The 452,838-nt window shown below is 69.8% G+C and carries 427 protein-coding genes, 2 tRNA genes, 6 pseudogenes and 8 riboswitches (2 of these 443 only partly in view); of the genes and pseudogenes, 262 read left to right on the top strand and 173 right to left on the bottom strand.

Annotated elements, in window-relative coordinates; genetic code table 11:
• From OG801_RS08100 to OG801_RS08085, 4 genes are all read left to right on the top strand, one after another.
• Positions 1-180, top strand: partial view of a DUF6069 family protein gene (locus OG801_RS08100; RefSeq protein WP_406035092.1) — the final stretch only. 246 nt of this gene lie to the left of the window's left edge; the window shows 180 of its 426 coding nt (coding positions 247-426); its start codon lies off the left edge, out of view; it ends in the stop codon at positions 178-180.
• Positions 181-203: 23 nt separating this feature from the next.
• A complete protein-coding gene (locus tag OG801_RS08095) occupies positions 204-1,097 on the top strand; it encodes an NAD(P)/FAD-dependent oxidoreductase (protein WP_406035090.1) in 894 nt (297 codons plus the stop codon).
• A gap of 21 nt (positions 1,098-1,118) precedes the next feature.
• Positions 1,119-1,295 carry a hypothetical protein gene (locus OG801_RS08090; RefSeq protein WP_008362162.1) on the top strand — a complete coding sequence of 59 codons (177 nt, stop codon included), beginning with the start codon at positions 1,119-1,121 and terminating at the stop codon, positions 1,293-1,295.
• A gap of 80 nt (positions 1,296-1,375) precedes the next feature.
• Entirely contained in the window at positions 1,376-3,211 is a 1,836-nt protein-coding gene (locus tag OG801_RS08085; RefSeq protein WP_406035088.1) for a bifunctional metallophosphatase/5'-nucleotidase, read from the top strand.
• Positions 3,212-3,235: 24 nt separating this feature from the next.
• On the opposite strand, the gene OG801_RS08080 is transcribed toward OG801_RS08085, so the two are convergent.
• Both OG801_RS08080 and nucS read right to left on the bottom strand, forming a co-directional pair.
• Positions 3,236-3,439: a hypothetical protein gene (locus OG801_RS08080; RefSeq protein ID WP_355226247.1), complete on the bottom strand. Its 204-nt coding sequence runs from the start codon at positions 3,437-3,439 to the stop codon at positions 3,236-3,238.
• Positions 3,440-3,573: 134 nt separating this feature from the next.
• Positions 3,574-4,263, bottom strand: a complete 690-nt coding sequence (nucS, locus tag OG801_RS08075; protein ID WP_406035086.1) for an endonuclease NucS — start codon at positions 4,261-4,263, stop codon at positions 3,574-3,576.
• A gap of 88 nt (positions 4,264-4,351) precedes the next feature.
• Between nucS and OG801_RS08070 the strand changes: the two genes are divergently transcribed.
• Positions 4,352-5,518, top strand: coding sequence for a 3-hydroxyacyl-CoA dehydrogenase NAD-binding domain-containing protein (locus tag OG801_RS08070; protein WP_406035084.1), 1,167 nt, complete (start codon positions 4,352-4,354; stop codon positions 5,516-5,518).
• Positions 5,519-5,636: 118 nt separating this feature from the next.
• On the opposite strand, the gene OG801_RS08065 is transcribed toward OG801_RS08070, so the two are convergent.
• Positions 5,637-6,143, bottom strand: a complete 507-nt coding sequence (locus OG801_RS08065; RefSeq protein ID WP_406035082.1) for a polyketide cyclase — start codon at positions 6,141-6,143, stop codon at positions 5,637-5,639.
• 62 nt (positions 6,144-6,205) lie between these two features.
• On the opposite strand from OG801_RS08065, the gene OG801_RS08060 reads away from it, so the two are divergent.
• The 4 genes from OG801_RS08060 to OG801_RS08045 are packed head-to-tail and all read left to right on the top strand — an operon-like array spanning position 6,206 to position 11,359.
• On the top strand, positions 6,206-7,984 hold the full coding sequence (locus tag OG801_RS08060) for a 3-hydroxyacyl-CoA dehydrogenase family protein (protein WP_406035080.1): 1,779 nt from the start codon (positions 6,206-6,208) through the stop codon (positions 7,982-7,984).
• A 47-nt stretch (positions 7,985-8,031) separates the two neighbouring features.
• The gene (locus tag OG801_RS08055; protein ID WP_355018988.1) at positions 8,032-8,820 is read left to right on the top strand and encodes a hypothetical protein; all 789 of its coding nucleotides are present in this window, start codon (positions 8,032-8,034) and stop codon (positions 8,818-8,820) included.
• Positions 8,821-8,837: 17 nt separating this feature from the next.
• Positions 8,838-9,617: an alpha/beta fold hydrolase gene (locus tag OG801_RS08050; protein WP_406035078.1), complete on the top strand. Its 780-nt coding sequence runs from the start codon at positions 8,838-8,840 to the stop codon at positions 9,615-9,617.
• Positions 9,618-9,667: 50 nt separating this feature from the next.
• Complete coding sequence (locus tag OG801_RS08045; protein WP_406035077.1) at positions 9,668-11,359, top strand: FAD-dependent oxidoreductase; 1,692 nt, start codon at positions 9,668-9,670, stop codon at positions 11,357-11,359.
• 3 nt (positions 11,360-11,362) lie between these two features.
• Here OG801_RS08045 and OG801_RS08040 read toward each other — a convergent pair whose 3' ends face one another.
• On the bottom strand, positions 11,363-12,040 hold the full coding sequence (locus OG801_RS08040; RefSeq protein WP_406035075.1) for a TetR/AcrR family transcriptional regulator: 678 nt from the start codon (positions 12,038-12,040) through the stop codon (positions 11,363-11,365).
• Between the two features lie 44 nt (positions 12,041-12,084).
• On the opposite strand from OG801_RS08040, the gene OG801_RS08035 reads away from it, so the two are divergent.
• Positions 12,085-13,500 (top strand): serine hydrolase domain-containing protein, encoded by a 1,416-nt coding sequence (locus tag OG801_RS08035; RefSeq protein ID WP_406035073.1) that lies wholly within the window; start codon positions 12,085-12,087, stop codon positions 13,498-13,500.
• Here OG801_RS08035 and OG801_RS08030 read toward each other — a convergent pair.
• The 4 genes from OG801_RS08030 to OG801_RS08015 form a co-directional block, all read right to left on the bottom strand.
• Entirely contained in the window at positions 13,482-14,771 is a 1,290-nt protein-coding gene (locus tag OG801_RS08030; RefSeq protein ID WP_406035071.1) for a DUF222 domain-containing protein, read from the bottom strand. The two genes, OG801_RS08035 and OG801_RS08030, sit on opposite strands and share 19 nt — an antisense overlap.
• Positions 14,772-15,129: 358 nt before the next feature.
• The gene (locus OG801_RS08025) at positions 15,130-16,500 is read right to left on the bottom strand and encodes a pyridoxal phosphate-dependent decarboxylase family protein (RefSeq protein WP_406035069.1); all 1,371 of its coding nucleotides are present in this window, start codon (positions 16,498-16,500) and stop codon (positions 15,130-15,132) included.
• 19 nt (positions 16,501-16,519) lie between these two features.
• Complete coding sequence (locus OG801_RS08020; protein ID WP_141803142.1) at positions 16,520-17,182, bottom strand: response regulator transcription factor; 663 nt, start codon at positions 17,180-17,182, stop codon at positions 16,520-16,522.
• On the bottom strand, positions 17,179-18,126 hold the full coding sequence (locus tag OG801_RS08015) for a sensor histidine kinase (RefSeq protein WP_406035067.1): 948 nt from the start codon (positions 18,124-18,126) through the stop codon (positions 17,179-17,181). The genes OG801_RS08020 and OG801_RS08015 overlap by 4 nt, the downstream gene beginning before the upstream one ends.
• Positions 18,127-18,227: 101 nt before the next feature.
• On the opposite strand from OG801_RS08015, the gene OG801_RS08010 reads away from it, so the two are divergent.
• Positions 18,228-19,514, top strand: a complete 1,287-nt coding sequence (locus OG801_RS08010; protein ID WP_406035065.1) for an SLC13 family permease — start codon at positions 18,228-18,230, stop codon at positions 19,512-19,514.
• On the opposite strand, the gene OG801_RS08005 is transcribed toward OG801_RS08010, so the two are convergent.
• Complete coding sequence (locus OG801_RS08005; RefSeq protein ID WP_355018979.1) at positions 19,496-20,047, bottom strand: CGNR zinc finger domain-containing protein; 552 nt, start codon at positions 20,045-20,047, stop codon at positions 19,496-19,498. The two genes, OG801_RS08010 and OG801_RS08005, sit on opposite strands and share 19 nt — an antisense overlap.
• A gap of 38 nt (positions 20,048-20,085) precedes the next feature.
• Here OG801_RS08005 and OG801_RS08000 point away from each other — a divergent pair, with 38 nt between their 5' ends.
• Positions 20,086-21,048 carry an EamA family transporter gene (locus OG801_RS08000; RefSeq protein WP_406035063.1) on the top strand — a complete coding sequence of 321 codons (963 nt, stop codon included), beginning with the start codon at positions 20,086-20,088 and terminating at the stop codon, positions 21,046-21,048.
• Between the two features lie 55 nt (positions 21,049-21,103).
• Here OG801_RS08000 and OG801_RS07995 read toward each other — a convergent pair whose 3' ends face one another.
• From OG801_RS07995 to mce, 4 genes are all read right to left on the bottom strand, one after another.
• Positions 21,104-22,303 (bottom strand): AI-2E family transporter, encoded by a 1,200-nt coding sequence (locus tag OG801_RS07995; protein WP_355018977.1) that lies wholly within the window; start codon positions 22,301-22,303, stop codon positions 21,104-21,106.
• Entirely contained in the window at positions 22,300-23,454 is a 1,155-nt protein-coding gene (locus OG801_RS07990) for a hypothetical protein (protein ID WP_355018976.1), read from the bottom strand. The genes OG801_RS07995 and OG801_RS07990 overlap by 4 nt, the downstream gene beginning before the upstream one ends.
• Before the next feature lie 319 nt (positions 23,455-23,773).
• Positions 23,774-25,114: a crotonyl-CoA carboxylase/reductase gene (ccrA, locus tag OG801_RS07985; protein ID WP_406035060.1), complete on the bottom strand. Its 1,341-nt coding sequence runs from the start codon at positions 25,112-25,114 to the stop codon at positions 23,774-23,776.
• Positions 25,115-25,273: 159 nt separating this feature from the next.
• Positions 25,274-25,723: a methylmalonyl-CoA epimerase gene (mce, locus tag OG801_RS07980; RefSeq protein WP_355018974.1), complete on the bottom strand. Its 450-nt coding sequence runs from the start codon at positions 25,721-25,723 to the stop codon at positions 25,274-25,276.
• A gap of 144 nt (positions 25,724-25,867) precedes the next feature.
• Between mce and OG801_RS07975 the strand changes: the two genes are divergently transcribed.
• From OG801_RS07975 to OG801_RS07960, 4 genes are all read left to right on the top strand, one after another.
• Positions 25,868-27,055 carry an acetyl-CoA C-acetyltransferase gene (locus OG801_RS07975; protein WP_406035058.1) on the top strand — a complete coding sequence of 396 codons (1,188 nt, stop codon included), beginning with the start codon at positions 25,868-25,870 and terminating at the stop codon, positions 27,053-27,055.
• Positions 27,056-27,067: 12 nt separating this feature from the next.
• Positions 27,068-28,012, top strand: coding sequence for a methylmalonyl Co-A mutase-associated GTPase MeaB (gene meaB, locus OG801_RS07970; RefSeq protein WP_406035056.1), 945 nt, complete (start codon positions 27,068-27,070; stop codon positions 28,010-28,012).
• A gap of 64 nt (positions 28,013-28,076) precedes the next feature.
• Positions 28,077-28,583: a PH domain-containing protein gene (locus tag OG801_RS07965; RefSeq protein ID WP_160027818.1), complete on the top strand. Its 507-nt coding sequence runs from the start codon at positions 28,077-28,079 to the stop codon at positions 28,581-28,583.
• 50 nt (positions 28,584-28,633) lie between these two features.
• A complete protein-coding gene (locus OG801_RS07960) occupies positions 28,634-29,593 on the top strand; it encodes a tetratricopeptide repeat protein (RefSeq protein ID WP_355018971.1) in 960 nt (319 codons plus the stop codon).
• Here OG801_RS07960 and OG801_RS07955 read toward each other — a convergent pair.
• Positions 29,566-30,492 carry a LysR family transcriptional regulator gene (locus tag OG801_RS07955; RefSeq protein WP_406035053.1) on the bottom strand — a complete coding sequence of 309 codons (927 nt, stop codon included), beginning with the start codon at positions 30,490-30,492 and terminating at the stop codon, positions 29,566-29,568. The genes OG801_RS07960 and OG801_RS07955 overlap by 28 nt on opposite strands.
• A 73-nt stretch (positions 30,493-30,565) precedes the next feature.
• Here OG801_RS07955 and OG801_RS07950 point away from each other — a divergent pair, with 73 nt between their 5' ends.
• The 3 genes from OG801_RS07950 (at position 30,566) to OG801_RS07940 (ending at position 38,254) form a co-directional block, all read left to right on the top strand.
• Positions 30,566-31,498 (top strand): EamA family transporter, encoded by a 933-nt coding sequence (locus tag OG801_RS07950; protein WP_406035051.1) that lies wholly within the window; start codon positions 30,566-30,568, stop codon positions 31,496-31,498.
• A 123-nt stretch (positions 31,499-31,621) separates the two neighbouring features.
• Positions 31,622-34,816 (top strand): family 78 glycoside hydrolase catalytic domain, encoded by a 3,195-nt coding sequence (locus OG801_RS07945; RefSeq protein ID WP_406035050.1) that lies wholly within the window; start codon positions 31,622-31,624, stop codon positions 34,814-34,816.
• A gap of 9 nt (positions 34,817-34,825) precedes the next feature.
• Positions 34,826-38,254: a glycosyl hydrolase gene (locus OG801_RS07940; protein WP_406035048.1), complete on the top strand. Its 3,429-nt coding sequence runs from the start codon at positions 34,826-34,828 to the stop codon at positions 38,252-38,254.
• Between the two features lie 9 nt (positions 38,255-38,263).
• On the opposite strand, the gene OG801_RS07935 is transcribed toward OG801_RS07940, so the two are convergent.
• Positions 38,264-39,007 (bottom strand): NUDIX domain-containing protein, encoded by a 744-nt coding sequence (locus OG801_RS07935; RefSeq protein ID WP_378834812.1) that lies wholly within the window; start codon positions 39,005-39,007, stop codon positions 38,264-38,266.
• A 170-nt stretch (positions 39,008-39,177) separates the two neighbouring features.
• Here OG801_RS07935 and OG801_RS07930 point away from each other — a divergent pair, with 170 nt between their 5' ends.
• Both OG801_RS07930 and OG801_RS07925 read left to right on the top strand, forming a co-directional pair.
• Complete coding sequence (locus tag OG801_RS07930) at positions 39,178-40,059, top strand: RNA polymerase sigma-70 factor (protein WP_406035045.1); 882 nt, start codon at positions 39,178-39,180, stop codon at positions 40,057-40,059.
• Between the two features lie 66 nt (positions 40,060-40,125).
• Entirely contained in the window at positions 40,126-41,319 is a 1,194-nt protein-coding gene (locus OG801_RS07925; RefSeq protein WP_406035043.1) for an MFS transporter, read from the top strand.
• 28 nt (positions 41,320-41,347) lie between these two features.
• Here the strand turns inward: OG801_RS07925 and OG801_RS07920 are convergent, their stop codons facing one another.
• Positions 41,348-42,391, bottom strand: a complete 1,044-nt coding sequence (locus OG801_RS07920) for an NAD(P)-dependent alcohol dehydrogenase (protein WP_406035041.1) — start codon at positions 42,389-42,391, stop codon at positions 41,348-41,350.
• Between the two features lie 48 nt (positions 42,392-42,439).
• The gene (locus tag OG801_RS07915) at positions 42,440-42,778 is read right to left on the bottom strand and encodes a hypothetical protein (protein WP_406035039.1); all 339 of its coding nucleotides are present in this window, start codon (positions 42,776-42,778) and stop codon (positions 42,440-42,442) included.
• 140 nt (positions 42,779-42,918) lie between these two features.
• On the opposite strand from OG801_RS07915, the gene OG801_RS07910 reads away from it, so the two are divergent.
• The 24 genes from OG801_RS07910 (at position 42,919) to OG801_RS07795 (ending at position 66,431) form a co-directional block, all read left to right on the top strand.
• Positions 42,919-43,698: an enoyl-CoA hydratase-related protein gene (locus OG801_RS07910; protein ID WP_355018961.1), complete on the top strand. Its 780-nt coding sequence runs from the start codon at positions 42,919-42,921 to the stop codon at positions 43,696-43,698.
• A gap of 5 nt (positions 43,699-43,703) precedes the next feature.
• A complete protein-coding gene (locus OG801_RS07905) occupies positions 43,704-44,039 on the top strand; it encodes a hypothetical protein (RefSeq protein ID WP_355018960.1) in 336 nt (111 codons plus the stop codon).
• Positions 44,040-44,149: 110 nt separating this feature from the next.
• Complete coding sequence (locus tag OG801_RS07900; protein WP_406035037.1) at positions 44,150-44,950, top strand: electron transfer flavoprotein subunit beta/FixA family protein; 801 nt, start codon at positions 44,150-44,152, stop codon at positions 44,948-44,950.
• A 21-nt stretch (positions 44,951-44,971) separates the two neighbouring features.
• Positions 44,972-45,925: an electron transfer flavoprotein subunit alpha/FixB family protein gene (locus OG801_RS07895; RefSeq protein WP_160027846.1), complete on the top strand. Its 954-nt coding sequence runs from the start codon at positions 44,972-44,974 to the stop codon at positions 45,923-45,925.
• Positions 45,926-46,123: 198 nt separating this feature from the next.
• Complete coding sequence (locus tag OG801_RS07890) at positions 46,124-47,341, top strand: phospholipase D-like domain-containing protein (protein ID WP_406035034.1); 1,218 nt, start codon at positions 46,124-46,126, stop codon at positions 47,339-47,341.
• 24 nt (positions 47,342-47,365) lie between these two features.
• The gene (locus OG801_RS07885) at positions 47,366-48,271 is read left to right on the top strand and encodes a phosphotransferase family protein (RefSeq protein WP_406035032.1); all 906 of its coding nucleotides are present in this window, start codon (positions 47,366-47,368) and stop codon (positions 48,269-48,271) included.
• Positions 48,272-48,322: 51 nt separating this feature from the next.
• Positions 48,323-48,733: a hypothetical protein gene (locus OG801_RS07880; protein WP_406035030.1), complete on the top strand. Its 411-nt coding sequence runs from the start codon at positions 48,323-48,325 to the stop codon at positions 48,731-48,733.
• A 76-nt stretch (positions 48,734-48,809) separates the two neighbouring features.
• A complete protein-coding gene (locus tag OG801_RS07875; RefSeq protein WP_406035028.1) occupies positions 48,810-50,060 on the top strand; it encodes a glutamate-5-semialdehyde dehydrogenase in 1,251 nt (416 codons plus the stop codon).
• 205 nt (positions 50,061-50,265) lie between these two features.
• Positions 50,266-50,427: a hypothetical protein gene (locus OG801_RS07870; RefSeq protein ID WP_350659739.1), complete on the top strand. Its 162-nt coding sequence runs from the start codon at positions 50,266-50,268 to the stop codon at positions 50,425-50,427.
• A gap of 77 nt (positions 50,428-50,504) precedes the next feature.
• Complete coding sequence (nadD, locus tag OG801_RS07865) at positions 50,505-51,128, top strand: nicotinate-nucleotide adenylyltransferase (RefSeq protein ID WP_406036260.1); 624 nt, start codon at positions 50,505-50,507, stop codon at positions 51,126-51,128.
• Entirely contained in the window at positions 51,125-51,499 is a 375-nt protein-coding gene (gene rsfS / locus OG801_RS07860) for a ribosome silencing factor (RefSeq protein ID WP_091047921.1), read from the top strand. The genes nadD and rsfS overlap by 4 nt, the downstream gene beginning before the upstream one ends.
• A 6-nt stretch (positions 51,500-51,505) precedes the next feature.
• Positions 51,506-52,141, top strand: coding sequence for a histidine phosphatase family protein (locus OG801_RS07855; protein ID WP_406035026.1), 636 nt, complete (start codon positions 51,506-51,508; stop codon positions 52,139-52,141).
• 62 nt (positions 52,142-52,203) lie between these two features.
• Positions 52,204-52,276, top strand: a tRNA-Ala gene (locus tag OG801_RS07850).
• A 416-nt stretch (positions 52,277-52,692) separates the two neighbouring features.
• Positions 52,693-53,553, top strand: a complete 861-nt coding sequence (locus OG801_RS07845; RefSeq protein WP_406035024.1) for an MlaE family ABC transporter permease — start codon at positions 52,693-52,695, stop codon at positions 53,551-53,553.
• Positions 53,550-54,389 (top strand): MlaE family ABC transporter permease, encoded by an 840-nt coding sequence (locus OG801_RS07840; protein ID WP_406035022.1) that lies wholly within the window; start codon positions 53,550-53,552, stop codon positions 54,387-54,389. The genes OG801_RS07845 and OG801_RS07840 overlap by 4 nt, the downstream gene beginning before the upstream one ends.
• 33 nt (positions 54,390-54,422) lie before the next feature.
• On the top strand, positions 54,423-55,229 hold the full coding sequence (locus OG801_RS07835) for an ABC transporter ATP-binding protein (protein WP_406035020.1): 807 nt from the start codon (positions 54,423-54,425) through the stop codon (positions 55,227-55,229).
• Between the two features lie 10 nt (positions 55,230-55,239).
• Positions 55,240-56,490 carry an MlaD family protein gene (locus OG801_RS07830; protein WP_406035018.1) on the top strand — a complete coding sequence of 417 codons (1,251 nt, stop codon included), beginning with the start codon at positions 55,240-55,242 and terminating at the stop codon, positions 56,488-56,490.
• Positions 56,490-57,932, top strand: a complete 1,443-nt coding sequence (locus OG801_RS07825; protein WP_406035017.1) for an MlaD family protein — start codon at positions 56,490-56,492, stop codon at positions 57,930-57,932. Before OG801_RS07830 ends, OG801_RS07825 begins: the two co-directional genes overlap by 1 nt.
• Complete coding sequence (locus OG801_RS07820; RefSeq protein WP_406035015.1) at positions 57,929-59,194, top strand: MlaD family protein; 1,266 nt, start codon at positions 57,929-57,931, stop codon at positions 59,192-59,194. The genes OG801_RS07825 and OG801_RS07820 overlap by 4 nt, the downstream gene beginning before the upstream one ends.
• Positions 59,194-60,513 carry an MlaD family protein gene (locus OG801_RS07815; RefSeq protein ID WP_406035014.1) on the top strand — a complete coding sequence of 440 codons (1,320 nt, stop codon included), beginning with the start codon at positions 59,194-59,196 and terminating at the stop codon, positions 60,511-60,513. The genes OG801_RS07820 and OG801_RS07815 overlap by 1 nt, the downstream gene beginning before the upstream one ends.
• Complete coding sequence (locus OG801_RS07810; protein ID WP_406035012.1) at positions 60,513-61,769, top strand: MlaD family protein; 1,257 nt, start codon at positions 60,513-60,515, stop codon at positions 61,767-61,769. Before OG801_RS07815 ends, OG801_RS07810 begins: the two co-directional genes overlap by 1 nt.
• Positions 61,766-63,088, top strand: a complete 1,323-nt coding sequence (locus tag OG801_RS07805; RefSeq protein WP_406035010.1) for an MlaD family protein — start codon at positions 61,766-61,768, stop codon at positions 63,086-63,088. The genes OG801_RS07810 and OG801_RS07805 overlap by 4 nt, the downstream gene beginning before the upstream one ends.
• Complete coding sequence (locus OG801_RS07800) at positions 63,085-65,391, top strand: RND transporter (RefSeq protein ID WP_406035009.1); 2,307 nt, start codon at positions 63,085-63,087, stop codon at positions 65,389-65,391. The genes OG801_RS07805 and OG801_RS07800 overlap by 4 nt, the downstream gene beginning before the upstream one ends.
• Positions 65,388-66,431, top strand: coding sequence for a peptidyl-prolyl cis-trans isomerase (locus tag OG801_RS07795; RefSeq protein ID WP_406035007.1), 1,044 nt, complete (start codon positions 65,388-65,390; stop codon positions 66,429-66,431). The genes OG801_RS07800 and OG801_RS07795 overlap by 4 nt, the downstream gene beginning before the upstream one ends.
• A gap of 52 nt (positions 66,432-66,483) precedes the next feature.
• Here OG801_RS07795 and OG801_RS07790 read toward each other — a convergent pair whose 3' ends face one another.
• Positions 66,484-68,808, bottom strand: a complete 2,325-nt coding sequence (locus OG801_RS07790) for a CoA transferase (RefSeq protein WP_406035005.1) — start codon at positions 68,806-68,808, stop codon at positions 66,484-66,486.
• 68 nt (positions 68,809-68,876) lie between these two features.
• Between OG801_RS07790 and OG801_RS07785 the strand changes: the two genes are divergently transcribed.
• Entirely contained in the window at positions 68,877-69,764 is an 888-nt protein-coding gene (locus OG801_RS07785) for an enoyl-CoA hydratase-related protein (RefSeq protein ID WP_406035003.1), read from the top strand.
• On the opposite strand, the gene OG801_RS07780 is transcribed toward OG801_RS07785, so the two are convergent.
• Complete coding sequence (locus OG801_RS07780) at positions 69,751-70,512, bottom strand: SDR family NAD(P)-dependent oxidoreductase (RefSeq protein ID WP_406035001.1); 762 nt, start codon at positions 70,510-70,512, stop codon at positions 69,751-69,753. The genes OG801_RS07785 and OG801_RS07780 overlap by 14 nt on opposite strands.
• Before the next feature lie 88 nt (positions 70,513-70,600).
• Between OG801_RS07780 and OG801_RS07775 the strand changes: the two genes are divergently transcribed.
• The 17 genes from OG801_RS07775 (at position 70,601) to OG801_RS07695 (ending at position 88,552) form a co-directional block, all read left to right on the top strand.
• A complete protein-coding gene (locus OG801_RS07775; protein WP_406034999.1) occupies positions 70,601-71,542 on the top strand; it encodes a PDR/VanB family oxidoreductase in 942 nt (313 codons plus the stop codon).
• An 84-nt stretch (positions 71,543-71,626) separates the two neighbouring features.
• Positions 71,627-73,144: a class I adenylate-forming enzyme family protein gene (locus tag OG801_RS07770; protein ID WP_406034997.1), complete on the top strand. Its 1,518-nt coding sequence runs from the start codon at positions 71,627-71,629 to the stop codon at positions 73,142-73,144.
• Positions 73,145-73,211: 67 nt separating this feature from the next.
• Positions 73,212-74,018, top strand: coding sequence for a crotonase/enoyl-CoA hydratase family protein (locus OG801_RS07765; protein ID WP_406034996.1), 807 nt, complete (start codon positions 73,212-73,214; stop codon positions 74,016-74,018).
• Position 74,019: 1 nt separating this feature from the next.
• Entirely contained in the window at positions 74,020-75,240 is a 1,221-nt protein-coding gene (locus tag OG801_RS07760) for an NAD(P)/FAD-dependent oxidoreductase (protein WP_406034994.1), read from the top strand.
• 80 nt (positions 75,241-75,320) lie between these two features.
• Positions 75,321-76,502 (top strand): aromatic ring-hydroxylating dioxygenase subunit alpha, encoded by a 1,182-nt coding sequence (locus OG801_RS07755; RefSeq protein WP_406034992.1) that lies wholly within the window; start codon positions 75,321-75,323, stop codon positions 76,500-76,502.
• Positions 76,499-77,380, top strand: a complete 882-nt coding sequence (locus tag OG801_RS07750; protein WP_406034991.1) for a hypothetical protein — start codon at positions 76,499-76,501, stop codon at positions 77,378-77,380. Before OG801_RS07755 ends, OG801_RS07750 begins: the two co-directional genes overlap by 4 nt.
• 125 nt (positions 77,381-77,505) lie before the next feature.
• Positions 77,506-79,002, top strand: coding sequence for an aldehyde dehydrogenase family protein (locus OG801_RS07745; protein WP_406034989.1), 1,497 nt, complete (start codon positions 77,506-77,508; stop codon positions 79,000-79,002).
• Positions 79,003-79,004: 2 nt separating this feature from the next.
• Entirely contained in the window at positions 79,005-79,223 is a 219-nt protein-coding gene (locus OG801_RS07740; RefSeq protein ID WP_406034987.1) for a ferredoxin, read from the top strand.
• A gap of 26 nt (positions 79,224-79,249) precedes the next feature.
• Complete coding sequence (locus OG801_RS07735) at positions 79,250-80,467, top strand: cytochrome P450 (RefSeq protein ID WP_406034986.1); 1,218 nt, start codon at positions 79,250-79,252, stop codon at positions 80,465-80,467.
• A gap of 44 nt (positions 80,468-80,511) precedes the next feature.
• Positions 80,512-80,901, top strand: a complete 390-nt coding sequence (locus OG801_RS07730) for an SCP2 sterol-binding domain-containing protein (protein ID WP_406034984.1) — start codon at positions 80,512-80,514, stop codon at positions 80,899-80,901.
• Between the two features lie 12 nt (positions 80,902-80,913).
• The gene (locus tag OG801_RS07725) at positions 80,914-82,032 is read left to right on the top strand and encodes an NDMA-dependent alcohol dehydrogenase (RefSeq protein ID WP_406034982.1); all 1,119 of its coding nucleotides are present in this window, start codon (positions 80,914-80,916) and stop codon (positions 82,030-82,032) included.
• Positions 82,033-82,041: 9 nt separating this feature from the next.
• On the top strand, positions 82,042-83,703 hold the full coding sequence (locus OG801_RS07720) for an FAD-dependent oxidoreductase (RefSeq protein ID WP_406034980.1): 1,662 nt from the start codon (positions 82,042-82,044) through the stop codon (positions 83,701-83,703).
• Positions 83,700-85,172, top strand: a complete 1,473-nt coding sequence (locus tag OG801_RS07715) for an acetyl-CoA acetyltransferase (RefSeq protein WP_406034978.1) — start codon at positions 83,700-83,702, stop codon at positions 85,170-85,172. The genes OG801_RS07720 and OG801_RS07715 overlap by 4 nt, the downstream gene beginning before the upstream one ends.
• A gap of 24 nt (positions 85,173-85,196) precedes the next feature.
• On the top strand, positions 85,197-85,514 hold the full coding sequence (locus OG801_RS07710) for a hypothetical protein (RefSeq protein ID WP_406034976.1): 318 nt from the start codon (positions 85,197-85,199) through the stop codon (positions 85,512-85,514).
• The gene (locus tag OG801_RS07705) at positions 85,511-85,948 is read left to right on the top strand and encodes a Zn-ribbon domain-containing OB-fold protein (protein WP_406034974.1); all 438 of its coding nucleotides are present in this window, start codon (positions 85,511-85,513) and stop codon (positions 85,946-85,948) included. The genes OG801_RS07710 and OG801_RS07705 overlap by 4 nt, the downstream gene beginning before the upstream one ends.
• A complete protein-coding gene (locus OG801_RS07700) occupies positions 85,945-87,114 on the top strand; it encodes a thiolase C-terminal domain-containing protein (RefSeq protein ID WP_406034972.1) in 1,170 nt (389 codons plus the stop codon). Before OG801_RS07705 ends, OG801_RS07700 begins: the two co-directional genes overlap by 4 nt.
• Before the next feature lie 13 nt (positions 87,115-87,127).
• A complete protein-coding gene (locus OG801_RS07695) occupies positions 87,128-88,552 on the top strand; it encodes an aldehyde dehydrogenase (protein WP_406034970.1) in 1,425 nt (474 codons plus the stop codon).
• Positions 88,553-88,606: 54 nt separating this feature from the next.
• On the opposite strand, the gene OG801_RS07690 is transcribed toward OG801_RS07695, so the two are convergent.
• Both OG801_RS07690 and OG801_RS07685 read right to left on the bottom strand, forming a co-directional pair.
• Positions 88,607-89,740: an acyl-CoA dehydrogenase family protein gene (locus OG801_RS07690; RefSeq protein WP_406034968.1), complete on the bottom strand. Its 1,134-nt coding sequence runs from the start codon at positions 89,738-89,740 to the stop codon at positions 88,607-88,609.
• Between the two features lie 82 nt (positions 89,741-89,822).
• Positions 89,823-90,503 carry a TetR family transcriptional regulator gene (locus tag OG801_RS07685; RefSeq protein WP_406034967.1) on the bottom strand — a complete coding sequence of 227 codons (681 nt, stop codon included), beginning with the start codon at positions 90,501-90,503 and terminating at the stop codon, positions 89,823-89,825.
• Between the two features lie 173 nt (positions 90,504-90,676).
• On the opposite strand from OG801_RS07685, the gene OG801_RS07680 reads away from it, so the two are divergent.
• From OG801_RS07680 to OG801_RS07650, 7 genes are all read left to right on the top strand, one after another.
• The gene (locus OG801_RS07680; RefSeq protein WP_406034965.1) at positions 90,677-91,852 is read left to right on the top strand and encodes a thiolase family protein; all 1,176 of its coding nucleotides are present in this window, start codon (positions 90,677-90,679) and stop codon (positions 91,850-91,852) included.
• Positions 91,853-91,878: 26 nt separating this feature from the next.
• Complete coding sequence (locus OG801_RS07675) at positions 91,879-92,646, top strand: 3-hydroxyacyl-CoA dehydrogenase (RefSeq protein ID WP_406034963.1); 768 nt, start codon at positions 91,879-91,881, stop codon at positions 92,644-92,646.
• Between the two features lies 1 nt (position 92,647).
• Positions 92,648-93,322 carry a hotdog domain-containing protein gene (locus OG801_RS07670; RefSeq protein WP_406034961.1) on the top strand — a complete coding sequence of 225 codons (675 nt, stop codon included), beginning with the start codon at positions 92,648-92,650 and terminating at the stop codon, positions 93,320-93,322.
• A gap of 31 nt (positions 93,323-93,353) precedes the next feature.
• The gene (locus OG801_RS07665; RefSeq protein ID WP_406034959.1) at positions 93,354-94,532 is read left to right on the top strand and encodes an acyl-CoA dehydrogenase family protein; all 1,179 of its coding nucleotides are present in this window, start codon (positions 93,354-93,356) and stop codon (positions 94,530-94,532) included.
• Positions 94,529-95,614 carry a phosphotransferase family protein gene (locus OG801_RS07660; protein WP_406034957.1) on the top strand — a complete coding sequence of 362 codons (1,086 nt, stop codon included), beginning with the start codon at positions 94,529-94,531 and terminating at the stop codon, positions 95,612-95,614. The genes OG801_RS07665 and OG801_RS07660 overlap by 4 nt, the downstream gene beginning before the upstream one ends.
• Positions 95,593-97,596 carry an NADPH-dependent 2,4-dienoyl-CoA reductase gene (locus tag OG801_RS07655; RefSeq protein ID WP_406034955.1) on the top strand — a complete coding sequence of 668 codons (2,004 nt, stop codon included), beginning with the start codon at positions 95,593-95,595 and terminating at the stop codon, positions 97,594-97,596. The genes OG801_RS07660 and OG801_RS07655 overlap by 22 nt, the downstream gene beginning before the upstream one ends.
• Before the next feature lie 419 nt (positions 97,597-98,015).
• On the top strand, positions 98,016-99,245 hold the full coding sequence (locus tag OG801_RS07650; RefSeq protein ID WP_406034953.1) for a lytic transglycosylase domain-containing protein: 1,230 nt from the start codon (positions 98,016-98,018) through the stop codon (positions 99,243-99,245).
• A gap of 102 nt (positions 99,246-99,347) precedes the next feature.
• Here OG801_RS07650 and mftR read toward each other — a convergent pair whose 3' ends face one another.
• Positions 99,348-99,959 carry a mycofactocin system transcriptional regulator gene (gene mftR / locus OG801_RS07645; protein WP_406034951.1) on the bottom strand — a complete coding sequence of 204 codons (612 nt, stop codon included), beginning with the start codon at positions 99,957-99,959 and terminating at the stop codon, positions 99,348-99,350.
• A 130-nt stretch (positions 99,960-100,089) separates the two neighbouring features.
• Here mftR and mftA point away from each other — a divergent pair, with 130 nt between their 5' ends.
• From mftA to mftF, 7 genes are read left to right on the top strand one after another with little or no spacing between them, the layout of a single operon-like run.
• Positions 100,090-100,188: a mycofactocin precursor MftA gene (mftA, locus tag OG801_RS07640; protein WP_355224786.1), complete on the top strand. Its 99-nt coding sequence runs from the start codon at positions 100,090-100,092 to the stop codon at positions 100,186-100,188.
• Between the two features lie 26 nt (positions 100,189-100,214).
• Positions 100,215-100,484, top strand: a complete 270-nt coding sequence (gene mftB, locus OG801_RS07635) for a mycofactocin biosynthesis chaperone MftB (RefSeq protein WP_406034949.1) — start codon at positions 100,215-100,217, stop codon at positions 100,482-100,484.
• 10 nt (positions 100,485-100,494) lie between these two features.
• Entirely contained in the window at positions 100,495-101,718 is a 1,224-nt protein-coding gene (gene mftC / locus OG801_RS07630) for a mycofactocin radical SAM maturase (protein ID WP_406034947.1), read from the top strand.
• Positions 101,719-101,744: 26 nt separating this feature from the next.
• Entirely contained in the window at positions 101,745-103,010 is a 1,266-nt protein-coding gene (gene mftD, locus OG801_RS07625; protein WP_406034945.1) for a pre-mycofactocin synthase MftD, read from the top strand.
• Positions 103,007-103,678 (top strand): mycofactocin biosynthesis peptidyl-dipeptidase MftE, encoded by a 672-nt coding sequence (mftE, locus tag OG801_RS07620; protein WP_406034943.1) that lies wholly within the window; start codon positions 103,007-103,009, stop codon positions 103,676-103,678. Before mftD ends, mftE begins: the two co-directional genes overlap by 4 nt.
• Positions 103,675-104,484: a mycofactocin-coupled SDR family oxidoreductase gene (locus tag OG801_RS07615; protein WP_406034941.1), complete on the top strand. Its 810-nt coding sequence runs from the start codon at positions 103,675-103,677 to the stop codon at positions 104,482-104,484. Before mftE ends, OG801_RS07615 begins: the two co-directional genes overlap by 4 nt.
• Complete coding sequence (mftF, locus tag OG801_RS07610) at positions 104,481-105,956, top strand: mycofactocin biosynthesis glycosyltransferase MftF (protein ID WP_406034939.1); 1,476 nt, start codon at positions 104,481-104,483, stop codon at positions 105,954-105,956. The genes OG801_RS07615 and mftF overlap by 4 nt, the downstream gene beginning before the upstream one ends.
• Before the next feature lie 132 nt (positions 105,957-106,088).
• Here mftF and OG801_RS07605 read toward each other — a convergent pair whose 3' ends face one another.
• The 5 genes from OG801_RS07605 to OG801_RS07585 form a co-directional block, all read right to left on the bottom strand.
• Positions 106,089-106,649 (bottom strand): phosphoribosyltransferase, encoded by a 561-nt coding sequence (locus OG801_RS07605; RefSeq protein ID WP_406034937.1) that lies wholly within the window; start codon positions 106,647-106,649, stop codon positions 106,089-106,091.
• A 179-nt stretch (positions 106,650-106,828) separates the two neighbouring features.
• Entirely contained in the window at positions 106,829-107,737 is a 909-nt protein-coding gene (locus OG801_RS07600) for a DNA-processing protein DprA (RefSeq protein ID WP_406034936.1), read from the bottom strand.
• A 144-nt stretch (positions 107,738-107,881) separates the two neighbouring features.
• Positions 107,882-108,742 (bottom strand): alpha/beta fold hydrolase, encoded by an 861-nt coding sequence (locus OG801_RS07595; RefSeq protein ID WP_406034935.1) that lies wholly within the window; start codon positions 108,740-108,742, stop codon positions 107,882-107,884.
• Complete coding sequence (locus OG801_RS07590; protein ID WP_406034933.1) at positions 108,739-109,731, bottom strand: NADP-dependent oxidoreductase; 993 nt, start codon at positions 109,729-109,731, stop codon at positions 108,739-108,741. The genes OG801_RS07595 and OG801_RS07590 overlap by 4 nt, the downstream gene beginning before the upstream one ends.
• The gene (locus OG801_RS07585) at positions 109,728-110,342 is read right to left on the bottom strand and encodes a TetR/AcrR family transcriptional regulator (RefSeq protein WP_406034931.1); all 615 of its coding nucleotides are present in this window, start codon (positions 110,340-110,342) and stop codon (positions 109,728-109,730) included. The genes OG801_RS07590 and OG801_RS07585 overlap by 4 nt, the downstream gene beginning before the upstream one ends.
• Positions 110,343-110,430: 88 nt before the next feature.
• Here OG801_RS07585 and OG801_RS07580 point away from each other — a divergent pair, with 88 nt between their 5' ends.
• The 11 genes from OG801_RS07580 (at position 110,431) to OG801_RS07530 (ending at position 122,848) form a co-directional block, all read left to right on the top strand.
• A complete protein-coding gene (locus OG801_RS07580; RefSeq protein ID WP_406034929.1) occupies positions 110,431-111,678 on the top strand; it encodes an NADH:flavin oxidoreductase/NADH oxidase family protein in 1,248 nt (415 codons plus the stop codon).
• Entirely contained in the window at positions 111,675-112,568 is an 894-nt protein-coding gene (locus OG801_RS07575) for an SDR family NAD(P)-dependent oxidoreductase (protein ID WP_406034927.1), read from the top strand. Before OG801_RS07580 ends, OG801_RS07575 begins: the two co-directional genes overlap by 4 nt.
• Complete coding sequence (locus OG801_RS07570) at positions 112,565-113,422, top strand: alpha/beta hydrolase (protein ID WP_355018944.1); 858 nt, start codon at positions 112,565-112,567, stop codon at positions 113,420-113,422. The genes OG801_RS07575 and OG801_RS07570 overlap by 4 nt, the downstream gene beginning before the upstream one ends.
• Before the next feature lie 10 nt (positions 113,423-113,432).
• On the top strand, positions 113,433-114,176 hold the full coding sequence (locus OG801_RS07565; protein ID WP_355018943.1) for a hypothetical protein: 744 nt from the start codon (positions 113,433-113,435) through the stop codon (positions 114,174-114,176).
• Positions 114,177-114,285: 109 nt separating this feature from the next.
• Complete coding sequence (locus OG801_RS07560; RefSeq protein ID WP_406034925.1) at positions 114,286-115,593, top strand: MFS transporter; 1,308 nt, start codon at positions 114,286-114,288, stop codon at positions 115,591-115,593.
• A 55-nt stretch (positions 115,594-115,648) separates the two neighbouring features.
• The gene (locus tag OG801_RS07555) at positions 115,649-117,274 is read left to right on the top strand and encodes an AMP-binding protein (protein WP_406034923.1); all 1,626 of its coding nucleotides are present in this window, start codon (positions 115,649-115,651) and stop codon (positions 117,272-117,274) included.
• Entirely contained in the window at positions 117,271-118,068 is a 798-nt protein-coding gene (locus tag OG801_RS07550; protein WP_406034921.1) for an enoyl-CoA hydratase/isomerase family protein, read from the top strand. The genes OG801_RS07555 and OG801_RS07550 overlap by 4 nt, the downstream gene beginning before the upstream one ends.
• Positions 118,061-118,822 carry an SDR family oxidoreductase gene (locus OG801_RS07545; RefSeq protein WP_406034919.1) on the top strand — a complete coding sequence of 254 codons (762 nt, stop codon included), beginning with the start codon at positions 118,061-118,063 and terminating at the stop codon, positions 118,820-118,822. Before OG801_RS07550 ends, OG801_RS07545 begins: the two co-directional genes overlap by 8 nt.
• An 11-nt stretch (positions 118,823-118,833) precedes the next feature.
• Positions 118,834-120,042, top strand: a complete 1,209-nt coding sequence (locus OG801_RS07540) for an acetyl-CoA C-acetyltransferase (protein WP_406034917.1) — start codon at positions 118,834-118,836, stop codon at positions 120,040-120,042.
• A 30-nt stretch (positions 120,043-120,072) separates the two neighbouring features.
• Entirely contained in the window at positions 120,073-121,086 is a 1,014-nt protein-coding gene (locus OG801_RS07535; protein WP_406034915.1) for an NADPH:quinone oxidoreductase family protein, read from the top strand.
• 31 nt (positions 121,087-121,117) lie between these two features.
• On the top strand, positions 121,118-122,848 hold the full coding sequence (locus OG801_RS07530; RefSeq protein WP_406034914.1) for a CocE/NonD family hydrolase: 1,731 nt from the start codon (positions 121,118-121,120) through the stop codon (positions 122,846-122,848).
• A gap of 41 nt (positions 122,849-122,889) precedes the next feature.
• Here OG801_RS07530 and OG801_RS07525 read toward each other — a convergent pair whose 3' ends face one another.
• Complete coding sequence (locus OG801_RS07525; protein ID WP_406034912.1) at positions 122,890-123,516, bottom strand: TetR/AcrR family transcriptional regulator; 627 nt, start codon at positions 123,514-123,516, stop codon at positions 122,890-122,892.
• Positions 123,517-123,636: 120 nt separating this feature from the next.
• On the opposite strand from OG801_RS07525, the gene OG801_RS07520 reads away from it, so the two are divergent.
• From OG801_RS07520 to OG801_RS07510, 3 genes are read left to right on the top strand one after another with little or no spacing between them, the layout of a single operon-like run.
• Complete coding sequence (locus OG801_RS07520; protein ID WP_406034910.1) at positions 123,637-124,452, top strand: oxidoreductase; 816 nt, start codon at positions 123,637-123,639, stop codon at positions 124,450-124,452.
• 4 nt (positions 124,453-124,456) lie between these two features.
• Complete coding sequence (locus OG801_RS07515; RefSeq protein ID WP_406034908.1) at positions 124,457-125,047, top strand: TetR/AcrR family transcriptional regulator; 591 nt, start codon at positions 124,457-124,459, stop codon at positions 125,045-125,047.
• Entirely contained in the window at positions 125,044-125,949 is a 906-nt protein-coding gene (locus OG801_RS07510) for an alpha/beta hydrolase (RefSeq protein ID WP_406034906.1), read from the top strand. The genes OG801_RS07515 and OG801_RS07510 overlap by 4 nt, the downstream gene beginning before the upstream one ends.
• Before the next feature lie 13 nt (positions 125,950-125,962).
• Here the strand turns inward: OG801_RS07510 and OG801_RS07505 are convergent, their stop codons facing one another.
• Both OG801_RS07505 and OG801_RS07500 read right to left on the bottom strand, forming a co-directional pair.
• Entirely contained in the window at positions 125,963-126,655 is a 693-nt protein-coding gene (locus OG801_RS07505; RefSeq protein ID WP_406034904.1) for a TetR/AcrR family transcriptional regulator, read from the bottom strand.
• Positions 126,656-126,660: 5 nt separating this feature from the next.
• Entirely contained in the window at positions 126,661-128,259 is a 1,599-nt protein-coding gene (locus OG801_RS07500; RefSeq protein WP_406034902.1) for a GMC oxidoreductase, read from the bottom strand.
• A 97-nt stretch (positions 128,260-128,356) separates the two neighbouring features.
• Between OG801_RS07500 and OG801_RS07495 the strand changes: the two genes are divergently transcribed.
• The 4 genes from OG801_RS07495 to OG801_RS07480 are packed head-to-tail and all read left to right on the top strand — an operon-like array spanning position 128,357 to position 133,066.
• On the top strand, positions 128,357-129,334 hold the full coding sequence (locus OG801_RS07495) for an enoyl-CoA hydratase/isomerase family protein (RefSeq protein WP_406034900.1): 978 nt from the start codon (positions 128,357-128,359) through the stop codon (positions 129,332-129,334).
• Complete coding sequence (locus tag OG801_RS07490; protein WP_406034898.1) at positions 129,331-130,230, top strand: alpha/beta hydrolase; 900 nt, start codon at positions 129,331-129,333, stop codon at positions 130,228-130,230. The genes OG801_RS07495 and OG801_RS07490 overlap by 4 nt, the downstream gene beginning before the upstream one ends.
• Positions 130,231-130,233: 3 nt before the next feature.
• On the top strand, positions 130,234-131,715 hold the full coding sequence (locus OG801_RS07485; protein ID WP_406034896.1) for a class I adenylate-forming enzyme family protein: 1,482 nt from the start codon (positions 130,234-130,236) through the stop codon (positions 131,713-131,715).
• 58 nt (positions 131,716-131,773) lie between these two features.
• The gene (locus OG801_RS07480) at positions 131,774-133,066 is read left to right on the top strand and encodes a hemolysin family protein (protein WP_406034894.1); all 1,293 of its coding nucleotides are present in this window, start codon (positions 131,774-131,776) and stop codon (positions 133,064-133,066) included.
• 13 nt (positions 133,067-133,079) lie between these two features.
• Here OG801_RS07480 and OG801_RS07475 read toward each other — a convergent pair whose 3' ends face one another.
• Positions 133,080-133,742: a TetR/AcrR family transcriptional regulator C-terminal domain-containing protein gene (locus OG801_RS07475; RefSeq protein WP_355018925.1), complete on the bottom strand. Its 663-nt coding sequence runs from the start codon at positions 133,740-133,742 to the stop codon at positions 133,080-133,082.
• Positions 133,743-133,884: 142 nt separating this feature from the next.
• Here OG801_RS07475 and OG801_RS07470 point away from each other — a divergent pair, with 142 nt between their 5' ends.
• From OG801_RS07470 to OG801_RS07440, 7 genes are all read left to right on the top strand, one after another.
• Entirely contained in the window at positions 133,885-135,525 is a 1,641-nt protein-coding gene (locus OG801_RS07470; RefSeq protein WP_406034892.1) for an amidohydrolase, read from the top strand.
• Positions 135,522-136,910, top strand: coding sequence for an NAD(P)/FAD-dependent oxidoreductase (locus OG801_RS07465; protein ID WP_406034890.1), 1,389 nt, complete (start codon positions 135,522-135,524; stop codon positions 136,908-136,910). Before OG801_RS07470 ends, OG801_RS07465 begins: the two co-directional genes overlap by 4 nt.
• Before the next feature lie 61 nt (positions 136,911-136,971).
• Entirely contained in the window at positions 136,972-138,594 is a 1,623-nt protein-coding gene (locus OG801_RS07460; protein WP_406034888.1) for an ABC transporter substrate-binding protein, read from the top strand.
• Entirely contained in the window at positions 138,591-139,547 is a 957-nt protein-coding gene (locus OG801_RS07455) for an ABC transporter permease (RefSeq protein ID WP_406034887.1), read from the top strand. The genes OG801_RS07460 and OG801_RS07455 overlap by 4 nt, the downstream gene beginning before the upstream one ends.
• The gene (locus OG801_RS07450) at positions 139,544-140,419 is read left to right on the top strand and encodes an ABC transporter permease (RefSeq protein WP_406034885.1); all 876 of its coding nucleotides are present in this window, start codon (positions 139,544-139,546) and stop codon (positions 140,417-140,419) included. Before OG801_RS07455 ends, OG801_RS07450 begins: the two co-directional genes overlap by 4 nt.
• Positions 140,416-141,423 carry an ABC transporter ATP-binding protein gene (locus OG801_RS07445; protein ID WP_355018919.1) on the top strand — a complete coding sequence of 336 codons (1,008 nt, stop codon included), beginning with the start codon at positions 140,416-140,418 and terminating at the stop codon, positions 141,421-141,423. The genes OG801_RS07450 and OG801_RS07445 overlap by 4 nt, the downstream gene beginning before the upstream one ends.
• Entirely contained in the window at positions 141,416-142,252 is an 837-nt protein-coding gene (locus OG801_RS07440) for an ABC transporter ATP-binding protein (RefSeq protein WP_406034883.1), read from the top strand. Before OG801_RS07445 ends, OG801_RS07440 begins: the two co-directional genes overlap by 8 nt.
• Positions 142,253-142,255: 3 nt before the next feature.
• Here OG801_RS07440 and OG801_RS07435 read toward each other — a convergent pair whose 3' ends face one another.
• Together OG801_RS07435 and kdgD (OG801_RS07430) are read right to left on the bottom strand one after the other, a co-directional pair.
• Positions 142,256-143,209 (bottom strand): 2-hydroxyacid dehydrogenase, encoded by a 954-nt coding sequence (locus OG801_RS07435; protein WP_406034881.1) that lies wholly within the window; start codon positions 143,207-143,209, stop codon positions 142,256-142,258.
• A gap of 26 nt (positions 143,210-143,235) precedes the next feature.
• A complete protein-coding gene (gene kdgD, locus OG801_RS07430) occupies positions 143,236-144,150 on the bottom strand; it encodes a 5-dehydro-4-deoxyglucarate dehydratase (RefSeq protein WP_406034879.1) in 915 nt (304 codons plus the stop codon).
• A 212-nt stretch (positions 144,151-144,362) separates the two neighbouring features.
• Between kdgD (OG801_RS07430) and OG801_RS07425 the strand changes: the two genes are divergently transcribed.
• From OG801_RS07425 to OG801_RS07400, 6 genes are read left to right on the top strand one after another with little or no spacing between them, the layout of a single operon-like run.
• Entirely contained in the window at positions 144,363-145,916 is a 1,554-nt protein-coding gene (locus tag OG801_RS07425) for an ABC transporter substrate-binding protein (RefSeq protein WP_406034877.1), read from the top strand.
• 31 nt (positions 145,917-145,947) lie between these two features.
• A complete protein-coding gene (locus OG801_RS07420) occupies positions 145,948-146,877 on the top strand; it encodes an ABC transporter permease (RefSeq protein ID WP_406034875.1) in 930 nt (309 codons plus the stop codon).
• Between the two features lie 13 nt (positions 146,878-146,890).
• Positions 146,891-147,874: an ABC transporter permease gene (locus OG801_RS07415; RefSeq protein WP_406034873.1), complete on the top strand. Its 984-nt coding sequence runs from the start codon at positions 146,891-146,893 to the stop codon at positions 147,872-147,874.
• A 44-nt stretch (positions 147,875-147,918) separates the two neighbouring features.
• The gene (locus OG801_RS07410; RefSeq protein ID WP_406036259.1) at positions 147,919-148,878 is read left to right on the top strand and encodes an ABC transporter ATP-binding protein; all 960 of its coding nucleotides are present in this window, start codon (positions 147,919-147,921) and stop codon (positions 148,876-148,878) included.
• Complete coding sequence (locus OG801_RS07405; protein ID WP_406034871.1) at positions 148,875-149,888, top strand: ABC transporter ATP-binding protein; 1,014 nt, start codon at positions 148,875-148,877, stop codon at positions 149,886-149,888. The genes OG801_RS07410 and OG801_RS07405 overlap by 4 nt, the downstream gene beginning before the upstream one ends.
• Positions 149,888-150,613, top strand: a complete 726-nt coding sequence (locus tag OG801_RS07400; protein WP_406034869.1) for a sulfite exporter TauE/SafE family protein — start codon at positions 149,888-149,890, stop codon at positions 150,611-150,613. Before OG801_RS07405 ends, OG801_RS07400 begins: the two co-directional genes overlap by 1 nt.
• On the opposite strand, the gene OG801_RS07395 is transcribed toward OG801_RS07400, so the two are convergent.
• The 4 genes from OG801_RS07395 to OG801_RS07380 form a co-directional block, all read right to left on the bottom strand.
• Complete coding sequence (locus OG801_RS07395) at positions 150,610-151,617, bottom strand: 2-hydroxyacid dehydrogenase (protein ID WP_406034867.1); 1,008 nt, start codon at positions 151,615-151,617, stop codon at positions 150,610-150,612. The genes OG801_RS07400 and OG801_RS07395 overlap by 4 nt on opposite strands.
• A gap of 53 nt (positions 151,618-151,670) precedes the next feature.
• Positions 151,671-152,483: an IclR family transcriptional regulator gene (locus tag OG801_RS07390; RefSeq protein ID WP_406034865.1), complete on the bottom strand. Its 813-nt coding sequence runs from the start codon at positions 152,481-152,483 to the stop codon at positions 151,671-151,673.
• 21 nt (positions 152,484-152,504) lie between these two features.
• Entirely contained in the window at positions 152,505-153,443 is a 939-nt protein-coding gene (locus OG801_RS07385) for an alpha/beta fold hydrolase (RefSeq protein WP_406034863.1), read from the bottom strand.
• Positions 153,444-153,510: 67 nt separating this feature from the next.
• Positions 153,511-154,407, bottom strand: coding sequence for a LysR family transcriptional regulator (locus OG801_RS07380; RefSeq protein WP_406034861.1), 897 nt, complete (start codon positions 154,405-154,407; stop codon positions 153,511-153,513).
• A 276-nt stretch (positions 154,408-154,683) separates the two neighbouring features.
• On the opposite strand from OG801_RS07380, the gene OG801_RS07375 reads away from it, so the two are divergent.
• Positions 154,684-156,252 carry an alkaline phosphatase D family protein gene (locus OG801_RS07375; protein WP_406034859.1) on the top strand — a complete coding sequence of 523 codons (1,569 nt, stop codon included), beginning with the start codon at positions 154,684-154,686 and terminating at the stop codon, positions 156,250-156,252.
• 74 nt (positions 156,253-156,326) lie between these two features.
• Here the strand turns inward: OG801_RS07375 and OG801_RS07370 are convergent, their stop codons facing one another.
• From OG801_RS07370 to OG801_RS07320, 11 genes are all read right to left on the bottom strand, one after another.
• Positions 156,327-157,652, bottom strand: a complete 1,326-nt coding sequence (locus OG801_RS07370) for an MFS transporter (protein WP_406034858.1) — start codon at positions 157,650-157,652, stop codon at positions 156,327-156,329.
• Between the two features lie 197 nt (positions 157,653-157,849).
• Complete coding sequence (locus OG801_RS07365; protein ID WP_406034856.1) at positions 157,850-158,302, bottom strand: MaoC family dehydratase; 453 nt, start codon at positions 158,300-158,302, stop codon at positions 157,850-157,852.
• On the bottom strand, positions 158,302-159,525 hold the full coding sequence (locus tag OG801_RS07360) for an acetyl-CoA C-acetyltransferase (protein WP_406034854.1): 1,224 nt from the start codon (positions 159,523-159,525) through the stop codon (positions 158,302-158,304). The genes OG801_RS07365 and OG801_RS07360 overlap by 1 nt, the downstream gene beginning before the upstream one ends.
• Positions 159,518-160,420, bottom strand: a complete 903-nt coding sequence (locus OG801_RS07355) for a MaoC family dehydratase N-terminal domain-containing protein (protein ID WP_406034852.1) — start codon at positions 160,418-160,420, stop codon at positions 159,518-159,520. The genes OG801_RS07360 and OG801_RS07355 overlap by 8 nt, the downstream gene beginning before the upstream one ends.
• The gene (gene fabG, locus OG801_RS07350; protein ID WP_406034850.1) at positions 160,417-161,154 is read right to left on the bottom strand and encodes a 3-oxoacyl-ACP reductase FabG; all 738 of its coding nucleotides are present in this window, start codon (positions 161,152-161,154) and stop codon (positions 160,417-160,419) included. The genes OG801_RS07355 and fabG overlap by 4 nt, the downstream gene beginning before the upstream one ends.
• A gap of 1 nt (position 161,155) precedes the next feature.
• Positions 161,156-162,316 (bottom strand): acyl-CoA dehydrogenase family protein, encoded by a 1,161-nt coding sequence (locus OG801_RS07345; protein ID WP_406034848.1) that lies wholly within the window; start codon positions 162,314-162,316, stop codon positions 161,156-161,158.
• The gene (locus OG801_RS07340; protein WP_406034846.1) at positions 162,313-163,155 is read right to left on the bottom strand and encodes an HpcH/HpaI aldolase/citrate lyase family protein; all 843 of its coding nucleotides are present in this window, start codon (positions 163,153-163,155) and stop codon (positions 162,313-162,315) included. Before OG801_RS07340 ends, OG801_RS07345 begins: the two co-directional genes overlap by 4 nt.
• Positions 163,152-164,411 carry a CoA transferase gene (locus tag OG801_RS07335; protein WP_406034844.1) on the bottom strand — a complete coding sequence of 420 codons (1,260 nt, stop codon included), beginning with the start codon at positions 164,409-164,411 and terminating at the stop codon, positions 163,152-163,154. The genes OG801_RS07340 and OG801_RS07335 overlap by 4 nt, the downstream gene beginning before the upstream one ends.
• The gene (locus OG801_RS07330; RefSeq protein WP_406034842.1) at positions 164,398-165,777 is read right to left on the bottom strand and encodes an MFS transporter; all 1,380 of its coding nucleotides are present in this window, start codon (positions 165,775-165,777) and stop codon (positions 164,398-164,400) included. Before OG801_RS07330 ends, OG801_RS07335 begins: the two co-directional genes overlap by 14 nt.
• A complete protein-coding gene (locus OG801_RS07325) occupies positions 165,774-166,559 on the bottom strand; it encodes a CoA-transferase subunit beta (RefSeq protein ID WP_406034840.1) in 786 nt (261 codons plus the stop codon). Before OG801_RS07325 ends, OG801_RS07330 begins: the two co-directional genes overlap by 4 nt.
• On the bottom strand, positions 166,556-167,503 hold the full coding sequence (locus OG801_RS07320) for a CoA transferase subunit A (RefSeq protein WP_406034838.1): 948 nt from the start codon (positions 167,501-167,503) through the stop codon (positions 166,556-166,558). Before OG801_RS07320 ends, OG801_RS07325 begins: the two co-directional genes overlap by 4 nt.
• Before the next feature lie 163 nt (positions 167,504-167,666).
• Here OG801_RS07320 and OG801_RS07315 point away from each other — a divergent pair, with 163 nt between their 5' ends.
• The gene (locus OG801_RS07315; RefSeq protein ID WP_406034836.1) at positions 167,667-168,575 is read left to right on the top strand and encodes an acyl-CoA thioesterase; all 909 of its coding nucleotides are present in this window, start codon (positions 167,667-167,669) and stop codon (positions 168,573-168,575) included.
• Positions 168,576-168,583: 8 nt separating this feature from the next.
• Here the strand turns inward: OG801_RS07315 and OG801_RS07310 are convergent, their stop codons facing one another.
• Positions 168,584-169,501: a LysR family transcriptional regulator gene (locus OG801_RS07310; protein WP_406034834.1), complete on the bottom strand. Its 918-nt coding sequence runs from the start codon at positions 169,499-169,501 to the stop codon at positions 168,584-168,586.
• A gap of 83 nt (positions 169,502-169,584) precedes the next feature.
• Between OG801_RS07310 and OG801_RS07305 the strand changes: the two genes are divergently transcribed.
• From OG801_RS07305 to OG801_RS07290, 4 genes are read left to right on the top strand one after another with little or no spacing between them, the layout of a single operon-like run.
• Entirely contained in the window at positions 169,585-170,817 is a 1,233-nt protein-coding gene (locus tag OG801_RS07305) for a CaiB/BaiF CoA transferase family protein (protein WP_406034832.1), read from the top strand.
• A gap of 26 nt (positions 170,818-170,843) precedes the next feature.
• Positions 170,844-171,992, top strand: coding sequence for an acyl-CoA dehydrogenase family protein (locus OG801_RS07300; protein WP_406034830.1), 1,149 nt, complete (start codon positions 170,844-170,846; stop codon positions 171,990-171,992).
• Entirely contained in the window at positions 171,989-172,768 is a 780-nt protein-coding gene (locus OG801_RS07295) for an enoyl-CoA hydratase/isomerase family protein (protein WP_406034828.1), read from the top strand. Before OG801_RS07300 ends, OG801_RS07295 begins: the two co-directional genes overlap by 4 nt.
• A 53-nt stretch (positions 172,769-172,821) precedes the next feature.
• Positions 172,822-174,141, top strand: coding sequence for a TIGR01777 family oxidoreductase (locus OG801_RS07290; RefSeq protein WP_406034826.1), 1,320 nt, complete (start codon positions 172,822-172,824; stop codon positions 174,139-174,141).
• A gap of 3 nt (positions 174,142-174,144) precedes the next feature.
• On the opposite strand, the gene OG801_RS07285 is transcribed toward OG801_RS07290, so the two are convergent.
• Complete coding sequence (locus OG801_RS07285) at positions 174,145-175,269, bottom strand: glycosyltransferase (RefSeq protein WP_406034824.1); 1,125 nt, start codon at positions 175,267-175,269, stop codon at positions 174,145-174,147.
• A 72-nt stretch (positions 175,270-175,341) separates the two neighbouring features.
• The gene (locus tag OG801_RS07280) at positions 175,342-176,286 is read right to left on the bottom strand and encodes an SDR family oxidoreductase (RefSeq protein ID WP_406034822.1); all 945 of its coding nucleotides are present in this window, start codon (positions 176,284-176,286) and stop codon (positions 175,342-175,344) included.
• Positions 176,287-176,495: 209 nt separating this feature from the next.
• Here OG801_RS07280 and OG801_RS07275 point away from each other — a divergent pair, with 209 nt between their 5' ends.
• From OG801_RS07275 to araA, 4 genes are all read left to right on the top strand, one after another.
• Positions 176,496-177,515 (top strand): LacI family DNA-binding transcriptional regulator, encoded by a 1,020-nt coding sequence (locus OG801_RS07275; protein WP_406034820.1) that lies wholly within the window; start codon positions 176,496-176,498, stop codon positions 177,513-177,515.
• Between the two features lie 112 nt (positions 177,516-177,627).
• Positions 177,628-179,289 (top strand): xylulokinase, encoded by a 1,662-nt coding sequence (locus OG801_RS07270; RefSeq protein WP_406034818.1) that lies wholly within the window; start codon positions 177,628-177,630, stop codon positions 179,287-179,289.
• On the top strand, positions 179,289-179,978 hold the full coding sequence (locus OG801_RS07265; RefSeq protein WP_355018884.1) for an L-ribulose-5-phosphate 4-epimerase: 690 nt from the start codon (positions 179,289-179,291) through the stop codon (positions 179,976-179,978). The genes OG801_RS07270 and OG801_RS07265 overlap by 1 nt, the downstream gene beginning before the upstream one ends.
• A 42-nt stretch (positions 179,979-180,020) precedes the next feature.
• On the top strand, positions 180,021-181,547 hold the full coding sequence (gene araA, locus OG801_RS07260) for an L-arabinose isomerase (protein ID WP_355018883.1): 1,527 nt from the start codon (positions 180,021-180,023) through the stop codon (positions 181,545-181,547).
• 1 nt (position 181,548) lies between these two features.
• On the opposite strand, the gene OG801_RS07255 is transcribed toward araA, so the two are convergent.
• Both OG801_RS07255 and OG801_RS07250 read right to left on the bottom strand, forming a co-directional pair.
• Positions 181,549-182,943, bottom strand: coding sequence for an FAD-binding oxidoreductase (locus OG801_RS07255; RefSeq protein ID WP_406034817.1), 1,395 nt, complete (start codon positions 182,941-182,943; stop codon positions 181,549-181,551).
• Positions 182,940-184,187 (bottom strand): alpha-hydroxy acid oxidase, encoded by a 1,248-nt coding sequence (locus OG801_RS07250; RefSeq protein ID WP_406034816.1) that lies wholly within the window; start codon positions 184,185-184,187, stop codon positions 182,940-182,942. Before OG801_RS07250 ends, OG801_RS07255 begins: the two co-directional genes overlap by 4 nt.
• Before the next feature lie 76 nt (positions 184,188-184,263).
• On the opposite strand from OG801_RS07250, the gene OG801_RS07245 reads away from it, so the two are divergent.
• The 3 genes from OG801_RS07245 to OG801_RS07235 all read left to right on the top strand — a co-directional run bounded on the left by OG801_RS07245 (position 184,264) and on the right by OG801_RS07235 (position 187,971).
• On the top strand, positions 184,264-185,385 hold the full coding sequence (locus tag OG801_RS07245; RefSeq protein WP_406034814.1) for a mandelate racemase/muconate lactonizing enzyme family protein: 1,122 nt from the start codon (positions 184,264-184,266) through the stop codon (positions 185,383-185,385).
• The gene (locus OG801_RS07240) at positions 185,382-186,065 is read left to right on the top strand and encodes a FadR/GntR family transcriptional regulator (protein ID WP_406034812.1); all 684 of its coding nucleotides are present in this window, start codon (positions 185,382-185,384) and stop codon (positions 186,063-186,065) included. Before OG801_RS07245 ends, OG801_RS07240 begins: the two co-directional genes overlap by 4 nt.
• A gap of 79 nt (positions 186,066-186,144) precedes the next feature.
• The gene (locus OG801_RS07235; protein ID WP_406034810.1) at positions 186,145-187,971 is read left to right on the top strand and encodes a pectate lyase; all 1,827 of its coding nucleotides are present in this window, start codon (positions 186,145-186,147) and stop codon (positions 187,969-187,971) included.
• A 61-nt stretch (positions 187,972-188,032) separates the two neighbouring features.
• On the opposite strand, the gene OG801_RS07230 is transcribed toward OG801_RS07235, so the two are convergent.
• From OG801_RS07230 to OG801_RS07185, 10 genes are all read right to left on the bottom strand, one after another.
• A complete protein-coding gene (locus tag OG801_RS07230; RefSeq protein ID WP_406034808.1) occupies positions 188,033-188,857 on the bottom strand; it encodes an NAD-dependent epimerase/dehydratase family protein in 825 nt (274 codons plus the stop codon).
• Positions 188,854-189,906, bottom strand: coding sequence for a TRAP transporter substrate-binding protein (locus tag OG801_RS07225; protein ID WP_406034806.1), 1,053 nt, complete (start codon positions 189,904-189,906; stop codon positions 188,854-188,856). Before OG801_RS07225 ends, OG801_RS07230 begins: the two co-directional genes overlap by 4 nt.
• Before the next feature lie 25 nt (positions 189,907-189,931).
• Positions 189,932-191,227: a TRAP transporter large permease gene (locus tag OG801_RS07220; protein ID WP_160028024.1), complete on the bottom strand. Its 1,296-nt coding sequence runs from the start codon at positions 191,225-191,227 to the stop codon at positions 189,932-189,934.
• A 26-nt stretch (positions 191,228-191,253) separates the two neighbouring features.
• Positions 191,254-191,787: a TRAP transporter small permease gene (locus OG801_RS07215; protein ID WP_355018875.1), complete on the bottom strand. Its 534-nt coding sequence runs from the start codon at positions 191,785-191,787 to the stop codon at positions 191,254-191,256.
• Positions 191,784-192,983 carry a hypothetical protein gene (locus OG801_RS07210; protein WP_406034804.1) on the bottom strand — a complete coding sequence of 400 codons (1,200 nt, stop codon included), beginning with the start codon at positions 192,981-192,983 and terminating at the stop codon, positions 191,784-191,786. The genes OG801_RS07215 and OG801_RS07210 overlap by 4 nt, the downstream gene beginning before the upstream one ends.
• A 137-nt stretch (positions 192,984-193,120) precedes the next feature.
• A complete protein-coding gene (locus tag OG801_RS07205; RefSeq protein WP_406034802.1) occupies positions 193,121-194,425 on the bottom strand; it encodes a glucarate dehydratase family protein in 1,305 nt (434 codons plus the stop codon).
• The gene (locus tag OG801_RS07200) at positions 194,422-194,817 is read right to left on the bottom strand and encodes a universal stress protein (protein ID WP_406034800.1); all 396 of its coding nucleotides are present in this window, start codon (positions 194,815-194,817) and stop codon (positions 194,422-194,424) included. Before OG801_RS07200 ends, OG801_RS07205 begins: the two co-directional genes overlap by 4 nt.
• Before the next feature lie 12 nt (positions 194,818-194,829).
• Complete coding sequence (locus OG801_RS07195) at positions 194,830-196,368, bottom strand: tripartite tricarboxylate transporter permease (RefSeq protein WP_406034798.1); 1,539 nt, start codon at positions 196,366-196,368, stop codon at positions 194,830-194,832.
• 12 nt (positions 196,369-196,380) lie between these two features.
• A complete protein-coding gene (locus tag OG801_RS07190; protein ID WP_355018870.1) occupies positions 196,381-196,911 on the bottom strand; it encodes a tripartite tricarboxylate transporter TctB family protein in 531 nt (176 codons plus the stop codon).
• A 29-nt stretch (positions 196,912-196,940) separates the two neighbouring features.
• Positions 196,941-197,936 (bottom strand): Bug family tripartite tricarboxylate transporter substrate binding protein, encoded by a 996-nt coding sequence (locus tag OG801_RS07185; protein ID WP_406034796.1) that lies wholly within the window; start codon positions 197,934-197,936, stop codon positions 196,941-196,943.
• A 152-nt stretch (positions 197,937-198,088) separates the two neighbouring features.
• Here OG801_RS07185 and OG801_RS07180 point away from each other — a divergent pair, with 152 nt between their 5' ends.
• Positions 198,089-199,000 carry a LysR family transcriptional regulator gene (locus tag OG801_RS07180; protein ID WP_141805810.1) on the top strand — a complete coding sequence of 304 codons (912 nt, stop codon included), beginning with the start codon at positions 198,089-198,091 and terminating at the stop codon, positions 198,998-199,000.
• A gap of 40 nt (positions 199,001-199,040) precedes the next feature.
• Here the strand turns inward: OG801_RS07180 and OG801_RS07175 are convergent, their stop codons facing one another.
• Positions 199,041-200,303, bottom strand: a complete 1,263-nt coding sequence (locus OG801_RS07175; protein WP_406034793.1) for a DUF222 domain-containing protein — start codon at positions 200,301-200,303, stop codon at positions 199,041-199,043.
• Positions 200,304-200,800: 497 nt separating this feature from the next.
• Here OG801_RS07175 and kdgD (OG801_RS07170) point away from each other — a divergent pair, with 497 nt between their 5' ends.
• The 5 genes from kdgD (OG801_RS07170) to OG801_RS07150 all read left to right on the top strand — a co-directional run bounded on the left by kdgD (OG801_RS07170) (position 200,801) and on the right by OG801_RS07150 (position 206,311).
• Positions 200,801-201,715 (top strand): 5-dehydro-4-deoxyglucarate dehydratase, encoded by a 915-nt coding sequence (gene kdgD, locus OG801_RS07170; protein ID WP_406034791.1) that lies wholly within the window; start codon positions 200,801-200,803, stop codon positions 201,713-201,715.
• Positions 201,716-201,758: 43 nt separating this feature from the next.
• The gene (locus OG801_RS07165; protein WP_406034789.1) at positions 201,759-203,252 is read left to right on the top strand and encodes an aldehyde dehydrogenase (NADP(+)); all 1,494 of its coding nucleotides are present in this window, start codon (positions 201,759-201,761) and stop codon (positions 203,250-203,252) included.
• Positions 203,249-204,586, top strand: coding sequence for an enolase C-terminal domain-like protein (locus tag OG801_RS07160; protein WP_406034787.1), 1,338 nt, complete (start codon positions 203,249-203,251; stop codon positions 204,584-204,586). Before OG801_RS07165 ends, OG801_RS07160 begins: the two co-directional genes overlap by 4 nt.
• Before the next feature lie 31 nt (positions 204,587-204,617).
• On the top strand, positions 204,618-205,412 hold the full coding sequence (locus OG801_RS07155) for a sulfite exporter TauE/SafE family protein (protein WP_406034785.1): 795 nt from the start codon (positions 204,618-204,620) through the stop codon (positions 205,410-205,412).
• 62 nt (positions 205,413-205,474) lie between these two features.
• On the top strand, positions 205,475-206,311 hold the full coding sequence (locus OG801_RS07150) for an ion transporter (protein ID WP_406034783.1): 837 nt from the start codon (positions 205,475-205,477) through the stop codon (positions 206,309-206,311).
• Here OG801_RS07150 and OG801_RS07145 read toward each other — a convergent pair.
• Positions 206,297-207,463: an ABC transporter substrate-binding protein gene (locus OG801_RS07145; protein WP_406034781.1), complete on the bottom strand. Its 1,167-nt coding sequence runs from the start codon at positions 207,461-207,463 to the stop codon at positions 206,297-206,299. The genes OG801_RS07150 and OG801_RS07145 overlap by 15 nt on opposite strands.
• A 103-nt stretch (positions 207,464-207,566) precedes the next feature.
• Positions 207,567-207,772: riboswitch (cobalamin riboswitch) on the top strand.
• Positions 207,773-207,827: 55 nt separating this feature from the next.
• On the opposite strand from OG801_RS07145, the pseudogene OG801_RS07140 reads away from it, so the two are divergent.
• From OG801_RS07140 to OG801_RS07115, 6 genes and pseudogenes are all read left to right on the top strand, one after another.
• Positions 207,828-207,968, top strand: a pseudogene (locus OG801_RS07140) (nitrite reductase); the annotation flags it as partial.
• Between the two features lie 693 nt (positions 207,969-208,661).
• On the top strand, positions 208,662-209,315 hold the full coding sequence (locus OG801_RS07135) for a precorrin-8X methylmutase (protein WP_406036258.1): 654 nt from the start codon (positions 208,662-208,664) through the stop codon (positions 209,313-209,315).
• The gene (cobJ, locus tag OG801_RS07130; RefSeq protein WP_406034779.1) at positions 209,312-210,862 is read left to right on the top strand and encodes a precorrin-3B C(17)-methyltransferase; all 1,551 of its coding nucleotides are present in this window, start codon (positions 209,312-209,314) and stop codon (positions 210,860-210,862) included. The genes OG801_RS07135 and cobJ overlap by 4 nt, the downstream gene beginning before the upstream one ends.
• A 115-nt stretch (positions 210,863-210,977) precedes the next feature.
• Positions 210,978-211,718, top strand: a complete 741-nt coding sequence (gene cobM / locus OG801_RS07125) for a precorrin-4 C(11)-methyltransferase (RefSeq protein WP_406034777.1) — start codon at positions 210,978-210,980, stop codon at positions 211,716-211,718.
• Positions 211,718-212,335 carry a 5,6-dimethylbenzimidazole synthase gene (gene bluB, locus OG801_RS07120; protein ID WP_406034776.1) on the top strand — a complete coding sequence of 206 codons (618 nt, stop codon included), beginning with the start codon at positions 211,718-211,720 and terminating at the stop codon, positions 212,333-212,335. Before cobM ends, bluB begins: the two co-directional genes overlap by 1 nt.
• Before the next feature lie 223 nt (positions 212,336-212,558).
• Entirely contained in the window at positions 212,559-212,759 is a 201-nt protein-coding gene (locus tag OG801_RS07115) for a hypothetical protein (RefSeq protein WP_406036257.1), read from the top strand.
• A 60-nt stretch (positions 212,760-212,819) separates the two neighbouring features.
• Here the strand turns inward: OG801_RS07115 and OG801_RS07110 are convergent, their stop codons facing one another.
• Positions 212,820-213,236, bottom strand: coding sequence for a hypothetical protein (locus OG801_RS07110; protein ID WP_406034774.1), 417 nt, complete (start codon positions 213,234-213,236; stop codon positions 212,820-212,822).
• Positions 213,237-213,492: 256 nt separating this feature from the next.
• On the opposite strand from OG801_RS07110, the gene OG801_RS07105 reads away from it, so the two are divergent.
• Positions 213,493-213,729: a hypothetical protein gene (locus tag OG801_RS07105; RefSeq protein WP_406034772.1), complete on the top strand. Its 237-nt coding sequence runs from the start codon at positions 213,493-213,495 to the stop codon at positions 213,727-213,729.
• A 4-nt stretch (positions 213,730-213,733) separates the two neighbouring features.
• Here OG801_RS07105 and OG801_RS07100 read toward each other — a convergent pair whose 3' ends face one another.
• From OG801_RS07100 to OG801_RS07085, 4 genes are all read right to left on the bottom strand, one after another.
• On the bottom strand, positions 213,734-214,948 hold the full coding sequence (locus OG801_RS07100; protein ID WP_355021976.1) for a hypothetical protein: 1,215 nt from the start codon (positions 214,946-214,948) through the stop codon (positions 213,734-213,736).
• 167 nt (positions 214,949-215,115) lie between these two features.
• Positions 215,116-215,736, bottom strand: coding sequence for a hypothetical protein (locus tag OG801_RS07095; RefSeq protein WP_378684343.1), 621 nt, complete (start codon positions 215,734-215,736; stop codon positions 215,116-215,118).
• A 103-nt stretch (positions 215,737-215,839) separates the two neighbouring features.
• Entirely contained in the window at positions 215,840-216,460 is a 621-nt protein-coding gene (locus OG801_RS07090) for a hypothetical protein (RefSeq protein WP_406034770.1), read from the bottom strand.
• A 41-nt stretch (positions 216,461-216,501) separates the two neighbouring features.
• The gene (locus OG801_RS07085) at positions 216,502-217,215 is read right to left on the bottom strand and encodes a hypothetical protein (RefSeq protein WP_406034768.1); all 714 of its coding nucleotides are present in this window, start codon (positions 217,213-217,215) and stop codon (positions 216,502-216,504) included.
• 420 nt (positions 217,216-217,635) lie between these two features.
• Here OG801_RS07085 and OG801_RS07080 point away from each other — a divergent pair, with 420 nt between their 5' ends.
• Positions 217,636-218,757 carry a helix-turn-helix domain-containing protein gene (locus OG801_RS07080; RefSeq protein WP_406034766.1) on the top strand — a complete coding sequence of 374 codons (1,122 nt, stop codon included), beginning with the start codon at positions 217,636-217,638 and terminating at the stop codon, positions 218,755-218,757.
• Positions 218,758-218,759: 2 nt separating this feature from the next.
• Here OG801_RS07080 and cbiE read toward each other — a convergent pair whose 3' ends face one another.
• Positions 218,760-219,953, bottom strand: coding sequence for a precorrin-6y C5,15-methyltransferase (decarboxylating) subunit CbiE (gene cbiE / locus OG801_RS07075; protein ID WP_406034764.1), 1,194 nt, complete (start codon positions 219,951-219,953; stop codon positions 218,760-218,762).
• Positions 219,954-220,015: 62 nt separating this feature from the next.
• Positions 220,016-220,155, top strand: a riboswitch (cobalamin riboswitch).
• A gap of 25 nt (positions 220,156-220,180) precedes the next feature.
• Between cbiE and OG801_RS07070 the strand changes: the two genes are divergently transcribed.
• From OG801_RS07070 to OG801_RS07055, 4 genes are all read left to right on the top strand, one after another.
• Positions 220,181-222,250, top strand: coding sequence for a magnesium chelatase subunit D family protein (locus OG801_RS07070; RefSeq protein ID WP_406034763.1), 2,070 nt, complete (start codon positions 220,181-220,183; stop codon positions 222,248-222,250).
• A complete protein-coding gene (gene cobO, locus OG801_RS07065) occupies positions 222,250-222,864 on the top strand; it encodes a cob(I)yrinic acid a,c-diamide adenosyltransferase (RefSeq protein WP_406034761.1) in 615 nt (204 codons plus the stop codon). The genes OG801_RS07070 and cobO overlap by 1 nt, the downstream gene beginning before the upstream one ends.
• Positions 222,858-225,599 (top strand): cobyrinate a,c-diamide synthase, encoded by a 2,742-nt coding sequence (locus OG801_RS07060; RefSeq protein WP_406034759.1) that lies wholly within the window; start codon positions 222,858-222,860, stop codon positions 225,597-225,599. The genes cobO and OG801_RS07060 overlap by 7 nt, the downstream gene beginning before the upstream one ends.
• Positions 225,600-225,723: 124 nt before the next feature.
• Entirely contained in the window at positions 225,724-226,650 is a 927-nt protein-coding gene (locus OG801_RS07055; protein ID WP_406034757.1) for a cobalamin biosynthesis protein, read from the top strand.
• Here OG801_RS07055 and OG801_RS07050 read toward each other — a convergent pair.
• The 3 genes from OG801_RS07050 to OG801_RS07040 form a co-directional block, all read right to left on the bottom strand.
• A complete protein-coding gene (locus OG801_RS07050) occupies positions 226,638-226,901 on the bottom strand; it encodes a hypothetical protein (protein WP_406034755.1) in 264 nt (87 codons plus the stop codon). The two genes, OG801_RS07055 and OG801_RS07050, sit on opposite strands and share 13 nt — an antisense overlap.
• Before the next feature lie 231 nt (positions 226,902-227,132).
• Positions 227,133-228,830 carry a ribonucleotide reductase N-terminal alpha domain-containing protein gene (locus OG801_RS07045; protein WP_406034753.1) on the bottom strand — a complete coding sequence of 566 codons (1,698 nt, stop codon included), beginning with the start codon at positions 228,828-228,830 and terminating at the stop codon, positions 227,133-227,135.
• Positions 228,830-229,828 carry a ribonucleotide-diphosphate reductase subunit beta gene (locus OG801_RS07040; protein ID WP_406034751.1) on the bottom strand — a complete coding sequence of 333 codons (999 nt, stop codon included), beginning with the start codon at positions 229,826-229,828 and terminating at the stop codon, positions 228,830-228,832. Before OG801_RS07040 ends, OG801_RS07045 begins: the two co-directional genes overlap by 1 nt.
• A gap of 150 nt (positions 229,829-229,978) precedes the next feature.
• A riboswitch (cobalamin riboswitch) is annotated at positions 229,979-230,196 on the bottom strand.
• An 89-nt stretch (positions 230,197-230,285) separates the two neighbouring features.
• Positions 230,286-230,471, top strand: a riboswitch (cobalamin riboswitch).
• A gap of 113 nt (positions 230,472-230,584) precedes the next feature.
• On the opposite strand from OG801_RS07040, the gene OG801_RS07035 reads away from it, so the two are divergent.
• The 5 genes from OG801_RS07035 (at position 230,585) to OG801_RS07015 (ending at position 234,692) form a co-directional block, all read left to right on the top strand.
• Complete coding sequence (locus tag OG801_RS07035; RefSeq protein ID WP_406036256.1) at positions 230,585-231,595, top strand: FecCD family ABC transporter permease; 1,011 nt, start codon at positions 230,585-230,587, stop codon at positions 231,593-231,595.
• On the top strand, positions 231,592-232,446 hold the full coding sequence (locus OG801_RS07030) for an ABC transporter ATP-binding protein (RefSeq protein WP_406034749.1): 855 nt from the start codon (positions 231,592-231,594) through the stop codon (positions 232,444-232,446). The genes OG801_RS07035 and OG801_RS07030 overlap by 4 nt, the downstream gene beginning before the upstream one ends.
• Positions 232,443-233,543, top strand: a complete 1,101-nt coding sequence (locus OG801_RS07025; protein ID WP_406034747.1) for an ABC transporter substrate-binding protein — start codon at positions 232,443-232,445, stop codon at positions 233,541-233,543. Before OG801_RS07030 ends, OG801_RS07025 begins: the two co-directional genes overlap by 4 nt.
• 32 nt (positions 233,544-233,575) lie before the next feature.
• A riboswitch (cobalamin riboswitch) is annotated at positions 233,576-233,641 on the top strand.
• A gap of 56 nt (positions 233,642-233,697) precedes the next feature.
• On the top strand, positions 233,698-233,913 hold the full coding sequence (locus tag OG801_RS07020; RefSeq protein WP_406034745.1) for a CbtB-domain containing protein: 216 nt from the start codon (positions 233,698-233,700) through the stop codon (positions 233,911-233,913).
• The gene (locus OG801_RS07015; RefSeq protein WP_406034743.1) at positions 233,913-234,692 is read left to right on the top strand and encodes a CbtA family protein; all 780 of its coding nucleotides are present in this window, start codon (positions 233,913-233,915) and stop codon (positions 234,690-234,692) included. The genes OG801_RS07020 and OG801_RS07015 overlap by 1 nt, the downstream gene beginning before the upstream one ends.
• 17 nt (positions 234,693-234,709) lie before the next feature.
• Here OG801_RS07015 and OG801_RS07010 read toward each other — a convergent pair whose 3' ends face one another.
• From OG801_RS07010 to OG801_RS06985, 6 genes and pseudogenes are all read right to left on the bottom strand, one after another.
• Positions 234,710-235,390, bottom strand: coding sequence for a (2Fe-2S) ferredoxin domain-containing protein (locus tag OG801_RS07010; protein WP_406034741.1), 681 nt, complete (start codon positions 235,388-235,390; stop codon positions 234,710-234,712).
• A pseudogene (locus OG801_RS07005) lies at positions 235,387-236,052 on the bottom strand (cobalt-precorrin-6A reductase); the annotation flags it as partial. The gene OG801_RS07010 and the pseudogene OG801_RS07005, both read right to left, overlap by 4 nt.
• A 252-nt stretch (positions 236,053-236,304) precedes the next feature.
• A pseudogene (locus tag OG801_RS07000) lies at positions 236,305-237,732 on the bottom strand (cobyric acid synthase); the annotation flags it as partial.
• Positions 237,729-238,514, bottom strand: a complete 786-nt coding sequence (gene cobF, locus OG801_RS06995) for a precorrin-6A synthase (deacetylating) (RefSeq protein ID WP_406034739.1) — start codon at positions 238,512-238,514, stop codon at positions 237,729-237,731. The pseudogene OG801_RS07000 and the gene cobF, both read right to left, overlap by 4 nt.
• Complete coding sequence (gene cobN, locus OG801_RS06990; RefSeq protein WP_406034737.1) at positions 238,511-242,164, bottom strand: cobaltochelatase subunit CobN; 3,654 nt, start codon at positions 242,162-242,164, stop codon at positions 238,511-238,513. The genes cobF and cobN overlap by 4 nt, the downstream gene beginning before the upstream one ends.
• Before the next feature lie 33 nt (positions 242,165-242,197).
• Positions 242,198-242,343, bottom strand: a riboswitch (cobalamin riboswitch).
• Positions 242,321-242,881, bottom strand: coding sequence for a GNAT family N-acetyltransferase (locus tag OG801_RS06985; RefSeq protein ID WP_406034735.1), 561 nt, complete (start codon positions 242,879-242,881; stop codon positions 242,321-242,323). Its footprint overlaps the riboswitch before it by 23 nt.
• Here OG801_RS06985 and OG801_RS06980 point away from each other — a divergent pair.
• Positions 242,880-243,599, top strand: a complete 720-nt coding sequence (locus OG801_RS06980) for an ArsR/SmtB family transcription factor (protein ID WP_406034733.1) — start codon at positions 242,880-242,882, stop codon at positions 243,597-243,599. The two genes, OG801_RS06985 and OG801_RS06980, sit on opposite strands and share 2 nt — an antisense overlap.
• Positions 243,592-244,317 carry an SRPBCC domain-containing protein gene (locus OG801_RS06975; protein WP_406034731.1) on the top strand — a complete coding sequence of 242 codons (726 nt, stop codon included), beginning with the start codon at positions 243,592-243,594 and terminating at the stop codon, positions 244,315-244,317. The genes OG801_RS06980 and OG801_RS06975 overlap by 8 nt, the downstream gene beginning before the upstream one ends.
• On the opposite strand, the gene OG801_RS06970 is transcribed toward OG801_RS06975, so the two are convergent.
• Positions 244,299-245,732, bottom strand: coding sequence for a phytoene desaturase family protein (locus OG801_RS06970; RefSeq protein ID WP_406034729.1), 1,434 nt, complete (start codon positions 245,730-245,732; stop codon positions 244,299-244,301). The two genes, OG801_RS06975 and OG801_RS06970, sit on opposite strands and share 19 nt — an antisense overlap.
• A 192-nt stretch (positions 245,733-245,924) precedes the next feature.
• Here OG801_RS06970 and OG801_RS06965 point away from each other — a divergent pair, with 192 nt between their 5' ends.
• Complete coding sequence (locus OG801_RS06965; protein ID WP_406034727.1) at positions 245,925-246,566, top strand: hypothetical protein; 642 nt, start codon at positions 245,925-245,927, stop codon at positions 246,564-246,566.
• 22 nt (positions 246,567-246,588) lie between these two features.
• On the opposite strand, the gene OG801_RS06960 is transcribed toward OG801_RS06965, so the two are convergent.
• The 5 genes and pseudogenes from OG801_RS06960 to pcaH all read right to left on the bottom strand — a co-directional run bounded on the left by OG801_RS06960 (position 246,589) and on the right by pcaH (position 250,326).
• A complete protein-coding gene (locus OG801_RS06960) occupies positions 246,589-246,930 on the bottom strand; it encodes a carboxymuconolactone decarboxylase family protein (RefSeq protein WP_406036255.1) in 342 nt (113 codons plus the stop codon).
• Between the two features lie 129 nt (positions 246,931-247,059).
• A pseudogene (locus OG801_RS06955) lies at positions 247,060-247,740 on the bottom strand (alpha/beta fold hydrolase); the annotation flags it as partial.
• Entirely contained in the window at positions 247,737-248,996 is a 1,260-nt protein-coding gene (locus OG801_RS06950) for a lyase family protein (protein ID WP_406034725.1), read from the bottom strand. The gene OG801_RS06950 and the pseudogene OG801_RS06955, both read right to left, overlap by 4 nt.
• Before the next feature lie 8 nt (positions 248,997-249,004).
• Positions 249,005-249,553, bottom strand: coding sequence for a protocatechuate 3,4-dioxygenase subunit alpha (pcaG, locus tag OG801_RS06945; protein WP_406034723.1), 549 nt, complete (start codon positions 249,551-249,553; stop codon positions 249,005-249,007).
• A complete protein-coding gene (pcaH, locus tag OG801_RS06940) occupies positions 249,550-250,326 on the bottom strand; it encodes a protocatechuate 3,4-dioxygenase subunit beta (RefSeq protein WP_406034722.1) in 777 nt (258 codons plus the stop codon). The genes pcaG and pcaH overlap by 4 nt, the downstream gene beginning before the upstream one ends.
• Positions 250,327-250,397: 71 nt before the next feature.
• Between pcaH and OG801_RS06935 the strand changes: the two genes are divergently transcribed.
• The 3 genes from OG801_RS06935 (at position 250,398) to cobS (ending at position 253,127) form a co-directional block, all read left to right on the top strand.
• Complete coding sequence (locus tag OG801_RS06935) at positions 250,398-251,141, top strand: IclR family transcriptional regulator (RefSeq protein WP_406034720.1); 744 nt, start codon at positions 250,398-250,400, stop codon at positions 251,139-251,141.
• Positions 251,142-251,304: 163 nt separating this feature from the next.
• Positions 251,305-252,354 (top strand): nicotinate-nucleotide--dimethylbenzimidazole phosphoribosyltransferase, encoded by a 1,050-nt coding sequence (gene cobT, locus OG801_RS06930; RefSeq protein ID WP_406034718.1) that lies wholly within the window; start codon positions 251,305-251,307, stop codon positions 252,352-252,354.
• Positions 252,354-253,127: an adenosylcobinamide-GDP ribazoletransferase gene (gene cobS / locus OG801_RS06925; protein ID WP_406034716.1), complete on the top strand. Its 774-nt coding sequence runs from the start codon at positions 252,354-252,356 to the stop codon at positions 253,125-253,127. Before cobT ends, cobS begins: the two co-directional genes overlap by 1 nt.
• Here cobS and cobU read toward each other — a convergent pair.
• Positions 253,124-253,663 carry a bifunctional adenosylcobinamide kinase/adenosylcobinamide-phosphate guanylyltransferase gene (gene cobU / locus OG801_RS06920; protein ID WP_406034714.1) on the bottom strand — a complete coding sequence of 180 codons (540 nt, stop codon included), beginning with the start codon at positions 253,661-253,663 and terminating at the stop codon, positions 253,124-253,126. The genes cobS and cobU overlap by 4 nt on opposite strands.
• Before the next feature lie 36 nt (positions 253,664-253,699).
• Here cobU and OG801_RS06915 point away from each other — a divergent pair, with 36 nt between their 5' ends.
• Positions 253,700-254,488 carry a metallophosphoesterase family protein gene (locus OG801_RS06915; protein ID WP_406034712.1) on the top strand — a complete coding sequence of 263 codons (789 nt, stop codon included), beginning with the start codon at positions 253,700-253,702 and terminating at the stop codon, positions 254,486-254,488.
• A 33-nt stretch (positions 254,489-254,521) separates the two neighbouring features.
• On the opposite strand, the gene OG801_RS06910 is transcribed toward OG801_RS06915, so the two are convergent.
• From OG801_RS06910 to OG801_RS06880, 7 genes are all read right to left on the bottom strand, one after another.
• On the bottom strand, positions 254,522-255,283 hold the full coding sequence (locus tag OG801_RS06910) for an ABC transporter permease (RefSeq protein WP_406028383.1): 762 nt from the start codon (positions 255,281-255,283) through the stop codon (positions 254,522-254,524).
• On the bottom strand, positions 255,280-256,053 hold the full coding sequence (locus OG801_RS06905; protein WP_406034710.1) for an ABC transporter ATP-binding protein: 774 nt from the start codon (positions 256,051-256,053) through the stop codon (positions 255,280-255,282). The genes OG801_RS06910 and OG801_RS06905 overlap by 4 nt, the downstream gene beginning before the upstream one ends.
• Positions 256,050-256,433, bottom strand: coding sequence for a DUF1048 domain-containing protein (locus OG801_RS06900; protein WP_406034708.1), 384 nt, complete (start codon positions 256,431-256,433; stop codon positions 256,050-256,052). Before OG801_RS06900 ends, OG801_RS06905 begins: the two co-directional genes overlap by 4 nt.
• Before the next feature lie 3 nt (positions 256,434-256,436).
• Positions 256,437-256,766 carry a PadR family transcriptional regulator gene (locus tag OG801_RS06895; RefSeq protein WP_160028116.1) on the bottom strand — a complete coding sequence of 110 codons (330 nt, stop codon included), beginning with the start codon at positions 256,764-256,766 and terminating at the stop codon, positions 256,437-256,439.
• 163 nt (positions 256,767-256,929) lie between these two features.
• Complete coding sequence (locus OG801_RS06890) at positions 256,930-257,478, bottom strand: hypothetical protein (protein WP_406034705.1); 549 nt, start codon at positions 257,476-257,478, stop codon at positions 256,930-256,932.
• Between the two features lie 40 nt (positions 257,479-257,518).
• Entirely contained in the window at positions 257,519-259,858 is a 2,340-nt protein-coding gene (locus OG801_RS06885; RefSeq protein WP_406034703.1) for a WXG100 family type VII secretion target, read from the bottom strand.
• Complete coding sequence (locus OG801_RS06880) at positions 259,858-260,166, bottom strand: hypothetical protein (protein WP_355021475.1); 309 nt, start codon at positions 260,164-260,166, stop codon at positions 259,858-259,860. The genes OG801_RS06885 and OG801_RS06880 overlap by 1 nt, the downstream gene beginning before the upstream one ends.
• 358 nt (positions 260,167-260,524) lie before the next feature.
• Here OG801_RS06880 and OG801_RS06875 point away from each other — a divergent pair, with 358 nt between their 5' ends.
• Complete coding sequence (locus OG801_RS06875) at positions 260,525-260,875, top strand: hypothetical protein (RefSeq protein WP_406034701.1); 351 nt, start codon at positions 260,525-260,527, stop codon at positions 260,873-260,875.
• A 98-nt stretch (positions 260,876-260,973) separates the two neighbouring features.
• Here OG801_RS06875 and OG801_RS06870 read toward each other — a convergent pair whose 3' ends face one another.
• Positions 260,974-261,993, bottom strand: a complete 1,020-nt coding sequence (locus OG801_RS06870) for an alpha/beta fold hydrolase (protein ID WP_406034700.1) — start codon at positions 261,991-261,993, stop codon at positions 260,974-260,976.
• Between the two features lie 78 nt (positions 261,994-262,071).
• Here OG801_RS06870 and OG801_RS06865 point away from each other — a divergent pair, with 78 nt between their 5' ends.
• Positions 262,072-262,647 (top strand): TetR/AcrR family transcriptional regulator, encoded by a 576-nt coding sequence (locus OG801_RS06865; RefSeq protein WP_406034698.1) that lies wholly within the window; start codon positions 262,072-262,074, stop codon positions 262,645-262,647.
• A gap of 33 nt (positions 262,648-262,680) precedes the next feature.
• On the top strand, positions 262,681-263,562 hold the full coding sequence (locus tag OG801_RS06860; RefSeq protein WP_406034696.1) for a hypothetical protein: 882 nt from the start codon (positions 262,681-262,683) through the stop codon (positions 263,560-263,562).
• Between the two features lie 10 nt (positions 263,563-263,572).
• On the opposite strand, the gene OG801_RS06855 is transcribed toward OG801_RS06860, so the two are convergent.
• The 3 genes from OG801_RS06855 to OG801_RS06845 all read right to left on the bottom strand — a co-directional run bounded on the left by OG801_RS06855 (position 263,573) and on the right by OG801_RS06845 (position 267,713).
• Entirely contained in the window at positions 263,573-265,033 is a 1,461-nt protein-coding gene (locus OG801_RS06855; RefSeq protein WP_406034695.1) for a glycosyltransferase family 39 protein, read from the bottom strand.
• A gap of 71 nt (positions 265,034-265,104) precedes the next feature.
• On the bottom strand, positions 265,105-266,739 hold the full coding sequence (locus tag OG801_RS06850; RefSeq protein WP_406034693.1) for an alkaline phosphatase D family protein: 1,635 nt from the start codon (positions 266,737-266,739) through the stop codon (positions 265,105-265,107).
• An 86-nt stretch (positions 266,740-266,825) separates the two neighbouring features.
• The gene (locus OG801_RS06845) at positions 266,826-267,713 is read right to left on the bottom strand and encodes an oxygenase MpaB family protein (protein ID WP_406034691.1); all 888 of its coding nucleotides are present in this window, start codon (positions 267,711-267,713) and stop codon (positions 266,826-266,828) included.
• Between the two features lie 77 nt (positions 267,714-267,790).
• Between OG801_RS06845 and OG801_RS06840 the strand changes: the two genes are divergently transcribed.
• From OG801_RS06840 to katG, 5 genes are all read left to right on the top strand, one after another.
• Complete coding sequence (locus OG801_RS06840; protein ID WP_406034689.1) at positions 267,791-268,888, top strand: hypothetical protein; 1,098 nt, start codon at positions 267,791-267,793, stop codon at positions 268,886-268,888.
• An 8-nt stretch (positions 268,889-268,896) separates the two neighbouring features.
• Positions 268,897-270,342 carry a protein kinase domain-containing protein gene (locus tag OG801_RS06835; protein ID WP_406034687.1) on the top strand — a complete coding sequence of 482 codons (1,446 nt, stop codon included), beginning with the start codon at positions 268,897-268,899 and terminating at the stop codon, positions 270,340-270,342.
• 41 nt (positions 270,343-270,383) lie between these two features.
• Complete coding sequence (locus OG801_RS06830; RefSeq protein WP_406034685.1) at positions 270,384-271,574, top strand: MFS transporter; 1,191 nt, start codon at positions 270,384-270,386, stop codon at positions 271,572-271,574.
• Positions 271,575-271,637: 63 nt separating this feature from the next.
• The gene (locus OG801_RS06825) at positions 271,638-272,063 is read left to right on the top strand and encodes a Fur family transcriptional regulator (RefSeq protein WP_406034684.1); all 426 of its coding nucleotides are present in this window, start codon (positions 271,638-271,640) and stop codon (positions 272,061-272,063) included.
• A 96-nt stretch (positions 272,064-272,159) separates the two neighbouring features.
• Positions 272,160-274,313: a catalase/peroxidase HPI gene (gene katG, locus OG801_RS06820; RefSeq protein WP_406034682.1), complete on the top strand. Its 2,154-nt coding sequence runs from the start codon at positions 272,160-272,162 to the stop codon at positions 274,311-274,313.
• 114 nt (positions 274,314-274,427) lie between these two features.
• Here the strand turns inward: katG and OG801_RS06815 are convergent, their stop codons facing one another.
• A complete protein-coding gene (locus OG801_RS06815; protein WP_406034680.1) occupies positions 274,428-274,784 on the bottom strand; it encodes a hypothetical protein in 357 nt (118 codons plus the stop codon).
• Between OG801_RS06815 and OG801_RS06810 the strand changes: the two genes are divergently transcribed.
• The 5 genes from OG801_RS06810 to OG801_RS06790 all read left to right on the top strand — a co-directional run bounded on the left by OG801_RS06810 (position 274,759) and on the right by OG801_RS06790 (position 281,914).
• A complete protein-coding gene (locus tag OG801_RS06810; protein ID WP_406034679.1) occupies positions 274,759-276,921 on the top strand; it encodes a transglycosylase domain-containing protein in 2,163 nt (720 codons plus the stop codon). The genes OG801_RS06815 and OG801_RS06810 overlap by 26 nt on opposite strands.
• A 73-nt stretch (positions 276,922-276,994) precedes the next feature.
• Positions 276,995-277,630: a TetR/AcrR family transcriptional regulator gene (locus tag OG801_RS06805; protein WP_406034677.1), complete on the top strand. Its 636-nt coding sequence runs from the start codon at positions 276,995-276,997 to the stop codon at positions 277,628-277,630.
• Complete coding sequence (locus OG801_RS06800; protein ID WP_406034675.1) at positions 277,627-279,240, top strand: CocE/NonD family hydrolase; 1,614 nt, start codon at positions 277,627-277,629, stop codon at positions 279,238-279,240. Before OG801_RS06805 ends, OG801_RS06800 begins: the two co-directional genes overlap by 4 nt.
• A gap of 86 nt (positions 279,241-279,326) precedes the next feature.
• Positions 279,327-279,440: riboswitch (SAM riboswitch) on the top strand.
• Between the two features lie 43 nt (positions 279,441-279,483).
• Positions 279,484-280,821 carry an aminotransferase class V-fold PLP-dependent enzyme gene (locus tag OG801_RS06795; protein WP_406034673.1) on the top strand — a complete coding sequence of 446 codons (1,338 nt, stop codon included), beginning with the start codon at positions 279,484-279,486 and terminating at the stop codon, positions 280,819-280,821.
• Between the two features lie 37 nt (positions 280,822-280,858).
• Positions 280,859-281,914, top strand: coding sequence for a biotin/lipoate A/B protein ligase family protein (locus OG801_RS06790; protein ID WP_406034671.1), 1,056 nt, complete (start codon positions 280,859-280,861; stop codon positions 281,912-281,914).
• Between the two features lie 5 nt (positions 281,915-281,919).
• On the opposite strand, the gene OG801_RS06785 is transcribed toward OG801_RS06790, so the two are convergent.
• Positions 281,920-282,744: an alpha/beta fold hydrolase gene (locus OG801_RS06785; RefSeq protein ID WP_406034669.1), complete on the bottom strand. Its 825-nt coding sequence runs from the start codon at positions 282,742-282,744 to the stop codon at positions 281,920-281,922.
• Positions 282,745-282,921: 177 nt separating this feature from the next.
• Here OG801_RS06785 and OG801_RS06780 point away from each other — a divergent pair, with 177 nt between their 5' ends.
• Positions 282,922-283,752, top strand: coding sequence for an alpha/beta hydrolase (locus OG801_RS06780; RefSeq protein ID WP_406034668.1), 831 nt, complete (start codon positions 282,922-282,924; stop codon positions 283,750-283,752).
• Between the two features lie 9 nt (positions 283,753-283,761).
• Complete coding sequence (locus OG801_RS06775; RefSeq protein ID WP_406034666.1) at positions 283,762-284,565, top strand: MBL fold metallo-hydrolase; 804 nt, start codon at positions 283,762-283,764, stop codon at positions 284,563-284,565.
• On the opposite strand, the gene OG801_RS06770 is transcribed toward OG801_RS06775, so the two are convergent.
• On the bottom strand, positions 284,562-287,312 hold the full coding sequence (locus OG801_RS06770; protein WP_406034664.1) for a LuxR C-terminal-related transcriptional regulator: 2,751 nt from the start codon (positions 287,310-287,312) through the stop codon (positions 284,562-284,564). The genes OG801_RS06775 and OG801_RS06770 overlap by 4 nt on opposite strands.
• 580 nt (positions 287,313-287,892) lie before the next feature.
• On the opposite strand from OG801_RS06770, the gene leuS reads away from it, so the two are divergent.
• From leuS to holA, 5 genes are all read left to right on the top strand, one after another.
• Positions 287,893-290,376 carry a leucine--tRNA ligase gene (gene leuS, locus OG801_RS06765; RefSeq protein ID WP_406034662.1) on the top strand — a complete coding sequence of 828 codons (2,484 nt, stop codon included), beginning with the start codon at positions 287,893-287,895 and terminating at the stop codon, positions 290,374-290,376.
• Positions 290,377-290,427: 51 nt separating this feature from the next.
• The gene (locus OG801_RS06760; RefSeq protein ID WP_355018101.1) at positions 290,428-291,288 is read left to right on the top strand and encodes a DegV family protein; all 861 of its coding nucleotides are present in this window, start codon (positions 290,428-290,430) and stop codon (positions 291,286-291,288) included.
• Between the two features lie 115 nt (positions 291,289-291,403).
• The gene (locus tag OG801_RS06755) at positions 291,404-292,294 is read left to right on the top strand and encodes a helix-hairpin-helix domain-containing protein (RefSeq protein WP_406034659.1); all 891 of its coding nucleotides are present in this window, start codon (positions 291,404-291,406) and stop codon (positions 292,292-292,294) included.
• The gene (locus OG801_RS06750) at positions 292,291-294,579 is read left to right on the top strand and encodes a ComEC/Rec2 family competence protein (protein ID WP_406034658.1); all 2,289 of its coding nucleotides are present in this window, start codon (positions 292,291-292,293) and stop codon (positions 294,577-294,579) included. The genes OG801_RS06755 and OG801_RS06750 overlap by 4 nt, the downstream gene beginning before the upstream one ends.
• A gap of 29 nt (positions 294,580-294,608) precedes the next feature.
• A complete protein-coding gene (gene holA, locus OG801_RS06745; protein ID WP_406034656.1) occupies positions 294,609-295,592 on the top strand; it encodes a DNA polymerase III subunit delta in 984 nt (327 codons plus the stop codon).
• Positions 295,593-295,804: 212 nt separating this feature from the next.
• Here the strand turns inward: holA and rpsT are convergent, their stop codons facing one another.
• Positions 295,805-296,065, bottom strand: coding sequence for a 30S ribosomal protein S20 (gene rpsT, locus OG801_RS06740; RefSeq protein ID WP_406034654.1), 261 nt, complete (start codon positions 296,063-296,065; stop codon positions 295,805-295,807).
• 310 nt (positions 296,066-296,375) lie between these two features.
• On the opposite strand from rpsT, the gene OG801_RS06735 reads away from it, so the two are divergent.
• Positions 296,376-298,235 carry a long-chain fatty acid--CoA ligase gene (locus OG801_RS06735; protein WP_355018105.1) on the top strand — a complete coding sequence of 620 codons (1,860 nt, stop codon included), beginning with the start codon at positions 296,376-296,378 and terminating at the stop codon, positions 298,233-298,235.
• Here OG801_RS06735 and OG801_RS06730 read toward each other — a convergent pair.
• The 8 genes from OG801_RS06730 to OG801_RS06695 form a co-directional block, all read right to left on the bottom strand.
• The gene (locus OG801_RS06730; protein WP_406034652.1) at positions 298,220-299,164 is read right to left on the bottom strand and encodes a hypothetical protein; all 945 of its coding nucleotides are present in this window, start codon (positions 299,162-299,164) and stop codon (positions 298,220-298,222) included. The genes OG801_RS06735 and OG801_RS06730 overlap by 16 nt on opposite strands.
• Positions 299,165-299,220: 56 nt before the next feature.
• Positions 299,221-300,276, bottom strand: a complete 1,056-nt coding sequence (locus OG801_RS06725) for a WD40 repeat domain-containing protein (protein ID WP_406034651.1) — start codon at positions 300,274-300,276, stop codon at positions 299,221-299,223.
• A gap of 21 nt (positions 300,277-300,297) precedes the next feature.
• Positions 300,298-300,795 carry a DUF4919 domain-containing protein gene (locus tag OG801_RS06720; RefSeq protein ID WP_406034649.1) on the bottom strand — a complete coding sequence of 166 codons (498 nt, stop codon included), beginning with the start codon at positions 300,793-300,795 and terminating at the stop codon, positions 300,298-300,300.
• Positions 300,792-301,862: a hypothetical protein gene (locus OG801_RS06715; protein WP_406034647.1), complete on the bottom strand. Its 1,071-nt coding sequence runs from the start codon at positions 301,860-301,862 to the stop codon at positions 300,792-300,794. The genes OG801_RS06720 and OG801_RS06715 overlap by 4 nt, the downstream gene beginning before the upstream one ends.
• Positions 301,862-302,359, bottom strand: coding sequence for a DUF4919 domain-containing protein (locus OG801_RS06710; RefSeq protein ID WP_406034646.1), 498 nt, complete (start codon positions 302,357-302,359; stop codon positions 301,862-301,864). Before OG801_RS06710 ends, OG801_RS06715 begins: the two co-directional genes overlap by 1 nt.
• A complete protein-coding gene (locus OG801_RS06705) occupies positions 302,356-303,405 on the bottom strand; it encodes a hypothetical protein (protein ID WP_406034644.1) in 1,050 nt (349 codons plus the stop codon). Before OG801_RS06705 ends, OG801_RS06710 begins: the two co-directional genes overlap by 4 nt.
• On the bottom strand, positions 303,405-303,707 hold the full coding sequence (locus OG801_RS06700; RefSeq protein ID WP_355018112.1) for a hypothetical protein: 303 nt from the start codon (positions 303,705-303,707) through the stop codon (positions 303,405-303,407). Before OG801_RS06700 ends, OG801_RS06705 begins: the two co-directional genes overlap by 1 nt.
• A gap of 78 nt (positions 303,708-303,785) precedes the next feature.
• Entirely contained in the window at positions 303,786-305,345 is a 1,560-nt protein-coding gene (locus OG801_RS06695; protein WP_406034642.1) for an alkaline phosphatase D family protein, read from the bottom strand.
• A 188-nt stretch (positions 305,346-305,533) separates the two neighbouring features.
• Between OG801_RS06695 and OG801_RS06690 the strand changes: the two genes are divergently transcribed.
• The gene (locus OG801_RS06690; protein ID WP_406034640.1) at positions 305,534-305,977 is read left to right on the top strand and encodes a hypothetical protein; all 444 of its coding nucleotides are present in this window, start codon (positions 305,534-305,536) and stop codon (positions 305,975-305,977) included.
• Here the strand turns inward: OG801_RS06690 and OG801_RS06685 are convergent.
• The gene (locus OG801_RS06685; RefSeq protein WP_406034639.1) at positions 305,950-307,194 is read right to left on the bottom strand and encodes an RNA polymerase sigma factor; all 1,245 of its coding nucleotides are present in this window, start codon (positions 307,192-307,194) and stop codon (positions 305,950-305,952) included. The genes OG801_RS06690 and OG801_RS06685 overlap by 28 nt on opposite strands.
• A 38-nt stretch (positions 307,195-307,232) precedes the next feature.
• Between OG801_RS06685 and OG801_RS06680 the strand changes: the two genes are divergently transcribed.
• The 4 genes from OG801_RS06680 to OG801_RS06665 all read left to right on the top strand — a co-directional run bounded on the left by OG801_RS06680 (position 307,233) and on the right by OG801_RS06665 (position 310,948).
• A complete protein-coding gene (locus OG801_RS06680) occupies positions 307,233-307,601 on the top strand; it encodes a YciI family protein (protein WP_406034637.1) in 369 nt (122 codons plus the stop codon).
• 33 nt (positions 307,602-307,634) lie between these two features.
• On the top strand, positions 307,635-308,564 hold the full coding sequence (locus OG801_RS06675) for a hypothetical protein (protein WP_406034635.1): 930 nt from the start codon (positions 307,635-307,637) through the stop codon (positions 308,562-308,564).
• 61 nt (positions 308,565-308,625) lie between these two features.
• Positions 308,626-310,506 carry a translation elongation factor 4 gene (gene lepA, locus OG801_RS06670; RefSeq protein ID WP_406034633.1) on the top strand — a complete coding sequence of 627 codons (1,881 nt, stop codon included), beginning with the start codon at positions 308,626-308,628 and terminating at the stop codon, positions 310,504-310,506.
• 91 nt (positions 310,507-310,597) lie between these two features.
• On the top strand, positions 310,598-310,948 hold the full coding sequence (locus tag OG801_RS06665) for a hypothetical protein (RefSeq protein ID WP_406034632.1): 351 nt from the start codon (positions 310,598-310,600) through the stop codon (positions 310,946-310,948).
• On the opposite strand, the gene OG801_RS06660 is transcribed toward OG801_RS06665, so the two are convergent.
• Positions 310,935-311,516, bottom strand: a complete 582-nt coding sequence (locus OG801_RS06660; protein ID WP_406034630.1) for a hypothetical protein — start codon at positions 311,514-311,516, stop codon at positions 310,935-310,937. The two genes, OG801_RS06665 and OG801_RS06660, sit on opposite strands and share 14 nt — an antisense overlap.
• A gap of 105 nt (positions 311,517-311,621) precedes the next feature.
• Between OG801_RS06660 and OG801_RS06655 the strand changes: the two genes are divergently transcribed.
• Together OG801_RS06655 and OG801_RS06650 are read left to right on the top strand one after the other, a co-directional pair.
• Positions 311,622-312,098: a pyridoxamine 5'-phosphate oxidase family protein gene (locus OG801_RS06655; protein WP_406034628.1), complete on the top strand. Its 477-nt coding sequence runs from the start codon at positions 311,622-311,624 to the stop codon at positions 312,096-312,098.
• 31 nt (positions 312,099-312,129) lie between these two features.
• On the top strand, positions 312,130-312,582 hold the full coding sequence (locus OG801_RS06650) for an NUDIX hydrolase (RefSeq protein ID WP_355227934.1): 453 nt from the start codon (positions 312,130-312,132) through the stop codon (positions 312,580-312,582).
• Here OG801_RS06650 and OG801_RS06645 read toward each other — a convergent pair.
• Positions 312,567-313,091, bottom strand: a complete 525-nt coding sequence (locus OG801_RS06645) for a cupin domain-containing protein (RefSeq protein ID WP_406034626.1) — start codon at positions 313,089-313,091, stop codon at positions 312,567-312,569. The two genes, OG801_RS06650 and OG801_RS06645, sit on opposite strands and share 16 nt — an antisense overlap.
• Positions 313,092-313,145: 54 nt before the next feature.
• On the opposite strand from OG801_RS06645, the gene OG801_RS06640 reads away from it, so the two are divergent.
• Both OG801_RS06640 and OG801_RS06635 read left to right on the top strand, forming a co-directional pair.
• Positions 313,146-314,039, top strand: coding sequence for an aminoglycoside phosphotransferase family protein (locus tag OG801_RS06640; RefSeq protein WP_406034625.1), 894 nt, complete (start codon positions 313,146-313,148; stop codon positions 314,037-314,039).
• Positions 314,040-314,084: 45 nt separating this feature from the next.
• Positions 314,085-314,732: an MOSC domain-containing protein gene (locus OG801_RS06635; RefSeq protein WP_406034623.1), complete on the top strand. Its 648-nt coding sequence runs from the start codon at positions 314,085-314,087 to the stop codon at positions 314,730-314,732.
• On the opposite strand, the gene OG801_RS06630 is transcribed toward OG801_RS06635, so the two are convergent.
• Together OG801_RS06630 and OG801_RS06625 are read right to left on the bottom strand one after the other, a co-directional pair.
• Positions 314,729-315,820, bottom strand: a complete 1,092-nt coding sequence (locus tag OG801_RS06630; RefSeq protein ID WP_406034621.1) for a hypothetical protein — start codon at positions 315,818-315,820, stop codon at positions 314,729-314,731. The two genes, OG801_RS06635 and OG801_RS06630, sit on opposite strands and share 4 nt — an antisense overlap.
• Positions 315,817-316,305: a sigma-70 family RNA polymerase sigma factor gene (locus OG801_RS06625; RefSeq protein ID WP_406034619.1), complete on the bottom strand. Its 489-nt coding sequence runs from the start codon at positions 316,303-316,305 to the stop codon at positions 315,817-315,819. Before OG801_RS06625 ends, OG801_RS06630 begins: the two co-directional genes overlap by 4 nt.
• Before the next feature lie 113 nt (positions 316,306-316,418).
• Here OG801_RS06625 and OG801_RS06620 point away from each other — a divergent pair, with 113 nt between their 5' ends.
• Together OG801_RS06620 and OG801_RS06615 are read left to right on the top strand one after the other, a co-directional pair.
• Positions 316,419-316,931 carry an ArsR/SmtB family transcription factor gene (locus OG801_RS06620; RefSeq protein WP_406034618.1) on the top strand — a complete coding sequence of 171 codons (513 nt, stop codon included), beginning with the start codon at positions 316,419-316,421 and terminating at the stop codon, positions 316,929-316,931.
• Positions 316,928-318,187, top strand: a complete 1,260-nt coding sequence (locus tag OG801_RS06615) for an MFS transporter (RefSeq protein ID WP_406034616.1) — start codon at positions 316,928-316,930, stop codon at positions 318,185-318,187. Before OG801_RS06620 ends, OG801_RS06615 begins: the two co-directional genes overlap by 4 nt.
• Here OG801_RS06615 and OG801_RS06610 read toward each other — a convergent pair whose 3' ends face one another.
• Together OG801_RS06610 and OG801_RS06605 are read right to left on the bottom strand one after the other, a co-directional pair.
• Positions 318,188-319,216 carry a hypothetical protein gene (locus OG801_RS06610; protein WP_406034614.1) on the bottom strand — a complete coding sequence of 343 codons (1,029 nt, stop codon included), beginning with the start codon at positions 319,214-319,216 and terminating at the stop codon, positions 318,188-318,190.
• On the bottom strand, positions 319,213-319,716 hold the full coding sequence (locus tag OG801_RS06605) for a SigE family RNA polymerase sigma factor (RefSeq protein WP_406034612.1): 504 nt from the start codon (positions 319,714-319,716) through the stop codon (positions 319,213-319,215). The genes OG801_RS06610 and OG801_RS06605 overlap by 4 nt, the downstream gene beginning before the upstream one ends.
• Before the next feature lie 145 nt (positions 319,717-319,861).
• On the opposite strand from OG801_RS06605, the gene OG801_RS06600 reads away from it, so the two are divergent.
• The 4 genes from OG801_RS06600 to OG801_RS06585 all read left to right on the top strand — a co-directional run bounded on the left by OG801_RS06600 (position 319,862) and on the right by OG801_RS06585 (position 327,406).
• Positions 319,862-321,625, top strand: a complete 1,764-nt coding sequence (locus tag OG801_RS06600) for a serine hydrolase domain-containing protein (protein WP_406034610.1) — start codon at positions 319,862-319,864, stop codon at positions 321,623-321,625.
• A gap of 136 nt (positions 321,626-321,761) precedes the next feature.
• A complete protein-coding gene (locus OG801_RS06595; RefSeq protein WP_406034609.1) occupies positions 321,762-322,451 on the top strand; it encodes a hypothetical protein in 690 nt (229 codons plus the stop codon).
• Positions 322,448-323,965: a DNA polymerase Y family protein gene (locus tag OG801_RS06590; protein ID WP_355018134.1), complete on the top strand. Its 1,518-nt coding sequence runs from the start codon at positions 322,448-322,450 to the stop codon at positions 323,963-323,965. The genes OG801_RS06595 and OG801_RS06590 overlap by 4 nt, the downstream gene beginning before the upstream one ends.
• Positions 323,966-323,977: 12 nt before the next feature.
• Positions 323,978-327,406, top strand: coding sequence for an error-prone DNA polymerase (locus OG801_RS06585; RefSeq protein ID WP_406034607.1), 3,429 nt, complete (start codon positions 323,978-323,980; stop codon positions 327,404-327,406).
• A gap of 119 nt (positions 327,407-327,525) precedes the next feature.
• Here OG801_RS06585 and OG801_RS06580 read toward each other — a convergent pair whose 3' ends face one another.
• The gene (locus tag OG801_RS06580; RefSeq protein WP_355018136.1) at positions 327,526-328,233 is read right to left on the bottom strand and encodes a GNAT family N-acetyltransferase; all 708 of its coding nucleotides are present in this window, start codon (positions 328,231-328,233) and stop codon (positions 327,526-327,528) included.
• 92 nt (positions 328,234-328,325) lie between these two features.
• Positions 328,326-329,543 carry an MFS transporter gene (locus tag OG801_RS06575; RefSeq protein ID WP_406034605.1) on the bottom strand — a complete coding sequence of 406 codons (1,218 nt, stop codon included), beginning with the start codon at positions 329,541-329,543 and terminating at the stop codon, positions 328,326-328,328.
• A 95-nt stretch (positions 329,544-329,638) separates the two neighbouring features.
• Between OG801_RS06575 and hemW the strand changes: the two genes are divergently transcribed.
• Together hemW and OG801_RS06565 are read left to right on the top strand one after the other, a co-directional pair.
• Positions 329,639-330,850 (top strand): radical SAM family heme chaperone HemW, encoded by a 1,212-nt coding sequence (gene hemW, locus OG801_RS06570; RefSeq protein ID WP_406034603.1) that lies wholly within the window; start codon positions 329,639-329,641, stop codon positions 330,848-330,850.
• An 89-nt stretch (positions 330,851-330,939) separates the two neighbouring features.
• Positions 330,940-331,134, top strand: coding sequence for a PspC domain-containing protein (locus OG801_RS06565; protein WP_355018139.1), 195 nt, complete (start codon positions 330,940-330,942; stop codon positions 331,132-331,134).
• Positions 331,135-331,141: 7 nt separating this feature from the next.
• On the opposite strand, the gene OG801_RS06560 is transcribed toward OG801_RS06565, so the two are convergent.
• Positions 331,142-331,990, bottom strand: coding sequence for a DUF3097 domain-containing protein (locus OG801_RS06560; protein WP_160028223.1), 849 nt, complete (start codon positions 331,988-331,990; stop codon positions 331,142-331,144).
• A gap of 19 nt (positions 331,991-332,009) precedes the next feature.
• A complete protein-coding gene (locus OG801_RS06555; protein WP_355018140.1) occupies positions 332,010-332,282 on the bottom strand; it encodes a hypothetical protein in 273 nt (90 codons plus the stop codon).
• A 197-nt stretch (positions 332,283-332,479) separates the two neighbouring features.
• Between OG801_RS06555 and hrcA the strand changes: the two genes are divergently transcribed.
• From hrcA to OG801_RS06510, 9 genes are all read left to right on the top strand, one after another.
• Positions 332,480-333,514, top strand: a complete 1,035-nt coding sequence (gene hrcA, locus OG801_RS06550; RefSeq protein WP_406034600.1) for a heat-inducible transcriptional repressor HrcA — start codon at positions 332,480-332,482, stop codon at positions 333,512-333,514.
• A 37-nt stretch (positions 333,515-333,551) separates the two neighbouring features.
• On the top strand, positions 333,552-334,745 hold the full coding sequence (gene dnaJ / locus OG801_RS06545; protein WP_350840099.1) for a molecular chaperone DnaJ: 1,194 nt from the start codon (positions 333,552-333,554) through the stop codon (positions 334,743-334,745).
• Between the two features lie 6 nt (positions 334,746-334,751).
• A complete protein-coding gene (locus OG801_RS06540; protein ID WP_406034599.1) occupies positions 334,752-335,495 on the top strand; it encodes a 16S rRNA (uracil(1498)-N(3))-methyltransferase in 744 nt (247 codons plus the stop codon).
• 70 nt (positions 335,496-335,565) lie between these two features.
• Positions 335,566-336,027 (top strand): Gmad2 immunoglobulin-like domain-containing protein, encoded by a 462-nt coding sequence (locus OG801_RS06535; RefSeq protein WP_406034597.1) that lies wholly within the window; start codon positions 335,566-335,568, stop codon positions 336,025-336,027.
• Between the two features lie 15 nt (positions 336,028-336,042).
• On the top strand, positions 336,043-337,095 hold the full coding sequence (locus OG801_RS06530) for a winged helix DNA-binding domain-containing protein (RefSeq protein WP_406034595.1): 1,053 nt from the start codon (positions 336,043-336,045) through the stop codon (positions 337,093-337,095).
• Positions 337,096-337,186: 91 nt separating this feature from the next.
• The gene (locus OG801_RS06525; RefSeq protein WP_406034593.1) at positions 337,187-338,227 is read left to right on the top strand and encodes a PhoH family protein; all 1,041 of its coding nucleotides are present in this window, start codon (positions 337,187-337,189) and stop codon (positions 338,225-338,227) included.
• Positions 338,224-338,688 carry an rRNA maturation RNase YbeY gene (gene ybeY, locus OG801_RS06520; protein WP_008363762.1) on the top strand — a complete coding sequence of 155 codons (465 nt, stop codon included), beginning with the start codon at positions 338,224-338,226 and terminating at the stop codon, positions 338,686-338,688. Before OG801_RS06525 ends, ybeY begins: the two co-directional genes overlap by 4 nt.
• A gap of 17 nt (positions 338,689-338,705) precedes the next feature.
• A complete protein-coding gene (locus OG801_RS06515) occupies positions 338,706-340,049 on the top strand; it encodes a hemolysin family protein (RefSeq protein ID WP_406034592.1) in 1,344 nt (447 codons plus the stop codon).
• Positions 340,033-340,368 carry a cytidine deaminase gene (locus OG801_RS06510; RefSeq protein WP_406034590.1) on the top strand — a complete coding sequence of 112 codons (336 nt, stop codon included), beginning with the start codon at positions 340,033-340,035 and terminating at the stop codon, positions 340,366-340,368. Before OG801_RS06515 ends, OG801_RS06510 begins: the two co-directional genes overlap by 17 nt.
• 15 nt (positions 340,369-340,383) lie before the next feature.
• Here the strand turns inward: OG801_RS06510 and OG801_RS06505 are convergent, their stop codons facing one another.
• The gene (locus OG801_RS06505) at positions 340,384-340,656 is read right to left on the bottom strand and encodes a hypothetical protein (RefSeq protein ID WP_406034588.1); all 273 of its coding nucleotides are present in this window, start codon (positions 340,654-340,656) and stop codon (positions 340,384-340,386) included.
• Positions 340,657-340,806: 150 nt separating this feature from the next.
• On the opposite strand from OG801_RS06505, the gene OG801_RS06500 reads away from it, so the two are divergent.
• The 4 genes from OG801_RS06500 to OG801_RS06485 all read left to right on the top strand — a co-directional run bounded on the left by OG801_RS06500 (position 340,807) and on the right by OG801_RS06485 (position 344,459).
• Complete coding sequence (locus OG801_RS06500) at positions 340,807-342,195, top strand: FAD-binding oxidoreductase (protein WP_406034587.1); 1,389 nt, start codon at positions 340,807-340,809, stop codon at positions 342,193-342,195.
• Positions 342,192-343,496, top strand: coding sequence for a class I SAM-dependent methyltransferase (locus OG801_RS06495; RefSeq protein WP_406034585.1), 1,305 nt, complete (start codon positions 342,192-342,194; stop codon positions 343,494-343,496). The genes OG801_RS06500 and OG801_RS06495 overlap by 4 nt, the downstream gene beginning before the upstream one ends.
• A gap of 86 nt (positions 343,497-343,582) precedes the next feature.
• Positions 343,583-344,119: a pyridoxamine 5'-phosphate oxidase family protein gene (locus OG801_RS06490; RefSeq protein WP_406034583.1), complete on the top strand. Its 537-nt coding sequence runs from the start codon at positions 343,583-343,585 to the stop codon at positions 344,117-344,119.
• A 1-nt stretch (position 344,120) separates the two neighbouring features.
• Entirely contained in the window at positions 344,121-344,459 is a 339-nt protein-coding gene (locus OG801_RS06485) for a VOC family protein (RefSeq protein ID WP_355018152.1), read from the top strand.
• Here the strand turns inward: OG801_RS06485 and OG801_RS06480 are convergent, their stop codons facing one another.
• A complete protein-coding gene (locus tag OG801_RS06480; RefSeq protein WP_406034581.1) occupies positions 344,460-345,083 on the bottom strand; it encodes a hypothetical protein in 624 nt (207 codons plus the stop codon).
• 1 nt (position 345,084) lies between these two features.
• Positions 345,085-345,492 carry an isomerase gene (locus OG801_RS06475; protein ID WP_355018154.1) on the bottom strand — a complete coding sequence of 136 codons (408 nt, stop codon included), beginning with the start codon at positions 345,490-345,492 and terminating at the stop codon, positions 345,085-345,087.
• 86 nt (positions 345,493-345,578) lie between these two features.
• Here OG801_RS06475 and OG801_RS06470 point away from each other — a divergent pair, with 86 nt between their 5' ends.
• Genes OG801_RS06470 through era form a run of 3 tightly spaced genes read left to right on the top strand, consistent with a single transcriptional unit; the run spans position 345,579 to position 348,135 of the window.
• Entirely contained in the window at positions 345,579-346,379 is an 801-nt protein-coding gene (locus tag OG801_RS06470; protein WP_406034578.1) for a helix-turn-helix domain-containing protein, read from the top strand.
• A 50-nt stretch (positions 346,380-346,429) separates the two neighbouring features.
• Entirely contained in the window at positions 346,430-347,212 is a 783-nt protein-coding gene (locus OG801_RS06465; RefSeq protein WP_406034576.1) for a siderophore-interacting protein, read from the top strand.
• The gene (gene era / locus OG801_RS06460) at positions 347,209-348,135 is read left to right on the top strand and encodes a GTPase Era (RefSeq protein WP_355018157.1); all 927 of its coding nucleotides are present in this window, start codon (positions 347,209-347,211) and stop codon (positions 348,133-348,135) included. Before OG801_RS06465 ends, era begins: the two co-directional genes overlap by 4 nt.
• Positions 348,136-348,243: 108 nt before the next feature.
• On the opposite strand, the gene OG801_RS06455 is transcribed toward era, so the two are convergent.
• The 4 genes from OG801_RS06455 to OG801_RS06440 are packed head-to-tail and all read right to left on the bottom strand — an operon-like array spanning position 348,244 to position 350,858.
• Positions 348,244-349,089 carry a septum formation family protein gene (locus tag OG801_RS06455; protein ID WP_406034574.1) on the bottom strand — a complete coding sequence of 282 codons (846 nt, stop codon included), beginning with the start codon at positions 349,087-349,089 and terminating at the stop codon, positions 348,244-348,246.
• A gap of 2 nt (positions 349,090-349,091) precedes the next feature.
• Entirely contained in the window at positions 349,092-349,952 is an 861-nt protein-coding gene (locus OG801_RS06450; RefSeq protein ID WP_406034572.1) for a septum formation family protein, read from the bottom strand.
• A gap of 19 nt (positions 349,953-349,971) precedes the next feature.
• A complete protein-coding gene (locus OG801_RS06445; RefSeq protein ID WP_406034570.1) occupies positions 349,972-350,460 on the bottom strand; it encodes a flavodoxin family protein in 489 nt (162 codons plus the stop codon).
• Positions 350,460-350,858, bottom strand: a complete 399-nt coding sequence (locus OG801_RS06440; RefSeq protein WP_355018161.1) for a pyridoxamine 5'-phosphate oxidase family protein — start codon at positions 350,856-350,858, stop codon at positions 350,460-350,462. The genes OG801_RS06445 and OG801_RS06440 overlap by 1 nt, the downstream gene beginning before the upstream one ends.
• A 212-nt stretch (positions 350,859-351,070) precedes the next feature.
• On the opposite strand from OG801_RS06440, the gene leuA reads away from it, so the two are divergent.
• Positions 351,071-352,831 carry a 2-isopropylmalate synthase gene (gene leuA, locus OG801_RS06435; protein WP_406034568.1) on the top strand — a complete coding sequence of 587 codons (1,761 nt, stop codon included), beginning with the start codon at positions 351,071-351,073 and terminating at the stop codon, positions 352,829-352,831.
• On the opposite strand, the gene OG801_RS06430 is transcribed toward leuA, so the two are convergent.
• Complete coding sequence (locus tag OG801_RS06430; RefSeq protein ID WP_355018163.1) at positions 352,812-353,774, bottom strand: DMT family transporter; 963 nt, start codon at positions 353,772-353,774, stop codon at positions 352,812-352,814. The two genes, leuA and OG801_RS06430, sit on opposite strands and share 20 nt — an antisense overlap.
• A gap of 67 nt (positions 353,775-353,841) precedes the next feature.
• On the opposite strand from OG801_RS06430, the gene OG801_RS06425 reads away from it, so the two are divergent.
• Entirely contained in the window at positions 353,842-355,218 is a 1,377-nt protein-coding gene (locus OG801_RS06425; RefSeq protein WP_406034566.1) for a PLP-dependent aminotransferase family protein, read from the top strand.
• Positions 355,219-355,224: 6 nt separating this feature from the next.
• Here OG801_RS06425 and OG801_RS06420 read toward each other — a convergent pair whose 3' ends face one another.
• Positions 355,225-356,940 carry a protein kinase domain-containing protein gene (locus tag OG801_RS06420; protein WP_406034564.1) on the bottom strand — a complete coding sequence of 572 codons (1,716 nt, stop codon included), beginning with the start codon at positions 356,938-356,940 and terminating at the stop codon, positions 355,225-355,227.
• Positions 356,941-357,018: 78 nt separating this feature from the next.
• Positions 357,019-357,843 carry an ion transporter gene (locus OG801_RS06415; RefSeq protein WP_406034562.1) on the bottom strand — a complete coding sequence of 275 codons (825 nt, stop codon included), beginning with the start codon at positions 357,841-357,843 and terminating at the stop codon, positions 357,019-357,021.
• 123 nt (positions 357,844-357,966) lie between these two features.
• Between OG801_RS06415 and recO the strand changes: the two genes are divergently transcribed.
• From recO to OG801_RS06400, 3 genes and pseudogenes are all read left to right on the top strand, one after another.
• Positions 357,967-358,695 (top strand): DNA repair protein RecO, encoded by a 729-nt coding sequence (gene recO / locus OG801_RS06410; protein WP_355018167.1) that lies wholly within the window; start codon positions 357,967-357,969, stop codon positions 358,693-358,695.
• Between the two features lie 6 nt (positions 358,696-358,701).
• A pseudogene (locus OG801_RS06405) lies at positions 358,702-359,799 on the top strand (YibE/F family protein); the annotation flags it as partial.
• A gap of 187 nt (positions 359,800-359,986) precedes the next feature.
• Entirely contained in the window at positions 359,987-360,781 is a 795-nt protein-coding gene (locus tag OG801_RS06400; protein WP_350664605.1) for an isoprenyl transferase, read from the top strand.
• On the opposite strand, the gene OG801_RS06395 is transcribed toward OG801_RS06400, so the two are convergent.
• Genes OG801_RS06395 through bioB form a run of 8 tightly spaced genes read right to left on the bottom strand, consistent with a single transcriptional unit; the run spans position 360,778 to position 368,225 of the window.
• Positions 360,778-361,185 carry a Fur family transcriptional regulator gene (locus tag OG801_RS06395; protein ID WP_406034560.1) on the bottom strand — a complete coding sequence of 136 codons (408 nt, stop codon included), beginning with the start codon at positions 361,183-361,185 and terminating at the stop codon, positions 360,778-360,780. The two genes, OG801_RS06400 and OG801_RS06395, sit on opposite strands and share 4 nt — an antisense overlap.
• Complete coding sequence (locus tag OG801_RS06390; protein WP_355018169.1) at positions 361,172-362,191, bottom strand: metal ABC transporter permease; 1,020 nt, start codon at positions 362,189-362,191, stop codon at positions 361,172-361,174. The genes OG801_RS06395 and OG801_RS06390 overlap by 14 nt, the downstream gene beginning before the upstream one ends.
• On the bottom strand, positions 362,191-363,009 hold the full coding sequence (locus tag OG801_RS06385) for a metal ABC transporter ATP-binding protein (RefSeq protein ID WP_406034558.1): 819 nt from the start codon (positions 363,007-363,009) through the stop codon (positions 362,191-362,193). The genes OG801_RS06390 and OG801_RS06385 overlap by 1 nt, the downstream gene beginning before the upstream one ends.
• Positions 363,006-363,977 carry a metal ABC transporter substrate-binding protein gene (locus OG801_RS06380; RefSeq protein ID WP_406034557.1) on the bottom strand — a complete coding sequence of 324 codons (972 nt, stop codon included), beginning with the start codon at positions 363,975-363,977 and terminating at the stop codon, positions 363,006-363,008. The genes OG801_RS06385 and OG801_RS06380 overlap by 4 nt, the downstream gene beginning before the upstream one ends.
• A gap of 11 nt (positions 363,978-363,988) precedes the next feature.
• Positions 363,989-364,645: a dethiobiotin synthase gene (bioD, locus tag OG801_RS06375; protein WP_406034555.1), complete on the bottom strand. Its 657-nt coding sequence runs from the start codon at positions 364,643-364,645 to the stop codon at positions 363,989-363,991.
• The gene (locus OG801_RS06370) at positions 364,642-365,760 is read right to left on the bottom strand and encodes an 8-amino-7-oxononanoate synthase (RefSeq protein WP_406034553.1); all 1,119 of its coding nucleotides are present in this window, start codon (positions 365,758-365,760) and stop codon (positions 364,642-364,644) included. The genes bioD and OG801_RS06370 overlap by 4 nt, the downstream gene beginning before the upstream one ends.
• A 1-nt stretch (position 365,761) precedes the next feature.
• Positions 365,762-367,057: an adenosylmethionine--8-amino-7-oxononanoate transaminase gene (bioA, locus tag OG801_RS06365; protein ID WP_406034551.1), complete on the bottom strand. Its 1,296-nt coding sequence runs from the start codon at positions 367,055-367,057 to the stop codon at positions 365,762-365,764.
• Positions 367,050-368,225: a biotin synthase BioB gene (gene bioB / locus OG801_RS06360; RefSeq protein ID WP_406034549.1), complete on the bottom strand. Its 1,176-nt coding sequence runs from the start codon at positions 368,223-368,225 to the stop codon at positions 367,050-367,052. The genes bioA and bioB overlap by 8 nt, the downstream gene beginning before the upstream one ends.
• Positions 368,226-368,342: 117 nt before the next feature.
• Between bioB and OG801_RS06355 the strand changes: the two genes are divergently transcribed.
• From OG801_RS06355 to uppS, 4 genes are all read left to right on the top strand, one after another.
• On the top strand, positions 368,343-369,578 hold the full coding sequence (locus tag OG801_RS06355; RefSeq protein WP_406034547.1) for an alpha/beta fold hydrolase: 1,236 nt from the start codon (positions 368,343-368,345) through the stop codon (positions 369,576-369,578).
• A 66-nt stretch (positions 369,579-369,644) separates the two neighbouring features.
• Complete coding sequence (locus tag OG801_RS06350; RefSeq protein ID WP_406034546.1) at positions 369,645-370,115, top strand: hypothetical protein; 471 nt, start codon at positions 369,645-369,647, stop codon at positions 370,113-370,115.
• Between the two features lie 25 nt (positions 370,116-370,140).
• The gene (locus OG801_RS06345) at positions 370,141-370,686 is read left to right on the top strand and encodes a GrpB family protein (RefSeq protein WP_355018178.1); all 546 of its coding nucleotides are present in this window, start codon (positions 370,141-370,143) and stop codon (positions 370,684-370,686) included.
• The gene (uppS, locus tag OG801_RS06340; RefSeq protein WP_406034544.1) at positions 370,686-371,351 is read left to right on the top strand and encodes a polyprenyl diphosphate synthase; all 666 of its coding nucleotides are present in this window, start codon (positions 370,686-370,688) and stop codon (positions 371,349-371,351) included. Before OG801_RS06345 ends, uppS begins: the two co-directional genes overlap by 1 nt.
• 1 nt (position 371,352) lies before the next feature.
• Here the strand turns inward: uppS and OG801_RS06335 are convergent, their stop codons facing one another.
• The gene (locus tag OG801_RS06335) at positions 371,353-371,685 is read right to left on the bottom strand and encodes a hypothetical protein (protein WP_355018180.1); all 333 of its coding nucleotides are present in this window, start codon (positions 371,683-371,685) and stop codon (positions 371,353-371,355) included.
• A gap of 56 nt (positions 371,686-371,741) precedes the next feature.
• Positions 371,742-372,611, bottom strand: coding sequence for an SCO6745 family protein (locus OG801_RS06330; protein WP_406034541.1), 870 nt, complete (start codon positions 372,609-372,611; stop codon positions 371,742-371,744).
• A 169-nt stretch (positions 372,612-372,780) separates the two neighbouring features.
• Between OG801_RS06330 and OG801_RS06325 the strand changes: the two genes are divergently transcribed.
• The 5 genes from OG801_RS06325 (at position 372,781) to OG801_RS06305 (ending at position 378,560) form a co-directional block, all read left to right on the top strand.
• Positions 372,781-374,181: a glycine--tRNA ligase gene (locus OG801_RS06325; protein ID WP_091048619.1), complete on the top strand. Its 1,401-nt coding sequence runs from the start codon at positions 372,781-372,783 to the stop codon at positions 374,179-374,181.
• Positions 374,182-374,275: 94 nt separating this feature from the next.
• Entirely contained in the window at positions 374,276-374,959 is a 684-nt protein-coding gene (locus OG801_RS06320) for a hypothetical protein (protein ID WP_406034539.1), read from the top strand.
• Between the two features lie 38 nt (positions 374,960-374,997).
• Positions 374,998-376,134, top strand: coding sequence for a tRNA dihydrouridine synthase DusB (gene dusB / locus OG801_RS06315; protein ID WP_406034538.1), 1,137 nt, complete (start codon positions 374,998-375,000; stop codon positions 376,132-376,134).
• Positions 376,135-376,553: 419 nt separating this feature from the next.
• Complete coding sequence (locus OG801_RS06310) at positions 376,554-377,276, top strand: mucin-2 protein (protein ID WP_355018184.1); 723 nt, start codon at positions 376,554-376,556, stop codon at positions 377,274-377,276.
• Between the two features lie 300 nt (positions 377,277-377,576).
• Complete coding sequence (locus tag OG801_RS06305) at positions 377,577-378,560, top strand: mucin-2 protein (protein WP_406034535.1); 984 nt, start codon at positions 377,577-377,579, stop codon at positions 378,558-378,560.
• A 48-nt stretch (positions 378,561-378,608) separates the two neighbouring features.
• Here OG801_RS06305 and OG801_RS06300 read toward each other — a convergent pair whose 3' ends face one another.
• Both OG801_RS06300 and OG801_RS06295 read right to left on the bottom strand, forming a co-directional pair.
• Positions 378,609-378,833, bottom strand: coding sequence for a hypothetical protein (locus OG801_RS06300; protein WP_406034534.1), 225 nt, complete (start codon positions 378,831-378,833; stop codon positions 378,609-378,611).
• Positions 378,834-378,928: 95 nt separating this feature from the next.
• A complete protein-coding gene (locus OG801_RS06295; protein WP_355020455.1) occupies positions 378,929-379,771 on the bottom strand; it encodes an SDR family oxidoreductase in 843 nt (280 codons plus the stop codon).
• A gap of 92 nt (positions 379,772-379,863) precedes the next feature.
• Between OG801_RS06295 and OG801_RS06290 the strand changes: the two genes are divergently transcribed.
• From OG801_RS06290 to OG801_RS06270, 5 genes are read left to right on the top strand one after another with little or no spacing between them, the layout of a single operon-like run.
• Entirely contained in the window at positions 379,864-380,325 is a 462-nt protein-coding gene (locus tag OG801_RS06290; RefSeq protein WP_355020456.1) for an Rrf2 family transcriptional regulator, read from the top strand.
• 47 nt (positions 380,326-380,372) lie between these two features.
• The gene (locus OG801_RS06285; RefSeq protein WP_406034531.1) at positions 380,373-381,617 is read left to right on the top strand and encodes a deoxyguanosinetriphosphate triphosphohydrolase; all 1,245 of its coding nucleotides are present in this window, start codon (positions 380,373-380,375) and stop codon (positions 381,615-381,617) included.
• A 42-nt stretch (positions 381,618-381,659) separates the two neighbouring features.
• Complete coding sequence (locus OG801_RS06280; RefSeq protein WP_355020458.1) at positions 381,660-381,977, top strand: metalloregulator ArsR/SmtB family transcription factor; 318 nt, start codon at positions 381,660-381,662, stop codon at positions 381,975-381,977.
• Positions 381,974-382,453, top strand: a complete 480-nt coding sequence (locus OG801_RS06275; protein ID WP_355020459.1) for an SRPBCC family protein — start codon at positions 381,974-381,976, stop codon at positions 382,451-382,453. The genes OG801_RS06280 and OG801_RS06275 overlap by 4 nt, the downstream gene beginning before the upstream one ends.
• Before the next feature lie 5 nt (positions 382,454-382,458).
• Complete coding sequence (locus OG801_RS06270; RefSeq protein WP_406034528.1) at positions 382,459-383,088, top strand: maleylpyruvate isomerase family mycothiol-dependent enzyme; 630 nt, start codon at positions 382,459-382,461, stop codon at positions 383,086-383,088.
• Between the two features lie 9 nt (positions 383,089-383,097).
• Here OG801_RS06270 and OG801_RS06265 read toward each other — a convergent pair whose 3' ends face one another.
• Complete coding sequence (locus OG801_RS06265; RefSeq protein ID WP_406034527.1) at positions 383,098-384,486, bottom strand: GntP family permease; 1,389 nt, start codon at positions 384,484-384,486, stop codon at positions 383,098-383,100.
• 67 nt (positions 384,487-384,553) lie between these two features.
• Between OG801_RS06265 and OG801_RS06260 the strand changes: the two genes are divergently transcribed.
• Positions 384,554-385,486: a 2-hydroxyacid dehydrogenase gene (locus OG801_RS06260; RefSeq protein WP_406034526.1), complete on the top strand. Its 933-nt coding sequence runs from the start codon at positions 384,554-384,556 to the stop codon at positions 385,484-385,486.
• On the top strand, positions 385,486-386,277 hold the full coding sequence (locus tag OG801_RS06255; RefSeq protein WP_406034524.1) for a carbon-nitrogen hydrolase family protein: 792 nt from the start codon (positions 385,486-385,488) through the stop codon (positions 386,275-386,277). Before OG801_RS06260 ends, OG801_RS06255 begins: the two co-directional genes overlap by 1 nt.
• Positions 386,278-386,286: 9 nt before the next feature.
• Here the strand turns inward: OG801_RS06255 and OG801_RS06250 are convergent, their stop codons facing one another.
• The gene (locus OG801_RS06250; protein ID WP_406034522.1) at positions 386,287-386,973 is read right to left on the bottom strand and encodes a class E sortase; all 687 of its coding nucleotides are present in this window, start codon (positions 386,971-386,973) and stop codon (positions 386,287-386,289) included.
• Between the two features lie 48 nt (positions 386,974-387,021).
• On the opposite strand from OG801_RS06250, the gene dnaG reads away from it, so the two are divergent.
• The 4 genes from dnaG (at position 387,022) to OG801_RS06230 (ending at position 392,780) form a co-directional block, all read left to right on the top strand.
• A complete protein-coding gene (gene dnaG, locus OG801_RS06245; protein WP_406034520.1) occupies positions 387,022-388,905 on the top strand; it encodes a DNA primase in 1,884 nt (627 codons plus the stop codon).
• A gap of 66 nt (positions 388,906-388,971) precedes the next feature.
• Positions 388,972-389,047, top strand: a tRNA-Asn gene (locus OG801_RS06240).
• Positions 389,048-389,343: 296 nt separating this feature from the next.
• Complete coding sequence (gene purU, locus OG801_RS06235) at positions 389,344-390,246, top strand: formyltetrahydrofolate deformylase (RefSeq protein WP_355020466.1); 903 nt, start codon at positions 389,344-389,346, stop codon at positions 390,244-390,246.
• A gap of 29 nt (positions 390,247-390,275) precedes the next feature.
• Positions 390,276-392,780, top strand: coding sequence for an FAD-dependent oxidoreductase (locus OG801_RS06230; protein ID WP_406034518.1), 2,505 nt, complete (start codon positions 390,276-390,278; stop codon positions 392,778-392,780).
• 66 nt (positions 392,781-392,846) lie between these two features.
• Here the strand turns inward: OG801_RS06230 and OG801_RS06225 are convergent, their stop codons facing one another.
• Positions 392,847-393,521, bottom strand: a complete 675-nt coding sequence (locus tag OG801_RS06225; protein WP_355020468.1) for a GntR family transcriptional regulator — start codon at positions 393,519-393,521, stop codon at positions 392,847-392,849.
• A gap of 109 nt (positions 393,522-393,630) precedes the next feature.
• On the opposite strand from OG801_RS06225, the gene glyA reads away from it, so the two are divergent.
• From glyA to OG801_RS06175, 10 genes are all read left to right on the top strand, one after another.
• Complete coding sequence (glyA, locus tag OG801_RS06220; RefSeq protein WP_406034516.1) at positions 393,631-394,926, top strand: serine hydroxymethyltransferase; 1,296 nt, start codon at positions 393,631-393,633, stop codon at positions 394,924-394,926.
• A complete protein-coding gene (locus OG801_RS06215) occupies positions 394,926-396,143 on the top strand; it encodes a sarcosine oxidase subunit beta family protein (RefSeq protein ID WP_406034514.1) in 1,218 nt (405 codons plus the stop codon). Before glyA ends, OG801_RS06215 begins: the two co-directional genes overlap by 1 nt.
• A 12-nt stretch (positions 396,144-396,155) precedes the next feature.
• Positions 396,156-396,446: a sarcosine oxidase subunit delta gene (locus OG801_RS06210; protein WP_355230401.1), complete on the top strand. Its 291-nt coding sequence runs from the start codon at positions 396,156-396,158 to the stop codon at positions 396,444-396,446.
• On the top strand, positions 396,443-399,352 hold the full coding sequence (locus OG801_RS06205; RefSeq protein WP_406034512.1) for a 2Fe-2S iron-sulfur cluster-binding protein: 2,910 nt from the start codon (positions 396,443-396,445) through the stop codon (positions 399,350-399,352). The genes OG801_RS06210 and OG801_RS06205 overlap by 4 nt, the downstream gene beginning before the upstream one ends.
• Complete coding sequence (locus OG801_RS06200; protein WP_406034510.1) at positions 399,345-399,977, top strand: sarcosine oxidase subunit gamma; 633 nt, start codon at positions 399,345-399,347, stop codon at positions 399,975-399,977. The genes OG801_RS06205 and OG801_RS06200 overlap by 8 nt, the downstream gene beginning before the upstream one ends.
• Entirely contained in the window at positions 399,977-401,350 is a 1,374-nt protein-coding gene (locus OG801_RS06195) for an L-serine ammonia-lyase (protein ID WP_406034508.1), read from the top strand. The genes OG801_RS06200 and OG801_RS06195 overlap by 1 nt, the downstream gene beginning before the upstream one ends.
• A gap of 24 nt (positions 401,351-401,374) precedes the next feature.
• Positions 401,375-402,259 carry a bifunctional methylenetetrahydrofolate dehydrogenase/methenyltetrahydrofolate cyclohydrolase gene (locus OG801_RS06190; protein ID WP_406034506.1) on the top strand — a complete coding sequence of 295 codons (885 nt, stop codon included), beginning with the start codon at positions 401,375-401,377 and terminating at the stop codon, positions 402,257-402,259.
• A 76-nt stretch (positions 402,260-402,335) separates the two neighbouring features.
• Positions 402,336-403,220: a dihydropteroate synthase gene (gene folP / locus OG801_RS06185; protein WP_406034504.1), complete on the top strand. Its 885-nt coding sequence runs from the start codon at positions 402,336-402,338 to the stop codon at positions 403,218-403,220.
• Positions 403,217-404,071, top strand: coding sequence for a methylenetetrahydrofolate reductase (locus OG801_RS06180; RefSeq protein ID WP_406034502.1), 855 nt, complete (start codon positions 403,217-403,219; stop codon positions 404,069-404,071). The genes folP and OG801_RS06180 overlap by 4 nt, the downstream gene beginning before the upstream one ends.
• Positions 404,068-405,399, top strand: coding sequence for a bifunctional folylpolyglutamate synthase/dihydrofolate synthase (locus tag OG801_RS06175; RefSeq protein WP_406034500.1), 1,332 nt, complete (start codon positions 404,068-404,070; stop codon positions 405,397-405,399). The genes OG801_RS06180 and OG801_RS06175 overlap by 4 nt, the downstream gene beginning before the upstream one ends.
• A gap of 59 nt (positions 405,400-405,458) precedes the next feature.
• Here the strand turns inward: OG801_RS06175 and fdhA are convergent, their stop codons facing one another.
• Positions 405,459-406,670, bottom strand: a complete 1,212-nt coding sequence (fdhA, locus tag OG801_RS06170; protein WP_355020479.1) for a formaldehyde dehydrogenase, glutathione-independent — start codon at positions 406,668-406,670, stop codon at positions 405,459-405,461.
• A 236-nt stretch (positions 406,671-406,906) separates the two neighbouring features.
• On the opposite strand from fdhA, the gene OG801_RS06165 reads away from it, so the two are divergent.
• The 3 genes from OG801_RS06165 (at position 406,907) to OG801_RS06155 (ending at position 410,392) form a co-directional block, all read left to right on the top strand.
• Complete coding sequence (locus OG801_RS06165; RefSeq protein WP_355020480.1) at positions 406,907-407,689, top strand: IclR family transcriptional regulator; 783 nt, start codon at positions 406,907-406,909, stop codon at positions 407,687-407,689.
• A 266-nt stretch (positions 407,690-407,955) separates the two neighbouring features.
• Positions 407,956-409,206 (top strand): SRPBCC family protein, encoded by a 1,251-nt coding sequence (locus tag OG801_RS06160; protein WP_406034498.1) that lies wholly within the window; start codon positions 407,956-407,958, stop codon positions 409,204-409,206.
• Positions 409,207-409,225: 19 nt separating this feature from the next.
• On the top strand, positions 409,226-410,392 hold the full coding sequence (locus OG801_RS06155) for an FAD-binding oxidoreductase (RefSeq protein ID WP_406034496.1): 1,167 nt from the start codon (positions 409,226-409,228) through the stop codon (positions 410,390-410,392).
• Positions 410,393-410,426: 34 nt separating this feature from the next.
• Here OG801_RS06155 and OG801_RS06150 read toward each other — a convergent pair whose 3' ends face one another.
• Positions 410,427-411,101 (bottom strand): GntR family transcriptional regulator, encoded by a 675-nt coding sequence (locus OG801_RS06150; protein ID WP_355020483.1) that lies wholly within the window; start codon positions 411,099-411,101, stop codon positions 410,427-410,429.
• Positions 411,102-411,441: 340 nt separating this feature from the next.
• Between OG801_RS06150 and OG801_RS06145 the strand changes: the two genes are divergently transcribed.
• Together OG801_RS06145 and OG801_RS06140 are read left to right on the top strand one after the other, a co-directional pair.
• Positions 411,442-413,244 carry a BCCT family transporter gene (locus OG801_RS06145; protein WP_406034494.1) on the top strand — a complete coding sequence of 601 codons (1,803 nt, stop codon included), beginning with the start codon at positions 411,442-411,444 and terminating at the stop codon, positions 413,242-413,244.
• 26 nt (positions 413,245-413,270) lie between these two features.
• Positions 413,271-415,595: an FdhF/YdeP family oxidoreductase gene (locus OG801_RS06140; protein WP_406034492.1), complete on the top strand. Its 2,325-nt coding sequence runs from the start codon at positions 413,271-413,273 to the stop codon at positions 415,593-415,595.
• Positions 415,596-415,642: 47 nt separating this feature from the next.
• Here the strand turns inward: OG801_RS06140 and OG801_RS06135 are convergent.
• A pseudogene (locus OG801_RS06135) lies at positions 415,643-416,455 on the bottom strand (GlxA family transcriptional regulator); the annotation flags it as partial.
• Positions 416,456-416,624: 169 nt separating this feature from the next.
• Here OG801_RS06135 and OG801_RS06130 point away from each other — a divergent pair.
• Positions 416,625-417,260, top strand: coding sequence for an isochorismatase family protein (locus tag OG801_RS06130; RefSeq protein WP_406034490.1), 636 nt, complete (start codon positions 416,625-416,627; stop codon positions 417,258-417,260).
• Positions 417,261-417,290: 30 nt separating this feature from the next.
• Here OG801_RS06130 and OG801_RS06125 read toward each other — a convergent pair whose 3' ends face one another.
• Positions 417,291-418,790 (bottom strand): MFS transporter, encoded by a 1,500-nt coding sequence (locus tag OG801_RS06125; protein ID WP_406034489.1) that lies wholly within the window; start codon positions 418,788-418,790, stop codon positions 417,291-417,293.
• A 120-nt stretch (positions 418,791-418,910) separates the two neighbouring features.
• Positions 418,911-419,162, bottom strand: a complete 252-nt coding sequence (locus tag OG801_RS06120) for a hypothetical protein (protein WP_406034488.1) — start codon at positions 419,160-419,162, stop codon at positions 418,911-418,913.
• On the opposite strand from OG801_RS06120, the gene OG801_RS06115 reads away from it, so the two are divergent.
• Positions 419,161-419,559, top strand: coding sequence for a DUF5709 domain-containing protein (locus OG801_RS06115; protein WP_355230437.1), 399 nt, complete (start codon positions 419,161-419,163; stop codon positions 419,557-419,559). The two genes, OG801_RS06120 and OG801_RS06115, sit on opposite strands and share 2 nt — an antisense overlap.
• Positions 419,560-419,627: 68 nt before the next feature.
• Positions 419,628-420,182, top strand: a complete 555-nt coding sequence (locus OG801_RS06110; protein WP_406028720.1) for a hemerythrin domain-containing protein — start codon at positions 419,628-419,630, stop codon at positions 420,180-420,182.
• Between the two features lie 19 nt (positions 420,183-420,201).
• Here the strand turns inward: OG801_RS06110 and OG801_RS06105 are convergent, their stop codons facing one another.
• From OG801_RS06105 to OG801_RS06090, 4 genes are all read right to left on the bottom strand, one after another.
• The gene (locus OG801_RS06105; protein ID WP_406034486.1) at positions 420,202-420,735 is read right to left on the bottom strand and encodes a PaaI family thioesterase; all 534 of its coding nucleotides are present in this window, start codon (positions 420,733-420,735) and stop codon (positions 420,202-420,204) included.
• A 6-nt stretch (positions 420,736-420,741) separates the two neighbouring features.
• A complete protein-coding gene (locus tag OG801_RS06100; protein ID WP_406034484.1) occupies positions 420,742-421,908 on the bottom strand; it encodes an acetyl-CoA C-acyltransferase in 1,167 nt (388 codons plus the stop codon).
• Positions 421,909-421,980: 72 nt separating this feature from the next.
• Positions 421,981-422,772 (bottom strand): thioesterase family protein, encoded by a 792-nt coding sequence (locus OG801_RS06095; protein WP_406034482.1) that lies wholly within the window; start codon positions 422,770-422,772, stop codon positions 421,981-421,983.
• A gap of 20 nt (positions 422,773-422,792) precedes the next feature.
• Positions 422,793-423,488 carry an SDR family oxidoreductase gene (locus tag OG801_RS06090; RefSeq protein WP_406034480.1) on the bottom strand — a complete coding sequence of 232 codons (696 nt, stop codon included), beginning with the start codon at positions 423,486-423,488 and terminating at the stop codon, positions 422,793-422,795.
• Positions 423,489-423,588: 100 nt separating this feature from the next.
• Between OG801_RS06090 and OG801_RS06085 the strand changes: the two genes are divergently transcribed.
• Positions 423,589-424,023, top strand: coding sequence for a winged helix-turn-helix transcriptional regulator (locus OG801_RS06085; protein ID WP_406034478.1), 435 nt, complete (start codon positions 423,589-423,591; stop codon positions 424,021-424,023).
• A 25-nt stretch (positions 424,024-424,048) separates the two neighbouring features.
• Here the strand turns inward: OG801_RS06085 and OG801_RS06080 are convergent, their stop codons facing one another.
• On the bottom strand, positions 424,049-424,510 hold the full coding sequence (locus OG801_RS06080) for a DUF3817 domain-containing protein (RefSeq protein ID WP_406034476.1): 462 nt from the start codon (positions 424,508-424,510) through the stop codon (positions 424,049-424,051).
• Positions 424,511-424,575: 65 nt separating this feature from the next.
• Between OG801_RS06080 and OG801_RS06075 the strand changes: the two genes are divergently transcribed.
• The 3 genes from OG801_RS06075 (at position 424,576) to OG801_RS06065 (ending at position 426,305) form a co-directional block, all read left to right on the top strand.
• Positions 424,576-425,130 (top strand): DNA starvation/stationary phase protection protein, encoded by a 555-nt coding sequence (locus OG801_RS06075; RefSeq protein ID WP_141805601.1) that lies wholly within the window; start codon positions 424,576-424,578, stop codon positions 425,128-425,130.
• Positions 425,131-425,140: 10 nt separating this feature from the next.
• Positions 425,141-425,536, top strand: a complete 396-nt coding sequence (locus OG801_RS06070; RefSeq protein ID WP_355020497.1) for a hypothetical protein — start codon at positions 425,141-425,143, stop codon at positions 425,534-425,536.
• Between the two features lie 94 nt (positions 425,537-425,630).
• The gene (locus OG801_RS06065; protein WP_406034473.1) at positions 425,631-426,305 is read left to right on the top strand and encodes a DUF6766 family protein; all 675 of its coding nucleotides are present in this window, start codon (positions 425,631-425,633) and stop codon (positions 426,303-426,305) included.
• A 4-nt stretch (positions 426,306-426,309) separates the two neighbouring features.
• Here OG801_RS06065 and OG801_RS06060 read toward each other — a convergent pair whose 3' ends face one another.
• From OG801_RS06060 to OG801_RS06040, 5 genes are read right to left on the bottom strand one after another with little or no spacing between them, the layout of a single operon-like run.
• Positions 426,310-427,329, bottom strand: coding sequence for a DNA topoisomerase IB (locus tag OG801_RS06060; RefSeq protein ID WP_406034471.1), 1,020 nt, complete (start codon positions 427,327-427,329; stop codon positions 426,310-426,312).
• Positions 427,330-427,341: 12 nt separating this feature from the next.
• A complete protein-coding gene (locus OG801_RS06055) occupies positions 427,342-427,563 on the bottom strand; it encodes a CDGSH iron-sulfur domain-containing protein (RefSeq protein ID WP_406034470.1) in 222 nt (73 codons plus the stop codon).
• Positions 427,560-428,495, bottom strand: a complete 936-nt coding sequence (locus OG801_RS06050) for an iron-containing redox enzyme family protein (RefSeq protein WP_406034468.1) — start codon at positions 428,493-428,495, stop codon at positions 427,560-427,562. Before OG801_RS06050 ends, OG801_RS06055 begins: the two co-directional genes overlap by 4 nt.
• Before the next feature lie 17 nt (positions 428,496-428,512).
• Positions 428,513-429,163, bottom strand: coding sequence for a methyltransferase (locus tag OG801_RS06045; RefSeq protein WP_406034466.1), 651 nt, complete (start codon positions 429,161-429,163; stop codon positions 428,513-428,515).
• A 34-nt stretch (positions 429,164-429,197) separates the two neighbouring features.
• Positions 429,198-430,337 (bottom strand): glutamate--cysteine ligase, encoded by a 1,140-nt coding sequence (locus OG801_RS06040; RefSeq protein ID WP_406034464.1) that lies wholly within the window; start codon positions 430,335-430,337, stop codon positions 429,198-429,200.
• Between the two features lie 35 nt (positions 430,338-430,372).
• On the opposite strand from OG801_RS06040, the gene OG801_RS06035 reads away from it, so the two are divergent.
• Together OG801_RS06035 and OG801_RS06030 are read left to right on the top strand one after the other, a co-directional pair.
• The gene (locus tag OG801_RS06035) at positions 430,373-431,197 is read left to right on the top strand and encodes a class II glutamine amidotransferase (RefSeq protein WP_406034462.1); all 825 of its coding nucleotides are present in this window, start codon (positions 430,373-430,375) and stop codon (positions 431,195-431,197) included.
• Positions 431,198-431,374: 177 nt separating this feature from the next.
• On the top strand, positions 431,375-432,526 hold the full coding sequence (locus OG801_RS06030) for a S1C family serine protease (RefSeq protein ID WP_406034460.1): 1,152 nt from the start codon (positions 431,375-431,377) through the stop codon (positions 432,524-432,526).
• A 9-nt stretch (positions 432,527-432,535) separates the two neighbouring features.
• Here the strand turns inward: OG801_RS06030 and OG801_RS06025 are convergent, their stop codons facing one another.
• Together OG801_RS06025 and OG801_RS06020 are read right to left on the bottom strand one after the other, a co-directional pair.
• On the bottom strand, positions 432,536-434,044 hold the full coding sequence (locus OG801_RS06025; protein WP_355020506.1) for an amino acid permease: 1,509 nt from the start codon (positions 434,042-434,044) through the stop codon (positions 432,536-432,538).
• Positions 434,041-434,214 carry a hypothetical protein gene (locus OG801_RS06020; protein ID WP_091048707.1) on the bottom strand — a complete coding sequence of 58 codons (174 nt, stop codon included), beginning with the start codon at positions 434,212-434,214 and terminating at the stop codon, positions 434,041-434,043. Before OG801_RS06020 ends, OG801_RS06025 begins: the two co-directional genes overlap by 4 nt.
• 211 nt (positions 434,215-434,425) lie before the next feature.
• Between OG801_RS06020 and OG801_RS06015 the strand changes: the two genes are divergently transcribed.
• Positions 434,426-435,295 carry a family 16 glycosylhydrolase gene (locus OG801_RS06015; RefSeq protein WP_406034457.1) on the top strand — a complete coding sequence of 290 codons (870 nt, stop codon included), beginning with the start codon at positions 434,426-434,428 and terminating at the stop codon, positions 435,293-435,295.
• Here OG801_RS06015 and OG801_RS06010 read toward each other — a convergent pair.
• From OG801_RS06010 to OG801_RS05995, 4 genes are all read right to left on the bottom strand, one after another.
• The gene (locus OG801_RS06010; protein WP_406034456.1) at positions 435,292-436,059 is read right to left on the bottom strand and encodes an ABC transporter ATP-binding protein; all 768 of its coding nucleotides are present in this window, start codon (positions 436,057-436,059) and stop codon (positions 435,292-435,294) included. The genes OG801_RS06015 and OG801_RS06010 overlap by 4 nt on opposite strands.
• Entirely contained in the window at positions 436,056-437,069 is a 1,014-nt protein-coding gene (locus OG801_RS06005) for a FecCD family ABC transporter permease (RefSeq protein WP_406034454.1), read from the bottom strand. Before OG801_RS06005 ends, OG801_RS06010 begins: the two co-directional genes overlap by 4 nt.
• Positions 437,069-438,109, bottom strand: coding sequence for an ABC transporter substrate-binding protein (locus OG801_RS06000; RefSeq protein WP_406034452.1), 1,041 nt, complete (start codon positions 438,107-438,109; stop codon positions 437,069-437,071). The genes OG801_RS06005 and OG801_RS06000 overlap by 1 nt, the downstream gene beginning before the upstream one ends.
• Before the next feature lie 53 nt (positions 438,110-438,162).
• Positions 438,163-438,350: riboswitch (cobalamin riboswitch) on the bottom strand.
• 28 nt (positions 438,351-438,378) lie between these two features.
• Positions 438,379-439,077: an NAD(P)H-dependent oxidoreductase gene (locus tag OG801_RS05995; protein ID WP_406034449.1), complete on the bottom strand. Its 699-nt coding sequence runs from the start codon at positions 439,075-439,077 to the stop codon at positions 438,379-438,381.
• Between the two features lie 178 nt (positions 439,078-439,255).
• Between OG801_RS05995 and OG801_RS05990 the strand changes: the two genes are divergently transcribed.
• From OG801_RS05990 to rhaS, 4 genes are read left to right on the top strand one after another with little or no spacing between them, the layout of a single operon-like run.
• A complete protein-coding gene (locus OG801_RS05990; RefSeq protein WP_355230477.1) occupies positions 439,256-440,782 on the top strand; it encodes a sugar ABC transporter ATP-binding protein in 1,527 nt (508 codons plus the stop codon).
• Positions 440,779-441,822 (top strand): ABC transporter permease, encoded by a 1,044-nt coding sequence (locus OG801_RS05985; RefSeq protein ID WP_355020514.1) that lies wholly within the window; start codon positions 440,779-440,781, stop codon positions 441,820-441,822. The genes OG801_RS05990 and OG801_RS05985 overlap by 4 nt, the downstream gene beginning before the upstream one ends.
• The gene (locus tag OG801_RS05980; protein WP_355020515.1) at positions 441,819-442,883 is read left to right on the top strand and encodes an ABC transporter permease; all 1,065 of its coding nucleotides are present in this window, start codon (positions 441,819-441,821) and stop codon (positions 442,881-442,883) included. Before OG801_RS05985 ends, OG801_RS05980 begins: the two co-directional genes overlap by 4 nt.
• Before the next feature lie 5 nt (positions 442,884-442,888).
• Positions 442,889-443,920 carry a rhamnose ABC transporter substrate-binding protein gene (rhaS, locus tag OG801_RS05975; RefSeq protein WP_406034447.1) on the top strand — a complete coding sequence of 344 codons (1,032 nt, stop codon included), beginning with the start codon at positions 442,889-442,891 and terminating at the stop codon, positions 443,918-443,920.
• 79 nt (positions 443,921-443,999) lie between these two features.
• On the opposite strand, the gene OG801_RS05970 is transcribed toward rhaS, so the two are convergent.
• The 6 genes from OG801_RS05970 to OG801_RS05945 form a co-directional block, all read right to left on the bottom strand.
• Positions 444,000-445,121 carry a glycerate kinase gene (locus tag OG801_RS05970; protein ID WP_406034445.1) on the bottom strand — a complete coding sequence of 374 codons (1,122 nt, stop codon included), beginning with the start codon at positions 445,119-445,121 and terminating at the stop codon, positions 444,000-444,002.
• Positions 445,121-445,972 (bottom strand): sugar phosphate isomerase/epimerase family protein, encoded by an 852-nt coding sequence (locus OG801_RS05965; RefSeq protein ID WP_406034443.1) that lies wholly within the window; start codon positions 445,970-445,972, stop codon positions 445,121-445,123. Before OG801_RS05965 ends, OG801_RS05970 begins: the two co-directional genes overlap by 1 nt.
• Positions 445,969-447,153 carry a dihydrodipicolinate synthase family protein gene (locus tag OG801_RS05960; protein ID WP_406034441.1) on the bottom strand — a complete coding sequence of 395 codons (1,185 nt, stop codon included), beginning with the start codon at positions 447,151-447,153 and terminating at the stop codon, positions 445,969-445,971. The genes OG801_RS05965 and OG801_RS05960 overlap by 4 nt, the downstream gene beginning before the upstream one ends.
• Positions 447,150-448,301, bottom strand: a complete 1,152-nt coding sequence (locus OG801_RS05955; RefSeq protein WP_406034439.1) for a Gfo/Idh/MocA family protein — start codon at positions 448,299-448,301, stop codon at positions 447,150-447,152. Before OG801_RS05955 ends, OG801_RS05960 begins: the two co-directional genes overlap by 4 nt.
• Before the next feature lie 111 nt (positions 448,302-448,412).
• A complete protein-coding gene (locus OG801_RS05950; protein ID WP_406034437.1) occupies positions 448,413-449,435 on the bottom strand; it encodes a LacI family DNA-binding transcriptional regulator in 1,023 nt (340 codons plus the stop codon).
• Between the two features lie 84 nt (positions 449,436-449,519).
• A complete protein-coding gene (locus OG801_RS05945; protein WP_355020522.1) occupies positions 449,520-450,563 on the bottom strand; it encodes a LacI family DNA-binding transcriptional regulator in 1,044 nt (347 codons plus the stop codon).
• A gap of 137 nt (positions 450,564-450,700) precedes the next feature.
• On the opposite strand from OG801_RS05945, the gene OG801_RS05940 reads away from it, so the two are divergent.
• The 3 genes from OG801_RS05940 to OG801_RS05930 all read left to right on the top strand — a co-directional run.
• Positions 450,701-451,036: an L-rhamnose mutarotase gene (locus tag OG801_RS05940; RefSeq protein ID WP_406034435.1), complete on the top strand. Its 336-nt coding sequence runs from the start codon at positions 450,701-450,703 to the stop codon at positions 451,034-451,036.
• Between the two features lie 282 nt (positions 451,037-451,318).
• Positions 451,319-452,488, top strand: coding sequence for an L-rhamnose isomerase (gene rhaI, locus OG801_RS05935; RefSeq protein WP_355020524.1), 1,170 nt, complete (start codon positions 451,319-451,321; stop codon positions 452,486-452,488).
• Positions 452,485-452,838, top strand: partial view of a bifunctional aldolase/short-chain dehydrogenase gene (locus tag OG801_RS05930; protein WP_406034433.1) — the start only. It continues 1,677 nt past the right edge of the window; 354 of the gene's 2,031 nt are visible here — the first part of the coding sequence; it begins with the start codon at positions 452,485-452,487; its stop codon lies beyond the right edge, outside the window. Before rhaI ends, OG801_RS05930 begins: the two co-directional genes overlap by 4 nt.

Below are 452,838 nucleotides of genomic sequence, written 5' to 3'. Positions count from 1 at the left end.
CGCGTGGCCCGCCGCCCGCGACGTACGTTCGTGGTCACCACCGTCGTGCTGACCGTCGCCTCGCTCGTCCCCGACGTCACCTTCGGCTTCGACGCCGCCAGCGCGGTCGTCCTGATGCTCCTGCACGTCGTCGCCGCCGTCATCGTCATCCCGGTGCTGGCTCGTCGCCTCGCCCGGTGATCGGGCCTAGTAGCCTGCCGTGCATGCGAGTATCGGTGGTCGGAGCCGGAGTCATCGGGCTCTCGTGCGCGGTGCGGCTGCTGGAGGCCGGTCACGAGGTCAGCGTGATCGGCCGGGAGCGCACGAGCGGCACCACCTCGGCGGTGGCCGGCGGGTTCTGGTTCCCCTACCTCGCCGAGCCGCGCGACCGGGTGACTGCCTGGGCGGCCGAGACCTTCCGAGAGCTCGCCCGGCTGGTCGAGGAGGAGCCGGAGGCCGGCGTACGCATGGTGCACGGCACCCAGCACAACCCCGAGGCCGACCTGTGGTGGGCCGAGCCGCTCACCGACCTGACCGTGACCGAGGGCCGCGCCGAGTTCACCGTCCCGATCGCGGAGATGCCGGTCTACCTGCCCTGGCTCGAGCGGCGGATCACCGCGGCGGGCGGGAACATCACGACCGGGACCGTCGACGATCTGGCGAGTCTGGACGCCGACGTCGTGGTCAACGCGACCGGACTCGGCTCGCGGGAGCTGGTCGGCGACAGCAGCCTCTACCCGGTGCAGGGCCAGATCGTCGTCCTCGGGCCGGGCGCCACCGAGGAGTGGCTGGAGGCCGAGGGCGACGCCCCCTCCTACGTCTTCCCGCGCGGTGGCGACACCATCGTCGGAGGTACGTCGGTGCCGCACGCCTGGGACCAGAGCCCGGACCCGCGTACGGCTGAACGGATCCTCGCCGACGCCACCGAAGCCGTGCCGGAGATCGCGAATGCCGAGGTCAGGGCCCATCTGGTCGGCCTCCGCCCGGCCCGGCCCTCGGTCCGGCTGGAGCGCGAGGGGCGGGTGGTGCACTGCTACGGCCACGGCGGCGCCGGGGTGACGCTGAGCTGGGGTTGCGCCTCCGAGGTGGCCTCGCTCGTGGAAGTAAGGCACGCCTAACCCTGCTGTTACCCTTCGAGCGTGGGCAAGAAGAGGAAGCCTCCCAAGACGGAGTGCTGCGTGTCGAAGTCGCGCTGCAAGCGGTGCCCGATCCGGATGCTCAAGGAAGGCACCCTGCCCGAGGGGATGACGGTCAAGAAGCGCCGTCTGGTCACCCTCGACGGCAAGCCGGTCAAGAAGAAGCATCTGGCTGCTTGACGGAAGGCGCCGCCAAGTTGCGTCCGAGGTGGTAGGAATTGCCTTGCATTCGATTACCTACTCGCGCAAGGACGTTACCGATGCCTCACGCCACCCGCCGCTCTGTCCTGTCCGGTGCTGCTGTCACGGGCGCCGCGGCGCTGAGCGCTGCCGGTTACACCGCCGCCCCTGCCCATGGTGTGAACGGCGGGCGCAAGCCCGACACCGTTCGGCTGACTGTGCTCGGTACGACCGACCTGCACGGCAACGTCTTCAACTGGGACTACTACAAGAACGCCGAGTTCTCGAACAGCGCCGGTAACGAGATCGGCGTCGCCAAGGTCAAGACGCTGATCGACGCCGTCCGCGAGGATCGTCGCGGCGAGCCGATCCTCACCATCGACGCCGGTGACACCATCCAGGGCACCCCGCTGGCCTACTACTACGCCCGGATCGACCCGATCACCGAGGGGGCGATCCACCCGATGGCGCGGGCGATGAACCTGGTCGGCTACGACGCCGCGGCGCTCGGCAACCACGAGTTCAACTACGGCATCGACACGATCCGGAAGTTCGAGGAGCAGGTGAACTTCCCGATGCTCGGCGCCAACGCGGTCGACCCGTCGACCAAGCTGCCGGTCTTCCCGCCCTACATCATCAAGGACTACGACCTGGGCCGCGGCCGCCGTCTCCGCGTCGGTGTGCTCGGTCTGACCAACCCCGGCATCGCGATCTGGGACAAGGCCAACGTCGAGGGGAGGATGGAGTTCCCGGGGCTGGTCGAGCAGGCCAAGATCTTCGTGCCCGAGCTCAAGAAGGCCGGCTGCGACCTGGTGATCATCAGTGCCCACTCCGGCGCCGACACCTCCAGCTCCTACGGCGACGAGCTGCCCCCTGAGAACGCCTCGACCCTCGTCGCCGAGCAGGTGGCGGACGTCGACGCGATCCTCGTCGGCCACGCCCACCGGGAGATCACGCAGCGCTACGTCACCAACACCGAGACCGGCAAGCAGGTGCTGCTGACCGAGCCGCTCTACTGGGGCATGCGCGTCTCCGTGATGGACCTGGTCGTACGCCGCGAGAAGCGTCACGGAAGGCCCCGCTGGGTCCTGCAGTCGGCGACCTCGCAGACGCTCAACTCCAACACCGTGGACCCCGACCCGGAGGTCTCGGCCGCCGTGCAGGAGCAGCACGACGTCGTGGTCTCCTACGTCAACTCCGTCGTCGGCACCTCGGCGGTGGAGATGCTGGCCGCGCGGGCGGTCGTCGAGGACGTACCCATCATCGACTTCGTCAACTTCGTCCAGGCCGACGCGGTCAAGGCGGCATTGACCGGCTCCGACGCGGAGCTGCCGGTCATCTCGATCGCGGCCCCGTTCAGCCGCGCCGCGGCCTTCCCCGCAGGCGAGGTGACCGTACGCGACGTGGCCGGCCTCTACATCTACGACAACACCCTGATGGCGGTGCGCATCACCGGCGCGCAGCTCAAGGACTACCTCGAGTTCACCGCCCGCTACTTCAAGCAGGTCAGCGGCACCGGCCCGTTCCCGATCGACGCCGTGACCAACGCGCCGACCGACACCGCGCCCAACGGCACGCCCGATTACAACTTCGACACCATCGCGGGCCTGGACGCGGCTCTGACCTACGACATCGACATCTCGGTCGGGGTGGGCTCGCGGATCACCAACCTCGCCTACGACGGCGTCGCGGTGACCGACGGGCAGGAGTTCGTGCTCGCGATCAACAACTACCGTCAGTCCGGTGGCGGCGGCTTCCCGCACGTCACCGACGCCACCGTGGTCTACAACCAGCAGGTCGAGATCCGGCAGCTGCTCATCGACTGGGTCACCGAGCACCAGGTCATCGACCCGGCCGCGTTCGCCTCGGTCGACTGGCGCCTCGTCTCCGGTGGTGAGCCCATCACCGTGGAGTAGCCGCCACGGCGGTTGGGCGACGGGTCAGCGGGGGTTGGCCCAGTTGAGCAGCTGGCTCATCGAGATCAGCAGGTCGTCCAGCCGCCGTTCCACGCTGTCCAGGCGCGCGTTGACACTGTCGATCGCCGCGTCGGTGCGCTCCATCCGGCTCTTGATCGCATGGAACTCTGCCGTGTGCATCTGCTGCATCGTCAGGAGATCGATCATGATCGCCTCGACGTCGCTCACGGACAGGCGGCCCCCAACGCCATGCCCCGAGTAGTTCATGGACATGGCGTGAATCTTGTCACGCTGTTCCTACTCAAAGGTAAGGAAAGGCGTTTCCCCTGTGTGAACTTGCCTGACCGTGCACCAACTGTTGGTCAGAAGAGTCTCTCGGTCGGATCATCGAGGCCGCGGAGTGCGTCGTAGTCGACGATCGCGCAGGTGATGCCGCGGTCCTCGGCCAGCACGCGGGCCTGCGGCTTGATCGCCTGAGCGGCGAAGATGCCCCTCACCGGGGCCAGCAGCGGGTCGCGGTTGAGCAGCTCGAGATAGCGGGTCAGCTGCTCGACGCCGTCGATCTCACCGCGCCGCTTGATCTCGACAGCGACCGACTTCCCGGCAGCGTCGCGGCACATCAGGTCGACCGGCCCGATCGCGGTCGGGTACTCCCGGCGTACGAGGGTCAGCCCTTCGCCCAGCGTCGCCGGGTGGTCGGCGAGGAGCTCTTGGAGGTGCTTCTCGACGCCGTCCTTCTGCAGGCCGGGGTCGATGCCGAGGTCGTGCGAGGTCTCGTGGTGGATCTCGTCGATCAGGATCCGCAGGGTGTCGTCAAGCCCCTTGGATGTGCTCCGTGAGGTGACGGTCCACTCGACGCGGCCGTCCTCGGACTTGCCCTCCGAGAGGGTGCAGGGCGGCGACATCCAGTTGAGGGGCTTGTAGGAGCCCCCGTCGGAATGGACCAGCACCGATCCGTCGGCCTTGAGCATCAACACCCTGGTGGCCATCGGAAGGTGGGCGGTGAGCCGCCCCGCGTAGTCGACCTGGCAGGTGGCAACGACGAGTCTCACCGGAAGAACGTATCGCATGGCCCCATGTGAGCAGCGTCACGCCACTAGGGGTTACTCATGGGTAATAAATTTGGCAGTCTTCCGTCGCATGACGGTTTCGACCCAGGGTTCCATCCACGACGTGCTCGTGCTGCCCTACCTCAACCACGCCATTCGCATACTCGAGTCGGGCTACGCCACCGCCACCGACATCGACAACGCCATGTGCTTCGGCTGCGGCTACCCCCAGGGGCCGCTGGCCACGGCCGACGAGATCGGCGCCGTCGCCGTACGCGACGCCCTGCTCGCCCGCTTCGAGGAGACCGGCGACAACCTGCACAAGCCCGCCGACCTGCTCACCAAGGTCGCCGGCGAGGCCGGGACGTTCGCCGCGGTGGCCGGGGACCACGCCAAGGCTCCGGAGCTGCGCCACACGATCGAGAGGATCGGCGTGGTCGGCGCCGGCACGATGGCCTCGGGCATCGTCCAGGTCTTCGCCCAGGCCGGGTACGACGTCGTCTTCGTCGGCCGCTCCCAGGAGAAGCTCGACGGGGTCGTCGCCGGCATCACCAAGTCGCTCGACAAGGCCATCGCGAAGGGCCGCTCGGACGAGGAGACCAAGGCCGCGGTGCTCGGCCGCCTCACCGGTAGCACCTCGCGCGAGGATCTCGGCGAGGCCGACCTGATCGTCGAGGGCATCGCCGAGGACCTCGAGGTCAAGACCGAGCTCTTCAAGGACCTCGACCGGATCGCCAAGCCGGGGGCGATCCTCGCGACGACGACCAGCTCGATGCCGATCACCGAGCTCGCCAAGGTGACCGCACGCCCCGGTGACGTCATCGGGATGCACTTCTTCAACCCCGCGCCGGTCATGAAGCTCGTCGAGGTGGTCACCACCGACCTCACCTCGCCCGAGGTCGATGAGACCGTGCGCGCACTGTCCACCGCGGTCAAGAAGGTCCCGGTCTCCTGCGGCGACCGCTCCGGCTTCATCGTCAACGCGCTGCTGTTCCCCTACCTCAACGACGCGATCAAGCTGCACGAGTCCGGCGTCGCCATCGCCGAGATCGACGCCGCGATCAAGGAGACCGCGGGCTTCCCGATGGGCCCCTTCGAGCTCCTCGACGTGGTCGGCAACGACGTCTCCCTGGCCATCCAGTCCGAGCTCCGCAACGAGTTCGGCGAGCCCGGGTTCGAGCCCGCCGCACTCCTGGTCGAGAAGGTCCAGGAAGGCAAGCTCGGCCGCAAGACCGGCGAGGGCTTCCACACCTACTGATCTCCGGCCCCGCTGAGAAGTCACGTACGTCGGCCGAGGCGTCACCTACGCGAGTCGAGTCGGCACTTCGGTGCCGACTCGATTCGCGCGAGTGACGCCTCGGCATGCGGGGCCTCGATCAGGGGCGGGGGTAGCCGCGGCGTACGGCTCGTTCAAGGATTCCCAGGGTGGCCCGGATGGACTTCTGGTCGATGACCGGGAAGATCGCCTTCCACTCGGGCAGAGCGGTGGACCAGTCGCAGTACGAGGTGACCCGGGTGTCGCCGGAGTCGAGCTGCTCCAGCTCGTAGCCGAAGCGGTGGCCGATGGGCGGCTTGATGGTGCCTTCGATGGTCCACTCGATCGCCCGGTCGGGTTCGAACCCGGTGACGATCACGGTGACGTCGTACTTGCCGAGCGGGTAGTCGCCGAGGGCCTCGCGGTCCATGTGGACGACGAATCGGTCGCCGACCGCGCCCACCGGCGATCCCTCCGCGGACTGGAGCATGCCGGCGGCGTCGATGGCCACATGGCCGTCGGGGTCGATGAGAACGGCGAAGATGTCGGTGGGGGAGGCGGGGATGATCCGCTCGGCGTCGATGCGTTCGGCCTCGATGCGTTCGGCGGCCTGGGTCTGGTCGGTCACAGCGCCCGAATCTAGCGGCATCACCGGCGTGCCGGACGTCACCCCATGGCAGGATGCGGGGCATGAGTGAGCGCACGATCGAGACAGTCGGAGTCGTCGGCCTGGGCACCATGGGTGCCGGGATCGCGGAGGTGTTCGCCCGCAACGGGTTCACCGTGGTCGGGGTGGAGCGGGACGAGGAGGGCCTCGAGCGTGGCAAGGCCCACCTGGCGCACTCGACGGGTCGCGCGGTCAAGCGCGGCAAGCTCAGCGAGGAGGAGCAGGAGGCGCTGCTCGGCCGGATCTCCTTCGCCACCGATGCGACGGCGCTCAAGGACGTCGACATGGTCGTCGAGGCGGTCGTGGAGTCGCTGGAGCTGAAGAAGTCGATCCTCGCCACCCTCGACGAGATCGTGGCTCCCGAGACGATCCTGGCGACCAACACCTCGTCGCTGTCGGTGACCGAGATCTCGACCGCCTCCAACCACCCGGGGCGAGTCGTCGGCGTGCACTTCTTCAACCCCGCTCCGGTGCAGAAGTTCGTCGAGATCGTACGCACCGTGGTGACCGAGCCCGAGGTGCTCGAGGACGTGCGCGAGGTCGTCGGCAAGGTCGGCAAGTCGCCGGTCGTCTGCGGCGACCGGGCCGGGTTCATCGCCAACGCGCTGCTCTTCGGCTACCTGAACCACGCGGTCTCGATGTTCGAGGGCCACTACGCCACCCGCGAGGACATCGATACCGCGATGCGGCTGGGCTGCGGCTACCCGATGGGACCGCTGGCGCTGCTGGACCTGATCGGCCTGGACACCTCCTACGAGATCCTCGACACGATGTACCGCCAGGGCCGCGACCGGCTGCACGCCCCCGCGCCGATCCTCAAGCAGATGGTCACCGCCGGGATGCTCGGCCGAAAGTCGGGCCGCGGCTTCTACACCTACGAGGCCGCCGACTCGCCGGTCGTCGTCCCGGACGCGCTGACCCCGAGCGCCGACGCCACCCACGAGCTGCGCCGTTCCATCGCCAAGGTAGGCGTCGTCGGGACCGGAACGATGGCGTCGGGGATCGTCGAGGTCTTCGCCAAGGGCGGTTACGACGTGACGTACGTCGGGCGCAGCCCCGACAAGGTCGACGGTGTCGCCGCGCGGATCACCAAGAGCCTCGACAAGGCGATCGGACGGGGCAAGCTGGAGGAGTCGGCGAAGCCGGAGATCCTCAGCCGGCTCACCGGCACGACTTCCCTGGACGACCTGGCCGACGTCGACATCGTCGTGGAGGCTATCGCCGAGGACCTGGCCATCAAGACCACGCTCTTCGAGAACCTCGACGACATCTGCAAGCCGGGCGCGATCCTGGCGACCACGACCTCGAGCCTGCCGGTCATCGAGCTGGCGAAGGTGACCAAGCGGCCGTCCGACGTCGTCGGGATGCACTTCTTCAACCCGGCGCCGGTGATGAAGCTGGTCGAGGTCGTCTCCACCGTGACCACGGACGAGGAGGTCTCCGAGACCGTCCGCGCCCTCTGCAAGGAGGTCGGCAAGTCGCCGGTCTCGTGCGGTGACCGGGCCGGCTTCATCGTCAACGCGCTGCTCTTCCCCTACCTCAACGACGCGGTCAAGATGCTCGAGGGTCACTACGCGACCGCCGACGACATCGACACCGCGATGAAGCTCGGCTGTGCGCTGCCGATGGGTCCGTTCGAGCTGCTCGACGTCGTCGGCAACGACGTCTCGCTGGCCATCGAGCGCGAGCTCTACCTGGAGTTCCGCGAGCCGGGCTTCGCGCCCGCGCCGCTGCTGGAGCACCTGGTCACCGCCGGTTACCTCGGCCGCAAGACCGGCAAGGGCTTCCGCGACTACTCCTGACAAGAGGTCACTCCCGGCCCGACCACCGTGGCAGTACGCTGAAAGACGTGGGACTTCTGATCGCACTTCTCATCGTCGTCGCGGTGATCGGGACCGTGGTAGTGACCAGCAAGCGTTCGCAGGCGCGAGCGCTGGAAAAGCAGCGCGCTGACCTCGAGCCGGTCAAGCAGCTCGCCTTCGAGGACGTGACCGCCTTCGGTGAAGAGCTGCAGAGGCTTGACCTGGACATGGCCGGCAAGGAGCTCGACGAGGGCGCCAACGCCGACTACCAGCGCGCGCTGGACGAATACGAGACGGCCAAACGCACCGTCGACAAGATGACCGTGCCCGACGACGTCAAGAAGATCACGACGATCGTCGAGGACGGCCGCTACGCGATCGCCTGCGTCGAGGCACGCGTCGCCGGCGAGCCGCTGCCGAAGCGCCGTCCGCCGTGCTTCTTCGACCCCCGCCACGGGCTCTCGGTCGAGGACGTGGCCTGGGCGCCGCCGGGCGGCACCAGCCGTGACGTACCCGCCTGTGCGCTCGACGCCGAGCGCGTCAAGGTCGGCGCGGAGCCCGACACCCGCAAGGTGATGGTCGGCAACGAGCGCGTTCCCTACTGGCAGGGTGGCCCGGCCTACCGGCCCTACGCCGCCGGCTACTTCGGCGCCTTCTCGCCGATGGACTGGATGTTCGCCGGGCTGATGTTCAGCGCGTTCGGCGGCTTCGACGCCTTCGGCGAGATCGGCGAGGGCATGGGCGACGCGATCGGCGGCATCGGCGAGGGCATGGGCGACATGTTCGGCGGGATCGGCGACGGCATCGGCGACATGTTCGACGGCTTCGATTTCTAGCGGCGTACGCTTCCCCGGTGCCACCACTTCATACGCTCGAGCTCGGCGACGCCGGAAGTCGGGTTGTCTTCCTGCACGGACTCTTCGGACAGGGACGCAACTGGAACACGCTCGGCAAGCAGCTGGCCGACAAGCATCGGGTCACGCTCGTCGACCTGCCGCACCACGGTCGCTCTCCGCAGCCTGACACCTTCGACTACCTCGACGTGACCGCGGCCGTCGCCGAGCTGCTCTCGGCCGACGACCCCGCGACCGTGGTCGGCCACTCGATGGGCGGCAAGGTGGCGATGCTGCTCGCGATCACCCGCCCCGAGCTGGTCGCGAAGCTCGTCGTGGCCGACATGTCCCCGGTCGTCTACGAGCGCGTCGGCGGATTCAAGACGTACGTCGACGCCATGCAGAGCCTCGACCTGGACCGCATCACCCGACGCGAGGAGGCCGACGCCGGGATGCAGGAGGCGGTCCCGGACCCGACGATCCGCGGCTTCCTGCTGCAGAACCTGCGCCGCGACGGCGACAGCTGGCGCTGGTCCATGAATCTCCCCGTCCTGGGCCGCGACCTGGACCGCATCGGCGACTGGCCGGCCGACGAGCTGAAGGCGTACGACCCGTACGACGGGCCCGTGATGTGGGTGGCCGGCGAGCTGTCCAACTACGTCACCGACGAGTACGCGTCGGCGATGAAGGAGTGGTTCCCGCGCTACCGCAAGGTGACGATCAAGGGCGCCGGGCACTGGGTCCACTCCGAGAAGCCGGAGACCTTCCTCGCGGCCCTTCGCCAGTTTCTCGGCGACTGAGACACCGAAACAGACGGAGTGCCTGCCGAGCCGCGTCTACGCTGTGCGGCATGGAGCGTGACAAGCCAGTCATCGTGCTGGTCGGCGGCGAGCACGCCGACGTCGTCGAGCGGGAGTTCCGGGCCCGGTATGACCGTGACTACCGGATCGAGCCGGTGGTGGGCTTCGCCGCGGGTCTCGACAGGACACGCTCCCTCGTGGCCGAGGGTGCGCAGATCGCGATGGTCGCCGCCGAGCACGTCCTCGACGAAGGCACCTCGATCGAGTTCCTGCACCACGTACCGGCCATCGTGGCGACGGCACGTCGCGTGGCGCTGGTCTCGTGGGATGACTTCGCCGATGCGCTCGACGACCTGCGCGCCGCGGCGCTCCAGCGCGAGATGGACACCTTCGTGCTCATCCCGCGCGGCCCGCGGGACGAGGAGTTCCATACCGCGCTGATCGAGCTGCTCTCCGAATGGGGGTGGTCGGTGGGCAGACCCCTGGTGACCGTGACCGACGTCGTGGCCGAGCCAGGCGACCGCGACGCGGCGGCGGTGCGCGACCTGCTGGAACGGATGGGCTTCCCGCATCGCTCGCTGGGGCCGAGCGACGACGAGGCGCAGGAGCTCATCGAGGCCGCCGGTCCGGGGGCACGGCTGCCTCTGGTTCGTACCTTCACGGGACGCGTGGTCTCCGGGGCGACGGCGGCGACGGCCGCCGAGGCCATCTATGGCGGGTTCGACGAGATTCCGGAGGGCGTGATCGCCGATGTCGCCATCGTGGGCGGCGGACCGGCGGGCCTCGCGGCGGCGGTCTATGCGGCGTCGGAGGGGTTGGCGACGGTCCTCGTGGAGCGCGACGCGATCGGCGGCCAAGCGGGCTCCAGCTCCATGATCCGCAACTACCTCGGCTTCCCGCGCGGGATCTCAGGCATGCGCCTCGCCCAGCGATCCCGCATCCAGGCCGGACGGTTCGGTGCGCGCTTCTTCACCGGACGCCCGGTGACCCGGATCGAGCCAGGCCCGGCCGACGAGCCCGAGCACCAGCACGTGCACGTGCGCGGCGCGCAGTTCTGCGCCCGTACGGTCGTGCTCGCGATGGGCGTGACCTACCGGCGTCTCGGGGTCGCCGGCGTGGACGACCTCGTGGGTGCGGGGGTCTACTACGGGGCCGCGACGTCGATGGCGCGCGAGATGCAGGACCGTGCCGTCTTCGTGATCGGCGGGGGCAACTCGGCCGGGCAGGCGGCCATCCACCTCGCCAAGTTCGCGAGCGAGGTGACGATCCTGGTCCGCCGTCACGAGCTCGCGGAGACCATGTCGGCCTATCTGGTGCGTGAGATCGAGGCGACGTCGAACATCCAGGTCCGGACCCGCACGGTCGTCGCCGACGGCGGGGGCGAGGGCCAGCTGGAGTGGTTGCGACTGGAGAACCTGGACACCGGCGAGGACATCAAGACCGCTGCCGACGGCCTCTTCTGCCTGCTCGGAGCGGAACCCGACTGTGCGTGGCTGGCGGAGGCGGTGGCGCTCGACGAGCACGGGTTCGTCCTGACCGGCCGCGACGTACCGCGAGACGCGTGGGTCGAGGGGAACCCGCCTGCGAGCCTGGAGACGACCGTGCCGGGCGTCTTCGCTGTCGGCGACGCGCGCGCCGGATCCATGAAACGGGTCGCCTCTGCGAGCGGCGAGGGCGCCTCGGTGCTCCCACTGGTGCACGCCCACCTCGCGCGGATGCGCGCTCGGGAGTTCGGCGCCTGAGCCCTAGGACGGCGGGCAACGCCAGGGCTCGATGGGGTCCGTCCTGGTCGGCGGCTGAGACTCTTTCGCGCATCGGCCGACGAACACGCTCGCCATCCGGGCGGCGATGGCGGCCCTCGCTCGGCTCCGGGCACCATCGTCCTGGTCGAGGAGCAGGCGCGCGGCGAGCCCTTGGGTCAGGGCGAACGCAGCCTCCCCTTCGAGGAGGCTGTCGGTCTCGGGGGTGACCTCCCCGCAGGCCATCCCGTTCCTCACCGCCTGGGTGATCCGGTCGCGAAGTCGCCGGTCGAAGGTCCGCTGGTGCTCTGCGAGGGTCGGGCTGTCGAGCGCGAGGCCGGCGAAGGCGTGCCGGAGATAGGTCTCGCTCTGGTGGGTGGGGCTCAGCGGAAGCAGTTCCAGCAGACCTGCTCCCAGCATGTGTTCGATCCGCGCATGGTCGCGCTCCGCGCGGATGATCGCCGCGTCGACCCGACCCTCGATGTCGCCCAGCAGACGGCTCAGGGTGTCGGCCAGCAGCGACTCCTTGGAGTCGTAGTAGTGCTGCACCAGGCCGACGGAGATGCCTGCGGCCTTGGCGGTCCCGGCGATGGTCACGGCACCGAGCCCGGAGGCGAGTGCGAGCTCGCGTACACCCGTGGTGATCTGGGCGCGTCGGCTGTCATGGTCTGCGGTCCTGGGCATAAATCAGATGATAACAATATGTCCATATGGTTATTCTCGAGGACATGGATGTTTCTCGACTTCGGGCAAGTGCCTTCGCCGCCGCGGCGGCAGCGATCGTGTTGATCACCTCTCCGGCGTCAGCGGACGTGCCGACTGAGACGGATGATGCGGTCGAGGCGTACGTCGAGAGCTGGCGCGAAGCCAACGGCGTTCCAGGTGCGGCGGTCGCGGTCATCGACGGCGACGAGGTGCGGACCTACATCTCGGGCGAGGACGGTGACGGGACTCCGGTGTCCCGCGAGACTCCGTTCTTGGTCGGTTCGGTCGCCAAGACCTTCACCAGTGCGCTGGTGCTCGGCCTGGTCGAGGACGGCCGACTCCGACTCGACGATCCAGTGGGCCGGTATCTGACATGGCTGGACGCGCCGCGAGTCACAGTGCGTCAGCTCCTCACGCACACGGCCGGCTATACCGCCCTTGACGGACTCGCTGTCTCGGAGCGGTTCGACAACGGCCCCGGTGCGCTGCGTCGGGCGGCCCGCGATCTCGAGCACAACGGGACGCCGGGGGAGTACGCGTACAACAGCGCCGACTACCTCGTGCTGGGCGCCTTGGTCGAGGAGGTCACCGGCAGGTCGTTCGCTGCCGTCGCGGAGGAGTCCCTCTTCGGGCCGCTCGGGATGACGCACACCAGTGCCGATGCCGACGATGCTGCGGCGCTGCCGGCCGGTCATCGCCACTGGTGGTCGTGGACGCGGGCCTACCAGCCCGGCTTCGACGAGTCCGGCGCCTCCTACGGGTACGTCATCTCGACGATCGATGATCTGGTGGTGTACGCCCGGGCCAATCTGGCTGGTCAAGTACTGCCGCCCAACATCGAGAGCGACGCCTGGAGCATTCAGGAGGTCACCGGGCAGGGGCGCGGCTATGGCTACGGCTGGAGTGTCCAGGACGGTGATCGCCGCCGTGTTCACCACACCGGTGCCACCCCTGGGTACTTCGCTCATCTCTCCCTCCTCCCCGGAGAGGACCGGGCTGTGGTCGTGCTGGCCAACTCCTACGCCGAGAAGCGCGCGCCGAGCCTGAGTGCCGCGGCTGCGGACATCGACGAGATCGCGCGCGGGGGATCGGCAACCGTCAAGGACGGTGACCCGTTGCTGTCTGCAGCGCCTTGGCTGTTGGCCGGATCCGTCCCGATCGGTCTGTTGCTCGCTCTGGCCGCCCGTCGCATCCCGGGTTCGTCGCCGCTCAGCTGGGTCTGCGCGGTGGCTGCGGGCTTGGCTGCGATGGGCCTGATTCTGCTGCCGAGACTGCTGGGCGCGTCGTTCGGCTTCGCCGTCATCTGGTTGCCCGATCTCGCCGTCGGTGTCGCGGCAGGCAGCGTGACACTGCTGGTCGTGGCGGTTTCTTGCGTCATTCGCCGGGGAAGTCTTCGTCGTCGTACGTCCGACGCGGTGGATCAGGCCGCGAGGGTGTGATCGCGGAGTATGCGGCGCAGCCTGAGCTCTGCTGGCGATAGTGGCGGATCTGGTGCCCAGGTGTCGGGCGGCGGGCTGGTGTAGGTGTGGCCCGTGGGTGTGGTGGTGATGATGGTGCCGTCGGGTCTTGGCCTGGCCCGCCATCCGAGGGCTTCTTTGGCCTGGTTGCATCGTTCGCACAGGCCCTGCAGGTTCTCGGCTCTGGTTTCGCCGCCGTCTGCGTGGCGTTCGACGTGGTCGATGTTGCGGATCGGGGCGTCGCAGCCGTTGGTCCTGCAGATCCCGCCATCACGGGTCGCGATGAACTCCGCGAGCCCGTCGGGTGCTTTGCGGGCACGTGATTCCATGGCGACCAGTTGCCCGGCGGGGTCGGTGAACAGGCGACGGACGAAGACCTCGGCGTCGTTGAGCGCCTCGCGGGCCCACGTTGCGGGGACGGGTCCGTAGCCCTCGACCATGGCCGGCTGATCGCCGGTGTTGGTGAGGGAGTCGGCGGTCATCACGATCTTGACCTCGATCCGGGGCTTGGCTCCCTCAGTGCGGCCGGTGACTCGGTCGACGAGGGTGTCGGCCATGACCTGACCCCGGCTGCGTTCATCGCCGGCAGCGTGGGCAGCCTTCGCTGCCTGGTCCAGTGCGGCGTAGACGGCGACGCCGTCCTTGACGGGCAGGAGCGCGCCGAGCCAGGTCATCGTGTCCGGTGCCGGGCGGAGGCTGACGCGGCGGTCTTTCACGGCGTTCGCGGCCCGGGCCATGACAGATGCCTGGTCGAGCGTGATGGCGATCGTCTTGGCGGCGTTCTCGAGCTGGCGTAGCCCCATCGACACCGCACGAGCCGGTTCACCGTTCAAGCCGGGTGTGCAGAGCTCCTGGTCGATGACCCGACGGTCCTCCACCGAGAGGCACGCGGTTTCGCGGGCCAGGATGGTGGCCTGCCATTGCGAGAACAGCCCGGCCTTCATCAGGGCGAAGGTGTGCGGCATCTCGTTGATCAGGATCTTCGCGAGCCCGAGCAGTTTGGCGCCCTTCTCGGGTGAGACCCGTCGCGCCAACGCGATCTGCGAAGCGACACCCTCGCCAAGCCTGCGGGCAGGAACCCCAGCCTCGGCCTGGCGGGCGCGGACGGCTTCGTCGAGACGTACTGCCGCTTCTGCCTGGACCGCCTCAGCGGTGCACTTGATCTCTTCGAGACGCGAGATCCAGTCGACCAGTTCAGCCTCGGACGCACCCGGAGGCGGCCCTGTGAGGAGGTGGTCGATGGTCTCGTACATAGGCTTTATTATATGCGCAAGGCGACCGTGGCGCGACCTATTTGTGCTGGTCAGATGACAGTTACGCAGTCAGCGAACAAGCAACGGAGCTCCGCGCCACTCTCTCGCCGCCGCCCCGATATAGGCGAAATCTTTCTCGATCGGGTGCCGGGTCAAGGACCGCGAAGCGGCCGGCGAAGCCGGCGGGCGAAGCCCGTCCTTGACGCGGCGCACGATCGAGAAACACTCAAGGCCGGGTCGGCGGCGAACCTTGAAACGAAGAACAGTCGCTAAGCGAGGTTTCCCGAAGAAGCGACTGTGTTGGTCTCGACACGCCTCCGCCTAGCGGCTCCGGCGGCTCGACCAGCGGGCGGACCGGCTATGACAGTAGCCGCCGAAAGACATCGACGATGCGATCCGCATCCGCCTCGGACGTACGCCAGTTGCTGAACGCCAGCCGCAGCGCGGGAGTGCCGTGATGAACCGTAGGAGTCACGAAGGTGACGCCGGTATCGGCGACCCGGCGAGCGAGCACGGCGGGATCGCCGGGAACCTGAAGGCAGACGATGTTGAGCCGGACAGGCACAAGCAGTTCGACGCCGTCGATCTCGGCAAGAAGCCTCCCGACCCGGCGAGCAAGAGCGATGGTGCGCTCGACGATCTCGCGGTGGCCCTCGCGGCCGTAGGCGTACAGGGTGAACCAGGCAGGCAGGGCGCGCAGGCGCCGGGAGCTCTCCGGGGTGAGGTGTACGAAGTCGGGGGAAGAGCCGGGGAGACCGATGTAGGCCGAGGCGTTGCTGAAGACGCGAGCCTGCAAGTCCGAGTGGCGGCTGAGCTGGATCGCGGAGTCGTAGGGGACGTTGAGCCACTTGTGCAGGTCGACGCAGATCGAGTCGGCGCGGGAGAGGCCGGCGACGAGGTGGGCATGCGCGGGGGAGAGGGCAGCGAACGCCCCGAAGGCGCCGTCGATGTGCAGCCAGAACGGGAACTCGTCGCGGAGGTCGGCGATGGCGTCCAGGTCATCGAAGTCGCCGGTGTTCACGGTGCCGGCGTTGGCGACGACGATCACGGGCCGGCCGTCCTGTTCGCGCAGCGCGGTCCGCAACGCGTCGACGTCGACCGCATCGCGGTCGGGGAGGAGAGCGACCGGCTGGAGGCTGTCGCGACCCAGCCCGAGTACGGAGAGCGCCTTGGAGACGGTGGAGTGGGCGGCGCCGGAGAGCACGACGACCCCACCGAGCGCCGCGACGCCCTCGGTCGAGACCGACACCCCGAGCCGGTCGCCGAGCCACTCGCGGGCCAGCGCCAGCCCGGTGAGGTTGGACATGGTCGCGCCGGTGACGAACGCTCCGCTGAAGTCGTCTGGAAGGTCCAGCAGGTCGAGGACCCAGCGCACCGTCTCGCGTTCCAGGTCGCTGGCGGCGGAGTCCTGGACCGTGATGGTGTTCTGGTCGAAGACCGAGGTCAGCCAGTCGCCGGCGACCGCGGCCGGGGTCGCCCCGCCGGTGACGAAGCCCAGGTAGCGGGGGCCGGCGCTCGCCGAGAGGCCGGGTGCCCAGCGGGTCTCGAAGTGGCGCAGGGCGGCCTGGCCGCCGAACCCCCGGGCCGGAAGCCGCTCGACGGAGGGCGGGCGGAACGGAGAGGTCACCGGTCGGCGGTCGAGTCCGGCGATGATCTCTTGTGCGTAGTCCTGGATCGCGCCGAGGAGATCGGTCATCCCGGCGAGGTCCGTGTCGAGCCGTGGGTCCATCCTTCGACGGTAGGCCTTCTCAGGGCTCGATGAGACCTGCTCTGATGGCATATCGCGTGACTTGGGTGCGATCGCGGAGGCCCAGCTTGGCGAGGATGTTCTCGCGGTGCCGCTCGACGGTCTTGTAGGAGATCGTCAGCTCGCGGGCGATCTCCCGGGTCGAATGGCCCTCGGCGATGAGCTTGAGCACCTCGTCCTCGCGCTCGGTCAGCACCGTGCGCGGCAGGCTCTCGCCGCGGTTGAGGCGGTCGAGATAGTCGCGGACCAGGGCACTCATGGCCCCGGGATAGACGAAGGCTTGCCCCCGAATAGCGGTACGGCACGCCTTGACCAGATCCTCGTCGGCGACCGACTTGAGGACGTACCCGCTGGCGCCGACCTTGAGCGCCTCGAAGAAGTACTGCTCGTTGTCGTGCATCGAGAGCATCAGCATCTTCGGAGGCGTACGCATCCGGGCGATCGTGCGCGCGGCCTGCAGGCCGGTCATGCGGGGCATGGCGACGTCGAGGATCACCAGGTCGACCTCGACGTCGCGCAGCGCCGCGACGGCCTCGGCTCCGTCGGCGGCCTCGGCGACCACCTCGAGGTCCGGCTCGGCGTCGAGGATGAGGCGGACCCCGCGGCGTACGAGGGTGTGGTCGTCGGCCAGCAGGATCCGGATCTTTGCGGGCGTGGGAGTCACAGCGGAACCTCCAGGCGGACGGTGGTGCCGCGGCCGGGGGTGCTGGTCACGCTCAGGTCGGCACCGACGAGCAGGGCCCGCTCCCGCATCCCGCTGATCCCGGCGCCGGCCACGAGGACGGCGCTGCCGCGGCCGTCGTCGGAGACGGTGAGGACGACCGTGTCGCCGACCTTGCACAGGGAGAGCTCGGCGGTGGCGGCGTGGGCGTGGCGTACGACGTTGGTCAGCGCCTCCTGGGCGACCCGGTAGATCACAAGCTCGCGGTCCTGGGGCAGCTCGGGAAGCCCGCGGCCGATGGTGCGGCGTACGGTCGTGCGGCCCAGGGCGCCGACATCGGTGGCCAGCGAGGCCAGGGCGGCGTGCAGGCCGAGGTCCTCGAGCACGCCCGGCCGCAGCTGGCGGGCCACCCGGCGTACGTCGTCGATGCCGGTGCGCGCGGACTCGCGGACGGCGGCGAGCTCGGGGCGTACTTCCTCCGGCACCTGTCGCTCCAGCCCCTTGAGCCCCAGGAGTACGACGGTGAGCGACTGTCCCACCTCGTCGTGGAGCTCCTGGGCGATCCGGTGTCGCTCCGCCTCCTGCGCGGCGAGCGCCTTGGCGTTACTGGTGCTCCGCTCGGTCTCCAGCCGCTCCAGCATCGCGTTGTAGCTGGCCACCAGACGGGCGCCGGCTCCCTCGCCCTGGGTCGTCAGCCGCTGGTCGGGGGAGAGGTGGTCGACCGAGTCCATGGTGCGGATCACCCGGTCGATCGGCGCCAGGCTGCGCAGCAGCAGGAGCGCGTTGAGGGTCGCCATCGCCGCCAGCCCGACCGCGAGCACCACCGCCTCCGAGGCCAGGACGCGCTCGGAGACCCGGGCCGGGGACAGCGCCAGGACCAGGGTGCCGACGCAGAAGACGGTGCCGTTGGTCAGGCAGACCCGCCAGTAGAGCGGTAGATGACTCATACAGCAACCCTGACATGTCCTCTGGTCAGGACTTATGGGTGGCAGCACCCATTCGGATCGAGTCTCCGGTAACGGAGGGTCGATGGCATGGAGCTCAACGCATGATCGTGTACGCAGCGGTGGCCGTCTTCATCGTCACCTACGGCCTCATCGCCACCGAGCGCGTCCACCGCGTCGCCGCCGCCCTGGGTGGCGTCGCCGCGATGGTCGCGCTCGGGATCATCGATGCCGAGTCGGCCTTCTTCAGTCATGAGACCGGGGTCGACTGGGACGTCATCTTCCTGCTCTTCGGGATGATGGTGATCGTCGGTGTCCTCAAACAGACGGGCCTGTTCGAGTTCCTCGCGCTGTGGGCGGTCAAGCACTCCGGCGGCCGCCCGGCGCGCCTGGCGACGCTGCTGATCCTGGTCACCGCGGCGCTCTCGCCGATCCTCGACAACGTGACCACCGTGCTGCTGGTCACGCCGGTGACCCTGTCGGTCTGCGAGCGGCTCGGCTTGAACCCGATGCCGTACCTGATCTCGCTCATCCTGGCCGCCAACGTCGGCGGCACCTCGACCCTGATCGCCGACCCGCCCAACATCATCGTGGCCAGCCGGGCCAACCTGACCTTCGACGACTTCCTGATCCACTCCCTGCCGCTGTGCCTGATCCTGCTGGTCGTACTGATCGGGCTGGTCCGGGTGCTCTTCCGGCGTGACTTCCGTGGCCGGGTCGACCTGGACGGCCTGATCGAGCCGCCCGCCTCGGCGATCCCGGACCGCGGGCTGCTCTACCGCTGCCTGGCCGTCCTGGCCCTGGTGATGCTCGCCTTCGGCCTGCACACCGAGCTCCACCTGGACCCGTCGATGGTCGCCATGCTCGGCGCCGGCGCGATGGTGGTCGTCTCCCAGACACAGACGGAGGCGTTCCTGGAGGAGGTCGAGTGGTCGACCCTGGCCTTCTTCATGGCGCTCTTCGTGCTGGTCGGCGGGCTGGTCGAGGTCGGTGTGATCGGGTCCCTCGGGACGTACGCCGCCGAGCTGATGGGCGACAACGAGCTCGCCGGAGTGACCGGGCTGATGATCGGCTCGGCCGTCGTGGGCGGATTCGTCGACAACATCCCCTACACCGCGGCGATGGTGCCGATCGTGGAGGAGATGGTGGCCTCGACGCCGTCCTCGGGCGCCGACAGTCCGCTGTGGTGGGCCCTCGTCTTCGGCGCCGACCTCGGTGGCAACACGACCGCCGTCGCAGCCGGCGCCAACGTGGTGGTGCTCGGCCTCGCCGCCAAGGCCGGTCACCCGATCAGCTTCTGGAAGTTCACCAGGTACGGCATCGTGGTCACGATCGTGACCCTCGCCGTCGCCTGGGTCTACGTAGCCCTCCGCTACTTCGTGCTCGCCTGACGTTCGCGGTAAGCCGCGACCGCGTTGCGGTTGGTGCACGTCGGCGAGCAGTAGCGCTTGGAGCGGTTGCGGGAGAGGTCGACGACCACGCCGGCACAACCGTCGTCGGCGCAGATCGAGAGTCGGGACAGCTCGTCGGCGCGGATGACGTCGACCATGGCCATCGCGGTCTCGACGGCGATCCGCGTGGCCAGCGGGGCGTCGGGCTCGGTGGCGTGGATGTGCCAGTCGTAGTTCGTGTGGCGGACGAGCTGAGGAGTCGCGCTGTGCTCGGCGAGCATCTCGTTGGTCAGCCGCACGGCCTCGTCGCGCTCGGCGGTGAGGAGGTCGCGGAGCCGGACGCGGAGGGCGCGGACCTCGTCGAGCTCGGCGCGGTCGCGGTCGTGCCGCCCGGTGTAGTCGTACGTCACGAAGAACTCGTCGAGGGCTGCCACGGTCTCCAGCTCGTCGACCGAGCCGGGGGAGAGGGCAAGGGTGTTCGCCAGCGCCGCGGCTGCCTGGAGGCCTACGTCGGTGTCATGGGTGAAAACCATGTTGACACATTACCGCGCCGCTGGGATCGTCATGTGTCATGACGACTTTGACCAATGACGAGGCGGTGCCGCAGAGCACGCAGAAGACGCCGCTGGTGGCCGCCGGACTGCTGATGGCGGTCGTCTCGGCGGTCACGTTCAGCCTCTCGGGCCCGCTGGGACGCGGCCTCTTCGACACCGGCTGGTCGACGGGCGGCGTGCTGGTCTTCCGCGTCGGCATCGGCGCCGTCGTGCTGGCCCCCTTCGCGCTGCGCGCGCTCGCCGGCCGGTGGCGGGGTGTCGCCGCGAGCTGGCGGGTCGTGGTGGCGTACGCACTGCTGGCCATCGTGGTGCCGCAGTTCGCCTTCTTCTCGGCGGTGCAGTGGATGGCGGTCGGGCCGGCCCTCCTGCTGGAGTACATGGGGGTGGTGCTCGTCGTCGCCTGGATGTGGCTGCGGCACGGCGAGCGGCCCTCGCGGCTGACGATGGTCGGCGCCCTGGTCGCGATCGTCGGGCTCGTGCTCGTCCTCGACCTGGTCAGCGGGGCGAACGTGCACCCGTTCGGCATCATGTGGGGCTCCGCGGCCGCCGTCGGTCTGGCTGGCTACTACGTGCTCAACGCCCACTCCAGCACCACGCTGCCACCGCTCGCGCTGGCCTGGCTCGGCCTGACCGGCGCCACGGTTCTGCTCGCGCTGCTCTGCCTGGTCGGGGCCATCCCGTTCGCGATGGAGACCACGCCGGTGGTCCTGGCGGGCCTGGAGATGCCGTGGTGGGGCCCGCTGATCGGCCTCGGCGTGCTGACCTGCTCAGTTGCGTACGCCACCGGGATCGCCGCCACCCGCACCCTCGGTTCGCGGCTCTCGTCCTTCGTCGGGCTCCTCGAGGTCGTCTCGGCAGTCGTCGTGGCCTGGCTGCTGCTCGGCGAGGCGCCCGGCCTCATCCAGCTCGTCGGCGGGCTGGTCGTGCTGGTCGGCATCATCGCGGTCCAGCAGGGAGAGCAGTCGACGACCGTCTCCTGACAACGCGAAGCGCCGCACGCATCGGCTGCGTGCGGCGCTTCACAGATGGTTGGGACTAGCGCTCGTCCTGGGCCCTGACGTAGACCTCACGGATCAGCATCAGGATGGCGGCCGCCGTCGGGATCGCCAGCAGGGCGCCGACGACACCGAGGAGCGAGGCACCGATGAGGGCCGCGATCACCGTGATGACGCCGGGGATGTCGACCGAGCGGGACATGACCCGCGGATAGACGATGTAGTTCTCGAACTGCTGGTAGGCGATGTAGAAGATCACCGCGATGAGGCCGGTCTTCAGGTCGGTCGTCGCGAAGGTGATCGCGCAGACGATGATCGCGCCGATGGTGGCCCCGATCATCGGGATCACGTCGGTGATCATGACGACGAAGGCCAGAGCGACCGCGTATTCGCCCATCCCGATGACGAAGAGCAGCACCAGGGTGGACAGACCGGCGCACAGCGCGACGATGAACGCCCCGGAGACATAGCCCCCGATGCCCTCGAAGACCCGGTCACCGAGCTTGCCGACCCGCTCGCGGCGTGAGGCCGGGGCGAGACGGTAGATGGCGTTCTTCGTCTGGTCGTAGGCGGCGATGAAGTAGAGCGTCAGGACGATGACGATGAAGCCCGTGACGAGCACGTTGATCACCGCCAGGCCCACGCCGAGCGCCCCGCCGAAGGCACTGCTGACGAAGTCGCCACTGGCGACGTAGTCCTGCACCTTGTCGAGGATCTGGTAGTCCTCGTTGAACTGCTGGATGCGCTGGTTGCGCTGCAGTTCGTCGATCCAGTCCGGGACGTTGGCCGAGATCTTGGCGACCTGGTCGCTGATCACCGGCACGAGCGCCACGAAGAAGAGCACGAGGGCGCCCAGTACGCCGAGGATGACACTCAGGACCGCCCACGGCCGTGGGAAGCCACGCCTCTGCAGGAACACCACCATCGGGTTGATCCCCGCGGCGATGAAGAGCGAGACCACCACCTGGAGGATCACGCTCCCCATCGTGGTGAGGAGGTTGCTCGCTGCGTAGGCCGTCAGCAGGCCGAGGCCCAGGAGCAGCCCGAACAGGTAGGGCGACCTCCTGTCGAACGGCGGTCCGGGCTTGCCGAACTTCTTGTCGCGCTCGCTCTCTTCAGGCTCCGGCTCCTCGACGTCGATCGCGGCCTCGCTGTCGACCGTCGCGTCGTCGGTGGAGTCGGTCTGGGCAGACGTCGTCTCCGGACCGTCCGCAGGACGGTCGGCAGCGGCCCCGCTCACCGGCTCTCGGTCGCAGTCTCGGGCTCGCGGATAGCGGTCTTCTCGGAGGGCTCGTCGTAGTCGTCGTAGTCGTCGTCGTCCGAGTCGACCAGGGTGACGCTCTCATCGACCACCAGCTCACCGTCGACGATGTCCTCGTCGTCGGTGATCGGCTTCGGTGCCTCCAGCTCAGCCGGGTCCTCGGTCTTGCCGAACCCGGAGACCAGATCGGTGAGCGAGGAGAGCTGAGCGGCGATCGCGTCGCGACGCTTGGTGAGACGGTCGACCTCGGCCTTGATGATCGCGTGGCCCTTCTCGGCCTCGACGGTCGCGGTGGAGGCGAGGTGGTCGGCCTCGGCGCGAGCCTTGGACAGGATCGCCTCGGCGTCGCGGCGGGCGCGAGCGATGATCCCCTCGGACTCCTTGGCCAGCTCGGCGCGCTGGTCGGCGACGTGCTGGGCAGCGATCCGGGCCCGCTCCTCGGCGTCCGCGGCGCGGGTCTCGCCCTCGGTCACGATGCGGGTGGTCTCGGCCATCGCCTGGTCGTGGTGGTCGGCGGCCTCGCGGGCGAGACGCTCGCGCTCGACGGCGAGCATCCGCCGGGCCTCCTGGACCTCGCGGTCCGCGCCGGCGCGTGCCTTCTCGACCTCGCGCTGGGTCGACGTACGCAGCTGGGTGACCTCCTGCTGCACGGCGAGCCGGATCTGGTCGGCCTCGCGCTTGGCGGCGGCGAGCAGCTCGTCGCTCTCGGCCTGCACCATCTTGCGGGCCTGCTGGACCTCCGAGGTCACCTTCTCGCGGTGATCGTCGATCTCCTTGTAGTGCGTCGTACGCAGCGCCTCGATGTCACGCTGGGCGGACGCCTTGGTCGCGGCAGCCTCACGCTGGGCGGCCTCGCGGATGACCGCGGCCTCCTTCTCAGCGGACTCCTTGACCGCGGCGGCCTCCTCCTCGGCCAGCCGGAGCATCGCGCTCGCGCGACCACCCAGGGAGGCGTAGGAGGGGGCTTCGTTGCCCTGGGTGGCAGCGGCCTTGAGGTCGGTGACCTTGCGCTCGAGCTCGGCGATGCGGCGCTGGGCGTTGCGCAGCGCCGACTGACCCTGGCCGTTGGCCTGGAGCAGCTGCTGCACCCGCGCGTTCACCGTGCCGGGGTCGTATCCGCCACGCCGCACGACCGGGAAGGCTGGGAGTGAGCCTGGAGCCGGTGGAGCCGAGTTGTGGCCGGAGCTGGGCGATCCGGACGCGCCAGGAACCCGAGGGAGAACCTGCGTCTCCGTCGAGTCCTGGTCGGGCTTCTTCCGAGGCTCGGAAGCCTCGTTGAAGATGGATAGTCCCTCATTCGTCATTTGTGGCGGATTCCTCACACTTTAGGGGGGTTTGTGTCTTGCCCTCTGCTCCCAAAGGGCAAGACTACGGCCGGTCACCCCTCGCGCAAGGGGAGACCGGCCGTGAATCCAGTCTCAAATGGGCTATTTACCCGGGCTCGACGTCTCAGATTCCGCGGAACAGGTTGATCTTGTCGATGTGAGCCGCGCGCTTCTCCTCGTCGAGGACGCCGAGGCCCTCCTCGGGAGCGAGACAGAGCACGCCGACCTTGCCCTGGTGCTTGTTGTGGTGGACGTCGAGAGAGGCCTGGCCGACCTCCTCGAGGGCGTACGTCCGCGACAGCGTCGGGTGGATCTTGCCCTGGGCGATGAGGCGGTTGGCCTCCCACGACTCGCGGTAGTTCGCGAAGTGGCTGGAGATGATCTTCTTGAGGTTCATCCACAGGTAGCGGTTGTCGTACTCGTGCATGTAGCCCGAGGTCGACGCGCAGGTGGTGATGGTGCCGCCCTTGCGGGTGACGAACACCGAGGCGCCGAAGGTCTCGCGACCCGGGTGCTCGAAGACGATGTCGATGTCCTCGCCGCCGGTGAGGTCGCGGATGGCCTTGCCGAGGCGCTTCCACTCCCTCGGGTCCTGCTTGGTGCCGTCCTCGTTCCAGAACTTGAAGTCCATCTCTGAGCGGTTGATGACCATCTCGGCGCCCATGTTGCGCACGATCTTGGCCTTCTCCTCGTTGGAGACCACACAGACCGGGTTGGCGCCACCGTTGAGGGCGTACTGGGTGGCGAAGCCGCCGAGGCCACCCGAGGCGCCCCAGATCAGGACGTTGTCGCCCTGCTTCATGTTGCCGCCGTTGGTGGAGACGAGCTGGCGGTAGGCGGTGCAGTTGACCAGGCCGGGGGAGGCGGCCTCCTCCCAGGTCAGGTGCTCGGGCTTCGGCATGAGCTGGTTGGCCTTGACCATCGCCACGTCGGCGAGACCGCCGAAGTTGGTCTCGAAGCCCCAGATGCGCTGGGAGGGGTCCATCATCGTGTCGTTGTGGCCGTCGGGCGCCTCGAGCTCGACCGAGAGGCAGTGGGCCACGACGCGGTCGCCGGGCTTCCACTTGGTCACGCCGGCACCCACGGCCAGCACGACGCCGGACAGGTCGGAGCCGACGATGTGGTAGTCGAGGTTGTGGCGGGCGCCGAGCTCGGACTCCTTGCCGTAGCGCTCCAGGAACCCGAAGGTGGAGACCGGCTCGAAGATCGAGGTCCACACGGTGTTGTAGTTGATCGCCGACGCCATCACCGCGACGAAGGCCTCGCCCGGACCGAGCTCGGGCAGGGCGACATCCTCGACGTGGATGGACTTGCGCGGGTCCTTCTCCTTGGTCGCGACGCCCTCGAACATGTCGACCTCGTCCTTGTGGACGGTTGCGGCGCGGTAGTGGTCGGGGATCTCGAGGTTCGCAAACTCCTCGCCGGGCGTATCGCCGGCGAGAATCGCGTCGAGGATGTGTTGCATGGTCGGCTCCTGCGTCGTCGTAGGGGTCGCGGTTGACTCTAGTTCGCTGGACATTACTGGTGAGTAACCGCAATGACCAGCCTGATGTGACACATGACTCTTGGATCGTTCATCTCGACAAGCTCGATACAGCGCACGTGCCGTGGTGGACCCTCGGGATCAGTGCGCGGTGTTGGCGGCCGGCTCGACGAGCTCGACCAGGACGCCGCCGGCGTCCTTGGGGTGGATGAAGTTGATCCGGGAGTCGGCGGTGCCGCGTCGCGGTGCGTCGTAGAGAAGGCGTACGCCGCGCTCCTTGAGGATCGCCGAGACCTGCTCCACGTCGGTGACCCGGTAGGCGAGCTGCTGCATGCCGGGGCCGTTGCGGTCGAGGAACTTCGCGATGGTGCTGTTCTCGTTGAGCGGGGCGAGCAGCTGGAGCTTGTTGTCGGAGTCGCCGATCGCGATCATCGCCTCCTCGACGCCCTGCTCCTCGTTGGTCTCGCGGTGGGCGAGCTTCATGCCGAAGGTCTTCTCGTAGAAGTCGATCGCCGCGTCCAGATCGGCGACGGCGAGACCGACGTGGTCGATCTGGGTGAACAGGTGCGATGGGATTTCCACGGATGTCATGGGCCTACTCTCCTTGAGGTCGGGCTCAACGGGCACAATGTGTGATGACAGCCACACCAGGCTGTCCCCAACACTCTTCCCACTGAGGTTACTAATTAGTAACCTCAAGGCAGATCAGCACCACCCAACATTCTTGGAGGACCCATGTCCAACGTCATCGTCGCCGGGGCACGTACGCCGATCGGCCGCCTGCTCGGCGGGTTCAAGGGCCTGTCCGCGGCCGATCTGGGCGGCATCGCCATCAAGGGCGCCCTCGAGAAGGCGGGCGTCTCGCCGGATCAGGTCGACTACCTGATCATGGGCCAGGTCATCCAGGCCGGTGCCGGCCAGAACCCGGCGCGCGCCGCGGGCATCGCCGGCGGGCTGCCGATGAACGTGCCCTCGATCACCATCAACAAGGTCTGCCTCTCCGGCCTCAACGCCATCGCCACGGCCGACCAGCTGATCCGTGCCGGTGAGGCGGAGGTCATCGTCGCCGGCGGCATGGAGTCGATGACCAACGCGCCGCACCTGCTGCCGAAGTCGCGCGAGGGCTTCAAGTACGGCGACACCACGCTGGTCGACTCGATGGCCTACGACGCGCTCTACGACCAGGCCACCCAGCAGGCGATGGGCGGGCTGACCGAGCAGATCAACTCCGAGGGTGTGAAGCTCACCCGCGAGGATCAGGACGCGTTCGCCGCCACGTCGCACCAGCGCGCCGCCGCGGCGCAGAAGAACGGCGTCTTCGACGACGAGATCGTCCCGGTCTCCATCCCGCAGCGCAAGGGCGACCCGATCGTGATCAGCGCCGATGAGGGCGTACGCGGCGACACCACCGCCGAGTCGCTCGGCAAGCTCCGTCCGGCGTTCTCCAAGGACGGCACGATCACCGCCGGGTCCGCCTCGCAGATCTCCGACGGTGCTGCCGCCGTCGTGGTCATGTCGAAGGAGAAGGCCGAGTCGCTCGGTCTGGAGTGGCTGGCCGAGATCGGCGCCCACGGCATGGTCGCCGGTCCTGACTCCTCGCTGCAGCTGCAGCCGGCCAACGCCACCGCCAAGGCCCTCGAGAAGGAGGGCCTCACCGCCGCCGACCTCGACCTCGTCGAGTTCAACGAGGCGTTCGCGGCCGTCGGTATCGAGTCCACCAAGAAGCTCGGCCTCGACCCCGAGATCGTCAACGTCAACGGCGGCGCGATCGCCCTCGGTCACCCCGTCGGCATGTCCGGGACGCGAGTCGTGCTCCACCTGGCCCACGAGCTCAAGCGCCGCGGCGGTGGCACCGGTGCCGCCGCGCTGTGTGGCGGTGGCGGTCAGGGCGACGCCCTGATCGTGCGTGTCCCCAAGGCCTGAGCCATCTCTGATGTGAGTGACCTGGTCGTGCGCGCCCGGGGCGGTGAGCCCCGGGCGGTCGCGCGGCTGGTGTCGTACGTCGAGAACGCCCCGGTCGGTGGGGGAGAGCGGCTCCGCGAGGTGATGGCCGCGCTCGCGCCTCACGGCGGGAACGCCCACATCGTGGGGCTCACCGGCGCGCCCGGGGTCGGGAAGTCGACCACCACCTCCGCGCTGGTCCGCGAGCTGCGCTCCGCGGGGCGCACCGTGGCGGTGCTGGCCGTCGACCCGTCCTCGCCGTTCTCCGGTGGTGCGCTGCTGGGCGACCGGATCCGGATGACCGACCACGCCACCGATCCGGGTGTCTTCATCCGCTCGATGGCCTCCCGAGGCCACCTCGGCGGGCTGGCCTGGTCGGCGCCGCAGGCGATCCGGGTGCTGGACGCCGCCGGGTTCGACGTCGTGCTGGTCGAGACCGTGGGTGTCGGCCAGTCGGAGGTCGAGATCGCCGGGCTCGCCGACACCACCGTGGTGCTGCTCGCGCCCGGGATGGGTGACGGCATCCAGGCGGCGAAGGCCGGGATCCTGGAGATCGGCGACCTCTACGTCGTCAACAAGGCCGATCGCGACGGCGCGACCAAGGTCCAGCGCGACCTGCGCGGGATGCTGCGCCTGACCGACCGCACCGAGGGGTCCTGGACCCCGCCCGTCCTCACCGCCGTTGCTCAGTCCGGCAAGGGTCTGGCCGAGGTCGTCGGCGCGCTCGACGAGCACCAGGATTGGCTGCGCTCCAGCGGGACGCTGGAGCTGCGGCGTACGCGCCGGGCCCGGGCCGAGGTCGAGGCCATCGCCGTCGAGACCCTGCGCGCGCGATGGTCGAGCGTGGGCTCGGACGGCGACCTGGACGCCCTGGCGGCGGACGTGGTCAAGGGCGTACGTGACCCGTACGCAGCGGCCGACACCCTCCTCGACGACTAGAGTTGTCCCGGCGTACGGCCTGTTCTCTCGCCATGGGTTCGGCGGAGTCACTATCGTTGGCGGTGTGAACCTCTTCGGTGTCGACATCTCCAAGCACCTCCTTCGCGACGAAGGCGAGGTCGTCGTCGACGAGGTCACCCATCACTGGGTCTCCTATCTCCGTCCGGTGGGCGAGGCGATCCTGGGGCTGGCGCTGATGATCGTCGCGGCGACGATCGACATGAACGTCGCCTGGATCATCGTGCTGCTCGCCTTCGCGCTGGTCGGGCACGCGTTCTGGCGGGCGCTGGTGGTCAGCCGGGACCGGTTCGTGGTCACCAACATGCGCATCTTCCGCGTCCACGGGGTGCTCTCGAGCGAGCTGGCGACCATGCCGCTGGCGCGAGTCCTCGACATCACCGTGAAGCAGTCGTTCACCGGCCAGATCTTCAACTACGGCCACTTCGTCTTCGAGTCGGCCGCCCAGGAGCAGGGCCTCAACAACATCTACTTCGTCGGCCGGCCGAACGAGCGAGATCTGACCATCCAGCGCGTCGTCCAGCGCGCCGGCCTGCGCGGCAGCGTGGGATAAACCAGCGTCGGGTGCCTGCCACCCTGGTGCCTGCTCATAGGATTGAGAACATGACGCAGCAGCCGTTCTCCCGCCCCGGAGCCGTCGATCTCTCCGGGCTCGCCAGCACCACGCCCGCACAGGACGCCTCCTTCGGCGGTCCGGCCGATGCGGCTCCCGCCCAGGGGCGGAGCGCCGGCTCCTACACCGTCGAGGTCGACGAGCAGATCTTCCAGTCGGTGCTCGAGGCGTCGATGACCGCTCCGGTTGTCCTGGTCTTCTACGGTGCCTCCCGCTCGCCCGAGAGCGTCACCTACGCGGGCGACGTGTCGACGGTCGTGGAGGAGTACGACGGCCGCTTCCTGGTCGGCCTCGTCGACATCGACAAGAACCCGCAGATCGCGCAGGCGCTGCAGGTGCAGCAGGTGCCGCTCCTCTACATCCTGCTCGACGGCCGGCCGGTCACCCAGCCGATCCCGGGCGCGCTCAACCTCGAGGAGCTGCGTACGGTCTTCCAGCAGCTCGGCCAGCAGCTGACCACCCAGGGGATCGGCGGGCGACACAAGCCCAACGCCCTCGGCGGTGCCGTGGCGACCGAGGACGGGGACGAGCCGGCGATGGATCCGCGCTACGCCCCGGCCCAGGACGCCCTGGAGCGCGGCGACATCGACGCCGCCGTGGCCGAGTACGAGAAGCTGATCGCCTCCAACCCCGCCGACTCCGAGGCCGCCGCCGGGCTTGCGATGGCCAAGGTGCTGCAGCGTACGCAGGGGGTCGACCTCAACGCCGCTCGTGCCGCCGCCGCGGCCGCGCCCGACGACGTCGACGCGCAGACGCTAGTCGCCGACCTGGACCTGCTCGGCGGCCACGTCGAGGACTCGTTCATCCGGCTGGTCGAGCTGGTGCGGCGCACGTCGGACTCTGAGCGCAACAAGGCGCGCGAGCACCTGCTGGGCCTGTTCGCCGCGGTCGGCAACGACGACGAGCGGGTGCTCAAGGGTCGTCAGTCGCTGGCCTCAGCGCTGTTCTGAGCGGCCCTGTTCTGACCCGCGAGGGCGCTCAGCACGGCGGTGACCGCCGGTGAGGCGGCCATCGTGCGCCGGTGCAGCGCGAGGATCTCGCGCGTGGGGACCGGGTCGACGACGCGTACGGCGACCAGGTCCTCACCCAGCGCCGCCCGACCCATGCGGGGGATGAGCGCGATCCCGAGGCCCGCTCGCACGAGAGCCAGATGGCTGTCGAACTCCATCGAGACGTGCGCGATCCGCGGCAGATGGCCGGTGCCGGCGTACATCCGGTTCAGCCACTGCCGGCAGATCGTGCCCTCCGGAGTCGCGATCCAGTCCTCGGCGACGAGGTCGTGAGGGGTCACCTTGGCGAGCTGGGCCAGCGGATGGTCGCGATGGGCGATCACGTCGGCGATGTCGCGGTGGAGCTCGGTCGTGACGAGATGGTCGGGGATGGAGAGCGGAACGTCGCCCCAGGAGTGCACCACGCCGATCTCGCTGTGACCGGTGGCGACCAGGTCGACGGTGTCCCACGGCTCGCGCTCGGAGAGGGTGAGGGCGAGCTCGGGATGGGCGACGCGGAGCTCGCCCGCGACCGGCGCGATCAGTCCGCGCATCGCGGTCGAGAAGGCGGTCAGCCGCAGTCGGCCGGCCACGGTGGTGGCCTGCTCGTGCAGCCCTGACTCCAGCGACTCCATGTCGGCGAGCAGCCGCGACCCCTCGTCGACCAGATGCCGGCCGGCGTGGGTGAGCATGACGCCGCGCCCGATCCGCTCCAGAAGAGGTACGCCGACCTGTCGCTCGAGCCGCTTGACCTGCTGTGACACGGCGCTGGGCGTGAAGCCCAGGGCGTCGGCGGCCGCCACGACCGAGCCGTGGGTGTCGACGGTGCGCAGGGCGACGAGCGAGGCGAGGTCGATCATGAAGTAATGCTACGTCATCGGATGAAGAATCATTCGCTGGTGCTTCATTGTCTTTGGAGTCATCGTTGACGGTGTGAACCGCCGTGACTCGCTGCTCGCCGTCCTCGTCGCCGTCCTGTGGGGCTTCAACTTCGTCGTCATCGACTGGGGCCTCGAGGCGCGCGACGGGCATGCGGTGCCGCCGCTGCTCCTGCTCGCCGTGCGCTTCGTCCTGGTCGCGTTCCCGGCGGTCTTCCTGCTTCCGCGCCCGAAGGCGTCGTGGCGGGTCGTGGCGGCGGTCGGGATCTTCATGAGCCTGGGCCAGTTCGGGCTGCTCTACACGAGCATGGCCGCCGGGATGCCGCCCGGTCTCGCCGGGCTGGTGCTCCAGGCGCAGGTCGTGCTCACCATCGTCCTCGCGGCTGGTGTGCTGCGCGAGCGGCCGACCCTCCTGCAGGTGATCGGCGTCGTCGCCGGCGCTGTCGGGCTGGTCGTGGTGGCTCTCGGGCGGGGCGGCCACGTGCCCGTCGTCGCGCTGGTGCTCTGCCTGCTCGCCGCGCTGTCATGGGCGATCGGCAACGTGATCTCCCGGGCGGCCAAGGTGCCCGGCGGGCTCTCGCTGACGGTCTGGTCGGCCCTGGTGGTTCCGCTTCCGCTGTTGGCTCTCTCGCTGGTTCTCGACGGACCCGAGGGTGTCCGCGAGGGGGTGGCCGCCTTCGGCTGGGAGGCGCTGGTGTCCACGGCCTACACGGTGGTGCTGGCCTCGTTCGTCGGCTACGGGATCTTCAACTCGCTGCTCGCGCGGCACCCGGCGTCGTCGGTGGTGCCGTGGATCCTGCTGGTGCCGCCGGTCGCGATCGGTTCGGCATGGCTGCTGCTCGGGGAGGTGCCGAGCACCGGCGAGCTCGCCGGTGGCGCCCTCCTGGTGATCGGGGCCCTCGTCGCTCAGGGAGTGGTGCGCCTGCCGCGGTCTGGTGGGGTCGCTGGGCCTCTCCCGGATCTCGTCGAGAGCGGAAAGCGCCGCTGAGCGCTCCCCGGATCTGACCCACGGACTGGCCGCATGCGGCCAGTCCGTTGCTGTGACTCCCGTCATAGGTGTGACGTGCGACATACTAACCTCCGTTGGAGTTGAATCGTTTCAGGAGGTGCGATGAGAGCCCTGGTGACCCTTGCGTTGGTGGCGTCAGCCGTCGGTCTGATGCCGTCCGCGGCAGTCGCGAGCGACCCGTCCGGCGGGGTTGCCGCCCCGGCGCGACTCAGCGTCGGAGGGGTGGGCGACCCGATCGGAATCGACGACCTCACCCCCGACCTGCAGTGGCGCAACGGCGCCGGCGTCGCCCGACAGACGGCCTACCAGGTCCGCGTCGCCTCGTCCCGCAGCCGGTTGGGCGACCCCGACCTGTGGGACAGCGGCCGGGTCCGCTCGGCCGCGATGGCGACGTCCTACGCGGGCGATCGCCTCGGCTCCCGCGACAAGGCGTCGTGGCAGGTCCGGGTCTGGGACGCGGCCGGCCGGGCGAGCGAGTGGAGCAGGCCGGCCTCCTTCGAGATGGGTCTGCTCGACGAGTCCGACTGGCAGGGGCGGTGGATCACCGATGAGCGCTGGGCCGCCCCGCTCCATCAGGACGTCAGCATCGGCGCGCAGGAAGCCCGCTACGTACGGCTGACCGTGGTCGACCTCGGCCGTCCCGGCGAGCCCCTCGACGACCCGAACTGGAAGCCGCGCCTCGAGCTCGGCGAGATCGAGGTCACCCACGGCGCCGACGGGGCCAACCTCGCCGAGGGCGCCACCGTGACGGTCTCCGAGGAGAACTCCGAGCCGGGCGTGTGGGACCCCGCCTACCTGACCGACGGCAAGGTCACCACCGCGGACGACCCGCGTGGCTACCGCAGCGACTACCACCCCGAGACCGACGTCCAGGACCAGCCGATCGTGATCACGATCGACCTCGGTGAGCCGACGGCGATCGACACGGTCCGGCTCTACTCGCTGTGGGACGCGCCCAGCGACTACGGCACCACGCCGAACTTCCCTCGCGACTTCCAGGTCTCGGTCTCCGCCGACGACACGACCTTCACCAAGGTCGGACCGCGGACCAAGGTCACCGCGGTCTCCAACCTGCACGCCTCTCCGGAGGGACTGCCGGTCCTGGCCCGGGACTTCACCGCGGGCGGCGACATCGCCTCCGCCCGGCTCTACGTCACCGGCGAGGGCGTCTACGACGCCTCGCTCAACGGCGAGCCGGTCTCGCCCGACCTGCTGCAGCCCGGCAACACCGAGCACAGCGTCCGCGTTCCCTACGCGACGTACGACGTCACCCGGCTGCTCCGCAAGGGCGGCAACACCTGGGGGATCGAGCTCGGCAACGGGATCTACAACGTCTTCAACACCCCCGAGATCCCCAAGCGCTACATGAAGGCGGCCGCCGGGCACGGCGCCCCGCGGGCGATGGGGCAGCTCGAGATCACCTACCGCGACGGCCGGCGCCAGACGGTCGCGACCGGCTCCTCGTTCAAGTCGTCCCTCGGCGAGGTCACCTTCTCGAACTGGTACGGCGGAGAGGACCACGACGCCCGGCGCGACCTCGGCGCCTGGAACGAGCCCGGCGCGGACCGTGACGGCTGGCTCGACGCGGTCGACATCGGCGCCCCGGCCGGCGACCCGGAGCTGGTGGCTCAGCAGAGTCCGCCGATCCGCGAGGTCGACACCTTGGAGACCGTTGCCGTCAAGGAGCCGATGGTGGGGACGTACGTCTTCGACCTCGGCACCAACTTCGCCGGTTGGCAGCGGCTGACGACCAGCGGCCCGGCCGGGACCACGATCACGATGCGACCGGCCGAGAAGCTCAAGGCCGACGGCACCGTCGACCAGGGCAGCGTCGGCGGCGACATCCGGGACCGGTTCACGCTGGCCGGCACCGGCGCGGAGACGTTCACGCCGAGGTTCGTCTACCACGGCTTCCGCTACCTCCAGGTCGAGGGCCTGACCACCGCGCCGACCACCGCGACGGTGAAGGGGCTGGTGCTGCGCGCCACCGACCGGGCCGTCGGCTCGTTCGCCACCTCCGACGTCCAGATGACCGGGATCCACCGGATCATCGACCGCTCGGTGCAGTCCAACATGTACTCCGTCTTCACCGACTGCCCGCACCGCGAGAAGCTCGGCTGGCTCGACCAGACCAACCTGGTCTTCGACACCCTCGCCTACGGCTACGACGTCCAGGCGCACTACCGCAAGATGCTGCAGGACGTCGTGGACGCCCAGCAGGACGACGGCCTGATCCCCACCACCGCACCGGAGGACGCGCTCTTCGCCGGCGCCTTCCGGCACGACGCCAACTGGGGCGCGACCCTCGCGGTGTCGTCCTGGCAGATCTACCAGTGGTACGGCGACGACAGCGCCATGCGCGCTCATTGGCCGCAGATGGTGGAGTACGCCGACTACCTGGCCTCGATCTCGAAGGACGGCATCGTCCCCGGTGGCCTCGGTGACTGGATCACCCCGGCCTCGCCCGCCACGCCTCCGGCGCTGACCCAGACCTGGGCCTACCACCGCATCCTCACTCACATGAGCCAGATCGCGGCCGCCCTCGGGCGTGACGCGGACGCCGCTGCGTACGAACGGAAGGCGGCGGAGGTGGCCACGGCCTTCCACGCGACCTTCTACCACCCGGAGACCGGGCTATACGGCAACGGCGACCAGGCAAGCCAGGCTCTGGCGCTCCAGGAGGACCTCGTCCCGACCGACCTGCGCGCCGGTGTCCTGGACCGGTTCGTCCAGCAGATCCGCGCCGCGGATGACCACATCGTCGTCGGCGAGGTGGGTCTGTACGCAGCCGTCGACCTGCTTTCTCGGGAACGGCTCGACGACGTGCTCCACGACTGGGTGCAGCGCGACGACGGGGTCAGCTACGGCAAGTTCCTCGCCGCCGGCGCGACCTCGCTGCCGGAGAGCTGGACCAGCTCCGGCGCCTCGCAGAACCACTACATGCTCGGCGCGATCGACTCCTGGTTCACCGGTGGGGTCGCCGGCATCACCCAGGCCGACGACTCGGTGGCTTGGAAGAAGGTCGTGATCGAGCCCGCGCTCGTCGGTGACGTCGAGTCGGCCGCGTCCTCGTACGAGTCGGTCCGGGGCACGATCTCCAGCTCGTGGGTCCGGACAGACGGACAGGTCCGGCTCACCGCCACGATCCCGCCGAACACCACCGCGACCGTCCGGGTGCCGGCAGCCGAGGGCGTCCGGGTCACCACCCCGACCGGCGCCCGCCGGGTGGCCTCGACGGTCCCCGGGTTCGCCGAGTTCGAGGTCGGGACCGGCACGTACACGTTCATCACCAGGTAGGAGCAGAACATGATCCGACTCACCGGCCTTCTCGCCGGCACCGCGGCCCTGGCGACAGCGCTCGCGCTCGGCACCGTACCCACCGATCCTGCGGTGGCGGCCCAGGGAGCGACCCAGAAATCGACCCAGGCACGCGGCTTCGATCCGGCGGCCTTCGCCGACCCGCCCAGCGACAGCCGCCCGGCCTTCTACTGGTACTGGACGGGCAACGTGACCCCGGACGTCGTCGACGCGCAGATGGCGGAGATGCGCGACAAGGGCGTCTACGAGGCGGTCCTCTTCCCCTACGGCGGCGACAAGATGCAGCCGGCGTTCTTCTCCGAGGCCTGGTTCGACATCGTCGAGCACGTCCTGCGGGAGGCACAGCGCACCGGGATGCGGATCTGGCTGTTCAACGACAGCAACTTCCCCAGCGGCAAGGCGGGCGGCATCATCGCCAACGGCGGCACGGTCGGGGACAAGACGTACGAGCCGAGCCCGGAGCTGCGCCTCAAGGCGCTGCAGCGCTCGACGCGCGTCGTCGAAGGCCCGGCGACGATCGACCCCGCTGAGTCCAGCGGTCTCAGCGTCGAGGGCGGACGGCTCGTCGTGGACGCGGCCATCCGCGAGGGTGCGCACCCGATCAGCTCCGGTGCGGCCTGGGGCGACTACACCGCGACCGGGAAGGTCACCCTGACCGCCTCCGGCGCGCAGCTCGTCGTACGTGCCTCCGAGGACGGCAGCCGCGGCTACCTCGTCGATGTCGACGTGAAGGGCAAGGCGAGCGTCTGGCGTCTCGACGGCGGCTCGCGGACCCGGCTGACCACCGGTGTGAACACGCCGGGCTTCTCGCCGCGGCGGGAGCAGACGATCAGCGTCACCGTCGCCGGCGACCGGATCCAGCCGGTGATCAACAAGACCGTCCAGCCCGAGGCGGTCGACGCGACGTACGCCACGGGTGCTCCGGCGGTCAGCGCGGAGTTCGGCGGCGTCGGGATCGAGGATGCGGTCGAGGGCCTTCAGCGCGTGCAGTGGAACGACCTGACCGTGACCGACCAGGCCGGGGCGACGCTGTGGTCGCAGACCTTCGAGGGCAGCGAGGCGATCGGTGACTTCGGCGGCCCGCTGGTCAGGCTGAAGGACACGGTCGCGGCCGCGGCTCGCCCGACGGGATCGACCGACGGTGGCGACCTGCTCGAGCTCACCCCGAACCTCGAGGACGGCTCCTGGACGGTGCCGGCGGGGCGCTGGCAGGTGGACACCTTCGCCCACACGACCCTGGTCGACGACACCAGCGGCTACCACCGGGGCTACCTCAACCTGCTCGACCCCGACGCGACCGACCGGCTGCTCGAGGTGGTGCAGGGGGAGTACCTGCGCCGTTTCGGCTGGGCGATGGGCTCGGTGGTTCCGGGCTTCTGGGACGACGAGCCCTTCATCTCCTCGGCTGAGCCGTGGCCCTTCAAGCGGCTCGCCTGGTCGGACGGTCTCGCGGACCTGATCGAGGACGCGGGCGGGTCCCCGGGCGTCGCGTTCACCGCCGCCTCCGACGAGCTCGGCCGCACCGGTGAGCAGTACGCCGGGACCTACTGGCGCGCGGTCAACGACGCGTTCGCGACCAACTACTACCAGCGCCAGGCCACCTGGATGGGCGAGCACGGACTGCAGCTGATCACCAACCCGCTGCTCGACGAGGAGGGCCCGCAGCAGCGGATGCACAGCACCGGCGACCTGGCCAAGAACAACCAGTACGCCCAGGTCCCCGGCACCGACATGATCACGACCGACTACACCGCGGGCAAGCAGACCACCTTGATGCGCAACGCCGCCTCGGCGGCCCACCAGAGCGGTGCCGAGCGCGCCCTGGTGGAGGTGTTCGGCAACTCCGGATGGGGAGTCGCGCCGGAGTACATGCACGCCACGATCGGTGCCCTGGCCACCCGGGGAGCCAACTTCACCGCGCTGCACGCGATGTGGACCGACGAGACCCAGGTCTACTTCGCGCCGCCGTTCGGGCCCGCCAGCACCTACTGGGACGCGATGGGCGACGTCGATGCCTGGATCGGCCGGGTCATGGAGCTCGGCCGGGGCGACTCGCTCGCCCGGACCGCCGTGGTGCAGCCGCAGCGAGCCGCGGAGCAGACCCGGGCGACGGACGCGGAGCATGAGCTCGACGACCGCCTCGCCGAGGCTGCCTTCGCGCTCGAGCGCGGTCAGGTCGACTTCGACCTGCTCAGCGACGGCTCGCTCTCCGGCGACCCGGGCACGCGCTATCAGGCGCGCTCCGACGACGGTGAGCTGAAGGTCGGCGAGGCGAGCTATCGGATGCTCGTGCTGCCGACGACACCGGTGCTGGACCTGGAGACGGCCCGGACCCTGAAGAAGTTCGTACGCGGCGGCGGGCGGGTGGCGGCCGTCGGGCCGTTGCCCGAGCTGGAGGCCGGCGGTCGGACCGCCGAGCTGGACCGGGAGCTGCGCTCGCTGTTCGGTGGAGCCGCCGCGGGTTGGACCCGTCGCGGCGAGGGCCACGTCGCCGTGGTCGCGGACGCGGACGCTCTCGGTGGGCTGGCGGCTTCCGCCGGTGTCTCTGCCGCCGAGCTCAGCCCGGCCGCTCCGGCGGTGCGGGTGCTGCGTACCAGCCGCGACGGGGACGTCGCGTTCCTGGTCAACAACGAGAGCGACCAGGCCGTCAGCACCTCGGCGACCCTTCCGGTCGACGGCGTGCCGGAGATCTGGGACCCGCGCGACGGCAGCACCGAGGTCGCCGCGACGTACGACGAGGGCCGAAGCAAGGAGACCACCGTGCCGCTGCGCCTCGACCCCTACGAGACGCTCGCGATCGTCTTCCAGAAGGGCAGCAAGCCAGGCGCGCACCTGGTCGGTGACCAGCTCGCCGAGTCGGTGACGCGGAGCGGGAAGGCGCTCGAGGCGACCGTCCTGGTCGACGAGCCCGGGACGACGACCCTCACCGGCAAGGACGGGCAGCGGACCTACCGCGGCGAGGCCACGACGACCGACCAGCTGCAGCCGATCGCGCTGGACGGCCCGTGGACGGTGAGGCTCGAGCGCGAGGGCGAGTCGGAGCAGACCAGGCCGCTGGGATCGTGGACGACCATCGACCCCCGCTTCTCCGGGAGCGCGACCTACCGCACCTCGGTCGACGTCACCGCCGCCGACCTGGCCGGACGGCGGATGCTGCTCGACCTCGGCGAGGTGCGCGACATCGCGCAGGTCACCATCAACGGGGTCCTGCTGCCGCGGGCGCTGTGGCGTCCGTATGTCATCGACGCCACCGAGGCGCTACGTGCCGGCGCGAACACGATCGAGGTCCGCGTCACCAACACGCTGCTGAACCAGCGCGGCAAGGCCAACCAGGTCCCGCCGACCTCCGGTCTGCTCGGGCCGGTCAGCCTCCGTCCGCAGGCGGTGGTCGTCGCGGAGCTGACGCCGTCGCGGTGAGGTTGAGCGCTAGGGGCGGCCCGACTCGGTGTAGCCGGGGCCGCCCCGCAGCGCGGCAAGGGCGGCCTCGACCCGGCGCGCGGTGAAGTCGGCGGCCCGCTCGCGGACCTCGTCGAGAGTGCAGAACGCCACCGAGCGGATCTCGCGCGGCTGGAGAGTGGTCCGATCGACGATCGAGGACGGGTGGACGCCGCCGTCGAAGACGAGGCAGACGGCGTCGTCCCAGCCGCCCCACGGCGGCAGCCAGTCGGTGAGCAGCAGGTCGCCGGCCGGGAGGACGAGGGCGAGCTCCTCCTCGATCTCGCGGGTGGTGGCCAGCTTCGGCGACTCACCGACCTCCACGATGCCGCCGGGCAGGTCCCAGTCCTTCTTGTAGGTCAGCTGGCACATCAGGACGCGCTCCTCGGCGTCGCGCACCAGCATCTGCCCGATCGCGCGCTTGCGCGGGAGGAACGAGTTGAGCAGCGCCCGGAAGCCCTCGGGTGCCTCCACCGGGGCATCGCTCGCGACCCGGGCGTAGATCATCCGGTCCTTGCCGCCAGCCACGCCGCGGAGCAGCCCCTCGCGGTGCAGCCCCGACCAGGTCGCCGTGCGCTGTTCGGTCGGGTCGTCCGGGTCGACCAGCGCCTCCACCCGATGATGGGTGAGCAGCGCGGCGGCCACCTCGCGGCGTACGACATCGACGGCCTCGCCCGCGGCCCACTCGATCCGGGCAACGCCCTCCGCCACCGTCGTCGTCTCTGGCTCGCTCACGCCCCAACCCTAGTGTCACATCCTGATGAGTGCCGGTGTCTGGATGGTGACGAGATGCTCACATGACACAGGAGGGCGACGATGCCCAGCACGTTCAGGATCCCGAAGGTGGATCTGACCGGCCTCTACGGCGCGATCACGCTGGCGCAGGCGCCGGTAGGGTCGCGGGCATGAGTGACGATGCCGCGACGGAGGTCTTCGTCGCCCACCGCAACCTGCTCTTCACGGTTGCCTACGAGATGCTCGGCTCGGCCGCCGACGCCGAGGACGTGCTCCAGGAGACCTGGCTGCGCTGGGCCGAGGTGCCGCTGGAGGAGGTGCGCGACCACCGCGCCTATCTGGTGCGGATCACGACCAGGCTCGCGCTCAACCGCATCCGGACGCTGTCGCGCCGCAAGGAGACGTACGTCGGTCCGTGGCTGCCGGAGCCGCTGCTGACCGCGCCGGACGTCGCCGAGGACGCCGAGCTCGCCGACTCGCTCTCGACGGCGGTGCTGCTGGTGCTGGAGACGCTCTCGCCGACCGAGCGGGCGGTCTTCGTGCTGCGCGAGGTCTTCGCGCTGGGCTATGGCGAGATCGCGGCAGCGGTCGACAAGTCGCCGGCCGCCGTGCGTCAGATCGCCCACCGGGCGCGCGACCACGTCGCCGAGCGCCGGCCGCGCGAGTCGGTCTCGGCGGCCGAGGCGCGGCACGCCCTGGAGCGGTTCCGCGACGCCGCGACCGGCGGCGACCTGCAGTCGCTGCTGGACGTGCTCGCCCCCGACGTCGTGCTCTTCTCTGACGGCGGCGGTGTGGTGCAGGCGGCACGCAAGCCGATCCACGGCGCCGAGAAGGTGCTGCGGTTCTTCGCGGGGCTGGCGACGAAGTACGGCATCCCCAGGTTCGAGCTGACCAGCGTCAACCGCGCCCCGGGGATGCTGATCTACTTCGGCGAGGAGGTCGACGGCGTCGTCACCCTGCACGTTGAGGACGGCATGGTCACCGGCCTCTACTACGTACGCAACCCCTCCAAGCTCAGCGGCGTCGCCGAGCAGGTTCATCTGGAACGCTGAGGCCGACGCCGGCCCTGAGGCGGCGCGTGCGAGGGTGACGCCCTACGTGCTGCTTGGAGGTTGGCGATGGAAGAGCGGGTCGACGGGCGGCCACTGCTCGCGGTGCTGGTCACGCTCTGCGTGACCGTCACCGCGGCGTACGGCGTCCTCTACTACGCCTTCACCGTCCTGCAGCCGCGGATCGTCGACGCCACCGGGTGGTCGGCGGCCGCGATCACCACCGCCTTCTCCGCCGGGACGCTCGTGGGTGCCGTCGCGGGCATCCCCGTCGGGCGGGTCATCCAGCGCTTCGGGCCACGGTGGGTGATGGCCGGGGCCAGCCTGCTGGGGGCGGCGTCGCTGCTCGTGGTCGCTGCCGCGCCCTCGTACTGGATCTTCGCACTGGGCTGGCTGCTGGTCGGGCTCTCGACCGCCGGAACCTTCTACCCGCCGGCCTTCGCGGCGCTGACCCACTGGTTCGGTACACGGCGGGTCGATGCGATCACGACCCTCACCCTCGCCGGCGGATTCGCCTCGACCATCTTCGCGCCGCTCACCGACGCGCTGGCGGGCTGGGTCGAGTGGCGATGGACGTACGTGATCCTGGCAGGCGCCTTCGTCGTGCTGACGTTCGTGCCGAGCATCGTCGTGCTCGATCTCGCCTGGGAGCCGACTGCCCCGAGCAACGACGGCCGACCTGTGCGGGATCGGGACGTGCTGCGAAGCAGCCGGTTCATGCTGCTCACGCTTGCGGGCACCCTGGTCTCGCTGGCTGTGTTCGCCTCGATCGTCCACCTGGTTCCGTTCCTCGTCGAGCACGGGCTGAGCGCGACCACCGCCGCCTGGGCCCTCGGCCTCAGTGGCGCCGGCCAGGTCGCGGGACGTGCGTTCTATCCGATGCTGGCGCGTCGTTTCGGTGTCCGGGCCCGGATGATCGGGGGAGTGCTCTGGTTCGCCGCCTCCATCGCCCTGCTTCCGTTGCTGCCCGCGGTCGGCTGGGTGATGATCGTCGTCGCGGTGCTCACCGGCACTGCTCGCGGGCTCTACACGCTCATCGCGGCGACCGTCGTCAGCGACGTGTGGGGGCCGGAGAGGTACGCCGCGCTCAACGGCGTCTACTCGGCTCCCGCTGGAGTTGCTGGTGCGCTTGCTCCTGCTGTGGGGGCTGCGCTCGCTACCGTGCTGGGCGGGTATGACGCGCTCTACTGGGTCCTTGCTGGGACCGTCCTCGTTGCTGCGTTGCTTGCTGGGAGCGCGTTGGCGTCGTTCGGGCGGCGGTGACTCAGCCCCTGGGGTTTGTGCGAGAGGACTAGGGGACGACAACGGCGCGTCCGCGAAGCGTGCCCTCGTGAAGTCGCCGGTACGCCTCCGGTGCCTCGTCCAGGGAGAACCGCTCCGTCTCCACGTGCACGAGCCCGGCGCGGGCGAGGTCGAAGACCTCCATCAGCTCCGAACGCGAGCCCCAGTACGGAGCCCGGATCACCGCGTCGTACGGCTTGGCGAGCGTGCCGACCTGGGCGCTGGCGGTGTTGACGCCGACGATGACCAGATCGCTCTCCACACCGATCACGGACGAGGCCAGGTCGACGGTCGGCTGGGCGCCGACGAAGTCGAAGACGGCGGTGGCGCCGCGGGCGCCGACCACCTTGCGGATGTTGTCGGCGGCCGTCTTGTCGGACAGGAAGGCGTGGTGGGCGCCGACGTCGGTGGCCAGGGCGAGCTTGTCCTCGCTGAGGTCGAGGGCGATCACGGTCGCGGGGGAGAGGGCCCGCAGCAGCTGGATCGCGACGTGGCCGAGGCCGCCCGCGCCGATCACGACGGCGGTCGAGCCGGCGACCAGCTTGGGTAGCGAGCCCTTGATGGCGTGGTAGGGCGTCAGGCCGGCGTCGGTGAGCGCCACGTTGGCGACCGGGTCGAGGTCGCCGAGTGGCAGCAGGTGGCGGGCGTCGGGCACGAGGACGTACTCGGCCATGGTCCCGTCGGTGCCGAGCCCTGGTGGGCTGATGTGGAGCTCGGCTGCACGCTCGCAGTAGTTCTCCTTGCCCTGCGCGCAGGGGTAGCAGCGGCCGCAGCCCTGCGGCCCGTAGATCGCCACCGGCTCACCGGGCTCGATCCCGTGCGCGCCGTCGCCGAGCGCGTCGACAACCCCGACACCCTCGTGCCCGAGCGTCATCGGCAGCGGGTAGCCGAACGTGTGCCAGGCCTCCTCCGGCAGGCCCATCAGGAAGGAGTCGGAGTGGCAGGCGCCGGCCGCGGTGATCTTCACCCGCACCTCGCCCGGTCCCGGCTCCGGCACCGGAACCTCGCTGATCTCCGGCGCAGCGCCGATCGTGACGTACCTCAGAGCCTTCATCGTCGATCTCCAGACCGGCAGGACCCCCGCCCGCCGCTGCGTCCCGTTCTACCCTGGCGTCCGCGGGGACGCCAGGGTAGAAGCGGGTCCGGCTACTGCCCGAAGACCTGCAGTTCGGCCGCGTGGACGGTCGACGGCGTCCAGGGCCGTGGTCGCGGACTCCTGGGTCGAGGTGGGCAGCACACGGTCGCGTACGTCCAGGCCGGCATCGGCCTCGTGACCGAGCAGCCCGACGGAGCGGGCAGTCTCAGTCTTCGTGTTGGCAGTGTCACCAGTAGTGGAGAGCGCGGCACCCGAGACCGGCGTCACCAGCACGAAAGCGCCGAGGGCGATGCTCAGCGCGGCACCGAGGCTCACCCTGGCGCGACTGGAACGAATATCGGTCATGTTATTGAAACGTCCCTTTACCCGCTCGGGTTACGAGATACACGCAACGCCTGTACCGCGAACCGGCACACAAGAGGTGGAAGGCACCCGCTAGTGTTCCGGACACATGTAACCGCCTTCACAGACAGGGGAGCGCCACGATGGGTGACTTCGTCAACCTCACCGTCGAGGACGGCATCGGCACGATCCGGCTCGACCGGCCGAAGATGAACGCGATCAGCTTCCAGGTGCAGGCCGAGCTGCTCGAGGTCGCGACCGAGGCGGCAGCCGACGATGACGTACGCGCGGTCGTGGTCTACGGCGGCGAGAGGCTGTTCGCCGCCGGGAACGACGTCAAGGAGATGGCCGGCCTCTCCTACTCCGAGATGGCCAAGCGGGTCGCCGGCGTGCAGGCCGCGGTGACGGCCGTCGCGGAGATCCCGAAGCCGGTGGTGGCCGCGGTGACCGGCTACGCGCTGGGTGGAGGCTGCGAGCTGGCGCTCGCGGCCGACTTCCGGATCGCCGCCGACGACGCGACCTTCGGTCAGCCGGAGGTCCTGCTCGGCATCATCCCGGGTGCCGGTGGCACCCAGCGGCTGGCACGGCTGGTCGGGCCGTCCAAGGCCAAGGATCTGATCTTCTCGGGCCGCTTCGTCAAGGCAGACGAGGCGCTTGCAATCGGCTTGGCCGACCGGCTCGTACCGGCGGCCTCGGTCTATGAGGAGGCGCTCGCGTGGGCGAGCCAGTACAAGTTGGCGGCACCGTACGCACTGGCGGCGGCGAAGACGGCGATCGACAAGGGGCTCGGGGTGGACCTCGCCACCGGGCTGGCCATCGAGCAGCAGCAGTTCGCCGGCGTGTTCGCGACGAAGGACTCCCAGACCGGAATGGCATCGTTCCTGGAGAACGGCCCCGGCAAAGCCAACTTCGAAGGGAAGTGAATCTCGTGTCCGACACCAAGACGTCCACCGGCCCGGGCATGGTCCACACCATCCGGTCCTACGCCTCGAGGGTGGTCTGGGTGATCGCGCTGCTCGCCGCGCTGGCGCTGGCGATCGGAGCGCTGCTGATCGCGCTCAAGGCGAACCAGGACAACACCCTCGTGGCGTTCATCCTCGACCTCGCCGACATCGCCGATCTCGGCCTGTTCTCGCGGGAGAACGGCATCAAGCAGTTCAGTGGTGAGGACGCCGAGATCAAGAACGCGCTCTTCAACTGGGGCATCGGCGCGCTGGCGTGGCTGATCGTCGGCCGCATCGTGGCCGGTGTGATCCGGCCCTGAGCCCATGTGACATTCTCAACGCGTAGGCACCTGTCATCGTATGTGACTGACGGGTAACATCGCTGGCGAACTACGACCATTCCAGGAGGGGCCGGCAAGGCCGCACCATCATGAACATTGTTGTGCTTGTGAAGTACGTGCCGGACGCGACCGCGGACCGGCAGTTCGAGGACGACTTCACCGTCGACCGCGTGAACGTCGACGGTCTGCTCTCCGAGCTCGATGAGTACGCCGTCGAGCAGTCGTTGCAGATCAAGGAGAAGCGCGAGGGTGAGGAGATCACCGTCACCGCGCTGACCGTTGGTCCGCAGGCCGCCGAGGCAGCCGTGCGCAAGGCGCTGCAGATGGGTGCCGACAAGGGCGTCCACGTCGTCGACGACGCGATCGCCGGCTCGGACTCCATCGCCACCTCGCTGGTGCTGGCCAAGGCGATCGAGAAGATCGGCGCCGAGACGAAGGTCGACCTGGTGGTCGGCGGTCTGGCCTCGACCGACGCCGGTATGAGCGTCGTCCCGGCGATGCTGGCCGAGCGCCTCGGCCTGCCGCAGGTCACCCTGGCCTCGGTCGTCGAGACCCAGGGCGACCAGATCCGGATCAAGCGTGACGGCGACGTGGCCACCGAGGTCATCGGCGGCACGCTGCCGCTGGTCCTCTCGGTCACCGACCAGTCCGGTGAGGCCCGCTACCCGTCCTTCAAGGGCATCATGGCGGCGAAGAAGAAGCCGCTGGAGACGTGGTCGCTGGCCGACCTCGGTGTCGACGCCGGCCAGGTCGGCCTCGGTGCTGCCTACACGGCGGTCGAGGAGACGGCGGCCCGTCCGCCGCGTACCGCGGGTGAGATCGTCACCGACGAGGACGGCTCGGGCGCCAAGGCGCTGGCCGAGTTCCTCGCGTCCAAGAAGTTCATCTGAGGCCGGGAAGGATTCTGAATCATGGCTGAAGTTCTCGTTCTCATCGACCACGTTGGTGGTCAGGTCAAGAAGCCGACCTATGAGCTGCTCACCCTGGCCGCCAAGCTCGGCGAGCCCTCCGCTGTCTACATCGGTGGCGCCGACGGTGCCGCTGGTGCCGCGGAGGCTGTGAAGGGCTACGGCGCCGAGAAGGTGTACGTCATCGACGACGCCCAGATCAAGGGCTACCTGGTGGCCCCGAAGGCCGAGGCGCTCGCGCAGCTGGCCGGCACCGCCTCCCCGGCCGCGATCCTGCTGCCTTCCTCCGCGGAGAACAAGGAGGTCGCCGCCCGTCTGGCGATCAAGCTCGACTCCGGTCTGATCACCGACGCCGTCGACCTCGACGAGTCCGGTGTGGCGACCCAGTCGGTCTTCGCCGGCAACTTCACGGTCAAGGGCAAGGTCACCAAGGGCACCCCGATCATCACGGTCAAGCCCAACTCGGCCGCTCCGGTCGAGAAGGCCGGCGCCGCCGCGGTCACCCCGTTCGAGGTGACCATCTCCGACGCCGCCAAGACCGCCCAGATCGTGGCCTCCCAGCCGCGTAAGGCCTCCGGCCGCCCCGAGCTCACCGAGGCCGCCATCGTTGTCTCCGGTGGCCGTGGCACCGGCGGTGACTTCTCCGCCGTCGAGGGTCTCGCCGACGCGCTCGGTGCCGCTGTGGGTGCCTCGCGTGCCGCGGTCGACTCGGGCTGGATGCCGCACACCTTCCAGGTCGGCCAGACCGGTAAGACCGTCTCCCCGCAGCTCTACGTGGCCAACGGGATCTCCGGTGCGATCCAGCACCGTGCCGGCATGCAGACCTCGAAGACCATCGTCGCGGTCAACAAGGACGAGGAGGCACCGATCTTCGAGCTCGTCGACTTCGGTGTGGTGGGCGACCTGCACACCGTTCTCCCGGCCGTCACCGAGGCCGTGAAGGCAGCCAAGGGCTGAGTCACGGTGTGACGTTCGTCCCGAAAACCCGCCTCCGAGCACGGCTCGGAGGCGGGTTTCTTTCGGTTTGGCATCTTGTTCTGGGAATTGTCGTTGCGGGCCATACGTCGCTGGGTATAGTCCGGCCGCATGTGGGTGAATGCGCTGAGGTCGAGGACGACCCGGAAGATCTCGATCGCTTCGGCTGTGGCTGGCTGCGTGGCTGCCTTGGTCGTGGCGACGATGTCCGTGGTTTCGACGCCAGCGACCGCGGCGACCTGGTCGCCCCCGGCGGGGCCGTTCTTCAACAACCCGACCGGCAACGCGTCGCAGCGCAACGCCATCGTCCACCGGATCAACAACAGCATCCGCTACGCGCGCGCGGGCTCCTACATCCGGTTCGTCACCTACAACCTGGACCGCGCCGACACTGTCGATCAGCTCATCGCCGCGCACAAGCGCGGAGTGCACGTGCAGATCCTGGTCAATCGGAAGATGTGGAGCAGCGGTGAGCGGAAGCTGGCCGCCCGGTTCGGCACCACGCGCTCCCGTCCGAGCTTCATCTACGGCTGCGCAGGCGCCTGCCGTGGATATGACAAGGGCAACCTGCACATCAAGATGCATTCGTTCACCCAGGTCGGCACCAAGCGCAACATCCTGATCAACAGCTCCGGCAACCTCGGTGGCGGCGCGGCTGGTTCGCAGTGGAACGACGCCCAGACGATCTACGCCAACGACAGCCTGTGGAAGACCTGGCTGCGGATGTTCAACGAGCTCAAGGCCGACCGGAAAGCCTCGCCGCGCTACGTGTCCTGGACCGGTGGCGGCACCTCCGTCGGCTTCCAGCGTCAGCGTCCGGGCGCGACCAGCGACGAGATCTACGCCCGCGGTAGCGGTGACCGGGTGATCGACCGGCTGCGGCTGATCGGCTGCAGTGCGCCGAGCGGCTACGGCACCAAGGGCAAGACGATCCTGCGGATCCACATGTACGCCTGGTACGGCCGCCGTGGCGAGCGCATCGCCGACGAAGTCGTCCGGTTGAAGAAGCGCGGCTGCGTGGTCCGGGTGATCGGCTCGGTCACCAGCGACGTGGTCTACCGCAAGCTCCGTCGGGTCGGCATCCCGGCGCGCGACGCCGCCTGGGACTGGGGCCAGAAGAAGTCGACCAGCGGCGACAACATCGTCTACGGCTCGCGCTGCTACTCCCACTACAAGTGGATGAGCGTCAACGGCCGCTACTCGAACAGGGGCACCTACAGCGTCTGGACCGGCTCGGAGAACTGGTCGCCGCCGTCGTTCAGCAACGACGAGGTCACCTTCCGGTTCACGTCGAAGAGCTACTACACCGCCTACACCGCCCGGTTCAACAAGATGTGGGACAGCTCGAGGGCCACCCACCGGATCTACCTGGAGCCGAAGAGCCGGCCCTGCGCCTGACGCTTGGGGCGCTAACCTCGCCGGGTGAGCTTCGGTGAACTCGGTGGGGGCCTTCGGCCACTCGACGGCGGCTGGTCGGGCGAGACGTTCCTGGCTGAGGCAGGCGGGGAGAGGTCGGTCGTGCGGGTCTTCGCCGACCCGCGCCACCACCCGCAGGCCGCGGAGGTCCACGAGGCCCTGCACCGTCTGGTGCGGGGCCTCGTCCCCGTCCCTGACGTATTGGAGGTACGCCGCGCCGACGCGGCCACGGGCACGCCCGCGCTGCTGGTGACCGAGTTCGTCGAGGGCGTGCGCGGCGACCTGCTGCTCCCCGACCTGGACGAGGCGCAACAGGGCAGCTTCGGGCGCTGTCTCGGAGAGATCGCGGGCACCCTGGCCGGGATGCCGTTCCTGACCGCCGGGACCTTCGCCGACAAGGAGCTGCGGGTCGAGGCGTTCGCCCTGGACCTGACCGAGTGGGTCGAGTCGTACGCCGAGCGTCTCGACTGGTCACCGGCCGACCTGGAGGGCCTGCGGGACGTGGCCGCCGACGCCCAGGATCTGCTCGACACGGTCACGCGGGTGAGCCTGGTGCACAGCGACCTCAACCCGAAGAACCTCATCGTGGACCCGGAGACGCTGCGTGTGCGCGCGGTGCTGGACTGGGAGTTCGCCCACGCCGGCTCACCGTTCGCCGACCTCGGCAACCTGCTGCGGTTCGATCGGGAGGCGGCGTACGTCTCAGGGGTGCTGGAGGGCTATGTCGCGGTGCGTGGGGGCAGTGCCGCGGAGGCTCTCGAGCTGGCCCGCGCCGCGGACCTGGTCGCACTGGTCGAGCTCGGGGCGCGGCGTACCGCCAATCCGGTGGCCGCCCGGGCGCACGACCTCCTGCTCGAGATCGCACGATCCGGGGACGTCCACACCGCCCCGGAAGGCTCCGATCGCGGCTAGGATCGGAGCGCGCCGGACGGTGCCGGCGCAACCTGGGGGATGGTTGTGGGAGTGAGTGATCTCGACGGGGCTCGGGGCCCCGCCGGAGCTTGGTGGCGTGGCTGGACGCCCTGGATCTCGGCGCTCGTGCTGTCGGCGCTGTTCGCAGGGGCGACATCGGGGATCGCGTTCGTGCGGAAGTCCTACAGGCCGCCGGTGGACTACCCGGCGATGACCGAGTCCGAGCCGGCGGCGAGCGCCTCGTCGTCCGCGCCGGCGAAGCAGGACCGGCGCCCGTCGCCCTCGACGCGACCGACGGGCGCGCCCGCCGACCCGACGCCGGTGAAGGCGCCGCGGAAGGTCCGGCCCTCGGCCTCCGGATCGGGGAGCGGCGAGCCGATGGCGACGCCGGAGCCGTCCGAGAGCCCGTTCGACCCGCTCGGGGGTCTCGGCGTCCTGCTGGGACTGGGCGAGGAGGAGTGACCCTTCGCCGTGCGGTCCGGTCCGTACGGCGAAAGGGGTGGTGGCTGCGTACGCCGGACGGCATAGGGTTTCCCTCATGAGTGCAGAGGCAGTGATCCGTGAGGTGGCGGCGAAGGCACGAGAGGCGAGCTACGAGCTCGCGGTCGCGCCGCGCAGCGTGAAGGACGCGGCGCTGCACGCGATGGCCGACGCGCTCCTGGCGCGGGCTGACGAGGTGCTGGAGGCCAACGCGGCCGACGTCGCCCGTGCCGAGGCCTCGGGCAGCCCGGCCAACATCATCGACCGCCTCACCCTGACCCCGGAGCGGCTCGACGGCATCGCCGCCGCCCTCCGCGAGCTCGCCGCCCTCCCGGACCCCGTCGGAGACGTCGTACGCGGCAGCACCCTCGCCAACGGCCTCGAGCTGCGCCAGGTGCGGGTGCCGTTCGGTGTCGTCGGGATGATCTACGAGGCGCGCCCCAACGTGACCGTGGACGCGGCCGGGATCTGCCTGAAGTCCGGCAACGCGGCGCTGCTGCGCGGATCCTCCAACATCGCGTCCAGCAACGTGGCGATCGCCGCCGTGCTGCGCGACGCCGTCGCCTCCGTCGGTCTCCCGGCCGACGTGATCCAGGTCGTGCCCGGTGAGGGCCACGACTCGGTCAAGGCGCTGATGCGGGCCCGCGGCCTGGTCGACGTGCTCATCCCGCGCGGTGGCGCCGGGCTGATCCGCAGCGTGGTCGAGGAGTCGACGGTGCCGGTCATCGAGACGGGGGTGGGCAACGTACACGTCTACGTCGACAAGGCCGCCGACCTCGAGAAGGCGGTCTCGATCGTGGTCAACTCCAAGACCCAGCGCACCAGCGTGTGCAACTCCGCCGAGTCGCTGCTCGTGCATGCCGACATCGCCAAGGAGTTCCTGCCCATGATCGTCCCCGCCCTGCAGGAGCGTGGGGTGCAGATCCACGGCGACGGGAGCTTCCAGGCGTACGACCTCGTCGAGCCGGCCACCGACGAGGACTACGCGGCCGAGTTCCTGGCGCTGAAGATCAGCGCTGCCGTCGTGCCGGACCTCGACGCCGCCATCGCCCACATCCGGCGCTGGTCGAGCGGTCACACCGAGGCGATCCTGACCGAGGACCTGCGCGCGGCCCGGCGGTTCACCGCCGCCGTCGACTCCGCGGCGGTCATGGTCAACGCCTCGACGCGGTTCACCGACGGCGGCGAGTTCGGCTTCGGCGCGGAGATCGGGATCTCGACCCAGAAGCTGCACGCCAGGGGCCCGATGGGGCTGCCCGAGATGACCTCGACGAAGTATGTGGTCACCGGGGACGGGCACGTGCGCTGACCTAAAAGCGGCCGCGCGGGCGGGGTCACCTGCTGCGCGACGTCCCAGCACGCACCCGGCCGCGTTGTCGTCGGTCGACGGCCAACCCCGGGCCGCCTCCCTCCTCCGCCTTGCCGAGGCCACTTCGTTCAGACCTGCACTGGGACGCCGCTCGCGACGGTGCCCCCGCCCGCGCGGCCGCTTGGAGCAAGGTAATCTGTGCGCCATGTCGAACTCTGTTGTGTCGAGCATCATCACCTCCGCTGAGCACGGGGCCGAGCACGGCACCTCTGGCATCGAGTGGGTCATCGGCGGCGGCGCCCTGGCTATCCTCATCTTCGCGCTCCTGGTCCTGGTCTGGTTCGCCGGCGGCCGTGAGCACTCCTGAGCGCTGATCCGATGGGCAGCGGGGGAGCGCCCGAGCCAGGTCTGGAGGGCCTGACCGGCAAGCGCCGTGTCGGGGTGATGGGCGGCACCTTCGATCCCATCCACCACGGCCACCTGGTGGCGGCCTCCGAGGTGCAGTCGTTCTTCGACCTCGACGAGGTCGTCTTCGTACCGACCGGCGACCCCTGGCAGAAGGCCGACCGCGACGTGTCTCCGGCCGAGCACCGCTACCTGATGACGGTCATCGCGACCGCCGCCAACCCGCGCTTCACCGTGAGCCGGGTCGACATCGACCGGGCCGGCCGCACCTACACCATCGACACGCTGCGCGACCTCGCCAAGGCGCTGCCCGAGGCCGAGCTCTACTTCATCACCGGGGCCGACGCGCTAGCCGAGATCTTCACCTGGCGTGACACCGACGAGCTCTTCGAGCTCGCCCAGTTCGTGGGGTGCACGCGCCCGGGCTACAACATGGATCCCGAGGTCATCGCGAAGATCCCCTCCGACCGCATCACCATGCTCGAGATCCCCGCTCTGGCGATCTCGTCCTCCGACTGCCGCGAGCGGCGTCACCGTGGCGAGCCGGTCTGGTATCTCGTCCCCGACGGCGTGGTGCAGTACATCGGCAAGCACGACCTCTACCGGCCCAGGGAAACCAGGGCCCCTCAATCCAAGACTCTCCCAAATAAGGACCGCGTATGACCGCGACCGAGCACGCTATCGAGCTCACCATCACCGCCGCCCGGGCGGCCTCGGACAAGAAGGCCGGGCACATCCTGGCCTTCGACGTCAGCGACCAGCTGGCCATCACCGACGCCTTCGTTCTGGCCTCTGCCCCCAACGAGCGCCAGGTGCAGTCGATCGTCGACGAGGTCGAGCTGAAGCTCCGCGACCTCGGCTCCAAGCCGCTGCGCCGCGAGGGGCACAAGGAGGGGCGCTGGGTGCTGCTCGACTACGGCGAGATCGTCGTTCACGTCCAGCACGAGGAGGAGCGCCAGTTCTACGCCCTCGAGCGGCTCTGGCGTGATTGCCCCTCGATCTCGCTGCCCGCCGACATCGTCTCCGAGGGCTGAGGTCCGGTGGTCGAACCTGCGGAGATCCGTCGCCTCATCCTGCTCCGCCACGGGGTCACCGGCTGGAACGCCGACGGCCGCTACCAGGGCCAGACCGACATCGAGCTGGCCGAGACCGGCCACCAGCAGGCCAAGGCCGCCGCTCGCGCGCTCGGGATGACCTTCGCTGTCACCCGCCTCGTCTCCTCGGACCTGATGCGGGCCCGGCAGACCGCTGCGTACGTCGCCGAGGAGACCGGCCTCGAGGCCGCGTACGACCCGCGGCTGCGGGAGGTCTGCGCGGGGGAGGCCGAAGGGATGAACCGCGCCGAGATCTTCGAGCGCTTCGGTGAGATGCCGGCCAGCTGGGAGCCCTTCGGCGGCGAGTCCTGGCCCACCGTCGCGGCACGCTTCAGCGGCGCGCTCCACGACGTCGCCGAGACCGTCGCGCCCGGCGAGACCGTCGTGGTCGTCGCTCACGGTGGTGCCATCCGGCAGGGTCTGGCCGCCTTCCTCGGCTGGGACCCGTCCGTCGTCACCACCCTCGCCCCGCTGACGAACTGTGCCTGGATCGAGCTCACCGCCCGGGAGTCCGCCCACGGACTCATCGCGTCGGCGCCCTGGCGACTCGCGACGTACGGAATGGGGGCCCCGATTTCGTGATCGCGAGAGCATTCCGCTACTGTTCTTCTCGTTGCCCGGGTTGATCTCCGGGACAACGCCAAGGGGGTGTGGCGCAGCTGGTAGCGCATCTGCATGGCATGCAGAGGGTCAGGGGTTCGAGTCCCCTCACCTCCACCGAAACACCTGATCAGAGCCGTGTTCTGAACCTTCACCGAAGGTTGAGAACACGGCTTGATCGCTTTTAGGACGCCTTTGTCGTTCTGGTCTCGGAGCCTCTGCGTGACGTCCTGGACGGACTCGGGCGGACCAGGCCCGAGGGCCGCATCTCTGGTGCATGCGTGCAGGTAGCGACCGACCGACGGCGCCTGGCGGCCAGCCGTCCAGCAGTGGATCGGGGTGGCTGAGGCGTCACGAGCGTAAAACTAATACCTATAGAAAAAAAACCTAAAGCCATACGGATTTGCCCGTAACCTGCGTCACATGACCTCGTTGAGTGTGATGCGCGTCGCATCCCGATGCGCCGAGTTGGAACCCGCCTCTGGTGGCGTTCCAGCCCGCCCCATCAAGTTGCACGAGGAGCGCAGACAGGTATGAGCACAGGTGCCGCTGCCCCGCCGATCGTCAGGCGTGGTCCTTACGAGAACCCGTTGTCCAACTCGCTCGGATGGTTGCCGCCGAAGGTTCGGCGACCTGTGGTCGAGGCGGGCGGGATGGTCGACCTGCTGGTGAAGATCGTGAAGAGCGCGGTGCTGCATCCGCGCGGCTACTGGGTCGACGTCGCCGACGACATGTACCAGACCCTGAAGCAGGCTTCGCTTCCCATCGCCGCGGCGATCTTCGGGTTCCTCATCTTCATGTCGATCCTGACCGTCCAGTTCTTCGCGATGGCGGGAGCCACCCAGCTCTTCGGCCCGCTGCTCCTTCTACAGGCGATGCGGACCTTCACGATGTGGATCGTGTCCATGGTCGTCGCGGGCGTGATCGGCTCGGCGCTGACCGCCGACATCGGGGCCCGGAAGGTCCGCGAGGAGATCGACGCGATGGAGGTCATGGGCGTCGACCCGATCCGGGACCTGGCGGTGCCGAGAGTCGTCTCGCTGACCCTGCTCACGACCTTGATCTCGGTGCCGTCGATCATCGTCACGATCGTCTCGATGCAGGTGGGCGCTAACTACGTCGCCGGCCAGTCCGGTGCCGACTTCCACAGCAACCTGTTCGCCAATGTCTCGCCGGTCCAGGTGCTGGCGGTGGTCGCCAACTGCTTCCTGGTGGGCCTGCTGATCGGCACGATCTGCTGCTACAAGGGGCTCAACGCCTCCGGTGGCGCGATCGGCCTCGGCCGGGCGGTCAACCAGGCCGTGGTGCTCTCCTTCGTGGGTGTGTGGGTGCTTCAGCTCGCCTTCAACGCCCTGCTGCTCGGTCTCTTCCCGAACCTGGGGAACTTCCGATGACCGCCGCCGAGCCCGTACGCCCGGTCGCCCCCGCCGTCGTCCGGCGGCGAGCGGCCGCGCCCGCCAAGGGCCGCCTGGACGGGGTGGGCGACTTCGTCGGCTTCGTCGGCAAGGTCTTCGCCGAGATCCCGGTCGCCGTCCGCCTCTACCCCTCGGAGATCGTGCGGCACGCCAGCGCCATCGTGAGGGAGAACAGCCTGGTGATCCTCGCGATGCTGTTCATGATGGGCGCGGTCATGGGCCTGACCGCCAACTTCCTCTTCGCCAGCATCGGCATCGACTCCTACATCGCCGCCGTCAACTCGGTCGCCGGGGTCCGCGGGATCATCCAGGTGGTCTTCGGCTGGATGGTCGCGGCGAAGATCGGCTGCGGCATCGTCGCGGAGGTGGGTGCGATGCGCATCTCGGAGGAGATCGATGCCATGGAGGTCATGGGCATCCGATCGATCCCCTACCTGGTCAGCACCCGGGTGATCGCAGGCGCCATCACCATGCCGCTGATCTTCGTCACCTCGATGGTGGTCAACTTCTTCGCCGGCTTCCTCTTCAACGTGCATCTGCTGCAGACGGTGAGCCCGGGAGGCTTCCAGTACTACCTCTTCCTGTTCCAGAACCCGCGTGACTTCGTCCTCGCGATCATCTGGGGCACGGTCCTGGGCGTCGTGATCCTCACCGTCGCCTCCTACTACGGCTACACGGCCAAGGGCGGTCCGGTCGGCGTGGGCCGCAACACGGCGCGGTCGATGCTCGTCAACCTCGTCCTCGTCAGCGTCATCGGGATGGCGCTGGTCCAGCTCTTCTACGGCAACACCCCCAACGCACCGATCGGCAACTAGATGACTCGCGCGCCACGTCCACGGGAGGAAATGATGACCGCGAATCTCACGATTCCGCACACCGACTTCGAACAGCAGCCGAACAGTCCGCACAGCATCGAGCTGGTCGGCGTACGCAAGTCGTTCGGGTCCGGCAACATCCTCGACGGCATCGATCTGACGTTCGTCCACAACGCGATCACCACGGTGCTCGGCCCGTCCGGAACGGGCAAGAGCGTGCTGCTCAAGCACATCGTGGGACTGCTCGAGCCCGACGAGGGCGAGGTACGCGTCTTCGGCAGCGACATCTGGGGCGTCTCCGAGCACGAGCGCTACGAGCTGCGCAAGCGCTTCGGCGTGCTGTTCCAGGACGGCGCGCTCTTCGGGTCGATGAACATCTACGACAACGTCGCCTTCCCGCTGCGTAAGCACACCAACCTCTCCGAGGTCGAGATCCGGGACATCGTGATGTCCCACCTCAGCGAGGTCGGTCTCGAGGCCGCCGTGGACAAGGCGCCCAACGAGATCTCGGGCGGGATGCGTAAGCGTGCCGGCTTCGCGAGGGCGTTGGTGATGCGTCCCGACGTGGTGCTCTTCGACGAGCCCGACTCCGGCCTGGACCCGGTGCGCACCAAGCTCCTGGGACGGCTGATCCAGAAGGTCCACCGTCAGCACGGTGGCACCTACATCGTGATCACCCACGACATCCCGACCGCCCGTGAGGTCAGCGACCACGTCGCGGTGCTGTGGAAGGGGCAGATCGTCCATGCGGGCAGCGCGGAGGAGACCTTCGCCTCCGACGACCCGTTCGTACGCCAGTTTCTGGCCGGTGCCGCCGACGGCCCGCTCGGGATGGACTGAGGGAGCCTCGATGACCGCGATCGTTCAGAAGGTCGGCGTCAAGGGTGTCATCACCCTGGTGATCGTCGGCTCGCTCCTTGCCTGGGGCGTCGTCAAGCTCACCTCCGGGCCCGACTACGAGCTCACTCTGCTGATGCCCTCGGCCAGCACCGCCTTCAAGGACGGCGGCGTCATGATCAACGGCCAGAAGGTCGGACACGTGACCTCGGTCGGTGTCCGCGATGGCCAGGCCGAGGTCAAGGTCGCCATCGACGACGAGTACGCCCCGCTCCGTGCCGGAACCACGGCTCGGATCAAGTGGGCATCGGTGCTCGGGACCCGCATGATCGAGCTCGTCCCCGGCGCGAGGACCAATCCGGAGATGCCCTCGGGTCACCTGGTCACGGGCAACGCTGAGGCCGTCGACATCGACGAGCTGCTCAGCACCCTCGACGCACCGACCCGCAAGCAGCTGCAGACCCTGGTCGCCCAGCTCAACAAGACGCTCGCGGGCACCCAGCCCGACCTGCAGACGACGCTGACCAAGGCCGGACCGACGGTGAAGGCCATCGCTGACCTGCTCAGCGCGATCGCCCAGGACGGGCCGGCGTTGAAGAAGGTCATCAAGGAGCTGCACGGTGTGACGGCGAACGTCTCGGCCAACGACGCCGAGCTCGCGGCGAGCATCAACAACCTCAACACGCTCACGTCCCAGATCGCCGGCCGCCAAGCCGAGCTCTCCCAGACGATCGAGAAGCTCCCTGACACGATCGACTCGGCCACCAGGGCGCTGGACGCGGTTCCGGAGCCGGTCGACTCCACGCGTACGGTGCTCCGCACCCTGCGGCCCTCGACCGACCGTCTCCCGGCGATCGCCAAGCAGGCCAACCCGGTGCTCGCGGACGTACGTCCTGCCCTGGCGATGCTGCCCGGCACTCTGAAGGACGCGCAGACGCTGCTGCAGTACACCCCCGGACTGGTCGGCGACGCGAATGCCATCCTACCGACCGCGACCAGCGCCCTGGAGCAGGCCGACCCGATGGTCTCCTACCTGCGGCCGTACACGCCGGAGCTCGTCGGCTGGCTCAGCAACTGGAACGGCGTCTTCGGCAGCAGGGACGCCTCCGGCCACTACGCACGCGCGCTCATCACCGCCTCGGCCAGCAGCTTCGATCAGAACCCCGGCGTGATGCCGCCGGGCATGAAACAGGACTCACGGCCGCTGCCGGGATCGATCGCCGGCCAGCCGTGGACCGATGCAGAAGGGGACGGGATCAACTGATGCTCATCTCGAAAGCCACCGCCATCTCCGCCACCGTCGTGGTCGGGGCAGCGACCGCCGTCACCGGCGTCAACCTGATGGGGACGTCGGCGGACAGGACCGAGCTGGTCGGCTACTTCAAGGACGCCAGCCCGCTCGAGGTCGGCAACGAGGTCCGCACCTCCGGCGTCCAGGTCGGCAAGGTCAAGTCGATCAAGCTCGAGAAGGGCGTCGCCAGAGTCACCCTCGACCTCGACGAGGACGTGCTCCCGGTCCACGAGGACGCGAAGCTGCTGATCCAGCCGATCAACGTCCTCGGCGAGAACTACGTCTCCATCGAGCCCGGGAAGGAGTCCTCGCCCTACCTGACGAACAACACGGTCCCGCTGAAGCAGACCGACTCGGCCGTCAACCTCCAAGACGTTCTGGACACGCTCGACGACCCGACCTCCACCGCGCTCGCGGCGCTGGTCAGCACCCTGGGCGAGGGCACCATGAACGGTGGCGGCCAGAAGATGGCAGATGCGCTCGAGGCGCTCGCGCCGCTCATGGAGAACCTCGACCAGGTCGGCGCGATCCTGGAGAGCCAGAACAAGGTGCTCACCGACCTGGTCGCCAAGGCCGACCCGGTCGCGGCCTCCCTCACCGGAGAGAACGGCAAGCAGCTCGACCTGCTGATCTCGCGGGCTCGGGAGACGCTCGACGCCCTGGCCGACGAGCAGGCGGCGCTCGAGGCGACGATCGCCGAGCTGCCCGCCACGCTCAAGGAGGCCCAGCGCACTCTGACCTCTCTCGAGACGGTCTCGGAGACCGTCACCCCGACCCTGAAGAAGGCACGTCCGGTCACCCGCGACCTGGCCGAGATCGCCGACGAGATCAACCGGTTCTCGCCCTACGCCGACCCGGCCTTCAACGCCTTCGGGCCGCTCTTCGCCGAGCTCGACGCGCTGCTGAAGAAGATCAAGCCGATCACCGAGGACCTGCGAGCCTCCGGCGACAACCTGCGTACGACCGCATCGGAGCTGCGGCCCGTCGGCGACGAGCTCCTCGACGAGCACCTGGGCGACCTGATGTCGTTCGTCACCAAGTGGGCGCTGAGCACCAACTCGCGCGACGGGCTGAGCCACTACTTCCGCGGCCTGGTCCACGTCACTCCCGAGGCGCTCAACTCGCTCGTCGGCGCCGAGGTGCTGCCGAACATCGGCACTGTGGGAGGGCAGGGGTCCGGGCCGTCCGCGGACGGACTCCCGGACATTGCCGGACCACTCGTCGGCGGGGTCACCGACCCGCTCAACGGAGTCACGGAAGGGGCGACCGGCGCGACCGACGGCCTCAACGATGCCGTGGGCGGGCTCACCGGCGGCAAGGGCAACTCTCCGGACAACGACCCCAACAGCGCGACCGGGCTCACCTCCTCGCAGGAGCAGAACCTTCTCGACCAGCTCATCGGAGGCCACTCATGAGGGCACGACTACACCGACAAGACGCTCGGCGACTCCTGATCGGGATCGTCGCAATCGCGGCCGGCGGCGTCATCGCCTACGTCGGCACCCTTGTCCAGGGCGGCGGTGCCCTGCCCTTGAAGGACCACACCGAGGTCGCTGCGTACTTCGACGACGTCGGCACCCTGAAGCCGCAGCAGAACGTCACCCAGAACGGCATCCGCATCGGCGTCGTCACCGGCATCTCCTACAAGAACGACCAGGCCCTGGTGAAGATGCGCCTGGACGGGGACCGCGATCTGTACGCTGACGCGACGGCCACGGTCGGCAACGCCTCGGTTCTCGGTCGCAAGTTCGTCTCCCTCGATCCTGGCACCGCAAGCTCCGGTCTGCTCGGCGGGAAGCCGATCACGGCCGAGCAGACCACCAGCTCCGCCGACCTGAACACCGTGCTCTCCGCCCTGCCCCCCAAGGCCCGCGAAGGCCTGCAGACCGGGCTGCGCGAGGTCGGCGGGGGAGTGTCCGGCCATCAGGAGGACCTCTACAGCGCACTCCAGGTCGCCCCCGGCATGTTGGACGACGCCACGATCGTGCTCGACACCGTCGCGGCCCCGAAGACCGACCTCGACGGGCTGCTCGTCACCGGCGACAGCCTGGTCTCCCACATCCACGGGCACGAGCGGCAGATCCAGACCCTTGTCACAACCACCAGCACGACTCTCGGCGCGGTCAACACCCAGGACACCGAGCCGCTTCGCCGGACGGTGGCCGACGCCCCCGAGACGCTGGTGACGGCACGGCAGGGCCTGTCCGAGATCAATCCGGCCCTTGACGACACCGCCGACGCGGTCACCGAGCTGCGGCCCGGGGTCGACGACCTGGTCGAGTCCGTGCCGGACCTGCGGGACTTCCTGGTCGAGGCGCCGCCGGTCGCGGTCACCGTACGCAAGTTCGCCAAGAGCTCCGCGGAGCCGGTCGGGACGCTGGTCCCGGCCGTCACCAAGGCGGAGCCGACCGTCGGCCGCGCTCGCAAGACTCTCGGTAGGACCGCACCGACGTTGGAGGTGCTCAGCCCCTACGCTCCGGACGCGGGCACCCTGTTCTGCGAGAACGACCTGCTCAGCGGGAACTACGGACCTGACAAGCACTACTTCAGCGCGATGCTCGTCTTCCCCGGTGTCTACGTCGCAAGCCAGCCCGACCCGCTCGCGAACGTCGATCCCTACTCCGGTCCCGGCGTGGCGTTCTCCCATGGTCTGAAGTACGGAAAGGGGAAGTGCTGATGTCCGCGCTCACCAACTGGTTCCGGACGGCCGGGTCACCACTGACCCGCCGGGCGGTGATTCTCATCGTCGTCCTGGCCGCGGTCCTCACCGCGCTGGCGTTCAAGACCCAGCTGTCGCTGCTGTTCCGGTCGGGCGACACGATCCACGCCACGTTCGGCCAGAACTACGGCCTGGTCTCCGGCAAGACGAAGGTGAAGATCGCCGGCCTGCAGGTGGGCGTGGTCTCGGACGTACAGCAGGACGCCGACGGCACCACCCACGTCGACATGAAGGTCGATGACGGGGTCAAGGAGCGGCTCGGATCGACACCCAGCGCTCGGGTCGAGCCGCTGACCGTCCTCGGTGGCGAGTACGCGCTGAACCTGGTGCCCGGCGGAGCGGGGGAGTACGTCGACAAGGCGATCCCGAAGAGCCGCACCCATGTCCCGGTCGAGCTCGACGCGATCCTCTCGGCCCTGCCGAGCAAGACCCGCAAGAACCTGCAGGGGACCATCAAGGAGGCCGGTGCGACCCTGGGGGACAAGAACCAGAAGTCCATCCGCTCCTTCGCCCGGCAGGCGCCGAGGGTCCTCGACCCGTCGACGAAGCTCGTGACCGCCGTCCAGGGCACCCGGCCGCAGATCGACCTGCCGCAGCTGGTCGGCAACCTGGAGAGCATCGCGGCGGCGCTCAACGAGCAGGATGCCGCGCTCGCGCGCAGCCTGGTGAACCTGAACACCACGACGACCACCCTCGCCGACCACAGCAACGACCTCTCCGCGACCGTCGCCCGGCTTCCCACGGCGCTGGACGAGACCAAGGCCGCCACCGACCAGCTCATCCCGACGCTGCGCCAGCTCGATCGCACCGCGACCGGCCTGCAGCCCACCGCGGAGCGTGTCGGTCCACTGGTCAGGACCCTCGAGCCGACGCTCGTCGACGCCCGACCGGTCGCGGCCAAGCTACCCGGCCTGCTCGAGGACGCGCAGCCGCTGGTCCAGGACCTGGTGCCGACGGCCAGGACCACCAAGCCGATCCTGAAGGACATCAAGGGCCCGGTGATCGACCGTGTCGACGGACCGGTGCTCGAGTCCCTGGGGAGCACATACCGAGGCAAGGGCCCCTTCAAGGACACCGGCGGCGGTGTCCAGGCGGACAACAAGTTCTACCAGGAGCTCGCCTACATGGTGACCAACCTCGACCGCGCCTCGATGACCCAGGACGCGCAGGGCAGCCTGCTCAACTTCCAGGCCGGCGTCAGCGCCGGCAGCGTCGCTCCGCTCAACCTGGACGACGCCCTCGCCCAGCTGATTCCGCAGCTGAAAGGTAGCGACTGATGGTAAGTCTCAGCACTCTCGCCGACCGGATCCGGAACACCCCCGGGCTCAAGCGTGACTCGATCGCCGTGGCCATCGCGCTCGTCGCAGGTCTCGCCGCGTCCGTCTATGTGCTCAGCAACCAGCACATCACCGCGCCATGGCAGGAGCGGCAGTCGGTCGCGATGGAGTTCACCGCCGCGCCGGGCGTACGTCCCGAGGCCGTCCAGGAGGTCCGGATCGCCGGTGTGCCGGTCGGCCGGATCACGGCGGCCGACCCGACCGACTCCGGCACCGCCAAGGTGACCGTGGAGTTCGAGGAGGAGCAGCGGATCTACAGCAACGCCACCGCGATCCTGCGCACCAAGGCCCCGCTCAACGTCATGTACATCGAGCTCGACCCGGGCGCCCCGCCCGCGGGCCTGCTGGACGACGGCGGAACGCTCCCCGTCGCACAGACCAAGCGCGCCGTCCAGCCTTACGAGGTCCTCGACAAGCTCGACGCGCGTACGCGGGCAGCGCTGACCTCGATGATCGATCAGACCCAGGTCGGTCTGAAGGACGCGCCGACCACGCTCCCGGCAGGTCTGGACGCGACCACGGCCACCATGAAGCAGTGGGAGCCGGTCATCAACGCGCTCAACGAACGGCGTACGAACATCTCCCAGCTGGTCACGTCGCTGACCACGATCTCGGAGTCGGTGGGCCACGACAGGCAGCGGCTCACCGAGCTGACCACGTCGATGGACAAGACGCTGTCCGCCGTCGCCAAGCGTGATCAGCAGCTCTCGGCGTCGTTGGACACGCTGCCCGGGTTCACCGAACAGCTGTCCGGTTCCATGGGGGAGGTCAACGACCTGACCGGCGAGCTCAACCCCACCTTGAAGGACCTGGACAAGGCCTCCGACGATCTGCCTGAGGCGGTCGAGAACCTCGACGGCACCGTGGGCTCGGTCCACAACTTCATCAACGGTGCCGCCCCCGTGGTCGATCGGGCCGGACCCGTGGTCGACGACCTGCGTCCCTTCGTCGCCGACGCCAACCCGGCGTTGGCCGACCTGAAGCCGGTCGTCGGCTACCTGCCCAACGCCACCAAGGAGCTGGTGCCCTGGATGGACGACCTAGCTGCCTTCACCTACCAGACCTCGTCCTCCTTCAGCCTCTACGACGCCAACGGCGGCATGGGGCGCGCCAACCTCCACGTCGACCTCACCAACCCCACCGGAGGCCTCGCCGATGAGGGCATCGAGCCGGCCAAGAAGGGAGACACCCCATGAGTGTCACGCTGCGCACGATCCCGACCACCCGCCCTCGGTTCCGGCCACGTACGTCGGTCGTCGTCGTCCTGGTCATCGCGCTGCTGTGCGTGCTCGGGTTCGGCTATCTGTGGAAGGGTGCCGGGGGGACGCTCCCGGGCGGTGGCGGTGCCTACCAGGTGTCCTTCGAGTCGGGGGACCTGAAGAACCTGCAGGAGGCCGGCGAGGTCCGGGTCGCCGGCGTCATCGTCGGCAGGGTCGCCTCGACGAAGGTCGAGGGACGCACCGCGCGCGTCGTGCTGAACCTGGATGACGAGGTGGCGCCGCTGCACCAGGGCGCGACCGTGCGGGTCGGAGTCAAGTCCGTCATCGGCCAGTCGTTCGTCGACGTCGTGGACGGCAGCGGGGAGGAGATTCCGGACGGCACCACGCTGTCGCCGAGGTCGGTCAAGGCCGCCACGGACATCGATGAGATCGTGCGTACCTTCACCCCGCAGACCCGCAAGCAGCTCGCCGCGGCGCTCACCGACCTCGGCACCACGACCGACGGCACTCAGCAGAGCATCACGCAGGTGATGGAGGGGCTGGGCCAGATCGGCGGGACCGGCTACACCGCGGTCGACGCGCTCGCGGCACAGAACGACGACCTGCAGTCCCTGGTGCAGGAGACCAACGCGATCCTGGCCGCGGCCGACACCAACCGCGGGGCGATCGTCTCCGTGATCGACAACACCCAGCAGATCACCCAGGCGACCGCGGGACAGCAGGAGGCCCTGGCGGCCACCGTGCAGCGGCTGCCCGGTCTGATGAGCAGCGCGCGCGGCGCGACCAGCTCCCTCGGCGAGCTCTCCGGCGACCTCAGCCCGGTCGTACGGTCTCTGGACCAGGCGGCGCCCGACCTCAACGCGGCGCTGGTCAACCTGCCGTCGGTCACTGCCAGCCTCGAGGCGCTGCTGCCCTACATGAACGGGGCGCTCGAGGTCGCGCCGAAGACCGTCAACCAGCTGCCGACGCTCTCTCGCAACCTGATCGCGATCACGCCCTACCTCGATCTGCTGCTGCGCAACGTCAACCCGATGCTTGCCTACATCGAGCCGTACGCCAACGACATCGGCTCCTTCTTCGGCAACTTCGGCGGCGCGTTCGACATCCCGCTCGAGAACGGCGTCGCACCGGCACGGCTGGCCACGATCTTCAACGAGTACTCCGTCCGAGGGAACCCGCTGAACCTGCAGACGATCAACCCGCTGCACTGGAACAACCCCTATCCGGCGCCCGGACAGGCGGGCGACCCGGCACCGTTCACGGGCAAGGTCCCCCGCGTCGAGGAGGACAAGTGAGCTGGGGGCCCGGCTTGCCGCGCGGTTTCCCCCGGCCCGGCCGTCGGCAGGCGGCTTCGGCGCTGCTGGTGCTCCTCGTCCTCGGGGTGGTCGGTATGGGCATCTCCCGGGTGCAGGTCGACACCAAGGTCGACTCGTTCGTGCCCGCCGGAGACAGCGCCGACCGGCAGCTGCGGGACTACCAGGAGACGTTCGGCGGCGACGCCGTCGTCGTGGAGCTGAGGGGCACCACCCAGCTGGGGCTGGTCCTGGACCCGACCGAGCTCGTGCGCCTGATCCGCCTCGAAGGGGCGCTGGCGGGCCTGCCCGACGTGCACAGCGTCTATGGTCCCGGCACGGTGCTCAACCAGACCGCGGGATCGGTCAAGGGCATGCTGACCCAGGTCGCCGGGGCACGTGACCAGATCCGCAACGTGGCCGAGGCCGAGGCGCGCCGGCAGCACAAGAGCAAGGCAGAGGTCACCGCGGCCGGCGACGCCGCGCTGGTTCCGTTCGACCGCCGCTACGGCAAGCTGCTCGCCGAGGCGCTGCCGGTCGGTCTCCCCACCGTGCAGAACCAGAAGTTCGTCGCCTCGGTGCTCATGGACCGCGCCGGCAACCCGCGCCCGGAGTGGCGCTTCCTGGTGCCGACCGCCAAGTCCGCAACCCTGCTGATCCGGCCTGCGCCCGGCCTCGACCAGGAGCAGACCCGCCGCATGGTGGCCCAGATCCGCAAGGCCGTACGCACCTCCGGGCTGAGCATCGAGCGCCCGGTCGTCTCCGGTGTGCCCGTCGTGGTCTCCGGCGTCGCGGATCGCGCCCACACGGAGATCCTCCGTCTCGGCGCGGTGGCGCTCGGTGCCGTCGCCCTGGTGCTTGTCCTGTCCGGCTGGAGCAGGCGGCGGCGTCACAGTCTGCTGCCGCTCGGCTGTGCGCTTCTCGGCACCGCGTCCGCGGTCGCGGTCTTCGGCCTGCTCGGGGTTCCCCTCTCGCTCGGTGCCGCCGCGTTCCTCCCAGTGCTGCTCGGGGTCGGCAGCGACTTCCCGCTCTACCTGCTGCAGTCCGAGCGGGTGCGAGGGGTGTTGGTCACGGCGGCTGCCGCGGCCGCGGCCTTCGCCAGCCTCGCGCTGACCCCGCTGCCGTTTGTACGCGAGTTCGGTCTCGCCCTGGGTCTCGGTCTGGTGCTGACGGTGGGTTGGGCCCTGGTGCTGCGCCGGCTCGGCGCCCGGATCCAGCCGAGAGCCGGAGACGGGCGGGAAGCCGCGCTCCGCGGCCCGCGGTCGCCGTTGCTGAACGGAGTCGCGGTCGTGCTCTCGGCGGCCGCCCTCGCGGGCTGGGTGCTGCTGCCCGGCATGCGGATCCAGTCGAGCCCCGAGGAGCTCGCCAAGGGCGTGCCCGAGCTGGCCGACGCGACCCGGATCGAGCAGACGCTGGGCTTCTCCGGCGAGCTCGACATCGTGCTGCGCGGCAAGAACGTCGCCTCACCCGAGGCGATCGCGTGGTCGCAGCAGGCTCAGAGCCTCGTCGTCCGTCGTCACGCCAACCAGATGCGGCCGCTGCTGACCTACAGCCAGCTGCTCGCGTTCCTCGGTGGCAACGCCACCGCCGCACAGGTCAGCGCCGGCACCGAGGTCGTACCGGGCTACCTCGCCGACGCCGTGCTCGCGAGCAATCACAAGGCCGCGGTCGCCACCTACGGCATCACTCTCGACGACGTCCGTGCCCAGCGCCGGCTCATCGAGTCGCTGCGTCAGGAGCTGCCGGACCCGCCGAAGGGCTACCGGGTCGAGATCGTCGGCCTGCCGGTGCTCGCCGCCGACGGCCTGAGCGCGATGGAGGATGCTCGCTACACCGTCAACGCGGTCGGGATCCTGGTCGCCGCGCTCGCGGTCGGGCTCGGCCTGCGCTCGTGGCGGGCCGGCGTACGCGTCCTGCTCACCGCTCTGCTCGCTGCGGGCTGGCTCTTCGGCGCCATCCGGCTCGCGGGCATCGACCTGAGCCCGCTCACCCTCGCCATCGGAGCGCTGGTGACGGTCACCTCGTGCGAGTTCGTCACCATGCTCGGCGAACGACGACTGCTCACCTCGGCTGGGCGAACCGTCCTGACCGCGGCGGTCGCCGGCGCCGTCGGCTATCTCGCGCTGGGGCTGTCCGGTCTCGCGGTTCTCCGCGACTTCGGGCTCCTGCTCGCCGCCGGCGTCGTCAGCTCGTACGCCGCGGCACATCTGGTGGCCCGGGTGCTCCACACCACCGAGGCCGACCCCTCACGGCCAGAAACGCCCGAACCATCACCCTCACGAGAACTCCAGGAGGTCAGCGCATGACCCAGCTCGCCATCAAACCGATCAACGTACGCTCCCTGATTCCGTCCTGGTGGCCGCGGTTGCTCGCCGCGGTGGTGGCGGTCGCCGTCATCGGCGCGGGCGCGTTCCTGGTCGTTCAACGTGCCAACGCGCTCCCGTCCGACGCCGCGATGAAGGTCGGCGACCGCACCGTGAAGATCTCCGAGCTCGACAAGCGGATCAAGGTCCTCTCCGGCCTCTACAACGTCAAACAGCCGACCGACGCCGACAAGTTGGCGTCCTTCCGCCGCGACGCCGCCAAGTCGATGGCCGTCAGCCTCATCCTGGAGCGCGCCGCGAAGAGCAAGGACATCACCGTGACCCGCACCCAGGCGCAGCAGCAGTTGGACAAGGTGATCGAGTCCCAGATGCTCGGCGACCAGAAGACCTACGAACAGTTCCTGGCCACCGCCGGGGTCACCGAGTCCGAGGTGCTCTCCGAGATCACTCGAGTCATCGCGACCAGCCGTCTCTACTCCGAGATCACCGCGGGCGTCCCCGAGGTCACCCAGGCAGAGGTCCAGAGCTACTACGAGGACCACAAGGCCGAGATGGTCACCCCGGAGCAGCGTTCGATCAGCAACATCGTGGTCGCCACCGAGGCCGAGGCCGACCAGGTGCTGGCAGAGCTCGCCAAGGGGACGGAGTTCGCGGCGGTCGCCCGGAGCAGCTCGCGCGACTCCAGCACCGCCGCCAAGGGCGGAAGCCTCGGCCCCGTCCAGAAGTCGCAGCTCGAGGACACCTACGCCAAGGCCGCCTTCGGCGCGGCCAAGGACAAGGTCTTCGGTCCGGTCCAGACGAGCAACGGCTGGAACCTGGGCGTCGTCACGGACGTCACCAAGCCGATCCCGGTGGGTCTCGACGACGCCACCCAGACGCTGACCCAGACACTGACCACCCAGGCCCAGACCAAGGCCTGGAACAAGTGGCTGGGCCGACAGATCAAGGCTGCCGAGGTCGAGTACGCCGACGACTACCGCCCCAAGGACCCGGACGCTCCGCCGAGCACTCCGGCCGGGTGAGCGCCTGAGCTCGAGCCCGCGCCCCTACCCGGGCGCGGGCTCGAGCTCAGGCTCAGGGCACGAAGACGACGCCGCGTTCCAGCAGATCCGCGACCCGGCCCTGGTCGAGCTCCAGCAGCTCGCGGCACACCGACTCGGTGTCGGATCCCGCCAGCGGGGCCGGCCCGAGCGCGGGCACCTCGAGTCGCTCGTACGCCGCCGTCGGATCCTCCGCCGGGAGGGTCTGTTCCAGGAGCGGGTGGCTCAACGTCGTGTAGGTCCCGCGATGGGCCAGCTGCGGGTCATCGAGCAGCTCGGGCAACCGGAGCATCGGCGCGCCCGGCAGGCGGTGTCGCTGGAGCTCCTCGCCGACCTCGGCGGGGGAGCGTACGGCTGTCCACACGGCGACCGAGTCCGCGAGATCCCACTCGCCGGCTCCCACCACCGCGCGCAGCGCCTCGACCTCCTCGGTCGTGCGCGCGTCGATCACGCACCACTCGTCGTCGCCCGCACAGGCAAAGACGCCGCCGAAGACCTCGCGGCCTCGGTTGCCGACCGCGTCGACCGAGCCGGGGCGCAGGCTCTCCAGCAGGGCCAGATCGGCGAGCTGGTGCAGGACCACGTCGGACTGGGCCATCTGCAGGTGGCGTCCGCGGCCGTCCCTGCTCCGGGCGAGCAGTGCGGCGGCCACCGAGAGAGCGCCGAGGCGGGCGGCGACATGGTCCGGGAACACCGTCACCCCGTCCCAGGACGCGATGTCGTCCGCGGCGTACTTCCACAGGCTGGTCACCCCGCAGGCTGCCCGCACCAGTGGGCCGTAGCCGAGGCGTTGGGCCCATGGTCCGTCGGCGCTGAAGGCCGAGCTCTCCAGGACGATGATGCCCGGGTTGGCTGTGGCCAGCGTCGTGAACCCGATTCCGAGGGAGTCGAGCGTGCCCGGCTTGAAGTTGGAGAGCACGACGTCGCTCTGCCGGACGAGGTCGATGAAGAGACGCTTCCCCTCGTCGGTACGCAGGTCCAGGCCGAGGCTGCGCTTGCCACGGTTCCCCCACGCGAACGAGGCGTTCATGGCCTCGCCGCGCCGGGTCTGGCGCAGCCCGTCGGGGTAGGTGCGACTCTCGACCTTGATCACGTCGGCGCCGAGGTCGGCGAAGGCACGCCCCGCCTCGGCCCCGAACACGATGACGCCGAGGTCGAGGACCCGGAGACCGGCGAACGGAGCGCCGCCTCCGTCTGTGGCCGAAGCCTGGTGGGCCGGTTCCGCGCGTCGGGTCCACGCGCTGTTCGAGGCGATCTCCGTCGGCACCCCCGGGCTCGGCGTCCGCAGGCCGAGCAGGTGTCCGTCTGCTGCGAGGTAGCCGACCGGCACGGTCGCGGTCAGCCCCGGAGCCACCTCGGTGCGTGCGACCGTTCCGGCCTTGGTGAAGTGGTCGGCAGCGAGCGCCTCCCCGAGCGAGAGCACCTGGGCGAGCGGTACGCCCCGCGTGGCCGCCTCGTCGACCAGCTCGGCCGCGGTGCGCTCGGCGAAGAGCGCCTCGATGAGTGGCTCGAGGCGGTCGGCGGCCGCCACGCGGGCGGTGATCGAGTCGTAGCTGGAGTCGGCGAACTCGGCAGGCTCGCCGAGCCAGCCGAACATGCCCCGCCACTGACGCTTGGACAGCAGGCACAGGCGTACGAAACCGTCCGCGCAGCGGTAGATCGGGTAGGAGTCGGCTGGCGGGCGTCCGCGTCGGAACTTCCCCGAGCGTCCGGCCGCGGCCGATCCCTGCACGCCGAACGCCGGGTCGAGCCCGGTCACCACGGCCTCGTGGTGGGACAGGTCGATGGTCTGTCCGAGGCCGGTCCGTGTGCACTGGGTGTAGGCCACCACCGCAAGCCACGCGGCGTGTGCGGTGGCCGTCGCGGTCGCGAGCTGCTCGGGCGGCACCAGCGGTGGCGCGCCCGGCCTGCCCGAGCGCGACATCGCCCCACTGAGGGCGAGCAGCGTACGTCCCGTCGCCTGCCACTCCCGTCGCGGACCGGTGACGCCGAACGGTGAGGAGACGACGGCGACCAGACCTGGGCGGGTCTCGCGGATCTTCTCCAATTCGATGGCTTCAGCCGTGGCGGGGGAGAGGAAGACGATGTCCGCCTCGGCGACCAGTGCCTGAGCGCCCGCCCTGCCCTCGGGTGTGGTGAGGTCGGCGCCCAGCGCCGACTTGTTGGCGTTGCGAACGCTGTAGGGCAGGGAATGGCCGCCGATCACAGGTTCGTCGCTCCGTGTCCGTGCGCCCTCAGGGGGTTCGATCTTGAGCGTCTCGGCGCCGAGATCGGCCAAGAGGCGGGCGGCCGCCTCTCCGACGGCGTCTCCCAGATCGGCGACTCGGACTCCGGTCAAGAGCAGTTCTGCAGCAGCCATGTTGTTCCTCCTCGATCCAGACTAATCTAATGCCATTCGGTTTGTCTGCCAATGTCAGGAGCTTTGAGATGACTGCTGGTCCCGTTGTCGACTACCAGGTCACGGACAGGGTGGCGACGATCGCCCTCGACCGCCCCGAGCACGGCAATGCCATGACGCTGCGTCTGTGCAGCGAGCTGGTCGATGCGATCGACCGGGCGGAGGCCGACGACGAGGTCGCGACGGTCGTGCTGACCGGACGGGGCCGGAACTTCTGCGTCGGTGCCGACCTCGACGAAGGCTTCCATCACGGTGACCGCGAGCCCTCGCCCGAGCACGCTGCCTTCGTCGAGCGCTTCGGCGCGGCCGACGGCGTGCCCCGGGACGCCGGCGGCGTCGTCACCCTCCGGATGGCGTCGATGCTCAAGCCGATCGTGGTCGCGGTCAACGGCGCGGCCGTCGGCGGAGGCGCCTCGATGATCCTGCCTGCCGATGTCCGGGTGGTGGGGGAGTCGACCCGGGTCGGGTTCGTCTACGCGCGGCGCGGGATGCTCATCGAGTCGGCTGCTAGCTGGTTCCTGCCGCGGTTGGTGGGCACCGCCCGCGCCACGGAGTGGGTCGTCACGGGCCGTCTGCTGTCCGCCGACGAGGTGGTCGCCGGAGGACTGGCGGGCCGGGTGATGGCCGATGCCGAGGTCCTCGACACCGCGTACGCCATCGCGAGCGAGATCGCCGAGCGGGCCTCGACGGTGGGGGTCTCGCTCTCGAAGCAGTTGCTGTGGAGCATGTGGGCGGCGCCGAGCCCCTGGGATGCTCACCTGCTCGAGTCGCGCGGCGTCTACGAGCTGCCCGGCCTCGGCGATGTCGGCGAGGGCGTCGCGGCGTTCCTCGAGAAGCGTGACCCGGCCTTCCCGCTTCGGGTGCCGCGCGACTATCCCGCGTACGGCCCGCGGTGGCCCGGCGTCAGTAGGCCGTGAGGCCGCCGTCGACGCTGAGTGTCGTGCCGGTGACGTACGTGGAGGCCGGGCTGACGAGGAAGAGCATTGCGGTGTCGAGCTCGTGCTGCTCTCCGAAGCGCCCGAGCATGCTCTGCTCGGCGACCATCGTGCGGAGGAGATCGCCCTCGCCTGCCGTCATCTCGGAGTCGAAGTAGCCCGGGCACAGTGCGTTGACCCTGATCCCGCGCCGCGACGACCACTCACCCGCGAGGTCGCGGGTCAGGCCGATGACGCCCGCCTTGCTGGCCGCGTAGGCGGCTTGCGGAAAGCGCGGCGCGACCTGCCCGAGAACGCTGGCCACGTTGACGATGGAGCCGCCGTTCTCCATCCGTGCGGCGCACACCTGGGCCATCCAGAACGTGCCGTTGAGATTGACGTCGATCAGCCGGCGGAAGCCCTCGGGCGTCTCCTTGAGGGCTGTGACGGCTGAGCCGAGGCCGGCGTTGTTGACCAGGCCGTCGATGCCGCCGAATGCCGAGACCGCACCGTCGGCGACACGGGCGCAGTCCTCGGGGTCGGCGACGTCGGCGACCACGGTCGCCGGCTCCCGGCCGATCTCGCGCAACTCTTCGGCCAGGGCTTTGAGCCGTTCCTCCCGGCGGGCCGTGATCACCACGTTCGCCCCTGCGTGGGCGAGCGCGCGGGCGAAGCCTGCGCCCAGGCCGCTGCTGGCACCGGTCACCACCACGGTGCGGCCGTCCATGCGGAAAAGGTCGAGCGGGTTCATTGCCACCTCCGGGGGCGAAGTCTGTGCGGTACGGTTCACAAACCTAACATGATTAGATAAAGTGACGCCCGAAGGAGAGGTGAGGCCGGTGACCGAGGAGACCAGACGGGTCCGTGTGGTCGAGCGACAGAGCCTGGCCGACGGTGTCGTCGGCCTGGTGCTGGAGCCGCTCGCCGGGGAGTTCCCCGCGTGGGAGCCGGGGTCGCATGTCGACGTCCTTCCGGACGGCGGCGAGATCCGGCAATACAGTCTGTGCGGCTCGCCGGGGGACCTCGTTCGCTATCGCGTCGCGGTGCTGCGGGTCGACGACGGCCGCGGCGGTTCGGTGCGCATCCACGACAAGCTCGCCGAAGGTGACGAGCTCGATCTCCGTGGCCCGCGGAACCACTTCCGGCTCGAGCCGGCGGAGAGCCACCTCTTCATCGCGGGCGGCATCGGCATCACCCCGATCCTGCCGATGGTGGCGACGGTGTCGGCCGCCGGCTCCGACTGGAGTCTGGTCTATGGCGGCCGCTCGCGCGGGTCGATGGCGTTCCTCGGTGACCTCGAGGAGCATGGCGACCGGATCGACCTGTGGCCCCAGGATGAACGCGGGCTGCTGGATCTACCGGCGATCCTCGGTGATCCGGTCCCGGGCCGGCGCGTCTACTGCTGTGGGCCGGAGCCGCTGCTCGCTGCGGTCGAACAGGAGATGCGTACGCGGCCGGGGGAGCCACTGCACACCGAGCGTTTCGCTCCGAGGGAGCCGGTCGAGACGGGTGGCGATGCCTTCGAGGTCGAGGTCGCCTCGACCGGCGTGCGGGTCGCGGTCGGGGAGGACGAGAGCATCATCGACGCTCTTGCCGGCGTCGGGATCGAGGTCGACTTCTCCTGTCGGGAGGGCACGTGCGGGACCTGCGAGACCGGCGTCCTCGGCGGAGTCCCCGAGCACCGCGATTCGGTGCTCAGCGACGACGAGCGGGCCGCCAACGACTGCATGATGATCTGCGTCGGCCGTTGCCGCACGGGTCCGCTCATTCTTGACCTCTGAATCGTTCTCGGGGCATTGACAGTGACGCACGTCACGGGTACAACTCAGTTATCTACAACCAATAGGTTTATTGAAGGAGCTGCCATGAGCGCCACCATCGGATCTGCTCTCGCCTGGTGGGCGCGGACACAGCCGCATGCACCAGCCTTCGTCTTCGAGGATGAGACGCTGGACTACGCGACCGTGGAGCATTGGTCCAGCCGGGTCGCGCTCCGCCTCCAGGCGGACGGCGTCCGGCCCGGTGACCGGGTGGGCCTGATGGCCCCCAATGATGTCCTGTGGCCGATCGCGGCCTTCGGGATCCTGAAGGCCGGCGGTGTCCTGGTGCCGCTCAACAGCCGGTTCACCGCGGCGGAGCTGCGCAAGGTGCTCGACGACGCCGGGGCGACCGCCCTGGTGACCGACGACTCCCTCGTCGGCACCGCCACCGAGGCCGCCGCGAGCGGAGCCCCGGCCACGGTGGTCCCCTTCGCCGACCTGGCTGCCCTGCGCGACGGCGATCCGGAGACGTTCCGCGTCGACCGCGGCGAGGAGGATCCGATCTCGGTCATCTTCACCAGCGGGTCCACGGGCCGATCGAAGGGTGTCGTCCTGACCAACCGCACGCTGCTCAACATCGTCTTCGAGGCCAGCCTCGTCGAGGAAGGCTTCCACCGGGGCTCGAGCGCGATCCTGGTGCTGCCGCTCGCGTTCACCCCCGGGCTGGTGTGGGGCATGTTGATGTCGACCGTGCTCGGCGGAAAGCTCGTGATCGAGAAGCAGTTGGTGCCCTCGCGAGCGGTCCAGCTCATCGAGGAGCACCGTATCGAGGCCATCTTCGGGGTGCCGCTGATCTATCAGGCGATCGCCGGAGCGCCGGAGTTCGCCGACGCCGATCTCTCCTCGCTCAGCACCGCCGTCGTCGGCGGCGCCGCGGTGCCGGGCACCCTGCTCGAGGCGTGGGCGAAGAAGGACGTCGCACTCCGCCAGATCTACGGCATGACCGAGGCCGGCGGGATCGCCACGTCGACGCCTGTCAGCGAGTTCCGCGACCACCCCGACAGCTGCGGCGCGGGCCACATCTTCACCGAGGTCGCCGTGATGAACGCCGACGGTGTGCTCGCGGCTCCCGGCGAGACCGGCGAGCTGGTGATCAAGGGGCCAGGTGTCACGCCCGGATACTGGGAGTCGCCGGAGATCAACGCGCAGGTCTTCCGTGACGGCTGGCTGCACTCCGGTGACCTGGGCGTATGCGACGAGGACGGCCGGATCCGGTTCGTCGACCGGCTGAAGGACCTGATCATCACCGGAGGGATCAATGTCTCGCCGGTCGAGCTGGAGCAGGTCCTGGCGGCGATCCCCGGGGTCGGTGAGGTCGCGGTGATCGCGGCCGCCGATCCGAAGTTCGGTGAGACGCCGGCGGCGATCATCCAGGCCAGCGGTGAGCTCACCGAGGAGGACGTGATCCGCGAGGCGTCGAAGGTGCTGGCCGACTACAAGGTGCCCCGCTATGTCGTGCTCCGTGACGCACCGCTGCCGCGGCTGCCCAGCGGCAAGATCAGCAAGACCGACATCCGCACCGAGTACGCCGACCTGGTCGAGCACTACCAGAAGGTCCGCTGACCCGTCCGACGCCCGCTCGTACTCGCACGACGCCGCACGACGACCCATGACGACAAGGAAGCCACTCATGAGTACTGCCCCGGTCGAAGCCGACAACCAGATCGTCACCCTCGAACGCAGGGGTCATGTGGCAGTGGCGACCATCCGGCGCCCGGACGCGATGAACGCGGTCAACTCAGCTGTCTCGGCAGGCCTCGGTGCGGCCCTGGCCGAGGCCGATGCGGACGAGGACGTACGCGTGCTGGTGGTCACCGGAACGGGCCGGGCGTTCTGCGCCGGCGCCGACCTCAAGGCGCTCTCCCGTGGTGAGCGGGTCGACGACCCCGACCACCCCGAGTGGGGCTTCGCCGGATACGTACGCCACTACGTCTCGATCCCGACGATCGCGGCGGTGAACGGGTTCGCCCTGGGCGGGGGCACCGAGATCGTCCTCGCCTCCGACCTCGCGGTGATCGACGAGGGGGCTCAGCTCGGGTTGCCGGAGGTCAAGCGCGGACTGATGGCCGCGGCGGGTGGTGTGATCCGTACGCAGCGGCAGGTGCCGCTCAAGCACGCCCTCGAGATCGCGCTCACCGGCGACCCGGTGAGCGCGGAGAGGGCCGTGGAGCTCGGCCTGGCCAACCGGGTGGCGCCCAGCGGCACCGCCCTTGAGGTCGCGCTGGACCTCGCTGACCGCATCGCCGCGAACGCGCCGCTGTCGGTGGCGGCGACCAAGGAAGCCGTCCACTGCACTCTCGCGGCCGGTTCCGACTGGGACGGGGAGCCCTGGGAGATCAACGACCGGGCCATGGGCCGGATCATGCGCTCGGAGGACTTCAGAGAAGGCACCCGGGCATTCGCGGAGAGACGCGATCCCGAGTGGAAGGGCCGCTGACATGGCCGACGTCGAGCTGGTCGACGGGGTTCGCCGGCTCGTCATCGTGGGTGCGTCCCTGGGTGCCGCGCGCGTCGTGGAGGAGGCGCGACGGATCGGCTTCGACGGTGAGATCACCGTCATCGGCGAGGAGGCGCACGGGCCCTACGACCGCCCGCCGCTCACCAAGGAGTTCCTCGCGGGAGAGGATGAGCCGGAGCCATTCTGGCATCTGCCGGACCCGGATTCGCAGGGGGTCAAGCTCTTCACGGGCACGAAGGCGCTCTCGTTGGACTCGCGCAATCGGCGGGTGCGCACCGACAAGTGGGACATCGAGTACGACGCGTTGGTGATCGCCGTGGGCGCCCAACCGCGACCCCTCGATGTCGACGGCGCCCAGCTGGAGGGAGTCACCACGCTGCGTACGCTGGGCCAGGCACGCGCCATCCGTGAGGCTCTCGAGCCGGGTGCTCGCGTGGTGGTCGTCGGGGCAGGCTTCATCGGTGGCGAGGTCGCTTCCAGTGCTCGGGCCCGAGGCGCCGATGTGACGCTGGTCGAGGCCCTGGAGCTTCCCCTGGTGGGCGCCGTCGGCTCGCTCGTCGCCGAGCGGCTCGCCTATCTGCACCGGCAGTACGACGTCGATCTGCTCACCCGGACCAAGGTGCGTCAGATCCGTGGCCACGGCCGGGCGGAGAAGGTGTCCCTCAGTGACGGCACGACCGTTCCGGCCGACCTCGTGATCGTGGGCATCGGCGTCGAGCCCGCCACCGGATGGTTGCGCGGCTCAGGGGTGGCGATCAGCGATGGCGTGGCCTGCTCGCCCTATCTGGAGAGCACGGTTCCGGGCGTCTACGCGGTGGGCGACGTCGCTCGCTGGGTCAACCCGTGGAACGGGCGATCGACCCGGATGGAGCACTGGACCTCCACCGGTGAGCAGGCCGAGTTCGTGGTGCGCAACGCGTTGACCACCGACCGCCGGCCATGCAGCATCACGCCGTACTTCTGGTCGGAGTGGTACGGCCACAAGCTCCAGCTCCTCGGTGAGCCTGCCGACGAGGTCGAGCTCATCGGGCACGGCGGCGCCACCGACCCGTTCCTCGCTCAGTATCGCTACGACGGTCAGCTCGTGGGCGCCTTCGGCTTCGACCGCACCGGTCCGCTCATGAAGCTGCGGACGGCCGTCGCCGAACGGCTCTCGTGGCAGTCGATGCTGCGCCGGCCCGAGGGCACCGCACGGACCTGAGCCGTTGGCTCCGGTGGGGGCCGGTGGAGTACATTCATGACTCGAGTTACCTAATGACATTAGATAAGAGGAGGTACGTCGTGACGGACGACGTCAGCATCGACCGCGAGGCGCGGATCAGGCGTGCGCTGGACCACCTTCGCAACGACACCACCGACCAGTTCGAGAAGGTCGAGCCGTTCGAGGCCCACGAGTTCACCGATCCCGACCTGGCGGCGCGGGAGCGCGACCTGATCTTCGGCCGGGTGCCGACGATCGTCGCCCACGGGTCGGAGATCCCGAAGACGTACGACTTCAAGACTGTGCGGCTGCCACGCAACAACATCATCATCACCCGGCAGCGCGACGGGGGCGTCAAGGCGCTGGTCAACCTCTGCCGCCACCGCGGCGGCCTCCTGGAGGGTGACCCCTGCGGCAAGCGCAGGCTCTTCTCCTGCCCCTACCACCGCTGGTCCTACGACATCGACGGCACGCTGCGCACGATCACGCGTGACACCACCGTCGGAGACCTCGACCAGGCCGACTACGGGCTCGTCGAGCTGCCTGCCGAGGAGCGCCACGGCTTCATCTGGGTGGTGGACAACGCCGGCGCGGAGATCGACGTCGCCTCCTGGCTGGGCCCGGAGATGGACGAGATCCTCGCGGGCTACGACCTCGGCGGACTCAGCTGCATCCGCGCCGAGGGCTTCGAGGAGCCGGTGAACTGGAAGGTGATGCAGGACGCGTTCCTGGACGGCTATCACATCCAGTACGCCCACCCGAACTCCGCCGCGAAGTACATCCACACCAACGTGATGGTCTTCGAGGACTTCGACCGGCACTGCCGGTTCATCGCGCCCCGCAAGAGCATCGACCGCTGGCTGGAGGAGGAGCCCGGCGACCGCAGCCTTGTGGACGACGTCACCGAGACCCACTTCCTCGGCCCGAACAGCACGCTGCTCAAGCAGCCCGACCACTTCCAGCTGCTCACCTTCCGCCCGCATCCGACCTCGCCGACCCACTCCGTCATGGAGATGCGCCTGATCGTGCCGTCCGCGGACGAGGCCGGCATCACACAGGAGCGGTGGGAGTACCTGTGGGAGAAGAACTGGCAGATCCTCCTCGCGGTGCTCCATGCCGAGGACTTCCCGGTGCTGCGTGACTCCCAGCGAGCCATGGGCAGCAGCGACGCCGGGTCCATGGTGCTGGGTCGCAACGAGGTCGCCAACCAGGTGTTCCGGCGCCTGCTCAAGCGCCTTCTGGCCGAGGCGGACGAGGCATGATCACCTACGCGTGGCGTACAACGCTGGCCGGTGCCGAGTTGGAGGATGTCGAGAGCCTGCTCGAGCAGGCGGTCGAGTACGACGCCGAGGCAGGCTTCTCGACGGCCGCTCCGACGGCGGTGGGCGGCGGAGCGGTCCACCATCTGCTGGTCTCGATCGCGCCGCCCGGGGAGCGGGGGAGCGTGGCGCTCGACCGGCTCCCGGACGTGCCCGTTGTGGCCTATCTGCGCCTCGACGTACGCGGGGACGTTGCCGACGTCCAGTTCGTGGTGCGCCCCGAGTTCCGGTCCCACGGTGTGGCCACACTGCTGGCCGAGCTCCTCGACGAACAGCCGACCGGATGGTCCTCGTTCGCCGGCCTGCGGCGCCTGCGGGCCTGGGCGCACGGCGCACATCCGGCCGCCGAGCGGATGGCGCGACGGTTCGGTGCGCGCGTGGATCATGCGCTTTTCAAGACCCTGCGCTTCATCGGAGGATCCCGCCCCTTCGTCGGGGACGAGGTCGGGGCGGCCGTCGAGCCTGCCCCTGACGGGCCGGCCGAGATGATCGAAGGGCATCTGGCTGGCATCGCACCGGGCGAGCGGTCCGTGCTCGCGCGGGGGCGGACCCGCCTGGCGACTCCCGTTGGAAGCGTCCTCGTCGGAGTCGACGAGAAGGACCCGGCGGCGCAGCCGGCCTGCGTCGCCCTCGATCCCGCCGGTGTGACCGCCGGTGATCTCCGCGCCCTTCTGGCGACCGCGCTCCTGCGAGTCCAGGCCGACGGTGCGCGGGTCGCGCAGATGTACGTCGACGCCCTCTCCGAGGCCTTCGTGGGCGCGTCCAGGGAGCTCGGATTCCAGCATGACCAGTCGGATCTTCTCTACGTCCGACCCCTCTGAGAGCTGGCCGCCGCGACACGTGCGGGGCGGGGCATTGACCGCGTAAACCTAATTGTATAAGTTTTGCGACTGTGAGGGGCGCCACACCCGGCCTCCTCGTGCAGCAAGTGAACGAAGGACATGTGATGCGTGCATTCAGGAACTTGATCGGCGGCGAGTGGATCGACGCCGAGGGCGTGATCCCTGCCGACGACCCGTCCACGGGCGAGGTCTACGGGCTGGTGCCGGACTCCGACGCCGCTGCCGTCGACGCCGCCGTCCGGGCCGCGCGGACGGCCTTCAACGGGCCCTGGTCCCGGATGTCGGTCGGGGACCGCGCAGAAGCGCTGCGCCGGCTGGCGGGTGCGCTGGAGCAGCGGTTCGACACCCTGGTCGAGGAGCTGATCATGGACAGCGGCGCAACCGCGCGGTTCGCCCCGATGCTCCAGGTCGGTGCACCGCTCGCTCACCTGCGCGACTTCGCCGACATGGCCCACCACCTGGAGACGCCGGAGTCCTTCCCGCTCCAGGCCGGGCCGGCGCTGGGACAGTGGGAGCTGCACCGCGAGCCGATCGGCGTGGTCGGGGCGTTCACGCCCTACAACTTCCCGCTCTTCATGACCGTCTGGAAGGTCGCCCCCGCACTGCTCGCCGGCAACACGGTGGTCCTGAAGCCCTCGCCGCTGACCCCGATCGGGCCCGAGGCGCTCGCCGCCGCCAGCCTGGAGGCCGGCATCCCGGCGGGCGTGATCAATCTGGTCCACGGTGACCGGATGGCCGGTGAGGCGCTCGTCGCCCACCCCGACGTCGACATGGTCAGCTTCACCGGCAGCACCGCGGTCGGCACCCAGGTGATGGCCTCGGCGGCCGCCACCGCCAAGGACGTGATCCTCGAGCTCGGCGGCAAATCGGCGGGTCTGGTGCTGCCCGACGCCGACGCCGAGCTGGCCGTACGCGGCATGCTCTTCTCCAGCATGATGCACGCCGGTCAGGCCTGCGTGGCGCTGACCCGGATGCTGGTTCCGGACTCCCGCTACGACGAGTTCGTCGACCTGCTCGAGCAGCGCGCCAAGGTGCTCACCGTCGGCCCGGCAGCCGACTTCACCACCGACGTGGGCCCCGTCATCTCCGACGCCGCCCGCATCAAGGTCGAGAAGTTCGTTGCCGCCGGGCTGGAGGCGGGCGCCCGGGCGATCGTCGGCGGCGAGGCCCCCACCGGGTTGCCCGCCGGAGGCCACTACGTCAGCCCAACCGTCCTGGTCGACCTCGACAACGACAACCCGGCCGCGCACGAGGAGATCTTCGGGCCTGTGCTCTCGGTGATCCGCTACTCCGACGTCGAGGACGGGATCCGGATCGCCAACGACACCCGCTACGGCCTCGCCGCCGCGGTGTGGGGCACCGACCTGGTCAGGGCACGCGAGGTCGCGCTGCGGATGCGCGGTGGGCTCACCTGGATCAACGACGCCGCCCAGGCCGACGTCACCAAGACCCCGCTCGCCGGTCGCGGCATGAGCGGCGTCGGCCAGGAGAACGGCCGCGATGGCCTCCTCGCCTACACCAAGGTCCGCAGCCTCTACACAGCGCTGGACCGCGACATCGACCTGCGCGCGTACGGCGTCGTGGGCAGCGAATGGGAGTGAGCATGAACGACCACCGCCAGGCATCGATCGATCGCGAGCTCTGCAAGGGCCACGGCCGCTGCTACATGTCGGCGCCCGCGGTCTTCGACTCCGACGACGAGGGATTCGGCGTCGTGGTCGGTGAGGCCACGACCCCTGGCGACGCTGCCGCCCTCGAACGCGCCGTCAACAACTGTCCGGAGCGCGCGATCGCGTTCGCGTCCTCCGCAGCCACGCACTAGTCCACCCGGAAGAAGGAGACACCTCCATGAGCGAGCGCAAGGACGCCGAGAGCCCGGAGATCCAGACCGACTTCGACATCCACTCACCCGACATCGCCGACACCGTCTACGACGTCTATGCCGAGATGCGCGGCAAGTGCCCAGTCGCCCACAGCAAGCACTACGGCGGGCACTGGGTCGCGACGAAGTACGACGACATCCAGGAGGTTCTCAAGAACCCGACGGTCTTCTCCAGCGAGTCGGTCAACGTGCCCGGCACCATCGGCCAGGACGGGCCGATGATCCCGATCGAGGTGGACCCGCCCGACCACGGCATCTACCGCAAGCTGATCAACCCGCTCTTCTCGCCGAAGCGGATGGCGGTGCTGGAGCCGCAGATCCGGGAGATCGCCAACGAGCTCATCGGCCAGATGCTGGAGAACAAGCAGGTCGATTTCATCCAGGCGTTCGCCAAGGAGTTCCCGAGCCGGGTCTTCCTCGCGCTGATGGGCTGGAACATCGAGGACAGCGCCCAGTTCAACCACTGGGCCGACACCATCGTGCTGGGGGAGCCGGGGGCCAGCGAGGAGCGCTCCACGGAGGTGCGCACCGCGGCCGCCATGGAGGTCTACGCCTACTTCGGCGAGATGATCGACGAGCGTGCCGAGTCCGGCGACGCCGACGACATCACCCAGATCCTCATCAACGGCACCTACGAGGACCGCGAGCTCACCCAGTTCGAGGTGCTCAACATCCTGTTCCTCTTCCTCATCGGCGGGCTGCACACCGTGCAGGGCCAGCTGGCCCATTCGGTCATCTACCTCGCCGAGCACCCCGAGGTGCGCAAGCAGCTCGTGGACGACCCGGGACTGGTGCCGACCGCGGTCGAGGAGATGCTCCGCTGGGAGTCGGCGGTCTGCCCCGCCAGGGTCGTCAAGGAGGACTACGTCCTCGACGGCGTACAGCTGAAGGCTGGCGACAAGATCCTGATCCCGTTCGGTGCGGCCAACCACGACACCAGCGTGTATCCCGACGCCGACGTGGTCGACCTGACCCGCGATCCGAACCCGCACCTCGCCTTCGGCGCCGGCAACCACCGCTGCGTCGGCTCGCACCTGGCCCGGCTCGAGCTGCGTGTCGCCTTCGAGGAGCTGCACCGGCACATCCCGGACTACCGCCTCGACCCGGACAACCCGCCGGAGCGGCACCTGAGCCAGGTCAAGGGCGTGGTCTCGCTCCCGCTCTTCCTCGGCGAGTCGATCTGACCCGCCGCTCCCATCTCACATCCCACAACAAAGGAGTACCCAAGATGACCGTCAAGTTCGGAACCGTGGAGTTCTACCAGGCGATGGGCGACGCCCTCAACAGCGACCCGGTGTGGGCCGACAAGGGCAAGAACATCGACTTCGACATGGCCTACAAGTACGAGGCGCCGATCGAGGGCCAGTTCTTCGTCAGCTTCGACAAGGGGCAGGTCACCACCGTGCGTGATGCCAGCCAGGAGGACCTCGACAACGCCGACTTCCTGATCAGCGGCTCCAGCGACACCTGGAAGGGCTGCTTCGACGGAAGCATCAACCCCACGGTCGCGATGACCCGGGGCAAGCTGCGCGTGCGCGGCAAGATGGCGCAGATGCTCAAGAACATGCCTGCGTTCATGTACATCCAGGAAACCATGGCGAAGATCGACTTCGAGTGAGGATCTGAGCAGATGAAATCACGAGCAGCAGTTCTCCTCGACGGTCCCGGCAAGTGGGATGTCATCGAGGTCGAGGTCGATGATCCCAAGGAGTTCGAGGTCCTGGTGCGGTTCGAGCATGCGGGCCTGTGCCACTCCGACGACCATTACGCCCAGGGCGACGTCCCGGCGATGGCCTACCCGTTCGCAGGCGGCCACGAGGGTGCCGGTGTGGTGGAGAAGGTCGGTCCAGGCGTACGCGACCTCGAGGTCGGTGACCACGTCGTGGCTGCCTTCATCCCCGGCTGCGGACGGTGCACCTGGTGTGCCCGCGGCATGCAGAACCTGTGCGACAACGGCGCCTACATGATGCTGGGCACTCAGCTCGACGGCACCTTCCGCCTGCACACCGAGGATGGCACCGACGTCGGCCAGTGCTCGCTGGTCTCGACGTTCTCGGAGTACTCGGTGCTTCCCGAGTGGGGCGCGCTCAAGATCGACAAGGACATCCCGCTCGAGGTCGCCGCGCTGGTCGGCTGCGGTGTGCCGACGGGCTGGGGCTCCTCGGTCAACGCCGCCCAGGTGCGTCCCGGCGACGTGGTCGTCGTCATGGGCATCGGTGGCATCGGCATCAACGCGGTGCAGGGAGCCAAGTTCGCCGGCGCCTCGCACATCCTCGCCGTCGACCCGGTGGAGTTCCACCGGGAGAAGGCGCTCGAGCTCGGCGCGACCGAGGCGTTCGTCAACATCGCCCAGGCCACCGACCGCGCCCAGCAGCTCACCAACGGGCAGGGCGCCGCCTCGGCGATCGTGACCGTCGGTGTCGCCAACGGCGAGCACGTGGCCGAGGCCTTCGGCGCGATCCGCAAGGCGGGCACGGTGGTGCTCACCAGCATGTGCAACGTCACCGAGTACGGCATCCCGGTGAGCCTGTTCGAGCTGGCGATGTACCAGAAGCGGATCCAGGGTTCGCTGTTCGGCATGATGCAGCCCAGCCGCGCCGTGCCGGACATCCTGCAGCTGTGGCGCGAGGGCAACATCAAGCTCGAGGAGCTCATCACCCGCCGTTACGCGCTGGAGGACATCAACCAGGGCTACGAGGACATGCACGCCGGGATCAACCTCCGCGGCGTCATCGACTTCAAGGCCTGACGAGTCGACATGACCCACGTCGTCACCCGAGCCTGCTGCAACGACGCCAGCTGCGTACCGGTCTGTCCGGTCAACTGCATCCACCCGACGCCGGACGAGCCGGACTATGGCACCGCCGAGATGCTCTACATCGATCCCGATGCGTGCATCGACTGTGGCGCCTGCGTCGAGGCGTGCCCGGTCGGAGCGATCAGCGCCGACTACGACCTCGCTGACGACCAGGAGCCGTACGAACAGATCAACGCCTCCTGGTTCGACGGTGAGGGGCGGCGAGACTATGCGCAGGAGCCCGTCCCGTCCCGGCCCACCACCTGGGCCGGGCGGACGGGGGAGCAGCTTCGGGTGGCGATCGTGGGAACCGGTCCCGCCGCGTCGTACGCAGCCGAGGAGCTGCTGTCGAAACGCGGTCTCGACGTCGCCGTCGACATGTTCGAGCGGCTGCCGATCCCGGGCGGACTGGTCCGCTTCGGGGTCGCTCCCGACCACCAGGACACCAAGCAGACGTCGGTCGCCTTCGCTCGGACGTTGAAGCGGAAGGGGCTGCGGCTCTTCCTCAACACCGAGGTGGGCCGCGACATCACCGTCGACGAGCTGCGCGCCGGCTACCACGCGGTCATCGTCGCGGTCGGCGCGCTCGGCGACCGTCGCCTCGGCATCCCGGGGGAGGACCTTCCCGGCAGCCACTCGGCGACCGAGCTGGTCGCCTGGTACAACGGCCACCCCGACTTCGCCCACCGCACCTTCGACCTGTCCAGCGACCGTGCCGTCGTCGTCGGCAACGGCAACGTCGCCCTCGACGTCGCCCGGATCCTCGCCTCGGACCCGGAGCGGCTGGCGGGCACCGACATCGCAGACCATGCGCTCGCGCAGCTGCGGGAGAGCAACATCCGCGAGGTCGTCGTGGTCGGTCGGCGCGGACCGCACGAGGCGGCCTTCACCACCAAGGAACTGCTCGGCCTGATCCAGACGCCCGGGATCGATGTCGTCGTACGCGGCGAGGAGCTGGCGCCGGCCGAGGCCGCCGCCCCGGGCTCGGCCGCCGCCGAGAAGCAGCGACTGCTCCAGGAGCTGCTCTCGCGTCCCCTGACCGCGTCCCGGCGGGTGGTGCTTCGCTTCCTCGCCTCGCCCGAGACCGTCCTCGGCGAAGACTGGGTGGCGGGCATCCGGCTGCAGCACAACCGGCTCGAGGCGGACGCGGACGGCGTGGTCCGCCCGGTGCCCACCGGTGACCTCGAGGAGCTCGCCTGCGGCCTGGTCTTCCGATCGATTGGCTACCGCGGGTCCGCGGTGTCGGGCGTCCCCTTCGACGACGTACGCGCCGTGGTGCCCAACGCCGGCGGACGCGTCCACGAGGCAGGTGAGACGGTCCCAGGGCTGTTCGTGACCGGCTGGATCAAGCGAGGTCCGAACGGGGTCATCGGCACCAACAAGCAGTGTGCCCGGGAGACCGTCGGTCACCTGCTCGACGACTTCGACGCGGGCGCGCTGGCCCCGCCGCAGCACACCGCGGACGACATCGAGGCGCGGCTTCCCGGCCACGTCGGACTGGAGGGCTGGCGCCAGATCGACACCTATGAGACCGGTGCCGGCCGGGCGGCGCGACGCCCGCGGGTGAAGCTGGTCGACGTCGAGGAGATGCTTGCCGTGGCGAGGTCAGGAGCAGGCGTATGAGTTTGGATCCACGTACCCCTGTTCTCGTAGGTGGCGGGCAGCTCAATCAGCGGGACGAGCCCGTGGAGCCGGTCGACATGATCGCCCACGCGGCCCGGCTCGCGGCCGCGGACGCCGGCGCTCCGGAGCTGGTCGAGCGGATCGACTCGATCCGCGTCGTCGGCATGCTGTCGTGGCGCTACCGCGACCCGGGCCTGCTCGTGGCCCAGCGGCTGGCCGCGTGGGTGCGGCACACCGTCTACACCGGCAGCGGCGGAAGCCATCCGCAGGCCCTGGTCAACGACGCGGCCGAGGACATCGCGGCAGGGCGCTGCGACGTCGTGCTCGTCGGTGGTGCGGAGGCGTGGCGGACGCGGATGAGCCTCAAGGTCCGCGGCGAGCGACCGGACTGGACGCGGCAGGACGACTCCGTGCCGGTTCCCGAGACTCGTCCCGACGTCCCCATGAAGGACCCGACCGAGGTCGTGGCGGGCCTGGACCGCCCGGCGTACATCTATCCGCTCTTCGAGCAGGCGATCCGGGTCGCAGCGGGACGGAGCGTCGACGCGCACCGAAAGCTCATCGCGGGGCTGTGGGCGCGCTTCAACGAGGTCGCGATGGGCAACCCCGACGCCTGGGTACAGCGCCGCTACTCCGCCGAGGACATCGCCACCGCCTCGCCCGCCAACCGCATGGTCAGCTCGCCCTACACGAAGCTGATGAACTCCAACAACAGCGTCGAGCAGGCGGCCGCGGTCCTGGTCTGCTCCGTCGAGGCAGCCCGCCGCTACGGTGTGCCCCAGGACCAGTGGGTCTTCCTCCGCTCGGGGAGCGAGGCCTCCGACACCGCCGCGATCGCGGCGCGCCCGAGGCTCGACGCCTCGCCCGCGATCGCCGCGGCCGGCCATACCGCGCTGGAGCTTTCGGGCTTCACCCTGGACGACCTGGGGCCGGTCGACCTCTACTCGTGCTTCCCCTCCGCCGTGCAGGTCGCCGCCGATGCGCTCGGGCTGCCCATCGACGACCCGGCTCGCCCGCTCACCGTCACCGGCGGGCTCACGTTCGCCGGAGGGCCGTGGAACAACTACAGCACCCACGCCATCGCCACCATGCTGCGCGAGGTGCGCCGCACCCAGCGGCCGGGGCTGGTCACCGCCAACAGCGGCTTTCTGACCAAGCACGCCATCGGCGTCTACGCGCCGACGCCCGGGGACGGGTTCCGCCGGGCCTCGGCGCAGGCACAGGTGGACGCGGTCGCCCCGACCCCGGTGGCCTCCGCCTATGCCGGGCCCGCCGAGCTGGAGGCATGGACCGTCGCCCACGACCGCGACGGCCGGCCGACGACGGCCATGGCCTCGCTGCGTACGCCTGAGGGTGCCCGGACGCTGGCGCGGTCGGAGGGACCCGAGCTCGCCGAGCGCCTGACGACCGAGGACCTGGCCGGCACCGAGTTCGACGTCTCGGCCGATGCCACCTTCGACCTGTCCTGAAACCCATCTGTGAGGAGATCCCCGATGACCACAACCACCTCCGACTTCGAGACCACCTACCGCCGACACGTCGACGGCGTCGTCTCCGGCGACCTCAAGGCCGTGCTCGCCGACATGGCTCCGGGCTCGGTCCCCGCGGTCTTCGTCGGCGTCCAGGTCCCGCGCGCCGACGTCGACGGCGCCGAGATCGTCTCGGTACGCGTCGACGGGGACCGGGGTGTGGGGGAGGCCGTCTACGCGACCCCGGACGGCACCATCGGCCTGCGCTCGGGCTGGGCCCTCGTCGACGGCGCCTGGAAGGCCGACATCCTGGAGAACTTCGACCCGTCGAGCGCACGATGACGGCTGCCGCGACCGAGACCCTCCCGACAGGCCCCGCGCCCGACGACAGCGACCGCCCGTTCTGGGAGGGCCTGCGGGACGACCAGCTGACGCTGCCGCGATGCGCCGCCTGTGGGCAGTGGCGCCCGCTCGGCCGGGCGATGTGCGCAGCGTGCTGGTCCTTCGACACGGAGTGGGCTCCGGTCGACCCACGTGGCACTGTCCACACCTGGGCGCGCAGCGCGCGCGCCTTCATGAGCGAGCTCGACGTCCCCGTCCCGTACGTCACGGTGCTGGTGCGGCTCGACGAGGTCCCCGTGCGACTGCTGGGCATCCTCCTCGGCGAAGATCCGCTCCCGGCGATCGGCGACCGCGTCACCGGAGTCGTCCAGCAACCCTCGAACGCCGAGTGGCCGGTGCTCCGCTGGCGCCTGGTGGGCGGTGAGGGCCGATGAGGGGCACCACCGCGGTGGTCGGGGTCGCCGACATCCACCACCCGCGGGGCAAGGCGCCGGTGGGCGAGCGCGAGCTCGTGCTGCAGGCGATCCTGGAGGCGTGTGCCGACGCGGGGATCTCGCCGCGAGAGGTCGACGGGTTCACCTCCTACGCCGGAGGTGAACACAGCGGACCGGTGCTCGCTGCCGATCTGGGTGTGCGTGAGCTGCGCTGGTCGAGCATGGTCTGGGGTGGGGGAGGCGGCGGCGCGGCCGCCGCTATCGGCGCCGCCGCCGCGGCCGTCGCCACCGGCCAGGCCGAGTGCGTGGTCGCCTTCCGCGGGATGTCGCAGCGCGAGACCGGCCGCCTCGGCTATGCCAAGTACTACTTCGACAACAACTATCTGCCGCACGGCGTCGCCACCCCGGCTCACGTCTGCGCCCTGCGTACGCAACGGATGCTTGAGCACGACGGCGTGCCACGGTCTGCGATGCGCAACCTCGTCCTGGCCGCCTACCAGCACGCTCAGCGCAACCCGGGTGCCGCGGGCTACGGCAGACCGCTGGACGAGGCCGGCTACGACGCCTCCCCCTTCATCGTCGAGCCGTTCCACCTCTTCGACTGCTCGCGTGAGAACGACGGCGCGGTCGCGCTGATCGTGGTCTCGGCCGACCGCGCCCGCGCGATGGGGCGGCCGGCGGCGTACGTCCTCGGTGCGGCCCAAGGGGCGCCGGGCGGCTACTCGGCGCTGAACGAGAACGACGAGCCGTACACCTCGGCGGGATTCGCCGACTCATCGTCCGGTTCGGGAGTCGCCTCGCGACTGTGGGCGCAGGCCCGGGTGAAGCCGGCCGAAGTTGACGTCGTCCAGGTCTATGAGAACTTCAGCGGCCCCGCGGTCGCCTCCCTCATCGACCACGGACTCTGCCCACCCGGCCCGGCGGCCGCCGAGGTGATGACCGTCGAGAACCTCACCGCCCTAGGCGGCCTGCTGCCCGTGAACACCTCCGGCGGCAACATCGCCGACTCGTTCGTGAACGGCATGGGCCTGGCAGTGGAGGCCGTCCGCCAGATCCGCGGGACCTCGACCAACCAGGTGGCGCGAGCCGACACCTCGCTGTTCATCGGCGGACCGATGGCGCCCCTGGTCAGCTCGGTCCTCCTCGGCAGCGAACAGACCCTCTGAGAAGGAGCCCATGATGTATGACCGCCCTCGACTCTTCGTCGACGGAGACTGGACCGAACCCGCGAAGGGGACGACCTACGAGCTGATCGAGGCCGCCACCGGCGAGCCCTTCGCGACCACGGCGCTCGCCACCACCGAGGACATCGACGCCGCCGTCGCCGCGGCCCGGGCCGCGCTGTCCGGTCCCTGGAGCGGGATGACCCAGGCCGAGCGCGCACAGCTGCTCGGCGCCTACGCCGCCGCACTCGGCGCCCGGCGCAAGGAGACCGCCGCCCTGGTCAGCAGGGAGAACGGCATGCCGATCTCCCTCTCCCACGTCGTCAACGGCATCGCCCCGGGATTCATCACCGGCTACTACGCCGAGCTGGCAGCGTCGCTGACCCTCGAGGAGAGTCGGCCGAGCCCGACCGGCGGCGACACCCTGGTGGTGCGCGAGCCGGTCGGCGTGGTCGCCGCGGTGACCCCATGGAACTACCCGCAACCGCTCGCGGTGATGAAGATCGCCCCAGCGCTCGCCGCCGGATGCACGGTGGTGCTCAAGCCGGCGCCCGAGACTGCCCTCGATGCCTTCGTCTTCGCCGACGTCGCCGAGGAGGTCGGTCTTCCGCCGGGCGTGCTCAACGTGCTTCCCGGTGACCGTGAAGCCGGCGCCCACCTGGTCGAGCACCCCGGCGTCGACAAGGTCGCCTTCACCGGCTCGACCGGCGCCGGCCGGGTGATCGGCGCGACCGCCGGTCGGTTGCTCCGCCCTGCGACGCTCGAGCTCGGCGGCAAGTCGGTCTCGCTCATCGCCGAGGACGCCGACCTCGGGTTGGTGACCTCCAAGCTGCTGGAGGTCTCGCTCCCGAACAACGGCCAGACCTGCCACGCCGCCACCCGGCTGCTCGCCCCACGCAGCAGGTACGCCGAGGTGGTCGACGCGGTCACCGAGACGGTGCGCGCGCTGACCGTCGGTGACCCGCTGGACCGTGCGACCCAGGTCGGCCCGCTGGTCTCGCGGGCCCAGCAGCAACGGGTGGCCGGCTACATCGAGCAGGGTCGTGACCTCGGGCGCCTCACCGTCGGCGGGGGAGTCCCCGATCGCCCAGGCTGGTTCGTCGAGCCGACGGTCTTCGCCGACGTCGACAACGACTCCGCCATCGCCCAGGAGGAGATCTTCGGTCCGGTGCTGGTGATCACGCCGTACGCCGACGAGGACGAGGCTGTCGCGCTGGCCAATGCCTCCGACTACGGGCTCGGCGGGGTCGTGTGGAGTGCGGAGGACGAGCACGGCCTCGCCCTGGCTCGACGGATCAGCAGCGGCACCGTCGGTGTGAACCACTACGAGCTCCACATCAACGCGCCGTTCGGCGGCGTCCGGTCCAGCGGCCTGGGCCGCGAGCTCGGCCCCGAGGGGCTCGAGCCCTACCTGGTCGCGAAGTCGATCTACCGCCGCTGACGCACCCTGCTGGTCGAGCCCCGGAGATCCGGCGGCTCGACCAGCAGCTGGTTTTCAGCGCAGCAGATCCTTGGCGACGATGTCGGTCATGATCTCGTTCGCGCCCCCGTAGATCCGCTGCACGCGCGCATCGATGTAGGCCCGTGCGACGGGGTACTCGAGCATGTAGCCGTAGCCGCCGTGCAGCTGGACACCGGCATCGATGACCTCGTGCTGCAGGTCCGTCGCCCAGGCCTTGGCCTTCGCCGCGTCGACCGGCGTCAACGTGCCGGCGTTCCACTCGCGTACGCATCGGTCGATGTAGGCCCGGGAGACCTCGACCGCGGTACGCAGGTGCGCCAGCTTGTGCGCGGGCACCTGGAAGTCGGCGATCCGGCGGCCGAAGGCGGTCCGCTCCTTGACGTAGTCCACCGTCCAGCACAGGACTGCCTCGGCGGAGGCCTGTCCGGCGATGGCGATGCCGAGACGCTCCAGCGGCAGGCTCTGCTTCAGGTACGCGAGTCCCTGACCCACCTCGCCGAGCAGGTTCTCCGCGGGCACGTGCACCTGGTCGAAGGAGAGCTCGGCGGTGTCCTGGGCGCGTAGCCCGACCTTGTCGAGCTTGCGGCCGCGGGTGAAGCCGGGGGTGCCGTCCTCGACGACGAAGAGGCTGAACGAGTCGCCGGTGCGGGTGAAGACGATGACCAGGTCGGCCAGGATGCCGGAGGTGATGAACGTCTTCGAGCCGCTGATCAGCCAGCCGTCGCCGTCGGGGACGGCGCTGGTGGTGATCCCGCGCAGATCACTGCCCGCGCCCGGCTCGGTCATGGCGATCGCGCCGATGGTCTCGCCGGTCACGAACCCCGGCAGCCAGCGCTTGGACTGCTCCGGAGTCGCATGCCGGAGCAGGTAGTTGAGCACGATGTCGTCGTTGGTCGAGAAGCCCGACTGCAGCGAGCTGGCTCCCACGCGGGCGATCTCGAGCTGCAGGATCATCCGGTAGCGGTAGTCCGTCTCGCCGGGACCGCCGAACTCTTCGGGCACGGCCAGGCCGAGGAGGCCCTGGCGGCCGGCGGCCAGCCAGGTGTCCCGGTCGATCTCCCGTTGCTCGTCCCACCGCTCGAGGTTCGGCTCGACCTCCCGGGAGACGAACTCCCGGACGATTCCCCGGAACTCCTCGTGGTCCGCTTCGAACAGGTCGCTCTCCATGTCCATCCCTTTCCAGTAAACCTATCGTCAGTAGGTTATTGGAAGACGCGCGTCTCCGCCAGGGGTGGGAGGCGGCCCTGGGTCAGGCGGTCCTGGCGAGGTCGGCGTCCGACGCCGGAGCGTTGGTTCCGGCGCCGGCGTCGATGCTGCCGAAGTGGGCCACGCCGAGGAGGTAGCTGCGTACGGTGTGCTCGAAGATCTGCTTGGTGTTGAGCTGGTTCGCTGCGCCGGCGGCGGTCAGGGCCGGGAAGCGTTCGGGGTCGGCGTGGTCGAAACGGACCCGGGCGCGCGACGGTGGCCGCATCGCCTCCGCGATCGCGGCACCGAGCGAGACCTTCTCTAGGCCGTCGAGGATCTGGATGTGGAGCTCGACCGGCACGCCGCACTCGCTCAGGTAGATGGCTGCCTGCTCGTACATCTCGGTGAGCAGGTCGCGCGGCATGAACCGGAGCAGGATCGGCGCGGCGTTTCGATGCCGCAGCACCGACGCCCGGAAGTTCAGGGCGAGCTGGGTGAACCACTCGGCCCAGTCGTTCTGGCTCGGCTTGCGGGGGAGCGGGGTCTTGGCAACGATCGCGCGTGCCACCGCGGCGAGGATCTCGTCCTTGTCGCTGAAGTGGTGGTAGAGCGACGGCGCCTTGACGTTGAGCTCGCGGGCCAGTCGCGGCAGGCTCAGGGCATCGATGCCGTCTCCGTCGATGATCTCCAGGGCGGCCTTGATGGTCGCGTCTCGACTGATCAGCGGTGTGCTCGGTCGTGCCATGGTGCCCTCCTCGGTCCTGCGGCCTGCGATAACCGCATCACTTTAGATTCTCGCACGTCTTTGCCCAACCGCCGGTGACTCGGGTGCGTTTTGCTCGTTACGCTCTTGTAAACCTAACGACAGAAGGTTTAGTGTGATCGCGACCCGATAGCTGTGAACATCAGGAGCCCCCTATGACCAACGCCGTGATCGTCGACATCGCCAGGACAGCCTCGGGCAAGGGGAAGCCAGGGGGTGCGCTCTCCGGGGTCCACCCCGCCGATCTCTTCGCGACCGTCATTCGTGCCCTGGTCGAGCGCAACGACCTCGACCCGGCCCTCGTCGAGGACGTCATCGGTGGCTGTGTGGCCCAGTACGGCGACCAGGCGCTCAACGTCACCCGCACCGCTCTGCTCGCGGCGGGGCTGCCCGTCGAGGTCCCGGGCACGACGATCGACAGGCAGTGCGGCTCGTCCCAGCAGGCCGCGCACTTCGCCGCCCAGGGTGTGATCGCCGGGGCGTACGACATCGTCATCGCCGGTGGAGTGGAGTCGATGAGCCGGGCGCCCATGGGCAGCTCGGTCGGTCCGGGCACGCCCTTCGGCCCCCTCGCCGCCCGCTTCCCGAGCCTGCCGAACCAGGGTATCGGCGCCGAGCTGGTGGCCTCGCGCTGGAAGCTCGACCGCGACCGAATCGACGCCTACTCCGCGGAGTCGCATCGCCGTGCCGCCACGACCGCCATCTCCGGCAGCTTCGGTCCCGAGATCGTCCCGGTGGCCCTGCCCGACGGCGGCAGCCACGTCGTCGACGAGACCGTCCGGCCCACGACGACGGCCGAAGGGCTCGGCGGGCTCAAGCCGTCGTTCTTCACCGAGGAGATGGCCGCCCGCTACCCCGAGATCGGCTGGCACATCACGCCGGGCAACTCCTCGCCCCTGACCGACGGTGCCTCGGCGGCACTCATCATGAGCGAGGAGAAGGCCGCCGAGCTCGGCCTGACCCCGCGAGCCCGTTTCCACACCTTCGCGGTCACCGGATCCGATCCCGAGATCATGCTCACAGGCCCCATCCCTGCCACCCACAAGGCGCTGAAGAAGTCTGGCCTGAGCATCGACGACATCGACGCGTACGAGGTGAACGAGGCCTTCGCGCCGGTTCCGATGGCGTGGGCGCAGGAGTTCAACGCCGACCCCGTGCGGCTCAACCCGCGGGGCGGGGCCATCGCCCTCGGCCACCCGCTGGGCGGTTCGGGCACCCGCCTGATGACCACCCTCCTCAACCACCTCGAGGAGACCGGCGGGCGGTACGGCCTGCAGACGATGTGCGAGGGCGGCGGGATGGCCAACGCGACCATCATCGAGCGTCTCTGACCAGCCTCATCACCGAAAGGAACAGCATGAACATCATCGGCAAGTCCGCCCTCGTCACGGGCGGCGCCTCCGGCCTCGGCCTCGCCACCGTCCTGCGGCTTCACGCCGCGGGGGCACAGGTCGTGATCCTCGATCTACCCAGCAGCGAGGGCAAGCAGGTCGCCGCCGATCTCGGCGAGCATGCCGTCTTCGTCGCGGCCGACGTCACCGATGAGGAGCAGGTGCGGGCCGCTGTCGACGCCGCCGTCGCGGAGGCACCTCTGGCAGTGACCGTCAACTGTGCGGGCATCGGCAACGCGATCAGGGTCGTCGGGAAGGACGGCTCGCCGTTCCCGCTGTCCGACTTCACCAAGGTCGTCAACGTCAACCTGGTCGGCACCTTCAACGTGCTCCGCCTCGCGGCGGCCGCGATGGTGGCCAACACCGAGATCGACGGCGAGGAGCGCGGGGTGATCGTCAACACCGCCTCGGTCGCCGCCTTCGACGGGCAGATCGGCCAGACGGCGTACTCGGCCTCCAAGGGTGGGATCGTCGGGATGACCCTGCCGATCGCCCGCGACCTGGCCGGCCACCGGATCCGGGTCAACACGATCGCGCCCGGCCTGTTCCACACCCCTCTGTTCAACGCTCTGCCGGAGGAGGCCATCGACTCCCTGGGCGCCCAGGTGCCTCACCCCAGCAGGCTCGGCAAGCCCGAGGAGTACGCCGGCCTGGTCGCCCACATCGTCGAGAACCCGATGCTCAACGGCGAGGTGATCCGGTTGGACGGCGCGATCCGGATGGCGCCTCGCTGAGGTGGACGGCCAAGCTGACGGCACGGCGACCGGTCACGCCGAAGCATGGGAGACGCGCATCGGCGTGCCCGAGTCGTTCACCGCGGCCAATCTCGAGAGGGAGCCGGCCGAGCTCCCGGGCGGCGCTGCGTGGGGGCCGCTCATCGAGGCTCTGCGCGAGCTCCTGGACGACCTCGCGGGGGCGCTGCCGGACCAGGAGCGCGCTATCGCGCTCACCCGGCAGGTCGAGCAGTGGTCGGCGCGGCTGAGACAGGACCAGGTGCCCGAGATGCTGCAGGCGTTCGGCCACCGCGTCGACCTGCACGGCCGCGGCCAGGTGATGGCCCCCACCTTCGTGCTCACCGCTCGCGGCCCGGACAGCGTCGAGGGAACCGTCACCTTCGGACGCTACTTCCTCGGCGGCCACGGAGCGGTCCACGGCGGAGCTGTCGCGCTCCTCTTCGACGAGGTGCTCGGGCGTCTCTCCGACACCTGCTCGCGACCGCCGGGACGCACCGCCAGCCTGACGGTGAACTACCGAGCGGTGACCCAGGTCGACAAGCCGCTCACCGTACGGGCCGGGTTCGCGGAGGAGTCGGGACGCAAGCGCTACCTGGTGGGGGAGATCTGGGACGGCGAGATCCTCTGCGCCGACGCCCGTGCACTGTTCCTCGGCCTGCGTGCGGGCCAGGACTGAGAAGCCCATGGATTCAGACAAGGAGCATGCAATGACCGATGTGGCCGCGATCGCGGAAGCGACCCGGAAGCTGGTCGAGACCCATGTCCTCCCGGTGGAGGACGAGCACGACGGCGATGTCGAGGCGGCGGGCGGCGAGGCGTTGCGTATCCGGTTGCAGGCCGAGGCCCGCGCAGCGGGGGTCTTCGCTCCACATGCGCCGGCTGAGTACGACGGTCTCGGGCTGGGGATGGTCGAGCGCGCTCCGGTCTTCGAGGCTGCCGGGTGGGGGTTGTTCGGGCCGATGGCCCTCAACATCAACGCGCCCGACGAGGGCAACATCCATCTGCTCGCCCACGTTGCCGATGAGGGGCAGCGGGAGCGGTTCCTGGCGCCGTTGGCTCGGGGCGAGGTGCGCTCGGCCTTTGCGATGACCGAGCCGTCGCCGGGAGCGGGTGCGGATCCGTCGGCGTTGGTGAGCCGGGCGGCGCGGACCTCGTCGGGGTGGTTGCTCAACGGGCACAAGTGGTTCATCACCGGTGCCGACGGCGCTGGGTTCCACATCGTCATGGCGCGTACGTCCGGCGAGCCAGGTGGTGCGGGTGGGGCGACGATGTTCCTGGTGCCCGCGGACGCTCCCGGCGTCGACCTGGTGCGCCATGTCGGCACGCAGGATCGCTCGATGCTGGGCGGGCACTGCGAGATCACCTACACCGATGTCGAGGTGGGTGAGGATGCGGTGCTGGGCGAGGTCGACGAGGGCTTCCGCTACGCGCAGGTACGCCTCGGCCCGGCCCGGATGACCCATGTGATGCGCTGGAGCGGCGCCGCCGCCCGAGCGCACGAGACAGCCGTACGCCACGTCGCCGGACGCCGGGCTTTCGGGTCCCGGCTCGCCGAGCAGGGGATGGTGCAGCAGCTGATCGCAGACAACGAGATCGACCTGGCCGCGACCAGGGCACTGCTCCTGGCGGCCTGCCGCGAGCTCGACGACCGCGGCCGGGCGTCGGAGTCGACGTCGATCGCCAAGACGTTCGCTGCCGAGGCGCTGTGCCGGGTCGCGGACCGGGCGGTGCAGATGTGCGGCGGCCTGGGAGTCTCCCGCGACCTCCCGGTCGCCCGGATCGCCCGCGAGATCCGCCCGTTCCGGATCTACGACGGGCCCTCCGAGGTGCACCGCTGGTCGATCGCCCGCCGCGCCGTGCGCCGGATCGCGGGAGACGTCTCATGACCGGGGTTCTCGCAGAGATCGAGCTGGCCGCGGTGCGCGAGCGGATGCTGGCCGCCGGCGCCGAGGTCGGGCCCGAGTTGGAGGGCAGCCTCATCTCCGGTGGTCGCTCCAACCTCACGGTCCTCCTCCACGATGGCGTACGTCGCTGGGTGCTGCGCACTCCGCCCCGGCACGGCCGTACCCCGTCGGCACACGATGTGGGGCGTGAGTTCCGCGTCACCGACGGGTTGGCAGCCACCGACGTGCCGGTCGCGGCCCCGGTGGTCTTCTGCGAGGACGAGGCGATCCTGGGTGGACCCTTCTCGGTGTGGGAGTTCGTCGACGCTGTGACCGTCCAGTCCCGTGACCAGTTCGACGCTCTCGATCAGGGCGTCATCGACGGCATCACCGATGCGCTGGTGGAGACGCTGGCCGCGCTTCACCGGGTCGACCATGTCGCGGTCGGGCTGGAGCGATTCGGCCGCCCCGATGCGTACGTGCGTCGTCAGATCACCAGGTGGTCGGGCCAGTGGGAGCTGGTCGCCCCGCGCGACGCCCAGGTGCGCGAGGAGGCGACCGAGGTGCGCCAGCTCCTCGAGGAGCGGATCCCCGAGCAGCGGCACACCTCGATCGTCCACGGCGACTACCGCATCGACAACGCCCTGCTGGACCTCGGCGGAGCCACGCCGCGTGTCGCGGCGGTCGTCGACTGGGAGCTCTCCACGATCGGAGACCCGATCGCCGATGTCGCCACCATGTGCGCCTACCGACATGCCGCCTTCGACCAGGTCCTCGGCTTCCCGACGGCGTGGACCAGCCCGCGACTCGACGCCCCGGCTGCTCTGGCGCGGCGCTATGAGCGCGCCGGCGGGGTCGAGCTCGAGAGCTGGCCGGCCCATCTCGGTCTGGCCTACTACAAGATCGCCGTCATCGCCGCGGGCATCGACTACCGCTGGCGGGCCGAGGGCGCACCGGAGGACGGCAACGACACCGCGGGATCCGCGGTCGCTCCCTTCCTGGAGGCGGCGCTGACCACCCTGACCGCCGACCGCCCCGCCGGCGGGCCGACCCGAGGAGCACGATGTCGTTCGACCACCTGCTGAGCCCACTGCGGCTCGGCACCCTGGAGCTGCCCAACCGCGTCGTGATGGGCTCGATGCACACCGGTCTGGAGGACGCCGCCGACGACGTCCCACGGCTGGCCGGCTACTTCGCCGAGCGCGCCCGCGGCGGTGCCGGGCTGATCATCACCGGTGCGTACGCCGTCAACGCCGAGGGCCGTCTCGAGGAGGGCGCCGGCGACATGGCCACCGACGACCGGATCGACGCCCATCGGCGGATCACCGACGCCGTGCACGCAGAGGGTGGCCGGATCGCGCTGCAGCTCATCCACGCCGGCCGCTACGGCCGCCACGCCGCCAACGTCGGCGCCTCATCGATCAAGAGCCCGATCAACCCGTTCCAGCCGCGACCGCTGACCACCAAGCAGGTCTGGCAGGTCGTGGACGACTTCGCCGCGGCGGCCGCGCGTGCTCGGGCCGCTGGTTACGACGCGGTCGAGATCATGGCCTCCGAGGGCTACCTGATCAACCAGTTCCTCGCGCCGCGGACCAACGATCGCACCGACGAGTGGGGTGGTTCGGCGTACGCCCGGATGCGGCTGCCGGTCGAGATCGTGCGCCGCATCCGCGTCGAGCTGGGTCCGGACTTCCCGGTCCTCTACCGGATCTCCCTGCTCGACCTGGTCGACGGCGGCCAGACCTGGCAGGAGACCATCGAGCTCGCTCAGGCGCTGGAGGCCGATGGTGTGACCGCATTCAACACAGGCATCGGCTGGCACGAGGCCCGCATCCCGACGATCATCACCCAGGTCCCCAGGGGTGCCTGGCTGCGCTACACCCGGCTGCTGAAGGCCGCGGTGGATGTGCCTGTGTGCGCCTCCAACCGGATCAACACCCCGCAGCTCGCCGAGGACGTCGTCGCCGACGGCGACGCCGACCTCGTCGCGATGGCCCGGCCGTTGCTGGCCGACCCGGACTTCGTGGCCAAGACGGCTGCCGGGCGAGCCGACGAGATCAACACCTGCATCGCGTGCAACCAGGCCTGCCTGGACCACGGGTTCTCGGGCCTGGAGACGACCTGTCTGGTGAACCCGCGGGCCTGCAGGGAGACGCTGTGGACGATCGAGCCCGCGCCTCGGCGTCGCAGCGTCGCGGTCGTGGGTGCCGGCCCGGCCGGGCTTGCCGCCGCGGTGACCGCCGCCGAGCGTGGGCTCGCGGTCACCCTGTTCGAACGCGAGCAGGAGGTCGGCGGGCAGTTCCGACTGGCGATGGAGGTGCCCGGCAAGGAGGACTTCGCCGACACGCTGCGCTACTTCCGTCGTCGTCTGGAGGTGCTCGCCGTCGACGTACGCCTCGGATCGGCCGCGACGCCTGCCGACCTCGAGCACTTCGACGAGATCGTGATCGCCACCGGGGTCAGGCCCCGGGTCCCGCAGATCCCTGGGATCGACCACGCCAATGTCGCGAGCTATGCCGACGTGCTCGCCGGGCGCGTGACACCGGGCGAGCGCGTCGCGGTGGTCGGCGCCGGCGGGATCGGCGTCGACGTGTCCCACTGGCTCACCCATGACCCGAAGGAGGACCTCGACGGGTGGCTGGCCCGATGGGGCGTCGACCCCACGCTGACCCGGCCCGGAGGGCTCACCGAGCGGCGGCCGTTCGAGCCGTCCCGGAAGGTCACCCTCCTCCAGCGCAAGGCAACCGCGATCGGCAAGGACCTGGGGAAGACCTCGGGTTGGGCGCATCGCGCGGTGCTCGGTCAGGCGGGCGTCCGGCTGGTCCCCGGCGCCTCCTACGAGCGCATCGACGACCGCGGCCTGCATGTCGTGGTCGACGGGGTCGCCCACACCATCGAGGCGGACACGATCGTGGTCTGCACCGGCCAGGAGTCGGTGCGGGACCTCTACGACGCCCTGGTCACCGCTGGCCGTACGCCGCACCTGATCGGTGGCGCCGAGCTGGCCGCCGAGCTCGACGCGAAGCGCGCGATCGCCCAGGGCACATCCGTCGCTGCGGCGCTGTAGCTGGGCGTCGCCTCTCTTCCAACGCGCTTCAGCCGCCAGAACGATCTGTAAAAAGTGTGGCGCGGGCCACGCTCGGTAAACCTAACGGTGGTAGATTTATTCCGAGGTTGACTTGAGGGAGAGACCTGATGATGAGTTCCGCGATAGTCCAGCGCCCCGGCTTGGTGGCGGACGGTGCATGCCTGCCCGGCCGGGGGTGTGCGGTCCAAGCCTGCCCTACGTGTTTCAGCATCGTCGGCGAGTCGGGTGGCGGCGTTCGTGGGTCCCGGGGCGGAGACCGCCCTGGCCGCGGGCGTCGTTCCCGCCGGGGATCGGTCGTCCTGCGAGGGGGGACAGAGTGATCCCGCAGGATGATGTGAGCCGCCGCTCAAGGCTCTCTTTACGGTTTGGGAGCTCGCTGAAGAGCCTACGGAGGTGCCATGTCTACGACGGATCGTACTGAAATGCCGACGTCGAGCGTGAGGGTGTCGAGGCCTGTCGTCGCACTCGTCCATCTGTTCGCCGTGTCGGTCGTATGGGCGGTCCACCTGGTGAATCCGTCTGCGTTCGCCAGCGGGAACATGCCGGCCTCCGCGCCCCTGGGCGGCATCTCGGTGCCGACAGCGGCGGTGCAAGACCCTGTGAGCTATTCGCAACCAGCTGTCGTGGGGGCCGGCGTCCCGCAGAGGCAGGTCATGCAGCTTGCGGCGGGCGCTTCGACAGACGGGATTCCGAACGCTGCGCTTGCCGCTTACCAGCGCGCCGAGACGGTCATCAACGCTGCGGACAAGACGTGTGACATCGACTGGCAGCTGCTTGCGGCTGTGGGCCGCGTCGAGTCGGACCACGGCCGCTTTGGCGGCAGCCGCCTGGGTGCCGACGGCGTCTCTCGTCCAGGCATCTACGGCATCCCTCTCGACGGTAGGAACAAGACCCAGGCGATCGCGGACACGGACTCCGGGCAGTACGACGGAGACGAGGCATGGGATCGTGCTGTCGGTCCGATGCAGTTCATCCCCGCCACATGGTCAGCCGTCGGTGTGGACGCTGACGGCGACGGGCAGAGGGACCCCCAGGACATCAACGACGCCGCGCTGGCGGCAGGGGTGTATCTGTGCTCGGGTCCTCAGGGCCTCGGCAACGAGGCCGGGCGCCGTGCAGCGGTCCTCCGCTACAACCACTCGCGGTCCTACGCCGACCAGGTGCTGCAGACCCTCATGGCGTACCTGAGGGGCGACTACACCGCCGTGCCCAACCAAAACCTGCCGGTGACCTACATTCCCGGCTCTAGTTGGCGGTCTTCCGCCGCGTCTGATGGCGAGAAGGAGGCGCCAAAACCAAGGCAGATCCCTCGGGGTGAAGACGGTGCCAGAGATCGTCTGACCACCGCTCCGGAAGAACCTGGTGGTCAGAACAGAAGCGAGGACACCACGGGGTCCAAACCCAGTTCGCCTGCTTCGGATGAGGCTCCGGCTTCACCGCCCAAGCAGGAACAGGACGACGCAGATGGGAACCTCGAGAAAGTCGCCGAGCCCCTCCCGGCCCCTGTCCGCGCGTCTGTCGATCGTGTCTTGACCCTGACCCAGGCGGTCACCCGATGCACGGCGAACGGCGTGAGTCGGCTCGACCTTGTCGCTTGGGACAGGTGCATCAACGACTTGGTCCGATGAGCCTCCGACTCGCTGCGGACCTGAATGAAGAGAATGCGCCCGACGTCCAGGTCGCGCCATCTCCCAAGATGCCGTCCGACCCCGTGCGCGTTCAGCCGAGCGTCAGGTCGAGAGGTGCGAACGCAGATGGGTCATAGTGGCGTCGAGCAGGTCGGGGAGCGCGGCGTCCTCGTCGGCGAGCCAGGCCTGGTACGAGGTCAGGGCGAGGGCGAGCGAGACCTGGCCGATCGTCTGGGGGAGAAGGTCGTCGGTGTGCCCACCGGTGCGCTCCGCGACGTACTCGGCGATGACCTCGCGCCAGCTGGCGTAGCGGAGCACCGAGTGGGCCTGGAGGGCCGGGGTGGTCAGGATCAGGCGCATCCGGTCCCGGTGGCTGGGGCTGGCGTCGGCGGGGAAGTCGTTGAACGCGAGTACGCCCCGGTGGACCGCAACGTGGAGCGGGAGGTCGGCGGGCATGGAGCGCAGGATCTCGCGGAAGCCGTCGAGGGTGCGGTCGAACTGTCCCCAGGGGATGTCGTTCTTGGAGGGGTAGTAGCGGGTGATGGTGCGCCTGCCGACTCCGATCGCCTCGCCGATGTCGTCGAGGGTGGTGGCCTCGAAGCCCCTGGTCACGAAGAGCTGGAAGGCGGCCTGCTCGATCTCCGCGTGCGTGGTCGCCGCGGGACGTCCGCGGAGCGAGCTGCGCCGCGTCGCGGGGGCGGGGCTGGTCGGCATTCGTCGGAATCTATCAGCCGTCTCTGGTGTGCTGAAGGCAAAAGAGTTCCCGGTTCGAGACAACCTCTATCTTTTTGACCTCCAGTGTCATTAATGTGTTGTGCGTCACCCGAGATGAAGGAGAGCTGTCATGAACCCTGACGAGAACACCCAGATCGTGGACGAGGCCCTGACCGAGGAGTCGTTGATCGAAGAGGTCTCGATCGACGGCATGTGCGGCGTCTACTGAGCGTCGTCATGCTGAGTGATCCGAGCATGGCCGTGAGCCTGGACAGCGCATGGGGGCTGTCGCCGTCGGTCGCGCTGCGGCCTGAGCCCTTCGGGGCGCTGGCCTACCACTTCGGGAACCGGAAGCTGACCTTCCTCAAGCGCCCCGAACTGGTGGCGGTGGTGCGTGCCCTGGGGTCGCACCCGGATGTGCGCGGTGCGCTCGTGGCATCGGGAGTGCCGGAGGGCCAGCACGCTGCGTACGTCGCGGCGCTCTCCGGCCTGGCCCGGACCGACATGATCCGTCCCGTGACGTGAGGAGACTGTGATGAAGCTGGTGGAGCACTTCGAGCTCGGCCTGGATGCGCCGATCTGTCTGACCTGGGAGCTGACCTACGCGTGCAACCTGGAGTGCGCGCACTGCCTCTCGAGCAGCGGCCGGCGCGACCCGCGTGAGCTGACCACCGAGCAGTGCGAGGCGGTGATCGACGAGCTGCAGCGGATGCAGGTCTTCTACGTGAACATCGGCGGTGGCGAGCCGACCGTACGTCCCGACTTCTGGCACCTGGTCGAATATGCCGTCGCCCACGACGTCGGGGTGAAGTTCTCCACCAACGGCGTCCGGCTCACCCCGGAACGGGCGCGGTGGCTGGCCGCGAGCGACTATGTGGACGTACAGATCTCGCTGGACGGGGCAACGGCCGAGGTCAACGACCGGGTGCGGGGGACGGGGTCCTACGACACCGCGATCACCGCGCTGCGCAACCTGCACGACGCGGGGTTCGGTGACGCCAAGCTCAGCGTGGTCTGCACCCGGGAGAACATCGGGCAGCTCGACGAGTTCAAGGCGATCGCGGACCGCTTCGGGGCGACGCTGCGGCTGACCCGGCTGCGTCCCTCGGGCCGCGGGGCGGATGTGTGGGACGAGCTCCATCCGCTGCCCGAGCAGCAGCGAGAGCTGTACGAGTGGCTTGTCGCCAACGGCGACAACGTGCTCACCGGGGACTCCTTCTTCCACCTGGCCGCCTTCGGGCCGGAGGACGGCAGCGGTGCGTTGCCTGGTCTGAACCTGTGCGGCGCCGGCCGGGTGGTGTGCCTGATCGACCCCGTCGGGGATGTCTACGCCTGTCCGTTCGCGATCCATGACCAGTTCCTGGCCGGCAACCTGCTCACCGACGGCGGCTTCGACACGGTGTGGAAGACCTCGGCGCTCTTCCAGGAGCTGCGGGAGCCGCAGACCGGTGGCGCCTGCTCGGGTTGTGCCCACTACGACTCCTGCCGCGGTGGCTGCATGGCCGCGAAGTTCTTCACCGGACTGCCGCTGGACGGGCCGGACCCCGAGTGTGTCCAGGGCTATGGCGAGTCCGCGCTGGCCGGTGCCCGGACCATTCCCGCGGTCGGCCAGGACCACTCCCGCAGCGCCCCAAGCCGCAACGCGCCGGTGCTGCTGACGCTCTCCCGACGGCGTCCGGACTCCGACCTTGCCCCACCCGTGAGCCCGCCGGTGAGTGCGTGCGCCGAGTCGCCGCTGGCCGGCTTCGCACCCAACTGACCCTGAGAACAGAAGCGAGAACAGACATGGCCTGGAAGAACCCCTGGAAGCAGAACCCGTGGTTCGAGTCCGTCGCGGTGGCGCAGGAGCGTGCCCGCAAGCGGCTGCCGAAGCCGGTGTACGCGGCCCTGCTGGCCGGCTCGGAGCGCGGCCAGACGATCGCGGACAACCAGCAGGCGTTCGCCGACCTCGGGCTGGCGCCGCACGTGGCCGGCCATCACGACAAGCGCGAGCTGTCGACCACGGTGCTGGGCCAGGAGATCGGGTTCCCGGTGATCATCTCGCCCACCGGCGTACAGGCCGTCCATCCCGACGGTGAGGTCGCGGTCGCGCGGGCGGCGGCGGCCCGGGGCACGGTGATGGGGCTGTCCAACTTCGCCTCGAAGTCGGTCGAGGAGGTCGTGGCGGCCAACGCGGCGACGTTCTTCCAGATGTACTGGACCGGTGACCGCGACGTGATGATCCGCCGGATGCGCCGGGCGCACGCCGCCGGAGCGAAGGCGCTGATCGCCACCCTCGACTGGTCCTTCTCCATGGGCCGTGACTGGGGCAGCCCGGAGATCCCCGAGAAGGTCGACCTCTCCGCGATGCTCAGGTTCGCGCCCCAGGTGATGAGCCGGGGGAGATGGCTCGCGGCCTACGCCCGCAGCGGCGGCATCCCGGACCTGACCGCGCCCAACCTGGCGCCGATCGCCGCCGACGGCAGCCTGGGGGAGCCGCCCACGTTCTTCGGTGCCTACTACGAGTGGATGACCACGCCGCCGCCGTCGTGGGACGACGTGGCCTGGATGGTGAGCACCTGGAAGGACCTGACTGCCGACAATTCTGGTCAGGGCAAGCCGTTCATGCTCAAGGGCGTGTGCCGGGTCGATGACGCGCTGCGCGCGGTCGACGCGGGTGTGGACGCGATCTCGGTCTCCAATCATGGCGGCAACAACCTCGATGGCACCCCGGCCACGATCCGGGTGATGCGCCCGATCGCTGCCGCGGTGGGCGACCAGATCGAGGTGCTGCTCGACGGTGGCGTACGCCGTGGCTCCGACGTCGCCAAGGCGCTCGCCCTGGGCGCACGTGCGGTGATGGTCGGGCGTGCCTACCTGTGGGGTCTGGGTGCCAACGGTCAGGCCGGTGTCGAGAACGTCCTCGACATCCTCCGCAGCGGCCTCGACTCCGCGGTTCTGGGCATGGGCAAGGCCTCCATCCACGACCTCACCCCGGAGGACCTGGTGATCCCCGACGGCTTCGAGCTCGCGCTCGGGCAACCATCGGGCCGACCACTGGACCGGCCGTGAGCCTGGTCGACCGTCCCTGGCCGGAGATCGTGGCGGGCGGCACGGTCCTGGTGCCGGTGGGGTCCACCGAGCAGCACGGGCCCCACCTGCCGCTCGACGTCGACACGGTGATCGCGACCGCGGTCGCCGACGAGCTCGCCCCGCTCATCGGCGCCTCCGTCGCGCCGGCGGTGCCGATCGGTGCCAGCGGTGAGCACCAGTCGTTTCCCGGGACGATCTCGATCGGGACCACGGTGCTGACCTCGGTCCTGGTCGAGCTCGGCCGCTCCCTGACCACCTGGGCCTCGCGGGTCGTCCTGGTCAACGGCCACGGCGGCAACCTGGACGCGGTCACGGCCGCCGTCACGGTCCTTCGCACCGAGGGGAGAGAGGTCTCGTGGGTGCCCTGCCAGGTCCCGGACGCGGATCCGCACGCCGGCCACACCGAGACCTCTCTCATGCTGCAACTGGCCCCCGAACGGGTACGCCTGCGGCAGGCCGTGCCCGGCAACACCCGCCCGATCGCCACGCTGCTGCCGGTGATGCGGGCGGGCGGTGTCGAAGCCGTCTCGGCCAACGGCGTCCTCGGCGACCCGACCGGCGCGAGCGCCGAGCAGGGCAAGCGCATCCTCGAGGCGATGGTCGTCGGTGCCTATGACCGGCTCCGGATAGGAGCCGCGGCACGATGAGGCCCGGGGCAGCAAGCACAGAGACAGCGGCCCGGGTCGCGCTGGTGACCGGCGCCGCGCGTGGGATCGGCGCGGCCACCTTGCGCGGCCTGGTGGCCGAGGGCGTACGCGTCGTCGCGCTCGACTGGTGCGCGGGCGAGGACTCTCCGGCCGGCTATCCCCAGGCCACGAAGGCCGACCTGGACAGCCTGATCGCCTCGCTCCCGGCCGGCTGGGTCGAACCGGTCGTCGGTGACGTACGGGATCCGGCGGCGCTGACCGCCGCGGTCGGCGCCGCGCAGGAGAGGTGGGGGCGGCTCGACGTCGCCGTCGCCGGTGCGGCGGTGATCGCCGGCGGGTGCCCGCTGTGGGAGGACACCTCGCTCGACCTGCAGTGGCAGATCGACGTCGCCGGGGTCTGGAACACCGCGGTGGCCGCCGTCCCCGCGATGCTTGCCGGGCCCGATCCCAGCGGCTGCCGGTTCGTCGCGCTCGCCTCCGCAGCGGGCTCGCGCGGACTGTTCCACCTCGCCGCCTACAACGCCGCGAAGCATGCCGTAGTCGGTCTGGTGAGAGGCCTGGCCGCCGATCTGGCCGGCACCGGCGTGACGGCCTGCGCCGTCTCCCCGGGCTCCACCGACACCGCGATGCTCGCCGCGACCGCCAACCTCTACTCGGTCGGCCCGGATGACCTCGCCGCACACCAGCTCCTGCGCCGCCCGCTCACACCCGACGAGGTCGCCGCCACCGTCGTCCACGCCTGCTCGCTTGCTGGGGCGGTGCTCAACGGCTCGGTCGTCGCCGCCGACGGAGGCTTCGGCGGATGACGCTGCCCGATGGGTTCACGGTGCGGGTGCGCGATGACGTACGCCTCCTGCCCACGGCAGACGGTGGGCTGTCTCTGATCGGCGGCTCGCCACTGCGGTCCATGCGCCTTGCATCCACGGCCGCCGACCGCGTGGCCGGCAGGCAGGTTCGGGTTCACGATGCCACCACCGACCTCATCGCCCGCCGCCTGCTCGACGGCAACCTCGCCGACCCCGCAGATCTGGCGCCCGTCGACCCGGCCGAGCTCACCGTCATCGTCCCGGCCCACGACCGACCCGAGCTCCTCGACCGCTGCCTGGCCGTGCTGAGCGGCCTCGGCGTCATCGTCGTCGACGACGCCTCCCACGACCCGAACGCCGTCGCGGAGGTCGTACGCCGCCACGGCGCCACCCTCCTCGCACTGACAGACAACCTCGGACCCGCCGGCGCCCGCAACGCCGGACTCGCCCGGGTCGCCACGACCTACGTCGCCTTCGTCGACTCCGACGTCACCGCCGCCCCGGAGATGCTCGCGCAGCTGGCCGGTCACCTCGTGGACCCTCGGGTCGCGCTGGTGGGGCCGCTGGTTCGGGGGCACAGCGACAAGGCCCGGCCGGCGTGGTTCGAACGACACGACATGGCCGCCTCCTCGCTCTCTCTGGGCACCAGAGCGTGCTCGGTGCGCCCCGGCGCGGCCGTCGGCTGGCTGCCGTCGGCCTGCCTGGTCGCCCGCACCTCGACCCTGCGAGAGGTCGGCGGCTTCGCCGGCGATCTGCGCGTGGGGGAGGACGTCGACCTGGTCTGGCGACTGGTCGAGGCCGGGCACGTGGTCCGCTACGCGCCCGACCTCGAGGCCCTGCACGAGGTCCGCGGCACCGTACGCGGCTGGCTCGGCCGCAAGCTCGTCTACGGCACCGGCGGCGCCGAGCTCGGGCGCCGTCACGGCTCCGCGATCGCCCCGGCCGTGCTCTCCCCGGCCATGGCCGCGGCCGGAGCCGCGATCCTGGTCGGCCATTGGTGGTCGGCACCCGCGGCGCTCGCCTCGCTGGCCTGGGGCGGCCGCGTCGTCTCGGATGCTCTCCCCGACGTACCCGGCCGCCGTGGCCTCGCCGCCCGCCTCGCAGTCCGAGGACTCGGCTGGTCGCTGCGCCAGGAGTCAGCGCTCCTGCTGCGCCACTGGTGGCCACTCACGCTGGTGGCCTGCCTGATCAGTCGCACCGCACGCCGGATGGTGCTCGCCGCGCTCGTCGTCGACACCGCCGTCGCCCTCCAGGAGACCGACGTCCGGCCCGCGACCCTCCTCGGCCGCCGCCTCGACGACCTCGCCTACGGTGCCGGACTCTGGCTCGGCGCCGCGAGATCCCGGTCCGCGCAGTGCCTCACCCCGCGCCTCGTGCGCCGGCCTCAAGCGCGGCACGAGGGCCAGGGCACCACGTCTAGTAAAGCCAGGCCGGCTCGGTGCCTGCTGAGCGATGTCGGTGATGGGTCGTGATCGGGAAGCCTCGGTGTCGGGAGATGGCTTCGGGAAGTGCACAGTCCTCTTGTACGCCCATGTGCGGGGCCAACGGTTCGTGGCATCGACCCATGTCAGCGACAGAGCATTGGGAGTTTGTCTCGATCCTGTTCAGCAGTTGGAGCCAGTGAACGGGCAGACGTCCGGGTCGAAAGGCGCCTGGATGGTGGTCGCGAACGGCTCGTTCTTAGAGAATCCGGCTGAAAGCCAGCGGGCGACGCAGATGGCGGTTACGTGGCGTACGCCTGCCGCCTTCAGGGCCGCGGTGACCGACTGGACGCGGGCGCCGGTCACCCAGGAGTCCTCTAGAACCAGGACATGCTGCGAAGATGTCGGCGGGACGATGAAGTTTGCCGGGCGTACCTCGCGCGGGTCCCGGGGATTCTGGGTCGCGGCGACCTTTACCTGCGGGATCGACCTCAAGAACGAGGCCGCGATGGTCTCGAGTGGATGGGGCCCAGGGCGACGCTTGAGCGACGGGACGGTGGTCCAGGCGTCGGGCGGGCCAAACGGAGCGGAGATACACGGCCAGTGAGCCGCGACGGCGTAGGTCAAGAGGGCTTGGACGATTCGGCTGTGGGACGCGCCCGGGGTGTCTTTGTAGCCATACATGAGACGTCCAGGTTGTCCGCTGTCCCATGCGTAGATGACGAAGCCGACCTGGTCGGCCATGTCCGCTCGGCTTCTCCGACGGTCGTTGCACTTGTAACAGGCCTCGTAGCGGGGATCGGTCGGCGTTCCGCAGACGGTGCAGTTCACCTGTGAAAGGAAGCGGACGTTGTGAAGGTATCCGCTCGTCGCCCGTGTCAGGTCGGCGCGGATGACGTCGAGCGCTGCGGATCGCTGCACCACTACAGCGAGATCTGGCTCAATGCCGCATCGACTCTGCCGGGGCGGTCGACGAGTCGATCGATCGACGCTGAGACCTCCTCTAGGGAGGAGGCGACGTAGACGTCAGGGTTGTCGACGAGGTCCTTTCCCCACTGAGTGGCCTCTACGACGGTGTCGGTGAGGATCACAGGCCGACCGTGATGCACGGCTAGCCGGGCCTGGATACGAGTGCCGCTCTGCTCGCCAGCCTCGACGACGATCGTCGCGAAACCGTAGCCAGACATCACGGCGTTGCGCATCGGGAAGCTCTGCTTGGTGGGTGGCGACCCGGGCCAGAACTGGGAGAGGACCAAGCCATCGCGCTCGATCTGCTGTTGGAGGTCGTGACTCGACGCCGGGTAGTACCGGTCGATGCCCGTGCCGATAACAGCGACCGTGCGTCCTCCGCTGTCGAGAGCGGTCCGGTGCGCGACCGCATCGATGCCTTCGGCTAGCCCTGCAACGACCGTCAATCCCTTCTTAACCAGAAGGGCACTGATCGCACTTGCCATCCGGACACCACGCTCACTTGCTTTGCGGGAGCCGACCACGGAGAAGCCAACGTCACCCTCAACGCGTGCGCCACGTGCGAAGAGGAAGGGCGGCGCCTCTTGGATATCGCGCACCCGAGCCGGGTATCTCGGGTCAAGCACCGACAAGAATTCGAAGCCGGCGTCGGACCACTTCTTTAGGTCTCGACGCGCTTCCGCGATCCGCTCCTCATGCTCGGTGTCTCCAAAGAGATCGGCGGCGGCTAGCAGATCTCGCCCTGCCTGGACACTCCCTTCTTGGAGGAGGGTGTCGACGATCTTCGTCCACCCGATGCCACCGGGGCGTTCCCGAAGCAAGGCAATGAGGGCTGCCTGGTCGTCGATGGTGGCGCGCTCCATAGGGCGAGCGTAGTCCGATATCGGGCCGTTGTGGGGGAGCGGGGCGCCGGAACTTGAATCGAACATGTGTTCTAGATTATCAGGCTGCGGTGTGTCTGGGTTGGGATTGAGTGTCGCGAGAATGAGCCTAAAGAAGCAGTCCTGTCAGTCGGTGAGGAAGTCGGCGGCGACCGGGGCGAACTTCTCGTGGAACTGGAAGATCCCGCCGTGACCGGAGTTCGGGTAGATGATCAGCTGGCTGCCCTTGATGCGGCGATGGAGGTCTTCGGAGAGCGCCGTGGGCACCATCCGGTCGTGGTCGCCGTTGGCGATCAAGGTCGGCAGGGTGAGCGCCGACAGATCCGACGGGGCGGAGCGACCGTACTTCTGGATCGCCTTCAGCTGGGTCCGCAGCGCCTTGATGGTGGCCGGCCGGTCACGGTCGTTGGTGCGTTCCTGGAGCCGCTTGACGAACGCCTTCGCGGCCGACTTTCCGGCCGCGTCGCGGTTGAAGAAGAGGAACTCCTTGGGGTCCGACCTGGTCAGCGTCGCCCTGAGGATGTCCCGGTAGGTGACGCCGGCGACCTTCTCGATGTCCTTGCCGCCACGAGGACCGGTCCCGGTCAGCACGAGCCTGCGGACCAGGCCGGGGTGCTTGACGATCAGGTCCTGCGCGATGAAGCCGCCCATCGAGAAGGAGAAGATGTCGATCTCCTCGAAGCCGAGCGCCGCGATGAACTCGTAGGCGTGATCGGCGGCTTCCTCGATGGTGTCGGGCACCTTCCCGGTCGAGGCGCCGACGCCGCGCTGGTCGAAGGTGATGACGTGTCGCTTCTCGGCGATGGGATCGACGATGCGCGGGTCCCAGTTGTCCAGGGTCGCCGCGAGGTGCACGAAGAAGACGACGGGCACGCCGCCCTTCGGGCCGAGCTCGCGGTAGGCGTACGTCACGTCGCCGACGGTGACGGAGCGGGTCGGGGCGTGTTCGTAGGAGGTGATGACGGGCTCGTTGCTGGTGGAGGTCATCGGGTCACCACGATCTTGCCGTTGGCCTTGCCCTGCTCGACGTACGCCATCGCTTCGATCGTGTCGGTGAAGGGGAACGTACGGTCGAGGACCGGCTGGAGGATGCCGTCGTCGTAGAGCGCGGCGAGGGTCTTGAGCTGGGTGCCGTTCGCCTCCATGAAGAGGAACGAGTAGCGCACGCCGAGCTTCTTGGCTCGGGACCTGATCTTGCGGCTCAACAGGGACATCACGGGCTTGAGGAGCGGCTTGCCCAGCTGGTCCGCCATGTGCGGGTCGGGTGGTCCGACCACGCTGATCGCCAGACCGCCCGGCTTCAGGACGGTCAACGACTTCTCGAGGCTGGCGGTCCCGAGGGAGTCGAGCACGACGTCGTAGCCGGACAGGACCTCGGCGAAGTCGGTGCTGGTGTAGTCGACGACCTCGTCGGCGCCGAGCGCGCGGACCTTCTCGACGTCCTTGCTGTGGGCGGTGGTGGCGACGTGGGCCCCGAGGTGCTTGGCGACCTGGATGACGGTGGAGCCGAGGCCGCCGGCGCCGGCGTGGACCAGGACCTTCTGGCCCGGCTTGACGCTGGCCAGGCCGACCAGGGCCTGCCATGCGGCGAGCGCGACCAGGGGTACGGCGGCGGCCTCCTCGAACGACAAGGACCTCGGCTTGAGGGCGATGTCGCCGGAGTCGATGGCGATCTGCTCGGCGAAGGTGCCGATGCGCAGGTCGCGCGCCCGGGCGAAGATCTCGTCGCCGACCTTGAAGTCACGGACCTCCGGCCCGACCTGGGTGATCACGCCGGAGACGTCGTGGCCGAGGACGAAGGGCAGCTCGTACTTCAGCAGTTGCTTGAGCTCCCCGTTGCGGACCATCTTGTCGAGCGGGTTGATGCTCGCGGCGCGGACGTCGACCAGGACGTCGCGAGGTCCGGCCGTCGGCGTCGGGACATCAGCTGCCTCGAGCCCGTCCGGACCGTAGTGGGTGACGACGAACGCCTTCATGGCGACTCCTGGGTGGGTGTTCCCGCGGGGGCCGGACGGGCTCCCGCGATGGTCATGGCTTGGGTGTAGGCCGCGGCGAGGATGCGGTCGGAGAGCTCGGCGTCGGTGACGGCGCGAGCCAGCTGCAGGGACCCGACCAGGAGCGTGAAGATGCCGATCGCACGCTCGTCGGTCTGCTGGGCATCGCCCTCGTCGAGGTGGCGTGAGATCGCCTCGATCATCGAGCGGGCGCCGTCGGTGTAGGCGTCTCGGGTAGTCGCGTCGCAGCGACCGATCTCATCCAGGAGGGCGGCCGACGGACAGCCTTCGGCGGGGGCGTCGCGGTGCTCGGCGGAGAGGTACTCGCGGAGGAAGGCCTCGACGGATGCGAGGCCTGCGGGCAGCGCGTCGACGACGGCGACCTGGTCGGCGAGCTGCTGGGTCACGACCGAGGCGACCAGGTCCTCCTTCGAGGCGAAGTGACCGTAGAAAGCTCCGTTGGTCAGTCCCGCGTCGGCGACCAGTGTCGCGATGCCCGAGCCGTCGATGCCGTCGCTCTTGAGCCGGCGGCCGGCGGTCTCGATCATCCGGCGCCGCGTCGCTTCCTTGTGCTCCGGGCTGTATCTCGCCATGAGGTGAATCTCCTTCCGGGGGTTGTCAATACTTTAGCATTATGACCATACTATTACGAACGTACTGCAATCACGAACTGGAGCACCCATGGCCTCGCTTGCTGATCCGCTCGACCTTCCGTCCGGCGCACGCCTGCCCAACCGCATCGCCAAGGCAGCGTTGAGCGAGGCTCTGGGCGATGCGGACAACTCGCCCGACGAGCGCATCGTCACGCTCTACCGCCGCTGGGCGCAGGGCGGCTACGGCCTGCTGATCACCGGCAACATCATGGTCGACCGCCGGCACCTGGGGGAGCCGGGCAACATCGTGATCGAGGACGACCGCGCCCTTCCGCAGCTGACGGCGTGGACCAAGGCCGCGCACGACGGCGGCGCCGCGATCTTCGCCCAGCTCAACCATCCCGGCCGTCAGTCCAACCTGATGGATCTCGGCCACCAGCCGGTCGCGCCGAGCGCCGTGCCGCTCGCGCTTCCTGGTGCGGCCGTGCCTCGTGAGCTCACCGGTGCGGAGATCGAGGAGATCATCGAGCGCTTCGCCGTCGCCGCGAAGGTCTGCGAGGACGCCGGCTTCGACGGCGTACAGCTCCACGCGGCGCACGGCTACCTCGCCACCCAGTTCCTCTCGCCGCTGACCAACCTGCGCGAGGACGAATGGGGCGGCGACGCCGAGCGGCGCATGCGCTTCCTGATCGAGGTCGTACGCCGCGTACGCGGTCGGGTGGGTCCCGGGTTCGCGGTGTCGGTCAAGCTCAACTCCGCCGACTTCCAGCGTGGCGGGTTCACCGAGGACGACTCGCGCGCCGTCGTCGAGGCCCTGGCGCTGGAGGAGGTGGATCTGATCGAGGTCAGTGGCGGCAACTACGAGTCACCGGCCATGTCGGGCTCGGCCGCCTCCTCGACCCGGGCACGTGAGGCGTACTTCCTCGACTACGCGCGGTCCGTCCGGAAGGCGGCCGGAGACGTACCGCTGGCGGTGACCGGCGGTTTCCGTTCGCGTTCCGGGATGCAGGAGGCGCTCACCGCCGGGGACTGCGACCTCGTCGGCATCGGGCGCCCGACGGTGACGACCACCGACTCCGCCGACGCGATCCTCCGGGGGCGCGCCGGGGAGCTGACCACCCACGAGATCGGCGCCGGCATGCGCGGTCTGCTCGGCCGGTTCGCGGATCTGAAGGCTCTCGACGGAGTCCTCAACCTCGCCTGGAACACCGACCAGATGCACCGGCTCGCCCGCGGGCAGGAGCCGGATCTCGACCGTGGTGTGCTGCGCACCGCGGTGGCCATGGTGCGCCGCAACGGCCGGGTGTCGTTCGCGCCGCGCCGGGGCCTGAAGTGAGCCGCCACGCGTACGACCTCGCCGACAAGGTCGTCCTGGTCACCGGTGGCAACGGCGGGATCGGGGCCGCCACGGTCCGCACCCTGCTCGAGCGGGGAGCCCGCGTGGCGGTCGCCGACATCGACCCGACGACGCCCGAGCGGGCCGGCGCGCTGCATGCGACCGACATCTTCGGATGCGTCGCCGACGTACGCGACCCCGCCTCGCTCGAGGCGGCGGTCACCCAGACCGTCGACCGGTACGGCCGACTCGACGTCGTGATCGCCAACGCCGGTCTCCTGGCCAAGGCGGCCACGCTGCGCAACACGCCCACCGCGGACATCGAGGCCACTCTCGCGGTCAACGTGACCGGTGTCGCGAACACGGTCTCGGCCGCGCTGCCCCACGTGATCGCGCAGCGCGGCCAGGTCGTCCTGATCAGCTCCGTGTTCGCCTTCCTCAACGGCATGGGCACGATTCCGTACGCCATGAGCAAGGCAGCCGTCGAGCAGCTCGGACGCGGGCTCCGCGTCGAGCTCGCCGACCACGGTGTCTCGGTCCTCACGGCCTACTTCTCGCTCGTTCAGACCGACATGATCGCCCGCGGCGTCGACGAGGACCCGGTCGTCATGGAGCTGCTCGGCGCGCTGCCCAAGGCGATGCTGAAGCGGATCACCCCGGCGCAGGCCGCGGCCGGCATCGCCGACGGGCTCGAGGCGCGCGCGGCCCGCGTCATCCTGCCGAACCTGTGGCGTCCGGTCTCCTCCTGGCGCGGCTTCCTGGGGCCCGTGCTCGACTCCCGCTTCGCGCGCGACCGCCGCATCCTCGACGTCCTCGCCCGTCTCGACGCCCGCCTCTCCACGCCTCCCGTCGCCGTCCCGGCGGCACTCTCACGAAGGAACAAGCCATGACCACCACCTGGAAGACCACTCCCAACAAGACGATCGACGTCGGCGGCACCTCGTTCGCCTACCGCGAGCTCGGCAAGCCCGGCGGCGTACCGGTGGTGTTCCTGCACCACTTCACCGCCGTCCTCGACGACTGGGACCCGCGCGTCCTCGATGGGGTAGCCGCGCAGCACCACGTGATCGCCTTCGACAACCGCGGGGTCGGCGCGACCGGAGGCCGGGTCCCGAACGACATCGAGGAGATGGGTGCCGACGCCATCGCCTTCATCCGTGCGCTCGGGTATGAGCAGGTCGATCTGATCGGCTTCTCGCTCGGCGGTGCCGTCGCCCAGATGGTCGCCCTCCAGGCGCCCGATCTCGTACGCCGCATGGTGGTCGCCGGCAGCGGCCCCCGCGGTGGTGGCGGCATCTGGAAGATGCCGTTCATCGTCGGTGGCGCCTACACGAAGGCGTTCCTGTCCCGGAAGGACCCGCGCCACTTCCTCTTCTTCCCGCGCACCACGGAAGGCAAGAAGGCGGCCAACGCCTACTTCGAGCGGCTCGCGGAGCGTACGACGGGTCGGGACAAGCCGATCTCCTCGCAGGCGGGCCTGGCCCAGCTGCGGGCGATCACCAGCGCGGGGATGCACCCCGCCGACGACCTGGAGCAGATCAAGATCCCGGTCTTCGTCGCCAACGGGGACAAGGACCTGATGGTCGCCAGCGAGCACTCCAAGGACATGGCGGCCCGGCTGCCCGACTCCCGACTGCGGATCTACCCGGCCTCGGGTCACGGCGGCGTGTTCCAGTACCACCACGAGTTCGTCCCCGAGGTACTGGACTTCCTCGGCCCGAAGACCGAGTCCGCGGCGTCCTGAGCGGGCAGCGATGAGCCGACCGGACTTCCTGACCGTCGACGCCTTCCATCGGCCGCCCGGCGGGCGGATCGGGTGGCGGCGCGACCTCAGGCGCACGATCGACGCCGGTATCGACGGCCTGCATGGCGTGACGGTGAACTATGCCAACAACGGCACCCACTCCCTCGCCCCGAACCTCCTTCCGGGCGGCTGTGCGCTCGTCGCCGCGTGGGAATCGGCGGAGGCGGCCGAGGCCGCCTTCGCCGGTCCGCTGCGGCGTGCCATCGACGGCCCTGGACGGTTCAGCCTCGACAGCGAGATCGTGCGGGTGAGGATCGACTCCGAGTCCGAACACGACCATTGGCACGGCTGGAAGCCCAGTGCCGACGGGGCCGAGCCGCTCGTCGACGGCGAGCCCATGGTGGCCATCGTCCACGGCATCCTCCGGCGTGGCCGGCTGCTCGAGTTCATGCGCAACAACCTGCACGCGGCCAGCCGAGCCGCGCACCACCCCGGTCACCGCGGCAGCATCGACATCTCGGCTCAGCTGCCGTACGAGCACACCTCGATCAGCCTCTGGAAGACCTACGCCCTGGCCCGGGACTTCGCCTACAAGAAGGGCGGCCATGCCAGCGCCATGAGCCATGCGCTGAAGCAGAAGACCCATCGCGTCGGTGTCTTCCTTCAGGCCCGGCCGCTGGCCTGCACCGGAGTGCTGGGCATCGACAAACCGCCTTACCCGCAGCTGCCCGAGGCGCGGCGCTGGGGAACGTAAATATTCCGACGGGTACGAAAACTGGTCCCTGCGTACCCCTTCCATCTCTGAGATGTTGTGACTACAGTCACGGTACGTAAGTTTCCTCATTCGTACCCAGGAGTGCGCTGTGTCGGCAACATCCCCCCTTGTGACCGGGTCGCGGTCCCGCCTGCGGCCCTTGCTGGCAGCCGCCGTGGGCAACATCGTCGAGTGGTTCGACTTCACCATCTACGCGACGTTCGCCGTCTACTTCTCGCCGCTGTTCTTCCCGTCCGCTGATCCCACGGCTTCGCTGCTGTCGACGTTCGCCGTGTTCGCTGTCGGATTCTTCGTCCGTCCGCTCGGGGGTTGGCTGATCGGCGCTTACGCCGACCGGCAGGGGCGGCGTAAGGTCCTGCTTCTCACCATCGTTCTGATGACCGTGCCGGCTTTCGTGATCGGCATCTCGCCGACGTACGCCTCGGTGGGGATCGTGGCTCCGATCGTGCTGGTGCTGGCCCGGATGCTGCAGGGCTTTGCCGCCGGTGGTGAGGCCGGCGGGGCGATGGCGTACCTGTCGGAGATCGCGCCGGAGCATCGCAAGGGTCTCTACAGCAGCCTGTGGTACACGACCGTCGTGCTGGGCATGGTCCTGGCGAGCCTCACCGGCTTCGTGCTCACCCGGCTCCTCGCCGCGGAGGCGATGGGGGAGTGGGGATGGCGGATCCCGTTCCTGGTCGGCGGTGCGGCCGGGCTGCTCTCCCTGTGGGTCCGGCGCGCCATGGTCGAGACGAGCGATGCCGTCGTCGACGGCACCGCCGCGGCACGACCCGCCGGGCTCGGCACCCTGCTCTCGGAGTTTCCCCGGGAGACGCTGCGGGTGATCCTGCTGATGGCGGGAGCGGCCACTGCCTTCTACACGTTCGTCAGCTACATGCCGACCCACCTGATCAACTCCGTCGGGCTGGCACCGGCGACGACCTTCGGCCTGCACACGGTCGCCCTGGTCATCTTCATGGTGCTTCTCCCGACATTCGGGATGCTCTCCGACCGCATCGGCCGGCGTCCGCTCGGCTTCGTGTTCGCCATCGGTGGCGGCGTCGCGATCTACCCGCTGAGCCTGGCGCTCTCCGAGCGCTGGTACGTCAGCCTCGCCGTCGACCTGGCGTTCCTCACTTTGACCGCATGCATCTTCTCGGTGCTGGCCGTGATCATGACCGACCTGTTCCCGAGCCGGATGCGTGCGATGGGAGTAGGCGCCCCCTACAACCTGGCGACCGCGATCTTCGGTGGTACCGCACCGTTCCTGCTGACCTGGCTGGCCGGCCAGGGGCGCGCCGACACGTACTTCATCTACCTGGCGTGCCTGGTGCTCCTGTCCGCTGTCGGTCTCGGCCTCACCAGCAACAGTCGGACCAGACCAAACAACGTGGCCACTCCGGTAGCGGGCGCCTAGCGCCCCGCCGCCCCCTGAACCTGCTCTTTGTACCGATCAACCCAGGAGAGAACCCATGAGTACGTATCCCGATGACCGAGTCGGAGAGATCCTCCGCGCATTCACCTCGCCGACCGCGAGTGCGCCCGAGCTGATGTGCGACCGCCATCCGCACGATGCGGTCGCGTTCAGGTTCATCGACGCGGACCTGGCGGGGGTGTCGTTGACCTTCGGCGAGCTCGCCGACCGGTCGCGGCGGATCGCGTCTGTGCTGAGCGAACATGGCGTGAGTGCTGGTGACCGGGTGGCGACGCTGATGGGCAAGGACGTGGATCTGCCTGCGGTGATCCTCGGGATCTGGCGCGTGGGTGCGGTCTACATGCCGCTGTTCACGGCTTTCGCGGCATCGGCGGTGGCTGACCGCCTGGATCAGGGTGGCGTACGTGTGGTGGTCACAGACAGCGACCAGTTCGGGAAGCTGCCTGGGGACCGGGCCAGGCTGGTGGCCGGGCTCAGCGACGGTGCCGCGCCCCCGTCGGGCGGCACCGATCTGTCGGCGGCCGCGGCGGCCGCGCCGCTGTGGAGCGAGCCGGCACCTGCCGGGCCCGAGGTGGAGCTGACGCACATGTTCACCTCGGGCACGACGGGCAAGCCGAAGACGGTCATCCACCCGCTCGCGTACGTGGCTGGTTGGCAGGCCTATCTCGAGATCGGGCTGGGCGTCGATGAGAGCTCGGTCTACTGGAACGCCGCCGACCCGGGCTGGGCTTATGGTCTGTATGCCGGGGTGGTCGCGCCGATGTGCGTGGGTGTTCCGAACATCGTGAGCACGGCGAAGTTCGATGCCGAGACCACGTGGCGGATCCTGGAGAGGTACGAGGTCACCGATCTGGCGGCGGCGCCTACGATCTTCCGGGGTCTGCGGGGTGCGAAGACGCGGGCGGAGCTTCCGGCGTTGAGGCGGCTGTCCAGTGCTGGTGAGCCGCTGACCCCGGATGTGTTCGCCTGGGCGCAGCAGCAGTGGGGGCTGGAGATCCACGACCACTTCGGTCAGACCGAGCTGGGTATGCCCGCGGGCTTCGCCCACCACCCGCATGCGGCTACTCGGGTCGAGCCGGCGGCGATGGGCCGCAGTTTCCCCGGGTGGTCCCTGACCGCGCTCAGGCTGGATGAGGACGTACCTGCCGGGCCTGGCGAGGTGGGGCGGCTGGCGGTGCGTATCGCGGAGAGTCCGTTCTTCACCTTCACCGGGTACGGCCAGGATCGTGGTCATCGCGGTGACCGGTTCAGTGCCGATGGTGAGTTCTACCTCAGCGGCGATCTGATCACGATCGACAGCAGCGGTCTGATCCACTTCTCCTCCCGCGACGACGACGTGATCCTGATGGCCGGTTACCGGATCGGCCCGTTCGACGTCGAGAGCGCACTGGGCACGCACCCGGCCGTGGCGGAGTGCGCGGTCGTGGCCGCGCCGGACGAGATGCGGGGCGAGATCATCAAGGCGTACGTCGTCCTCAGCCCGGGGGTCGAGGGCTCCGATGTGTTGGTGAAGGAGCTCCAGGACTGGGTGAAGAAGGAGTACGCCGCCCACGCCTATCCCCGCCAGATCGAGTTCGTCGCGGAGCTGCCCAAGACACCGAGCGGCAAGGTGCAGCGCGCGGTGCTGCGCAAGCAGCTCGCCGAGGTCGGTGGCACCCGGTGACCGACGTCCTTCTGACGACTCGGACCGGTGACGTCGAGACCTGGACGCTGAACCGGCCCGAGTCCCGCAACGCCCTGGACCCGGCCCTGGTGAGTGCGCTGACCGAGCAGGTCTCCCGGGCGGAGGACGACGGGGTCCGGGTCGTGATCCTCACTGGTGCGGGGGCGGGGTTCTGTGCGGGAGCCGACCTGGCGTACCTGCTCGAATGTGCCCAGAGCGGTGAGTCGCCTCGTCCGCATCTGCGCGAGATCTGCGACCTCACGCTCGCGATGGAGGCCAGCCCGATCGTCTTCATCGCCGCGCTCCACGGGTTCGCCGTCGCCGGGGGTCTCGAGATCGCGCTGGCGTGCGACCTGGTCATCGCCGCGGCCGGCACCCGGATCGGCGATGGGCATGTGAAGAACAACCTGATCGCCGGGGGAGGAGCCAGCGTGAGGATGCCCCCGAAGCTCGGTGCCGGCACGGCCGCATGGCTGGCCCTGACGGGCGAGCTCATGCCCGCCGATGACCTCGCGCGCAGGACGGGGTGGCTGCACGAGGTCGTCGCTCCCGACGTACTGCTCGAGTCCGCCCACACCATGGCCACCATCCTGACGAGCCGCCCAGCCGGCGCCCAGCACCGCTACAAGCGACTCATCGTCAACGACCCCACGACGACCGCGGCGGCGCTGACGCGGGAGCTCGACATGTTCGAGGAGCACTGGAACGGCTCCGACGTGGCCACCGACCTCATCCGTTTCCTCGGCCGCTCCACACCGCGGTCGACCTCCAAGAAGGAGCGAACCGTTGCCTGACCGGTTCACAGACCAGACCGTCCTCGTCACCGGCGGAGCCCAGGGGCTCGGCCTGGCGATGGTCCACCGATTCGCCGCCGAAGGCGCCCGCGTCCATCTCGCCGACGTCAACGCGGACGCCGTCCAGGAGGCAGCCGGAAAGGTCGCCGCGGACGCGCCGATCCCGCCGGTGCCGCACGTCGTGGACGTCACCGACCCCGTGGCCGTCACCGGCTGGATCGACGGCGTCGCCGAGAGCGACGGGCGCGTCGACGTCCTCGTCAACAACGCCGGGATCATCCGCGACAACCGCGTCGAGAAGATCTCGGTCGAGGACTGGCATGCCGTCATCGACGTGAGCCTGACCGGCTCCTTCCTCTGCATCCAAGCGGCCATGCCGCACATGAAGAGCCGCAGCTATGGCCGGATCATCTCGTTCTCCTCGATGAGCTGGCGGGGCAACTTCGGCCAGGCCAACTACGTCGCGGCCAAGGCCGGCATCGTCGGTCTCACCCGCACCATCGCCCTCGAGGGCGCGCGCCACGGGATCACCGCCAACGCGATCGCACCCGGCCTGATCCAGACCCCGATGCTCGCCTCGATGAACGGCCCCGCCCGCGACCTGCTGATCGGCAAGGTCCCCCTCAAGCACCCCGGCGAACCCGAAGACATCGCCGCAGCCGCCGCCTTCCTGGGATCACCGGAGGCCCGCTACATCACCGGCGTCGTGCTCGACGTCGACGGCGGCATCGGGATCGGATCCTCGATCCGATGAACACTCCCCGAATGTCAACCGAGCCGACCGTCATCGTCGCGGGCGCCCGTACGCCGATCGGCAAGCTCCTCGGCGGCCTGCGAACCCTCACCGCCACCGACCTCGGGGGCATCGCCATCAAGGGCGCCCTGGAGAAGGCACGCGTCGCGCCGGAGCAGGTCGACTACCTGATCATGGGCCACGTACTCCAGGCCGGCGCCGGCCAGAACCCGGCGCGAACCGCCGGACTCAACGCCGGGATCCCGGGCAACGTCCCCTCGATCACCATCAACAAGGTCTGCCTCTCCGGCCTCAACGCCATCGCGACCGCCGACCAGATGATCCGCGCCGGCGAGGCCGAGATCATCGTCGCCGGCGGCATGGAGTCGATGACCAACGCTCCGCGGCTGCTGCCAGGAAGCAGAGAAGGCAGCAAGTTCGGCGACATGACCCTCGTCGACCACATGGCCTACGACGGGCTCTACGACCAGGCCACCGCGCAGGCGATGGGCAGTCTGACCGAAGCGGTCAACGCCGATCGCGAGCTGGCCGTCACCCGAGCAGAGCAGGACGCCTTCGCCGCCCGCTCCCACCAACGCGCCGCCACGGCACGGAAGAACGGCCTCTTCGACGACGAGATCGTCCCCGTCGCCATCGCGCAGCGGAAGGGCGACCCGGTCGTCGTGACCGCCGACGAAGGCGTACGCGAGGACACCACGACCGAGACGCTCGCCAAGCTCCGTCCGTCCTTCTCCCGCACCGGAACGATCACCGCGGGATCGGCCTCACCGATCTCCGACGGTGCCGCCGCCGTCGTCGTGATGGCCAGGTCCAAGGCCGAAGAGCTCGGCCTGGACTGGCTCGCCGAGATCGGTGCCCACGGCATGGTCGCCGGCCCCGACTCCACCCTCCAGCTGCAACCGGCCAACGCCACCGCCAAGGCCCTGGACAAGGAGGGCATCGCCGCCGCCGAACTCGACCTCGTCGAGTTCAACGAGGCCTTCGCCGCCGTCGGCATCGAGTCCATGCGTGCCCTCGGCCTCCCGGAGGAGAAGGTCAACGTCAACGGCGGCGCGATCGCGATCGGCCACCCGCTCGGCTGCTCCGGCACCCGCATCGTGCTCCATCTCGCCCTCGAGCTCCGACGCCGCGGCGGCGGCCTCGGCGCGGCCGCACTGTGCGGCGGCGGTGGCCAAGGAGACGCGCTGATCCTGCGGGTGCCTAGGACCTCGGGCGAATGAACCCCACATCCCGATCCCGAGGAGGCTCCCGTGCGAGCAGCAATCATCACCGCCCTCAACGGCCCTGACGGCGTCGTGATCCGTGACCAGCCCGAACCGGAACCGGCGGCCGGGCAGGTGCGGATCGACGTCCACTCCGCAGGCGTGGTCTTCCCCGACGTCCTGCAGACCCGCGGCGGATACCAGCTGCGTCCGGAGCTGCCGTTCACGCCGGGCTGGGAGGTGGCCGGTGCGGTCCGCGAGGACTCCGGCGGGTTCCGCGCCGGCGATCGGGTCGCTGCGATGCCGGTCATCGGAGGCTTCGCCGAGACCGTCGCGGTGAGCTCGGAGATGGTCTTCCCGCTGCCCGACGACGTCGGGTTCGACAAGGGAGCGGCACTGCCGCTGAACTACCTGACCGGACACTTCGCACTCATGCGCCGTGCCCGCCTCGTCGCCGGCGAGACGGTCCTGGTGCAGGGAGCCGCCGGTGGGGTGGGAACCGCAGCGTGTCAGCTCGCTGCCGCGTACGGAGCCCGGGTGATCGCGGTCGTCTCGACCCCGGAGAAGGGCGACATCGCCCGCGCCGCCGGCGCCCACGAGGTCGTTGAGGTCGCTGGATTCCGCGACCAGGTCTCCCGGCTCACCGACGGTCGGGGCGTCGATGTCGTCGTCGATCCCGTCGGCGGAGACCGCTTCACCGACTCGCTGCGCACGCTTGCGCCCGAGGGACGTCTGATCGTGATCGGCTTCACCGGTCGCGAGATCCCGACCGTCAAGGTCAACCGGCTCCTCCTCACCAACACCACCGTCATGGGCGCGGCCTCCGAGGAGTTCTGGCACCTCGACCCCGGGTACGCCAAACGGCAGTGGAACGAGCTGATGCCACTGATCCGGTCCGGAGCCATCGATCCTCCGATCGGGGCGATCTTCAGCCTCGAGGAGACCGCCTCCGCGCTCCGCGCCATGGACGAACGCCGGGCGATCGGCCGACTGATCGTGCGCGTACGAGAACCCAGCCCAACCCCAGCCACTCAGTCCATCCGTTCCCTCGGGTCACATTAAGAAGTTCAATGAAATCTCAAAGGAGAGTCCGATGAATCATGTCTACGAGCGCAACGTCCCCATGAAGACCCGAGACGGCATGATCCTGCACGCCGACGTCTGGCGACCGTCGGAAGGCCAGGCTCCCACCCTTCTGATGCGTACGCCGTACAGCAAGGAATTCACCCTTTTCAGCGGTGGAGCCAACAACACGATCCCGTCCGTGATCGCGCTCCTGAACGCCGGCTACGCGGTGGTCTGGCAGGATGTCCGAGGCACTTACACCTCCGACGGTTCCTTCACCCCCAAGGCCAACGAGATCGAAGACGGCCAAGATGCCGCCGCCTGGATCCTCGAGCAGGGCTGGAGCGACGGAACCATCGGCACCTACGGCGCCTCCTACATGGGCATGACCCAATGGGCCCTGGCCACCACCGACACCCCGGGCCTGGGCGCCATCGCACCCACCGTGACCTCGCTGAACTGGTACACGGGCCTGTGGTACTCGCAGGGCGGAGCCCTGTCGCTGAGCCTGGTGACCTGGTGGAACGCCGTCATGTACGCCGCCGAGGAACAACGATCCCTGCAGAGCGGTGAGACCTCGGACCCCTCGGCACTGATGCGTCTCGGGGCGGCGCTGATGGACCCCCTGTCGCCCAACGAGGCCACACCCGTTGCCGACCTGCCGGTGCATGGCAAGGGCCGCTGGTTCGACGACTGGCTCGCTCACCCCGATCACGACGAGTACTGGGCATCACAGGACTGGTCAGGGGCGGCAGGATCAGTGACTGTCCCGTCGCTCAACATCGCCGGGTGGTACGACCTCTACGTCGCTGAGAGCGTGGCCGACTACGTACGCGTCCGCACCGAGGGCGGCTCGCCACGAGCCCGCGAGGAGTCACGGCTGGTGGTCGGTCCCTGGGATCACACCAACCTGACCGGACAGTACCCCGACCGCTACTTCGGTCTCATGGCTGCCGGCGACCTCAGCGAGACGCACGTCGTCTTCTTCGACCAGACCCTCCGCGGGCGCGCTCCCGAAGCCCCGGCACCGCGGGTTCGTCTGTTTGTGATGGGCATCGACCAGTGGCGCGAGGAGGAAGACTTCCCGCTGCCCGACACCCAGTACGTCGACTACCACCTGACCAGCGACGGCTCGGCCAACACGAGCAACGGGGACGGCACGCTCACTCGAGAGGTGCCGAGCGCCGAGGGGAGCGACGGGTTCCGGTACGACCCGCGTGACCCGGTCCCGACCGCGGGCGGTGCGTTGCTCCCGTCTCTGCCGGGACTGGTCGGTCCGGTCGACCAGATCGCCGTCGACGGTCGCGACGACGTTCTCTGTTACACCGGCCCGGTCCTGACCGAGCCGGTCGAGGTCACCGGGTTCGTCGAGCTCAAGGTGTTCGTCTCCTCCACCGCGGTGGACACCGACATCACCGCCAAGCTCGTCGACGTCTTCCCCGACGGCCGCGCGATCAACCTGTGCGACGGCATCCTGCGGTTGCGCTACCGCAACAGCCTCTCCCAGCCGGAGCTCATGACGCCTGGCGAGGTCTACGAGGTCACCGTGCCGATGTCGGTGACCTCCAACGTGTTCCTCCCCGGTCACCGGATCCGCCTGGACATCTCCAGCAGCAACTTCCCCCACTACGACCGCAACTCCAACACCGGCGGAGTGATCTCCTCCGAGGCACTGGAGGACATGGCGGTCGCCGACAACACCATCCACCACGGTGGCGCGCGCCCCAGCCGCCTGGTGCTGCCGATCATCGAGCGCTGAGCACGGTCCCTGTGCGCCTGCCCGCGGGCAGGCGCACAGGACTACTCCGACTGGTACTGGAGGCCGTCCAGCATGATGTCGCCGATCTCGGCGAACGCCTGGCCGGCGGTCAGACCGGTACGTCGCAGCAGGCGCCCCGAGCGGACCCCGTCGATCGCGAGCACCACGAGCTCGGAGGCCAGGGCCGCGTCGACGCCGCGGAACTGACCGGCGCGTACGCCGTCGTCGATCATCTCGTGCACCCGGCGTGCGGCAGCGGCGGAGTTCAACGCATAGATGTCGGCCGCCGCGCGGTAGGTGACCATGTCGTCGTAGAAGGCGGCCGAGTGCCGCCCCATCTCCCGGCCGACGCCGTGGAGATAAACCTTGATCTTGCGGCGGTGGTCGCTCTCGGCCGCGGTCTCCTCCTCGATCCGCGCCGTCGCGGACTCGAAGAACCGCTTGACCACCAGCGAGACCAGATCGTTCTTCGACCCGCCCACGCCGTACAGCGTCGACTTGGAGCAACGCAGCCGCGTGGCCAGCTCGTCCATGCTGAGCTTGGCGAAGCCCTCCTCGAGCAGGATCGCCTCGATCTGCGCCAGGAGATCAGAGCGACGCTGCTCGTCGACCTTGCGCCGACCAGCAGGACGCTCGAGGGCCTCAGGGGGCAGGTAGTCGTGGCTCACACCGCCATTGTGCCGTCAGCCGCGCGTCCAGTCGGGCACAGGCCCGGATGTTTGGGAATACGATCGTCATCCCATGTGCTATTGTCGTATGAACATAATCCCAAACGTCAGGAACCCATGATGACAACGACTCCGCAGGTCGCGCTCGTGACGGGCGCATCCTCAGGCATCGGCAAGGCCACAGCGATCGCGCTGGTCGCGGCGGGCTTCCGAGTGATCGGCACCAGCCGCAACACCGCGCGACTCACCGCGCCCGCCGGGGTGACGTACCTCGACCTCGACGTGACCAGCGACGAGTCGGTCGCCTCGGCGGTGGAGCAGGTCATCGAGCGGTTCGGGCGCATCGACGTCCTCGTCAACAACGCCGGCGTCGGGTCGACCGGTGCGGGCGAGGAGTTCTCAATCGGCCAGACGCAGGACATCTTCGACATCAACGTCTACGGAGTCATGCGGATGACCAAGGCGGTCCTGCCCCACATGCGCGTTCAGCGCAGCGGGCGCATCATCAACGTCTCCTCCCTCAGCGGATTCGTCCCCAGCCCGTTCATGACCGTCTACGTGGCGACCAAGCACGCGGTCGAGGGCTACTCCCAGTCGCTGGACCACGAGGTGCGCGAGTACGGCGTCCGGGTCCTTCTCGTCGAGCCCGGCCCGATCAACACCCCGTTCGCGGGACACAGCGTCGAAGCCGACACCCCCATGCCGCTCTACGCGGCCGGACGGCGCAACTACGACGAGCTGATCACGAAGAACCTCAGCAGCGGCGACGACCCCGCCGTCGTCGCCAAGGTGATCGTCGGGGCGGCCACCGACCGCAACCCGAAGCTGCGGCGTACGGCCGGCTCGACCGCCCGGACCATCAACGCGGTGCACCGCATCGCCCCGGCGCGCAGCTTCGACCGCGTCATCCGCAAGTTCAACCGGATGCCGAGCTGAGACGATGGTGCGCTACACCGAAGAACACAAGCAGGAGACGCGGCAGCGGATCATCGCGACCGCCGGTCGACGGCTCAAGCGTGACGGCATCGACGGCTCCGGGGTCGCGACGCTGATGAAGGACGCGGGCCTGACCAACGGCGCGTTCTACCGCCACTTCGAGTCCAAGGACAGCCTCGTCGCGGAGGCGATCACCGACCAGCTGCACACGCTGCACGCCAACATCGTCGAGCAGGCGGAGCCGGGCCGGGCCGGCCTGGAGCAGATCGTGCGCTGGTACCTGTCGGCCGAGCATCGGGACAACCCGGTCGACGGCTGCCCCAACGCCGCCCTCCTCGACGAGATCGCGCGCAGCCATGAGGCGACCAGGCAGGCGTACACCGAAGGCGTGCTGGTCGTCATCGACGGCCTCGCTGCCCGGATGGCACCCGACGACCCGCCCTTGGCACGGGTGAAGGCGCTGAGCCTCCTCGGCCTGATGGCCGGGACGCTCCAGCTCTCTCGCGCGCTGGCCGACCGGCAGCTGTCCGACGACCTCCTCGAGCAGGGTCTCCGTAATGCGTTGTCCCTGCTGGACGCCGAGGTCGGCCGATGACCCGCGAGCAGCCCTTCCATCCGCAGCTGCGGGTCGCGCGGTTCCTTCCGCGCACGATCATCACGGCTCGTACGTTGCCGACGCTCCGTCGCCTCACCAAGCTCTCCGCTCGTGCCCGGCGGCCCGACGCGCAGGTCGTCGCCGTGGACGACAACGTGTCGGTGCATGTCTTCCGGCCGGCAACGGCTCGGCCCCGGACGCCGGCGCTGCTGTGGATCCATGGCGGCGGAATGGTGCTCGGCGACGCGGGGCAGGACCGCGCGTTCTGCCGCCGGGTCGCCGATGATCTGGGCATCGTCGTCGTCTCGGTCGAATACCGGCTCGCTCCCGAGCACCCGTTCCCGACGCCGTTGGAGGACTGCTACACCGCGCTGCAGTGGCTCGCCCGCCAGCCCGACATCGACCCGGCACGCATCGCCATCGGCGGGCAGAGCGCCGGCGGCGGCCTGGCCGCCGCGCTGACGCTGCTGGCGCAGGAACGCGGCGAGATCCGTCCGGTCCTGCAGCTGATGTCCTACCCGATGCTCGACGACAGGACGACGACCCGAACCGACATCGACCCGCGGCGCCTACGCATCTGGAGCCCGGCCAGCAACCGGTTCGGCTGGAGTGCCTACCTCGGCGCATCGGGCGGCGAGGTCTCCCCGCTGGCCGCGCCGGCCCGCTACGAAGACCTCTCCGGGCTGCCGCCCGCATGGATCGGCGTCGGCACCAACGATCTCTTCCACGACGAGGACGTCGCCTACGCCCGGCGCCTGCAGGAGGCCGGAGTCGACTGCACGCTGCACGTGGTCCCGGGCGCGTACCACAACTTCGACTCCATCGAAGCCAAGCCTCCCGTCTCCCGAGCCTTCGTCAAGGCCCAGATCGCAGCGCTGGACGAAGCGCTCAACGGAGGCTGACGGATCCTGCGGGTCAGGGCCCTGGGTGCCAGGCTCGCCGGAGTGCGGTCTCGTGCGAGGCGAGGGCGGAGGCGGGGTCGGCCCCGAGTCCCACGCAGAACGTGACGCCCATCGGGACCAGCACCTCGCGCACCGGGTCGGCGAACTCGACGAAGTGGTTGGCCAGGTCGAGGGTGATGTAGCCGTGGACGTAGCTCCACATCGCCCCGGCGGCCGCTCTCGGATTCTCGATGGTGAGGTCGCCGTTGGTGCTCAGCCGCGTGGCCGCCTCGACCACGTGGGCGTAGGCGGCGTTGAACGCGGGGGAGTGGCCGGCTCGCCGTTCGCCCTTGGCCGGGGTGGGCCGGTAGGTGGCCCGGGTGGAGAGGCCGAACATCGCGTCGTACAGGTGTGGGTTGGCCTGTGCGTAGGAGAGCGTGGTCAGCGCCATTGTGAACAGGTCGGCGATGGCGTCCTCGCTGGCACCGACCTGAGCGAACGCCTCGCCCAGCTGGTCGAAGCCGTGGTCCACCACGGCACCGAGCAGCTCCGGGACGCCGCCGAAGTAGTTGTAGACGACCATGCTCGACATGCCGGCCTTCGCGGCGACCGTCCTGGCCTTGATGGCAGAGGGGCCCTCCTCGGCGAGCATCGTGACGGCGGCGGCGATCAGTCGCTCCGGGATCCCGTTGGAGGGGCCGTCCGTCACCGTGGAATCTCTCGACATGGTCGTCATCGTCCCAAACCGGCGTCGGGGATGTGCGACATGGCGTGCTCGGCCAGCGCCGTGATCGTCAGCGCTGGGTTGACACCGGGGTTGGCCGGCAGGGCGGCGGCGTCGCAGACGACCATGTTCCGGTAGCCGAACACCTGAAGGTCGGCGTCGACGACTCCGGTCGCCGGGCTCGCGCCGACCACGGCGCCGCCGAGCACGTGGGCGGTCATCGGCCGGTTGCCGAACACCTCGAAGACGCTGCTCTGCGCGACGCCTCCGGTGCGTTGGGCCAGCCACTTCGCGACCCGGTGGCCTGCGTCGATGTACGTCGGCGCGGGCCGTTCGGTGTCGCGCCCGGTGGTGAGCCGATATCCCCTCCCCAGGAGTCGCCTCCGCGCGACGAACCGGATCGCGTTGTCTCGCGGCTGCATGACCAGCATCATCAAGGTGCGTGCCGACCAGCCCGATCGCATCGTCGAGAACCAGCGGCGTGGGTGGCGCACCACGGTGCGTAGCCAGGCCGACAGGCGCCGTACGCCCCGGCCCTCGCCCACCAGGACCGTGAACATCAGGCGCATGAAGTCGCCTCGCGGCCCATAGGTGAGGAACTCGATCTGGGTGTCGCCGTCGAGGACCACCCGGCTGCTCGCGGTGACGTCGCGCCAGGTGCCGACGTCCTCGGGGAGCAGGACGGAGAGCACGGCCTCGCTGTTCGTACGCGCGAGGTGGCCGAGGCGGTCGCTGAGCGCGGGAAGTGTCCCACGGTGCTTGCAGTCCGCGAGGAGGGCGTTGGTGCCGACCGCGCCGGCGGCGAACACGACCCCGCGCGTGGTGATGCTCGTGCGGCGCCCGCCCCGGCCTCCGGAACCGCGGGTGGTGATCCGGTAGCCGTCGCTCCCATCGGCCGCCCCGAGCGGAGTCACGTCGACCACCTCGCGCTCCGCGAAGACCCGGGCGCCGTGCTTCTGCGCGAACCAGAGGTAGTTCTTGGTGAGCCGGTTGGCGGCACCGGTACGGCACCCGGTCATGCACTGCCCGCAGCGGGTGCAGCCGGTGCGGTCCGGGCCCTCGCCGCCGAAGTAGGGATCCGGCACAGTGACGCCCGGCTCGCCGAAGAAGACCCCGACCGGCGCCGCCGAGAAGCTGCCGCCGAACCGTTCGGCGACCTCACGGGTCAGTCCGCTTGTCACCGACTCCCACGGCGTCGTGCTCGCGCCGAGCATCCGCTCCGCCGTGGCGTAGTGAGGCTCGAGGACCTCCCCCCAGCGGGCCGGCCGCGGCCATTGCGGGTCGGCGAAGAAGTTGTCGTGCGGGCGGAACAGGACGCCGCCGTACACGAGGCTTCCGCCACCGACCCCGGTCTGGGTGGAGCTGAACACGTGGCGGAAGAGCACGTTGCGCATGATCCCGTGCAGCCCGACCTTCGGCGCCCAGACGAAGCGGCGGCTGTCGGATGCCGATGCGGGCAGCTCCTCGTCGGCGTATGCGCGGCCGCGCTCGAGGACCGCGACCCGGTGGCCCTTCTCGGCCAGGCGCAGGGCGGCGACGCTGCCGCCGAAGCCCGACCCGACGACGACCCAGTCATGGTCCAGCGGGGGATGGGTGGTGCTGTTCAAGGTGGCTCCTCCGGGTTGTGACATCAGGATAACTTCGTTATTGTCGTGTGACAAGCGTCGCACGAACGCCCTCACCGCATCGCAACGGAGACCGGTCATGACAGAAGAAGTACGAGGCAACCTCGAGATCGAGGACCGCGGCGCGGTGCTGGTCGCTCGCGTCGATGGCGGTCCGCTGGGCCTGTTCGGCAACGACATCGCCGAGCAGCTCGACACCCTCGTCGACCGCGCGGACGGTGATCCGGCGATCCAGGCTGTCGTGTTCACCGGCACCCACCCGGACCGCTTCGTCTCGCACGCCGAGGTGCGCTGGCTCCAGGAGGGCGGAGCCACCGTCCCGTCGGTCGGCGTCCGGGGCGCCTCCGCCCTCGCCCACACGGCGCGCGGGGTGAACCGGGCAGGCGGGCTGAAGGCGGCGTTCGGCAAGACACCGCTGTGGCCGGCGGTCCAGCTGGAGCGGGTGCACCAGACGTTCCTGAAGATGAACCGCAGCGGCGTCGTCTTCGTCGCGGCCCTGAACGGGTCGGCGCTCGGTCTCGGAGCCGAGTTCAGCTGGGCCAACGACCTGCGGGTCATGGCCGAGGGGGACTACGTCATCGGTCAGCCGGAGGTCCTGCTCGGGATCATGCCCGGCGGCGGTGGCAGCCAGCGGCTTCCGCGGCTGGTGGGCAACCACAAGGCGCTGCTGGCGATCCTGTCCGGCGAGCCGTTCACACCTGCGCAAGCGCTGGAGATCGGCGCGGTGGACGACGTCGTGGCGCCGGACCAGGTGCTCGACCGAGCGATCGAGCTCGCCGAGCGCCTGGGGTCGCGGCCGAAGGCGTCGCGGGCGGCGATCAAGCGATCGGTCTACTTCGGCGGCTCTGCGGACCTGGAGGCGGGGCTGCACATCGAGCGCTCCGAGTTCCTCGCCACCGCGCTCTCCGACATCGGCCAGGAGCTGATGCTCGACTACATGGCCAACACTGAGGCGGCCGGCGAGCTGCCGCTGTACCAGCCCGGGGTGTTCGAGGAAGTACTCCAGGCGGGCACGACCCGTGGTGCCGGTGCCGCGAACAGGGGAGCCCGGCGATGATCGGCCACACCGTCACCCGCCACGATGTCAGCTTCGACTCGGCCGGCGACACCTGTGCCGCCTGGCTCTTCCTGCCCGACGGCGTCACCAACCCTCCGGTCGTGATCCTGGGACACGGCCTGGGTGCCACCCGAGAGATGCGCCTGGACGCGTTCGCCGAGCGATTCGCCCAGGCCGGGATCGCGGCGCTGGCGTTCACCTATCGCCACTTCGGTGACTCCACCGGCCAGCCCCGGCAGCTGCTGTCGATCAATCGGCAGCTGGCCGACTGGGACGCCGCCATCGCCCACGTCAAAGGGCGCTCCGACGTCGACGGCTCTCGCGTCGCGGTCTGGGGAAGCTCGTTCGGCGGCGGTCATGCCATCGTCGTCGCCTCCCGCCACCCCGAGCTGCGCGCGGCGGTGTCCCAGTGCCCGTTCACCGACGGCCTCGCGTCGGCCCGGGCCCTCGGCCCGGTCGGCACGATGCGGCTGCTGCCCACCGTCGCCCGCGACCTCGTCGCCGCGACCCTGCAGCGGGACCCGGTGCTCATCACGCTCGCTGGGGCGCCGGGGGAGAAGGCCCTGATGACCGCCCCGGACGCCCTGCCCGGCTACCTCGCCCTCGTCCCTGAGGGCGCCGCCTTCGTCAACGAGGTCACCGCCCGCGTCGCGCCCACGATCACCCGGCACCGTCCGGGCAAGGTCGCCAAGGACGTACGGATGCCGATCCTCTTCTGCATCTGCGATCACGACTCCGTCACGCCGCCTGAAGAGACGCTCGCCTACGCGCGCACGGCGCCTCGCGGCGAGATCAAGCGGTACGACGCCGGCCACTTCGACATCTACCTCGGCGAAGCGTTCGAGACCGTGGTCGCCGACCAGACCGAGTTCCTCACCCGTCACCTGAAGGCCTGAACCATGACGTTCTCCACCATCATCGACCGGCGCGCCACCGACAACCCGTCCGGTCCGGCCATCGCCGACTCGTCCCAGCGGCTCACCAACGCCGAGCTCCTCGACCTGGTCCGTGCCGGCGCGACACATCTCGCCGAGCTCGGCATCGGTGCCGGGGACGTCGTCGCGCTCAAGCTCACCAACCGCGTCGAGTTCGTCGTACTGCTCTTCGCCGCATGGCGACTGGGGGCGACCATCACACCGGTCAACCCGGCCCTGACCGACTCCGAGGTCGCCCGGCAGCTCGAAGACTCCGGCGCGAAGCTGCACATCATCGAAGACGGCGCTCACCCGATCGGCGACGTACTCGCCCTCGCGGTCCCCGACCTGCGCCGGGAGCCGGGGCAGGAGGAGGCCGCGCCGCCGGTCGTGGACAGTGCGCTCCTGGCGCTGCTCATTTACACCTCGGGCACCACCGGCGTACCCAAGGGGGTGATGCTCGACCATGCCAACCTGGAGGCCATGACCGCCATGGGGCGCGATGCGCTCGAGGTCGGTCCCGAGGATCGCTGCCTGCTGATCCTGCCGCTCTTCCATGTCAACGGCATCGTCGTCAGCATCCTCACCCCGCTCCTCGTCGGCGCCAGCGTGGTCATCGCGGACCGGTTCAACCCGCACACGTTCTTCGACACCGTCGAGAAGGAGCGCCCGACGTTCTTCTCCGCGGTGCCCACGATCTACAGCATGCTCGCCGCGCTTCCCGATGACGTACGACCAGACACGAGCTCGGTCAGGTTCGCGGTCTGCGGCGCCGCCCCGGCGTCGGCCGACCTGCTCGCCCGGTTCGAGGACCGCTTCGGCTTCCCGCTCATCGAGGGCTACGGACTCTCCGAAGCCACCTGCGGCTCGACCATCAACCCGGTCGGCGGACCGCGCAAGGCGGGAACCGTCGGACTGCCGTTCCCCGGCCAGGAGCTGCGCATCCTCGGCGCGGACGGGAAGCCGGTGCCGCCCGGCGAGAACGGCGAGGTCAATGTCCGCGGGGCCAACGTCATGCGCGGATACCTGGGCCGTCCGGACGACACCGCCGCCGTGATCAGGGACGGCTGGCTCTTCACCGGCGACCTCGGCCACGTCGACGAGGACGGCTACCTCACCATCGTCGGCCGGTCGAAAGAAATGATCATCCGAGGTGGCGAGAACATCTACCCGAAGGAGATCGAGGACGTCCTCGCCGGCGACCCGACCGTCCTCGAGGTCGCGGTGATCGGGCTGCCCGACGAGAAGTGGGGCGAGGTCGTGGTCGCCTTCGTCCAGGCCCGCCCGGGCGCGACGGTCGACGTCAAGGCGCTGATGTCGAGGTGCCGGGAGCAGCTCAGCGGCTACAAGCGACCCACCGCGATCCATGTGCTCGACGCCCTGCCGAAGAACACGGTGGGCAAGCTCGACAAACGGGCCCTTCGCAACCAGCGGGGGAGGGGCGTGCCTGTAGATTCCTCCGTGTGAAGAGGCCTCGAAGTTCCTACCGCTCACCTATGTCCGAATGGGATGGTGAGCGGGCCTGATGGACAGCCAGACGTTTCTCAGCCTCGGGCTGGTGCTGGTGTTCGTGCTGGTCGGCGGCGTCTTCGCTGCGACCGAGCTGGCGCTGGTGTCGCTGCGTGAGAGCCAGCTGACCGCGCTCGAACGCAAAGGCTCACGTGGAGCACGGGTGGCGGAGGTGGCCCGCGACCCCAACCGCTTCCTGGCCGCGGTGCAGATCGGCGTGACCGTCGCCGGCTTCCTCTCCGCGGCCTACGGCGGGTCGGCGATCGCTCCCGACGTCGCGCCCTACCTCGAGCGACTCGGCCTGACCGAGGCGCTCGCCGAGACCACGGCGCTGATCGTGCTGACCCTGTTCATCGCGTATCTCTCCCTGGTGCTGGGCGAGCTCGTGCCGAAGCGGCTGGCGCTGCAGAAGGCCGCCGGCATCTCGCTGGCCGTCGCGCCCGTGCTGGACAGGTTCGCCACCGTGATGCGGCCGGTGATCTGGCTGCTCTCGGTCTCCACCGACGCCGTCGTACGGCTGCTCGGGGGTGACCCCAAGGCCTCGGCCGAGCAGGTCTCGGAGGAGGAGCTGCGCGAGATGGTCTCCACCAACCGGGACCTCGAGGAGGACGAGCGCCGGATCCTGCGTGACGTGTTCGCCACCACCGAGACGACGTTGAGGGAGGTGATGCGTCCGCGCGGCGACGTCACCTTCCTGCCCGCCTCGATGCCGCTTCCCGCGGCTGCCGAGACCGTGCGTGACCTGCCCTACTCCCGCTACCCGGTGACCGGCGAGGGCTTCGACGACATCCTCGGTTTCCTGCACGTACGCGACCTGCTCGGTGTCGTCGCGACGGACGATCGCACGATCCGGGACATCTGCCGTCCGGTGCTCTCGCTGCCCGGGAGCAAGCGGGTGATCCCGTCGGTCGCCACGATGCGCGAGGGCGGCACCCACCTGGCGATGGTCGTGGACGAGTACGGCGGCACCGACGGCATCGTGACCCTCGAGGATCTCGTCGAGGAGATGATCGGCGACATCCGCGACGAGTACGACCACGGTGAGGCCCGCATCCGCGACCACGGTGACCTGTCCCGGATCGACGGCGCGATGACGATCGAGGATTTCGCGGACACCACCGGCATCGAGCTCGAGGACGGCGCGTACGAGACCGTCGCGGGCTATCTCATCGCTCGGCTGGGGCACATCCCGCAGGTTGGTGAGGTGCTGGCGCTCCGGGACGGCACCCTGGAGGTGACCGCCCGGAACGGCAACCGCATCACCGAGATCGCGCTGCGCCCCGAGGCGTCACCTCCGGCACCGGAGTGAGGACGGCTCTGCTTCAGTGACGGTCGACGATCGCCTCGAAGGAGTCGAGCAGGACGTCGATGCCGTCGAGGAAGACCTCGCGAGGGGTGAGCACGAGGAGCTCGGGGAGCACCGCGGCGAGCGACGGGTGTCGCACCGGGTCCACGGCTCGTAGGTCGCCCACCCAACTGGTGGGTGGGACGCCTGCCAGCTCCTGCAGTCGCTGTTCGGACAAGGTGGCGGCGGCCGCCAGCACGTAGCTGGAGTACGCGGCGTAGCAGCGCACGACCTGCTGCTTGTCGAGCCCGGCGCGGGCCAGCTGGTCCAGGATCCAGTCGATCACCGCGAGCTCCCCGGGACCTCCGGTGGAGATGGCAGTGGCCTCGGCGCCGATCTGCGGGTGGGCGCTGAACGTGTCGATGGTGCACACGGCACCGTCGCGCAGCTGGTCGCGCCACGACGCGCCCCGGTCGACGCGGACCATGGATGCCGCGATCAGGCCGTCGAGAAGCGCCGCCATCAGCTCGTCCTTGTCGCGAAAGCGTCGATAGATCGCCGTCGGGTCAGCGCCGAGGGCGGTGCCCAGGCTGCGGAACGTGATCGCCTCTCCGTTGGCGGCGAGCTCGGTCGCCGTCGCGAGGATCGCCTCGCGGTCCAGCGCGACGCGCTCCTTCGAGCGGCGGGTGACGGCACTCATCGTGACCTCCTCAAGTCTGGACGATCCTACCGAATCGACAATGGTGTCAACACCGTTGACAACACTGTTGTCACGGTTCTAGCGTACCGATTCGAGTGATCCTGACCACACCGAGGCAGGCCGCGCCCGCTGGAGGAACCCCTTGACCACGTACGCAGATCTTCTGTTCGCCGGTGGCCCCGTCCATCTCGGAAACACCGCCCGCAGCCGTGCGACCGCGGTCGCCGTACGGGGGGAGCGGATCGTCGGGGTCGGGCACGACGAGCTGCGCGAGCTCGTGGGTCCCGCCACCGAGGTCGTCGAGCTCGGTGGCCGTATGCTCGTCCCGGGTTTCCAGGACGCCCACGTGCATCCCGTCGGTGCCGGCGTCGAGCTCGGGCAGTGCGACCTCACCGAGACGGTCGATGTCGAGGAGTACCGCAGCCGGATCGCGTCGTATGCCGCCGCGAACCCCGGCCGGCCCTGGATCACCGGTGGCGGCTGGTCTATGGAGAGCTTCCCGGGCGGCGCCCCCGACCGAGCCTTCCTCGACGCGATCGTCCCCGACCGTCCGGTCTACCTGGCCAACCGCGACCACCACGGCGGCTTGGCCAACAGCCGTGCGCTCGAGCTCGCCGGCATCGACCCTCGTACCCCCGATCCGGTCGACGGCCGGATCGAGCGCGACGCAGACGGCGTCCCCACCGGCCTGCTGCAGGAGGGCGCGATGCATCTCGTTGCCGCCGTCGTGCCGGAGACCACCCGTGAGGAGAAGCTCGCCGGCCTGCTGCGTGCCCAAGGGATGCTGCACTCGCTCGGCATCACCGCCTGGCAGGACGCGTTGATCGGCATCAATCCGGTCATCAGCGACACCTCGACGGCGTACGCCGACGCGCTCGACGCCGACCTGCTGACCGCCCGCGTCGTCGGCGCGCTCTGGTGGAGCCGGGACCGCGGTGCCGAGCAGATCGAGGATCTGCTGGCGGCTCGCGAGGCGATGACCCGCGGCGGTTTCCGGGCCACGAGCGTCAAGATCATGCAGGACGGCATCGCCGAGAACCACACGGCCGCGATGATCAGTCCGTACGGCTCGGGCTGCGGCTGCCGCGACGCGGGCGACCACCGCGGACTGTCGTTCGTCGACCCCGAGGCGCTCAAGGAGCACGTCACCGCGCTCGACGCGCACGGCTTCCAGGTCCACTTCCACGCGCTCGGCGACCGCGCTGTCCGCGAGGCGCTCGACGCCATCGAGGTGGCCCGCGACAAGAACGGCTTCACCGACGGCCGGCACCACCTGGCGCACCTGCAGATCGTGCATCCCGAGGATGTCGCCCGCTTTCGTAGGCTCGGCGTGACCGCCAACATCCAGGCGCTGTGGGCCGCCCACGAGCCGCAGATGGACGAGCTCACCATCCCGTTCCTGGGCCCGGAGCGCTCCGCGTGGCAGTACCCGTTCGGTTCGCTGCTGCGCAGTGGCGCCGTGCTCGCCGCCGGCAGCGACTGGCCCGTCAGCAGCGCCGACCCCATCCGCGGCATCCACGTCGCGGTGAACCGGGTCGAGCCCGACACTGACCACCCGGTCTTCTACGCCGAGGAGCGGATCGACCTCGGCAGCGCGTTGGCGGCGTACACCTCCGGCACGGCGTACGTGAACCACCTCGACGACACCGGCACCATCACCGTCGGCAACCTGGCCGACCTGGCGGTGCTCGACCGGGACCCGTTCGACGGTCCGGCCTCGGACATCTGGGACACCCGTGTCGAGCAGACCTTCGTGGGTGGGGAGCGGGTGTTCGCCCGATGACGGCGAGCCACGTCCGCGACGCTCTCGCGTCCGCGAAGCCGCTCCCATTCTGGCTCGACGACCCGGACCGACCGGCGGCCCGACCGCCACTGGCCGGCGACCAGAGCTGCGATCTGGCGGTCGTCGGTGGCGGCTACTCCGGTCTGTGGACGGCGCTTCGAGCCAAGGAGCGTGACCCCGGACGAGATGTCGTCCTGGTCGAGGCGGACCGGATCGGTGGCGCCGCAAGCGGTCGCAACGGAGGCTTCTGTGAGGCGAGCCTGACCCATGGTGAGGCCAACGGCCGCACCCGTTGGCCCGACGAGGCCGCCCGGCTCGAGGAGCTCGGCCTGGCCAACCTCGACGACATCGAGGTGACCTTGCGGCGCTACGGCATCGACTGCGACTTCCGCCGGACCGGGCAGCTCGCCGTCGCCACCCGACCGCACGAGGTCGAGGAGCTACGGGCCGAGGCCGAGGGCGAGAGCGCGGTCTTCCTAGACAGGGCCGCCGTCCGTGCGGAGGTCGACTCGCCGACGTACCTGGCCGGATTGTGGAGCAAGGACAGCTGCGCGACCGTCGATCCGGCCCGTCTGGTCTGGGGTCTGGCCGCCGCGGCGGAGCGGCTCGGTGTGCGTATCGTCGAAGGCACGCCGGTCGAGCGGATCCGCCGGGCCGGCGGGCAGATCGCAGTACACACCAACCACGGCACGATCCATGCGCAGCAGGTCGCGCTCGGCACCAACGCCTACCGCCCGCTGCTGCGCCGGCTCCGGCTGGCGACGGTCCCGGTCTACGACTACGTCCTCATGACCGAGCCGCTCACCGACGAGCAGCTCGCGTCTATCGGCTGGAGCAACCGGCAGGGCCTCTCCGACTGCGGCAACCAGTTCCACTACTACCGCCTGACCGCGGACAACCGGATCCTCTGGGGCGGCTACGACGCCGTCTACCACTACGGGCGGCGGGTCCGGGCGTCGTACGACCAGCGGCAGGAGACCTTCGACGTCCTCGCCCGGCAGTTCTTCGAGACCTTCCCCCAGCTGGCCGGCGTCCGCTTCAGCCACCGGTGGGGTGGGGCGATCGACACCTGCACGCGGTTCTGCGCCTTCTTCGGCACGGCGTTCGGCGGCCGCGTCGCCTACGCCCTCGGCTTCACCGGCCTTGGTGTCGGTGCCACCCGGTTCGGTGCCGACGTGATGCTCGACCTGCTGGCTGGGGAGGACACCGAGCGCACCCGGCTCGCCCTCGTTCGGAAGCGGCCGCTGCCGTTCCCGCCGGAGCCGATCGCGTGGATCGGCATCCAGCTGACCCGCTGGTCGCTCGCGCGCGCCGACGCGCGAGCCGGTCACCGCAATGTCTGGCTCCGCCTGCTCGACCGCCTCGGACTGGGGTTCGACTCATGAGCCCGATCTCGGACACCACCCATGCAGCCCCCGCTGACAGCACCGTCCCAAGGAGATCCTTGTGAACCGACGCAACCTCACGCGCATCACCGCGCTGCTCCTCACCTGCACTGCGATCGTCGGTTGTGGGCGATCGGCCGACAACTCGACGTCCTCGACGACCGCGAGCCACCTCCAACCGACGACGACCGCCGCGACCGCTGAGGCCGACCCGATCACCTGGGCGGTCTACCGCGACGTCCAGACGATCGATCCCCTCTACGCCTTCGACTACCCGGACAACACCGCGCTCACCCTGATGTGTGAGTCGCTGCTCCGCACCGAGCCGGACGGCGCGATCACCGACGGGCTCGCCTCGTTCTCGCGCACGGACGACAAGACGCTGGTCTTCGACATCAACCCGGACGCGAAGTTCTGGGACAACAGCCCGGTCACCGCCGAGGACGTCGTCTACAGCCTCGAGCGTCATCGCGACCCGGAGCTCGGCGGGTTCTACGCCGACTCCCTCGTCCGGGTCGACACGATCGAGGCGACCGGCGACCGCGAGGTCACCATCACGCTGACCCAGCCCGACTACTGGCTCGACGGCGAGCTCGCCTCGCTCCCCGGCATCATCGTGCAGAAGAAGTACGTCGAGGCCAAGGGTGCCGCCTACGGCACCACGACAGGTGGCGCGATGTGCACGGGCGCCTACAAGCTCGACTCCTGGTCGCCGGCGAGCGGGGTGGTCGCGGTGCCCAACGACGACTACTGGGGTGAGGCCGATCCGCGGGTCGCGAAGATCACCCTCAAGGGTGTCGTCGACGAAGCGGCACTGACGTCCTCGCTGATCGCGGGCGAGATCGGTGGGACGTACCCGCCGGCGATCTCGACGCTGCCGGTGCTGGAGGGCAACAAGGCCGTTACCGTCACACAGGGTCCCGGCTACGCGACCGCCGCGCTGGTGATCAGCGACCTGGACGGCACGCTCGGCGACGTCAAGGTGCGCCAGGCGCTGTCCCTTGCGCTCGACCGCAAGGGCATCGTCGAGAACGTGTTCCACGGTGCGGCCGAGGACGCGCGCTGGCTCGTCAACCCGGGCACCTTCGCCTCGGCGAGCGAGACCTACCAGGCGGCGTACAAGGACAGCCCGGTGCTCGAGCAGGACATCGACCAAGCGAAGAAGCTGATCGAGGAGGCCGGGGCGGCGGGAAAAACCGTCACGATCGGCATGTCCTCGGCGATCCCGGACATCGCCTACGAGGCCGGAGCCTTCAAGACGGCGGGCGAGAAGATCGGCCTCGAGGTGGAGTTCAAGTCGGTCTCGGCCGATGCATTCATCAACTTCTTCATCGACCCGAAGGCGCGCGAGGGGGTGGATGCGTTCCCGACGGTGACCTACGGCGACTATGCCGACCCCGCCGCGCTCTCCGCGACGGTCGTCCTGCCGGACGGTGCGCAGAACTACTCGGGCTTCGACGACCCGGAGATCACCTCGCTGATGGAGGAGGCGCGCGGCACCGAGGACGTGGAGGCCCGGGCGAAGCTCGTCATCGAGGCGCAGCAGCGCACCATGGAGCTGCTGCCATGGATCCCGACCGCCCAGCCGAACTCGGTGCTCGTGACCAACAGCGAGCTGACCGGAGCAGTGTCGTCGTTCGCCTACATGTCGGCGCCCTGGGCCAACCATCTGGGAGTCCGATGACCATGCGGATCGGATACCTGATGCGCCGACTCGCGATGCTGGGGGTAACACTCCTGGTGGCCAGCTTCGCGATCTTCGCAGCGACGTACGTCGCACCGGGCAACCCGCTCGCCGCGCTCTCCGGGGGCAAGTCGCTCTCCGCGGAGGCGCAGGCGGTGCTCGAGCGGCGATACCATCTCGACGAGCCGTTTCTCGCGCAGTATTGGCACTGGCTCTCCGGGGCTCTCCGGGGCGACCTGGGCGTGTCGATCCCGCTGCACCAGGACGTCTCCTCGCTCATCGCGGACCGCGCTTGGATCACGCTCAGCCTGGTGCTCTACGCCGCCGTCATCATCGTGGTCCTCGGCATCGGTCTCGGCCTGCTCGCCGGGCTTCGGCCGGGGTGGATCGACTCCTCGGTGCTGGTCATCTCCTCGATGGCCGCCGCCGTGCCGGCCTTCGTCGCGGCCATCGTGCTGATCGCGGTCTTCGCGGTGTCTCTCGGCTGGTTCCCGACGATCGGGGTCGGCGAGGGCTTCCTCGGCCACGTCGAGCACCTCACCCTGCCGGCGGTCGCGCTCGCGCTGTCATCAGTGGCGGTCGTGGCACGAGTGACCCGCACCGCGATCCGCGAGGAGGTGGAGCGTGAGCACGTCCAGACGGCGATCAGCCGCGGAATCCCGCAGCACCTCGTCGTCACCCGCCACGTGCTGCGCAACGCCGCGATCCCGATCACCACGGTGACCGGCGTGACGATCGCGAGCCTCATCGCGATCTCGTCCGTGGTCGAGACATCCTTCGGCCTCAACGGCCTGGGGCAGTACCTCGTGAAGTCGGCCCAGGGTAAGGACATCGCCGTCGTGCAGGGCATCTCGCTCGTGCTCGTGGTGGCGTTCGTGCTCGTCAACGTCGTGGTCGACGCGATGTACGCGGTGCTCGACCCCCGCGTCAAGCGCGGAGCGAGGGCCTCATGAGCGCCGTCGCCACCGCCACCACCGCGCCCGCCGCCGGCACGACGGCGACCCGTCGCCGTGCCCGTCTCGGCGCGACCGTGTGGGTCTGCGTCGTCGTGGTCGGGCTCGCCGCCCTGATCGGCATCATCGGGCCGGTGCTCACGCCAAACGACCCGAACCAGGCCGACCTGGCGCAGGCGTGGATCGGTCCGGGGGAGGGGCACCTGCTCGGTCTCGACGTCCAGGGCCGGGACGTGCTGTCCCGGGTCCTGGCCGGCGCGCGGTCCTCGCTGCTCGGGCCGCTGCTCATCGTGGTCCTCTGCATGCTGGTGGGATCGGTGCTCGGTCTTGCCTCCGCGTGGCGCGGGGGAGCGGTCGACACGACGGTGTCGGCGGGCCTGGATGTCCTGTTCGCGTTCCCCGGAGTGCTACTGGCGGCGCTCACGGCGGCAGTCTTCGGTGCAGGCCTGTGGGCGGCGGTGCTCGCGATGGCGGTGGCGTACACGCCGTTCGTCGCGAGGCTGTTGCGCAGCGCGATGCTCAAGGAGCGCAGCCAGCCCTACATCGCCGCCCTCGAGGTGCAAGGTCTGGGCGCGACCGCGATCTGCGTACGGCACCTGCTGCCCAACGTGTTCCCGTTCATGGTTGCGCAGGCGTCGATCCTGTTCGGCTATGCAGTCCTCGACCTGGCGGTCATCTCGTACCTCGGCATCGGCGTCCAGCCGCCGAACCCGGACTGGGGCGTGATGATCTCGGAGAACCAGTCGGGCATCCTGCTCGGCTACCCGATGCCCGCTCTCGCTGCGGGCGTCTGCATCGTCGTGGTCGTCGTGGCCATGAATCTGCTCGGCGAGCGGCTCCTCGAGCGGGCTGGGAAGGAGGGTGGCCGATGAGCGCGACCCATCATGGCCCGCTGTTGGAGGTCGACGGGCTGGGCCTGGACCTGCTCGTGGGAGGCGTGCACCGCTCGGTGTTGCGCGACGTGTCGTTCACGGTGGCTGCCGGGGAGGCGGTCGGCCTCGTGGGCGAGTCGGGCTCGGGCAAGTCGATGACCGTGCGGGCGATCGATCGGCTGTTGCCCGCGGGGGCACGCCGGCGTGGTTCGATCCGGTTCGCCGGCCAGGATGTGGAGGCCCTCTCCGGCGCCGCCCTACGCGCCTACCGCGCCGAGGTCTCCGTCGTCTTCCAAGACCCGCGGGTGCACATCAACCCGGTGCGCCAGGTCGGCGACTTCATGACCGAGGTGCTGCGTACGAATCGCGGGGTCAAGCGGCGCGAGGCGGCTCGCCGAGCGGTCGCGATGCTCGCGAAGCTAGGGATCTCGGACGGGGAGAGACGTTTGGAGCAGTATCCGCACGAACTGTCCGGCGGGCTGCTTCAGCGGGTGATGATCGCCGGCGCGCTGCTCACCGAACCCCGACTGCTGCTCGCCGACGAGCCGACCACGGCGCTGGACGTGACGACGCAGGCCGAGATCATGGGCTTGCTGGATGAGCTGCGCCAGGACCTCGGTCTGTCGCTGCTGTTCATCACCCACGACCTGGACCTGGCCGCGGCGGTCTGCGACCGCACCGGGGTCATGTATGCCGGCGAGATCGTCGAGGTGCGTCAGTCGGGAAGGCTTCACGACGACCCGCTCCACCCCTACACCGCCGCCCTCGGCGCGGCGCGCCCGCTGCTGGACCGCGCGATGCCCCGGCTCACGGCGGTCCCGGGGCGTCCGCTGTCGGCGCTCCAGGCGCCGGCCGACGCGTGCGCCTTCGCCGGTCGCTGTCCGCACAAGTACGACGTCTGCGTCTCCTCCGCCCCGGCCTTGGTCGACCTCGACGGCGGTGCCGTGCGGTGCGCACGCGCAGAGGAGCTTCGTGGAGTCCTGGGAGGAAGCACCCATGTCTGAGGCGTACGAGACCACTGAGGCGGAACCGGCCCTGGCAGTCACCGGCCTGCGCAAGGTGTTCGGAGAGGTGGTCGCCGTCGAGGACGTCTCCTTCACGGTACGTCGGGGAGGATCGCTCGGGATCGTCGGCGAGTCCGGGTCCGGGAAGACCACGGTCGCGAACATGATCACCGGCCAGGAGCGGCCGTCGGCCGGCACGATCCGCGCCTGCGGTCGAGACCGTACGGCGCCGGCGCGCGGTGGCGCCGAGCGGCGCCGGCGCGGCGCCGAGGTGCAGATCGTCTTCCAGGACCCCTACTCCAGCCTGGACCCACGGCAACCGGTCGACCGCGCGATCGAGGAGGTGCTGCGCCTCCACCAGCGCGAGCGGACCTCGTCGGCGCGGACTGCGCGCGTGGGCGAGCTGATAGAGATGGTGGGTCTCGACGAACGCCAAGGTCGTGCCCTGCCGCGAGCGCTCTCCGGCGGTCAGCGCCAACGAGTGGCGATCGCGCGGGCGCTCGCGGCAGAGCCGGACGTCCTGATCCTCGACGAGTCGGTCGCCGCGCTCGACGTGTCCATCCAGGCGCAGGTGCTCAATCTGCTCAGCGATCTGCGGGAGCGGCTGTCGATCACCTATGTGCTGATCAGCCACGACCTGGCCGTCGTGCGTCAGCTCACCGAGACCGTGGTGGTGATGCAGCACGGCGCCGTCGTCGAACGTGGGACGACGACCGATGTGCTGGATGCGCCGCAGCACGACTACACCCGCCGGCTGCGGGCGAGCGTCCCGACGCCCGGGTGGGACCTGACGGAGGTACGTCGCGCCTTCAGCCCCGCGACACCATGACCGTCAGTTCGACATCTCCGGCACCGGAGTGAGGACGGTGCCGTCGGCGAGCCAGCGGTCGAGGTTGTCGAGGGTCAGCTGCTCCATGGCGGCACGCGTCTCGACGGTGCCGCTGGCCAGGTGCGGGAGCAGCACCACGTTGTCGAGGTCCATCAGCCCCGCGGGGACCGCGGGCTCCTCGGTGTAGACGTCGAGGCCGGCGCCGGCGATGCCACCCTCGAGGAGCAGCTCGACCAGCGCGTCCTGGTCGACCACGGAGCCACGCGCGATGTTGATGAGGTAGCCCTCGGGCCCGAGCGCCTCGAGCACCTTGCGGTCGACGAGGTGCTGCGTACCGCTGCCGCCGGAGGTGGCGAGGACCAGGATGTCGACGTCGGCGGCGAGCTGCGCGGGGGAGGCGGCGTAGGCGTACGGGGAGCCGGGGACCTCGCGGCGGGAGTGGTAGGAGATCGGGCAGCCGAAGGCCTCGAAGCGGGTCGCGATGGCCTGGCCGATCCGGCCCAGACCCAGGATGCCGACCCGCTTGCCCGAGACCTTGCGGGTCAACGGAAAGTTGCCGGCTTCCGGCCACTCGCCGCGGCGTACGAACCGGTCGGCGGCGCTGAGCCCACGCAGGGTGTCGATGGTGAGACCGATGGCGGTGTCGGCCACGCAGTCGGTCAGTACGTCGGGGGTGTTGGAGACCAGCACGCCACGTGCGGCTGCCGCCTCGACGTCGGTGGTGTCGTAGCCGACCCCGAAGTTGACGACGGCGCCGAGCGCGGGCAGCTGCGCCATCAGCTCGGCCGGTACGCCGGTACGCCCGGTGGTCACCACGGCACCGATCGAGGGCCCGTGCTCGGCGAGGAACGCGGCGCGGCTGTCGTCGTCGGGCAGCACCAGGGCGTCGTAGTGGTCGGTGAGGGTGGCGGCCAGCGACGGCTTGAGCGGTCCTACCTGGAGGATGCGGCGGGTCACGGTTTCTCCTGTCGGTCGGGTGGCCGTCAGATGACGGTCTTGACGAGGGTGGTCAGCTCCGCCAGCTCGTCCTCGGTGAGGTCGGTCAGCGGCGGACGTACGGGACCGGCCGGACGGCCGGCGGCGGTGAGACCGGCCTTGACGATCGAGACGCCGTAGCCGGCTCCGCGGTCGCGGATCGCGATGTAGGGGACGACGAAGTCGCGGAGCCGGGCGAGCACCTCGTCGCGGTCGCGGTTGCGGACGGCGGTGTAGAACTCGACCGCCCACTGCGGCGCGAAGTTGAAGATCGCCGATGAGTACGTGCTGACGCCGAGCTCCAGATACGGCAGGGCGTACGTCTCGGCGGTCGGCAGGCCTCCGACGTAGAGCAGGCGGTCGCCGAGGCGCGCGTTGAGCGTGGCGAGCAGGTCGATGTCGCAGACGCCGTCCTTGAAGCCGATGAGGTTCGGGAACTCCTCGGTGAGACGGACGATGGTGTCGGCGTCGTAGCGGGCGTTGGCGCGGTGGTAGACGATCACGCCGAGCGAGGTCGCCGAGCAGACGCGGGCGACGTGCTCGTACAGGCCGCGACCCGGCAGCTCGGTGAGGTAGGGCGGCAGCAGCAGGATGCCGTCGGCGCCGTCCGCCTCGGCGCGCTGCGCCATCGCGACGGCCTGGGAGGTGCCGTAGCCGGCCGCGCCCATCACCGGGGTGCCGTCCCCGACCTCCTCGACGGTGGCCCGCAGGACCCGGGACACCTCGTCGTGAGTGAGCGAGAAGAACTCGCCGGTGCCGCCGGCGGCGAAGAGGCCCGCGACGTCGAAACCGTCGAGGTGCTGCAGGTGCGCGCGGTAGCCGTCCTCGTCGAAAGCGTAGTCGGCGGTCGCGTGCGTCACCGGGAACGACAGCAGGCCGGTGCCGAGGGCGTCACGGAGCTCGGTGGGGGAGTAGCGGCCCATGGGGTCTCCTCAAGGGGTTCGATGACGTCGGAGATCCCGAGGCTAGGTAGCGGAAGCGATACGCGTCCAACATCGTGACGGCATCGCTCGATGCTCCATGGGCATTGCCCGACGTGCTTGACGTCACACAAAACTCGCTCGTACGGTTCATCCACGAATGACAACGACGTCCACATATGTAGATGTCGCCGATCGACTGGAGGAACAGTCGCATGAACTTTCGTCCCTCGCTGCGGTCCCGCTTCGGTCTCGCAAGCGCCTCGCTCATGGCTGCCTCGCTCACCCTCTCGGCGTGTGGCGTCGCCAACTCCGACAGTGCCGGCGCCGCCGCTGACACGGTCCGGATCGTGCTCCCGCAGGAGCCGCCGACCCTCGAACCGTGCGATGCCAACCTGACCTCGACGGGCGTCGTCGTGCGCTCCAACATCACCGAGCCGCTGGTCGAGCGCGACCCCGCCTCCGGCGAGCTCCAGCCGCTGCTCGCCACCGAGTGGGAGCAGACCGAGCCGACCAAGTGGACCTTCACCCTCCGCGAGGGCGTGAAGTTCTCCGACGGCTCCGCCTTCGACGCCGAGGCCGCCGCGCACTCCATCGACCGCGCGGTCAACGGCACCTTCGGCTGCAACGTCGAGGGGTACGTCTTCGGTGACGACGACCTGCAGGTGAAGGCCGTCGACGCCACCCAGCTCGAGGTGACCACCGCCGAGGCGGACCCGATCCTTCCGCTGCGCCTCTCCTTCATCGAGGTCGTGCCCGCGTCGACCAGCGACACCGCCAAGGTGCGCGAGCCGATCGGCACCGGCCCCTACAAGATCGAGGACTGGCAGAACGGCACCAAGCTGACCCTCGCGGTCAACGACACCTACTGGGGTGATGCTCCCGCCTTCAAGAAGGCGGAGTACCAGTGGCGTGAGGAGGGCAGCGTACGCGCCGCCATGATCACCAACAACGAGGCCGACATCGCCACCGGGCTCGCACCCGAGGACCTCTCCGGCGACGCCGCGGTCCGCTACCCGAACAACGAGACGACCGCGCTGCGGTCGACCGGGACGTACGCTCCGCTCGACGACATCCGGGTGCGCCAGGCGATCAACTACGCGATCGACCGCGAGTCCATCGTCGACAGCCTCTTCGAGGGCTACGCCGACGTGGCCTCCCAGCTGGTGCCCGAGGGCGTCGTTGGCCACAACCCGGATCTGAAGGCGTGGCCGCACGACCCCGAGAAGGCCAAGTCGCTGATCGCCGAGGCGAAGGCCGACGGGGTGCCGACCGACACCAAGATCCGGCTGATCTCCCGCAACGGCCTCTTCCCCAAGGTCGGCGAGACCGTCGAGGTCGTCCAGAAGGCGCTCGAGGACATCGGCCTCAACGTCTCGATCGAGATGATGGACACCGCCGCGTCGGTCGAGTACCAGTCCCGCCCGTTCCCGAAGAACACCGGGCCGTACATCATCCTCGTCCAGCACGGCAACCAGGCCGGTGACGCCCAGTTCTCCGTCGACCAGTACATGCTCAGCGACGGCGCCCAGTCGACGTTCGGCACCCCGGAGTTCGACGCTCAGATCGGGGCCGCTGACAAGGCCGAGGGCGATGACCGCCAGGCCGCGTTCGCCGGCGTCTTCGCCGACGAGCCGGAGAAGGTCTCGCAGTTCGCCTACATCGCGCACATGACCGGCATCATCGGCGAGTCCGACAACGTCGAGTACGAGCCCAACTCGGCGACCGGCGACGAGATGCGCGTGACCGAGATGAAGCCGGCCAAGTGACCCCGGCCGCGACTCACCCAGGAGGTCATCGATGGTGACGTTCCTCCGCAAGCGAGCCCTCACCTCGCTGCTGCCGCTCGTCGTGGTGCTGCTCGGAGTGTTCTTCCTGGCCCGCCTCACCGGCGACCCGGCCAGCCTGTACCTGCCGGAGAACGCCACCGAGACCCAGAAGGAGACCTTCCGCGAAGTCAACGGCCTCGACCTGCCGGTCTGGCAGCAGCTGATCGACTACCTCCAGGGCATCCTCCGCCTCGACTTCGGTACGTCGCTGAGTACGGGTGAGTCCGCGGCCGCCATGGCGTTGCGGGCCTTCCCCGCGACGCTCCAGCTGGCGATCACCACGATGCTCATCGCGGTCGTCCTCGCCGTCGTGATCGGCTCGTGGGCGGCGTACCGTCCGAACTCGCTGGCCGACCGGTTCGCGTCGTTCCTGTCGATGACGGCCGCGAGCGTCCCCGACTTCTGGCTCGCCATCATGGGGGTCTGGGTCTTCGCGGTGATGCTCGGAGTGCTGCCGACCTCGGGTGTCGACGCGGGCCTGCTGTCGTGGGTCCTGCCGATCGCGACCCTGCTGCTGCGTCCCGTCGGCGTGCTCACCCAGGTGGTGCGGGGAGCGATGGTGGCGGCGTTGTCCGCGCCGTACGTCCGGCTGGCGCGCAGCAAGGGTGCCGACAGCCGCCGGGTCGTCGCGCACCACGCCCTGCGCAACGCCGCCGCCCCGGCACTGACCGTGGCCGGCGACCTGGCGGTCGGGCTGGTCAACGGTGCCGTGGTCGTGGAGTCGATCTTCGGGTGGCCCGGCATCGGCAAGCTGATGATCGACTCGATCACCGGCCGCGACTTCGCCATCCTGCAGGCGGCCGTGCTGCTCACCGCGGTGACGATCTTCCTGCTCAACATCGCCATCGACATCTGCTACGCCCTGCTCGACGCCCGTGTGCGCGACAAGGCGATGGTGTGAGAGAGGAGAACCGATGAGCTCCACCACCACCACCACCGACTCTGTTGAAGCCCCGAGCCGCTCCGGCAGGGTGAGCTACTGGCGGATGCTGCTGCGCGACAAGGTCGCGACCGTTGCCGCCGTGATCCTCTGCTTCATCCTGCTCGTGGCGGTCTTCGGGCCGGTCCTGCTCGGCAGCGAGGCCAACGCCCAGGACCTGACCCGAGGCAACAAGGCACCGCTCGAGCTCGACGGCTGGCTGTACGTACTCGGCACGGACTCGCTCGGTCGCAGCATCCTGGCCCGGATCGTCGTCGCGACCCGGACGACCCTCGGCGTCGCCATCCCGGCTGTGCTGATCTCGCTGGTCGTGGGCTCGGTGATCGGCATGTGGGCCGGTTACCACCGCGGCTGGCGCGAGACCCTCGTGATGCGGATCGCCGATGTGATCCTGAGCTTCCCGTCGCTGCTGATGGCGGTCGTCGTGCTCTACGTCTACTCGCCCAGCCCGCGCAACATCGTCATCGTGCTGGCGATCACCCGCATCCCGATCTACCTGCGCACCGCGCGGGCGGAGTCGGCCGAGCTGCAGAGCCGGGTCTTCGTCGACGCGGCCCGTACGTTCGGGGCGGGGAGCTTCAGCATCATCCGCCGTCACGTCTTCCCGATCGTGCTGCCGACGCTGCTGACGGTCGCCACGCTCGACTTCTGCTACGTCATGCTCGCCGAGTCGTCGCTGAGCTTCCTCGGCATCGGCATCCAGGCACCCGACGTCAGCTGGGGTCTGATGGTCGCCCAGGGGCAGAACTATCTGCAGACCGCATGGTGGCTCTCCTTCTTCCCGGGCCTGGCCATCGTGATCGCGACGGTGTCCGCCGCCGTGCTCGCCGCCTGGGTGCGGCTGGCCACCGATCCCGCTCAGCGGTGGCGGCTCACCGTCCCGCGGCGACAGCGTCGCCGCGCCACCCCGACCGTCACCCAGTCCGTCACTCAGACCGCTACGGAGGACGCCCAGTGACCAGCACTCTGACCGAGAAGGCCATCGCCCTCGACGTCGACGGCATGAGCGTCGACATCCGTACGCCCCACGGTGTCGTCCGAGCCGTCGACAAGGTGACCTTCCAGGCGCGCCGGGGCGAGACCCTCGCGCTGCTCGGGGAATCGGGCTGCGGCAAGTCGATGACCGCCACCGCCGTCGTCGGCCTGCTGGAGCCGGTCGCCGACGTGACCGAGGGTGCCGTCCGCATCACCGGTGACGGTGGCACGACCGACCTGCGGACGGCCTCGGCGAGGCGCCGGCGCGACATCGCCGGCAAGGAGCTCGCGATCGTCTTCCAGGACGCCCTCACCGCGCTCAACCCCGTCTACACCGTGGGTACGCAGCTGGCCGAGCCGTTCCGGATCCACCGTGGCCTGTCCAAGAAGGCCGCTCGCAAGGAGGCCATCGAGCTGATGCGCCGGGTCGGCATCCCCGAGCCGGAGACCCGGATCGACTCCTACCCGCACCAGTTCTCCGGCGGCATGCGCCAGCGGCTGCTGATCGCGATCGGCGTCGCGCTGTCGCCGGCCGTGCTGCTCGCCGACGAGCCGACCACCGCGCTCGACGTCACGGTCCAGGCCCAGATCATGAGCCTGCTCAAGGACCTGCGCGAGGAGCGCGACATGGCGGTCGTGCTGATCACCCACGACCTCGCCCTGGTCTTCGAGCAGGCCGACCGGGTCGTGGTGATGTACGCCGGCAACGTGGTCGAGCAGGGCCTGGTCGAGGAGGTCTTCGGCGCCCCGAAGCACCCCTACACCGCCGGCCTGCTGGAGTCGGTGCCCGTGCACGCCGAGCGCGGTGCTGAGCTCAAGTCGATCGGCGGTTCGCCGCCCGAGCTGGCCGCGATCCCGGCCGGCTGCGTCTACCAGGATCGCTGCCCGCTCGCGCGCGACCGCTGCCGCGAGGAGCGGCCCGCGGCCCGCGAGGTCGCCCCTGGCCACCTGTCCGCCTGCCACTTCCCTGACGAGGTGAACCGATGAGCGATGCACCGCTTCTCGAGGTCCGCGACCTCACCAAGATCTTCCCGGTACGCCACGCCGGAAAGCGCAAGGAGCTGCGAGCTCTCGACGGCGTCACCCTCGACCTGCACCGGGGCGAGACGCTCGGCCTGGTGGGGGAGTCCGGCTGCGGCAAGTCCACGCTGGCCCGCACGCTGCTCATGCTGGAGACCCCCGACGGTGGCTCCGTACGCTTCGACGGGGTCGACCCGACGACGACCAGGGGCGCCGACCTGCTGGCGTTCCGGCGCCGGGTGCAGATGGTGTTCCAGGACCCGTTCGCCTCGCTCAACGCCAGGATGTCGGCGGGCGACATCGTGAGCGAGCCGTGGCGTACGCACACCGGTCTGCACAAGACCTCGCGTGAGCGGGCGGCCCGGGTGCGCGAGCTACTGGATCTCGTCGGGCTGCGGCCTGGTGACGCCGGGAAGTATCCGCAGGAGTTCTCCGGCGGCCAGCGGCAGCGTCTCGGGATCGCCCGCGCGCTCGCGCTCAACCCCGACGTGATCGTCTGCGACGAGCCGGTCTCCGCGCTCGACCTGTCGGTGCAGGCACAGGTGCTGAACCTGCTCAACGACCTGCAGCAGGAGCTCGGGGTGGCGTACCTGTTCATCTCGCACGACCTGTCGGTGGTGCGGCACGTCGCCGACCGGGTCGTGGTGATGTACCTGGGCCGGATCGTCGAGCAGGGCGAGACCGAGTCGACGTTCGAGCGGCCCCAGCACCCCTACACCGGGGCGCTCCTCTCGGCCGCGCCCTCGCTCGACCACGAGCGCCGGCGCGAGCAGATCATCCTGTCCGGCGAGATTCCCTCGCCGCTCAACCCGCCGTCCGGCTGCCGGTTCCGGACCCGCTGCTGGAAGGCGACCGACGAGTGCGCCACCGCCCTCCCGCCGCTCGCCATCGACCCGGTCGACGGCGGTCACACGGCGGAGTGCTTCCATCCACTGGGGGCGAACGAGCAGGAGCTGGCCGCGGCCCAGGCGGGCTGATGGGGCTCTCGCTCGGGTCCTTCGCGATCGTGGCCGTCGCCGTTGTCCTGGCCTCGGCGCTCCAGGCCTCCATCGGCTTCGGCATGGGCATGCTCGCCGCCCCGGTCGTCGCCCTGGTCGATCCGGGGCTGCTGCCCGGGACGCTGGTGATGCTGGCCTTCGTGGTCACGGTCATGGTCGTCGTCACCGAACGGCAGCACATCGACCTCGGTGGCACCGGGTGGGCGCTGTTCGGCCGGGTGCCCGGGACGATCGCGGGCGCGCTGCTCGTCGCGGCGCTGCCCGAGCGGGGTCTCGCCCTGCTGCTGGCCGGCGTCGTGCTGGTCGGCGTCGCCCTCAACTCGCTGGGCTGGCAGCCGCGGCCGGTACGCCGCAACCTCGTCACCGCGGGCGCGGCCTCGGGGCTGCTCGGCACCGCCACCTCGATCGGCGGCCCGCCGATGGCGCTGGTCTGGCAGCAGAAGCACGGTGCGGTGCTGCGCAGCTCGATGAGCTCGTTCTTCCTCGTCGGCTCGGTGCTGTCGTTCCTCGCGCTGGCCGCCACCGGGTCCGTCGACCAGCGCACCCTGCTGGTCACCGCGGCGCTCGTGCCCGCACCGTTCGTCGGATGGGGGCTGTCGCTGCTGCTCAACCGGGTGATGTCGCCGGTGCGGCTGCGGCGTACGGCGATCGCGGTGTCGATCTTCGGCGCCGTCGTGCTGGTGGCCGACCAGCTCTTCGGCTAGCTCCTGGTCACCGGGTTGCGCAGCGGCCGGCCGTCGGCGAGCGCGTCGACGTTGTCGGTGATGTCCTGTGCGCGGCCGGCGAACACCTCCGCGGTGTGCCCCGACTGGTGCGGCGTCAGCACGACGTTGGACAGCTCGGTGAAGTCGAGGTGCGAGGGCGGCGGAGAGTCGGGGTCGCGGGGGTTGCGCCACCACACGTCGATGCCGGCGCCGGCGATCGTGCCGGCGGTGAGCGCGTCGTGGAGCGCCTGCTCGTCGACGACAGCGCCGCGGGCGACGTTGACCAGCACGGCGCTCGGCCGCATCGCGGCGAGGGCGGCGGAATCTATGAGCCCGCGGGTCGCATCGCTCAGCGGCACGGTCACGACGACCACGTCGGAGGCGGCCAGCAGGTCGTGCAGGGCCGAGTCGGGCCCGACCCAGTCCAGCTCGACGCCCTCGGGCAGCGGGGCGTCGGGGTTGCGGCGTACGGCTCGGACCCTCATCCCCATCGCGGAGCCGAGCCGGGCCACGCTGGAGCCGATCTCGCCGAAGCCGACGATCCCCAGGGTGTGGCCGGCCAGTACGCCGCCGAAGGGGTAGTCGCCGGAGACGATCGCGTTGCTCCACACGCCGCGGCGCATGTCGGCCTCGGACCGCAGGACGCCGCGCAGCAGCATCATCGACACCATCATCACGTGCTCCGCGATGGAGCGTCCGTGGTGGAAGGTGTTGGCCAGACGTACGTCAGCGGGCAACGCCGCGAGCGGGATCCGGTCCACGCCGGCACCGGTCACGTGCACCAGCCGGAGCCGGGGCATCGTGGCCAGCAGCTCCGGCGTCGTCGAGGAGCAGACCAGGACGTCGGCGGCCGCGGCGGCCTCGGCGAGCCGGGGGTCGTCTCCCCAGGCGAACGTCCACTGGTGCGGTGAGGCGCCCGTCCGGGTCAGTACGTCGGTGAACCGGGCCATGATCGGCTCGGTCACCAGCACGTTCAGCGGCGTGGTGGGAGAGGTGGAGGGCACGTCCGCGATTGTGTCATGCGTCTACATCCGTGGACAAGGTTCGATATATGAGGTCAGGTCCAGGTGAGAGAGTTGCGGATCGGGCCGACCACACGGACGATCCGGTCCGCCGCCTGGCGCAGGGCGGCGATGACCTCGGCCTCCCGCTCCGGGGTGAGCCGGGCGATCGGGATGGAGGCGCTGATCGCGTCGGAGACCGGCTCGTCGTAGTCCAGGGCGACCGCGATGCAGCGCAGCCCGAGGGTGTTCTCCTCGTTGTCGATCGCGTAGCCGCGCCGGCGGGTCGCCTCGAGCTCGTCGGCCAGCGCGCCGCGGTCGGTGAACGTGTGCGGGGTGAGCGGCGCGAGCTCGGCCGGCAGGTGGTCGGCGACCTCGTCCTCGGGCTGCGCGGCCAGGACCGCCTTGCCCAGGGAGGTGGAGTAGGCCGGGAGCCTGCGGCCGACGCGGCTGTAGGGGCGGAGGTACTGCGAGGACTCTCGGGTGGCGAGGTAGACCACGTCGGTGCCGTCGAGGCGGCCGAAGTGGAAGGTCTCGTCGAGCTTCTCGCGGAGCTCGACGAGGAACGGGGTCACCTGGGGGAGGTAGGGGTCGGTGTCGAGATAGCTGGTGCCGGCCAGAAGGGCCCGGATACCGATGCCGTAGAGCGTGCCGGTGGCGTCGCTGCGTACCCAGCCGTGCTTGGCGAGCGTACGGAGCAGGGCGTGCAGGCTGCTGCGGGGAACCCCGAGCGCCTCGCTCAGCTCGCGCAGCCGCACCGGGCGGTTCTGGCGCGCGGCGAGGAACTCGAGGATCTCCACCGTGCGGGCGGCGGACTTCACCTCGCGCACCCCTCCGGTGGTGGCATCAGGCGCGGCAACGTCGTTCATGTCCGCAGAGTAGTGCGCGGGTCAGATGCCCGTCCACGTATGAAGATGGTCTCCCGGTTCGGGGCCGTTGCGCAGCCGCGTCTGCCATCCGTGCTGGTCCCAAGTCGCCGGCTCGGTGCTCCGGATGAACTGCTCGACGGCCATCACGAAGCGCCCGGGGTCGGAGCGGAACGGGAAGTGGCCGGCGCCCTCGAAAACCTCGAGCGTCGCCTGCGGCATCGCCGCCTGCGCCTGTGCGGCGTGGCGGTAGGGGATGACGCCGTCGCGGTCGCCCCAGATCATCAGCATCGGGATGTTCGAGGCCAGATAGCAGCGATCGAGCATCGTGACGACCTGGCCGTGCCAGTCGACGACGGCGCGCAGTGTTCGGGCGAACGCCTGGCGCGAGTGACTGTCGGGCGGGGTGTCGACGATCCTGGCCAGATCCAGAGCGTCGACGCCGAGGTCGTGGTCGATGCGGCGCAGCAGACCGAGGCCGGCGGACAGCCAGGTCCGCGAGACCGGCAGCTGCAACAGCATGAGCAGCTCCGGCGCCAACGGCAGGGTCGCGAGTCGCAGCCAGGTCGAGACACCGCGCCCGGAGCCGCCGTTGGACACCAGCACGATCCGCTCGACCAGCTGCGGGTACTGGTAGGCGAGCTGCATCGCGACGCCGCCGCCGAGCGAATGGCCGACGAGGGTGACTCGCTCCACGTCGAGCACGGACAGGAGGTCGCGCATGCCGTTGGCGAACCCTCCGATCGAGTAGTCGGCGCGCGGCTTGTCGGAATCGCCGTGACCGAGCAGGTCGGGCGCGATGACCAGGTGATTCTCGGCGAACATGGGCAGGACGTCGTCCCAGGTCCGTGAGCTGTCGCCGATCCCGTGGATGAACATGATCGCGGAGCCGTCACCGCCGATGCGGTACGCGCGCTTGTACCCGTGGATCACCCGAGACTGCTGCTCGATCACCCGCGTCATGACTGCACGCTAGTCGCCGTGGGTTTCGATCATGTTGCAGTCGTGCCGCGACGCACATCAGCGAGCATCAGGTACGTGCCGGGCCGGTCCTGAGGGCATCGAGGAACAGCGTCAGGAGCGGCGAGTCGTTGTCGGCGTGCCAGGCGGCGTACAGGTCCAGCATCGGCACAGGGCTGTGCAACCGGACCGGGGTGAGGCCGGCGCCCGAGCGGGCGAGCAGGACGGCGCGTGACTCCGAGGCGAAGGTGATCAGCTGGTGTGCGCTGACGAGGACTCCGGTCGCTGCCGGGTCGTCCGCCGTCTCCGCGATGTCCAGCTCGATACCGGCCTGTGCCGAGGCCTGCTGGATGACGTCGTACATGGCGGGAGACTGGCCGCGCCCGAACATGACGCACGGGTGCCGAGCGAGCTCCGCGAACGGTGCGGCCGGCCGGTGGGCCCACTGATGGGTCGGTCCGACCACGCCGCACAGGCGCAGTGTCATCAGGTGGTGGGACCGGAGGTCGGGTGCCGTCGGGCGTCCGTAGACCAGGCCCACGTCGAGTCGGCGTTCTGCCAGGGCCGTGAGCTGGGGGCCGGAGCGCAGCTCCTCGAGGTCGACCCGGATCCCCGGGTGCCCCTGTTTCAGCCTGCGGAGCGCGGCCGGGAGCACGTGATGCCCGGCCGGGAAGTTGAATCCCACCCCGAGGGATCCGGCATGCCCCTCGACGGCATCGCGGGCGGATCTCGTCGCCTTGCCGAGGTGGGCGAGAACGGCACGCGCATCCGGCTCGAAGGCACGTCCGGCGTCGGTGAGGTCCACGGCGTGTGAGGATCGCTCGACCAGCTTCGCGCCCACCGTCCGTTCGAGCCGCTGGAGGTGCTGGCTCAGGGTCGGCTGGGCGAGGTGCAGCCTGGCTGCGGCGCGTCCGAAATGACGCTCCTCGGCGATCGCCAGGAACGACTCCAGCAGCCTGATGTCCATCTCGCCTCCAGGAGAGTCGCGATGAGCGTGGCGCGCGCCGGTCAATGGAGCGTGTCGCTTCGATGAATCGTTCGGGTCTTTCGATCGATCGATGCCGGAACCCAATCAGCGCAGGTCAACGACAGGTATGGCGTGGGCCGTGGGTACGCGGAGACGCTCTGTGAGGAGCCGTTGTCGGATCGGTTCATCGGAGCGACACCGAGCGCTGATCGGCTTCTCCGCAGCCGCACCGATGTGCGGTGACCTCACTCTTCCCCTGACCCGCACGGAGTCGCCATGCCCCAGCCCTCGCCCATCGGTTCTCTCGGCCGCCGTTCTCTTCTCCTCGGTGGAGCTGCTGCCGGGTCTGCCCTGCTGCTGCCCGCTCGCTCCGCCGCGACGCCGCTTCTGGCGCGATCCGGGCGTCCGATGCTCACCGACGGCGTCCAGTCCGGTGACGTGTCGGCCTCGGCCGCCGTCGTCTGGGCGCGCGCCGACCGCATCGCCCGGATGTACGTCGACATCAGCCCGACGGAGACGTTCCGGAAGATTCGTCGCGTACGAGGTCCGCTTCTCGACACCCGGACCGACCTGACCGGGAAGACCCTCCTGCGAGGCCTTCCCGCCGGAAAGGACGTCCACTACCGCGTCGTCCTCGCTGATCCCGACGACGACAGCGTGACCGGCGAGCCGCAGGTCGGGCGGCTGCGTACGGCACCCGTCGGGAGCTCCGACATCCGCTTCGTGTGGTCCGCCGACCTCGGTGGTCAGGGATGGGGGATCAACCCGTCCCGAGGTGGCTACCGGATCTTCGAGTCGATGCGACGGCTCTCGCCGGACTTCTTCCTCTGCTCCGGAGACCTGATCTACGCCGACGGCGTGATCCCGAGCGAGAAGCCGCTCTCGGACGGCACCGTGTGGCGCAACCTCGTCACCCCGGCGAAGTCGAAGGTCGCCGAGACCCTCGACGAGTATCGGGGTAACTATCGGTACAACCTGCTGGACGACAACCTGCGCCGGTTCAATTCCGAGGTCGCCCAGATCAACTCCTGGGACGACCACGAGGTCATCAACAACTGGTACCCGGGGGAGATCCTCGATGACTCCCGCTACACGGAGAAGCGGGTCGACGTGCTCGCCGCCAGGGCCCGGCGCGCGTTCCACGAGTATCTGCCGACCCGCACCGGCAGCGACGACGGACGCATCTACCGGGTCCAGCGCTACGGCGAGCTCCTCGACGTGTTCGTGCTCGACATGCGCTCGTACAAGGACCCGAACACTCCCGGCCTGGAGACGGTCGGCGACGGCGGCGTGTTCGGCCGCCGGCAGCTCGCCTGGCTCAAGGAGCAGCTGAGGGTCTCGCGCGCGACGTGGAAGGTGATCGCCGCGGACATGCCGCTCAGCCTCGTCGTCCCCGACGGCGCGGCGGTCGAGGCGCTTGCCCAAGGCGACCACGGCAACCCGCTCGGCAGGGAGCTCGAGATCGCCGAGCTCCTGTCGTACGCCAAGCGGAACCGGATCACCGGGATGGTCTGGCTCACCGGCGACGTGCACTACACCGCGGCGCACCACTACCAGCCCTCGCGTGCCGCCTTCACCGACTTCGACCCGTTCTGGGAGTTCGTCTCCGGACCGCTCAACGCCGCGGTCGGGGTCGAGCCCGAGCCCAACCCGGTCGACAGCACCTTCGGGCCCGAGGTCGTCTTCTCTCAGGGCGCACCCTCGCTCGAGGTCAACAACCCCGGATTCGGGTACCAGTACTTCGGCGAGGTCAGCATCGACAGCGGCTCGCAGGTGATGTCCGTACGACTCAGGGACATCGATGGCGGGGTCGCGTACACGGTGGATCTGCCGCCGCCGGGCTGAGCAACCAACGCGTCGCCCAGCTCGCGCGTAGCTCGCTGGGCGACGGCCGGTGACGATCCGGTGGTGACCGCGGCTCAGCGTGCCGCGGTCACCGTCGTGGACTCTTCGGAGTTCTCGGCCTCGGCGGCGCCGCGGCCGAGCAGCGCGCGGGAGCACACCAGGGAGATCACGGTGGTCACGACTCCGAAGGCGACTGGCACGGCGATGCTGCCGGAGGTGTCGAGGAGCCACTGCAGGATCATCGGCGTAGTCCCGCACAGCGCGCCGGAGAGGCCGTACGTGACCGAGATGCCGGTGTAGCGGACCCGGGCAGGGAAGGCCTGGGCGAGCATGCCCGCCATGACCGCGTAGAACATCACGTCGGGGATGGTCGCCATCACCGCGCCGATCATCGCGAGGGTCCAGTTCCCGGTGCCCATCAGCACGAACATCAGCGCGAGCGCGGGAATCTCGAGGGCGAGCAGGACGGTGACCAGGGTGCGCGGGTTCCAGCGGGTTGCGAGCACCGCGCCGAACGGCTGCACGAAGAACTGCACGACGCTGGCGATCAGGATGATGGTGAGGAAGGAGTCCTTCTCGAAGCCGAGGTGAGTGGTGGCCCAGGAGAGTGCGAAGGTGTCGCGGGCGTAGACGACCACGAAGACGCACAGGATGCCGAAGACACCGAGGGTCAGCTCGCGGGAGTTGTTGCGGAACAGCTCGATCACCGGGACCCGGACGACCTCGTTGCGCTCGTGGAGGTCCTTCATCGCCGGGGACTCCTCGAGGCTGAGCCTGATCACGAGCCCGACCACGACCAGCGCGGCCGACGCCAGGAACGGCAGTCGCCAGGCCCACTCGAGAAGAGCGTCGTCGGGGAGCAGGCCGGTGACAGCGAGGAAGCTGAGGGTGGCCAGGATCCGGCCGGCGGGGGAGCCCTGCTGGGCGAAGGCGCCGAACAGGAAGCCGCGGTCGGGGCGGGTGTGCTCGGTCGCGATCAGCACCGCGCCGCCCCACTCGCCGCCGACGGCGAGGCCCTGCAGCAGCCGGAGCACGATCAGCAGCACCGGCGCGGCGGCACCGATGGCCGCGTGTGTCGGCAGCAGGCCGACGCCGACCGTGGTGACGCCCATGAGCAGCAGCGTCAGGATCAAGGAGCGCTTGCGGCCGATCCGGTCGCCGAGGTGGCCGAAGACCACGCCGCCGAGCGGCCGGGTCAGGAAGCCCACGGCGAACGTCGCGAAGGAGAGCAGGGTCGCGACCGCGGGCTCGGCGTTGCTGAAGAACAGTGGCCCGAAGACCAGAGCGGACGCGGTGCCGTAGATGTAGAAGTCGTACCACTCGATGGTGGTGCCGACGAACGCGGCGATGCCCGCCTTGCGGGCCATCCGTTCGTCGGGGACGCGCGTTGACTGGGTCATGGGGACTGCTCCTCCGGGGGTTGTGTGTCGTCACGCACCGGAATGCTGTGTGACCGCGTTCACACTAGGAACCCGCGCCATTGCACGTCCAACACCAAATCTAGATGGCATTGACATCACTCGTGAGCCCAATGATGCTCCGGGCATGCCAAGGCCGCCGATCTCCCGACGGGAGGATCGGCGGCATTCGTGAGGCGTCAGGGCAGGACCAGCGTGATGCTCTCCGCGACACAGACCGGTCGCTCGGTGCCCTCCGCCTCGACGGTCCAGGCGACCAGCACCTGAGTCCCGGCCGGGACCGCCCGGAGCTCCTTGATCCGCGGCGTGGCCCGGATCTTCGTGCCGACCTCGACCGGCGCGGGGAACCGCGCCTTCTCGAGACCGTAGTTGAGCCGGGCGGAGCCGGTATCGATCGTGTAGAGCTCGGCGGCGAAGGCCGGCAGCATCGACAGCGTGAGGTAGCCGTGCGCGATGGTGCCGCCGAAGGACGAGGCGGTGGCGCGCTCGACGTCGACGTGGATCCACTGCTGGTCGCCCGTGAGCTCCGCGAAGCGGTCCACGCGCTCCTGGGTGATCTGCACCCAGTCGGTGGTGCCGAGCTCCTCGCCGACAGCAGCCTCGATCGCCGCGACCGAGGTGAACGTACGCATCAGACCACCCGCTCGAAGACGGCGGCGAGGCCCTGGCCGCCGCCGATGCACATGGTCTCGAGGCCGTAGCGGGCCTCGCGGCGGTGCAGCTCGCGGGCGAGCGTGCCGAGCATCCGTACGCCGGTCGCGCCGACGGGGTGGCCGAGGGAGATGCCGGATCCGTGGACGTTGGTGCGCTCGAGGTCCTCGTCGGTGAACTTCCACTCCCGCATCACCGCCAGCGCCTGGGCGGCGAAGGCCTCGTTGAGCTCGATGACGTCGATGTCGGCCAGGGTCAGACCGGCCTTGGCGAGGGCCGCCTCCGTGGCGGGGACGGGGCCGATGCCCATCACGTCAGGACGTACGCCGGCGGCGGCCCAGGACACGAGCCGGACCAGCGGCCGTAGGCCGAGGCTCTCGGCGAGGTCGGCGGTCGTGACCAGGCACATGGCGGCGGCGTCGTTCTGGCCGCTGGCGTTGCCGGCGGTCACGGTCGCCTCGGGGTCGGAGGAGCCGAGGATCGGCCGCAGCTTCGCGAGCGACTCGAGAGTGGTGTCGGCGCGCGGGTGCTCGTCGGTGTCGACGACGACATCGCCCTTCCGGGACGGGACGGTGACCGGCACGATCTCCTCGGCGAAGACACCGCTCTGCTGGGCGGTGACGGCGCGCTGGTGGGAGCTGACGGCGAGCCGGTCCTGCTCCTCGCGGCCGATGGCGTACTCCCGGCGCAGGTTCTCGGCGGTCTCGAGCATGCCGCCGGGCACCGGGTGGAACCGGCCGCCCGGGGTCTGCCGGCCGCGGGTGAGGCCGTCGTGGATCTGTACGCCGGTGCGTGCGCCGCCCCAGCGCATGTCGAGGGAGTAGAACGCGACGTTGCTCATCGACTCGGCGCCGCCGGCCACCACGATCTCGCTGGCACCGGAGGCCACCTGCATCACTGCGTTGGCGACGGCCTGGAGCCCGGAGCCGCAGCGACGGTCGACCTGCTGACCGCCGACGGTGACCGGGAGCCCGGCGTCGAGTCCGACCACCCGGCCGATCGCCGGTGCCTCGGCGTTGGGGTAGCAGTGGCCGAGGATGACGTCGTCGATCCGCTCCGGGTCGATGCCGGTGCGGGCGAGCAGTCCCTGCAGCGCGGTGACGCCGAGGTCGACCGGGCTCAGGTCCTTGAAGACGCCGCCGTAGCGGCCGATCGGGGTGCGGACGGGTTCACAGATGACCACGTCGCGGGCGGTGTCACTCATGGTTGGTGCCTTTCGGGATGAGGGTGGCCAATTCGGCCGTCAGGCCGACCAGCGCGGTGCCGTCGGGGCGCCGCAGCGCGACCTCGACAGAGTCGGGCGCTGTGTCGGGGTTGGAGCGGTCGACCTGGACCTGGGCAGGGTCGCCACAGAACAGGGGAGCGGTGTTGCGATGCCGCAGGTGGCGTACGACGCGGTCGGGGTGGGCCAGCCGAAGAGCCTCGGCGAGCACCAGGGTCGAGAGCGGGCCGTGCACGACCAGCCCGGGATAGCCCTCGACCCGGGTGGCGTAGGGCCAGTCGTAGTGGATCCGGTGCGGGTTGGCGGTCGCCGCGCTGAACCGCATGAGCAGAGTCGGATCGGTGACGAACCGCCAGCCGTCGTCCTCGGCGACCAGCGCTGGGCCGGCCGGTGCGATCGCCGAGGCGGGCTCGGGGTCAGGGAACGACGTCGGCGCCGGCGCGGCATCGCGGTAGATCAGGTCCTGCCGCTCCTCCACGAGCAGATCGTCCCGGCCGGTGTCGACCAGCCGGGTGACCACCGTGACGATCGCCAAGCGGCCGCTGCGACCCGACTTCTCCTCGACCGAGACGACCTCGGACTCGCGGACGACCTCGGTGCCGACCCGGAGGTCGCCGTGGAAGGTCACCTCGCCGCCGGCGAACATCCGCCGAGGCAGGTCGATCGGCGGCAGGAAGTCGCCGCGGCGCGGGTGACCGTCGACGCCGATGACCGACGACACCGGCCAGCGCGGAAGCGCCACCCAGTGCCACAACGGCGGGAGTACGTCCCCGGCGGCGGGCACCGGAGAGCCGCTGTCGAGGAGAGCGCCGAGGGCGGCGGCCGGCCCCGCGTCGAGGGTCTCGACCGACGTCGCCCGGCGTGGCCGCCAGGTCACATGAACCTTCCGCCGGTCACCTCGGCGACCGTGCCGGTCATGTAGGAGGAGAGCGAGGAGGCGTAGAAGAGCGCGACGTCGGCGATCTCGGCCGGCTCGCCGGCGCGTCCCATCGGGATCTCGGCCATCTTCTCGTCCCAGATCCGCTGCGGCATCGCCTCGGTCATCGCCGAGCGGATCAGCCCCGGCTGGATCGCGTTGACCCGGACCCCGTGGTGGGCCATCTCCTTGGCCGCGGCCTTGGTCAGCCCGACGATGCCGGCCTTCGCGGCCGAGTAGTTGGTCTGCCCGACCATGCCGACCTTTCCGGAGATCGAGGAGATGTTCACGATCGCGCCAGACTTCTGCTCGCGCATCCGGGCGGCGGCGAGCCGGGTGCCGTGCCAGCAGCCCTTGAGGTGCACGGCGATGACCTGGTCGAACTGGTCCTCGGTCATCTTGCGCATCGTCGCGTCCCGGGTGATGCCGGCGTTGTTGACGACGATGTCGAGCGAGCCGTACGTCGCGACCGCCGTCTCCAGCGCGCGCTCCACGTCCTCGCCGCTCACGACGTCGCAGGCCACGCCGGTGGCCACGTCCGGGCCGAGCTCCTTGGCCGCGGCCTCGGCGGCGGCGCCGTCGAGATCGGCGAGCACCACGCGGGCCCCCTCCGCCACGAAGCGCTCGGCGACGGCGAGGCCGATGCCCTGCGCGCCTCCGGTGATGACCGCGGTCCGGTTCTCGAGAAGTGCCATGTCAGTTCTTTCCCTTCTGGTCGCGCGCCACCAGCTGGGCGGCGATCACGTTGCGCTGGATCTCGTTGGTGCCCTCGCCGACGATCATCAGCGGGGCGTCGCGGAAGTAGCGCTCCACGTCGTACTCCTTGGAGTAGCCGTAGCCGCCGTGCACCCGCACCGCGTCGAGGGCGACCTGCATGGCCGCCTCCGAGGCGAAGAGCTTGGCCATCCCGGCCTCCATGTCGGCGCGGTCGCCGGCGTCGAGCCGCTCGGCCGCGTCGATCGTCATCAGCCGGGCGGCGCGCATCTTGGTGCCCATCTCGGCGAGCAGGTTGCCGACCGACTGGTGCTTCCAGATCGGCTTGCCGAAGCTCTCCCTGGTCTGGGCGTAGGAGAGCGCGTCGTCGAGCGCGGCCTGGCCGACGCCGACGGCGCGGGCCGCCACCTGGATCCGACCGACCTCGAGGCCGCGCATCATGTGGCCCCAGCCGAGGTGGGGTGTGCCGCCGAGCACCGCGGTCGCGGGCACCCGCATCCTGTCGAAGGTGAGCTCACAGGCCTCGACGCCGCGGTAGCCGAGCTTGGGGATCTTGCCCGAGACGGTGAGCCCGTCGCCGGGTTCGACCAGCACCACGCTCATGCCCTGGTGCGCGGGCGAGGCGGAGCGGTCGGTGATGCAGAGCAGCCCGATCAGGCCGGCGTGCTGGGCGTTGGAGATCCAGGTCTTCGAGCCGGTGATGACCAGTTCGTCGCCGTCGGTGTCGGCGAACGTACGCATGCCCTGCAGGTCGCTGCCGCCGGACGGCTCGGTCAGCGCCATCGTGGCGCGCAGGCTGCCGTCGGCCATCCGGGGCAGGTAGGACTCCTGCTGCTGCGGGGTCCCGAAGTGGCGGACCAGATAGCTGATCACCGAGTGTCCGCCGATCGCGCCGGCCAGGCTCATCCAGCCACGGGCGAGCTCCTCGGTGACCCGCGCGAAGCAGGCCGTGCTCACGTCGACGCCGCCGTGCTCGGCGGGCACCAGGAGGCCGAAGAAGCCGAGCTTCTTCATCTCCTCGATGAGCTCCTCGGGGTAGACGTCGTCCGCCTCGAACTCGCGCACCCGGGGGCGTACGCGCTCGTCGACGAAGTCGGCGACGAGCCGGACCATGTCCTGCTCGTCGGGGGTCAGGCTGCTCATCTGGCTGCTCCTGGGGTGGGTCGGTTGAGGGAGACGATGCGGCGGGCGCGGGCTACGACGGGGGCGTCGACCATCCGGCCGTCGACGAGGGCGACGCCGTCCTCGGTCGCGTCGGCCAGGACGCGTTCGGCCCAGGCGACCTCGTCGGGGCTGGGTGCCAGGGCCGCGGCGGCGGGGGCCACCTGGCCGGGGTGGATGCAGAGCTTGCCGGCGAACCCGAGGGCGGCGGCCGCGGTGACGTCGGCAGTCAGCCGTTCGTGATCGCGTACGTCGCCGGTGACCCCGTCGACCGGGCCGGCCAGGCCGCCGACGGCGGAGGCGAGGACCAGGTTGCCGCGCGCGGGCGCGAGGGCGGGTGCGTGGTCGGGATCGACCCCGAGCTCGGCGGCCAGGTCGTAGCTGCCGAAGGCCAGGCGTACGACTCCGGGGGAGCGGGCCAGGTCGATGGCGCGCGTGACGCCGAGCGCGGTCTCGACCAGCGCCACGACGGCGGAGCCGTCGGGAAGCGCGGCCAGGACGTCCGCCACGGTCTCGGGGCTGTCGGCCTTCGGGAGCACCACCAGCGACGGTCCGGCGAATGCGGCGAGCGTGGCGACGTCGGCGTCGTGCCAGGTGGTGCCGGCGGCGTTGACACGCACGGCGACGGTGACGCCTGCTCGGGGGAGCCAGTCGGTGACGTGGGCACGGGCCGCGTCCTTGTGGGCCGGGGAAACAGCGTCCTCGAGGTCGACGACCACGACGTCGGGGCCTGCGGCGGCAGCCTTGGCGAACCGCTCCGGTCGGTCCCCGGGGACGAACAGCCAGGTGCGTGCTGCCTCGGCGATCTCGGCGGTGCTCATCGCGCCACCACCTCCCGGGTGCCGATGACGCCGCGGCTCAGCAGGTCGTCGAGCCGTTCGGTGGCCAGTCCGAGGGTGCCGGCGAGCACCTCGCCGGTGTCCTGCCCGACGGCGGGTGCGGGCCGGGGGGCGCTCCGGCGGCCGTCGATGGTGACCGGTGCGCCCGGGGCGAGCAGCTCGCCCACGCCGGGCTGGGTGATCGTCGAGAACAGCGGGTGCTCGCGCAGCAGCCGGGCGTCGTCGGCGGCGAGGTCGCGGAAGCTGCGGTAGGGCGACCACAGGATCCGGGTCTCCGACAGCGCCCTCGTGACGTACGCGGTGTCGTGCTGTTCGAACCAGGCGGCGATGAGGCCGCCGAGCACGGTGCGGTGCCGGAACCGCGCGCCCTCGTCGGAGAAGTCGGCATCGAGCGCGCGGGCCAGCGCGGCCACCGCCTCGGCGAGGCCGGTGATGCCCAGCAGGTCCGACCACTGCCGTGGGGTGAGGGCCACCAGCATGAAGCGGTCGCCGTCCGCGGTGGTGAAATCGCGGCCGAAGGTGCCGTAGACGTGGTTGCCGATCGAGCCCCGTTCGCCTGTAGGCCGCAGCTGCGCCTCGGCGAGATAGCCGAGGTTGCCGGCGGCCGCGAGGGCGACGTCCTCCAACGCGACCCGTACCTCGGCGCCCTCGCCGGTGACCGCGCGCCGGCGCTCGGCGGCGAGCAGACCGGTCGCGAGGTGGAGGCCGGCCGCGAGGTCCCACGCCGGCACCACGCCGTTCACCGGCGCCGCATGGTCCTCCGGGCCGGTCACGAGCGGGAAGCCGGTGCCGGCCTGCACGGTGTAGTCGACGGCGGTCCCGCCGTCGTGACGGCCGGTGAGGAGCACATGGATGACGTCGTCGCGGCGGGCGCGCAGCGCGGCGTACCCGAGCTCTGACCAGCGCTCGGTGTTGGTGACGACGATGCCGCCGGACGGGCCGCCCGAGACGACCAGGTCCGCGACCAGCTGCCGCCCCTCCGGGTGGGTGCAGTCGACGGCGATGGCCTTCTTGCCGGGGTTGAGCCCGTTCCAGTAGAGGCTGGCGCCGTCGTCGCTCAGCGGCCAGCGAGTCCGGTCGGGCGCACCTTCGAGCGGCTCGACGCGGATCACCTCCGCGCCGAGCTGCGCCAGGGTGGTGCCGCACAGCGGCGTGGCGACGAAGCTGGACACCTCGACCACCCGCAGACCCGCGAGCGGTCCGGGAGCGGGGTCAGGCGTGGGGTCAGCGGTGGTCATGGAACACCCTTTCTGCGGAGGGCTCGGAGGACGGGGCCGAGGGGCCGGCCATCGCCCAGGTCAGGGCGACCGCGGCGACCGGGACGCCGTAGACCAGGGAGAGGTTTCCGGTCGGGTAGGCGATCGCGACCCAGGAGTAGCCGACGGCGAGGCCGGTGAAGCGGAGCATGTTGTGGAGGCCGAGCGCGACACCATCGGCGGCGGCCGGCGAGGTCATCAGACCGAGCGCGGAGGTCGCCTGGACGACGCCGATCGCCGCGCCGGTCAGCACGAGCGCGGCCACGGTGAGCGTGACGATCGTGCCGGGCCCGGAGGCGGTCGCGGCCAGGGGGAGGGCGAGCAGGCCGAGCGCGAGCAGCACCAGCCCGCCGCGCAGGGTGCGCCGGGCGGTGAACCGTTCGGTGACCCGGGAGGAGAGCGGCGCGGCGAGCGTCATCGCCAGAGCCAGCGCGAGCATGGTGATGCCGATGTGCCCCGGGCCCAGGCCGAGGTCGCGGCCCAGGTGCAGGGGAGTGGCGACGATCGCGACACCGAGGCAGCCCATCACCGTGCCGGCGGCCATGGTGCTCGCGACGAACCTCCGCTCGGTGAGGAGGCCGGGTGGGACGAACGGTCCGGCGCTGGTGCGCCCGAGCTGGGTGTGCACGGCCAGGGCGAGCACACCCACGGCCGCCATCCCCGCGGCCACCGCGATCCCGCCGTGCTGCCCGAGCCAGCTGACGGCGCCGACGAGCGCGCCGATCCCGACCAGGAGCGTCGCCATCCCGCTGACGTGGAGCGGAGCGTACGAGGCGGGCACGTCGGGCACCACGGTCAGGCACAGCACCAGCAGGACGGCGCTGAGCGAGGCGTGGGTGATGAACACCCAGCGCCAGCCGAGGGTGTCGGCGACCAGCCCGCCGAGGGGCGGGCCGAGCGCCTGGCCGACGCCGATCGCGGCCGCCCAGGCGGCCATCACCCGGGCGCGGTTGCCGGCCCAGTGCCGGCCGAGCACCTGCTGGATCGCGGGCGGCACCGCCGAGCAGGCGACTCCCTGCAGGGCGCGCATCACGACCAGGAAACCGAGCCCCTGGCTGAACGCCGCGCCCGCCTGTGCGGCGACCATCAACAGCAGCGACCCGGCGAGCACCCGCCGGGAGCCGAACCGCTGGCACATCCAGCCCGAGACCGGGGCGAAGACGACCATCGCCAGGGTGAAGGCGCTGACCGCGAAGACGATCCCGCGCGACGAGGCCCCGATCGCGTGGGCGATCACGTTGATCGGCGCGCTGATGATCGTGCTCGACAGGGTGCCGAGCGTGGAGCACGCGAGCAGGGCGACGTACGCCGACCGGCGCGGTTCGTACGTGAGGTTGGACGGGCTCATCGGAGGTAGAGCCGCACCGTGTCGATCTCGTCGCGGAGCAGCCGGACCTCCTCGACGGTCGGCCGGGCGGTCTCGCGTACGTCATCGGCGACGGCGATGTCCCACCCGGTGGCGGCGCGGACGTCGTCGACGGTGAGGCCGGGGTGGACCTCGCCGATCTCGAGCTCGCCGAGCTTGTCGGGGCGGCGCAGCACCGCCATCGGGGTGATCACGGTGGAGACCCCGTGGCCGGGAGGCACCATCCGGGGGTCCTCCTCGTACGCGCGCACCGGGCTGGGGGAGGTGCAGAAGCCGAGCTGCGCGGGGAGGGCGCCGGGGTCGTGGCGGCGCAGCACGACGATGCACGCGCCGGCGTTCGGCATGATCTCGGCGGCGCCGCCGGCGCCGGGGAGCCGGACGGTCGGTTGGTCCCAGTCGCCGATGAAGCTGGTGTTGAGGCTGCCCCAGCGGTCGACCTGCGCGGCGCCGAGGAAGCCGACGTCGACATGGCCGCGCTGGAGTACGTAGCCGAAGAGTGCGGGCATGCTCAGCAACGCCGCGGCGCCGGAGACCAGCACCGAGTCGGCGATACCCTCCGCGAGGCCCTCCGGCTGTGCGCCGCAGACACCGGACTCGTAGACCAGCTCGACGTCCGGGTTCACGGTGCGCCGTGCCAGGTCGACGGCGAGCGTCGGCAGCCCGACACCCGCGAAGACCCGGTGCTTGCCGACGAGCTGCCGGGCGGCGACCGCGGCGAGGAACTCGGTGCTGGACGGAGCCACGTCCGAGAGCGGGACGCTCATGAGGCCTCCTCCTGGGCGGCCACCCGGCGGCGGCCGAAGTCGACGGGCTGCGAGAGCCGAGGAGTGACGCCGAGCCCGTCCCAGCGCTCCGCTCCGAGCTTGGCGAGGTAGGCGGCGCGGTCGGGCACCTGGTGCACCCACTCCTCGAGCCAGCCGAGCACCGCCTCGCGGTCGCGGCTGATCGGCGTCCACTCGCGGTAGAAGGCGTTGTCGCGGTCGTAGTGGCCCTGCGTGTAGGACGGGTGCGCGCCGCCGGGGCACTCCACCACGGCGGTGACCGCGTGGGACGGCAGCACGGTGCGGTTCGGGTCGGAGCGGACCACGTCCTCCTCGACGATCTCCTCGACGGTCGCGATCACGGTCTCGGCCGCGTACGCCGCCTCCTGCTGGGCCCCGACGATGCCCCACATCTGAACGTTGCCGGAGCGGTCGGCGCGCTGGGCGTGGACGATCGTCACGTCGGGGCGCAGGGGCGGCACGACGTAGATGTCCGGGCCGCCGTAGGGATCGGAGACCTTGCGGATCAGCGGGTTCAGCTTCGGGAGGTCGCTGCCGGCGTACGAGCGGAGCGGGAAGAACGGCAGCCCGGCGGCGCCTGCCTGGTAGCGGCAGACCATGCCGTAGTGGCTGTACTCCTCGACCTCGAGCGGTTTCGGGTCGGCGTTCTCGACGCGACGCCGGACCTCGTGCAGGGAGCCCGCCGAGCCGCTGGCGAAGAACGAGGCCACGAGCTTGGAGACGCAGCCGGCGGCGACCATCTGGTCGGCCAGCAGGTCGGGGGTCATTCGGCAGAACGTCAGGTCCCGACGGCCCTGGCGGATGATCTCGTGGCCCGCGGCGAACGGGATCAGGTGGCCGAAGCCTTCGAGTGCGACCGTCATGCCGTCCCGTACGTGGGCGGCCACCGCCGAGCTGAGATCGGTGACCTTGTCGGGCGCGGCCATGGGTGCTCCTCAGGGGCGGACGGGGATTGGTCAGTGGCCCCAGCCTGCCGCCAGCCGCGTGCCGAACTCCAATACTTCTTCCGCCGCTCACTGTTGACGGATACGTATGAATAGTTCGAGACAGATATCGAAAGTGATGACAAACGACGGCACAATGAGCCGGGTGGACCCTGCCTCTCCTATCGCTGACGTCCGTGCTGCGGTGACCCTCGACGAGCTGCTCGAGCTGCTCGACCTGAGCTGTGCCGACGACCCGGCGGGCCGGGTCAGTCACTGGGCCGGGAAGCCGCAGAAGCATCCCGCCGGCAGGCTCTTCGGTGGCCTCCTCCTGGCTCAGGCGCTGGTCGCCGCCGGCCGCGGTGTCGGGGCTGACCAGCGGATCATCAGCCTGCAGGCCGACTTCGTCGGCGGAGTGCCGACGGACCGGCCGCTGCAATGGGAGGTCACGGTCGTCTCGGACGCTCCCTCGCTGGTGACCCGGCGCAGCCGGCTGCTCGACGACGCGGGAGAGGAGCTCTTCAGTGCGGTCACGCGATGGGCGACGGTCCGTGCCGACCTGCCCTCCTATAGTTCCGTCCGGCCGGCGCCCGCGCCCGACCCCGAGACGCTGCCGGACCTGGCCGACCGGTTCGGCTCCGACGAGCGGATCCCGCCCTGGTGGCGGCTCCGGCGGCCGGTCCACTTCAGGCACGCGGTGGCCCCGCCATACTTCACCGTCGCCGAGCCGAACGACCGGCAGACCACCTTCTTCCGGGCGACCGGCCCGCTGCCGGACGACCCGGTCCTGCGGGCGGCGCTGGTCGCCTACGTGAGTGACATGAGCATCCTCGAGGCGTCGTTCCTGGCGCTCGGATCAGCACGGCACAAGCCTGGCGCCCGGATCCTCAGCCTGACCCACGCACTGACGTTCCATGCCGCCTCCGACCTGACCGACTGGCACCAGTTCGACTGCCGGGTGGAGTCGATCGCCCACGGGCGTGCCCACGGCGTCGGCGAGCTCTTCGACGCGGCCGGTCGCCACGTCGCCACCGCGTCGCAGGTCGGCCTGGTGAAGGTCTCGGCCGACTGCTGACCGGTGGGTCAGGCGGGCGGGCCGTTCGGCAGGTCCGGGGTGGGTAGCGCCTCCTCCGAGGCGTGCAGCACCGCGTGCAGCGCCGGGCTCCGGTCCTCCTGCCGCCAGGCGAGCTGCTGGAACGTGGGGCGGTCGCACTCGCTGATCCGGACCACCTCGATGCCGGTCTGCACCACGTTGGCGATCGCGGTGTCGAGCGTGAACGTGATGCCGACGCCGGCCGCGACCAGCGCGACCGCGGTCCAGCTGTCCGGCGCGGTCTGCACGATGTTGGGCACGAAACCGGCCTGGGAGGCCGTCTCGATGAAGGCGTCGCGCACGCTGGAGCCCGGGTCGGCGGGCAGTGCCACGAACGGTTCGTCCCGGCACTCCGCCATGCTGACCTCCTCGCGGCCAGCGAGCCGGTGGCCGGCGGGTACGGCGAGCACGTAGTGCTCGACCGCGATCACGCGGTGTGCCAGACCCTGCGGCTCGATCCGCCACCGCGCGATGGCCAGGTCGAGCTCGCCGTCCTGGAGCGAGCGCAGCGCCTCGTAGTTGTACGTCGTGCTCTGCAGCATCAGCTCGATCCCGGGGTGCTGCTCGCGGACGATCCGGCCGAGCTGGCCGACGAGCACGTGGGAGGAGGGGCCGGCGAACCCGATCCGGACCCGGCCGGTCTCGCCCCGGCCTGCCGAGCGGACCGCCCGGCGCGCGGTGCGCAGGCCCTCGAGCACGTCCTGGGCGGGCCGGACCAGTGCCTCGCCGGCCGAGGTCAGCCGGACGCTCCGGGTGGTGCGGTCGAACAGCTGGGCGCCGAGGTCGCGCTCTAGCTGCTTGATGGTGCGGCTCAGCGGTGGCTGGGCGATGTGCAGCCGCTCGGCCGCCCGGCCGAAGTGGAGCTCCTCGGCGACGGCCAGGAAGGCCTCGAGATGGTGCAGGTCCATAGGGACAACTCTTGCATCAGTGGGAACAATCCTCCAAGGATTAGGTATTGGACGCGCATAAGAAGTCGCGGGATGCTTTCTGCATGACCACCGACATGGCCATCGACCTGCTGCCGCTGGAGGGCATCACCGTGGTCGCCCTCGAGCAGGCCGTCGCGGCCCCGCTCGCCACCCGTCACCTCGCGGACCTCGGTGCCCGCGTGATCAAACTGGAGCGGGTGGGCGAGGGCGACTTCGCCCGCAACTACGACCACGCCGTGCACGGCCTCGCCTCGCACTTCGTCTGGCTCAACCGCGGCAAGGAGTCGGTGGCGCTCGACCTCAAGTCGCCCGACGGCGCCGAGCTCGCGCGGCAGCTGGTCGGGCGCGCCGACGTGTTCCTGCAGAACGCCGCCCCCGGCGCAGCCGAGCGGCTCGGGCTCGGCGCCGACGAGCTCGCCGAACGGCACCCCCAGCTCGTCGTCGCCGGCATCTCCGGATACGGCACCGGCGGCCCGCTGCGGGACCGCAAGGCCTACGACATGCTGATCCAGGCCGAGTCCGGGCTGATCTCGATCACCGGTACCCCGGAGACGGCGACCAAGACCGGCGTCCCCAGCTCCGACATCGCCGCCGGCCTCTACACGAGCCAGGCCATCGTCGCGGCCCTGTTCCGCCGCGAGCGCACCGGCAAGGGCGGCATCGTCGACGTATCGATGTTCGACGCGACCGTCGAGTGGCTCGGCCACCCGATGTACATGCAGATGTACGGCGGTCGGCAGGTGCCGCGGATGGGGCTCAGCCACGCCTCGATCGCACCGTACAACGCCTACCCGACCGCCGACGGGGAGATCCTGATCGGCGTCCAGAACGACCGCGGCTGGCGGGCGCTGGTGACCGACGTCTTCGACCGGCCCGATCTCGCCGACCACCCCCGGTTGGCCACCAACCCGCTGCGGGTCGCCCACCGCGAGGAGTGCGATGCGGTCGTCGCTGAGCACACCCGTGGGTTCGCCACCGCCGACCTCGACGCCCGGCTCGCCGCCGCCGGCGTTCCAGCGGCCCAGATCAACGACATGTCCGGCCTGGTCGAGCACCCGCAGCTCGCCGGTCGCGACCGGTGGCGCGAGGTCGCCACTCCTGCCGGGCCGGTCCGCGGCGTACTGCCTCCGATGACGTTCCGCGACGTCGAGCTGCCGATGGGTGCGATCCCGGAGCTCGGTGCCCACACCGACGCCGTGCTCGCCGAGCTCGGCCTCGACACCGGCGCGATCGACCGGCTGGCCGCCGGCGGCGTGGTCGGCCGGCCCACCGACGTACCCGTTCCCACGCCTTGACCCCTCCCGCACGAAGGAGCAGCACCATGGAGCCCGACGAGTTCACGTCGATCCTCGACGCAGTCCGCGCGTTCGTCCGCAAGGAGGTCGTCACCGCCGAGGACGAGATCGAGGAGACCGACCAGATCCCCGACCGGCTCCGGCAGCAGGCCGCGGCCATGGGGCTGTTCGGCTATGCCATCCCCGAGGAGTACGGCGGTCTCGGCTTCACCATGTCCGAGGAGGTCCGGCTGGCGATGGAGCTCGGCTGGGCCACGCCGTCGTTCCGCTCGATGTTCGGCACCAACAACGGCATCGCCGGTCAGGTGCTGGTCAACTGCGGCACCGAGCGGCAGAAGCAGCAGTACCTGCCTGGGCTGGCGAGCGGTGACCTGGTGGCCTCGTTCGCGCTCACCGAACCCGAGGCCGGCTCCGACCCGAGCGGCCTGCGCACGCGCGCGGTCCGCGAGGGCGACGCGTACGTCCTCAACGGGCAGAAGCGCTTCATCACCAACGCGATCTGGGCCGACCTGCTGATGGTGTTCGCCCGCACCGGCGACCTCGACGAGGGCGCGAAGAACATCTCGGTGTTCGTGGTGCCGACCGACACCCCCGGCGTCACCATCGGTCCGAAGGACCACAAGATGGGCCAGCGCGGTTCGGTGACGTCGGAGATCTTCCTCGACGGTGTCCGGGTGCCCGCCGAGAACCTGGTCGGCGAGGTCGAGGGCGAGGGCTTCTCCGCGGCGATGCGATCGCTGGCCAAGGGCCGGCTGCACATCGCGGCACTGACCGTCGGCCTGGCGGACCGGCTGATCGAGGAGAGCCTGCGTCACGCCACGACCAACAGCCAAGGTGGTCAGAAGCTGGCCGAGTTCCAGCTGATCCAGGCGATGCTCGCCGAGAGCCGGACCGAGGCGTACGCCGGTCGCGCGATGGTCCTCGAGGCCGCGCGCAGCTGGGACGACGGCAGCGACCGCCGGACGGCACCGTCGCTGTGCAAGCTGTTCTGCACCGAGGCGGTCGACCGGATCGCCGACCGCGCGGTCCAGATCCACGGTGGCCTCGGCTACATGCGCGAGGTGCCGGTCGAGCGGTTCTATCGCGACGCGCGGCTGTTCCGGCTCTATGAGGGCACCAGCGAGATCCAGAAGCTGATCATCGCCAAGCAGATGGTGAAGGAGTTCCAGGGGTGAGCGAGGAGCTGCGGACCGGGGCGGTCCGGATCGAGGATCGTGGCCACGTCCGGATCCTCACCCTCGACCGTCCCGAGCGTCGCAACGCGCTCGATCTCGCCGACCGGCTGGACCTGCTGGCGGCGCTCCGGGCTGCCGACCGGGAGGCGCGCGCCGTCGTCCTGACCGGCGCAGGCTCGGTGTTCTCCGCGGGCGGCGACATCCGGTCGATGTCGCAGGACCGCGACGTCGCCAGGCAGCGGCTCGAGGTCGTCAACGCCGTCGTACGTCAGCTGGTCACCGGCGACCGGCCGGTCCTCGCTGCGGTCGAGGGTGGCGCTTACGGGCTCGGCCTCGCGTTGGCAGCCGCCTGCGACCTGGTGGTCGCCGGCCGCTCGGCGACCTTCTCGACGTCCTTCGGAAAGATCGGGCTCGGCCCCGACACCGGGCTCGCCTACACGCTCCCGCGGCGCGTCGGACAGGGGAGAGCGCGCGAGCTGCTCCTGACCGCACGCACCTTCGACGCGGCCGAGGCCGAGCGGATCGGAGCGGTCGAGACCGTCGTCGACGACGGCACCGCCGTCGACCACGCGGTCGAGCTGGCCTCGCGGCTGGCCGAGCTCTCAGGGCCGATGGTCGCCGGCACCAGGCGCATCCTCACCCAGCCCGACCAGAGCCTCGACGGCGTACTCGCGGCCGAGGCCGACCTCCAGGTCGACCTGCTCACGGGCCGGCAGTTCGCCGAGGGCCGGGCCGCATTCCTCGAACGCCGGAGGCCGGACTTCATCAGCGCCTGAGGCCGGACGGCGTGCCGGTTGTACGCCCGGCCGATCCGCGCGAGGCTTCAGGTATGACGTCCCCGCTGGTCCGGGTCCACACGCTGACGACGCGCGTCGAGGCGCCGGTCGAGGAGGTCTTCGGGTGGCATCGTCGCCCGGGCGCGATCCGCCGGCTGACGCCGCCGTGGACGCCGGGGGAGGTGCGGGTGGAGGCGACCGATCTGGCCGACGGGACGGCGGTGATCTCGCTCGGCCGTGGTGTGGACTGGGTGGCCCGCCACGATCCTGACGCCTACGACCCGCCGCACCTGTTCACCGACCGGCTCGCCTCGCTGCGGCCGCTGACGTGGACCCACCGGCACGAGTTCGCCGCAGACGGCGACGCGACGCTGGTCACCGACCGGGTCGAGACGAACGTGCTCGGGCGGATGGTGGACCGGATGCTCGGCTACCGCCACGATCAGCTGGTCGCCGACCTCGCGGCCCACCACAGGACGTACGCAGCGGGCAGGTCGCTCACCATCGCGGTCACCGGCTCGAGCGGCACCGTCGGGCAGGCCCTGGTCCCGTTCCTCACCACGGGTGGGCATCGGGTGATCCGGCTGGTCCGGCACGCGCCGGTAGGCCCTGACCAGCGCCGCTGGGATCCGTCGGCGCCCGGCTCGGACCTGCTCGACGGGGTGGACGCGGTCGTCCATCTGGCCGGGGCGTCGATCGCGGGCCGCTTCACCGCGGCACATAAGGCGGCCGTCCGCGACTCCCGGATCGAGCCGACCCGACGGCTCGCCGAGGCGGCGGCACGCAGCGGCGTACGCACCTTCGTCAGCGCCTCCGCGATCGGGATCTACGGCGCCGACCGCGGCGACGAGATCCTCACCGAGACCTCGGCGCGGGGCACGGGCTTCCTCGCCGATCTGGTCGCCGACTGGGAGGCGGCGAGCCGGGTGGACGGGCCCCGCGTGGTCCAGGTGAGGACCGGGATCGTGCAGACGCCCGCCGGGGGACCGCTGAGGCTTCAGCGACCGCTGTTCGCGGCCGGCCTGGGAGGCCGGCTCGGGAGCGGCGACCAATGGCTGAGCTGGATCGGCATCGACGACCTAGTCGACATCTACCACCGCGCCGTCCTCGACGAGACGCTCGTCGGCCCGGTCAATGCGGTTGCCCCCGAGCCGGTCACCGGCCGGGTCTACGCCCAGACCCTCGCGCACGTGCTCCACCGGCCCGCGCTCCTGCCCACGCCGACTCTCGGCCCCCGGCTCCTGCTCGGCAGGGAGGGGGCCGAGGAGCTGGCGTTGGCGAGCCAGCGGATCGAACCGGTCGCTCTCGGGAGCCACCACCAGTTTCGTCACCCGACGCTGGAGGCGGCGCTGCGCCACGTACTCGGTCGTTGAGGGTCAGGCCTCACCGCTGAGCAGCAGCTCCGCGGCCACCGCCGCTCCGTCGACCCGGGCCGCGGCAGCCAGCGACGTCGCCCGCGTGCGGACCTCAGGCGCCAGGACGGCGCCGAGAGCCGCGGTGAGCGACTCGACCGTCGGTGCGGCGCCGTCGTGGGCGACCCCGATGCCGAGCTCGGCCACCCGCCCGGCCCAGTAGGTCTGGTCGCCGGCCTGCGGCACCACCACCTGCGGCGCGCCGGCCCGGTAGGCCGTCGTCATGGTGCCCGCGCCGCCGTGGTGGACGACGGCGGCGACCCGGCCGAAGAGCTGCTGATGGTTGACCTCGCCGATGACGAAGCAGTCGTCGCGACCGTCGATGACGTCCAGCCCTGCCCATCCGCGTCCGATGACCACGCGCCGGCCGTGGGCGCGGATGGCCTCGACCGCGACCCGCACGCTCTCCTCGCCGACCGTGCGCATGCTGCCGAACCCGACGTACACGGGCTCCTGCCCGGCGTCGAGGAAGCCCAGCAGGTCGGCCGGGAGCGGACGGTCGTCATCGAGCATCCAGGCGCCGGTCTGCACGACGTCGATGCTGGAGGTCCCGTGCCACGGGCCGAGGGTGGGATCGGCCGCGAGGAGGGGACGAGTGGTGAACATGAACTCGGTGACATCCGTGACGGGCGGCAGCCCGATCGAGGCCCGATGGGCGTCGATCGGCGCCTTGAACAGTTCGTCGAAGCCGCGCCCGTCCAGGCCGTCGACGACGTCCGGGCAGAAGAGGGCGTAGTGATACGGGATGGCCAGCGTCTCGGCGACGGAGGGCGCGACGAACTGTGACATCGCGGTCGCCACGACCACATCACAGCCCGCAGCGGCCTCCGCCACGGTGTCGTACTGCGCCGTGATGAAGTCGGTCACCCGCTGGTGACGCTCCTCGGAGGTCGGCGGACGCTCCCACGACCGCCACGGCTTCAGGAACGGCACGTGCGGCACCCCCTCCCGCGCCAGCAGGTCGACGAACTCCCCGTCCGGCGGCGCGCACATCCGCACCTCCGCGCCCCGCCGCTGCAGCTGCACCGCCAGCGCCACCAGGGGCTCGACGTCTCCCCGCGACCCGTACGTCGACAGCAGCACGCGCATCCATGGCTCCGTTCTATGGGCATCGGGCCGGGCCCGAGAACGACGGCAGCATAAGGCTCCCGCGCCGCCGGATCAGGATGTCGGGAGCGCGGTCCGGGTGAGGCTCTCGGAGATCTCCCACAGCCGGGTGGCGTCCTCGGCGCTGACCAGCGGCCGGTAGAGCGCCTGCTCGGCGGGGGCGCCACCGAGGTGCCCGGGGCCGCTGGGGCCGTACAGCCGGCCACCGGTCGCCTCGGGCGAGGTCGCGGACAGCAGCGCGGGAAGGGCGGCGGTCTCGGGGGTGCCGAGGAGGATCCCGCGGGCCGAGAGCCAGCGGATCATGCGTACGGAGAGGGTGTCCGTCGTACGTCCGATCTCAGGGCGAGCGGCCAGCAGGTTGGTCGGCGCGACGCCGGGGTGGGAGAGGTTGCTGGTGATGCCCCAGCCGTGGGCCCGGCTGCGCCGGTCCAGCTCCAGCCCGAAGAGACCGACGGCGATCTTGGACTGGCTGTAGGCCTTCATGTCCTCATAGCTCTCCTCCCAGTTGGGGTCCTCCCAGTTGACCGCGCCACGCCTCGCGGCGACGCTGACCTGGGACGTCACCCGGGCCTGCCCGGCTCGCAGCAGCGGCAGGATCCGGGCGACGAGGGCGAAGTGGCCGAGATGGTTGGTGCCGAACTGGAGCTCGAACCCGTCGGCGGTCGTCTGCCGCTCCGGCGGCGTCATCACGCCGGCGTTGTTGATCATCACGTGGAACGGCTGGTCCTCGCCCAGCAGCGTCTCGGCGAGCGCCGTCACCGACGACAGCGAGGACAGGTCGAGGTCACGCAGCGAGATCTGGGCCTCCGGGACGTGCCCGCGGATCGTGGCCAGTGCCTTCTCGCCCTTGCCGGCGTTGCGTACGGGCATCACGACCTCGGCCCCGGCTGCAGCCAGACGGGTGGCCATCACCAGGCCCATGCCGTCGCTGGCTCCGGTGACCAGGGCTCGCTTGCCGGACAGGTCGGGGATGGTGATGTCGATGGGTCGGCGTGGCATCGGTCTGCTCCTGGAGAGAGGATCTCGGGTCGGATCCATCCTCGGTCGCCCACCAGGATCTATCCAGGGTCTGCCGATCCCAGCCTGGTCTCCACGCCGCCGAAGTAGCGGGAGAGGAAAGAGCGACCGCACACAAGATTCGACGCGGAGTCGGCGTTGGCGGCAGGGCGCTGCGAGACGGGGGCGCGGATGCCTCTTAGGATCACAGCATGGTCCCGCCTGAGTCGAAGAACGCGCCGAGCATGGCAGATGTCGCGGCCCGGGCAGGGGTCTCGCACCAGACCGTGTCTCGCGTCGTCAACGGCTCCGACGCCGTGCGCGGCGACACCCGCGACCGGGTGCTGGCGGCGATCGACGAGCTGGGCTACCGGCGCAACAAGTCGGCGCGTGCCCTGGTGACGAGGAAGTCGGGACGGCTGGGCCTGCTCTACACCCAGCCGCACCTCTACGGGCCGGGCACGCTGGCCGCCTCGGTGCACCAGGCCGGTCAGCGGGCCGGCTACGACATCATCCTGAGCCCGGTGCCGCACCTCGAGGCGACCTCGGCGGAGCGGGCGATCGAGGCGCTCCTCGACGACGCGGTCGAGGCCGTGCTCCTCGGCGTCTCGCACCAGTCGTTCGAGGACCTGGTCGCCCAGCTCTCGACCAAGGTCGAGGTCGTGATGATCCACAGTGACCCGCCGGCGGGGGTGCGCTCGGTCGGGATCGACCAGCACGCCGGCGCCGTGCTGGCCACGCAGTATCTGCTGGACATCGGCCATCGCAACATCGCCCACGTGGCCGGTCCGGTCGGCTGGATCGACGCCCGGCAGCGCCGGGAGGGGTGGCTGGCCGCGCTCCGGGACAGTGACGTGCAGCCCGGGCCCGAGATCTTCGGTGACTGGTCGAGCAAGAGCGGTTACGAGGCCGGGGCCGAGATCGCCCGGGACCCCTCGGTCACCGCGGTCTTCGCCGCCAACGACTCGATGGCGCTCGGCGTGATCCGGGCGCTGCACGAGGCCGGCCGCCGGGTCCCGCAGGACGTGAGCGTCGTCGGCTTCGACGACGTCCCGGACGCCGCGTACCTCTGGCCGCCGCTGACCACGGTCCGGCAGGACTTCGCGTCGCTGGGCGAGCTCGCGGTCGAGGTGGCTATCGAGGCCATCGCCGAGGGGACCGTCGAGGTGCCGCCGCTGCTGGCGCCCGAGCTGGTCGTGCGGTCCTCGGCCGCCCCGCACCCGCGCGACTAGCACTTTCGCAACGGGCTGTGCGGGGAACACGCCGGTAACCCGCTCGTCATATGTTAGCGTTCACATCGCCTCGAGACCCCACCCCGAGCCGTCGGGCAGAAACGGAGCCGTGATGACGCAGCGAGCAGGCAACCTGCCTGACCTCGGAGAGACCGCGCTCGGTATCGAGCTGGGCTCCACCACCATCAAGGCGTGCCTGATCGGGCCCGACCACGCGACCGTCGCCACCGGGTCCCATCTGTGGGAGAACGAGCTCGTCGACGGCCTGTGGACCTACTCGCTCGAGGCGGTCTGGGCGGGCGTACAGGGCGCGGTCGCCGCCCTCGGCGACGAGGTCGAACGCCGCTACGGCACCCGCCCGACCACGTTCGGGTCGATCGGCGTCTCGGCGATGATGCACGGCTACCTCGCCTTCGACGAGGCCGGCGAGCTGCTGGTGCCGTTCCGCACCTGGCGCAACACCAACACCGCCGTCGCCGCGGCCGAGCTGTCGGAGATCTTCGGCACCAACATCCCGTTGCGCTGGTCGGTCGCCCACCTCTACCAGGCGATCCTCGACGACGAGCCCCACCTGCCCAAGATCGCCTCGCTGACCACGCTCGCGGGCTACGTCCACCGGGCGCTGACCGGCAACCACGTGCTCGGTGTCGGCGACGCCTCCGGCGTCTTCCCCATCGACCCGGCCACCGGGACCTACGACCAGCGGATGCTCGAGCAGCTCGGTCACCTCGCCGCCGCCAAGCGTCCCGGTCTGCGGGTCGAGGGGCTGCTCCCGCAGGTCCTCCCGGCAGGTGCCGACGCCGGCCGGCTCACCCCCGACGGCGCCGCGCTGCTCGACCCCACCGGCACCCTCCAGCCGGGCATCCCGCTGTGTCCGCCCGAGGGCGACGCCGGCACCGGGATGGTCGCGACCAACTCCGTCGCCAAGCGCACCGGAAATGTCAGCGCCGGCACCTCGATCTTCGCGATGGTCGTCCTCGAGGCGCCGCTGGCCACCGTCCACCACGCCATCGACATCGTCACCACCCCAGCCGGCGACCCGGTCGCGATGGTGCACTGCAACAACGGCGCCAGCGAGCTCGACGCCTGGGCCGGGGTCTTCGGCGAGTTCGCCGCCGCGCTCGGCCACCCCTGTGAGCCCGACGCCGTCTTCGGGGCCCTGCTCACCGCGGCGCTGAAGGGCTCGCCCGACGGCGGCGGCCTGCTGGCCTACAACTACCTGGCCGGCGAGCCGATCACCGGCCTCGACGAGGGTCGTCCGCTGTTCGTACGCACCCCCGGCAGCCGCCTCGACCTCGCCGGGTTCGCCCGCGCCCAGGTCTACGGCGTCTTCGGCACCCTCGCCCTCGGCATGCGCGTCCTCGCCGACCAGGGCGTCGAGATCGACGCGATGTTCGCCCACGGCGGACTGTTCCGCACCGCGGGCGTCGCACAGCGGCTGCTCGCCGCGGCCATCGGCGCCCCGGTCGCGGTCGGCCGCACCGCCGGCGAGGGCGGTGCCTGGGGGATCGCCGTCCTGGCTGCGTACGCCCGGGCCGCCGAGGCCGAGGGTGACCTCAGCCTGAGCGCCTATCTCGCCGAGCGCGTCTTCGGTGACATCGACCTCGAGGTCGTCGAGCCGGACGCCGCCGACCTCGCCGGGTTCCGGACCTACCTCGAACGCTACGAGGCCGGCCTGGACATCGAGCGCGCCGCCGTGGCCTCGCTCGCCCCCAGCGCAGACACCACAGACATCGCAGACAGCGCACGAGACGCTGAAGAAGGAGACCAGTGATGACGGGCGTCCCCGCCGCTCTTCGCACCGCCGTCGACGCCGCCAAGGAGCGGGTCGCCGCGCTGCACGCCGAGCTGCCCCGCTGGGAGCTGGTCGTGTGGACCGCCGGCAACGTCTCCGAGCGCGTGCCGAACCCGGATGGTGAGGACCTGCTGGTCATCAAGCCCTCCGGGGTCGCCTACGAGGACATCACCGCCGAGGCGATGGTCGTCTGCGACCTGGCCGGCAACCTCGTCGAGGGCGAGCGGTCGCCGTCCTCGGACACGGCCGCCCATGCGTACGTCTATGCCAACATGCCCGAGGTCGGTGGAGTGGTCCACACCCACTCCACCTACGCCACCGCCTGGGCCGCCCGCGGGGAGGAGATCCCCTGCGTGCTCACGATGATGGCCGACGAGTTCGGCGGACCGGTCCCGGTCGGCCCGTTCGCGATCATCGGCGACGACTCGATCGGGCGCGGCATCGTGGAGACGCTGCGGGAGTCGCGCAGCCCCGCGGTGCTGATGCGGAACCACGGTCCCTTCACCATCGGCAAGGACGGTCGCTCCGCGGTCAAGGCCGCGGTGATGTGCGAGGAGGTCGCCCGCACGGTGCACATCGCGCGCCAGCTCGGCCAGCCTCTGCCGATCGACCAGGGCCACATCGACTCGCTCTACGACCGCTACCAGAACGTCTACGGCCAGCACTGAGCTGCCCGCCCCTCAAATTTTCAGCACTGGAAGGACCCCCACATGAGCAAGCCCACAGCGCCGAAACCCTATGGCGACCGCGAGGTCTGGTTCTTCACCGGCAGCCAGGACCTCTACGGCGAGGAGACCCTTCGTCAGGTGGCCGAGCAGTCCCAGGAGGTCGCCCGCGCCCTCGACGGATCCTCGGACGTACCGGCGAAGGTCGTGTGGAAGCCCGTCCTGAAGGACTCCGCGGCCATCCGCCGCGCGATGCTCGAGGCCAACTCCGACGACAACGTCCTCGGCGTCATCACCTGGATGCACACCTTCAGCCCGGCCAAGATGTGGATCGCCGGTCTGGACGCCCTCCAGAAGCCGCTCCTGCACCTGCACACCCAGGCCAACGTCGAGCTCCCCTGGTCGGAGATCGACATGGACTTCATGAACCTCAACCAGGCCGCCCACGGCGACCGTGAGTACGCCTACATCGCCACCCGCCTCGGCGTCGCCCGCACCACCGTCGTCGGCCACGTCTCCAACCCGGCGGTCACCGGCCGCGTCGGCACCTGGGTCCGCGGCGCCGCCGGCTGGGCCGCCACCCACGGGCTCAACCTGGTCCGCTTCGGCGACAACATGCGCAACGTCGCGGTCACCGAGGGCGACAAGACCGAGGCCGAGCTGCGCTTCGGCGTCTCGGTCAACACCTGGGGCGTCAACGACCTGGTGGCGGCGGTCGAGGCCGTCGACGAGGCCGCCGTGGACGCGCTCGTCGCCGAGTACGAGGACCTCTACGACGTGGTCCCCGAGCTCCGCAAGGGCGGCGAGCGCCACGACTCGCTGCGCTACGCCGCGCGCCAGGAGATCGCCATGGAGGCGTTCCTGGTGGAGCGCGACGCGAAGGCGTTCACCACCAACTTCGAGGACCTCGGCGGTCTGCGCCAGCTCCCCGGCATCGCCGTACAGCGGCTGATGAGCAAGGGCTACGGCTTCGGTGCCGAGGGCGACTGGAAGACCGCGGTCCTGGTGCGGGCCGCGAAGGTGATGGGGGAGGGGCTGCCCGGTGGCGCCTCCCTGATGGAGGACTACACCTACGACCTCACCCCGGGCGCGGAGGTCATCCTCGGCGCCCACATGCTCGAGGTCTGCCCCTCGCTGACCACCTCCACCCCGCGCGTCGAGATCCACCCGCTCGGGATCGGCGACCGCGAGGACCCGGTCCGGATGGTCTTCGACGCCGACGCCGGCGAGGGTGCCGTGGTCGTCTCCCTGGCCGACATGCGCGACCGCTTCCGGCTGACCGCCAACGTGGTCGACGTCGTCCCCCCGACGCAGGCGCTGCCCAACCTTCCGGTCGCGCGCGCCGTCTGGGCGCCGCGCCCCGACTTCGCGACCTCGGCCGAGGCCTGGCTGACCGCCGGCGGCGCGCACCACACGGTGATGTCGACCGCCGCCGGGATCGAGGCCTTCGAGGTCTTCGCCAACATCGCCCGCACCGAGCTGCTGGTCATCGATGAGTCCACCACCCGCCGCGGCTTCGCCGACCAGGTGCGCTGGAACCAGGTGTTCTACCGGGTCGCCCAGGGTCTCTGAGTCACAGGACCTTCCGGGGGTTCATGACCCCGTCGGGGTCGATCGCCTGCTTGACCGCTCGCAGGAGGTCGACCTCGACACCCGTCTTGTACGCAGCGGCAGCATCCCGCTTGAGCGCGCCGATCCCGTGCTCGGCGGAGATGCTGCCGCCGAGCGCCGTGACGGCGTCGTAGACGATCCGGGTCAGGGTGGGGGCATCCCGCTTCAGCGCCGCGTCGTCGCCAGCGGGCGCGGAGATGTTGTAGTGCAGGTTGCCGTCCCCGATGTGTCCGTACGTCACCAGCCGCAGCCCCGGCAGCGCGGCGAGCAGTGTCGGGCCGACCTCGGCGACGAACCGGGACAGGGCGGTGATCGGCAGGGTGACGTCGTGCTTGAGGGTCGCGCCCTCGCTCTTCTGCGCCTCCGAGACGCCTTCGCGCAGGGCCCACAGCGACTCGCGCTGAGCGGGGCTGCCGGCGACCACGGCGTCGAGGAGCAGCCCCTGCTCGGCGGCGGCCGCGAGGGCCTCCTCGAGCCGTTCGTCGACGTCGGCGGAGGTGCCGGCGAGCTCGACGAGGCCGTACCACTCGTGCCGGTCCGCGAACGGGTCCCGGACGCCCGGCAGGTGGGCGAGGACCAGATCGACGGCCTGGCGTCCGAGCAGCTCCCAGGTGGTCAGCTGCCCGCCGCCGTGCTCGCGGAGCAGGGGGAGGAGCGAGGTGGCCGCCTCCACCGACTCGAGCGCCACGAACGCGGTCGCCCGGCGCGGTGTCGCCGGCAGCAGCCGCAGCACCGCCGCGGTGACGACGCCGAGAGTGCCCTCGGAGCCGATGAACAGCTGCTTGAGGTCGTAGCCGGTGTTGTCCTTGCGTAGCGGTCGCAGTCCGTCCCAGACCCGCCCGTCGGGGAGCACGACCTCGAGGCCGAGCACCAGCTCGCGCATCATCCCGTAGCGCAGCACCGCGGTGCCGCCGGCGTTGGTCGCGATCGTGCCGCCGATGGTGCACGAGCCCTCCGAGCCGAGGGAGAGCGGGAAGAGCCGTCCGGCTTCCCTGGCGGCCTCCTGGACGGTCGCGAGCGGGGTGCCGGCCTCGACGGTGAGGGTGTCGGCGACCGGGTCGACCTCTCGGACGCGGCGCATCCGGCCGAGCGAGAGCACGATCTGGTCGCTGCCGGAGTCTGGTACGCCGCCGCCGACGAGGCCGGTGTTGCCGCCCTGCGGGACGACCCCGACGCCCGCCGCCGCGCACAGCCGGATCGCGGTCGCGACCTGCTCGGTCGAGGCCGGGCGCACCACCGCGAGCGCGGTGCCGGAGAAGCTGCCGGTCCAGTCAGTGACGTACGCCGCCATATCGGCCGGATCGGTCAGCACGGCGCTCTCGCCGAGGGCGGCGCGCAGGTCGGATACGAGGTTCATGCCGACCTCAGCCGGACGTGCTCGGGGCCGATCGAGGCGATGTCGGGAGTGCCGAGCAGGCACATCGCCCGCTGCAGCTCCTCGACCAGCAGTGTCAGGGTGGCGTCGACCCCCTGCTGTCCGCCGACCATCAGGCCGTAGAGGTAGGGCCGGCCGATCACCACGCCGCGGGCGCCGAGGCCGAGCGCCGCCGCGATGTCGCCGCCGGAGCGGACGCCGGAGTCGACGTACACCTCGGTCCGGTCGCCGACCGCGTCGACCACCGCCGGCAGCAGTTCCAGCGGCACCGGCGCGCGGTCGAGCTGGCGGCCGCCGTGGTTGGAGAGGACCAGCGCGTCGGCGCCCGCGTCCGCACAAGCCACCGCGTCGGCGACCGAGAGCACGCCCTTGACGACCACCGGGCCGTTCCAGTGCTCCTTGAGCCAGCCGATGTCCGAGGGCCGGATCGCCTGCTCGCGCAGCTCGTTGGACATGCCCCAGCGGCCGTGGTGCGACCCCTCGGGGAAGGTCGCGAACCGTAGTGGCTCGGTGGTCAGGATGTTGGCGACCCAGCCGGGATGGCGGGTCATGTCCGCGAACGTACGCAGGCTCAGCTGGGGCGGGATCGCGAACCCGTTGAGCTTGTCCTTGCGCTTCATGCCCGTCACGGTCGTGTCGATGGTCAGCATCAGCGCCTCATAACCCTGCGAGGCCGCCTCGGTGATGTGGTCAAGGGTCACCGCCCGGTCCTTCATCAGATAGACCTGGAACCAGTTGCGTCCCTGCGGTGCCGCGTCGGCGACGTCGGTGATCGAGGTCGTCGCGTACGTCGAGAGCGTGTAGGGCAGCCCGGCCGCGGCCGCCGCCGCGGCGACCGCCCGCTCGCCGGTGTGGTGGCTGAGCCGGGTGTAGCCGGTCGGCGCCAGCACGATGGGTGCCGCCGCGGGCCGGCCGAGGATCGAGGTACGCACCTCCGGCTCGGCCACCTGGCCGAAGGCCGTGGGCCGCAGTTCCACGCGGTCGAAGGCCGCCCGGTTCCGGCGCATCGCGTGCTCGCCGTCCGACCCGCCGTAGACGTAGTCCCAGACCGCCGTCGGCACCCGCCGGCGCGCGGCCCGCTCCAGGTCGTCGACGCTGAGGCAGCGGGCCAGCCGGCGGTCGGCCGCCCGCCACCGGAACGGCCGCGGTCGCAGGAAGGGCGCGAGATCGCGCCATCGGGGGACCTGCCGGACGACTTGCCGGACAACCTGAGAATCGGCGGCCACGCTCTGGACTCCTCACCACTCATCGGATAAGTTCTGAACTTGTCATACAACTTAGCCCATCGAGGAGCATCCCGCCATGGCCGCCGACCGCATCACGTCACTGACTCTCTCCCACGTCGTCCTCCCGCTCGAGAACCCGGTCAGTGACGCCAAGGTGCTCACCGGGCGGCAGAAGCCGCTCACCGAGACCGTGCTGCTCTTCGTCGAGGTGACCACCGAGCAGGGCTTCGAGGGCATGGGCTTCAGCTACTCCAAGCGCGCGGGTGGCCCGGCGCAGTACGCCCACCTCAAGGAGATCGCCGAGGTCGCCATCGGCCAGGACCCCTCCGACATCGCCAAGATCTACGAGTCGCTGATGTGGGCCGGCGCCTCCGTCGGCCGCAGCGGCGTGGCGACCCAGGCCGTGGCCGCCCTCGACGTGGCGCTCTACGACCTCAAGGCGCGTCGCGCCGGCCTGCCTCTGGCCAAGCTCCTCGGCGCCCACCGCGACTCCTGCCGCGTCTACAACACCTCGGGCGGCTTCCTCCAGGCGAGCGTCGAGGAGATCAAGGAGAAGGCCACCGCGTCGCTCGAGGCCGGCATCGGCGGCATCAAGATCAAGGTCGGCCAGCCCGACTGGGCCGAGGACCTGCGCCGTGTCGCCGCGATGCGTGAGCACCTCGGCGACGCCCCGCTCATGGTCGACGCCAACCAGCAGTGGGACCGTGCCCGCGCCCGCCGGATGTGCCGCGAGCTCGAGCAGTTCGACCTGATCTGGATCGAGGAGCCGCTCGACGCCTGGGACGCGGTCGGTCATGCCGATCTGTCGCGTACGTTCGACACCCCGATCGCGACCGGCGAGATGCTGACCTCGGTGCCCGAGCACATGGCGCTCATCGACGCCGGCTACCGCGGCATCGTGCAGCCCGACGCGCCGCGCATCGGCGGGATCACCCCGTTCCTGAAGTTCGCCACCCTCGCCGCCCACGCCGGTCTGGCGCTCGCGCCGCACTACGCGATGGAGATCCACCTGCACCTGGCCGCGGCCTACCCGACCGAGCCGTGGGTCGAGCACTTCGAGTGGCTCAACCCGCTCTTCGAGGAGCGCATCGACATTCACGACGGCCAGATGTGGGTGCCGGACCGCCCGGGTCTCGGCTTCACGCTCAGCGACCAGATGCGCAAGCTCACCGTGGAGACGGCTAAGTTCTCGGTATGACAGTCAGTGCCGGGCTCGCCGACCGTGTCGTCTCGGGGGTCAAGGACCAGATCCTGGCCGGGGACCTCGCTCCGGGGGCGAAGCTGCCCTCGGAGTCCGACCTCGTCGCGACCTACGGGGTGTCGCGGACCGTGGCGCGCGAGGCGGTCACCCGCCTGCGCGCCGAGGGCCTGGTCGAGACGTTCCAGGGGCGCGGCTCCTTCGTCCTGGCGGTGCCGGAGCCCTCGCCGTTCGCGCTGGAGTCCTCCGCGATCCGCACCCAGCACGACGTGCTCGACATGGTCGACTTCCGGCTCGGCGTGGAGTGTGAGGCGGCGGCCCTGGCCGCCGCCCACCTCGACGAGCAGGGCTCGCGCGCCATCGAGGAGGCGCTCGCCGCGCTGGCCACCGCGCATCCCGACGAAGCGGTGGAGGCCGACTTCGCCTTCCACCGCGCCGTCGCGGCGGCGACCGGCAACCGCTTCTACCTCGACCTGATGGACTCGCTGGGCCCGATGATGATCATGCTGCCCCGCACCCGGCTCGGCGACGCCTACTCGCCCAGCGACGCGCTCCATGTCGAGCGGGTGCAGCGTGAGCACGACAACATCGCGGCCGCGATCCTCGCCGGTGACGCCGACACCGCCCGAGCGGCGATGCGGGTGCATCTGGGCAGCACGCGGCGCCGTCTGCGGCGGTGAAAGACGTTGCCCCCATGGGCATCGCGTGAGTCTGCATCGGTATTGGCTCCAGAGATGTGAGCCTCGTCACGATTGAGGGATGAATTCACCTGCGAAGAAGTCCCCACCGAGCTCGACACTGACCCGGCGCCGGCTCGTTCAAGCAGCAACGGCCGCGCCCCTCCTCGGCGCCGCGAGCGGCGTCACCACCGTCGGCCTCACCACCTCCGCCGCAGCCGCCACGTCCACCTCAGACTCCGTTCGTGACGCGATGCTCCGGGCGGCGACCTACATGGACGAGACGGTGTCCTACGAGGGCGCCTACGTCTGGAGCTACCGCCCCGACCTCTCGCTGACCTGGGGCGAGATGGAGGCCCGGCGCACCATGTGCTGGGTCCAGCCGCCAGGGACTCCGACCGTCGGGCACGCCCTGCTCGATGCGTACGCCGCCACGGGGGAGAAGCGGTTCCTGCACGCCGCGCGGCGCACCGGCCGGGCTCTCGCCCGTGCGCAGCGCCCCGAGGGCGGCTGGAACTACATCCACGACTTCGCGGGCGCGAAGTCGCTGCGGCGCTGGTACGAGTCGATCGGGATCAACGGCTGGCGCCTGGAGGAGTTCCAGCACCTCTACGACAACTCGACCTTCGACGACGCGGCCACCTCGACCGCCGGCCAGCTGATCCTGCGGCTGCACCTGCTCGACCCGCGCGACCGCGGCTTCAGGCGGTCGCTCAACAAGGTGATCGCCTTCATCACCGACGCCCAGATCGCCGGTGGAGTCGGCGACGGTGGCTGGCCGCAGCGGTGGCCGTACGACCCGAAGGCGACCACCGAGATGCCGTGGCCGAAGAAGCTGCCGTCCTGGCTCCCCGAGGACGCCCGCGAGGGGAAGGTCGACGGCGACTACACCCAGCACGTCACCTTCAACGACAACGTCCTCGGCGAGAACATCAAGCTCCTCCTGATGTGCGTCATCGCGCTGGGTCGCAAGGACCTCGTCGAGCCCGTGCGCCGGGCCATGGAGTGCGTACGCCGCATGCAGCAGCCCGCGCCCCAGGCCGGCTGGGGCCTCCAGCACCTCGCCGAGGACGGCGACGGCCGCCCGGCCGGCGCGGTGGCCGCCGGACGCTCCTACGAGCCGCGCGCGCTGACCACCCACACCACCCAGACCAACGTCGAGCAGCTCTTCACCTACTTCCAGCTCACCGGCGACCGTACGTTCCTCGACGGCGTCCCGGCAGCGCTGGACTGGCTGGCGAGCTGCCGGCTGACCGCCGAGCAGCGGGCGGAGAACCCGCTGATCGCGAGCCGGACGCACCCGACCTTCGTGGAGCCTGGGACCAACCGAGCGCTGTTCGTGCACCGGTTCGGGTCGAACATCGTCAACGGCGCCTACTACTACGACTACGACCACCACGACACGCTCAGTCACTACTCGGGTGGCCGGTCGGTGCCCGAGGCACGCCTGGGCGCCGACTACGACCGGCTCAGCGCGCTCACCGATGCCGAGGTCGCCGACCTGGTCGCGCGCTCACCGCTGACTCCCGGGCCGACGTACGACCTGCCGCCGTTCTTCTCGCTGCACGACCTGGGCCTGCTCGAGCTGCTCCGCGACACCTCCCACGAGGTCGAGGCGCCCGAGGAGACCGAGGTCGCGGAGGTGATCGCCGACCTCGGCGAGGAGGACTACTGGCTCTCTACGGCCGAGGCGGTCACCAACCCGTTCCGCGGTCCGGGCACCCGGCACCCCTATGACGGGAAGGCGTACATGAGCAAGCACGTCGGGGACACGTTCGACACCTCGCCCTATCCCTCCGACAACCCGCCCGCAGTGCCGCCCTACCAGCAGACCGAGCCGCCCCAGCTGATCAACACCTCCACGTTCGTGGCGAACCTGGGGACGCTGATCCGCGCCGCTGCCTCCTGACCCCGAGAAAAGAGGAACGGGTGGCCCGGCGACAGCCGGACCACCCGTTCCCCATGGGGGCCTATTTCTTCTGGTGCTCGCCCAGCGGGGTGAAGCAGAACTTCCCTCCGGCCAGGCGCTCCTCGGGGCCCTGCGGGCCGTCGTCGATCGCATCGCCGAGCAGCTCGGCGGCGTAGACCTCGGAGTCGTCCTGCGGGTGGTAGCCGATCGCCTCGCCGGCCTCCAGCGACCACCAGTTCCGGGTGTTGCGGGAGATGCCCCACACCACCCTGAAGCCGGGTTCGGGAGTGGCCAGGCACGCCTCGAGGAGCCGGGCACCGTCGTCGGGCGACATCCACGTCCACAGCGAGCGGCGGTCCCAGGGCTTCTCGAAGCACGAGCCGATCCGCAGCGCGGTCACGTCGATGCCGTAGCGGTCGTGGAAGAGGCTGCCGAGCGCCTCCATCGCGACCTTGCTGACGCCGTAGTAGGTGTCCGGTCGCGGGAAGACGTCGGCGGCCAGCCCCTCGGCGGGTGCGTCGTCGAGGTCGTAGAAGCCGGCCGCGTGGTTGCTCGAGGCGAGCACCACGCGTGCCACCCCGGCGTCCCGGGCCGCCTCGAGGACCACGCGGGTGCCGTCGATGTTGGCCGAGAGGATGTCCTCCCACGGGGCCTCGACGCTGATGCCGCCGAGATGGATGATCGCCTCCACGCCCTCGGAGGCGGCGCGCATCGCCGCTTCGTCGGTCACCGACGCCTCGATGACCTCGACGGCCTCGCCCTCGGCGGGATCCTCGGGACGTACGATGTCGAGGAGCCGAAGCACCCGGCCCTCACGGGCCAGGCGGGTGCGCATCAGCCGCCCCACGACACCGTTGGCCCCAGTGATCAGAACAACTTGCGTCATGCGGTGCGCAGCTCCTCGACAGCGGAGATGTACTCGCCCAGGTCCGCGCCGTGCTTGTCGATGACGGACTTGGTCGCCTCGCGCCAGGGGGCTAGGTCGGTGATCTCGTTGATCGTGACGCCCTCACCGCGCAGCTTCTCCAGGTCGGCCTCGACCTGGGCGTCCCACTTCTCGCGCTGGAACGGGGCCGCCTCGTCGGCGGCCTTCTGGAGCGCCTCCTGGTCCTTGGTGTCGAGTCCGGCCCAGGTGTCCTTGTTGATCAGGAGCACCTCGGCGACGCGCATGTGCCGGTCGAGGGTGTAGTTCTGCGCCACCTCGTAGTGGGACGCGGAGTAGTAGGACGGCTCGTTGTTCTCGGCACCGTCGAGCAGCCCGCTCTGCAGCGAGCTGTAGACCTCGCCGTAGTCCATCGGGGTGGGGGAGCCGCCGAGAGCCTTGATGAAGTCGATCTGCACCTGCGACTCCTGGACCCGGATCTTGAGTCCCTTGACGTCCGCCGGCGCCTTGATCGGCTTCTTCGAGGTGTAGAAGCTGCGGGCGCCGGGGTCGAAGTAGCCCAGACCCTTGAAACCGGCACCGTCGGCCTCGCCGAGCAGCTTCTTGCCGCTCTCGCTCTCGAGGAAGCGCCACAGGTGGTCGGCGTCGTCGAAGAGGTACGGCAGGCTGAACAGCCCCATCGCGGGCACGAACTCGCCCATCGGTGCCGAGCTGATCCGGGTCATCTCGATCGAGCCCATCTGCACCTGCTCGATCGCGTCGGACTCCTCGCCGAGCTGAGCGTTGGGGTAGACCTGGATCTTGATCCGGCCGTCGCTGTACTTCTCGGCCAGTTCGGCGAACTTCTTGTCGCCCAGCGTGGTCGGGTAGTCGTCGGGGTGGGTCTCGGCCAGCTTGAAGGTCTTCGAGCCGCCGCCTCCGCCGCCGCTGCCGGCGAGGGAACCGCCGCCACAGGCACTGAGCGCGAGGCCGCCGGCGACGGCCGCGGCGCCGAAGGCGCCTGCCTTGAACAGGGAGCGCCGGGCAACCGGCTTGGGGGATGTGGTGTTCACGGGTGGTTCCTTTCGAGAGGTGGAGTTACTGTCCGAGCGCATCGGGGAGGGCGAGCGAGAAGAACGGGACGTAGGTGATCAGCAGCAGGACGATGAGCATCGGGATGAGGAAGAGGCCGACCATCTTGATGACCTTCTCGATGGACGTACGTCCGATGGCACAGCCGACGAAGAGGACGTTGCCGACCGGCGGCGTGATCAGGCCGATGGCCAGGTTGAAGACGAGCATGATCCCGAACTGGACCGGATCCATGCCGAGCCCCGTGGCGACCGGCAGCAGGATCGGCGTCATGATCACAATGAGCGGGGCCATGTCCATGATCGCGCCGAGCACGAGCAGCAGCAGGTTGATCAGCAGCAGGACCACGACGATGTTGTCGGAGATGCCGAGAAGGGCGTCGGTGGCCAGCGCCGGCACCTGCAGGAACGCCAGGAAGTAGCCGAAGGCACCCGCCGCCGCGATGATGAACAGCACCACGCCGAGCGTGCGCAGGGCGCTCTGCAGGATCGGGATCATCGCCTTGAGCGGCAGGTCGCGGTAGACGAAGAAGGTCAGGATGAAGGCGTACAGGCAGGCGATCGCCGCCGACTCGGTCGCGGTGAAGATGCCGCTGAGGATGCCGCCCAGGATGATCACCGGCATCAGCAGGCTGAGCAGGCCCTCGGCGACGATCTTCGGTACGTCCTTGAGCGGGACCAGCTCCTCCTTCGGGTAGCCGCGCTTGACCGCCACGATGTAGGCCATCACCATCAACGACGCGCCGAGCAGCAGGCCGGGGATGACGCCGGCGGTGAACAGGGCGCCGATCGAGACGCCGCCCGCGGCCATCGAGTAGATGATCAGGTTGTGGCTCGGCGGGATCATGACCGCCTGGGTGGCGCCGGAGACGGTGACGGCGACCGCGTAGTCGGTGTCGTAGCCGCGCTTCTTCATCATCGGGATCGTCACCGACCCGATCGCGGAGACGTCCGCGACCGAGGAGCCGGACAGGGCGCCGAAGAAGGTGCTGGCGCCGATGTTGACCATCCCGAGGCCGCCGCGGACCCAGCCGACGAGCAGCCCGGCCAGAGCGATCAGACGGCGGGAGATGCCGCCCGTGCCCATGATCTCGCCACCGAGGATGAAGAACGGGATGGCCAGCAGGGCGAAGGTGTCGAGACCGGCGACCATCCGCTGGCCGACGGTGGTCAGCGGAAGGCCGATGTAGAGGGCCTCGAAGATGGCGGCCAGGGCGAGAGCGAGGGCGACCGGGACGCGGAGCAGGACGAGGACGGCGAAGCCACCCAGCAGAATGGCGATGGCAAGCGGATCGATGGGCATGGGGGAGTCCTTCGACTTTCGGCGGCTCAGCCGAGCTCGGCTGCATCGTCAGGCTCGGCGTACCGCTGGGTACTGATGCCGAAGGCCTGGAGGACGGTGTAGAGGAGGATCATGGCGCCGGCGACCGGCATCATGAGGTAGAGGACGCTGCGCGGGAGCCCGGTGCCGGCCAGGGTCGCCGTCTGGGCGTCGATGACGAACTGGCTTCCCTGGACGACCAGGAAGAGGCCGAAGGCGAGCAGCAGCACCTGGACGAACCGGTCGATCACCGCCTGGAGCGTCGCCGGGAACTTGTCCACCAGGAAGGTGACCGCGATGTGGGCGCCCTCGCGGAAGCCGATCGCGGCGCCGAGGAAGCCGATCCAGACCAGCAGGATGCGGGCGGTCTCCTCGCTCCAGCTGGGGGAGTTGCTCAGCAGCTCACGGCTGAACACCTGCCACAGCACGATGAGCAGCGTGGCGACCAGGCACAGGATGCAGAAGGCCTCGAAGACCGTGTCGACCGCGCGCCAGGCGCGCTTGAGCGTTCGGTTCTCGTTGCGGGTGTTCATGGGCGTCATTCCGTCCTCGTCGCGGCGGTGGTGGGGACCTTGGTCGCCTCGGCCAGCAGGTGCTGCCTGTCCGCACCCGCCAGACCGAGGTGGTAGAGGTGGATCTGGTCGATCCCGGCATCGACCAGCGCCCGCACATGGCCACCGAAGGCGTCCTCGGTGGTGGGCGGGAGAACGGTGACGTACGCAGCGGCCGCTGCCTTCCCGTCGACTGCCTGGACGAGCTGACGCCCGGTCTCCACCGCGGCCTCGGTGGTCGGCCAGCAGAAGGAGACGACCAGGTCGACGTCGTCGGCCGTGGTCGGGGTCAGACCCGGGCTGGCTCCGGTGGCCCAGGGGTCGGGCTGGGCGTGCACGGCGATCTCGACGACGTCGGGAGCGGCCTCGCGGACGGCCGCGATCACCCGGTGGCGGAGCTCGTCGGCCGCGGCGTGCCGGGAGGCGAGGATCGTGTCCAGGACCGCAGCGTCGACCGTCGCGCCGGCGGCGTCGGCACCTGTCGCGGCCCGCAGGTCCGCCACCGTGGCCTCGGCGTCGAGTCCCCGGCCGGCCCAGTCCTCGCGGCAGCCCGCGCAGCAGCAGATCGAGAGCAGCTGCTGGGTGGCGGCGTCGTAGGCGCCGTCGGTCTTCTCATGGTGCCCGCCGTGGCCGAAGCCGAGTTGGCCGCACGCCTCCAGGATGGCCGTGCTGGTCGGGGTGTCGCGTACGGCCTCGGCGGCCAGGGTCTCCGCGTAGCGGCGGACGTCCTCGTGGCGGGCGCACAGGGCGTAGGGGTAGAACTCGCCCCAGCAGTTGACGACCGCGAGGTCCGGGTTGGCCTCGCCGAGGAGCGTGGAGTGGGTCAGCACGATCCAGGCGGCGACCTCGAACCCCGCCTCGGCGAGGATGCTCGCGGCCTCGCCGTAGGGGTCGTCCGCGGCGACCCAGGTCGCGGCGGGCGGCACCAGCCGCGCGTCGGCCCACGCCTCGGCGCGCACCGGGCGGTAGAGCGCCGCGCTGCGGGCCTCGACGATCCGGTGCTCGGGGTGGAGCGGGGTCGCGGCGCGGGTGGTGTGGTAGGCCGCGGCGAGGGCGACCTTCGTGACTCCGAGGCTGCGGGCGCGATCGGCGAACGTCGGATCGCCGATCACGTCCCAGGGGTAGGCATAGCCGACGACCGGTACTGGCAGTATTGCCCCGGTCTCGCCGCTGTCGATCTGTGTCACCGGTGGTTGCTCCTGGCTCGTCGTACTGTGACCGGGCCCACGTGTGGCCCCGGTCACAGGAGACTGTCAGGATGCGCGATTCGTGTCCAAGCCACTTATCGCATCAGGCGATACCCTGACGGTATTGCCCAATAGGGTCACCAGCGCGACGTGTTCGGCGTGAAATCCGGCTCGAACGAACGCATGTAGACGGTGTCCTCCCGGCGGCGCACTCCGCAGCTGAGGTACTGCTCGTGCAGCTCACCGAGCAGGTCACGATCGAGCTCCACGCCCAGGCCCGGACCCGTCGGCACCGTGATCGCGCCGCCGCTGAAGTCGAGCACTCCGGGGCGTACGACGTCCTGGGTCTTCCACGGGTAGTGGGTGTCGCAGGCGTAGGTCAGGTTGGGGGTCGCGGCGGCCAGGTGGACCATCGCTGCCAGGGAGACGCCGAGGTGGGAGTTGCTGTGCATCGACAGGCCCAGCCCGAAGGTGTCGGTGATGCCGCCCAGCAGCGCCGACTGCCGCAGCCCGCCCCACAGGTGATGGTCGGAGAGCACGATCTGGACCGCGTCTGCCGCGATCGCCGGCTTGAGGTGCTCGAAGGCGATCACGCACATGTTGGTGGCCAGAGGTACGTCGGTGCGGGCCGAGACCTGCGCCATCCCCTCGATCCCGGGGGTGGGGTCCTCGAGATACTCCACGACGCCGGCGAGCCGCTCGGCGACCTTGACCGAGGTCTCCGGCGTCCAGGCGCCGTTGGGATCCAGCCGCAGCGGCAGGTCGGGGAAGGCGTCGCGGAGCGCCTCGATCGCGGCGCACTCCTCGTCGGGATGGAACACCCCGCCCTTCAGCTTGAGCGAGCCGAAGCCCCAGCCGTCGACCAGCCGTTTCGCCTGCGCGACGATCTGCTCGGGGTTCAGCGCCTCGCCCCACTCGTCGTCGCCCCCGCCGTCGGACGCAGCGCCGGGGTGGCCGGCCCACTTGTAGAACATGTAGCCGCTGAACGGCACCCGTTCGCGGACCGCGCCGCCGAGCAGGTCGCTCACCGGACGGCCAGCCTCGCGGGCGACCAGGTCGAGGCAGGCGACCTCGAAGGGGGAGTAGACGGTGTCGACGGCGGAGGAGACGTCGAGCATGCCGCCGAAGGAGGCACCCGCCCCGCCGGTCTCCTTGCCGAGTACGTCGACGACGAGCCGCCGCAGGCCGTGGGTGTCGTAGGGGTCGGCGCCCGGGAGCGCCCGGGCGACGGCGTCGAGCCGGGCGAGATGGGTCTCGTCGGCGTACGTCTCGCCGAGGCCGACCAGGCCGGTGTCGGTGTGGAGCTCGACGATCGCGCGCAGCGCCCACGGCTGGTGGACGCCGACCACGTTGAGCAGCGGTGGGTCCGCGAACGCGACCGGGGTGACGACGACCTTCGAGATGCGACTGGCGTTGGGGCTGACGTTGGAGCCGGAGCTCATGCGGTCGGCTTCACGGCGAGGACGGGCACGCCGGCGTCGAGCAGGATGCGCTGGGCGTCGCTGCCCAGCAGCGCCTTGCCGACCGGCGAGCGGCGGCGCAGCCCGATCACGATCAGCCGAGCACCGGTCGAGGCGACCAGGTTGTCGAACGTCTCCACGACGTCGGAGCCGTGCGTGGTGTGGTCGACCCGGGCGCTCACCCCGGCCTCGGCGGCGCGGGCGACGAGCTTTGCCGCCGCGTCCTCGTCGACGAGGTCGGCGTCCACGGTGGCGCCGCGGCGCGGGCTGTTGACGATGACGACGTCGTCGCCGCGGGCCGCCGCCTCGGCCAGGCCGGCCTCGAGAGCCGCCTCACCTACCGGTGTGGGTACGTAGCCGATCAGGATGGTCATGGTGTGCCTCTCTCAGCGGGTCGGGGTGTCGGCGTCGTCGCGCTCGGCCGGGGCCGCGGGGACGGTGGCGGCCTTGCGCCGGCCCAGGATCGCCTTGGCGGCGGGCCAGAGGGCGACCAGGACGAAGGCGGCCAGGATGGTGCCCGAGATCGGGCGGGTGAAGAACCCGGTCGGGTCACCGTCGAAGATCAGCATCGAGCGGCGTACGCCGTCCTCCACGATCGTGCCCAGGACGAAGGCGAGCACCATCGGACCGGGCTCGAAGCCGACCTTCTTCATCAGGTAGCCGATCAGGCCGAAGACGATCATCACGAAGATGTCGAAGGTGGAGTTGTTGATCGTGTAGACGCCCAGGATCGTGATCAGCGCGGTGATCGGGGCCAGGATCGCCGGGCGCACCCGCAGGATGCGGACGAAGATGCCGACCAGCGGGATGCTCAGGACGAGCAGGATCAGGTTGCCGATGTACATCGAGTTGATGACGCCCCAGAACAGGTCGGGGCGCTCCTCGACCAGCTGCGGACCGGGCGAGATACCGAGGATGAGCAGGGCACCGAAGAGCATCGCCATCGACGCGTTGGCCGGGATGCCGAGGGTGAGCAGCGGGATGAACGAGGAGGTCGCGGCGGCGTTGTTGGCGCTCTCGGGAGCCGCGACGCCCTCGATGGCACCGCGCCCGAAGCGCTCGGGGTGCTTCGAGATCCGCTTCTCCGTGGCGTACGCGGCTAGGGAGGCCATCACCGCGCCACCACCGGGCAGCACACCCAGGACGAAGCCGATCAGCGAGCCTCTGCCGATGGCGCCGGAGGACTGCTTGAGGTCCTTGCGGGAGGGCCAGATGTTGGCCACGACGGCGGGCACGTGGGGCTTCCCGTGCCGTTCCTCGAGGTTGTAGAGGATCTCGCCGACGCCGAAGAGGCCCATCGCGACGACGACGAAGTCGATGCCCTCGGTCAGCTGCAGGCTGCCGAAGGTGAAGCGCTCGGCGCCGCTGAAGCTGTCGCGGCCGATCGTGGCCAGCAGGAGGCCGAACGCGGCGGCGATCATGGCCTTGAGCTTGTTGCCGTTGCCGATGGTGGCGACCAGCAGGACGCCCAGCAGGGCCAGGGCTGCGTACTCCGGGTCGCCGAAGCTGAGCGCCCAGCCGGCGATCAGCGGGGCCACCAGGGTCAGGCCCAGGATCGAGATGGTCGCGCCGACGAAGGATCCGATCGCGGCGATGCCGAGGGCGGTGCCGGCCTTTCCCTGCTTGGCGAGGGCGAAGCCGTCGAAGACGGTGACCACCGATGAGGCCTCACCCGGCAGCCGGAGCAGCACCGAGGTGATCGTGCCGCCGTACTGGGCGCCGTAGTAGATGCCCGCCAGCATGATGATCGCGGAGACCGGGTCGATGCTGTAGGTGATCGGCAGCAGGATGGCGATCGTGGCCGCCGGTCCGAGGCCGGGGAGTACGCCGATCAGCATGCCGATGAGCACGCCGATCAGGCAGTAGAGCAGGTTCTGCGGTTCGGTGACGAGCCCGAAGCCGTCGAGGAATGCGTTGACGTCCACTGGGGGCTCCGCTCAGAACAGGTGGGGCAGCGGGATGCGCAGCCCGTAGAGGAACAGGAAGTAGAACGCGGCGACCGTGGCGACCGAGGTGATGATCGTGCTGCGCCAGGACTCGCCGCCGAGGAATCTCAGCCAGACGACGCACAGCAGCAGGGACGGGATCTCGAAGCCGATCACGGGCATCAGCAGGGCCAGCACGATGAAGGTGACCAGGCCGACCGCGGGAAGGATGCTGGAGCGGGTGAACTTCTCGCTGTCGGTCAGCCGGCGGCCGACGACGAGCAGCGCCACGGCCATCAGGGTGATGGCGATGCTGACCACGAACGGCCACATCCCCGGCCCGGGCTGGCGCAGCGAACCCAGGCCGTAGCCGTAGGAGAGGACCGCGCCGCCGATGCCGACGACGAGAGCGACGAGCGCACCCACCACCTGGTAGACCGGTCCGCCGGCCGGAGGTCGTTCCTCCTCCAGCTCATGGGCCACCTCGGCCTGGATCTCGGCCAGGATGTCCTGGTCAGGAGAGGGGGTACGTCCGTCGCTCATCGTCATGCCTTCGTCGTGTTGGGCGGGAGTCAGCTCGCGCCGAGGTTGAGACCGTACTGCTCGACCAGGTCGGCGTACCGCTTCTTGTCCTCCTCGAGCTGGGTCACCACCTCGTCGCCGGAGATCTCCATCGGGGTGAGGCTGTTCTGCTTGTTGAAGGCCTGGTACTCCTCGGTCTTGAACGTCGCCTGCATCGCCTCGGCGATGGTGTCCTTGACGTCGTCCGGGGTGCCCTTGGGGACGGTCATGAAGCGGTACTGCGCGACCTCGACGTCGAGGCCCTGCTCCTTGGCGGTCGGGACGTCCGGCAGGTAGTCGACCCGCTCGGGACCGAAGACGCTCAGCGGGGTCAGCTTGCCGGACTCGATGTTCTCGATCGCCTCGCCGACCTGGAGGCAGGCGGTGTCGACCTGGTTGCCGAGCACCGCGGTCAGCGCCGGGGCGCCGCCGTCGAACGGAACGGCCTCGGCGTCGACGCCGGCCGAACCGTACGTCAGGCCGCAGGAGAGCTGCGCGCCCGTGCCGACGCCGGTGGTGCCGTAGGTGACCTTCGCGTTCGCGGCCTTGATGTCGTCGAGCGTCTTGAAGCCGCTCTTCGGGCCGGTGACCATGACGTAGTCGTCACGCGAGACGCCCTGGACGACGTCGAAGTCGCCGAGGTCGGTGACCTCGTCCTCGCTGACCGCCAGCGGCGTGATGGCGAAGAGCGACGCGTTCTGGATGGCGATGGTCTGGCCGTCGGGCTTGGCCTTGGCGACTTTGTTGGCGGCGAGCGCACCGTTGGCGCCCTCCTGGTTGATCACCGGGAAGGAGGCGCCGAGCTCGTCGGAGAGGCCCTTGGACACCGCTCGGCTGATCAGGTCGCTGGAGCCGCCGGCCGAGGCGCCGACGTACATCTCGACGTTGCCGGCGGGATACTCCTCACCGTCCCCGCTGCCTCCAGTGGTGTTCGAGACGCCGCAGGCGGAGAGGGCCAGGGCCGCGACGCCGGCGGTCGCGGCGAGTAGGTGGGTGGTCGTACGCATCGTTGCTCCTAGGTCCTGGTGGCCGGGCTGGTTGTGGCAGGGGATGGCCCGACGTCGTGTGACCACCGACACTAAGAGTCTTAGCGATACCGGTCCAAGCCCGTTTCGGCATAGAGTGTTCCACTTGGTGCATCGTGCTCTACTCTGGCCAGATGATCACCCTCGACCAGGTGCGCTCATTCGTGGCGGTCGCCGAGGAGCTTCACTTCGGCCGGGCTGCCGAACGGCTGCGGATGACCCAGCCCCCGCTGTCGCGACAGATCCAGAAGCTGGAGAAGGCCGTCGGCGCGCAGCTGCTCGAGCGGGACAACCGCCGGGTCGCTCTCACCGGTGCCGGAGCGGCCTTCCTCGACGAGGCCTACCGGATGCTCAACCTGGTCGAGAGCGCCGGCGACCTGGCCCGTCGGGTGGACGCGGGCGCCGCCGGCGTGGTCCGGCTCGGCTTCACCGCGGTCTCCGCGATCTCGATCCTGGGACCCCTGCTGCGCCGCCTCACCGTCGAACTCCCGGATGTCGAGGTGCGGCTCTCCGAGCGAGTCACCCTGGCCCAGGTCGACGGCATCCGCCACGGCGAGATCGACATCGGTCTGGCCCGTCCGCCCTTCGACACCGAGCTGCTCTCCTCGAGAGTCATCTCCCGCGAACCGCTGATGGCCGTACTCCCGCAGGGCCACCCGCTGGCCGAGCTCGACCGACCGCTGACGCCGCAGGACTTCGAGGGCCAACCCGTCATCGGCTACCACCCGCAGCAGTCCCGCTACTTCCACGAGCTCTCCGTACGCTTCCTGGCCAACGCCCACCCCCGCATCGAGCAGCGCGTGCACCAGGTCCTCACCGCCATGCTCCTGGTCTCCGCCGAGCGAGGCGTCGGCTTCGTCCCGGTCTCGGCCAGCTCGCTCCACGTCGAAGGTGTTGTCTTCCGTCCCATCGAGCACGGCGGCGGCGACACCCGTCTCGACAAGGACCCCGAGCGCCCGGTCGAGCTCCACGCGATCTGGGCGCGGGGGTCTGTCAGTCCGGTCGTACGCCGGGTTCTCGATGCGATCATCCAGATGAATCGGTAGGCCACACGGGGCTGGTGGCGGTCGCGCCAGAGCAGCTCGCTCAGGTACGCAGGGTGAACCGGATCCGGCCACTCGGAAGGCGCTCATACCCGTAGTTGGGATCGTGGATCCGGCGATGGTCACTTGGGCACAGCAAGACCATGTTCGCCAGATCGGTGCCTCCGCCTTCGGACCACGGTTTCAAGTGGTGGGCCTCGGTCCAGGCTGCTGGGGCGTCGCAGTCTTCTGCTTGGCAGCATTTGTCTCGTAGTCGGAGTGCTCGGTGTTGGATCGGGTGCGCCAACCGGGCGGTGCGGCCGAGGTCGAGGATCTCGGAGTCGGTGCCGAGGACGACGGGGACGAGGTCGGCGTTGCAGGCCATCCGGCGGGCTTCGGCGGCGGTGATCTGCTCGCCGTCGAACCCGAGGGCTGCGGTGCCGAGGTCCTTGCGGAGGTCCTCGACGCTCATCGTGATGAACACCGTGGTGCCGTGGCCACCGTGCCTCGGGAGTTGGTCGACGTCGTAGGTCTCGATCACTCGGGCGAACGCCTGACCCAGCAGCCGGTCGTAGGGGGCTTTGCGGCCCTTGTCCTCGGCCGACAGCTTCCTCGGCTGGGCCAGGGAGTCCAGCAGGGTCCGCAGCCGCATCCCGACCGCCCGGGAGACCCGGGCATGGATGTCGATGGTGCCGTCGCCGTTGTCACGGGACCGGAAGAACGTCCGCCGTTGGGCGTGCTCCTCCTCCCTCTGCAGCGCCTTCGCTTCGACGGCCTCGAACCGCTCCGGGTCGATCTCGGTCAGGATCCGTCGTCCGACGATCTTCAACTCGTTCGCCGTCAACCGGGTCGCGTAGTCGACCAGGAGCTTCTCGGCGAGCACCAGGTCCTCAGAGCTGGCGGCGGGGTCGTTCTCGATGGCGTCGAGGGCCTGGGTGATCACTCGGGCTTTGTCCTGGGACACGACACCTTCAGTGAGGCCAGTGACCACGAGGTCGTACTTGGTCACCGCCCCCGCGAGTTTCACCTGCGAGCGAGCGACAGCCTTATCGACCAGCAGCTCGGTCCGCATCCACCCGGACACATCCTTGGCACCGGTCTCCTCGGCGATGTCGCCGGCAGACGCGAGTACCCGGAGTTTCAAGGCGGCTTGTTGGGCTTGGAGCTTCTCCAACCGCTCGAGCAGATCCTTCTTATGATCCGTGCGCCAATAGGCAGGGTCGGTGGAGAGGAGCTCTTGGAGGGCGGTCTCGATGGCCTTCAAGGCAGCGTCGATCGCGTCGCCGGGGTTGGTTTCCCAGGGGTTGATCTCGCGGCCGAGACTCATCGCCGTCCCTCCCTTCAAAGAGGTGTTGTGATGGTCTGATTCTACTATTTCCAACCCCTGGCGGACACTTATTTTCCCTGATCAAGTGCCGTTTTCGCGGTGAGCGAACGACCTGATATCTGTGGATGGTAAGTGGCCCGAAGGGCCACCCTTTCACCCCATCAACCTCACCCTTCCCAGACAAGAATCCGCTGCGCCACACCCGGGCCGCCGCCCCGATAACCAGCCAAATCTTTCTCGACGGGCCCCGGTGTCAAGGACCGCGAAGCGGCCGGCGAAGCCGGCGGCCGAAGGCCGTCCTTGACTCCGGGGCCCGTCGAGAAGACCCTCAAGAACGGGTCGGCGGCCCCGCCAGCCCCGAAGAACCCGCCTGCCTTCGATGCCCCCAAAGCATCACGAGATTCAAATTCGGGCTTGGACAAGCATCATCGAACGTTCATAACGTGATGGTCACCACCTTCCCCCTCAGCACACCCAACATCTGAAGGACGTGACTCGTGACCGAGTACAGCCCGACCGACCTGGCCGCCCAGCTCAAGAGCGGGCTTCTCTCGTTCCCGGTCACCCACTTCACCGAGGACCTCCAGGTCGACGAGGAGGGCTACCGGAAGCACCTGAGCTGGCTGGCCGAGTACCCGGTGGCCGGGCTCTTCGCGGCCGGCGGCACGGGGGAGGGCTTCTCGCTGAACGCGGAGGAGACCGACCAGGTCGTACGGGCCGCGGTCGAGGAGGTTGCGGGGGCCGTGCCGGTGCTGGCGCCGGCGACGGGCAGCACGGCGAACGCGGTCGCGCAGGCGAAGGCGGCGGAGGCCGCGGGCGCCGACGGGATCCTGCTGATGCCGCCGTACCTCACCGAGGCTGGGCAGGCAGGGCTCGTCGAGCATGCCAGCCGCGTATGCGAGGCGACCGGGCTCGGCGTGATCGTCTACAGCCGCGCCAACGCGGTGCTGCGGGACGAGGCCGTCGACCAGCTCGCCGAGCGCAACCCGACCCTGATCGGCTTCAAGGACGGCGTCGGCAACATCGAGCAGATGACGCGCACCTACGCCCGGGTCGGCGACCGGCTGATCTACATCGGTGGCCTGCCCACGGCGGAGACGTACGCACTGCCGCTGCTCCAGCTCGGCGTGAGCACGTACTCCTCGGCGCTGTTCAACTTCGCGCCGAAGTGGGCGGTCGAGTTCTACGACGCCGTACGTGCCCAGGATCGTGACGAGGTCTACCGTCGTCTCAACGAGTTCGTGATCCCCTACCTCGACATCCGCGACCGCACGGCCGGCTACGCCGTGTCGATCGTCAAGGGTGGTCTGACCGCGATCGGCCGGCCCGCCGGCCCGGTCCGCCCGCCGCTGACCGACCTGCGCGAGGACGAGATCGACGAGCTGCGCGACCTGGTCGCCCGGATCTCCTGACGCCGATCCGCCCCCTGAGAGACCGACCCGATAGGAAGGGAACATGAGCTACAGCTCGATCATCGCCGGAGCCGACTCCGAGCAGCCTGACGTCACCGCCGCCACCAGCGCCGCGGCCGAGGCCTTCGCCGGCTACCGCGCCACCTCGCCCGAGGCTCGGGCGGACTTCCTCGAAGCCGTCGCCGCCGAGATCGAGGCGGCCCGCGCCGAGATCATCGAGGCCGCTGTCGCCGAGTCGCACCTGCCCGAGGGCCGGATCAGCGGCGAGGTCGGCCGCACCACCGGCCAGCTCCGGATGTTCGCCGGCGTCGTGCGGCGCGGTGACCACCTGGGCGTACGCATCGACCCGGCCCTCCCGGACCGGACCCCGCTCCCGCGGGCCGACATCCGTCAGCGCCAGATCGCGCTGGGCCCGGTGGCTGTCTTCGGCGCCAGCAACTTCCCGCTCGCCTTCTCCACCGCCGGCGGCGACACCGCCTCGGCGCTGGCCGCGGGCTGCCCGGTGGTGGTCAAGGGCCACCCTGCCCACCCGCTCACCGGCTACCTGGTCGCGCAGGCCATCACCCGCGCGGTCGAGAAGGCCGGGCTGCACGCCGGCACCTTCTCCTTCCTCCTCGACACCGACTTCAAGGGCGGCATCGAGCTCGGCCAGGCCCTGGTCGTCGACCCGCGGATCAAGGCCGTCGGCTTCACCGGCTCCCGCGGCGGCGGGCTGGCGATCGTCGCGGCCGCGGCGGCCCGCCCCGAGCCGATCCCGGTCTACGCCGAGATGTCCTCGATCAACCCTGTCGTCGTCCTCCCCGGGGCGCTCGATGGTGAGGTCGACGCGCTCGCGACGGCGTACGTCGGCTCGCTGACCCTCGGCTCCGGCCAGTTCTGCACCAACCCCGGCCTGCTCTTCCTCCCGAAGAGCGAGGCGGGCGACGCCTTCCTGGCCGCCGCCGGCCGCGCCACGGCCGAGGCCGTCGGCGCGACCATGCTGACCTCCGGCATCGCCGCCGCCTACGAGAAGGGCACCGCCGCGCTCCGTGCCACCGACGGTGTCACCGTCGTCGGCGAGGGCACCGCCGGGGACACCGACGCCCCCGCGCCCCAGATCGTCGAGGCCGCCCGTCTCGCCGGCGTGACCGACGAGGTCTTCGGCGCCTCCGGGGTCGTGGTCCGCTTCGACACCGTCGAGGACCTGCTGCCCAGCCTGGACTCCCTCGAGGGCCAGCTCACCGCGACGGTCCACGCCACCGACGCCGACAACGAGGCGGCCGCCCAGGTCGTCTCCGCGCTCGAGCTCAAGGCCGGACGGATCCTCTTCAACGGCTGGCCCACGGGCGTCGAGGTCGGCCACGCGATGGTCCACGGCGGCCCGTACCCGGCCACCTCCGACTCCCGCAGCACCTCGGTCGGCAGCCTCGCGATCGAGCGCTTCCAGCGCCCGGTCGCCTACCAGGACGTACCGACCGCCGTCCTCCCGGAGGCCGTACGCGACGACAACCCGTGGCACCTCGCCCGCCGGATCGACGGCGAGCTGCAGCTGCCATGACCAACACGACCACTGTGCCCACCATTGGGAAGATCGAGGTCGTCCCCGTCGCGGGCCACGACTCGATGCTGCTCAACCTCAGCGGTGCGCACGCGCCGTTCTTCACCCGCAACATCGCGATCCTCACCGACTCCGAGGGACGCGAGGGTGTCGGCGAGGTCCCCGGCGGCGAGCCGATCCGGCGCACCATCGAAGAGGCCGCCGAGCTGCTCGTCGGCCAGCCCGTCACCCGCTACCGCAGCCTGCTGCGGCAGGTCGCGGCGCGGTTCGCCGACCGCGACGCCGGCGGCCGCGGAGCCCAGACCTTCGACCTGCGTACGACCGTCCACGCCGTCACCGCGCTGGAGTCCGCGCTCCTCGATCTCGCAGGTCAGGCGCAGGGTGTGCCGGTCGCCGAGCTGCTCGGCGACGGGCAGCAGCGCGACTCGGTGCCGATGCTCGGCTACCTCTTCTACGTCGGCGACCCCGACAAGACCGACCTGCCCTACCTCCGCGAGCCCGACGGCGCGGACGACTGGGATCGCGTCCGGCGGGAGGTCGCGCTGACCCCCGAGGCGGTCGTACGTCTCGCCGAGGCCGCCCAGGCCCGCTACGGCTTCGCCGACTTCAAGCTCAAGGGCGGCGTCCTCGCCGGTGAGGAGGAGGTCGCCGCGGTGACCGCTCTCCACGAGCGCTTCCCCGACGCCCGGATCACCCTGGACCCCAACGGTGGCTGGCTGCTCGCCGACGCGGTCCGGCTGCTGAAGGGCAAGGACGACGTGCTCGCGTACGCCGAGGACCCCTGTGGTGCCGAGGGCGGCTACTCGGGCCGCGAGATCATGGCCGAGTTCAAGCGCGCCACCGGGCTGCGTACCGCGACCAACATGATCGCGACCGACTGGCGCCAGATGTCCCACGCGATCCGCACCAACGCCGTCGACATCCCGCTGGCCGACCCGCACTTCTGGACCATGTCGGGCTCGGTCCGCGTCGCCCAGATGTGCCACGACTTCGGGCTGACCTGGGGCTCCCACTCCAACAACCACTTCGACGTCTCGCTGGCCATGTTCACCCACGTCGGCGCCGCCGCGCCGGGGGAGATCACCGCGCTGGACACCCACTGGATCTGGCAGGACGGCCAGGGTCTGACCGAGTCGCCGCTGGAGATCCGCGACGGTGCCGTCGCGGTGCCGACCGCCCCGGGTCTCGGGATCCGGCTCGACCGCGACCGGGTCGCGGCCGCCCACGAGCTCTACCTCGAGCACGGGCTCGGCGTACGCGACGACGGCGTCGCCATGCAGTACCTGGTGTCGGGGTGGACCTTCGATCCCAAGCGCCCGTGCCTGGTTCGTTGACCGCCCTGATGCCCGCCCTGATGACAACCCGGTGAGCGCCGAGCTCGCCTGGCTCCTGCTCGCCGGCATCGGCGCGGGACTGACCGGCTCGGTGGCCGGTCTCGCCTCGCTGGTCAGCTACCCCTCCCTGCTGGCCGCGGGCCTGCCGCCGGTCGTCGCCAACGTCACCAACACGGTGGCCATGTTCGGCGTCACCGGCGGCACGGTCGCCGGCTCGCGGCGCGAGCTGCGCGGCCAAGGCAGAAGGATCGCCTGGCTGGCCCTGGCCTCCTTCCTCGGCGGCGCGCTCGGCGCGGCGCTGCTGCTCACCACGCCGGCCGAGGCGTTCGAGACCGTGGTGCCCTGGCTCGTCGGGGCCGGGGCGGTGCTCCTGCTGCTCCGCGACCGGATCCGGTCCTGGGCAGCCGCCCGCGCCGCCGCGCGGCCGCCCCGGCAGGACTCGTCAACAGGTGTCGAGGGGCGACGTACGCTCGCCCGCGGGTTCGGCTGGGGCGTCATCGTGTTCGTGCTCGGCATCTACGGCGGCTACTTCGGCGCCGGCGTCGGGATCATCGCGCTGGCCGTCCTGGTGCTCGAGCGCACCGAGGCCCTGGCGATCACCAACGCGGTCAAGAACGTCGCCACCGGCGTCGCCAACGGCACCGCGGCGATCGCGTACGTCTTCTTCGCTCCCGTGGACTGGCCCGCCGCGATCGCCCTCGGATCGGGAGCCGTGATCGGCGGCTTCCTGGGGCCCGCGATCGTCCGGGTCGCCCCCGAGCGTCCGCTGCGCTGGTTGGTCGGTCTGGCCGGCCTAGGTCTCGCGCTGCACCTGGCCACAACCTGACGCGCCGACTCGGCCCGATAGGCTCCGGCCGCTGTCACGGGTCACAGGAGGACGAAGCGTTCATGGGTTCGAGCAACATCTCGGTGCGCGCCCGGGTGCGCGCGCTGGTCGAGGACGACCGATTCCAGAAGACCATCATCGGGGTGATCATCCTCAACGCGGTGGTCCTCGGTGCGGAGACGATGGTCCCCGAACACCTCGCCCACGAGCTGGCGCTGCTCGACAGCGTGCTCCTCGGTGTCTTCGTCGTCGAGCTGGTGCTGCGGCTGGTGGCGTACGGACCGAAGTTCTTCCGCGACCCGTGGAACATCTTCGACACCGTGATCGTCGCGATCGCGCTGGTGCCGGCGACCGGACCGATGTCGGTGCTGCGGGCACTGCGGATCCTGCGCGTGCTGCGCCTGGTCAACTCGGTCCCGTCCATGCGCCGCGTCGTCGACGGCCTGATCGCGGCGATGCCCGGGATGGGCTCGGTCGCGGCGCTGCTGGCGCTGATGATGTACGTCGCGGTGGTCATCTCGACCAACCTCTACGGCTCGATCGCGCCGGAGTACTTCGGCGATCTCGGTACCAGCGCGTTCACGCTGTTCCAGACCATGACCGGGGAGGCCTGGCCCGACATCGCCCGCGAGGTGATGGCCGAGGACCCCTCCGCCTGGATCTTCTTCGTCGTCTTCATCCTGGTGATGACCTTCGCGGTCCTCAACCTCTTCCTCGCCGTGGTCGTGTCCGGCATGGAGAGCGTCGAGACTCTCGCCGAGCACGAGCAGGAGACCGACGCCGAGATGATGGCCATCCTCACCTCGTTGCGCGAGGACCTCACCGCCGTACGCGAGGAGCTGGCCGCGACCCGGGCGGAGCTGCGGTCGGACTCAGATCTGGACTCAGCTGCCCGCTGAGGTGATCTCCTGCAGGACCACGTTGCGGGGGCCGTCGGCGGTGCCCTTGACCACCCTCAGGAAGTAGGGCTGGTCGGGGTTGTGGTTCGGGTCGAAGGTCCAGTTCCCGCGGGGGCTGACGATGGTGCCGACCGAGCCGAGGGAGTCGGCGATCTCGTTGCGGTTGACGTCGTCGGAGAGGTCGAGCGCCTTGTCGAGCGCGGCCGCGGCGTCGTAGGCCTGCACCGAGTAGACCGTCGGGGTGGCGTCGTACGCCTTGCGGTAGTCCTTCACGAAGGCGTCGTTCATCAGCGAGTCCATCGCATCGCTGTAGTGCAGCGCGGTGCGTACGCCGGACGCGGTGCTGCCCAGCGCGGACAGCACGTCGCCCTCGGTGAGGAAGCCCGGGCCGTAGAGTCTGGTGCTCTTGGCCAGCCCGGACTCGCGGTACTGCTGCACGAACGCCTCCGCCTCCTTGCCGGCATAGGCGGCGAAGATCGCGTCCGCGCCCGAGTCCTTCGCCTTGTCGAAGAGCCCCGACCACTCCTCGGTCACGCCGGCCGGCGTGTAGCTCTGACCCGCCACGCTGCTGCCGGCCGCCTCCAGGGCGATCATGAAGCTGTCGGAGAACTCGTGACCGGCCGCGTCGTCGGAGCCGATGACGTACGCCGTGCCTCGGTCGGTCTCCTGGGCGACCGCCTTCCCGAGGGCGCCGCCGATGTCAGAGTTGGTGGAGGACGTACGCCACAGGTAGTCGGAGCCGTCGGTGAGCTGGTCGGCGCCGGCGCCGGTCACGATCAGCGGCGTCTCGCTGTTGTTCGCGACGTCCTTGGCCGCGAGCGCCGTCTCCGAGCTCACCAACCCGACGACCGCCTGGACCTCGTCGTCCTGGATCAGCCTGGTCACTGCGGCGACGCCGGTCTCGGCCCGGTCGCCCTCGTCGGCCTCGACGACGTCGATCAGCCGGCCGCCGAGCTTCCCGCCGTGCTGGTCGAGGTAGAGGTCGAAGCCTCGTGACATGTCGGTGCCGATCGACTTGTGGACGCCGGAGGTCGGCACCACCAGACCGATCGAGACCTTCGCCTCCGAGGTCGTGGCGCAGGCTGTCAAACCGAGCGCGAGCGCCGGGATGGGCGCGAGAACGAAGAGCTGCCGGCGAGCCGAGCCTGTCACGGGAGACTCCATCTGTGGGGGTGGCCTCGGGAGATTTCGAGTAGCCGAACACTGGCACAGACCGCGGCCGGGCGGTGAGCAATTCGGCGCCGTGTCCGCAAGTCGGTAGTCTCGCCCTGCCAGTCGTACTCCATGCCTGATGGGGTCAGGGAACCCGGTGAAAGTCCGGGACTGACGCGCAGCGGTGAGGATGACGGGCGGGGCACGCCCTCCTTCCGGGGAGGGCAGCCACTGGAGCCTGGCTCCGGGAAGGCGCTCCGTTCCGATCGATTCCGAGTCCGAAGACCTGCTGGCTCTGGCGGCGCCCGCCGCCAGGTCACCACGTGCCCCGCGCAAGGGCACATGACGCAGAGCAGGTGTCCTGATGGCGCGAGTCCGAACCGACCGGTGCCCCGGAGTCGGTCGTCCATGGGCGGCCGAGGACGGCCTGCTGGTGCGGCTGCGCCTGATCGGCGGGTCCGTCTCGTCCGCCGCGCTGCTCTCGCTGATCTCCGTGGCGGAGACCTACGGCGACGGGCGGATCTATCTCACCGGTCGCGCCAACCTGCAGGTGCGCGGCCTGCCGAGTCTCGACGGCGGGCTGCCCGGCGAGGTGCTCACCGCGCTGAAGGCGACCGGTCTGGTTCCGGCGCAGACCCACGAGCTCGTACGCAACGTGATGGTCTCTCCGCAGACCGGGCTCGCCGGGGGCCGCGCCGACCTGCGCGGCGTCGCGGCATCGCTGGACCGGCTGCTGTGCGCCTCGCCGCGGCTGGCCGCGCTGCCGGGGCGGTTCCTCTTCGTGCTCGACGACGGTCGCGGCGACCTGGTCTCGCGGGAGTGCGACCTCGGGCTGGTGGCCCTGTCCGCCGTCGAGGGTCAGCTCCGGGTCGGTGACTCGTGGGGGCCCGTCGTACCGCTCACCGAGGCCGCGTCCCGGCTGGTCTCGCTCGCTGCCCGCTTCTTGGACGTACGCGGCGAGGGGCCGTCCGCGCCCTGGCACGTCGCCGAGCTGGACGCACCGATGGTCGAGCCGGTCGCGGCCGACGCTCGGGTGCCGGCCGAGGCCGATGAGCTCGGCTTCGGGCAGGTGCCCGGTGGCGAGCACGTCGCCGCCCCGGACGGAGCCCTGGACCGGGCCGCGGTCGCTGCCCTGGCGGAACGAGCGCCGGCGGTCGTGGTGACACCGTGGCGCGGCGTACTCGTGCCCTCGCCGCAGGTGCGCCCGACCCGCCGCTACGACTACATCGACCACGGGCCGGCGATCTACGTCGACTCCTTCGCGACCATCCGGCGCGAGGCGGACCTCTCCGCGGTGCCGGCCGACGCCGAGCGGCTCGCGGTGCGGATGATCCACGGCAGCGGGCAGGTCGATCTCGCCTCCGACCTGGTCATCCACCCCGGCCTGGTGAAGGCCGCGCGGGGCGCGCTGGAGGCCGGGGCGCCGATCCTGTGCGACGCGACGATGGTCGCCACCGGCGTCACCCGCAGCCGGCTCCCGCGCGACAACGAGGTGCTCTGCATGCTCGGTGACGACCGGGTCCCGGCGCTCGCCCGCGAGTGGGCGACGACCCGTACCGCCGCCGCGCTGTCGCTGTGGGAGCCCTACCTCGAGGGCGCGGTGGTCGCCATCGGCAACGCCCCGACGGCGCTCTTCCATCTGCTCGAGATGATCCTCGACGGCGGTCCGCGGCCGGCCGCGATCGTCGGCTGCCCGGTCGGCTTCATCGGCGCGGCCGAGTCGAAGGAGGCGCTCGCCTCGTTCGCCGCCGATCACGGCATCGACATCCCCTTCGTCACCGTCCGGGGCCGCCGCGGCGGCTCCGCGATGACGTCCTCCGCCCTCAACGCACTCGCCCAGGAGCAGGAATGAGCACGGATGTACGCGGGCGGTTCACTGTTGTCGGCATCGGTCCCGGCGATCCCGAGCTGATCACCCTCAAGGCCGCCCGGCTGATCGGCGCGGCCCCCGTGATCGCCTACCACGCAGGGGTGCGCAAGCAGTCGCACGCTCGCAGGATCGCGTCCTCGCTGATCCCCGCGGAGGCGATCGAGGAGGAGCTGCGCTACCCGGTCACCACCGGCACCACCTCGCACCCGGGCGGCTATGTCGGGGCGATGGCCGAGTTCTACGAGTCCTGCGCGGTCCGGCTCTCCGCTCACCTCGACGCCGGCCGCGACGTGGTCCTGCTCGCCGAGGGCGACCCGCTCTTCTACGGCTCCTCGATGTATCTCCACGACCGCTTCAAGGAGGTCTACTCGACCGAGGTCGTGCCGGGCGTCCCCGCCTTCGCGGCCGCCACCGCCGCCGTCTCGACGCCGCTGGTGCGCCAGACCGACGTCCTCACGGTGCTGCCTGGGACCCTGCCCGAGCCCGAGCTCGCCCGTCGCCTGGCCGACACCGAGGCCGCGATCATCATGAAGCTCGGCCGGACCTTCCCGGCGGTCCGTTCCGCGCTCGCGGCTGCCGGGCGGCTCGAAGGTGCCTGGTACGTCGAGCGCGCCTCGCAGCCCGAGGAGCGCTGGCTGCCGGTGGCCGACGTGGACCCGTCCTCCGTGCCGTACTTCTCCCTCATTGTGGTGCCTGGAGACACGGCTCCTGCACCTGCCGCGGCACGGATGCGGCAAGAGCTCCCCGCGGTCGAGCCTGTCGAGGTGACGCGCGGGGGCGTCTCGACGGGCTCGACCAGCGGGGAAGTCCTGGTCGTCGGGCTCGGGCCCGGGCCGGATGGGTGGCTGACGCCGGAGGTCAGCTCGGCGCTGGCCGAGGTCGGCCACGTCGTCGGCTATGCGCCCTACGTCAACCGGGTGCCGCAACGCGAAGGGCTGCGGCGGCACGCGTCGGGCAACACCGTCGAGGTCGACCGGGCCCGGCACGCCCTGGACCTGGCGCTCGCGGGGGAGCGGGTCGCCGTCGTCTCCGGCGGCGACGCCGGGGTCTTCGGGATGGCGTCGGCCGTCTTCGAGGCCGCCGAGGATGCGGCCTACGCCGGCGTACGCGTCCGGGTGCTGCCCGGGGTCAGCGCCGTCCAGGCGGTGGCCGCGCGCGCGGGCGCCCCCGTCGGGGCCGACTTCGCGGTGATGTCCCTCTCCGATCGGCTCAAGCCGTGGTCCGTCGTCGAGGACCGGCTCCGCGCGGTCGCCGCTGCCGACCTCGTACTGGCGATCTACAACCCGGCCTCGCGCTCGCGCACCGAGCAGATCGGGCTGGCCCGCGACGTACTCCTGGAGCACCGCAAGCCCGACACCGTCGTGGTCGTCGGCCGCGACGTCGGGCGCGCGGAGGAGTCGCTGACCGTGACCACCCTCGGCGACCTCGATCCGGCCTCGATCGACATGAAGTGCCTGGTCATCGTGGGGGCTAGCTCGACCCGGGTCACTGGGACGGGGCAGGTCTGGACGCCGAGGTATGTCCGATGAGGGGCTGTTCCTTCGTCAAGGTATGCAGCCGAAGGCTCACATCCCCGGCGGAGCTCCGCGAGGGATGTGCACCTTGCCCTGCATACCTTGACCAAGGAACCGAGAGGCGAGCCCGATGACCGTCCACTTCGTCGGCGCCGGCCCCGGCGCGGCCGACCTGCTCACCGTCCGCGCGACGAGGATGCTCGCCGCCGCTGACGTGGTGCTCTATCCGGGCACCTACCTGGACCCCGAGGTGCTGGCGCACTGCAGCCCCGAGGCCGAGCTGGTCGACACCCAGAAGCTCGACCTGGACCAGATCGTCGCCGCAATCGTCGCCGCACACCGCGAGGGCAAGCAGGTCGTACGCCTCGTCTCCGGCGACCCCTCGGTCTACTCGGCCGTCGCTGAGCAGACCCGGCGGCTCGATGCCGCCGAGGTGCCGTGGGACGTGACGCCCGGAGTGCCGGCCTACGCGGCGGCGGCCGCGCTCGTGGGCAGGGAGCTCACCGTCCCGCTGGTGGCGCAGTCGGTCGTCCTCACCCGGACCCAGGCCCGGTCGACCGCCATGCCGGAGGGGGAGTCGCTGGCCGCGTACGCGGCGACCGGAGCCACGCTCGTGCTCCACCTGGCGATCCGGCGCACCCGCGAGCTGATGGCCGAACTGCTGCCCTACTACGGTCCGCAGTGCCCGGTCGTGGTCGTCTACCGCGCCAGCCAGCCCGACGAGCTCGTGCTGCGCGGGACCGTCTCGACGATCGCCGACGCGGTCGAGGAAGCAGAGCTGCGACAGGCGGCCGTGATCCTCGCCGGGCCCGCACTGGCCCGCGACGGCGGCGAGTCGTTCCTCTACGACGCGGCCAGGGAGCGTGCCTGATGGATCTGTACGACGCGATCAACCGCCGTCGCGACACCCGTGCGGAGTTCACCGGCGAGCCGGTTGCTCCCGAGGTGCTCGAGCGGGTGCTGTCGGCCGCGCACGCCGCCCCGAGCGTCGGGATGACCCAGCCCTGGGACTTCGTGCTGGTGCGCTCGCCCGAGAGGCTGTCGGCCTTCCGTGAGCACGTCGCCACCGAGCGAGAGGTCTTCGCCTCCTCGCTGGCGGGGGAGCGCTCCGAGACCTTCTCGAAGATCAAGATCGAGGGGATCTGCGAGTCCGGGCTCGGCGTGGTCGTCGGCTACGACCCGACTCGCGGCGGCTCGGCGGTCCTCGGCCGCCACGCGATCGCCGACGCCGGTCTCTACTCGACCGTCCTCGCCATCCAGAACCTCTGGCTCGCCGCCACCGCCGAGGGCCTCGGCGTCGGCTGGGTCAGCTTCTACCGCGAGGAGTTCCTGCGCGACCTGGTCGGCCTGCCCGACCACGTACGTCCCGTCGCCTGGCTCTGCGTCGGCCCCGTCGAGAATCTGCCCGACGTCCCCGACCTCGAGCGCTTCGGCTGGCGCCACCGCTCCGCGCTCTCGACGGTGGTGCACGAGGAGAGGTTCGGGTAGTCGCCCGGATCAAGGTGCGAAGGCCCGTCTTACACCACTTTAGGCCGTAAAGTGGCGTAAGGGCGGACTGTGAGCCACGGTCTCCTGCGCACGGCGTACTCCTGCGCACGGCGTAGTCGACGTGCTCGCCGAGCTGTCGCAGTACGTCCGGATGGCCATCGTGACGACGGCGAAGCGGGCCGACTTCGACCTCATCCATCCCTAGCCGCACCCGGAGCCGTTCCTGGCCGGGCTGAAGCGGTTCGGCGCGCCCCAGGACGAGACGCTCGTCGTCGAGGACTCGTCCCGAGGTCTCGCGTCGGCAGTTGCCGCGGGCATCGACTGTGCGGTCGTACGCAACAGCTTCACCGCGACCCAGGACCTCTCGCGAGCAACTCATCGGATCGACGCCTTGGCCGAGCTCGCGAGCATCGTCCGCGGGTAGTGCTCTCGAGCCACTGTGATCGGGGAAGCTCGGCCCGTGGGTGGTGCGTGTGACGGGCGATCACGGATTCGTGATCGTCAGACCGGTGATGGTCCAGTTGCCGCTCATGCCGACGGTGTGACCCTGCTCGAAGCCGAGGATCGGGCAGATGAAGCCTGTCGGGGTGTCGGTGACGACCAGGGAGGACCCGGTTGACGTGAACACCCCGGTCGCGTCATCGAAGACGCCGCTCACGTCACCGGCGATGTTGAACGCGCAGTCGGCGGCCTGGACGAACAGCGCCACGTTGGTGAATGCGGCGGGCGAGACCGAGCCGACCTCGGGTCCTGTGATGGCGAACTGCCAGGCACCGATGGGGTCGAAGGTGGAATCGCCGATGATCGGGTTGGTGCAGCCGCCATGGACGACTTGGCCCCACGTCGTAGCGGGTGCCCCGAAGAGCCTGCTCGCGCCCGCATTGGGGATGGTCCCGGACATGTCGAAGTCCTCGCAGATGAACGTCTGGCCGGCCTCAACGAAGGTGAAGTCGACGTAATCTCCGGTGAGATCGACCAGGGGTCCGCCGTGTGGTGTGTAAGCGTCGACATCGGCCTGAGCCGGTTAGGACGTCGCTACGACGGTTGCTATTGCGAGTGCCCCGGCCGCAAGAGCGGTGAGCACCCGACTGACGAGGTTCTTCATGGTTCTCCCTGGAGGTGCGGGGTTAATACCGAGAGGTTCACGCAGTGGCCGCGTGAGGAACGGTGACGTGCAGCCCGAGGGCGTTGTCCGCTGGGTCAGCTGCTACCGCGACGAGTTCCTGCTCTTCCTGGTCGGCCTGCCCGACCACGTACGTCCCGTCGCCTGGCTCTGTGCCGGTCAGGTCGACGGCGTACCCGAGGTCCCCGATCTGGAGCGCTTCGGCTGGCGCCACCGCTCCGCCCTCTCCTCGGTGGTCCCTGAGGAGAGGTACACAGCAGCGTTGCCCTGATCGGTCACTCACCCTCGCCGTCCGGCAGGGGTGGCCGCTCTGGCACCTCAGGTCCGGGCAGCGGGCACGAAGGTCTAGCTGGCGATCCGCTGCACATGCTGAGGTCTTCCAACGGAACTCGGTTGAAGGCGTTGATCTGGCCTTGGGTGGCACGCACTGGGTTGTTCGGGCCTGAAGCCATAGCACTTACCAGGGGGCTGAGATCATCACCGTTCGTGCCGCAGTTGGCAAAAGACGGAATGTCGATGCCCGTAGACGGCGGGATGGTGCGACCGTTGTCATTTCTATAGTAGGGGCTGTTCAACGGACCCCGTGAGCCCGGATGTAGTCCGTCATAAGCGCCCAAAGGACCGCCGTTGTTGGCGTTGTAGCTCCCGCGGGCAAAATCTCCCCAGAGATACAGCTCAGCCGGGTGTTTCGTCCGGCACCGCGGACCGAGATCGACCGGCACTCCGTCAACTTCAAGGTCACTGAGCTGGATGAAGACCTTGCCGTTCACTAGCGCGGACGCCCCTGGAATGTCGCTCGGCCGCGGAGCGCACCCCGACGCCGCAGCCGGCCTGGACCACAGATGGACCATCAACGGCTGGACCTTGCCGCCGACCGGCGGGACGGAAATCGTCAGCGTTGCTGTGGCAGGGATGGTGCCGAAGGCGACCAGGTTGACCTTGTCTTCGGTGACGATCCCCACCTCGGCACCACCGCCCTCGATTGGCTTGATCGGGTACATCGGGTGCCGAAAGTAGGACGTCGGCCACTGTGTACTTGGATCCTCTGTCGCGCACGACGGTTGGTAAAATGGGTCGGGGAGGCAGGCAACTTTTCTAACGCAACTTGGCCCTACGTATCCCGTCGGATTCTCGATCGGATTGTTGAACTCCCCGTAATACATGGCCGCCCAGATCGGACGAGCTGTGATGGACATCTTCGAGCGCCGAGCGACTGCGTTTTGTGAAGCGGTGACGGTGCCTTCGGTGATGCTGATCGACCGGGGGGTGGGAAGGTCGCTGAATCCCGGCAGGCCCGCGGCCGGGTCGTCCGCGATCAACGCCTTCAGTTCCGGTATCGGAGCTTTCACATTGCTCTTGGTGGCACTTTGCGGATCGACTTCGGGGTCGCCCGTGGCCGGACCGGTGGGGAGAGCCAGGAAGGTAGTTGCCAGCAATAGGACGCCGACGGTCGCTCGGCCGGCGCGTGCTCCGAGGCGGGGAATGCGCATGAAGAGTTCCTCACGGTGGTCGGGTCCGGCGAGGGGCCGTACGGGTGTCCGCCCCCAGTTAAGTCCTAGGGTGTGGCGCTCGCCACATGTTCGATGAGCGTTGGGCTCGGAATCGGCGAAAGTTGTCACGCGCGTGACAACTTCGCTCGACTCGTCAATCCGGATGATCAGGGATTGGTGATCGTCAGGCCGGTGATCGCCCAGGTGCCGCTCACGCTGATGGCATCGTCTTTCATGAAGCCGAGGATCGGACAGATGAATCCGGCAGGGTCGTCGGCGATCGTCATGGTCGACCCAGTGGGCGTGAACACGCCAGTGACGTCGTCAAGCGTGCCGGAAACGTCCCCAGCGACGTTGAACGAGCAGCCAGCGGCCGAAAGGAGGAAGCTCACATCAGCGAGCTTGGCGGGCGATACCGATCCGACCTCGGGCCCTGTGATCGCAAATCCCCAGGTCCCAATCGGGTCGAATGTGGTAGCGCCGAAGATATTGTTGAAGCAGCCGCCGTAGTCGAGTTGGTCCCATGTGGCGGCCATGGTCCCGAGCGGCCTGCTGAGATCGGCGCTGATCAGAGTGCCGTGCAAGTCGAACTGATCGCAGCTGAACGTCTGCCCGACAAACTCGTCAGTGAAGGCGATCTCGTTGCCGATGAAGGCGACGGCGGGTCCGCCGTGTGGTGTGTATGTGTCGGCAGCAGCGTGGGCGGGCAAGGACATCACCGCGGCCGTGGCGATAGTGAGCCATCCGGTGGCGAGACCAGTGAGGACGCGATTGATCAAGTTCTTCATCAACTTCTCCAGCGGAGGTGGGTTGGCGATGTCGGAAGGGGTCTGTGCCGATGGCAGTTGCCAACGACACAGACCCCGGATGGATCGGTTCAGCGCTGGTCGATCACGGGTTGGTGATGGTGAGACCGTTGGCCGTCCAGGTCCCGGCCACGGAGATGGACTGTCCCTGTCCGACACCCAGGATCGGGCAGATGAAGCCGACCGGGTTGTCTGAGATGGTCAGCGTTGACCCGGTGGGCGTGAACACCTGCGTGGAGTCGTTGAAGGTGCCGCTCACCTCGCCCGCGACGTTGAACGAGCAGCCGGCGGCCTCGACAAACGCGGTGACGCTGGTGAGCGTGGCCGGCGAGACCGAGCCGACCTCGGCTCCGTCGACCCTCACGCCCCAGGTACCAGTCGGGTCGACGGTGGTGTCACCGGCGATCGGGTTGGTGCAGCCGCCGGACGCGAGGTTGGGCAGCGTACCGGCGGCCTCCCCGAACTCCCGGGTCTGACCCGGGTCGATGATGTTGCCGGTGAGGTCGAACTGCTCACAGGTCAGCGTCTGGTCGGCCTCGACCGCGGTGAAGGACACGTTGTTCCCGACAAACGTGATCGGGTTCGTGCCGTTCGGGGTGTAGCCGGCGGCGGCGGCCTGGGCCGGCGCGGACATGGCCGCGACGGTCCCGACAGCGAGGGCTCCGGCAGCGAGACCGGTGAGCACGCGGCTGGTGATCTTCTTCATGATGTTTCTCCTTGTGTGGTGTTGTGTTGAACCCGAGAGGCTCACGCGGTGCCCGCGCGAGGATTGGCGATCTGCAGCTCGAGGGAGTTGTCGGTGCCCGGCACCAGGGCGTTGATCGGGATGGAGCCGAACCAGGGGAAGAAGCCGGGGATGTCGAAGAAGTTCAGCGCGGCACACCCGGTGAAGCTCCCGATCGTGTAGGTGGAGGTGACCCGGCCGCCGCCGTTGACGGTGAAGAACTCACCCTCAGGAGTGCTGGCGGTGATGGTGACCGGTTCGGCGGTGTGGCAGCGGCTGCCGACAGCCAATGGCCACCAGATGCCGAACACCTTGGCCTCGACGTCGCTGAGCTGGATGTCGTAGGCGACCGTCGAGGTGAGCGTCGACTTGCCCAGCTGGCTGGTGGGCACGATGGCGCCGGACAGTGACCCGACCTGGGTCATGGTGACCTTGGCTCGGGCCGGGATCCCGAAGATGTCGAAGCTCATCGTCTGGGTCGGGATGGCGAGGGATCCCCCGACGATGTGGCCGTTGGTGGTGTCGATGACTGACTTGAGCACCGAGGGCCCGATGGCCATCGACGAGTCGACCTGCGCACCGATGTGCGTCGTACCGACGGCGTCGTAGTCGACCTTGAGGGTCGGGTTCTCGACGGCTTGGGCAGCGGGTGCCCCCGTGAGCAGCGCGGTGGCCACGAGCGCGGCGAATGCTGTGGCGACCCACGTGCGGTGACGGGGTGGAGGCTTGGTTCTCACGTTTTCCCCTTGCGGTCCGGGATGGATGACGCCACCCATTGACGCGGCCGCTGCCGAGGGCTGGCAACCGCGATGCCGCCGCTAGGTCGGGGATCCCGCCAAAACTGTCAGGTTGGTGACAACTTCGACCCAGCACGGAAAAGTTGTGAGGACCGTCACAACTTTTCAGGGTTATCCGGGAGCGAACCTCTGCCGCTCTGGACGCGGGGTCCGGCCGAGCCCTTCACTGCAGGGGATGTCGTCCTTCGCGCGGCTCCCCAGGTCGCAGCGCAGCGAGGGACGAGTGCGGAGGAGAGTTGCGTGACGACGAGGACACGACCGACTACGGATACGTTCACGGGCCCGATCCCGAGAAGGCCCCGGCCAACGCTGCGAATCGACCTTTCGCCGCCGCCCGACGCGATCGCTCGGGAGATCGTGGTGGCCTACCGGCCCCGGGCCCGTGACCTGTCTCGCCGCATCGCCGGACGCATCTGCCGCGAGGTGGCCGCGTTCGGCGATCCACGGGTGCACGACGTCATCGAGGAGGCACTCGGCGAGGCGGTCTCCCTGTTCGTCGACGCGATGGCCGGTGCACCCGTACGTGGGGCGACCGTGGCCCACATCTATCGACGTCTGGGCAGCCTGGAGGGAAGGGCCGGCCACAACCTCGATGCGATGCGAGCGGCACACCACATCGCGACGCAGGAGTTCTGGCGGGAGATGTCGAAGATCGCCGGCGAGCTGGAGCTGCCGCTGGCGTCGGTGAGCTACCTCGCCGAGGCACTCATGGACTACCAGCACCAGCTCCTCGAGCACGCGATGCGGGGCTTCGCCGAGCCCGCTCCGCCGATCGATCCCCGGCTGCCGCTCTTCGCGGCGCTCGTCGGCGACGTACGAGCGGGCGACCTGCGTGCTCTGGCCGGCCGTGCCGGCTGGGCCATCACCGATCGGGTGGCCGTGGCGGTGATTCCGGGTGGACCGGTCTCCACCCACCTCGGCGCGCCCACGGCACGTCTGCTCGCCGGCTCGAGCGAGGGTGCCATGGTCATGATCGGGGCCTCGGGCGAGGTACAGCTTCGGGCCAAAGCGGTGGTCGCTGAGACGAGCCGCCCGGTCGCGGTCACCTGGGAGGTACGACTCGACGACACCCGCCACGCCGTTCGGTGGGGCATGCGGGCCCTGGCCCTGGTCGCCGAGCAGGTCATCCGCGCTTCTGAGGACGGCATCGTGTGGTGTGCCGCGCACCAGTCGGAGCTGTGCCTGCACGCCGACCCGATGCTGCGCCGGTTCGCGGACGAACAGCTGCTGGCGCCGCTCATGGAGGAGACTCCGAAACGGCGCCTGGCGCTCGCCGAGACCATGTTGGTCTGGCTGCGTACCCGCCCCAGCGCCCCCGTCGTCGCCGAGCACCTCATGGTCCACGAGCAGACCGTGCGCCACCGGCTCAGGCGTATCAAAGACCTCTTCGGCGACCGTCTCAGCGACCCGTCAGAGACCGTCGGGCTGCTCGCGGCCCTCGAGTCGACCACCCCGCGGTGGCGCCGCGACCTCGCCGGCTGACCTCACCCGACGGAGTGGGTCCACTGGGTGACCGACCGGGCCGGGGTCCAGCCGGTGAAGGTGCCGATCGGGGCGGAGGTCTCGACCGCGATCCGGGTGAGCTCTCCGCCGTGTGCCTGGTAGGCGGTGGCGAGGAGCTGCTCGGTCTCCAGGGTGACGCCGTGGACCACGAGCCGGCCGCCGGGGCGGAGGGCTCGCAGACAGGTGTCGAGTACGCCGGGGCGGGTCGCGCCGCCGCCGATGAAGATCGCGTCGGGGGTGGGGAGGTCGGCCAGGGCATCGGGGGCGCGGCCCTCGACGACGGTGAGGCCAGGTACGCCGAGGTGGGTGGCGTTGCGGGCGATCCTGGCCGCTCGGTCTGGGTTGGCCTCGATCGCCGTCGTGGTGCAGGCGGGGTGGGTGCGCATCCACTCGATGCCTACCGAGCCTGCGCCTGCGCCGACGTCCCAGAGGTGCTGACCCGGGACCGGGGCGAGGCGGGCCAGTGCGGAGGCCCGTAGGTCGCGCTTGGTCAGCTGGCCGTCGTGCTCGAAGGCGTCGTCGGGGAGGCCGGCAGCCCAGCCGAAGAGTGGTGCGCCTACGCACTCGATCGCCACGATGTTGAGGCGGGGCGACTCGCCGACCCACGCCGAGGCGGATGCGGTCCGGGTGCTCTCGGTATCCGCGCCGAGCTCGCCCAGGACGGTCATCATCGAGGCTCCGAAACCTGTGGTGACCAGCAGGTTCGCGACCTGTTCAGGAGTGGACTCGTCCGAGGAGAGTGCGAGGATCCGGCGGCCGGGGGCGAGCTCGCGCGCGACCAGCGAGACGTCGCGGCCGACGAGGCTGACGGCCACACACGACTCGGCGGCCCAGCCCATCCGGGCGCGGGCGAGGGCGACGGAGGAGACGGCCGGTTCGATGCGTACGTTCTCCCGACCGAGAAGCGAGATCAGGGTCGTTCCGATGCCGGAGACGAGCGGGTCGCCCGAGGCCAGCGCGACGACGGGCGCGTCGCCTGGCAGCGAATCGAGGAGAGCCGGGAGCCCCTCGCGCAGCGGTGACGGCCAGGGTTCGCGCCGCTGGCCGGGGACGTCCGGGACGAGGTCGAGATGGCGCTTGCCGCCGAGGAGGACGGCGGAGTCCCGGATCAGCTGCTGGTGACGTACGGGGATCTCGTCCCAACCTCCGGCACCGATGCCCACCACGACGATCATGAGGCCAGACGCTACAGTGGCCGCTCAGGCGCGAGGTGCCCCGACTGCCCAGTCATCGGCTCTGTCACAGGAGCTGGTGAGGACGGTGGGAAGGGAGAATCTGGGAAGCCGGTGAGAATCCGGCACAGGCCCGCTGCGGTGAACGAGCCCCCTCGTGGGGACTCGACAAGTCCGAAGACCGGCCCCGCGTCCATCCAATCCAAGCGATAGGGAGCGGGAGCCTCTCCATGCCGGTTCATTACCCATTTTCTGCCGTCCTCGGCTGCCAGGCCGATGACCTCGACGACATGGGCCTCGCGCTCGTGCTCACCACGATCTCCCCGGAGATCGGCGGAGTCCTGGTCCGTGGCGAGAAAGGGACTGCGAAGTCGACGGCCGTACGCGGTCTGGCGGCCGTGCTGCCTTCGATCTCGGTCTACGCCGGGGATCGGTTCTCGATCGACCCGGCCGACCCGTCCGCGGAGTCGCCTGACGGGCCCTTCGGGTCCGCCGCCGTCGAGGAGAGCCGGCCCGTGCGCCTGGTCGAGCTCCCGGTAGGGGCTACCGAGGACCGGGTCGTCGGCTCGCTCCACCTGGAGAGCGCGCTGTCGCGCGGTGCGGTCGAGTTCGAGCCGGGGCTGCTCGCGCGAGCCCACCGCGGCCTGCTCTACGTCGACGAGGTCAACCTGCTCCACGACCATCTCGTCGACCTGTTGCTGGACGCGGCGGCGATGGGCCGGGTCAGCGTCGAGCGGGACGGCGTCTCGGTCGAGCACGCCGCCCGGTTCGTGCTGATCGGCACCATGAACCCCGAGGAGGGCGAGCTGCGCCCGCAGCTCCTGGACCGCTTCGGGCTCACGGTCGAGGTGGCCGCGCCGCGGGATCCGGCGCTGCGCGCCGAGGTCGTACGCCGCCGGATGGCCTTCGACCTGGACGCTCCCGCGTTCGTCGAGCGCTACGTGGCCGCAGAGCGCGACCTGACCGCACGGGTCTCCACCGCGCGCGCCCTCGTCGGGAAGGTCCGGCTCACCGCGCCCGGGCTGCTCAAGATCGCCGAGGTCTGCGCGGCGTTCGAGGTCGACGGGCTGCGCGCCGACATCGTCACCGCCCGCACCGCGGTCGCGCACGCCGCCTGGGCCGGTCGCTCCGAGGTCACCCGCGAAGACATCCGCCGGGCTGCTCTGCTGGCGCTCCCGCATCGGCGCCGTCGCAACCCCTTCGACGCGCCCGGGCTCGACGAGGACCTGCTCGACCGCATCCTCGGCGACGAGGAGCTGCCGCCCGAGCCGCCGGAGGGCGGGCCGGAGCACGACGACCCGCAGGACGGACCGCAGGACGGACCCGAGTCCGAGCCGGAGGTCGGGCCGGCCGAGAGCTCCCACGAGGACTCCTCGGAGACCGAGCCCGCCGAGACTTCTCAGGAGGAGACCTCGACAAAGGACGAGGCGCCGCCCAGCCCGTCCGCGGGGAACACCTCGACGACTGCCGCAGGCACCGCGTACCGCCCCCGCCTCCTGACGGTGACCGGCCTGGGCGCCGGCCGCACCGGCGGCCGGAGCAAGGCGATCGGCAGCAGCGGCCGCCGGATCGGCGCCAGCGTGAGCACCCGCGGCTCGCTCCACCTCGTCGAGACGCTCAAGGCGGCCGCGGGCAAGCAGGGCGCCCGCCCGCGCACCTCATCGAAGGTCGAGCTGCGGATCGAGGACCTCCGCACGGCGGTCCGTGAGGGCCGGGAGGCCAACCTGGTGCTCTTCTGCGTGGACGCCTCCGGGTCGATGGCCGCGCGCAAGCGGATGGCGCAGGTCAAGGCCGCGGTCCTCTCGCTGCTGCTCGACGCCTACCGGCGCCGCGACAAGGTCGGGATGATCACGTTCCGGGGCGAGGGCGCCGAGCTGGTGCTGCCGCCGACCGGGTCGGTCGACCTCGCCGCGGCACGTCTCGACGAGGTGCCCGCCGGAGGACGTACGCCGCTGGCCGAAGGCCTCCTCGAGGCCGCCCGCGTGCTCCAGCGCGAGCACCTGCGCGACCCCGATCTGCGGCCGCTGCTGGTGGTCGTCACCGACGGTCGCGCCAACTCCAAGACTCATGGCAAGGAGGCCGTCCGACGTTCGCAGCAGGCCGCCGCGTACGTCGCCGGTCTGGGCGTCACCACCGTCGTCATCGACTCCGAGGGCGGGCCGATGCGGCTCGGCCTGGCCCGCCAGCTGGCCATGCACCTGGGCGCCGAGCACGTGCCGGTCGCCGAGGTGAGCGCCGAGGCGCTGACCTCCACCGTCCACGGGTTCACCGGATCCACCATGGGAAGGGGCGCTGCCTGATGCCGAAGGGACAGCCGCTGAACGTACCCGACGACGGGCTCACCACCCGCCAGCGTCGCAACCGGCCCCTGGTGATGGTCCACACCGGCCCCGGCAAGGGGAAGTCGACCGCCGCCTTCGGGCTCGCGCTGCGCGGCTGGAACCAGGGCTGGCGGATCGGGGTCTTCCAGTTCGTGAAGTCGGCCAAGTGGCGCATCGGCGAGCAGACCGTGCTCGAGCGCCTCGGCAAGCTGCACGAGGAGACCGGCGAGGGCGGGCCGGTCGACTGGCACAAGATGGGCTCCGGCTGGTCCTGGAGCCGCAAGCAGGGTGACGCCGAGGACCACGCCGCGGACGCCGCCGAGGGCTGGGCCGAGATCAAGCGGTGCCTCGCCGCGGAGACGTACGACCTGCTCGTCCTCGACGAGTTCACCTACCCGATCAAGTGGGGCTGGGTCGACGCCGCCGAGGTCGCCTCCGTCCTCGCCGAGCGGCCGGGGCGCCAGCACGTCGTGATCACCGGCCGCGACGCCGACCCTGCCCTGCTCGAGGTCGCGGACCTGGTCACCGAGATGACCAAGATCAAGCACCCGATGGACGCCGGCCAGAAAGGCCAGCGGGGCATCGAATGGTGACCCTGCCCCGGCTGGTGGTAGCTGCTCCCTCGACCGGTTCGGGGAAGACGACGATCGCCACCGGGCTGATGGCGGCGCTCCGTTCCGCCGGGCACGAGGTCAGCGGTCACAAGGTCGGGCCGGACTACATCGACCCGGGCTACCACGCGCTCGCCACCGGGCGTCCGGGCCGCAACCTCGACCCTCATCTGGTGGGGGAGTCGCGGGTCGTGCCGCTGCTCCTGCATGGTGCCGCAGGGGCGGATGTGGCGGTCATCGAGGGCGTCATGGGGCTCTACGACGGCCGCCTCGGCACCGACGGCTTCGCCTCCACCGCCCACGTCGCCGCGCTGACCTCCTCGCCGGTCGTCCTGGTCCTCGACGTCGCCCGGATGTCCCGCTCCGCTGCCGCGATCGCCGCCGGGATGGCGGCCTTCGACCCGTCCGTACGCATCGGGGGAGTCGTGCTCAACCGCTGCTCCCCGGGGCGCAACGCCGAGGAGATCCGGCGCGCGCTGGAGCAGCTCGGGCTGCCTGTGCTCGGCATGCTCCCGCGCGACGAGTCGCTCGCGTCCCCCTCGCGCCACCTGGGCCTCGTCCCGGTCGCCGAGCGTGACGAGTCGGTAGCGCTGATCGAGCGTCTGGGGGAGCAGGTCGCCGCCCACCTGGACCTGCCCGTCCTGCTGGAGGTCGCCCGGTCGGCTCCGGCGCTGGGCGGGGAACCTTGGGATCCGGTGGCGGCGTTGCGCGAGAGCGACGGCTCGACCAGCGGTGCCACCGCTGGGCGACCCGTCGTGGCCGTCGCGGGCGGGAGGGCGTTCACGTTCCGCTACCCCGAGACCGAGGAGCTCCTGGAAGCGGCAGGCTGCGACGTACGCTCCTTCGACCCGCTCACCGATCCCGCGCTTCCCGAGGGCACGAAGGGGATCTACCTCGGCGGCGGCTTCCCGGAGATGTACGCGGCCGACCTCGCCGCCAACCGCAGCCTGCTCCGCGACCTGCGGGCCGCCGTCGAAGCCGGGATCCCGACGGTCGCCGAGTGCGCGGGCCTTCTCTACCTCGCGGAATCCCTCGACGGCGTCCCCATGGCGGGTGCCCTCCCCACCCAAGCCGCGATGAGCGAACGCCTGACCCTGCGCTATCCGGTCGCAACAGCCCTCGCCGACTCTCTGCTCACCCGTGCCGGCGAGCAGGTCACCGGCCACGAGTTCCACCGCACCACGACAACCCCTCCCGCTGGGACCCAGCCCGCCTGGTCGATCGAGACGGCACTTCCGTCGGCCGAGACGGCACCTACGCCGGCCGAGACGTCAACTGCGTCGAGCGAGACGCCAGTTTTGGACGACGAGAGTCGAGTTTCGCGAGCCGCAACGGCCAACTCAGCCGCCGGAACTGCCAACTCGGCCGATGCAAGTGCCAACTCGGCCGCCGAAACTGCCAACTCGGCCGATGCAAGTGCCAACTCGGCCGACCCGACTGACGTCTCGGCCTCCACAAGTGCCGTCTCGGCAGGCGGGGGTGACGGTTCGGGGCTGGTGGGGTTTGCGTCGGACACGCTGCATGCGTCGTACCTGCATGTGCATTGGGCCGGTCATCCAAAGCTGGCGGCGCGGTTCGCGGCGGCGGTTCATGGTGCGTCGCCGCACTTTCCCGCCATGGCGGGATTCTGCGGCGCGGTGAGCGCCGGTTCGGCCGCAGAATCCCGCCATGGCGGGGAATTGCCAGCCGCTGCGGACGGCCCGCTGACGGATCCGCTGCGGCACCACGGGGACGTCGAGGTGGGGGAGGGGCTGCTCGACTTCGCGGTGAACGTCTATCCCGGCGAGCGGCCGGAGTGGCTGGACCAGGCGCTCCACGAGTCGCTGTCGTCGGCGGCCTACCCCGACGAGGAGCCGGCACGGGCGGCGCTGGCGAAGCACCACGGCCGCGAGTGGGCGGAGGTGCTACCGACGGCGGGGGCGGCAGAGGCATTCACTCTGGTCGCCCGGGCGCGCCCCTGGCGGAACCCTGTCGTCGTCCACCCCCAGTTCACCGAGCCCCACGCGGCGCTCGAGCAGGCCGGGCACACGGTCACCGAGGTACGCGGCCGGGCCGAGGACGGGTTCGCCCTCGACCCGGCCGCGGTGCCCGATGACGCGGATCTGGTCGTCGTCGGCAACCCGACCAACCCCACGGGCGTACTCCACCCCGCCACCACCCTCCGCGCCCTCCTCCGTCCCGGCCGGCTGGTCGTGGTCGACGAGGCGTTCATGGATGCGGTTCCAGGCGAGCCCGAGACCCTCACTGCGGAGCGCACAGAGGGCCTGCTGGTCATCCGGAGCCTGACGAAGCACTGGTCGATCCCCGGCGTACGCGCCGGCTACGTCGTCGGCGACGCCGCCGCGATCAGCGACCTGGAGGCGGTGCGTACCCCGTGGTCGGTCTCGGCCACCGCGGCCGCCGCGATGCTCGCCTGCGCCACCGAGCGCGCCAGCGCCGAGGCCCGCGAGCGCGCCGAGCGGATCGCGACCTGGCGCGACCATCTCGAGACCGGCCTACGGGACCAGCAGATCGAGTACGTCCCCTCGTCCGCCTCCTTCGTGCTAGCCCGCCCGGGCGCCGGAGTCCGCGAGGCCCTGCGAGATCAAGGCGTCGCCGTACGCCGCGCCGACACCTTCCCCGGCCTCGGCCCGGACTGGGTGCGGATCGCCGTACGTCCCCCCGAACTCACGGACGAGCTCCTCAACGCACTCGGCCGACTGCAGGCGAAGCGGTGACCCGTGAATCGGCCGCCGCACTTTCCCGCCATGGCGGGAAAGTGCGGGTCTGCAGCTGCCCAACGTGCCGCATTTCCCCGCCATGGCGGGAAAATGCCGCCGATCGTCGGGCAGGAGCATCGAGATGAACCCGCGTGCGGTCGGACTTCTCGCCGGGTTCGCGCTCGACCGGATGCTGGGTGACCCGCGCCGGTTCCACCCGGTCGCCGGGTTCGGCACCGTCGCGATGCGGGCCGAACGGGCCTGGTACGCGGACGACCGAGCCCGAGGCGTCCTCCACACCGCGACCCTGGTCGGGGGAGCGGTGGCCCTCGGCGCCGCCGCAGAGCGCCTCGCCCCAGGGCGAACAGGGAAGACGCTGGTGACCGCGGCCGCGACCTGGGCGGTCCTCGGTGGCCGGTCGTTGGAGCGGGAGGCACTGGCCGTCCACGCCCATCTCGACCGCGACGACCTCCCGGCCGCGCGGCAGCGGCTGACCCACCTCGTCGGCCGCGACACCGACGAGCTCGACGCCTCCGAGGTCTCCCGGGCCGTGGTCGAGAGCGTCGCCGAGAACACGTCCGACGCGGTGGTCGCGCCGCTGGTGTGGGGCGCCATCGCGGGCGTACCCGGCCTGCTCGGCTACCGCGCCGCCAACACCCTGGACGCGATGGTCGGGCACCACAACGACCGCTACGAGCACTTCGGCTGGGCCAGCGCCCGCCTCGACGACCTGCTCAACCTGCCCGGCTCCCGCCTCTCCGGCCTGCTCACGCTGGTCTCCGCGCCGTCGCGGGCCAGGCAGGCGTGGGAGGCCTGGCGTCGCGACGCCGCACGCCACCCGAGCCCGAACGCCGGCGTCGTCGAGGCATCCTTCGCCGGCGCCCTCGACATCCGCCTCGGCGGCACGAACCGCTACTACGGCAACCGGATCGAGCACCGCGCGGTGATGGGCGACGGCCGCGACGCAGCCCCCGTCGACGTCGTCAGCGCCACCGCGCTGGCCCGCAGGGTCGGCATCGGCGCGGCCCTGGTCGCGGCGGCGTACGCCGTCATCACTCAGCGCCCGTGACGGAAGGCCCGGGCCAGGACCGCGGGCGGCGCCTCAGCGATGCCCGGTCCGCCGGCGCGGGTCCACTGGGCCAGGGCGTCGGCGACCCTCGCCGTGCCGACCCGGGCGACCCAGACCGGCCGCGCTCCGCGCTGCCGCCCCTCGGGTGAGGGGCCGACCACCACGACGTCGGCTCGCTCGCAGGGGCCGAGGCAGTCGGCGACACGTACGGTCGCCGACTCCCCGGCCACTGCGTTCAGCGTCGTGAGCACGGCCGCATGGTCCACTCCGGGCGACTTCCGTTCCGTCCCGCAGCAGCACCCGCGGCAGACTGTCAGCGTCGGCCGCCCGGCCGCATCGCTCATCCTTCGCAAGCCTCACAGTCCGGGCCGTTCTCGATGGCACAGACCTCGGCATCGCTCCAGTCGTCCCAGGTCAGGTCGTCGATGGCGTCGGTGGTGGTCGGGGTCTCGTTCATGGTCATGCCTCTCGGTCGAAGAAGATCAGTTGGTACGGGTCTGCTTGCTGGCCTGGATGCCGGCCCGCGAGCGCAGGTAGTACAGGCTCTTGATGTTCGGGTCGAGCAGGGCCAGCTTGTGGATCTTGCTGATGTACTGCGGGGTCGCGTCGGCCTGGAAGAACAGGTTGAGCGACTGGGCCTGGTCGATGTAGACCTGCCGGTCCGAGGCGCGGGCGAGCAGGATCTCCTGGTCGATCTCGTAGCCGGTCTTGAAGACGTCCTTCTCGTGCTCGTCGAGCCAGTCGACGTGCTGGACCGAACCGCCGTGGTCGACGATGTCGTCGATGTGCGCCTGGTCGTAGACCCCGCGGTCCTCCATCACCTCGACGAGGTTCTGGTTGGCCCGCGGCATCTCGCCGGCCGAGGTGGTCTGGTTCCAGACGTTGGCGACGTACGGCTCGATGCCCTGGCTGGTGCCGCCGACGATCACCGCGGTGCTCATCGTCGGCGCGATCGCCATCAGGTGGGAGTTGCGTCGCCCGACGCACCACTCCGGGATGCCCGCGACCGAGCCCATCCACCGCGACGCTGCGTCGGCGTGCGACGAGATCCGCTCGAAGATGTCCTTGTTGAGCGCCGCAGCCTTGTCCGACTCGAACGGCACCCGCTGCTTCTGCAGGTAGTCGTGGTAGCCCATCACGCCCAGCCCGAGGCTGCGGGCCTTCTCGGTGTAGCGCACCGCCCGCTCCAGGCCGCGGATGGTGCGGGCCTTGCGCAGGAACGCCTCGGCGACCGCGTCGAGGAAGACGGTGGCGACGTACGCCGTGTCCTGGTCCTTCCACTCGTCGTAGGTCGACAGGTTCAGCGAGGAGAGCACGCAGGTGTAGGAGTGGTCCTCGTCGGAGAAGAGCGTGATCTCCGAGCACAGGTTGGAGGCCTTGTTCTCCAGCCCGTTGGCCCGGTAGGACTCGGTCTGGGCCGCGTTGACGGTGTCGACCTTCCAGATGTAGCCCTTGCCGAGCACGACCCGGATCTTCAGCACCCGCTGGTAGCGCTCCAGAGCATCGCGATCCCCGGCGAGCATCCGGTCGATGAACGCCTGGCTGAAGATCCAGCCGATGTTCTTGTTGGCGGGCTCGCGGAAGATCAGGTCGGCGAGCTCGAAGAAGTCCGGGTGGTCCACCGGCAGGTAGCCCGCCCAGGAGCCGCGGCGGGTGGCGCCCTGGCTGATCTGGTTGGTCATCTCGACGAAGTTGCAGAAGACCGGGACCACGCCGTTGGCCTTGCCGTTGTCGCTGAACTTCGCGCCGCGGGGCCGGACGTCACCGAGGTACGCCGAGGTCCCGAACCCGTTCTGGGAGAGGATCGCCGCCTCCTTGAGGGTCTCGTAGAAGCCCCACACCGAGTCCTCGACGTACGAGCCCTCGCACGAGACGGGCAGACCCCGGTCGGTGCCGAGGTTGGACAGCACCGGCGTCGACGGCGAGAGCCAGCCGTTCCAGATCGCCTCGAAGAACCGCTCCGTCCAGGAGACGCCGTCCTCGCGGGGGTACATCTCGTCGGCGAGATCGCCGGCGGTGCTGGCGATGGTCTCGTAGCGTTCCCGCACGCTCTGGTCGGCGACGGTGTACTTGGCCTTGAACATGGCGTAACCCGCCGTGGTCATGAAGGCGGGCACGATGCCCTCGGCCTGCAGGGCCTTGCGCTCGGCAGAGAGCGCCTCCCAGTTGCTGTTGCTCATTAGAAGCTGAACTCCGTCTCGCCGATGTTGCGGTTGTATTCGTTGCCGGTGACCTGGAAGAAGTCGTGGAACTGGGTGCCGTTGATGCCGCTGTAGAACCATTCGGCGATCGGGTTGGCCTCGACGTTGAACAGCGGCTCCATCCGCATGTTCTCCAGGGTCATGTCGATGCGGGACCTCACGAAGGTCTCCAGGTCGGCCTGGTCGATGCCGGCGATCGGCCCGTCGTCGAAGAGCATCTCGACGATCCGGGCCTCGTGGGCGTAGAGGTGCTCGGCGACGCCACGGACCCTCGCGAAGAGGTCGTCGCGCTCGGCCTCGAACTTGTCGGCAGGGACGGTGGCGGCGTACTCGTCGAGGGTGGTGTTGAACAGCCAGGCGCCGCCGGTGGCGTGCAGGTTCTCGTCGCGGGCGGAGAAGTTGATGCCGCTGATCACGTTCTGCAGCAGGTTCTTCCCGCCGGACTGGAAGTGCTTGAGGAAGGCGAAGTTGGAGTAGAGGACGCAGTTCTCCATCAGCGTGAAGACGCTCAGCGCGTAGAGCAGGTCCTCGTCTGCGATCGCGTCCCACACGAACTGGATCCGCTCGGCCAGCACCGGGTCGTTCTTGTAGGAGTCGTAGAACTCCTCGGTGTCGATCATGAGCACCTTGTTGAGCTTCGCGTAGAACGGCGCGTGCATGTTCAGCTCGGCGAACGAGAAGGCGTTGGTCATCATCTGGACCTCGGGCCGCGGGAACGCGTGGAAGAGCCGGTCGCCCCACACCTCGCCGCCGAGGATCAGCTCGTAGATGGTGAACAGCTTCAGCGTCGTCTTGACCGCGGCCTGCTCGGCGTCGGTCATGTTGACCAGGAAGTCCTGCTTGTCGTTCTCGACCGGGATCTCCTCGGCGGTCCAGAAGATGCTCCGCTGCTTCTTCGCCAGGTCCTCGGCCATCGGATAGTCGAAGACGTACGCCGACTTCTCGGTGCGGATCGGTAGACCCTCGGTGTCGATCAAGCCCCATGCCCCTTGCTCACGCGGGCCCCCGGCCCGCTGGATGTCTCGTGCATCCGTGCCGGGGCAGGGAGGACGGCGGCAGCGCGCCGGGCGGACCCGGTCACGTGGTGCTCGCTCGATCCCCTGACCTTCCCTCGAGGTCGCGGACCCCACCATGAGGTGGGCACTGGCAGGTCTTCGGACTCGTGGGCGTCATCGTGCTCGGTCCTAGTGGCCGTCGCTTCCCAGGAGCCGGCTTGCTCCCAGTGCTTCGTGACGGCGGTCGTTCCCACTCACCGCTGCGGGGCAGTCCCGGACTCACACCGGGTTCCCTCTTGCCTCTCCCGCCCCGTCGCCGAGGTGGGAGAACCAGCTGCGAGGACCACTATATGCGGGAATTACACCAATGCAACTTCCTAGATCTTGTGTTCTGCCGTGTCGTCGGAAACTTCCCCGACACCGTCTCCGCAGCCCGTGCTAGCCTCTGCGCCGAGTCGAACGCATCCTGATGGATGCCAGGGAACTCCGGTGTGAATCCGGGACTGGCGCGCAGCGGTGAGGGCGACGGCGACGACCAGGAAGCCACTGGGGACCGAGTCCCTGGGAAGGCGGCGTCGCCGGGTGAACCCGAGTCCGAAAACCTGTCGGCTCAGATGTACGTCACGGCCCTCGCGACCAGGGTCCAGAGGACCTGAGAGGCCGACCGCCGTGGAAACGCTGTCCCGCGAGACCCTGAGCCCGCGCCGTGCTCGTGAGGGGAGACGACGAGTCCCGTTCGTGCCGCTGGTGGCCGGGCTGCTGCTCGCCTCGGCGCTCAGCGCCGTCGCGTCCCTGGCCTTCGGGTCCGAGCGGATACCGATCGGTGAGGTCGTCGCGACCGTCGGCGACCGGCTCCAGGGCGACGCCCCGGGGAAGTGGGACGTGATCGTGTGGGAGCTGCGCGTCCCCAGGGCGCTGATGGCGCTCGCCGTGGGCGCCGGCCTCGCCGTCGCCGGCGCCGGCATGCAGACCCTGGTCCGTAACCCGCTCGCCGACCCGTTCCTGCTCGGGATCAGCTCGGGCGCCTCGGTGGGAGCGACTGCGGCGATCACCACCGGGGCGCTGGGCGGCCTCGGCATCTATGCGGTCTCCGGCGGCGCGCTGCTCGGGGCGGTCGGCTCGGCCATGCTGGTGTGGCTGGTGGCCACCGCGCAAGGTGGTCTGACCCCGATCCGGTTGGTGCTCTCGGGTGTCGTGCTCTCCTCGGGGCTCTCCGCGATCGCCTCGTTCCTGGTCTTCATGAGCGATGATCCGCGCGCGGCCGACTCGGTGATGTTCTGGATGCTCGGCAGCGTCGGTGGCGCCAGCTGGGAGAAGCTGTGGCTGCCCGCGGTCCTCAGTCTCGTCCTCGGGCTCGCAATGCTGGCGCTGCACCGTTGGCTGGACGCCTTGGCCGCCGGCCCCGAGACCGCTGCCGCGCTCGGTGTGAACGTCGCGGCGCTGCGTACGACTCTGTTCGTCGCGCTGGCCGTGCTGGTCGGGGTCCTGGTCGCGGTCAGCGGTGGGATCGGGTTCGTCGGGCTGATCGTGCCGCACGCGGCCCGGCTGCTCGTGGGCGCCCAGCACCGGGTGGTGCTCCCGGTCGCCGCCCTGGGTGGCGGGCTGTTCCTGCTGTGGGTCGACGTGCTCGCCCGGGTGGTGGCCCGCCCCCAGGAGATCCCGCTGGGTGTGGTCACCGGCGTCGTCGGCGCGCCGCTCTTCCTGCTGCTGCTCGGCCGCGGTCAGTACCGCTTCGGCGGTGACCGATGAGCGACCACTTCCAGCCCGCGCTACGGCTGCGAGGGGTCGCGGCCCGGCTGGGCGAGCGCGAGGTGCTTCGCGATGTCGATCTGGACGTGCCGGTGGGCACCCGCCTAGGGATCGTGGGGGTGAACGGCGTGGGCAAGTCGACCCTGCTGCGTATCCTCGCCGGGGTTCTGCGGCCCAGCGCCGGGCTGGCCCATCTCGCCGACGAGACCGGCCGGCTCCACGAGACGGCCCGGATCGGCTCGCGTGAACGCGCCCGGCGGATGGCGTACGTCCCCCAGGAGGAGGTCGTCTCCGCCGAGCTGCTCGTCGGGGAGATGGTGGCGCTGGGCCGGGTGCCCCGCACCCGGCCCTGGTCCCGGGGCGGACGGCAGGAGCGCGAGATCGTCCGGGCGGCTCTCGACGCCGTCGGCCTCGCCGACCGCATCGACGACCCGTGCGAGCGGCTCTCCGGCGGCGAGCGGCGCCGGGCGGTGATGGCCCGCGGCCTCGCCCAGGAGTGCCCGGTGATGCTCCTGGACGAGCCCACCAACCATCTCGATGTCGCCTGGCAGTTGCGGTTGCTTCAGAGCGTCGCCGACCGGGCCGAGACCCTGGTCGCGACCATCCACGACCTCGACCTGGCGCTCCGATCCTTCGACCGGCTGGCGGTCCTCGGTCGGCCGCCGGGCAGCGAGCCCGCCGGCGATCCACAGAGTGGCCCGGCGACAGTCGTGGCCCACGGGCCGCCGGCCGAGGTGCTCGACGCCATCCGCGTCGAGCATCACTTCGGCGTGGGATCCGTCCAGGTGCCGCATCCAGATCTGGACCAGCCTCATCTACTCATCCATCCTCGGAAGGACCGATCGGCATGACTCAGCTCATCACCAGATCCGTACGCCACCCCCGACTCGCCCCGCTCGTCGCGTTCGCGCTCGGCACCACGATCATCACCGCCTGCGGGGCGCAGGAGACAGCCACCGATGACGCCTCCGGGAAGGGCGCGGTCACCGTCGAGAACTGTGGCGAGAAGCTCACGGTCGACGAGCCGGTCACCGAGCTGTACGCCTACGACGGCGGGATCATCTCCATCGCCCTGGCCGTCGGTGCCCGCGAGGAGCTGGTCGCCGTGACGGGCCTGGCCCGGGACGAGCAGCTCCTCGAGCTCGCCTACCCCGAGGACCGGGTCGGCGAGCTCGAGATCGTCGGCGATGACCACCCGACGCTGGAGACCGTCCTGGCACTCGACCCGCAGGTGATGTTCGCGGGCTGGGGCTACGGGTTCAGCGAGTCGCGCAACCTGGTGCCCGAGATGGTGCAGGAGCGGGGCATCGACACCTACCTGCTCAGTGAGACCTGCCGGCAGGAGGACGGTGACCGGGGCACGATGGAGGCCTGGACGGCGCTGCGTACCGACCTGCTCAACATCGGCGAGCTGACCGGCCACGACGTGACCGCGAAGAAGGTCGTGGCGGACATCGAGAAGCGCCGCAAGGCCCTGGAGAGCGCGCCGAAGCCCGACGAGGAGCCGACCGCGTTCCTCTTCGACTCCGGCACCGACGCGATCTTCACCTCCGGCTCCTTCGGTGGCCCCCAGGCGATCTTCGACACCGCCGGGGTGACGAGTGCGACCGCCGACGTCGAGGACACCTGGACCGAGGTCGGCTGGGAGCGCTTCGCCGCCGCAGAGCCCGACGTCATCTACTTTGTGGACTACCCGGGGCAGTCCTATGAGGAGAAGGTCAAGGTCCTCAAGGCCAACCCTGCCTCCCGTGATCTGCCGGCCGTCAAGGAGAACAGATTCGTCAACCTGCCCTACGCGATGTGGGTCTCCGGCCCGCTCAACATCGACGCCGCCGAGTGGGTCCGGCGCTCGCTGGAGCACTTCGGTCTCGCGCCCGATTCCGGGATCGATCCGACGCTCGACATCACCGATCTCACCAACCTCGACGGCAACGAGTGGCTCCGCTGAGATCCCGCTATAGTGCAACGCAACGGACATGAGGAAGCCGGTGGAACTCCGGCACAGTCGCGCTACTGTGACACCGCCTCGCGGCGGTGGAGTCAGACCCGAGTGTCCGTCCAACCCCAACGAACAGGGACGCAGGTATCCCTGAGGAGGACATATGTCGCAGCACGCTGTGGCGCCCGTCGCCGGCGCCGACCTTCCCGTCATCCCGCTCCGTGAGCTGGCCCCCTGGGCGCTCTTCTTCGGTCTGCTCGGTCTGCTGGTGCTCTTCTTCATCAGCGCCGACCAGGGCGCCGTCTCGATCCCGTCCGGCACCCTGATCCACGAGTGGGTCCACGACGGTCGTCACCTGCTCGGTTACCCCTGCCACTGATGAGCCCGCGTGCATTTCTCGTACGCGGCCTCCTAGCTGGACTCCTCGCCGGCGTCGTCACCTTCCTGGTGGCGTACGCCGTCGGTGAGCCGCAGGTCGGTGCTGCCATCGCGCTGGAGGAATCGGCCGGCGCCGACGGGCACTCGCACTCCCATGCCGCCGAAGGTGACGAGGGTGGTGAGGAGTCCGCCGAGGTCTCCCGGACCAACCAGAGCACCTGGGGGCTGCTGACCGGCACCCTGGCCGTCGGCGTCGCGCTCGGGGGCATCCTCGGGCTGGTCGCCGCATTCGCTCTCGGGCGGATCGGGCGGCTCACGCCGGGACAGTCGACGGCGCTCGTCACCCTGATCGGGTTCATTGCGGTCGCACTGGTGCCCTTCCTCAAATACCCGGCCACCCCACCGGCGGTCGGCAGCGGCGACACCATCGGCGTCCGCACCGCGGTCTACTTCGCCTTCCAGGCCCTCTCGGTCGTGGCGGCCGTGGTCGTGACGTACGCCGCCGTGCGGCTGCGCGGGCGCTTCGGCACCTATCTCGCCGTGGTTGGCGCGATCGCGGCCTACCTGGTCGTGATGGTCGTCGCCGGGGAGCTGTTCACGACGGTCAACGAGGTCGGGGACTTCCCGGCCGACACGTTGTGGTTCTTCCGACGGGCCTCGCTGATCACGCTCGCCACCATGTGGGGCGTGCTCGGAGTGACACTGACCGGCCTGGTGATCAGGCTGCACGCGGCGGAGCGCGCCGTCGCGGAGCGAAAGGCCCTTGCCGCGAGCCTGTGACCGGCCCACGAGAAGGTTCAGCAGCGGGGGAGGCGGTAGGCCTCCACGGGGCGGCCGTCGGCCAGGTGATCACGCACGATCACCCGGGCGACGGCCGCTTCCACGTTGCCGTACCAGACATCGTCGGGCTGGACGCTGAGCACCGGCGCCTGGTTGCACGGGAACTGGCACCCGGTGTGGGTGATCAGCAGGTCGTCGTCGCCGAGACCGGCCTCCATCGCCCCCAGGATCACGGCCCTGGCGGTCTCCTCCGAGCCCTTCGCGGTGCAGCGTGGGCCGCGGCAGATCAGGACCTGACGTACGTGGTCGGGGACTCGCTCCCAGGCGGGCGAGGTCAGCCCGGGCTCGGTGCCGGTGATCGGCCGGGTCTCGCTGAACGAGTCGGCGAGCTCGTCGCGTGTGGTCGCCAGTCGTGTTGCGATCTGGATCTCGGGGCGGTCCCCGGGCTGCTCACGCCACCAGTGGGCCGCGATCCGGCGCAGCCAGGAGTGGCCGGGGGCGAGCGGGCCGAGGCTGACGCCGGCCAGGGTGATGGTCCAGGCTCCGGAGTCGGCGACCCGGGTCAGTTCGGCAGCGAGCGACGGGCCGCCCATCTGCAGAAAGGCGAGGCTCGCGTCGAGCTCGCCGGCCCAGTCGAGCAGGTCCTGGCGCCGGTCGACGTCGGTCACCGACATCCCGACGACCACCCGGTCGCTCATCCGAGCCCCCGCACCCAGGCCACGGCCTCGGCGACGTCGTCGACCGTACGGACGCCGTCGGCGCCGGCCGGGCGGCGTACGACCACGACGGCCACCCCGAGCTCGGCCGCAGCGGCCATCTTCGGCCAGGTGTAGCTGCCGCCGGAGTCCTTGGTGATGAGTACGTCGGATCCGTGCTCGCGCATCAGCGCGAGCTCGCCCTCGAGGTGGTAGGGCCCACGGCTGGTCAGCAGCGTCCACGGCTCGGGCAGCTCGATCTCGGGCCGGTCGACCACGCGGGCGAGGACCTGGTGCCCGGCGAGCGCCGGGACGAACCGGGCGAGCTCCTGGCGGCCGACCGTGACGAACGGACGCTCTCCGAGGTCGGCGGCGACCTTGGCGGCATCGTCGTGGGTGTCGACGTAGGCCCAGGACGGGTCCGCCGGCCAGCCCGGCCGCTCCAGCCTGAGCAGCGGATGGCCGGTCTGCCTGCAGGCCGCCGCCGCGTTGGCGGACATCCCGCGGGCGAAGGGATGCGTCGCGTCGACGACCGCGTCGAACTGGTCGAGAGCCCCCCTCAGGCCCTCGACCCCGCCGAACCCGCCGATCCGCACCGCTCCCACAGGCAGCCGCGGCCGTGCCACCCGGCCCGCAAGGGAGGAGGTGACGTCGACACCGGCCTCGATCAGTTGCGCAGCGAGCTCGCGGGCCTCGCTCGTGCCGCCGAGGATCAACAGCCTCATCGGGCGCTCCCCTCGCTGGTCGAGCCGCCGCCCTCGCTGGTCGAGCCGCCGGAGCCGCTCGGCGACTGAGCGAAGCGAGGGCGGCGGAGGCGTGTCGAGACCAACACGGTCCGCTGTCGCGCTCGGGGTGAACGTGTTGGTCTCGACACGACGTCGTTCGTCCCTCACGACGTCGGCTCGACCGACGGGGGAGTTAGCGAGGTCGAGCAGCGCGTCGACGTCGAGGTGCTCCTCGACGAGGTCGCCGATCAGGTCCAGGCGGCGCTCGCGGGCGGCCGGGAAGGAGACGGTGGACGGCTCGCGGCCCAGCGTCGCCGCGAGGAACGCGCCGCGCAGCGCGTCGCCCTCCAGACTGCCGTGCCACATGGTCCCGAAGACGTTGCCGGCGCGGGCGCCGCCGAGGAACTCCGATACCCCGTCGCCGCGGGTGATCCGGCCATGGTGGATCTCGTAGCCGCTCGCTTCGACCCCGAGCGCCGACCCGGTGGGCAGGCGGAGGTTCTTGGCGGGGGTGAAGTCGGTGCGTACGTCGAGCAGACCCAGCCCCTCGACCTCGGCGACCGAGCCCTCGACACCGTCGGGATCCGCGATCACACCGCCGAGCATCTGGAAGCCGCCGCAGATCCCGAGGAGCGGGCGGCCGCGGCGTACGTGCTCGGTCAGGGCCACGTCGAGGCCGCGCGAACGGAGCCAGGCCAGGTCGCTGATCGTGGACCGGGTGCCGGGCAGGACGACCAGGTCGGCGTCGGCGATGTCGGCCGGTGAGGAGGCGAAGACGACGTCGAGGTCCGGCTCCAGGCCGAGCGCGTCGACGTCGGTGAAGTTGGAGATCCGGGGGAGGCGTACGACCGCGATCTTGCGGCTGGCGCCGGCTTCCGCACGCCGCCCCTCGAGGTCGAGCGCGTCCTCGGAGTCGAGCCACAGGGACGGCTCCCAGGGGAGAACGCCGAAGACCGGGCGCTGGGTGAGCGACTCCAGCGAGTCGAGTCCGGGCTTGAGCAGCCCGGCGTCGCCACGAAACTTGTTGATCACAAAACCGCTGATCAGAGCCTGGTCTTCGGGCTCGAGGAGCGCCAGGGTGCCGTACATCGCCGCGAACACCCCACCCCGGTCGATGTCGCCGACGACCACGGTCGGCAGCCCGGCATGCCGCGCCAGGCCCATGTTGACGTAGTCGCCGGCCCGCAGGTTGATCTCGGCCGGGCTCCCCGCGCCCTCGGCGACGATCACCTCGAAACGAGAGGCGAGATCGTCGTACGCCGCATGGGCCGCGGTCGCCAGATGCCGGCGCCCGGCCTCCCAGTCGTGCGAGGACACTTCGCCGGCCGGATGCCCCATCAGGACCACGTGGCTGCGGCGGTCGGAGCCGGGCTTGAGCAGCACCGGGTTCATCGACGGCTCCGGGGTGACCCGCGCCGCCAGCGCCTGTACCCACTGCGCCCGGCCGATCTCGGCGGTCGTCCCGTCGGCGGCCTGGCAGACCATCGAGTTGTTGGACATGTTCTGGGCCTTGTAGGGCGCCACCTTGACGCCGCGGCGGGCGAACGCCCGACACAGCCCGGTCGTCACGACCGACTTGCCCGCATCCGAGGTCGTGCCGGCGACCAGCAGGCCGCTCATGCTTTCGGAGCCCGCAGGAGGTAGATGTCCATGACCCAGCCGGACGTCTCGCGCAGCCGGACGCGTGCCTCGTCGATGGCAGGCAGCACCTCGCCGACCGTGCCCGCGACCAGCTCCTCCTCACGGGTGCCGAGGTTGCCGCCCCACCAGATCCGCCAGTCCTCGAGCCCGGGGAGGCCGACGACCCGGTTGAGCATCACCACGAGGTTGTCGTGCCCGGCCTCGACGGCCTCGAGCACGGCGCGGCCGGTGGTGACGTAGAGCGGCCGCCCGACGTCATGGAGGACGAGCCGGTGCCGGGCGGCGAGCAGCTGCACCGAGGAGATCCCGGGGATGACGTCGACCTCGACATCGAGCTGCTCGGAGATCTGGTCGACGACCCGGATCGTGGAGTCGTAGAAGGCCGGGTCGCCCCAGACCAGGAAGCCGACGTCGCCGGGGTGCTCGGCCAGCACGGCGAGATATCGCTCGACCCGGGCCTGGTGCCAGTCGGCGACGGCGGCCCGGTACTCCGCGTCGGTCCCGGTGAACTCCTCACGCCGCTCGCGGGGCGCGTCGGCGACCTTGACCACCCGGGCGGGCTGGTCGAGATGGCGGTCGAGCAGCTGCTCGCGGGCCCGGACCAGCGGGTCGGGCATGCCCTGCTTGACCGTGCCCGACTTGTCGGTGACCAGGAAGAAGTCGACCGACCGCATCGCGGCCACGGCCTCGAGGGTGACCTGGTCGGGGTCACCGGGGCCGACCCCGATGATCTTGATCCGACGCTTGCCAGAAGAACTCATTCCTCCTCCAGATCACCTTCGATGTCGAGATAGATCTCCTGCATCGCCGCGACGAGCTCGGGGTCGGGCGACTCCCACAGCCCGCGCTCGGCAGCCTCGTGCAGCCGCTCGACGATGCCGCGCAGCGCCCACGGGTTCGAGGATCGCATGAACTCCTGGTTGGTCTCGTCCAGGACGTACTCGCGGGCGAGCTTCTCGTACATCCAGTCCTGCACCACGCCGGCGGTCGCGTCGAAACCGAAGAGGTAGTCGACGGTCGCGGCCAGCTCGAAGGCGCCCTTGTAGCCGTGGCGCTGCATCGCCGAGATCCAGCGCGGGTTGACCACCCGGGCCCGGAAGACGCGGTTGGTCTCCTCCTGCAGCGTGCGGGTCTTGATGGCGTCGGGGGAGGTGGAGTCGCCGACGTACGCCTTCGGCTCGCTGCCGGTCAGCGCGCGGACGGTCGCGAGCATGCCGCCGTGGTACTGGAAGTAGTCGTCGGAGTCGGCGATGTCGTGTTCGGCGGAGTCGACGTTCTTGGCGGCGACCTTGATCCGGCGGTAGTTGGCGCGCATGTCGTCGGCCGCCGGGGCGCCGTCGAGGTCGCGGCCGTAGGCGAAGCCGCCCCACGCCGTATAGACGTCGGCGAGATCCTGGTCGGAGCGCCAGTTGCCGGCCTCGATCACCTGCAGGATCCCGGCACCGTACGAACCCGGCTTGGAGCCGAAGATCCGGGACGTCGCGCGGCGCTGGTCGCCGTGATCGGCGAGGTCCTCGAGGGTGTGCGCACGGACGAAGTTGTCGGTGTCCGGCTCGTCGAGGTCGGCCACCATCCGGACCGCGTCGTCGAGCATCGAGACGACATGCGGGAACGCGTCGCGGAAGAACCCGGAGATGCGTACGGTCACGTCGATCCGGGGCCTGCCGAGCTCTTCGAGCGAGATGACGTCGAGGTGCGTGATCCGGCGAGAGGCCTCGTCCCACTCGGGGCGCACCCCGAGCAGTGCGAGCACCTCGGCGACATCGTCGCCGGACGTACGCATCGCGGACGTGCCCCACACCGAGAGCCCGACCGATGTCGGGTAGTCGCCGGTCTCGTCCAGGTAGCGCTGCAGCAGCGAGTCGGCCATCGCCTGCCCGGTCTGCCACGCCAACCGCGACGGCACCGCGCGCGGGTCGACGGTGTAGAAGTTGCGCCCGGTGGGAAGTACGTTGACGAGCCCCCGCAGCGGCGAGCCCGACGGCCCCGCGGGGACGAAGCCACCGTCCAGCGCGTGCAGGACGGCGGACAGCTCGTCGGTCGTCCCGTTCAGTCGCGGCACCACCTGCTCGGCGGCGAACACAAGCACCTGCTGCACGGCCGGGTCGTCGTGGAGCGTCTCGGCGACGGCCGGATCCCAGCCGGCCGCGTCCATCCGCTCCACCAGCCCCCGAGCCTGGGTCTCGATCTCGTCGACCGCTGACCTCCCGGTGGTCGAGCCTGTCGAGACCCCTTCCTTGAGCCCGAGCGCCGCCCGCAGCCCGGGCACGGCACCTCCGACACCGCCCCACACCTGCGCGGCGCGCAGGATCGAGAGCACCAGGTTGACCCGTGCCTCACCCTCGGGCGCGGCGCCCAGGATGTGCAGGCCGTCGCGGATCTGGGCGTCCTTGATCTCGCACAGCCAGCCGTCGATGTGGAGCATGAAGTCGTCGAAGTCGTCGTCCTCGGGCCGCTCCTCCATGCCGAGGTCGCGGTGGAGCTCGGCGGCCTTCATCAGCTGCCAGATCTCGCCGCGGATGGCGGGCAGTTTGGCCGGGTCCATGGACGAGATCCGGTCGTACTCCTCCATCAGCGACTCCAGCCGCGCGATGTCGCCGTAGGACTCCGCGCGCGCCATCGGCGGCACCAGGTGGTCGATGATCGTGGCGTGCGCGCGGCGCTTCGCCTGGGCACCCTCGCCGGGGTCGTTGACCAGGAACGGGTAGATCAGCGGCATGTTGCCGATGGCCGCATCCGGGCCGCAGGACGCCGAGAGCGCGGCGTTCTTGCCGGGCAGCCACTCCATCGAGCCGTGCTTGCCGAGATGGACCACGGCGTCGGCGCGGAAGCCGTGCTCGAGCCAGCGGTAGGCACCCAGGTAGTGGTGCGACGGCGGCAGGTCCGGGTCGTGGTAGATCGCGACCGGGTTCTCGCCGAACCCGCGCGGCGGCTGGATCAGGATGACGATGTTGCCGGCCTGGAGCGTGGCCAGCACGAGCTCACCCGAGTCGTTGACGAACAGGCTCCCCGGCGTCGGCCCCCAGGTCTCGACCATCTGTTCGCGCAGGTCAGCCGGGAGATCCGCAGTCCACTTGTCGTAGTCGGCCTTCGAGATGCGGACGTGGGCGTCGGTGAGCTGGGCGTTGGTCAGCCACTCCTCGTCCTGGCCACCGGCCGCGATCAGCGCGTGGATCAGCGCGTCGCCGGCGGCGGTGTCGCCCTCCTCGGCGGCGACGGAGTCGAGGATGCGTACGACCTCGTTGTCCTGCCCCAGGTCGTAGCCCTCCTCGCGGAGCCGGCGCAGCATCCGGATCGCGGAGACCGGGGTGTCCAGACCGACCGCGTTGCCGATCCGGGAGTGCTTGGTGGGGTAGGCGGAGAGCACCAGGGCGAGGCGCTTGTCCGGGTTGGGCGTGTGCCGCAGGCGCGCGTGGTTGACCGCGATCCGGGCGACCCGCGCGGTGCGCTCGGGGTCGGCGACGTAGTGGGGGAGACCCTGCTCGTCGAGCTCCTTGAAGGAGAACGGGGCGGTGATGATCCGCCCGTCGAACTCGGGGATCGCGATCTGGTTGGCCGAGTCGAGCGGCGTGACGCCGTCGTCGGAGACCTCCCACTCCGCGCGCGAGCTGGTCAGGCACAGGCCCTGCAGCACCGGGATGTCGAGCGCCGCCATCCGCTCCACGTCCCAGGCCTCGTCCTCGCCACCGGCGCTCGCCGAGGCAGGCACGGAGCCACCGGCCGCGAGCACGGTCACGATCAGCGCGTCGAGGGTGCCGAGCGCCTCGTAGAGGTCATCGGGGGCCGAGCGGAGGGAACCCGCGAAGACGGGTACGCCGGTGGCCGCGCCGGTCGCGTCGATGGCGTCGGCCAGCGCGTGGGCGAACGCGGTGTTCCCGCTGGTCTCGTGGGCGCGGTAGTAGAGCACCCCGATGCGCGGCTTCCCGCTGGTCGAGCCGCCGGAGCCGCTAGGCGGAGGCGTGTCGAGACCAACACGGTCAGCAAACCCCCAGGCCGGGACGGAGGCCGGCGGCTCGAACCCGAAGCCGGTCAGCAGGACCGTGTCGGAGAGGAACGCGTGCAGCTGGGCCAGGTTGCCCGGCCCGCCTTCGGCGAGATAGCGGTGAGCCTCGGCGGCGACACCCATCGGAACGGTGGAGTGCTCCATCAGCTCGGCGCTCGGCTGCTGCTCGCCGCCGAGGACCACGACCGGCGTGCCGCGCTCCTTGACGGCGCTCAGGCCGTCCCACAGGTCGGTGGGCGAGCCGAGGAGCCGGAAGACGACCAGGTCGGCGTCGGCCACGACCTGCTCCAGATCGGTCGCTCGCGACGGGTTCGCCCAGGCGTACTCGGCGCCGCTGGCACGGGCCGAGAGCAGGTCGGTGTCCGAGGTGGACAGAAGGGCGATGCGTACGCGTGCAGAGTCGGCCATGCCGAGTTCCTCCTAGGGGTTCTCGCCCCGTCGATCGGTCGGATAGCCCGCGGCCAGTGTCTGGCTGTGTCCGTGCCCAGAAGCTGTACGGACGTCACAGTGGCGGAACCGCCCCGGACTCTCACCGGGTTCCTGCGCCACGAGCGTGCTCGCAGCCTACCCCGCGTGGCGCGCGAGCCAGGTCTCGCGGGTGACCTCGTACTCGACCTCGCCGTCGGCGTGCCCGGCGAGCGGTTCGTCGAAGGTCTCGTGGAAGGCGCGTACGAAGCTCATCCCGACGGAGACCATGGTCGCGCGGGACGCCTCGTTGACGGCCATCGTCTGCGCGATCACCCGATCGATCCCGAGGTCCTCGAACCCGTGGCGGAGCAGCTCGAGCGAGCCTTCCTTCGCATAGCCCTTGCGCCACTGGCGTTGCGGGAGCCGGTAGCCCAGCTCGGCGGCATCGGTGCGCGGCGGGTTGTCGGGCGGCTCGAACATGTAGAGCCCGACGGCCTCACCGGCCGCGTACCCGATCCACTTGCCCAGCGCCTCCGTCTCCTTCGCCACCCGGATCCACTTGTGCATCCGCTCCTCGGTCTCCTCCGGCCTGAGCGCGCGGGTGAACAGATGGCGGAGCACCACGGGGTCCGAGTTGAGCTCGACGAGGAACGGCAGATGCTCCTCGGAAAGCGGGACCAGGTCGAGGCGCTCGGTGCGCAGACGGGCTTGCGGCATGGGCCAGACGTTAGCCAGGACGTACGTCGGTGGCACCTGGTTTCTGGGGCAATCACCTCAATTGACAAATCTGTTTGTCAATTGCATCCTGGATCTTGTGAGCAACGGCATCATCTATGTCGACGAGCCGGACCGGGTGGCCGCGGCGCTGTCGCCTATTCGTCGGCAGCTTCTCGGTCACCTGCAGGAGCCGACGTCTGCTACCCAGCTCGCCGCCTTGCTCGAGCTGCCTCGCCAGCGGGTGAACTACCATCTGCGGGCGCTCGAGTCGGCCGGGTTGGTGGAGCTGGTCGAGGAGCGGAAGCGCCGCGGATTCGTCGAGCGGATCGTGCGTGCGAAGCCGGGTGCGATCGTGGTCGACCCATCCGTGATGGGCCGCGGATCCGAGTCTGCTGAGAGCGCCGGGCGGATCATGGACCAGTTCGCCGCCGACCACCTGGTCGGGGTCGCGGCAGCCACCGTGCGGGATGTGGCCCGTATGCAGGTCAAGGCAGACGAGCAGGGCAAGCGCCTGCTCACGTTCACGATCGAGGCCGCCGTGCGCTTCGCTGACGCCGCCGACGTGCACAGATTCACCGAGGAGCTGACCGAAGTGCTGCGGCGTACGGCCGAAAGCTTCGACAGCCCGACCGGTCGTCAGTACCGCGTGGTCATCGGCGGGCATCCCGCCCCGGCCGCGGTGACCGAACCGTCCGAACAGGAGCAGAGTGATGAATGACATTCAGCGCGGCGAGACGCCGCGGATCGAGGTCACCGCGTCGGCCTCGGCCGATGCCGCGTGGCAGGCGCTGCGGGATCCGGCCGCCATCCGACAGTGGCACGGCTGGGACACCGATGAGGCCGAGGCCGAGATCGACTCGATCTACTTCACCGACGTCGTCGAGGAGGCCGACCGGCGCACACTGGTCGTCAACGGCGGCGACGAATTCGAGATCCAGCCGGACGGCGACGGCGTCCGAATCACGCTGACTCGTGCGCCGTTGTCCGGCAACCCGGACTGGGACGCGTACTACGATGATGTCACCGAGGGATGGACGTCGTTCATGCATCAGCTTCGGTTCGCGCTCGAGCGCCGGCCCGGCATGACGCGCCGCACGCTGTTCTTCGCCGATCGCGGCACCTACTCGGGCACCGTCATCGAGCGGATCGGCCTCGACGCTGTCGCCGGGCAGCCCCGGGGCAGCCGCTACACAGCGACGATCGCCGGCGAGGACGTGGCCGGCGAGGTGTGGTTCCGCTCGACGCGCCAGCTGGGCGTGACGGTCGACGCATGGGGCGAGGGCCTGCTGGTGATCGCCGGCACGGCGCCGTCGGACGCCGACCCGGCCGGCACGTCGATGGCCATCCTCAGCACGTACGGCCTCGACGGCGCCGACTTCGGGCAGCTCGACACGAGGTGGGCCGGCTGGTGGGCCGATCACCGGGCGGGGGAGTGATCCTCCGCGGCCAGGTGGCGGAGAGCTCGGTGGGCGGCGTGATAGCCGCACATGCCGTGGACGCCGGCGCCGGGCGGGGTGGCGGCGGAGCAGAGGAACATGCCGGGGATGCCGGTGTCGTAGCCGGCGAGGGTGGGCCGGACGATGAGCTGGCGAAGGGTGTTGGCGCCGGTTGAGATGTCACCGCCGACGTAGTTGAGGTTGTACGCCGCGTAGTCGGCCGGTGTGGTGACGTGCGTCGCCATGATCTGATCGCGGAAGCCGGGGGCGAAGCGCTCGATCTGGGCCAGCACCGCGTCGGTGGCGTCGCCCTCGTAGCCGTGCGGGACCTGCGCGTAGGCCCAGACCGGGTTGAGGTCTCCCGCCGAACGGGACGGGTCCGCGACGTACTGCTGACCGAGCAGCACGAACGGACGCTCCGGCATCCTGCCTGCCGCGATCTCCCGCTCGCTGGTCGCCACCTCGGCGATCGTCCCGCCGAGATGGACGGTGCCGGCGCGGCCGACCTCCGGGTCCCGCCACGGGATCGGCCCGCGGACCGCGAGGTCGAGCTTGTACGCCGCGGGGCCGTGCTGCCACCTCCGCATCGCCCGGCGCGGCCGCTCGGGGAGGGCGGAACCGGCGATGTCGGCGAAGCCGCCCGGACTGGTGTCGAACAAGGTGACATCGGCGTCCGGAAGGTCGGCGAGGTTGCGGACGGTGGTGCCGGTGACGATGGTGCCGCCCAGCTCCTCGAGCCGCTCGGCCATGGCGAGGGTGATCGCGTGGGAGCCGCCCTCGGCGACCGGCCAGCCGTAGCGATGCCCGCTGACAACCAGCATGGTGCCCACGGCGGCCGTGCCCGGACGGTCCAGCGGCTGGAACGCGTGCGCCGCGCATCCGGCGAAGAGGCCCTTCGCCGTCTCCTCGCGGAAGGCCCGCGCGAGCACGGTGGCCGGTGGCGCTGCGCGCATCCCGAAGCCGGCCAGGCGGAACGGATGCCGGGGGAGTCGCACCATCGGACCGAGGACGTGGTCCGAGATCGCGTCCCAGCCGCGTACGACCGGGCCGAACACCTGCTGCCAGCGCTGTCCGTCGGCACCCAAGCCTGCGGCCGTCTCCTCGACGGAACGGTGCAGGAGCGCTGCCGTGCCTGTGTCGAGCGGATGGGCGAGCTCGACCTCGAGAAAACGCCAGGTCAGGCCGTACTTCTCCAGCTCGAGGCCGCGGAGGAACGGTGAGGCCAGGCCGAGCGGATGGATCGCCGAGCAGATGTCGTGGCGCAGCCCCGGCAGGGTCAGCTCGGCGGTGCGCGTCCCACCGCCGACGGTCTCCGCGGCTTCGACGACCGTGACCTTCACGCCCTGCTGCGCGAGCACGATCGCAGCCGCCAGGCCGTTGGGCCCGGCGCCGACGACGGTTGCGGTGGACGACATCAGGACACAGCCTGACGCCTTGTCGCGGCCGCGACAAGCGACACAGGCGTACGTAGAACTGCGTAGGTCGATGCCGCGTCCGACCGGACGCCCGGCCGGAGCGACAGCGGAAGGCTCGAGTCATCCCATCCGAGCAAGCGAGGAGATTCGAGAATGTCCACGTCGACCACGTCTTCACAGGCAGCTACAGCCGTGTCCCGCTCTGCCCACAACCGGGCGATCGCAGGGGCTGCGGTCTTCCTGGTCGCCTACCTGGCGGTGAGCCCGGTGGCGGGCATGTTCGCCACCGGCGACATCCCGCTACCGACCGATCCCGGCGAGCAGATCAAGGCCTTCCTGGTCGCCAACCCGCTCGCGGCGATCTCCGGAGCGATCCTGCAAGCCGTCTCGGTCATCGGCTTCGCGGTCTTCGCCCGCGTCGTGGTGCCGATGACCGGCAACCGCGCCCTGGGCGTGGTCGCCGGCATCTCGGTGGCCGCGATGCTGGTGTCCTCGGTGATCACCCTTGTCTCCGCGGTGTTCGCGGCCGACCTCTCCGCCGACACCCTCGCGACGCTTCGCCTCACCGGCTTCTACGCCGGCGGCGTGGTGAACGTGACCACGCTCGGCTTCGTCGCCTTCGCCGCCTCGCGTCAGCTCGTCCGCATCGGCGCGGTGGGGAGGGGCACCGCGATCCTCGGGTACGTCGTGGGCACGCTGTCGATGCTGTCGGTGATCTCCCTCGCCGTCTACTACGCCAACCTCTTCCTGCCGCTGGGCCGGGTGGGGTCGATGGTGTGGACGCTCGTCGCGGCGATCGTGCTGATGCGGCGTACTGGAAGGTCGGCGAAGTGAGAGTCCGGACCGCGGTTCGGACTCAGTCGTTCAGGACGCGGTTGGCGACGGCGAAGGCGGTGTTGGCGGCGGGTACGCCGACGTAGATCGAGGTCTGCAGGAGCACCTCGATGATCTCCTCGCGGGTCAGCCCGTTGGTGAGCGCGGCGCGGAGATGGAACTCGAGCTCGTCGAAGTGGCGGCCGGCGACCAGGGCGGTGAGGACGCCGATCGAGCGGTCCCGGCGGGCGAGGCCGGGGCGGGTCCAGATCGTGCCCCAGGCGTAGCGCGTGATCAGGTCCTGGTAGTCGCGGTTGATGTCGGTGATCGCGGCGGTGGCCCGGTCGACGTGGGCGTCACCGAGCACCTGGCGGCGTACGTTCATCCCGCCCGCGTAGGCCGGGTCGGATGCCGTCACGTGGGAGGTGACCAGGCTGGAGACGGCGTGCGGTGCCTCGGCGGGAGCGAGGTGGCCGACGGCGTCGAGGGTGACGAGCCGCCCGTTGCGCACCCCGACGGCGATCTCCTCGAGCGAGGCCGGCGGGGTCGGGGCGTCGTCGACACCCGCGATCGCCAGGACCGGGGCGGCGATCTCGGCGAGCCGGCCGCGGACGTCGTACGCCGCCAGCGCATCACAGACCAGCGCGTAGCTCTCCGCGTCGGCGTCGCGCAGCGAGTGGAGCAGGGCGCCGCCCCGGGCGGGCTCGCGCTCGAGGAAGCCGGGGGCGAACCAGCGCTGGGTGGAGCCGGCGACCTGTGAGGCGGTGCCTGCGGCGCGTACGGTCTTCGCGCGGTCGTTCCAGCCCTCCGGCTCGCCGATCTTGGCGCCGGTGTTGGTGAGCACCGCGGCGCTCACCCGGGTGGGTGCGTCGAGCAGGAGCTGGAGGCCGACGGCGCCGCCGACCGAGTCGCCGGCGTAGGCGAAGGTGCCGTGGCGCTCGCCGCGGTCGGTGAGGACCCGGTCGATGCAGGCGAGCACGCCCGCGGCGAGGTCGGCCATCGAGAAGGCGTCGGAGGTGGGGGTGCCGTGGCCGTGGCCCGGGAGCTCCCAGCCGATGACGTGGAAGCTGTCCGCGAGCAGCTCGGCGGTGGCGGCCCAGAGCGCGGTCACCGAGGTGCCGAGGGACGGGCCGACGACCAGGATCGGCTTGCTCGGGTCTCCGGCCAGCTCGACGGGGGTGATCCTCGGCGTCATGAAAGGTCCTTCCAGATTTCGTGGGCGCGGGCGAGGGTGGTGTCGATGAGGGCGTCCGCGGCGCCGAGATAGTCGTCGAGTCCGGCGGCGGCCTCGGTCCCGGCGAGGATCTCGCCGCCCACGAAGCCGGTCAGCGACCGCTGCTCGGCCAGCAGGTCCGCGCCCGCGGCTTCGGCGGTGGCGCGCATCCGGGCCGCGTCGACGCGGAGCCCGGCGAGAAGCTCGGTGGTCTGCGAGGCGGCGACGGCGCTGCGACGGGCGAGGGTCTGCAGGGTCTCCCACTCGACGTGCCAGGCGCCGTCGGGACGCTCGTCGACGTACGTCGCGGCGGCGGTGTGGAGCGTCGAGGCCAGCGGGGGAGCGGCGAGCGCGTGGCGGCGGATGAGGACCGAGAGTACCGGGTTGGACTTGTGCGGCATGGTCGAGGAACCGCCGCGCCCCGCGCCGGCCGGCTCGGCGAGCTCGCCGATCTCCGGGCGGGTGAGCAGGGTGACGTCGGTGGCGATCCGGCCCCAGGTGTCGGCCGCGGTGACCAGCGCGTCGGCGGCCGCGGTCAGCGGGGCGCGGTTGGTGTGCCAGGGGACTCGCGGGGTCAGCCCGAGCGTGGTCGCCGCGGTCGCGGCCGCCTCTTGTGCGGCGGTCACGGGATCGCCGAGACCGCGGAGCCGGGCCAGACCGACGACCGCCGCCAGGGTGCCGGCCGCGCCTCCGATCTGTGCGGGCAGGGACGTACGCGTCCGGCGCAGGGCCTCGGCGGCGTCGCTCAGGCCGGAGAGCCAGGTCGCGGCCTTGAGCCCGAAGGTGATCGGCACCGCGTGCTGGGTCAGGGTGCGGCCGGACATCACCGTGGCGCGGTGGTGCCGGGCGAGACCGGCCAGCGAAGCGGCCTGCGCGGCGAGCTCGTCCTCGACCCGGTCGAGAACGTCGGCGAGACAGAGCACGAGCGCGGTGTCGACCACGTCCTGGCTGGTCAGGCCCTTGTGGACCCATCGGGCGGCCTCACCGTCGAGCCGGCCACGCAGCAGCTTCACGAGTCCGATGACGGGGTTGCCCCCGGCCTCAGCACCCTCGGCGAGCACTGGGACGTCGTCCGCGGAGACCAGGCCGGCCAGGGGCGTACGTGCTTCCTCCGGGGCGATCCTGGAGGACGCGACAGCGGCCAGCCAGGCCTCCTCGACCCGCACCATCGCGGCGAGGTAGGCGGCCTCGGAGAAGAAATCCCCGGCGCGCTCCTCGCCTGGCCACAGCAGTGACATTCGGCTCCTCAGCGGTAGGTGAGAAAGGTGGTCTCGCGGTCGCCCTGGAGGTGGATGTCGAATCGCAAACCGGTTGCGTCCGCGGTTGCCACCAGCGTCGCACGCTCGTCTTCGGACAGCGACACCAGCAGGGGATCGCCGGCGTTGGCCGGGTGCTCGGGCAGGTAGATCCGGGTGTGCAGCTTGTCGAGCAGACCGCGGGCGAAGACGGTGAGCGCGAAGAAAGGTGCCGAGCCCTCTGCGGACGCACCCGGGAGCACCGTCGAGAACGTGTAGTGGCCGTTCAGGTCGGTGTCGGCGCGGCCCCAGCCGGTGAACGTCCAACCGTCGCGGTGCAGCGACCCCTCGGCCTGCGGGACGTTGCCCTCGGCGTCGGTCTGCCAGATCTCGAGGAGGGCGTCGGGGATCGGGTTGCCGGCGCCGTCGTAGACCCAGCCGTGCAGCCGGATCGAGCCGGGGCTGCCGGGCGGGACCAGGTCGGCGTCACCCTCGTAGGGGAGCGCGTAGCCGAAGAAGGGGCCGATCGTCTGGCCTGGCGTGGGGATGGCGGTGCTCACAGGTCGCCCTCCTCGGGCTCGGTCCAGGTGCGGCTCGGGCCGGTCAGGACGATGTCCCAGTTGTAGCCCATCGAGTACTCGGGGGTGGAGAGGTCGTGGTCGTACGTCGCCACCAGGGCATCACGAGCCTTCTGGTCCGTGATCGACTGGTAGATCGGGTCGAGCGCGAAGAGCGGGTCGCTGGGGAAGTACATCTGCGTGATCAGCCGCTGCGTGAACGCGCGGCCGAAGAGCGAGAAGTGGATGTGCGCCGGCCGCCAGGCGTTGATGTGGTTGCCCCACGGGTAGGGGCCGGGCTTGATCGTCTGGAACCGGTAGCGCCCCTCGGAGTCGGTGATGCAGCGGCCGACGCCGGTGAAGTTGGGGTCGAGCGGCGCCGGGTGCTGCTCGCGCTTGTGGATGTAGCGGCCCGCCGAGTTGGCCTGCCAGATCTCCACGAGCTGGTTGCGCACAGGACGCCCCTCGCCGTCGGTCACCCGGCCGCTGACCGTGATCCGCTCGCCGATCGGCTCGTTGCTGCCGGCGATGGTCAGGTCCGCCTCGAACGGGTCCACGTCGGAGTTCCCGAAGCACGGGGCCCACAGCTCGATGGTCTCGGGGTCGGCATGGCGCGGGTCCTTGGTGGGATGGCGCAGGATGCTGGACCGGTAGGGCGGGTAGTTCAGCAGAGGCTGACGTACGTTCTGGCCCGCGGAGTCGGCCTCGAGCTTGGCGATCTCGGCCGAGAGGTCGGCCTGAGTCTCGACTGGTTGTTTCTTGGTGGGCGCTGTCACGCTCCGAACGCTAGGTGCCGGAGGCGTACGATGAAAGCGCGGACTTCCGCTGAGCGAAAGAGGTGGGCGAGATGGCCGGAGGCAGTGGAGGCCGCACGGTCGCCTCCCGCGTCCTCGGCCTCATCGGCGCCTTCGACGCCGGTCATCGCCGCCTCACGCTGAGCGAGCTCGCGGCCCGCGCGGACATCTCCCTCCCGACCGCCCACCGCCTGGTCGCCGAGCTGGTCGAGTGGGGTGCTTTGGTGCGCGGCGAGGACGGGACGTACGCCGTCGGCCGTCGGCTCTGGGACGCCGGCCTGCTCGCCCCGGTCGCCACCGATCTGCGCTCGGTCGCAGCCCCGTTCCTCCACGATCTCTTCGGCGCGACCCTGGAGACGGTCCATCTGGCCGTTCGCGAGGACGACCACGTGCTCTACCTCGAGACGCTCCGCGGCACCCGCAACGTACCCATCGTCTCCTCGGTCGGCTCGCGCCTGCCGATGTACTCCACCGGCGTCGGCAAGGTGCTCCTGGCCCATGCGCCCGAGGACGTACGCAACCGGGTGCTGGCCAGCCCGCTCAAGCCGTTCACCCGCCACACCATCACCACCCCTGGCCTGCTGCGGCGCCAGCTCGACCGGGTGATCTCCGAGGGCTATGCGACCACCGCCGAGGAGATGACCCTCGGCGCCTGCTCGGTCGCGGTCCCGATCGCCACCGGCTCCGGGGTCGTCGGCGCCCTCGGCATCGTCGTCTCCGACCTCCGCCGCAACCGCCTCCGCCTCGTCTCCGCACTCAAGGTCGCCGCCCAGGGCGTCTCCCGCGCCCTCCCATAGCTGCCCCGCTGGTCGAGCCGCCGGAGCCGCTAGGCGGAGGCGTGTCGAGACCAACACAGTCGACTCGAGCGCCGCCGGAACCGTGTTGGTTTCGACACGCTCGCTGGCGCTCGCGGCTCAACCAGCGAGATCGGACGGCGACCGCGTGAGGTACCTTGCGCGGGTGACGATCCAGACCCCGAACGAAGATGTACGCCTCGCTGCCGCCGAGCGGCTGGGCGCACTGGCGACGCCGCCGGGAGCCTTGGGCCGCCTCGGAGAGCTGGCGGTCTGGGTGGCCGCGTGCCAGGGCGAGGTGCCGCCGCGGCCGGTCGACAACGTACGACTCGTGATCTTCGCCGGCGACCACGGCGTCGCCCAGCACGGGGTCTCGGCGTTCCCGCCCGCGATCACGGGCGCGATGGTGCGTACGTTCCTGGGCGGTCGGGCCGGAGTCAGCGCGCTCGCGAAGGCGCACGGCGTACAGGTCCGGGTGCTCGACCTCGGCGTCGACGAGGAGTTTCCGGACCTCGACGAGGCCACCCGGGAGGCGCTGACCCAGCACAAGATCCGGCGAGGGAGCGGCGCGATCCACCTCGAGGACGCGCTGAGCGCCGAGGAGACCCGGGCCGCGCTGGAGGCCGGCGCTGCGGTGGCGCGCGAGGAGATCGCTGCCGGAGCCCAGCTGCTGATCAGCGGCGACATGGGCATCGGCAACACCACGCCCGCGGCGGCGATGGTGGCCGCCGGGCTCGGGCTGCCGGCGAGCGAGGTCACCGGTCGTGGGACCGGCATCGGCGACGATGCGCTGCGGACCAAGACCGACGTCATCACCGCGGCCCTCGACCGTGCCGGTGAGCGCGCCGGCGACCCGATCGAGACCCTCGCCGCGCTCGGCAGCGCCGACCTCGCCGCGACGACCGGCTACCTTCTCGAAGCCGCCCGCAGCGGCACCCCGGTCCTTCTCGACGGCCTGATGAGCGTCGCCTGTGCCCTCACCGCCGACAGGATCGAACCCGGCGCCGCGACGTGGTTCGCCGCCGGACACCGCTCGACCGAGCCCGCCCAGTCGATGGCCCTGGAGAAGCTCGGCCTGGAGCCGCTGCTCGACCTCGACCTGCGGCTCGGCGAAGGCTCCGGCGCCGTCGCCGCCGTGCCGGTCGTACGCAGTGCCGTCGCCCTGCTGCGCGACGTCGCACTGCTCTCCGAGCTCGCTCCGGGAGATCCTGCCTGATGCTCGTGCGGGACGCCTGGCGTCTCGCGGTCGGCACGCTGACCGCGATGCCCGTGCCTCCTCCTGAGCACGTCGATCGCCGTCGTGCCGCGATGGCGATGGCGGTGGCGCCGTTGGCGGCGTTGCCGCTCGCGCTGGGGGCCGCCGCTATCGCACTCCTGGGGCAGCTCACCGGGCTACCGCACCTGGTCACCGCCCTCCTCGCGATCGGCGTCGTGGTCGTCGGCAACCGGGCCCTCCATCTCGACGGTCTCGCCGACACGGTCGACGGCATGGCCGCCTCCTATGACCGCGAGCGCTCGCTGGCGGTCATGAAGACCGGCACCTCCGGCCCCGCCGGCGTCACCGCGATCGTCCTCGTCCTCGGTCTCCAGGTGGCGGCACTCGCCTCGCTGCTGGAAGGGGAGGTCGTACGCACCTCGGTTCTCGCAGCTGTCGCCGTCTGCGCCTCGCGCGCGGCCTTGGCGCTGTGTTGCACTCGCGGTATCAGGCCGGCACGCGAGGACGGGTTAGGGCGTACGTTCACCCAGACCCTGTCACCCCTCGTCACCGTCCTCGTCTGGACCGTCGTCGCGGCCGCCCTCGCCGGCGCCGGCGCCTGGGCCGGTCTGCCTTGGTGGCGAGGAGCCCTCGCCGCTGCCGTTGCTGCAGCCGTCGTCGGCGCGGTCATCCTGCGGGCGATCCGGCGGTTCGGGGGAGTGACCGGCGACGTCTTCGGTGCCGCCGTCGAGGCGGCGCTGGCGACCATCCTGGTCACCCTGAGCACCGGTTAGAGCTTCAGGACCCGTCCGGCGATGACGAGATGCACCTCGTCGCACGCCGCGGCCAGCCGCTGGTTGACCAGCCCGAGCAGGTCGCGGAAGAGGCGGCCTGATCGATGGGCCGGCACGACCCCGAGCCCGACCTCGTTGGTCACCAGCACCACATCGCCGCCCTGCTGATCCAGCACGGCGGCCGCGTCCTCGACCAGCGCCGAGACCGCCGCGGTCGCCATCTCCGACGTGGCCTCCCACAGTTGGCGGGAATCCATGACGGCCGTGAGCCAGGTACCCAAGCAGTCCACCATCACCGCGTCGCCGTTGGTCAGCCCCTCGGCCAGCGCCCCCGTGAGATCCCGAGACTCGACCGTACGCCACCCCTCCGGCCGCCGAGCCCGATGCGAGGCCAGCCGCGCAGCCCAGTCAGGATCCGGCTCCTCCTCGACCGTCGGCCCCGGCGCGACGTACGCCACCGAAGGCGCGGCTGCGAGCAGCGACTCAGCATGCCGCGACTTCCCCGAGCGCACCCCGCCTGTCACCAGAATCCTCACCAGGCCAGTCTCCCAGCCATCGCATAGCCTGCGCCCATGACCCCAGAGCGCATAGCGCTGATCTCGGACGTACACGGCAACCTGACCGCCCTAGAAGCCGTCCTCGCAGATATCGACGCGAGAGGGATCACCCGGATCTTCAACCTGGGCGACTACGTCGGCAAGGGCCCGCGAGGCCGAGAGGTAGCAGAGATCTGCCGAGAGCGGTGCGAGGTCAACATCCTCGGCAACTGGGAGGATTTTCTCCTCGCCCCGGAGCCCGACTTCGGCCGCGAGTCGGTGGGGCTGATGTGGTGGCGGCTGCAGGCGTGGGAGCAGGCGGAGTGGCTGCGTACGCTCCCGTTTTCCTACGACTTCACGATGAGCGGCCGCCGGATCAGGCTCTTTCATGCCTCCGAGGAGACGGTCCACCGACGGGTCAGGTTCGACCATGACGAGCAGGAGTTCCTGGGTCTGTTCCGGAACACAGAGGCGACCGGTCTCGACGTCCCGGAGCCGGACATCGTCGGGTACGCCGACACCCATGATCCCTACTACGAGACCGACCGGGACAGGCGCACGGTCTTCAACACCGGCAGCGTCGGCAACTGCATGAGCGACCCGACACCGGTCTACGTCATCCTCGAGGGCGTGATGGACAGCGACCAGGAGGCGCCGTTCGGCATCCAGTGGGTCCGGGTTCCCTACGACGCGGAGGCCGAGCTCGCGTACGCGGCAGACGTCGGGATGCCCGAGCTCGACGAATACACCTACGAGCTGCGTACCGGCTTCTACCGCGGCAACCTCAGGAACGACGAGCAGCCGACCTACCACCGGAAGGGGTAGATCGGCTCTTCGCCGTACTTGTTGTGGCCGGGCTCAACTGATCTTGCGTCGGTAGACAGCCATGGCGGCGGCGTACGAGGCGACCAGGATGCCTACGCACCAGGCCAGCGCGACCCAGATGTCGTCACCGACCGGCTGCCCCGCGAAGAGAGCCTGGATGGTGTTGACGATCGACGTGACCGGCTGGTTCTCGGCGAAGGCGCGCACCGGACCGGGCATCGTCTCCGTCGGCGCGAACGCCGAGCTGATGAACGGCAGGAAGATCAGCGGGTAGGAGAACCCGGTGGCCCCCTCCATGGTCTGTGCCGCCAGCCCGGGGATGACCGCGAGCCAGGTCAGCGCCAGGGTGAGCAGCGCCAGGATCCCGGCGACTGCGAGCCAGGCGCCCAGGTCCGCCGAGGTGCGGAACCCCATCACGAACGCGACGCCCAGGATGATCACCATGGTCAGCATGTTGGCCACCATCGAGGTGCCGACATGCGCCCACAGCACCGCCGAGCGGGCGATCGGCATCGACTGGAACCGCTCGAAGATCCCGCTCTTCATGTCGGTGAAGAGCCGAAGTGCGGTGTACGCGATGCCCGAGGCGATCGCCATGACCATGATCCCGGGGAGCACATAGTTGACGTAGTTGTCGGTGCCGGTCCGGATCGCGCCGCCCAGCACATAGACGAAGAGCAGCATCATCGCGATCGGTGTGAGCGCGGTGGTGATGATCGTGTCCGGGCTGCGGGTGATGTGCCGCAGCGAGCGCCCCAGCAGGGTGCCGGCATCGGCGAATGCGTGCTTGGTCATGACTGTGCTCCTCGGTTGGTCGATCCGGTGAGTGAAAGAAAAATTTCTTCCAGCGAAGGCTGCTTCTCGACGTACTCGACCTTCGCCGGCGGCAGCAGCGCCTTGAGCTCGGCGAGGGTGCCGTTGGCGATGATCGTCCCGCCGTGCAGGATGGCGATCCGGTCGGCGAGCTGCTCGGCCTCCTCCAGATACTGCGTGGTGAGCAGGACGGTCGTGCCCTGAGCGGTCAGCTCGCGAACGACCCGCCACACCTCCAGCCGTGCCTCCGGGTCCAGCCCGGTGGTCGGCTCGTCGAGGAAGATCACCGACGGCGAGCCGATCAGCGACATGGCGATGTCCAGCCGCCGCCGCATGCCACCGGAGTACGTCGCGACCTTCCGGGCGCCCGCCTCGACCAGGTCGAAGCGCTTCAGCAACCCGTCGGCGATGTCTCCGGGGGAGGGGAGATGCCGCAGCTTCGCGACCAGGATCAGGTTCTCCCGTCCGGTCAGGATCTCGTCGACCGCCGCGAACTGGCCGGTCAGCGAGATCGCCTCCCGCACCCGCTGCGCCTCGTCGACGACCGATGCACCCTCGACCAAGGCTGCGCCGCCATCAGGTTTCAGGAGCGTCGAGAGGATGCGTACGGCCGTGGTCTTTCCGGCTCCGTTGGACCCGAGCAGCGCGAAGATCGTGCCCCGCGCCACCTCGAAGTCGACCCCTCGCAGAACCTGGTTGTCCTTGTAGGACTTCTCCAATCCCCGTACGGAGATGGCAGCTGTCGCGCTCATGACTCGTCCTCCTTGCTCTGCTCATTTGTGATGTTCTGAATGGCCTCGTCGAGCCGGGCCCGTTCCTTCTTGATCCAGGCGCCCTCGGAGTAGTTCCTGGCGAACTCCTCGGCGAACTCGACCGGGTCGTCACCGACGATCGCGCTGACCGGGGTGCCGTCCGCGGCGCCCTGCTCGAAGAGCTCGAGGAGGTCCTCGGCCATCGCCGTCACGATCGCGCCGTCGGCGATGCCGGCGGAGTACATCAGGTAGCGCTCGACCGCGTCGTGCGCCTTGCGGTGGTTCTCAGGAAGCTGCTGCTTGCGGGCCTTGAGCTGCCGCCAGCGCTTCTTCAGCTCGAGCTCGCCGACGACGGCCTCGAACATTGATCGGATCGACATGCCTTACTTCCCTTCCGTACGGAGGTTCTCCAGCCGTTCGGCCAGGAACCCCCAGGTGGTCCAGAACTCTTCGAGGTACTTCTCGCCATCTGCGTTGAGCGAGTAGACCTTCCGTGGCGGCCCTTTCTCGGACGGCCGCTTCTCGACGTCCACCAGTCCGTTCTTCTCGATCCGGACCAGCAGCGCGTAGACCGTGCCCTCGGCGATCTCGGTGAACCCCTGGCTCCGCAGCCAGGTCGTGATCTCGTATCCGTACGCCGGGTTGCCGGTCAGGAACGCCAACACGATCCCCTCCAGCGTCCCCTTGAGCATCTCGGTCATCTGCTTGCCCATCGGGCACCTCCCTTCCACTACTCAGTAATGCTGACTACCAGTACATAGTAGCGCTGAGTAGTGGAGCCGGGTCAAGTCCTAACCGCATACAGAAATGCCAGCGGCGCTGGTACGACGGCCTCAACCGTCGTACCAGCGCCGCTGGTCGTGTCCTGGGGTGTGCTCAGCCGGTGGCGTCCACGTCGGCGGCTCGCTCGAGCGCCGTGGAGAGCAGGTCCGCCACATCCACGGATGCCTCGCCCTCCCCGCTGTGCGTCACTCCAACGCCGACGAGGCGTCCGTCCTCCGTCTCCGCGAACGCGATGCTGCCGACTTCGACAGGGTTTGACGACGTACTCGTGAACGTGAATCCCACTGCCCCGTCAGGAAGCCCGCTGATCGGCTCCGACGTCGCCTCGCCGTAGTCGCCATTGTCAGCATCTGCCGAGCACTCGTCGACGGACTCCTTGATGGCAGTGAGCATCGACGAGGCGTCGGGGTAGTCCCCGCCCCCGGGAACGAACACGGTGGCGCCGACGACATCCCCGTTCTCGAGTACGTACTGGTCGCCGGTGGTCCCGTCTGCGGCGTTCGACAACTTCGCTGTCTCCAGATACGCAAGCGCATCACACCAGCCAGTCCCGGGCGCCCCCATGTTTCCATCGTTGGTCTCCTCGACCTGAGGAAGCGCGTCGGTGTCCAGCAGTGTCGTGTCGCCGCCGCAGGCGGTCATCAGGAACGGTGTCGCACACAGTGCGGCAGCCAGGCGGAACCTATTCCTTCTTGTAGTAATCCAGGAAGGCATTCTTGTAGCTCCCTTCGAAGTCGCCGGCGGTCACGTACTCGTTGAGGTAGTTCATCGCCTCGTGAGCGTAGCGATCCACGTCGCCCGCTGGGACGTCCGACAGACTGATGATCTTGCCGTCCTTGACGAAGGTCTCATCCGAGGGCGGGATGTCGATCACGCCGGCGCGCTCCAGTGCGAACAACGCGTTGAGCTCGACGCGGTTGACCCCTTCGGACGCTCGGGTCTCAGCGTTCGATGTCGCCGCGGCAGCCTCGTTGGCGAACTTCTCGCCGGCGGCGTCCTTGCCGAGGTCGATCGCCTGGCCGACGCCGTAGTCGATCAGCTTGCTGCCGAGCTCACCGACCTGCTCGGCGCCCGGGAGAGGCACCATCCCGGCCACTTCGCTCGTCAGATCGATGAACGCCTGACGCTGAGCGTCCCGGTCCTTGGCGCCGTCGATCTCGACATCGCCGACGGCACGCTCGGCGAATCCCTGGAGGTGACCACCACGCTCGAGAACGTCGCGCAGCTCCGTGCGCAGACCCGGATCATTCGGGTTCTGCGCCAGCTCGGCGGCGATGTTGTTGATCTGTGTCTGCTGGAAGGTGCCGACGCCCTCGGCGATGCTGGTCATCCCGTCCTGCGTGCTCATGGAGACCTTCATCATGTTCTCGAGGTCATCCTTGTAGAACTTCGGGTACGGGTCCATGTTGCCGTAGTGGTCGAGCTTGAACGGCTCTGTGCCGGGCTCGCCGGACCCGGGGTTGTGGAGCGCTGCGTCGACGCCTGGGGTGTAGAACTTCATCAGTTCCGCAACGTGGGGTGAGGCTGCTTTCGCGTCCTCGGCGTTGAAGCCCTCGTTGTCGGACACGTCGTGGAAGAACTTCGACACGAGGCCTGTCGTCTCCTGCGGGTGCTCCTTGAGGAGCTCCTGGCTGGTGCCGATGCCCTCGGCCAGCTCCGAGACGCCGGCGTAGCCGTCGGCCTGCCACGTGCGCTTGTCGAAGTAGTAGTCCTGTCGCGCCTTGTCCTCCGTGAGGAACTGGTAGCCCTGCTCCGGGTGGTCACCGAGGTTGCCCAAGATGGCGGCCATCGGGTCATCGCCCCAGCCACCCTCGTTGCCCGTGTCAAGCGGGCTGTGACCGGTGTGCTGATACCAGGTCTTGGCATCCATCACGGCGTTCTCGGCCCGCTCGAAGCGGTCGAGCTCCTCGGCGGCGCCGAGCACGAGGTTGCCGTTGAGGTCGTGGTCCTTCATCAGGTAGGTGAGGACCGAGGCGCCACCGGTGCCGCCCCAGTTCGGGTAGCGGTCCCGGAGGGCATCCTGCTCATCGTCTGAGAGGTAGAGCCCAGAGGGGCCGGAGTACTTGACGATGTCGTGGCCGAACTGTTCGGCCGGGAAACCGGGGTCGTTCGAGGCCGACGCGAGACCGTTTCGGAGGTTGGATGCGAGTGTGTTGACAGACTCCCCATCCGGGGACTGCATACGCAGGTATTCCTCGATCCGCGCCATGCTGGCGACGGTGCCGTCCGCCCCGAGGTCTTTGTAGAGCCCGGCGGCGACGGTCGAGTCGTCGGTGTATGCGCTCAGCATGGAGTTGAGGCGGTCGGCCTCTTCCTTGCTGAGCTTGTAGTCGTCGTCGTTCAGCGTGCTGTCGAGGCGGTCGCTGATCTCCTTGCCGAGCCGTGTCTGAGCATCCGGCGGCAGAGCGTCGATATAGCCGTCGTACTTGCCCGGATCGCTGAGCATCTTGTCGATGAGCTCGTCTTCGGGCAGGTTGCGCAGCTCGGGCGGCAGGCTGGCCTGCTCGATCGTGCCGTCGCCACCGTCGTAGTCGCCCTTGGTTGCGTGATTGAGGACAGCCGTCAGGTCCGCGTCAGCGGACGCGGCGTCGGTCAGCGCATCCTGGATGGTCTGGGCGAGCTGCTGCATCGTGCCCTTGTCCTTGTCCGGGTCTTTCTCGTCCGGGCTCGGATCGGTGATCTGTACGCCGCCGGAGAAGGAGACCTTCCAGCCTCGGCCGGTCGCGTCGTCGTAGGCGTGCTTCGCGCTGTCCTTGGCCTTCTTGATGGAGGCGGCGGCCTCGTCGAGGGCGTTGATGACCTGGGACAGCGGAGCCGCCATGTCGTTGAGGTCGGCGATCAGCCGGCGATGACGGTTCTCGGCACGGGTCGACGCCTCGCCGACCCAGGTGTCGGGGACCTTGCCGGCGTCCATCTCGTCCTGCTGGTCCTGGAAGCTCTTGCGGGCGGTGTTGAGCTGGTCCGCGGCGGTGTCGAGCTCTTCGGGCTTCCAGGTCTGCAGCTGCTCATAGGTGACGGCCATCAGTCTCGTCCGATCATTGCTTCGCGGTAGCGCGCCTGCTGCGCCGTGATGGTGTCGGCCTCCACGATCGCGTCGGCGTCGGCGACGGTCGTCGTCTTGTGATCGCGGGCGTCCTTGACCCACTTGTCCTTATCGCTCTTCCATTCGGTCTTGAGACCGTTGGCGGCGCCTGCGGACGTGCTTCCCGGCAGCGCGGAGGCGACCTTGCCCATCGGGCCTTCGAGATCGAGACCTGCGACGGCTTCGGCCGCGGTCCCGATGGAACGGGCCGCGGTCTTCACCTGCGGCGCCACGATTTCGACGTTCACGAGAGGGTCCCCCAAGACGTTCGGAGCGATTGGTAACTCTCTCCTACCCCAAATTCCGGGTTTCAAACACAAATCGTCGAGAAATCTTGTACTGAGCAGCTCCCGCATCTCGACGCGCTCACCTGCGCGGATCTGCCCGTGGGTGCCAAACCTTTGGGATAACGTCTCGGGCCATACGAGGCCGTCCAGCACCGGCAGGACGGGCGCGATCCAACTTGATGGAAAGGGCGCGATGTCACAACCGAACGAGGCGGCAGGGACAGGACCGGTTTGGTCCGCGACGAGCGCTCCGGCACCTGCTGGCGGTCCGCGAAGCGGCGTAGGGCTCGGGCTTGCCGGGTTGGGGCTCGGGGCGGGAATGCTGGCGATCGTCGCCCTGGTGCGGGTGATCGTCGGCATCCCGAAGGTCAGCCAGAGCTACTACAACTCCTTCTACAACATGGAGGACCGCCCGGTCGGCTGGCTCATCCTGGGGCTTCTGCTCATCGCCTCGATCGTCCCGATCGCCGTCGCGGTCGTCCTCGGGCACCTCGGCGTGAGCCGGGCGAAGGCAACCGGAACGAACGCCGCGGCCGCAGGGATCGCGCTCGGGATCGGCTACACGCTGGTGGTCTTCTGGGTCGTACGCATCATCAACGCGATCACGAACGCGGCCCAGTTCAACGGCGGATTCAGGGTGTTCATCGAGTACATCGGGCTCTGGGCCTGAGGTGGCCGTTCGGTCTCGGGAGGCACGGCCGCTGACGCTGGCGTTCGGGTCGGCGCTGGCGCTGCTGTACGCGGTCGACTCGCACTGACGGCTGCCGGTCAACGTACGTCTGCCCAGAACCTCTCGAGCTCGGCGTCGAGCTCGGCAGCGACCTGCATGGGCAGGGAGTGGGTGGTCTTCGGCCAGACCTTGACGGTCGCGCGGGGGAGCAGCTCGGCTCTCTCGGCGGCGTCCTCGCCACCGGCCAGCGACTTGTCGCTCGCGATCGCGACGTACACCGGCATCCGCAGTGACCGGATCTGCTCGTCGCTCAGCCGCGAGGGCGTCGGCAGGCTGCTGGAGTCGAAGTGCGCCGTACCGGCGGCGATCATCCGGGCCATCGGGTCCTCGGGATCGACCTCGTCGTCCTCGACGCCTCCGATCCGGTTCAGCGCATGGTCGCGCCAGGAGTCGGGCAGGAATGGGAGAGTGGCCACCGCCGACCAGCCGATCGCCCAGGCCGGCAGCACGCCGAACGTCATGATCGGCTCGAGCAGGGTGAGGCTGGCCAGCCGATCCGGGTGGCGCACCGCGACGGCCGCGGCGAGCCCGCCGCCCTGGGAGTGACCGACCAGGTGGATCCGGTCGAGTCCGAGACCAGCCAGCGCCTCCTCGACCCAACGGGCGTTGTCGTCCATGCCGCGCAGCGGCAGGGTCTGCTCGGAGAGCCCACTGTCGCCGATCGCGTCGAAGGCGTAGACGGTGCGGTGCTCGACGAAGTCGCGCAGGTTCTCTCCCCACATGGGTACGCCGCTGGCCCGTCCCGGCACCAGCACGACCGGGACGTCGTCGACCGGGTCCGGGTTGACCCAGGCGTACGCACGGACCGTGCCGAAGGTGGTCTCAACGTCGCGCGTCTCGGTCGGCTTCGGCAGCGCGGCGAAGGCCGCGGCGTACGCCTCGGTGTAGGTCTGGCGTCCAGCCGGGGTGCGGAAGTGGCCGACGCCGGGGCCGCTCGTGCCGAGCACCATCACCAGGCACCCGGTCGAGACGACCGCGATGACGGTGAGGAGCACCACCGGCCAGCGCCGGCGCTTCCTGCGCGGTTCGATGTGCTCATCCTCGATGTCCCCGTTCATGCCGTCCCTCACGTTCCCGATAACGATGCGATCGCATTGAAACCTATTGCGATGCGACTGTATTGCTAACCTGGCGCCATGCCAAGAGCCGTCGACCACGAACAACGCCGGTTCGAGATCGTCGCCGGGCTCTGGCAGATCGTCGCCGAGCAGGGGATCGAGGGCGTCAGCCTGCGGACCGTCGCCGCCCGGGCCGGGGTCTCGATGGGTCGCGTACAGCACTACTTCGGTACCAAGGACGCGCTGGTGGTCGCCGGCATCGACCTGCTCGTCAAGCAAGCCGTCATCGGGTACGAGGCGACCGCCGGTCGTCCGCCGCAGGACCGTCTCCTCCACATCCTGCTCCAGCAGATCCCCGCCACGGATGCAGGCCGCATCGGCGTCACCGTCTGGTACGCCTATGTCGCCAAGGCGATGACCCACACCGCCGTACGCCGGATCCTGGCCGAGGCGACGAGGGTCGGTGTCGAGGAGTGCACCCGCCACATCGAGGAGGGGGAGGGTCTCGAGGAGGCCGAGGCGCGAGCGCGTGCCATCGAGCTGCTCGCGCTCTCCGACGGCCTCACCCTTCGAGTCCTCATCGGGGACATCACCGCCGAAGAGGCCGAAGCCTCGATCAGGGCGTACACGTCGCGCCGGATGACGTCAGGGTGAATAGGGTCCCGTGTGGCCCTTAAGGTCTACGGCGTGGTCGGGAATGAGGATCTGGGCTCGCCGTGGATGGCGACGGTGCGCCGGGTTGCTTGGACGGTGACGGGGGTGTTCAACGCCCTGATCGGGCTGGCCATCGGAGTCGGGTCGGTGGTGGCGGACGGTGGCGCGTACGGGCCCTATCTGCTGGGGACCGGCTTCGGGACCCTGCTGTTCCTGATCGGTGTGCATGGACTGACCACCAAGGGCGTACGTCCGGCCGGGAGCACCGCGCGCAGGATCAGGCGGCTGGGTGTGGTCGCCGGTGACGGGATCGTGATCCGGCTGAGGCGAGCGCCGGGCATCTGCGGAGAGCTGATGTTGGTGTGCTTCGTGGCGATGCTGTGCCTGGCGGCGGGGATCGGCTTTCGGGCCGGCAATCCGTTCATCGGGCTGCCGTTCATGGTCCTCGCGGTCTTCTTCGCCGTCGTCGTGGCCGAGCATGCGACGACGCTGAGACTGCGACGAGCAGTGCTGATCACGCCCGAGGTGCTGACGGTGGAGCTCGGCCCCGAGACGGTCTCGGCGGCGTGGGCGGACCTCCGCGTCGACCTGTTCGAGCAGGTCATGAGCCCGAACGGGATCACGGTGAGGAACCGCTTCCTCGAGATCACGGCGCGGGGCGATGCGCCGTCGTGGACGGTGACGCGGCGTCATCGGATCCAGCTGATTCCGAGGCGCTGGCGCAAGGGCGTCGTCCGGGTCGGCTACCCGCTCCTCGACCGCCCGGAGCAGGTCCTTGCGACGTTGAGGTCGCTGCAGCGGCGTACGGACGAAGGTCGCCGGGTGGTGCTGTCCAACGACACGACCCTGGCCTATCTGACCGGGGACCTCGAGATCTCGCCGTTGTCGGATACGACGGGACGTCGTGGTCGGTAACCGACGCAGATCAGGCGCTGTAGTGCCAGAGCTGTGACCACGGCTGTGTCGCGGTGTCGCAGACGTGGATCGGGGCGCCGTCCTCCTCGTTGCCGGCACCTTCGCGGTTGTGGAGCGAGGCGACCTGCCGGCAGCCGTCGAAGAAACGGTCGGGGTCCTCGAACCCGACCACGACGATCGGTGTCGCGCCCGTCGGGGGCTGCTCCCAGAACCGCCAGCCGTTGTGCCCGCTGTGGACCGGAATGCCGATGCCGTACCACTCCAGAGCGCCCGCCTCTCCGTAGTTGGCGGTGAAGACCACGGCCGTACGCTGCTGGGCCGGTGTCAGGTCCTCGACGACCGCCCGTACCTGGGCGGCGTACTGGGGCCAGCCGATCGTCTCCAGCTGGTCCTCGCCGGCGGCGGTGTAGAAGGAGCTGGCGTAGGTCTTCGCCGGGAGCACGGGGAGGTTGATCGGCCAGGCGGGGATGGTCAGGAGTGCCAGGCCGGCGCCGAGAAGGCCGACGGTGCGCGGTCGCAGTCGCTCGGCGACCACCACGGAGCCGGCCGCGACCAGCGGCGGGAACAGGCCGGCCAGGTAGTAGCCCTTGCCGCCGGCAACGAGGAAGAAGCCCGCGACCAGCACGAACGCGACGGCGACCGGTCGGAAGAGCGCCCACTCGCGTCGCCGGAAGAGCGCTACCAGCCCGATGATCCAGATCGGCGTGATCACCGGGCTGAGCAGGATCAGCGCCTGGGTGACGTACCCGATCCGTCCGGACAGCCCGCCGTACTCCTCCCGGATGTCCTCGGAGAGGTCGAGCACCGGCCAGTCGTGCTCGAGCTGCCAGAGGAGGTTGGGAGTCCACAGGGCCAGCGCCGTCAGGCCGGCCAGCCACGGCCAAGGCGTGGCCAGGTTGCGCCGGGTCGCCGGAACGAGCGCGATGCCGAGCAGGATCGCGCCGAGGAGGAAGACCACCGAGTGCTTGTTCTCCAGCCCGATCCCCGCGGCGATCCCGGCCGCCAGCCAGAACAGCCCCCGCTGCCGCCAGCCGTCGGCGATCAGCGCCCGGGCCACCAGCACCAGGATCGCGGTCCAGGCCAGCGCGTCGAAGGTGGCCGTGGAGTGCCAGTGCCCGAACGTCATCGTGACCACTCCGACGGCCACGAGTCCCGCGGTGAGCACCTGCGCCGTACGCCTGCCGCCGAGCAGCCGTGCGAACTCTGCCGCCAGCAGGACCAGTCCGACCATCGCCAGCAGACTCCACAACCGCAGCACGACGAGGTTGTACGGCGCGATCTCGGTCGCGACCCGCGCCAGCAACGGTGTCAGCGCCGGCTGGTCGGGATATCCCCAAGCCAGTCGCTGACCTGCGGAGACGAAGTAGAGCTCGTCTCGATGCGGCCCGTAGAACGGGCTCATCGCCAGCAGTACGGCAGCCTGCGCGGCGACCACGAACCCGACGGCGGGGGAGTACCGCGGACGGTTCACGCCTCCGAGCGTAGGGGCCCCGCGGGCCGCCCCGCAGCCTGTTGTCACAACCCGGGCGTCGTACTGACCTCCTACGCCTCGACCAGACCCGGCCGGCCGGATTCGGTGAAGAACCGACCGCCGACGGTCAGCGGCGCCCCGGGAGTGCTGACCTGGGCGACGTTCTTGTACGTGATCTCCGCGCCGTCAGCATTCAGGGAGACGGTCGTGTAGCCACGGAGGCCGTTGTAGAACTTCATGTGCGGGTTGCGCTCCAGGTAGGCAGCCCAGTTGGCGGGATGCTCGGCGCCGTTGCCGCCCGAGGTGATGGAGCTGGTGACGATCTCGGTGCCCATGATCCGCGAGGACGGGTCGTCGAAGTCGTCGTGGATGTTCAGCCCGTAGTGGACGTGTACGTCGCCGGTCAGCACCATCAGGTTCGACTGCTCGGACGCCTTCCAGCCGTCGAGGATCCGGCGCCGGGAGGCGGGGTAGCCGTCCCAGGAGTCCATCGACCGGGTGCCGTCGCCGGAGGGGTTGTCGCGGCGGGAGAAGGTGACCTGCTGCGGGACGACGTTCCAGAGAGCCGAGGAGCGGCGCCAGCCGTCGATCAGCCACTGCTCCTGCTCGTTCCCGGGGAGCGTCATCGACTCGGCCTCGGACTCCGCCGACGGCACCTTCCAGCCGTCGCCGTTGGCCTGGTTGGTGCGGTACTGCCGGGTGTCGAGGATGTCGAACTGCGCCAGCCGGCCCCACCGCAGCCGTCGGTAGAGCCTCAGGTCGGAACCGGACGGCTGCTGCGGGAGCCGCAGCGGCTGGTTCTCCCAGTAGGCGCGGTAGGCGGCGGCGCGGCGTACCAGGAACTCCTCCGGCGGCACCGAGTTCTCCGGGGTGTCGGCGGCGTAGTTGTTCTCGGTCTCGTGGTCGTCCCAGGTGACGATGAACGGGTGCGCCAGATGGGCGGCGATCTGGTCCGGGTCGGACTTGTAGAGCCCGTAGCGCGCCCGGTAGTCGTCCAGCGTGACGGTCTCGTGGTTGAGGTGTGCCGGCAGCGGCTCGGTGTAGCCGCGCGCCCCGGCGGAGGCGTTCACGGCGTACTCGTAGAGATAGTCGCCCAGGTGGAAGACCGCGTCCACGTCCTCGCCGGCGAGATGCTTGTACGCCGTGTAGTAGCCCTGGTCGTAGCGCTGGCAGGAGGCGAGGGCGAAGGTCAGCGACGACACCGCGGCCCCCACGGCCGGGGCGGTCCGGGTCCGGCCGACCGGGCTGATCCACCGGCCGATCCGGAAGCGGTAGAAGTACTCGGTCGCCGCGTCCAGGCCACGGACCTCGGCATGCACGGAGTGGTTGAACTCCGTGTGCGCGACAGCGGTGCCGCGGCGTACGACACGCTTGAAGGTGGCGTCGCGGGCCACCTCCCAGCGGACATCGAAACGCGACGGCGGCATCCCGCCGGTGGGCTCCAGCGGGAGCGGCGCGAGCCGGGTCCACAGCAGCACCGAGTCGGGCAGCGGGTCGCCGGAGGCGACGGCGAGGGTGAACGGGTCCGAGGTGATGTCGGCAGGGGAGCCGGCCGGAGCGGCGAAGGCGCCCGTACGTGGCAGGCCGGTCGTGAAGGCCAACGCGGTCGCGGCGGCCGAGACGGTCAGGAAGCGGCGGCGGTCGAGGCCGCGGAGGGCGCCACGGAGATCAGGGCGGAGATCAGGAGAGTTGCTGGGGGCAGGCATGGACGTGCTCCTGTCGATATGGGGGTTATCGACAACAGCGAAGCGGTGCCCGGTGAAGGCCCCGTGAAGTGCGGGGGAGGGGTGGGCTACGGCTTGGTGCCGGAGACAGGTTCAGAGACCGGCCGGTGCGCCGGACAGCCCGGCGCGAAGGTGCCGAGGTCCTCGGTGTTGAACCCGTGCGGGTAGCTCTTGATGCGGGGCATGTCCCGGACGTACGCGGGCTTCCGCCGTGCCGGCAGCAGCGCGACGAAGCGCGCCCGAGCCTTCAGCGCCCCGCGCGACAGCGTCCGGGCGAGCCGCCCGGGCTCGGGGTAGCCGAACGCCTCCAGCAGGTGCGGCTCCATCAGCGACAGCGAGAAGATGCGGATGATCGGCGCCAGTGGACGCGGGTAGAAGGTCGTCAGCAGCTCGAGGGTCGAGTCGGCGACGGCACGGCCGCCCTCGTCGTACCCGAAGTGCTCGGCCTCGTAGGAGTCGAGGAGCTGCTCGAACTCCGCATAGGTCGCCGGGATGTCCTTGATCCCCATCCGCTTCCCGAGCGCCTGGTAGTAGCGCAGGGCGGCGAGCTGCTCGTCGGGGGTCGACTGCCGCCAGCCGAACTCCTGGTTCCAGCGCCGGGGGATCACCACGAACGTGGAGAGGACGTAGACCATGTCGTCGTTGGAGATGTCGTACATCTTGTGCATCTGGTTGATCCGCCGCACCGCGGCTCGGCCGCGAGGGCTGTCCAGGTCCTCGATCGCCGCGTCCTCCAGCAGCAGCGCGGTGTCGTCGTAGCGCTTCTGGGTGTTCTCGGTGAACTGGTGCGTGTCGGCCAGCAGCCGGCCGATCGAGGGCACCGCGTAGGTCCGGAACAGTGCGAAGCTGAGTGCCTGAGTCGTGTCCCAGGGGAACTCGTAGAGCCCCAGACGCCTCGAGATCTCCTGGAACTCGGTCTCCGGGTCCAGCCCTGCTGTGCGCGACTTCTTGGCCATGACGCCTCCTCGCTCGATACATAACCGTATCGTGACTTGGCTCACCTGTCGTGGCTCTCCCCGTAATGTCTTTGAGCATGGAGAAGTCGGGAACGCAGACGCCCCTGTCCCTCGCTGCCGCCGAGGCGGTCCGAAGGTACGCCGCCACCACCCGCTCCGCCCTCGGATCCGCCGAGTCCCCGGTGATCTCGTACGCCGGTCTGTGGCTGCTCCTCGCCTCGCTGGCGCCCGCGGCGGAGACCGAGACCGACGAGATCCTGGGCCTGAACAAGGCCGACGCGCGGGCCGCCGCGCTGACGCTGCTGGAGGCGCCGCACCCCACGATCGGGGCGGCGGTTGCCGGCTGGCTGCGGTCGGGTGTCGAGCTGACCAAGGGCCTGCCGATCGTGCTCGACCCGCTCCCGGACCAGGCCGGGCTCGACGCCTGGGCCGATGAGCACACCCGCGGACTGATCAAGGAGTTCCCGCTCGAGCTCGACGCCCAGACGCTGCTCGTGCTCGCCTCCGCGCTGGTGGTCACGCCGCGCTGGAGCGAGCAGCTGGAGCAGGGCGAGGACGGGTTGCTGCTGCTCGAGAGCGGCTTCCAGGCCGTCGTGGACACCGAGGCCGCCGGCCCGGTTGCGGTCGCCAGCCCGTCGAGCGAGGACGGCATCTCGGTCTACTCCGTGATCGCCGAGGAGGGCGTGTCCGCCGACGACGTGTGGCGGGCCGCGGACGAGGTGGTCCGGAGGATCGACGCCGGCGAGGTCCACGACCGCACGTTCGATGCCGGCCAGGAGGACGGGCACGCCTGGACGGTCCGGGAGGTCACCGCCTTCGGCAGCGCTCCGTCCGACCGCTGGCGCAGCCACCTGCCGGAGTGGAGCGCGGAGGACCGTCACGACCTCTCGTCCGCGCCGGGAGTCGCCGAGATCGCCCGCGGAGTGATGGCCGCGGTCGAGGAGGAGACGGAGGCCGTCTGTGTCCAGAAGGCGGTCGCGTCCTACGACCGTGAGGGCTTCAAGGCTGCCGCGGTGACCGGGATGATGGTCCGCGCCGCCACCGCGGCGCCGCGCGACACGAAGGTGCGGCAGATCGACCTGAGGTTCGACCGGCCGCACGCGGTGGTGGCGGTCGCACGCGGAGGAGCCTGGGAGGGCATCCCGCTCTTCGGCTCCTGGGTGACCCCGGCATAATTTCCGTCATGGACGAGCTTCCCCCGATCGCCGGCCGCTACCGGCTTCTCACCCTGCTCGGAGCCGGTGGCATGGGCGAGGTCTGGCGGGCGCGTGACACCGTCCTCGACCGCGATGTCGCGGTGAAGCTGCTGCGTGATGTGGACGACCCCACGATGGCCGAGCGGTTCCGCCGTGAGTCGCTCTCGACCGCCCGGGTCGTCCACGACGACGTCGTCAAGATCTTCGACGCGGGCAGCGACGACAACGACGTCTTCCTGGTGATGGAGCTGCTGCCCGGACCTACCCTGGCCGAGCCGCTGCAGCAGCGTGGCGCGATGCCGGTCGACATGGCGGTCGAGTACACCCGCCAGGTCGCCGGCGCGCTCGGCGCCGCCCACCGGGCCGGTGTGGTGCACCGCGACATCAAGCCCGCCAACCTCATGTTCGACGGCGACGGCCGGCTGACCGTGCTCGACTTCGGCATCGCGTACGCCATGACGGGGGTCGATGCCGGGCTGACCCAGACGGGCCATGTCATCGGCAGCCCGTCCTACCTCTCGCCCGAGCAGGCCTCCGGCGACCCGGTCGGGCCGCCCGCCGACGTCTACTCGCTCGGCTGCGTGCTCTTCGAGATGCTCACCGGCAAGGTGCCCTACTCCGCGCCGCACCCGGTCAAGATCCTGCACATGCACCTCAGCGAGCCGGTGCCGCGCATCACCGACTTCCGGGCGGTGCCGGCGCCGCTGGCTCGGCTGGTCACCCGGATGCTCGACAAGAACCCGGCCGCCCGGCCGTCGATGGACCAGGTCGGTCACGAGCTCGGCTATGTCCTCAGCGGCGCCGACCCCGACGCCACCGACCGGCTCTCCGCCGGGCAGGCGCCACGTCCGACCCAGATGATGGCGCCGCGCCCGCTCGACGAGCCGATGGCGCTGGCCAACTCCCGCACCGGCGTCCTGCCCAGTCCCGGCACCCCGCCTCCGGTCCGAGGGCCGCGCCCCGGGTCGCTGCGGAAGTTCCCGACCGGCCGTCTCCTCGGCGCGGTGGCGATCGTGATCGCGTGCGTCTTCGCCGCCTCCTGGCTGGCCGCCTACGAGCCCGCGCCCGCCGAGGCCCAGACGTCCCAGAGCTCGGACAACTCCGACAACACGGACAATAACGCCGACAACTCTGACAACTCTGACAACGCCGACAACTCCGCTGATGAGCCTGTCGACAAGTCGGACAACAAGACTCTCAACCGCCTCGACAAGCTCGACCGCTGGCGCGAGAACCTCGAGGGCTGGAACGTCATCGACGAGGGCCAGTCCCAGGAGTGGGAGGACCAGATCCAGCAGATCCGTGACCTCGTCGAGAAGGGCGAGAGCGCCAAGCGCGAGATGCGGGAGCTCCGCGAGGAGTTCGACAGTCTCGGCAAGGGTGACGGCAAGGACGGCGAGAAGATCCTCGACGGGCTGCTGAAGGGCAACTGACCCCTCGACCTGCGCGGCGTGAGGGTGCAGACTTCGCGTCCATGACGCGACTCCAGCTGGCCCGGATGGCGGTCTTCGTCGCCTTCGCGGTCCAGGGACTGACCTTCGCATCGCTGATCACCAGGCTCGAGTCGATCGCGACCAAGCTCGACCTCAGCGCGGGCGACGTCTTCGTCGTGCTCGGAGTCACCACCGCCGTCGGAGCGGTCGGCAGTGTGACAGCTGGACACCTCGCGACCAGGGTCGGCAGCGCCGCGACCCTGTCGCTGATGCTCGGCGGGGCCTCGCTGGCCGCGGTCGCGCCTGCCTTCGCGCCGACGATGGTGACCCTGCTGGTCCTCATCGGCGTCTACGGCTTCTTCCTCGGCGGCGTCGACGCCTCCATGAACATGCAGGGCACGGCCACCCAGGACGCGTACGGGCGCCCGCTGATGAACGGGTTCCACGCGATGTGGAGCGGGGCGGCCGTCCTCGGCGCCGTCTATGCGACCGTGACGATCGCCTTCGGCGTACCCCTGGGTCTGGACATGATCCCGATCGCCGTCATCGGCCTGGCCGCCAACCTCGCCACGTTCCGGCTCCTGCTGCCGCCGGAGGCGGTCGACGCGGCAGAGAAGCGGATCAGCGGTACGCAGCACCCGAAGCCTCCGCTGCCGTGGCTGCCCCTCCTCCTGGTCGCGGTGCCGACGTTCGCGATGTGGTTCATCGACTCGGCGGCCTCCGCCTGGGGCGGGATCTATGTCGTCGACGGACTGGGCGCCGCAGCGGCGGTCGGCCCGGCGATCTACGCCGCCTACCAGTTGGTGCTCCTGGCCGTACGTCTCCCCGGCGACCGCCTCGTCGCCCGCTTCGGCCCCGAGCGCGTGATCCGCACCGGCGGCATCGTCGGCGTCGGCGCGCTGCTGCTGATCGTCGTCGCCCCGCACTGGAGCGTCGCGGCCGTCGGGTTCGCCGTCCTCGGCGGCAGCCTGGCGATGGTCCCGCCGCAGTCCTTCGTCGCCGCCGCCCACATCTCCCCGGACAACGCCGAGGACGCGATCGCCCGGGTCAACCTCGCCAACTACGCCGGCTACCTCGCCGCCGCCTCCCTGATCGCCGCGGTCGCCGAGGTCTTCGGCGAGCGCTCGATGTTCCTCATCCCGCTGGCCATCTCCGTCCTGATCCCACTGATGGCCGGCCGCTTCGCAACCCGCCCCGCACCGGAGTCTCCGGAGACCGTGAAACTGGGTTGATTCCCTCCAGAAATTTCCCTGCCGTTTCTTGACTCATTCAGGAATTGGCGTAGTGTCTGGGGTGTGGGGAACGCGGACTACGAACAGCTGCTGAGAGGTGCCTCCCTGCGCGTCACTCGCCCGCGAGTGGCCGTTCTGGGGGCCGTCACCGAGAACGCGCACGCCGACACCGAGACGATTCTCGGAGCGGTGCGCGAGCGGCTTCCGGACGTCTCCCATCAAGCCGTCTACGACTCCCTCGCCGCCCTCTCGGCGGCCGGGATCGTACGCCGCATCCAGCCGTCCGGTTCGGTGGCTCGTTATGAGACCCGGGTCGGGGACAACCACCACCACGTGGTCTGCCGCTCCTGCGGGGCGATCGCCGACGTCGACTGCGCTGTCGGCCATGCGCCCTGCCTGACGGCAACTGATGACAACGGCTTCACGGTCGATGAGGCCGAGGTCATCTACTGGGGCACCTGCGCGGACTGCAGCCTGTCCCCGGGGTAGAGCCCGCGCCGGCGGAGCTTGTCATCGGCCGGCGCAACACATGTGAATCACAGCGTCTGGCAGCAGCCAGTCCGATCAGAAACGGATAGGAATCTCATGTCTGAAGAGGCCGTGAGCAAGTGCCCGGTGATGAACGCAGGCCGCGTTCACCCCACCGCCGGCAGTGCCAACCAGGAGTGGTGGCCGAACAAGCTCAACCTGAAGATTCTCGCCAAGGACGCCCCTGTGAGCGACCCGATGGGCGAGGACTTCGACTATGCGAAGGCTTTCGAGTCCCTGGACCTGCCTGCCGTCAAGGCGGACATCGCCGCGGTCATGACCGACTCCAAGGACTGGTGGCCGGCTGACTTCGGTAGCTACGCCGGGCTCTTCGTCCGGATGGCGTGGCACGCCGCCGGCACCTACCGCAGCCACGACGGTCGCGGTGGCGCCGGCCGTGGCCAGCAGCGTTTCGCGCCGCTCAACTCCTGGCCGGACAACGTCTCCCTCGACAAGTCCCGCCGTCTGCTGTGGCCGGTCAAGAAGAAGTACGGCAAGAACCTCTCCTGGGCCGACCTGATGGTCCTGGCGGGCAACGTGGCGATGGAGGAGGGCGGCTTCAAGACCTTCGGCTTCTCGGGCGGTCGCGCGGACGTCTGGGAGTCCGACGATGACATCTACTGGGGCCCGGAGAAGGTCTGGCTCGACGACGAGCGCTACACCGGCGACCGCGACCTGCAGGCGCCGCTGGCCGCTGTCCAGATGGGTCTGATCTACGTCAACCCGGAGGGCCCCAACGGCGAGCCCGACCCGATGAAGTCCGCGGTGGACATCAAGGAGACCTTCCGCCGCATGGGGATGAACTCCGAGGAGACCGTCGCTCTCATCGCCGGTGGCCACACCTTCGGCAAGACCCACGGTGCCCACCCCGACGATCTGGTCGGCCCCGACCCGGAGGCCGCGCCGCTGGAGAACCAGGGCATCGGCTGGAAGAACGGCCACGGCACCGGTGTCGGCGCGGACGCACTCACCTCGGGCCTCGAGGTCACCTGGACCTACCACCCGACCCGCTGGGACAACGAGTTCTTCCACATCCTCTACGCCTACGAGTGGGAGCTGTTCGAGTCGCCGGCCGGCGCCAAGCAGTGGCGTCCGAAGAACGGCGCGGGCTCCGACATGGTCCCCGAGGCGCACGGTGAGGGCAAGCGCGAGCCGCGCATGCTCACCTCCGACCTGGCGCTGCGCGTGGACCCGGAGTTCGACGAGATCTCCCGCCGGTTCAGGGACGACCAGGAGGCCTTCTCCGACGCGTACGCCCGTGCCTGGTTCAAGCTGACCCACCGCGACATGGGTCCGAAGAGCCGCTACGTCGGCTCCGAGGTCCCGGCCGAGGACCTGCTCTGGCAGGACCCGCTCCCCGCCGAGGGTGGTGCGACCGACGAGGCCGCGATCTCCGCCGCCAAGGCCGCGATCGCCGCGTCCGGTCTGAGCGTGCAGCAGCTGGTCTCCACCGCGTGGAAGGCGGCGGCCACGCACCGTACGTCCGACCACCGCGGTGGTGCCAACGGCGGTCGCATCCGTCTCGAGCCGCAGGTCTCGTGGAAGGTCAACCAGCCCGAGGAGCTCAAGCCGGTCATCGCGAAGTACGAAGAGATCGCGGCCGCGACCGGTGTCTCCTTCGCCGACGTGCTCGTCCTCGCCGGTGGCGTGGGCATCGAGCTGGCCGCCAAGGCCGCGGGCCAGGACGTCACGGTCCCGTTCTCCGCCGGCCGCGTCGACGCGACCCAGGAGCAGACCGATGCGGAGAACTTCGCCTGGCTCGAGCCGGTCGCCGACGGCTTCCGCAACTACGACTCCGGGTTCCTGAACCTCCCCACCGAGTTCCTGTTCATCGACCGGGCGAGCCTCCTCGGCCTCTCGGCCCCCGATGCCACGGTCCTGGTCGGCGGCCTGCGCGTGCTCGGCAACAACTGGGACGGTTCCGACCTCGGTGTCTTCACCAAGACCCCGGGCGCGCTGACGAACGACTTCTTCGTCAACCTGCTCGACTACGACCAGCAGTGGACCCCGTCCGCCGACGAGGCGACCTACACCAGCTCCAACGGCTGGACCGGTTCCCGCGTCGACCTGGTCTTCGGTGCCAACTCCGAGCTCCGCGCCCTGGCGGAGGTCTACGGTGCCGACGACGCCAGGGAGAAGTTCGTCAACGACTTCGTCAAGGCGTGGGTCAAGGTCATGGAGAACGACCGCTTCGACCTGAAGCTCAGCTGATCATGGGGATCTGAGGCCGTACGCCACGGCGTACGGCTTGATGCGGAGGCCGGCCCCTTTCGGGGTCGGCCTCCGTTGTCATACCCACCCGGGTAGGATCAACGGCCGCCGCAGTCAGTTGCCTAGGTCAGGTGGAGCAATGGAACACCGGAGCGCCGAGCCTCCGAAGGGTCCGACCGGTCCGCCGCCGTCGTGGAGGCCGCCTCCTCCGCCCGCTCCACGGATCGCGGCCGAGCCGCCCCGGACCACGCCCAGCAGGCCGGGTGCGCGTCGCGCGGCGCCCAAGCCGTCCTCCGCCGGCGCCTGGCTCGCGAAGGCCGAGCCCGCCAAGATCTGGGCGGCCGAGAAGTGGGCGGCGGCCAGGAGCTCGACGTCCACGGGTTCGACATCGGGGTCCTCGAAGACCTCGTCGAGCTGGCGACGCTGGGGGAAGGTCACGGCGAAGGTGGCGCTGGTCGGGTTCCTGGCCATCGCCCTGATCGGGTCGGTGACGGCGATCGTGGCCTACAACCGGATCAAGGTGCCCGACCCCAACGCCGCGTTCGAGGTCGAGACCTCCTTCGTCTACTACGGCAACGGCAAGACCGAGCTCGGCCGCTACCAGGACGGCGACCAGAACCGGATCAAGCTCGACGCCGACGAGATCCCGGAGACCGTCAAGCACGCCGTGGTGGCCGCCGAGGACCGTACGTTCTACGAGAACAGCGGCGTCGACGTGAAGGGCATCGTGCGGGCCGCGTTCTCCAACACCACCGAGGGCACCTCGGGCGGTGCCTCCACGATCACCCAGCAGTACGTCAAGAACTACTACCTCAGCGCCGAGCGCTCGTACTCGCGCAAGCTGAAGGAAGCGGTGATCGCCCTGAAGCTGACCAGGCAGAAGAGCAAGGACCAGATCCTCACCGACTATCTCAACACGATCTACTTCAACCGCGGCGCCTACGGCATCGAGGCGGCCGCGAAGGCCTACTTCGCGAAGTCCACCAAGGACCTGTCGCTGCAGGAGACGGCGGCGCTCGCGGCCATCCTCAACAACCCGGCCGGCTTCGACCCCGCCAGCAGCACCTTCCGTGGCGAGGAGAAGCTGCTCGGCCGCTACCAGTACGTCCTCTCCGGCATGGTCGACCTCGGCTACCTGAAGCAGGCCGACGCCGACAAGGTGAAGGACGCGCTGCCGAAGTTCCCGGCGAAGACGGTGCCGAGCCGGCTCGGCGGCCAGCGCGGCCACGCGCTCACCATGATCAAGGCCGAGCTGCTCGGCCTGAAGGGAGCCGACGGCAAGCCGCTGTTCACCGAGGAGAAGATCGACAGCGGTGGCCTCCGGATCACCGCGACGCTCTCGCCCAAGGTCATGAAGGCGTCGGCGACCGCGGCCAAGACCGTGAAGCCGAAGAACCGGAAGGCGTACGTCAAGGGCGACCCCGAGCAGAAGAACGCCCTGCACGTGGCGACCGCCTCGGTCGACGTCGAGTCCGGAGCGCTGCTCGGCTTCTACGGTGGCCAGGACTACCTCGACAGCCAGCACAACTGGGCCGCGACCGGTGGTCACGCCGGGTCGACGATGAAGGCCTTCGCCACTGCGGCGGCCATCGCGAAGGGCTACTCGCTGAACTCGACGTGGGCGGGTGACTCGCCGTTCACGACCTACGCCGGCTCCGAGGTGGTCAACGAGGGTGAGCAGGCCGGGATCGCGGACGGGATGGACTACGGCCAGCACATCACGATGCTCAAGGCGATGGAGCAGTCGGTGAACACGGCCTTCATCGACATGACCGAGTCGATGGGTGGCCCCGAGGAGGGCCGCAAGGCGATCTACGACACCGCGGTCGCCGCGGGGGTCGCCCCGGCGAAGGCGAACCCGAAGTTCCCGGGGATCCCCAGCACCACCACCGACTTCGACCACAAGGCCGACGACCGGATCGCCCTCGGCCGCGCCAACGTCAGCCCGATCAACATGGCCAACGCCTACGCCACGATCGCCAACGGCGGCTACCGCCACGACGTACACGTGGTGAAGAAGGTCCGCGACCGCGCCGGCAACGTCCTCTACAGCTGGAACGGCCGGAAGAACGCCCGGCACGCGATCTCCGAGGACATCGCCGCCGACGTGACGTACGCGATGCAGGGCGTGGTGCAGAGCGGCTCTGGCCAGAAGGCCCAGAGCATCGGCCGGCCGGTGGCCGGCAAGACCGGCACCGGCACCTGCACCAACGCGCAGTACGTCTGCTCGTCGTGGTTCGTCGGGTTCACGCCGCAGATCGCCACCTCGGTCCGCTATTCGCGCGGCAACGGTGAGGGGAAGCTCGACGGCGGCTGGATGCCGTCCTACTTCGGCGCCGACTATCCCACCGAGACCTGGGCGGCCATCATGGCGAAGGCCATGGAGGGCAAGGAGGTCGAGAACTTCCCCGAGCCCGTCTACGTCGACGGCCAGGATCCCGAGACCGGACACGAGGAGGAGCTGATCGCTCCGCCCGCTCCGCCGGAGGAAGAGGACGACGGCGAGGAGTGCGACCCGGTCTCGGAGTTCTTCGGCACCTGCGACGGCGAGGGCGACGGCGAGGGCGGCTGGGGAGACGGCGGCAACCCCTGGGAAGGCCGTCCGTGATGTGAGCTGAGGCGTACGCCTAAGTTTTTCGCGACACTTGTGAATTAATTAACACGTGTCTAGGATCGCGCTCATGGAGTTCGAGCTGGCCGCGGCCACCCCAGCCAAGGATCGCCGCGTCCGGCGTTCGCGGGCGGCGCTGATCCAGGCCGCAATCGCCCTGGTGACCGAACGGGGCACGGCTGCGATTCCGATCTCCGACATCGCGTCGGCGGCGGACGTGAGCCGGCAGCTGGTGTACCAGCACTTCGGCGATCGCGACGCCCTGCTGCTCGAAGGCGCGCTCGACCTGGCCAGGACCGGGCTGCTGCCACGTTTCGCAGAAGCGTCGGCGGAAGGGCGCGAGCGTGCGCTGGCCATGACGCGGCACTTCGCCGAGCATCGCGTCTTCTACCGGGCGATGCTGAACAGCTCCAGCGCCCATGCGCTGACCAAAGCACTCAGCGGCCTGATCCTCCCGGTCAACCGGCGTGCCGTGGAGGCGCACTTCGCGGAGGGCCACGACCCGCAGCAGCTCGATGACCTGGCGGTCTTCATCACTGGCGGCGGGGCCGCCTTCATCAACGCCTGGGTGACCGACGCGGAGGACCCGCTCGACCCCGAGGACCTCGCCGACCGACTCATCGGGCTGCTCGGCATCATCACCGCCGCAGTGCGCCAGACGGCTGCTTCCGACGTGCCCGTGCTGAAGAAGGAGACCGACCGATGAGCCTCATGAGTCACATCATCCAGCGCCAGATGAAGCTTTCCGAGCCACTGACGCGGAAGGTCGTCGTCGACCGCGACCTGCGCGTTCCGATGCGCGACGGCGTGGAGCTGCTGGCCGATCGCTGGACGCCGAAGGGCGGCGCGGAGGGCCTGCCGACCGCGCTCGTCCGGTGCCCGTACGGCCGTTCTGGCTTCTTCGGCGCGATCATGGCCCGCCCGCTCGCCGAGCGCGGCTACCAGGTGCTGATCCAGAGCGTCCGCGGCGGCTTCGGCTCCGGTGGCGTCATGGATCCCATGCTCCAGGAGCGCGAGGACGGCCTGGACACGTTGGACTGGGTGATCGAGCAGCCCTGGTTCGGCGACTCCATGGTGCTGGTCGGCATCAGCTACCTGGGCTATGTGCAGTGGGCAGTTGCCGACAGCCTGCCGCCGCAGGTCAAGGCCATGATCCCGGTGGTCACCGAATCGGCGCTGACGAGTGAGTTCATGCGCGCCGACGGCCGTTCGTTGGAGCTGCCGCTCGAGTGGGGCGCGCTGGTCGCCACCCAGGAGCGCCCCTTCGCGATGTTCCGCAGGAACGCCCAGACCAAGAAGACGGCCGCTGCCCTGCGCGTGCTGCCTCTGCAGGATATGGACGTCGCGGCCACCGGCGAGCGTTCGCAGTACATCCAGGACGTTCTCGCCCATGATGCCGACGATCCGCACTGGGACGGCATCGACCACCGCCATCGGGTCGCCGGCACGCTTGCGCCGGTCAGTTCCATCGGCGGCTGGTACGACGTCTTCCTGCCGGGTCAGCTGCGGGACTTCGCGATTCTTCAGGACGCCGGCAAGCCGGCCCGGCTCACTGTCGGGCCCTGGACCCATGTGGACCTGACGATTCCTGGAGCGGCCGAAGCGGTCGACTTCGGCCTGGCATACGCGCGCGGCGAGGAGCCGGCCGAACGGGCACCGGTGCGGTTGTTCGTGATGGGCGAGGACGCCTGGCGCGACTTCGAGTCCTGGCCGCCGAAGGGCTATGAGCCGCAGCGTCTCCACCTCCAGAGCGACGGTGGTCTGTCGGTGAGTACCCCGGACGACTCGGATCCCGACCGCTATCACTACGACCCGGCCGATCCGACCCCGGCGGCCGGGGGCATCAGCATCAGCCACGGCGGCCGCGTCGACAACGGGGCCGTGGAGGCCCGGTCCGACGTGCTCACCTACACCACGACGGTGCTCGACGAGGACGTCGAGGTCGTCGGCGAGGTCAGTGCCGAGATCTGGTTCCGGTCGAGCCTCGCGTACGCCGACGTCTTCGTGCGGCTCTGCGATGTCGACGAGGAGGGCCGCTCCCACAACGTCTGCGACGGACTCATCGGTCTGACGGGCGCCGACGAGCTCACCTGCGCGACCGTGCGGCTCTGGCCCACGGCGTACCTGTTCAAGCGCGGCCATCGGATCCGCGTGCAGGTCTCCAGCGGTGCCTTCCCGCGCTACGCCCGTAATCCCGGGACCGGGGAGCCGCTCGCCACCGCCACGACGCTCCTGGCTGCCGACCAGACGGTCCACCACGATCCAGAGCATCCTTCGGCGCTGATCCTGCCGGTTCGCGCCGTTCCGGCCACCTAGGCGCGTCCAATATGTAGGACAAGCGTCCATAGTTCGAGACGTACGGTTTGCGGGGCCTCTCCGTCTCCGGCACCATCTTCGGCGAAGGTCACGACTGCCAGCGCGAAGCCCCGGCTTGCTGGCGGGCAACCCTCCCACGCGGTGGGGTGCTCCGGGTGACGACCAGGCCCTCGCCGAGGTGGCGCGGGCAAGCGCGTGCTTCGCCGGGTAGCCCTGGGGAGCCATGACCCGAAGGGTGCCCCCATGTCCCTGCTTCCGCTCGTCGGCTCGAACACGCAGGTCCCGCTGCTGGACGGAACGACCACGACGTACGCCAACCTCGATGTCGCCGCCTCGGCGCCGGCGCTGCAGAGCGTGGCCGACCGGGTGGCCGAGGTCCTGCCCTGGTACGCCTCGGTGCATCGCGGCGCCGGCTACCTGTCCCAGGTCTCGACCGCCCTCTACGAGGAGTCGCGGGCGACGATCGGCGCCTATGTCGGCGCCCGCGAGGACGATGTCACCGTCATCACCCGCAACACCACCGACTCGGTGAACCTGCTCGCCGGCTGCGTACCCGGCCGGGTGCTCGTCCTCGACATCGAGCACCACGCCAACCTGCTCCCGTGGCGCCGCGTCGAGGCCGGTGTCACCGTGGTCGCCGGCCGGGACACCCTCGCCGGCACCATCGACGCCCTCGCCGGCGAGCTGGCCCGCGACAGCTTCGCCCTGGTCGCGATCACCGGCGCCTCCAATGTCACCGGTGAGGCGCTGCCGGTCGCCGAGATCGTCACCCTGGCCCACGCCCACGGCGCCCGGGTCCTCGTCGACGGCGCCCAGCTGCTCGCCCACCGCCACTTCTCGCTGGCCGCGACCGGCGCCGACTACGTCGTCCTCTCCGGCCACAAGCTCTACGCCCCCTACGGCGCCGGCGCCCTGGTCGGGCGCCGCGACTGGCTCGACGTCGGCACCCCCTATCTCGCCGGGGGAGGGGCCGTCGATGACGTCACTCACGCGTCGGAGGTCGAGCTTGTCGAGACCACGTGGCAGCCCGCCCCCGCACGCCACGAGGGCGGTTCGCCCAACGTCATCGGCGCCGCGGCCCTGGCCGCCGCCTGTACGACTCTCGGTGGCCTCGAGCCCGCCGAGCTGGACCGCCACGAGGCGTCACTGAGGGGGCGTCTCGTGGCCGGCCTGTCCGCGCTGGAGGGTGTGGATGTTCTGCGCTTGTGGCCCGACTCCGAGGAGCCGGTCGGGGTTGTCACATTCACGGTCGACGGCATCGAACCCGGCCGGGTCGCGGCCTACCTCTCCGCCGAGCACGGTCTGGGCGTACGCGACGGCCGGTTCTGCGCCCAGCCGCTCCTCAAGCGCCTCGGGCTCACCGCCGGCGCGGTCCGCGCGAGCATCGGGATCGGGACCTCGGTCGCGGACGTGGACCGGCTGGTGGCCGGAGTACGCGCTCTTCTCGCGGGTGACGTCAGGGGCGACTACGTCCTCGTCGACGGGGCCTGGACGCTCGCCGAGGACCCGCGCCCGCTCGTCGGACCGGCCGGTCTGACCCGCCTGGCCGACACCGCCGGCTCGTGCGGAGCGGCGGTCTAGCCGGGATGATTCGGGGCGCTCACGGTGTTGAGAAATTGTGAGCGAAAGAGTGCATGGCGAGCGGAAGGTACGCGGCGGCAAGCTGGTCGTCGTCGACGCGACAGTCTCCGTTGACACGATCATCGACGTCGTCCTCTCGGGCGACTTCTTCCTGGAACCCGACGAGGCGCTGGGCTGGCTGACCGAGGCGCTGGAGGGGCAGTCCGTCGACGTCTCCATCGACCAGCTGACGGCGGTGCTCGACGTCGCCGCCCGTGATGCCGAGCTGGTCGGCTTCGGCACCCGCGACGTCGCCCTGACGGTGCTGCGCGCGTTGGGCCGGGCCACGACCTGGGACGACCTCGACCTCGAGATCGTCGAGACCGGGCCGCTCGCGCCGAAGATGCAGATGGCGCTCGACGAGGTCATCGTCCGCCAGGTCGCCGAGGGTCGCCGCGCCCCCAACCTGAGGTTCTGGGACTGGGCCAGCAGCGCGGTCGTGATCGGCAGCTACCAGTCGATCTCCAACGAGGTCGACGAGGCCGGCGCCGAGCGTCACGGCATCGAGGTCGTACGCCGCATCTCAGGTGGCGGTGCAATGTTCATCGAGCCGGGCAACACGATCACCTACAGCCTCGCCGTCCCCGACACGCTCGTGGCCGGCATGTCCTTCCAGGAGTCGTACGCCTTCCTCGACGAGTGGGTGCTGCGCGGCCTGCGCAGCGTCGGCATCGAGGCCGCCTACGCCGGTCTCAACGACATCGCCTCGCCGGTCGGCAAAATCGCCGGCGCCGCGCAGAAGCGGATCCCCGGCGGCGTCCTGCACCACGTCACGATGGCCTACGACATCGACGCCGACAAGATGCTCGAGGTGCTCCGGATCGGCCGGGAGAAGATGTCCGACAAGGGCACCCGGAGCGCCGCCAAGCGGGTCGACCCGATCCGTTCCCAGACCGGGCTGAGCCGCGAGAAGGTCATCGACGCGCTCCTGGCGGAGTTCGAGCAGAGTTTCGGGGCGGCGTACGTCGGTCTCGACCGGGCCACGATCGACGAGGCCGCGGCGCTGGTCGAGAGCAAGCACGGGACTCCGGCCTGGCGGGCCAGGGTGCCGTAGGCCGGTCATCGGTCGATGAAGGCCAGCAGGTCGGCGTGCAGCCGGTCGCGATCGGTGTCCGGGAGGGCGTGGCTGGAACCCTCGTAGACCTTCAGCTCCGCGCCGTCGATCAGCTCGGCCGAGCGGCGGCCCCCGACGTCGATCGGCACGATCTGGTCGTCGTCGCCGTGCACGACCAGCGTCGGCACGTCGATCTTGGCCAGGTCGGGCCGGAAGTCGGTGGCGGAGAAGGCCGCGATGCACTCGTAGGCGCCACGGTGCCCGGAGGCCATGCCCTGGAGCCAGAAGGCGTCGCGGGAGCCCTGCGGCACATCGCCGTTGCGGTTGTGCCCGAAGAACGGCCCGTCGGCCAGGTCGCGGTAGAGCTGGGCCCGGTTCGCCAGCTCCCCGGCGCGGATCTCGTCGAAGACCTCGATCGGTAGCCCCTCGGGGTTGTCCTCGGCCCGCAGCATGAGCGGCGGCACCGCGGAGACCAGGACGAGCCCGGCGACGCGGGCTGTGCCGTGCCGCCCGACGTACCGGACGATCTCACCGCCGCCGGTCGAGTGCCCGACGAGGGTGAGGTCCTGCAGGTCGAGCGCGTCGATCAGAGTGGCGAGGTCGTCGGCGTAGGTGTCCATCTCGTTGCCCGACCAGGTCTGGCTGGAGCGGCCGTGGCCCCGGCGGTCATGGGCGACGGCTCGGTGACCGTGCTCCGCGAGGAACAGCGCGGTGGCCTCCCAGGCGTCGGAGTTGAGCGGCCAGCCGTGGCTGAGCAGCACGGGGCTCCCGCTGTCGCCCCAGTCCTTGTAGAAGATCTGGGCGCCGTCGTCGGCGGTGATGTAAGGCATCGGCTTCCTCCCACGGTCGGTTGGGTCCTGTCCCGACGAGCCTCGCCCAGCCACCCGGCTCCGCGGACCACGTGGACCGCGTAGTCCCGGGACTACGCGTCGTACGTGGTCCGGAGCCAGCGCCACTCGATGGACGATCGGAGCATCCCAGCCCCAGCACCCGAGAGGGAACCTGACATGAGCACCCCGGACACCATCGTCCTGATCCACGGCTTCTGGGTCACACCCCGGTCGTGGGAGAACTGGAAGGCGCGCTACGAGGCCAACGGCTTCACCGTGCACACCCCCGCCTATCCCGGCTTCGAGGTCGAGGTCGAGGCTCTCCGCGCCGACCCGACCCCGATCGCGGACCTCACCCTGGAGGCGATCGTCTCCCACGTGGAGGCCTTCCTCGACACGCTCGACACCGCACCGATCATCATGGGCCACTCGGCCGGCGGGGCGTTCACGCAGGTCGTGATGGACCACGGCTACGGCGCCGCGGGCGTCGTCCTCAACTCCGCTCCGACCGAGGGCATCCGGGCCACGCCCTGGAGCCAGCTGCGCTCGGTCTTCCCGGTGCTCAAGAACCCAGCGAACCATCACCGCGCCGTCGGGTTCGACGCCGAGCAGTGGAGGTACGCCTTCACGAACACCTACACCGAGGAGGAGTCGTTGGCGTTCTACGAGCGCTACCACATCCCGGCCTCGGGTCGCGTCCTGTTCGACTCCGTGCTGGCGAACTTCCAGCCCGGTCACCAGGGCGCCTGGGTCGACTTCAAGAACGCCGACCGCGCGCCGCTGCTGTTCCTGTCCGGGTCCGAGGACCACATCATGCCGCCGTCGGTGCAGGCCTCGAACGTCAAGCACTACAAGGGCGAAGGCACGGTCACCGAGCACGAGACGTACGAGGGCCGGCCGCACCTGATGGTTGCGGGCTCGGGGTGGGAGGAGATCGCCGACCACGCGCTGGAGTGGGCGCTCTCCCACGCGGTGCAGCGGGGGGCCGCCGGGGCCTCCCCCTCCTGAGGCCGCGCGATGGAGCTCGCCCTCACTCATGTCGGAGGACCGACGACGCTCCTCGAGGTGGCGGGGTGGCGGATCCTGACCGACCCGACCTTCGACGCCCCCGGCCGGACGTACCGGTTCGGCTGGGGGACGTCCTCGCGGAAGACCGCAGGTCCTGCGGTCCCCGCCGCCGAGATCGGCCCCATCGACGCCGTCCTCCTCACCCACGACCATCACGCCGACAACCTCGACGACGCCGGCCGGGCGCTGCTGCCGGACGTCGGGGTGGTGGCCACCACCGCCTCGGGCGCGCTCAGGCTCACCAGGTCGGGGCTGGGCCGGTCAGTCCGGGGCCTGCGGCCGTGGCAGACCACGGTGCTGCAGGCGCCGGGGCGTCCGGCGGTCACGGTCACCGCTACCCCTGCACGTCATGGAATCCGAGGCAGCAGGCCGATCGTCGGTGATGTCATCGGCTTCGCCCTGACGTGGGAGGGGCAACAGCACGGCGCCGTCTGGGTCTCGGGGGACACGGTGCTCTACGGCGGTCTCGGCGAGGTCGCGACCAGGGTCGACGTCGGGACCGCGGTCCTGCACCTCGGACGCGTCGGGTTCCCGGTGACCGGGCCGCTCGCGTACACGATGGGCGGTCGGGAAGCGGTCGAGCTGTGCGGGCTGCTCGACCCGGTCACGGTGGTGCCTGTGCACTACGAGGGCTGGTCGCACTTCCGTCAGGGGCGGGACCGGATCATCGCCGACCTGGCCGATGCTCCGCCTGGGATCGCGGACCGCTTCCGCTGGCCGACGCCGGGCGTGCCGCTCCGGCTGCCGGTCTAGGCGTTCAGACGGTCGGCCAGCTGCCGGCGAGAGGAGATGCCGAGCTTCTGGAAGACCTTCCGCAGGTGGTAGTCGACGGTGTTCGGGCTGATGAACAGGTTGGCGGCGATCTCGGCGTTGGTACGTCCGGACGCGGCCAGGCGCGCGATCGTGTGCTCCTGGGTGGTGAGCTCCAGCGGCGGGGCGGCGTCCGTGTTCACGACGTCGTCGGTCCGGGCACCGAGAACCTCGAGCTCGGCGAGAGCTCGTGAGACGAAGATCTCGGCGCCGCTGTGGCGCAGGTGCCGAAGCGCGAGGCGGAGCTGCTCGGCCGCCTCGCGACGGCGCCGGACACGGCGGAGCCACTCGCCGTAGAGAAGGTACGACCGGCCGAGCTCGGTCTCTGCCAGCGTCTTGTGCAGGGCCGCGACGGAGGCGAGGTAGTGGGCCTCCGCCTCGTCGTCAGGGCTCACCAGGGCGATCGCGCGCTCGGCTGCCCCCTCGCACCACGGCATGCCGTTCACCGCCGCCCGGCTCGCCAGGTCCTGAGCGACCCGCTGTGCTTCGTCTGGGTGCCCGGAGCGTACGGCTGACTCGACGAAGTCGGCGTACCACAGCGGGGTCACCTGAAGGAACGGATCGTCGACCAGCGGCCGGTGGCGCTGGTACGCGTCCTGGTAGCGCCGGTCCGCGAGGTCACGCGCGACCAGCCCCTCGATCCCCGAGAACTGCACCCCGCCGAACCCGAGCCCACCGGCGCCGTCGGCCATGGCCGCCACCAGCTCGCGTGGCTCGCCGGACCAGGCCATCACCGCGACGTTGGGCACGTTCGCGTCCTCGTAGCCCATGGCGACCCGTACCTCTCGATGCGTCTCCACCCAGCGGCTGGCCCGGTGCAGCGAGCCGCCGTAGACCTCGCAGAGGGCGATGATCCACAGCAGCGTGTCGAGCACGAGCAGGGCGCCTCGGTCGCGAGCGGCCCGTGCGGCGCGATCGAGGCCGGCGGCTCGGCCCTCGTCATCCCACAGGTAGGCGCCAAGACCGCCGATCACGCTGCCGAAGTACATGATCTCGTCATCGGGCAGGGCGAGCACCGCATCGAATGCCGCGCGAACCTTCGGGTACGCCGTGTCGTACGGCTCCAGGATCAACGCGGCCAGCCCGCGCAGCACGACCGACCATCGGCCGTCCAGGTCCGCGCCGGCGAGCATCCGCCGGCCCAGCTCGGCCTGGGTCACGCCGGTCATGAGCCGGTCGGCGCTCGAGCATCGGTCGAAGGCCCGCAGCAGGGCGTCCTGCTCGCGTACGTCGTCGAACCCGTGGAAGAGATCGGCGGCCCGCAGGTGGTCGGCCGCACCGCTCATCACCCCGTCCCGTTCGGCGCGCAGCAGCGTCAGCGAGCTGCGGATGAGCAGCGCACGGCCTCGGGTGACCGGGCCGGCGGACTCCTCGTCGAGGTCTTCGACGAGCCGCTGCGAGAGGTGCGTGGCGCCGACGGCCAGCGCCGCCTCCGCGGCGCCGACCTGTCGTACGGCACGAGTCTCGCCCGGCGGGCTCAGCTCGGCGGCACGGGCGAGAAGACGCGCACACGAGACGAGGCCGCCGCGTCGAGCGGCCAGCTCCGCGGTCAGGTCCAGCCGGGCGGCGACCTCCTCGTCGGTCCCGACCACGGCCCGTGCCGCGTGCCACGCCTCCGCCTCGGTCAGGTCCGCCCGGTCGGCGGCCCGCGCGAGGGCGCGGTGGACACGGCGTCGGTCGACGCCCGAGGCCGCGTTGTAGACCGCCGAGCGCACCAGGGGATGGCGGAACCGCACGGTCGGGGTGAGCTGGACGAGTCCGGCGACCTCGGCGCGGTCGGCGTCGTGGAGGGTGAGGCCGAGCTCCGCGCCCGCGGCGGCGAGCAGGTCGATGTTGCCGGTCGAGTCCGCCGCGGCCAGCAGCGCCCAGGTCTGGACCGCCTGGTCGGCCTGGCGTACGCGGCGTACGTAGTGCGCCTCGAGGTGGCGACCGACGGGGACGGGCTCGCCGGCCATGCCCAGGTCCGGCAGCTCGTGGACCAGCGACTCGCCCGCGAGATCGATCAGAGCGAGCGGGTTGCCGCCGGTGGCCTGGGCGATCGCCAGGGCCACCGACGGAGGGAGCGGTTCCGCCGCCGCGCGGTTCAGCAGCCGCACGGAGGCGTCGGTGTCCAGGCCGGCCAGCACGAGCTGGGGCACGCCACCGAGATGCTCGGCCAGGCCGGCCTCGTCGCGCCCGGCGAACACGACCGCGACGCGCTCGACCGCGATCCTGCGGGCTACGAACGCCAGCGCGTCCAGGCTCTCCGGGTCGAGCAGATGGGCGTCGTCGATCGTGCAGACGATGCCGTGCCCGTTGCTCGCGGCGGCCAGCAGCCCGAGGACCCCGAGGCCGACCAGGTAGCGGTCGGGCGGCGGTCCGTCCGCCTCGCCCGAGGCGACGAGCAGGGCGCGGCGTTGCTGCTCCGGGAGCATTCCGCACTCGGGGTGCAGCGACGTCACCAGCCGCTGGACCGCGGCGAACGCCATGTCGGACTCGGACTCGTAGCCGTCGAGCCGGACCACCCGAAGGCTCGTGCCGGTGGTGGCTGCGGCGAGCAGCGCGGACTTGCCCAAGCCCGGTTCGCCGAGGACGGCGATCGACCCGCCCTTGCCGTTCCGCGTACGGCTCAGCAGTGCGGCCAGGCGTACCTGCTCCGGGTCTCGGCCGACGAGGGCGGCCTGGTGCTGCTGCTCGGGGGCGCTCTGCACGAGGACGACGCTAGCTACCGGGGCGGGTATGTCGCATGACCCAAATGGACGACAACCCGGGGGATGTTCGGGTCGGTGCCGCGAATGCGAGAGCCCCTACGACCGGGTCGTAGAGGCTTCGAAGTTTGGACTCCGCTGCTCGGAGCGTTCCTTGGATGAGATGGGGGGGTCCTCATTCACGACCGACATCACGAGCAGCGGAGCGCCGCCAGTCTGGCACGCTCAGATGTGCCCTCGCAATAGGTGAACGCCCCTCCGAGCCTATTTTCTGTCGGTCGATCTGCAGGGCGGAACACATGGACTATGGAAAGTACTAGACCAGAGGATTTGGACCGTACTTTCCGGGCCCTCTGACCCAGGCGGTCCATGCCCGCGTACGGGTCGCGAATGACGGTGGCCGCGGTGGTCGGCTACCCTGGGCACATGCAGATGTCTGTCCTGCTTCTTAGGCAGCCGCGCTGACCCTGAGGGACACACCCCGGTCACGCGGCTACCCCTCCATGTGAGGGGCCCTTCTCATTTGTAGGGCTTCTTCCAGAAGCAGTCTCGACGCACGACACTCGACAAGGACGAAAGACCAATGACGCAGGAGCAGGCCGAGCACGCGACGTACGACGTCACCGAGCTGCAGGACAAATGGCGCCCCATCTGGGAGAAGCTGGAGCCGTTCAAGGCGGGTCAGCGCGAGGGGGCCGAGAAGCGCTACGCGCTCACGATGTTCCCCTACCCGTCCGGTGACCTGCACATGGGCCACGCCGAGGTGACCGCGCTGCACGACGTGCTGGCCCGCTACTGGTGGCTGAAGGGCTTCGACGTCCTGAACCCGATCGGCTGGGACTCCTTCGGCCTGCCTGCCGAGAACGCCGCGATCAAGCGCAACGAGAACCCCGCCGGCTGGACCTACGCAAACATCGAGACCCAGGCGGAGTCGTTCAAGCGCTACGGCATCTCCTTCGACTGGTCGCGCCGTCTGCACACCTCCGACCCGGAGTACTACAAGTGGACGCAGTGGATCTTCCTGAAGCTGTACGAGGCCGGCCTGGCCTACCGCAAGAAGTCGCCGGTCAACTGGTGCCCCAACGACCAGACGGTGCTGGCCAACGAGCAGGTCGTCAACGGCGAGTGCGAGCGCTGCGGCGCGGTGGTCACCAAGCGTGACCTGACGCAGTGGTACTTCAAGACCACGGCATACGCCGAGGAGCTCTACAACGGCCTGGACCAGCTGCAGGACACCTGGATCGGCAAGGTCGTCAACATGCAGCGCAACTGGATCGGCCGGTCCGAGGGCGCGCACGTCGACTTCGAGATCTCCCTGACCTCGGGTGAGACCAAGAAGGTCACCGTCTTCACGACGCGTCCCGACACGCTGTACGGCGCGACCTTCATGGTCGTCGCCGCAGACGCGGATCTGGCTGCTGAGATCGTGGCGCCGGAGCGGGCGGCTGCGCTGGAGGGCTACCTGGAGGACGTACGCAAGGCCTCCGACATCGACCGGCTGGCGACCGACCGTCCCAAGACCGGAGTCGACCTGGGTGTCACCGCGACCAACCCCGTCAACGGCGAGCAGATCCCGGTGTGGGCGGCCGACTACGTGCTGGCCGACTACGGCACCGGCGCTGTGATGGCCGTCCCGGCCCACGACCAGCGCGACCTCGACTTCGCCAAGGCGTTCTCGCTGCCGGTGCGCCGCGTGGTGGACGTGCCGGGTGCGGAGAACCCCGAGGAGACGTACGTCGCGACCGTGGGTGACGGTGCGTACGTGAACTCGCCCGAGCTGGAGGGCGTCGCCGACAAGGCGAGCGGCATCCACAAGATCATCGAGAAGCTGGAGGCCGAGGGCCACGGCAAGGGCACGATCAACTACCGGCTGCGTGACTGGCTGCTGTCGCGGCAGCGCTACTGGGGTGCGCCGATCCCGATCGTGCACTGCCCGGTCGACGGTGAGGTGGCGGTGCCGGACGACCAGCTGCCGGTGCAGCTGCCCGATCTGGCCGGAGCTGACCTGAAGCCGAAGGGTGTCTCGCCGCTGGCGGCGGCCTCCGAGTGGGTCAACGTCTCCTGCCCGAAGTGTGGCGGTCCGGCCACGCGCGACTCGGACACGATGGACACCTTCGTGGACTCGTCGTGGTACTTCCTGCGCTACCTGTCGCCGACCGACGAGACCCAGGCCTTCTCCTCGGAGCTGGCTCGCGAGTGGGGTCCGGTCGACTTCTACCTGGGCGGCGACGAGCACGCTGTGCTGCACCTGATGTACGCCCGCTTCTTCACCAAGGCGCTGCGCGACATCGGCCTGATCGACTGGGACGAGCCGTTCTCGGCGTACCTGTCGCAGGGCAAGGTCATCAACGGCGGCAAGAAGATGTCGAAGTCGCTGGGCAACGGTGTGAACCTGTCGGACGTGCTGGAGGAGTTCGGTGTCGACGCGACCCGGCTGACCCTGGTCTTCGCCTCCCCGCCGGAGGACAACATCGACTGGGCCGACGTCTCGCCGGCGGGTTCGGTGAAGTTCCTGCAGCGGGCCTGGCGCCTGGCCGGGGACGTGACGTCCGCCCCGGGCGTCGACGTCACCGGTGGGGACGTCGCGCTGCGGCGTACGACTCACAAGACCATCGCCGAGGCCGAGCAGCTGATCGAGTCCTACCGGTTCAACGTCGTGGTGGCTCGCGTGATGGAGCTGGTCAACGCGACCCGGAAGGCGATCGACTCCGGTGTCGGTCCCGCCGACCCCGCCGTACGTGAGGCCGCGGAGACGGTCGCGATCCTGCTCTCGCTGGTCGCGCCCTACACCGCCGAGGAGATGTGGGAGCGTCTGGGGCACGAGCCGACGGTTGCGCGGGTTGCGTGGCCGACGCCTCTGCCCGAGCTGCTCGTGGAGGACGTAGTGACGGCGGTCGTGCAGATCAAGGGCAAGGTGCGTGCGCGCCTGGAGGTCTCGCCCTCGATCTCCGAGGCCGACCTGGAGGCGGCCGCGCTGGCCGACCCGACGATCGCGGCCGCGATCGAGGGTCAGACCGTACGCAAGGTCATCGTCCGCGCGCCGAAGCTCGTCAACATCGTCGTCTGATCGGCTCGGCTCGCGCTGTCGAGGCGATGGGTCGATCTGTAGGCTTCTGACATGGCCCGGGTAGCGATCGTGACCGACTCGACCGCGATGCTTCCATCCGATCTCGGGGATGCGACGGAGCTGATCACATCGGTGCCGTTGCAGGTGATCGTGGATGGGACGTCGTACGACGACGGGGTGGAGGAGACATCGCCCGAAGCGCTGCTGGCGGCGTTGGCGGCGCACAAGACCGTGACGACCTCCCGGCCCTCGCCGGCACTCTTGGCAGAGGTCTACGAAAAGCTCGCGGCGCAGGGCTTCGAGGAGATCGTCTCCATCCACCTCTCCGCGGACCTGAGCGCGACGTGCGAGTCCTCGATGCTGGCAGCGCGGGAGGCTCCGGTGCCGGTGATCACCGTGGACACACGGCTGGTCGGGCCCGGGGTCGGGTTCGCGGTTCTGGCCGCCGCGGAGGTGGCCGGGCGCGGCGGGAGCGCTGCCGAAGCGCGCGAGGCCGCGCTGGCGCGGGTCGCCGCCACTCGTTCCTACTTCTACGTCGACACGCTCGAGTACCTGCGCCGCGGCGGGCGGATCGGAGCCGCTGCTGCCCTGCTCGGGACGGCGCTGGCGGTCAAGCCGCTGCTCACCATCGAGGACGGGCGGGTCGTTCCGCACGAGCGGGTGCGTACGGCCGAGCGGGCGATCGCGCGGCTGCAGGCGCTCGGGGTCGAGGCGGGTGAGGACGCGGACGCCGTCGAGATCGTCGTCGCTCACCTGGGCAGCCCGGACCGGGCGGCCGCGATGACCGAGGGGCTCTGCGCCGAGCTGGGCGGCAAGATCAATGGCGACGTACGCGTCGGGGTGCTGGGCGCGGTGCTCGGTGCGCATGTCGGGCCCGGGTGTGTGGCGGTCGTCGTGGGGCCCAAACTCTGATTCTGGGCCCGTTCTTGGGCCGGTTACCGTCCACAGGGACGGTTGAGGATCGGGTTGTCCACAGGCGCTGAGAACGCGCTCGGAAGTGTCGGCGCGGGCGCATAGCTTCGGCGTCATGCGGACCCGACCGACCTCTGATCACGCCGATGCCGTCGCCCGGCGGCTGGAGCAGCTGCGCGCCGAGCTGGACCCGCCGGGGGAGGAGGACGAGGGCGAGGAGGACTGGCAGCCGCCGTGGTGGGACGGGCCGAGAGCGACCGACACCGCGGAGCTGGATCCGTTGGTGCCGGTCCCGGGACGCCACGCGTCTCGGCGTCAGGTCGTGATCTCGCCTGATGCGGTGCTGCCCGAGCCGCTGCGCGGGCGGGTGAGCCTTGGTCCGTGGCATCTGGTCGTCGTCTCGCTGGTGCTGGTCGCCGGGTTGGCGGTGGCCTGCTGGTGGATGATCCGCGCCGACCCGGAGGTGGTGCCGGCTGCCCGGGCCTCGCCCTCGGCCTCCCCGCTGGTCGCGCTGCCGACCGCCTCGGTGGCGCCCGGGAGCACGGCCGCGGTGCCGTCGGGCGGGGCGTCGGCCGGGACGGTGACGGTCGACGTGGAGGGCAAGGTGCCCAAGCCCGGCATCGTCGTGCTGCCGGTCGGCTCGCGGGTGGTGGATGCCGTCGAAGCCGCCGGTGGCGCCTCCCACAAGCAGCTCGCCGGGCTCAACCTCGCTGCTCTGCTCAGCGACGGTCAGCAGATCGTTGTGGGTGCGCCCAACGGGGGAGTGGGCGCTGCAGCGGCCGGCTCCGGTGGTCCGGCCGCCGGGGCGCCGGGTGCGGGAGTGAGCCTCAACGCCGCCTCCATGGAGGAGCTGGAGACGTTGCCCGGGGTGGGCCCGGTGACGGCGCAGGCGATCATCGACTGGCGCACCACCAACGGCGCGTTCACCTCCGTCGACGAGCTGCTCGAGGTCGACGGGATCGGACCGAAGACCTACGACTCGCTGGCACCGCTGGTCACGTTGTGAACGACCTGCGCCTGCCGCTTCTCGGAGCCGGTGCGTGGGCGGGGGCGTTGGCCGGGCCGGTGGTGGTGGCCGGCGGACGGTCGGGGGTGATTCTGCTCGTGCTCCTCGCCGCGGTCCTCGGCATCGGCGGTGGATGGGCCGTTCGGATGCGCCGCCCGACGGCGCTGGCGTTGGTGCTGATGGTCGCCGGGACCGCCGTCGTCGCGGGCCTGCACGCCGCCCGGGTCAGCGACAACCCGGTGGCGGACCTGGCCGCGCGCAAGGCGCAGGTGCGGGTGGTCGCCACCGTCACCACCGACCCGAAGGAGGTGACGGGTCAGCACGCGACGTACCAGCTCCGGCGCGCCAGCGTGCGGGAGATCAAGGGCCGAGGGGTGGTCTACCGGCTGCGTACGCCGGTGGTCGTGCTCGGCGGCGACGCCTGGGCGGACATCCCGCTGGGGGCGACGGTGTCGACGACCGGACGCTTGGGGAAGAGCGACTCGCATGAGGAGTCGGCGCTGCTGATCGCCGGCCCGCCTCGAGTCGTCGCCGGTCCGGGGATCTGGTGGCGTGCCTCCGAGACGCTACGTGCCTCGATCCGGGACGCGGTGGCACACCGGCCGCCCGACCAGGCGGCATTGGTCCCGGCGCTGGTCGACGGTGACGACACCGGCCTCTCCGACGACCTCGCGGACGACTTCCGCACGACCGGGCTCACCCACCTGCTCGCAGTCTCCGGCACCAACCTGACCCTGGTGGTCGGGTTCCTGCTGATCGTGGCCCGCTGGGCCGGGGTGCGGGGAAGAGGGCTGTACGCCGTCGGGGTGCTCGGCATCCTCGGGTTCATCGTGCTCGCCCGCACCGAGCCAAGCGTGGTGCGGGCCGCCGCGATGGGTGCGGTCGGACTGCTGGCGATGACGCACAACGGACGCCAGCGAGCGTTGCGTGGGCTCGGCGCGGCGGTGATCGGGCTGCTGCTGATCGACCCCGGGCTGGCGACCTCGATCGGGTTCACCCTCTCGGTCCTGGCCACGGCCGGCATCCTGCTCTTCGGGCCACCATGGCGCGACGCTCTGAGGCGTTGGATGCCGCAGTGGTGCGCGGAGGCGATCGCGGTCCCGGCAGCGGCGCAGCTGGCCTGCACTCCGGTGGTCGCCGCCATCTCCGGCCAGGTCAGTCTCGTCGCGGTGCTCGCCAACCTGCTCGTCGAGCCCGCCGTCGCACCCGCGACGGTGCTCGGTCTCCTGGGAGGTCTGCTCGGGCTGGTGTGGGATCCGCTCGGCATGGTCGCGGGCACGGTCGCGACCTGGTGCGTCGCCTGGATCATCGCGGTGGCCCGCTTCGGCGCCGGGCTGCCGACCGCGGAGGTCGGCTGGGCAACCGGGCCGCTGGCCCTGGCGGTGCTCGTGGTCGTCTGTGCCGCGATCGCCTTCCTGGCGCCACGGATCCTGCGGCATCCGGTCACCGGGGCCGCCGGATGCCTGGTGCTGCTCGCGGTCGCGCTGGTGCGGCTGCCGAGCCCGGGTTGGCCTCCACCGGGTTGGGTGCTCGTGATGTGCGACGTAGGACAGGGAGATGCCCTGGTGGTGCGCACCGGGACGGGAAGTGCCGTCGTGGTGGATGCCGGCCCCGATCCGGACCTCGTCGACGACTGTCTCGACCGCCTCGAGATCGAGGACGTTCCGCTCGCCGTGATCACCCACTTCCACGCCGATCACGTCAACGGCGTCGAGGGCGTCTTCGCCGGGCGGCGGGTCGGTGAGCTGTGGACCTCGCGGCTCCAGGACCCGCCCGAGGGCGTACGGGTCCTCGGGGAGACCGCCGGGGCGGCCGGGGTGGTGCCGGTTCCGGCTCCCTACGCAGCCACGACCAGCATCGGTGAGGTGCGGATCCAGGTGCTCTGGCCGACGGGCGAGTCCGACACCCGCGGCCCAGGGGACGGCTCCACCGCCAACGACGCGAGCGTGGTTCTTCTCGTCGAGTCCCGCGGCCTGCGTCTGCTGCTGACCGGCGACATCGAGCCGGAGGGACAGGACCAGCTCGCAGACGACCTGGCCGAGCTCGACATCGACGTGCTCAAGGTGCCCCATCACGGGTCGCGCTATCAGGACCTCGACTGGCTGCGTACGCTGCGGGCGCAGGTCGCGCTCACCTCGGTCGGCGCCGGCAACGACTACGGCCATCCCGCCACGGCCACGGTCCAAGGGCTCGAGGAGAGCGGCACCAAGGTCTACCGCACCGACCGCGACGGCTCGGTCGCGGTCGTCGAGTCGGGAGGTGAGGCGGCCGTGGTGACGCGATAAGTGTCGGTGCCGTGTGGGAGGGTTTGAGCATGGCACGCACCGCCTCCGCACCGAGCCCCACCGGCAACCTCTCGGCCTCCGACGTCCTGGGTCGGGTGATGCTGGTGACCGGCAAGGAGGAGTTCCTGGGGGAGCGTACGGTCAGGGCTGCGAAGGCCGCGGTGAAGGCCTACGACGCCGAGGCTGAGGTCTCCGAGGCGACCGCCGCCGACCTGACGCTGGCCACGCTCGGCGAGCTGAGCGCACCTTCGCTCTTCTCGAGCATCCGCTGCGTCGTGGTGCGCAACCTGGAGAACCTGCCGGACGAGTCGGTCGCGGGCCTGGTGGAGTACGCCGGGATGCCGTCCGAGGAGGTCGCGCTCGTCCTCGTCCACGGCGGCGGGCAGAAGGGCAGCGGCACGCTCGCCAAGCTCCGCAAGCTCCCGAAGGTGACCGAGCACAAGTCCGTCGAGCTGAAGGCGCGCGAGTTCGGCAGCTTCGTGAAGGCCGAGCTGCGGCTGCACGGAGCGAGCATCGACGAGGAGGGCGCCGACTTCCTGATCCAGGCCGTCGGTCAGGACCTCCGCTCCCTGGCGGCCGCTGCCAGCCAGCTCGCCGGCGACAACGAGGCGAAGCGACTGGGCGTGGATCACGTGAAGCAGTACTTCGGCGGCCGGGCCGAGGTGAAGAACTACGTGATCGCCGACGCGATCATCTCCGGCGACCGGGTCAAGGCCCTCGAGGAGATCCGCTGGGCGCTCGACACCGGCTCCTCCCCGGTCTACGTCCTCTCCGCCGTGGCCGGCCAGCTGCGCACAGTCGCCAACCACGTCGCCGGCATCCGCGACAGCGGCACCCCACCGTGGAAGCAGAAGTCCATCGCCGGCCTCGCCCGCGGCTGGTCCCGCGAAGGCATCGGCGAAGCCCTCCGCTCGGTCGCCCGAGCCGACGCCGACCTCAAAGGCGCGGCCAGCGACCCGGCGTACACGCTCGAGCGCCTCGTCCTCACCATCGCCGCCCTCCGCCAGCGCTGACCCCTCCTGAGCCGTCGCCCCGGTCGGCCGAGGCGTCACTCCGGTCGGCCGAGGCGTCAGGTGCGTCGGCCGAGATGGCATCACGCTGCCCACTCGGCCGACGTACGTGACTTCTCGACCAGCGCGAGTGACGTCTCGGCCGACGGGGGTGACTTCTCGGCAAATGAACAAAGCCCCCGTCGCGGAGGACGGGGGCTTCGGTGGGGCTTACCTCAGAGGGAGGAAGCCTTCTTGGCGATCGCCGACTTGCGGTTAGCGGCCTGGTTCTTGTGGATGACGCCCTTGGAGACGGCCTTGTCGAGCTTCTTGGTGGCGACCTTGGCGGTCTCGACCGCAGCGTCCTTCTCGCCCGCCTCGGCGGCGGCGTGGAACTTGCGGATGACCGTCTTGAGCTCGCTCTTGACGGCCTTGTTGCGCTCGTGCGCCTTGTCGTTCTGCTTGTTGCGCTTGATCTGCGACTTGATGTTCGCCATGGGTGAATGATCTCCAGTGCTTCGACGTGTGGTGGTGCGAGCTCTCAATCCGGCCCCTCGGGGAAATGAGAGGGGAGAGGCCTACGCGAACACGCTTGCGGTCAAGATTACAGACTCGCGTCGTTTGGCCTCAAATCGCCGTACCTCACGTAGCTACTCCGGGGTAGGCTGTGGTGATCTCGGTCACGAGATTTCCGGCGGAACCCCCTGTTGCGGCTCGGCTCCAGCGTCTAGGGTCCCCCGCGCGGTCCCTCTCGTGCTAACCGCCCACCGTTCACCCCCCACGCACACACTGCAGGCCAGGAGAATCATGCCGACCCAGTCCGCGATCGATCTCGCATTCCTCGACGAGATGCCGGCGAACTTCGCCCTTCACTTCCTCAACCGGGTCAAGGCGACCCCGAACGCGGAAGCGTTCCGCTATCCCGTGGTCGGCTCGACGACCGAGGCAGGCGGAGAGGAGTGGAAGTCGCTGACCTGGAAGGAGGCCAGCGACATGGCCAGCCGCCTTGCCGCGGGCCTCGTCTCGCTCGGCCTCGAGCTCGAGCAGCGGGTCGGCATCGCCTCGACCACGCGCTACGAGTGGATCATCGCCGACCTCGCGGTGATGCTCGCCGGCGGCGCCACCACAACGGTCTACCCGACGACCAACGTCGACGACACCGCCTACATCCTCGGTGACGCCGAGTGCCGCTTCGTCTTCGCCGAGGACGACGATCAGCTCGCCAAGATCGCTGAGAGGGCGGCCGACCTGCCCGAGATCGTCAAGGTGATCACCTTCGACGGCCAGACAGACGGCGAGCGGGTCATCGGCCTGGACGACCTCGCTGCCATCGGTGACAAGTACCTCGCCGACCACCCGGACCTGATCGAGGAGACCGCGGCCAAGATCACCCCGGACCACCTGGCCACCCTGGTCTACACCTCGGGCACCACTGGCCGGCCGAAGGGCGTGCGCCTCCTCCACCGCGCCTGGGTCTACGAGGGCGAGGCCGTCCGGGTCCAGGGCGACGTGCTCGGCCCCGACGATCTGCAGTTCCTGTGGCTGCCGATGTCGCACGTCTTCGGCAAGGTGCTGCTCTCGATCCAGATCGCCTGTGGTTTCCCGACCGCGATCGACGGCCGGATGGACAAGATCGTCGACAACCTCGGAATCGTGAAGCCGACCTTCATGGGCGCCGCCCCACGCATCTTCGAGAAGGTGCACGCCAAGATCACGATGATGGTCGAGAACGACGGTGGTGTGAAGAAGAAGCTCTTCGACGCCGCCTTCGCCAACGGCATCGCCCGCGACCGTCTCCTGCGCGAGGGCAAGTCCGTGCCGACCACGATGGCGCTCAAGCACGCCGTGCTCGACAAGCTGGTGCTCAGCAAGGTCCGTGACCGCTTCGGTGGCCGCGTACGTTTCTTCATCTCCGGCTCCGCCCCGCTCAACCGCGACATCGCCGAGTGGTTCCGGGCCGCGGGGATCCTCATCATGGAGGGCTACGGCTCGACCGAGAACGCCGCGGGCGCCTCCGTCGGCACCCTGACGGAGAACAAGCTCGGCACCGTCGGCAAGGCGTTCCCGGGCAGCGAGGTGAAGATCGGCGAGAACGACGAGCTGCTCATCCGCGGCCCGCACGTGATGCCGGGCTACCACAACCTGCCCGAGGAGACCGCCAAGGCGCTCGACGCCGAGGGCTGGTACCACACCGGTGACAAGGCCTCGATCGACGAGGAGGGCTACATCACCATCACCGGCCGGATCAAGGAGCTCTTCAAGACCTCGGGCGGGAAGTACGTCGCGCCGCCGGCGATCGAGTCGAAGTTCGCCGCGCTGTGCCCCTACACCAGCCAGTTCCTGGTCTTCGGTGCCAACCGCAACTTCGTCAGCGCCCTGATCGCCCTCGACCCCGAGTCGATCACCGCCTGGGGTGCCTCCCACGGTCTGGAGGGGAAGTCCTACGAGGAGATCGTCACCTCCCCGCAGGTGCGTGAGCTGATCGGCGGCTACGTCGACGAGCTCAACGCGAGCCTCAACCGCTGGGAGACCATCAAGAAGTGGGAGATCCTCGAGCACGACCTGACCGTCGAGAGCGGTGAGCTGACCCCGTCGCTGAAGGTCAAGCGCAACGTCGTCGAGGCCAAGGAGCAGGCGCGGATCGACGCGTTCTACGCCGGATCCTGATCCCAGGCCCGGCGTTCCGCCAGCCAGTCCAGACACACCTCGCCCTGGCACCGCTGCATCCTGCGGAGGTGGGGCGAGGTCGTCTTGACCGGCTGGTCGGCTGCGGCCAGGAAGTAGCCGGCGAAGAGCGCCAGGACGGAGTCGATGGCCTCCGGTGCAGCCTGCGACAGCAGCGGATGGCTGGCCAGGAACGACTCGGCGTCGAGGCCGTCACCGCGCGGCCCGACCAGCAGCAGGAGCGAGTCGATCCAGTCGGCGCCGAGGACCGGCCAGGTCCACTCGACCAGCAGGACGCCACCGTCGGGGCGGATGCGGACGGTGTCGTCGCGTACGTCCAGGTGGACCAGCGTCTCACCGGCGGTGTGCTCCGCGAACCCGGCGGCGATCTCGGCCGCCCGCTCGGCGTGTGGGTAGCCGGCGACCCGGTCCCACAGGGCGGGGTAGGAGGCGTGCTCCTCGGCGAAGGTCGGCCAGCCGATGCCCGGGGCCGGGGTGAGCGCGGCAGCGGTCTCGACCAGCGCCTGCGAGACGATCTCGAGGTCCGAGGGAGTCCAGGGCCGCGAGGGCAGCCGCGACTCGACGTGCTCGAAGGCCAAGACCACCCACTCGCCGTCGTCGAACCACCTCAGTTTCGGGGCGGGGACCCAGCCGGCGAGCTTCTTCAGCTTCGCAGCCTCCTCCCGGTAGAGCGCCGCGGAGTCGCGCTGCGCCTTGGCGGAGGCAGCCTTCACGAAGTGCTCTGAGCCGTCCTGGCAGGTCAGCACCGAGGCGAACCCCGGCGTGAACCCGGCCCCGTGCGACTCCGCCGAGACCACCGGCCCACCGCCGAGCCGCTTCTCGATCGAGGACCGCAGGAACGGGGGCAGGTGGGGCCACTCCAGGCGGCGGGCGGTCTGCCCGTGCGGGATGTTCGTCGGGATCGCGCTCACGACCACATCCTTGTGTACGCCGGCCATGATGCGCCAGCGCACCACGGCACGGGCAGCTAGGACATCGGCGGCTGGTCGAGCTGTGCGGCGGGCTCGCCTGTGGCGACATCCCAGGCCGCGACGCCCTCCTCGGCCGACGCGGTGTAGAGGACCTTGCCGTCAGGGCTGAAGATCACGTTCGAGCCCGGCACCGCGGACCGGACGAGGTCACGGGACTCGCCCGTACCGCCCAACGCCTTGGGTGCCCACAGGATCAGCTCGGCGTCGTCGGAGTCGCTCGTGGCAGCCAGCGAGCGAGAGTCGGGGGAGAAGGCGACGGCGCCGACCGGGTGATCGGGTAGCGTCTCGGCGGTCTCGAGCGTCTTGGCGTCCCAGATCGTGGGGTAGCCCTCGGTGGTTACGCCGGCGATCCAGCGACCGTCCGGACTCCAGACCGGGTCTGCGTCGCCCGCGGCCGCGAGGGTGCCGACCTCGTCACCCGATTCGGCCTCGAGAACCGAGACGCTGTCACCGGAGGCAACCGCCACCAGGTCGCCGTCGGGGCTGAACGAGATCGATCCGACGCCGTTGCCGAGATCGGTGCTCGCCACCTCGTCGCCGTCCTCGACCGACCAGATGATCAGGTCGCCCTCGAGCCCGGCACCGGCGACGAGCCGACCGTCGGGACTGAACGCGATCTCGCCGACCGGGCTGGCGTCGGTGACCTTCGGGTTCGGCAGACCCTCGAGCCGCTGGACCTGCTCGTCGCCGTCCACCTCGACCAGCGCGATGTCCGAGCAGCCGACCTTCCGTGCGACGAGCGTGAGGTCGGGGCTGATCGCGCCGTAGCCGGTCTCGGAGATCGTCTCGTACGCACCACCGGCGGCGCTCCAGCGGCAGGTGCCGTCGGTGCAGCTGGCCACGACGTACTTCCCCTCGGGGTCGGTGACCAGCGAGCCGGCGTCGAGCCGCGACGGCATGACCGCGGCGGCCAGGCTGATCGAGCCGCCGGACGTCCCGAGCGCGGAGATGTCGCAGCCGTCCTGGTCGGGGTCGCTTGCGCACCCGGCCAGGAGCGCGGCGGCGAGCACGCCGATGATCGGGACGCTGAGGACGTACGTTCGGGGTTTCATCGGTCCTTCTGGAGAGATCGGTCAGGCGAACGAGGACACGTCGAAGTAGGCGACGGTGCCGTCGGTGCAGGTGAGGCGGTCGAGTCGACGGCCTCCGGTCTCGACGAGGTCCTGGCGGGCCCGGACCTTGTCGAGGGCTCGGAGCATGTCGTACTCGTCGTTGATACGCAGCACCGACCACGGATGTTGCTCGCTGCCGTCGCCGGTGGAGCGGATGCTGCGCAGCGCGGCGCCGGCGACCTGCCGCTCGCGCGCGCCGGCCCGTGCGTCGCCGGACTGCTCCAGTGCGGTGGCCATCCGCAGGTGGACCGAGGGGCTGAAGATCGCCCCCGGCATGACCCGCCGCAGCTCGGCGGCGGCCGCTGCGTACGACCCCGCGGCGAGCAGCCTGTCGACCGAGTCGAGGTCGAGGTCGGGAGTGAAGTTGGCCGAGCCGCGGACCGCGCGGCGAAGCGGCCCGAGGGTCTCGGGGCCGGGGTCATCGAGGTAGGCGGAGACCAGGTCGGCGTACGTCGTCACTTCGACTCCTCGAGGAGGCGGTTGAACTCCTCCTCGGTGAGGTTGTTCAGGTAGTCGCGGCCGGAGTTGCGGGCATCCTTCTCGACGGGCTGGTTGTAGTACTCGTCGAAGGAGTCACCGTTGTCGGTGCTCTTGTAGTCGTCGAAGTTCTCTTCCCACTCCTCGGCCTGCTCCTCGCTGATCCCGTCTTCCTTGTGGTCGTCGAAGGGGTCGTCCTCCCACCAGAACTGCCAGTCGTTCTTGTCGTCGATGGCCTCGTGCTGGCGGCCGTGTCGGACCTCGTGGGCGACGGTGTTGATCAGCTGGCCGGGGTCGTCGAGCACGTTGGGGTTGAGCGCCATCGTGGGCTCTTCGTCGCTCCAGTAGCCGTAGGTGATGCTGTTGTCGTCCCAGGTGTCGTTCTCCAGGGCGTCCCAGTCGATGGTGGGCATGTCGACGCCGCTCTCCGCGGCGATCTTCTTGACCATCTCCTCCAGCACGGCCTTGCGCTCCTCGATGCTGAGCGTCTCCCACTTCTCCGCGATGGCCGGGTCGATGTTGCCGTACTCGTCACCCTGCTCGTCGATGCCGGTCGGCAGGCCGCGGGCGAGGATCGCGTCGACACCGACGGCCTTGGCGAGGGCCTTCTCGATCTCGTCGGCGATCTCCTGGGCGACGTTCTGACGGCTGTTGCCCCACTCCTCGGCCTCGAAACGGCTCTTGAACTGCGGTGGGGTGGCGGTGCTGGTCACCGTGCCGTCGTCGCTGACCGTGAACTCCTGGGTCTTGGCCCGGTCGAGGATGCCCTGGACGAGACGCTCGATCTCCTCGACCTGCGGCTCGGCGGTGTAGAGCGCCTTCTGCATCTCCTGCTTGGCGGTGATGTGGCTGCTGAGGCTCTTGACCAGGCTGTCGCGATGACCTCGGGCGGCGTCGGCGGCCATCCCGGTCCAGGACTTGGCGACGCCGTTGGCCTCGAGCTCGTCGCGGCTGGTCTCCAGCTTGCGGAGGTCGGCCTTGAGGCCGTCGCCGGCGTCACCCAGCGGTGCGGCCTTCCACGTCTTGACCTGGCCGAACGTGATCGCCATCAGACGAGCGCGGTCGCGTCGAAGTGAACGAGGGTCCCGTCGGTGCAGGTGTGGCGGTCGATACGCCGCCCGTCTGCCTCCAGGAGATCCTGGCGGCCGGGGACCTTCTTGAGGGCGCGGAGCAGGTCGTACTCGTCGTTGATCCGCAGCACGGTCCAGGGATGCTCCTGGGTGCCGTCGCCGGTCGCCCGGATGCTCCGCAGGGCGGCGCTGGCGACCTGGCGCTCGCGAGCGGCGGATCGCTCCTCACCGGAGCGCTCCAGGGCCGTCGCCAGGCGCAGGTGGGCGGACGGGCTGAAGATCGCCCCGGGCATGAGTGCCCGCAGCGCGGTCGCGGCCTCGGCGTAGGCGCCCTCGTCGAGCAGCTTGTCGACGGCGCTGAGGTCGAGGTCGACGCTGAAGTTGGCGGAGTTGCGGACCGCACGGCGCAGCGGCGCCAGCGTCTCGGGGCCGGGGTCGTCGAGGTAGGCGGTGACCAGATCGGCGTACGTCGTCATTTCGACTCCTTCAGGAGACGGTCGAGCTCAGCGGCGGTCAGGTTGTCGAGATATTCGCGACCGGACTTGCGGGCGTCGGCCTCGACGGGCTGGTTGTAGTAGGCGTCGAAGTCCTTGTCAGGGCTCTTGTAGTCGTCGAAGTTCTCCTCCCACTCCTCGGCCTGCTCCTCGGTGATGCCGTCCTCCTCGTGCGCGTCGAAGGGATCGTCCTCCCACCAGAACTGGAAGTCGTTGTTGTCCTCGATCGCCTCGTACTGCCGGGCGTGACGCATCTCGTGGGCCACGGTGTGCAGGAGGTCGGGATCGCTGAGCCTGTCCGGGTTGAGGCGTACAGCCTTCTCGTCCTCGCTCCAGGACCCGTTGCCGGAGATCGTGTCGTCCCAGATGATGTCCTCGACGTCGACCCCGTACTCCTTGGCGAGCTCCTCGATCTTCTGGTCGATGATCGCCTTGCGCTCGGCGTCGGTGAGCTGAGCCCACCGCTCGGCGACCTCGGGGGAGGCCGTCCCGCGCTGCTCGCGGGTGTCGTCGAGGGACTGGACGGTGCCGGTCGGGATGGCGTCGCTGAGGATCACGTCGACGCCGGCCGCCTTGGCAAGGGCGTCGGTGATGTCGTCGGCGAGCTCCTGGGCGACGAGCTGGCGGCTGTTGCCCCATTCCTCGGCCTCGTAACGGCTCTTGAACGTCGGCGGCGTGGCGGTGCTGGTCACCGAGCCGTCGTCACCGACGGTGAACTCGTTGGTCTTGGCCCGGTCCAGGATGCCCTGGACGAGACGCTCGATGGCCTCGACCTGCGGCTCCGCGGCGTAGAGCGCCTTCTGCATCTGCTGCTTGCCCGTGATGTGGCTGCTCAGCTGGGCCACAAGAGTGTCGCGATGGCCGCGGGCGGCGTCGGCGGCCACGCCGGTCCACGACTTGGCCACGCCATTGGCCTCGAGCTCGTCGCGGCTGGTCTCCAGCTTGCGGAGGTCGGCCTTGAGGCCGTCGCCGGCGTCACCCAATGGTGCCGCCTTCCAGGTCTTGACCTGGCCGAACGTGATCGCCATCAGTTCGGGCCCATGACCTTTCCGCCCTTGTCGCCGGCGGCCTTGTCGGCGGCCTCGAACTCGTCGAGAGCCTTCTGCATCTCCACGGCGAGCTTCTGGGAGCTGTCGGCCGCAGCCTTGGTCTCATCGGTCCAGCGGGTGCCGAGATCGGACATGTAGCCGACCGACTCCGCCCCTGGGACCGCAGCGCCCGCCTTGCTCAGATAGCCGGCGGAGTCGGCTTTGCGTACGGCGCTCTCGGCGTCCGTGGCGATGCCGATGGATGTCTTCATGTCCTTGGGGACGACATGAATTTCGCTCATGGTCTGCTGGTCCTCCTGGGCCCGAACGGGAGACGGCTAGGGCGTGTCTGCACAGAGACACGCCCTAGCCCGGAGACCCTAACGGAAACTCGGGTCCAGCGTCTTCGTAAAAAGCGCACCGCCGTCGACGTCACGGAGGGTGACGGTGAGCTGCTGCGTACGTCCGTCGATCTCGACCTCGCCGAAGAACTGGAAGCCGTCGGCGGGCGAGGCGTTGGCGGCCGGGGGAGCGGCCACGAACTCGGCGGCCGGACCGAAGGTGGGGTCCAGCTTGTTGGGGCCGAAGGCACCGGCGTTGAGCGGGCCGGAGACGAACTCCCAGAACGGGTCGAAGTCCTGGTACGCGGCGCGGTCGGGGTCGTAGGAGTGCGCGGCCGTGTAGTGGACGTCGGCGGTCAGCCAGACGTGGTTGCGGATGCCGAGGCGCTTGAGCCCGGTCAAGACCTTGGCGATGTCGAGCTCGCGGCCGAGCGGGGCGCCGGCATCGCCCTGGGAGATGCCCTCCTGCAGGGTGCCGTCGGGGACGACCAGGCCGATCGGCAGGTCGGCGGCGATGACCTTCCAGGTGGCGCGGGAGGCGGCCAGCTCGCGCAGGAGCCACTTCGTCTGACGCTCGCCGAGCACGCCGCCGTCGGCGCTGGTCTCGGCGTTGGTCGTGTTGGCGTCCTTGTGGGTGCGCATGTCGAGGACGAAGAGGTCCATCAGCGGGCCGTAGGAGAGCTTGCGGTAGATCCGGCCGTCGGGGTCGGGGGAGGCGTCGCCGACCGGGATGTACTCGTGGAAGGCCTGCTTCGCCCGGGCCGCGAGGACGTCGACGCGGCGCTCGGTGTAGCGGCCGTCGTCGGGGAGGATCTCGCCGGGGTACCAGTTGTTGGTGACCTCGTGGTCGTCCCACTGCGCCACGATCGGCGTCTGGGCGAGGAACGCGCGCCAGTTGTCGGCGAGCAGGTTGTAGGCGTACTGCCCGCGGAACTCGGCCAGCGTCTCGGCGACCTTGTGCTTCTCCTCGGTGACGATGTTGTTCCAGACCCGTCCGTCGGGGAGCGTCACGGTCGAGGTGAGCGGGCCGTCGGCGTAGACGTTGTCGCCGGAGCTCAGGAAGAAGTCGGCCTCGCGCGCCGCCATCGCGGGCGCGATCCGGAAGCCACCGAAGTCGGGGTTGGCGCCCCAGCCCTGTCCGGCGATGTCGCCGGACCACAGGAACCGGATGTCCTCGCGGCGCGCCGGGGCGGTACGCAGCCGGCCCAGCTCCCAGGCGCTGCCGCGTCGCGGGTCATCGGGGTCGACGGCACGGATCCGGTAGAAGTAGTCGCGCCCAGCCTCGAGGCCGCGGACCTTCAGCTCCCCGGTGAAGTCGCTCCTCGCGGTCACCACCGGCCCGCTGACCGGGCGGGCCCGGCGGAAGGACTCGTCGGCCGAGATCTCCGCGACCAGGCGTGAGGTCTTGTCGGCGCGGCTCCACAGGACGCCGCCGCGGGCGCCGACGTCGCCGGACTGGACTCCGTGGGTGAGGGTCGGGCGGTTGCCGCGGACGAAAGCGGGGGCGGCGTGGACGGCTGCTGCGGTCGTGGGGATGACGAGTCCGGCACCGGCGGCGGCACCGAGGCCGAGGACGGAGCGGCGGTTGAGTGGGGTCATGGGCCAAACCTGCCGATTCCGGCGGAACGACCGGTGAGTTCCGCGGGTCGTGTCGGTGAACACGTACGCGAAGGGTGCCGTCCCCGGGTGAAAGAAAAATTTCTTTCACCCGGATGTCGAGATCACCGGGCGGGCTCCGAGAGAGGGGTGAAGGCCGGAGACGCCGGCCGCACACGAGGAGCGACATCATGAACGACGAGTACGCCATGCCCGCACTGCCCGCACCGAGCCCCGGCGTCCGCGCCCTGGACCGGCTCATCGGCACCTGGAAGGTGACCGGCGGCGCGGAGGGTGAGGTGACCTACCGCTGGATGGAAGGCGGCTACTTCCTGCTGCAGGACGTACGGCTGGAGCAGTTCGGGCAGGTCACGACCGGGATCGAGGTGATCGGCAACCTGCGCCCCTTCGGTGAGGAGCCCAGCGCCGACGTGCACTCGCGCTACTACGACAACACCGGCGCCACCCTCGACTACGTCTACGAGCTCGACGGCGACACCCTCACCATCTGGGGCGGGGAGAAGGGCTCGCCGGTGAAGTTCGTCGGCACCTTCGACGAGGCCGGCGACGTTATGACCGGCGAGTGGGACTACGCCGGCCAGGGCGGCTACGAGTCGACGATGACGCGGGTCTGATCCGCGCGCCGGAGCAGGTAGTCGCGTTCGGCCTCGTTGGCGGTCAGCTCCGCAGCCGCCCGGAACTGGGCGGCTGCGGAGGGATCGCGCCGCTGGTCCAGCAGGTGCGCCCGCACCGCCAGGACCCGCTGCGCGGTCAGCGGATCGCCGGCGAGGCCGTGCTCGGCGTCGAGCTCGTCCAGCAGCTGCAGGCCGACCACCGGGCCGAACGCATGAGCGGCCGCGACCACGCGGCCCAGGCGTACCGGTGCGGTCGGCAGCGTACGTTCCAGCAGCAGGTAGAGGCCGAGGATCTCGTGCCAGTCGGTGTCCGCGGCGGACTCCGCGTGGGCATGGACCGCGGCGATCGCCGCCTGGAGCAGGAAGGGCCCGGGATCACCCCGTCCCCACACCTCCTCCAGCACGGCCAGCCCCTCCTCGATCAGCGCGCGGTCCCACCGGGAGCGGTCCTGCTCGGCCAGCGGCACCAGCCCGAGGTCGGGGTCGGTGCGTGCCGGCCGCCGCGCCTCGGTGAGCAGCATCAGCGCCAGCAGGCCGGCGACCTCGGGCTCGCCGGGAGCGATCCGGGCGAGCATCCGGGTCAGCCGGATCGACTCGTGCGCCAGGTCGACCCGGCCCAGCTCGGCGCCGGCAGTGGCGGTGTAGCCCTCGTTGAAGACGAGGTAGAGCACCTCGAGTACGGCGCCGATCCGGTCGGCGCGCTCGGCCTGCCCTGGCGGCGTGAACCGGGCGCCGGCCTTGCGCAGCGTCTGCTTCGCACGGCTGATCCGGGTGCCCATGGTGTTCTCCGGGACGCCGTACGCATGGGCGATCTCGGTCGTCGTCAGCCCGCCCACAGCGCGCAGCGTGAGCGCCACCTGCCCGGTCCGCGACAGCGCCGGATGACAGCACAGCAGCAACAGCGCCAGGCTGTCGTCGGTCTCCGCCGCCGGGCCGGCCGGAGTGACCACCTCGGCGATGCCGACCTGGAGCTCGCGGCGGTGGGCAGCCTGCTCGGAGCGGAGCAGATCCACCATCCGCCGGTACCCGATCCTGGTCAGCCAGGAGCGCGGGTTCTCCGGAACGCCGTCGCGCGCCCACTGGACGCTGGCGTCCAGCAGCGCCTCCTGGACCGCGTCCTCGGCGGCCTCGAACCGTCCGAAGCGGCGGACCAGGGCGCTCAGGACGTACGGCGCCTCGGTCCGCAACAGGTCCTCGAGCGCCGCCGGTCCGGTCATGCCGACAGAGCCTAGTTTCGGGGTCTAGTTTTCGAGGCATGAAATACCTGATGCTGGGCTACACGCCAGCCGACGCGTGGGACGCCTCCGACACGGCCTCCGAAGAGGCACTCGCGGCGTTCGCGGAGTACCAGAAGTTCGAGGAGGAGCTGGTCGCCAACGGCGAGCTGGTCAGCACCGAGGGCCTGGGGCATCCGGCCGTTTCGGTCACGGTGCGGCCGGGCGAGAACGGTCCGGTCGCGACCGATGGTCCGTTCGCCGAGCTGAAGGAGGTGCTGGCCAGCTTCGCGGTCATCGACGTGGCCAGCCAGGAGCGCGCCATCGACATCGTCTCGCGGATCGTCGCGGTCCTCGGGGAGCCGATCGAGATCCGGCCGGTGATGGGGGACGACTTCGCGCAGGTGTGACCCGCTGGGATGCGGGTGGCAGTATCTGCGGTGATGTGGGCAAGAGAGAACCTGTTCGCCGCTGTGCTGCTGCTCCTGGCGGCGCCGGTGCTGTTCGGCTGTGCCACCGAGCCCCCGGTCGAGGCCGAGTCCGCCTCGCCGTCGATGCCCGCGAGCCCGGCGCCCGAGACGTCGGCGAGCGTGCCACCACGCGCGCCGGAGTCGCTGGAGATCCCGTCCGTCCCGCCCGCCGACGATCGCGGGATCGTCGAGGGCGGTGACCTGAGCTGGCCGCAGTGTCCCGAGGGGATGGGCATCAAGGAGCGTCGGACGCTGGGGCTGCCGATGCCGCTCGCCTCGGCGGAGTACGTGGTCATCGGACTCACCAACGGTCCGGCGTTCACTCCCAACCCGTGCCTGGCCTCGCAGGTCGAGTGGGCCAAGAAGAACAAGGTGATGACCTCGGCCTATGCGGTCACCTCCTACCCCCGTGCCGCCACGATCCGTGAGTACGGCGGCGAAGGGCCGGGCGACCCGGACACGAAGATCGGCCGGCTGACCAACGTCGGCTACCAGCAGGCGGTGTGGAATCTCGAGGCGATGGAGCGCGCCGGCCTGGAGTCGCCCTCGGTCTGGATGGACGTCGAGCCGGTCGCGGTCTGGGAGTGGACCGACGACATCGAGGCCAACCAGGCGGTGGTCAAGGGAGCCCTGGCCGGCTATCAGGACGCCGGGAAGCGGGTCGGGGTCTACTCGATCGAGGGCCTGTGGACGCCGATCGTCGGCGACCTGCAGCTGCAGCTGCCCGAGTGGCGCCCGGCGGGCGAGGCATCGCGGGCCGCGGCCCTGGAGCGGTGCGGCGGCGAGTGGATGTTCCAGGGCGGTGCCGCGGTGATGGTGCAGTGGCTCGAGGACGGCCGCGACCGCAACGTGACCTGCCCGGGCGAGTCGGTGCAGCTGCCGCTTTGGTTCCATCAGTACTGACCGTGGGACAATCGAAAGAAGACGTACGTCCCCCTCAAGAGACACAGAGCGAAAGCAGCCCGTGCCCACGAACTCCGCGCCGAAGCCTGGGTCCACCGACCCGGCGATCATCCGCAACTTCTGCATCATCGCCCACATCGACCACGGCAAGTCGACGCTGGCCGACCGGATGCTGCAGCTGACGGGTGTCGTCGGCGAGCGTGAGGCCAAGGCGCAGTACCTCGACCGCATGGACATCGAGCGCGAGCGTGGCATCACGATCAAGTCGCAGGCGGTCCGCATGCCGTGGACGGTGGCGGAGGGCAACGAGGCGGGCGCCGAGCCGGGCACCTACATCCTCAACATGATCGACACCCCCGGCCACGTCGACTTCACCTACGAGGTCTCCCGGTCGCTCGAGGCGTGCGAGGCCGCGATCCTGCTGGTCGACGCCGCGCAGGGCATCGAGGCGCAGACGCTGGCGAATCTCTACCTCGCCATGGGTGCGGACCTGCAGATCATCCCGGTGCTCAACAAGATCGACCTGCCGTCGGCCAACGTCGAGAAGTACGCCGAGGAGCTGGCCAACCTCGTCGGCTGCGACGTCTCGGACGTCCTGCTCACCTCTGCCAAGACCGGTCTCGGCGTCGAGAATCTTCTCAACGAGATCGTGAAGCAGGTGCCGGCGCCCGTCGGCGACCCGGATGCTCCTGCACGGGCGCTGATCTTCGACTCGGTCTACGACACCTACCGCGGCGTGGTCACCTACGTCCGGGTCTTCGACGGCAAGCTGACCCACCGCGACAAGATCAAGATGATGTCGACCAACGCCGTCCACGAGATGCTCGAGCTCGGTGTGATCAGCCCGGAGCCGGTCAAGGCCGACCACATCGGCGTCGGCGAGACCGGCTACCTGATCACCGGCGTGAAGGACGTACGCCAGTCGCGCGTGGGTGACACCGTCACCGGCAACAACCGTCCGGCCAAGGAGATGCTCGGCGGCTACTCCCACCCCAACCCGATGGTCTTCGCGGGGCTCTACCCGATCGACGGCGACCAGTACCCGGTGCTGCGCGAGGCGCTCGACAAGCTGCAGCTCAACGATGCGGCTCTGACGTACGAGCCGGAGACGTCGGGCGCGCTCGGCTTCGGCTTCCGCGTCGGATTCCTCGGCCTGCTGCACATGGAGATCACCCGCGACCGTCTCGAGCGCGAGTTCAACCTCGACCTCATCTCGACGGCTCCCAACGTGGTCTACGACGTGATCATGGAGGACGGGTCCGAGCACATCGTCACCAACCCGTCGGAGTTCCCCGAGGGCAAGATCCGCGAGGTGCGCGAGCCGGTCGTCAAGGCCACCATCCTCTCGCCGTCCGACTACATCGGCACGATCATGGAGCTGTGCCAGAAGAAGCGCGGCACCCTCGGCGGCATGGACTACCTCTCCGAGGACCGCGTCGAGATGCGCTACGTCCTCCCCATGGGCGAGATCGCCTTCGACTTCTTCGACCAGCTCAAGTCCTCGACCAAGGGGTACGCCTCGCTGAACTACGAGTTCAGCGGCGACCAGGCCGCCGACCTGGTCAAGGTCGACATCCTGCTCCAGGGCGAGCCCGTCGACGCGTTCTCCGCGATCGTCCACCGCGAAGCCGCGTACTCCTACGGGGTCATGATGGTCGGCAAGCTGCGCGAGCTGATCCCCAGGCAGCAGTTCGAGGTGCCCATCCAGGCCGCCATCGGCGCCCGCGTCATCGCCCGCGAGACCATCCGCGCCATCCGCAAGGACGTCCTCGCCAAGTGCTACGGCGGCGACATCTCGCGTAAGCGCAAGCTGCTGGAGAAGCAGAAGGAGGGCAAGAAGCGGATGAAGATGGTCGGCCGTGTCGAGGTTCCCCAGGAAGCCTTCGTCGCCGCTCTCTCCACCACTCAGCCCTCCACCGACAAGGGTGCCGGGAAGAAGTAAAGCCCCGCTGGTCGAGTCGCCGGAGCCGCTACGCCGTACGCTCGATGGTAGGCAGCCTTTCCCGGGGGCGACGAGACGGGAGAGGACGCGAATGCGATCCGACGAGGAGCGCTCGGGCGCCCGTGGCTGGGTGTGGTGGTACGGGCTGTTCCTCGGCTGCCTGCTGCTCGCGGCGGGAGCGGCAGAGACCGTTCGGGTCGTACGCAGCGGGGACGGCGGTCTTGCCTTCTGGTTCGGCACGCTCGTCGGCGGGGGCGTGCTCGTCCTGGTCGGCACGCTGTTGCTGCCCCGCAGGCCTCGGACGGGGTTCATGATCACGGCGATCGGTTGTGTCGCGGGGTTGCTCCCGACCATGTGGACGCTGATCGTGCCGGTGATGCTCGTGGTGCTGATCGTCGTGAGTGGCAGCCGAGCCATGGTGGCGCCGGTCAGGAGCGGATGAGCTCGATGCTGTCGAGAACAGCCTCGAGGTCGTCGAGCCGCTGGTCGATGTCGTCGGGATTCTGCCAGAACACGCGGAGGCCGTTGGCCTGCACGTAGACGCAGTCGGAGGGCGTGCCGTCGGAGTAGGACCACCAGCTGAGCCGCTCGCCCTCCAGGTCGCCGAAGGTGTCGGTCGGGGCGTCGTAGGTGACGTCCTTGACGTCGTCGTCACCGCCGCTGTCCTCGAACTCCTTCAGCTCGTCGTTCTTGTCCGCGAGCGACTCCTTCTCGCCGACCCGGACGCTGAAGAAGCGATCCTCGGACGTACGCCAGGTGCACTGGCCGCCAGGGGTCTGGTCGCTCGGGCCGGTGGACTCCGGCTCGAACTCCTTCGGCACGTCCAGCCTCAGGATCACCCGCTTCCCACCGATGGCGCCCCGACACTCGGCGGCGGTGAACCCCTCCGGCGTCGAGGTCGAGGATGCTGAGAACGGCGTCGGTGCGTCCGTCGTCACCGGCCCCGAGCCGGCCCCGCAGGCCGACGTCGCAGCGATCAGGACGATCAAGGGTGCAGCCCGAAAATGCATGCCGGGTAGTCCATCACAGCAGGTGCGGGGCGCGGCCGCCGAGTCACCGATTATGCGCAAGAACGGTCGGGTCGGCCGGGGGCGGGCGGTGGTTGAGTGAGGCACATGCGTACAGAACAGATTCGGTTTCCGGAGGGATATGGCACGCCGAGCGAGCTGCTGGCGTGGGAGGACGTACGTCAGCAGCTGGTCGAGGCGAAGCAGTTCTGGTTCGCGTTCGAGAGGCCGGGGCGGAGTCCGCACGTGACGCCACTGGACGGGATCTGGTTCGAGGACAAGCTGGTCTACGGCGGCAGCCCGGAGACGTTGCACCGGCGGCTCGCGGCCGAACATCCGAAGGTGACGGTGAACCTGCCGGATCCGTGGAAGCTGGTCGTCATCGAGGGGGAGGTGCGGACGACATCCTTCGATCCGGCGACAGCCGAGGAGATCGCGGGGTTGCTCAACGCGAAGTATCCCGAGTACGGCGAGAACATCTTCGAGGCGAAGCACTACATCGAGGGGGCGCCGGCGGTGCATCCACGGCGGATCCGGGCCTGGACCTCGTTCCCGAAGGACGCGACCGCCTTCGTCTTCGACTGACTTCCGATCGGTCCGCGCTAGTCTCGCGGTGATGCACTTCACCGACTATGACACTCGGGTGGCGGCGTACGCCGTCATCGTCGATGACGCGGGGCGGATCCTGCTGAGCTGGTTCAACGGCAACCACCGCAACGACCCGGGCTGGACGCTGCCGGGTGGTGGCGTCGACTACGGCGAGCAGATGCCCGCGGCAGTCGTGCGCGAGGTGAAGGAGGAGACCGGCTACGACGTCGAGGTCGGGGCTCCGCTGACGACCGACGTGTACGTGGTGCCGTTCGACCCCGGTCGTCGGCCCTATCAGTCCACCCGGGTGGTCTTCGAGGCACGGATCGTCGGGGGCGAGCTGGGCACGCTGGAGGTCGACGGAACCACCGACTACGCCGCGTGGATCGGGCTGGACGACCCCGCGATCGGAGCCGACACCACCAGTCCGATCGTCCGGATGGGGATCGCGGCCCTGAAGGTCGCTCAGTCGACCCAGTAGTTGTCGTGGAGCTTGTAGAACTCGGCCATCTCGTCCGGGCCGAGCTCGGTGCCCTCGGCCAGCTCGCGCAGCCCCTCGAAGTAGCCCTCCCGCGGCGCGCCCGGGGTGAAGTGGAGCAGCATCGAGGCGGGCTCGTCGGTGGTGTTGCGGAACCCGTGCAGGCCGCCGACCGGCACGTGCACGAAGTCGCCGGCGCCGGCTGGGATCCACTCCTCGCCGTTGTAGATCCGCACGGTCCCGGTCAGCACGTAGAACGACTCGGCCACGGCCCGGTGGAAGTGGGGACCGGGGCCGGTCTCGTTGGGACCGAAGTGCCAGCGGTAGAGCCCGTAGTCACCCGCGGTCGTCGCGCCGGTGGCGAGATAGTCGACCTTCACGCCGTTGGGGTAGGACAGGTCGGGCGGGGTGGTGTCGGGACGGTAGAACGCCGAGATCTCACCGGCCTCGCCGTCGTAGCGCTCGGGCGGGTAGGGAACGCCTTTGGTCCCCATCGACTCTGGAAGTGACATGGGCACAACCTGCCCGATCCGTCCGGGGTTGGGAAGCGGATTAAGGTGGCTCGCGTGACGCCGTTGCCAGACTCCTTCGTGGCACTCGCGGCGAACGGTCCCGACTGGGCAGCGTGGCTCGACCGCCTCCCCGGACTGGTGCGCGATCTATTCGAGGAGTGGTCGCTGACACCTGATGGCGAGGCGACGCACGGCAACACCGCGGTCGTGGTTCCCGTGCGGACCACCGATGGCGAGGCCGCGGTGCTGAAGATCGGCTGGCCGCACTGGGAGGCCGAGCACGAGGCGCTGGCGCTGCAGACCTGGGGCGGCCGGGGTGCCGTACGCCTTCTCCGGGCCGACCCGAAGCGCTTCGCGCTGCTGCTGGAGCGGCTCCACACCGAGGATCTCTCGGAGCTATGGGACGTGCAGGCGTGCGAGATCGTGGGCGGGTTCTACCGGCGGCTGCACGTCCCGGCTCCGCCGCAGCTGCGTACGTTGTCGGCACAGGCCGCACGCTGGGCGAGCGAGCTGGGCGAGTCGGAGCGGCGGCTTCCAGTGCCGCCGCGGATGGTCGAGCAGGCCCGGGCGATCGCGCGCGACTTCGCCGCCGACGAGGCGACCGACGGGAAGCTGATCCACACCGACCTGCACTTCGACAACGTCCTGCGAGCCGACCGCGAGGAGTGGCTGGTGATCGACCCGAAGCCCCTCTCCGGCGACCCGCACTACGAGCTCGCGCCGATGCTGTGGAACCGCTTCGAGGAGTATGCGGGGCGGATCCGCGACGGCGTACGCGATCGATTCTTCGCCCTCGTCGACGCCGCCGAGCTCGACGAGGACCGGGCTCGGGCCTGGGCGGTGCTGCGGCTGGTCGTCAACGTCAAGGGCGAGCTGGAGGACAACCAGACCCCCGACAAGGACTGGATCACCGCGATGATCTCGGTCGCGAAGGCGGTCCAGGACTGAGAAACTCGCGTGCCTGAACCCGGCGCGGACTGGAGAATCTGCGCCATGCCCATCGTGCGAAGCGTCAACATCGGTCAGTCCAAGCCCGCCGAGTGGGCGGAGGTGGGCGCCACCTCGATCGAAAAGCTCGCCACGCCCGAGCCGGTGACGGTCGGCAGGGAGGGCATCGTGACCGACACCCAGACCGACCGGCGCCACCACGGCGGCGAGGAGCAGGCGGTCTACGCCTTCGCGCGTGAGGACCTCGACGTGTGGGGCTCGCGGTTGGGCGTGACGCTCCGTGACGGGCAGTTCGCCGAGAACCTCACCACCGAGGGGATCGACATCAACGCGGCCCTGGTGGGGGAGCAGTGGCGGATCGGGACGGTGCTGCTGCAGATCTGCAGCGTGCGTACGCCGTGCAACGACTTCAAGAACTGGATGGGCGTCTCGGGCTACGACAACGCCCAGTGGGTCAAGAAGTTCACCGCCGAGGCGCGCCCGGGGCCCTACCTCCGCGTTCTCGAGGAGGGGCAGCTGCAGGCCGGCGACGAGATCATCGTCGTCCACCGCCCCGACCACGGCATCACCGTCTCGACGCTCTTCAAGGCGCTCAGCACCGACCGCAGCCTGCTCCCGAGCCTCATCGGCATCGACGGGCTCGGGGACAAGCCGCGGGCGGCGGCGGAGAAGTACGTCGCAGCCCAGCGCTAAGGGCCGCAGGGCTTTCCGGTGCATCCGCGCAGGTAGAGACCCTCGGGGGAGACGCCCTGGATCTGAAGGCTGTTCAGCTGATCCGTGGTGAGCGTTCCGGTCGGGATCACCGCGACCGCCACGTTGCCCTCGGTGATGGTCGCGTCGAACCGCTGCTTGCCGACCCAGAACCAGGCGGACTCGATCGTCTCGTTGCCGAGCGATCGCGTCACCCGGATCCCTTCTGGGGTCTCGGTCCATTCGGTGGTCGGCGGTTCCCGCACCACGTCACCCGGCTCGGGATGGACCAGACTGCCGTCGGCGTCGTAGGCGCGGAACGTTGCCGACGGGGCGTCGACCTTGTGGTCGGTCCAGGCGACCGCTACGCCGTTGACGACGGTCGCCGGGAAGTCCTCGCCGCTCGAGGTGAAGACCACCTCGGTGACGTTCATCTTCTCGGGGAGGGGGAGCAGGAACTCCGTGCCGTCGCCGACGCTTCCACGAGAGAAGTCCTCCCATGGCCCGGTCTCCGCGAAGGCGCCCCAGACCTGGGGCTGGCCAAAGGCCCCCTCGAGGTAGGGGCCGCTGGCGGCGTCCCGCCCGGGGATCTGCGGTGTCGAGCAGGTCACCTCATAGTCGGAGCCGTCGAAGATCGCCATCGCCGTCGATCCACGCTTCTCGGCGAGGAACGGCCAGGTGCCCGCCGGGATCTCTTGGACCTCATCGGGGTCGATGGCATTGTTCGCCTCGGGGGCGTAGTCGTACAGGGGCTTCACGTCAGCCCAGGCCGTCTCCAGGCACCGCTTGCTCAGCGTCTCGAGCTCCTCGGGAGTGAGGTTGGTCGGCTTGCCCGACCAGTCGACCGGAGTCTTCTGCTGGGGTGCGTCCGACGTCGACGGTTCCGGGGTGGCGATGTTCGAGTCGATCAGCCGATCGGGGATCGCGACGTACGCCATGATCCCGGCGAGTGAGAAGGCGGCGACGGCGGCGACTGCCTTCGAACCGCGACGGAGGCGACGCATCCGGTCGCCCCGGCGCAGGATCTCGGTGGCAGGGGTGTCGAGGGTCTGGTGGCTGCTGTTGCGCAGCAAGGTCTCGATGTCGTTCATGACAGCATCCCTTCGGGGTCGGTCAGCTGCAGCCGCAGAGTCTTGAGCGCGTGGTGGAGAGTGGCGGAGACGGTGCCGCGAGCGATGCCGAGCTCGTGGGCGGTCGTCTCGGCATCGAGGTCGAGGAAGTAGCGCAGCGCGACCACCTCGCGTTGCCGCGGTGGCAGCCGGCGTACGGCCTCCAACAGGTCGTGGTCGGTGTCGTCATCGGAGTCGTTGCGGGGAAGTTGTTCGGGAGTCTCGGGAACGGTCAGCTCGCGGCGGCGCTTGCGCCACCAGGAGATGTCGACGTTGATCGCGGTGCGAACGACCCATGCCGACGGGGAGTTGGCCACTCTGACCGTCGGCCACCGCGACCAGGCGCGCGCGAAGGCCTCGGCGGTCGCTTCCTCGGCCCGGCCAGGATCCATGCCGGTCGCGATCGCCGCACGCAGGCAGCGGTCCTTGGCGCCGACGTAGAAGTCGGTGAATTCTTCTCGGCTCACGCCTGGTTGACGCACAGCAGCCATTATCGGTTTAGGCGCGACCCGAATAACTGTTTGACGGTTCTGCTCGGCCTCATCAGACTCACTCCCAAACAACTCTTGGGAGGTTCGGGATGGACGAGGAGATCTCGCGGCTGCGGGCGGCCGGGCACCCGCTGCGGCTCCGGATGCTGTCACTGCTGACGGGTGCGGAGCTGTCGGCGGCGGAGGTGGCGCGCGAGCTCGACCTGACGCACGCCAACGCCTCCTACCATCTCCGGCTGCTCGAGAACGCCGGGCTGATCGAGGTCGCGAGCGAGGAGCGGATCCGCGGTGGGGTCGCGAAGCGGTATCGGTACATCTGGCGCCGCGACGCCGCCCAGGGGCCGCCGTCCAGGGAGGACGACGAGGTCCACACCCGCGCGATCGCCGAGGAGCTCGTACGCCGCCGCCGCTCGCGCGCCGATGGACCGGCGATCGTCTCGGACGCGGAGATGTGGGTCGACCCCGATGTCTGGCAGCGGGTCCACGACCTCGTCCGGGAGGCGAGCGGTCTGCTCCACGACAACGCTCGCCCGCCGCGTACGGAGGGCACGATCCACGTGAACCTGACCGCTTCCGCCTTTGTGATGGGTGAGGACCAGTGAGCATCAAGGAGAGCCTCTTCGTCCTGAAGGACCGCGACTTCGGGTGGTTCTTCGCGTCGCGGTTCGTGAACATGGCAGGCACCTCGATGTCGCACATCGCGCTGGCCTTCGCGGTGCTGGAGGTCACCGACTCGGCGTCGGCGCTGGGTGCCGTCGTGGCGGCACACACCATCCCGATGGTCATCTTCCTGCTGGTCGGAGGCGTGATCGCCGACCGGTTCCCGCGGCGGCTGGTCCTGCAGATCTCGAACCTGTCCTCGGCGCTCACCCAGGCCGTGGCCGCCGGGCTGATCATCACCGGCAGCGCCGAGATCTGGATGCTGATCGTCCTCGAAGCGGTCAACGGCACCATGTCGGCGATGGCGTACCCGGCGATGCAGGGCATGGTGCCGCAGCTGGTCGCGAAGAAGGACCTGCAGCCGGCCAACCTGCTGCTGTCGATGTCGCGAGGCGCGCTGACGATCCTCGGGCCGTCGGCCGCGGCCGTCCTGGTCGTCGGGGTCGGTGCCGGCTGGGCGCTGGCGATCGACGCGCTGACCTGGCTCCTCGCCGCTATCTTCCTGCTTCCGGTCCGGATCCCGCGCCGCGACAAGACGGGCCCGAAGACGTCGGCCATCGCAGACCTGGTCGAGGGATGGACGTACGTTCGTTCCACCACCTGGCTGTGGGTCGTCGTGCTCGCCTTCATGGTGATCAACACGATGTGGTCCGGCGGGATGCAGGTGCTGGGACCGGCGTACGCCAAATCCTCTTCGCTGGGGGTCCACGGCTGGGGGCTGGGCAACTCGGCCCAGGCGATCGGGATTCTGGTCATGACGTTCGTGCTGATGCGGCTGACCCTCCGGTATCCGCTGCGGGCCGGGATGCTTGGTGTCACGCTGATGGGGCTGCCGTTCATCGCGCTCGGTCTGTGGCCGGAGACCGTGCCTTTCGTCATCGCGATGGCCGTCGCCGGCGCCGGGATCGAGATCTTCAGCCTCGGCTGGAACCTCGCGATGATGGAGAACGTGCCCGAGGAGATGCAGTCGCGGGCGTGGTCCTACGACATGCTCGGGTCCTACATCGCGATGCCGATCGGACAGCTGATGTACGGGCCGCTGGGGGAGTCTTTCGGGACACGACCGGTGTTCCTGGCGAGCGGTGTTCTCTGTGTCTTGATCTGTCTTGCCACGGTTGCGGTGCCTTCCGTGGCTAGGCTGCAACGCGTCGAGCAACCTGCTACCGAGGAACGTGCGCATGAGCCGCTTCGGGACTGATCAGTCGCAGCGGAAGCGCTCGGAACCGTCGAGAACGGTCGATGCCTGATCCAGGAGGTCGCCGGTGTCGTTGCCGTCGAGTGCCTGGTCCATCGGCCAGTCACCAGCCTGGTGGAGTACGTCCTCGGCGTGCGTCACGCGCTCTTGGTCGCCGGACTCGCGGGCGGCCCGCCATTCGTCGCGCCAGACGCAGGACGCGCCACGCGCGAGGTCCAGTGCCAGGTGGTATCGGTTCGGCTGGAGGCTGGTGAGCCGGTGCTCGTCGTAGCGCTCCGGAAGAGGTACGCCGGCGAGCAGTTGCTCGATCGTTGCCGCTCGTTCCTCGGCGGTGAGATATCGGTCGGGCAGGGTGGCGTCGAACTCAGCCTGGTCCACCCAGCGCAGCTGGGTGAGGAGCTCCTCGAACTCCGTCTTCGACATGCCGGTGCCGGTGATCACCTGGTAGTGGCCGGCGGTCAGCGGCAGCACGACCCGGAAGGCATCTTCGCCGGCGTTGCGCCAGTAGGTCGCCTCCTGGCCGAGCACCTCGATCGGCAGCTCGGTGACACCGTCGTCAGCGGTGTCGAATGAGCCTGCGAATCGCAGCCCCTCCTGGTAGGTCGAGCTGTCGCCCCAGCTGATGTCCAGGCGAGGGGCTCGGCGGCCGCTGCCTGACGGTTCGTAGTCGACGCCGCCGATGTGGGACGCATCGGTCACCGAGCCGTCGCCGCCGGGCACGACCCACCCGGGTGCGTCGAGCACGAGCCGGTAGGCCTCGGCCGAACGCGGCACCCCGTCATAGGCAAAGCTCATCGCCGGCTCGAACGGGGTCTCGCCCGGAAGGAGCCGTGGCGCGAGGACGGCGCCGGTGACGGCGAGGGCGCCGGCGAGACCGGCCACGGCGAGACCGCGGGTCCAACGGCGGCGGACGGTGGTGCGGCGGGCGGAGCCCGGACGTGGCGCGCGGGCGATCACTCGCCCGGCGGCAGGGGCGTCCTCGGCGCGCTCGGCGAGGGTGGCGCGGATCAGGTCATCGAGGTCGGTGGTCATCGTGACTCCTCGGCAAAGGTGGCGGACATGAGGTCGGGGTGGCTGCGCAGCTTGGTGAGAGCGCGCATGGCGTTGCTGCGTACGGTGCCTGCGGAGATGCCGAGCGCCTCGGCGATATCGGCATCGGCAAGGTCCTCGTAGTAGCGAAGGACCACGACAGCGCGCTGCCGCGGAGGCAGTGCGCCGATGCGCTGCCAGAGCAGGTGACGTACGCCGACTGCTTCTGTCTCGTCCTCGCCGGCTCGTTCCGGCAGGTCGGCGACGACGAGCTCGCTCGAGGAACGTTTGCGCCGCCAGCTCAGGTGTTGGTTGAGCAGGATCTTGCGGGCGTACGCATGCGGGTCGACGACGTGGGTCATCCGCGACCCGCGTCGGCACAAGCGCTCCAGGGTGTCCTGGACGAGGTCCTCGGCGCGGTGACCGTCACCGGTCAGCAGGTAGGCGAGCCGCAGGAGCGCGCCGCTGCGCGTCACCACGTACTCGTCGAAGTCTGTGTCCATGCTGTCCTCCGTCTGGGCCCGCTTCTGTCCGGGACCTCTGCCTCTTCGATGCGGCGGCACGGCGTGGGTGTTGCGCTGACGGTGCAACTGTGGCCCTCTAGGCTGCAAGGCGTCGAGCAACTTCTGCCACCGAAGGAACGCCTGTATGAGCCTGAACACCTCCGTCGTCGACGAGCTCTTCCAGCAGCGCTTCGAGGAGAACCTGACTCCGGGCCTGGCCTATGGAGTCGTACGCGGCTCGGAGCTGCTCCATTCCGGGGCGTTCGGGGCGACGACCGAGGGCGGTCCGGCACCGACGGCCGAGAGCGTCTTCCGGATCGCGTCGATGTCGAAGTCGTTCACGGCGGCCGCGGTGCTGCTGCTGCGCGACCGCGGGCTGGTCGACCTGGACGAGGCGATCGCGCAGTACGTGCCCGAGCTCGTCGACCAGGCGCCCTACTCCGCCGACTCGCCGGCGGTGACGCTGCGGCTGCTGCTCTCGATGTCGGCCGGGCTGCCGACCGACGACCCGTGGGGCGACCGGCAGGAGTCGCTGTCCTACGACGACTTCGGGACGTTCCTCGACGGAGGCTTCTCGACCGGGCAGGAGCCGGGGATCGGGTTCGAGTACTCCAACCTCGGCTATGCGCTGCTCGGGCGCGCGATCGAGAACGTCGTCGGTGGTTCGTCCCCCGAGGGGGCCAACCGCGACTTCGTCGAGCACGAGCTGCTGGCGCCGTTGGGGATGACCTCCTCGGCCTACTCGCCCGACGCGGTGCCGAACCGAGTGCCGGGTCATGTGCCGCCGCTGCATCCGGCGTGGGCCGGCGACCGGCTCGAGGGTCCGCCGACGTGGGCCGCGATCCCGCCGGTGCCGTCCGGGTCGTTCGCCGCGATGGGTGGCCTGCACTCCTCGGTCGCCGACCTGGCGCGCTGGGTCGGCGGGTTCCTGGGCGCCTTCTCCTCTGCCGCCGACGGGCATCCGCTGTCGAAGGCGTCGCGGCGGGAGATGCAGCAGCTGCACCGGTTCGGCTCGGTGTCTGCCTCGCTGGGGTTCTCCGGTGCCGAGGCGGGGGTTGGCGCGGTCGCTGTGGGCTACGGCTATGGCCTGATGGTCGACCACGACAGCCGGCTCGGGCAGATCGTCCACCACTCCGGCGGCTACCCCGGCTACGGCTCGCGGATGGTCTGGCACCCGGCGACGGGGTTGGGCGTCATCACGCTGTCGAACAGCACGTACGCCGGTGCCTCCCCGACCGCGATGACCGCGCTGCGCTCGCTGGTATCGAACGAGCTCGCCGGCGGTGGTCCGCACCGGTTCTCGACGGTGGTCAAGGGCCTGCGGCCGCGGCTCGACTCGGCGCTGGAGACCGCGGTCGAGCGGCTGCGTACCTTCGATCCTGCGGGTGCTGAGGTGTTCGCGGTGCCGTCGCTGTTCGCCGACAACGTCGAGCTCGACGCGCCCGACGCCGGCCGCCGCGTCCAGATCACTCAGGCGCGCGCCAAGGTCGGACTGCCGCTGGGCGGCGCGCCCTACGGCTACTTCTCCCGTGCGATGGGTGTCGCGCTGGCCGTGGTGCCGGCCGAGAAGGGCCGCTACGACATCGAGGTCATGCTCTCCCCGGAGGCCGAGCCGCGCATCCAGACCCTGCGCGTCAACGCCGTCCCCGACGCCCACGGTGGCCTCGTCGCCGCCGCCCGCGCCGCCCTCGAGGAGAGCTCCCCGGTCATTGCCGCCCTCCGGGCCTTCGGCGTACCCGAGCTGATCACGACGCCCCTGTCCGGTGATGGTTCGTCAAAGGCCGACTTCCTGGTCGTCGCCGGCGCGACCTACTGGAAGATCGCGGTGGCCAAGACGACCACCGTCACCGCCCTCCCCACCTCCGACTACCCCCGCCTCGCCTACCTCGCCTCCGCGCTCCGCGGCTGACCCTGCCGAGGCGTCAGCTACGTCGGTCGAGATGGCATTCCGCTGCCAGCTCGGCCGACGTAAGCGCCGTCTCGACCGGCGGGAGTGACGCCTCGGCGGGGTTGCTCCGTTCGAACAAATGTTCGATACTCATTGAGTGGGAGTGGTAGCGGGGATTGAGCGACACCAGAAGCTGGCTCAGATCGAGCAGCTTCGGTCGAAGGTGCGACGGCTGGAGCAGAAGCCGGGCATCGGCGCGGAGCTTGCGACGCACGAGGCGCTCGGTGGGGTGGTGCAACTTCGGGCCGGCGGGACGTACGCGGCCGACTCGCTGTCGCTGGCCATGCTGCTGCTCGCGGGGCCGTCGGCGGCGGGGGAGTGGACCGCCGTCGTCGGGGTGGAGGACTTCGGTGTCGAGGCGGCGGCCGAGGCCGGGGTCGACCTGGAGCGGACCATCCTGGTGCCGCGGCCGAAGGACTCCTGGCTGGAGGCGACCGCGGCGCTGGTCGATGTGGTCACGCTGGTGCTGGTCCGGCCGACTGGTCGGGTGACCCCGGGCGTCGCCGAGAAGATCGGTGCCCGGCTGCGCACCCGCGGCGCCGCGCTGGTGGCGCTGGGGGAGTGGCCGAGAGCAGACGTACGTCTGCGGGCGACCGAGCCGCGCTGGGTCGGGCTGGGCAACGGCGACGGCCATCTCCGGGCCCGCAGGATGGTGGTCGAGGCGGTGCGCGGGACGGCTCCGCCGCGGTGTACGGCGCTCTGGTTCCCGGCCGAGGACGGCGGTCTGCGGCGCGTCCTCGAACCCGTCGCTGACCTTGCTGAACTGCGGAAACAGGAGTCCGCATGAGTCGTACGCTGGTGGTCTGGTGCGCCGACTGGCCGGTCGCCGCGGCGCTGGGCGAGGCCGGCTTGCCGCGGCACCTGCCCGCCGCGGTCTTCGCGCAGAACCGGGTCCAGGCCTACAACCAGGCGGCGCGGGAGTTCGGGATCAAGCGCGGGATGCGGCGCCGGGACGCCCAGTCGCGCTGCCCGGAGATCCAGGTGCTCGCCGCCGACGAGGCCCGTGACGCGCGGGTCTTCGAGGAGGTGCTGGTGCGCCTGGAGGAGCTGCGCCCCGGCGTCATGCCGCTGCGTCCTGGGCTGGTCGCGCTGCGCTCGCCGGCCCGCTTCTACGGCGGCGAGGCCGAGGCCGGCGCGGCGATCGCCGAGTGCGTGGTCGGGCTCGGGATCTGGGACGTACGGATCGGCATCGCCGATGAGCTCTTCACCGCCGAGCAGGCCGCGCGGAGCGCCGGGCTGCAGGAGACGTACGCCGTCCCGGCAGATGGAGGCTCCACCGCGTTCCTGCGCGCCCTGCCGGTCCATGTGCTCGAGGACGCGAACGCGGTCAGCCTGCTGCAGCGGCTCGGTCTGACCACGCTCGGCGGCCTCGCCGACCTGCCCGGGGCCGACGTCAAGGCGCGCTTCGGCGCGCAGGCCGCCTGGGTCCGCCGGGTGATCCACGGCGAGGGAGCGCGCCCGGTCACGGGGCGTACGCCACCGCCCGAGCTCACCACCGAGGTGGCCTTCGAGCCGCCGCTCGACTCCGCCGAGGCGGTCTGCTTCTCGGCCCGGCAGGCGGCGGAGGGGTTCGTCAAGGGCCTCGCGACGCGTCAGGAGGTCTGCACCGAGGTGCGGATCGAGGTCGCCATGGAGGACGTCCCGGACTCGGTTCGCACCTGGGCGCATCCGCGGTGGTTCTCCTCCGTCGATCTGATCGACCGGCTGCACTGGCAGCTGGCCGGGGTCGTTGCGGGCGGGGCGGTGACCGAGGTCCGCTTCGTCCCAGAGGTCGCCGTCTCCGAGGCGGTCCACGCTGACGGTCTCTGGGGCGGTACGAACGAGCGCGTCGATCGTGGCATCGCCCGGGTGCAGGGCCTGCTCGGCCACGAGGCCGTCGTCGCCCCGGTGCTCCAGGGCGGCCGGACGCCACGCGACCGCCAGGCGTACGTCCCCTGGGGCGACCGCCCCACCGCTCTCCGCGATCGCCGACTGCCGTGGCCGGGCTCGATCCCGCCGCCGGCGCCTGCCCGGGTCCTGGCCGAACCGTGGCCGGCGGAGGTCTGCGACCAAGCCGGGCGGCAGGTGCTGGTGCTCCCGCGCGGAGGTGTCTCCGCCGACCCCGCCCGCTACCGCCCCTCGGCCGGCCAGCCCTGGCAGCGGGTCGCCTCCTGGGCCGGTCCGTGGCCGGTCACCGAGGCGTGGTGGGAGCCCGGCGGCGGGCGGCGGGTCGCCCGCTTCCAGCTCGTCGGGGTCGACGGCCGCGCCTGGCTGGCCACCTTCGACACCGACCACTGGCTCACCGAAGCCAGCTACGACTGATGGGCTCGGCTGATGGGCTGGAACAACCCCGAGATCCCGTGGAAGGAGCTGGAGCGGCGACTGTCGGGTCGTCCGCCGAAGGATCCCTACGGCGACGCGCCCATCTCGCGCCGCAAGAAGCGGCTGACCGATGAGGAGGTGCGCGGGCCGGAGGGCCCGGTGGTGCCGTACGCCGAGCTCCATGCCCACTCCGACTTCTCCTTCCTCGACGGAGCGAGCTCCCCGTCGGCGCTGGTCAGCGAGGCGATCCGGCAGGGGTTGCGCGGGATCGCGATCACCGACCACGACGGGTTCTACGGGGCACCTGCCTTCGCCGAGGCGGCGCAGAAGTTGGGCCCGGCCGGCGAGAGCGACCGGTTGCGGACCATCTACGGCGCCGAGCTCTCCCTGGGCCTGACCAAGCCCCAGAACGGGATCGCCGACCCCGAGGGCAGCCACCTCCTGGTGCTCGCCCGGGGCGTCGAGGGCTACCGGCAGCTGGCCGGCGCGATCACGGAGGCGCAGCTGCGCGGGGACGAGAAGGGCCGGCCGGCCTATGACCTCGACGAGCTGGCCGACCGGGCTCGCGCCGGCAACTGGCTGATCCTGACGGGGTGCCGCAAGGGTGCCGTACGCCAAGCCCTCACCGGCACCGGCCCGATCGCCGCGGCCCGGGCGCTGCGCGACCTCACCGACAGGTTCGGCCACGACAACGTCGTCGTCGAGCTGACCGACCGCGGCCATCCGACCGACTCCTACGACAACGACCTGCTCGCCGGCATCGCCCGCGAGGCCGGCCTGCCCGCGGTCGCCACCAACAACGTCCATTACGCCACGCCCGACCGGCACCGCGTAGCCGACGCGCTCGCGGCGGTCCGCGCGCGCCGCACCCTCAGCGACATCGCCGGCTGGCTCCCGGCCGGCCCGGTGGCGTACGTCAGGTCGGGGGAGGAGATGGACCAGCTCTTCCGGCGCTACCCGGGAGCGGTGGCACGCAGCGTCCAGATCGCCGAGGAGTGCGCCTTCGACCTGCGCAAGGCCACCCCGAAGCTGCCCAAGCGCGGGATCCCCGAGGGCGAGACCGCCGCGAGCCGGCTGCGGCACCTGACCGAGGAGGGTTTCGCGGAGCGCTATGCGAAGGCGTACGCCACCGACCCGGAGTTCGTCGAGAAGGCCCGCAAGCGGGTGGAGCACGAGCTCGACGTCATCGAGCGCAAGGACTTCCCGGGCTACTTCGTGATCGTGCACGACATCGTCGAGTTCGCGCGGAGCGAGAAGATCCTCTGTCAGGGGCGAGGATCGGCGGCCGCATCCGCGGTCTGCTACGCCCTGGGGATCACCGCGATCGACCCGGTCTTCTACAAGTTGCCGTTCGAGCGGTTCATCTCCGAGCACCGGGAGGAGGAGCCGGACATCGACGTCGACTTCGACTCCGACAAGCGCGAGACGGTGATCCAGTGGGTCTACGACACCTACGGCCGGCGCAACGCCGCGCAGGTCGCGAACATCGTCGGCTACCGGCCGAAGATGGCGGTCAGGGACGCGGCCAAGGCGCTCGGCCACAGCCCTGGCCAGCAGGACGCCTGGTCCAAGCATCTCGGCTACTCCCGCGTCGAGGCACCGGACGACGTCGGCATCCCCGCTCCGGTCCTCGCGCTGGCCGAGGAGATCCACGGAGCCCCGCGCCATCTCGGCATCCACTCCGGCGGCATGGTGTTGACCGAGGAGCCGATCGGCGAGGTCGTACCCATCGAGCGTGCCCGCATGGAGAAGCGCACCGTGATCCAGTGGGACAAGGACGCCGCCGAATACATGGGCCTGGTGAAGTTCGACCTGCTCGGGCTCGGGATGCTGGCGGCGCTCGACCACATGATGCACCTGGCTCTCGAGCACCTGGGGGAGGGCTGGACGCTGGCGACCATCCCCAAGGAGGAGCCGGCGGTCTATGACATGCTCTGCCGGGCCGACTCGATCGGGGTCTTCCAGGTCGAGTCGCGCGCGCAGATCGGCACCCTGCCGCGCCTGCAGCCGCGCTGCTTCTACGACCTGGCCATCGAGATCGCGCTCATCCGGCCGGGGCCGGTGCAGGGTGGAGCGGTCCATCCCTACGTACGCCGGGCCACCGGGCGCGAGGAGGTCAGCTTCGCCCACGAGCTGCTGGAGCCGGTGCTGGAGCGCACCCTCGGGGTGCCGCTGTTCCAGGAGCAGCTCATGGAGATGGGCCGCGTCCTGGGCGACTTCAACCACGACGACGCCGATCTGCTGCGCCGGGCGATGGGCTCGAAACGTGGTCTCGAGCGGATCGACTCGCTCAAGGAGCAGCTCTATGAGGGCATGCGCGCCAAGGGGATGGCCGAGGAGACGGCCGAGGCGGTCTACACCCAGATCCTCTCCTTCGCGAACTTCGGCTTCGCCGAGTCCCACGCGCTGAGCTTCGCCAAGCTCGTCTACGCCTCGTCGTGGTTCAAGCTCCACTACCCGGCCGCGTTCCTGGCCGGCCTGCTCCGCGCCCAGCCGATGGGCTTCTACTCACCGCAGTCGCTGACCCAGGACGCCCGCCGCCACGGAGTGGAGGTACGCCGCCCCGACCTCGTCCTCAGCCAGGCCGCCGCGGACATGGAGCCGCTCGATGTCGACGTCGTGTCGCCGACCGGGAAGGAGGACTGCCGGCTGGACGGCGAGAAGACCCCGTGGGTGCCCGGCACCCCCGACCCGACCCCGGAGCATCGGCGTGACGGCAACTTCGCGGTACGGCTGGGCCTGGACTCCGTACGCGGCATCGGCAAGGACGTTGCCAAGCGGATCGTGAAGGCCCGCGAGGAGGCACCGTTCAAGGACTCCCTCGACCTCTCCCGTCGCGCCGGGCTGGAACGCGCCCAGCTCGAGGCGCTGGCGACCGCTGGATGTTTGGAGGTGTTCACATCGAGCCGTCGCCAGGCGCTGTGGCAGGCGGGCTGGACCGAGACCGAGGACCAGCTCGAAGGAGTGCGATTCACCGCCGAGACCCCCGCGCTGCCCGGCCTCGACCCGGTCGAGGAGACCCTCGCCGACCTGTGGGCGACCGGCGTGACCCCCGGCAGCCATCCCTTCGCCCATCTCCGGGCCGGCCTGACCGCGGCGGGACTCCCGAAGATCAGCGACCTCCCCACCTCCGAGCCCGGCCGGCGCATCACCGTCGCCGGCCTGATCACCCACCGCCAGCGCCCCGGGACCGCAGGCGGCGTCACCTTCATCAACCTCGAGGACGAGACCGGCATGCTCAACGTCGTCTGCTCCGCCGGCCTGTGGAGGAAGCACCGCAAGATCGCCGTCTCCACCTCGGTCATGCTCATCCGCGGCATCCTCGAGCGCAACGACGGAGTCACCAACCTGGTCGCCGACCGCCTCGCCCCGCTCGAGGAGATCCACCCCGAGGCGGCCAAGGCCATCGCCTCCCGTCACCGCTCCCGCGACTTCCACTGACCACTGCCGAGGCGTCAGCTACGTCGGCCGAGGCGTCGGTTAGGTCGGCCGAGACGGCAGCCGGTGCCCTCTCGGCCGACGCGAGTGACGTCTCGCTCGACGCGGGCGACGTCTCGGCGCTAGCCGGCCGCGCGGAAGAGCTCGAAGGTCGTACGCCGCCGCTCCTCGAACCCGAGACCCAGGTAGACCGAGATGGCGCCGGTGTTGGCGACCGAGGCGTGCATCAGCGCACGGGAGCCGCGGGCGTGGATGTCGGCGGTGACCGCGAGGACGAGGCGGCTGGCGAGGCCGCGGCCGCGTGCCTCGGGCGCGGTGCAGACGGCGCTGATCTCGATCCAGCCGCCCGGGTGCATCCGCTGGCCGGCCATCGCGACGAGGCGGCCCTCGTGGCGCAGCCCCAGATACGTACCCATCGTGTGGGTCGACTTCTCGAACGGTCCCGGCTCGGTGCGGGCGACGAGGTCGAGCATCTCGGGTACGTCGGCATCCCCGAGCACCACCGCCTCGGGGTCGGGCGCGGCAGCGACCCGTGACGTCTCGACGAGCTGGACCCCTTCGCCCCCGTCGACGACCGACCACCCGTCCCCGCAGACACCGGCCGCGCCGGTGATCAGCGCGGTGCCGCCGGGTCCGACGGCCGCGGCCAGGTCGCGCCACGCCTGCGGCTCGCGCGGGTCGGAGACGGCGGCGAACGGCGAGATGTCGGGACGGTAGCGACGGGCGAGCCCCGAGCCCTCGGCGAGCGAGGCGTGCGCACCGGTCAGCGAGTGCCAGACCGGGTTGTCGAGAACATCGTCGAGAAGAAGATCAGGCTGCGAGACGGACACGCCGGAATTTTCCCACCACCGCCCCAGTCACGGTTAATCCTTTTCGACAGGTGGATCGATGGACGGGTGCCTTCCGCTCTGCGCGAGAAAGGTCAGTGCCGCGCCGACCGGAACGGCGACAGGGCGAGGATCGCTGACGCGACCGCGAACACTGCGACGGCCAGCCACAACGTCGGCCGGAAACCCACCAGATCGGCCAGCAGACCACCGACCACAGCACCGGCGACGGCGATCGTGCGGTTGGCCGAACGCCTGGTGGCGTTCACCCGACCCTGTACCTCGTCCGGTGTGTTCGCCTGCCAGTAGCCCATCTCGTTGGCATTCTCCACGCCCATCCCCAAACCCAGGGTCAGTTGCCCGGCGGCAATGGCGAAGAACGACGACGACAGCGTCACGCCCGCAGACGCCGCAGGCGCGAGAGCTACGACTGCCCAGGCGGCCATGGTGAGCAGCCGCCCGAGAAGAACGATCCGTCCGGCGCCGTACGAATGTCCGAGCCGCGTGGCCAGCAGCGCCCCGAGGAGACCACCGACTCCCGCAAGGGCAAGAGCGATGCCGTACGTCAGCGGGCTCAGTCCCAACGATCGAAGCGCGAACGGGACGAGCACCGTGGCGGCCATGCTGTTCCCGAGGAACCAGACGTGGGTCGACCAGGCCAGCGGAGCGAGTGTCTTGTGCAGGTAGATCCAGCGGACCCCTTCGATGATCTCCTGCCGCAGCCGGGTGGTGGTCGGTCGTGGAGGCGGTTCGTCGATCGGGACCCGTGCGATCAGCACGGCGCTGACCAGATAGCTGACCGCGTCCACGAGGACTGCCCACGGCGCACCGAGCAGCGATACCAGTCCACCACCGACTACAGGGCCGGTCGTCTGCGCCACCGTCTCGCTCTGGTCGAGCCGCGCGTTGGCGGCCAACAGCTCGGACCTCGGCACCAGCCGGGGCAGGAACGACTGGAGCGCTGCGAACTCGATGACATTGAGCGTCCCGAACAGGAACAGCACAACAGCGACGGCCCACAGCGAGAGCCTGTCCAGTGCCCACAGTGCAGGGATGACCAGCAACGTCGCGGCCAGAAGGACGTTCGACCACACCAGCACCGGCTTGCGACGCATCCGGTCGACCAGTGCGCCGACGACCAACCCCAGTAGCAGGTACGGCAGCAACTGCACCGCCCTGATCAACCCGACCTCGGTGGCGCTCGCGTCGAGCACCGAGACGACCAGCACTTGAATCGCGATCACGGTCACCGACGAGCCGAACGCGCCGATCGTCGCCGCGGCCCAGTAGGTGCGGAACCCCGGGACGGTCACCCGGCGATTCTAGGGGCGTAGCACCGGCTCCCCGCCGGAACTGCCCACTCGACCGCCATTTCTGACAACTCGGCGCGGGGGTTGAGAATGGAGGGGTGCCTTCCGCCCTGCCTCCCGGTGACCCTGCCCCCACCGACGGGTCACTACCGGCCGAATCGCTGAGCACGCTGGGGGAGAAGGGGCTGGGCTTCTACGTCCACGTCCCGTTCTGCACGGTCAGATGCGGCTACTGCGACTTCAACACCTACACCGCGATCGAGCTGGGTCCCGGCGTGAGCCGGCAGACGTACGCCGACCAGGCCATCGAGGAGATCAGGCTGGCGCGCCGGGTGCTGGCCGACAATGACAAGCAGGTGGACACCGTCTTCTTCGGCGGCGGCACCCCGACGCTCCTACCGGCGAGCGACCTGACCGGCATGCTCGGAGCCATCAGGGACGAGTTCGGCCTCGCCGACGACGTCGAGGTGACGACCGAGGCCAACCCCGACTCCGTCGACCTGGACTACCTGCGAGCCCTGCGCGAGGGCGGCTTCACCCGGCTCAGCTTCGGCATGCAGTCGGCCGTCCCTCACGTACTCGAGACCCTCGACCGCACCCACGACCCCGAGCGAGTCCCGCTGGTCGTGGAATGGGCGCGCGAGGCCGGCTTCGAGCAGGTCTCCCTGGACCTCATCTACGGCACCCCGGGCGAGTCGATCGACGACTGGCGCACCAGCCTCGACGCCGCGCTGGCCAGCAACCCCGACCACATCTCGGCCTACTCCCTCATCGTCGAGGACGGCACCGCCCTGGCCCGACGGGTCAGAAGAGGCGAGATCGAGATGCCCGACGAGGACGACCTCGCCGACAAGTACGAGCTGGCCGACGCCACCCTCCGAAAGCACGGCCTGACCTGGTACGAGGTCTCCAACTGGGCCACCGATGAGTCCCAGCGCTGCCGCCACAACATGCTCTACTGGCAGGGCGGCGACTGGTGGGGTGTCGGCCCCGGCGCCCACAGCCACGTCGGCGGCACCCGGTGGTGGAACGTCAAGCACCCCAAGGCGTACGCCGACCGCATCGGCGCCGAGCAGAGCCCCGCCCACGCCCGCGAGATCCTCGCCGAGGAGGACCGGCGGGTCGAGCGCGTCCTGCTCGAGCTGAGACTCGCCGACGGCCTGCCGGCAGACGCCCTCGACGACGACGGCCGTGCCGCTCTCCCGGAGCAGGTACGCCGCGGTCTGGTCACCGTCGCCGACGACACGATCTTCCTCACCGAGACCGGCAGGCTCCTCGCCGACGCGGTGGTCCGAGACCTGCTCCCCTGAGCATCCCTGAGTCCGGGACCTTGGTCCTGATCGAAGGATCAGGGGTGATCCTGATTGGTAAAGAGGGCCCGAGAGGGGAGAGTGGAGTCATGGCAACCACAACTCTTTCCCGTCCCAGCAACGACAAATGGATCGCCGGCGTCTGCGGCGGTCTTGGCGACCGTTTCGGCATCAACTCGAACCTGATCCGGCTGGCCTTCGTCATCTCCTGCCTGCTCCCCGGACCGCAGTTCATCGTCTACATCGTGCTGTGGATCATCATGCCGAAGAAGTCGTCCTACTGACCGAGGCTCAGACGGGCTCGGTCACGAAGTCGATCAGCTCCTCGACCCGCCCGAGCAGGGCGGGCTCCAGGTCGCCGAACGAATTGACCCGGCCCAGGATGTGCTTCCAGGCCCGGGCGATGTCGGCCTGATCGCGGTGGGGCCAGCCCATGTGCTGGCAGATGCCCTTCTTCCACTCGATCGACCGCGGCACGTTCGGCCAGGCCTCGAGCCCGAGCCGGGCCGGCTTGACCGCCTGCCACACGTCGATGAACGGGTGACCGACGATCAGCACGTGCTGACCGACTGCGGAGCGCCGGATCGACTCCGCGATCCGGGCCTCCTTGGAGCCTTTGACCAGGTGGTCGACGAGCACCCCGACCCGCCGCTGCGGTCCAGGCTTGAACGAGACCAGGTGGTCGGCGAGGTCGTCGACACCGCCCAGATATTCGACGACGACGCCCTCGATCCGCAGGTCGTCGCCCCAGATCTTCTCGACCAGCTCGGCGTCGTGACGCCCCTCGACGAAGATCCGCGACTCGCGCGCGACCCGGGCCTTGACGTTGTCCACGGCCACCGAGCCCGACGCGGTGCGGGTCGGCTTCGCGGGTGCCGTGCGGGTCACCGGGGGAGTGAGGATGACCGGCTTGCCCTCGAGCCAGAAGCCCGGCCCCAGCGGGAACGTACGCCGCTTGCCCTTCCGGTCCTCCAGGGTCAGCGTGTGCAGGTCGCGGTCGATCCGCACGATCTCGCCGACGAAATCGGTCTCGACCTCCTCGACCACCGCGCCCAGCTCTGCGGGAGTCTCGACGGCACGCCCGTTCTTGGGCTTGCGCCAGTCGCCGGCCAGTACGTCGGAGCCGTAGCGATCGCTCATCCGGAGAACGTTAGTGGAGTCAGCAGCGAGAACCGGTGAGCACGCGCCCGAGCTGCTCGAGAACCTCGTCCGGCGTGGCCGCGGTCTCCGGGAACCTGAAGGTCACGTGGTGGCCGCCGTCGAGGGCGATCCAGGATACGTCGACGCTCTCGGCGGTGAGGTTGGAGAGGCGTACGCCGACAATGTGACGCGGTCGCAGCCCGAGCCGAGCCGAGAGCGAGCGGCACAGGTCCGCCTGGTGCTCGTCGTTGGCGTGGGCCGTGATGCGGACCAGCAGATCGTCGGCGATCATAGGACTCTCCAGTGGGGCGGAAGCAGTACAGCGAATGGCTCTAAGGTCAGCCTAACCTAAGGCTATCTCGATGGCGACAGAAGTGTTCCGTTCCACAGAGCGGAGCGGCCACCGGAAACTGGTGCCTGTGACGCGAACCGGTAGGATTGGCACTCGCGCGGAATGAGTGCCAGGCAGCCAGGACGATAGGAGGGCAGATGCAGAACGAACGCAGGCTCTCCGTCCTCAGGGCGATCGTCGAGGACTATGTGAAGACCGAGGAGCCGGTTGGCTCCAAGGCGCTCGTGGAGCGTCACGGTCTCGGTGTCTCCCCGGCGACGGTACGCAACGACATGGCCGCGCTGGAGGAGGAGGGCTACATCACCGCCCCCCACACCAGCGCCGGCCGGGTGCCCACGGACAAGGGCTACCGGCTCTTCGTCGACCGGCTGACCACGGTCAAGCCGATGACCGCGGCCGAGAAGCGGGCGATCGCCGGCTTCCTCGAGGGCGCGGTCGACCTCGACGACGTCGTCACCCGCTCGACCCGGCTGCTCTCGCAGCTGACCCGCCAGGTCGCGGTGGTGCAATACCCGACCCTGAGCCGCTCGACCGTCCGCCACGTCGAGCTCGTCGCGCTGGCCCCGACCAGGCTCCTCCTCGTGCTCATCCTCAGCACCGGCCGCGTCGAGCAGCGACTGCTCGAGGTGACCGAGGAGGTCTCCGAGGAGACCCTGGCCACGCTGCGCGCGAAGATCAACACCGCGGTCGCCGGCGCCGTCATCGCCGACGCCGGCGAGGCGCTGCGCACGATCGCCCAGCCGGCCGACGCGCCCGCCGACGCCCCGCAGGACCCGCTCGCCGCCGCCGTGGCCGAGGCCCTGATCGAGGCGATGAACGACCACCGTTCCGACGAGCGGATCTCCATCGGCGGCACCAGCAACCTGGCCCGCTTCGGCGACAGCTTCGACACCGCCGTACGCCCGCTCCTGGAGGCCCTCGAGGAGCACGTCGTCCTGCTCAAGCTGATGGGCGAGGCGACCGCGGGCGGACTGGTCACGGTGCGGATCGGTGCCGAGGGCCCCTACCAGGAGCTGTCGCAGACCAGCGTGGTCGCGACCGGCTACGGACCTGGCGACGAGGCGCTGGCCACGCTCGGCGTGGTCGGCCCCACCCGGATGGACTACCCCGGATCCATGGCGGCGGTGCGCGCGGTGGCGCGTTACCTCTCCCGGATCCTCGACGAGGCTTGAGCAGCAGACTCGATTCAAGGAAGATCAGCGAACTTCGATGGCAGGAAGACCGACGTTGGACCCCTATGAGCTCCTCGGTGTCGACAAGGACGCCGACGACGCAACGATCAAGAAGGCGTACCGGAAGCTGGCGCGCCAGTACCACCCTGACGTCAACCCCGACGCCGAGTCGCAGGAGAAGTTCAAGGAGATCTCCCACGCCTACGAGGTGCTGAGCGACCCGCAGAAGCGGGCTGCGTACGACCGCGGTGGCGACCCGTTCGCGGGCGGCTTCGGTGCGCAGGGCGCGGGCTTCTCGTTCACCGACATCATGGACGCCTTCTTCGGCGGCGCCGGTGCCGGCACCGGAGGCGCGGGGCGCGGCCCCCGTCCGCGCGTACGCCGCGGGCAGGACGCCCTCATCCGTCTCGACATCGACCTGGCCGAGGCCGCCTTCGGCGTCACCCGCGACCTCAAGGTCGACACCGCCGTCGTCTGTGACACCTGTGGTGGCGAGGGGGCCGCGGAAGGCTCCCACCCGATCCCGTGCGAGACCTGCCACGGCCAGGGTGAGGTCGCGGTCGTGCAGCGCTCCTTCCTGGGCGAGATCCGCACGCTGCGCCCGTGCTCGGCCTGCAACGGCTTCGGCACCGTCATCCCCGACCCGTGCCGCGACTGCAGCGGCGAGGGCCGGGTGCGCTCCCACCGCACCCTGACCGTCAAGATCCCGCCGGGCGTCGACGACGGCACTCGGGTGCAGCTCGCCGAGCAGGGCGAGATCGGCCCCGGCGGCGGCCCTGCCGGCGACCTCTACGTCGAGATCCACGTCGCCAAGCACGCCACCTTCACGCGGAGGGGCAACGACCTGCACTGCACCGCGAAGGTGCCGATGACCGCGGCCGCGCTCGGCACCACGCTCAACCTGCCGACGCTCGAGGCCGACCTCGTCGGCGAGGGCGCCGACCAGATCGACCCCGAGGACGCCTCGATCCAGATCGACCTCAAGCCCGGCACCCAGTCCGGCACCGACCACGTCCTGCGTGGTCGTGGTGTCCCCGGTCTGCGGGGCGGTCGCGGCGACCTGATCGTGACCATCAACGTGGAGACCCCCACCAAGCTCGACCTCGAGCAGGAGGCGCTGCTGCGCCAGCTCGCCGAGATGCGCGGTGAGGAGTCCGTCCAGGGCCAGCTCAAGGCGGCCCACAAGGGCGGCGTCTTCTCCTGGTTCAAGGACACCCTCAACGGGCACTGATCCACGATGACCCTTCCCGTTCACCTCGTCGAGTCGCTCGTCGGCACCCGTGTCGGCGACGACATCGAGGTGAGCGGCGACGAGGGCCATCACGCGGTCGTCGTACGCCGCCTCCGGGTCGGGGAGGAGGTCGTGCTCACCGACGGCGCCGGCGAGGGCGTCACCGGCACGATCACGCAGACCACCAAGAAGTCGATGACCGTACGCGTCGACGAGATCATCCTCGGCGACGCGCCGCCCGAGCCCGCGCTGACGGTTGTCCAGGCGCTGCCCAAGGGCGACCGCGGCGAGCTCGCCGTCGAGATGCTCACCGAGATCGGCGCCGCCAGCATCGTCCCGTGGGCGGCGACCCGCTCGGTCGCCGTCTGGAAGGGCGAGCGCGCGGTCAAGTCCCTGGCCCGCTGGCGGGCAACCGCCCGCGAGGCAGCCAAGCAGTCGCGCCGGCTATGGCACCCCGAGGTCGAGCCGCTGGCCACCACCGACGCCGTCGTGGCCATGATCGAGGCGGCCGACGTCGCCGTCGTGCTCCACGAGGAGGGCACCCTCCCGCTCGGCGCGGTCCCCGTCATAGACGAGGGCACCATCTTGGTCGTGGTCGGCCCCGAGGGCGGCCTGACGGAGGATGAGATCTCCCTGTTCGAGAAGGCCGGCGCCACCACCATCCGTCTTGGCGGCGAGGTCCTCCGCACCTCGACCGCCGGCGTCGCCGCCTCAGCCGCCCTGCTGGCCCGCACCCGCCGCTGGGACTGACCGCCGACTGACCGCCGACTGCTCGGCGTGGTGGGTTCGTCCTTCGAGGATGCCGGGTGAGTATGGAGACATGAGGAGCACACGTACGCGTCCGACGGGCGCCATGATCGCTCTTGCTCTCTGCGGCGTGCTGGCTGCCGGGTGCGGCAGCAACGATGCCGTCGCCGAGGATCCCGACGTGTCGGCCGAGCCGTCCGAGGAGCCGTCGACACTGCCACGTACCTCCGGCCTGATCACGCTGGCGGCACCGGCCGAGGGCGCGACGGTGTCGGACAGCTTCGAGGCCTCGGGCAAGGCCAACTCGAACGAGGCGAACGTGCCGTGGGAGGTCCGCGACACCACTGGCGAGACGGTGCTCGAGGGGGCCGCGACGGCCGAGGGCTGGGTGGACAAGCTCTACCCGTGGAAGACCACGGTCGACGTCTCCGAGCTCGAGCCCGGGACGTACCTCTTCATCGCTCGCACCGACGACACCTCCGACGGCGAGGGGAAGCCTTCTGAGGAGGTTGGCGCCCGGATCACCGTCGAGTAGGAGATCATCGCTACCGTGATCCTCACCGAACGGCAGCTAAACCGGACCCTCCTGCTCCGCCAGCACCTGCTGTCGCGGGCCTCGCTCACCCCGGCCGAGATGATCGAGCATCTGGTCGGCCTGCAGGCGCAGGAGTCGATGCCGCCGTTCTTCGCGCTGGCCGCCCGGCTGGAGTCGTTCGACCCCTACGCGCTCAGCGCCCAGCTCGAGTCGAGCGCGCTGGTGCGGCTCTCCTCGCTGCGGTCGACGATCCACATGCACACCGCCGCGGACGCCACGCTGATCAGGGCCTGGACCCAGCCGGTCCACGACTTCTACACCCAGCGGGTCGAGATCGTCCGCCCGGCGGCGCAGCTGGAGGGCTTCGTGGAGGCGGCCGAGGACGTACTCGCTCTCGGGGCGCTGCCCAACGCGGCCCTGGAGGCCGGTCTGGTCGAGCACTTCCCCGGCGTACCAGCCAAGGCGCTCGGCCTGCGGGCGCGCAACGAGCTGCCGCTGGTCCAGCTGCCGCCGCGAGGCCTGTGGAAGGGCTCGGGCGGGCTCGTCTACGACCTGCTCCCGCGCTGGACGGGCGTGCCGCCGGTGGCCGTGGACGATGTCGTCCCGACGCTGGCGCCGGAGATCGTACGCCGCTACCTACGCGCCTTCGGGCCGGCGACCGCCGCCGACATCACCACCTGGTCGTCCCTGACCCGCCTGGGCCCGGTGATCAAGCAGATCGAGGGGCTGGTGACCTACCGCGACGAGGCCGGCAAGACCCTCTACGACGTCCCGGACGCACCGCTCGCCACCGGCGAGGAGCACGCCCCGGCGCGGTTGCTCGGGACGTACGACAACCTCTGGCTCGCCCATGCCAACCGCGAGCGGATCACTGCCAAAGGCACCCGCAAGGAGTGGGGCATCGCTCGTGGTGGCGCGGTCATCATCGCCGACGGCCACCTCGTCGGTCTCTGGAAACCGGTCGAGGGGAAGGTGGAGGTCCGCAAGCTCTTCCGTGATCTCACCCCCGAGGAGCGCGACGAGCTCGCCGAGGAGACCGTACGCGTCGAATCGCTGCTGGCGAGCTGACCCCGGAACTATCCAGTAGGAGAGCGGCCGAGCGCCCGCGTACCATGGACGCATCAGCCTCGTGACGAGAAAGGGCCCGCTCCGGGCATCCATGACCGATCGACACCCAAGTCCGCTTCCGACCGACACCTCCGACCAGGGGGTCACCGCGACCACCAAGCACACCGTGGTCGTTCCGAACAGCGTCGACATGGTGACCGTCCTCGGTCCGGCCGATGAGCACCTCGGGATCATCGAGGCCCACTTCGACGCAGACGTGCACGTGCGCGGCAACCGGATCACCCTCCACGGCGCCCCCAGCGAGATCGCGATGATCGAGCGGGTCCTGGAGGAGCTGGTCCAGATCATCCGCACCGGCCAGGGCGTCAGCGGCGAGACGGTCGAGCGGGTGATCGGCATGCTCCAGGCCGACACGACCGAGAAGCCGGCCGACGTGCTGAGCCTCAACATCCTCTCCAACCGCGGCCGCAGCATCCGCCCCAAGACGCTCAACCAGAAGCGCTACGTCGACGCGATCGACAAGCACACGATCACCTTCGGCATCGGCCCGGCAGGCACCGGCAAGACCTACCTGGCGGTCGCCAAGGCGGTCCAGGCTCTGCAGACCAAGCAGGTCACCCGGATCATCCTGAGCCGTCCCGCGGTCGAGGCCGGCGAGAAGCTCGGCTTCCTGCCCGGCACCCTGACCGAGAAGATCGACCCCTACCTGCGCCCGCTCTACGACGCGCTGCACGACATGATGGACCCGGAGCTGATCCCCAAGCTGATGGCGTCGGGGACCATCGAGGTCGCTCCGCTCGCGTTCCTCCGCGGACGAAGCCTCAACGACTCCTTCATCATCCTCGACGAGGCGCAGAACACCACGCCCGAGCAGATGAAGATGTTCCTGACCCGCCTCGGCTTCGGCTCGAAGATCGTGGTCACCGGTGACGTGACCCAGACCGACCTCCCCAACGGCCAGAAGTCCGGGCTCCGGGTCGTCGAGGGCATCCTCGACGACGTCAAGGACATCAGCTTCAACAACCTGACCAGCCACGACGTCGTACGCCACCGGCTGGTCGCCAAGATCGTCGCCGCCTACGAGGAGCACGACGTGCAGAGCCAGGGCCGGGCCTCCGGAGAGGTTCGATGAGCACGGAGATCATCAACGAGTCCGAGCAGGAGATCGACGTCGAGCACGTCGCCAAGCTCGCTCGTTTCCTGCTCGAGCAGCTGCGTGTGCACCCGCAGGCCGATCTTCGGATCAAGTTCGGCGACGAAGCGACGATCACCGAGCTCAACGAGCGCTACTTCGACACCGAGGGCCCGACCGACGTGCTCTCGTTCCCCGGTGACGAGCTTCTCCCCGGCCGCCTCGACGAGGAGCCGGAGGAGGGCGATCTGGGCGATATCATCATCGCCCCGACGATCGCGGCCAAGCAGGGAGAGGCAGCCGGCCACGGCACCGTGGCGGAGATCGAGCTGCTGACCACCCACGGCATCCTCCACCTGCTCGGCTACGACCACGTGGACCCCGACGAGCACGCCGAGATGTTCGGGCTGCAGGCCAAGCTGCTCAAGGCCTGGGGCTCCTCGGCCACCGCACCCGAGTAGGAGCACCACCAACACTCATGGACGATGCGAGGCTGCTGATCGCAGCCGCAGTTCTGGTCCTGATCGCCGGCATCTTCTCGGCGGCCGACGCGGCGCTCAGCGCCTTCTCCCGCGCCCGGGCCGCGGAGCTCGTCTCCGAGGGCCGTGCCGGCGCCAAGCGCCTGGTGGCGGTGGTCGGCGACCCCGCCCGCTACGTCAACACGGTCCTGCTGCTCAGGATGCTGTGCGAGATCGGCGCGACCGTGCTGGTCGCGCTGTGGGCCTACGACCTCTACCGGGGGCACTGGTGGCCGACGGTGCTCACCACGACCGGGACGATGACCGTGGTCTCCTTCGTGGTCATCGGCGTCGGTCCCCGTACGCTGGGGCGCCAGCACCACGAGGGCATCGCCCTCGCGGTCGCCGGCCCGATCGGAGCGATCACCGCCATCCTCGGCCCGATCCCGAGCCTGCTGATCATGCTCGGTAACGCGCTCACCCCCGGCAAGGGCTTCCGCAAGGGCCCGTTCTCGACGGAGACCGAGCTGCGCGAGCTGGTCGACATCGCCGAGGCCTCCGACCTGATCGAGGCCGACGAGCGCCGGATGATCCACTCGGTCTTCGAGCTCGGCGACACCCGTGCCCGCGAGGTGATGGTGCCCCGCGGTGACATCGTCTTCCTGGAGCGCCGCAAGACCCTGCGCCAGGCGCTGTCGCTGTTCCTGCGCTCGGGCTACTCCCGGATGCCGGTGATCGACGACAGCCTCGACGACATCATCGGGATGGTCTACCTCAAGGACGTCGTCGCGCGAGACTTCGAGGCGCCGGAGGTCGAGACCACCCAGCGGGTCGAGTCGCTGATGCGCAAGCCGACCTGGGTCCCCGACTCCAAGCCGGTCGACGAGCTGCTGGCCGAGATGCAGCAGCACCGCCAGCACATCGCGGTGGTCGTCGACGAGTACGGCGGCACCGCCGGCCTGATCACCATCGAGGACATCCTCGAGGAGATCGTCGGCGAGATCACCGACGAGTACGACATCGAGGACCGCGAGCCGCTCCACCTCGGCGACGGTTCCTGGCGGGTGCCCTCCCGCTTCCTGGTCAGCGACCTCGAGGAGCTGATCGGCGTCCCCGTCGAGGAGGACGACGTCGACTCCGTACGCGGTCTGATGGCCAAGCATCTCGGCCTGGTGCCGATTCCCGGGACCGAGGTCGAGGCCCACGGGCTCTGTTTCGTGGCGGAGGAGGCTGCCGGCCGGCGGAACAAGATCGGTACCGTACGCATCAGCGTCGTCGTCCCGGCCGAGACCGAGGCCGACGACGAGGACGAGCAGAGCGAGAAGACGGACAGGAAGAAAGAGGCACATGCTCGAGCAGAGTGAGCTCTCCGCGGAGGACCGCAAGCTGGTGACCCTGGCCCGCGCGACGCGTGCCCGCACCGGTGCGGCCGAAGGAGCAGCCGTACGCGACCTCGACGGTCGCACCTACGCCGCAGCCACCGTGGACCTGCCCTCGCTCGAGGTCTCCGCGATCGGCGTCTGCGTGGCGATGGCGGTGGCTTCCGGCTCCAAGGGCCTCGAGGCCGTGGTCGTGCTCGGCGAGGCCGAGGAGGCCTCCGCGATCGACCTCTCGATCGTCAAGGAGTTCGCGGGCGAGGACGTCCCGGTCCTCGTCGGCGACCCGCGCGGCAACCTCCGCTGAGTCCTCGCGGGCTGCTCAGCGAGCGGCTCGGTGGCCGCCGGTGCCGCCGGCCCCGCCGGACTCGGCGACGAGCGGAAGGGTGCCCAGCTCGATCGTGACGTGGATCCCGTCCTCGTCACGGTAGGCGGTGAGGCCGTTCATGGTCGCCATGTCGACGCCCTTCTCACGCATGTGCACGACGATCTGGTCGATCGCCAGCGCGAGCCGGGCCTGGGACACGGACTTGTTGCGCCACTTGACCTGGTTCTCGGTGAAGTAGGGGGTTGCCTTCTCGGCGAGCGTTGACACAGCGTCACGATGGGCAGCACTGGACATGGGGACCCTCCAGGGTGCACGAGATTGGGGGCGCTCGACGGGAGCAGTCGGCGCTTGTGACTGTAAGCGAACGAACGTGAAAATCGAAACCCGAGATCCCAGGGCGCGAGTAAAGTGCGTGGAGTGACGGGTGAGACTGGTTGGCAACGACACACCGAGGCCGTCGAGCGGCTGACGGCCTCCTACAAGCGGATCCCTGACGGCGCTCCCGTCAGGTTGGCCAAACGCACCACCAACCTCTTCCGGGCCCGAGCTGCGACCGACACCCCCGGTCTCGACGTCTCCGGCCTGGGCGGCGTGATCGAGGTCGATGCCGAGGCGGGCACTGCCGACGTACAGGGGATGTGCACCTACGAGGACCTCGTCGACGCCACCTTGGCGTACGGGATGATCCCGTACGTCGTCCCGCAGCTGCGCACGATCACGCTCGGTGGCGCGGTGACCGGGATGGGCATCGAGGCCACCTCGTTCCGCAACGGGATGCCGCACGAGTCGGTGCTGGAGATGGACATCTTGACCGGGGCGGGCGAGATCGTCACGACCCGACCCGGGGACGACCTCTTCGACACCTTCCCCAACTCCTACGGCTCCCTCGGCTACGCCACCCGGCTCAAGATCAAGCTGGAGAAGGTGCCGGGCTACGTCGCGCTGCGCCACGTACGCTTCGACGACCTCGGCCTGCTCACGAAGACGATCGCGCAGATCACCGAGAGCAGGACGTACGAGGGGGAGCGGGTCGACGGGCTCGACGGTGTCGCGTTCGAGCCGGGGGAGTACTACCTGACCCTCGCGACCTGGACCGACAAGGCCACGCAACAGGTCACCGAGCGGGCCAGCGACTACGGCGGCCAGCAGATCTACTACCGCTCGATCCAAGAGCGTGAGACTGACCTGCTGACGACCTACGACTACCTGTGGCGCTGGGACACCGACTGGTTCTGGTGCTCGGGCGCCTTCGGCGCGCAGAACAAGTACCTCCGCAGAGTGTGGCCGCGCCGGCTACGGCGCTCGGACGTCTACATGAAGCTGGTCGGCCTGGACCGGAAGTTCGGCATCGCCGACAAGCTCGACGCGCGTGCCGGACGGCTCCTGCGGGAACGGGTGATCCAGGACATCGAGGTCCCGGTCGAGAACCTTCCGGCGTTCCTGGAGTGGTTCGATGCCGAGATCGGGATGCGGCCGGTGTGGCTGTGTCCGCTGGTCTCCCAGGGGACGAACACTGGAGGGAAATGGCCGACCTACCCGCTCGAGGCGGGCCGGACGTACGTCAACGTCGGCTTCTGGGGCACGGTCCACGTCGGCCCCGGAGCCGTCAACGCCCCCAAGAACCGTGCGATCGAGGAACAGGTCCACGAGCTCGGCGGGCATAAATCGCTCTACTCCGAGGCGTTCTATGACAAGGATGTCTTCGACGCTCTCTATGACGGGGACAACCTCGCTGCCGTGAAGGCGAGGTATGACCCCGGCAACCGGTTGACCGATCTGTACAGCAAGGCGGTGAAGAGACTGTGAACCACATTGCAGAGACCATCAACGAACTCTTCGAGGGTGGGCTGCCAATCAAGCTCACCGCGTACGACGGCAGTGTCGCCGGCGACAGGGACTCTCCCTTCGGGATGGAGATCCTCAACCCGCGCGGGCTCGCGTTCCTGCTGACCGCGCCGGGCGATCTGGGGCTGGCACGTGCCTACGTCAGCGGTGACATGGCCCTGCACGGCATCCACCCGGGCGATCCCTACCCGCTCCTGGACCTGATCCTGGACAAGACCGACTTCAAACGGCCCAGTCCCCGGGAGACGGTCGACATGGTGCGCGCGCTCGGGGCGAAGAACTTCGTCCCGCCCAAGCCACCGCCGCAGGAGCACCTGCCGGCATGGCGGCAGCGGGCCGAGAACGTACGCCACCTCTCCGGTCGCGCGATCAGCGCGCTGCCGTGGACGCGGCACTCGCCCGAGCGCGACGCCGACGCGATCCACCACCACTACGACGTCTCCAACACCTTTTACGAGTACGTCCTCGGCCCGTCGATGACCTACACCTGTGCGCTCTACCCGACCGATGACGCCACGCTCGAGGAGGCGCAGGCGGCCAAGTACGACCTGATCTGCCGCAAGCTCGGGCTCGAGCCCGGCATGCGGCTGCTCGACATCGGCTGCGGCTGGGGCGGGATGGTGCGCCACGCGGCCAAGCACTACGGCGTCAAGGCGCTCGGTGTCACGCTCTCGCGCGAGCAGGCCAACTGGGCCCAGAAGGCGATCAAGGCCGATCGTCTCGACGACGTCGCCGAGGTGCGCTTCTCCGACTACCGCGACGTGGTCGAGGGGGACTTCGACGCGGTCAGCTCCATCGGGCTCACCGAGCACATCGGCGTGGCCAACTACCCGGCCTACTTCGGCTTCATCAAGAGCAAGCTGCGCGACGGGGGCCGGCTGCTCAACCACTGCATCACTCGTCCCGACAACATCTCGAAGGCGAACGCGGGGGCCTTCATCGACCGCTACGTCTTCCCCGACGGCGAGCTGATCGGCTCGGGCACCATCGTGTCCGCGATCGAGAACACCGACCTCGAGGTGCAGCACCACGAGAACATCCGGGTCCACTACGCCAAGACCCTCACGGCGTGGAACGACAACCTCCGCGACAACTGGGACGCCTGCGTCAACGAGGTCGGCCTCGGCACCGCGAAGGTCTGGGGCATCTACATGGCCGGTTCCCGGATCGGCTTCGAGCGCAACAACATCCAGCTCCACCACGTGCTCGCCACCAAGACGGTGGACGGGCTCTCCGGCTACCCGCTGCGGCACAGCTTCTAGATCGAGTTCGTGACATCTGTCGAAATGGCGGTGACTCCTTCGTGGAACAGGTGAAGAGTCCTGAACCAGCCGAAGGAGACACCGCCATGGAGACCCGCAACCTCGCCGAGATGTACGACGCCCCGCCGATGTCCTGGGCGGAGGTGACCGCTCGACTGGACCAAGGCTTCAACCAGGGGCCTGGGTCACAGGAGGGCGAGCCCGGGCGCTACACGACCTGGGTGAGCACGATCAACGCCGACGGCGGTCCGCACGTGAACGCCGTCGGCGCGATCTGGCTCGACGGCAGCTTCTACCTGGTCACGGGGCCTGGAACGCGGCGTGGCCGCAACCACGCCCGCGATCCCCGCTGCGCGCTGTCGCTCTCGGTCCGTGAGTTCGACCTGGTCGTGGAGGGCCGCGTGGCGCGGGTCCTCGGCGACGAGCTCGAGCGCGTGGCCAAGCACTACCACGACGACGAGGGCTGGCCGGCCGAGGTCGACGAGTCGGGCGAGGCCGTCACGGCGCCGTTCAACGCGCAGAGCGCCGGCCCGGCGCCCTGGCACGTCTTCCGCATCGACGCGACCTCCGCCCATGCGGTCGCGACCGTCGAGCCCTACGGCGCGACCCGCTGGAGGTTCTGAGATGACCGACCTGTTCGCCGGACTTCCGGTAGCGGACCTGGCCCGAGCGGCCCGTTGGTACGAGGCGCTGCTCGGTGGCCCGCCGGCCTTCTACCCCAACGACGCCGAGGCCGTCTTCGAGGTGGTCGAGCACGGCTACCTCTACGTCGAGGTGAGGCCGGAGCTCGCGGGCCGTGGCTTCGTCACCCTCTTTGTCGACGACCTGGACGCCCGCCTCGCCGCGATCGCCGACCGCGGCCTGCGGCCGGAGTCGCAGGAGACGTACGACAACGGGGTCCGCAAGACCATCTTCCGCGATCCTGACGGCAACGAGGTCGGGCTGGGCGGTGGCCCGGCCTGATCAGGCCGGGACGCCGTGCTCCTTGGCGTAGGCACGTCGGCAGGACGCCGCGCAGAAGCCGATGGTCTCCCCGTCGTGCTCCAGCGTGATCGCTCCGCGGCCGAGGGTGACCTGCATGCCGCACATCGGATCGATGACGACGCCCTCGGGGAGGTCGACCTCGCCGCCCGCGCTGTGTCGCGTACGGAACTCCTCGGTCATCCAGCTCGTCAGGTCGTCTGCCGTCGCGGGGCTGCCGTTGAGCCCGATGCTGCCGTCCGCGATCCCGACGAGGTTGATCCAGAGGTGCCCGCCCGGCCTGGTCCAGCCGTGGTGGCGGTCGAGTCTGCGTACGCCGGCACGGATGGCGCCGGACAACGGGCGAGACATCTCCTCCCGCCAAGCCTCGGGAACGGTGGCCGTGATGACCAGCGGCGGCGGGGCCGGCGGGCTCCACCTCCCGTCACCGGTGGTCCATCCGGCGAGCTCGCGAAAGGCGATGTGGGTCACCGCCCGGCCTCGAGCCATGGTCTCCTCCGGCGCGCTGACGCCCTCGTTGAGGAGCGACGTCACCGCCTTTGTCAGCGTCGCTCGGTCGCCGTCGGTGAGCGCTCCGGCGGGAGCGGCGATCTCGATCAGGAACACGTCAGTCCTCCTCGTGGTGGGCGTCGGGATCGAAGCCGTCGGGGGCGCGATCGATGAACGCGGTGATCGCGGCGATCCGTCCGGACCCGTCCAGATCGAGGACGTCGGTGCCCTCGGCGAACGAGCCCTCCTCCTTGCGGATCTCCCAGCGCACCCGGACGTGCTTGTGGTGCGAGTCGGGCTCGGCGCGGGCCATGAACGTGTAGTCACCGACTCCCTCGGTGAACTGGCGGGTGAAGTCGATCAGCGCCTCGAGGCCCGCGGACTCGCCGATCGGGGTGGAGCGAGCGACGTCGTCGGCGAACAGGGTGGCGCCGAGGGTGCGCTGCTCCTCGGCGGAGAGGTTCCAGAACGAGACGTACGCCTCGGCGGTGGCGGCAGGTGAACGGGGTGTGGTTTCAGTCGTCATGGCCAAGACGATCCGCCTTCGGGTGAGCCCTGTCGATTACCTCTTGGGTAGTTGCCGCGCCGCGCTCCGCCCGGCAGCCTGGGTGCATGACAACGGCCCAGCTGAGCGTCGGAGAGCTGCTTCGGGACTGGCGCGAGCGGCGCCGTCGCTCGCAGCTCGAGGTGGCGATCGCGGCCGACGTGTCGGCCCGCCATCTCAGCTTCATCGAGACGGGACGGTCGGGCCCGAGCCGGACGATGATCGAGCGGCTCTGCGAGGAGCTCGAGGTGCCGCTGCGCGAGCGCAACCGGCTCTATCTCGCGGCTGGGTTCGCGCCCGTCTACCAGGAGCGACCGCTCGACGACCTCGGGGTCGCCAGGTCCGCCGTCGAGGCGGTGCTCACCGCCCACGAGCCCTATCCGGCCTGCGCTGTCGACGTCCGCTGGGACATGGTGGCGACCAACCGGCCCATGGAGCTCTTCCTGGCTCCGCTGCCGGACGCGCTGCGGCAGCCGCGGCTCAACATGCTGCGCGCGACGTTGCATCCCGACGGCCTGGCGGCGCAGGTGCGCAACTACACGCAGTGGCGGGCCCACGTCGTCGGCCGCATCCGCCGGCAGCTCGACCGCACCGCGGCCGATGGCCTCGTCGAGCTCCTCGAAGACGTGGAGGGATATCCGGCACCGCCCGGAGCCGAGGTGGAGGCGCCGGCGGTCACGGCGAGGGACGGCGCCTTGCCGGTGCTGCCGCTGCTGCTGCGTACGAGCCTCGGAGATCTGTCCTTCCTCTACGTCCTCTCCGTGATCGGCGCGCCTCGTGACGTGACGGTCGACGAGATCGCGGTGGAGGCGATGTTCCCGGCCGACGACGCGACTCGAGAGGCTCTGCTCGCCATCAGCCACGAATGAGTGCGGCGCTGATGCGGGCGGGCCGCGTCTGCGCGGATAACCTTGAGGCGATGAGTGTCAAGGCCCAGCAGTACGCCGCGGAGGTGCTGCGGCGCGAGCAGATCACGCCCCACCTCGTACGTCTGGTGCTCGGCGGTCCCGGCCTGGCCGGGTTCGATTCCACCGGGATCCCCGACGAATGGGTCGGGCTGATCGTCCCGGGGCAGTTCCAGTCGCGCTACTACACCGTGCGGTCGTGGCAGGGTGGCGAGCTGACCCTCGACGTCGTCGTCCACGACGTCGGTCTGGTGACCGAGTGGGCTACGCGCACCGATCCCGTGGGGCAGACGGTCACGATCACCGAGCCCAAGGGCTCCTACGCCGCGCCCGACGGCGCACAATGGCTGCTGCTGGTCGGCGATCTGACCGCGATGCCGGCCATGGCGCGGATCGCCGAGACCACTTCGCTGCCGACGCGAATCTGGGCCGAGACCGCCGACGACCTGCCCGGATATCTCCCGGAGACCGCCGAGGTCACCTGGTCGACGCCGCCGTCGGAGACCTCCTCCGACCTGGCGGCGGCCGTGGAGAAGATCGAGTGGCCCGAAGGCGACGGCTACTTCTGGATGGCCGGTGAGTCCAGCCAGATGCGGGCGATCCGCAAGCATCTGATGCGCGAGCGGAAGCTCGACTCGCACGCCTACGACGTGATGGGCTACTGGCGCGGTGGCGGCCAGAAGCGGCAGCCGCGCGCGGTCGATCCCGGACCGGTGTGGCGTGAGGGCAAGGCCCAGGGGCTCACCGATGAGCAGATCTGGCAGCGATACGACGAGCAACAGGAGCAGCAACAGTGACCGAGCCAGCTTTCCGGAGCGGCTTCGTGTCGTTCGTCGGACGCCCCAACGCGGGCAAGTCCACCCTGACCAACGCGCTGGTCGGCACCAAGGTGGCGATCACCTCCGACAAGCCGCAGACCACCCGCACCGTGGTCAAGGGCATCGTCCACCGGCCCGACGGCCAGCTGATCCTGGTCGACACCCCGGGCATCCACCGGCCGCGTACGCTGCTCGGCGAGCGCCTCAACGACCTGGTCGAGGCCACCTGGACCGAGGTCGACGTGGTCGCGATCTGCTTCCCGTGCAACGAGAAGATCGGCCCCGGTGACCGCCGGATCGCGGAGAACGCCAATAAGCTCAAGAAGGGCATCAAGCGGGTCGCGATCGCCACCAAGACCGACCTCGCCACCCCCGAGCAGATCGGCGAGCACCTGATGTCGATCCAGACCCTCGGGGTCGAGCTCGGCATCGAGTGGGCCGAGATCGTCCCGGTCTCCAGCGTCGCCGGCGACCAGGTCGACCTCCTCGGCGACCTGCTGATCAAGCTCCTCCCCGAGGGGCCGCCGCTCTACCCCGACGGCGAGCTCACCGACTCTCCCGAGGAGATCATCATCGCCGAGCTCATCCGCGAGGCAGCCCTGGAAGGCGTACGCGACGAGCTCCCGCACTCCATCGCCGTCGTCGTCGAGGAGATGCGGCTGCGTGAGGACCGTCCGGAGGACAAGCCGCTGATGGACATCCACGCCTTCCTGTACGTCGAGCGCGACTCCCAGAAGGGCATCGTGATCGGCCACAAGGGCTCACGCCTCAAGGACGTCGGCCAGCGCGCGCGCCTGCAGATCAAGGAGCTGCTCGGTATGCCGGTCTACCTCGACCTGCACGTCAAGATCGCCAAGGACTGGCAGCGCGATCCGCGGCAGCTGCGCAAGCTCGGGTTCTAGTCCCAGGCGTCTCACCGGTCACAGCGCTCCGGTCTTTCCTGCACTTCTCAGGTGTTGCAATGCCCGAGAAGTGCAGGAATACCCGGTTAACCGGGTATTCCATCCGCCCTAGCTCGGCGCCCAGCAGATCCCGTACGTCTGCCCGCCCTGCCACTGCTCGGCGCTGGGGAACTCCCAGGACCACTCGTACTTGAGCGGGTCGTCGGCGACCTCGGCGGCAGCGGCCTTGCAGTCCTCGGCGCCGGCGCTGTTGACCTTCGCCTCGCCGGGGTACTTCCCGGAGCCGAGGTCGATGACCGACAGCGCCCGCCAGGTGTGCTTGAGGGAGCACGGGACGCGCTTGAAGGATTCGGACTTCGGCGAGGCCGTGCCGCACATCCGGAACGGCTCGGCGGTGTCGGAGTCGCCCAGGACGCCCTTCATGTTGCCCTTGAGGGTCATCAGGGCGTTGGGGCCGGCGATGCCGATGACGTCGCAGCGGAACCAGTTGGCGCCAGCCTCGGACTCCTTGATCGTCGGCGTGAACCAGACCGGGCGCAGCATCGAGAGACGCAGGTCGTCGGCGTCGCCACCGAGGTACTTGGTGACCTTGTTGGGGCACGCTTCGGCGACCTGGGCCGCGACCTGCTCCGAGTCGACCGCGATGAGGTGGCCGTCGACGACGTTCTTCAGCCGGCCCACGGCGTACGTCTGGGTGGTGTGCTTGCCCTTGCAGGAGACCGCGGTGCCGCCGGCGGTCGGGGCCAGCGCCTCGTCGTAGGTGAGGTTGTAGCAGGCCCCCTCCTTCGGGGACGGAGCCGCAGACGCGGAGGCGGACGGAGGCGCCGACGAGGGTGACGGAGCCGACTTCGGCTCGCCGCCACCGCAACCGGCGAGAGCCATGGCCCCCACGACGACGAGAGCCCCCCACAACGGCGCCGATCGCTTCGGGCCCCGCTTCAGCGTGTCTCGCATGCTCACTCCTCGGTCACCGCCCAGCAGACCGCCCAGCGGTTGCCGGCGTTCCACTCCTTCTCTCCAAACCATGTGTACCCGTAGTCGAAGCTTTCCGGGTAACCCAACCAGGCCTGGACCGAGCCCTTGCAGTACTGCGAGGCCTTCTTCTTCGACTCCGCGACGCCGAGGAACTTGGTCTTGTCCTCGCCCAGCTTGATGGTCGTCACCGCCCGCATCTGGTGCGGCTCGGAGCAGGGCACCTTCGCGGAGGTGACCGTCTTGCCCTGCGCGCACACCATCCAACGGTCCTCGATGTCCTCGATGTTCTTGACCTTGAGGAGGTTGCGGGTGGTGGTCGGCAGGTCGACGTACTCGGCGCCCTGCTGGCCGCCGCCGACCACGTCGCAGCGGATCCAGCGCGCGCCCTCGTCCCAGGCCTTCTCCGAGGGGCCGAAGTAGACGTGGGAGAGCATCGAGCGCATCAGCAGGCTCTGGTTGGTGCCGACATACTTCTCCAGCAGCTTGCGGCACTGGCTGAAGGCCCACTCGTTGACCTTCTCGTCGCCGTACTCCGCGTCCTTGAACTCGTCCGGAAGCGGTCCGGCGCCGAAGGTCTCGGCGTTGTGCGGCTCGTCGCAGCCGACGTACTTGTCGAAGTTGTAGGCCTCGGCGACATCCTCGTGGGTGAGGTTGCGGCACTTGCCGACCTCGGGCAGCGTGGTTGAGTCCACCTGCTTCGGGTCCTCGCCCTTGGCGGCAGCCCGATCGCCGCCGCACCCGCTGAGCGCGAGGACGGCGAGCACCACGATCAGGAGCGACAGAGATGTCGTACGTCTGGGGGTATGGCCGATCACGGGGATCGACTCTACTTGCGAATCCATGAGCAGACCGAAAGGACAATCAGTCGAGGACCGCGGCCAGCGTGGCTCCCAGCTCGTACGCCGCCTCGACATGCACGTCCTCGACGTCTCCCAAGACGTCGAGGATGTCGTAGGACTGGGCCCACCCGAGCGCTCCGACGATGGACTGCACCGAGCGGATCGCGCCGGTGGTGTCGTAGCGGCCGTGGACGTAGAGGCCGTAGGGGCGCTTGGCGGTCTCGCCCTCTGACTCGCCTGCTGCCCCGGAGGGGGCGAGCGCGCCACCGACGGCCAGGAAGGTCGAGTCGAAGAAGTGCTTCAGGGCGCCCGACATGTAGCCGAAGTTGGCGCTCGTGCCGAGCACGTATCCGTCGGCGGCCAGGACGTCGTCGGCCGTCGCCTCCAGGGCGGGACGTACGACGACCTCGACCCCCTCGATCTCGGGATCGTTGGCGCCGGAGACCACCGCATCGGTCAGGCGCCGCAGCGACCGGGTGGGGGAGTGGTGGACGACGAGCAGGCGAGGCATCAGCCGTCAGCGCCCAGGCGGCGGCCGGTGACCTCCTTGGGGCGCAGCCGCACCCACAACGGACGAGGGCCGGCCGGCCAGGGGTGGAGGTTTTTGACGAGGTCGGGGATCTGGTCCTCGCGGTAGAGGATCTCCGCGCGGCCCTTGAACAGCGCCGACCAGCCCACATGGGTGTCGGGGTCGAGGTCGTCGACCAGCAGCGCGACGGCGCTCTCGTCGATCTGCTCGGCCATCGAGGAGTGGGCCGAGGTGCGGATCCAGAGGGCCTCCTCGTGCACGACGTGGTTGACCGGCAGCACCACCGGGCCGCGCGGGCCGTTCCAGCCGATCCGGGAGACCTGGATGTCCGCCGCGAGCCGCCAGGACTCCTCGACCGTGAGCTCTGCCAGTTGGGCCACGCCCGTTCCTCCCCTTCGTCGTCACTTCTGTCTCAGTGTTGAGGATCAATCGCCTGCCCGGTCAGTCTGCCAGTTCTGTTCTGTTATTGTTACCGAGTCATGATGCGCAGCCTCCTCCTTAGCTGCCGCAGCGGGGTCTGAGAAAGCCGGACTCCCTCGCTGCGGAGGTTCGACGTGCGCCGGCACTCGCTTCCATCTGTTGAGGATTCCGCATGACCAACCTGAGCAACTCCAGCAATCAGCAGAAGCCGTCGGGGATGCCGCACGAGCGCTATCGCGCCTTCGTGCCCGTCGACGTACCTGATCGCACCTGGCCCGCCAAGAAGATCACCAAGGCTCCGCGCTGGCTCTCCACCGACCTGCGTGACGGCAACCAGGCCCTGATCGACCCGATGACGCCGGCCCGCAAGCTGCGGATGTTCGAGCTGCTGGTCGCGATGGGCTACAAGGAGATCGAGGTCGGCTTCCCGTCGGCGTCGCAGACCGACTTCGACTTCGTGCGCAAGCTGATCGAGGACGACCGGATCCCCGATGACGTACAGATCTCGGTCCTGACCCAGGCCCGCGAGGACCTCATCTCACGCACCGCGGAGTCGATCGCCGGCGCCCCGCGCGCCACGATCCACCTCTACAACGCCACCGCCGAGCTGTTCCGCCGGGTCGTGTTCAACGTGACCCCGGCCGAGTGCATCGGGATCGCCGTGCGCGGCACCGAGCTGGTGATGAAGTACGCCGAGGAGCACGTCCCCGAGCTGATCGGCACCGAGGACTTCGGATACCAGTACAGCCCGGAGATCTTCACCCAGACCGACACCGACTACGCACTCGAGGTCTGTGAGCGGGTCTCGGACGTGTGGCAGCCGGAGGCCGGCCGGGAGATCATCCTCAACCTGCCCGCCACCGTGGAGATGTCCACCCCGAACACCTATGCCGACCAGATCGAGTACTTCGGCCGGGGCCTGACCCGCCGCGAGCACTCCGCGATCAGCCTCCACCCGCACAACGACCGCGGCACCGCGGTCGCGGCCACCGAGCTCGGCCTGATGGCCGGCGCCGACCGCGTCGAGGGCTGCCTGTTCGGCCACGGTGAGCGCACCGGCAACGTCGACCTGGTCACCCTGGGCATGAACCTCTTCTCCCAGGGCATCGACCCGCAGATCGACTTCACCGTCGGCGGCGGCATCGACGAGATCCGCCGCACGGTCGAGTACGTCACCAACATCAACGTCCACCCGCGCCACCCCTACGCCGGCGACCTGGTCTACACCGCCTTCTCCGGCTCCCACCAGGACGCCATCAAGAAGGGCCTGGAGGACCTCGACCGGATCGCCGCCGAGGCCGGCAAGCCGACCAGCGAGATCCCGTGGGAGGCGCCCTACCTGCCCATCGACCCCAAGGACGTCGGCCGCACCTACGAGGCCGTCATCCGGGTCAACAGCCAGTCCGGCAAGGGCGGCGTGGCCTACCTGCTCAAGACCGAGCACTCCCTGGACCTGCCGCGTCGCGCGCAGATCGAGTTCAGCCGCGTGGTCCAGCAGCACACCGACTCCGAGGGTGGCGAGGTCAGCCCCGAGGAGATCTGGTCGATCTTCTCCGCCGAGTACCTCGAGCGCGAGGAGCCGTACGCCCTGGAGAGCTGGTCCTCGGTGACCGACGCCGAGGGCGGCGACGAGCAGGTCGTCGACCTGCGGGTGCGCGGTGAGGAGCGCACCTACAAGGGCGTCGGCAACGGCCCGGTGGCCGCGTTCGTCGACGCGCTGAAGGATGCCGGCGCCGAGATCCGGGTCCTCGACTACGCCGAGCACGCGCTCTCCGCCGGTGGCGACGCGGCTGCGGCTGCGTACGTCGAGTGTGAGATCGCCGGCGAGATCGTGTGGGGCATCGGCATCCACGAGAACATCGTCACCGCCTCCCTGCGGGCCGTCGTCTGCGCGGCCAACCGCGCCCAGGCGGTCACGATCCCGCGCGGCTGACCTCGGCGCCGCTGCGGGGGCGACCCCGCAGCGGCGACCCGCGCAGCCCGATCACCAGGCCCAGCGCGACCACCGCCGTGCCCACCCACACCATCGGGCCGGGCACGATGCCGTTGAGGGGTACGCCGAGGGCGGCCGCGGACACGGGCACGACGCCGGTCAGCAGGCCGGCGCGGCCGGAGCCGAGGCGCTTGACCGCGGTGAACCAGAGCAGGAACGCCAGCGTGGTGACGACCGCGGCCAGGTGGAGCGCCGCGAGCAGGTCGACGGTGTCGAGCGTGGTGACGGCGGCCGGTCCCTCGGTGGCGACACCGATGACGGCCATCCCGGCGGTGGCCATCCACACCGAGTGGAACGAGACGCCGAACGCGCCCAAGCGCGGAAGGACGGGCACCGCCAGGAGCGTGAAGCCCGCCTCGCAGACCAGCACCAGGAGCGCGTAGCCGACCCCGGCCGCATCGGTCCTCCCGAAGCCCTCGACCACGACGGCCCCCGCGGTCACGACCATGGCCCCGATGATCACCGTGCGAGCCGGGAGGGTGCGGGTCGCGACCGCCGGGACGACCGCCAGCAGCATCGGGACCGCGGCGACGGCGACGCCGATCACCGCCGGCTCGGCGTGGGCGACACCGCGGACGACACCGACGTTGAAGAGCACCAGGCCGGCGGTCGCCACCCCGGCCAGCCAGAGCCACTCGCGACCTCGCGGCCGTGGCACCCGCCAGCCGGTGACCCGCGCGACGGCGAGCAGGAGGAGGGCGGCGAGGGCGTACCGGACGCTCTGAAGGGTGAAGAGCGGGGCATCGGTGATCGCGGCCGAGACGGCGACGCTGCTGCCGACGCAGACCATCCCGGCCGCGGCGAAGACGATGCCGAGCAGGGTGCCGCGGTTCGGTGCTGCTCCGCCGGCGGTATCGGGGTGTGGGAGGGCTTCGGTGGTCATGTCTACGAGGTTCGCCCGAACTTGGTCTGGCAGACAGATCCAAACCAGACGTGGCAGAGTGGACCAAATGACCGGTGCGGACTTCCTCCAGCTCGACTCGACCGGAGTGCCGCCGGGTGGGCTGGCGGCCTGGCTCACCGGTGCGCTGCGCGACGCGGTCGCCGACGGCCGGCTCGCGGTCGGGGCCCGGGTGCCGGCATCGCGCACCCTCGCCACCCAGCTCGGCGTCTCGCGCGGGGTGGTGGTCGAGGCGTACCAGCGACTCACCGACGAGGGGCTGCTCTCGGCCCGCAGCGGCGGGGGCACGCGGGTGAGCGCGGTCCCCGGAGCCGTACGCCGCCTCGGTGCCGCCACTCGGCTGCCGACTCCCGACCTGGACCTCTCCCCGGGAGTGCCCGACCTCTCGGCCTTTCCACGGGCCGCGTGGGCGAAGGCGTCGCGGGAGGTGCTCGCCGAGATCGGCAGCGCCGACCTCGGCTACGGCGACCCGCGCGGCGTGCCGGTGCTGCGGGAGGCGCTCGCGGTCTGGCTGGGCCGCACCCGCGGCCTCACGGTCTCGCCCGACGAGATCCTGGTGATCAACGGCGTCGCCCAGGGGCTCGTGCTCCTGGCGCGCTGGCTGGAGGAGCGCGGCCGGACCAGGGTCGGCTTCGAGGAGCCGGGATCGTACGGCGGCCGCGTGCACCTGCAGCGGTGGGGGATGACGACGGTCCCGGTGCCGGTGGACGGTGATGGCCTGGACGTCGCGGCGCTCGATGCCAGCGGTGTCGATGCCGTCGTGGTCACGCCCGCACACCAGTTCCCGACCGGGGTCGTGCTCTCCCCGCAGCGGCGCCGGGAGCTGGTCGAGTGGGTTCGGGCGGTGCCGCACCGGCTGGTGATCGAGGACGACTACGACGCCGAGCACCGCTACGACCGGCCGCCGGTCGCGGCCGTGAAGGTGCTCGCACCCGACCGGATCGTCCATCTCGGCAGCGTCTCCAAGACGCTCGCGCCCGCGATGCGGATCGGCTGGCTGGTCGCCCCGTCCGGCATGCAGGAGGAGCTGGTCGAGGCGCGCTACTGGCTCGATCTGGCCAGCCCGGCGCTACCCCAGATCACCCTGGCGCGGATGCTCACCTCGGGTGCCTTCGAGCGGCACCTGAGACTGGTTCGGCAGCGACACAAGGCTCGCCGCGACGCCCTGCTCGAGGCGCTCGCCGAGCACCTGCCTGCCGTTCGGGTCGGCGGCGTCGCGGCTGGACTGCACGTCCTGGCGACGCTGCCCGAGGGAGTCGACGACGCGGCTCTCGCCACGGCCGCGCTCGAGGCGGGCATCGCCGTCCACCCGTTGAGCCGGCACCGCGAGGGTGACGGTCCGCCGGGCCTGGTGATCGGCTACGCGGCGACGACCCCTGACCGCCTCCGGGAGGCGGTCAGGCGGCTGGCGCCACTGATCTCCTAGGAACTCCTAGGACTCGACGTCGTACTTCGCGCAGAGTCCCAGGCGGCTGCCGGCCATCCAGGCGGTCCGGAACGGCGCCTTGAACATCGTCGCGTCCGTCGGACAGCCGCCCAGCCCCTGGACGTTGGTCTCGCTCTGCTCGGGGTAGGTGTCGCCGGTCATCTCGAAGGTGTCGACGACGATGTAGTCGTGGGTGGTCCCGCAGCGGACGACCTTGTCGATCTTGCTGTCGATGCAGGCCCGCAGGTCGGCCGGGAACGGGTCGGGCACCGGGTCCTCGGGCAGGTCGATCATCGGCGCCCCCTGGACCGTCACCCCGACATCGCATCGTACATAGCGGTCGCCGTCGTTCCAGGTGGCCTCCGAGGGCCAGTACCAGCTCACGATGTAGGCGGTGCGGGCCAGCGTCTCGGGGTGCAGTCCGAGGCCGGTCTCCAGGCGGGTGAAGCAGGCGGCCCCGGCGGCCTCGTTGTCGTTGTAGGCCTTCACGTCGGTGGCGACGTGGAAGGTGTAGAGCGTGTGCGGCTCGGCGCAGTCCACCGGCTCCGTCTCGTCGACGAACTCGGTCGCCGCGGCGTAGTCGAGATTGCGGCACTCACCGGCCTCGGGTACGTCGCTTCCCCCATTGGTCATGAAGAAGATCAGCCCTGCGACGAGCCCGACGACCACCACCGCGGCCAGGCCACCGACCAGGAGCCCGGTGCGCTTCCGCTTCGGCGGGTGCTGCGTCGCGATGCTCGTGGGCACCGTCGTGGGCTGCTCGAAGGGCGATCCGGTCGGCGGGCCGCTGGGTGGACCGCTCGGCGGCCCGCTGGGCGGGGCTGCCGACTTCTGCCACGGCGAGGTGGGCGGGGGAGGCTGGGGCGCGGAGTGAGGCTGTGGTCCGGGGGTGACGGGGGTGCCCTTGACCGCGCTGCGGAGCCCGTCGGCGAACGAGCGCGCGTCGGGCCAGCGGTCCTCGGCCCGGGGCTCGAGTGCCCGGGCAATGGCCTGGCTGATCGGGGCCGGGAGGGGACGTACGGAACCTGCCTCGGGCACCCGGGAGGTGAGCCCGAGAGCGGGGGCGGGGGAGCGGCCGGCGAGCAGTGCCCAGGCGACCGCGCCCAGGGCTCGTACGTCGGCGCGGTGGTCGATCGGCAGTGACGGGTCGAGCTGCTCGGGCGCCATGTAGGACGGGGTGCCGATGTCGCGGGTGACCTCGTTGAGCGAGTCGAGCGAGCGGGCCACGCCGAGGTCGGCGATCATCACCCGGCGAGCGCCCGCGGTGCCGCCGGAGGTCTCGGAGGTGAGCAGCAGGTTGGCGGGCTTGATGTCGCGGTGGATCACCCCGCGAGCCTTCAACGCCATGAGTCCGTCTGCGGCCTGCGCGACGATGTCGGCGACCTCGTGCACGTCCAGGCCGCCCGGGGAGCGCTTGAGCAGGTCGGCGACCGAGCCGCCGTCGGCGTACGACATCACGAAGAAGGGGATGCCGGTGCTCGTCTGGCCGATGTCGTAGACACGCACGACATGGGGCGAGTCGACCGAGCGGAGCAGCCGTGCCTCCTGGAGGAAGCGCTTGTGGATCTCTGGGTTCGACACCCACCCGGGGGAGAGCGCCTTGACCGCGACGTGGGAGTCGAGATCGGGGTCGTAGTAGAGCCACACGGAGGCGAAAGCGCCGGCGCCGATGTGGCGGACCTGTTGTAGCCGCCCGAGACTGGTCGGGAAGGTCGCGCTCATGGCGGAATCATGCCCTGAATCCGGCCCGGTGGACTGCGGTGACACCTACTTCAGCGGGTTTCGCAAAGAAATCGAGACCTACTTGCCGAACCGCTCCTGATCCCGCTTGACCGCGGAGTGGTGGTCCGAGCCGATGTTCTCCCGCAGCTCCTTGGCGGACTCGCGGATGGCGTCGGAGATGATCTCGTGGACCCGCGGGTCGGCCAGGCCCTGGTCGACCAGGCGTAGCACCGTGTCGGCCACCAGCCGGACGACGTCGTCGTGGAAGGGGAGGTACCTCAGCTTCCCGGCTGCCTGGTCCTGACGGATGAGGTCGATGATGAGGGTGTCGATCTCGGCGCGGTTCTCCTCGATCGCGCTGGAGATGTGCCGGGTGTAGTTGCCGGTCTGGATCACCGCGATCACCTCGTCGAGCACCGCGACCGTGATCGGCTTCCGGATCGCGTTGACGATTGCGCCGGAGAACCTCCCCACCACGTACGCCGATACCCGGTCGCCGAAGGCACGGTCGGCGGCGCGCATCAGCCTGAGCAGAATGAGCACGATCCGCAGCAGCCGGAGGCTGCGGAAGGCGGGGCTGGCGGCGACGCCGAGCGGGATCATGCCGAGCAGCTCGTACCAGTACATCAGCGGGAACTTCCAGCCGAGCCCTGAGCGGCGCCAGCGCCACGCGAACTCGATGGCGAAGATGGCGCACACGACGTAGTCGGCGGTGACGACCCGGTCGTACCAGACTTGCGACACGTCCCAGAACGTCACCCACACGGCCGCCGCGACCGAGAAGATGGCAAGCACCAGCATCAGCCAGTCGACGACGGTGACCGGCGGTCCGGCGGCGGTGCCGGGCTCGCGGTCGTCGCGCGCGGGGCGGGTCGGCACGGTCGCGATGCCTGTTGAGCTCATGACCGGCACGATAGGAGACGCATCCACCAAAGGCGACGACCCACACGCCTCGTTGCCGTCATGTGGGCCATCAGTCGGTCTGTCGCTGCCGTGGTTGTCGGTGCCGCGCGGCAGAATGGGGTCGTGCCCCTCTACCGCGACGAGGCCATCGTGCTTCGCACCCACAAGCTTGGTGAGGCTGATCGCATCATCACCATGCTCACCCGCCACCACGGACGGGTGCGTGCGGTGGCGAAGGGCGTGCGGCGCACCACCTCGCGATGGGGTTCGCGGCTGGAGCCGTTCACCCACGTCGACCTGCAGTTCGCCGAGGGGCGCAACCTCGACACGATCACCCAGGCCGAGACCCTCACCCTGTTCCATGCCGGGATCGGGCTGGACTACGACCGCTACACCGCCGGCACCGCGATGCTCGAGACCGCCGACCGGCTGGTCCACGAGGAGGGCGAGCCGGCGCCGCAGCAGTATCTGCTGCTCGTCGGCGGGCTGCGGGTTCTCGCCCAGGGCGACCGGCTTCCCCGCCACGTCCTCGACTCCTACCTGCTCCGCTCGCTGGCCGTCGCCGGCTACGCGCCGAGCTTCGAGGCCTGCGCGCGCTGCGGGTTGGAGGGGCCGCACCGGTGGTTCAACGTGTCCATGGGTGGCGCGCTGTGCACGACCTGCCGGGTGCCGGGCTCGGCGACGCCCTCGCCCGAGACGCTCGGTCACCTCGGTGCGCTGCTCTCAGGTGACTGGGATACCGTCGGCGGCGCCGAGGACCGGACCAGCAGGCAGGCGAGCGGGTTGGTCGCTGCGTACCTCTCCTGGCATCTGGACCGCAACCTGCGCTCGCTGGAATACGTCGAGAGCTGAGGAACGATGGCCCACTCCCACGGCCACTCCCACGGTGGGCACGACGCCGAGGTGGAGGTCGAGGCCCTGCCGCGGCTGGTGCTGACCGTCTCGCTCGTGCTCGTGGCCGTCATCACCCTCGTCGGAGTGGCCCTGTGGTGGCCCGACCGTGCCGCGGTCGAGAAGCTCCAGGGGTCGCAGGAGTTCGTCGCCGACGGCGTCGTCTTCGAGACGGCCGAGGTGACCTCGGTCGCCGAGCCGTGCAGCGCCGAGGGCACGCCCAAGGGCTGCAACACAGCCGCCGCGACGCTCACCAGCGGACCCGACACCGGCACCGAGGTGGCGGTGGAGATCTCGACCCCGATGGCCCGCTCCGGGCTCGAGACCGGCGACGAGGTGGAGCTCTCCCGCACCGAGAAGGAGGGGGAGGCGACGTACGCCTTCTTCGACGTCAAGCGCGGGCCGCCGCTGCTCCTGCTGGTCGGCCTCTTCGTCGCGTGCGTCGTCGCCGTCGCGCGCCTGCGCGGGCTGATGGCGGTGCTCGGTCTGGGGTTCGCGGGAGCGGTGGTGTGGCTGTTCCTGCTGCCCGCGCTGCTCTCTGGCGAGCCCGCGGCGTGGGTCGCGCTGGTCTCCTCGGTGCTGATCCTCTACGTGGTGCTCTACACGACCCACGGGTTCTCGGTGCGTACCTCGGTGGCGCTCGCCGGCACCCTCGCCGGGGTCGCGGTGACCGCGCTGATCGGCACCTTCGCGATCGGCGCCAGCCGGCTCAGCGGGCTGGGCTCGGAGAGCGGCCAGACGCTCTCCTCGCTCGACGCCGCGCTCGACCTGCAGACCCTGCTGGTCGCTGCGGTGATCATCGCCGGCCTCGGCGCGCTCAACGACGTCACCATCACCCAGGCCTCCGCGGTGTGGGAGCTGCGTGCCGCCGGCCCGGACACCTCACGCTGGGACGTCTTCCGCGGCGCGATGCGGATCGGCCGCGACCACGTCGCCTCGACCATCTACACGATCGTGTTCGCCTACGTCGGCAGCGCGCTGACCCTGCTGCTGGTGATCCAGCTCTACGACCGCACGTTCCTCTCGCTGCTGACGACCGAGCAGATGGCCGGCGAGATCGTCGCCACCATGGCCGCGGGCATCGGGGTCGTCCTGGCGATGCCGATCACCACGATCATCGGCGCGCTGACCGTCCCCGGTCCGACCGGGCGGCCGGAGGAGATGGAGTACGACGCGCCTCGGCGCCAGATGGTCCCGCCCAGGCCGCAGCCTCCCGGGCCGCAGCCGCCTCCTGGCTATCGCCCGACTAGGGTTGCACCTCGTGAGCAAGCCGGTCCGTACCCCAACACCCCACCCGTCCGGGGCTACCCCGCCCCCGGTCCCCAAGGACCTCGTCCCGCACCACGTGGCGATCATCATGGACGGCAACGGCCGATGGGCCAAGGAGCGTGGCCTCCCCCGGACCAAGGGCCACGAAGAGGGTGAGTCCTCGCTCTTCGACGTCGTCGAAGGAGCCATCGAGATCGGCGTGAAGGCCATCTCCGCCTACGCGTTCTCCACCGAGAACTGGTCGCGCTCGCCCGACGAGGTGAAGTTCCTGATGGGCTTCAACCGCGACGTCATCCGCCGCCGCCGCGACGAGATGAACGAGCTCGGGGTCCGGGTGCGTTGGGCCGGTCGCGCGCCGCGGCTGTGGAAGTCCGTCATCAACGAGCTGAAGATCGCCGAGGAGATGACGAAGGACAACACCGTCTGCACGCTGACGATGTGCGTCAACTACGGCGGTCGCGCCGAGCTCACCGACGCCGTGCGGCGGATGGGGGAGGACGTACGCGCCGGGAAGCTGCGTCCGGAGAAGATCACCGAGAAGACCTTCGAGCGCTACCTCTACGTCCCCGACCTCCCCGACGCCGACCTCATCTGGCGCACCTCCGGTGAGCAGCGGCTGTCCAACTACATGCTCTGGCAGGCGGCTTATTCCGAGTTTGTCTTCACCGACGTGCTGTGGCCCGACGTCGACCGTCGCCACCTGTGGCACGCCATCGAGACGTACGCCTCCCGGGACCGCCGCTACGGCGGCGCGCTGCCGAACCCGGTCCAGCTCTAACGGCAGTCGGTGCAGGTGCCGAAGATCTCCAGGGTGTGGGAGACGTCGGTGAAGCCGTTGTCCTCGGCCATGGTCTTGGTCCAGCGCTCGACGGCAGGGCCCTCGACCTCGACGGTGCGGCCGCACTGACGGCAGACCAGGTGATGGTGATGCGTGTCGGAGCAGCGACGATAGATCGTCTCGCCGTCCTCGGAGCGCATCGCGTCCACCGCGCCGGCCTCGGCCAGCGCGGTCAGCGTGCGGTAGACCGTTGCCAGGCCGACGGTGCCATCGAGACGGGAGTGGATCTCCTGGGCCGAGTGGAAGCCGTCGTACGTCCGTAGCGCCTCGGCCACGGCGAGCCGCTGCTTGGTGGGGCGCAGAGCTCCGGCAGTGTCAGCCGCCGAAGGTTCAGTGCTCGTCATAGTGCTCTCCCTCCGCGCCGACGTGCGCCGCGTGCCGGTGGCCGTCGTGGATGTAGTCGACGTGGTCGCCGTGCTCGACCGCTACGTGACCGCACTTCTCTCCGTGGTGGTGCGGGTGTTCCTCGTCGACCGGCTTCTCCACGGGCGCGGTCTCAGGGAACGGCGCCACCAGCGCCCGACGGCGGCGTAGCCACGCGCCGATCGGCCAGACCAGGAAGAACCCGGCCAGCGCGACCAGCACGATGCTGGGGCCGGGCTGGACGTTGGCGCCGGTGCGGGAGAGCGCGGCTGCCAGCCCGAGGCCGCCCACCGAGGCGACCAGGCCGGCGCCCATCGCGCCGAGCAGGGTCATCCGGAACGACCGGGTCAGCTGCTGCACGATCGCGACCGGTACGACCATGAGAGCGGAGACGAGCAGCAGCCCGACGGTGCGCATCGCGATCACCACGCTCAGGGCAGCGAGCACGGCGACGAGGATGGAGTAGAACCGCACCGGCAGCCCGGCGACCTTCGCGTAGTCGGCGTCCTGGGAGACCGCGAACAGCTGCGGCGAGAGGCCGACGCAGATCACGATCAGCACGACCGCGAGGGCCATCGTCACGAGCAGGTCGTCGACCGAGATGGTCAGGATCGAGCCGAAGAGGAACTCCTGGAGCCGGGAGGCGCCGGTGCCGGCGAGCCCGGTGACGAAGACGCCGCCGGCGAGCCCGCCGTAGAAGAGCATCGCCAGGGCGACGTCACCTTCGGCGTGGCCGCGCTCGCGCACGATCTCGATGACCACGGCGCCGGCGATGGCCACGACCACCGCGGCCCAGGTCGGTGAGGTCTGGGTCCACAGGCCGATCGCGACGCCGGTGACGGCGACGTGACCGATGCCGTCGCCCATCAGCGCCAGTCGTCGCTGCACGATGTAGGTGCCGACCGCCGGCGCGGCGATCCCGACGAGGAACGCCGCGATCAGGGCCCGCTGCATGAACGGCACCGAGAAGAGCTCGAGGAGAGTCATCAGAGCTCCTTGAGTGGGGTCGGGACGGCGGCGTTCGGCTTGGGGGTCGAAGCGTCGTCGCAGTGGACGTGCCCGGCGTCGAAGCCCTGGGCGTGGACGTCAGCATCGGAGAGGGGAGGGCCGTCGTACGCCTTGCGCCCGTCGCGCATGACGACGGCGCGGTCGACCAGTAGAGCCAGCGGCCCGAGCTCGTGGGCGACCAGCACGATCGTGGCGCCGTCTTCCTTGAGCCGGCCGAGGGCCCCGGCCAGCGCGTGCTGGTTGGGCAGGTCGACGCCGGCGGTGGGCTCGTCGAGCAGCAGCAGCTCGGGACGGCCGGCGAGCGCCCGCGCGATCAGCACCCGCTGGTGCTGACCGCCGGAGAGCTGGGCGACCCCGCGGTGGGCGTACGCATCCATCCCGACCACCTCGAGCGCCGCCCGGATCGCGGCCCGGTCGGCGCTGCGCAGCGGCCGCAGCAGCTTGCGGTGGGTGAGCCGGCCGGAGGCGACGACCTCCCAGACCGAAGCGGGTACGCCGCCGGTGGCGGTGCTTCGCTGCGGCACGTAGCCGACCCGCGACCAGTCGTGGAAACCGGCCAGGGGGCGGCCGAACAGCTCCAGGCGGCCGGCCGAGAGCGGGTTGAGGCCGACCAGCGTGCGTACGAGCGTCGACTTGCCGGAGCCGTTGGCGCCCATCAGCGCGACGAACTCACCGCGCTTGACGGTCAGGTCCACCTCGCGAAGGACGGGACGTCCGGACAGGGCGACATCCCCGTGCAGGAGCTGCACGGGGACATCGGCGGGGACGGTGCTGTTTCCGGTCCCTGATCTGGTCACTGACAACCGTTGGCCGCCTTCAGGGCGTCGAGGTTCTGGCGCATGAGGGAAAGGTAGTCCTCTCCCTCGGTGTCTGCCGAGAGGCCCTCGATCGGGTCGAGCACGGCGGTCTTCAGACCGAGGTCGTCGGCGAGGGTGTCGGCGAGCGCGGTGCTGACCAGACGCTCGGAGAAGATCGTGGTCACGCCGTGCTCCTTGGCGTGCTCGCCGATCTCGGCGAGCTGGGCCGGGTTGGGCTCGGCGTCGGGGGTCAGGCCGGCGATCGACTCGAACTCCAGGCCGTACTTGTCCAGGTAGGCGAAGGCGTCATGGGAGACCACGACGTCCTTGATCTTGCACTGGGCCAGACCGGTCTTGAACTCCTCGTCGACCTTCGTCAGGTCCTCGGTCAGCGCCTTCGCGTTGGCCTCGTAGGTCTCGGCGTTGTCGGGGTCGGCCTCGACCAGAGCGTCGCGTACGCCCTCGGCGTACTGCGCCATCAGCAGCGGGTCGTGCCAGAAGTGCGGATCGGTCTCGCCGTGGGCGTGCTCGTCCTCGGCGTGCTCGTCCTCGTGACCTTCCTCGTCGCCATCCTCGTCGCCATCCTCGGCCTTGCGGAGCTCGACGACCTTCTCGACGTCGACGACCTCACCCTTGACATCCTGCTCGACCGCGTCGTCGACGGCCGGCTGGAAGCCGTGCTCGGTGAGGATCAGGTCGGCGCTCTGCAGCGCCGCGGTCTGGTTGATGCTGAGCTCGAGGTCGTGCGGCTCGACGCCCGGCTTGGTGAGGGGCGTGACCTCGGCGAGGTCACCCGCTACCCGCTCCGCGACGAACTCCAGCGGGTAGAACGCGGCCGCGACCTGGACCTTCCCCGAGTCGGATCCGGAGGCGGAGGAACCGGAGTCGTCGGAGAGGGCGGCACAGCCCGAGGTGAGCAGGAGTGCGCCGGCGGCGAGGAGGCCAGCGGAGCGGGTAGTGGGGGTCATGAGAACCATTCTCAGACTAGTTGAGAATGGTTGTCAATTCCTTCCGGGATGCCGAACAGCAGGGGTACGCCGGTGACGCGGGGGAGGTCGATGCGGTTGCACCGCTCGGCGAGCCCCGGATCGCTCGGCCAGGAGCCGATGATCAGCCCGTCGGGCTCGTGCCCGCGAGCGCGCAGCGCGGCCACGGTCAGCTCGGTGTGGTTGAGGGTGCCCAGGCCGGCCGCGGTGACGACGACGAACGAGGTGGGTACGCCCCCGGCGAGCAGGGCGTCGGCCAGGTCCAGGAGCGTGCCGCCGTCGGTGTCCAGGCGCACCAGCAGACCACCTGCGCCTTCGACGAGCACGAGGTCGTTCTCGCTGGTCAGGGCCGAGATCGTCGGAGCGTACGCAGCGACCGGCGGGATCTCCACCCCGGCCCGCCGGGCGGCGGTGTCGGGTGCGAGCGGCTCCTCCAGAGTGGTGAGCTCGTGGACCTCGATCCCGGTCAGCCGGTGGATCTCGGCGGCGTCGCAGTCGCCGTCGGCGGTCCCGGTCTGCACCGGCTTCACGACCGCGACCTTCTCGCCGTTCGTACGCGCCCGGGCGGCCAGCGTCGCCGTCGCGACGGTCTTGCCGACGCCCGTGTTGGTGCCGGTGACGATCACGACCCGCCCGCTCGTCCCGCTCATCTGACCTCACCCACGATCGCGTCGATGGCCTTGGCGGCCCGCTTCCACTCCTCGTCGGTGACGCCCGCGCCGGCGGTGACCCGCAGTCGGGAGACCCCGTCGGGGACCGACGGCGGGCGGAAGCAGCCGACGCGTACGCCCTCGCTGAGCAGGGCCGCCTGCGCGGAGACCGCAGCCTCGGGCGACGGCATCGGCACCGACAGCACCGCGCCGGCGGGGGCAGGGATCCCGAGGGTCCGAGCCAGCTCGGTGACGCGAGCGCGGATGGTGCCGGCGAGCTCCGGGCGAGCGCGCGCGACCCGTGCAGCGGCCAGGGCCGCGGCGGCGGAGGCGGGGGCCAGCCCGGTGTCGAAGATGAACGGGCGGGCGGTGTTGACCAGATGGTCGAGGACCGCTCGCGGCCCCAGGACGGCTCCGCCTTGGCTGCCCAGGCTCTTGGAGAGCGTCGCGGTGACGAGCACATCGGGTCGCCCGGCAAGCCCGTGGCCGTGGACGAGCCCCGGCCCGTGCACGCCGACGCCGTGAGCCTCGTCGACGACGAGCAGCGCGCCGTGCTCCGCGCAGACCTCGGCCAGCTCCGTCAACGGTGCCTCGTCGCCGAGGACGGAGTAGACGGACTCGGCCAGCACGAGGCTGCGTACGCCGGGACGCGCGGCGAGCGCCGCCCGGACCGCCGCCACGTCGTTGTGCGGCACGACCGTCAGCTGGGCTCGGGAGAGCCGTACCGCGTCGATCAGGGAGGCATGGATGTGTGCGTCGGAGACGACGTGGGCGGTCCGGTCGGCCAGTGCGCCGACGACCGAGAGGTTGGCGTGGTAGCCGGTCGAGAACGTCAGCGCGCCCGGCTGGCCGAGCCAGTCGGCGAGCTCGGCCTCCAGCTCGCCGTGCAGGGTCAAGGTGCCCGTGACCAGCCGAGACGCACCCGCGCCACCGCCCCAGAGCATCGCCGCCTCGGCCGCGGCACGGCGTACGTCCGGATGGCCGGACAGGCCCAGATAGTCGTTGCCGGCCAGGTCGACGACGCTGTCATCGGGCCCACGCGGCCGCAGCCGCCGGGTCAGCCCGGCCGCCTCTCTTGCGGCAGCTGCTTCCTCCAGCCAGTTCTGCCAACCCATGTCAGGCCACCTCCGCGGCCGCGGCGACGGCCCGGCAGATGCGGGCGAGGTCGTCCTGGTCGGTGATGTAGGGAGGCATCGTGTAGATCAGGTCGCGGAACGGCCGGATCCAGACGCCTTCGCGCAGCGCGGCGTCGGTCGCCTTGGCGACATCGACCGGATGGTCGAGCTGGACCACGCCGACGGCGCCGAGGACGCGGACCTGGCTGACACCGGGGGCGGCGGTCAGCGGGGAGAGGCCCGTCGAGAGAGCGGCGGAGACCCGGCGTACGTCCTGCTCCCAGCCGCGGGCGGCCAGCAGGTCGAGCGAGGCCAGCGCCACCGCGCAGGCGAGCGGGTTGCCCATGAAGGTCGGCCCGTGCATGAGTACGCCCGACTCGCTCCGGGAGATCGCGTGCGCGACCTCGGTGGTGGTCAGCACGGCGGCGAGGGTCATGTAGCCGCCGGTGAGCGCCTTGCCGAGACAGAGGATGTCGGGGGTGACCAGCGAGGACACGAAGAGGTCGCCGGTGCGGCCGAGGCCGGTGGCGATCTCGTCGAAGATCAGCACCAGTCCGTGCTCGTCGGCGATCTCGCGGAGCACGACCAGACACTGGTCGTCGTAGACCCACATCCCGCCCGCGCCCTGGAGCCGCGGCTCGACGATGATCCCGGCGAGCTCGTGAGCGTGGGCCTCGGCAACCAGGCGTACGCCCTCGGCCCACGCCTCCACGTCACCGCCCGGCGCCGGCGGGCGCTCGGCGAAGACCTGCGGTGCGAGCATCTCGGTGAACATCGAGTGCATCCCGCCGACCGGGTCGCACGTGCTCATGCACCCGAAGGTGTCGCCGTGGTAGCCGCCGCGCACGGTCATCAGGCGCGTACGCTCCGGCCGCCCACGGCCGCGCTGGCTCTGCAGCGCCATCTTGATCGCCACCTCGACGCTCACCGACCCGGAGTCGGCGAGGAAGACGTGCTGCAGGGGGTCCGGGGTGATCGAGACGAGCCGCTCGGCGAGATCGATCGCCGGGGCGTGGGTCAGGCCGCCGAACATCACGTGCGCCATCCGGCCGGCCTGCTCGGCGAGCGCGGAGTCCAGCTCGGGCACCCGGTAGCCGTGGACCGCAGACCACCACGACGACATCGCGTCGACGACCTCGAGGCGCTCGCCGCCGTCGTCGAGGTGGAGGCGTACGCCCTCGGCGCCGGTGACGAGCCGCACCGGCGCCGGGTCGGTCATCGAGGTGTAGGGGTGCCAGATGTGCTCGCGGTCGAAGGCGAGCAGATCGTGGCCCCGATCGACGCCTCGATCAAGCATTGGCAGCGACATCGGTCCCCGCTCCGCGGCGCCGGATCACCGGGCCGTCCTGCTCGTCGTGGCCACCACAGGCTCCGCCAGAGGCACTGCCACAGCCGTCGCCACAGCTGCTGCCACAGCCACCGCTCGCGACGCGCCCGGCGGCCTTGGTGCGGTGCTCCTCGATGAGCTCGTCGAAGGCGCTCTCGTCCATGCCGAGGATGATGAACCCGTTGTCACGCAGCATCTCCAGGTCGGCCAGCGCGTCCTGACCCTCGGAGGTCAGGTAGTCGCCGAGGAAGATCGAGTTGGCGACCTGCAGCGCCGTCGCCTGCAGCGAGCGCAGGTGCATCTCGCGCCCGCCCGCGATCCGGATCTCCTTGTCCGGGCAGACGAAGCGCGCCATCGCCAGGATCTTCACGCAGCGGGTGGGGGAGAGCTCCCAGGTGTTCTCGTACGGCGTCCCGTCGAACGGCATCAGGAAGTTCACCGGGATCGAGTCGGCGTCGAGCTCCTTGAGCGCGAAGAGGGCCTCGACGAGCTGCTCGTCGGTCTCGCCCAGGCCCGCGATGAGGCCGGAGCACGGCGAGAGGCCGGCGTCCTTGGCCTTCCCGATCGTGTCGACGCGGTCCTCGTAGGTGTGGGTCTGGACGATGTTGTCGTGGTTGGACTCGGCGGTGTTGATGTTGTGGTTGTACGCATCCACCCCGGCGGCCTTGAGCCGCTCGGCCTGGCCACCCTTGAGCAGTCCGAGACAGGCGCAGACCTCGACGCCCTCGTGCGCATCCTTCAGCGCGGAGGTCATCTCGACGACCTTGTCGATGTCGCGCTCGGAGGGTCCGCGGCCCGAGGAGACCATGCAGACGCGGGTGGCGCCACCACGCAGCCCGGCGCCGGCCTGCTCGAGGGTCTCGTCCTTGGAGAGCCAGGAGTACTTCAGGACCGGCGCCTGCGAGCCGAGCGCCTGGCTGCAGTAGTTGCAGTTCTCCGGGCAGAGGCCGGACTTGAGGTTGACCAGGTAGTTCACCTTCACGGTGTTGTCGAAGTGCTCGCGCCGCAGCCGCCCCGCCGCGGCGACGACGCCCATCAGCTCCGCGTCGGGCGTACGCAGCACGGCCACCGCGTCCTCCGCGGTGGCGGCCCCGCCGGACAGGATCCGGTCGGCTAGCTGGTCGAAGGCTGTCGTCATGCGGGAGTCTCCTCGGGATGGCTACCTGAACAACGTTCAGTTGAACGGTGTTCAGGTTAGGTTGTGCCGGGCCGTACCGCAACGTCGCCGTCCATCTGATCGGCATAGGATCGGCTGGTGTACACCGAGACGATCCCCGGACTGGTCCTGATCGAGCACGAGATCGAGGTGCCCCTCGACCATCGCGGCGGTGGGCCGGAGACGCTGACCGTCTTCGCCCGCGAGGTGCGTCGTCCGGGCGATCGCGAGGACCGCGACGCGCTGCTCTTCCTCCAAGGCGGCCCGGGCGGAGAGAGCCCACGCCCGATCGACCTCCCGATGGCGCCGGGGTGGCTCGAGCGGGCGCTGGAGGACTATCGGCTGATCCTCCTCGACCAGCGGGGGACCGGACGGTCGACACCGCTCACCGCGATGACCGGGACGAGCCCGCAGGAGCAGGCCGACTACCTGGCCCATTTCCGTGCCGACTCGATCGTCGAGGACGCCGAGCTCCTCCGCGCCCACCTCGGGATCGAGCGCTGGTCCCTCCTGGGCCAGTCCTTCGGCGGCTTCTGCTCGCTGCGCTACCTCTCGGCCCATCCCGAGTCGTTGCGCGAGGTGATGTTCACCGGGGGAGTGCCGCCGGTCGGCCTGCCCGTCGACGAGATCTACGCCGCGACCTTCGCCCGCACCATCGAGCTCACCGAGCGCCACTACGGCCGCTTCCCTGGCGACCGCGACCGGATGCGGGCGCTGGTCGAGCGCTGCGACGCCGGCGAGATCCGGCTCCCGCACGGCGGCCTGCTCTCCGCCCGCCAGGCGCGTTCGATCGGCAGCCTGCTCGGGATGACCGGCGGTTCCGAGCGGATCCACTACCTCCTCGAGCGCGACCCGGCCGGACTCGGCTTCGGCCACGAGGTCGCGTCGCTGCTGCCCTTCAGCGGCCACTCGCCGCTCTACGTACTCGTCCACGAGGCCTGCTACGCCGATGCCCAGGCCACCCGCTGGGCCTCCGCGCGCGTCCAGCCCGCGGCGTACGAGGACCCGACCCTCTTCACCGCCGAGCACCTCTTCCCGTGGCACCTGACCGAGGACCCGCTGCTGGCTCCCTTCGCCGAGACCGCGGACCTGCTGGCCGAGCGCGAGTGGCCGAGCCTCTACGACCCGTCGGTGCTGGCATCCGTCGACGTCCCGTGCGCCGCGGCGGTCTACTACGACGACCCGTACGTCCTGCGCGAGCACTCCCTCGCCACCGCCGACCTGGTCCCCACCCTCCGCCCGTGGGTCACCAACGCCCACCTCCACAACGGTGTCCAGGTCGCCCCCGAGGAGGTCCTCGACCGCCTCATCGGGATGGTCCGCGGGCGCGTCTGACGACGGTTCGTCAACGAAGGGTCAACATCTGAGGCCGCGCGCGGCGGTGCCGGGCATCATGAGCGCATGAGTTTGCCCGTGACCGCCGTTCGCACCGCATCCTTCGTCGTCACCATGGTGCTCGTCGGGCTCGCCTACCCGGTGCTCGCCGGGTTGGTCTACGTCGGTCTCCTGGTCGCCTCCGTGACCGGCGACCAGGGGATGGGCGGACCGCTCGCGGGGCCGGTGCTCGTCCTTCTCGGCGCTGCCGTCGGGGCGCTCTGTGTGGCCATCGCCGCGCCCGCAGCGCTCGCGGCGCGTGTCGTGGGCGGCCTCAAGGGAGTCTTGGCCGGCTCCGCGGTGCTGGTGTTCCTCACCGCAGGAACCACCTGGCTGGCCTGGCTCCTCTTCGACCTGTCCGGGAGCCCGGCGGTCACCGCCGCAGTGCTGGTCCTCGCCGCGGCTCCCGCGGTGCTCCTCCTCGCCCTCTCCGACGCCGTCGCCGGGTTGATCACCGGCCGGCGCCTTCGGACTCGGCCCGTTGCCGCCGAAGCCTGAGCCGACCTGAGAGACTCTGGTTCCTGTGAGCATCGAGGTAGTGGCGTACGACCCGTCCTGGCAGGACCGGTTCGAGAAAGTTGCCGCGGCGCTGAGCGGTGCGCTGGCTGACGGTCCGACGGCTGCCGTCGAGCACGTCGGTTCGACCTCGGTGCCGGGCCTCGCCGCGAAGCCCATCCTCGACATCGACGTGATCGTCGCGCCGGAGGACGTCCCCGCCGCGGTCGCGGCGCTCGTACGCATCGGCTACGTCCACCGCGGCGATCTCGGCGTCGCCGGCCGCGAGGCGTTCTTCGCCCCCGACGAGGATCCGAGACGCCACGTCTACGTCTGCGCCGCGGGGACACTCAACGTACGCAACCATCTCGCCGTCCGCGATGTCCTGCGCCGCCGTGACGACCTTCGCGACGAGTACGCAGCGGTGAAGCTCGCCCTGGCCGCCGAACCGGACCTGGACATCGACACCTACATCGCCCGCAAGTCCGACGTGATCCAGAAGGTCCTCGCCGCCTCCGACCTGACCGACGCCGAGCGCGGCCAGATCCTCTCCCTCAACGACCCGAGCCGCTGATGCTCCCAACCCATGTCGGCGTGGTGATGGACGGCAACCGCCGCTGGGCGAAGAAGGCAGGTTTCGCGAACCCGGGCGCCGGCCACGACGTCGGCGCCGACCATGTCGAGGACCTGCTGGGCTGGTGCACCCGGTGGCGGATCGACCACCTCACCTCCTACGTCCTCTCCGCCGACAACATCCGGAAGCGCCCGAAGTCGCAGGTCGGCCACCTGTTCGGCATCCTCGCCGACAAGCTCCCGCAGACAGTCGTACGCAGCCACCGCTGGGCCCTCCACGTCTCCGGCGACCTCTCCCTGCTGCCCGACGACGCCGCCGAGGCGTTGCGCGCGGCCGAGCGGGAGACCGCCGACCGCCCGGCCCACCTGACGATGGCGATCGGCTACGACCCGCACGGCGACATCGTCGAAGGCATCCGCCGCGCGATCGCCGCGGGCGTCACGGAGATCGACGAGCGGGCGATCACGGCAGCGCTGCCCGGCGGCCCGGTCAAGGAGATCGACCTCGTCATCCGCACCAGCGGCGAGCAGCGCCTCTCCGGCTTCTTCCCCTGGCAGACCTCGAACGCCGAGATCATCGTCAGCGAGAAGCTCTGGCCCGACTTCACCGAGCACGACTTCGCCGAGGCACTTGGGCTCTACGCCGCGAGACGATCGGGCGGCTAGGTCACAGCTGCAGCGCGTACGCCGCCATCCGGTACGCCACGGCGACGCCGTCAGGGTCGTGGGACGAGTCGCTCTGGAGGACGGACTCGGCGTGGGCGCGGATGCTCTGCGAGGGATCCTCGGTGAGGAGGTCCTGGCAGAGGCCGTCGACGACACCGCGGGCGTCGTGCTCGTCGAGGCCCTCGAGGACGTTGCCGAGGTCGAGCAGCATCGCGGCCTCGGCGAAGATCTCCTGGAGGGTCTCCAGGTCGGCCTCGGTCCCCGGGCGCGCCGCGGCCTCCTCGGCCAGGCCGAGAACGGGGCGGAGGCGAGGGTCGAGGTCGGAGGCGCTCATGGGTCGAGTCTGATCCGAGCGAGGCGCAGGCTCAACCGGGTTTCACCCCGGCAAGGTCAGCGATCGAGATCGTCGAGGTTCAGCCCCATCGGTGACTGGCCGGGGATCTCGCCGGAGGCGACCACAGCCTTGGCCAGCGGCCGCAGCAGCGCGATGAGCTCGTCGATCTCGGCAGGCTCCAGGGTCGCGTACGCCGTGGCAGCAAGCGCGTCGGTCCTCGACTCGATCTCGGCCTTGGTCTCCCGGCCGGCGTCGGTGAGGGAGCGGCCGTCGTCGGTGACGAGCCCGCGGGACTGCAGCCCGGAGACGAGGGAGTCCCACTCGGTCTCGTGGATGTTGCGGGAGGTGGCGTAGACCGACGGGGAGGTGCCGTTGGCGAGGGCGTGGAAGACGTGCGACTCGCGGCCACCGATCCCGGCGGCGAGCAGGGCGGCGACGTGGCCGTCGCCGCGGTGCTCCCGCAGCAGCGTCGCCGAATCCCACAGGAGGGTCATCGGGTCCTCGGAGACGGGGAGCGAGCGCAGCGCGGCGTACAGGGCCCGTCCCTCCGGCGGAGCGCCGAGAGCGGCTCGCGAAACGAGCGAGGCAGCCCGGATCAGGTCGTCGGAATCGGCGAGCGGGCCGAGGTGACGGCGGAGCGCGGCGACGGCACCGGTGCGGCGGGCCTCGTCCGCAGCCTCGGGCGAAGCGTACGTCCAAGCGTCGGGAAGCGCCCGGGACACGTGTGAGAACGCGAAGTTGTAGAACACGGCATGGACGACCTCGGCCGGAACAGCGCCCAGCGGGGCGGACCGGGCAGCGAAGTAGCCCATCCAGTAGCCGCGGTAGCCGGCCTCCTTGAGGAGGGCGATCGGTTCGGGTGAGAAGTAGCCCACCGCATGGATCGGCTCGAGCAGCTTCCACAGACGACGCGCGTTCGACTCCATGCCCAGCGACGCTATCGGCAGAAGCCCGAGCGGCCGAGCGAATTGGCCCCACGGGCGGCGTACATAACAAGATGACACCACGGATAGGATTTCCCTGTCGCTGTAGACATCCCCCTCAACACCAGGCCCGGCAGCCGGCCGGGCTCACCTCGAGCAGAGAGCATTCATCGTGGCAAAGCCGCCAGCATCGACCCTTGACCTCGTCGTCTCCCTCGCCAAGCGGCGCGGATTCGTCTTCCCCAGCGGCGAGATCTACGGCGGCACCCGGAGTGCCTGGGACTACGGCCCCCTCGGTGTCGAGCTCAAGGAGAACATCAAGCGCCAGTGGTGGAAGGCGATGGTCCAGCAGCGCGACGACGTCGTCGGCCTCGACTCGAGCATCATCCTGCCGCGCCAGACCTGGGTCGCCTCCGGTCACGTCGAGACCTTCAACGACCCGCTGGTCGAGTGCCAGTCGTGCCACAAGCGCTACCGCTTCGACCACCTCCAGGAGGAGTACGCGGAGAAGAAGGGCATCGAGGACCCCGACACCGTCGTCATCAACGAGGTCGTCGCCTGCCCGAACTGCGGCACCCGTGGCGCCTGGACCGAGCCGCGTGAGTTCTCCGGCATGCTCAAGACCCACCTCGGTGTCCTCGAGGACGAGTCGGGCCTGCACTACCTGCGTCCCGAGACCGCGCAGGGCATCTTCGTCAACTTCGCCAACGTGGTCACCTCGACCCGCCAGAAGCCCCCGTTCGGCATCGCCCAGACCGGCAAGAGCTTCCGCAACGAGATCACGCCGGGCAACTTCATCTTCCGCACCCGCGAGTTCGAGCAGATGGAGATGGAGTTCTTCGTCAAGCCGGGCGAGGACGAGGAGTGGCACCAGTACTGGATCGACGAGCGCACCCGGTGGTACACCGACCTCGGCATCAACCCCGACAACCTGCGCCACTACGAGCACGCCCAGGAGAAGCTGAGCCACTACTCCAAGCGCACCGTCGACATCGAGTACCGCTTCAACTTCCCCGGTAGCGAGTGGGGCGAGCTCGAGGGCGTCGCCAACCGCACCGACTTCGACCTCGGCACCCACATGAAGCACTCCGGCCAGGACCTGCAGTACTTCGACCAGGCCAACAACGAGCGCTACCTGCCCTACGTCATCGAGCCCGCGGCCGGTCTGACCCGCGCCCTGATGACCTTCCTCGTCGACGCGTACGCCGAGGAGGAGGCCCCCAACGCCAAGGGCGGTGTCGACAAGCGGGTCGTGCTCCGTCTCGACCACCGGGTCGCGCCGGTCAAGATCGCCGTGCTTCCGCTCAGCCGCAACGAGGCGCTCTCGCCGAAGGCGAAGGCGCTCTCGGCCGAGCTGCGTGCCAACTGGGCCGTCGACTTCGACGACTCCCAGTCGATCGGCAAGCGCTACCGCCGCCAGGACGAGATCGGCACGCCGTACTGCGTCACCGTCGACTTCGACACCCTCGAGGACAACGCGGTCACCATCCGCGAGCGCGACACCATGAAGCAGGAGCGGATCCCGCTCGAGGGCGTGAGCCGCTACTTCGCCGAGCGTCTGATCGGCGCCTGAGGCAGTACTTCACCGCCGGGCCGTTACCACCTCGTAAACCTTGCAGGGGGCGTCCTGCTGCGCGATCTGGAGAAGCGTGCGGCAGGATGTCCCCATGCAACGAGCGGGGTCCGTACTCGCCGCATCCGTCACGGGTGCGGTCATGGCCATGTCAGTGATGGGGTGCAGCGGCACCGCGCCGAGGACGAACGCGCCCAAGCCGTCCGAGAGTGCATCCGCCTCGGCCTCCGCGTCACCCTCGGCGTCGGCCTCGCCCTCTGCCGGGGCGCTCACTGAGCCCGGTGCCGACCGCGAGCTGGGTGAGACCGCGACCGTCGAGTGGACGCCCAAGGAGGGTGTCGACGCCAAGCTCTCGATCACCGTCACCAAGCTCGAGTCGACCTCCTACAAGCAGACCTTCTCCGGCTGGAAGCTCGACGAGGCGACGCTGGCCCGCGCTCCCTACTTCGTACGCGCCACCGTCAAGAACGACGGCAAGGCCGACCTCGGTGGCTACGACGTACCGCTGTGGGGTCTCGACGACCGGGGCAGCCTGGTCGAGGCGGCCGCGTTCAAGGAGCCGTTCAAGCCCTGTGACGGTAAGACGTTCCCCAAGCCGTTCGCGCCCGGCGCCAGCGTCAACGCCTGCCTGGTCATGCTCGTCCCCGACCAGGGCAAGCTCGTCGGCGTGAGCTTCCGGCCCTATGAGGAGTTCGACCCGATCACCTGGGAGAGCGAGCCGACGCCGTACGTGGCGCCCAAGCCCTCCGGATCGCCGTCCGCCTCGCCGACCCCTTAGATTTCGTACGCTTCGAGGTTGGCCGGACAATAGAGAGCATGTCCTTACCTGGCCCTCTGAAGTTCGGCAGCCTGACCGTCGACACCCCTGTGGTGCTCGCGCCGATGGCCGGTGTCACCAACGCCGCCTTCCGGCGCCTGTGTGCCGAGCAGGGCGCCGGCCTCTACGTCTGCGAGATGATCACCTCCCGCGGCCTGGTGGAGGGTGACCAGCACACCAGGGACATGCTCGTCTTCGACGAGGCCGAGACCGTACGCAGCGTGCAGCTCTACGGCACCGACCCGGTCTACGTCGGCAAGGCGACCGAGATCCTCTGCGCCGACTACGGCGTGGCGCACGTCGACCTCAACTTCGGCTGCCCGGTGCCCAAGGTGACGCGCAAGGGCGGCGGGGGAGCGCTTCCCTACAAGCGCGGTCTGCTCGGCGAGATCCTGGAGCATGCCGTACGCGCGGCGGAGCCCTACGGCGTACCGGTGACGATGAAGACCCGCAAGGGCATCGACGACGCCCACCTGACCTACATGGACGCCGGCCGGATCGCCCAGGAGAGCGGCGCCGCCGCGATCGCGCTGCACGGGCGTACGGTCGCCCAGGCGTACTCCGGCACCGCCGACTGGGACGCGATCGCCGAGCTCAAGGCCTCGGTCGACATCCCGGTGCTCGGCAACGGCGACCTCTGGGAGGCGGCCGACGCGATCCGGATGGTCGAGGAGACCGGTGTCGACGGTGTCGTCATCGGCCGCGGCTGCCTCGGACGCCCCTGGCTCTTCCGCGACCTCGCGGCCGCATTCGCCGGTGAGACGGTCAATGTTCTGCCGAATCTCGGCGAAGTGACCGACATCATGCGGCGCCATGCCGAGCTGCTCTGCGAGCACATGGGGGAGGAGCGTGGCTGCAAGGAGATCCGCAAGCACATCGCGTGGTACCTCAAGGGCTTCGGCGCCGGTGGTGAGCTGCGCCGGACCCTCGGCCTGGTGAACAGCCTCCAGGACCTTGACGAGATGCTCGCCAAGCTCGACCGGAACGAGCCTTTCCCCTCGTCACAGCTGGGTGCGCCCCGTGGGCGCCAGGGTGCGCCGCGGGACAAGGTGGTCCTTCCGGAGGGGTGGCTCGACGACGCCGACGGACGCGGCTGCGGGTTCGCCGAGAACGTGTCGGAGACCTCCGGCGGCTGAGGCTCCAGGGCCCGTTCGGATGGGTCCTGAGGGGCGTTTTCAGCCTTCGGAATCAGTCGCTCGACAGGTACAAAACTACGCAAAAACTCGGTAAGGGAATTGGAATACCCCCTGTCGTGTGTGTTGTACTCATTGCCGTGCCGAGCCCCCACCAGCACAACCCTCGACGGGTTTCATCCGTTGAAACCGTGGGAAAAACTCGGGCACAGACCATGTAGTCGAGCAAAGGATTGCGTGTGGCCGGCAGCCACAGAGGCGACACTCGGGCCGTCCGTAAGACCAAATCCATAGTTGTCAGCGCAGGGGTCGCGGTTCTCGCGACAGGCGCCGCAGTCGGCGCTGGAGCCGCTTTCGCGGAGCCAACCTCCACCCTGATCGCTAAGAACGCAGGCGCATCCGTCTCCTCGTCCAAGGCCAACGTGCCGAGCACTCGTGACGACGCGCGCGTCGCCGGCGACCGTCGCGAGACCGTCGTCAGCCGTGACGGAGGCGACCGCGAGTCGGTCTCCTCGGTCGAGACGCTGACCAAGGGACCCGAGCAGGTCGAGACCGGCACGGCCAAGGCGGTCAAGCGCTGGACCGAGGAGACGCTCAACCTCTGGTCCGCCTACGGCAAGCACGCCACCCAGTCCGGTGAGATCGAGGCCGGCGAGCTGGTCTACGCGACCGGCCGCACCGAGTCCGGCCGCGACGAGATCCTCGTCGACGGCGAGGTCGCCTGGGTGACCACCGGTCACCTCGTCGACGAGAAGCCCGAGGAGACCGGTGTCGCAGCCGGCGTCAGCACGGCCGCATGCGGTGACCCCTCGGTCGAGAGCGGTCTGGTCTCCGACGCGGTCACCGTCTACCGCGCGGTCTGCAACGCCTTCCCCGAGGTCGAGTCCATGACCGTCGGCGGTTGGGACGGTCACGGTGAGCACTCCTCGGGCAAGGCGCTCGACTTCATGCTCTCCGACAAGGCGCTCGGCGACTCGATCGCCGCCTACCTGCAGCAGCACGCAGCGGAGCTCAACCTCTACGACATCATCTGGTACCAGCGGATCTGGACGCCGGTGCGTGCCTCGGAGGGGTGGCGCTACATGGAGGACCGCGGGTCCGCCACCGCCAACCACTACGACCACGTGCACGTCTCCACGAACTGACGCGACAACTGACGCGACTGGTCTCGACGACAGGTCGGCCCGGGCTCTCGAAGCCCGGGCCGACCTGCGTTTTCGGTCGGTCGGAAGATCAACAACTTCGCAAAAGTCTCCGACCCATCGTGGGATACCCCCGCAGGTGTGTGCTTGACTCAGGCGCTGTGCCCGGGCTCACGACCCAGCTTCAGCGGAAGTGGCAAAGGGCGTTCTCGGGCGATACCCCCACATTGTCGAGCGAAGGATTGCGCAGTGGCCACCAGCCACAGAGGCGATTATCGAGCTGTCCGTAGAACCAAGAATGCCGTGGCGACCGCAGGGATCGTGACGTTCGCGACCAGCGGTGCGATGGCCGCCGGGGCGGCCGCGGCGAACCCCGGCGTCGTGATCTCCGAGGTGGAGGAGAAGTCCGGACTCCGGCTGCCGTCACTGGCCGATCGGCGCATCGAGGCCGAGGCCAAGGCGGCGGCGAAGATTCCGGCGCTGCCGACGACCCGGGAGGACACCCGGATGTCGAACGACCGCCGCGAGGTCACCGGCCGGGAGACGACGGTCAGCCGCAGCGGCGAGCGTGGGGGAGAGGCGGCGACCAACGCCCTGAGCGAGGTCGCCACGATCGAGTCGCTGATCGAGCGGCCGACGTCGGTCAGCGGCGGTGCCCAGAAGGCGGTGCTGCGCTACGTACAGGACGACGTCACCGTCTACGCCTCCTACGGAAAGCGCGCCAAGGAGCTCGGCGAGCTGAAGCTCGGACGCGCGGTCTACTACACCGGCCGCGAAGAGGGTGGCCGCCAGGAGATCGTCCTGGAGGGCAACCCGGTGTGGATCCCCGAGGGCAACCTCGGCAAGACCAAGCCCGAACCCCCGCCCGAGCCCACTCCCACGCCGACCCCCTCCCCGACGCCGTCCGAGGACGCCCCGGCAGGCCTCGACTTCTCGGCCTGCGGTGACTCCTCGGTCGAGGACGGCCTGGTCTCCGACGCGGTCGACCTCTACCGCGCCGTCTGCAACGCCTTCCCCGCGGTCGCGTCCGGCACCACGTACGGCTACGACCCGCACGGCGAGCACATCAACGGCAAGGCGCTCGACTTCATGACCGACGACAAGGAGCTCGGCGACGCCATCGCCGCCTTCGTCCAGGAGCACGCCGGGGCGCTGAACATCTACGACATCATCTGGTACCAGCGCATCTGGACCCCGGTCCGAGCCGACGAGGGCTGGCGCCCGATGGAGGACCGCGGCGACCCCACGGCCAACCACTACGACCACGTGCACGTAGCCGTCAACTAGATCGCCGAGTCGGCGCGTCATGACGCGCCGACTCGGCAGGTTTGTCGCTCAGAGGACCGCGCCTCGGGGCGCTACTTCCACCGTGGAGATCCCGCGGGCGTACAACAGCAGCAGCCGATCGCCGTGTCGGCAGCGGATGACGCCGGTGTCGCTCGACAGTACGGCGGCGAGGTGGTCGATCGTCTCGGCCTCGCTCGCCGTCTCTGCGCCGTCGTAGACGACGTCCATGCTGTCACCGCCGATGAGCCGTACGCGAAGGACGATGCCGGCCATGATGCCCGCCTCTCGACCGGCATGAAGCGGTGTCCGGATGGAGGCCTCAGGTCCGGTCAGTCACCCCAAATCTACGCCGGGCCGCCAAGGTGAGATCAGACCAGCGCGCTCAGCGGAGTGGGCTTGCGGCCGCCGACCTGCTCGACGACGTCGGTGACGGTGGCGAGCTTGCCGAGGCGGGTCGCGGTGCCGAACGAGGTGAGCAGCGGGGCGATGAAGTCCGGGAGCCCGGCGGAGACCAGGCCGGCGGTGTAGGCCTCGTCGTCGACCTGGACGACCTCGACCGGCTTGCCGGACTTCTGGGTGGCGAGCTCGGCCAGGTCGGCCGCGGTGTAGGCGTGCGGGCCGGTGACGTCGTACGCCTTGCCCTCGTGCCCCTCGCCCGTCAGGACCCCGGCGGCGACAGCCGCGCAGTCGGCCCGGGTGACGTAGGCCGCGCCGCCGTCGCCGGTGTTGGTGACCAGCTGTCCGGCCGCGGCGGCCTGGGCTACGGAGTCGACCTGCATGTCGGCGTAGAGGTTGTTGCGGAGCATGGTCCAGGCCAGGCCGCTCTCGCGCAGCGCGTCCTCGGTGGCGGCGTGGTCGGCGACGACGCCGGCAGGGTTGTCCGCGGTCGGCCCGGAGACCGAGGTGTAGGCCATGTGGCGCACGCCCGCCTTGACGGCCGCGTCGATCGCGGCGAGGTGGCCCTCGACGCGGGCGCCGACGGCGTCGGTGGAGATCAGCAGCACGCGCTCGACGCCGGCGAAGGCCTCGACCAGCTCGTCGGGCTTGCTGAAGTCGGCGGCACGGACGTCGGCACCGCGCTCGGCGTAGTCGGCGAGCTTGGCGGGGTCGCGGGTGAGGAGCACGATCTCGGCGGGGTCGACGGTGGTGAGGAGCTGGTCGGCGACGAGGCGGCCGAGCTGGCCGGAGGCACCAGTGATGGCGATGGTCATGGGAGTCCTATCGGTAGTGCCGTAACTGTAGTCACGGCGGTGACGGTTTCATAAATGTAGTCATACCGATGGCAATAAGGCAAGATGGGGGTATGGCCGCCCCGACGAACACCCGTTTCGCGGTGGCCGTCCATGTCCTGACGTACCTCGCCTCGTGCGCTGCCGCCGGCCGCACGACCCCCGTCAGCTCCGACGAGCTCGCCGGCAGCACCGCGGTCAACCCGGTCCATGTGCGCAAGGTGCTCGGTCCGCTGCGTACGGCCGGTCTGGTCCGGTCCCGTCCCGGCGCCCACGGGGGATGGGAGCTGGCGGTCGACCCCGGGACGGTGAACCTCGCCCAGGTGTGGCAGGTGCTGCAGGGCGACGATCAGGTCCTCGGCATCCATGGCCCCAACCCCGCCTGCGCGGTGGGTGCCAACATCCAGGGCGTGCTCGTCGACCTCGACCGCCGCGTGGCCCGCGCCGTCCTCGACGAGCTTTCGGGAATCACGCTCGACGACGTCATGTCGACGGCCGGTTTCAACGCGGAGGACTTCGCGATCCTGCTGCCCTGAGGGCGGCCATGGCGCCGCTGGGAGCCGCAGCCGTTAGCCTCTCAACCGTGGAGCTATATGGGGCCGCCGACCGCGAGCGGATCGTCGCCGAGCCGCCCAAGCGGGTGGTCGCGCCGGAGCGTACGCAGTTCGAGCGCGACCGCGCCCGCGTGGTGCATGCCGCCTCGACCCGGCGGCTGGCGGCGAAGACCCAGGTCGTGGGGCCCCAGGCCGACGATTTCGTACGCAATCGGCTGACCCACTCGCTCGAGGTCGCCCAGGTCGCGCGCGACCTGTCGCGTGCCCTGAACGGCCCGGACTCGCCACAGCCCGACATCGCCGAGACCGCGGCCCTCGCGCACGACCTCGGGCACCCGCCGTTCGGGCACAACGGCGAGAACGTGCTCGCCGAGCAGGCGAAGGGGATCGGTGGGTTCGAGGGCAACGCGCAGACGCTGCGCATCCTGACCCGGCTGGAGGCGAAGACCTTCGACGCCGACGGGCGCTCGGTCGGGCTCAACCTGACCCGGGCGACGCTGGACGCGTGCACGAAGTACCCGTGGGGCTTCGGTGAGCGGAAGGGCGCGAAGTTCGGCGTCTACGAGGACGACCTGCCGGTCTTCACCTGGCTGCGCGCCGCGGATGCCGGACAGCGGCAGTGTGTCGAGGCGCAGATCATGGACCTCTCCGACGACGTTGCCTACTCCGTCCACGACGTCGAGGACGGCATCGTCGCCGGCAAGGTCGACCTCGCCCGCCTCGACCTCGACGGCGTGGCCGCGACCGTCGCCGACTGGTACGTCCCCGGCTTCGACCGCGCTGTCGCGGTCTCGACCATCGCCGACCTGGATGCCGCCGGCTGCTGGATCCCCGAGGGCGCCGTGTACGACGCATCTCGCCGGTCCCGGGCCATGCTCAAGAACCTGACCTCCGACGTCATCGGCCGGTTCTGCGGGGCGGTGCGGGAGGCGACGTACGCCGCCGGCGGCGGTCCCTATGTCCGCTACGGCGCCGATCTGGTGGTGCCGGAGCAGACCCGCTTGGAGATCGCGCTGCTGAAGGGGATCGCGGCGCACTACGTGATGCGCACCGACGAGCGCGCCGTGAAGATGGACCGCCAGCGCAACCTGCTCGGCGAGCTCCTCGAGCACCTCGTCGCCACCGGGCCGGACGACCTCGACCGGCAGTTCGCCGACGACTGGCAGGACGCGGCCGACGACGACGCCCGGCTCCGCGTCGTGATCGACCAGGTCGCCTCGCTCACCGACATCACCGCCCTGGCCTGGCACGAACGGCTCTGCCGGCGCTCTTGATCACCATTGCGGTCACGTCATTTAAGCGTTACCTTAAATGACGTGACCGATGTCTGGTACGCCGTCTCCGACTCCACCCGCCGCCAGATCCTGGCCCGGGTGGCCGCCGGGCCGTGCTCGGTGGGCGAGATCACCGATGCCCTGCCGGTGAGCATGGCCGCGGTGTCCCAGCACCTCAAGATCTTGCGCGAGGCCGGGCTGGTGTCGGTGACCCCGGCCGGTCGTCGCCGGATCTACCAGGCCCGGCTCGAGGGCCTGGCCGAGCTGCGCGCCGAGCTGGAGACGTACTGGACCCAGGCGTTGCATTCGTTCAAGCAGGTGGCTGAGGACAGCTACCGGGCAAAGAAGGAGCAGCCATGAGCACCACCCGCGAAAAGACCTCCGTGGACCTGGAGATCACCGTCGACGTCCCGGTCGAGCACGCCTTCAAGGTGTTCACCGAGGACTTCGACCGGATCAAGCCGCGCGAGCACAACCTGCTCCCCGTCGAGATCGCCGAGACGGTGCTGGAGCCTCGCGTCGGCGGTCGCGTCTACGACCGCGGCGTCGACGGCAGCACCTGTCAGTGGGCGCGCGTCCTCGCCGTCGAACCGCCCCACCGGCTGGTGATCTCCTGGGAAATCACCCCCGACTTCCAGCTCGAGCCGGATCCTTCGCGGTGCAGCGAGGTCGAGTTCACCTTCACCGCCGTGGGCGCGGAGCAGACCCACGTACGCCTCGAGCACCGTCATCTCGACCGGCACGGCGCCGGGTGGCAGGGCTGGCGTGACCGGGCCGCCGGGCCGGACGCCTGGGGGATCTACCTGGAGCGCTTCCGGGCTCTCGCGCAGGCGTGATCGGGGTGGACCGCACCGCGCTCGCGACGGCCGAGCGGAAGGATCTCGCCGACTTCCTTGAGACGCTCGAGCCGGAGCACTGGGAGCGGCCCTCGCTGTGCAGCGGATGGACGGTGCGGGACGTCGTCGCGCACCTGATCAGCTATGAGGAGATCGGGCTGGGCGAGTTCGCCGGGCGCTTTCTGCGCGCCGGGTTCCGGTTCGGCCGGATGAATGCCCGCCGTCTCCGGGAGTTCGGCGAACGGTCTCCGGGCGAGCTGGTCGCCTACGTGCGCGCGCATGCCCGACCGTCCGGGCCGACGGCGATGGCCGATGCCAGGATCGGGCTGACCGACGGCCTCATCCATCACCAGGACATCCGCCGGGCGCTCGGACGGCCGCGCGAGGTGCCGGCCGAACGGCTCACGCCGGTGCTCGACTTCGCGTTGATGGCCCCGCCGCTGCCGGCCAGGCGCAACGTACGCGGCCTGCGTCTGGTGGCCACGGACCTCGACTGGTCCCGCGGGAGCGGGGAGGCGGTCACCGGTCCGGGCGAGGCGCTGCTGATGGCGGTCTGCGGGCGGGCAGACGCGCTGTCCGAGCTCACCGGGCCCGGTCTGGCGACGCTCGAGAGCAGGGTGCGGCGTACCGGCTGAGCCCCGGAGCTAGGGAACGACGATCCAGAGCGCCGATGCGATCACGAAGACCGAGAGGCCGAGGGTGGTCTCCAGGACCGTCCAGGTTTTCAGGGTGGTGATGACGTCCATCCCGAAGAAGCGGCTGACCAGCCAGAACCCGGAGTCGTTGACGTGGGAGAGGACGGTCGCGCCGGCCGCGATGGCGAAGACGAGCAGGGCGATGTCGAAGTTGCCCAGTCCCGCGGCAGCGACCTGGGCGGAGATCAGGCCGGCGGTGGTGGTCAGCGCGACGGTCGCGGAGCCCTGGGCGACCCGGAGCAGGGTGGCGATCAGGAACGCCTGCACGATGAGCGACATCCCGAGACCGGAGAGCGAGGTGGACAGCGCCTCGCCGATCCCGCTGATGCGCAGCACGCCGCCGAACATCCCGCCGGCGCCGGTGATCAGGATGATCGCGCAGATCGGGCCGAGCGCCTTGTCGACGATGTCGCTCGCCCGGCCGATGGGGAACCGGCCAGGCGCGAGCACGAAGATCGCGACGAGCACGGTGATCAGCAGCGCGATCGGGGTCTGGCCGATGAGGATCAGGGCGCTGGCCCAGGTGGCGTCTTCGCTGACCGTCCCGGCGGCGATCAGCGTGCTGGCGACCGTGTTGAGACCGATCAGGACGAGGGGCAGAGCCAGGAGGAGCACGACGGTGGCGAACGGCGGGGGAGTGGCGCCGCTCTCCAGCACGTCGTCCGTCTCACCGGTCGCGAAGACGTTGGGCGGCTCCGGGTTGTATCGGGCGCCGAGCCTGGTGCCGACGAGGTAGGCGCCGGGGATCCAGGCCAGGACGGCGACCGGCACGCCGATCAGGAGGGTGAGGCCGATGTCGCCGCCGAGCTCCGTGGCGGCGGCGACCGGGCCCGGGTGGGGCGGTACGACCGCGTGCATCGCCGCGAAGCTGCCGGCGGTGGGCAGGGCGTAGATGAGGATCGAGCCGCCGAAGCGTCGAGCGACCGCGAAGATGATCGGCAGGAAGACGACCAGGCCGGCGTCGAAGAAGATCGGGAAACCGAAGAACAGCGCGGCGACGCCGAGCGCGAGCGGGGCACGTTTCTCGCCGAACGCGCCGATGAGCGTGTCGGCGAGCACCTGCGCACCGCCGGTCACCTCCAGCAGCCGCCCGAGCATCACGCCGAACGCCACCAGCAGCGCCACCGAGCCGAGCGTGGCACTGAAGCCTGCCAGCATCGCCACGGGCACGTCGGCGACCGGGATACCGGCCACGACCGCGGTGACCGCGCTGACCAGCACCAGCGAGATGAAGGCGTGCAGCTTGACCTTGACGATCAGAACGAGGAGTACGGCGACCGCGACAGCGGCGATCAGGAGCATCACCCAGGTCGGGTGAGCGGGGGCCAGCGGATCCATGGCGGACACCCTAGCGACGGGATGTGATTCAGGTCACCCCTACCGGGGTATGGGAGAGTCTCCCGGTGTGAGCGATCCCCTCGTCTGGCTGCCCTTCGACCCGTCCGAGCTGGGCGAGGTGCCCGCAGGCCTCCGCTTCGAGCTCTTCGACCACACCCGCTTCACCGGTGGCGAGGTGGAGGTGCCCGACTCGGTGGATGAGGTGGCCTTCTACCTGCCGCCCTACATGCTCGGCTCGCGCATCTTCGACGTCGTCAGCCAGATGACCTCGCTCCAGGTCGTACAGCTGCTCACCGCGGGGGTCGACGCCGCCCGCGGCCACATCCCCGAGGGCGTGACCCTCTGCAACGGCCGCGGCATCCATGACACTTCGACCGCCGAGCTCGCCGTCACGCTGGTCCTGTCGTCGCTGCGGGGCGTCCCCGGCCACGTACGCCACCAGGACGAGCACGCCTGGCGGCCCGGATGGTTCCCGTCGCTGGCGGACAAGAGGGTCCTGATCGTCGGGTACGGAGCGATCGGCCGGGCCATCGAGGCACGGCTGCTTCCGTTCGAGACCGAGGTGGTTGCGGTCGCGCGGACCGCGCGGGAGGGTGTGCACGGCTTCGACGAGCTCGACACACTCGTGCCCGAGGCTGACGTGATCGTGCTGGCCACGCCGCTCACAGACGAGACCCGCGGCCTCGTCGACAGGAAGTTCCTGGCGCAGGTGAAGGACGGCTCGCTGCTGGTCAACGTCGCCCGTGGCGGTGTCGTCGTCACCTCCGACCTGGTCGCCGAGCTCGCCACGAAGCGGATCCACGCGGCTATCGACGTCGCCGAGTCGGAGCCGCTCCCGGCGGAGAGTCCGCTGTGGAGCTCGCCCAACCTGCTCATCACCCCGCACGTCGGCGGCGCGTCGAGCGCGATGTGGCCCCGGGCCTACCGCGTCGTACGCGAGCAGCTCGAGCGGTTCGCCGCCGGCGAGCCGCTGGCCAACGTGATGTCGGGCGCCTACTGATGCTGCGGATCGCGGTCGTCCAGGAGACGGCGGTGCCGGGCGACGTGGCGGCCAACGTCGCGACCGCAGCGGACCGGGTCCGCGAGGCGGCGGCGAAGGGCGCGCGGTTGGTCGCGCTGCCGGAGACGTTCACGACCTCGTGGGACCTCGACGCCTTCGACGGCCCGCTGCCCTCGCTCGACGACACCGCCTGGCTCGCCCCCGCGCAGGCCGCCGTGGACGAGACCGGCGCGGTGCTCGTGCTCAACTCGCCTCTCGCCCAGGCCGGCCGGCGGGCGATCACCAGCCTGGTCATCGCGCCGGCTGAGGAGCCGGTCGCGGGGTACGACAAACAGCACCTCTACCCGCCAGAAGTCGAGCGTTTCGAGCCGGGCGAGCACGGCACGACCATCGAGGTCGACGGCGTCCGGGTGGCCCTGTCGGTCTGCTACGACGCCAACTTTCCCGAGCACGCGGCCGCCGCGGCCGCCGACGGCGCGATCCTCTACCTCAACACCGGCGCCTACTTCCCAGGCGGAGGTCACCGGCGCGACCTGCACTACGCCGCCCGGGCGCTGGACAACTCGATGTACGTCGCCTTCGCCGGTCTCGTCGGCGGGCCGCTGGGCCTCATCGGCGGCTCCGCGGTCTACGACCCGCTCGGCCGGCCGGTCGAGCGGCTCGACGACGCCACCCCTGGGATGGTCGTCGCCACGATCGACCCGGCCGAGGTCACGCGCGTTCGGGACGAGCAGCGGATGTGGGCCGACCACCGAGCCGACCTCGGCCCGCGTCGTACGCTCCGTCTCTGATCCGCCTCGTCAGCCGGCCGGCTCCTCGGCGACGAGCTTGCCGAAGGCGATCATCCTGTTGTCGGTGTGGAAGAGCTCGGAGCAGGTGGTGAGGGTGATCAGGCGCTGGTCCTCGACCTGCTCGGGCTCCACCCCGCCACGGTCGGGGTTATCGGGAAGCGGGTCGGTGACCCAGACGGAGGTGAACGGCACGATCAGGTCGTCGCCGCCGCTGGTGAGGGCATAGACGTACGTCTTCTCCCTGGTCAGCACGCGGATCTCGTCGCCTTCGCGGAGCTTCGGGAGGTCGCGCAGCGGCTCGCCGTGGGTGATCCGGTGGCCGGCGAGCGCGAAGTTGCCGACCTCGCCGGGCCCGGCGGTGCCGGTGAAGTGGCCGAAACCGGCGCCCAGCGCCCGGTCCGAGGTGCCTTCGAGGACCGGGATCCGGTAGTTCTCGCCGAAGCGGGGGATCTCGATGAGCGCCTCGGCCGAACCGAACTCGGTCGTGGCCTCGGCCCGGCCCGAGTCCCACGCCTTCTCGATCGTCGAGGTCGCTTCCTGCTGGCGTTGCTTGCTGACGATCGTGGTGCCGTAGAGCTCCCAGGCGGCGTAGCCGAGGAGCCCCACACCGGCCAGGACCATCACGAGGCCGAGCCAGAAAGTCGCCCGGCGGGCCCGCGTTCGGGCCGGCGGTCGGGCCGGTGTGGTGGTGGACATCAGGTCAAGCATCTCAGGCCGATCCACAGCCCCGTAGGATCAGACGTTGTGGCGGGCCGCATCAAGGAGACGAGCATCCAAGAGGTGCGCGAGAAGGCGCGCCTGGACGACATCGTCTCCCAGTACGTCACGCTGCGCCGCGCGGGCCCGGGGACCTACAAGGGCCTGTGCCCGTTCCACGACGAGAAGTCGCCGTCGTTCAACGTGAACCCGTCGCGGGGCTTCTTCAAGTGCTTCGGTTGCCAAGAGGGCGGCGACGTCATCGACTTCGTGATGAAGCTCGAAGGGCTGAGCTTCTTCGAGGCGGTCGAGCGGCTCGGCGACAAGGTCGGCGTGCAGGTCCAGCGCGAGGAGGGCGACGAGGCGCCGGTCCGGCGGGGACCCGGTCGCGGCAAGCTCGTCGAGGCCCACAAGGTCGCCGCCGAGTTCTACGCCGAGCAGCTGCTGACCCCGGACGCCGTCGTCGCGCGGCAGTTCCTCGCCGAGAAGGGCTTCGACCGCGACGCGGCGCTGCACTTCGGCGTCGGCTTCTCGCCGCGCGGGGGAGAGGACCTCTATCGCCACCTGCGTGCACGTGGCTTCTCGGACGAAGAGGTCGTCACTGCCGGCCTGGTCGCGCACGGGCGGTCGCACTACGACCGGTTCCGCGGGCGGCTGATGTGGCCGATCCGGGAGTCGGGCGGTGACGTGATCGGCTTCGGCGCGCGCCGGCTCTTCGACGACGACCGCATCGAGGCGAAATACCTCAACACCTCCGAGACGCCTCTCTACAAGAAGAGCCATGTTCTATACGGCATCGACCTGGCCCGCAAAGAGATGGCCCGCACCCGCGAGGCGGTCATCGTGGAGGGCTACACCGACGTGATGGCCTGCCACCTCGCCGGGATCACCACCGCCGTGGCGACCTGCGGCACCGCGTTCGGTGACGACCACGCGAAGGTGCTGCGCCGGTTCATCTCCGACGACCAGCAGCTGCGCGGCGCGGTCGTGTTCACCTTCGACGGCGACGCCGCCGGTCAGGCCGCGGCGCTGAAGGCGTTCAAGGGTGACGGCAACTTCACCTCGCAGACCTACGTCGCCGTCGAGCCCGACGGCCTCGACCCCAACGACCTGCGGATCAAGAAGGGCGACGAGGCGGTCCGCGAGCTGCTCGCCAACCGCGTCCCGCTCTACGAGTTCGTGCTGCGCAACGTCGCTTCGAAATACGACCTGGACCGTGCCGACGGGCGAGTCGATGCCCTCCGTGAGGCGGCCCCGCTGGTCGCCTCCGTGCGGGACGAGTCCAAGAAGATGGGCTTCACCCGCGACCTGGCTCGCTTCCTCGGCGTCGATCCCGACGAGGCAGCCAGAGAGGTACGCCGCGCCGCCGGCCGTCCCGCTCCTTCGGCTGCTCCGTCGCGGCGCGAGGCCGTCGCCGCTCCCGAGGCTCCCGCCGCGCCGCAGCGCCCGCCGATGCCGCATCCGCGCGAGCCGCGCTTCACGGTCGAGCGCGAGACCCTGAAGCTCTTCGTGCAGCACCCCGTCGCCCTGGGCCGCACCACCGGCGAGATCACCCCCGAGGCCTTCACCCACCCCCTCTACCGGGCGCTGTGGGAGATCATCGCCGGGCTCGGCGGCCCCGGAGCCGGCACCGGCGACGCCGGCTGGGCCCAGAAGCTTGGCGCCGCCGCCTCGGACCCACTCGTCAGCCGCATCCTCGCCGAGCTCGCCGTGGAGCCGATCCCGTCGGCGAAGGAGCCGGACTCGGCGTACGTCCTGCAATACGTCGTACGCCTCCTCGAGCTCCTCGACCAGCGCCGCATCGCCGAGGTGAAGAGCCGTCTGCAGCGCTCCGACGCGGCCGCCGACCCCGAGTCCTACAACCGTCTTTTCGCCCAGCTCGCCGCCCTCGAACAGCACCGCCGCGGCCTCCGCAACCTCGTCGCCGAGTGACGGCCTGCCGATTTCCGCTCGCCGCTTCCGGGTTGCTAAGGTTTCACCCGCGCCGCAAGGTGCAATTCCCCTGTAGCTCAATTGGCAGAGCATTCGGCTGTTAACCGGAGGGTTGTTGGTTCGAGTCCAACCGGGGGAGCCACTAAAGAGCCTCTGACCAGGCAAAACGAACTGGTCAGAGGCTTTCTTCATTTCGACGGTGGGTTGTATCTCCCGCCTTTCACCCGGCATCAGTGTTCGCTGCGGATGCGTGAAGCCCGATCTCAGCCAGTCGCGGAGGGTTCCCGCGACCCTGGCTGATGCCTGGCTCAGTGGCTCTCGCCCAACTGTTCAGGCCGATGGTCCAGGGCGCGAGGCCCTTGACGGCGATCTGAGAGCCGTTCTACGATCATTCTGATATATGAGTTGTGTATCATTACCGGCATTCAGGAGCCCAGCATGACCATCAGCCCGCCAAGCTCGACCGCCGTTGCGTCCGTGGCGACCGCCCCCACTGCGACGGCCAACGTGCTGACGCTGTCGTGCCAGGAGCGCCCGGGGATCATGCAGGCGGTCACGAGCTTCCTGTACGACCGCGGGTTCGACATCCTCGAGCACCAGCAGCACGACGACCGGGTGGGGGAGCTGTTCTTCCTTCGGACCGCGTTCGCCTCGGTTGACGGGGCCGACGTCGACGAGCTCACCGCTGCGTTCGGACCGATCGCGGACCGGTTCGGGATGTCGTACGCATTCCACGACGAGCGCAAGCCGCGACTGCTGGTGATGGTCTCCAAGTTCGGCCACTGTCTCAACGACCTCATCTTCCGGTGGCGCGGTGGGACTCTGGGAGCCGAGATCGCTGTCGTCGCGTCCAACCACGAGGATCTTCGGCCCATGGCGGAGGCGGCCGGGCTGGAGTTCATCCACATCCCGGTCACGCCCGAGACCAAGCCGCAGGCCGAGCAGCGCATGCTCGACCTGGTCGAGGAGTACGACGTCGACCTGGTCGTGCTCGCCCGCTACATGCAGATCCTCACGGATGGCCTCTGCCGCCAGCTCGAGGGTCGCGCGATCAACATCCATCACTCGTTCCTGCCCGGCTTCAAGGGGGCCAAGCCCTATCACCAGGCGCACGAACGTGGCGTGAAGCTCGTCGGTGCCACCGCTCACTACGTCACCGCCGACCTCGATGAGGGGCCCATCATCGAGCAGGAGGTCAACCGGGTCGACCACACCTACACACCGCAGGCTCTGGCGACCGTCGGCCAGGACGCCGAGTGCCTCGCGCTCTCGCGCGCCGTCCGCTGGCACTGCGAGCACCGCGTCTTCATGCACGGCTCCAGCACCGTCGTCTTCCGCTGACCACCAACCCAGAACCTCAGGAGTTGCTCATGCCGTCCTCCGACAGCACCGTCTCGCCCCGCACAGTCATCATCGGCGCCGGCATCGTCGGCACGAACCTCGCGGACGAACTCGTGTCGCGCGGGTGGTCCGACATCACGGTCATCGAACAGGGCCCACTCAGCCTGCCTGGTGGCTCGACCTCCCACGCCCCCGGTCTCGTCTTCCAGATCAACCCCTCGAAGACGATGACCCTGTTCGCCAAGTACACCGTGGAGAAGTTCCTGTCCCTCGAGAAGGACGGGGTGAGCTGCTTCAACCAGGTCGGTGGCCTCGAGGTCGCGACCACCGAGGCCCGCGTCGCTGAGCTCTACCGCAAGCTCGGCTACGCGAAGTCCTGGGGGATCGACGCCCGGGTGATCGGCCCCGCCGAGTGCAAGGACCTCTACCCGCACCTGGACGAGTCGCAGGTCCTCGCGGCGCTGCACATCCCCACCGACGGCCTGGCCCGGGCGGCGCGCGCCGTCGACCTGCTCATCGAGCGTACGCAGGCGGCCGGCGTCACCTACCTCGAGCACACCGCTGTGACCGGAGTGCTCCAGGAGGGCGGCCGCGTCACCGGCGTCGAGACCACCGGCGGCGTCGTCGAGGCAGACATCGTCGTCTCGTGTGCCGGGTTCTGGGGCGTCGAGGTCGGCGCGATGGCGGGCACCAAGGTGCCGCTCCTCCCGCTCGCCCACCAGTTCATCAAGACAACTCCCGTCCCGGTCCTGAGCGGCAAGCACAAGGCTGTTGACGGCGCGACCCTGCCGATCCTGCGACACCAGGACCAGGACCTCTACTTCCGGGAGTGGGGCGATGCCTACGGGATCGGCTCGTACGCCCACAAGCCGATGCCGTACGTCGCCTCCGATCTCGGTCCGACCCCGGAGCACGTCGACCACGACAACATGCCGTCGCGGCTCGACTTCACATCCGAGGACTTCGAGGGCCCGTGGGACGAGTGCCGCAAGCTGCTCCCGTGCCTCCAGGAGGCGGAGATCGCGGAGTCGTCGTTCAACGGCATCTTCTCGTTCACGCCCGACGGCGGCTCGCTCGTCGGCGAGTCCCGCGACCTCGACGGCTTCTGGGTGGCCGAGGCGGTCTGGGTCACGCACTCGGCCGGCGTCGCACGGGCGGTGGCCGAGGTGCTGACCACCGGACGGTCGCAGTACGACCTCGCCGACCTCGAGCTCAACCGCTTCGAGGAGACCCAGCTGGCTCCGGCGTACGTCAGCGAGACCTCGCAGCAGAACTTCGTCGAGATCTACGACATCCTCCACCCGCTGCAGCCCAAAGAGTCGCCCCGCGACATCCGGGTCAGCCCGTTCCACGCCCGCCAGGTCGAGCTCGGCGCCTTCTTCCTCGAGGCCGGGACCTGGGAGCGGCCGCACTGGTACGAGGCCAACGCGGCCCTGCTGGACGAGCTGCCGGAGGAGTGGAAGTCGCCGACGCGCGACGACTGGTCGGCCCGCTACCACTCGCCGATCGCGGCCGTCGAGGCCTGGAAGACCCGCACCGCGGTCGCCATGTACGACATGACGCCGCTGCGCCGCCTCGAGGTCTCCGGGCCCGGAGCCGAGACCCTGCTGCAGCGGCTCACCACCGGTGACGTCGCCAAGAAGCCCGGTGCGGTGACCTACACCCTGTTCCTCGACGAGCAGGGCGGCATCAAGAGCGACATCACCGTCGCCCGACTCGAGAACGAGCTCTACCAGGTCGGTGCCAACGGGACGGTCGACCTGGCGTACCTCCGCCGGGAGGCCCGCAAGCTGCGGGCCGAGGATCCCGCCCTTTCCGCTCACGTCCGCGACACCACCGGCGGCACCTGCTGCATCGGCCTGTGGGGGCCGCTGGCCAGGGACCTGATCGCCAAGGTCAGTGCGGACGACTTCACCAACGACGGTCTGAAGTACTTCCGCGGCAAGCGGGCCACCATCGGCGGGATCCCCGTCACGGCCCTGCGGCTGTCGTATGTCGGCGAGCTCGGCTGGGAGATCTACGCCTCCGCCGAGAACGGCCAGAAGCTGTGGGACGTGCTGTGGAACGCGGGCCAGGAGCACGGTGTCGTCGCCGCCGGCCGGGCCGCGTTCGGCGCGCTCCGGCTCGAGAAGGGCTACCGGTCCTGGGGCGCCGACATGACCACCGAGCACGACCCGTACGAGGCAGGCGTCGGGTTCGCGGTGAAACGCGCCAAGGAGGACTTCGTCGGCAAGGCCGCGCTCGAGGGTCGCTCGGTGGAGACCTCGGCTCGCCGGCTTCGCTGCCTCACCATCGACGACGGCAAGTCCATGGTGCTCGGCAAGGAACCCGTGTTGTCGGGCGAGACGGCGGTCGGGTACGTCACGAGCGCGGCGTACGGGTTCACGATCGGCAAGCCGATCGCCTATGCCTACCTGCCGGCCGCGATCGGAGAGGGCGACCAGGTCGAGATCGAGTACTTCGGCCAGCGGATCCCCGCGACGGTCACTCCTGAGCCGCTCTTCGACCCGGAGATGAGTCGCTTGCGCGGCTGACCGACCGGTCGAGATCGGGCGCCGGCCGGGTGGGCCGGCGCCCGATCTCATGTTTAGAGAACGCAGTCAGAGAACGCGGCGGATCTCGGTCGCGAAGCTGTCGATGTGCTCGCGGGTCAGCCGCTCGGCGAGCTCGGCGTCGCCGTCGGCGATCGCCTCCAGGAGCGGAGCGTGCTCGGAGATGTGGGACGCCAGGTCCGGGAGCTTGTCCACGACCAGGCACCAGATCCGGGTCGCCAGGTTGTCGTAGCGGACCAGGACGTCCTCGAGGTGTCTGTTGCCCGTGGCGCGGTAGATCATCCGGTGCACCGACATGTCGAGCCGCATCAGGGTGGGCCGGTCGTCGCCCGACGGATCGAGACCGCGAACCTTCTCGGCCATGGCGCGCAGCTCGGCCCGCATCCGGTCGGTCGCGGCGGTCGCCGCTCGGTTGGCGGCGAACGGCTCGAGCTGCTGGCGCAGGTCAGAGATGGCGCCCAGCTCGGTGACGTCGACCGGCGTCGCGAACGTGCCGCGGCGCGGGTAGGAGATGACCAGATGGTCGGTCTCCAGGCGTTTGAGGGCCTCTCGCACCGGAGTGCGGCCGAACCCGAGGGAGTCCGCGAGCCTGCCGTCGTTGATCGGCTCGCCCGGCCTGATGTCCAGCATGATCAGCCGATCCCGGATGCGCTCGTAGGCCGCGTGCGCCAGCGAGATCGTTGCGCCGATCGCCGGCGGGGCGGGCGCCTGAACGTCGGTCATACCAAGTCACCGCTTTCTGATCTGGGCCGTTGACAGGTCTTCGCTACCCAGCATACTGTTGATCCCGAACTGATATATCAATCGTACTTCAAGAGTTTGGGAGTTCATCGTGGTTGACGTCTTGACCGCCTCGCTCGCAGACCTCGATCCCGAGGTCAGCGAGCAGATCGACGCCGAGCTGAGCCGCCAGCAGACGACGCTGGAGATGATCGCCTCGGAGAACTTCGCTCCCGCCGCCGTGATGGAGGCCCAGGGATCGGTTCTCACCAACAAGTACGCCGAGGGCTACCCCGGCCGTCGCTACTACGGCGGTTGTGAGCACGTCGACGTCATCGAGCAGCTCGCCATCGACCGCCTCAAGGCGCTGTTCTCCGCGGAGTACGCCAACGTGCAGCCGCACTCGGGTGCCCAGGCCAACGCCGCCGCGATGTTCGCCCTCCTCGAGCCCGGCGACACCATCCTCGGCCTCTCGCTGGCCCACGGTGGCCACCTCACCCACGGCATGAAGCTCAACTTCTCCGGGCGCCTCTACCAGGTCGTTCCGTACGAGGTCAGCCGCGAGGACTTCCTGATCGACATGGCCGAGGTCGAGCGTCTCGCCCTCGAGCACCGGCCCAAGCTGATCGTCGCCGGCTGGTCCGCCTACCCCCGGCAGCTGGACTTCGCGGAGTTCCGCCGGATCGCGGACCTGGTCGGCGCCCGCCTCATGGTCGACATGGCGCACTTCGCAGGCCTCGTCGCTACCGGCCTCCACCCGAACCCGGTGCCGTTCGCCGACGTCGTCACCTCGACCACGCACAAGACCCTGGGTGGCCCGCGCGGGGGCGTCATCCTCACCAACGACCCGGCCATCGCCAAGAAGATCAACTCCTCGGTCTTCCCCGGCCAGCAGGGTGGGCCGCTCGAGCACGTCATCGCGGGCAAGGCGGTCGCCTTCAAGGTCGCCGCGGAGCCCGAGTTCCGCGAGCGCCAGGAGCGTACGCTGCGCGGTGCCCGCATCATTGCCGAGCGGCTGCTCGCCGACGACGTCGCGGCCGCGGGAGTCTCGGTGGTCAGCGGTGGCACCGACGTCCATCTCGTGCTGGTCGACCTGCGCGACTCCGAGCTCAACGGTCAGGACGGCGAGGACCGGCTCCACCGCATCGGCATCACGGTCAACCGCAACGCCGTCCCGTTCGACCCGCGCCCGCCGATGGTCTCCTCCGGTCTGCGGATCGGTACGCCCGCGCTGGCCACGCGCGGGTTCGGCGACTCTGACTTCAGCGAGGTGGCCGACATCATCGCGGCCGCACTGAAGGACGACTTCACCGACGAGACGGCAGATGAGCTGCGTAGCCGGGTCACCGTCCTCGCCGAGAAGTACCCGCTCTACCCCCACCTCCTCGAGTCGAACGGAGCAGAGTGATGGCAGACCTGCTGCCCGAGCACCCCGACTTCCTCTGGCGCAACCCGGAGCCCAAGTCCTCCTACGACGTCGTCATCATCGGCGGCGGCGGACACGGCCTGGCGACGGCCTACTACCTGGCGAAGAACCACGGCATCACGAACGTCGCGGTCCTCGAGCGTGGTTGGCTCGCGGGCGGCAACATGGCGCGGAACACGACGATCATCCGGTCCAACTACCTCTGGGATGAGTCCGCGGCGATCTACGAGCACTCCCTCAAGCAGTGGGAGGTGCTCCCCGAGGAGCTCGACTACGACTTCCTGTTCAGCCAGCGCGGCGTGCTCAACCTCGCCCACACGCTGCAGGACGTACGCGACTCGGTGCGGCGCTGCGAGGCGAACCGCCTCAACGGGATCGACGCGGAGTGGCTCGACGCCGACCAGGTGAAGGAGGTCTGCCCGATCATCAACACCAGCGACAACATTCGCTATCCCGTCCTCGGCGCGACCTACCAGCCTCGCGCGGGCATCGCCAAGCACGACCACGTCGCCTGGGCGTTCGCGCGCAAGGCCGACGAGCTCGGCGTCGACCTCATCCAGGACTGCGAGGTGACCGGCTTCGTCAAGGACGGCAACCGGGTGGTCGGCGTGCAGACGAGCCGTGGCACGATCGCGGCCGGCAAGGTAGCGCTGTGCGCGGCAGGGCACTCCAGCGTCCTCGCCGAGATGGCCGGCTTCGACCTGCCGATCCAGTCCCACCCGCTCCAGGCGCTCGTCTCCGAGCTCCATCAGCCGGTCCACCCCACCGTGGTGATGTCGAACCATGTCCACGTCTACGTCTCCCAGGCCCACAAGGGCGAGCTGGTCATGGGTGCTGGTGTCGATGCGTACAACGGCTACGGCCAGCGTGGCGGATTCCACGTGATCGAGGAGCAGATGGCGGCGGCCGTCGAACTGTTCCCGATCTTCGCCCGCGCGCATCTGCTCAGGACCTGGGGTGGCATCGTCGACGTCACGCCGGACGCCTCGCCGGTCGTGAGCAAGACGCCGATCGACCAGCTCTACGTCAACTGTGGCTGGGGCACCGGCGGCTTCAAGGGCACTCCTGGGGCGGGCTGGACGATGGCGCACACGATCGCCCACGACGAGCCCCACGAGTACAACGCCCCGTTCGCACTGGAGCGCTTCAGCACCGGTGCCCTCATCGACGAGCACGGCGCAGCCGCCGTGGCCCACTGAAAGGAGCCGACGATGATTCTCATCAGCTGCCCCAACTGCGGGTCCCGCGACGAGACCGAGTTCCACTACGGCGGCCAGGCCCACGTCCCCTACCCGGAGGACCCGAACACCCTCAGTGACGAGGAGTGGGGTCGCTACCTGTTCTACCGCGAGAACACCAAGGGCATCTTCGCCGAGCGCTGGGTCCACAGCTCCGGCTGCCGCAAGTGGTTCAACGTTCTTCGCGACACCGTCACCTACCGCATCGCCGCCGTCTACCGGGCCGGCGAACCGCGTCCCACCCTGGATGGAGGCCCGCAGTGAGCACGACGTCGCACCGCCTCGCAGACGGCGGCCGAATCGACCGATCCACCCGTCTCACCTTCAGCGTCGACGGCCAGGAGTACGCCGGCCACGCCGGTGACACCCTCGCCTCGGCACTGATCGCCAACGGCGTGCTCGAGTGTGGCCCCTCGCTGTACCGACAGCGTCCCCGCGGCGTCCTCGCCGCCGGGCTCGAGGAGTCCAACGCGCTGGTCAAGCTGAGGCGTCCCGGCGACTCGGTGACCGAGTCCATGCTTCCCGCCACGACCGTCGAGCTCGTCGACGGGCTCGAGGCCGACTACCTCAGCGGCCTCGGCGACCTCGACCCCGCCGACGACACCGCGATCTACGACAAGAAGTACGTCCACACCGACGTCCTCGTCATCGGAGCCGGCCCGACCGGGCTCACCGCGGCCCGCACCGCCGCCGCATCCGGCGCCCGCGTGATCCTCATCGACGACCAGCCCGAGCTCGGCGGATCCCTTCTCTCCGCCCGCGGCCTCCGCATCGACGGCGTGGACAGCGACACCTGGCTACGCGGAGTCACCGAGGAGCTCGCGGCTTCACCCGAGGTCACCGTCCTCACCCGGACCAACGCCTTCGGCAGCTACGACGCCAACTACGTGATCGCGCTCGAGAGCCGGCTGGACCACCTCGACGCGTCCGCCAAGGAGGCGCTCACGGGGCTGTCGCGTCAGCGCCTCTGGCACATCCGGGCGCAGCAGGTCGTCCTCGCCACCGGCGCGCACGAGCGTCCCCTGGTGTTCGGCAACAACGACCGTCCCGGCGTCATGCTCGCCTCCGCGGTCCGCACCTACCTGAACCGGTACGGCGTGGCCGCAGGCGCGCGGGTCCTGCTCGCCACCACGAACGACAGCGCCTACGAGGTCGCCGCCGATCTGACCGGGGCCGGAGTCGCCGTCGCGGCCGTCGTCGATGCCCGCACAGAGCAGTCCGACGCCGCCCGTCGTGCCCAGGCGGCAGGCATCGAGGTCATCCTCGGCTCCGCCGTCCTCGACACCGACGGTGACCCGCGGGTCACCGCCGCCACGGTGTCGGCCATCGACGCCGACGGCGTCGCCGTCGGCGAGCGGCGCGACATCGCCTGCGACGTCGTAGCCGTTGCCGGCGGATGGAGCCCCCTGGTCCACCTGCACAGCCAACGGCAGGGCAAGGTCCGCTGGGACGAGGACCTGGCCGGCTTCGTCCCCGACGGCGAGGTCGCCGGTCAGCAGATCGTGGGATCGGCCCGAGGCAGCTACACCCTCGATGCGTGTCTCGCCGAGGGGCGGCATGCCGCAGCGACGGCACTCCTCGCCGCCGGTTTCATCGGCGAGGCCGAGGCCCCGACCGGGCCGCTTCCTGCCGCGACGGGTGACGGTACGACCCGGGCCCTGTGGCTCGCCGCAGAGGCCGGCGTTCCGCTCGACGATCTGGTCGACCACTTCGTCGACTTCCAGCGCGACCAGACCGTGCACGACGTACTGCGTGCGACCGGGGCCGGCATGCGCAGCGTCGAGCACATCAAGCGCTACACCTCCATCAGTACCGCCAACGACCAGGGCAAGACCTCCGGCGTCAACGCCATCGGAGTCATCGCCGCTGCGCTCAACGACGGTCGCAGCCCCGGCGAGATCGGCACCACCACCTACCGGGCTCCGTACGCTCCGGTCCCGTTCGTCGCTCTCGCGGGCCGCGAGCGTGGTGACCTGTTCGACCCGGCCCGGCTGACGTCGATCCATCCCTGGCACGTCGCGCACGGCGCCGAGATGGAGATCGTGGGGCAGTGGCTGCGGCCGTGGTACTACCCGCAGAACGGCGAGTCCCTGGACGAGGCCGTCTTCCGCGAGTGCGCCGCAGTCCGCGAGTCCGTCGGCATGATGGACGCCACCACCCTGGGCAAGATCGAGGTGTGGGGGAGTGACGCCGGTGAGTTCCTCAACAGGATCTACACCAACGCCTTCAAGAAGCTCGCCCCCGGATCCGCGCGCTACGGCGTCATGTGCACGCCCGACGGGATGATCTTCGACGACGGCGTCACGCTCCGCATCGACGAGGGCCGCTACTTCATGACGACGACCACCGGCGGCGCCGCCAAGGTTTTCGACTGGCTCGAGGAGTGGCACCAGACCGAGTGGCCGACCCTGGACGTCAGCTTCACCTCGGTGACCGAGCAGTGGGCCACCGTCGCCGTCGTCGGCCCGAAGTCACGCGAGGTGATCGCCAAGATCGCTCCCGAGCTCGACGCCAGCTTGGAGGCGTTCCCGTTCATGACGTTCCGCGAGACGACGCTCGCCTCGGGCATCCCGGCGCGGGTGTGCCGGATCTCCTTCTCCGGCGAGCTCGCCTTCGAGGTCAACGTCGAGACCTGGTTCGGACAGCAGGTGTGGGAGGAGATCCACGCCGCCGGCCAGGAGTGGGCGATCACCCCGTACGGCACGGAGACCATGCACGTGCTCCGCGCGGAGAAGGGCTACCCGATCGTCGGGCAGGACACCGACGGCACGGTTACGCCCCAGGACGCCGGCATGGAGTGGATCGTCTCCAAGGCGAAGGACTTCGTCGGCAAGCGGTCCTACAGCAGGGCCGACACCGCACGCACGGACCGGAAGCACCTCGTCTCGGTGCTGCCCGTCGACACGTCCTTCAGACTGCCCGAGGGCACTCAGCTGGTCGCGGCCGGTACGCCGATCACCCCCGCCGATGGACCGGTGCCGATGCTCGGGCACGTGACCTCGAGCTACCACAGTGCCGCGCTCGGGCGCTCGTTCGCCCTGGCGCTCATCAAGGATGGCCGCAACCGCATCGGCCAGACCCTCGTCGCGCCGGTCGGGGACCGACTGGTCGACGTCGTCGTCGCTGAAACCGTCCTCTACGACCCGGAAGGGAGCCGCCGCGATGGTTGAGACCACGATCGAGCCGCTCGACAAGAAGATCTCCGCTCTGCGCGTCAGCCCGGCCCAACACCTCCACGGCGCCTTCGTAGACGCCGGCGTCACCGGAGCCTTCGGGGTGCGGGTGCGTGAGGAGCAGTTCCTCACCATGGTGGGTCTGCGGGTGCCGATCGGCTCGCCCGACCGGACGCGCCTGGCCCAGATCCTCGGCACCGAGCTCCCCGGACGATGCGGCGAGGTCGCCACCGGCCACGACGTGGTCATCCTGTGGCTCTCGCCCGACGAGTACCTGGTCATCTCGCAGAGCGTGGCCGGGTCCACTCTGGTCTCCTACCTCCGCGCAGGCGTCTCGGGAGGCGGTGCCGCGGTCGTCGACCTGTCGGCCAACCGCACCACCTTCCGGCTCGAGGGAGCTTCCGCGCAGGCGGTCCTCGAGAAGGGCTGTCCGCTCGACCTCCACCCGAGGGCGTTCACGCCGGGCACGGCGGTCGCCAGCACCATCGGACGTGTACCGGTGATCCTCTGGAAGGTCGACACAGACTCCTACCGGATCCTGCCGCGTGCCTCGTACGCCGACTACCTGGGCCGCTGGCTGATCGACGCCATGGCCGAGTTCAAAATCCTGGGATCCGGCTGATGGCACTGAGCGTGTTCGACATGTTCTCCGTCGGCATCGGGCCGTCGTCGTCCCACACGGTCGGCCCGATGCGCGCGGCGGCGCAGTTCATCGATGCCCTGAAGGCGAACTCGCTGCTCGACGCTGTCGCCCGTGCCCAGGTGGAGCTGTTCGGCTCCCTCGGTGCCACCGGTCACGGCCACGGCTCCGACAAGGCGGTGATCCTCGGGCTCGAGGGCAACCGGCCCGAGACCGTCGACACCGACAGCGCCGACGCCCGCGTGGCCGAGGTCCGAGCCACTCGGCGCCTGAGGCTCTCCGGCGCCCGGGACATCGAGTTCGACGCCGACGACGTCGTCATGCACCGCACCAAGACTCTTCCCGCGCACCCGAACGGCATGATCTTCCGTGCGTACGACGCCGACACCAAGGTGCTCCTGGAGAGCACCTACTACTCGGTCGGCGGCGGTTTCGTCGTGGACGAGCGCGCGGCTGGCGCCGATCGGATCGTCGAGGACGCGACCCCGATCCCGTACCCGTTCACCACGGGGGCCGAGCTGCTCGCGGTCTGCGCCCGATCGGGCAAGCGGATCAGCGACGTGATGATGGCCAACGAGCTGGCGTGGCGTACCGAGGAGGAGGTGCGCGGCGAGCTGCTGCACATCTGGTCGGTCATGCAGGAGTGCGTGCGCAACGGCTGCACCCGCACCGAACCCACGCTGCCCGGCGGGTTGAAGGTTCCCCGGCGTGCCCCCGGTCTCTACACCCACCTCCAGGCCTCCACGGATGAGACGGACCCGCTCAGAGCGATGGACTGGGTCAACCTCTTCGCCCTCGCCGTCAACGAGGAGAACGCGTCGGGCGGACGGATCGTGACCGCGCCGACCAACGGTGCGGCGGGCATCGTCCCGGCCGTACTCCACTACTACGAGAAGTTCGTGCCCAGCGCGGACGAGGACGGGATCGTGCGGTTTCTCCTCGCCGCCGCCGCGGTCGGGATCCTGTTCAAGATCAACGCGTCGATCTCCGGCGCCGAGGTCGGCTGTCAGGGCGAGGTCGGATCGGCCTGCGCCATGGCTGCCGGAGCCCTGTGCGAAGTGCTCGGAGGCACCCCGGAGCAGGTGGAGAACGCGGCCGAGATCGGCATCGAGCACAATCTCGGGCTCACCTGCGACCCCGTCGGCGGCCTGGTGCAGATTCCCTGCATCGAGCGCAACGCCATCGCCAGCAACAAGGCCATCAACGCCGCCCGCATCGCCGCCCGCGGCGACGGCAGCCACCGGGTCTCGCTCGATGCCGCGATCAAGACCATGCGCGAGACCGGGGCCGACATGAAGATCAAGTACAAGGAGACCTCCCGCGGAGGCCTCGCCGTCAACGTCATCGAATGCTGACGTCACCGGCCGAAGGAGAAGTGCATGACCATCGCAGCAAAGATCGACGGCAAGCGCGTCGCTGCTGATCTGAAGACCGCGCTCGCCGTGCGGGTGAAGGCACTGCACGAGGCCGGGATCGACCCCGGCCTCGGCACCATCCTCGTCGGCGACGACCCCGGCTCCCGCTCCTACGTCGCGGGCAAGCACCGCGACTGCGCCGAGGTGGGCATCGCGTCGATCCGGATCGAGCTCCCCGCCAGCGCATCACAGGCCGAGATCGAGGCAGCGGTGCAACAGCTCAACGACGATCCGACGTGCACCGGTTTCATCGTCCAGCTGCCCCTGCCGCCCCACGTCGACACCCATCGGGTCCTGCAGCTCATCGACCCGGACAAGGATGCCGACGGGCTCCATCCCACGAACCTCGGCAAGCTGGTGCTCGGCACTCCTGCTCCGCTGCCGTGCACACCGCGCGGGATCATCGAGCTCCTGAGGCAGCACGACGTACCGATCACCGGACAGCGGTTCTGTGTCATCGGCTGCGGTCTGACCGTCGGCCGGCCGCTCGGGCTCATGCTCACCCGCCCCACCGAGCACGCCACCGTCACGCTGTGCAACATCGAGACCCGTGACGTCGCCGCCCACGCCCGGGCCTCCGACGTCATCGTCGCGGCGGCGGGGGTGGCTCACCTGGTCAAACCCGACTGGGTCAGCCCCGGCGCCACGGTCCTGTCCGTCGGGATCACCCGCACCATCGAAGGCATCCTGGGCGATGTCGATCCGAACGTGGACGTCGTCGCGGGCAAGATGAGTGGTGCCACCGGCGGGGTCGGACCCATGACCCGCGCCATGCTCCTGACCAACATCGTCGAGATCGCCGAACAGCATCTGGCTGCCAGGGAGGCGATCGCCGGGGCGCTGACATGAGCGAGCGTCAGCGAGCGACCACAAGGCTCAGGCCGCCGCGCCCGTATGATGGCGCTTGCGCTACGGGCGTGGCGGCATGAGTGCCACGCAGCTGCTCACCGAGGCAGATCGGCGTTGTCAGGTGATGGGCATCATCAACGTCACCCCCGACTCGTTCTCCGACGGCGGCCGGTTCCTCGACGTCGACGCCGCCGTACGCCAGGGCCTCGACCTCATGCGCGAAGGCGCCGATCTCCTCGATGTCGGCGGCGAGTCCACCCGGCCCGGTGCCCAGCGGGTCAGCGCGGCCGAGGAGATCGCCCGCGTGATCCCGGTGGTCGAGGCGCTGGCCCGGGAGGGGTTGCCGGTCTCGGTCGACACCATGCGCGCCTCGGTCGCCCAGCGAGCCGTCGAGGCCGGTGCCGTCATCGTGAACGACGTCTCCGGCGGGCTCGCCGATCCCAGGATGCTGCCGTTCCTGGCCGAGGCGGAGGTCACCTGCGTCCTGATGCACTGGCGAGCCCACTCCACGCGCATGGACGACTTCTGCTTCTACGACTCCGTCGTCGACGACGTGTGTTCCGAGCTCCGCGGCCGGGTCGACGCCGCACTCGACGCCGGCGTACGTCCCGAGCGCATCATCCTCGACCCCGGTCTGGGGTTCGCGAAGACCAGTGCCCAGTCCTGGGAGCTGCTCGCGTCCCTCAGCACGCTGAGAGGCCTCGGCTTCCCGCTCCTCGTCGGAGCCTCCCGCAAGCGGTTCCTCACCGAGGTGGCGACGTACGGACGGCGTGACCCGGATGTCCCGACCGACCGGGACGAGGCGTCGGACGCCGTTGCCGCCATCGCTGCCGCGGAAGGCGCCTGGGGAGTGCGCGTGCACTCGGTGCCCGGTGCCGCTGCCGCCTCCAGGGTGGCCGCACGCCTGCGTGGGTCTGCGGTCGCAGCCGACGTCGTCGGTGCCCGGGCAGGGCGGCGATGAGTCGTCGCTCGGCCGCCGTGACCGTACGGAGGCTGCTGCTCGACGCCCGCTACGAGGTTCTGCCCACCGCGACGATCGAAGAGGTCGTCACCAGGTCTCTCCCCGCCGGTCGAACCGTCACGGTGACCGCCTCCCCGGCCAAGGGTCTCGAGCGAACCGTGGATCTCTCCATCCGGCTCGCCGGACACGGCTACGAGGTCGTACCCCATCTCGCCGCGCGCATGGTCTCGGACCGGGCCGAGCTCGCCGACATCGTCGGCCGCCTGAAGGTGGCCGGCATCGACAAGGTCTTCGTGCCCGCCGGCGACGCCGAGCGGCCCGGAGCGTTCCCCAGCGCGCTGGAGCTCCTCGAGGCGCTCGTCGATCTCGGCGACCCGTTCAGTCATGTCGGTGTCGCCGGCTATCCCGAGGACCATCCGACGATCATCCACGACCGCCTGGTCCAGGCGATGTGGGACAAGCGCCACCACGCCACCGAGATCGTCAGCAACCTCACCTTCGACCACCGGGCCCTTACCGACTGGGTACGCCGCGTGCGCGCCCGCGGGGTCACGACGCCGATCATCGTCGGGCTGCCCGGCCCGGTCGAGCGCGCCAAGCTCCTCACCATGGCCACCAAGATCGGGGTGGGGGAGTCGACGCGGTTCCTCGCCAAGAACAAGGGCATGTTCGCGCGCATCGCCGCGCCCGGGGGCTACTCGCCTGAGCGGTTCCTCACCCGTGCGGCTCCGGAGCTGGCCGAGCCGGAGGCCGCGATCGCCGGTCTGCATCTGTTCACGTTCAACCAGGTCGCCGAGACCGAGGCCTGGCGCCGCGACCTGCTGGCGCGCATGGGCGGAGGACCCCAGTGACCGGCACCGGCCTCGACCTCGATGTCGAGGAGGTGGAGCGGCGGCTCCTCGCCCGCTGGCCCGAGACCAGGATCGCCCCGTCCCTCGAGCGCATCCGGGCGGTGACGGACGCGCTCGGCCGGCCACAACGCGACTACCGGTCGATCCACATCACCGGAACCAACGGCAAGACGAGCACCGCGCGGATGGTGGAGGCGATCCTGCTCGAGCTGGGCTCGGCGGTCGGCCGGTTCACCAGCCCCCATCTCGCCGACCTCCGGGAACGGATCAGCATCGGCGGCCGGCCGATCCCGCAGGATGGCTTCGTCCGGGCTTACCGCGATGTCCTGCCCGCGGCCGAGGCCGTGGACCGCGAAAGTCCCACTCCGCTGTCGTTCTTCGAGATGACTGTCGCCATGGCATACCAGGCGTTCTCGACCGCCGCCATCGACGTGGCGGCGGTCGAGGTCGGCATGGGCGGCATGTGGGATGCGACCAACGTCATCGACGCTCCGGTCGCCGCGATCCTCCCCATCGGCCTCGACCATGTCGATCACCTGGGGCCGACGAGGCTCGACATCGCGGCCGAGAAGGCCGGGATCATCAAGCCGGGTTCGCTGGCCGTTTCGGCCCGGCAGACCCCGAATGTCGAGCAGCTCCTCCGAGCCCATGCCGACGCGCATCTCGCGAGGCTCATGGTCGAAGGCCGCCACTTCCGCCTGAGCGGCAGACGAGCGTTCGGCGATGGTCAGATCATCTCGGTCAACGGCCTCGCCGGTCACTATCCCGAGGTCCCGCTGTCACTTCACGGCCGCCACCAGGCGCACAACGCGGTGCTCGCCATCGCGAGCGTCGAAGCCCTCTTGGAGGACGTGATCCCGCTGGACGCACTGCGACGGGCGCTCGGCTCGGCCCGGTCGCCCGGGCGGCTGGAGGTGCTGCCCGGCACGCCCGCGGTGATCCTCGACGCAGCCCACAACCCCGATGGTGCCTGGGCACTGGCGGCCGGCCTGTCCGATCTGGGTCGCCGGCCGACGGTCGCCGTGGTCGCTGCGATGGGCGACAAGGACCTCGACGGCATGCTCGCCGAGCTCGAGCCCGTGGTGTCGACGATGATCTGCACCCGGAACAGCAGCCCGAGGTCGCTGTCGTCCCGCGACACCGCCGCTGCGGCGCGGGGGGTGCTCGGGGCGGATCGGGTCGTGGAGATCGACGACCTCGCCGACGCCCTCCTCGAGGCCACCAGAACGGCCTCGGCTCTCTCCGAGGAGGGTGGAGACCCGGCTCAGGTGCTGGTCACGGGCTCTGTCGTCACCGTGGGGGAAGCGCGCCGCCTGTTGGGTATGTGAGACGGCCCTGCCCCTGGCTGATGTGGCCAGGGGCAGGGCCGTCCGGCAGCCCGGTTGCGTCAGTGCACCATGCCGTGCGGGTCGATGACGTACTTGGTGGCCGCGCCCTGGTCGAATGCGGCGTAGCTCTCCGGCGCCTCGTCGAGGCTGATGGCCTTCGCGTTGACGGCGTCGGCGATGTGGGCCTTGTCGGCGAGGATCAGGTTCATCAGCTGGCGGTTGTACTGCTTGACCGGGCACTGGCCGGTCACGAAGGTGTGCGACTTCGCCCAGCCCAGGCCGAGCCGGACGCCGATCTGCCCCTGCTTGGCTGCATCGTCGACGGCACCGGGGTCGCCGGTGACGTACAGACCCGGGATGCCGAGGGAGGCACCGGCGCGCGCCACGTCCATGATGTCGTTGAGGACGGTTGCGGGCTGCTCGGCGGCGTCTCGGCCGTGACCGCGGGCCTCGAACCCGACCGCGTCGATCGCCGCATCCACGACGGGTTCCCCGACGATGTCCGCGATGATGTCCGCCAGGGCGTCGCCGGAGGACAGGTCCGCGGTCGCGCAGCCGAAGCTGGCGGCCTGCTCGAGCCGGTCCGCGTTCATGTCGCCGACGATGACCGTGGCGGCACCGAGCAGCTGGGCCGAGTACGCCGCGGCGAGCCCGACCGGGCCTGCGCCTGCCACATACACCGTCGACCCGGTGGTGACGCCGGCGGTGTAGGCACCGTGGTAGCCGGTCGGGAAGATGTCGGAGAGCATCGTCAGGTCGAGGATCTTCTCCAGGGCCTGGTCCCGGTCGGGGAACTTCAGCAGGTTGAAGTCGGCGAACGGGACCATGACGTACTCCGCCTGCCCACCGATCCAGCCACCCATGTCCACATAGCCGTACGCCGCGCCGGCCCGCGCCGGGTTCACGTTGAGGCAGATGCCGGTCTTGCCCTCGTTGCACATCCGACAACGACCGCACGCGATGTTGAACGGGACCGAGCAGATGTCGCCCACCTCGTGGAAGAGGACGTCGTCGCCGATCTCGACGATCTCGCCGGTGATCTCGTGGCCGAGCGTCTGACCCACGGCGGCGGTCGTCCGGCCGCGCACCATGTGCTGGTCGCTGCCGCAGATGTTGCTGGTCACGAGCTTGAGGATCACCGCGTGCGGCGCGGCGCGCTTGATGCCCAGGCCGCTCACAACGTCCTCGGGGAGCTCCAGCTTCGGGTACTCGATGGACTCGACGGCCACCTCGCCCGGCCCCTTGTAGACGACGACTCTGTTGTCTGCCATGGCGTCTCTTCTTCCTGCCCCGGATGGGGCGTCCGGCTTGCTCAGTTGCGGAGATGTTTCTCATAGCGAAACAAGAGCGCTATATGAAACAAACTAGACCGTCGACGGTGTCGGCATCAAGACCCTGTTTCGACCGATTTCAGGGCTTGAGCGGGGGTGTCTGATCGCTCGCCTCGCGGCTACCCGGCAGTAGGGGGCAAAGAGGCTGACCTGACAAGGAGGCATACTGTTTCAGCATGAGCAACACGAGCGAAACACGGAGCACGACCGTTCACTCAGTTGACCGAGCCATCTCCATCCTCCAGGTGCTCGCCCGTCGGGGGGCTGTCGGAGTCACGCCGATCTCCGAGGAATTGGGGGTGCACAAGTCGACGGTCTTCCGTTTGCTGGCCACCCTCGAGGCGCGCGGGCTCGTGGAGCAGAACGCGAGTCGGGGGCACTATCAGCTCGGCTATGGCGTCATCCAGCTGGCCGCCGGCGCGACCCGCAAGCACGACATCTCGGTCACGAGTCGCCCTATCTGCATGGCGCTGGCCGACGCGGTCGGCGAGACCGTCAACATCGTCATCAACGACGGCGAGGAGGCCATCACGATCGACCAGGTGATCGGGACTGCCGAGATCACGTCGGTGAACTGGGTCGGGCAGCGCAGCCCCCTGCACACCACTGCTTCCGGCAAGGTCTTCCTGGCGACGATGTCGCCGGAGGACCGTCGGGAGATTCTCGAAGGTGGGCTGGAGCGCTACACCGAGGAGACCGTGATCGAACCGGCCAAGCTCGAGGAGCAGCTCGCCGAGGTCAGGAAGCTGGGCTACGCCTACTCCGTCGACGAGCACGAGATCGGCCTCGCCGGGGTGGCTGCGCCGATCCGTTCCCTGGGTGGCGGGGTGATCGCCGCGGTGGTGGCCTCGGGCCCGTCGTTCCGCATCACGTCCGAGAAGGTGCCCGAGCTGGCCGAGCATGTGCTTGCCGCCGCCGCGGCCATCTCCGAGCGGAACGGCTTCCCCAAGGCCGAGTGATCCGCGCCTGCCGAGGCGACATATCGGCACCGTCGAAGTGGCCCGCATGCCTCGTGCATGCGGGCCACGTCGCGTACGTCGTGAAGCCCGTGTAAATCCTGCGGCGAATCCAGATCGACCCGTTGACAGCGTCTTCTTTGGCGCGGCAGAATCGTTTCACGCTACGCAGTAGTTGTGCAGAGTGAAACAACCGTCGTCTGGCGGACCGCCGTATCTGAACCCGGAATCTGCCCGGTTTGAGCGTGGGAGACATCAACGTGACGCGTATGAGCATCGAAAAGACGCCGGTGGAGCTGGCGTCCCTGGCGGACAGGCGAGCAACCGGCTACAGCCTGGAGGCGCCGTTCTACACCAGCTCGGAGATCTACGAGCAGGATCTCGACGTCATCTTCGGTCGGCACTGGATCTTCGCTGTCGCCGAGGCGGAGATCCCGGACCCGGGTGACTACGTCACCATCGATGTGGGCGCCCACTCCGTGATCGTCGTTCGTGACGACGACGAGAACGTTCGCGCCTTCAGGAACGTGTGCCGGCATCGTGGCTCACGACTGCTCGAGTCCGCGTGCGGCTCGATCGGCAACATCGTGTGTCCCTACCACCAGTGGACCTACCGGGTCGACGGCAGCCTCATCTACGCCGAGTCGCAGGCGGACACCTTCGAGTACGACAAGTTCGGGCTCAAGCCGGTGAACGTCCGAGCGGTCGGCGGTCTGGTCTTCCTCTGCCTGTCGGACGAGCCGCCGACCGACTTCGACGAGGTCAGCGAGTTCATCGAGCCCTACCTGAAGCCATACTCGCTCGCCTCGGCGAAGGTCGCCCACCAGACCGACATCGTCGAGGAGGGCAACTGGAAGCTGGTGATGGAGAACAACCGGGAATGCCACCACTGCGACGCCTCCCACCCGGAGCTGGTGACGGCGTACTTCCCGATCAGCCGCTACGAAGCCGCAGACGTGCCACCGCGCATGCAGTCGGTCTTCGAGCGCTATCAGGAGGCGCAGACGGAGCTGGAGAAGACCCGTGACGCGATCGGCTTCCCGCACGAGGAGCGCTGCGAGCTCGAGGGTCGTGCGACGGCGTTCCAGCTCTCGCACCTGCCGCTCGACGGCGCAGGGGCCTCGTTCGGTCCTGACGGGCAGCAGCTCTGCGCGAAGCTGATGGGCTCCATCGAGGACCCCAGGTTCGGAGACCTGTCGCTGCACATGCAGCCCAACTCGTGGTTCCACTTCCTCGGTGACCACGCCGTCGTCTTCTCGGTGATCCCGCTGGCGGTCGACCGGACGCTGGTCCGGACGACCTGGTTGGTGAACCCGGAGGCTGTCGAAGGGGTCGACTACTCGGTCGAGTCGCTCACCTCCGTCTGGCGTGCCACCAACGACCAGGACCGCGCCCTGGTCGAGGGCACGCAGCGAGGAGTGGCGGACCCGGGCTACGTACCTGGTCCGTACTCCGTGGTCGAGGGTGAAGTCGACGCCTTCGTCACCTGGTACGTCCAACGCATCCAAGCCAGTGCCTAGCCGGAGCTCGGGAGGAAACATGACCATCATGGAGACCGATATCCCCAAGGTGTCGGAGCCCAACTCGTTCGGTCTGCAGAACGGCCGCCCGGCGCCCGTGCGCAGCCGGAGGATGCTGGAGCCCTGCTGGGCCGAGAGCGACGTGATGGACCTGGTGTGCAGCCAGGTTCTGGCAGTCACCCATGACGTGAAGACCTTCGTCTTCACGACCCCCGAGCGACGTCCCTTCGACTTCGAGGCGGGCCAGTTCATCACCATCCGGGTCGAGATCGACGGCGAGCTGATGACCCGTTGCTACACGATCGCCTCGCCGCCGACCAGGCCCGACCGGCTGGCCATCACGGTCAAGCGGGTCCCCGACGGTGTGGTCTCGAACTGGCTCCACGACAACCTCGAGCCCGGGGCCTGGATCTCGATGCACGCCCCGGCGGGTGCGTTCGTCCTGCCGGAGGAGGACGCGCCGAAGTACCTCTTCCTCTCGGCCGGCAGCGGCATCACCCCCGTGCTGTCGATGGCGAGGACGCTGTACGACCTCGGCTCCGAGGCGGACATCCTCTTCGTGCACAGTGCGCGTACGCCGGCCGACATCATCTACCGCGGCGAGCTCGAGGCGATGGCACGCCTGATGCCCAACCTGCGAGTGGTGGAGATCTGCGAGGGCGATGCCCCCACCGAGCGCTGGATGGGACTGCAGGGACGCATCTCCAAGCCTGTCCTCGAGATCCTGGCCCCTGACCTCAACGAGCGTGAGACGTTCATCTGCGGTCCGGCGGGCTACATGGCGGCGGCGAAGTCGCTGCTCGAAGAGCTCGGCTACGACATGGAGAAGTACCACGAGGAGAGCTTCGACTTCGGCGCTCCCGCGGTCCCTGCTCCGGCGACGGCACCGCCCGTCGAGCAGGATTCCGAGGAGGAGGCCGGAGCGGGGTTCTCGGTCGAGTTCGCGCGCAGCGGCCGGATGATCACCTGTGGCCCGGACGAGACGATCCTGGCGGCCGCGGTGGCGGCCGGCATGCGGCCGATGGCGGCCTGCGGTCAGGGCATGTGCGGGACCTGCAAGGTGTCGATGCTCTCCGGGGAGGTCGACATGCAGCACAACGGCGGCATCCGACCCAAGGAGATCGCCAACCAGAAGGTACTGATCTGCTGCTCGAAGCCTCTGGGGGACATCCAGCTGGACTGCTGAAGCGGAGCCCGAAGCAATCAATCCTGCTGAGGCGTCAGAGAACCTGGCGGATCTCGCGCTCGAAGCTGCCGATGTGCTCGAGGGTGAGCTTCTCGGCGCGGTCGGCATCACCGTCTGCGACCGCGTTGAGGAGCTGTGCCTGCTCGAGGACGTGGTGGGCCAGGTCGGGCAGGCGATCGATCACCATCCACCAGATCCTGATGGCGAGGTTGTCGTACCTGATCAGGATGTCCTCGAGGTGGGCATTGCCGCTCGACTGGTAGATCAGGCCGTGCGCTGCCTTGTCGACGCGCATCAGGGACGCGCGATCTCCGTCGCCCAGCTTGCCCTTGCCGATCTGGGCCGCGAGGTCGCGCATCTGCTCACGTTGCTGTGTCGTCGCGCGTTCCGCGGCCGCGCGCGCGGCGTACGGGGCGAGCTGGCGCCGGATCTCGGCGATCGCGCTGAGCTCGGTCGCGTCGATGGTCGTGGCGAAGGTGCCGCGGCGCGGAAAGGAGTGGACCAGATGGTCGGCCTCGAGCCGCTTGATCGCTTCCCGGACAGGAGTACGCCCCATGCCGATCGCTTCTGCGATCTGGCCGTCGTTGATCGGCGCCCCCGGGCGGATGTCGAGCATCACCAGGCGCTCGCGGATGTAGCGGTAGGCCTGATCGGCGAGCGAGGTGGCGGGGGGATTCGCCGTTGCCGCCAGAATCTCGTCAACTGTCATTGAGTTCTTGCCCCACTTGTCGGCTCCGGCTCGGTGGCGTCAGATCTTCTGCCGCTTTTACCATCTTAGTCTGATACATCAGTTACATCGCAACGGCGTGCCGCGGTGATCCCGCCTCCGGTGCCGAGCTCCGACCGGGTCTCGGCTCTGCCTCTGGATGCCCCGGTGGAGCTCGAGGTCGTCGTCGAGATCGACCCTTGCCTAGTGTGATGCATCACGGATAAGGTAACTGGTATATCAGCGTCTGACCGCGTAGCGCCCCACTGTCGTGCCGCCACCCGGAGCCTCTCTGGCACCGACAGATGCTGCTCATCCCAAGAGCTCTTGATCGGAGTGCGTCATGAGATCCTCTGCACGTCGCGGAGACCTGTCCCCGGTAGCGCCGCGCCACAGATCCGTCGGCCAGAACGGAAGCCCGACCCATCCGGCCCTCGACTGTCCTCCTGAGGAGCCCGCCAAGGATGCCGGTGGCCTCGATCGCGTCGTCTTCGGGGTGACCGCGGTCATCGCGATCGGCTTCCTGGTCTGGGGTTTCGTCAGCACGGAGTCGCTGGCCTCGGTCTCAGGGAAGTCGTTGTCCTGGGTGATGGCCAACCTGGGCTGGCTCTTCGTCACCGCGGCATCGACCTTCGTCGGCTTCGTACTGTGGCTCGCCTTCGGCAAGTTCGGGAACATCCCGCTCGGCAGGGACGGCGAGGAACCCGAGTTCCGTACGGTCTCGTGGATCACGATGATGTTCAGCGCCGGAATGGGGATCGGCCTGATCTTCTACGGCGTCAGCGAGCCGGTCAGCCACTTCGTCGCACCTCCGCCGGGCGCTGTCGGCGATGGTCAGTCCGAGAAGATCCAGACGGCCATGGCCACCACCCTCTTCCACTGGGGAATCCACCCCTGGGCGATCTATGCCCTGGTGGGGCTGGCGATCGCCTACAGCGTCTTCCGCAAGGGCCGCGGTCTGCTCATCAGCTCGGTGTTCGAGCCCATTCTCGGGCGTCACGCCCATGGCGCCGGCGGCAAGGTCATCGACATGCTCGCGATCTTCGCGACCCTCTTCGGGTCGGCCGCGTCGCTGGGCCTGGGCGCCCTCCAGATCCGCAGCGGCCTGGAGATCGTCGGCGGGCTCGGCACGACGGGCAACGGGATCCTGGTCGCCATCATCGCCGTGCTCACGGTCGGGTTCGTCTTCTCCGCCGTCTCCGGCGTCGCCAAGGGCATCCAGTGGCTCTCGAACATCAACATGGTGCTCGCCGTCGGACTGGCCCTGTTCGTCTTCGTCGCCGGTCCGACCGTGTTCATCCTCAGCCTGGTCCCGACAACTGTCGGAAGCTACTTCCAAGAGGTTGCGATGATGTCGGCGCGAACCTCGGCCGAAGGGTCTGCGACCGCCACCTGGTTGTCCGGCTGGACGGTCTTCTACTGGGCCTGGTGGCTCTCGTGGACGCCGTTCGTCGGAATGTTCATCGCGCGGATCTCGCGGGGCCGCACCATTCGCCAGTTCGTGACGGGCGTGCTCCTCGTCCCGTCGCTGGTCAGCCTGGCCTGGTTCGCGATCTTCGGAGGGGCGGCTCTCGACCTGCAGCTGGGTGGCGTGGACATCGCCGGCGCGGGCGGCGTCGAGACCCAGCTGTTCACGACCCTCGAGTCGTTCCCGTTCGCGACGGTGGCAAGCGTCGTGGTCATGATCCTGGTCGCGCTCTTCTTCATCTCGGGAGCCGACGCCGCATCGATCGTCATGGCCACGCTCTCCGAGCGCGGATCCATCGAACCGAGCAGGCCGACGGTGATCTTCTGGGGTGTCGCCACGGGCGCGGTCGCTGCCGTGATGCTGCTGGTCGGCGGTTCCGACGCGTTGAGCGGACTGCAGACCATCACCATCGTCGCGGCGGTCCCGTTCGTCGTCGTCATGGTCGGGCTGTGCGTATCGCTGGTGAAGGACCTTCGGGAGGACCCACTCGTGGTGCGTGCCCAGTACGCCTCCAAAGCCGTCGAGCAGGCCGTTGTCTACGGGGTCTCGGAGCACGGTGACGACTTCGTCATCCGGGTCTCCCGTGATCCCGATGCGCCTGCCGACGAATCGGCCGATGAGGTGGCCGATGAATTGGCCGATGACGAGGAGGCCGAGCTGCCCAGGTCGGCCAGCTAGCTCGAGTCGCGAAGGGAACGGGTGTGGTGAAGCGAGACGCGGACGGCGCGTACTCCGAGGAAGAGCCGGTGGAGGCACTCAGTGTCACCGAGCCGAAGACCTGGGCCGCCGGCATACCGGCGGTGCGGAAGGCGATCGAGTATTCGCTGACGCAGACATCGGTGCGGCGTACGGCGTTGACACTGTTGAACCTCAACCAGGCCGACGGGATGGACTGCCCGGGGTGTGCGTGGCCCGAGCCGGGTCACCGGCACCGGAACGAGTACTGCGAGAACGGTGCGAAGCACATCGCCGACGAGGCGACGTCGCGCCGGGTGACGCGCGAGTTCTTCGCGCGTCACCCGGTCTCGGAGCTGGACGGGAAGTCGGACCACTGGCTCAACCAGCAGGGCCGGCTGACGGAGCCGATGGTCAAGCGGCCAGGTGCGACGCACTATGAGCCGATCACCTGGGAGGACGCGTTCCACACCATCGCTCAGGAGCTCAACTGCCTGGACTCTCCCGACGAGGCGATGTTCTACGTCTCCGGGCGGCTCAACAACGAGGCCGCGTTCCTGCTCCAGCTCTTCGCCCGCGCGTACGGCACCAACAACCTGCCTGACTGCTCGAACATGTGTCATGAGTCGAGCGGTTCGGCGCTCAGCGAGACGCTGGGGATCGGCAAGGGCAGCGTCCAGCTCGACGACATCTACAACGCGGACCTGGTGTTCGTGGTCGGCCAGAACCCGGGCACGAACCATCCGCGGATGCTCTCTGCGCTGGAGGAGACCAAACAGCGGGGCGGCAAGGTGATCGCGGTCAACACCCTTCCCGAGGCGGGACTGATGCGGTTCAAGAACCCGCAGAAGGCCCGCGGAGTGGTGGGCCGGGGCACCCAGATCGCGGATCAGTTCCTGCAGATCCGCCCCGGCGGCGACCTCGCGCTGTTCCAGATGCTCAACCGTCGCCTGCTCGAGACGGACCGGGCCGAGGGTGGCGGAGTGCTGGACTGGGAGTACATCGCGGAGTACACGACCGGGTTCTACGCCTTCGCCGAGCACGCCCGCACGATCACCTGGGAGGCTGCGCTCGAGGCGACCGGCCTGACCCGCGAGGAGATCGAGGCGGTCCACGAGCAGGTGCTGGCCAGTCGTTCGGTCATCGTCTGCTGGGCGATGGGGCTGACCCAGCACAAGCACGGCGTGCCGACGATCCGCGAGGTGGTCAACTTCCTCATGCTGCGGGGCAACATCGGCAAGCCCGGGGCCGGGGTCTGCCCGGTCCGCGGTCACTCCAACGTGCAGGGCGACCGGACGATGGGGATCTGGGAGAAGATGCCCGGCTCCTTCCTCGACGCACTGGGTGCCGAGTTCAGGTTCGACCCACCGCGCAGGCACGGGTACGACTCGGTGGACGGCGTCCGGGCGATGCGGGACGGGAAGGCGAAGGTCTTCGCCGGCGTCGCCGGCAACTTCGTCCGGGCGATCTCGGACAGCGACGTCGCCGAGGCCGCGTTGAGGAACTGCCGCTTGACGGTCCAGGTCTCCACCAAGCTGAATCGCTCGCACACGGTGGTCGGGGAGACCGCGCTGATCCTGCCCACTCTGGGCCGCAGCGACATCGACGTCCAGTCCAGTGGTGAGCAGTTCGTCACCGTCGAGGACTCGATGAGCTCCGTGCACGCCACCCGCGGCAAGCTCCAGCCTGCCTCGGAGCATCTCCTCAGCGAGGTCGCGATCATCTCGCGCCTGGCACACGCCACGATCGGCGGCCGGTACGGCATCCGCTGGGCGGACTTCGAGGCGGACTACGGCCGGATCCGCGATCGGATCGCACGGGTGGTGCCGGGGTTCGAGGACTTCAACGAGCGGATCAAGGATCCGACCGGGTTCGTTCTCCCGAACCCGGTCAACTCCGGTGTCTATCGCACGCCCAGCGGCAAGGCCGTCTTCACCCGCAACGATCTGACGTGGTTGCAGGCCCCGCCGGGCCATCTGATCCTGCAGACGCTGCGCTCGCACGATCAGTGGAACACCATCCCGTACGCCATGGACGACCGTTACCGCGGCATCCACAACGCCCGCCGCATCGTGATGGTCAACCCGGCCGACATCGCCGAGCTGGGTCTGGCCGACGGTGACCGCGTCGACATCGTCGGGGCCTGGGAGGACGGTGTCGAGCGCCGCGCCCCGGGGTTCACTCTGGTCGCCTATCCGGCGAGCCGGGGTTCGGCGGCTGCGTACTATCCGGAGACCAACGTGCTCGTGCCGCTCGACAGCGTCGCCGAGGGCAGCAACACCCCGACCTCGAAGGGCGTCGTGGTGCGCTTGGAGGTCGCCGCATCGGCAGAGGGGGCGAACCGCCTACGGTAGGAGGTGGGCGTCGTCGCGAACGCCGCGGCGAAGTTCTGCCGGAACGTCACGGCGCTGCTGAACCCGCACGCCTCGGCGATGCGGGTGATGGGCCAGGTCGTGGTCTCGAGGAGGCGGCGCGCTTCGTCGAGGCGACGGGTCAGGACCCAGCGCGCAGGGGTGGTGCCGGTGACCTCGGCGAAGCGGCGGGTGAAGTTGCGTCGGCTCATCCGGGCGTGGGCTGCCAGGTCGTCAACGTGGAGTCGTTCGTCGAGGTGGGCGAGTGCCCAGTCGATCGTCGGTCCGAGGTCGCCCACGCCTCCTGACTCGGGCATCGGACGGTCGACGTACTGGGCCTGGTCGCCCTCGCGGTGGGGCGCGACCACGAGGTGGCGGGCCACGGTGGCCGCCGCGGTGGAGCCGAGGTGGCTGCGTACGATCGACAGGCAGGCGTCGATGGCCGATGCCGTGCCGGCTGAGGTGAGTACGTCGCCGTGGTCGCGGTAGAGCGCTGCCGGAATGACGGTGACGGCCGGCCGCCGGCGGGCGAGCTCGTCGACCGCGCCCCAGTGGGTGACGGCATCTCGCCCGTCGAGCACCCCGCTGTCGACGACGGGGAACGCGCCCAGGCACAGGCCCGCGACGCGACTGCCCCGTGCCTGCGCGGCGCGGATCCTGCCGGTCAGGGCGGCGTCGGCCGGCCGGAGGTCGCTCGGCCACGACGGCAGGACCACGAGATCCGCGTCCTCGACGACATCGGGGCCCGCGACGTCGTCGATTCGAAGTCCGTCGGCCGTTCGTACGCCGCGCCCGTCCTCGGTCCACACCACCGGGTCCCAGCCGTCGGCCAGGCCCAGGCGGCCGACCTCGCCGAAGACCATCAAGGGTGCGGAGAGGTGGAACATGGTGATGCCGTCGAAGGCGTGTACGGCGATGCGCATGCTGGCCCGATCTCATCGTAAGTCGTCATTTGTGCCACTCACGGTAGCGCTTCACAGCGGACAGAGTGAAGGGGAACGCCAACGCCACCCCGAACAGAGGAATCCAGTCATGACCACGCCCCGCCGCGCCCTGATCGTCGTCGACGTCCAGCAGGAGTACTTCGACGGGATCCTGCAGATCCAGTCCCCGGACCGCGAGCAGGCGCTCGCCAACATCGCGGAAGCACTCGACGTCGCCGATCGCGAGGGCCTTCCCGTGGTCGTCGTCCGGCACGAGCTGCCCGAGGGCTCTCCGGTCTTCGCTGTCGGAAGCCACAGCTGGACCCTGCACCCCGAGATCGAGCGGCGCGTCAAGCCGTCCTGGAAGCGCGTGACCAAGGACAGGAGCAGCGTCTTCGCGGGCACCGACGTCGCCGCGTGGCTGGCCGAGCAGGGCGTCGACACCATCACCATCGTCGGCTTCATGACCAACAACTGCGACATCGCCACGGCGGTGAGCGCCGAGGAGCTCGGCCTGGCCGCCGAGATCCTCTCCGACGCGAGCGGCGCCATCCACCTGGCCAACGAGGCCGGCAAGGTCTCGGCCGACCAGCTCCACCAGACCCTGCTCGTCCTGCTGCACTCCAACTTCGCCGCGGTCGCCACCACCGCGGCCTGGACGGAAGCGGTCACTGCTCAGAAGCCGCTCGCCAAGAGCGACCTCGGCACGTCCGCCACGCAGGGGCGCGCGGCCTTCGCCGGCTGAGGGCTCGCGGGAGGACGTGCCGTCGCGGAGTCACGGTGTCCTCTCGGCTGACGTGGGCGTGGCCGAAGTCGGCAGGGTGTGCGTGTGTGCCGCGGCCGCAGCGCCCGCGTCGGCCAAGGTGCCCTGGGCGACCCGGTGACGCCCCATGATCACGGCCATCGCGACGCCGACGAGACTGAACACCGCCATCACCCAGGACGCGGCGCCAAGGCCGGAGGACAGGGCATCGGCACTGGACTGGCCCTCAGCGGTCTGGCTGGCGATGACGTTGCCATAGATCGTCGCAGCCAGGGCAGTGGCCACGGCCGCGCCGACGTAGCGTGCCATGTTGGAGACACCCGAGGCCGCCCCGACCTGGGCCGCCGAGACGCACGCCGTCGAGGCCGACGTCGCGGGCCCGTTCGACAGGCCCATCCCGACCGCCGCCGCGACGAGCGGCAGCACGAACGCGCCGTACCCCCACGAACCCTCTACGAAGCCGATCCAGCCGAAGCCGATCGCCGTGATCGCAAAGCCGGCTCCGACCACTGGGCGACCGCCGAACCGTGCCGCAACACGTGGCACCAGGGGAGCGACCGCGACGAGGCCGACGGTGGCCGGAAGGGTCGCCAGGCCTGCTTGCAGCGAGCTGAGCCCGAGCGTGCTCGGGTCTTGGAAGTAGAGGCTCACCAGGTACATCAGCGCGTTGATGGTGCCGGCGCCGATGAGGATGGCGATCGTGGACGCGACCAGGACCCTGTTGCGAAGCAGGGCCAGGTCGAGCATGGGGACGGCGACCCGCTTCTCCACCGCGACGAAGGCGAATCCCGACACCACGGCCACTGCCAGGCACCCGAGCGTGGCCAACGACGTCCACCCCCAGTCACTGCCCTCACTGAGCGCCAGGATGATCGGGGTGAGGGTGGCCGCGACCAGCACGCTGCCAGCGACGTCGATCGAACGCGGCCGGTCCTCGTCGCGGGACTCGGTCACCATGCGTGCGGTCATCGCCATGCACACCGCCGCGACGCCGGCGTCGAGCCAGAACAGTCCCTGCCAGCTCGTCAGCTCGACCAGGACACCGCCGAGCAGCGGCCCGGCCGCAGCACCCACGCCTGCCGCCGCGCCCCAGAGCGAGACCGCCCGCAGCTTGCCTTCTTCAGGTGTGCCGACCGTCAGCAGGCTGAGGCCACAGGCCAGGATCGTCGCTCCGGATGCGCCCTGGATGCACCGCCCGGCGATGACGGCTGCACCCGAGTCGGAGATGGCGATCAGTACGCACGAAGCGATGAACAGCAGCAGGCCGAGCTGGAAGATGCGCTTCCTGCCGAACACGTCGCCGAGCGAGCCGGAGGTCACGATGGTCGCGGCACCCACCAGCGAGTAGCCCGTGACGGCCCATTGCAGCGTGGTGACATCCATGCCGGTATCTGCGCTGATGGCGGGGAGCAGGATGCTCACCGCCGACGTGTTGGCGTTGACCACCAGAGTCGACAGACAGGTGACGACGAGGACGCCACCTGCTCGGTTAGCCACCTCGGTGCTGCTCATCGGAACCCCTCACCTTCGTCAGGACGACTGCGGGACGCCATGCGTCAACCACAGGAACCACGGTGGCCGCCTCGGTGGGCCGTGTCCTCCCCCAGGAGGGATGATCCCGACCCGCCCCGCTCACAGACCTGACTCGGCGGGCGGCTTGTCCTCGCCTGGGTCGGGTACCGCGAGCAGATGACCGAGATGAACCAGGACGTCGACGTCGACCTGCTCGCCGCCGACAGCGGCGAAGGCGGCCCTGCCTGACGTACGAACCTCGTGGTCATCCCCGGGCGGGATCGACGCGTGCCATGACCGGGGTGGCGAGGACTCGAACCAACCGACTCGCGGAGCATGCGAGGTCGCGTCGGGGGTTACCGGTCGAGTCATGAGTGAAGAGCAGCTTCAGCCGGAGGACACCCTCGACGACCGCGGTGTCGACGATGTCCTGGACGAGGGCTATTCGCCGCCCGAGCGGCCGCGGGGTGTCACCGCGAAGGGTGTGACGCCGCGGGAGGAGATCGAGGGGGAGACCATCGACGAACGGCGTGCTCAGGAGGAGCCGGAGGTCTGGGAGGAGGCCGAGGCGGAGGCTGACGCAGACATCTTGGACGGCCCGGTGACCGGCGAGGTGGGCGAGGCACGCGCCGGTCGGCTCACCAGTCCCGACGAGGGCGTGCGTGAGGACGACGAGGGAAAGCTCATCGGACACGACGAAGGCATCGACGGTGCCGGCGCCTCCGCTGAGGAAGCGGCCGTGCACATCGTCGACGAGCCTCCCGACTGAGGCTGAGTCCGCGCCTTCAGGGGTACCGGTGAGGGGCCGGATCCCTTTCAGTGCAGAGGAGAGCTGCCGTGTCCGAAGACGTGACCGACCTGATCATGCAGGACCACCGTGAGGTGGAGAGCCTGTTCGAGAAGCTTCAGCGAGAACCGGACGTACGAGCCGGGCTGACCCCGATCTTGGTGACGCTCCTGGCCGCGCACAGCCGCGCCGAGGAGGCCGAGGTCTATCCGGTCGCCCGGGACGAGGCGGGTGAGGCCGAGGACGTCGCGCACAGCCAGGAGGAGCACCTGCTGGCGGACCGCCTCCTCGCCGAGCTCAGCGAGTGTGACCCCTACTCGGCGGAGTACGGCGACAAGCTGGCGGAGGTGGTCGAGGCGGTCTCCCATCACGTCGAGGAGGAGGAGAGCACCGTGCTGCCGGGCATTCGCGACCGTCTCGACGACGCCCGTCGCGCTGAGCTGGGCAAGGCCTTCCTGAAGAGCCGGCAGGAGCACCTCGGCGACATGCCTCAGGACATCACCCGTGACGAGCTACGCCGCCAGGCCGCCAACGCCGATATCCCCGTCGGGGACAAGGGCAAGGAGGACCTGCGGCGTACGCTCGATCAGCACGCCGATAGCTGACGCTCGGCCGCGGGAGCGGTCAGCTCCCCGACATGATGAGGCAGGTCGCGATCGCGTGACCGATGACGCGGCCTGTCTTGTCGGTTATCTCGGCTTCGGCCGTCGCGGCGCGGCGTCCGATGGTCACGACGCGGCCCTCGCAGGTGAGGGTGCCGCTGTCGAGCGTGGCCGCGCGGGTGAACTTGATGGTCAGGTCGAGCGAGGTGTAGCCGGTGCCCGCCTTCAGCTTGGTGTGGACGGCACACCCGAGAGCCGAGTCGGCGAGGGTCGCCAGGATGCCGCCGTGCACGGTGCCGATCGGGTTGTAGTGCCATTCCTCGGGCGTGAGCTCGAAGACGGCCCGGCCGTCGCTGACCTCGACCAGGGCCATGCCGAGGGTCGCGTTGATCGGGGGCGGTGGGAGCTCGCTGTCTCCCAGCTGCTTGAAGAAGTCGAGCCCGTCGAGCTCCCGGGCGGCGGTGGCGAAGACCTGTGGGTCGGCCCATGAGTAGGTGCGTTCGCGCACCGCTCGGGACTGCTCGGAGGTCGTGTTCTGGGTCGTGTCCTGGGTCATGGAGGCTCAGATCCGCTCGATGATCGTGGCGTTCGCCAGACCGCCGGCCTCGCACATGACCTGCAGTCCGTAGCGGCCGCCGGTCTGCTCGAGGTTGTTCAGCAACGTGGTCATCAGCCGGGCGCCGGACCCGCCCAGCGGGTGCCCGATGGCGATGGCGCCGCCGTTGATGTTGACCTTGACGAGGTCGGCACCGGTCTCCTTCTGCCAGGCGAGCACGACGGAGGCGAATGCCTCGTTGACCTCGAAGGCGTCGATGTCGTCGATGGAGAGTCCGGCGCGGGCCAGCACCTTCTGGGTCGCGGGGATGATGCCGGTGAGCATGAAGATCGGGTCGTCACCGGCGACCGCGAAGGAGTGGACCCGCGCCCTCGGGGTCAGACCGAGGCGTGCGGCGGCCTCCTCGGAGGCGACCAGGAGCGCGGCGGAGCCGTCGTTGATCGGGGAGCTGTTGCCGGCCGTGACTCGCCAGTCGATGTCGGGGAACCTGGCCACGGAGTCCTCGTCCTTGAAGGCCAGTCGAAGGCCCGCGAGCGACTCGGCCGTGGAGGAGGGCCGGATCGTCTCGTCGACGCGCAGGTCGTTCACGTAGGTGACCTGCGAGTCGAAGTGCCCGTCCTTCCACGCCGCCGCGGCCCGCTGGTGCGACTCTGCCGCGAACTCGTCCAGCTCGGTGCGGGAGAGGTCCCACTTGTTGGCGATCAGCTCGGCCGAGATGCCCTGGAGGACCAGGCCGCCGTCGTAGCGGGCGTTCACCTTGCTGCCGTAGAAGTCTTTGCCCGCGAACTGCGACCCCATCGGGACGCGGCTCATCGACTCCACGCCGGAGGCGATGGCCACGTCGTAAGCGCCGGCGATCACGCCCTGTGCGGCGAAGTGGAGCGCCTGCTGCGAGCTGCCGCACTGCCGGTCGACCGTGACGCCGGGGACCGACTCCGGGAATCCGGCGCCGAGCAGGGCCCAGCGGGCGGTGTTGCCCGACTGTTCGCCGACCTGTCCGACCGCGCCGCTGATCACGTCGTCGACGACGGCCGGGTCGATGCCGGTGCGTTCGACGAGCGCGGCGAGCGTGTGCGCATGGAGGTCGACGGCGTGGATCTCGGAGTAGGCGCCGCCGGGTTTGCCCTTGGCTACGGGCGTACGGACGGCGTCGACGATGAAGGCGTTCGGCATGGTTGGTCCTCTTTCTCGTTCAAGTGGTGGTGTGCGAGTCGGGTCGGAACAGCGAACGTGTTGGAGCGTGGCTCAGCGGGGCGCGACCATCAGCGGTTGCGCGACCTTGGCGAAGGTGCCGTGCTCGTCGGCCATGTCGCCCTGGGCCAGGCCGATACCGTCCGGGCCGATGGTGCTGCGGGCGTCGAGCAGCATCCACTCGCTCGTGGGCGGTCGCTCGATGGTGACGGTCACGGTCGGCGGGATGAAGTACCACGAGCTCATCGGCAGTGAGCCGGACAGGCCGTTGGTGGAGTCGGCCAGGGTGAGGAGGCGCTGCACGGGGGAGGCCTGCTCACCGGCGACCAGCGGGACGCGCAGCCGCGCCCATACCGCCGCCGGACCGGGTTCGTAACCCCCGCTGATGAACCGCCAGTCGATGGCGCGGCCGTAGCCCCAGTCGGGGCTGACTCCGTCGAAGAAGCGCTCGGAGGAGGCCGCCGGGATGGCGGGTACCTTCTCCTCACGCCAGTGAGCGCGGGTCGACCCGGGCGTGGCCCGGATCAGCCAGGCGCTCGCCTTGACGGCGAGCCGGTCACCGGCCCACAGCGAGGCCTCGATGAGCTCGACGCGACGGCCCGGCCGGATCACGTGCGCCTCGACGCGCATGGTTCCCTGAGGAATGCCGCCGAGCATGTCGGCGGTGAACCGGGCGATGGACAGGGCCGGGTCGGAGCGTACGGACTCGATCGCCCGGGCCAGCAGGGCAGCGGGAGGGCCGCCGTGCTGCAACGACTGGTCCCAGGGGCTGGCAGTCGCCGGGGTCGACTCGTACGTTCCGTCCTCGTCGGTCGGCAGGTAGAAGGCGTCGAAATCGAGGGTCATCAGCGTCTCCTGTGCGTGGTTCAGCGGGCCAGCTGCGGGTAGAGCGCCTCGATCGGCTGCGCGAGACCGGCCTTGACGTCGGCACTGATCTGGTCGGCGATGATCTCGTACGCGTCATCCTCGAGGCCGTCGTAGGCACTGCGGACCACGTCGGCGGGATCGTTCTTCGGGTCGGTGATGCCGACTGTCATCGGGGTGTCGGTGTAGCCCAGGTGCAGCGAGGCGACATGGATGCCGTCGCCCGCCAGCGCGAGGCGCTGGGTGTTGGTTGCCGACCACAGCGCTGCCTTGGTGGCGCTGTAGACGTCGCCGACGCCGTACCAGCTCAGCACCGAGAGCACGTTGAGCACGACACCCTTGCTGGCGCGCAGCGACGGCAGGAAGGCGTTGGTGACGTCGAGCGCGCCCCAGAAGTTGGTCTCGAAGAGGTCGCGAGCCGCGCCCAGATCACCGGTCACGCTGGCGCCGTTGGAGGCGCCGGCGTTGTTGATGACGACAGTGACGTCTCCGGCCGCCGCAGCCGCCTCGGCGACCGAGTCGTGGTCGGTCACGTCGAGCCTCAGCGGCACGATCCGCGGGTCGTTCCACTCGCGGGGCCTGCGGGCCGCGGCGTACACCTTGGCGGCGCCGCGCTCGAGCGCCTGGTTGACGAAGTGGGTGCCGAGTCCGCCGTTCGCTCCGGTCACCAGGACGACCGCGTTCGCGAGAGTGGGCATGTGGTTCTCCTGTTCGAGGGCGCGGGCGCCGCTCCGGTTGAGTTGGTTTTTCCAACGTACTCGGGTTGGTTTGGTTTTCCAACTCGATTAGGATCGAACCATGATGACGCAGGTACGTGAGTGCTCGGTGGCGCGGACGCTCGAGCTCGTCGGCTCCAAATGGACCCTGCTCGTCGTTCGCGAGCTGTTTCTCGGGAGTCGCCGGTTCGAGGAGATCGCCCGGTTCACGGGAGGGCCGCGCGACATCCTCACCGATCGGCTACGCAGGCTCGAGGCCCACGGGCTGGTGACTCGGGTCCAGTACGAGCAACGCCCGCCGAGGTTCGAATACCACCTGACCGATCTCGGGCGATCGCTCGCGCCGATCATCGAGACGATGCGCGAGTTCGGCGACCGTCATCTGGCAGGCGAGGATGGCCCGCCGGCCAGGTTCGAGCACTCCTGTGGCTCGGAGTTTCACCCCGTGCTGGCCTGCAAGGCCTGCGGGGAGGTCGTCCGCCGCGGCGAGGTCCAGATCGCAGACGCCGCGAACTGATTCGGCCGCGCGGTGCGGCCGGGGCTCAGCCGACCGGCGGCCCGGCAACGAGCGCGACCACGGTCAGCGCGGCGACGCTCGCGAGGCCGGCGGCCAGGCCGCGTACCGGGTTGCGGAGGAGCCAGGACAGCGGACGCTCGAGCGGGCGGGTGGGGGATTCGTCGATCAGTCGCCACGTCGGGGCGAGCAGGCCGCGGCGCTCGGCGTAGCGCTCGAACCAGAGGGTGAGGAACGGCGGGATCGAGGAGGCGAGTCCGGCGACGAGGCGGCCGAAGGACCAGCGCTGGTCGACCGCGATCGCGACGGTGGTCACGCAGTAGGTGATGAACACGATCCCGTGCAGCATCCCGAAGATGCTGACTCCCAGCTCGGTCGTCTCGGTGACGTATTTCAGGAACATGCCGCTGAGCAGCCCGGCCCAGGTCACCGCCTCGGCGGTGGCGACGATCCGGTAGACACGGGACGGAGAGCTCAGGAGTGCGGACACGCGGAGAAGTTTATTCGCACCCGTGTACTTGTATGAATCGGGCGGCTATGGGTACCGGTCTCAGCATGACGACCGACAAGCTGCACTACACGATCCCGGGCCTCGACGAGGATGCTGCGCGGACGACCATCGGCCTGCTCCAGTCGCGCCTCCATGCCACCAACGACCTCCAGCTCACCCTCAAGCACGTTCACTGGAACGTGGTCGGACCGCACTTCATCGCGGTCCACCAGATGATCGACCCGCAGGTCGACGCCGTACGCGCGATGGCCGATGCCCTCGCCGAGCGCATCGCGACCCTGGGCGGTGCCCCGCGAGGCACCCCGGGCGCACTGGTCGAGGAGCGGGAGTGGAACGACTACAGCATCGGACGAGCCACCACTCAGGAGCACCTCGCCGCGCTCGACGTCACCTATCAGGGCGTGATCGGCTCCTACCGTGAGGCGATCAAGACCCTCGACGACATCGACCTGGTGACCCAGGACATCCTGATCGGCCAGACCGAGCAGCTCGAGCTCTTCCACTGGTTCGTCCGCGCCCACTTGGAGGACCAGGGCGGTCAGCTGCAGACCAGCGGTGAGGCCACGGAGGCGGGAGCGGCACGAGCCGCCCACGACTGAGGGGTCTCCCATGCGGTGGTGGTTCACGGCGTCGGCGCTGCTGCTCCCGATGGTCCTCACCGGATGCGGCTCGGGACAGGACGAGGCGGTGCGTGACAGCGCCGCCGCCTTCCAAGACGCGGTCGCCGCCAAGGACTGGGGCGCGGCATGCGCGCTGCTGGCTCCGGAGACTCGATCCGAGCTGGAGTCCGCCGCCAAGTTGCCCTGCGACGGCGCGCTGGCCGAGGAGGACCTCCGCGCTCCGGGCGCTCCCGACGGCGTGGACGTCTTCGGGACGATGGCCGAGGTGCGCTACCAGGGCGAGACCGTGTTCCTGACCCGGTTCGCCGACGGCTGGCGGTTGCACGCGGCCGGCTGTACGCCGCAACCGCCCAAGCCCTATGACTGCGCTCTGCACGGAGGGTGACATGCGAGTCATGTACGTCGCCTACCTGGCGGTCATCGGCATCGGACTGCTCTACACGTTCGTCCTCGCACTGAGGCACGGGTGAGGAGCCCCGATGCGCCGGTTCCTCAGGGAGAACTCACTGAGCCTCGCTTTCGGGGCGCTCTTCCTGGCCAGCCTCGTCGGCCAGGCGTTCGCCGGCTGGCATCAGCTGAACGACGAGCTGTTCGCCGACGGTCTCGACCAGATCACGCTCGGCGGCTATCTCACCTCGGCGAGCTTCGCCGTGGACGTGACGGAGAACTGGCAGAGCGAGTATCTCCAGTTCCTGCTCTACGTCATGTTGACCGTCTGGTTGGTGCAACGGGGCTCCCCAGAGTCCAAGCCACTCAAGGACGCCGGTCAGGAGTCCGACGAGGTGCAGAAGGTCGGAGCGTACGCCCGTCCCGACTCGCCCAAGCTGGCCCGGGCCGGCGGCCTGCGGACGATGTTCTACTCCCGCTCCCTGGGCATCGTCATGGGCTCCATCTTCCTGATGTCCTGGCTGGTCCAGTCGGTGGCGGGGTGGGCGACGTACAACGAGTCCAGGCTGCGCCAGCTCCGCGACCCGATCCCGTGGGTCTCCTATCTGACGAACTCGGACTTCTGGGCGCGCACCCTCCAGAACTGGCAGTCGGAGTTCCTGGCGGTCGGCTCCATGGCCGTCCTCTCGATCTACCTCAGACAACGCGGATCCCCGGAGAGCAAGCCGGTGGGGGCGTCCCACGAGGCCACCGGGATCGAGGGCTGACGCCTCAGCCGTCGTCCTGCGCCAGCAGGCGCAGGACCGCGCGCTCGGACGCGGCTTGGCGCGCCTGCGGGTCCTTGCTCACGCCGTTGCGTACGCGGATCGTGCGGCCCTGCTCGTGCAGCTCGAGCACCCGCGGGTCGACGTAGGAGCTCCGGGCGATCGCCGGCGTGTTCCCGAGGTACTCCGCGACCTCCTTGATCGCGGCGACCTGCTGCTTGTGGCGGGAGCTGGCGGTCGGGGTCGAGCGCCCCGCGGCGTGCGGGTCCTCGGCCAGCGCGAGCGCCGCGAGCACGGTCGCGTGCCAGGTCCGGAAGTCCTTCGCTGACACCTCGAGGCCGCTCAGCTCGCGCATGTAGTCGTTGACCATGGCCGGCGTCAGGCGTTGCCACCGCCGGCCCTGCCGGTAGGCGAGAAGCTCCTCGAAGCCGGCGCGGCGGCGACGCAGCTGCGCGATCGCCTCCACCGAGAGCGGGTCGTCGATGCTGATGGAGTGGTGGACGCCGGACTTCCCGGTGAAGTCGAAGACGTAGGCCTCGCCCCGCTTGCGCACGTGGCGACGCTCCAGCGTCGTCAGGCCGAAGCCACCGTTCTCGTCGGCGTAGGCGTCACTGCCGATCCGGAAGCACCCCAGATCGAGCAGGCGCACCGCGAGTGCTGATGCCCGGGCAGCGCTCATCCCGGTGGTGGTGAGATCGCGCTCCGTCCGCTCGCGTACGCGGGGCAGGACCGCCCCGAGCTCCAGCACCCGCTCGAACTTCTTCTGGTCGCGTTTAGCCCGCCAGTCGGGGTGGTAGAGGTACTGGCGGCGGCCGGCGTCATCGGTCCCGACGGCCTGGAGATGCCCGTTCTCACGGGGGCAGATCCAGACGTCCTCCCAGGCAGGAGGGATGGCCAGGGCGCGGATCCGCTCGGCCGCGTCGTCCGGCAACCGGTCACCGGAGTCGTCGAGGTACACGAAGCCGCGACCCGCACGACGGCGGGTCCACCCCGGCTCCTCCGTCGAGACCCGACGAAGCCGAACCACCAGGGGCTCCTCTCACCCGCTGGTGTCGTCGCTGTCGCGCCCTCGCGCGGCCAGCAGCCGATGCGTACCGTCGCACCAGGGCTTGATCGCGGATCCGCCGCACATGCACACCGCGCTGACCGGGCGAACCGTGTGGTGGATCTTCCCGTCCGGGTCCTGGATCTCGTGCTTCCCGCGCAGCAGCATCGGCCCGCCCGGGCACAGCACGATCGAGGCGTGCTCGAAGTCAGTCATGAGGCACCCCACTGGGTGAGCATCGTCCGGGCGTAGCGGGCCTCCAGGTCGAGGCAGGTGAAGGCGCCGAGGAGCACCTGGTCGCGCTCGCTCGGGTTCTCCTCCACGAACGCGCCGCACACGTCGCGTACAGCCACCTGCTCGTGGACGGAGTCGGCCTCGACGTGCTCGTCGTAGTAGGCCGCCATCTCCTCGGGGAAGTCCAGGCGACGCAGCCCCTGGGCGAGCTGGCGCGACGGCACCGAGCTGGTCGACTCGAACGCGGCGAAGTGGCCGAGAGCCGCTCCGCGGAGCCGGCGATGGAGCCCGAACAGGGACAGCGCGTTGTTCATCTCGAGGATCTCGGCCGGCGCCTCGTCGACGTAGCAGGCGTGGTCGGTACGCAGCCCGGCCGCTTCGATACCGCGGCGGAACAGGTGGTGATGCAGCCGATTCGGGTCGCCGTCGCCGTACTCGTCGAACAGGACCTCCATCAGCGCGGCCTTGGGTCGGGTGTCGAGCCGGGGGATGACCCAGCTGGTCGGGTCGGCCTCCTTGAGGTGGTAGAGCGAGCGGTGCTCGAGGATCTCGAGCACCTGCTCCCGGTCGGCCCGGCGCTGCACGAACCGTGCCAGCGACGGTCCGTCGTGCCGGGCTAGCAGACCGAGGAGGTCCAATTCGCGTTCCTCCTGGAAGCCGCTGTGCTCCCAGCGCCACCGCAGCTCGGCCTCGAACGACCTCTCCAGACCGCGACGCAGACGCAGCAGGTCCGCGTCCCACTCGAGGTCGGGATCGACCTCGTCGAAGCCCCGGTAGTGGAGCTCGTAGAGCGCCCACAGAGCGATCTGGGCGTCCTCGGCCGACTCCGGAGTCGGCTCCAGATCAGCGGTGGCGCCGCTCTGCAGCGCGGTGAACACAGCGGCACTCAGGGTGCCACGCGACTTCGGCAGCATCTAGGCCCACCTCTCCCTCAGACCGCGCGGTACCCGGCAGCCGGTTCGGACATGCTCGGTCGCGGTGCCCGGGCGATGTGCACGAGCACTCCTTCGCCCGGCGAGTCCCGGACCTCTTCGATCGTCAGGTCGCTGCCCTCGACCATCTCGAGCAGGCGATCGGCCTGACCGGTCGTGCCGAGCTGGAGAACGGCCGCGCCGCCGGGGGAGAGGTGCCGGGCGGTCGTCGCCAGGCACATCTCGGCGACCAGCATCCCGTCGGCGCCGCCGTCGATGGCCGTCCGCGGGTCCTCGGGATACCGCTCGACCTGGGCCGTGGGCACCCACGGTGGGTCCGCGATCACCAGCCAGTAGCGCTCGTCCGGGCCCAGGGCCTGCTCCATGCTGCCCTCGTGCACCTCGACCAGGTGCGCCAGCTCGGCGCGCTCGGCGTTGGCCCGGGCGAACGCACAGGCGACCGGATCGGCGTCGACGCACACCAGGCGGCGGCCGGTCAGGGCGGCGGCGAGCAGGCCGATCTGGCCGGCGCCGGAGCACAGCTCGAGCATCGGCCCGTCCGGCAGCTCCGCGGCCAGCTTGGCCGCCCACTCGGACTGACGGACGGTCCAGGTACGCGGCGTGAGCACGCGGTCGTCGAAGTCGATGTCGAGATGACCGAAGCGGATCATGACAACAGGTGCCTCCTGTTCAGGGGTGGAAAACTCAGGTGAGCTCGGCCAGCCGGACCACTGCTCGGTCCAGACGACCCTCCTCGTCGTGGATCCGGCGTTGGGTCGTGGAGCCGGTGCCGCCGGTGAAGATCCGGCCGATGCTCTTCTCGACGCGCACCAGGTCTCCGGTGTCACGCAACGCCGGGCCGATGTGTTCGAGCAGGCGTTCCACCACCTCACGAGCCGGCCTCGGTCGATGGGTCCGCGGGTCGAGCAGATCGCCGGTGATCCCGTGCCGTCCCGCCTGCCACATGGCGAGCCGGAGCACGGCCACCGACACCGGGTCGGGCGGCCGGCCCTCGGCCCACTCCCGGGCGCCGGTCTCGACCAGCGCCCGCGCCAGCGCGGCGACGAGCACGGCGTCGCGGGGGTCGAGGCAGACGTCGGCGACCCGGATCTCGAGTGTTGGGTAGCTGCGGGACGGCCGGGCGTCGAAGTACGCCATGCCCTCATCGAGCGGCACCCCGGTGTCGACGAGCATGCGCACGTGGTCGGCGTACGCCTGGGCACTGCCGAAGACCTCGGTCGGACCGTTCGTCGGCCACCTGGTCATCGCCTGGGACCGGTAGCTCGCGTAGCCCGAATCGCCGCCCTGCCAGAAGGGCGAGTTGGCGCTCACCGCGAGCAGCACCGGCAGCCAGGTGCGAATCCGGTCGAGCGCCCCGACGGCCTCGTCGTCGGAGTCGACGGAGACGTGCACGTGGCAGCCGCAGGTGAGCTGCTCGGTGGCGGTCAGCCCGAACTGCTCGCTGATCGCCGCATAGCGCTCGCTGTCGAAGGTCTGGGGACGTACCGGGAGCGGGGTCGTGCCGCTGGCCAGGATCAGCGCGCCCGCTTCGGTCGCGGCCGCACGCGCCTTGTCGCGCCACCTCCTCAGGTCCTGCTCGAGGATCCCGAGGTACTCCTCTGCCGGCGTGTCGGTCTCGACCTGCTGCTCCTGCAGCTCCGGGCCCACCGAGCCACCGGCCTCGCCGGCCTCGACCTCGGTGTCGCCGTGCCGCCGCGCCACCCGCAGCACGTCGCTGGCCACCGATCGCGGCGCGCCGGTCTCGGCGTCGACGAGGAGCAGCTCCTCCTCGACGCCGACTGTCCTGACCTGGTGATGGGTACTGCTCGAATGGTGGCTCTTCACTGCTCACGCCTGCCTCTGGAAGGAGCAACTCGACGATGTGTCGCCTGTTCGGATATGTGACCGAGTCCCCGTGTGCCGTAGCCGACCTTCTCGGGGAGGAGGGGCTGGCCGCGTTCACCTCGCTCACGTCCGTGCACTCCGACGGCTGGGGGATGTCCTGGCACACGCCCGAGGGCACCTGCACGACGAGCTCGCCGCGTTCCGCGCACATCGACGAGGCCTATCGCCGGCTCGTCGAGGCCCCGCTCTCCCACGCCGGGTTCGTGCATCTTCGCTGGGCGACGGGTGGGCTCGACGTACGTCCGGAGAACACCCACCCGTTCCTGACCGACGGCGCCGCGTTCGCGCACAACGGCCACATCTCCCCGATCGCGGATCTCGAGGCGCTGCTGACCCCGGATTCCCGTGCACGGCTGCGCGGTGACACCGACAGCGAGCGCTACTTCCACTTCGTGCACCAGAACGTCGAGAAGTTCGGCGACGAGGCGGAGGGCGTCACGCGAGCACTGGCCACGCTGGTCCAGAAGTTCCCGCGATGCAGCCTGAACGCGCTGATGCTCACCCGGACGCACATGTTCGCGATCCACATCAACTCGCGTGCCGACTCGCCCCTGCGCGCGCTGCGCGAGCTCTTCGACGACGAGGGCGACATCCCGCCGCGACACACGACGGAGTACTTCGCGATGGACTACCGCCGGACCGACCACGGCCTCGAGATCGTCTCCAGCGGTCTGGGGCAGCCGGGCTGGACCCCGGTACCCGCCGACACCGCGGTGATGGTCGACCTGGCCACCCGCGAGGTCACCAGGCTGGACCCGATCGCTCAGCTCGGCGCCGACGCGCTGCGGGCCCGCGACTGATGACGGGGTACCGCCGACCTGCTGTGGGGTGCGTTCGGGCATGCCCAGAGGTACCCCATCGGGCATCGCTTCATTCCGAGCCGAGCTGAATTTCCCAGCCAGTCCGTGCCTTCCTCACAGGAAGCCCACAGCGGGCGGGCGGAATCTTGAGGCATCAACCGCCTCAAGGAGGACCCGATGTCCCGCTCCCGCCGTATTCGTCACTCTCTCCTCGCCGTCCTGGCGATCCCGCTCGTCGCGATCCCGATCGCCACCCCGGCCCTCGCGGTGGCCGCGGTCGGCGCCACCAAGACGTACGCAGCCGAGTCCGGGCCCGGATACGGCTACGGCTACGGCGGTTCCATCGAGAGCTACGGCGGCGGGGCCTATGGCGGCGGGATCGTGGACCCCTACCGGCAGGGCCTCGACTCCTCGACCGCGACCGTCGACTCCGAGCCCGCGACCGAGGCCGAGTCGGCCGGCGTCGTGCTGATCAACACCACGGTCGGCTACGGCACCGGGCAGGGAGCGGGCACGGGACTCACGATCACCGGAGACGGGATCGTGGTGACCAACCACCACGTCGTCGAGGGCGCGACCTCGATCACCGTGGCAGACCCGAGCACGGGGGAGACGTACGCAGCGACGGTCCTCGGTTACGACGACGTCCACGACGTCGCGGTGCTGCAGCTCGAGGACGCCTCGGGGCTCTCGACGGTCGCGACCGACCGCGACGCCGCGACCCAGGGCGAGGAGGTCACCGCAGTCGGCAACGCCGAGGGCCAGGGCTCGCTCTCGGCCGCCGACGGCACGGTCACCGACCCGAGCACGGCGATCACCGTCAACAACGAGGACGGCACCGCCGCCGAGCTCAGCGACCTGATCCAGACCGACGCCGACGTCGTCTCCGGCGACTCCGGCGGCGCGCTGCTCGACGAGGACGGCGAGGTCATCGGGATGAACGTCGCCGCGACCTCGGGCTCGGCCGAGATCTCCGGCTACGCCATCCCGATCGACACCGTGCTCGACATCGCCGCCCAGATCCTCGCCGGGGAGGAGTCGGGCGACGTCGAGATCGGTGGCTCGGCCGCCGCGCTCGGGGTGCAGGTCGACACGACCAGGTCGACGCTGGTCGTCGGTGTCGTCGAGGACGGCGCCGCCGAGGCAGCCGGGATCACCGAGGGCAGCACGATCACCTCCGTCGACGGGACCGCCGTGGCCAGCATCGACGACATCACCTCGGTGCTCGGCGACCACGAGCCCGGCGACGAGATCTCGGTCAGCTGGACCGACGCCGCCGGCCAGGCCCACACCGCGACCGTGACGCTCGGCGAGGGCCCGGTCGCCTGACCACGAGGGTCAGCTGCTCGGTCCGTCCTCGTCGGCGCGCGGACGCTCCGCCCTGATCGGGATCGCGCCGGTGTAGCCCTCGCGTTCGAGGGCGATCTGCTGGACGCGGTCTCGGACGAGCCGCCAGCCGATCATCAGCGCCGGGATGATGATGACCAGGGTCGCGACCGTCCAGGTGCCGATCGGGTAGTCGAAGCCCATCAGGACCAGCACGGTCGCAAGGAACACGAGGGTGGCGTAGCCGGTCCACGGTGATCCCCACAGCCGGAAGTCGGGCCGGTACATCAGGCCCTTCTTCCAGCGCCGGTAGAGCTGGATCTGGCAGATCACGATGGTCGCCCAGGAGGCGATGATGCCGAGCGCCGACATGTTCAGCACGATCTCGAACGCCTGGCCCGGCACGATCGCGTTGAGGCCGACGCCGAGGAGCGTGATGCAGCCGGTGAGCAGGATCCCGCCGAACGGCACCCCGTTCCTCGACATCCGCGCGGTGAAGCTCGGCGCGCTCCCGCTCATCGCCATGGAGCGCAGGATGCGCCCGGTCGAGTAGAGGCCGGCGTTGAGCGAGGAGAGCGCCGCGGTCAGCACCACGAGGTTCATGATGGTGCCGGAGTTCGCGATCCCGAGCTGGTCGAAGAACGTCACGAACGGGCTCTCGTCCGCCCGGTAGGTCGTGTATGGCAGCAGCAGCGCGAGCAGCACGAGCGAGCCCACGTAGAAGACCGCGATCCGGGCGATTACGGAGTTGATCGCCCGGGGCATGATCTTGGCCGGCTCGGCGGTCTCACCGGCGGCGGTGCCGACGAGCTCGACCGCTGCGTACGCGAAGACGACCCCGGAGATGACGATGACGAGCGGGAGCACACCGACCGGGAACAGCCCGCCGTTGTCGATGACCATGCCGATCCCGGTCTCCTGGCCGTTGAGCTCCTCGCCTCCGGCGAGCACGATCGTCCCGAGCACGAGGAAGCCCAGCAGCGCGACCACCTTGATGAGCGCCGCCCAGAACTCCAGCTCGCCGAAGAGCTTGACCGAGATCAGGTTCATCGAGAGCACGACCGCGAGCGCGACGAGCGCGATCACCCATTGCGGGACGACCTCGAAGGTGCCCCAGAAGTGCATGTACGTCGCGATCGCCGTGACGTCGACGATGGAGGTCATCGCCCAGTTCAGGAAGTACATCCAGCCGGCGGCGAAAGCGGCCGGCTCACCCAGGAACTCCCGGGCGTAGGAGACGAACGATCCCGACGAGGGTCGGTGCAGCACGAGCTCGCCGAGCGCGCGCAGGATGAGGAAGACGAACACGCCGCAGAAGGCGTAGACGAGGAACAGGCCCGGTCCGGCTTCGTGGAGGCGGCCGCCCGCTCCCAGGAACAGTCCGGTGCCGATCGCGCCGCCGATCGCGATCATCTGCAGCTGCCGGGGGCTGAGGCTCTTGTGGTAGCCCTCGTCCTCGTCGGTCAGGCCGCTGACCTGATTGCTGGCCTGGCCGCTGGTCTGGCCTTCGGTGTCGGTCATCGGCTCGCTCCCGGTCCGGAGTGCGGCGGCTCGGGCACGTCCTTGAACAGGAGCCACCCGCCGACCACGGCGACGACCGCCGCCACGGCGTAGCCGATCAGCGACCACCAGCCGAGATGCAGGTACGCCGTCACCCCGACGATCGCCAACGCGAGGAACACCATTGTCATGCCGATGATCGGCGTCCGTGGCCTGTATGGATCCCGTGCCAATGCGATCACCTTCACCTGGCAGGGCCCCCGATGGCCCCGCTCCGGGGACCAATTAGAACGCATCGAGCGGGTTCTCGCGGTGACCGGACGTCGCCCGGCGTTTCCGTTCCACCGGACGGCAAATAACAGTAAGGTCGCCTTACAGTTAACCCCCATGAAGGAGCGTTCGATGCGTAGCTCGAGGATCCGCACCATCCGCACCACACTCACGGCGACCGCCGCTCTGGCGCTCGTCCTGGTTGCCCCGCTGGCCGCGCCGGCCGCCGTGCCCGGCCCCGACGCCGGCGGCGCAGCAAGCCGCACCGGAGACGTCGAGGCGGCCGCCCTGACCTGGTCCGACGAGTTCGACGGGCCGGCCGGCAGCGCCCCCAACGGCGCCAACTGGAACTTCGAGACCGGAGGCGGCGGCTGGGGCAACAACGAGCTCCAGACCTACACCGACTCTCGCGAGAACTCCGCCCTCGACGGCAACGGCAACCTGGTCATCACCGCCCGCCGGAGCGGGAGCGGCTACACCTCGGCCCGACTCACCACCAAGGGCAAGGTGCAGCCGAAGTTCGGCCGCCTGGAAGCGCGGATCCAGATCCCGCGCGGCCAGGGGATCTGGCCGGCCTTCTGGATGCTGGGCGGCCAGTTCCCGAACACGCCGTGGCCGAACGCCGGCGAGATCGACATCATGGAGAACGTCGGCTACGAGCCCCACCTGGTCCACGGCACCCTGCACGGTCCGGGATACTCCGGCGGCAACGGCATCACCGGTCAGTACATGCACCCGCAGGGCTGGTCCTTCGCCGACACCTTCCACACCTTCGCGATCGACTGGCGGCCCGGCTCGATCACCTGGTCGGTCGACGGGGTGGCCTACCAGACCTTCACCACGGCCAACACCGGCGCCAACCCCTGGGTCTTCGACCAGCCGTTCTTCTTCATCCTCAACGTCGCGGTCGGCGGCAACTGGCCCGGCAACCCCGACGGCACGACCCAGTTCCCGCAGAGCATGGTCGTGGACTACGTACGCGTCTACGACTCGCAGCTCTAGGACGTGACGGGCCCGAGGAAGCGGATGACGACGCCGTCGTCGTGATGCACCCGGGCTCGCACGCCGTAGACCTCGGCGATGAGGGTCTCGGTGAGCACCTGCGCGGGCGGTCCGCCGGCCACGACGCGGCCTTCGGAGAGCACGAAGACCTGGTCGCAGTAGGCGGCGGCGAGGTTGAGGTCGTGCAGGGCGACGAGGCAGGTCGTGGGCATCCGGCGGACCAGTGAGAGCAGGGCCAGCTGGTGACGTACGTCGAGGTGGTTCGTCGGCTCGTCCAGGAGCAGGATCTCGGGCTCCTGGGCGAGCGCCCGAGCGATCTGCGTACGTTGCCGCTCGCCGCCCGAGAGGGTCGAGAAGCGCTGGTCGAGGCGGTCTGCGATGCCGGCGTGGGCGGCGGCCTCCTCGATGACGGCGCGGTCGTGGGCGCTGTCGGGAGCCCAGGCCGGGCGGTGGGGGACCCGGCCGAGCGCGACGACGTCGCGTACGCGGAGGTCCTGGCTGGTCGCCGGCTCCTGCTCGACGACCGCGAGCCGGCGTGCCAGCCGGCGCCGGGACATGCCGGCGAGCGGGCTGCCGTCGAGCAGGACGTCCCCGGAGTCCGGTGGCTTCAGCCCGGCCAGGATCCGGATCAGCGAGGACTTCCCGGAACCGTTGGGACCGAGCAGCCCGACGGTGGTGCCGTCCTCGACCTGCAGGGACACCTCGTCGACGACGAGCCGGCCACGGGGAGCCCAGTGGACCCTGCCGGCTTCGAGCGCGGTCATCGGCGGGCCCTCAGCAGCACGAGCGCGAAGGCCGGCACCCCGACCAGCGCGGTCGCCACCCCGACCGGGAGCTCCTCGGGATCGATCACCGTCCGGGCCGCGGTGTCGACCCAGATCAGGAAGATCGCGCCGAGCAGCGCGGTGGCCGGGAGCAGCAGCCGGTGCCCGACCCCGACCAGCGCGCGGGCGAAGTGGGGCAGGACCAGACCGACGAAGCCGATCGCTCCGGACGTGGAGACGATGACGGCCGTCATCAGCGCCGTGAGCACGAGGAGCACGGCCCGGATGCGCGTGACGTCGACGCCGAGCGAAGCCGCCGCGTCGTTGCCGAACGCGAACGCGTCCATCCACCCGGCGCCCGCGACGCAGCAGAGCAGCCCGCCGAGCACGATCACCCCGCAGACGAGTACGTCGGTCCAGCTCGCCGAGGAGAGCGACCCGAGCAGCCAGAAGAGCACTCCGCGCGTCTGCTCGGCGTCGGCCGCGGTGAACACGATGAACGAGGTGAGTGCCGAGAAGAGCTGGGTGGCGGCGATGCCGGCCAGCACGAGCCGGTCGGTGGTGCCGCCGGCGAGCGAGGCGAGCAGCAGCACGAGCGCGAACGAGACGAGCGCGCCCGCGAACGCCCCGGTGGAGAGACCGATCGCGCCCGAGCCGACGCCGAGCACGACGACCGCGACCGCCCCGGTGGAGGCTCCCGAGGAGATGCCGAGCACGAACGGGTCGGCGAGCGGGTTGCGCAGCAGCGACTGCAGGATCACTCCGCAGATCGCCAGTCCGGCCCCGCAGATCCCGGCCAGCAACGTACGCGGCAGCCGCAGGTCCCACACGATGCTCTGCTGGAGCAGAGTGAGGTCGGAGAGCCCGAGCCCGGCTCGGTCGGCCACGACGCCGTAGACGTCGGCGACGCTCAGGTCGGAGGGCCCGACGGTGATGGCGCCGGCGACCGAGGCCAGCACCACCAGCGGCGCCACCAGCAGGACGCCGGCGCGGGGGAGGCGTACGGGCATCAGCGGAGGTCGAGGTCGGCCAGCTGGTCCGCGACGTTCTCGACCGCGTAGACGGTGCGGATCGAGGGGTTGAGCTCGGCTCCGGAGAGCGTCACGAAGCGATCGTTCTGGACCGCGTCCATCCGGGCGGTGACCGGGTTGCTCTTCAGGTAGTCGATCTTGGCGCGTGCGGTCTCGGCGGTCTGGCTCTTGCGGGTCAGGTCGCCGAGGACGATGACATCGGGGTTGCGCTCGGCGACGGTCTCCCAGTTGATCTGCGGCCACTCGTCGGTGGTGTCGTCGAAGACGTTCTCGATGCCGAGGGTGCGGCCGATGATCCCCGGGCCGCCGCAGCAGCCGGCCAGATAGGGCGACTCGGAGTTGGCGAACCAGTACATGGCGCTCACCTCGCCTTCCGGCGCCTCGGTCCGGGCGGTCTCCAGCCGCTTCGACAGGTCGGCGACGAGCTCCTCGCCCCGCTCGGGGACGCCGAAGATCCGCGCCAGGTCGGTGATCTCCTGGAAGATCGTGTCGATCTCGAGGGCGTCGTGGCGGGTGCCGTCGTCATCGCCCTCGTTGTCCTTGAGGCACTCGGCGGGGGAGAGGTAGGAGCCGACGCCGAGCTTCTCCAGGTCCTCGGGCGTGGTCACCCCGCCCTCGCCCAGCGTGCTGATGAAGGAGGCCGTGACGAAGTCCGGCTCGGCCTCCAGGACGCGCTCGTAGGAGGGCGCGTTCTCGGCCAACCGGGGCACGCCCTTGTTGTCCGCGGCCAGCGAGTCGAGCACCGGGTCGGTCCAGGTCGCGGTGCCGGCCATCCGGTCGGCCAGTCCGAGCGAGAGCAGGATCTCCGTGGAGCCCTGGTTGAGCGAGACGACGCGCTCGGGCGGTGCCTCGAGGGTGATCTCGCGCCCGCAGTTGGTCAGGGTGAGCGGGAAGCCGGTGGTGTCGGCGGCCGCCTGCTGTGCGCCGGAGGGCTGGTTGGCGGCGCAGCCGGCCAGTGCGGAGCAGAGCACCAGGACGGTGCTCGCGGTGAACGTTCGGATGGTGCGGGAGAGGTGCACGTCGGTCCTCGAGCTGGTCGCGGGCTGGTGCGCGTCGCCCGTCCTGACCGGCAGCGGTCTGCTGCAGGGCCAGCAGGTCTTCGGACTCGGGATCGACCGGCGCGAGACGCCTTCCCAGGCCCGAGGGCCCAGTGGCACAGTGTCCCGTCCGTCACCCACACCGCTGCGCGTCAGTCCCGGACTCTCACCGGGTTCCCGTGCCGGGACTACGTCCCGAGCGGCTGGCTCCAAGACCGTAGCAGGGGGCCCCGCCCCCGTGGGGGACGACCTCAGCCCTCGCGATGGGCGCTCAGCCCGTCCTCCCCGGGCGCGACCGAGTCGTGGAGTCTGATCGTGTGGTCGTAGTGCTCCTCGGCCATCGGCCGGTAGTCGATCCGCGGCTCCGTCATCACGCCCTCGAGACGTACGCTCAGATCGGCCTCGATCCGCGCCATGACCTGGGCGTCGATGGTGTCGGTGTCCGTGATCAGGTGCGGGCGCAGCGGTTCCATCCCGGTGTACCAGAACGTGCCGTGCAGAAGGGGCCACAGGACGTCCTCGATGTCGCCGCTGATCCCGCGCGGACCCAGCGTCGCGGCCCGGTCACCGGCGGTGACGATCGTCAGCGCGCGCTTGCCGATCAGGCCGCCCTTGCCGTACTTGAGCGGCTTGCCGGTCTCCGGATCCGGTACGTCGAAGGCGAACCCCGACTCGAAGACCCGGTCGATCCAGCCCTTGAGGATGGCCGGCACCGAATACCACCACAGCGGGAACTGCACGACCAGCAGATCGGCCTCCCGCAGCCGGTCCTGGTGGCGGCGTACGTCGGCCTCGCCCCGCTCCACCAGAAGTGGATTGAAACCTTCTCGATAGAGGTCGATCTCGTCGACGCTCCAGCCGGCCGCGCCGAGCGCGTCCACGCCGATCTCGCGCAGCCGTCCGTTGAGTGATGACGCGTGCGGATGTGCCCATACCCAGAGTGCGTGCATGGGGCTCTGAACGCCGTCTGACGCGGAGGGATTCCCGACTGGATCCGGGCGGGCGCCGACGCGGTCTGATGACAAAGTCCGGATCTCGCTCAAATTAGCGGCCTCAGAGTGTTGACGTATGTGATTGCCATCACTAGCGTAAACCAGGCTTGAAACCTTTCAATTCGAGGAGCTGCCCATGCCGGACACACCCGCCGCACTGGAGCTGCGGGACGTGGCCAAGTCCTTCGGCCCCGTACGCGCCCTCCGGTCCGGAAGCCTCCGGGTCGAGGCCGGATCCATCCACGCGCTCGTGGGGGAGAACGGTGCCGGGAAGTCGACCCTGGTCAAGATCGTCGCCGGGCTCTACCGCCGCGACGCCGGCGACTACCTGCTCTCCGGAGAACAGGTCGACTTCCGCAACACCGCCGACGCCAAGCAGGCCGGGGTTGCGGTCATCTACCAGGAGCCGACCCTCTTCCCCGACCTCTCGGTCACCGAGAACATCTTCATGGGACGCCAGCCGACCAACCGCTGGGGCAAGATCGACCGCGCCGCGATGCGCACCGAGGTCGTCGAGCTCTTCGCCAGGCTCGGCGTCCCGATCGAGCCCGACCGTCCGACCGAGGGCCTCTCGATCGCCGACCAGCAGCTGATCGAGATCGCCAAGGCGCTCTCGCTCGACGCCAAGGTCCTGATCATGGACGAGCCGACCGCCGCCCTGTCGGGCAACGAGGTCGAGCGGCTGATGAGCGTGGCGCGCACGCTGCGCGACCAGGGCTGTGCCGTCGTCTTCATCTCGCACCGCTTCGACGAGGTGTTCGCGCTCTGCGACACGATCACGGTGATGCGCGACGGTGCCTATATCTCCACCGACCCCATCTCGGCGGTCACCGAGGACGAGATCGTCCAGCGGCTCGTCGGGCGCGAGGTCTCCGACCTCTACCCGAAGCTCGAGGCCACCGTCGGCAAGCCCCTGCTCGAGGTCAAGGGCCTCACCCGCACCGGCCTGTTCCAGGACATCAGCCTCACCGTCCGCGAGGGCGAGATCGTCGGCCTGGCCGGCCTCGTCGGAGCCGGGCGCAGCGAGGTCGCGCAGGCGATCTTCGGCGTCGACCCCTACGAGAGCGGCGAGGTCACCCTCGAGGGCCGGCCGGTCCCGCCGGGTGACCCGCGACGGGCGATCGAGATGGGGCTGGCGTTCGTCCCCGAGGACCGCCGCCAGCACGGTCTCGTCCTGGACGCGCCGATCTCGCGCAACATCACCCTCCCGACGAGCGGCAGGCTCGCCCGCACCGGGCTGATCAGCACCGGCATCGAGAACCGCTCGGCCGCCGACTGGGCAGCCCGGCTCGAGGTCAAGGCCGCGACGCTGGACACCCTGGCCGGCACGCTCTCGGGCGGCAACCAGCAGAAGGTCGTCCTGGCCAAGTGGCTCTCGACCCGGCCCAAGGTGCTGATCATCGACGAGCCCACCCGAGGCATCGACGTCGGCACCAAGTCCGAGGTCCACCGCCTGCTCTCGACCCTCGCGCAGGAGGGTCTCGGGATCCTGATGATCTCCTCCGAGCTCCCCGAGGTGCTCGGTATGGCCGACCGCGTGATCGTCCTCAGCGAGGGTCACCAGACGGCCGAGCTGAGCCGCGCGGAGGCGACCCCCGAGGCCGTCATGCGCGCAGCGACGGCCCACCACTCCACCACCCTGAACGTCAGCGAGGCATCATGACCACCACGCTCGACGCGCCCGCCCCGGCCGCGCCGCAGCCACGCCACCGAGCAGCCAGCCGGCTGACCTGGCTCCTGAAGCAGCGTGAGACCGGCATCGCCGTCGCCTTCATCGCGCTGCTCGTGGTGACCACGGCGGTGAACCCCAACTTCCTGTTCAGCACGGACGGTTGGCGCGACCTCACCCTGACCCCCGCGATCCTGGTGTGCCTGGCGATCGGCCAGGCGATGGTGATCGTCACCCGCAACGTCGACCTCAGCGTCGGCTCGACCCTCGGGCTCACGGCCTACCTGGCCGGGCGGCTCTTCCTCGACACCGGGCTCCCCGTGATCCTGGTCGTCCTGATCGCCGTCGCCGCGGGCGCCGTGCTCGGCCTGATCAACGGGGCCCTGGTCGCCTTCGCCAAGGTGCCGGCGCTGGTCATCACCCTCGGCACGCTCTACGTCTACCGCGGGATCATGCTCGAGTGGGCCGGCAGCGACCGGATCAACGCCTCCGACATCCCGCCCGGGCTGCTCGACTTCGGCACCGGATCGTTCCTGTTCATCCCCAACCTCGCGTGGATCTCGTTCGCGCTGCTGGCCGTCGCGATCTACCTGATGCGCTCCACCCGCGTCGGCCGCGAGTTCTACGCGATCGGCTCCGACCCCGACGCCGCCACCCTCTACGGGCTGCGTGACAAGCGCCGGGTCCTGCAGGCGTTCGCCACCTCGGGTGCGCTCGCCGGCCTCGCCGGGATCCTGTACGTCTCCCGCTACGGCACCATCAGCTCCGGTGTCGGCCAGGGCATCGAGCTCGAGGCCGTCGGCGCCGCGGTCGTGGGTGGCGTGGCCATCTTCGGCGGCAGCGGCACCGTCCTCGGGGCAGCCCTGGGGGCGTACCTCCTCACCACCATCAACCGGGCGCTCCCGGTCCTGGGCATCCCCGACTTCTGGCAGCAGGCCGTCGTCGGTGCGCTGATCATCGGCGCGATCGTCCTGGACCGCTACTTCGCCCGCCGTCAGCACGACAAGCTCCTCGCAGAGAGGGAAGATTCATGACCAGCCTGCTCTCCGAGAAGGCACCGACGAGGACGTACGCCGCCCACGCCAAGCCGTGGTGGCAGCGCACCCTGATGACCAGGGACTCGGCGATCATCGCCCTGCTCGTGGTCGTGTGGCTGTACGCCTCGATCGCGATCCTCAACTTCTCCGACCCGATCACGGTCTACTTCCTGGTCCTCGACATCGCGCCGATCCTGCTGATCGCGCTGCCGATGACGCTGATCATCATCACCGGCGAGATCGACCTGTCGGTCGCGAGCGTCGTCGGGCTCTCCAGCGTGCTGTTCGGGGTGCTGCACCGTGAGGGCCTCCCGATGGTCGCCGCGATGGTGATCGCCCTGCTCGCCTGTGCGGTCGCCGGAGCGCTCAACGGGGTGCTCGTCACCCGCTTCGGACTGCCGTCGCTGGCCGTCACGATCGGCACCATGGCGCTCTTCCGCGGCATCGCGGTCGGCGCGCTCGGCACCACCGCGATCACCGACTGGCCCGACGCCTGGGGTGACGCCGTACAAGCCCGGATCGGCGGCTCCCAGATCCCGCTGATGACGATCCCGCTGGTCGTCCTGATCCTGATCTTCGCCGTGATCCTGCACTTCACGCCCTTCGGGCGCGGCATCTTCGCGGCTGGCCTCAGCAAGGACGCGGCCCGCTTCTCCGGCGTCAACGTGGACCGTACGAAGCTGATCCTGTTCACCCTCAGCGGTCTGGTCTCGGGGCTGGCGGGCATCTACTTCACGCTGCGCTACGGCAGCGCCCGTGGCGACAACGCCACCGGCCTGGAGCTCCAGGTCGTGGCCGCGGTGCTCCTCGGCGGGGTCTCGATCTTCGGCGGCCGCGGGGCCATCCCCGGGGTCATCGCCGGCGTCGTCCTGATCGGGACGATCGGCAGCGCGCTGCGCTTGGACGGACTCAGCGCCAACATCATCCAGATCATCACCGGCGTACTTCTCATCGCAGCGGTCATCGCGGCCAGCGTTCTCGGTTGGACCGGTCGCATCGTCGGCACCTATCGCCGGCAACACAGCTCGGACGAACCATCCTCAAAGAAATCGGAGTGAGAGACATGACCAGCAAGTTCCGACGCGCAGGCAGTGCCGTCGCCATCGTTGCGGCCCTCGGCCTCGCCCTGTCCGCCTGCGGCGGCGGGAGCGACAGCGGCAGCGATGGAGAGGGTGGCGGCGACACCAGCAGCATCACCTTCATCCCGAAGAACCTCGGCAACCCCTACTTCGACGCCTCCGACACGGGTGGCAAGAAGGCCGCCGACGAGATCGGCACCACCTGGAAGCAGGTGGGCCCGACCGAGTCGACCCCCGACTCCCAGGTCAGCTTCATCAACACCGCGACCCAGCAGCGCGCAGGGGCGCTCGTCATCTCGGCCAACGACCCGACCGCCATCGGTGACGCGCTCGAGGAGGCCCGCAACGCCGGCACCAAGGTCGTCACGATGGACTCCGACACCGAGCCGCAGTTCCGCGACGCCTTCGTCAGCCAGGCCGACGCCGCCGGCATCGCCAAGAGCCAGGTCGACCTGATCGCCGAGCAGATCGGCGACGAGGGTGAGATCGCGATCCTCTCCGCGGCTGCCAACGCCACCAACCAGAACGAGTGGATCAAGCTGATGGAGGAGGAGCTGGCCGCGAGCCACCCGAACATCAAGCTCGTCCAGACCGTCTACGGTGACGACGACGACCAGAAGTCGTTCGACAAGACCGCCGGCCTGCTGCAGTCCCACCCGAACCTCAAGGGCATCATCAGCCCGACCACGGTCGGCATCGCCGCGGCCGCGCGCTACCTGTCCGACTCGGAGTACAAGGGCAAGGTCGCGCTGACCGGTCTCGGCACCCCGAACCAGATGCGGGAGTACGTCAAGGACGGCACCGTCAAGGCGTTCGCGCTGTGGGACCCCGAGCAGCTCGGCTACCTCGCCGCGTACACCGCCGACGCGCTCGCCTCCGGTGACATCGAGGGCAAGGAGGGCGACACCTTCGAGGCCGGTGACCTGGGTGAATACACCGTAGGCGCCGACGGCGTAGTCGTGTTGGGTGAGCCGACAGTCTTCGACGAGTCGAACATCGACGACTTCGACTTCTGAGGTTCCCGCCCCGTGTAACACGCTGTTCGTAGGACTACTCGCCCTATGGGAACGACCGGATAGACCGACGAACGACGTGTTACCCGAGTTCGCCGCCGAGCTGTGAGAGCAGCTCGGCGGCGTTCGTCATGCAGCGCTCGGGGTCGGGCTCGAGGTCGGTGAGCGCGCGCACCTGCGCTGCCCCCGCCTGCTCCGCCTCGGCGGGGGAGAGGGTGGTGCGGCCGCAGACGACGACGGCGCGGATGTTCGCCTTGCGAGCAGCCTGGAGCACGCCCATCGGCGCCTTCCCGGACAGGGTCTGGTGGTCGAAGGAGCCCTCGCCGGTGACGACCAGGTCCGCGCCCGCAAGCGCCTCGGCGAAGCCCACGAGGCCGAGCAGCAGCTCGACGCCGCGCTCGACCCGTCCGCCGAGCACCGCGAGGGCGGCGAACCCGACGCCGCCGGCCGCGCCCGCGCCGGGTGCGTCGACGATCTCGGCGTGATCGCGTCCGGTGGCCGCAGCGACCGTGGCTGCGTACGTCGCCAGGGCTGCCTCGAGCAGCTCCTGGTCCGCGTGGCCGGCGCCCTTCTGCGCGGAGAAGGTGGCGACCGCGCCGCGGGGGCCGAGAAGCGGGTTGTCGACGTCGCAGGCGACCACGATCTCGGTCTCCTGGAGACGAGGGTCGAGGCCGGAGAGGTCGATCTCCGCGAGGCTCCCGAGGGGGCCGCCGCCCTCGGGGAGCTCGGACCCGGCTGCGTCGAGGAGGCGTGCGCCGAGGGCGCGGAGCATTCCTGCGCCGCCGTCGTTGCTGGCGCTACCGCCGAGGCCGATGACGACCGTGCGAGCACCACCGTCGACGGCGGCGAGCACGGCCTCACCGAGACCCCGGGAGGACGCGGTCAGCGGGGCGAGCCGACCACCGGGCAGCCGCAGCAGCCCGCAGGTGTCGGCGAGCTCGACGACCGCCAGGTCGCCGCGTACGGCGTAGTGCGCCGCCACCGGCTCGAGGGTCGGGCCGGAGACCTCGACCGGCACCAGGTCGAAGCCGGCGCCGGCCAGCGCTGCCACGGTGCCGTCGCCGCCGTCGGCGATCGGCACGATGCGTACCTCTGCCTCGGGGTTCGCCGCGAGGATCCCGGCGGCCACCGCCTCGTCGACCTCGCGTGCGGTCAGGGAGCCCTTGAACTTGTCGCAGGCGACGACGACTCGACGAGCCGGCATCACAGGTGGGGGAGGACGAGGTCGCGGTAGCGCTGCGCCATGGTGGCGAGCACGTCGTCGGGGTCGCTGGCCCAGACCGCCTCGTTGAAGATCTCGACCTCGACGTCGCCGGTGTAGCCGGTCGCGGCGACCATCCGCGTGATCGACGCGAAGTCGATGACACCGTCGCCCATCATCCCGCGCGCCAGCAGCGCGTCGGCGGGGATCGGCAGGTTGAAGTCGCAGACCTGGTACGACGCGATCCGGCCCTCCGCGCCGGCCCGCTCGATCTGGGCCGCGATGTCCGGGTCCCAGAAGACGTGGAAGGTGTCCACGACGACCGCGACCGCGTCGACCGGGTGTGGCGCCGCCAGATCGAGCGCCTGGCCGAGGGTCGAGATGACCGCGCGGTCGGCGACGTACATCGGGTGCAGCGGCTCCAGGACGAGCTTCACGCCGTGGTCACCGGCGTACGGGGCCAGCTCACCGAGCCGGTCGGCGACCCGCTCGCGGGCGCCGCCCAGGTCCACATCTCCCTCGGGGAGTCCGCCGACGACCATCACCAGCGAGTCGGTGCCGAGCGTCGCGGTCTCGTCGACCGCCCGCTTGTTGTCCTCGAGCGCGCCGGCGATCCCGGCCTCGTCCGATGCCGTCAGGAAGCCGCCGCGGCAGAGCGAGGAGACGCGCAGCCCGGCGTCGCGTACGAGCTTGGCGGCCTTCTCCAGCCCGGCCTCGTGCACGCGGTCGCGCCACAGCCCCAGGGCGGGGATGCCGGCGCGAGCGGCTCCGTCGACGGCCTCGGCGAGGGTCCAGGAGTTGGTGGTCTTGGTGTTGAGCGAGAGGCGTTCCAGCCCGGTGCTGCTGTCGGTCACTGGTCGACTCCTTGCACGGTGAGGAAGGCGCGCATGCGTGCGGCCGCGAGGTCGGGGCTGGTCAGCAGGCCGGCCGCGTCGGCCAGCCGGAACACCTCGGCCAGATGGAGCACCGAGCGACCGGCGTGCAGGCCGCCGGCCATGGAGAAGCCGGGCTGGTGGCCGTTGAGCCAGGAGAGGAACGCGATCCCGGTCTTGTAGTAGTAGGTCGGCGCCTCGAAGATCTTGCGGCCGAGCGCCTGGGTGCTCTCCAGCAGCTGCTTTGCCGTCTCGGGATCACCGTCGTCGAGCGCCTGCAGTGCGGCCGAGGCGGCCGGGTAGATCGCGGCGAAGATGCCGAGCAGCGCGTGCGAGAACTCGCCCTCCTCGGTCCCCTCGCCGACGATCAGCTCGGGGTAGTTGAAGTCGTCCCCCGTGTAGAGCCGTACGCCGCCGGGCAGCGCCCGGCGCAGCCCGACCTCGTGCTCTGCGTCGAGGAGCGAGACCTTGACCCCGTCGACCTTGCCGGGACGGGCCCGGATGACGTCGAGGAAGGTCTCGGTCGCCTCCTCGACCGAGGAGGAGCCCCAGTAGCCCGCCAGCGCCGGGTCGAACATGTCGCCCAGCCAGTGCAGGATCACCGGGCTCTCGGCCTCGTCGAGGATGGTCGCGTAGACCTCGGCATAGTCCTCGGCGCTGCGGGCGACCCGGGCGAGCGCGCGCGAGGCCATCACGATCGTGGTCGCTCCGGTGTCGGCGACGACCTTCATCTGCTCGCGATATGCGTCGATGACGGTGGCCAGGCCGGCCCTGCCCTCGGGGACGGCGTCGAGGGCGAGCTGGTCGGTGCCGGCGCCGCAGGCGATCGACCCGCCCACGGTGGCCGCCTCGGCGGCGGAGCGGCGGATCAGCTCGGCCGCGGCGGTCCAGTCGACGCCCATGCCGCGCTGGGCGGTGTCCATCGCCTCGGCGACGCCGAGACCGTAGGACCACAGCTCGTGCCGATAGGCCAGGGTGCGGTCCCAGTCGATGTCGGCGGGGGCGCCGGGCACGTTCTCGGCGAGCACGCGGGGGACGACGTGGGCGGCGGCGTACGCGGTGCGGGAGGTGAACGGCGCACTCGGCTTCGTCCACGCCGTGGGGGCCGCGAGCGTGTGGAGCTCGGTGCCGCCGTCGGGCAACGGGAGGCGTACTGAGGTCACAGCTGGATCTCTCCGAGCTCGATCCGGCGGCCCTCGGTCGAAGACTCGAGCCCGGCCTCGGCGAGCCTGACGCCCCGGACACCCGCCATGAAGTCGTAGGGGTGGTCGCCGTCGCCCTCGACGTAGCGGATGAACTGCTCCCACTGGGCCTTGAAGCCGTTGTCGAAGGGCTGGTTGTCGGGCACCTCGGACCACTGCTCGCGGAACCGGATGCTCTCGACCAGGTCGGGGTTCCAGACCGGCTTCGGGGTCAGGTTGCGATCCTGGGCGACGCAGTGGTGCAGGCCGGCGACGGCCGAGCCGTGGGTGCCGTCGACATGGAACTCGACCAGCTCGCCGCGGTTGACCCGGGTGGCCCATGAGGAGTTGATCTGCGCGACGATTCCGCCCTCGAGCTCGAAGATGCCGTACGCGGAGTCGTCGGCGGTGGCGGCGTAGGCGTTGCCCTTCTCGTCCCAGCGCTCGGGGATGTGGGTGACGACCTTGGCGGTGACGGCCTCGACCTTGCCGAAGAGGTTCTCCAGGACGTAGTTCCAGTGGGGGAACATGTCGGTGGTGATGCCGCCGCCGTCCTCCTTGCGGTAGTTCCAGCTCGGCCGCTGGGCGGGCTGCAGGTCGCCCTCGAAGACCCAGTAGCCGAACTCGCCGCGCACGCTGAGGATGCGGCCGAAGAAGCCGGAGTCGACGAGCCGCTTCAGCTTGAGGAGACCCGGTAGGTAGAGCTTGTCGTGGACGACGCCGCTCTTCACGCCCGCGTCGGCCGCCAGGCGCGCCAGGCGCAGCGAGCCCTCGACGTCGTCGGCGATCGGCTTCTCGGTGTAGACGTGCTTGCCGGCCGCGACCGCCTTGGTGATGGCGACCTCGCGGACGTTGGTCAGCTGGGCGTCGAAGTAGACCGTGTCCTCGGCGTTGGCGAGGGCCTCGTCGAGGTCGGTGGTCCAACGGTCCAGGCGATGCTCCTTGGCGATCTCCTGGAGCTTCTCGGCATTGCGTCCTACCAGGATCGGGTCGGGCAGGATCCGGGTGCCGTCGGAGAGCTCGACACCGCCCTGCTCCTGGATCGCCAGGATGCTGCGCACCAGGTGCTGGCGGTAGCCCATGCGTCCGGTGACGCCGTTCATGATGATGCCGAGCCGTCGTGTGGCCATGTGAGGGTTCCTCGTCTGCTGGAAGTACGGGAGAGCAATGGGGAAAGCGCTTTCCAATACGGTATGGCAAATGTGATGGCCGTCGCAAGAGGGTGTTCCGCCGAGCCGAACTCAGGAGCGCGGGGGAGTGCTCTCCCGCAGCACGACCTCGCCGTGCACGGACCGCTTGCGAAGCTCCGCCGACGGCTTGCCGAGGACGAGCTCGAGCGCCAGTCTGCCGATGTCGGCCAAGGGGAGACGTACGGTGGTCAGCCCGGGTGTCACGTCGCGCAGCGTGGCGATGTCGTCGAAGCCGGCGACGGCCAGATCGGGCCCCACCTCGACGCCGGCATGCCGGCAGGCGGCCAGGGCGCCGACGGCCATCAGGTCGTTGACCGCGAAGACGCAGTCCACCTTCGGGCCGTCATCGAGCAGCCGGGTCATCGCCCGGCGTCCGCCGTCGCGGCTGAACTCGTCGGCGACGTACGTCGGCTCCGAGCCGGTCGCCTCCAGCCATCCCTCCGCGAAGCCGGCGTGACGCTCGGCCGAGACCAGCAGGTTCTCGGGGCCGGTGAGCACCGCGGCACGGCGGTAGCCGAGGCTGACCAGCTGCTCGGCCAGCGCCTTGGCGCCGCCGTGGTTGTCGATCACGACGGTGTCGACCGGCAGGCGCGGCTGGCTGATCGCGGCCGCCCGGCCGCCGCCGTCCAGGTAGGAGGTCAGCAGGTCAGCGACCTCGCTGGTGTGGCGTACGTCGGCCGTGTCGCTTCCCGCCAGCACGATCGCCCGGCTGCGCTGGCGCCGCAGCGCGGCCAGGAACTTCTGCTCGCGCTCGGGCTGGCCGCCGGTGTTGCACAGCATCACCAGCAGGCCGTGCTTCTCGGCCTCGTCCGCCAGGCCGCCGGCGATGGTGGAGAAGTAGGGGTCGGAGATGTCCTTCACCAGGAGCCCGACCGTCTCGGTCGAGCCGCGCGCCATGGCTTGGGCGTTGGCGTTGGGCGTGTATCCGAGCTTGTTCGCCGCGGCCAGGACCCGCTCCTGCAGCTCGGGGCGCACCACCCGGTCGCTCCCGTTCAACGCTCGCGACGCGGTGGCCAGCGAGACCCCTGCCTCGCGGGCGACATCGCTCAGCGTCGCTGCGCGTTCTCCGGCCAACTGACTCTCCTTCGGCTTCCGATCCTGGAGCCTAAGGCATCCGATGAAGACGTACGCCCGCTCCTGCTCCGGCCGACTCGGCGGTCAGGGTCGTCCGAGGGTGGAGGCGCGGGCGACGAGCTCGGGGGTGAAGACGACCTGCTCGTGCTGGTGGGTGGGGTCGCCGACCTCGTCGAGGAGCAGCTCGGCGGCGCGGCGGCCGAGGTCCTGGCGGGGCTGGCGCACGGAGGTGAGCGGCACGGCCGCGGCGGCCGCGAACTCGATGTCGTCGTAGCCGACGATCGCGAGGTCGCCGGGTACGGTCCGGCCGCTGGAGATCGTCTGCTGGAGCAGTCCGAGCGCGAGCAGGTCGTTGGCGCAGAACGCGGCGGTGGGGCGGCGCCGGGCGGACAGCCCGACGAGCCGCTCGCCGGCAGCGCGGCCACAGGCGACGGTCGGGGCCTCGCAGGAGAGAACCACGAGGTCCTCGGGCGGCAGCCCGGCCTCGGCCCAGGCCTGCCGGGCGCCCTCGCCGCGGTCGCGGACCTGTCCGATCGACTCCGGCCCACCGACGTACGCCACCCGCTTGTGGCCGGCGTCGATGAGGTGCTCGACGGCCAGCCGCCCGCCCAGGACGTCGTCGACGGCGACGGAGCAGAACGACGATCCGGCCCGGGTGCGGTCGACGATGACGACCGGGGTGCCCCGCTCGATCAGCTGGTCGAGCTGCGGGTCGTCGGGGTCGACCGGGGTGATCAGGATGCCTTGGACCCGCTGCTGCTGCAGGTGGGCAAGGTGGGCGCCCTCGCGGGCCGAGCGGCCGTCGCTGTTGCACAGGAACAGCGAGAGCCCGGCCGCCTCGGCGGCCAGCTCGATGCCACGGGCCACGTCGGTGAAGAACGGGTTGCCGGCGTCGAGCATGACGTAGGCCAGCGACTGGGTGCTGCCGGTGCGCAGCGAGCGCGCCGACTCGTTGCGTACGAAGCCGAGGTCGGCCATCGCGCGCTCCACCCGCTCGCGTGTAGTCCGGCTGACCCGGTCGGGGCGGTTGAGCACGTTGGACACCGTGCCGAGGGAGACGCCTGCGGTGGCCGCGACGTCCTTGACCGAGGCGCTGCGCGGTGTACCCGCACCTGGGGTGATCGCCACCTGGGCTCCTTCCTGAAACGTTCAATCGCAGCATAGGCCGTGGGCGGCGCTGTGACGAGGAGGGACGCTACCGGGATTGACCGATGTCGGACATGCTCATTAGCGTCCGTGCCTAAATCGTTTCATCGGAGGTCGTCATGGAGCGCGTCTGCTTCCAGCTGCAGGTCAAGCCCGAGCGCATCGAGGAGTACAAGCGACGCCACGCCGCCGTCTGGCCCGACATGCTCCGGGCGCTCGCGGAGACCGGGTGGCACAACTACTCCCTGTTCCTCCGTCCCGACGGCCTGCTCATCGGCTACGTCGAGACCCCCTCCATCGAGGCTGCTCAGGCCGGGATGGCGGCCACGGAGGTCAACGCCCGCTGGCAGGCGGAGATGGCGGAGTTCTTCGAGGATCTCGACGGTGTCGCGCCCGACGAGGGCTTCCTCCGCCTCGAGGAGGTCTTCCACCTCGAGGACCAGCTCGGTCGCTGATTCACCCCGAGAAGTCGGTTCTTGACGCCGAGGGGTCAGTTTCTGACCTCGAGGCGTCGATTTTTGTACGCGGAATGGGTCCGAGGCCAGGAACTGACTTCTCGCGGCCAGGAACCGACCCCTCGCGGCCAGGAACTGACCCCTCGCGGTCAGAAACTGACCTCTCGCGGTGGGTGCTGAAACGCAACGAAGTTCGCGCTGCTCTTGACGCACGTGACGTGCGCCACTAACGTCGGACGCGCGCTTTGAAACCTTTCAACCGCAACACAGAGAGGCTCTCCGATGACGACGTTCGACCAGATCTCGGGCGACCTGGCCGCCCTCGAGATCGAGGTCCCCTCGTGGGCCTACGGAAACTCGGGGACCCGGTTCAAGGTCTTCGGCACCCCGGGCACACCGCGCACCCCCGAGGAGAAGGTCGCCGACGCGGCCACCGTCCACCGCTTCACCGGCCTGGCGCCGAGCGTCGCGCTGCACATCCCGTGGGACAGGGTCGAGGACTACGCGGCCCTGCGCAGCTACGCCGAGGACCAGGGGATCGCGCTCGGCACGATCAACTCCAACACCTTCCAGGACGACGACTACAAGCTCGGCGCGCTCACCCACACCGACGCGAAGATCCGGCAGAAGGCGATCGACCACCACTTCGAGTGCATCGAGGTGATGAACGCGACCGGCTCGCGCGACCTGAAGATCTGGCTCGCCGAGGGGTCCAACTACCCCGGGCAGGCCGACATGCGCGGCCGCCAGGACCGGCTCGCCGAGTCGCTCGCGACCATCTACGAGCGCATCGGTGAGGAGCAGCGCCTGGTGCTGGAGTACAAGTTCTTCGAGCCGGCGTTCTACCACACCGACGTCCCCGACTGGGGCACCTCGTTCGCCCAGGTCAGCGCCCTCGGCGACCGGGCCGTCGTGTGCCTCGACACCGGGCATCACGCGCCCGGCACCAACATCGAGTTCATCGTGATGCAGCTGCTGCGGCTGGGGAAGCTCGGCTCCTTCGACTTCAACAGCCGCTTCTACGCCGACGACGACCTGATCGTCGGTGCGGCCGACCCGTTCCAGCTCTTCCGGATCATCGTCGAGGTGGTCCGTGGCGGCGGGTTCAAGCCCGTGGCCGAGGGCGGGGTCGCCTTCATGCTCGACCAGTGCCACAACATCGAGAAGAAGATCCCGGGCCAGATCCGGTCCGTGCTCAACGTCCAGGAGATGTCCGCGCGGGCGCTGCTGCTCGACACCGATGCCCTCGCCGCGGCGCAGGAGGACGGCGACGTACTCCTGGCCAACGAGATCTTCATGGACGCCTTCTACACCGACGTACGCGCCGACCTCGGCGGGTGGCGTGAGGACCGTGGCCTGGCCGCGGACCCGATGCGCGCCTACCTCGCCAGCGGCTACCAGGACCAGATCGAGACCGCCCGAGTCGGCGGCACACAGGCAGGATGGTCATGACGACTGCAGCAGAACTGATCGCGCGCTCGAACCGCCTCGGCGCCGACCCGAAGAACACCAACTACGCCGGCGGCAACACCTCCGCCAAGGGCACCGCGACCGACCCGGTGACGGGCCAGGACGTCGAGCTGCTCTGGGTGAAGGGCTCCGGCGGTGACCTCGGCACCTTGAAGGAGACCGGCCTCGCCGTGCTCAGGCTCGACCGGATGCGCGCGCTCGTCGACGTCTACCCGGGCGTCGAGCGCGAGGACGAGATGGTCGCCGCGTTCGACTACTGCCTGCATGGCAAGGGCGGTGCGGCGCCGTCCATCGACACCGCGATGCACGGTCTCGTGGACGCCGCCCACGTC

Source organism: Nocardioides sp. NBC_00163, from assembly GCF_045206295.1.
Classification (GTDB): Bacteria; Actinomycetota; Actinomycetes; order Propionibacteriales; family Nocardioidaceae; genus Nocardioides.
This window is presented reverse-complemented; position numbering and strand designations above follow the sequence as displayed.

What these genes read in the sequence shown, in the direction of transcription:
- OG801_RS06465 (WP_406034576.1), top strand. Translation starts at nt 346,430, where the DNA reads ATGAGTGTCAAGGCCCAGCAGTACGCCGCGGAGGTGCTGCGGCGCGAG.
- OG801_RS07565 (WP_355018943.1), top strand. Translation starts at nt 113,433, where the DNA reads ATGAGCCGACCGGACTTCCTGACCGTCGACGCCTTCCATCGGCCGCCC.
- OG801_RS07265 (WP_355018884.1), top strand. Translation starts at nt 179,289, where the DNA reads ATGACGGGCGTCCCCGCCGCTCTTCGCACCGCCGTCGACGCCGCCAAG.
- OG801_RS07930 (WP_406035045.1), top strand. Translation starts at nt 39,178, where the DNA reads ATGAGTGACGATGCCGCGACGGAGGTCTTCGTCGCCCACCGCAACCTG.
- mftA (WP_355224786.1), top strand. Translation starts at nt 100,090, where the DNA reads ATGAACCCTGACGAGAACACCCAGATCGTGGACGAGGCCCTGACCGAG.
- OG801_RS07475 (WP_355018925.1), bottom strand. Translation starts at nt 133,742, where the DNA reads ATGAGTGCCGTCACCCGCCGCTCGAAGGAGCGCGTCGCGCTGGACCGC.
- OG801_RS06075 (WP_141805601.1), top strand. Translation starts at nt 424,576, where the DNA reads ATGACGACCGACAAGCTGCACTACACGATCCCGGGCCTCGACGAGGAT.
- OG801_RS06390 (WP_355018169.1), bottom strand. Translation starts at nt 362,191, where the DNA reads ATGACTCTCCTCGAGCTCTTCTCGGTGCCGTTCATGCAGCGGGCCCTG.
- OG801_RS06100 (WP_406034484.1), bottom strand. Translation starts at nt 421,908, where the DNA reads ATGCCGAACGCCTTCATCGTCGACGCCGTCCGTACGCCCGTAGCCAAG.
- araA (WP_355018883.1), top strand. Translation starts at nt 180,021, where the DNA reads ATGAGCAAGCCCACAGCGCCGAAACCCTATGGCGACCGCGAGGTCTGG.
- OG801_RS07765 (WP_406034996.1), top strand. Translation starts at nt 73,212, where the DNA reads ATGAGTACTGCCCCGGTCGAAGCCGACAACCAGATCGTCACCCTCGAA.
- OG801_RS05980 (WP_355020515.1), top strand. Translation starts at nt 441,819, where the DNA reads ATGACCAGCCTGCTCTCCGAGAAGGCACCGACGAGGACGTACGCCGCC.
- OG801_RS07505 (WP_406034904.1), bottom strand. Translation starts at nt 126,655, where the DNA reads ATGTCGAGAGATTCCACGGTGACGGACGGCCCCTCCAACGGGATCCCG.
- OG801_RS06775 (WP_406034666.1), top strand. Translation starts at nt 283,762, where the DNA reads ATGGAGCTCGCCCTCACTCATGTCGGAGGACCGACGACGCTCCTCGAG.
- OG801_RS07790 (WP_406035005.1), bottom strand. Translation starts at nt 68,808, where the DNA reads ATGGCTGCTGCAGAACTGCTCTTGACCGGAGTCCGAGTCGCCGATCTG.
- OG801_RS07900 (WP_406035037.1), top strand. Translation starts at nt 44,150, where the DNA reads ATGAACATTGTTGTGCTTGTGAAGTACGTGCCGGACGCGACCGCGGAC.
- OG801_RS07370 (WP_406034858.1), bottom strand. Translation starts at nt 157,652, where the DNA reads ATGACCCAGTCAACGCGCGTCCCCGACGAACGGATGGCCCGCAAGGCG.
- OG801_RS06250 (WP_406034522.1), bottom strand. Translation starts at nt 386,973, where the DNA reads ATGTCCACCACCACACCGGCCCGACCGCCGGCCCGAACGCGGGCCCGC.
- OG801_RS07400 (WP_406034869.1), top strand. Translation starts at nt 149,888, where the DNA reads ATGGGGCTCTCGCTCGGGTCCTTCGCGATCGTGGCCGTCGCCGTTGTC.
- OG801_RS06430 (WP_355018163.1), bottom strand. Translation starts at nt 353,774, where the DNA reads ATGACCACCGAAGCCCTCCCACACCCCGATACCGCCGGCGGAGCAGCA.
- OG801_RS07330 (WP_406034842.1), bottom strand. Translation starts at nt 165,777, where the DNA reads ATGAGCCCGTCCAACCTCACGTACGAACCGCGCCGGTCGGCGTACGTC.
- OG801_RS06605 (WP_406034612.1), bottom strand. Translation starts at nt 319,716, where the DNA reads ATGGACACAGACTTCGACGAGTACGTGGTGACGCGCAGCGGCGCGCTC.
- OG801_RS07300 (WP_406034830.1), top strand. Translation starts at nt 170,844, where the DNA reads ATGGAGCCCGACGAGTTCACGTCGATCCTCGACGCAGTCCGCGCGTTC.
- OG801_RS07305 (WP_406034832.1), top strand. Translation starts at nt 169,585, where the DNA reads ATGACCACCGACATGGCCATCGACCTGCTGCCGCTGGAGGGCATCACC.
- OG801_RS05985 (WP_355020514.1), top strand. Translation starts at nt 440,779, where the DNA reads ATGACCACCACGCTCGACGCGCCCGCCCCGGCCGCGCCGCAGCCACGC.
- OG801_RS07795 (WP_406035007.1), top strand. Translation starts at nt 65,388, where the DNA reads ATGACCCAGCTCGCCATCAAACCGATCAACGTACGCTCCCTGATTCCG.
- OG801_RS07095 (WP_378684343.1), bottom strand. Translation starts at nt 215,736, where the DNA reads ATGAAGAACTTGATCAATCGCGTCCTCACTGGTCTCGCCACCGGATGG.
- OG801_RS07595 (WP_406034935.1), bottom strand. Translation starts at nt 108,742, where the DNA reads ATGACCTCCACCAGCAACGAGCCCGTCATCACCTCCTACGAACACGCC.
- OG801_RS07725 (WP_406034982.1), top strand. Translation starts at nt 80,914, where the DNA reads ATGAAATCACGAGCAGCAGTTCTCCTCGACGGTCCCGGCAAGTGGGAT.
- OG801_RS07785 (WP_406035003.1), top strand. Translation starts at nt 68,877, where the DNA reads ATGACTGCTGGTCCCGTTGTCGACTACCAGGTCACGGACAGGGTGGCG.
- OG801_RS07405 (WP_406034871.1), top strand. Translation starts at nt 148,875, where the DNA reads ATGAGCGATGCACCGCTTCTCGAGGTCCGCGACCTCACCAAGATCTTC.
- mftR (WP_406034951.1), bottom strand. Translation starts at nt 99,959, where the DNA reads ATGCCGACCAGCCCCGCCCCCGCGACGCGGCGCAGCTCGCTCCGCGGA.
- OG801_RS07830 (WP_406035018.1), top strand. Translation starts at nt 55,240, where the DNA reads ATGACCGCGATCGTTCAGAAGGTCGGCGTCAAGGGTGTCATCACCCTG.
- OG801_RS07025 (WP_406034747.1), top strand. Translation starts at nt 232,443, where the DNA reads ATGACTCAGCTCATCACCAGATCCGTACGCCACCCCCGACTCGCCCCG.
- OG801_RS06025 (WP_355020506.1), bottom strand. Translation starts at nt 434,044, where the DNA reads ATGACCGACACCGAAGGCCAGACCAGCGGCCAGGCCAGCAATCAGGTC.
- OG801_RS06085 (WP_406034478.1), top strand. Translation starts at nt 423,589, where the DNA reads ATGATGACGCAGGTACGTGAGTGCTCGGTGGCGCGGACGCTCGAGCTC.
- cobN (WP_406034737.1), bottom strand. Translation starts at nt 242,164, where the DNA reads ATGGCCGACTCTGCACGCGTACGCATCGCCCTTCTGTCCACCTCGGAC.
- OG801_RS08035 (WP_406035073.1), top strand. Translation starts at nt 12,085, where the DNA reads ATGGATGTTTCTCGACTTCGGGCAAGTGCCTTCGCCGCCGCGGCGGCA.
- OG801_RS07110 (WP_406034774.1), bottom strand. Translation starts at nt 213,236, where the DNA reads ATGTCCGGGACCATCCCCAATGCGGGCGCGAGCAGGCTCTTCGGGGCA.
- OG801_RS07320 (WP_406034838.1), bottom strand. Translation starts at nt 167,503, where the DNA reads ATGGCCGCGCCCGACAAGGTCACCGATCTCAGCTCGGCGGTGGCCGCC.
- cobJ (WP_406034779.1), top strand. Translation starts at nt 209,312, where the DNA reads ATGAGCACGGATGTACGCGGGCGGTTCACTGTTGTCGGCATCGGTCCC.
- OG801_RS06515 (WP_406034592.1), top strand. Translation starts at nt 338,706, where the DNA reads ATGGACGATGCGAGGCTGCTGATCGCAGCCGCAGTTCTGGTCCTGATC.
- OG801_RS08040 (WP_406035075.1), bottom strand. Translation starts at nt 12,040, where the DNA reads ATGCCCAGGACCGCAGACCATGACAGCCGACGCGCCCAGATCACCACG.
- OG801_RS06415 (WP_406034562.1), bottom strand. Translation starts at nt 357,843, where the DNA reads ATGAGCTCAACAGGCATCGCGACCGTGCCGACCCGCCCCGCGCGCGAC.
- OG801_RS06970 (WP_406034729.1), bottom strand. Translation starts at nt 245,732, where the DNA reads ATGTCGTCCACCGCAACCGTCGTCGGCGCCGGGCCCAACGGCCTGGCG.
- OG801_RS06845 (WP_406034691.1), bottom strand. Translation starts at nt 267,713, where the DNA reads ATGGCCAAGAAGTCGCGCACAGCAGGGCTGGACCCGGAGACCGAGTTC.
- OG801_RS07520 (WP_406034910.1), top strand. Translation starts at nt 123,637, where the DNA reads ATGACAACGACTCCGCAGGTCGCGCTCGTGACGGGCGCATCCTCAGGC.
- bioD (WP_406034555.1), bottom strand. Translation starts at nt 364,645, where the DNA reads ATGAGCGGGACGAGCGGGCGGGTCGTGATCGTCACCGGCACCAACACG.
- OG801_RS07750 (WP_406034991.1), top strand. Translation starts at nt 76,499, where the DNA reads ATGATCACCTACGCGTGGCGTACAACGCTGGCCGGTGCCGAGTTGGAG.
- OG801_RS07060 (WP_406034759.1), top strand. Translation starts at nt 222,858, where the DNA reads ATGGTGACCCTGCCCCGGCTGGTGGTAGCTGCTCCCTCGACCGGTTCG.
- OG801_RS08025 (WP_406035069.1), bottom strand. Translation starts at nt 16,500, where the DNA reads ATGGACCCACGGCTCGACACGGACCTCGCCGGGATGACCGATCTCCTC.
- OG801_RS07015 (WP_406034743.1), top strand. Translation starts at nt 233,913, where the DNA reads ATGAGCCCGCGTGCATTTCTCGTACGCGGCCTCCTAGCTGGACTCCTC.
- OG801_RS07380 (WP_406034861.1), bottom strand. Translation starts at nt 154,407, where the DNA reads ATGGACATCAGGCTGCTGGAGTCGTTCCTGGCGATCGCCGAGGAGCGT.
- OG801_RS07920 (WP_406035041.1), bottom strand. Translation starts at nt 42,391, where the DNA reads ATGAAGGCTCTGAGGTACGTCACGATCGGCGCTGCGCCGGAGATCAGC.
- OG801_RS06155 (WP_406034496.1), top strand. Translation starts at nt 409,226, where the DNA reads ATGACCATCATGGAGACCGATATCCCCAAGGTGTCGGAGCCCAACTCG.
- OG801_RS07415 (WP_406034873.1), top strand. Translation starts at nt 146,891, where the DNA reads ATGAGCTCCACCACCACCACCACCGACTCTGTTGAAGCCCCGAGCCGC.
- OG801_RS06065 (WP_406034473.1), top strand. Translation starts at nt 425,631, where the DNA reads ATGCGCCGGTTCCTCAGGGAGAACTCACTGAGCCTCGCTTTCGGGGCG.
- OG801_RS06800 (WP_406034675.1), top strand. Translation starts at nt 277,627, where the DNA reads ATGAGCCTCATGAGTCACATCATCCAGCGCCAGATGAAGCTTTCCGAG.
- mftC (WP_406034947.1), top strand. Translation starts at nt 100,495, where the DNA reads ATGAAGCTGGTGGAGCACTTCGAGCTCGGCCTGGATGCGCCGATCTGT.
- OG801_RS07685 (WP_406034967.1), bottom strand. Translation starts at nt 90,503, where the DNA reads ATGGCACGACCGAGCACACCGCTGATCAGTCGAGACGCGACCATCAAG.
- OG801_RS06915 (WP_406034712.1), top strand. Translation starts at nt 253,700, where the DNA reads ATGACCCCAGAGCGCATAGCGCTGATCTCGGACGTACACGGCAACCTG.
- OG801_RS07925 (WP_406035043.1), top strand. Translation starts at nt 40,126, where the DNA reads ATGGAAGAGCGGGTCGACGGGCGGCCACTGCTCGCGGTGCTGGTCACG.
- OG801_RS07190 (WP_355018870.1), bottom strand. Translation starts at nt 196,911, where the DNA reads ATGAGCGACGGACGTACCCCCTCTCCTGACCAGGACATCCTGGCCGAG.
- OG801_RS06680 (WP_406034637.1), top strand. Translation starts at nt 307,233, where the DNA reads ATGAAATACCTGATGCTGGGCTACACGCCAGCCGACGCGTGGGACGCC.
- OG801_RS06760 (WP_355018101.1), top strand. Translation starts at nt 290,428, where the DNA reads ATGGCCCGGGTAGCGATCGTGACCGACTCGACCGCGATGCTTCCATCC.
- OG801_RS06475 (WP_355018154.1), bottom strand. Translation starts at nt 345,492, where the DNA reads ATGACGACTGAAACCACACCCCGTTCACCTGCCGCCACCGCCGAGGCG.
- OG801_RS07325 (WP_406034840.1), bottom strand. Translation starts at nt 166,559, where the DNA reads ATGAGCGTCCCGCTCTCGGACGTGGCTCCGTCCAGCACCGAGTTCCTC.
- OG801_RS07245 (WP_406034814.1), top strand. Translation starts at nt 184,264, where the DNA reads ATGGCCGCCGACCGCATCACGTCACTGACTCTCTCCCACGTCGTCCTC.
- OG801_RS06815 (WP_406034680.1), bottom strand. Translation starts at nt 274,784, where the DNA reads ATGGCCAGGAACCCGACCAGCGCCACCTTCGCCGTGACCTTCCCCCAG.
- OG801_RS06055 (WP_406034470.1), bottom strand. Translation starts at nt 427,563, where the DNA reads ATGACTGACTTCGAGCACGCCTCGATCGTGCTGTGCCCGGGCGGGCCG.
- folP (WP_406034504.1), top strand. Translation starts at nt 402,336, where the DNA reads ATGAGTGCCACGCAGCTGCTCACCGAGGCAGATCGGCGTTGTCAGGTG.
- OG801_RS07515 (WP_406034908.1), top strand. Translation starts at nt 124,457, where the DNA reads ATGGTGCGCTACACCGAAGAACACAAGCAGGAGACGCGGCAGCGGATC.
- OG801_RS06255 (WP_406034524.1), top strand. Translation starts at nt 385,486, where the DNA reads ATGCTGCGGATCGCGGTCGTCCAGGAGACGGCGGTGCCGGGCGACGTG.
- OG801_RS06685 (WP_406034639.1), bottom strand. Translation starts at nt 307,194, where the DNA reads ATGACCGGACCGGCGGCGCTCGAGGACCTGTTGCGGACCGAGGCGCCG.
- katG (WP_406034682.1), top strand. Translation starts at nt 272,160, where the DNA reads ATGTCTGAAGAGGCCGTGAGCAAGTGCCCGGTGATGAACGCAGGCCGC.
- OG801_RS07440 (WP_406034883.1), top strand. Translation starts at nt 141,416, where the DNA reads ATGTCTGAGGCGTACGAGACCACTGAGGCGGAACCGGCCCTGGCAGTC.
- OG801_RS06735 (WP_355018105.1), top strand. Translation starts at nt 296,376, where the DNA reads ATGCCGACCCAGTCCGCGATCGATCTCGCATTCCTCGACGAGATGCCG.
- OG801_RS07940 (WP_406035048.1), top strand. Translation starts at nt 34,826, where the DNA reads ATGATCCGACTCACCGGCCTTCTCGCCGGCACCGCGGCCCTGGCGACA.
- OG801_RS06620 (WP_406034618.1), top strand. Translation starts at nt 316,419, where the DNA reads ATGGACGAGGAGATCTCGCGGCTGCGGGCGGCCGGGCACCCGCTGCGG.
- OG801_RS06165 (WP_355020480.1), top strand. Translation starts at nt 406,907, where the DNA reads ATGAGCAACACGAGCGAAACACGGAGCACGACCGTTCACTCAGTTGAC.
- rhaI (WP_355020524.1), top strand. Translation starts at nt 451,319, where the DNA reads ATGACGACGTTCGACCAGATCTCGGGCGACCTGGCCGCCCTCGAGATC.
- OG801_RS06785 (WP_406034669.1), bottom strand. Translation starts at nt 282,744, where the DNA reads ATGCCTTACATCACCGCCGACGACGGCGCCCAGATCTTCTACAAGGAC.
- OG801_RS06910 (WP_406028383.1), bottom strand. Translation starts at nt 255,283, where the DNA reads ATGACCAAGCACGCATTCGCCGATGCCGGCACCCTGCTGGGGCGCTCG.
- OG801_RS07810 (WP_406035012.1), top strand. Translation starts at nt 60,513, where the DNA reads ATGGTAAGTCTCAGCACTCTCGCCGACCGGATCCGGAACACCCCCGGG.
- OG801_RS06350 (WP_406034546.1), top strand. Translation starts at nt 369,645, where the DNA reads ATGAGTTTGCCCGTGACCGCCGTTCGCACCGCATCCTTCGTCGTCACC.
- OG801_RS06275 (WP_355020459.1), top strand. Translation starts at nt 381,974, where the DNA reads ATGAGCACCACCCGCGAAAAGACCTCCGTGGACCTGGAGATCACCGTC.
- OG801_RS06195 (WP_406034508.1), top strand. Translation starts at nt 399,977, where the DNA reads ATGGCACTGAGCGTGTTCGACATGTTCTCCGTCGGCATCGGGCCGTCG.
- OG801_RS07165 (WP_406034789.1), top strand. Translation starts at nt 201,759, where the DNA reads ATGAGCTACAGCTCGATCATCGCCGGAGCCGACTCCGAGCAGCCTGAC.
- OG801_RS07410 (WP_406036259.1), top strand. Translation starts at nt 147,919, where the DNA reads ATGAGCGTCGACATCCGTACGCCCCACGGTGTCGTCCGAGCCGTCGAC.
- OG801_RS07030 (WP_406034749.1), top strand. Translation starts at nt 231,592, where the DNA reads ATGAGCGACCACTTCCAGCCCGCGCTACGGCTGCGAGGGGTCGCGGCC.
- OG801_RS07450 (WP_406034885.1), top strand. Translation starts at nt 139,544, where the DNA reads ATGAGCGCCGTCGCCACCGCCACCACCGCGCCCGCCGCCGGCACGACG.
- OG801_RS07760 (WP_406034994.1), top strand. Translation starts at nt 74,020, where the DNA reads ATGGCCGACGTCGAGCTGGTCGACGGGGTTCGCCGGCTCGTCATCGTG.
- OG801_RS07715 (WP_406034978.1), top strand. Translation starts at nt 83,700, where the DNA reads ATGAGTTTGGATCCACGTACCCCTGTTCTCGTAGGTGGCGGGCAGCTC.
- OG801_RS07290 (WP_406034826.1), top strand. Translation starts at nt 172,822, where the DNA reads ATGACGTCCCCGCTGGTCCGGGTCCACACGCTGACGACGCGCGTCGAG.
- OG801_RS07745 (WP_406034989.1), top strand. Translation starts at nt 77,506, where the DNA reads ATGCGTGCATTCAGGAACTTGATCGGCGGCGAGTGGATCGACGCCGAG.
- OG801_RS06295 (WP_355020455.1), bottom strand. Translation starts at nt 379,771, where the DNA reads ATGACCATCGCCATCACTGGTGCCTCCGGCCAGCTCGGCCGCCTCGTC.
- OG801_RS06865 (WP_406034698.1), top strand. Translation starts at nt 262,072, where the DNA reads ATGCCAAGAGCCGTCGACCACGAACAACGCCGGTTCGAGATCGTCGCC.
- OG801_RS06510 (WP_406034590.1), top strand. Translation starts at nt 340,033, where the DNA reads ATGCTCGAGCAGAGTGAGCTCTCCGCGGAGGACCGCAAGCTGGTGACC.
- OG801_RS08070 (WP_406035084.1), top strand. Translation starts at nt 4,352, where the DNA reads ATGACGGTTTCGACCCAGGGTTCCATCCACGACGTGCTCGTGCTGCCC.
- OG801_RS07910 (WP_355018961.1), top strand. Translation starts at nt 42,919, where the DNA reads ATGGGTGACTTCGTCAACCTCACCGTCGAGGACGGCATCGGCACGATC.
- holA (WP_406034656.1), top strand. Translation starts at nt 294,609, where the DNA reads ATGGCACGCACCGCCTCCGCACCGAGCCCCACCGGCAACCTCTCGGCC.
- OG801_RS07875 (WP_406035028.1), top strand. Translation starts at nt 48,810, where the DNA reads ATGAGTGCAGAGGCAGTGATCCGTGAGGTGGCGGCGAAGGCACGAGAG.
- OG801_RS06700 (WP_355018112.1), bottom strand. Translation starts at nt 303,707, where the DNA reads ATGAGCGAAATTCATGTCGTCCCCAAGGACATGAAGACATCCATCGGC.
- OG801_RS07780 (WP_406035001.1), bottom strand. Translation starts at nt 70,512, where the DNA reads ATGAACCCGCTCGACCTTTTCCGCATGGACGGCCGCACCGTGGTGGTG.
- OG801_RS06420 (WP_406034564.1), bottom strand. Translation starts at nt 356,940, where the DNA reads ATGAGCGCGACCTTCCCGACCAGTCTCGGGCGGCTACAACAGGTCCGC.
- OG801_RS07425 (WP_406034877.1), top strand. Translation starts at nt 144,363, where the DNA reads ATGAACTTTCGTCCCTCGCTGCGGTCCCGCTTCGGTCTCGCAAGCGCC.
- OG801_RS07345 (WP_406034848.1), bottom strand. Translation starts at nt 162,316, where the DNA reads ATGAGCAGCCTGACCCCCGACGAGCAGGACATGGTCCGGCTCGTCGCC.
- rsfS (WP_091047921.1), top strand. Translation starts at nt 51,125, where the DNA reads ATGACCGCGACCGAGCACGCTATCGAGCTCACCATCACCGCCGCCCGG.
- OG801_RS07615 (WP_406034941.1), top strand. Translation starts at nt 103,675, where the DNA reads ATGAGGCCCGGGGCAGCAAGCACAGAGACAGCGGCCCGGGTCGCGCTG.
- OG801_RS06225 (WP_355020468.1), bottom strand. Translation starts at nt 393,521, where the DNA reads ATGACCGACGTTCAGGCGCCCGCCCCGCCGGCGATCGGCGCAACGATC.
- OG801_RS07230 (WP_406034808.1), bottom strand. Translation starts at nt 188,857, where the DNA reads ATGACGCAAGTTGTTCTGATCACTGGGGCCAACGGTGTCGTGGGGCGG.
- OG801_RS06665 (WP_406034632.1), top strand. Translation starts at nt 310,598, where the DNA reads ATGCGATCCGACGAGGAGCGCTCGGGCGCCCGTGGCTGGGTGTGGTGG.
- OG801_RS07215 (WP_355018875.1), bottom strand. Translation starts at nt 191,787, where the DNA reads ATGACGCCCATGAACACCCGCAACGAGAACCGAACGCTCAAGCGCGCC.
- OG801_RS07270 (WP_406034818.1), top strand. Translation starts at nt 177,628, where the DNA reads ATGACGCAGCGAGCAGGCAACCTGCCTGACCTCGGAGAGACCGCGCTC.
- OG801_RS06070 (WP_355020497.1), top strand. Translation starts at nt 425,141, where the DNA reads ATGCGGTGGTGGTTCACGGCGTCGGCGCTGCTGCTCCCGATGGTCCTC.
- mftB (WP_406034949.1), top strand. Translation starts at nt 100,215, where the DNA reads ATGGCCGTGAGCCTGGACAGCGCATGGGGGCTGTCGCCGTCGGTCGCG.
- OG801_RS08005 (WP_355018979.1), bottom strand. Translation starts at nt 20,047, where the DNA reads ATGGTTTTCACCCATGACACCGACGTAGGCCTCCAGGCAGCCGCGGCG.
- OG801_RS07915 (WP_406035039.1), bottom strand. Translation starts at nt 42,778, where the DNA reads ATGACCGATATTCGTTCCAGTCGCGCCAGGGTGAGCCTCGGTGCCGCG.
- OG801_RS08085 (WP_406035088.1), top strand. Translation starts at nt 1,376, where the DNA reads ATGCCTCACGCCACCCGCCGCTCTGTCCTGTCCGGTGCTGCTGTCACG.
- ccrA (WP_406035060.1), bottom strand. Translation starts at nt 25,114, where the DNA reads ATGCAACACATCCTCGACGCGATTCTCGCCGGCGATACGCCCGGCGAG.
- OG801_RS07375 (WP_406034859.1), top strand. Translation starts at nt 154,684, where the DNA reads ATGCCCCAGCCCTCGCCCATCGGTTCTCTCGGCCGCCGTTCTCTTCTC.
- OG801_RS07480 (WP_406034894.1), top strand. Translation starts at nt 131,774, where the DNA reads ATGGACAGCCAGACGTTTCTCAGCCTCGGGCTGGTGCTGGTGTTCGTG.
- OG801_RS07465 (WP_406034890.1), top strand. Translation starts at nt 135,522, where the DNA reads ATGACGGCGAGCCACGTCCGCGACGCTCTCGCGTCCGCGAAGCCGCTC.
- OG801_RS06535 (WP_406034597.1), top strand. Translation starts at nt 335,566, where the DNA reads ATGAGGAGCACACGTACGCGTCCGACGGGCGCCATGATCGCTCTTGCT.
- OG801_RS07220 (WP_160028024.1), bottom strand. Translation starts at nt 191,227, where the DNA reads ATGCCCATCGATCCGCTTGCCATCGCCATTCTGCTGGGTGGCTTCGCC.
- OG801_RS07020 (WP_406034745.1), top strand. Translation starts at nt 233,698, where the DNA reads ATGTCGCAGCACGCTGTGGCGCCCGTCGCCGGCGCCGACCTTCCCGTC.
- OG801_RS07280 (WP_406034822.1), bottom strand. Translation starts at nt 176,286, where the DNA reads ATGCCACGCCGACCCATCGACATCACCATCCCCGACCTGTCCGGCAAG.
- OG801_RS06525 (WP_406034593.1), top strand. Translation starts at nt 337,187, where the DNA reads ATGACCGATCGACACCCAAGTCCGCTTCCGACCGACACCTCCGACCAG.
- OG801_RS07090 (WP_406034770.1), bottom strand. Translation starts at nt 216,460, where the DNA reads ATGAAGAAGATCACCAGCCGCGTGCTCACCGGTCTCGCTGCCGGAGCC.
- bluB (WP_406034776.1), top strand. Translation starts at nt 211,718, where the DNA reads ATGGATCTGTACGACGCGATCAACCGCCGTCGCGACACCCGTGCGGAG.
- OG801_RS06370 (WP_406034553.1), bottom strand. Translation starts at nt 365,760, where the DNA reads ATGGGTTGGCAGAACTGGCTGGAGGAAGCAGCTGCCGCAAGAGAGGCG.
- OG801_RS06650 (WP_355227934.1), top strand. Translation starts at nt 312,130, where the DNA reads ATGCACTTCACCGACTATGACACTCGGGTGGCGGCGTACGCCGTCATC.
- bioB (WP_406034549.1), bottom strand. Translation starts at nt 368,225, where the DNA reads ATGACGACAGCCTTCGACCAGCTAGCCGACCGGATCCTGTCCGGCGGG.
- leuA (WP_406034568.1), top strand. Translation starts at nt 351,071, where the DNA reads ATGACCAACCTGAGCAACTCCAGCAATCAGCAGAAGCCGTCGGGGATG.
- OG801_RS08095 (WP_406035090.1), top strand. Translation starts at nt 204, where the DNA reads ATGCGAGTATCGGTGGTCGGAGCCGGAGTCATCGGGCTCTCGTGCGCG.
- OG801_RS07530 (WP_406034914.1), top strand. Translation starts at nt 121,118, where the DNA reads ATGAATCATGTCTACGAGCGCAACGTCCCCATGAAGACCCGAGACGGC.
- OG801_RS06030 (WP_406034460.1), top strand. Translation starts at nt 431,375, where the DNA reads ATGTCCCGCTCCCGCCGTATTCGTCACTCTCTCCTCGCCGTCCTGGCG.
- OG801_RS06690 (WP_406034640.1), top strand. Translation starts at nt 305,534, where the DNA reads ATGAACGACGAGTACGCCATGCCCGCACTGCCCGCACCGAGCCCCGGC.
- OG801_RS06675 (WP_406034635.1), top strand. Translation starts at nt 307,635, where the DNA reads ATGTGGGCAAGAGAGAACCTGTTCGCCGCTGTGCTGCTGCTCCTGGCG.
- OG801_RS07710 (WP_406034976.1), top strand. Translation starts at nt 85,197, where the DNA reads ATGACCACAACCACCTCCGACTTCGAGACCACCTACCGCCGACACGTC.
- OG801_RS06120 (WP_406034488.1), bottom strand. Translation starts at nt 419,162, where the DNA reads ATGACTCGACCGGTAACCCCCGACGCGACCTCGCATGCTCCGCGAGTC.
- OG801_RS06330 (WP_406034541.1), bottom strand. Translation starts at nt 372,611, where the DNA reads ATGGAGTCGAACGCGCGTCGTCTGTGGAAGCTGCTCGAGCCGATCCAT.
- OG801_RS07235 (WP_406034810.1), top strand. Translation starts at nt 186,145, where the DNA reads ATGAATTCACCTGCGAAGAAGTCCCCACCGAGCTCGACACTGACCCGG.
- OG801_RS07010 (WP_406034741.1), bottom strand. Translation starts at nt 235,390, where the DNA reads ATGAGCGACCGGGTGGTCGTCGGGATGTCGGTGACCGACGTCGACCGG.
- OG801_RS06985 (WP_406034735.1), bottom strand. Translation starts at nt 242,881, where the DNA reads ATGCCGCAAGCCCGTCTGCGCACCGAGCGCCTCGACCTGGTCCCGCTT.
- OG801_RS06150 (WP_355020483.1), bottom strand. Translation starts at nt 411,101, where the DNA reads ATGACAGTTGACGAGATTCTGGCGGCAACGGCGAATCCCCCCGCCACC.
- OG801_RS06455 (WP_406034574.1), bottom strand. Translation starts at nt 349,089, where the DNA reads ATGCGAGACACGCTGAAGCGGGGCCCGAAGCGATCGGCGCCGTTGTGG.
- OG801_RS06115 (WP_355230437.1), top strand. Translation starts at nt 419,161, where the DNA reads ATGAGTGAAGAGCAGCTTCAGCCGGAGGACACCCTCGACGACCGCGGT.
- OG801_RS07150 (WP_406034783.1), top strand. Translation starts at nt 205,475, where the DNA reads ATGGGTTCGAGCAACATCTCGGTGCGCGCCCGGGTGCGCGCGCTGGTC.
- OG801_RS06710 (WP_406034646.1), bottom strand. Translation starts at nt 302,359, where the DNA reads ATGACGACGTACGCCGATCTGGTCACCGCCTACCTCGACGACCCCGGC.
- OG801_RS06780 (WP_406034668.1), top strand. Translation starts at nt 282,922, where the DNA reads ATGAGCACCCCGGACACCATCGTCCTGATCCACGGCTTCTGGGTCACA.
- OG801_RS06875 (WP_406034701.1), top strand. Translation starts at nt 260,525, where the DNA reads ATGCTGGCGATCGTCGCCCTGGTGCGGGTGATCGTCGGCATCCCGAAG.
- OG801_RS07770 (WP_406034997.1), top strand. Translation starts at nt 71,627, where the DNA reads ATGAGCGCCACCATCGGATCTGCTCTCGCCTGGTGGGCGCGGACACAG.
- OG801_RS07555 (WP_406034923.1), top strand. Translation starts at nt 115,649, where the DNA reads ATGAGTACGTATCCCGATGACCGAGTCGGAGAGATCCTCCGCGCATTC.
- OG801_RS06020 (WP_091048707.1), bottom strand. Translation starts at nt 434,214, where the DNA reads ATGACAATGGTGTTCCTCGCGTTGGCGATCGTCGGGGTGACGGCGTAC.
- OG801_RS06830 (WP_406034685.1), top strand. Translation starts at nt 270,384, where the DNA reads ATGACGCGACTCCAGCTGGCCCGGATGGCGGTCTTCGTCGCCTTCGCG.
- OG801_RS06755 (WP_406034659.1), top strand. Translation starts at nt 291,404, where the DNA reads ATGCGGACCCGACCGACCTCTGATCACGCCGATGCCGTCGCCCGGCGG.
- OG801_RS06490 (WP_406034583.1), top strand. Translation starts at nt 343,583, where the DNA reads ATGGAGACCCGCAACCTCGCCGAGATGTACGACGCCCCGCCGATGTCC.
- OG801_RS07510 (WP_406034906.1), top strand. Translation starts at nt 125,044, where the DNA reads ATGACCCGCGAGCAGCCCTTCCATCCGCAGCTGCGGGTCGCGCGGTTC.
- nadD (WP_406036260.1), top strand. Translation starts at nt 50,505, where the DNA reads ATGGGCGGCACCTTCGATCCCATCCACCACGGCCACCTGGTGGCGGCC.
- OG801_RS06320 (WP_406034539.1), top strand. Translation starts at nt 374,276, where the DNA reads ATGCAACGAGCGGGGTCCGTACTCGCCGCATCCGTCACGGGTGCGGTC.
- OG801_RS07490 (WP_406034898.1), top strand. Translation starts at nt 129,331, where the DNA reads ATGATCGGCCACACCGTCACCCGCCACGATGTCAGCTTCGACTCGGCC.
- mftF (WP_406034939.1), top strand. Translation starts at nt 104,481, where the DNA reads ATGACGCTGCCCGATGGGTTCACGGTGCGGGTGCGCGATGACGTACGC.
- OG801_RS08030 (WP_406035071.1), bottom strand. Translation starts at nt 14,771, where the DNA reads ATGTACGAGACCATCGACCACCTCCTCACAGGGCCGCCTCCGGGTGCG.
- cobO (WP_406034761.1), top strand. Translation starts at nt 222,250, where the DNA reads ATGCCGAAGGGACAGCCGCTGAACGTACCCGACGACGGGCTCACCACC.
- OG801_RS07840 (WP_406035022.1), top strand. Translation starts at nt 53,550, where the DNA reads ATGACCGCCGCCGAGCCCGTACGCCCGGTCGCCCCCGCCGTCGTCCGG.
- OG801_RS07600 (WP_406034936.1), bottom strand. Translation starts at nt 107,737, where the DNA reads ATGGAGCGCGCCACCATCGACGACCAGGCAGCCCTCATTGCCTTGCTT.
- OG801_RS07835 (WP_406035020.1), top strand. Translation starts at nt 54,423, where the DNA reads ATGACCGCGAATCTCACGATTCCGCACACCGACTTCGAACAGCAGCCG.
- OG801_RS06050 (WP_406034468.1), bottom strand. Translation starts at nt 428,495, where the DNA reads ATGCTGCCGAAGTCGCGTGGCACCCTGAGTGCCGCTGTGTTCACCGCG.
- OG801_RS07310 (WP_406034834.1), bottom strand. Translation starts at nt 169,501, where the DNA reads ATGGACCTGCACCATCTCGAGGCCTTCCTGGCCGTCGCCGAGGAGCTC.
- OG801_RS06425 (WP_406034566.1), top strand. Translation starts at nt 353,842, where the DNA reads ATGACCGGTGCGGACTTCCTCCAGCTCGACTCGACCGGAGTGCCGCCG.
- OG801_RS08045 (WP_406035077.1), top strand. Translation starts at nt 9,668, where the DNA reads ATGGAGCGTGACAAGCCAGTCATCGTGCTGGTCGGCGGCGAGCACGCC.
- OG801_RS07870 (WP_350659739.1), top strand. Translation starts at nt 50,266, where the DNA reads ATGTCGAACTCTGTTGTGTCGAGCATCATCACCTCCGCTGAGCACGGG.
- OG801_RS07805 (WP_406035010.1), top strand. Translation starts at nt 61,766, where the DNA reads ATGAGTGTCACGCTGCGCACGATCCCGACCACCCGCCCTCGGTTCCGG.
- OG801_RS06200 (WP_406034510.1), top strand. Translation starts at nt 399,345, where the DNA reads ATGGTTGAGACCACGATCGAGCCGCTCGACAAGAAGATCTCCGCTCTG.
- OG801_RS07570 (WP_355018944.1), top strand. Translation starts at nt 112,565, where the DNA reads ATGACCACCACCTGGAAGACCACTCCCAACAAGACGATCGACGTCGGC.
- OG801_RS07495 (WP_406034900.1), top strand. Translation starts at nt 128,357, where the DNA reads ATGACAGAAGAAGTACGAGGCAACCTCGAGATCGAGGACCGCGGCGCG.
- OG801_RS06010 (WP_406034456.1), bottom strand. Translation starts at nt 436,059, where the DNA reads ATGACCGCGCTCGAAGCCGGCAGGGTCCACTGGGCTCCCCGTGGCCGG.
- OG801_RS06840 (WP_406034689.1), top strand. Translation starts at nt 267,791, where the DNA reads ATGGAGAAGTCGGGAACGCAGACGCCCCTGTCCCTCGCTGCCGCCGAG.
- OG801_RS07650 (WP_406034953.1), top strand. Translation starts at nt 98,016, where the DNA reads ATGTCTACGACGGATCGTACTGAAATGCCGACGTCGAGCGTGAGGGTG.
- OG801_RS06895 (WP_160028116.1), bottom strand. Translation starts at nt 256,766, where the DNA reads ATGGGCAAGCAGATGACCGAGATGCTCAAGGGGACGCTGGAGGGGATC.
- OG801_RS06555 (WP_355018140.1), bottom strand. Translation starts at nt 332,282, where the DNA reads ATGATCGCCGACGATCTGCTGGTCCGCATCACGGCCCACGCCAACGAC.
- OG801_RS06585 (WP_406034607.1), top strand. Translation starts at nt 323,978, where the DNA reads ATGGGCTGGAACAACCCCGAGATCCCGTGGAAGGAGCTGGAGCGGCGA.
- OG801_RS06890 (WP_406034705.1), bottom strand. Translation starts at nt 257,478, where the DNA reads ATGACCGCCTGCGGCGGCGACACGACACTGCTGGACACCGACGCGCTT.
- OG801_RS07360 (WP_406034854.1), bottom strand. Translation starts at nt 159,525, where the DNA reads ATGAGTGACACCGCCCGCGACGTGGTCATCTGTGAACCCGTCCGCACC.
- OG801_RS06645 (WP_406034626.1), bottom strand. Translation starts at nt 313,091, where the DNA reads ATGTCACTTCCAGAGTCGATGGGGACCAAAGGCGTTCCCTACCCGCCC.
- OG801_RS07740 (WP_406034987.1), top strand. Translation starts at nt 79,005, where the DNA reads ATGAACGACCACCGCCAGGCATCGATCGATCGCGAGCTCTGCAAGGGC.
- OG801_RS06600 (WP_406034610.1), top strand. Translation starts at nt 319,862, where the DNA reads ATGAGCCTGAACACCTCCGTCGTCGACGAGCTCTTCCAGCAGCGCTTC.
- OG801_RS07455 (WP_406034887.1), top strand. Translation starts at nt 138,591, where the DNA reads ATGACCATGCGGATCGGATACCTGATGCGCCGACTCGCGATGCTGGGG.
- OG801_RS07590 (WP_406034933.1), bottom strand. Translation starts at nt 109,731, where the DNA reads ATGAAGGCGTTCGTCGTCACCCACTACGGTCCGGACGGGCTCGAGGCA.
- OG801_RS07585 (WP_406034931.1), bottom strand. Translation starts at nt 110,342, where the DNA reads ATGGCGAGATACAGCCCGGAGCACAAGGAAGCGACGCGGCGCCGGATG.
- OG801_RS07700 (WP_406034972.1), top strand. Translation starts at nt 85,945, where the DNA reads ATGAGGGGCACCACCGCGGTGGTCGGGGTCGCCGACATCCACCACCCG.
- OG801_RS07735 (WP_406034986.1), top strand. Translation starts at nt 79,250, where the DNA reads ATGAGCGAGCGCAAGGACGCCGAGAGCCCGGAGATCCAGACCGACTTC.
- dnaJ (WP_350840099.1), top strand. Translation starts at nt 333,552, where the DNA reads ATGGCAGGAAGACCGACGTTGGACCCCTATGAGCTCCTCGGTGTCGAC.
- OG801_RS07825 (WP_406035017.1), top strand. Translation starts at nt 56,490, where the DNA reads ATGCTCATCTCGAAAGCCACCGCCATCTCCGCCACCGTCGTGGTCGGG.
- OG801_RS06045 (WP_406034466.1), bottom strand. Translation starts at nt 429,163, where the DNA reads ATGATCCGCTTCGGTCATCTCGACATCGACTTCGACGACCGCGTGCTC.
- bioA (WP_406034551.1), bottom strand. Translation starts at nt 367,057, where the DNA reads ATGCTTGATCGAGGCGTCGATCGGGGCCACGATCTGCTCGCCTTCGAC.
- cobS (WP_406034716.1), top strand. Translation starts at nt 252,354, where the DNA reads ATGCTCGTGCGGGACGCCTGGCGTCTCGCGGTCGGCACGCTGACCGCG.
- OG801_RS06975 (WP_406034731.1), top strand. Translation starts at nt 243,592, where the DNA reads ATGAATGACATTCAGCGCGGCGAGACGCCGCGGATCGAGGTCACCGCG.
- OG801_RS06610 (WP_406034614.1), bottom strand. Translation starts at nt 319,216, where the DNA reads ATGACCACCGACCTCGATGACCTGATCCGCGCCACCCTCGCCGAGCGC.
- OG801_RS07955 (WP_406035053.1), bottom strand. Translation starts at nt 30,492, where the DNA reads ATGATCGACCTCGCCTCGCTCGTCGCCCTGCGCACCGTCGACACCCAC.
- OG801_RS07660 (WP_406034957.1), top strand. Translation starts at nt 94,529, where the DNA reads ATGACCGGGGTTCTCGCAGAGATCGAGCTGGCCGCGGTGCGCGAGCGG.
- OG801_RS06290 (WP_355020456.1), top strand. Translation starts at nt 379,864, where the DNA reads ATGGCCGCCCCGACGAACACCCGTTTCGCGGTGGCCGTCCATGTCCTG.
- OG801_RS07275 (WP_406034820.1), top strand. Translation starts at nt 176,496, where the DNA reads ATGGTCCCGCCTGAGTCGAAGAACGCGCCGAGCATGGCAGATGTCGCG.
- OG801_RS06015 (WP_406034457.1), top strand. Translation starts at nt 434,426, where the DNA reads ATGCGTAGCTCGAGGATCCGCACCATCCGCACCACACTCACGGCGACC.
- rhaS (WP_406034447.1), top strand. Translation starts at nt 442,889, where the DNA reads ATGACCAGCAAGTTCCGACGCGCAGGCAGTGCCGTCGCCATCGTTGCG.
- cobF (WP_406034739.1), bottom strand. Translation starts at nt 238,514, where the DNA reads ATGAGTTCTTCTGGCAAGCGTCGGATCAAGATCATCGGGGTCGGCCCC.
- OG801_RS06125 (WP_406034489.1), bottom strand. Translation starts at nt 418,790, where the DNA reads ATGAGCAGCACCGAGGTGGCTAACCGAGCAGGTGGCGTCCTCGTCGTC.
- OG801_RS06960 (WP_406036255.1), bottom strand. Translation starts at nt 246,930, where the DNA reads ATGAACGTACGCCGCCAGGTGCTCGGTGACGCCCACGTCGACCGGGCC.
- OG801_RS07340 (WP_406034846.1), bottom strand. Translation starts at nt 163,155, where the DNA reads ATGAGCACCGCCGAGATCGCCGAGGCAGCACGCACCTGGCTGTTCGTC.
- OG801_RS07665 (WP_406034959.1), top strand. Translation starts at nt 93,354, where the DNA reads ATGACCGATGTGGCCGCGATCGCGGAAGCGACCCGGAAGCTGGTCGAG.
- OG801_RS07895 (WP_160027846.1), top strand. Translation starts at nt 44,972, where the DNA reads ATGGCTGAAGTTCTCGTTCTCATCGACCACGTTGGTGGTCAGGTCAAG.
- OG801_RS06145 (WP_406034494.1), top strand. Translation starts at nt 411,442, where the DNA reads ATGAGATCCTCTGCACGTCGCGGAGACCTGTCCCCGGTAGCGCCGCGC.
- leuS (WP_406034662.1), top strand. Translation starts at nt 287,893, where the DNA reads ATGACGCAGGAGCAGGCCGAGCACGCGACGTACGACGTCACCGAGCTG.
- OG801_RS05995 (WP_406034449.1), bottom strand. Translation starts at nt 439,077, where the DNA reads ATGCACGCACTCTGGGTATGGGCACATCCGCACGCGTCATCACTCAAC.
- OG801_RS06180 (WP_406034502.1), top strand. Translation starts at nt 403,217, where the DNA reads ATGAGTCGTCGCTCGGCCGCCGTGACCGTACGGAGGCTGCTGCTCGAC.
- OG801_RS06230 (WP_406034518.1), top strand. Translation starts at nt 390,276, where the DNA reads ATGCCGTCCTCCGACAGCACCGTCTCGCCCCGCACAGTCATCATCGGC.
- OG801_RS06445 (WP_406034570.1), bottom strand. Translation starts at nt 350,460, where the DNA reads ATGCCTCGCCTGCTCGTCGTCCACCACTCCCCCACCCGGTCGCTGCGG.
- OG801_RS07385 (WP_406034863.1), bottom strand. Translation starts at nt 153,443, where the DNA reads ATGACGCGGGTGATCGAGCAGCAGTCTCGGGTGATCCACGGGTACAAG.
- OG801_RS06395 (WP_406034560.1), bottom strand. Translation starts at nt 361,185, where the DNA reads ATGACGAGCACTGAACCTTCGGCGGCTGACACTGCCGGAGCTCTGCGC.
- cbiE (WP_406034764.1), bottom strand. Translation starts at nt 219,953, where the DNA reads ATGATCGTCGTGGTGGGCATCGGTGCCGGAGGTTGGGACGAGATCCCC.
- OG801_RS06705 (WP_406034644.1), bottom strand. Translation starts at nt 303,405, where the DNA reads ATGGCGATCACGTTCGGCCAGGTCAAGACCTGGAAGGCGGCACCATTG.
- OG801_RS06805 (WP_406034677.1), top strand. Translation starts at nt 276,995, where the DNA reads ATGGAGTTCGAGCTGGCCGCGGCCACCCCAGCCAAGGATCGCCGCGTC.
- OG801_RS06190 (WP_406034506.1), top strand. Translation starts at nt 401,375, where the DNA reads ATGACCATCGCAGCAAAGATCGACGGCAAGCGCGTCGCTGCTGATCTG.
- OG801_RS08015 (WP_406035067.1), bottom strand. Translation starts at nt 18,126, where the DNA reads ATGAGTCATCTACCGCTCTACTGGCGGGTCTGCCTGACCAACGGCACC.
- OG801_RS06095 (WP_406034482.1), bottom strand. Translation starts at nt 422,772, where the DNA reads ATGACCCTCGATTTCGACGCCTTCTACCTGCCGACCGACGAGGACGGA.
- fdhA (WP_355020479.1), bottom strand. Translation starts at nt 406,670, where the DNA reads ATGGCAGACAACAGAGTCGTCGTCTACAAGGGGCCGGGCGAGGTGGCC.
- purU (WP_355020466.1), top strand. Translation starts at nt 389,344, where the DNA reads ATGACCATCAGCCCGCCAAGCTCGACCGCCGTTGCGTCCGTGGCGACC.
- OG801_RS07335 (WP_406034844.1), bottom strand. Translation starts at nt 164,411, where the DNA reads ATGACCACCGCTGACCCCACGCCTGACCCCGCTCCCGGACCGCTCGCG.
- OG801_RS05990 (WP_355230477.1), top strand. Translation starts at nt 439,256, where the DNA reads ATGCCGGACACACCCGCCGCACTGGAGCTGCGGGACGTGGCCAAGTCC.
- OG801_RS07175 (WP_406034793.1), bottom strand. Translation starts at nt 200,303, where the DNA reads ATGAGTCTCGGCCGCGAGATCAACCCCTGGGAAACCAACCCCGGCGAC.
- OG801_RS07185 (WP_406034796.1), bottom strand. Translation starts at nt 197,936, where the DNA reads ATGCGTACGACCACCCACCTACTCGCCGCGACCGCCGGCGTCGCGGCC.
- OG801_RS07815 (WP_406035014.1), top strand. Translation starts at nt 59,194, where the DNA reads ATGTCCGCGCTCACCAACTGGTTCCGGACGGCCGGGTCACCACTGACC.
- OG801_RS06335 (WP_355018180.1), bottom strand. Translation starts at nt 371,685, where the DNA reads ATGAGCGCCTCCGACCTCGACCCTCGCCTCCGCCCCGTTCTCGGCCTG.
- OG801_RS07680 (WP_406034965.1), top strand. Translation starts at nt 90,677, where the DNA reads ATGACCAACGCCGTGATCGTCGACATCGCCAGGACAGCCTCGGGCAAG.
- OG801_RS07485 (WP_406034896.1), top strand. Translation starts at nt 130,234, where the DNA reads ATGACGTTCTCCACCATCATCGACCGGCGCGCCACCGACAACCCGTCC.
- OG801_RS06715 (WP_406034647.1), bottom strand. Translation starts at nt 301,862, where the DNA reads ATGGCGATCACGTTCGGCCAGGTCAAGACGTGGAAGGCCGCACCGCTG.
- OG801_RS06540 (WP_406034599.1), top strand. Translation starts at nt 334,752, where the DNA reads ATGACCCTTCCCGTTCACCTCGTCGAGTCGCTCGTCGGCACCCGTGTC.
- OG801_RS08060 (WP_406035080.1), top strand. Translation starts at nt 6,206, where the DNA reads ATGAGTGAGCGCACGATCGAGACAGTCGGAGTCGTCGGCCTGGGCACC.
- OG801_RS05940 (WP_406034435.1), top strand. Translation starts at nt 450,701, where the DNA reads ATGGAGCGCGTCTGCTTCCAGCTGCAGGTCAAGCCCGAGCGCATCGAG.
- OG801_RS06630 (WP_406034621.1), bottom strand. Translation starts at nt 315,820, where the DNA reads ATGAACGACATCGAGACCTTGCTGCGCAACAGCAGCCACCAGACCCTC.
- OG801_RS06655 (WP_406034628.1), top strand. Translation starts at nt 311,622, where the DNA reads ATGCGTACAGAACAGATTCGGTTTCCGGAGGGATATGGCACGCCGAGC.
- OG801_RS07285 (WP_406034824.1), bottom strand. Translation starts at nt 175,269, where the DNA reads ATGCGCGTGCTGCTGTCGACGTACGGGTCGCGGGGAGACGTCGAGCCC.
- OG801_RS07975 (WP_406035058.1), top strand. Translation starts at nt 25,868, where the DNA reads ATGTCCAACGTCATCGTCGCCGGGGCACGTACGCCGATCGGCCGCCTG.
- OG801_RS06905 (WP_406034710.1), bottom strand. Translation starts at nt 256,053, where the DNA reads ATGAGCGCGACAGCTGCCATCTCCGTACGGGGATTGGAGAAGTCCTAC.
- OG801_RS06130 (WP_406034490.1), top strand. Translation starts at nt 416,625, where the DNA reads ATGACCACGCCCCGCCGCGCCCTGATCGTCGTCGACGTCCAGCAGGAG.
- OG801_RS07200 (WP_406034800.1), bottom strand. Translation starts at nt 194,817, where the DNA reads ATGACCATCCTGATCGGCTACGTACCCACACCGGTAGGTGAGGCGGCT.
- OG801_RS07070 (WP_406034763.1), top strand. Translation starts at nt 220,181, where the DNA reads ATGCCGGTTCATTACCCATTTTCTGCCGTCCTCGGCTGCCAGGCCGAT.
- OG801_RS06660 (WP_406034630.1), bottom strand. Translation starts at nt 311,516, where the DNA reads ATGCATTTTCGGGCTGCACCCTTGATCGTCCTGATCGCTGCGACGTCG.
- OG801_RS07695 (WP_406034970.1), top strand. Translation starts at nt 87,128, where the DNA reads ATGTATGACCGCCCTCGACTCTTCGTCGACGGAGACTGGACCGAACCC.
- OG801_RS08010 (WP_406035065.1), top strand. Translation starts at nt 18,228, where the DNA reads ATGATCGTGTACGCAGCGGTGGCCGTCTTCATCGTCACCTACGGCCTC.
- OG801_RS07445 (WP_355018919.1), top strand. Translation starts at nt 140,416, where the DNA reads ATGAGCGCGACCCATCATGGCCCGCTGTTGGAGGTCGACGGGCTGGGC.
- OG801_RS06105 (WP_406034486.1), bottom strand. Translation starts at nt 420,735, where the DNA reads ATGACCCAGGACACGACCCAGAACACGACCTCCGAGCAGTCCCGAGCG.
- mce (WP_355018974.1), bottom strand. Translation starts at nt 25,723, where the DNA reads ATGACATCCGTGGAAATCCCATCGCACCTGTTCACCCAGATCGACCAC.
- OG801_RS07205 (WP_406034802.1), bottom strand. Translation starts at nt 194,425, where the DNA reads ATGAGCTCCGGCTCCAACGTCAGCCCCAACGCCAGTCGCATCTCGAAG.
- OG801_RS06635 (WP_406034623.1), top strand. Translation starts at nt 314,085, where the DNA reads ATGCCCATCGTGCGAAGCGTCAACATCGGTCAGTCCAAGCCCGCCGAG.
- OG801_RS06035 (WP_406034462.1), top strand. Translation starts at nt 430,373, where the DNA reads ATGTGTCGCCTGTTCGGATATGTGACCGAGTCCCCGTGTGCCGTAGCC.
- mftD (WP_406034945.1), top strand. Translation starts at nt 101,745, where the DNA reads ATGGCCTGGAAGAACCCCTGGAAGCAGAACCCGTGGTTCGAGTCCGTC.
- OG801_RS07945 (WP_406035050.1), top strand. Translation starts at nt 31,622, where the DNA reads ATGAGAGCCCTGGTGACCCTTGCGTTGGTGGCGTCAGCCGTCGGTCTG.
- OG801_RS07675 (WP_406034963.1), top strand. Translation starts at nt 91,879, where the DNA reads ATGAACATCATCGGCAAGTCCGCCCTCGTCACGGGCGGCGCCTCCGGC.
- OG801_RS07240 (WP_406034812.1), top strand. Translation starts at nt 185,382, where the DNA reads ATGACAGTCAGTGCCGGGCTCGCCGACCGTGTCGTCTCGGGGGTCAAG.
- OG801_RS06380 (WP_406034557.1), bottom strand. Translation starts at nt 363,977, where the DNA reads ATGACCCCCACTACCCGCTCCGCTGGCCTCCTCGCCGCCGGCGCACTC.
- OG801_RS07730 (WP_406034984.1), top strand. Translation starts at nt 80,512, where the DNA reads ATGACCGTCAAGTTCGGAACCGTGGAGTTCTACCAGGCGATGGGCGAC.
- OG801_RS07390 (WP_406034865.1), bottom strand. Translation starts at nt 152,483, where the DNA reads ATGAACGACGTTGCCGCGCCTGATGCCACCACCGGAGGGGTGCGCGAG.
- OG801_RS06450 (WP_406034572.1), bottom strand. Translation starts at nt 349,952, where the DNA reads ATGGATTCGCAAGTAGAGTCGATCCCCGTGATCGGCCATACCCCCAGA.
- hrcA (WP_406034600.1), top strand. Translation starts at nt 332,480, where the DNA reads ATGCAGAACGAACGCAGGCTCTCCGTCCTCAGGGCGATCGTCGAGGAC.
- OG801_RS06300 (WP_406034534.1), bottom strand. Translation starts at nt 378,833, where the DNA reads ATGGCCGGCATCGTCCTTCGCGTACGGCTCATCGGCGGTGACAGCATG.
- OG801_RS07580 (WP_406034929.1), top strand. Translation starts at nt 110,431, where the DNA reads ATGGCCTCGCTTGCTGATCCGCTCGACCTTCCGTCCGGCGCACGCCTG.
- OG801_RS07845 (WP_406035024.1), top strand. Translation starts at nt 52,693, where the DNA reads ATGAGCACAGGTGCCGCTGCCCCGCCGATCGTCAGGCGTGGTCCTTAC.
- OG801_RS06090 (WP_406034480.1), bottom strand. Translation starts at nt 423,488, where the DNA reads ATGCCCACTCTCGCGAACGCGGTCGTCCTGGTGACCGGAGCGAACGGC.
- OG801_RS06470 (WP_406034578.1), top strand. Translation starts at nt 345,579, where the DNA reads ATGACAACGGCCCAGCTGAGCGTCGGAGAGCTGCTTCGGGACTGGCGC.
- OG801_RS07720 (WP_406034980.1), top strand. Translation starts at nt 82,042, where the DNA reads ATGACCCACGTCGTCACCCGAGCCTGCTGCAACGACGCCAGCTGCGTA.
- OG801_RS06560 (WP_160028223.1), bottom strand. Translation starts at nt 331,990, where the DNA reads ATGAGCGATCGCTACGGCTCCGACGTACTGGCCGGCGACTGGCGCAAG.
- kdgD (WP_406034879.1), bottom strand. Translation starts at nt 144,150, where the DNA reads ATGGGCCGCTACTCCCCCACCGAGCTCCGTGACGCCCTCGGCACCGGC.
- OG801_RS07420 (WP_406034875.1), top strand. Translation starts at nt 145,948, where the DNA reads ATGGTGACGTTCCTCCGCAAGCGAGCCCTCACCTCGCTGCTGCCGCTC.
- OG801_RS07100 (WP_355021976.1), bottom strand. Translation starts at nt 214,948, where the DNA reads ATGCGCATTCCCCGCCTCGGAGCACGCGCCGGCCGAGCGACCGTCGGC.
- OG801_RS06795 (WP_406034673.1), top strand. Translation starts at nt 279,484, where the DNA reads ATGTCCCTGCTTCCGCTCGTCGGCTCGAACACGCAGGTCCCGCTGCTG.
- OG801_RS07055 (WP_406034757.1), top strand. Translation starts at nt 225,724, where the DNA reads ATGAACCCGCGTGCGGTCGGACTTCTCGCCGGGTTCGCGCTCGACCGG.
- cobM (WP_406034777.1), top strand. Translation starts at nt 210,978, where the DNA reads ATGACCGTCCACTTCGTCGGCGCCGGCCCCGGCGCGGCCGACCTGCTC.
- OG801_RS06695 (WP_406034642.1), bottom strand. Translation starts at nt 305,345, where the DNA reads ATGACCCCACTCAACCGCCGCTCCGTCCTCGGCCTCGGTGCCGCCGCC.
- OG801_RS07045 (WP_406034753.1), bottom strand. Translation starts at nt 228,830, where the DNA reads ATGAGCAACAGCAACTGGGAGGCGCTCTCTGCCGAGCGCAAGGCCCTG.
- OG801_RS07960 (WP_355018971.1), top strand. Translation starts at nt 28,634, where the DNA reads ATGACGCAGCAGCCGTTCTCCCGCCCCGGAGCCGTCGATCTCTCCGGG.
- OG801_RS06265 (WP_406034527.1), bottom strand. Translation starts at nt 384,486, where the DNA reads ATGGATCCGCTGGCCCCCGCTCACCCGACCTGGGTGATGCTCCTGATC.
- OG801_RS06565 (WP_355018139.1), top strand. Translation starts at nt 330,940, where the DNA reads ATGGCAACCACAACTCTTTCCCGTCCCAGCAACGACAAATGGATCGCC.
- OG801_RS06935 (WP_406034720.1), top strand. Translation starts at nt 250,398, where the DNA reads ATGGCCGGAGGCAGTGGAGGCCGCACGGTCGCCTCCCGCGTCCTCGGC.
- OG801_RS06835 (WP_406034687.1), top strand. Translation starts at nt 268,897, where the DNA reads ATGGACGAGCTTCCCCCGATCGCCGGCCGCTACCGGCTTCTCACCCTG.
- OG801_RS06980 (WP_406034733.1), top strand. Translation starts at nt 242,880, where the DNA reads ATGGGCCAGACGTTAGCCAGGACGTACGTCGGTGGCACCTGGTTTCTG.
- OG801_RS06485 (WP_355018152.1), top strand. Translation starts at nt 344,121, where the DNA reads ATGACCGACCTGTTCGCCGGACTTCCGGTAGCGGACCTGGCCCGAGCG.
- OG801_RS07605 (WP_406034937.1), bottom strand. Translation starts at nt 106,649, where the DNA reads ATGGCCGACCAGGTCGGCTTCGTCATCTACGCATGGGACAGCGGACAA.
- OG801_RS06950 (WP_406034725.1), bottom strand. Translation starts at nt 248,996, where the DNA reads ATGTCACTGCTGTGGCCAGGCGAGGAGCGCGCCGGGGATTTCTTCTCC.
- OG801_RS07180 (WP_141805810.1), top strand. Translation starts at nt 198,089, where the DNA reads ATGATCACCCTCGACCAGGTGCGCTCATTCGTGGCGGTCGCCGAGGAG.
- OG801_RS07820 (WP_406035015.1), top strand. Translation starts at nt 57,929, where the DNA reads ATGAGGGCACGACTACACCGACAAGACGCTCGGCGACTCCTGATCGGG.
- fabG (WP_406034850.1), bottom strand. Translation starts at nt 161,154, where the DNA reads ATGGCACTTCTCGAGAACCGGACCGCGGTCATCACCGGAGGCGCGCAG.
- OG801_RS06870 (WP_406034700.1), bottom strand. Translation starts at nt 261,993, where the DNA reads ATGAACGGGGACATCGAGGATGAGCACATCGAACCGCGCAGGAAGCGC.
- OG801_RS07160 (WP_406034787.1), top strand. Translation starts at nt 203,249, where the DNA reads ATGACCAACACGACCACTGTGCCCACCATTGGGAAGATCGAGGTCGTC.
- OG801_RS06590 (WP_355018134.1), top strand. Translation starts at nt 322,448, where the DNA reads ATGAGTCGTACGCTGGTGGTCTGGTGCGCCGACTGGCCGGTCGCCGCG.
- OG801_RS07690 (WP_406034968.1), bottom strand. Translation starts at nt 89,740, where the DNA reads ATGGAGAGCGACCTGTTCGAAGCGGACCACGAGGAGTTCCGGGGAATC.
- OG801_RS05970 (WP_406034445.1), bottom strand. Translation starts at nt 445,121, where the DNA reads ATGCCGGCTCGTCGAGTCGTCGTCGCCTGCGACAAGTTCAAGGGCTCC.
- OG801_RS06215 (WP_406034514.1), top strand. Translation starts at nt 394,926, where the DNA reads ATGGCAGACCTGCTGCCCGAGCACCCCGACTTCCTCTGGCGCAACCCG.
- dusB (WP_406034538.1), top strand. Translation starts at nt 374,998, where the DNA reads ATGTCCTTACCTGGCCCTCTGAAGTTCGGCAGCCTGACCGTCGACACC.
- OG801_RS06885 (WP_406034703.1), bottom strand. Translation starts at nt 259,858, where the DNA reads ATGGCCGTCACCTATGAGCAGCTGCAGACCTGGAAGCCCGAAGAGCTC.
- OG801_RS06725 (WP_406034651.1), bottom strand. Translation starts at nt 300,276, where the DNA reads ATGAAACCCCGAACGTACGTCCTCAGCGTCCCGATCATCGGCGTGCTC.
- OG801_RS07540 (WP_406034917.1), top strand. Translation starts at nt 118,834, where the DNA reads ATGTCAACCGAGCCGACCGTCATCGTCGCGGGCGCCCGTACGCCGATC.
- rpsT (WP_406034654.1), bottom strand. Translation starts at nt 296,065, where the DNA reads ATGGCGAACATCAAGTCGCAGATCAAGCGCAACAAGCAGAACGACAAG.
- OG801_RS05955 (WP_406034439.1), bottom strand. Translation starts at nt 448,301, where the DNA reads ATGGCCACACGACGGCTCGGCATCATCATGAACGGCGTCACCGGACGC.
- OG801_RS06850 (WP_406034693.1), bottom strand. Translation starts at nt 266,739, where the DNA reads ATGCCTGCCCCCAGCAACTCTCCTGATCTCCGCCCTGATCTCCGTGGC.
- OG801_RS06210 (WP_355230401.1), top strand. Translation starts at nt 396,156, where the DNA reads ATGATTCTCATCAGCTGCCCCAACTGCGGGTCCCGCGACGAGACCGAG.
- OG801_RS07365 (WP_406034856.1), bottom strand. Translation starts at nt 158,302, where the DNA reads ATGCGTACGTTCACCTCGGTCGCGGCGATCGAGGCTGCTGTCGGCGAG.
- ybeY (WP_008363762.1), top strand. Translation starts at nt 338,224, where the DNA reads ATGAGCACGGAGATCATCAACGAGTCCGAGCAGGAGATCGACGTCGAG.
- uppS (WP_406034544.1), top strand. Translation starts at nt 370,686, where the DNA reads ATGCTCCCAACCCATGTCGGCGTGGTGATGGACGGCAACCGCCGCTGG.
- OG801_RS06900 (WP_406034708.1), bottom strand. Translation starts at nt 256,433, where the DNA reads ATGTCGATCCGATCAATGTTCGAGGCCGTCGTCGGCGAGCTCGAGCTG.
- OG801_RS06005 (WP_406034454.1), bottom strand. Translation starts at nt 437,069, where the DNA reads ATGCCCGTACGCCTCCCCCGCGCCGGCGTCCTGCTGGTGGCGCCGCTG.
- OG801_RS06160 (WP_406034498.1), top strand. Translation starts at nt 407,956, where the DNA reads ATGAGCATCGAAAAGACGCCGGTGGAGCTGGCGTCCCTGGCGGACAGG.
- OG801_RS07255 (WP_406034817.1), bottom strand. Translation starts at nt 182,943, where the DNA reads ATGAACCTCGTATCCGACCTGCGCGCCGCCCTCGGCGAGAGCGCCGTG.
- OG801_RS08000 (WP_406035063.1), top strand. Translation starts at nt 20,086, where the DNA reads ATGACGACTTTGACCAATGACGAGGCGGTGCCGCAGAGCACGCAGAAG.
- OG801_RS07655 (WP_406034955.1), top strand. Translation starts at nt 95,593, where the DNA reads ATGTCGTTCGACCACCTGCTGAGCCCACTGCGGCTCGGCACCCTGGAG.
- OG801_RS07705 (WP_406034974.1), top strand. Translation starts at nt 85,511, where the DNA reads ATGACGGCTGCCGCGACCGAGACCCTCCCGACAGGCCCCGCGCCCGAC.